Here is a 461373-nt window from a genome sequence, read left to right on the forward strand (position 1 = left end):
TCTGTGTAAAAGCAGGAGCTATTTTTTTATTTAAGCTTCAGAGCTTTCAGAACACCTTTTTCGGTGATTTTTACGTGTCCGTACAGGAACGGCCCGCCTATACTCGCTATGTTAATCAGTTCTTTATTCTCAAGGTATTCCAGCAGGTTCTTAAGTTCTGCTCTGTCAACCTCAAGTTCTTCAGCAAGCTCTTCGACTGGTATTTTTTTATCGGTATCTTTTTCACACAGCTCCCCAAGTTGTAAGAGTAGCTGTTTAGCCCTGCTATTAAAATCTCCACCAATTAACATATACATGCTTAATTCAATCGTTGGCTAAGAATCCCCAATTCAGCTAAAGAGAAGGTTACGTTAATGTTAAGCTATCATTAACATGACTTTGACGGAAATGATAAAGCGATGATTATAAGACTATTCTAATCGATTATTTGCTCAGTTAGGCGGAACTTAAGCCTTAATAAAAATAGGTGTTTTATGTTAGATGGGTTGACGCTGAGGAATAGAATTTTCCTATTCTCTTCTCTTTTGTTGCTGATGGCATTCCTGCTGATGTGGATATTCGTACGTCCGCAGTACAGGGAAGCTATCATTAATGAGCGTACCACCATTGTATCCCAGCTTCAGGAATACTCCTTAAAACGCTCCGATCAGATTATCCGAAACTGGCTGAATTCCACCAATTACACAGCTGAAGAAATAGCCAAAGCCCCGGAGCAAACCCAGAATATCGTTACCAAAACCATCAACCTGACGCCTGGCTTGATGAGAATCACCATTTCGGAGCAATCATCGACTGAGTCAGTTGACATGAGGCGTTCTTTTTATGATGAAGTTGATTTCAGTGGTATTAAATACAAATGGTATCCCTCTCGCCTGGATCCCATGATTAACGTTAGCTGGAGCCCCGACACCCTACAAAACACCCATTTCTTCATAGCCAAGCGGGTAATCCAAATCGGCGGTAATATCTTTCAGCTGGATATGTTTTTTGATGCATCGCAAATCACCCGGGAGCTTATTAACATTCCGTTGGGAGGAAATTATGTGGCTAACATCGTCAGCGGAACCGGTGATAACATTGTCCCCGAACAGCCATTTGAATTTCCTGCTTTCCTGGTTGGTGATGCCAGCTACTCCAGTCAATCTACCATAGAAATGAACGGGAGTAATTGGTTCGTTATGACTTCCCGGTTTCAAACCACTCCATTTTGGCATGTGATAGCGGTGGAAGACTCTTTTATCCTGCAGCCGGTGCATGATTTAATCAGGTTTTCGGTGATAACCGGTGGCGTTATTCTCTTCATCCTGTTTTGCTTTAGCTGGTATGTAAGTATTCACGTAAACAAACCGGTTGAACAGATTATAACAGACGTAGAATACCTGAGCGCCCTGAACTTTGAACATCAGATTAAGCCCGTTTCACTCCCTGAATTTGACCTCATGCAGGAAACGCTGGAAAACATCAGGCTTACCCTACAGCGCTATCAGAAAATAAATGTGGAAAGAATCATCCTGGAAGAATCCAAGAACAAGTACATGATGACCTATTCCGAGGATCTGATTGGTATTTTGGATGAGAACCAGCATTTCAGCTTCCTGAATAACAATTTCCAAAACTTCCTGAACAGCCTTCAGCTGGATCCAAAGGTTATTACCCCGGATGAAATTTTGGAGCACGCTGATATCCAAACCACCAAGCTTGAGCAGAATATCCATTACCCGGACCCTTATACCATTAAGATTAACCGGGCGGAATTGTCCCATTCTCTAAAAGAAGAGAAATCGTATTTCTATGATTTCCAGTATGTGACCATCGTTGATCAGGAGGATAATGAACAAGCTGCGATGATTATCCTGCACGACAAAACCGAAGACCGCCTGAATGATATCAAGCGAAATGACATGATTAACATCATTGTACATGAGCTTAAAAACCCGATTAGTGGGGTACTCGGGCTTTCGCAGATATTGCTGGAGAATGATAATATTGAGGATGAAGAACAGCAGGTTTTGGTAAACCAGATTCATTTATCGGGCGACCGAATGAACAAGCTGGTAAATCGCTTCCTTGAAATTCAACGACTGGAATCCGGTAAGAACTCTGCTGAATTTGAAAATGTAGATCTGGAGAAAGTAGTTGAGCATGTTCAGCAAATAACCAGCCCCCTCCTTAGCGAGAAAAACCTGAGAATAGATTCAAAGAAAACCGGCCGTGATTTTAAAGTGAAAGGAAACAGTGATCTATTATTTGATGCTGTGCAAAACCTGATCAGTAATGCCATCAAATACGGGGATGAAAACCGAACCATTGAGATTCAGCTTACTGAAACACCAGAGAACATCCGCTTTAGCGTAACCGATCATGGTTTTGGGATAAGTACCGAAGATCAAAAGAAAATTTTCGACAAGTTTTATCGCGTCCGGTCTAAAGCAACCGCCCGGGAAAAAGGGACGGGATTGGGCCTGGCTTATGTTCGCGAGATTATGCATCAGCACGATGGGGAAATTGAGCTGGAATCGAATGAAGCTATTGGCAGCCGTTTTACCCTGGTAATCCCAAAAACAAATGGACAGAGCCTCACCTGATATGAAATACCGCTATCTGCTCATATCGCTGATGTTGTTTTCTGTTGAACCGGGAGAAATCTATGCCCAACAAAACCCGCTCACCTTTCAATCACAGGATTTGCAGCTGATCGCCCAGCGCTATACGGGAAGCACGGTCAACTGGCCCCTTGTTATCGAAATGGCCTCGCACGATGTTGATAAAAATTCCTTTACGCTGGAACCGTCGGCCATCCTGCAGTTACAGAATTTTGCTGAGTTTTCTTCGAAAGTGAACGAACAACAAAAGCGGATCAGTGACCTCATTAATTCCGGGGCCACCGTATTTGCTGCTGAAGAATATGCAGCCGTTAAGGAAATTATCAGCAAATATTCTACCTCCATCAGTGAGGGTGAACTGGACCAGGCTATTGGCTATGCCGGGCAGCTGGAGCAAGCTGTCGACGAAATGGAAAGCACCCTGATGAATAACCGGATTGTGGACGTGCAGGCTCAGCTCAGTAAAAAGAAAGGGGAAGTAAATAAGAGAGTTGGGCTACTGGGCAGCTGGTCGGACTCATTTATTGGAGATTTATTCAAGCAATCGGACGGCATCAGAACGCTGATTGAAAGCTACGCCACCCTCTCCTTTACCGACGGCAGTGATATTCAGGTAAACCCCAATACCATCGCCGTAATCCGTAAATCCCGAATTGATAAGCTCAACAATGCAAGCGATACGGAAATTACCTTAGAAGACGGCGGTTTGTTAGCCAAACTTTCTGCCGCCGGAAAAGACCGAAGTACATATGTATTGAACGCCGGGCCTTCACGTACTGAACTGAAAACTCAAAATTTTTATGCCGAAACGGAAGGAGTTGAACGGGCCAAGCTATCCAATTACGACGGAGAAGCCATCATTAACTCCAACGATATCACCATCACCATCCAAAAAAATCAGGGTACCATTGTAGAGGAAGGAAAAGATCCGTTACAACCGGTGGAACTTCTTCCTGCTCCGGAACTGGACTGGTCATCGGCTGATACCCTTATCAATGAAGAGGAACTTCTTTTTGCTTTCCGGGAAATAGACGACGCTGCTAATTACCGGGTCCAATATAGTAACTCTCCGAACTTTGACGGCCAACTTACTGAAGTAACCACCACCGAAACAGCGGTAAATATTGAAAACCTGCCTATGGGTATGACCTACGTTCGGGTTCAGGCTACGGATCAGCTTGGGCTTAGAGGACCATTTTCCAAAACAGCGAGAATTATCCGAAACGTAGATAATCAGCCCCCTCCGGTGTTTGTGGATAACATTCGGGGCAACATGTTGTTAACCTCGGGCGATACCTACGCTGTTGAAGGCGTTACTGAACCTGATGCCGTTCTCACCATGAATGGAAAGAGAGTGTCGGTAGCTTCATCCGGTCGCTTTTCACATACCCTTTCGGATTTATCGGGAGAAACCGATATAAAAATCATATCCAGAGACCCGACCGGTAATGTATCCGAACTGGATGTAATTGTAGCCCGGCTTACCGAAGATCGGCTCTATAATTTCAACATTGGTAAAGCTTCTGCATTACAATCTAACCGAGTAAAAGCAGGCAGTACTATTATTTCCTCTAAAGCTTACAATGGGTTGAAGGTGATAATTTCAAACCAACAGCAGTCCCGAACTATTGCAACCGACGGTCAGGGCCGCTGGGGGACTAAAATCACGTTTATTCCCGGCGAACTAACCATTGCCTTTAAGGACGTGAGCACAGATCAAACCTATTTAACGAAGACATTTATTGTTGAGGCAGACCAATGAAGAAAATAGCCTTTTGTACATATCTTCTTCTGATGTTTTTTCTATCTCCGCTGGCTTTGCTGCAGGCGCAGGATATGTTTCTCTCTATATCGGGACGGAATACCGAGTTCAAAAGCGGGGACAACCGACATCAGTATGACATCTGGATAAAGCCGGATGCCGATGCTCCCAAAGCTATGCTTCAGCTTTTTGATGCCGGTATTGGCGGTACCATTGATCAGATTACCACCACAAACGCCAACACCACAACCACCTATCGCATCTATCCTTTTGATGAGCTCTATTCATTCAGTGATAACCAAATTACTGAGAAATCCGGTAATAGTTCAGACCTGGAAACTTTGTCGGTGATGAACGAAGAACGATTCAAAGGCCGCTGGATTAACCTATTTGTGCTCAACGAAGAAGTTGAAAATGGATTCATCGTTCGGGTTACAGCCGATGGCGGGAATGATGTAAATAATTTTGACCTGAGAGTCAGAAATACGGTTGGTGATCCGCTTGAAGGTCAACCCTGGAAGATTATCACCATAGACCTGGGGATTGGCATTTTTGATATGTCACCGGAACAGAGCGTACAAGTGAAGCCCTACAGTCCGGGCGTTGAGCTCCCAACTTTGGAAGCCGACGGTGAAGAAGACAGTAAGATTGAAATCACCGATGCAACCGGAACGTACTACCCACTTAGTCAGGAAAACACCCGCCTCCCTGAAAACAGCTTTGGTATTGAAAACGAATGGGCCGTAAGCATCAGCGGCTCCAGGCAGATACTGAACAACATCGCAATTTACGGTAAGGAACGGCCTATTTTATGGTTGTATGAAGGTCACTTCCATCCGACTGCAAAACCCGATTTCAATATTCAAACCACCACCGCCAATAACTGTACGGATAAAACTTTCAGGCTCGGCAGCACTATCCTTTCGCAAAGAGAGATGCAGAATGCGGAATGGACTATTAACGAAAAAACACTGGCTACCGGTTTTTCTCCAAACATACCGTTTACCGTTCGGGGCAAACAAACCATACATGTGAAAGTACCCAACCCGGTACCGAATGTGCTGCCAAAATTCTGGGTCACTTCAACAGACATAGATATTACCAGTCCGCCCATTGCCCGCTTGCAAAGTCCAAAGGAAATTGTAGCACCCGGAGAGGTTATCACCCTTTCGGCGGAAAACTCTTACGATCTCGGCAGGCAGGAATTGAGCTATACCTGGTTTGTAAACGGACGTCCGGCAGGTAATGGGCCAACCTTTGATTTCTCTTCAGAGGATGCCGGCACTCATATCATTTCGGTTCGGGTGAGTAATAGTGGAACTGTAGCGAGGTGTAACAACAGCCAGCGCCAGCTGCGTATCCGTGTAAATAGTCAGCCTTATGCTGAAATTCGTTACGACTCTACCTTCCAGACCGGCCAGTTACTTACCTTTTCTGCCATAAACATAAACGACAGTGACGGCGATTCCCTCAGCTATGAATGGGAAGGATTGGGAGTTACCGGCAGCGAGAATACAAAGCGCGAGGTGGCTATAAGCCATTTAGCCACCGGCACCTTTGATGTAACCTTAACGGTTGATGATAATACTAATACCGATAATTCCCGGTTTACTATCACCGGTTCGTACACGGTTACTCCTCCCCGCGCCAAGAACGTGCAGGCATCATCGGATTCTACTTTAAGTGATTCTACTCAATCCGGTCCTGCAACTGATAGCCTTTTGACAGATGAGATTCAGTTTGAACAACCGCTTCCCGATCCCAACGCGGTTATCGAAGCGCCGCGGGTTTCATCGGTTTCAAAAGTTGGATTTACGCTGAATGATTCTCTCACGACTTCCACCAACACCGCTTCCGATTCCGTTCTTATTGAGTGGGATTTTGGGGATGGAACAGTAGCTTCCGGTGTTCAGCCTTCTCATTTGTATGAGAAACCCGGCACCTATGCAGTCAATGTGACCATCAGGAAAGGAGATGAGGTAGAGAAAAAGCGCCATGTGATTGTGATAAACGAATATCCGGTTGCTGATTTTACCGTGCCTGACACGCTTGCCGGCGGACACGCCTTCCGGGTTGATGGCACCCAAAGCACAGACAAGGATGGTTTTATTACCGGCTACCAGTGGTATATAGATGGTGTGCCTGCTGCCACGGGCCCAAACCCAACGCTGACGATCAACGACCCCGGCGAACACACCATTTCCCTGAGAGTTCAGGATAATTCCGGTCACGAAAATGCCCAGGACCTTTCCAGCAAGGATGTATGGGTGAATCATGCTCCGGTACTTAAATGGAATATCACCCCGGATAAAATTGCGCCGGGTGATGAAGTAACGTTCGATGCCACCGAAACCTACGATCCGGATGGTGAGATTCGGGAGCTGAAATGGTCGTTCCCGGATGGAACTGAAATGAACGGCCCCATTGTAACCAAAAGCTTTGGAGAAAGCGGACCGCATTACTTTACTCTCACAGCTACCGACAATCAGGGTCTTGCTAATTCCACCATTTCTAAAGAAGGGACGGTCAACATAAACCATGAGCCTTATATCATTACAGAACGAGTAGTCCGGTCCAACTCCCTCGATATTAAACTGGATGCTTCCGAGACGTATGATGTAGATAACGACCAAGTGTTTTTTGAATGGACACTCCCGGATGGCTCCAAGCGAAATGAAGCCAGTTTCAGCTGGAGAGCTCCGGAATTTGGGGTACACATCGTGGGCTTATCCGTACATGACGGACTTGGATTATCCAACAGCCGTAACCAGGAAACCATCCGCATACTTATCAATCGCCCAGTTGAAGCAATCGTTGATTCCCTGATTGCCACCTGTAGCGGAAAAACAGTTTTATTCAACAGTTCAAGCAGTATCGATCCAGATGGAAACGACTTTGATGTAACCTGGTATTTTGGGAATGGAGAAACCTCCAAAGAAGCGAACCCCTCTTATGTTTATGATGCCCCCGGTGTTTATGAGGCCCGCCTGGAACTCACCGATGGCATCACCGAGGAAAAGACCGTTGCCAAGATACCGGTGATTGTAGAAGGTTCTCCGGTAGCCAAGATGAATGTTAGCGATACCACCATTTGTGTGAATACCGCGCTTAACCTCGATGGTTCAAACAGTGTGGACCCCTCAGGAGCTCTTCCCTCCCTGGTTTGGAGCCTTGGAGACGGAACTACTGAAAGCGGCCCAAAAGTACAGCATGTGTACACCGAACCCGGTATTTATCCACTTACCCTAACGGTTCAGGGATCCGGGTCAGCACAGTGTGGAAATACAAATCAGGTACGAGCAACCGTAAGGGTAATTCAAGGTCCGAATGCCGTTTTTAATTTACAAGAGTGGGCCAGTCCCGGTGATGTGATTACCCTGGATGGGAGTGCTTCTTCGGCAGAAGATGAAATAATCAATGCCGAATGGAGAATTGAATATGTACCGGATGGGTCAGTAGAAACCGTTCAGGGCCTGGTTGCCGATCACCCATTTACTGAACCGGGAGAATACCTGGTGACTTTATTTCTCCAAACTGATTCATCCAGTGGCTGTAATACCGTGACCCTGACGAAATCCATAAAAGTAAACGCTGCTCCGAATATCGTATGGAACCTTGCCGAAACGGTTCCTGCCGGTTCTGATTTAAGTCTGAATGCCTTACAATCAAATGATCCGGACGGTTTTATCAAAGAGTATAGTTGGTTCCTTGATGGGGAATTAATAAGCAAAAATGCCTCGGAGATCATTAAAACCGTTGAGCCCGGATTTCACACCGTCGCACTGGAGGTGAAGGATAACTCCCCTTCCAATAATAACCGGGTTCGTATGGAGAAACGCTTTTTCGCCAACAGTTCACCCCAGCCTGAGATAACCGCTCCCGGAAAAGTATATCTGAATCGCCAAGTCCGACTTTCGGGAGGACCTGATACCGACCGTGACGGCGATCGCCTGATTCAGCAGTGGAAGGTGAATAACCACCTCATCGATGATTCCACCTTCACCCCCACCCAACTTCGGGAATATCGCATAACCCTGATTCAAGATGATGGACGAGGAATATCTAACTCGGTAGACTCTGCCGTGGTTCATATCATTCCCATCGGCCATCCGGATATCGATCCCGATTATCCGGAGCAAATCAGTTTTGGGGGCAGCCTTTCCATCAGCGACCTGAAAATACCCCGGCAGGACGACTGGAGGTTTGTAGTGGACGGAGCGTATCAAAACAGCTGGTCGGCCGATACCCCGGGTCCGGACAGCCTGCACCTGATGTGGTTTTATGAGCAGCGGCCCACATCGTCTGTGAAATTCCCTATCGTGGTATCCGAGCCCCTGATGTTTACAAATGAAGCCGATACCGTACGGAATGCGGAATGGAATCCGGCTAATCCTTTTACCGTAATCAGAGCGCCGGAAGTAAACCGTGAGGTTTCACAGGTTAAGTTTACCTGGCTGCAGGATGGAGAAGAAATTGGAGTTGGCTATCGAATCAGCCTGCCGGTTCAAAAGGGAGAGAATCGCTTCAGGGTGAGAGTGAGAGACCTGCAGGTGAAACAATCATCGCCCGTTGAAACCGAAATGGTTATTATCACTGAATAGATCAGTATCTGCAAGTTAATATTGGATTTAAAATATTCTATACGGTTTTATTTTCACTAAAAAAGATGGTAACATTGAACGTTTTATAATTAATCATCAGGCTTCATTTGAAGATTGTTATTATTGGTGCCGGGGAGATTGGATACGACCTCGCCAGCGTACTTTCATCAGAAAAACACGACGTTACCGTACTTGACCGTGAGAAAGAGTGCCTCAACAAGGTATCAGATTCTCTCGATGTGCTCACCATAGAAGGAAATGCCACCTCCGTTAAAGATCTCGTAAAAACCGATGTAGCTGAAGCAGATATACTGATTTCAGTTACCAGCATCGATGAGGTGAATATGATTTCCGGTATGATCGGGAAACGGCTGGGGGCAAAAATGGTGATCGCCAGGATTCGCAGTGATGAGTTCTCTGACGACAACGCCCCCCTTACCCCCTCTGATCTTGGTATCGATGTAATGATTCACCCCGAGCTAAGTGCCGCCCAGGAAATCGCCCAGTTATTGAAGAGATCATCAGCCAGTGATGTAATTAACCTTGCGGAAGACCGCATGCAGCTGATTGGGATACGCCTGGAACCTGATTCACCTTTAATTGGCAAATCATTAAATGAATATTCCGCCCTCCACTCTGATGTTACTTTTCGCGTGGTAGCTATTGGCAGGCGTGGGCGTACTATTATTCCCAATGGTTCGGTAAAGCTTCAGAAATACGACCAGATGTTTGTTCTGGCTAAAACCGAAAACATCCCTTTCATCATTGAAACGACTGGTAAGAAAGAGATGGAATTGAATTCGGTTATGATTGCCGGCGGTTCTGCTATGGGAGCCATGATTGCCCGGATTCTCTGCGCCGATCCTTCCAAGAACTGGTCCATTAAACTGATTGAACCGGATTATGATACGGCTGAGGAACTCGCTATCGAGCTTAAGGAAGTGATGGTGTTAAACGGGAATCCTACCGACCCGGATTTACTGGCCACCGAGGGTATCAGCGACATGGATGCTTTCATAGCGGTGACTGATGACGAGGAATCCAATATCATCTCCTGCCTGATGGCCAAGCACCTGGAAGTGAAAAAGACAGTAGCCCTTGTTTCCAAACCCGATTTCATCCCGTTGGCTCAAACCATCGGGCTGGACGCCGTTATAAACAAGAAAGTAGCTGCTTCCAACGAAATTCACCGATATGTGCGCCGGGGACGCGTAATTTCAGTTACCGAACTGAGAGGCATTAAGGCAGAGGTTATTGAACTGCAAGCCAATGAAGGCTCTAAAATCACCAACAAACCCATCAAAAAATTGCGCCTTCCGGATGGATGCGTGATCGGTGGTGTTCTTTGCGATGGTTCGGTTGAAATTGCCACAGGTGCAACGGAAGTGAAGGCAAACGACCGGGTTATGATATTCTGCGTGCCTTCTGCCATCGATAAAGTAACCAAGCTTTTTCAATAATGGCTCTTTCACCGACTTCAAACCTGAACCGGGCAAAAATTGACTTCCTTGTTGTACTGGGAGTGTTGGGTGCATTTATCTTTTTTATGGGTTTCGCCCTGATGCTTCCTGCTTTTGTCGACTTTTACTATGGAGAAGATACCTGGCACTCCTTCCTGTTTTCAGCTGCTATCGCTTTTGTGGTGGGTGGTGCTCTTTGGTATTCCTTTCGCCCTCAGGAAGAGCTCAGAGTCCGCGAAGGCTTCCTGATCGTAAGTCTTACCTGGCTTTCACTTTCATTAGTCGGAGCCCTCCCTTTTGTGATCTCAGGAGTTCTCCCTTCTTTTACCGATGCCGTTTTCGAAACCATGAGCGGTTTGTCGACCACCGGCTCAACCATACTGGGCGGAACCACCAGCGACGGTTTCCGGAATCCGCAGATTGAAGACATCCCCAAAAGCTTTTTATTCTGGCGGTCACTCGCTCACTGGCTGGGGGGAATGGGTATTATCGTTTTATCATTGGCAATCCTTCCCTTATTAGGAATTGGAGGCATGCAGCTGTTTCAGGCAGAGTCACCTGGTCCTACCGCCGATAAGCTCACCCCGCGCGTACAAGAGACAGCTAAGCTTTTATGGGGCATTTACGTAGCCTTTACTGCTGCCGAGTTCATTTTGCTGTGGCTTCATCCTTCCATGGACTGGTTCGAAGCCATTAACCATGCTTTTGCGACTATGGCAACGGGTGGATTTTCAACTAAAAATGCCAGTATCGAGGCCTTTAACTCCGCTTATGTGGATTGGGTCATCATCATTTTCATGTACCTGGCGGGGATTAACTTTGCTATGCACTTCCGGCTTATTCAGGGCGACAAAGAGGCCTTTTTTGGCAACCGGGAGATACGCTTCTACACGCTCGTTATTTTCATCGGCATTGTAATCATTTCCGGTTCGCTGTGGGTAATTGATAACTATAACATTCTTGACGCTCTTCGGTACGGAGCCTTTCAGGTACTGGCCATTGTAACAACCACAGGCTTTGGAACCGACAATTATGAAGTCTGGAATTCCATCGGGGCCTTTTTCCTGTTCCTGCTCTTTTTTACCGGGGGTTGTGCCGGCTCAACCGGCGGCGGTATTAAAATGATTCGCTGGATGATTCTGATTCGTAATACCGGACGAGAGATCAAGCAAATCATTCACCCCAAAGCTATCCTTCCGGTAAGAATCGGCGATCAGGCCATTAACCGAAATATCCAGCAGACGGTGCTGAGCTTTTTCATTCTCTATGTGTTCATTTTTGCAGCCGGAGCTTTTGCTATCAGTCTGTTTGGCTACGATATCATGTCGTCTATTGGGGCAAGTATAGCTGCTATTGGTAATATCGGTCCGGGTTGGGGTGATTTTGGTCCTACCGATAACTTTGCCGGACTTCCTTATCTTGGCAAATGGATTTTGATTATGCTGATGATGGTTGGGCGGCTCGAGATTTTTACCGTGCTGATCATCTTCTCTCCTGCTTTCTGGAAACAGTGATTTCAGGTTATATCTCATCCCTTTAAAAATGTATCTACCCGTCGAGAAAGCCATCTCCTGAATTCTTCCGTAGTTGGCGGACTGTGACGGGTATCCGGCAGCAGCTCCGTTTCAACATTCGGAATGTGTTCTGTAGCCCTTTCAATCAATGGTTCTCCGGGAAAAGACAAATCATTGTCTGCAGCAATAGTGAGAACCGGCATAGTTAAGTTTTGCAGTTCTTCATCAGAAGCGACCGACGGAATTTTCTTTGGAGTGATGAAGTCATTTATGGAATCACCAAGAAAATGAGCCCAATCATCATCCCAGGTTGTTAAGAAATAATCTACCAGGTTTTTCAGATTCTCTTCGGACGGGTTGAATTTATATTTAATCATCGGAATCGTCAGGGTCATTAAGCCTTTAATCACCGGAGCCTGAAAAATGCCCGCCGGAACTAACAGGATCAACTTACCAACCCGTTCAGGAAAAGCTAAAGAAAATTCCCGGGCAATATACCCGCCTATGCTTACCCCGAATAAGTGAACCGTTTCCGGTTCAAAAGAGTCTATAACCCCGGCAAGCCATTGAGAATGACTATTGTCTTTAAATGAAAGCCGTTCAGGGATGCCTTTTACAGAAAACCCGGGAATATCCGGAAGAATGAGTTGGTAATGCTCGGCCAGGTACCTGATTTCAGAAAGCAAGTGAGCCGAACTGGTAAGCATAGCGTGCAGGCAAACCAACGGTGGCTTGTCAGGATTACCGGCCAATAAAACATGGCTTTCCCCGAATGCTGTAGGAACCATCTTAAAATTCACATTCAGATCAACCTTAGCTAAAAAAAGTTGAAACCATTCTTCCTGTCTGTTTCGTGCTTCCTGACTCTTGAATATATCTTTTCCCACTTAAGCAACACCATCCATTTTGCGGTTCTGATTGAAGCCCTTGCACTTGTAGGCAAGCCTGCGACAAAGCTCCATAGTAATACGATTCACCTGATTTCCAAAATAGAATCGGGTTTGGTTCTCTAAGCTATACTTAGTTTCCCTGCCTCATCTTAATCTGCTTGGCACACCTCATCCCATCCATGGCTGCAGAGACAATTCCCCCAGCATAGCCGGCTCCTTCGCCACAGGGATATAATCCGGCGATTTGTACATGCTCCAGGGTTTCTCTGTTTCTTGGGATTTTAACCGGACTTGAAGTACGGGATTCAGGAGCATGAACTACCGCATCATTCGTCAGGTAGCCACGCATGCTGCGGTCGAATTGGAGAAACCCCTCTTTCAGGTTTTTATGGATGAAGTCCGGCAAAACCGAACCCAGTTCAACCGAGGTAATGCCCGGTGCATAAGAGGTGTTGGGCAAGTCCTCAGAAACATCCCCTTTTATAAAGTCCCGCAGTCGCTGAGCCGGTGCCGTTTGGGTTTTCCCTCCTTCTGCCCAGGCTTTCTGTTCTATGGAGCGCTGAAATTCCATTGCTGCCAGCGGGCCGAACTTTTCAAACGGTTTAAAGTCTTCAGGCTTCAATTCTACCACAATGCCCGAGTTGGCCGTAGATCGGGCCCGGCGTGAAGAAGACCACCCGTTGGTCACAACTTCCCCCGGCGAGGTTGCACAGGGAGCTATAACGCCACCCGGACACATACAAAACGAATACACCCCGCGATCATCCACCTGTTTAACAATACTGTAGGCAGCAGGCGGAAGATAATCTCCCCGGGTTTCACAGTTGTATTGAATGGAATCTATCAGTGACTGCGGATGCTCTACACGTACCCCAATGGCCAACGGCTTAAGTTCAATTTCTATCCCCTTTCGGTGCAGAAGCTCAAAAATATCACGGGCAGAATGCCCTGTCGCCAGGATCACTCTTTTAGCCGTAAACCTGGTTCCGTCTTGTGCAATCACTCCTTTTATGGAAGAAGAATCAGTTATTAGATCTGTAACACGGGTATTGAAATGAATTTCTCCGCCGTGTTGTAAAATACACTCCCGCATGTTGGCTATAATATCCGGCAGTTTATTGGTTCCAATGTGAGGGTGAGCTTCCACCAGGATGTTCTTTACCGCTCCGAAACCAACCAGCAGCTCCAGCACTTTCCGGACATCACCCCGCTTTTTGGAGCGCGTGTATAGCTTACCATCCGAATAGGTTCCGGCTCCACCTTCCCCAAAGCAGTAGTTCGAATCCTCATTCACCTCATGCCTGACGTTAATTCCCTTCAGGTCCTGAATCCGGTTTTTTGCATTTTTTCCACGCTCAATGATGACCGGCTTCAGCCCATTTTCCAGCAGCTCAAGTGCAGCAAACAAGCCTGCCGGACCTGCTCCAATTATTATCACCTCCTCGGCATTACTCACATTGGGATAATCGGGAAGAGAGATTTCATCCGGTTCAAACTCCTCGTTGATATACATCCGTACTTTCAGGTTGTAGTAAGCCTGTCTGGATCGGGCATCGATGGAACGACGTAAAACCTGCACATGACGCAGATCTTCCGGGGCTAACCCCTCTTTATCAATAAGGTATTCTTCCAGTAAATGAGACTCTCCTGCCACATCGGGCAGCACTCGGATTTGTAATTCTTTCTGCATGCCTCAAAAATACGGAATTGCAGGGTTTTAACTAACCGAATCCGGAACTAAGCTCCCTCAATTATTCATAGTGAGTGCAACCAACTCAACAGAAATGGAGATCTCAGCATCCACAAAATTATTGTCGATAAGGCTCGTAATTCGTTTCCAGTAACTTCCCTGATAAGAGATATTATACTCAAACCGGTCGATAGTAAAGGAAGCCGTGTAACGAAAGTTTGACTCATCAGATGCTTTTGTGGCGGAAAATTCCACTGTCCGGGTTACATCTCTGATCGACAAATTGCCAGTTATCCTCACCCGATCGGCTTCCAGCTTTTGGGTTTGGGTGATTTCAAATCCGGCTGTTGGATATTTCTCCACATAAAAGAAGTCTTCACTTTCCAGATGCTCGGTTAAATATCGCCGCGGAACCGGATCACTTTTGGGGATGTCGGTTACCGTTATGGAGTGCATATCGGCTATGAAATAACCGCTGGTCAGCTGACCACCATCTAATTCCAGGTGGCCTTCACGCAACTTCAGGATTCCCTCGTGGCTGTCGGAACCTCGCATTTCGGTTCCTCTCCATTTTACTACCGATTGCTCGGTATCCACAATCAGGTTTATGCTTTCGGTTGAGTCTGTTCTTTGCTCTCCGTTACTTTGACCCGCTGCGAATACACAGGAAGCACCGGCAATCAGAATAAAAAAGATGGTATGGAAGATTGCCTTATTCATAGCCTCTCACATTTTTACCCAGAATGAAATCTCTTTCTCCAACCAGGATGCCGTTTTCTTTTTTCAGGGATACAACGCCTGAACTTCCTCCTCTGGGTGCAACCGGATTTTGCTGGTCATCATCCAACCGTGGATCATCTTCAAAAAAGTAGGCCCCCAACCAGTAGTATTTTCCATTCGGTTCCAGAACAATGGGATGAATGTGTGCCGGTTGTGTTGCGTATTTACCGGGCCGGAAGGTGTAGAAGGTATACCTGCCGTCAGCATCGGTTTTAACCCATCCGTGAATGTAACCGTAGCTGCGTTCCCAACCGGTTTCACCGCCTCGTTTGGGATATACTCCATCTGCGTTGGTTTGATGAACGAAGAGAATCACCCCCTCTGCCGGTGTCTTACCGTCGCTTTCATAAATAGTACCGGTGATTTTGATTTTGGGTTCATTGTCACCGAATTCAGGTAAGGTGTCAGTTGGGGAAAGTTGGCGGTCGCCAAAATCCAGCACGGCTTCACAACCCTGGCACGGACCTCCAACCAGTCGCGCATTTCTCAAGGCCGACTCCTGCGCAAAACTGCAGCCGGAAGCCATCATCAGTAGCAAAAGCGAGAGTTGTATTTTGATCATATTCATTAGTTTGGGATTAGTGTTTAAAGGAAAATGTTACACTTCACCCGCTAATGTAGGTATTCAGAAAGGCTTTACGACCTCCATTAACATGACCTGAGTAGTTTGCCGAACAAGATGAGTAGAACCGCTACAGCAGATTTCCCCTGAGCGCATCTGCATAATTACGGCTGAGCCGAACCTGATTCCCGTCATCCAATATCACATCATAATCCCCGTTCCCTCGCGACTGTAATTCCTCTATTCGATGAATGTTCACGATAGTGGATTTGTGAATTCGTTTAAATTGATCAGGCAAGTCTTCGATGATATTCTTCAGGCTGTCGAGTACCACGTGCTTTTGATTGTCGGTGAAAATATCGAGATAGGCACCATCCGAACTGATCCACTTGATGTCGTTTATATCCACCACCAGGTTACTTCGTCCATTCTTTATGGTTATGGTTTGGGGCTGAACTGTTTGTGATTGTTCTTCCCCGATTCGTCTTCGTTTTACAAAAATAGTCAACCCCGAAAGAGCCGTATAAACCGACAGTGCTATATACAATCGGGTGGATAATTTTTCAAAGAGGATATAGAGCAGGGTCATCGGGTTGTCGTGGATGAGAATGGAAACCCCGAATAGTATGACGGAAAAAATGAGCAGGTGTATAAATGTTACCATCATGATTTGAACACCCAGCACAGCGATATAGAAAAAGCCGGATATTCGTTCTCCTGCTTTGGCTATGCCATAATCCAGTGCTACAAAAAATGGGATAAATAGCGGCCAAAAGAGTTTGTAGGCTAATGACTCTCCTGCTCTGAAGGCACTGTCCTGAATCACCGAACTTATGTAATCCTGACCGAATTCCAGAAAAGCAATGAACAGCCAGAACGCACAAAAGCCAATAAAATACTTTTTATGATCCGCAGAAAATAACCCCGTTGAAGGGACTTTTATAGGTTGATAAAGCTGCTTAAAGTAACTCATAATAAGTGGTCGCAATTGCAGGATGAAAGCCTTTGGTCAGTGAACAGGCAACGCTTTTATCTAATAAAATATTGAGAGCTTGGCAAGAAGTTGGATACCCCGGGCTGTAAAAGATACCATTTTCAGGCACTTTCGTTAGGGAACTGAAGCCGGACAACCGTTCCCCCCGCATCTTCAGCGCCTTTAATGGTCAGCTTTCCGGAAAGTTGATCGGTAAGCATATCCATGAGGGTAAAACCAAGAGAATCATTTCTATTCTCAATAATATGATCAGGTATTCCAGAGCCATTATCCATAATCTGTAGATCAACCTGTCCTTTATGCTGCTCAATCTTAAGTGAAAGTTCGGCCGTTTCATACTCCTTAAAGCCATGCCGGACACTGTTACTTACCACTTCATTCAAAATCAAAGCACAGGGAATAGCATCATTCACGGTCAGGATGACGGGCTCAAGATCATAACTTACATGTACTTGTTCTGCCTCAAATGCCGTAAGCACAGAATCAACCAGTTGTTCCACTAACTCGTGGAATTGAAGATCCTCAAGTGACTCATTCTGATACATCGTTTCATGAATCCGGGCCATCGTATGGATACGCTGATAGCTGTCGGTCAGTTCTTTGGCCAATTCCTCATTCTGGGTGTACATCACTTTCAGTTCCATTAGCCCGGAAACCACAGCGAGGTTGTTCTTCACGCGGTGATGAACCTCTTCAAGCAACACTTCTTTTTGCTTAAGCGACTTCTCGATACTCCGTTTGTATAGCACCCTATCAGTGACATCATGCAGTACCGATTGTATAGCTGTTAAACCATGAAAGCGAGCTTGTGTTGAGTGAACTTCAAGATACCGAACCTCACCGTTCTTGCGCATAAAGCGAAGATCAGCGGGCGGTTCTGTTCCCCCCGCATTAAAATTTCTTAGCCTGCTTTTCACCTTTTCACGGTCGTCCGGATGAATAAACTCAAGCAGAAAATGCCCCACTATCTCACTTTCTTTATCGGTACCATAAAGTTTCAGTACGGCGTCATTGACAAAAATAATCTCTTCACCCTTAGTCAGAACCACTGCATTTGGATTATCTTTTACCAGTCCTTCCCAACGTTCTTCACTTTCTTTAATCTTATTCATTAACAGCATATTGGCTGTAATGTCTCTCACAAATCCTACTACAAGAGGTTCATCTTCCACGCCGTCAATAAGGGTCAGGCTCGATTCCAGAATCACATCATTTCCTGAACTATTTAAGTGACTGGTCTTAAACTTCACGTTTCCGGTTTCCATAGCCTCTTTAATAATCTCAAATATCTCCTCATCATTGAAATTACTTTCCAGTTCCCGAATAGTCATCTTTTGCAGCTCTTCCCTGGTATATCCCACCATTTGGCTGTATGCCGGATTGACGTCCAATATGTTTCCTTTGGCATCAGCAAGTATATATCCGTCATTTGTAGATTCCAGCAGCTTCGAATTAAACACACTTTGCTTAGTAAGCTCCCGCATAATGGCATTGTGCTCTGTTATATTCTTTACAATGCCTGCGATATAGATTCCATCATCCCGCTCAAGGGCCACCAGGGTTCCTTGCAATTCCAGGTTACTCCCCTGCCGTGATCTGTGAATTACTTCAATACTTTGCGATTGATTCTTTTTCAGAGAATCAATGAGTTGCTGCTGATCATCGGGGGTAAGATCGGGGTTGATATCGAAAATGGTCATTCCTAATACTTCTTTCCGGCTGTAGCCCGTCATCCTGCAATAAGCGTTGTTCACTTCTTTGATTCGTCCTTCAGAATCCACCAGCAAGTATCCATCCGATAATAGCTCTATAAACCGGGTATGCTCCTTAACCTGATTCTCAATAGTCCGAACATGGCGGTTTTGCTTGGTCAAATCCTGAATGTAGGCTACAATATCAACCCCATTCTTTTCAAACTCTCCCGGATAAAAACAAACCAATTGTACATCTATGGTTTCTTTATCGGCCCCAATCATTTTTGTAAACAGAGAAAAAGAATTAGTGGAATGAGTGATAAGCTCCAGCCATTGCTGATTTATTTTCTCTCGATCTTCTTCAACGAAATAATCAGATACAGACCGGCCGATAATTTTGTCTCTGCTCTCTCCCAATAATTCACTCAGCCGGATGGGAACATTCATCCAAAGGCAGTCACGATTAATGTACGCCTTCATAATCGGAAGAAACTGTTCAGCTGTTGTTATAACAGATTTCCCGGGGATGCTAACCGCTCTTTTTTTGCCACCGCTCTTTTTCATGCACGCACATAATTCGTCAATGTTGTGTACTGCTCATCCGATTCCTTCAATTAACAAATTTTTGATGTTTAAACCCATTATTAAATAGTTTAATAAGGGCGATCTGACTAAGATTATACAGCCGAAAGTTATTAGAGCAATCAGCAAAAGCCTGAAAGATTTGATTCCGTTTAAGCTAAGGCCTGCAATCGGCTAATCAGATGAATCGATATTAGGTTCTCTAAACTTTTTAGCAATAATAATGGAGATGATGACCCCGACCAGGAAACCTGCCCACTCATTTCCCATTACTCCACCAATAGCTATACAAACAAGTATCACACCGATCCCCGATTTACCGCATCTGGTTCTTTAGGCTATTCTTTTATCGGCTTGAAAGCAATTACTCCTGATATGCTCCTGATGAATAGGTTAGTTCATAACTGTGAGTGTATATCTCGAAAATGATACCGAATGGGTCCTCAACATAGACCATTTTATAGGGCTTGTCTCCGGGGTAGTACTCTCGAATGGGCATCCGTTGCTTGCCACCGAATTCAACAATTTTGTCTGTTAACGCTTCTATATCCGGATCCTGAACACAAAAATGAAAAAGCCCGGTATCGAATGGATTAAATTCGGGGGCTTCTTTCACTCCATGTGGGAAAGAAAATAATTCAATACCAATACCATCGGAGGTTGACATATGGGCAATTTCAAAGGTTTCCCAATCCTCTCCAAAAACATCAATACACATTTGGCCAATAGCCGTATCGGCCTCCTTAGTAATTTCTGAGGGAGGCATAATTACATAGAATCCCATTACCTCTTTATAGAATTCTACCGCTTTATTAATGTCAGGTACGGTAATGCCAATGTGTGAGAATGATCTGGGATATTTATTATTTTCCATAACAGGGTTTTAAGTGAATTTAAGAATCGCTGTCAACGTATAAACTGTACTTTTGCTGTATAAACAAGATAACTTTATTCTTCCCAAACTTCGGTGCGATCTCGAATATAATGCTCAATGTTATTTGGGGTATGGCTCAAAAGCCTGCCCAGCATTGGGTCCACCTTTTCAGCCTGTCCAAATCTTAACCCGACATGCAGAATGGTTTGCACGATAGACTGCATAAAACCCAGTTTTTTTGTGAACAGTAAGTGGAACATATATCCCGGTATAGAAGCCGGTTTATAGATTATGGATCGGTTCAAATATTGGCTCAGCAGATCAGCAACTTCGTAAAAGGTGTAAGATTCAGGGCCGGTTAAGGTATATATCATTCCGGCATGTTTATTCGGTGATGTTAATACCTTAGCAGCCACTTCACCTATATCCCGAACATCTACAAAGGCCACCCTGCCGTTTCCGGCCGGTACATAGAGCCGGTCGTCCTGCACAATATCTTCCCTGTAAGCAGACTCCAGGTTCTGGGCAAAAAATCCGGGGCGTAAAATTACCCAATCCTCCGGGCCGTTTTTAAGCTCTTGTTCCACAGCATGATGAGGCACCCACCGGTTATCTGCTGCCCCGGCTACCGATAAAAATACAATACGACGAACCCCGCTCTTTCGGGCACAACCTATAAAGCGGTTCAGGGTGTCTTTGGTGTTGGATATGGCCGGTGGACGCAGCAAAAAAACAGAAGTGCACCCGGCAACGGCTTTGGTAAAAGAATCGGGGTCCTGAAAATCCAGGTAAACCGATTCATAATCGGATGTTTTCTGATCCAACTCTTTAGGAGAGCGGACGGCAACCCGTATATCCGCCTCCGGATGAAAAGCCTGAAGCGCGGCCACAACTTCCCTCCCCACATTCCCTGTTGCCCCGGTAACTAACACGGTCTCTTTATTCATAAAAATACTATTTAATCTGGTTTCGCCGCTATACTCATGAACTCCTTACGGGAAGCTCCGCTTCTACATGCTGCTATCTTTTATCTTAACCACAACCTTCCCTTTATGCTTTCCCTCTCCAAAATACTGAATTAATTCCGGGATCTGATCAAAGGGGTACGGTCCGTCGATAACGGGTTTGAGTATCCCTTTTTCCGCAAGTCTTGACAGCTGATCCAAGCCCTTATTCGGTTTCAGGGCAAGAACACTAAGCTTTTTCCCGGTAAAGAGTGACAGAATCCATCCTACTAATACTATTCCAAATAACCGGGTCATCGAACCTCCAACGGTGACATACCTCCCCTTCTTTTTGAGACATCGGGCATAGGTAAACACCGACCGGTTTGTTTTTGCATCGAGGATAAGGTCATACCGTTCACCGGTTTCTGTAAAGTCTGTTGTCTTGTAATCGATCACATAATCATATCCCAGCGACTTCATCATTTCAAGCTTTTCTCCGCTATCCACCCCGGTCACCTCTGCTTGTAATGGCTTTAGCATTTGGATGGCCAGACTGCCAACTCCACCTCCGGCCCCGTTGATCAGTATCCTTTCACCAGATTTCATTTCCCTTTTATGGATAAGTCCCTGAAGAGCCAGAAGTCCGGCGTGTGGAAGGGCCGCGGCTTCATTATGTCTCAGGTTCCCGGGCTTTTTTGATACCATGTTCTCCGGTACACACACGTATTCGGCAAATCCGCCAAAGCCACATTCTGAGAGGTCGCAGTATATCTCATCGCCGATGCTGAAGGAATTCACTTCTTCCCCTGCCGCTTCGATGGTTCCGGAAATATCTACCCCGGGGATTCGGATTTTGGGAGTTCGCAATCCATATAACAGGCGAATGATAAACGGATTTCCTCTGACCAATCCCCAATCCCAGTCATTGATGGAAGCCGAGTGAATGCGAACCAGCACTTCCTCATCCTTCGGAACCGGTTTGGGAACTTCCCCAACCTCCAGCTTATGCGGCAATCCGTATTCCTTTAATAATATGGCTTTCATGGAAGTGGGTTATGGCGGGCTGGTGGTTATGCATCAGAGATTATGAGTTGGTAGAAGTAGCGAAATTAATTCTTTGCAAACAAGTTCTATCGCAGCCTGTACGCGTTCGATTTAAAACATCTTGTTAGCCAACCGTTAATATGGTTTTTTAGGTAATACTTGACTTGTATGCCAAATGGTAAGCATGTCTACCCGATTTGGTTTTAACTCGTACACCAGGCGATAATTACCATGGATTAGTTCCTTTATCTCAGGCCGGTTAAACTCCGGAATCATTCTTCCACTATCGGGCTGTGTCCTGAGTTGCTCACAATGCTCAAAAATACCTTCGGCCCATTGGACAGCCGTAGGGACATGATCTAAAGCAATATAGTCTGTACACTCTTCAACCCTTGTTAAAAATCGATCGGTAAAAATTACTTCCATTTAGAAAGGTGACTTTCGATCCTTTTTTTTGCTTCATCCATAGTATAGGTCTTGCCTTGTTCCACCTGTTGCTTGGCTTCAAGCAGATCTTCCAGCATTTCCATTTTTTTAGTGAACCGCTCATATTCTGACACATCCATTAAAACCGCAGCACTTTTCCCATGTTGAGTAAGTACGATAGGCTGTTTATCCTTTTTTAAGCGTTTCACAAAATCAGCAGATCTTTTCCGAAACTCAGAGAGAGGCTCAATATCATTGGTCAGGGAAATATTCATATCGGTACATTTAAAGTTTTTTAAAGTACTGATAATATACTGGAATGTATTTTGAGAACCAATAGAGGATTAGGTTGCTAACGGCCTGCGGTTTAACCGGCTTGGCCATTATAAGTTATTAAAGTGATGAAAAGCTGGAAATGCTGCAACTTTGAAAATCTGTATTATTGGCAATTATCGGCCAAGACCGTGTTGAAGCGCTGGTTATGCAACCCTGCAATTTATTTAAGGCGTTTTTCCCAATAATCCGGTTTTCGTTTCATATGCATGATGGCAAAAACCATGATCAATTTATCCCTGTAAACCTTGTACACAATTGCATAGGGAAAACGGTTAAGGAAAATACGTTTTGTCTGATGTAGATAGGGATGACCCGCTTTGGGGAATTTTATTAGTCTCTGAACAGCATCTTCAAACTCTTGAATAAAATCGTAGGAAAGTGTGTGATCAAATTGCTTGTAATAATCAACAATATCGTAGAACTCGGCCTCTGCAGCATCGTCAAGTTCAAAGGCCAATTTGCTCATCAATCAAGAAGTGCTTGTGCATTTTTCTTCACTTCGCTCCAGGGCTTTGCAGAACTCTCACCTTGCTCATATCGGTCAATACGTTTTTTAAGTTCTTTTGACCAAGCTTCCTCCGAGTCAAATTCTTTCTCTGGGTGAAGACTATCTATCAGCATATGTGCAAGTTCAGCACGTTCTTGATCAGAAAGTTCAAGTGCTTGTTTTTTGATTTTTTCGTTAATCATGAGTTCTCTCATAAAGTTTGAATACTTCTATAGTATGGTAATAAACTCAAAAAAAGGAAAATAATTTTGTCAGAGGTTTGAGGTTCCATAACATAATACTATCCAAACAATAACTTTATTTGCACACGGTGGATAATATCCGAAAAGTCGCCGGATAACATCCACTCAGGAATGTGCAGATTTCTTTTGAGAAAGGAAAATCAAATAGTTAGCGGTACGGATTAGTGTCAATGCTGATTTCTTATCATTTCGAATAAAAAACGCCTTTTTATAAACCCTGTAGTTTCAATTGTCAGGTGTATTACCAACAAACTCAATATCTGTATCAGTTTTATCAACAGTGAATAATAGATATGGAATCCAAGTAGCATCTCTGTTATTGGTATGAGTTAAAGAATCTAAATCAATAACTAAACGACTGCCACTGTAATAAACTTTAGGATCTTTTGGCTGATGCATTTGCCCTAACCTATCATAAAAAACACCAATTAATGTTTTATTCTCAAAGTCTATAACTGGCAGTTCGATATCAGTTCCATCATTATCATAAATTGATCCATCTCCAGTATTCGCTTTCCAGAACAACTCCCACCGGTATTGAGTGTTAAATATATAGCTCGTAGGATAAACATCATTGAAACGATAAAAAGAATCTAATCGCTCAATTTCTACAATCTCTTTTGAATCTGAATTGCTTACATCACAACCTGCGACAATAAATAGAGAAGCAAAAATAAATAATCCTTTTTTAATCATGAGAAGGTTTATAACGACCCGGTGTTTAAACAGCGAGCCGAGTTGTTCGAATAAGTACCGAACCCTAAACGAGTCCGCTTGAAACGCTTTTTATATACATATGTGTTTATTAATCAAGTTTCATTTCCCCATCTACCCAAGATACAATTTCCTCACCACTGAGAATATTCTTAACTAACTCTCTATTCTTTATTATTTCAACACCATAGTCGCCAACTTCAAAAGTGTCCTTGAAAATTATGATATGAGGTACCCCTGGAATCATTATGTTATTTAGGTGAGCCAAGGTATTCTCATTATGATATCTGCTACCTATTGATATTTCATCCCATTCATCATACTTAGAAATATACTTTAGCCCGGTATCTATATCCTCATCCATAGCCACCATGACTAATTTTGTATCATAATTTGTATGCTGGGAATCAAAATTTGCTCTGATCTTATCGATACTCTCAATTACATCTGGTCGATTACAGGGGCCGCAATCTGAAGCACCAAAATAAAAAACCGTCAATTGTTCTTGAGCAAATGCTGAAGTAGATAATAGTAAAAAGAACAGCGTTAGATAAGTTTTCATATCTCCTCACAATTTTTAAATGCACGTAATACTATCCAAACAAGAACTTTGTTAGTACGCGGTGGATAAAATCCCCGAATCCCTCTTCAAAACTCTCATTCGGTGTTTCCCGGATATTACCCGACCCGAAAGACGGATAAAGTCGCCGGATAACATCTTCTCAGGAATGTGCAGATTTCTTTTGAGAAAGGAAAATCAAATAGTTAGCGGTACGAATGGCTTGAATATGAGGAGTATTGAGTGTTGAGTAGTGAGAAGTGAGTTTACTCATCACTCATCACTAACCTCTCACATCTAACATCTTTTATCTTAAATCTATCAACCCTAAAACCGAATCCAGTCTTTATCTTCCAGCCATTGGATGAGCGCGGGCAGAAAGGTAATCGAGGTAAGCAAGGTCATGCCGATTCCCAGCACCGCCATCACTCCTATCGACTGCAGGCCCGGATGATTGGTGAAAAGCAGTCCGGCAAAACCCAGCATGGTGGTAATGGAGCCCATGGTTATGTGCTGCCCCGTACTGGAAAGTACCTGCCACATGCTGTTCTTTCCTTCTTCCCGGTAACGGTGCGCAAGGTGCACGCCGCTGTCTTCCCCGATTCCGAGAATAGCCGGAAGAACCACCAGGTTATAAAAGTTAAACTGCAGGCCGAATATCATCATGAGACCAAACAGCCAGAGCAGACCCACCAGTAACGGAAGCATGGCTATGATAGACCACCGGAACGACCGGAAGGAAAACAACATGAAGAAGTAAATGAAAATGAAGGTGGCCCCTACCATATACGGACTTTCAGTTCGCATCAGGTCGAGCATGGAGGCGGCTACAATAGAGGTACTGGCTGCATGAAATTCTTTACCGCTGTCCAGGGTCACCACCGATACGTCATTCTTAAAGGCGATGGATTTCTTTCCGTCTCCCAGCCCTACCGACGGATAGATGATAACGAAACGCCCCACCTCTCCGTCTTTGGTAATAAAACGGGACTTCAGGTAATTCGGGATGGAATCCAGCGAAACGGGCTCAGTGGTTTGGGCGGCCATCCGAAGTTTTTCCAGGTCCTCATCCTCCTGTTCAACCAAGAATGGGTCCTTAAAGAGCTCCCGAATTTCGGCAATTTTTTGAAGCTTCTGCTGCTCTTGTGCTTCATGGATTGGATAACGTTCCTGCAGGGTCTCCACGCTTTTTATGGTCGGTGAAGTAGTGTCGGAATCCATCCGTTCTTTCAGGATGCCTGCAATTTCTTCCACCTGCTCGTTGGTCTCGGCAATGATGTAAGCCGGATTGCGCTTGCTGTTGTCATCCACCTGACCGGCAAAGGAACGAAATTCTTCATATTCAGGGAAGGTGGGTTCCAGCTCACCAAAGTCGTACTGAAAGCGGAGATTGCCGCTGAAGCCGATCACAAAGGCCGAAGCAACCAGGCCCACCGTTACAATGGTTCGGGCGTATGGGTAGCGGTGTACGCCGGTGTATTCCTCCTTCTGCTCATCGGAGATCAGGATCCAGTTGAGGCGTTCATCAAATATAACCAGCAGTGCCGGAAGGATATATAACATAGCCATGAGTGACAGCAATATTCCGGTGCCGGATATAAAACCAAATTCGGAAAAGCCGCGGAAATCGGCGAACATCAGAATGTATAAAGCAGCAGCGGTAGTAAAAGCCGATACCAAGATGGCTTCCCCGGTCTTTTCATTGGTTTTCATGACGGCGTCATGGGCATTCATTCCCAGCGAACGAAGCTCTATATACCGGGCGTAATAGTGGATACCGTAATCGATGCCCAACCCGAAAAGGATCACGAAAAGAACGGAAGTCATGGTATTCAATATCCCTAAATAGAAGTAGGTGATACCGAATGTCCAGGTCAGGCTGATCAATAGCGGAACCCCGATAATAAGCACCGGAACCGGCATGCGTAAAATGTGTGACCACACTGAATAACTGCCATTGCCATTGGTTCCTTTTCGATAGTGAATGTATTTCTTGAAGAAGAAGTACAGCATCACCAGCAAAATCACACTGCTGATCCCGCTGGCAAAACTTCCCAGAACGTCGTTCATGATGGAGGTGAGTTCCTCAAGGTGTCGTTTCAGCCGGCCACCGAAACGAACTTCCATCTCCGGATGGTAAGCCTGAGGGTTCATGGAGGCAAGCAGGGAATCATATTCATCAAACATATCCTCCAGGTACTTGATGTCACTTTTGGAACCCGTTGGAAAGAACCGGACTACCATGATGGTACTGTCCTCATTTACCGGGTACTCTGAAGGAACCAGCATATTGTAGCTGTCTTCGAAGTTTTCGGCTCCTGCGGTTTCTTCCTCTTCTTCATCCCCGAGATCAAAATAGAACGGGTTAGCCTCTTCTTTGGCCTGCTGAATTTCATCTTCCAGGTATTGAGTTACTTCCTCCAGCTCGTTCTCGCTGGCGAGGTACAGGGCGTTGTTCTTTACAAACTCAGTTTCCCTACGGAATTCAGCCCGTTTAAAAAAGGTGTCTTCATAACGGGGATAATACAAATCGAGAGAGCGTTGAATCAGGGTATCGGCAAAGGCTTTGTTGGCTTCAAAGCTGGGAGAGTTAATCACCACCAGCATTTCGGTTTCTCCCCCTACCGACTCGCTCAGCTTTTCCAGGGCCAATACATTGGGATGATCTTCGGGGAGAAGATTGGCAATGTCGGTATCAACTTTAAGCTGAAGTGCATAATAGCCACTTAAAACGGCCAGTATAATACAAACGGAAACGACCCAATACGGATGGGAATAATTGAATTTCAAAAGTGGCTTTAGTAGCCTCAGAAGTTGTTTCATTTAAATAGGTTCCTGGAAAATTCTTTAATCAATGCCCTGTATCTGTTTGCTGCGGGTCTTATTTCGTTCTGCAGATTACTTAATTGGAAGGCGTCTAAACTTTGACTGCCTTCATTTCAAAATGCCTAACATAAAAATTATGCTCGCCAATCCTGAAGCGGTGGAAATTAACTGTTTTTCGCCTAATTTATTTCATTTGATCACGCAATTTTAAAAAACAAAACATCTTCCGTTAACATGCATATAATTGATTCAGACTAATCCTTGATTTGCCCCGTTTGTTCGGATAACTATGATTCAGAATTATTTACATTTCGCCAATGAAATCTTCCAAAGCCGTGTTAAGCCTTTAAAATTTACCCTAACATCAACTACTGAAAACGCTCTTTATTAATTATCTATCATCTGCACACAGCTTTTTCTGCCCAATTTTTCAATTATATTCATCGATGAAATCTTTTTTCTTTAGGTTCTTATTTATTCTATTTCTCCTACCGGCTTCCCTCTCTGCTCAAACGGTGTATTTCCCCGTTGGCAGTTTCGGAGATTCTGATGATGAGGACTTCGCTGCCAAGAATATTCAGTCAAAATATTTTAACGAGCTGTGGACTTATCACGTTCACCTCGACAATGATGTTCAGCTGATCTATACCTTTTCCATCAACGATTTCGGCTCGTTCAAAGGCAGAGTTACCGGCGTTAAGCTCTCGGTTACCTGGACGGACGGCAACACCTATGTGGTGAATAAGGAATATAATCCTGCAACCTTAGTGGTTGAGCCGGACAGTAATTACATCCGCCCTCATCCTGAACGTCCTTACTGGGGCAAAGGCAGTTTTGATGATAAACACCGTCTGTTTTTTCATAACACCAACGACGGGGTTCAATACGATCTGGATCTCACCTTCACCAACATCGCGAAAGGGAAAACCATGGGAGACGGCGTGTATAAAGTTGGTAATAACGAGCTCGGAATGGCTCTGCTCATTCCCCATGCTGATGTGAATGGCATGGTGGCTATTAACAGTGATACGCTGAATGTAACCGGGGTGGGCTATATGGATCACATTTATCAGAATAATCTCTCTTCGGAAATTATTGACCGCAGTTACCGAATTAAAACCGGGGATTCTGAGAATGGCATGTTTTTCCATTTCCTGACGCTCCGCAAAGCAGGCATCCAAACCCCGATTGGCTATGGTGTCGGCTACCGAAACGGACTCGAATATTTAATCACCCCTTCTTCAATTGAGCGGGTAGAGTCGGATCCTGAAACCTCTGAGTTGGACCGCTACGTTAAAATCAAACCTTACCAAACGGATCTACTGAATGTGAGGGTGAATAAGCACATGGACACTTATTCCCTGCTGAATGAACTGGGAGGCATAAAAAGGTTTGTAGCCAAAAAAGTGATTGGCGGGGAACTGATTGAGATGAATGGCACCGTAACCATTAATAAAGATCAACCCGGTTATTTTTATTACCTGGTAGCTAAGTAATAAATTTGAGGTCAATACAACTTAACCGTTTTGCCGGATGAGGCTCATTTCATTTAATTTTTTGAGCAGTATTCTATGAAACAATCTTTAATCGCTATCCTCTGTTTATTCTTATTTCATCAGGCTTTGTTTGCCCAGGGTTATATTGAAAAGTCACACCCCGAAATAACGGAGCTTACACAAGATGATTTCAAGATTCACAAAAAACAGGGTGCCTATTACAACGAACAATGGGCCTACCATGTGATTCTGGATAATGGGGCTCAAATCTATGTTACCTACGCCGTACATCATTTTGCAGGACTTAGGAATTCTTCAAGCAGCGGAAGACTTTCCCTGTTGAACTGGAAGGGTGAAAACTATAGTTCGCCCAGAGAATATGACCTGAATAATCTGATACTTCAGGAAAACCCCTATAAAATGAAGCTGCATCCTGAACGGGATATTTGGATTGAAGGCATACCCGGATTTAGCGAGCATCACTTTCATTTTAAGGGTAAATATGAAATACATATAAATTTTGATCAACCCTATCCCGGCTTTAAACCGGGCAATGGGATTTTTAAGTTAGGTGATGAGGATGAGCTTGGGATGTTTGTCCATATTCCCTTTTCCAGAGTTTCGGGCTATATCGCAGATGATCAGGATACCGTTAAAGTTTCCGGGATCGGATTTATGGACCACATCTATCAAACAAATTTAGCCACAAGGCTGTTTGAAAGCAGTTATAAGTTTAATGGAAGAACAGAGAATGGTTTTTCCGGCGGCTATTTTATGGTACCTAAGCATTCTTCCAATAAAGCCATCGGTTACACCTACTTCTATGATGGAAAAACATTGACTCTGAAAAACCCTGAAAAGGTCACCGTTAATAAACGAAAAGAAGTGTTAGTAACTAAGATTCCTGTCGATATTACTGTCAATTATGAGGACGGGTCCAGCGATACTTTTTATTTTAGTGAAGTAGAGGAAAAAGTAGCTATGTTAGATGAATTGAGTGCTTTTAAAAAGCTGATCATAAAGCCCTTTTTAGGTGGAGAAGTTCTGTTCTACCGGGGCCGGGCCCAAACAAACACCAAAGAAGAAGTGTATTTTAACCTTTCATTGGTTGATTGATCTCAGATAACATCTTCTCCGCTTCAGCCAGCATTTCCGGAGTGTCCACATCCTGCCAGTAAGCCTCTCCAATATCCAGAGTATGCATTTTACCGGCCTCAGCAAGGGCCTGGACTCCATCAGAAAGTGAGGCATCGCCGGAAGCTTCATATACTCGCTTAATTTCATCAAGCAAGCCTTTAGTGCATACAAATACGCCCGTATCGATGCAGTTGTACTCGCTGATAAGCTTTCCTATCGACTTGATTCGACCTTCCTTCACCATCACTTTGGTGGCATCATCCATATCAAAGATTTCATCCACTTTATAATCTACCAATAAGGTAGCGGTGCCTTCATCCGGTTGATGCGCGCCCGCCAGTTCCATCATTTGATCAGAAAGGATGTGATCGGCCATGGTTAGAATAAAATCCCCTTCGATAAAAGGCTCAGCAGCCAGTACCGAAATTCCGTTACTCAAATCATACCGCTTGTTATGGGCAAATTCGATGGGCACATCCCCGGTGTAGGAATCAAGGATATCTTTCTTAATCTCATCAAACCCAAAGCCCAGCACAATGACGACTTTACCGCATTCTGCTGTTTTCAGGCTTTCGATGGTGCGGTAGATAAGCGGAGTACCACCGACGGAAGTCAGTGGTTTGAGATCCGTATCTGTATCCGCACCGGCCAGGCGGGAACCAAATCCCGCCGCTAAAACAACACCTGTTTTTGTTGGTAATTCAGACATAAAACTTATTTGTAGGAGTCGTAATTCTCAGACAGGTGAGTTACCGGCTGCTCTCCACCCATAACGCGCAGGGTGTTTTTGAGCCTGAAATGCTGAATGAAAATATCGTGCTCCTGAACATGACCGTCTTCAACCTGGGGACTCTTGAAGTAGAAACTCAGCCATTCCTGAACACCGGCTTTGCCTTCACGCTTGGCAAGATCAAGGAACAGGGCAAGGTCGAGAACGATCGGTGCAGCGAGAATAGAATCACGGCACAAGAAATCCACTTTGATCTGCATGGGGTAGCTCATCCACCCAAAGATATCGATGTTGTCCCAGCCTTCTTTCTCATCACCACGTGGCGGGTAATAGTTAATGCGTACTTTGTGATACAGATCCGCATACAGGTCTTTGTAAGTCTCGGGCTGAAGGATGGTATCCAGTACACCTGACTTGGTGACTTCTTTTGATTTGAAGCTTTCCGGATCGTCCAGTACTTCACCGTCACGGTTTCCTAAAATATTGGTAGAGAACCAGCCCTGAATACCCAGCATCCGTGTTTTGAATCCAGGTGCTAAAATGGTTTTCATCAGGGTTTGGCCTGTTTTAAAGTCTTTTCCGGCAATAGGTACGCCTTTCTCTTCTGCCAGCTGTGTGAGGGCAGGATTATCGGCTGATAAGTTTGGAGCACCGTTTGCATACGGCACACCTTCCATGATAGCTGCGTAAGCATAAAGCTGAGACGGGGAAATAGCTTCATCGTTTTCTTCCAGGCCTTTTTCAAAGGCTTCGATCGACATATGACATTCGGAAGGTGACTGGTAAACCTCAGTAGAGCCACACCATACCATTACCGCACGTGTTGCCCCGGTTTCCTTCATTCGGTTGCGAATGTCCTCACGAAGCTGCTCGGCCAGGTCTTTTTTGGTTTTGAAATCTTTCACGTTTGGCCCGTCCAGCTTCTTCACATACTTCTGCTCAAAAGCAGCCGACATAGGCTCAATAGTCTTCAGGAATTCGGCAATGGGCTCAATATCCTGTGGCTTCAACACTTTGGCGTGAACGCAGGCATCATACACATTATCAGGCTTTACGTCCCAACCCCCGAATGTCAGGTCTTCCAGTTCGGCAAGTGGTAAAAAATCTTTGATGAGCGGGTTTCGGTTTTCAGACCGAGCTCCTAAACGGATGGTCTGCATCTGGGTAAGAGAACCGATAGGCTTGGATAATCCTTTTCGAATAGATTCAACACCTGCGATAAAGGTGGTGGCAACGGCTCCCATTCCCGGAGTTAAAACTAATAATTTCCCGTCTGCTGCTTTTGTGCTGTTATTTGACATTCGTAACTTTTTAGCTGAAAATTTTAATCCTTAAAGATAAAGAACTTGCTCAAGTTATGTTAGCACTTAATTAGTAATTCTATAAGAATTCGATAACCCCTTCTTAATCCTTCATTTCAATTGCTTGCGCTTCGCCCTATATTTGCTGACTCCATTTTTTATAAAACAAAAGCGACAATCCCTGATGATTATTAAAGATAATGAGTGAAAGTTCCTTTGCGCGCAGAGTTGCTTCGTCGGTGCTCTACAGTGGAGTTGGTTCGGTTACAGCACGCCTGCTCAATGCTGTTGCTCTTTTCTATACGCTTAAGGTAATTTCTGAAGAGCAGTTTGGGATTGCTGCCCTTGCCCTTGCTTTTTTCAGTACCACCAAAGCCCTTACCGAACTGGGACTGGGAACCGCCCTGGTGCAGGAGAAGAGAATCGGGCGCACGCAAGTCGATTCGTTGTTCTGGATCAGCTTTCTCCTCTCGGTTGTGGTGTATGGCCTCATCTACCTCGGGGCCCCTTTTGTGGCATCCTTTTATGACACCCCCGTGCTTTCTTCCATGATTCGGGTGTACATGCTGGGTATCATCGCATTCAGCTTTTATATGATTTCGAGCAAGCTGATGATGCGTGACCTGGAATTCAAAAAGCTCGCCATTAGCGATAACGTGGCATTGGCCTCCTCAGCAGGTCTCATGATTTACCTTGCCTACACAGGGTGGGGAGCCTGGGCCATCATTCTTGCTGAACTGGCCAATAAAGTGGGTCAAATGGTATTCTGTATGTTTTTCAAACCGTACTGGCCGCGCTTTCATTATGATCATGGAAAGGTGAAGCACCTTATCGAATTTGGAATGTTTACCACCGGCTCCAACTTCTTTCAGAAGTTTTATATGAATGCGGATTACCTGATTATCGGTAAGTTCTTTTCCATGGAGCTGGTCGGGATCTATTCATTTGCCTACCGCCTGGTGTTTGATACGGTGAAAGAACTTTCTAATGTGATTAACCGGGTTGCTTATCCTGCATTTGCCAAGCTCCAAAATCAAATTCCCCGACTGCGGAACTACTTCTTCACCATGTCGCGGGCCAGTATGCTTTTGGTCGGAACCGTGATGGTTATCATTGGAACCTATATCGACTGGTTCCTGCCGCTGGTGGGCTATGAAAAATGGATGGATGCCGTTCCCTATATGAGAATTTTTGTAGCCGTGGGGATCATTCAATGCCTGGTTACCCTGCTTCCAAAACTGATCAATGCCAAAGGCGAAGCACGGTTCATTTTCTATTTTACCAGTGCGAATGCCATACTGCTTCCGGCGGGATTCCTCATTGCCTCACAAATAAGCATGATGGCCGTTGCGCTCGTTTGGCTGACCGTTTATCCACTGGTTTCCCTGGTCATCATCTACTTTGGAGCTAAGCTTACCGAGACCAACGTATGGAGATTTGGGTTGAAGAGCATCTCAGCTTTCGCCACTCTAATCCCGCTGGCCGGCTTTGCTTATGCTGTCAGATACGGAATCACCACCTTTTACGGGGAAGCCACGATTGGAGCGGTTGCGTTGGCAGCTATATTTGTATTCAGCATTACCGCATCCGTCATCTGGTTCCGTGAGAAAGATGCCATTCAGGCCATCCGGAAGTAATTATACGGTAAACTCGTAATCCTTCAGGAAGTCGTACTTCTGACTTCGCTCTGCAACCTGATCGATCATCTCCTGTGGCCATTCAATCTTTGTACGGCTCTTGGAAGGGGAATCAAACACCTTGGCCGCTGCTGCTTTGATGTAATCCTCATACGGCTCAACCTCTAAAAATTCCACAAGCGTACGCAGTGTTTTCTCTGAATCTGAAATAAACTCTTCGTGGGTAAGCTCACACCATTCGTCTTCAGCTACTTCTGATTTGAGTTTGGCATTCGCTTCTACCCTCTTAAAGTAACTGTCTATCGCTTCCTGAAGCGATGGTTGTACCGACCATTTTCTCTTGTGAGTGGCGATATTGTCCAAAGGATGGCGTACGATATGAATCAGTTTTAACGGGAGCTGAACTTCTTTCCTGAGCTTCTCAATGATATCCGGCTTAGCCTGCAGATGGCGGGATGAACCTCCGCCTTTTTTATCCCCAATTACCTTCAGATTTCGGTAGCGCCCTTGCCACAGTCCTTCGATGGCATAATCGTACCCGGTCCATTCGCGCCCTTTGCCGGTAAACACTTTGTCTTTATGAAGAATCAGGCTGAAAATTTGCTCGCGACTGAATCCGGCTCTCAGGTATCGCAGCGCATCCAGTTCATGCGAAATAACCACATCGGGGTGAGCATCTAACAAAGAACCCACCAGAGTGTGCCCGCTTCGCGGATAGCCAATAAACATGCAGTAGCGCTCGATCTCATTGTAATCCCACTTGAAGTGTGAGTTCATGATTTTACTTTTCACGTAATCCCAGGGCATCCCAATATCTGCACGGAGATCTCTGCGTTCGAACCCAAGCGCATCTGACAAAGCGGTTATTTGTTCACCAACTTTTTTGAGTACCGCCATTTTCTTACCTAACTATCTGTTTTTTATTCAAATTTTGATTCGTCCGGATAGGCATATCCTTCCTCTCGGGCACCGGTAATGGTAGCCCAAATTGATCGGCTGAAATCTAAGCATTGATAGAACAAGTTTTTGGAAAAGGAAAGGGAATATTCACTTTTCTCATACCCCATTTCCTGCAGCCTGGAACCGGCTGTTTTTTCAACTAATGCAATCTGCCAGGGCTCCAAAGCCGTCTTCCAATCATCATTTCTGTTCTTCTGAATAGGCTTGAGGGTTCCTTTTTTCCATGATTTCTCGCCTTCAGCAAATCCTTTTTCTTCCCTGTTATAAAATTCCAGCATTTGCGGCTGGAAATCCACTCCCAGAAAATCGCAAATCCGGTTTAACATTCCTTCCGCATCTTCTATCAAATCCTGATAGCGAAGCATCATGTATTGGCCTTCCGGCAGATCGTTCTGCAACTGCTGATGCATCTCTACATACTCTCGCCAACGCCGGGTTGTCACATACACCGATGGCGAACCGAATGGAGCTTTAATTTCTGACCAGGCAGTGGCACGCGGATCCCTGAACATGGAAATAATTTTAGCATTCGGATAGGCCTTCAGAATTTCAGGGACCTGAAGAATATGCCGGGGCGTTTTCTCCCCCACTATACTTTTATCCCTTTCCTTACGGTACATGGTTAGCTGCAGGTTGAAAAGGTCGGCCGGGGATGTCAGTGTTAATTCCTTTGACCATTGAAGGGCTTCCTTTTTAAACAATCCAAGATCTCTTAGCCTTGTTTTTTGATCGTACCAAAAATCAAAAAGCCGATTTCTCAAAGCTTCCCTATCATCAGAACTCAGATATTCTTGTTCGAGATCAGCAGCGTGGTGAAAGAAATGGGTTTCCGGAGGAATTACAATATCCCGGTGCGAACTGAGCATACTTTGTAGCAGAGTTGACCCGGACCGGCTGGTGCCCACGATGAAAAATATCCGGTCCCGGGTTTGCTTAAGGTCACTTTGTGTGATCTGAATACTCAAGAGCTGATTTTGTAATTCATTGTTGAACTCAGTTTTCGTCTTCTACAAGATCTTTAATGGTATTCCAGATTCGCTCGCAATTCTTACCATCAGCCGAAAGCATGTGCTTGTCTAAATATTGCTGGGCTTTTTCTGCACAGCAATCCGGTTCTTCCAGGCCTTTTTGAATTTGATCCATCATGGCATCAAAGTTACGGGCCAGCATTCCCCCATTCTCTTCGGGATCATATTTCCAGATGAATTTTATGGAGTCCACTTTCTTCTTACGAATGCCGAACAGCGTCTTATTCAGCCACATAAACGACTCATCCTTACTCTTAACCGGATAGACATGAACCGTTGGCCGGTGAGTAGCATAAAACAGGTTCGCTATGCTGCTGAAATTTGTAACCAAAACGTCCGCAACCTGCAGGTCCAGAAAGTTATCGGGATGATGATCCTTAAACTTCAGCACGATGTTATCATATTTTGTTTCCAGGCTTTGCAGAAACTCGAGGTAATGATGTTCAAACCGGTATGAATCATGCAGACGCAAAATTACATTTACCTGCTTTTCGTTGAGGTCCGTCAGCAGCCGGTTGAATAGCTTATCCTCATCTCCCCAATGCGAAAAAACCTCTCCGTAATGCCAGGTTGGGGCAATTAAGACGGTTTTCCTGTTTACCACATCAAAAGGGTAATAAGGCTGCAATTCCTCTTTCAACACATCCTTCTGCAAATAATCGTGGCTGGCCGACCCGAGGTTAATACAATTCTCGGGGTGAAATCCACTTACTTCCGTTCGGTGTTTAAAATCGACTTTCCCAAAACTGGCCCATTTGATATCCGGGTTGGGCTCTTTCATGGTGCCCCAGGTTAACCGAATATTGCGGTGGAGCCACTTAAATTCCTCTTCATCATTGGGCCCCTTCCAGCCGTAGCCGTGCCACAGTATCAATGCTTTGGGACTGAGCTTTCTAAGCGGGATGTTATTATCCATAATGGTGATGTCCGGGTCGAAGCCCTTAATACCCCGAATGAGTGTCATCTTGTTGGAGTCGTACAGCTCAACATCGATATCCCAAAATTCAAAAATACCTTCCTGCTTAAACTTTTCAGCATCCTCCAGTAAGACTTTCACTTCCGAGTCGGTCTCCTCTGTGAGATACTTGGTAAAGCTCAGCAAGTCGGCACCAAAAGTGGTGGCATAGATCAATACTTTCATAAATTGATACTCAGCCGATTGTTTTAGAATTTTCAGTTACTGCCATATAGCCCAAACCTAACGCCCGCTTTAAATATCGTTACCAATCTGCTGCGGGTTATCCCGCTAACATTGTTGTAATTCGCAATATGATTATATCCTGTATCCAGTTCAAACCAAAACATGGAGCTGGGTTGATAGAGTACATGCAAACCAGCCCTTACCGTATTTTCTACCTGTCCGGTGAGAATAATATCGATCACACTGCCATCCGGGTTTTCCTTTTTATAATCCTGATTAATCACCTGTTCCCCTTTGGAATAATAGGTCAGGTAAGGAGCAACCATAAGTCCCCTCCGGTATCGATCCAGAAAAAATTCAGGATACACTTTAATCTTTATGTAGTCATTGGTCGGTGTTCCAATGCCCCTGTTCATGTACAAATACCGTCCTTCTGCGAGATCAGTGTTATAGGTTTGGTAGGCTACGGCTTCAAATTCAAGGTTTAAATCTGCACTAGTGTTTTTGAGAGCATAATTAAGGGAACTCAGGAAGGTAAAGGTGAATGGCTCGCCTTTATCTTCGGTGTGTTGGAAATCATCGATCAGTAACTGTCCGTTTAGGGTGAAATTACTGAACTGAGTCCATATCATTCCGCCGAACATTAGGTTATTCGTCTCATCCCAAGGAATATTATCTGATACAAATACATGCGTCAGCAATGGGTTGCTGTATTTTAATGAAAGTCCGGTATTATGGCCGGAGTACAGAATGGCTTCAAAAAAACTTATCCGGAATTTCGGTGAGGGATGAAAATTCAACCGGTGCATGGAAATAAACCGGTTATTCGCATCTTCATCGAAAGTCGTTCTTTCAACAAACACACTATCCCCGGATATATCATTTAACTCTCCAAGGATGCTTTGGAATGAGAAATACTTTCCCGACAAGCTGAAAGTCAGATTATCGAAAGAACGGGCATTAGTACTCATGATAGATGAGGCTTCCCCATATTTACCCCAATGATGATTATACCGGCCCAGCATTATTTTTACACCGGATTTTTGATACCCTATATAAGAATCTTCAGCCCTGATAAATAAGCGTTTTGCAGCATCAAACCCATCAGGATCCTGGTCGTAGTAGTAATCGTGTCGAAAGGAAAGCTGACCTGCAAAATCTCCTTTTTCCATGTATCCTGTAACGGTAGCAGCGGGATATATATAAAGATCCTGATTTAGCGGATCAACAGCATCAAGCCGTTCAGTATCACTGATCACCGGAGAAGCTGAGAACTCACCCCCTATTTCGTTGTCATCTGCCTCATTTAGCTCTACCCTTTCTTTTATCAGTTCCAGCCATGCTTTCTCATTCTCTGATAATCGATCTTCATTAATACGGCTTATGGATTGCTTCACCTGTCCGTATGAATAAGGAAGAACAGTAGGATCTAAATCCAGCATTTTGCCTCTGTGCTGCAAGCGCTGGATATATTCATAGGTATAGTCAGAAAGTGTCAACACCCTGCCATCCTGTGCATATACGCCTACAACAAGCAAAGAAATACATGTGGTGAGAAGAGCACCTTTTAATCTGTTGAGCATCAAGAAATTAGGTAATGAATCTTTTGAAGAGGCTAAGTTAAATCACTGAAGAGTTTTTATGAAATGTATTTTTGAACCCTTTTTTGAGGTACGGCAATGGGGTTATCAAAGCCGTGGTAATACCGATTAAGCCCGTGCAGCTCTTTTTCTTAAGCTCTCCAACAGGGGCTCAAAACCCTTCTGACTGATAATGCGCTGGAACTGACGATTGTAGGAAGAAGCGGTAGATACATCATCAATTTCCATATCTACAATTACCCAACGCCCGTCCTGATATTCCATTTCATAATTAACGGGAGTGCGCACATTTTCGAGCTGAGCGAGCGTCTCTACCCGAGCTTCATTACCTTCTACCTGAATATCACGATAAGTGACTTTGGCCCGATAGATATCCAGCTTATTCAAAGATTGGTCTCTTACGATAGTAGCAAAAAGGTCTACGAACTCGGTTCTCTTTTCTGTTGCAATGGTATCGTACGTTTCCTCCAGCGCTTCCTTTGCCATGGCTTCGAAATTGATCACCCCGTTTATGATCTCTTTCAATTGCTGACGCTGTTCGTCGGTATATTCCGTTCCTTCAGGCCCCACAAGTTCTTTTATTTGCTCGTCCCGTTCTTCCAGCAGCGTCCGTACATCCTCTGCTGTTTGTTGGGCTGTTGCTGTAGCCGTTAAGAAAATCACTAATAGAAAAGTTTTAATGGCCGTTTTTAACATATGCATTGTCTGAATCAGTTTGTTATTAACGTAGTTAACGGAATCCCTGCCGATTTATTCAGTTTTGCCAGCGATGAATTATACTCAAAAATGCGCTGCTTTAATTGAAGTTTGAGCTCCAGTTCTTTGCGCATGGCATCAATCAGGTCTTTCACTTCACCCATACCAAAATCGTAGTCCAGTTGTTCCTGCCTTAACCATCGCTTGGAGGTCACCAGCGCCTCATCGGTCTGTTCTACTTTTACATCAGCCAGAGAAGCCTGCCGGTAGTTGTTATTAACCTCAAGTAGAATACCATCCTTGGCTGCATCCTGAGCGTATGAAGCTTGTTTCAGTTTAATTTTGCTTCGTTCAATATTAGCCCTGATGGAAAAAAAATTCAGCTTTTGACGGATCGTGAATCCAAAACCACCGGTAAACAGGTTGGTGTTATTCTGAATAAATGGGTTCGACTGGCGAGGACGATTAGGTGTATTCGCAAAGTTGACATAACCAGCCAGATACAATCCGGGTAAATTCTGTTTTTTCAGGGAAGTGATGTACGTTTCGGTGGCTTCCTCTCCTACTTTGAGGGCTTTAAGTTCGGGCCGGTTATTGAATGCGGCTTGTTGATAAAAATCCACCGGTTCAATATTGGCTGCAACCGGATCCAGAAATCGGACCTGTGGTTCGAATACATCCCCAGCTTCATTGCGAAGCACATAGTTCCAGGTTTCTTTCACGAAGTTCATGTTCTCTTCCACTTCCGCCTTCTGTATTTCAAACTCCGATTTGTAGATCTCAAACTTGAATACTTCTGACTCATCCAGGCTGCTGTCTCCTTCCTCTCTCATTTCATTTATCTGTCGCTCAACCTGATTCACCTTATCCTGAGCTTCTTCCAGCAAACGCTCAATTTCCAAAGCAAGAACATAACTAAAGTATAAATCGAAAAGTCTTAGTTCGAGATCGGCTTTTTTTGCATCAAAACTGTACTGAGCAGCTTCGGCCCCCAGTCGGGCTGCTTCCACGGCCTTATTTATGGCTCCCCAGGTAAATACCGGCTGGACTGCTGAAAGCTGGAACTTGGTATATATGGCCCAGTCATTCCAGTTGTTACGGAGGTTGGGGTCTAAATAATATTCATCTTCCTGAAGATCCGCTCGGTCACTTTCCACTCCGGGAACAAGTCCGTGCTGAGTATCTAACCTCATGTTTGGAACGATGCGCTGAGCCTGTGCCTGCTTGATCTGGTTTTCAGCAATTTCCACATCCTGCCGCTGATATTTCATCTGCCCGGAGTTATCCAGGGCTTTATTCAGAAAAGTATTGAAATCGATTTGAAGAGTATCCTGAGCAACACTCACTGAGCTGAAGGCAAGCAGACAAGTAATAAGTGATAAAAGAATTCGTGCTGTCATATTAATTTATTGGTTTGAGGCGTAAACGCATGCACGATGATATTATTTAAAACCCATTATATAAAACAGAAATAGCCCCAAAAGGGGCTATTTATTGCGGAGAGCGAGGGATTCGAACCCCCGGAGACCGTGAGGCCTCAATGGTTTTCAAGACCACCGCATTCGACCACTCTGCCAGCTCTCCTAATTTTCACTCAGTGCTTGCGCACCAGATACAATCTCAGAAATTTCTGTGGTAATCGCACTTTGTCGGGCCTGATTGTACTCAAGTCGTAAATCTCGTTCGAGGTCCTTAGCATTTTCGGTTGCACTGTCCATTGCGGTCATTCGTGCACCCTGCTCAGAAGCATTCGACTCAAGTACGGCTCGCCATAGCTGCATGTTTAAATGCAAAGGCAACAATCGATCTAATATTGCCTGCGAATTCGGCTCGTAAAGGTAATCAATAGCTTGCTTAGATGCATTACCAGAATCACTTTTTGTGATATCCTCTGTATCTATAGGAAGTACCTTTTGAACTTTACGGTTCTGTGCAATTACAGACTTAAATTCATTATAGGCGATAAATACTTCGTCAAAATCACCATCAACAAATTGTGCCGTTGCAGCTTCCATTATTCTTGATGTGGCATCATACTTAATATCATCAAAAAAGCCGGGGAAGCTGTTAATTACGTTATACTTTCTTTTTTTGAAGTGAGCCGAAGCTTTCTTTCCAATGGTAACCAGTGATAATGTTTTGTTATCCAGGTGATTTTGGAAATCACTATGCAAACGGCTTTCTACTTCTTTAAAAAGGTTGTTGTTGAACCCACCGCATAATCCGCGATCAGATCCCACAACGATAAAAAGTACATTTTTCACCTCTTCGGGTTTACGCATTACCGGATTGGTGGCACTGCTGTTATCAGCAAGCCGGCCTGCAACTTCTTCAATCTTAGAAGCATAAGGCCGCGTTTGGGTCATGCGGTCCTGGGCTTTTCTAAGCTTGGCAGCAGCTACCATCTTCATAGCTTTGGTAATCTGCTGTGTGTTATTTACAGATGATATCCGGTTTCGTATGTCTCGAAGATTCGCCATCTATGCTAATTCTTTCTTTAGTTGGTTGCTGTAACCTGATCAATTACGGATTCCGCTACTTCGATAAGCTGGCTGCCAAAAGTGTCATCTAAAACACCGCTTTGCGCCAATTTGCTCATCTCATCTTCATACTTGATGCCAACAGTTTCAAGGTACTGGCTCTCAAACTCTTCAATTTGCTCTACAGCAAGCTTATCAAGCAGGCCTTCGTCATTAATTTTCAGAAGGGCGATTTGCTGTTCAACAGGCAGCGGTTGGTAAACATCCTGCTTAAGCAGCTCTACCGTACGCTCTCCTTTACGAAGCTGTGCCTGAGTGGAGGCATCCAGATCAGAACCGAATTTAGCAAAAGCTTCCAGCTCACGATACTGCGCAAGGTCAAGCTTCAGTGTACCAGAAAGTTTCTTCATGGATTTCACCTGGGCAGATCCACCTACACGAGATACCGAAGTACCTACGTCGATAGCGGGACGAATACCCTGGTTAAACAGATCTGTATCAAGGAAGATCTGGCCATCAGTAATAGAAATTACGTTGGTTGGGATATAAGCAGATACGTCACCGGCCTGGGTTTCAATAACCGGAAGTGCCGTCAGCGACCCACCGCCTTTTACTTTTGGCTTAAGTTCTTCAGGGATGTTGTTCATCTCTCCTGCTACTTTATCATCATTAATGATTTTAGCAGCTCGCTCCAGAAGTCGGCTGTGCAGGTAGAATACATCACCCGGATATGCTTCACGGCCCGGAGGACGTTTCAGCAACAGGGAAAGCTCACGGTAAGCTACCGCTTGCTTGGAAAGGTCATCATAGATTACAAGCGCATGTCGGCCGGTATCGCGGAAATACTCACCAATAGTAGCTCCGGCAAAAGGCGCAATGTAACGCATAGGTGCAGAAGCACTGGCAGGAGCCGATACGATTGTGGTATAGTCCATAGCTCCATTTTCTTCCAGAACCTTACGAATTCCGGCTACGGTTGAACCTTTTTGACCAACGGCCACATAGATACAGTGAACTGGTTTTTCAGTTCCCTGTGTAGCCTTCTGGTTAATAATGGTATCAACAGCTACAGAAGTTTTACCTGTTTGTCGGTCACCAATAATCAACTCACGCTGACCACGGCCGATTGGAATCAAAGAGTCAATGGATTTCAGACCTGTTTGAAGGGGCTCTTTTACCGGCTCACGGTAAATTACCCCCGGAGCTTTACGCTCAAGCGGAAGTCGAATAGTGTCTCCGCTTACCGCACCTTTTCCGTCAATGGGATTGCCCAGTGGATCAATCACACGCCCAAGCAGGCCTTCGCCTACGTTGATGGATGCGATATCATTGGTACGTTTTACGGTGTGCCCTTCCTGAACAGCACTTGATGAACCGAAGAGTACGATACCAACGTTATCTTCCTCCAGGTTAAGTACCATTCCGGTTACAGGTTCGCCTTTTTCATTTTTTGAATCCGGCAGTTCAACCAATTCACCGGCCTGCACTTTAGAAAGCCCATACACGCGAGCGATACCGTCACCCACTTCGAGTACGGTACCTACATCGTAGGTATCAGCTTCGTTGTCAAAGCCTGATAATTGTTTTCGTAATATGGCTGAAACTTCGTCTGGTCTGACTTGACTCATTGTAATCTAAGATTAATAAAACTGTTTTAATTTATTCCGTTGCTGTATTCAGGAATACATCTTCAAGCTGTTCCAATTTATGCTTGATGGTACCGTCAATAACTGTATCAGCTATTTTTATGGCCATACCGCCTTTCAGGTCTTCCTGCACTTTAACTGTGATATTCACCTTTTTGCCGGTTACATCTTCCAGTCTTTTTATGACCTGATCTTTTTGTTTGTCATCAATTTCATTGGCAACAAACACTTCTGCTTCAATGATACCTGCATATTCATTGTAGATATCAGTAAAAGCATGCGTTATTTCGCCAATTATGTTTTGACGATTTTTACGCGCAATCAGGGTGACAAACCTATACACCAGTTCACTAACTTTTCCTTCGAAAAGAGCTTCCAGTGCATTTGCTTTTTTATCTGGCTTGATAACCGGGCTCTTCAGAAATAACTGCAGATCACGGGATCCTTCAACGGTGTTCTTAATGAATTGAACATCCTCGAAGGTGCGTTCTACTGCATCCTGTTCTTTAGCGAGCCCTAAAAGTGCAGTGGCGTAACGGCGTGCCGCTTTAGATACCAGCATTTATAATTGGTTAATTTTTCGGAAGGTCGGACAGAAAACTATCCACCAGCTTGTTATTCTTTTCAGTATCAAGCTCTGAATCGATTATGATAGAAGCAGATTTCACGGCAAGTTTTGCCACCTCTTCTCTCAATTCAACCAAAGCTTGTTTCTTTTCTTGCTCAATAGAAGTTCTGGCTTGCTCAATCAATTGATCAGCCTCTTCTTTCGCTTTCTTGATGCGTTCGGAGCGGATTAATTCCGCCTCTTCAGCAGCTTCTTTACGAATCTGCTGTGCTTTTACTTCAGCTTCCCGAAGAGCTTTCTCGTTATCTTTAGAGATTTGCTCGGCTTTCGCCAGGGCTTTCTCTGCAGACTCCAAGGAGTCTTTAATTTTAGACTCTCGCTCTTCAAGCGCTTTCATAATAGGGGGTACTGCATATTTTGACATCAATAGGATGAAAACAACCATAGTGATGGCAATCCACCAGGCAAACCCGGTGTTGAATGAGAGTAACCCCCCTCCGCCTGCTAAAAGTAGCATAGAGTGTAACACGATATTAACCCAAGAAGATGATCAGTGCACAAATAACCGCACAGAAGAGAGCAACACCCTCAATAAATACTGCGGTTAAAAGCATAGCACCACGGATATCTCCGGAAGCTTCAGGCTGACGCGCAATACTTTCTGTGGCGGCTTTACCGATCATTCCGATACCAAGTCCGGCACCAATTGCTACGATTCCTGCTCCAATACCTGCTGCTAAAAGTCCCATATTTCTTTTGTTTTGTTTTAGTTGATTATGGTTTTTTTAAGTTCAATTTGCTTGTTCAGCAATATGCTCTGCGTGATACCCTTCCTCGTCATGCGCATGATCTTCGGCAGCCATTCCAATGAATACGGCTGAAAGAATGGTGAATACATACGCCTGCAACAAGGCCACAAAAGCCTTTAGAAAATACAATGCTGCAGTTAGAGGTACGGATAACAGACCTGCCATCCCATAGGCCCCACCGGGACCAAAGAGATCAGCAAAAATGAAGATCAACCCGAGGATCGCGATAATCATCATCTTTCCTGATAACATGTTGGCAAAAAGTCGAATAGCGAGAGCAAACGGCTTGGTAAAAAGACCCAGGATTTCAACCGGAGTCAAAATCAGGCGGGTCCAGCCGGGAACACCCGGAAACCAGAATACGTGCGCCCAGTGATCTTTGGTTCCGCTAAACTGAGTAATGAAAAAAGTAATAGTTGCCAGCGTTGCTGTAACGGTTAAATCGGCTGTAGCGGTAGCCGCCCATGGCAATAAACCAAAGAGGTTCATAAAAGCAATACCCATAAAAATGGAGAACAAGTACGGCACATACTTCTTGTACTTGTCATCGCGGATATTATCCTTGGCAATATTATCACGAACAAACTCAAAAAGGATTTCAAATATATTCTGGAAACTTCCTTTTGGTTCTGTTTCTCGCCCAACTCCTTTTTTATACTTACGAGCCATCGAAATGGTAATCCAAAGTACAAGGATCACACTAATCCAAAAGTACATAAGGTGAGAAGTGATGGAAAAATCGATTTTAATGTGACCGCCATCAGCTGGAATGATCGCACCGGCCTCTGACATTGCAAACTCACCAGATGCTTCAGCTTTTTTGGTAGAGCTGTAGAAACTTAGTTGAGTTTCACCGGAAGCATCTTCCCAATAGAAAATGCGGGGGAGATAAACTTTACCAAATGGGGTTTTGAAATAATCGTGATCAAGAACGGTACCCATTACATCGATTATCGGCTCATCTTCTCCTTCCGCCTGGTCAGCCGCAAAAGTGTTTGAGGTGCTTATACTTAAAAATAAAAGAGTTAAGAAAACTCGACGCAGGGTTTGAATCATTGTCTTTAACTGCCGCTCTTTTGAAGAATTTTGTTAATTAAAATCATTTCCGTTACAGATTGGCAAAGATAGGAAATTATGAAACTAACTGTAAAGTAGATTTCATCAATTTTTGTTACTCCAAGCAAAATTCCGAACAAAATGAGCACTAACAGAAAGCGAATGGCTGTAGAGAAGAAAAATATTTTTATGAAGGTAGAGGTTTTGGTCTCTCTGAAGGTATCAAAAACCCATGCACTGCTGATTACAAACACACAGCTGAGCATGGTTCCGGTTAACACCGCAATCCCCTCTTGTTCACCTACAGCAAAGAACCCGCCGGAGAGCACTATTAGAAGAGCCGAAACCAGTAATGTGCTTTTGACAACACTCCGGCCGTTATTTTTTATCATTATCCTGTTGATTTAGCTTTTTTGCTATTCGTGCTATCATCAACCCGAAATTACCCATTCCAACCAATACCCCGGTTAACGTGAGCCAGGGCGTGAGTTCAAAATATTGATCAAGGTAATACCCGCCTACAATAGGCAGTGCCATTGAAACAGCAATTTCTAACCCAAGGCCTACATATTCAGCGTATTTGTCGGGCAGCAGGTTGTGAAGCAATTATTTAGCGGGTCAGGATTTAACTTTGGTATCGCCGGCATAGTCGGCGTCGCTTTTTTCGGAGAGTGATTTTGCATCAGATCCCATACGGCAAGAGCCATTTATTTGTGCACCTTCTTCAACAATAAGGGTTTTGGTGTAGATGTTTCCATCAATAATGGCGCTCTCTCTCAGGGTAAGTTTGTTCGATACTTTTACTTCCCCTTCTACCCTTCCGGCAATGTCGGCATCAGAAGAAGTGATGTTTCCGATAATTTTACCGTTGCCCGTTACAATCAATTTTCCTTTTGAAACCGCTTCCCCATCAATGACTCCGGCTATGCGAATGTCGGTCTGAGAATTAAGATCACCCTTTAGTTTAGTTCCCTCACTCAAAATATTGACTGACGGTGAGTGGTTTGCATTCTCAGAAACGTTATTAGTACTTGTAGATTTTTTTGAATTTAGCATAACTCGATTTTATTTGATTAAATAGACTTCCGGATTTTGAGGTACTCCATTTTTCCATATTTCAAAATGGAGATGCGGCCCTGTGCTTAATACCCCGGCATTTCCAATTTCGCCAAGAATATCACCTTTTAAAACAAGGTCGCCTTCCTTCTTATTTAATTTAGAAAGGTGCTTATAGGTTGTAACCACACCTTCACTGTGTTGCACGGATATTACATATCCATTATTAATTGTCCAACTACTATTAAAAACGGAGCCGTCAGCAATATTTATGACAGGCTCGTTGTTTTTTGTGGCTATGTCTAAGCCATAATGTTCATCGTCAGGCATATACCCACGGGTTAAAGAGCCCTGTACCGGATACTTTGCCGGGAAATCAGGCGCTGTTTTAGATACATTGGAAAATAAGACTTCATTTTGGCTGAGCCGGTTAAATTGCGCGGATTCATCAAAGTTTATAAAATCAGAATTCTGAAAAGGGTCATTAGGATCAAACAAGTTATCAAAACGTTCGTCCATGGCCAGTGTAGTATCAATACTCAACCGGATTATGTTCTTCATTTCCCGGAGCTGCATATCCCGCTGGCGAAGGGAGTCTTCAAGAGCAATGGCCTTCTGTGTAACTTCCAAAATCTGTGCACGAATTTCAGCATCATCGGTACTGTAAAGCAACCCACCCAGCGGCGTCAACATAAAAACAAGCGCCACAAAAATAGCAAATACAGTGGATATCCCCAGAATCATACCAAACAAACCATTGGGATACACCATATAGGAATTATCCTCATCCGGCTTGGAGTCATCCAGCAAAATCACTGTGATTTTCTTCTGTCGCTGTTCAAATAATTTTTTAAGCAGATCAATCATCGCTTTCCAAGTTACTACAATACAATCTATTTATTGAACAGAAATTTCATCTAACATATGCGCTAATTTGCCCGCCAGCTTTTTACGGTTATATGACTCAACCACCTCATCCGAATGTTCCGGCCAGCTACCTTTTTGGTAACATTCTACAATCGCTGACAGCTGCCCGGCAATCTCTGTTATATCGTAGGGATCTGCAATAAATGCTTTTCCATATTTTTCCAGCATCGTTTTTGCACTTCCCTCGGGAACAAGACCCAAAACCGGTTTCCTTGTTGCAAAGTATTCACTCGTTTTTCCAAGGGAAATGATTTCAGGGTTCTTTTTCTGGCCAATATTCAGCCACAGTACATCCGCATTCATCAAATTTTTCACGGCTAAATCATGATCTACATACCCAAAATCCAACACTATCGAAGTTAAATCCAACTCATGAATCACCTTCCAGTGTTTGCTATTCAACCCGCCCTGAAACTGAAGCTCTATGCTATCTTTGAGCTCCGGATTATGTTTCAATAATCTATGTACCCCCTTTAAAAAAGAGTCCGGCGTGCTTTCGGGGTAAAAGGTACCGCTGTACAGAAACTTTAATTTTTGGGGTGAACCTGATGCCATCTCACCGGCCGACTCAAAATCTTCCGGATCATATCCATGCCCGATTACTTCCACTTCCTTTAGCACTCTTGAAGTGATGCTCCAGGCTATTTCCTCATTAATAGTAAGAAGGGCATTAGCTTTAGTGAGGGTGTCAATTTCCAGCTGCTCCATCTTCTTTTTGTGCCAGGCCGTTGGGTATTTAATAAGGTGACTTTCCACCCAATCATCCCTCAGATCCATAATAACAGGAATACCGGTCTTTTCCTTCAGCTGTTGAGCCAGCATTAAATTACTGTGGGGCGGACCGCTTGCAAAAACTGCATCAATATCCTTCTCTTTAACCAGTTCCAGGGCTTTTTCCAGGCCGGGTTCAATCCAGCTTTTCTTGTTATCGGGAATGAAGAAAAAGGTAGAAAACCAGCGTAAAATTTTAGCGATTGTCCCTGGCACTTTTACTTCCCGGCGACTTTGACCGGTTCGGTGAAATGGAGTATTGGCCTCTACTCTGTGCACTTCAAGGTTAAGGTCTTCAACTTCCTGCTGAAGGGATCCATCAAAGGTGTGATAGGCTCCCGATTCCGGACATAATATGATCGGGTTCCAGCCAAAATCTCTCAGGTATTTAGCAAACTTGAGGGGGCGCTGCACGCCACTCCCTCCCATCGGAGGAAAATAATAGACAATGAAGAGTACGTTTTTCATCCCGGGCAAGGCCGATCAGGATACCGAGTAGTTCGGCGCTTCCTTAGTGATTTGCACCGAATGCGGGTGACTTTCACGGTAAGAAGCTGCTGAAATCTGAACAAACTCAGCTTTCTTCATATCATCGATATTGGCAGCACCTGCATAGCCCATGGCAGCTCTTAGTCCGCCCGACATCTGGTGAACAACTTCACTTAGATATCCCTTAAATGGCACACGGCCTTCAATTCCTTCAGGAACCAGTTTATTGATATCGTCCTCCACATCCTGGAAGTAGCGATCTTTAGAGCCTTTGTTCATCGCACTGATGCTTCCCATTCCACGGTAAGATTTGTACTTACGGGATTCATAGATAATGGTCTCTCCCGGACTTTCATCCACACCGGCAAACATAGAGCCCATCATAACGGCATCGGCACCGCCGGCAATAGCTTTGGGGATGTCACCGGTTTGCTTGATGCCTCCGTCTGCAATCAGGCCAATACCATTCTCACGGGTAAATTCGGCCACTTCCATTACCGCACTTAACTGGGGAACTCCAACTCCGGTTACCACCCGGGTGGTACAAATTGAACCCGGCCCAACTCCTACTTTCACTACATCGGCACCGGCTTCCGCTAAGGCTTCTGCAGCTGCCTTGGTGGCAATGTTCCCGCCAATTACGTTCAGGTCAGGGTACGCGCTTTTGATTTTCTTGATGGTTTCGAGCACGCCTTTGGAATGTCCGTGTGCGGTATCAACTGTGATGGCGTCAACACTTGCAGCTACCAGAGCATCTACGCGGTCCATTGTATCGGCGGTAACGCCAACGGCTGCACCTACTCTCAATCTTCCCATTTCATCCTTACAGGCATTCGGGAAGTTCATTTTCTTTTCGATATCCTTGAAGGTGATCAGACCAACCAACTTATTATTGGCATCTACAATTGGGAGTTTCTCAACCTTATAATGCTGCAGAATCTGTTCGGCCTGTTTCAGGTTGGTTCCTTCTTTGGCGGTGATCAAATCTTCGTGTGTCATTATATCACCGAGCTTTTTATTCAGCTCCGATTCAAAACGAAGATCTCTGTTTGTCACAATCCCTACTAAAATTCCGGTCTCATCCACGATGGGAATTCCACCAATCTTCTGCTTTTTCATGAGTGCCCGGGCTTCACGAACCGTTGCGCCTTCTTTCAGCGTAACCGGATCAACAATCATCCCGCTCTCACTTCTTTTCACCAACCGAACATGCTCAGCCTGATCTTCAATACTCATGTTTTTGTGAAGCATTGCGATTCCCCCTTCCCGGGCCAGCGCAATAGCCAAGCGGTATTCAGAAACCGTATCCATTGCTGCACTGATGATAGGTACGTTCAGTTTTAGTGAAGGCGTTAGCTGAACGGTGGTATCTACATCGCGTGGCAAAACCTGTGAAAAATTTGGGACCAGAAGTACATCATCGTACGTAAGTCCCTGTCGCGTAATGCGTTCAAAGGGAGAGGAGTTATTCATTTTGTACATGAAAAAGAAAGTTTGGCTTGCAGTTTTTCAAAGATAAGGATATCTCTGTGGAAGTTCTGCATTCAATAACATTTTTTGTTTAAATACCGTAGGTACTCCAAAAATAGATTCCATGCCTGATTCAAAATCGTATTCCAAAAAAGAAATAAGTAAAATTCTTACCAAAGCTTCTGAAATTCAGGTTAGAAAAGACTTGTATGAAGATCAGGAAACACTGTCTGAAGAAGACCTCATTCACATCGCTGAAGAAGTTGGTATTAGCAGAGAAGCCTTACATGAAGCATTAGCAAAAATTGGTGAGCCAGACCTGGATGAACAAACCTATAATTTGATAAAGGGAACATCGCGCATTCAGCATGCTTCTTCTATTGCGGGTGAAATTGATGAAGAACAGTGGGAAGACCTGGTTCTTGAAATACGGAAGATAACCGGTGGTATTGGCAAGGTTAAGAAAACAGGAAATACCTTTGAATGGGAACAACGAAAAAGTGATTTCGGATATAAGCACTTCTCCTTCACCCCAAAAAATGGACAAACAAAAATTCAGATGGTCAGTTCATGGGGACCTTTTAAAGCGCTAAGCGGCTTCCTGAGTTTTTTCTTTGCCTTCATTATTACCCTGATCGTTGTAAAGGAAATAAGCGGTAAGCAACTGGCTTTGATGATTGCCCCTTTCTTTGGCTTGGGTGGATTTGCTTTGAGCCGCTTTTTCCTGAAAAGTTATTACCATAAACAGAAGAATCAGCTTTCCACTCTCGCTTCTGCTCTTTCCCGAAAAATCCAGTCTTTTAATACAAACTCTATAAACATCGAAAACGATGATGTTTACAGTTTCAGTAACGATGGCAGCTTGGATCAATCGATCAAAAAAGAATCAGAATCATGAATTCAAATAAAACTTATAGCAAAAAAGAAATCAGTAAAATTCTCAACCGGGCATCTGAAATACAGATCAAGCGAGAGATTCATAGAGACCGGGATGGCCTATCAAAGGAAGAGCTCTTAGAATTAGCGGATGAAGCAGGTATCGATGCTGATGTTATGCTTGAAGCAATATACACCATGGACGACCCAAACTTTAAGAACACCTTCAGTTGGTGGGCTGGTACGTCTAAAGTTCAAATAGTAAAGACTGTTGAAGGAGAGGTAAATGATGAAAATTGGGATGATCTCATAAAACAAATGCGGAAAGTTACCGGCGGGATTGGCGCCGATTCCAAAAGTGGAAAGTCCTACGAGTGGGAACAGCAAACCAAGGATATTGGGTATCGGCATATATCTTTAACTCCAAAGGAGGGAAAGACTTCGATTCAATATGTTTTAAACTGGCCGGGAATAAAGTTTATCACAAACTTCTTCGGTTTTCTCATCCCATTTATGATTACAGCAATTTCATTTGATGGCAGTGATACCTCTATGTTTATTGCTGCTTTGACATCAACAATTGCCGGAGTAACCGGAGTTTTCGGTGTTCGGATTTTCCAGAAACTTTATTTTGAAAAGCAAAAGAAACAGCTTTCAAATATTATTGATGCAATTTCCTCACGACTTCACATTTCTTCATTTGCCAAAACGTCCAGCTCTATTGAGATTGAAGATCAGGATCTCTATCAAACAGAAGAGCATCCGTCTTCCTCCCAGTCTAAAGAACGAAACGCTTAAAGTGGTTTTACTTCCAAAGCTTTGATTGCAGCACTCAGAGAACAAATTCCATCCTGAAAGCAGCTCACCCAGTAATGAATGGTTTCTCTGCGGCGCTTCACAAACGGATCGCAGGATGAAAACCGTCCTTTGAGTTCTTCAACCATGAACTTCACATCATCCTTGATTTCAATTTTGAGTTCATCAGGTAAATTTCCCCAGCCCATTAATTCAAAAGCCTGCTGCATTTCAGCATACTCATCTTGGCTCTCCCGCTCGATTCTCTTCAGAATTGGAACGGCAAATAAAGCAGTTGACTGATCTTGTTGCGGGGTGATTGAAAGTGCGTTGCTTGTCATAATCATTGGTTTTGTTTTTTGATTTACTCAATGATAATGACAGTGAGTGACATCATAGTGTCACTCCTAATGCAAAAAAGTTTTTACTCCGGATAAATACTCTTTTTAGCTGCCAGCAATGTATTTTTCATCAGCATGGCAACCGTCATCGGGCCAACACCACCGGGGACCGGAGTAATCCAGCTGGCTTTTTTCTTAACCGACTCAAAGTCCACATCACCAACCAGCTTGTATCCTTTTTCAGCGGTTTCATCAGCTATACGGTTAATTCCCACATCAATAATCACCGCCCCTTCCTTAATCATCTCAGCTTTAATCAGGTGAGGCTGGCCTGCTGCAGCAATCAGAATGTCAGCCGAAATTGTATGCTGAGTCAGATCTTTGGTGTACTTATGGCAAATGGTTGTAGTTGCTTTACCGGATGAATTTTCCCTGGACAGCATAATCGCCATAGGCGACCCCACAATGTTGCTGGCCCCAACTACAACAGCATGCTTGGCCTTTACGGGGATACTATAATGTTTGAAAAGCTCCATAATTCCCGCCGGGGTGCAACTGCGAAAACAAGGCTGGTCAACCGTAAGCCTTCCTACATTCATGGGATGAAAACCATCCACATCCTTACGATGGTCGATGCTTTCAATCACGTCATGAGAAGATAGATGTGCCGGTAATGGGAGCTGAACCAGGATGCCATCCACGGAGTCGTCTTCATTATACTGCTGAATGATCGATTTAAGCTCTTTAGCAGATATGGTATCCTGCAATATTTCGGTATGTGTTTCGATGCCCACCTCTTCACAGGCCCGGGTTTTGGCACCCGTATACACTTTAGAGGCCGGGTCATCACCTACTAAAATCACCTGCAGGAACGGCGCCCGATTTCCCTTCGCCGTCCAGTCTTCCACATCCTCCCGAACGCGGTTACGGACTAATTCTGCTACTTTCTTGCCATCAATAATTTCTGCACTCATACTATCGCTCTATGTTATACTTTTTCATTTTATTGTACATGTGGCTGCGTTGTATGCCAATCTGTTCTGCAGTCTGAGAAATGTTCCAATCGTTCTTTTCCAGCTGCTTTACTAAAAATATGCGTTCTGCTGTTTCCTTGAAATCCTGAAAATCTTCTGTTTCATCAGCCAGTTTACCCAAATCCCCTGCTTTTAAATCCCTTGTTTTGAGCACGTCATTGACGGTTTCTTTGGTGATTTCATCTCCTGATTCCAGAATTCCCAGTCGCTCTACCGCATTCTGAAGCTCCCGAACATTCCCGCTCCACTCTTTTTCCTTTAGCGCCTTCAGGGCACCATCTGAAAATGAAATAGATGAAAAGCTGATATCTTTTTCCTTCAGGTTATTCAGGCAGGCTTTGGCAATTAGCGGGATATCTTCCTTACGCTCTCTGAGTGGAGGAACTTTGATTGGAATCACGCTTATCCGGTGAAATAAATCTTCCCGAAAATTTCCTTCTTTGATCTCTTCTTCCAGATCTTTATTCGTAGCCGCAAGTATGCGGACATCCACCGAAACTGATTCATTACCACCCACGCGGGTCACTTTATTTTCCTGCAGAGCCCGTAACACTTTGGCCTGTGCCTCCAAACTCATATCCCCAATTTCATCCAAAAATAAGGTGCCACCGTCAGCCTGTTCAAACTTACCGATACGCTGATCAGAAGCGCCGGTAAATGCACCTTTTTCGTGACCAAACAATTCACTTTCCAACAAATCGGATGGAATGGCTGCGCAGTTTACTTCCACGAAAGGTCCGGTGCTTCTTGGGCTTTTTTCATGAATCCATTTTGCCACCAGCTCCTTTCCGGTTCCATTTTCGCCGGTTATTAAAACGCGGGATTGCGTAGGGGCAACTTTCTCGATCAGCGTTTTGATTTTCGAAATAGCTTTGCTCTCCCCGATGATCTCCTGAACCTTCGGCAGCTTTTTCTTGATCTGCTTGTACTCTTTGGCAAGATTTTGCTGTGAAAGCGCATTCCTGACCGAAATCAGCAGACGATTTAAATCCGGGGGTTTTTCCAGAAAATCATAGGCGCCCATTTTTGTGGCTTCAACGGCAATTTCTATGGTACCGTGACCGGAAATCATAATAACAGGAAACTCGTGTCCGGCTTCGCGAAGCTTTTTTAGGGTCTCAAGGCCATCCATTCCCTGCATTTTGATATCAAGGAACATAAGGTCTATGTCATTCTCTCCAACAAAATCCAGGGCCAGCTGTCCGCTTTCAGCAGTAGAAACCTCATAGTTCTCGTACTGCAGAATTTCTTCCAGCGTATTACGAATGGCTTTTTCGTCATCCGTAATTAAGATATGAGCTTTCTGTTCAGACATTCCCGGTATGGTTAACTATTGTTTAGAGGCCACGAAATCACTAAAACCCAAAGCCTACGCAAACTAAGATTACTACTTACACTTTAGTGCTTTCGAGTTTTTTATGGCAATACATCAATACTTGCCGTAAAGGTACATCAATATTTTTTCATGGACAGCATCGATTGGGCGTACTTTTTCCGAGATAAAATTATTTGTCGCAATACTCACGATGATCTTCTTCCCTGATTCTGCCTCAAAATAACCACTCAGTGTTCTAACCCCGGTCACAAAACCCGACTTCCCTTTGAAATTGTTGTACAATGGAGTTCCCTTCATCCGATGGGCCAATGTTCCATCAATACCGGCTACCGACATGCTGTTGAAATAGGCCGTAGATTCAGGGTGATCCTGCATCTTAACCAACAGATCCGATAATATCGCCGTCTTGTTGAAATTCCCTCCTGCCAAACCGGAGCCGTCGTTCATCTGAATGTGAGTGGTATCCAATCCCATTTCTGCTGCAAATTCCCTAACCTGCTGAATGCCGTGTTCAAACGATCCCGGTTGTTCTCCAGCCTTGGCAGAAAGCGTTTTGAGTATCATCTCGGTATAAAAATTATCGCTTTCTTTGTTCACCCACTTGATGAGCTCAGCCAGTGGCTTCGATTCGTGTTCAGCCAGGATGTTCGAAGTATCGTAATCGAAGGCTTTATCATAAACCACGATCGCACCGTCAAATCGAATTCCGTTGTCATTGAGGTATTCTTTAAATGAATCCAAAAAAAACATGGGGGGATTATCTATCGAAAGCGATTCATCTTCATAATAATCCTTAGGCAAAGTGCTACCCAGCACAATGCGATTGCCTCCCATCTCCCGGCGGTAGTATTCGTCGTATTCCGTGGCCGGGTGAGTGATCACCTGCCGGTTTTCAAACTGTACATAATCTGTGCTATCCGGAAACCAGGTAATGCGCGGTGTTTCCCCAATTTCACCTTCTGCAAACACTTCCAGGTCCACGGCATTGTTGTTGAAGGATAGCGGGCTGACCTGAACTCCGTAGTAGAATGAAAAATCGTACCAGTCCCATCCTTTGGGGTAATGCTGCCCGTCAAATAAGCTGACATCGGCCATCAGATTTCCATCAATCTCTTCAATTCCCTTTGCTTTCAGCTGATCGGCAAACTTTCGGAACACATGATAACGGTCATCATTATATAAATCGCCGCTTATTGAAGGGTCTCCACTTCCCTTTATGATGAGATTACCCTTCCATGTATTGCCCGACAATTCTCCATCTCCATAAACCGAAGTTCGGAAGCGGTAATCAGCACCAAAAAAATCGAGGAATGCGGCTGTAGTTAACAGCTTTTGGTTGGAAGCGGGAACAATCACTTTGTCGGGATGGAAGCTTTCCAGTATCCGGCCCTGATCGTCCCGTACCATTACCGACCAAAACGCTTCCTGATTAGGAGCCTGATCAATAATAGCCGAAAGATTCTGAGCACAAAGGGTTTCCGCAAAAAATGCGAGGAGCAATGGAAGTACAATGCGGAAAGAAAGCTTCATTTAGCTTACAAAGTATTTTTCTTCTTCACCCTGAAATGCATTCAGAATTTCATCAGTAGAGCTGCAATTAAGGATCGTTTCCCTGAATGATCCGCTGTTCATCAGCCTTGAAATCCGGCTTAACAGCTTAATATGCTGGCTGTTATTTGATTCCGGCCCAACAAGCAGAAAAACCAACCGAACCGGTTCATCATCGATAGAATCAAAGTCGAGCGGTTCTTCCAGGAGAGCAAAAGCAGCAAGGTTATCATCCACCGACGAAGTTTTTGCGTGCGGAATAGCGAGACCTTTCCCCACACCGGTACTCATTATTTTTTCGCGTTCAAACACAGCTTGTCTTATTTCTTCCAACTGTTCTTTGGACTCCACTTTTTCCTCTAAAGCATCTACAAGGGCATTTATAAGTTCTTTTTTGGAGCCAACAGCAAAGCTGGGGAGAACCGTGGTTTGATCTAACAGCGAAAATAAATTCATGTAATTTCCTGGCAAAAATAAAGATTCGATAGCGCTCGAATATAGGCAGTGAAGAGTGAATCAATCAAAGATTAATTGCATTGTTTTTAGCTAAGCCGAATAATAAGGGGTAAGCTGTAACCGATTTTTACAAAACAGGATCACTCTGACTTTTGTCATTTACTTTCAATTCAGCCCCTTTATCAGAGTAAGGGTGACTACGTCCATACCTCGCTCTATTCCCCCTATCAATAACCCGCCAAAATCCTTAAACTTGGCCATGAATTGGATCCGGAGTACACTCACAATTTTAAAGAAAGACCTGCAGATTGAACTGCGCACCCGATTTGCCTTCAACATGGTGCTGGCTTTTGTTGCGGCAGCCATGCTTTTAGTGTTATTCACCCTCCGCGCCGACCAGCTGGAGCCGGGGCCAAAATCCGGCCTGGTTTGGATTATCATTCTCTTTGCCGCTCTATCTGCCCTTAGCCGAAGTTTCATTTCTGAAACCGATAAAAAAACCTTTGACCTGCTCCGTATTTACGCCGAAGGAACCACCGTTTATACCGGGAAACTGCTATACAATTTTTTGTTCACGCTGCTTATAAATGTCGCCACTTTTGCCGGGTATATTTTTCTGATGGGCTTAGAGATTCAGTCCTGGCCGGCATTTCTTGTTATGCTTTTGGTGGGAACCGCGGGCTTATCAGGCGTGGCAACGATGACAGCGGCCGTTGTGTCTCAGGCCGACCGTAAAGGGGCAATTTTCTCTGTGTTGAGCATCCCCCTGTTTATGCCATTAGTGCTCTTACTGGCTGATATCAGTAAAACAGCCTTCATAAGTGGTGGAGACGGCTCTATGAACAACGTCACGGCTCTGATCGGCTTTGCCGGGGTAACCATCACCGCCGGAATTTTGCTTTTTGATTACATTTGGGAGGAATGACGACGGACGAACGACGAGGGACCAACGACGGATGACCGACGACCATTGACTAATGACCAATGACGATAGACTAATGACTAACGATTAACCTTTTAACTGTTATGGCTTTTAAGTTTGAGAAATTAGAGGTTTGGCAATTGGCTGTAGATTTAGCTGATGAGATATATCTGTTAATTGAAGTGTTGCCTGATACTGAAAAGTTTAATCTAACTTCACAAATTCAAAGAGCCGTTACATCTGTATCTTTAAATATTGCTGAAGGCTCGACTGGTCAAACTGATCCGGAGCAGGCTCGGTTTATTGGATATGCTCATAGATCGTTGATGGAGGTTGTAGCTTGTCTTATTCTAATGAAAAAGAGGACTTATATTTCTACAGAACTTTTCGAAAAACTTTACCAAGATTCGGAAAAGTTATCTGCTAAATTGTTAGCAATGAAAAAATATCTAAAGAAAGGACTTCAATCCAATGAACCAGGCAAGAGCTATGAAATTGAATAAGCGTTGGTCATCAGTCAGTGGTCATTCGTCGTTGGCCGTCCGTCGTTGGTCTACCGTCCTTCGTCGTCCATCACTCGTCATAAACAACAGGAATTCATGAACATCAAGTTTGGAAACAGAAGAATAATTGGACAGAGCCGGGCTAAGGAACAGGTTGAGCGTATGCTGGCTTCAGACCGGATTAGCCATGCTTACCTTCTCTCCGGCCCCTCAGGTGTGGGGAAAACCGCTTTTGCCCTGGCTTTTGCCGAAGCCATCAATGGCATCGATCACCTCAGTGAGTTAGGTGAGTATGAGGCTTCAAAAAAGTCATCCTGGTTTACCCATCCGGATATTCACGTCTTCATCCCTAAGCCCACTTCGGCTAAAACTGAAGAACTGCGCGACCGGCTGGAACTGCTTTCCAAAGATCCCTACGAGATTATCGATTTTTCCCAGCGCCCTTCTTTGGATGATGAATCCTCCAAAAACCTGCAGGCTTTCTATCCCATTGACTATTTCCGGGATGACATCCGCCCTATCGCCAAGCTCAAGCCCAACGAAGGGAATCGCGTGGTTATCATTCTCACCCACGTTGAGACCATGAGGAAAGAGACTGCCAATGCCTTCTTAAAGTTACTGGAAGAACCCTCTGACCGGCTGATGTTTATCCTCACCACCGAAAGCTACGAAAGCCTCCTTCCCACCATTACATCGCGCTGCCAGCATATTCCCCTGGGAGCACTTAAAGCCCAAGAGGTTGAGCAGGGTTTAATTGATGTGGATGGTTTGGAACCGGAAGCCGCAGCTTACCTTGCAAGAGTATCCAATGGCAACTATGCCATGACCCGTTTTTTTGATGTCTCCAAGCTGAAGGAGAACCGGGAATCGGTAGTAGAGTATCTCCGCATGGCATTCAGCCAGGATGCAAACGGCCTATCAACGCTGGTGCAAGATTGGCAAAGTTCTCAGAATATTGAAGGCTTAATCGCCATGACCAACCTGATTGAAATGTACATCCGGGATTTGATGGTGTATCGTGAAACCGGCGAAAAGAAATTCATCACTAACATTGATCAGCTGGAATCAATACAAAAATTTGTGAAAGCCCTGGATGATGCCCGGCTGGAAGAAATGATAACCCACCTCGATGAATTTCGACCCGCTCTTCGCCAAAATGTAAACCCTAAGCTTATATTTATTGTTTTGGCATTACGATTTTCAACCCTGATGCGCGGACTTGATCCCATCATCTCCGATGAAGAAAACTGGAAACACGTACCCGCATTTGTAGAATAGCTCATGAAAGAAATTACGTTTCATAAGATGCAGGGAGCCGGTAACGACTTTGTGGTTATCGACAACCGAAAGTATGGCTTTGCTTTGGATGAGATTATTGAGACTACTCCAAAACTATGTGACCGGAAGTTTGGGATTGGCGGGGATGGAATTTTAGTGCTCCAACCGGCTCAAAAGGCGGAGGTCGATTTCACCATGATTTACCGAAATGCAGACGGCAGTGATGCCGGCATGTGTGGAAACGGGGCGCGGTGCCTGGTTATGTTTGCCTTTAAAAACGGCTTTAACGCCTCACAAACCTTTAATGTACACGATAACGTGTATGAGGCAGAAGTTCATGCCGATAACAGCGTCAGCATCCATTTTCCGGTTCACGTACAACCTGAACGAAGAACGCTAAACGGCTATGATCTAATTAAAGCTGATGCTGCCACGGAACACCTGGTTACTTTTATCCCGCAAGAAAAACTTGAAGATGAAAAAGAGCTGGTTAGTGTTGGGAGTGAATTGCGCTATCATCCGGAGGTAAATCCACCCGGCAGTAATGTGAACTTTGTTTGTGCAGAAGACGGGGAGAACATCCGACTCCAAACTTATGAACGGGGCGTTGAAGACCTTACCCTTGCTTGCGGAACCGGGGCCTTAGCCTCTGCCATAGCCACTCATTTCCACAATCAGCAACAAGAAAAGCATGCCACATACACGGTGAAAGTTAAAGGCGGAACGCTAAAAGCCTCATTCGATTTTAATCCTGATACAACTACCTATCATCAATTAATTTTAACAGGACCTGCTCATTTTGTTTTTGAAGGCATCTATTCTTTATAAATATTCATTCATCTTAGCTGCAGGAGTTTTGCTCAGTGGCTGTTCGGCATCCATTTCCAACTCGGTAAGTAATCAGAACAATAACGAGCAATATGTAAGCCGTTATCTTGTCCCCAATCAGCTGCCGGCACCGCAATCCATCCAAAGTGTGCAATTGTACCGTAAGGGAAGCGACAACAATCCACCCATTATCGAACTTGGTTCAGCCCAAAAAATGGTCCTCGCCTTTGATGAGTTGTCCGACTTGTCCGGCCAGTTCAGAATCACATTCACCCATCACGATCAGGATTGGGATAACAGCAATATCCCGCAGGATTGGTACCTGGAGGGTATCAATGAAATTATTGTAGGCGGTGGAGAAAAGAATGAATTAAGCGATCCCGACTTTTTTCATTATGAAACCGAATTCCCCAACAACCGGCTGAAGTTTAAAATCAGCGGTAACTACATGCTTCATGTTTCGGATTTTAATTCCGGTGTGAAGCTCTTTTCCCTTCCCTTTTTTGTAACCGAAGATGCCGGTGAGATACGTTCATGGGTTGAAACCATCTATAATGCCGGACAGCGATATAATGCCATCGATCAGCCCTTCAGTGAGTTTGTGTATCCGGATTTCATTGAATTTCCACAGTTTGATTTAAGTTTCTATTTTGTTCAGAACCGATTTTGGGGTGATCAAAAACGATCCGAGAATTACGATTTTTCCGAACAGGATCGTTCACAGTTTCATCTATCAAGAGAAAGAGCTTTCCCGGCTAATTATGATTTCATTGGGTTGAACCTCAACTCCCTGTCGGTGGACGGCAGCCAGATTATTGATGTGCGATTTGGGCAGACTCCACCGTTGGTGATACTTCGGGAAGATATTCTCAACTTCACTTCCGATCCGGTCAGCCGTTGGACGTCCAACTTTGGTAACCCAAAAAGCTCAACTGAATCCCGCTATGCCAGCGTCAGGTTTCGTTTTGATGATGGCGGAAGATTCTCTGAAGATAAGGGCGTTTACCTGGTGGGAGATTTTAATCAGTGGCTGCTTTCAGAGAATAACAAACTACGCTACAATGAGGATTCCGGATATTGGGAAACCACTTCCCTGATAAAACAAGGAACCTACACCTATAAATATGCCACAAAAGATGGCGAACACGGCATTGATGATCTCATTTTGAGTGATACCATTACCCGCCGGAATCAGGAATATGCAAGTTTTGTGTATTTCCAGGATCCGGAATATCGCTACCAACGATTACTGCAGGTTCAAATATTCCGGAGCTCGGAGTAGCACACTCTTTAGAAGTCTATGCCGATGGAGAAGTAGTGGATGGGATCGTCTCCAAACCCTTCTCTGCCGTATGGCCATCCAACATCATACCTGAAAGGCAGACCAAAAACGATGGTTCTCAATCCAAACCCGGCCCCAATCAGAATATCACCGTCGTAGTATGGAGCTTCAAACTGTACGGGACCTTGTGGAGTCACTGCTTCATCACTGAATCTTTCCTCAGCAATTTTGAAGTCCAGCTTAGCATCATTGATCACACGTTCTCCGTTGTCCAGTAAGCCGTAGTCAATTCGCTCGCCCCATGCAGTACCAACATCAAGGAAAGCGGCTCCCGTGATGTTATAGAATGGAAGAATCGGGAGTGCGCCGGGAACAACAGCAGCAAAAAGAGGGAAACGGAACTCAGCATTAATTAATGAGAAATTGCTTCCATAAATACTGTTATAGGCATATCCACGAACCGGTAAAGCAGGAACGGTAAAGAAACTGTCCGTCAGCTTATCAAAGGAAAGTCCGTTATTACTGAACTGCTGGTTAATCCAGCCAAGCCGGCCACCCATAAAATAGGTTTGCTTGTCGGGGCCGATGGAAGTGGCGCCGGATGCCCGCAGAGCGATGGAATACTGCCCACTTCGTCCCAGGCCTATGTATTGTCTGAAATCAGCCAAAACAGATCCAAATTGTGGGGCATTCTCTCCCACACCAGGACTGCCCGAAATCCCTATAGAATACCTGCGCCCACCTCTCGGAGTTAAAAATCCTGGCAGGGTCCGATCGTTGGTAAATACAACTTCCGGGTATATAAACAGGCTTCGCTGATTGTCGGGTTGATTGGTATTCGTTGACAAACCTGCAAATCGATCACTGACCGAACTGTAATCCCGGGTTATGCCCATTGCGGAAAAGCCAAAATCAATTCGCTTAAACTTGTTAAATGGATACTGAGCGTTTACAGAGCCACCGAATGTCCGAAAACGGATAAGTTCCCCAAAAATAGTCTGATATCTTCGGGAAGTATGAAAGTATGAACCAAACCAATTAGTTCGGTTTTTCAGGTATCCGTATTGAATGGAATAATCACTGTTTCGCAAGTCTGTTACAAAATTGGTTCCCAATGCAATTTGATGGTCTCCCAGCAGATCACTGATGATAAATTGTGTTTGAGCAGCTGAGCCATAAGTGGAAGCTACAAAAGTGGGGTTATATGCAATATCCGTGGAAAACTTGAGGCGGTAATTCTTGGGCTGATAACGTCCGTCGTCTGTAATGTTATTCTCCGGAGTGAAACTTTTTACGTCCTCGAGTTCAAGAGTGGTATCCTCCATAACTTCCGTACTGAATACATAATTTCTGAAGTCGATTTCGTCAGACTCTTCCTCTTCAACCTGCTCCTGCTGTGCTTCTTCACCGGTACCTTCTTCCCCTTCAGTCTCGGTTTCACCGGCTTGCTCAACTTCTTCATCAGCAATAGCAACGCGTTCGCCTTCCAGGCTGAGTCCATCGGCAAATAATTGCTGAGCATACCGGATAGCCGGAACCCGGGTAAGTTTACTTTCTGAAGCCCTGCGTTGCGCCCAGTAATTTTTGGAGAGATCGCCTGCCTTTTCCCTGCTGAGTGGAGACCTCAGCAAGAAAATGTCGAGATATCCTTCATTGATAGAGTTAAAAGCCAATCGTGATCCGTCACCGCTTATCGAGATTTGAGAAGTACCGGTTTGCAGATTCGTTAACGGGGCCGATGTACGGGTATCCAGGTTGTATTCATAAACGTTCAGGATTCCGTTCTCATCAGAGATATAAACCAAGCGTCCGTCTCTGGTTGTTTGCGGGCCTTTTTCACTCCATGTTGGCGTATTGGTCAGCCTTGTGGCTGTAGTCCTGGAGTTCAGGTTTACCCGAAAGATGTCGGTTTGGTAGATGCTTTCATCACCTAACAAATCATAACTGAGCGTATAATTGTGGAGTGCTACTTTCTCACCCCGGTCTGACACAAAGTACAGGGTTTCTGAATCCGTACCCCAGGCCGGCTGCATGTCTGAGAAGAAGTCGCCGGTAACATTAATCAGTTTTCCGGTTTCGAGGTTGTACACAAAAATATCCTGGTAAGGGCCAATATTACCATCGAAAGCTAATTTCTTGCCATCCGGCGACCAGGCAATGGAAGCAATGGCGTCCAGGTTGGGAAACTTCAGCTTGTTAATTTTACCGGTGTTGTAGTTTATCAGGGCAATATCATCTCTTCCTTTCGATTTTGTTGATATCGCAATCTGATTTCCATCCGGCGACCAGGCAATATTTGGATTCAAAATGTTCAGTTCCTCAAACTCAGGATTATCTTCTCCCCTGATCAACGTCTTTAGTTTTCTTCCATCAATAGCACTGATGGCTACAACATCAAAATATCCTCTCCTATTAGTGATGAAAGCCACTTTATCGCCCTGCGGAGATATGGCAGGACTGGTATTATAGGAGCCGTACTGCCCTCGTTCAGTCAGCTGATTAGCGATCATATCGGCTCGTTCCCTTTCAGCAACTTCCGGATAGTATCTTTCCTGAAGGGCATCTTGCCAGGCCTTATCCAGTTCTTCAAAATTCAATCCCAGCGACTGCTGCAAACCTACCTCGACACTGCGGGTGGTTTTAATTCGCTGTAATATTTCAGCAATTTTTTGGCGGCCGTATTCTTCAACCACAAAGTTCCAGAATGACTGACCACCACGGTAGGCATAATACCCGCCCAGGTACTGAAGCGGAGGTAAATAGTTGTTGATTACCGCATCCCGAACATACATATCCGTATTCGTATCCCAGCCTAAGGCGGTGTACTCAGCAAGGCCTTCTTCAAACCAAAGCGGAAACTGAAGCTGAATATTATTTCGGATAATGGAATTGATGGTACCGCCGTAAAACATATCATTAAAAACGGCATGAACCAGTTCGTGATGCAGGGTTCGCCGGAAGTCAGCATAATCGTGGGTAAAAGGGACCGTCATACGGTTTTTCATTTTGTCGGTCACCCCGCCAATTCCCTCTGCGCTAGTAGGCAAATTCACTACATTGGTCTGGGAGAAATCGTTATGAGAATCATAAACGATGAGCGTTATACGATTGGATATCTCATGGTTAAAATCTTCGGACAGTTGCTTGTAGGCCGACTCGATACTTTTCGCCCCAAATTCAGCCAGCTCATAGTTCTTTTCTCCGTAGTAATACACATCGAAATGCTTGGACTGAATGTAGCGCCATTCAAAATCCTCGTACACCACCCTGTTTTTACCAAACGAATAATATTGAGCCAGAGCCGGTGTACCGGACATAAATACTATTGCAGCGAGTAATACAACTGAACTAATTTTAACTTTCATAATAGAGAGTATTAAAAGTTATTTGGCTAATCCGAAGTCGATTTGTCGTTTTTCCAAGTTGGTACTTTTAACATAAACCCGGATTTCATCGCCAAGCTGAAACTGTTTTCCGCTCTTGCGGCCTACCAGGGCATGGCGCTTTTCATTGAAAACGAAATAATCACTTTTCAGATCGCTCATTCTTATCATTCCTTCACAGTAAATGTCTTTTAGGTTCACAAAAATTCCCCGTTCCATCACACCGCTGATAATTCCATCAAATTTCTCACCGGTTTTACCGCTTAAAAACTCAACCTGCTTCAGTTTTATGGAGTCACGTTCAGCGTCAACGGCAACACGTTCGCGCTCACTGCAATGTTCTCCATCTTTTTTGAGCTGATCGTGGGTGTAAACCCTGGCTCCTGAATTGTAACCTTTTAGAAGCCGGTGCACAATAACATCAGGGTAACGGCGAATGGGACTGGTAAAGTGTGCATAGTGTCCAAAACCCAACCCAAAGTGACCGAGATTATTCGGTGAATATTCAGCCTTAGCCATTGCCCTGAGCATCAGTCCGTTAACGATATACTCCAGGCTTGTATTTTCCACTTTTTTGAGAAGGTCGTTGATCTTTTTAGGAGAGATTTTATCCCCGAGATCAAACTTGATTCCTATGGGTTTAACCTGCTCCGCTATGGAAGCCAGTTTCTCCTGATCCGGCTTGTCATGTACCCGGTAGAAAAATGGATACAAGTCTTTTGAGCGCTTCTTATCTGACTTTTTACGTAACTCCTCTACATGCATAGCCACGGTTTTATTAGCCATCAGCATGCATTCCTCAATCAGACGATGGGCAAAAATGCGTTCCTTCAAAATTACTTTGAGCGGCTTACCGTTATCATCTAAAACAAACTTGGGTTCGGGCGTGTCAAAATCGATGGCTCCTTCACGAAATCGTTTGTCCAGGAGTATGCGGGCTAACTCTTCCGCCAGCTTCACCTCTTTGGCATATTTGTGATTCTTACCCTCAATCACTTCTTGAGCCTGTTCGTAAGTAAATCGCTGTTTGGAATGAATCACGGTTTCCTCAACAGAGTAATCAACCAGCTTGCCATTCGGGGCAATTTCCATGAAGCAGCTATAAGTCAGCTTGTCCTCGTTAGGACGCAAACTGCACACACCATTACTCAGCACTTCCGGGAGCATAGGAATCACACGATCCACTAAATATACGCTTGTTCCCCGGCTGTGTGCTTCTTCATCCAGAACGGTTTTTGGGGTTAGGTAATGCGTTACATCAGCAATATGAACCCCCAGGTAATAGTTTCCATTATCCAGCTTTTTAATACTCAGCGCATCATCAAAATCCTTGGCATCTTCCGGGTCGATGGTAAACACATTCTCGTCTCTTAAATCCCGGCGTCTGTGGCATTCCTCTTCGGGAATCTCGGTTGGAATCTGGTTAGCATACTCCTCTACTTGTTTGGGAAATTCAGCAACCATGTCATTTTCAGCCAGTATGGATAATACATTGGCATCATTTGAACCTGATTTTCCTAAAACCGATTTGATACGGGCTTCCGGTAACGCTTTGGGGTGAACCCAATCGACCAGCTCAAAAATAACCTTGTCGCCATCCTCAGCTCCATTTACAAATTCCGGAAGTACAAAAAAGTTGGTATGAACCGATTTCTTATCCGACTCAATCACGAAATTCTCTTTACTGACTTTTGTAAGCGTGCCTACATAAAAGTCTTTTCCACGTTCCAGTATTTCCAGAATTTTACCCCGGGGTTGGCCGGAGCCCTTTTTCTGCCCGGTTATCTTAACCCGAACTTTATCATCGTTCAGAGCCGTTCCTACATCGCGGGATGAAATCATTATATCCTGGTCCAGCTCATCGGTAATTACATAACCGGTTCCGCGGACTGAGATATCAATCTTTCCCTCTACAACATGGGACGAACCTGAGGACTTCTTTACCTTCTTCCTGGTGTTTTTCCCAAGAAAAACATAATTGTCTTTTCGGCTGATGGTGTTTTGATTAGCCAGCCGGCCCAGTGTTTTGTCCAGCCGTTTTATCTCATTGTTACTTTCTAACCGAAGTACGCTAATAATTTGCTCTCTTGTTAGCTTACCGTCGGGGTTGTTCTTCAATAAATCAACAACCAGGTCTTCAAATTTACTTAGTCTGTCTTTCTTACTACTCATTCAAATATTCTTATGCGGGATCTGATCCCTCTATGTTTTCTGTTATTTCTTCTTGATTCTGTTCTTTTTCTTTAACGCCAAATAGCTTTCTGAAAGGCGAAAGCAACCGATTGAAAAATTCATCCCAGGTATTGAAACTTACTTTGGCTTCAAGGCCTACCCCATTTATTTCCTGAGATTGTTGTGATTGTTCGGTGCTGCTAATGGTTCCGAAGGTAAGATCCTGGCGGTGGAAAGCCGTTACTGCAAAGGTGCGGTTTATTCTAAAGGTAGCACCAAGATCTCCAATATTTGATTGTCTTCCTGTGATTTGTCCTTCCCGGCGGAGTATTATTTTGTCATTGTAAAGCCGTAGCGCAACTCCAAGGTCAACTTGGTTATATGTATTTAAGTTAAAATCTACATCTAAACTACTCAAATCACTGTTCAATAACGAATTTACCTGATTTGATAACAATGGGTTAATAACCTGGCTCGAAAGCAACGGATTCAGTACCGCCGCACTGCCTGATAAATTTTCTCCAAAAGGATTGGCTTGAGGGTCACCCGCTGAAGAAACCGGTATAAAATCTCCCATAAGCATAAAGTTGGTGGCCTGTATTAACTTCAGGCTTTCATCCCTGTTAATGGAGGCCAGCTGGGTGGATAGCGTTGAGCTTTGTTGCGACTCAAAGGTATTGGGCAAACGGAAAAAGAAATTGTTTTCAATACTGGTTAGGGTTCCACCGATATTCAGCACTAATTCTACAGGCACCCGTTGGGCGTTTTCAGGATCCCTGGAACCGGTGCTGCTCAGGGTGTTGATATCAGGCCGGGCACGATAAATGGCATTCAGGTTCAGGCTTGCATTTGCCGGATCTCCCTCCCATGTAATGGTACCGCCTGATTCCAGCTCAAACCGGCGGGTAAAGATATCGCCACTCACAAACTGGTAGTTCCCGCCTGTGATATCAAAACGGCCAAACATGGATACCTGTTCGTCTTCCAGCAAAATACGCAGGCGACCGGTACCATCGGCAGTTACGATATCGCCGGTAACCGGATCAAAAATCAGCCGCACCGTCATCGGGTTGGTTGCCACAAACTGCAGATCTAAAGTAAAACGCTCAGCAAAGGTAAGCTCATCCTCCGGTTGGCCCTGTTCGTCATTAATTCGATTTCGGGAATTAGTGGAATTAACCCCTGACCGTAGATCGTCCACATCAAAAGAATTCACGAAACGTATAAACCGGTTGTCTTCATTGAATTCCGTTTCCTCTAATAAAGGGATGGAAATCTGTGAAAAATCCGAAATAACAATGGGCTGTTCCGTCCGAAGCACCGGATTCATATTGGTACCGGAAATGGTGACCGTGCTGGAGCCATAGGCCTGTCCAAAAAACGCTACGGTTGGGTCGAAGGAGCTGTTCAGGAACTGAAACTCATCCATATCCAGGCTTATCCGAAGGCTGTCGGTTGGGCCAAAATTATTCAAATCATAAAAACCGCTCAGAATGGCACTACCACCCGAAGGATCAATAAAGTAAATATCATTAAAAGTGAAGCCTTCGTACCGGTTAAAGGTTAGGCTGCCCTGTGCATAGTAGTAGGTATCCAGAAATTGGGGGCGGATGTAAGCGGCGTCTTCTGTACCCACAATAAATTCTGATTCAAAATCATAGTTCTCCAGATTTCCCCAGATTTTACCCGTTCCGTTAGCCAGCCCCGCGGCTTCAGCAAACACCTTCGGACCTATGTACGGTAAAATCCACATGTCAATATTCTCAAACTCTATGTCAAACTGATAAAGCGAATCGACTGCCGGAAAATTACCTTCTTTTGGAGCCAGGACGTACCCGTCTATATTAAAGTTCTGCCCTTTACGATCGTTGTTGGCATAGTATTGGGGATACTTGGCCGAATCCGTACTTACGGAGATATTGGTATCAAAACGGTCTAAGGATTGATTGTATCTACTGGTGAGCAGGATATCACCGAAAAGTGTGTTGTCCAGGTTAAAGGCTTCAACATCAATTTCACCCTGTATGGTCGGCACGGTAGTCAGCGTTCGGGTGGTGAATTTCCCATTTACAATTCCCCCAAACCTGACTCTTCCTCCTATCAAATCTGAAAGACGGCCCAGGTTCACTTCTCCAATGTTATAGTTTACCGAATCTTCCGTTGAGCTGCTGAAGGTGCCGTTTACCTGAACAAACTGGGAGTCACTTTCAAAGACAAAATCTTTCAGCGTTAGTTTTTCATCCGATTGATAGCGAAGCATGGGAGTTCCGTCATTAGCCCATCTAAAGGTGCCGGTACCCAGCGTGAAATCATGGATGAATAATGAAATTGCCTCTTCGGAAATATCCCCTCCGGCATGGAACGAGAATGAAGCATCATCGGCTAACTCTCGAATATTACTTCTCAGCTCAACGGAATCCTGGTTGAAATTAGCCGCAAAATCAAAATCCCTGCCTACTACTGTGTTATAATCAATCTGAGCTGCATTGGCCTGAAACTGAAGACCGGAAAAGTCTTTCAGGTCCGCCTCCCTGCGGAAGCCCCCGGTGGTTTGTATCATTAAAGAGTCGGCTTCGAAGTCCCGGATTCTCGTCTTACTATCTACCAGGGTAGCATTAAAAAGCAGCCGCTGAGAATTCACATTCACCGTAGAATTAATGCGGGCAGAAGTTGAAATACGTGGGAAATCCGGGAAGTATGAGGTAATCAACCCAAGGTTTTTCAATCTCCCGGAGATAGTTAGGTTTTGGTTACGGCTGATTTGGGTGGAATCTTTAATGGTCGTCAAACTATCAAAAGCGATTTCTTCCCTCACCCGGTTGGTAAAATACCGGCTCCACTGCCCGCTTAGAACCAGCAAATCGGCCGGCACAAAATCCCCTTGCACGGTGGCATCAAAGGCGGTAGAGGTCAAACGCAGAATTCGCTGTTGGGCATCGGGCTCGTTGAAATCAACATATATTTGGTGGCGACCCAGTGTATCATCCCCGGCCACTGCACGGGTAATATCAAGGCTCACCTGCCCGTACAAGTCGTTCCACTCTTTGCCCATTAAGCTCAGATCGTATTCCATATCCGCATACACTTCCCGCATGCGATTGTCTTGCACAATTTCATTTAGAAATATATTACCGGCTTCACCTTTTAAAGAGTAGGACGGAATCGAAGTGGTTAGGTCAATAGTACCATTTGTGGTTAAAAGCGCCCCATTTACTTCCGCTCTGATATCCGGTTCAATCAAACCATCGTTCCAGTTTGCCAATATCACAACCTGGTTAAACCGGCGGTTGTCAAATGCCCCCTGTTGTGATCTGATTACCAGTCCGCCTTCGCTTTCTCTCAGGTTGAAAGAGGTGCTTTTAATCTCCCCATTCAGGGTTAAATCGGTAGATTGTATTCGGGGGTCAATCAAATTTCCTAAATCAAGGGAGTCGGAATTGAAGCTGAGATCAAAACCAATGCGGTTACCCCAGTTCCAAACCCCGTCAACCTGAAACTGCCCACGCTCCATATTCTGAGCCATGATATTCGTTGAGGTGGTGTCTGTAGTACCCGAAATTTCCCCTTCAAACCGGGTGGAGGTTAAGGCGTCGATCTGCGCAGTGGTGAGTGCCGAGCTTACAAGCTCAAGCTCTTTTTGTGCCAAAACAACTGCTTCCAGGCTTACGTTGTAAGACAGCTTATCAACACTTCTAAGATTTTTTACGGTACCATTTAAATCTGCAAAACTTTCTCCGATACTCAGTTCAACAGTGCTGAAATACAGGGAGTCGAGCGTACCTTCACCGGTCAGTTTACCTTTAATATCACTTTGAAGCTCAGGGACATCAGGGAAAAAACGGGTGATATAGGATGTTTCCAGCGCCAATCGATCCACAGTTAAACTAAGGGTAGCCTCTTTAAGCTGTTGTTGAACTCCTCCATCCAGCATATTCACCCCTTCAGCCTCACCGCTGAACCGACCGCTTGAATTACCGGACTTAATATTGAGAGCATTCAGTTCCAGGAACCGGGAGTCGTTATAAATTTGACCAAATAACTCAACGGTTGGGATATCAAATTCAGGCACATCAAACTGTATCCGGTTGATATCTACAAATCGCTGATCGTTGGTAAATTCAAAAAACATATCCATCTGAACATTCCGGATGTTCAGGCTATCGGAAGAGGTTACCCGGTTTGGATTTTCAAAGGCATTCCGCACCACAAAGTTACCATCCCGAACAATTACAGAAGGAATGATAATCTGAAAACCCGAGCCCGACTCATTTTCTGAACTTACCGATCCTGCTGTAAGGTTTGATTTCAGTTTAAAAGCCTCATCCAAAGAAAATTCAGATTCCGGATCCACAACTCCTTTCGGCGATTCTACCTGAAGTGCATTAATTACCACCCTGTTCCTGAGCAGAGACCAAACATCCAAACTGGCATTGATGGAGCTCGTCTCAAATACCGGCCGGAATTCCGAGGAATCCGGGTAAATTTTAACGTTATTCATTTGCATACGGAGCGGCAAGAGGCCTTCAAGCTGACCAATGCTCAGCACACCCTCAAAATTCTGACTGAACCGGTCCTGAAGTTCCACAGCCACCTGATCTTTTACCGGCTGAAGCTGCATCAACCCAAAAGCTGCCCCAAAAACGAGGGCAATTGTCAACACCAGCACCCCGATAAAGGTCCAGAAAATATTCCAGGATTTATGTAACCAGCGTATGTATGCCACTATGTAAAAATGTTTAGCGTGTGTTCCCAGGCCCGTTGCACAAAGGCAGTGTCGGATACTTTATAAACGTAGGGAGAACTTAATTCCTTCAGTAAGATGAGTTGTATTTGCTCGTCTTTCACTTTCTTATCGGTTTTCATGAGGTACACCAATTCTTCCGGGGAGGCCTTTACTTCATTCAAATTCAGCTTATACAACGGCTTGAACTGCATTAAATTGGATAAATCAATATTAGCACCTAAAGAATTGGAAGCGTGAACGGCGGCAATCATTCCGGCATAAACGGCCTCACCGTGGGAATACAACTTATAGTCACCTTGCTTTTCAATAACGTGAGCAAAAGTATGGCCGAAATTCAAAAAAGCCCGCTTCCCGGCTTCAAGTACATCTTCAGCTACAATTTCAACTTTAATCTTTGCACTTTGCTGAATCAAGGGCAACCAGGACTTCCCGTCAACAAAGGTATTCTCCTTTATCAACGTGTTTACCTGCTCAAGGATTTCAGGGCTGTGAATCATTCCGTATTTAAGCACTTCACTCAGTCCATTTACCCATTCTTTTTCCGGGAGGGTTTCGAGGTATTTAACATCTGCAAATACCGCCGCAGGCTGATAGAAACTACCAACCAGGTTTTTCCCGGTATGATGATTGATGCCGGTTTTCCCTCCAATCGAGCTATCCACCATAGCCAGCAAAGTGGTTGGAATGTGGATGAGCGGAAGTCCGCGTAACACCGTAGCTGCCACAAAGCCGGACAGATCACCGGTTACTCCGCCACCAATCGCGATCAGCGGTGTTCCTCTTTCGGCACCTTCACTTAAAACAAAATCGACGGCCTGCTTATAGATTTCGATGTTCTTCGCCTGCTCTCCCCGGGGGACTTCAAAAATGTGAAGCTCGTTAAAGTGAGATTTCAGTGCCTTCTCAAAATGAGTGCGGTGATGCTTCAGTACAAAAGCATCCACCATCAAAAAGGCTTTTGCGGAGCCGTAATGCTGTACAAACTCCTCCAGTTCTGCACTTAAATCGTAGCCAAAGTGCAATTCGTAAATATCTTCCGTGGAAGTTTGGACTGAAATAGAATCAGACATGCCGGGTAATTTTTTCGATGGCCGCTTCCGTCATTTCCTCAACAGATGAAAATAACGGTGTTTTAATTGCAACCTGAGCCTGTTTGTAGAATTTTTCTCGACCTGAATATAAGGCTTTCAGCTCTGTAAAGAGAGTATCCCTGGATTTAATTTTTCCGTCCTTATTAAACAAAATCGGGCGCTCATCGCTTTGCAGCACTCTGTCGGTTATTTGTTCCAAAGGCGTATCCACAAAAAGCAGCAACCCGTTCACCTTCAGGTGATCAACAATGCGCTGATTTTGCAGGGCTCCCCCGCCCAGCGACACCACTCCTCTGAAATTACGGGTCAGATCAAGCAGGTATTCCCACTCTTTTTCCCGGAAGTAGTGCTCTCCGTGCTCATCGAAGATGGCGCGGATGCTTTTGCCCTCCCTTTCAACAATAACCTCATCCAGGTCGCGGTATTCCCGCTCCAGCTTCCCGGCCAGGGCTTTGCCGAGTGTGCTTTTCCCGGATGCCATGAAGCCACACAGGTACATACTGTCTTTAAATTTTTGCAGTCGGTAAGAATTCATTTCGCAGGTTTTTTAGGAGTCACCATTTCCACCTCTTCCCGATCCACAACTACCGCACCGGGGGGCGAACCTTTGGGTTTGCGCACGTATTTCTTTTTGGTGATGATCACCGGAGCCAGCTTCGATCCTTTTGCCTTTGAATTATAGGCAGCGTATGAAGCAGCCTCCAGCAGCACCTTCTTTTCAGGCATGCCTTTGTCATTCCCCATTCTGATGACCAGGTGAGAGCCGGGAACACCGCGGGCGTGCATCCAAACATCCTCTTTGTGGGCTTTCTGAACCAATGTATCGTTGCTTTTGGCATTCTTCCCGATCCATACCGGATAGCCCTGCACCTCCAGTGTGTGAAAGGGCAGCTGTTCTTCGTCACCCGAATTATCCTGACTTCTGTACTCCTTCAGCTCTTCCTCGCGCTCTTTCTCCCAATCCTTAAACTCCCAGAGGTTGGTGATCTCCTCCGCTTCTTCCAACAAACGCTCTGCCTTTTCTTTTTCGTTTTGCATGATGGGGATGCGCTTCATGGCTTCCTCATACGATTTCTCCGCACCGGCCGACTTCTTGTAATACCGCTGGGCATTCCCGGCTATATCCAGATCAATTTCAAGTGGGATGGTTACCTTTTCGCCTTCATTATACAGGTCATCCACTTCGATCTCTTCTTTGTTGACATCCCCGAGATGAGCATTGGCCATCAAAATATGTCCCCATTGCTCGTATTTCTCAGCCCGTTCCAGCCCTTTATCGGCCTGCTCAAGGTTTTGGAGGCCTGATTTGGTCCGTTTAATTTTTCTTTTCAGGCTTTTAAGGAGGGATGACTTACGTTGACGGAGCCGCTGATCCCGGGAGTAATTTTTGTACCGATAGAGAATAAGATCGTTTACACTATCGAACTCTTTTTCCGTCTTAACTGGCAGTGTTTCTTCGGAAAGCAGGGTGGTATCTCCATTTTCCAGAAGACGCGGGAAGGGGTTGTTTTCCATTTCATCACAAACTTTACGAACGAACTCCTGAAGCTCCTCCTCCCCCGCTTCATCAAGGTCATAAATATCAGTCAGCTCCTGAATATTTTGCCGTGGGAACATCGCGTTTATAGCCACTATTTTATTCTTGGTGCTTTTTCGGCTGATGTCCTCCTCAATCTCATATACATTCAGTTTCTGAGGACTTGGAGGTTCCTCTTCGGTTTCATCGTACTCTTTAAATACCTCGATGATCTCCCCCTCTTTGGAAAGAAACACATTCGCGCGATTGCTGAACAGCCTGAAATGCAGCTTGTGCCCGTCTTCAAAATGAATAAACAGCCACCGGTCGGTTTCCGGAATGGTTACATCGGTGATTTCAACGCCATAAATCTTCTCAAAAAAATCGATGGTGTTGCTCTTTTTTGCTCCCCGAAAACTGTCTAAATAAAGAGCAATATTTCCCGGGGCTGAACTGAAGCATAATCGGTGTTTAGCGGCCTCTGTGTGTACAAAAAACTCCAAATAGTTTTTATATGGACTGACCGCCTGCTCGATTTTACCGGCAGTTAACTTGTTTTTAAGCTCTCGCTTTAGATATATTAGCTCGTAATAGTTCATTTAATTTGAGGGGAAAATACAGGTTTCATGCATTATCCAATATTTAATTCTATTGTTAATACCGTAGAAACACAATTGGGGAAAAGAGGGATTAAAGCCGAGAAATTCAGGACCTGGGAAGATAATAAGATTCATGCCACCGGATTAGAATTAATCATTAGTCTGGACAAAGTTTCAAACTTCATGAATTCGCTTTCCATTAATTTTGACTGGGACAGCTTTAGAGAAACAACTATGGCCAAAGAGCTGGAAGGTATGAATAGTCATCCGTTTCTCAAGATTGAAACCCTAACTAAATCAACCGTCACTCCTACCATCGATGTTGAAATGAGCTGGCTGTTTGATATTGACCGCTGTCAACCCGAAATACCGGGAGAAGCCGGTAATTACCGCATCGAGAAAGCCAGCCGATGGATGGAATCCATCAGTAAAAAAGTAAATGAACTGCTTGCTAAAGACGACATCATTACCCGCTGGCACATCGAAATTGACGGGGATGAGAACGGCCGCTACCTCTCCGCCATTAACCTTATCTCTTACTTCCAATACGAACTGACTTCCCCCAAAAGCCTGGAAGAAGTTCAGCATTTGGTCAGCCGAAAGCTGCAGGATTTACTCCTTAAAGCCAACCGGGTTATTTACCTCGCCGATGAAATTCTCGATGATTCGGTAGCCGCGTAATTGCAGCCCGCTCGAATTGGCATCGATGCAGAGCCTCGGTACCCGTAAAAAAGAGTCATCCTGAGGGTACTCCAGAAGGATCTTTGCTCTTACTGGTTGGTAAGCATTTCATAACAAAGGTTCATCCTACCTGCGAAAGACAGGCACTGTCGCTCTGAATGACAATCATGGTAATCCTGAAATCAAGCCAATCAAGATTCCTAAGTTTTTGAACCTTGATTTATGGGATTGAAAGATTGGCTTGATCAATCTAAGCGTAACATTTTGAAAAGAAATCTTTCCTTAAGATGTCCTAAAAAACATTTCACAACAAAGATCTATTACCTAGCCGGAAGTTCTTTTTTTTTTGTCATCGCGAGGAGCCTGGTTTTGCTATAGGATCAAATAGGTATTCGACGCGGCGATCTCCTTGTCGGGACTCTTTGCCGTTACCGGGAAATTGCTTCGTCGTTATGCATACGGTTCCTGCGTTTGGCTAAGCCGGCTCCTCGAATTACCTAACATCTACAGCAATGACCGACTGGTTTAAGAATCAGGCTTAGCTTACTCAGTCGTAGGTGTAAAACCCTTCGCCGGTTTTGTTGCCGAGTTTGCCGGCATCCACCATTTTCACCAGCAGAGGAGCCGGGCGGTATTTCGGATCTTTGAAGCCCTCGTAAAGCACGTTCAGGATATCGAGGCATACATCCAGACCGATAAAATCTGCCAGTCTTAGCGGACCCATCGGATGCGCCATTCCCAGCTTCATCACTTCGTCTACATGCTCGGCTGTGGCAACGCCCTCTCCCACACAGAAGATGGCCTCGTTAATCATGGGCATCAGCACGCGGTTGCTCACAAAACCGGGAGCATCATTAACCGGAACCGGCACTTTATTCAATTTCTCTGAAGCCTCTTTAACTATCTCATAGGTTTCATCATCGGTTTGGAGTCCGCGTACAATCTCAACCAGCTTCATCACCGGAACGGGATTAAAGAAGTGCATCCCGATAAACTTCTCCGGGCGCGATGTTAAAGCCGCCAGCTTGGTGATAGAAATAGAAGACGTATTTGATCCCAGAATAGCATGATCAGGAGCAGCTTTATCTACTTTTTCCCAAACTGTTTTCTTGATCTCAAAATTTTCGGGAACAGCCTCAACAACCAGGTCAACATCCTTCACTCCTTCTTCAACATCCAGAAAGATGCTGATTCCATCCATAGTTGCTGATTTCTTAGCCTCATCGATCTTTTCTTTCTTCACCATGCGATCCAGGTTCTTCTCGATGGTCGCCACGGCTTTATCCGCAAATTCCTGTTTGGTTTCGATGAGATTTACGGAAATGTCATTCATTGCAAATACATGCGCAATTCCATTTCCCATTGTTCCGCCGCCTATCACAGCTACTTTCTTTACGTCCATTTTGTCCGGTTATTTTCAGTTTTAATTTTCATCAGATTAGGGCTTTTGGAAGCGTTTTTCAAGGAACCAGAGTTCATTTTTTGCAAAAACTTCCCACCCTGAATTAGTTCGTTTAAGGATGTTACTCAATTTAGTAACCAACCGAAGAAAAGCTTAGAAGTTGAATCGAAGATTGGCTGTTATCCCGGGCTCGCCAAAAGTATTCACATAGCTGAAGCTGGCTTCCGGGGTGTTATCGACAAGATCTCTGGCATGGATGAAGGCACTGATTCCACTTACCAAGCGATTAGCCACCATCAGGGCAACCAGGGTTGGCAGCTGACTGCGGTTACGTTCTACCCGTTCCCTTGCATCCTGATACTGAAAGCGATGTTGAGTGCTTTCCCAGTTCCATTGGTATTCGGATGACTCAGGAAAAACCTGATCCCAGTTTCGGGTCCGGAGTTGGGCATCGTTATAGGCAGCAAGGTTATCATAATTTCCCACCGCAATGATAAAATCTCTCGACTTGCCCGATAAATCGGTGTTGGCCCGTGCTTCAGCAAAGGTGAAATAATCTTGTTCCAGGTAATTGGCTCGGGCATCTAAACCAAAATATGAGAGCACCAGCACCACTTCTCCCGCCAGATGATATTTACCCCGGTTCCAGTTATCGTTTTCGGCATAGTAATGTCCCCATCCCGGAACTACCAAAGACCGAAAGAATGCCCCTTTAGGCGATGGAAGATCATCTTTTTGCTGAACCTGCGCTTGAACTTCAACCGAAAATACTACCGAAAAAATCAGCAGGAACACCCAACACCCAACAACGAACGCTGAAGTATTTTTTTGCCTGAAATACTTACTAATACATGCTCTCATACTCTGGTTTTAAACGTTCGGTGTTCCTTGTTCGATGTTCTTTACTCAGCGTTCTTCTTCCGTTCTCTGCCCCAATGTCGGAAAATAGAAATGCTAAATCCAGCCATAAGAATAAAGGTGCCGGCCCAAACTACCGATATAAAGGGTTTCTCATCGGCTACAATTAGTACCCATTCCGGCTCATATTCTTCTTCGAGGCCGGTTATGGTTAACTCAATGTTGTTTTCCTGGGGATTGATTTCCGTGAATTGAAACTCCAGGTCAAAATCAGGAATTCGTGCCGGTGGAGAGTAAATGTAGCTTTGTCCATCCTGACTATAAACGGCAAATAATGGTTCAAGAGTTATAACCCTGCTGCTTGCCGGATGTATCAACTCGACTTGGGCCCGTACGCCAATGGAGGTATTTGGAGGTAATTCTGAAGTATCGGTTCGGGCGTAATCCACAAACCTGATTTTGAATTTACCCACATCAACGGTTTGCCCCGGGTTGAATTTAATTTTCTGCACTTCAGGAGAATCATCGGCGGTGGTATCCTGAGCGGCTACATTCTGCATCATGCTTCGGTTTTCAGCAGCACGGTCGTTTTGCTCCTGTACATACGAACTACCACCCACATATAGATAGATATCACTTAACAATCCTGTTCTCACATCGGGATCTACCGACCACTGTATGTTTTCGGCGGTGGAAGTGGTAAGCATCGGATAGACTTCCGGGTTCATATAAAAAGGCTTGCCGCCGTCAACCGGTTCAAACTTGATTCGGTAGGTTTGCTGACCGCGACGCACCGAATTATCCAGCTCATACCCTTCGTAAGTCAGCATATATCGGTTATCAACGAGCACGGGCTCATTCAGGTTCAGCAGCAACATTTCCTCTTTTTGAGTTACTTTGAAGCCCTGCTCGTCCGTTACCTCTCCCTGTTCAACTGCAGCATTGTAATTGGCTGTTTTTTGATCCACGAGATAGGAGTTGTACGCTGACGATGCCAAAATTCCCACCAACAATAATCCAAAGCCCACGTGAGTAAGAGATCCACCAACAAGTTTAGGATTTTGAAAAGCAAGGCGAACCATCACCCAGGCATTCCCTACCACAGCGAAATATCCGCAGAACAGGTACACCATGTAATAGATATTCCGTACATCTCCAAGAATGATGGAGAGAATGGTCACTGCACTGGTTACCAACAATGGATTAATTAAAGCTGAAGCCAGTGATTCTGCGTCATATTTCTTCCAAAACAGATACTGCCCCAACACGGTGAAAATCGCCATAACCATGGCAATGGGCATACTCCAGTCATTATAAAAACTGATTTCCGGTGGGGTTGGATTCTCAACAAACAGCTTTCCAATGATCGGGGAGCTGGTTCCAAGAATAATTACCAAACCAAGGATAAGTAATAGCATAGCCCCGGTAACCGTCATAAACTCCCGGCTGAGGAATTTAGATTCTTTTTCGGGGGAAGGAAGTTCTTTATATCTCCAGAAAAATAGCCCCAGTCCCAATAGTGTTACAACAAGCATAAATGCCAGGAGCTGATTATACAATCCAAGATCCACAAAGCTGTGTACGGATGAGCTTCCCAGAATTCCGGATCGGGTCAGGAAGGTTTCATAGACAACCGCCACGTAAGCCAGAATAGCAAAAAGAATGGATGACTTCTGAGCTATGGAACTTTTTCGCTGAATAATCATGGTGTGAATGCCCGCCGTCCCGATTAACCAGGGGACCAGGGATGCGTTCTCTACAGGATCCCAGGCCCAGTATCCACCAAAGGAAAGCGTGACGTATGCCCAATAGCCTCCGAGAAAAATGGCCGTCAGTAAAGCTACATTTGCGCTGAGGGTCCAGGGTAAAGCAGGGCCAATCCACTCATTATACTTTTGTTTCCACAGTGCGGCCATGGCAAAGCAGTACGGGATGGTCATCATTGAAAAACCCACAAATAAAATGGGCGGGTGAATCATCATCCAGGGGCTTTTGAGTAAATCATTTAATCCGCTTCCATCTTGTGGGATGAAATCGGGGTTGGCCTGAAGGAATGGCGCATTCGGCATTTCTTCAGCGATGGTTCGGAATGGAGATGCCCCCAGTTTCAACCCAAAGATATCCCAGCCTAACAACATAGACAGTAAGAATACCTGGGTGAGTGTAAGGAAGAATAACACCGGAGCTTTGTAAGGGGCTCGCGTCCATTTCATCAACCCAAAACCAAAGAAGGCGGAAATCAGAATCCAAAGCATAAAGCTGCCTTCCTGTCCGCCATAAAAAGCCGACCAGAGATAGCGTGGAGCTAAATCAAGGCTGGTGTAGTTGAACACATAATAGTACTGAAACTGATGCTGGAAGATCAGGTACACCAAAATACCGGAAGCAACGACGAGAAAAGCTGCTTTTACAGCAAACAGCCAGTTTCCGATGCGCAGAGTTCGGTTCTCATCCCGGTTCGCCGAAATGAAATAAAAGATCATAGCCGCCAGAGAAGTAACGAAAGAGGCGGAGATCAGGATTTTACCAACGGTTCCTAACATAGATTTGCGTTATCCCTGAGAAGCTTCGCTGAATTGACTTGGGTCGGCATCGTTGTATTTAGAAGGGCACTTCATCAGCATTTCGTTTGCGTAGAAAGTATCGCCTCTCATTTCACCGATGACCACCAGCTGGTCAGCCTGTTCAAAATTATTGGGCTTGGGCTTGGAGTACACCACTTTTTTAGAAACGCCGTCTTCGTCCTTCATGTAGAAAACAAATTTTTTGGTTTCCAGAGAAAATTCAGCTCCCTTTTCTTCATCCCATGTACCGGGGATGTGGGCACTGCTCATTTCAGATGCGCCTTCAAAGGTTGTGTAGGTACTAATGCTTTCACCAAAGTTGTACATCAACAGAGAGGTAAACCCAACAATGGCTACAATTCCTATAATTAGTTTTGGTTTCATGCGTCGTTTGATGATTGAATTTGTTCTTCCAGTTTGCTCACTTTTTTATCTACCCGGAATAGAAAAAACAGGAGTACCAGCCATATGATCAGGCTCACTCCCAACACTACATATATTAATTCGTTTGAAGACATAAGTTGAATAAATGCGCCGGCCTCTTCTGCCCCGGGTGCTCCGCTCCAGTTATCAGAGTAAGCTTGAGTCAGGGTGTCAACGGCAGCGAGTGAATCTTCTTGCATCAATTTTTGAATTTATTTTAGACTGTAAACTTATGAATTCTCGATCTCGAATTGAACCTTTTTATACCTGTGAACCACATCGTAGATCCAGTATCCAAGAGCTATAAATCCGATAAATGCCGGGTATAAAATATAGCGAAGTTCATCGGCTGTTATCTCACTGAAAGCAGGATTTCCATCTGCTCCCGGGTGCAGGCTTGTTAATTGTCGCGGAACCACATACAACAAAAAAGGAATGGTGGTAACTGCAAAAATATTGTAAACGGCGGCTAATTTTGCGCGTTTCTGTTCGTCATCAAAAGCCGACCGGAGCATGAAATAAGCCACATAAATCATCAATGCCAGTGCAGCCAGGTTCATCTTTGGTTCGGCGAACGTCCACCACGATCCCCAGGTAAAACGAGCCCAGAGCGAACCGGTCAACAATCCGCATACGCCAAAAGCCACACCCACCGTCGCCGCCGATGAGGCTTTCATATCAAACTCGATTTCCGGCTCATTTAAATATTTAATGCTGTACCAAAAACTGATCAAAAAGAGAACGAACATCGTCATCCACATGGGTACGTGAAAAAAGATGTTGCGTGCCGTCTGTTCGAGAATGGGGATATCAGGAATTTCTATCAAAAAACCGCCTGCGATAACGAGGGTCATCCAGCCGGCTACTACGTATTTCCAGGGTTTCAATAGTATGCGAATTTTATTAACTATGGCTACGTTGTCTGAGTAAAATATACGAATTTACCCATCATTTTTTGAGTATATAATCTGTAAAACCTGTTATGAGTAACAACCAAAAATCCATCACCCTCACTCCCTCCTGGAAAGCTTTTTTCTGGCAGTATTTTTTTGGGGTGATTCTGATCCCGGCCTTAGTGGGAATTTACCTGATCTGGAAAACCCGGAAAGCACAGAATGGAATTTCCTATACCATCACTGACCGGAAGATCACCGTGGTTGATGGTCATATATCCCAGAATATTGACCTGGCCGATATCCGCAAGGTAGTAGCCGGTGAGAAGCGCTTTGGGGTGGGCTCGGTTATCCTCAAAACCAGCGGCCGTGAAGTTGAGCTTATCGGACTTAAAAACCCGGAAGCCATCAGCCAATCTATAGAAAAAGCCGTTGAAGCCGAGCTTAAACGACTTGCAGCCGAGAAAGAAGCCAAACCCCGGGAACCGGAATACGAACCCGGCTCTATGGATCGCCTGGAATATCTCACCGGACTTTGGCAGCAGGGACTTATGACTGACGAAGATTTCAAAGCTGAAAAGGAAAAGCTGCAGTAGTTAGGCCTCCGTTTCCACTTTAGGTATTCTCCCTTTTCTTATCTAAAGAAAATTATACCTGCCCCTCAATTATGACAGTGTTTTACAAAATTAAGTCGTTTATTGGACGCCTAATCAAAACATTCAGGTTACTTTTATGCATACTACTTTACTGAAATCAGCTTTATTAGCAGTTTTTATAACTGCTTTCTTTTCTACAGCACCCCTTGCCCAAGAAGCCAACTTTGAAGCCGCTGAACGTTTCACCGGTGATAAAATGGAAAAACTTATCGGGAATACTTCGGTATGGCCCCGCTGGATTGAGGACACCAACAATTTCTGGTACACCTACGAAAACGATGAAGGCAAAAACTGGTATTTCGTGAATGCCGAGCGTCCTTCCCAGCGATTGCTTTTTGACCAGGAGGAAATGGCTTCACAGTTGGCTGAAACTTTTGAGCGTCCGTTTAATGCCAAAGACCTGGACCTGAAAGACTTTGAGTACAACACCGACAAAGAGCGCTTCACTTTTCATGTTGACAGTATTCAGTTCACCTATAATCTGAATGGAAATAATTTAATTAAAGGCGATTCCCTTGAAAAAGAAGAACGGGAACCGTGGGCTACCTACTCCCCCGACAGCACCTGGATTGCCTTTGCCAAAAACCACAATCTTTACCTGATTCGCTCGGATGATGAGGACAGCACCGAAATCCAGCTTACCGATGACGGTGAGCGCTGGTTCAGCTATCAGGCCGATGAAGGCGATACCACCAGCAACAAGCGCCTGCGAACCAATGCCAACTTTTTTGATGATGAAAGCAAACTATACATCACACGTACCGATGACCGTAAAGTAAATGAGCTTTGGGTGATAAACAGTCTGGGAAAACGACCTGAACTGGAAACCTATAAGTACTCCATGCCCGGCGAAGAAGAAATAGGCATTTCACAGGTCGAAGTATTTGATATAGCAAGCCGCGAGCGTGTGATCATGGATACGGATAAGTGGGAAGATCAGGAGTTGCGAGCCAACTACGGGGATCATCAGACCGGTGATTACAAATCCACCCCCTCCGACAAATTATATATCTACCGTGAGAACCGAACTTCTGATAAAGTGGACATCCTGATCGGCGATACCGAAACCGGGGAAACCGAAGTTCTGCTTAGTGAAACCAGCAAGCCTTATTTCAACTGGAGTTTCCAGGAATTGGCCATTATCAATGATGGTGAAGAATACATTTGGTGGAGCGAGCGAACCGGCTGGGGACAACTTTATCGGTACGACTCTGAAGGTAACCTGAAGAACCGGATTACATCCGGCAATTTTGTGGTGGGCGATATTGTGAAAATCGACACTGCGGCCAACACCATTTACTTTGAAGGGTATGGCCGTGATGGTGATCACCCCTACTACGAACACCTGTACAGTGTTCGTTTTGATGGTTCGAATTTCAAACACCTCACCCCTGAAAATGCTGATCACAGCATTTCTGAGTCCGATAAAGACAACTATTTCGTAGATAACTATTCCCGCGTGAACATGCCTACCAAAACGGTTCTTCGTGATCGTAACGGGAAAGTGATACTGACCCTTCAGGAAGTGGATATGAGTAAAGCTGAAGCCATTGGCTGGAAAGCTCCGGAAGAATTCAGGATTAAAGCAGCGGATGGAGCCACCGACCTCTACGGCGTGATGTGGAAACCCTTCGACTTCGACTCTACCCGGTCTTACCCCATTATCTCGTATGTATATCCCGGTCCACAGACCGAACCCTTCCCAACCAGCTTTTCGCTTCAAGGTTATACCGGCCGTAATCAGGCGCTGGCTCAGCTTGGCTTTGTGGTAGTGGCGTTTGGAAATCGTGGTGGCAGTCCGGTTCGCTCCCGCTATTATCACACCTACGGATATGGTGATTTAAGAGATTACCCGCTGGCTGATAATAAATACGGTATCGAACAACTGGCTTCGCGCCATTCTTTTATTGACCAAAGCCGTGTTGGAATTTACGGTCACTCCGGTGGTGGCTTTATGAGTACGGCTGCACTGCTTACCTATCCTGACTTTTATGACGTGGCAGTTTCTTCTGCCGGTAATCACGACAATAACGTGTATAACCACTGGTGGAGCGAAACTCATAACGGAGTGAAAGAAACCCGAAAAACTGTTAAAGAGATGAACGAAGACAGCGTGGAAGTGGAGAAAGAAGAAATCACTTTTGACGGCCCGATTGAATCGAATGCAGATTTGGCGGGTAACCTGAAAGGACACCTGTTGTTAGTTCATGGTAACATTGATAACAACGTTCATCCGGCGAATACCCTTCGCCTGGCTGATGCCCTCATCAAAGCCGGCAAGCGGTTTGATATGATGATACTGCCCGGCCGCCGTCATGGCTTCGGACCTTATCAACCGTACTTTGAGCGGCAGAAGTGGTATTACTTCTCTCAGCATCTTTTGGGTGATTACCGAAGTAATGTGGATATGAATCTGCCGGAAGATTGATTGAACATCCAACAAGGAATATCCAAGGCTGAACGTTGAATTTAACTTGGAGCGTCTGTAAGTCCTCCAGGCGTTGCCCGGTTCTTAGTTTTTCAAACACCGAACGCTCCAAGGATCTGCGAACGCATGGAGGTTCTCTGGGCTTTTTCTTAGGGCTGAACGTCATCGCGGAAATACTTTATCCGCGATCTGCCTGTTTAGGCCTGATGAGTGTATTAGGGAGATCTCTGGTCAGGCCAGAGATGACATATCTTTTAATAACTTCAATTTATTAATAGAAGCCGGTTTCCAGAGGAGGCCGGCTTTTTTTGTGCAATTCTTTTTTAAAAAATTCCCTGAACTATTATGAATTTTTTACAAAAATATCTCTTTAATTAAGCGTGCAAATATCCACGGTAATTTTATTCAATTTCTATGAAACGTCTCTTTTCCCTGTTTATACTTTTGATCATTGGAACCTCTTACGCCTTTGGCCAGGCCAACTTTGAAGCCGCTGAGCGATTCACCGGAGAGAAAATGGAAAAACTCATCGGTGATACCTTCGTTTGGCCCCGGTGGATTGAAGACACGGATACATTCTGGTATCCCTTTGAAAATGCGGAAGGCACAAACTGGTACTTCGTGGATGCTGCACGCGGTTCACAAAGAGAACTGTTTGACCGTGATGAGCTTGCAGCACAGCTTTCTGAAACGTTTAACCGGCCCTTCAATTCCAAGGATCTTGACCTGAATGATTTCGATTACGACACCGACAAAGAACGATTCACCTTTCATGTAGACAGCATCAATTTCACCTTTAACCTGAATGGAGACCGTTTGGTGAAGGGCGATTCTTTAAGTGAGGAAAAAGAAGAAGACTGGGCTACCTATTCTCCGGATAGTACCTGGATTGCTTTTGCTAAAAATCACGACCTGTATGTAATGCGAGCTGATGATGAAGATAGTACCGAGATTCAGCTTACCGATGATGGTGAGCTGTGGTTCAGCTATCAGGCTGATGACAGTGACACCACCTCAAACGAAAGGTTGCGTTCTCGAGCCAACTGGTTTGAAGACTCGGAGAAATTATGGGTGAAGCGTCAGGATAAGAGAAAAGTGGATGAGCTGTGGGTGATTAACTCGCTTGGTAAACGACCGGAGCTCGAGACCTATAAGTACCCGATGCCCGGTGAAGAGGATATATACGTGGATGAAATCAAGGTATTTGATCCTGCTGCAGAAACATCCGTAACCCTGGATACCGACAAATGGGAAGATCAGTCGCTGGGTGGTGTTTATTTTAATGATGGCGGAATTTGGGAAACCCAAAAGTCGGATTACCTCTACATTCTGCGCCGCGACCGAACCTGGAGCAAGATTGATGTGCTGAAAGCCAATACCACATCCGGTGATGTTGAAGTGCTGTGGTCGGAAGAGAGTAAGCCCTATTTCAATACGCGTTATGCGCAGTTGGGAATCATTAACGAAGGAGAAGAATTTATCTGGTGGAGTGAGCGAACCGGATGGGGACAGCTTTACCGTTATGATTCGGATGGAAACCTGAAAAATGCGGTTACCTCCGGATACTATACCGTAGGGGATATTGCTAAAATTGACACGTCTGCCAAAACCATTTACTTCACAGCCTATGGGCGAGAAGACGGACAAAACCCCTATTTCGAAAATTTATACTCCGTTCGTTTTGACGGCTCAAGACTCCGCCACCTGACACCGGAAGATGCCAATCATAATATCAATGCCTCTGAAGAAGGAAACTACTTCGTGGATAACTACTCACGGGTAGATATGCCTACCAAAACAGTTGTCAGAAATGGAAACGGCGAAGCTATTCTGGAGCTACAACAAGTGGATATGACAGCTGCCGAGGATATTGGCTGGAGCGCGCCGGAAGAGTTTACCGTAAAAGCTGCCGATGGTGCTACCGACTTATATGGTGTAATCTGGAAACCCTTCGACTTTGATCCTGAAAAGGACTACCCGATTATCAGTTATGTATATCCCGGACCACAGACCGAACCCTTCCCTACCAGTTTTTCCGTAACCGGTTCCACCGGGAGAAATCAATCGCTGGCGCAACTGGGATTTGTGGTTGTAGCTTTTGGTCAGCGCGGGGGAAGCCCGATTCGCTCTAAATATTACCACAACTTCGGGTATGGAGATATGCGTGATTATCCCCTGGCAGACAATAAGTACGGGATAGAGCAACTGGCTTCCCGCCATTCTTTTATTGATCAGGACAAAGTGGGAATATTCGGGCATTCCGGTGGTGGATTTATGAGTACCGCTGCCCTCCTCACCTATCCTGATTTTTATGATGTTGCCGTTTCCTCAGCAGGGAATCACGACAACAACATCTATAATATTTGGTGGAGTGAAGTTCATAACGGTGTAAAAGAGAAGCGCAAGACCGTGAAGGAAATGAACGAAGACAGTGTGGAAGTGGAGAAGGAAGAAATCACCTTCGACGCGCCCATTGAATCGAATGCCGAACTGGCCGGAAACCTTAAGGGGCACCTGCTTCTGGTTCATGGCGATATGGATAACAACGTTCACCCTGCAAATACCATCCGCCTGGCTGATGCCCTCATCAAAGCCGGTAAGCGTTTTGACATGATGATTTTACCCGGCCGCCGACATGGATTTGGCCCATACAATCCCTACTTCCAGCGCATGATGTGGCATTACTTTGCTGAGCACCTGTTAGGTGATTACCGCCCGGATGTGATCGACTTTAATCTTCCGGAAGACTGATTGAACATTGAACAGGGAACACCCAACATTGAACTCAGAAGTTTTAACTTTTGGTGTTCGATGTTCCTTGTTGGGTATTTAACCGCCAGGCTTTTTCGTTGGGGGTGATGGTGAAGCTCCATAAGATGCCGGCGAGTGCCATCACTCCTCCATATACCATTATGAGTGGTTTAACGGTCATGATTCCGCTTTCCAGGATCAGGGAGGCAATGACCACCGAAAAGGAATTCCCAATGGTAAAAAGCAGCCATTCCGTACTGAATATTCGTCCGCGAAAGGTATCCTGGGTCCTTTTTTGAAGAAGTACGGTGCTGGAAACCCAGTTGGCTCCGGAAGCCGCATGGGCAAAAAGCACGAATAGCAACATAAGCCCGATACTGTTTACCACCCCTACCACCAGGTACATCACACCGCAAAACGTGATGGCGAGCCCCATCAACAGCACCCAGTCTTTTTCTTCTCGAAAGATCCTGCGGCCTATAATGGGGCCAATTCCTGTTCCAAATCCCCGTGCTGCGTACAACAAACCCAAACCAATACTTCCCATCATCAACACTTCTTCACTGACAATGATCAAAAGATATACAAGGCCTCCCAGAAACACCGTGGATGTGCCTTTTGCCAGCGAGGGGCGAAGAATGTGGCGGTTTTTCACCAGGTAGCTGAGTCCTTCTTTAATGCCCTTAAACGGATTACGGGTTCGGTACATTTCTTCCTTCGAAAGCCTCTTCTGAGGGATGACAGCCCTGTACACAAACCACGCCGATATCACATAACTGAATCCATCCAGAATCAGTACATTGGTAGTACCCAGCCATTCGGTTGCAAAACCACCGATGGCCATTCCCGTGGTAAAAATAATACTCCAGCTGGCCGTTGAAATAATATTGGCGTTGGTGAGATTATCTTCAGATGTGACATTGGGGATGGAGGAAGTCTTAGCCGGTTCAAACACGGCGGAAAGCATCATCTGAATCGCGGTCAAAACATAAGCCAGCCAGAGTGTGGCTGCAGAATCCACAAATATAATCCCCACAACAGCCACTCCACGCAGTAAATCACACCAGATCATGAGCTTTCTGCGGTTGAAGCGATCCGCTAAATAGCCTGCAAATGGGGAGAACAAAGCCAGGCTCAACATCTTTACGACGATAATCAGCCCAAGCAGAAATTCGGAATCGGAATAACGGCCGATGATGGCATACAGGGCAAGCAGCCCAAACCAATCCCCAAAGTTTGACACCGACTGGGCGATCCATAGCCGACGAAAATCTTTGTTTTCTTTTATGAGGTTAAGATACGGGCGGAGGTTTTTGGTCATAAATATAGCTGTCAGCTTTCAGACTTCAGCTGTCAGCATGAATTTTGAACATTATGATAATTTAGTTTTGTGCTGATGACTTTCTTTCAACAACCTTGAAGGTTCTGTAGATAATACTTCAATGTTCAGTGTTGGGTGTTCCTTGTTGGGTGTTCAATTCATTCAACACCGGTGCTGCCAAACCCGCCTTCTCCGCGATCCGTTTCATCCAGCTCATCTACTTCCAGCAGCGGGAGCTGTGTAACCGGAGCAATCACCATCTGGGCAATGCGGTCTCCATGATTAACCACAAATTCCTCCTCTCCGTGGTTAATGGCTATCACTTTCACTTCTCCCCTGTAATCCGCATCGATGGTTCCCGGAGCGTTCAGCATGGTGATGCCATTTCGGATGGCTAAACCGCTTCGTGGCCTGATTTGAGCTTCGTAGCCTTCAGGCAGTGCCATCTGCAATCCGGTCGGGATTAAGGTCCGTTCTCCCGGTTTAATCACGATGGGTGTTTCCACGGCTGCGCGCACGTCCATTCCGGCCGCGGCCACCGATTCATAATTTGGAAGCGGCAAGTCTTTGGCGTGATCCAGTTTTTTAATTAATACCTGTTTCATAATTCTTCGCGTGTGTATTCAATCATTCGTACAATTACATTTCCCCATAATACCTTTACCCTTGCTTCAAGCGGAACCCTGAGATCATCATCCAGAAACCAGGCTCTGAAATCGCCTGAGAAGCCAAACGGACCTTCAATATTTTCCGTGGTTCCATTCATCAGGTAAGCCTGTATCGGGCCATCAAAGGGGGCATAATTTCGTTTTTCCTTTTTGAGGGAGTTATCAGCGTAAATGTATCCCTTTTTCTTGGTCACATACACCGGCAGGGTGTAGTCTTCCTCGCTCCCGGCAAACAGGCGTGAAAAATAAAAGATGAGGTGACCTGAGGTAGCGGGATCTTCAAGATCCAGAGTATCCCGTGAATCATCTTCTTCGATGTAGTACACCTTGCCGATATCCCGATCGAACCAGTATTGGATTTCATCATACTCCCCTTCATCGATATTATCTTTCCAGTACTTCACTTCTACCGGCAGGCCTTTTTCATTCACATAAAACAAACTGTGAAACCGGTCCAGCTCATCTCCTACAAAAGGAATGGATGGATTCGACTCAATTTCTGTAAGGATGTGATTCAGTTCCCGCCCTTCATAAGTGGTGTCGCTCAGCAGTTCAACATTCACCCAACCCAGTTTCAAAAACCCATACTTCACTTCATACCGGAAGGTTTCCTTCACCGAAAAAAGCTCATCCATTGTTGGGGGTGTTGAGCTGGTATCAGGTAAGGTGTGCTGTCCGAAAGCGGGAGCCGTCAACACAAATAGTAATATGGGGAGGATGATTCTGGTCATAAAGTCAGTTAGCCAAACGGCAGGATTCGGACAATTATTTCTCCTCCGGTTCCTCTTCGGCTATAAAAGCCTCAAACGATTCTTCGTCATACCCCACCAGCACCGATTCATCTTTCATAAGCACCGGCCGCTTGATCATCACCTGGTGTTCCAGCAGTTGCTCAAACAGTTCCTCTTCCGACAGATCCTTATCGGCCAGGCCTAAATCTCTCCACTTGCGGCCTCGTTTATTCACCAATACGTCCAGCCCCACCTTAAACTCCAGTTCCTTCAGCTCATCTCGCGTCAACGGGTCCTTTTTTACATCGATGAACTCATACTCAACGTCGTGTTCGTCCATCCATTTTTTGGTGTCTCTGATCTTGTTGCAGTTTTTTATTCCGGCAATATGAAGCATCGTAGTATTATATCGTAGTATTATGATGAATGTTTTGTATTTTCAGTGAGGGAAAGATACGGTTTGTTTCCTGAAATTCGAACGTAATGAACGCAGAGTTCGTGCCTTTTTATGCTGAAGTTTTTTACCTCCCCGTTTTTACTGATCTCGCTGCTCCTGCTGGTGAGCTGTACCCGTAATGATGCCCAACGCGACTTCGAAAAGGAAGCCTATGCCCAGCCCCGGAATTATACCGAAACCACCAACCAGGGTGCGGTACAGAACCTGGATGAGGACGACTGGCGGACTTCCCCGCTTTTCCAGGGACTTATTGAGATCGTACCTCCCTACCCCAACCCGGTTACCACCGATCAGGCCATCCAGTTTGAGGTGGAAGTGACGGGAGTACAATCCGTAAACGGTTTGGAAGTATTGGTGAGGCTGCAAGACAACACTTTCCGCACGCTCTACACTGATTTTGAAACGCTGCAACCCGGGCTCACTACTTTTCAGATCAACCCTATCGAATTCTCGGAGTTTGGAAATCCTGAAGGAGCCCGCGGGCTGAACCGGGTGTACATCTTTAGTGCCAATCAGCAGATGATATCCTACGGGGATATTATGGTGGAATAGGTTTAAGAACATCCAACACGGAACATCCAATGTTGAACTTAGAACGGTTTGTAGGAGGTTCGTGTGTCATAGCTTACTCTTACTTTATTCTTACAAATGTTGGATGTTTACCGACTTCTCATAAGATAGGCCCTGTTGCATACTATTATCTTATACCTTTATCAGAATCTGATGCTGAACATAATTTCTAAATCAACATTTCTATTGCTTCTCTTGTATTCGAATACTTTGTTCGCCCAACAAGAAGTGACAATTACAGCAGGTGATACAACAGTTGTCAATTCAAGACTTATCTCATTTAATGCTTTTGCAGAGGCTGTTGGAGTTGACATCTTGAGTGAAACTGAGTACTCAGGTACAACTCATTTAAGATTGTGGGGACCCCTTTCCCATAGTTTTGCAGCACGTTTTTTAGATGTAAGTATCGAATCAGATCAGATATCAGGTAAATGGTATGCCACATGGATCAATAATTCCAGGCAAAAAAGTAAAAAAGAACTCTATAAGAAGTGGAATTGTACTTCTGACATATGCACAGTTTCAAATGACTTTGGATCACGATCCGGATGCTTAATTAAAGAGGCAGACACTGAAGCAATCCGAAGTATTCGAAACCTTGTGTTTGAATCAGGTTTTATTGAATTACTGAATCAACCCTTAGATAGGCGTGTACAGTTAGACGGTAAAAGCTTGCATGTGGAAATACTTAATGAAGAAGGATATCGATTTGTAAGTTTTATGCATTATCATATTCAACATCATCCCCAAAAACAGTTGATCGATAAAGCCAGAACTGTTTTAGGTTTATGGCAATAAAACTCGGTGAAAGCGTTTCAGTTCAGACGCCCTGAATGATCGAAACAGGCTGGACCGGAAGCGAGCGAAACTTGTTTGCAAGGAATTAATTTCGCTACTTCAATGAAATTACAATCCCCGCGCCGTTTAAACGCTGGGCCGTTGTAGCAAATAAAAGATAATCATGAATTTCGAACAGATTAAAGAACGAACAAGACCATTAGTCAACAAAGTGTCTCCTGTATCGGAGGGGTCATTAGATCTGATGAGTGACTTGATTGTAGTTGAGGTTTATGAAAAAGGAGATATGTTTATTGATAGAGGGAAAAAAAATAACAAGGAATACTTTGTTTACGAAGGCGTTTGCCGGAGCTTTTTGCTAAGTCCGGAAGGTGAGGAAGTAACTATATCTTATTTTCTTGAAGGCGATGTACTCTCTCCGAATAAAACGAGAACAGCTAATCAAATGTCTCACCTTAACTTTCAAGCGCTCACAAAATTAACTGTTGCCAGCCTAAACGCTGACGAGTTTGAGCAGCTCATGATAAACCATATTGACATTCGCGAGTTTGGCAATACGGTTTTACAAAATGAACTCCTTGCAAAAGTTGAAAAAGAAATAGCACTGGCCTCTCTGAACGCTAAAGAAAGGCTCATTCTTTTTAGAGAAAAATATCACTCTCTGGAAAATCTAATCTCACATGTTGACATTGCCTCCTATCTGGGAATTACAAATATTTCCCTCAGCAGACTTCGTAAAGGGCTCATGAAGTAAAAGGTCATCCTTTAACAAATGTTAATGGATACGAAGTCAACATCATCAATCTTTGTAGTGAACTTAAAAACAAAGAAAGATGAAGAACTTTTCAATTACCACCACACAAGGATTTAATGTAAATAAGATTAATCCACTATGGTATCTCACAATTGGGGTAGCTACCATGGCCCTAACTCACATGACCTTTAGTATTGAAGTCATGGCTTGGGTTTCAAGTGTTCCATTTTTAATTTATCTAAGTCTCACACAAGGCTGGAAGTCAAGATTAACCTTTTTCCTTGCTTTGGTTTTGGCTTGGTCCTTTGTTGTAACGAAGATTATTAGCGATCCAATTCCACTGGCGCTGGTCTTCCTCTACTCTATTCCAATTAGTTTATTTCACCTGCCGGGATACTTGATCTGGAGCAAATTTAAAGATCAGAAATATGCGCTGTTTCTATTTCCTGTCATCATGGTCATTATGGAATGGATTCAATACACCTTTACACCTCTTGCCAGTTGGGGAGTAGCTGCATATACCATGCACGACAATGTATCGCTTATTCAAACAGTATCTTTGTTTGGGTTGGCTGGTCTAAGCTTTCTGATTTATTGGGTTAATGTCTCAATTGCCAATATTATCATTAAACGAAAAATCTCTATCCCAACTTTTCAGCTTCCTTTAATTATGCTGTGCCTTTTTATTGTATTTGGCTCCATCCGATACGATATGAGCAAAGCCAATGGCAGCGACACTATAACTGTTGCAGCAGTTGGAACAGACTCGGAGGCAAGTGGTTTACCATTGCCAACTAAGGTAAGAACTGAACAGACTAAAACTGCATTATTTAAACGAACCAAAACTGCAGCGGAAGGTGGTGCTAAAATAATATCGTGGAACGAAGCTGCTATATTTATAATGCCTGAAGATGAGAAGGAATGGATTAACTCCATCAGGGAATTAGCCGCTGAACTCAATATCACTTTGGTCGCTTCTTATGTGTCGCCTATTTCACAATCTCCCTTGAGGTATGAGAATAAGTACCAGTTTATCGATTCGTCAGGAAACATTACGCATACATACCTCAAGCATCAACCCGTACCGGGAGAACCCGCTGTGCAGGGAAAGTCGCCTTTAAAAGTTGCTGATATAAAAGGAACAAAAGTCGGAGCCGCAATTTGCTATGATTATGATTTTCCGTATCTGGCAAAAGGATATGGTGAATTAGGGGCAGATATGGTTATTCTTCCGTCAAGTGATTGGAGAGGCATTGACCCACTGCATACGGAAATGGCAGCCTTTAGAGCTGTTGAGCAAGGTCACTCGGTTCTTCGTTCAACGCGTTTTGGGCTCTCTGCAGCAATTACACCATACGGTGAAATGGTTTCACAAATGAGCAGTTTTGACAACAATGATAAAATCATGTATTCACAGCTACCTACCAAAGGTGTCACTACATTATACTCAGTTATTCAAGATAGCTTCGTCTACCTGTGTATTGGATTCTTATTGTCGTTCATGGCTATTGCGTCTCGATCAAAAAATAAATAAAAACCTACAACAATAGATGATTGATTTAAATAGAAGTATGTTACTATTACTTGCTACAACTAAACCTAAACTGCATTAAAACGCAGTTTAGCCAAATCCTTAAACACCCATCTTTAAGTAAGTATCGCCATATAACCACGGCATCAAGCGGGCGCAACTCGCCCTGACCTTGCTTGATTTTAAGATTTAAGGTCATCTACAATTTCAGGGATAGCATTGAGCCGCTTATCCCGAAGGCCGTTCGGCACCTCTTCTGCAAGACATATAAGACAATTTTTTGTTCTGAATTTAGTACATTAAACAGGATAATAATTAAAGATTTCACCCATGTCTCACATTAAACTTGACCAGGATATTAGGTCACTCTCCGATTTTCGAGCAAACGCTGCATCTTATATAGAGCGTGTCAAATCAAAACGCCGACCACTTATTCTTACACAGCATGGCAAAAGTTCTGCCGTATTAATTGATGTAGAAGATTATCAAAAAATGTTGGATAAGATTGAGTTATTGGAAGAATTATCTGCTGCCCGAAAGGAATTAGATAATGGAGAAGGAATTAGTCATGATGAATTTATAGGCAAACTGAGATCACAATATTCATCATGAAAATTATTTGGTCGCCAACGGCAAGATACAAAACCAAAGAAATTCTCGAGTACATTTCTGAAGATAATCCGGATGCTGCTTTAACTCTTATTGATTTGATCGAGGAGAAAGTTGAAAATTTAAATCAAAATCCAGAGTCAGGAAGAGTGTTTCCACCAACAAATAATGACAAAATTCAAGAACTAATTGTCCATGAGAATTATGGGGTTATCTATGAGATCAATCCCGACCTAATTGAAGTTTTAACAGTTCGTCATTTCCGCCAAGATTTTTCGAATTATAAATTGTAATTCCTTCGGTGCCTAACAAGGCGTTTTAAATTGAACGCGGACCTGCCTCAGCCGGCAGGCATTCGAGGTGCGATGGAAACTTGCTTGCCAGAGATTAATTTTGCTACTTCTTCGAGTCACTCCCATTTCTGTTTTACCTGATACAAACAACAGCCTGACAAGGATTACCAATGGATAATGCAAAAATAACAGGTAGTGCCCCCATATTGTTGGTTAAAGATGTTGAGAAATCAGCCAATTATTATCGTGATAAAGTTGGCTTCAGCTACGACCGGTTTTGGGGTGAACCTCCCGGATTTTGCATTCTTCATCGTAATGGATTCAACCTGATGCTCAGCCGGGTCGAAGATGAACGCCATATCGTTCCCCACTACAAAGTGGTTCACAACATGTGGAATGTTTACTTCTGGGTAGATGACGCCAAAAAGTTCTATGATGAGCTGGTGGCATCGGGTGCTGAAATTGACTACCACCTGGAGGAAAAAGACTATGGCTGCCTGGAGTTTGGGATTCAGGACCCGGATGGGTATGACATTGCTTTTGGACAGGAGCTTTGATGCAATTGCTTAATACATGCACCTGCTGGCTAATATAAGATTAGGCTAAAAAGTAAACTGATCTCTTCAAACAAATAAAACAACCTGCAGGTAAGGTGCGTACACGTTCGAAACGTGTATAGGAAATTCATGGCATTCTTCACTTCTAAAAGAGAACGAAACCTTTGGCTCTGCACATTCTGTGTAGTATCTGCAATATATGCCACACTTGGGCTCTCGTCGATACTGGCTGATATATTCTATAACGAACTCTTCGGTATTATACTCTTCCTCACATGTATGATACTCATCGGCGTCATATTACTTACACAGGGACTTCAACTAAAACCTCATGGGTTTGATATTGGTATAGCAATCGGAATTTTTGTTGTTTACTTATTCATGTTCTTCAGAATGGCTATTCCTGAACGCAGCCATCTTATTGAGTATAGCGTATTGGCTGTCTTTATCTATGAAGCACTATCAGAGCGCCGGCATAACGGTCGGGGCCTTAAATTCACTGCAACAGCGGCTATTGTTATGACCTCGCTGATTGGAATATTTGATGAAAGCATTCAGATATTTCTACCCAATCGTGTATTTGATCCTCAGGATATGCTCTTTAACATGCTTGCAGCAACGATGGCTGTACTATCCGTATCCGGGTTAAGATGGTTTATTCTGTGGAGAAATAGGAATCGACAGCAGCGATAAATCAAGTGTTGCAGCGTACAATTGGTGTCAATTCCTATAAAAAAGTAATCCGCCGCCGCGGGTTCCCACAATGAATTCAGCAATGCCGTCGCCGTTTAAATCAGTAAAATGAGGGGCTGTGAGCTGGGCTGTAGCTACCTCAAAGGGCATCGGCTTTTTTGTGAACTGAGGCAGCTCTGGTGTCCCGGTGTTTTCAAAAAACACAATACCTTCGATTTTACTCCCTGAAAATAAATCAAGATCCCCATCTCCATCTATGTCATAAAAAGCAGGGGCACTCCGGTGCTGAACTTCCACATTCGGGAAAGCGTCATTCTCCAAACTAAACTCCGGGCTGCCTTCCGATCCAATGTTACGAAAGAGCTGTAGTCCGCCGCCTGACTCCCCCACTATCAGGTCAAGATCTCCGTCGGCATCAATGTCGGCGAGAGTAGGCACGGCATTACTGCCTCTTTCCAGTTCGGTGATGGTTTGGGTTTCAAGCTTAAATCCAGTTTCGGTATTCGTAAACAAGGCAATGTTTCCCTTCCAGTTACCAAGCAGAAGGTCATCCAGTCCGTCGCCATTCAAATCAGCCAGCACAGGCGCGTAATGATAAGCGGTGGGTAGATCCAAGGTTCCGGTCAGGTGAAATTCCGGAGCTGAGGTTGTGCCCCGGTTTTCAAATCGGTAAATAACGGATGTGTTTTGGTTGGAAGGATCGATCTTATTGGCCAGCAATAAATCCATATCTCCATCGCCATCCAGATCACCGGTGGCCGGAATGCTCTCATCTCCTACATCGATCATATCAATAAACTGTGTGGTTTGGAGGCTGAAATCCCCTTTCTCTTGTTCAAAGAAATACAGGTTGTCACTAAGGGTAAGGTTGGCATTGTAGGCCCCGCCCAAAACGCCCAGAAACAGGTCCACATCGCCATCCCCTTCCCAGTCGGCTAAGGTTGGAGCATTATACCCGCTGGTTTGAACCGGATTGGAGGGCGGAAACGGCTTGGGCTCGCCCCTGAAATCCGGATTTTCACACGTGCCGGTATTCTCTATAAGCAGAATACTCGGCTCAAAAAAATCACCCCAGAATAAATCCTGATCACCGTCCGAATCAATATCCATAAAAGCCATGGTGTTAGCCCCGTGCATGGTACCGAACTGTTTTACGATCTCAATGTCTTCAAACCGCTTGGTTAGCAGTTTGAAGCGCGGAATTTGGTTTTCATCCCTGCCTACTGATTCGTATCGCGCCAATGTACCATCCAGACTTCCTATAAACAGATCCAGGCGACCGTCGCAATCTATGTCAGTAACATTGGGGATATTCTGGCGGTCAGAGAAGATAGGCTCACCGTTTACATCCTTCAGGGAATCAGCGGCCAGCACAAAATTTGGATTTTCAGCATCACCTTCATTGCGGTAATAGCGGATATAGCTGTAGGGCTGTTCGGCCAATAAATCAAAATCTCCATCCTGATCCATATCCACAAAGCGAAACCACTCCCCGATGTCCAGGTTCTGGAATTTATTGGATCTCCACTTTAACGGACTTTTAGCATTGTTACCAAGATGCTCAAAGTAGATCAGCTCATCCGTCTGCTCCTGCACAAAAAAGTCAGGATCGCCATCACCGTCTATATCAGCAAATTGAGGCCTTGGTGCATTAGAACCGCCAATAAAGGGATGGTCGATAGCTGTTTCGTCTTCTGCATATACCACAAAAGGGTTGATGTGTTGTCGGTATCCCTCTGATTCTGAGTTGCTTGTTCCGGTGTTTTGCAGCGACGTACAGCCGGTTATCAGAAACAAAACGACAAACGGTAACAGAACCAAAGAATAATCAGGCATTTCCAATCTGAGCTTTTGAAGTATATTCATCACCAAATGCGGGTTCCTATTCCGGTTGAATTCATGCCGGTTTCTATGACTTTTTCAATCGTCAGCGTTTCTGTATTGATGATAACCACCGTTCCGGTATGTCCATCTTCTTCAGAACTGCCCTCGGGCTTATACGTGCCATCCATATTGTTATTGGTCACATATAAGTACTTGTCATCCGATGAAAGCACGGCTCCGTGAGGCTGAGCCAAGCCGTTTCCTTCAATAACCTTTTCAATTTTCTTGTTTTCCATATCCACAACGGTGACGGTATGGGCGCCTTTATTTCCAAAATAGACCCGCTTGCCATCGGCAGAATACACCGGGTGCCAAGGCTGTGCATGCACGGAAATGGTATCCGTCAATTGGGGCTTCAGCGGGTTTGACAGGTCAAAGACCAGCAGTTTACCCGAAACCTGACCGGTTGCCACCATGGTTTGTCCGTCCGGTGAAATAGCAAAATTCACCAATACGTGGTTGTTTCCCTCCAGCATGGTGAGTTCGGTTTCCCCTGTATCGTTATTTCTTGCCAGAATTTGATTAGCAGATAAACTCGCTATATAAGTGAATTTACCATCCGGCGAAGTTGCAAGAGCGTGAGGTCTGGAGAAGAATAAATCCACTTCTTCCTCAACATTCATATTTGCCCGACCTATCAATCCAAAACTCTGAGGCGGGTTCACGGCACTCATCGACCGGCCTACAAAAAGGAGATCTTTGTTTGGGTGCATGGCCATCAGTCCCGGAACTTCCAGTTCGGCTTCATCCACCAACTCATTATCACGATTGAATTTCAATACTTTATTTTCGCCAATCAGCGTAACATACCAGTATGTGCCATCGGAATCGGCTATAGCATGATGCGGTTTGGCGTTTTTAGAAAAACCGAGTTTCTGCAGGTCGATGGTTTCTACCAGAGAATTTGTTGCCACATCAAGAACCGAAAGCGTTGCCTCCCCCTGGTTACAGACATAAATCCGCTGCCCTTCCGTGCTTTGTTGGGCGTGTAAAGCTGTTCCCAAAAAAGCTGAAATGGCAAATATACTTATCACTGATAGTAACTTGTACACTGACTGCATTCGAACTCTCATTAAGTTTTAGATTGGTTATAAAAGAAAAGGCAACTTCATGTTGATCTCAGATGAGAATACATAAAGTTGCCTGATCAAATTTATTGTCTTTTACTGGTTGATCGCCTGCTGGTTTGTTTCCAGAATAAACAATCCTTCACGTCCACTGGTCATAACTACTACACCACTCTTGAAGTACGGGTAGTTACTCCACGTTCCGGAGAAACCGGGGGCGTCTTTGGTGAACGGATGCGTATCAAAGTGACCTACTCTCTGTGGATTGGCAGGATCGGTAACATCAATAACCTGTAATCCACTTACATAGTTAGACTGGTACATCATATTGTCTTTGATATAAAGGTTGTGGTCAGAAGATGCGTTTTCAATTAAATACTCACGCACAAACTGTGGATCATCAAGGTCAGTTACATCCCAAACTATGGTTCGGGTTTGGTCTACTTTACCCATCAATTCATCCAACTCATCATTCTGGAAGAAATAGCGGTGATCTTCTGTCAACCAGCCCTGGTGTACATATCCGTAATCAGGATAAGAAGCAGTAGAAAGTGCAACCGGATTTTCTTTGTCGGTTACATCCGCAATGCTGATGGCGGTTTCGTTTGCACCGATGCAGATTTCGCTGCCTTTGTGTTCCTCATCCGGTCCGTCATAGATTACGCACTGAGCATCGTGAGAATACCCGGTTCCGCTTCGGCCTGTTGAAGGATCAGAAAAGCATCCTGCAAAAGTCGGGTTAGCCGGATCCTGAATATTCACCATATGCAGTCCGCCACCACAGGTTTGTCCACCGCCACTGCTTCCAACAATAAAGGCATAACCGGATTCTTCATTAATAACTACGTTGTGGGCACTGTGAATTTTGTCGTAGTGATTGGTTTCTTCAAGCTGTAATGGCTCTCCGGCAAATTCACGCAATTGGGTCATGTCAAGCACCTGCATTCCATGTTCTCCGGCACCGTCTGCCACTACATAAGCGTGGTTTTTATACACTTTGATATCTCTCCATACATTGGCACGAGAGCCTTCGGTCATAGGCAGGTTTCCAACATAAATAGGATTAGCCGGGTCACTTATATCTACAAAAGAAGTCCCTTCATTTCGGCCTACAATTGCATATTCTTTTTCGGTGAGCGGATCAGTCCAACCCCACATATCGTTGAGACGAACTCCTCGCTCACCGCCAATAGCACTTATTGGCATGAAGGAAATCAGATCAACATTGCTACATCCGAATTGATCGGCTTTACCGTCGCTGCAATCAATGCGTCCGTTAGTAATTGGTTTCAGGACGTTACCGCTTTTGCCAATTACGAGGTTTTGAGTGGTCCACATTCCTTCTGCGTTTCTTTCGAGGATGGCTGCAGATCCGGCTCCGTAATCAGCTCCCACCAATCCGGCTACCGCAACATTACCTTCCACATCCAGCGTACCTGAGAAATAATCTCCTTTTTCCTGATCAGCCATCGCCATCTTGGAGGCTCCACTCCACATGCCATTGTCGTCCATATCAAACTGATAGATGGTTCCTCTTCCATCATTGGCATTCGGAGCTCCTATCCATACCCCTGATTCCACAAATGTGATAGACCCGCCAAACAGATATCCGGCCTGACCGTCAAAGGCTACCAGGCGTCCGCTTTCATTCCACATTCCATCTTCGTTACGGTAAACAAATACGGTTCCGGATGCACCTGCATTTCTCGGAGCACCTACCAAAATTTGATCTCCGTGAATGGCAATGGCATTACCAAACTGACTTCTCTGTGTGGTTTGATCGCTTGTCAGAGTTGCGGTGTGATTCCAGCTTCCGGAGCCATCGTTATTAAATACGTGAACGGTTCCTCCATCTCGCTGTGGAGCACCAACTACTAAATTCATTCCATCTACTGCCAGACTTGAACCAAAGTTTGAACCAGCTGTATCGGGATTCATAACGCTGGCAACTTCCATCCACTGACCGTTGTTGGCTCGGCGATATACAAATACCGCTCCCTTGCCATTTCCGTGATCAGGAGCTCCAACATACGCATGATCTCCTTTGAGCACTACACTTGAACCCAGCGAACTTTCAACGGTGTCAGCCGGTAAAGTAAACTGCCCGATCTGTGTCCAGCTTCCTGAATTCGATTGTTCAAACACAAAAGCCGCTCCGTGGCCGTCATTCATATCCGGAGCGCCAATCAGTACATATTTTCCATCGGCTGAAACCGAGGAACCGAAACCGTCACCAATCATACCATTGTCGGCCATTAGCATGGTTTCTTGTGCCCACTCTTCGCCGGATTTCGCAAAAATATAAACCGCTCCGGGCTGGTGATTATTAGACGGTTCACCGATAAATACAAAACCATTTGAAATAGAAACTGCCTGGGCAAAGCCAAACATAGCTTCAGATTCCCCATCGGGAGTAGTCTGAGCCTGTGCCGTAAACAAGGCAGTGGTTAGAAATAGCAAAAATAAACTCGAAAGTCGTTTCATGGAATCTTTGATTTGTTAATACTCAGGTAAAAAACTTAGCAGGGTGAATATAGTACCTGCTTGTGAAAAATCCAGAAAATAGAGAAAGGGGAAACATTTTTTAAAGAATGCCTCCCCTTCCGATAACGTATGGTTTATTCTTCAGTGCTTTTGAGCAGCGCCCAGGCGGTGGCTCCGATAAGCGCTGCCGTTCCGCCTAAGATCAGCGCCAGGTTTACATCCCGCTGAATGCGCTCAGCCTTAGATAAATAGTCGGACCCAATTCCTTTCTTTGCAATAATACCTTCCAGTTCTTTCACTCTGTTCTGTAATTCTTTCTTCGTTTTATTCTTCAAGCTCATAACTTCGATTGTTTTGATTTGACTTATAAATCTTTTTTGAGTGCTATACTTAAAACATAGAACCCCGTGCTTTTGTTTCATCATATGTTTTTTTGACAAAGTGAACCCGAGTAATGTTAGTAACGGTTTATTTAGAAGATGGATATAGCCTTTTTAAATCTACACTCGTTCAACCTGAAACTTTCCTTAACAAATAAGCATTTCAATTCGCAGGCAGAGATGCTATATTCCCAACCCCAAATTTGAACCTCAAAAAAGACAAAATGAGCGTATTAGTTGGAAATGATACCCGCCTGATTGTACAGGGATTTACCGGAAGCGAGGGTAGCTTCCATGCCGGACAAATGATGGAATACGGTACCAACGTTGTTGGTGGTGTAACTCCCGGAAAAGGTGGACAGACCCATTTAGACCGACCTGTTTTTAATACTGTGGCTGAAGCCGTAGATGAAGTTGATGCCAACACTTCCGTTATCTTTGTGCCTCCTGCATTTGCAGGTGATGCCATCACGGAAGCTGCCTTTGCCGGCATCAAAGTAATTATTTGTATTACTGAAGGCATCCCGGTTAAAGATATGATCGTGGCCAAGCAAATTGTAAACAGTCATGGTGCCACTTTAATCGGCCCTAACTGTCCGGGTGTTATTACTCCGGGTGAAGCTAAAGTCGGCATTATGCCCGGCAGCATTTTTACTCCGGGTAAAGTTGGGTTGATTTCCCGCTCCGGTACGCTCACTTATGAAGCCGTAGATCAGCTGACCAAAGAAGGACTCGGCCAAAGTACCGCTATCGGAATTGGTGGTGACCCGGTTATCGGAACCACGCACCTTGATGCCGTTAAAATGCTGAATGACGATCCCGATACAGACTCCATTGTACTGATTGGTGAAATTGGCGGAACGGCTGAAGAAGAAGCTGCGGAGTGGATCAAAGATAATTGTGATAAGCCGGTTGTGGCATTTATTGCAGGTTCAACAGCGCCTCCTGGACGACGAATGGGGCATGCCGGTGCCATTATTTCCGGCGGTAAAGGAACCGCTCAGGAGAAAAAGAAAGCCCTGGCTGAAGCGGGTATCACCGTTGTTGAAAGCCCGGCTGAAATTGGCATCACGCTGAAGAAAATGCTGGAAACAGCGTAAACCATTTCTTTCCTTTAGAATCTAAGCCTCTTCCCTTTTTGGGATGAGGCTTTTTTTTGTGTCAGAAAATCTCTTTCGATTCATTGGGAATGGCAATACTTTATCCGAAAGAACACAAACCTGATCTGCAATTATGAAATTTCTCTCTTTAACCTCAGCCATCTCTATTTTCATCGCCCTTTTAACCTTACAAACAATGCAGGTAGAGAAACCTGAGATAATTACCAAAGATCAATGGGGGGGTGAAGCCCCCGTCGGCGAGAAAGAAACTCATGAAATTAAGTATGTCACCATTCACCATGGCGGGGTGGAATTTGGTGAGGACAAAGACCCAATGGAATACATGCGTAACCTGCAGAAATTCAGCCAGGATGATAAAAACTGGATGGATATCCCCTATCACTTCTGCATCGACCTGGATGGTAACATCTACGAAGCCCGCCCTTTGCAATACCCGGGTGATACAAATACAGAGTATGATCCAACCGGACATGCCCTAATTAATGTAATGGGCAATTATGAAGTGCAGAAAATCAAGCCCGAGCAGATTGAGGCCATTGCTCATTTAAGTGCCTGGTTAGCACAAGAATATGAAGTACCCACCGATTCCATCGCTACCCATAAAGATCATTCTGACCAAACGGTATGTCCCGGCGAAGATCTGTATAAGTATTTTGAAGACGGCACCATTATAAACCGTATCGAAAAGTTGTTGAAAGAATAAAGTACAGGTTTATATAATAGTTCCGTCCGGGATCACCGTGTTCTTTTTCACAATCACAATACCATCGCGTACGTAGTGGTATTTGTGGTCGCCATCTTCGAGGTGGTTTCCTCCTACAATGCGTACATCATTCCCGATACACACATTTTTATCGATGATACAATTGCTGATGTAGCACCTTCGCCCGATTCCCATGGCCGGCTTTTCGGGCCCGGCATTTTCAATCACATCCCGATCCTGGAAATAGTCGTTACCCATAATAATAGAATACTCCACCGTACTTCCTTTCCCGATGCGGGATCGAATTCCAACCACCGACCGAACAATGCGGCTGGCTTCTATGATACACCCTTCGGCCATCAACGCATGCTCGAGCGTTGTGCCCATCAATTTTGAGGCCGGAAGCAAACGGGCGCGGGTATAGATAAAGTTGTCATTGTCGTAGAGGTTAAAATCGGGCACGGTATCAGCGAGGGCTAAATTTGCCTCAAAGAAAGACTGAATGGTACCAATATCTGTCCAGTAACCTCCATATTCATAACTGACAACTTTCTTACCGCCTTCCACGCATTTTGGAATCAGCTCTTTACCGAAATCAGTAGCATCCGGGTTGTCATCAAACAGCTTCTTCAGCATTTCCCGATTGAAAATATAAATACCCATGGATGCCAGGTAATCCTTGTCTTGCTTTTTGTACGGCTCCGGTACTTCCGACTTCCACTTGTCAAGCTCATCAGTAGATGGTTTTTCTACAAAATCTTCGATCACCCCGTTCGCATTGGTCTTCATAATTCCGAAACCGGTTGCATCGCTGGCATTTACCGGGATGGTGGCTACGGTAAGGTCAGCATCTTTCTCTTTATGCCGCTGCAGCATCTTGCTATAATCCATCTGGTACAGTTGGTCACCCGAAAGAATCAAAACGTGATCATGCTCATGGTTTTCCATGTGGTGAACCGATTGGCGTACCGCATCTGCGGTTCCCTGGAACCAGTCGGTGCTATCCGGCGTTTGTTCGGCGGCCAGGATATCCACAAAACCACTGCTGAAAGCGTCAAAGTTATAGGTGTTTTTAATGTGGCGATTCAGCGATGCAGAATTGAATTGGGTCAGCACATAAATTCTGCGGATATCCGAATTCAGGCAGTTTGAAATGGGAATATCGACCAACCGGTATTTCCCGCCCACAGGTACAGCGGGTTTGGATCGGTGATCGGTTAACGGGAATAACCGGGTTCCCCGGCCTCCGCCTAAAATAACTGCTATAACTGATGACCTTTTCATATTGAACCTATTTAGAAATTAACGCTTTGTACATTTTTATGTATTCCTGGGCCGACCGCTTCCACGAAAAATCCAGCTTCATGATCCGGCTCAATACCTCCGAATGTTGGGAAGAATCGACATATAAGTTTACGGCTCTGTCAATGGCTTCTGAAGCCGCTTCCAGGCTAAACTCATCGAATGTGATGCCGTAGCCATCGTCCTCCGAAATATCCACAACCGTATCTTTCAATCCTCCAACCGCACGAACGATGGGAACCGTTCCATAACGCATAGCAAACATTTGATTTAACCCGCACGGTTCTACTCGCGAAGGCATCAAAATGAAATCGGAGCCGGCGTACATCTGATGTGCCAGTTTTTCGTTGTATTCGAGGGTGGCATCAAAGTAGCCAACGTGATCGCCTTCCATGCTTGCAAAAATCTGATGAAGCTGTGGATCGCCGGTTCCCAACAACACAAAATTCACTTCCACATCCGAATACATCACACGCTTGAATAAATCAGGAAGTAAATCGGCTCCTTTTTCACGAACCAGTCGGCCAATAAAAGAAATAGTGGGTAACTCCGGATTCAGCCCAAATTCCCGGCACAAGTATTTTTTATTCTCAGCCTTTCCTTTCTTCCTGTTTCGGTAGCCAAAATTGTATTCGATCAATTCATCGGTATTCGGGTCCCAAACTTCGGTGTCAATCCCATTCACAATTCCGGTCGATTTCTTCCGCTCCTGCTGAAACAACAATTCCAGTCCGTTGCTCTCTTCCGCCAGCTCACTCATGTAATTTTTGGAAACCGTGGTAATCTGCCAGGCACATTTTAAACCGGATGCCAGTGAGTTGAGCCTTCCATCCCAATCTAACAAGCCAAGATTATCAATATTGAAAGCGGGTAATAACTTAAAGTTATCCAGCTCGTGTTCGCCGTGATATTCGGCATTATGAACTGTGAACACAGTTGGGATATCCGACAGATCCCGGTAGCGGTTGCACTGCGAAAGCATAAATGGAACCAAGCCTGTATGATGATCATGGCAATGCACCACTTCCGGCTTTTCATCCCGCACTCTCATCCATTCCAGCGCAGCAATCTGAAAACTCACGAATCGCTCAAGCTCGTCCCAGTATCCATGCCCCGACCACGGATCAATATAAATACCCGGCCGGTCGAACCTTCCCGGAATATCAATCACGTAAAACGGGAAGCCGAGTTTATCGTTCGTCATTTTCTGTACGGAGAATTTCACCTGATCGGCCGCCATGGAAAAGGCCTCTTCAAAAACCGTTTCGTATTCCTGTGATCCAATCCATTGATTGTCGTACTTCGGAATCACCACTTCACAATGATGGCCAAGCTGGTTCAGATATTTGGGAAGGGAACCAACTACATCCGCGAGTCCGCCGGCTTTGGCAGCGGGATAACATTCTGCACTCAAATGAATTATGCGCATCTGATTTGAAACCTGAGTCCTTATTATTCGTTACCGTTTATTATTATGGGAAATAAGAAATCTTTGGGCATCTTCCAAAATATACAGGGGCTTTCTTTCAAGTTACCTTTGCTTTTCTTAAGCTCTCCCGTCACATCAATCAATTTGAAATTAAAATACGATTATGGCAGTAATTGAAGTTAACAACGTCTTTAAATCGTTTGGTAAAACCAAGGCGGTAAACGACGTTAGTTTTGAGGTACATAAAGGGCGCATTTTCGGGCTGCTGGGGCCAAACGGGGCCGGCAAAACCACAACCATCCGGATGATTAATTACATCCTCTCTCCCGACAGCGGCAGCGTAACCTTAAACGGGAACATCGCAAGCCCGGAAACCCAAAAGGTAATTGGATACATGCCGGAAGAACGCGGGCTTTACAAAAAAATGAAGGTGCTGGATCAGCTGATGTACCTTACCCAGCTTAAAGGCATGAACTCAACTGATGCCAGAAAAGCCATTGATTACTGGCTGGATCGATTTGAAGCTTCCGACTGGAAAAAGAAGGAGATCAATGAACTCTCCAAAGGGATGTCCCAGAAGATACAGTTCATCGCTACCATTGCTCACGATCCTGATATCTATATTTTTGATGAGCCGTTTAGCGGACTTGATCCTATCAACAGCGAAACACTGAAAGAGATTATCATTGAGCTTCGCGAGAAAGGAAAAACCATTTTATTCTCTACTCACCGCATGGAACAGGTCGAGCAAATGTGTGACGATATTTGCCTGTTCAACCAGGGTGAAGCCGTACTGACCGGTAACCTGCGGGAAATCAAATCATCCTTCGGAGAAAATACCATTAACCTGGAGTTTGAAGGCGACAGTTCGTTCCTGGATACGCTGGATAATGTCCGCATCAACAACCGATCCACCAACTTTGCGGAAATTCGGGTGCTGGACGGACAGAATATGCAGGACATCCTGAAGGTAGCTATGGAGCATGCTGAAATTCACAAATTCGAACGCATTGAGCCATCATTAACAGAAATTTTTATCTCCACCGTTGGGGAAGACAACATCAAAAAAGGGGAGTTGGTATAATTATGAGTCTGCACAAAATTTGGTTAGTACTGAAAAGGGAATATCTCACCCGCGTTAAAAGTAAATCATTCATCATAGCCACCGCCTTAACTCCGCTTGCACTGGTGGCGTTTATCGGGATTGTGGTATACATCAGTATTTCAGAATCGGAAGTAGAAAAAAGAATCGGGATACTGGATAACACCAATGTATTGGTAGAGCGACTGGTTGACATCAATGAGACCCGCTATTTTGATGTAAGTGATATCCACGAAGACAGCCTCCGCGCCGATGTACTCGACGGCGATCTGGATGGATTCATCATTCTGAATGATCAGGTGATCTCGGAATCTCAAAGTCCCACCCTTATTTATGGAGGCAGCGGCGGTTTAAGCTTTATATCCGCGGTTCGTTCAGATTTGAGGGAAGCCGTGCGGGAAGAGAAACTCTCTCGCGAGAATGTGTCGGATAACATCCGGGAAATTTTTGAGACCCGGACCGGACTGGAGGCCGTCAAGCTGACTGAAGAAGGGGAGTCCGAGGATAACACCCTGTTTGCCTCTGCTCTGGGCTTCATACTCGGGCTGATGATCTTTATGGGCATTTTCATTTACGGATCCCTGCTGATGCGCAGCGTGATTGAGGAAAAAACCAACCGCGTGCTGGAAGTAATCGCTTCGTCGGTGAAACCGATTGAGCTGATGTTCGGGAAGCTATTCGGCGTTCTCGCCATGGCCCTCACCCAGTTCAGTATCTGGATTGTATTCTATATCGGTCTTTCTATTGCCGCCGCTCCGGTTGCGGGTATGATTATGGAAGCACAGATGAGCAACATCCCGGACGAAGCTGCACAAGCAGCAGCCTCCTCTTTCGATCCCTCCTCCCTGGAGCAGATGGTGGTAGATCCTATGGTATTTGTAAACTTCCTGATCTTCTTTTTCCTCGGGTTTATGATTTACAGTGCCGTGTTTGCCGCTATCGGTGCTGCGGTAGAAACCGAGCAGGATTCCCAGCAGTTTATGCTGCCGGTCGGTCTTCCGATTTTCGTCGGTTACTTCCTGAACACCAAAGTAATGGAAGCGCCCGACTCCGGACTTTCCCTGTTTGTTTCCCTGTTTCCGCTCACCGCCCCCATTAACATGATTACCCGGATTGCCGCCTCCCAGGTTCCCTTTTGGCAAATCATCGTGTCTATTTTGTTGATGATTCTGACCTTCCTGGGTATCATGTGGCTGGCGGCTAAAATCTACCGCGTGGGTATTTTGATGTACGGCAAAAAGCCCTCCTTCAAAGAGCTCGGCAAGTGGATTAAGCAAAGTTAAACAGAGGGAACCCTATTACTTCATTTTAAAAGGGACGGGCTTGCTCGTCCCTTTTTTGATTTCAGCTTGTATGGTTGCAATTAATTTCGCTACTTCAAAAAAATCATAGTTTCCTCGCGGCTTAGAATCTTTTTCGATATGCACATACAAAGTTCAAAATAATATGCCTCAGAATGAAGATGTACATATTATGATTAAGACGATTGAACAGGCTTACCAGTTTGTCAAAAAAGTAAAGGTTTGCACCATCTTCTCAAGTGATAAAGTCGAGCATGCCTCCCTTTGGGAACATGTTGATCTTCCTGAAAAGCAACCCGGAGAAAAGGGATGGGGAAAGAAGATGACGGCAGTTTGGACTTGGAAAAATCAGCTTCCGGCTCAGTATCCAAACGAAATATTCTATGGAAAAATCAATGGTGGGTTTGCGGTATTGATGGATATGGACTATATGGCCAGCCATCACTTTCCCCGGGCCTATAAAGATATTCAAACGCAAGATGGTCTTGCGCAGCATATTTACAGCAAAGTAGTTACAGAGCCATGGGATACCACATCACTTCGTAAGGCGACAATGCAGGAAGTTGGCTGTACTAAGAGTCAGTTTGACACGGCCCTAAAGAACCTTCAGGTAACTATGAATATTGCAAGATTAAACGATCCCCAAATTGAGCGAGATACGTGGGTAGCATTCAAGGAATTGTACCTCAATATTTGGAAGCAATGTGTAAACGATGATATTTAACGAATTAGAGAAATACTAAATAAAAGAACTGTGAAGGTGTTAGCCGGGTGATAATTTCATTTCGTTTAAATCAACATTCAAATTTAGTATAACAACTGCTTTGACGGCGGACGCAATTGTGGCTTTGGTTAAATTTCAAGTTCCTGTGTACTCAGGATTCAAATACTTAGCCTTTTAAAAATTATAATCCCAAGCCGGTTACGCGCCGGGTCGTTATATAGCTTACCATTCTATTATTTAGTCTGAACCCTTCATCTTATCTTGAACTATCAATAATGGTAAATTGGAGGGGCTGTAAGGACACTTGAAAAGAAATGAAAGCATGCCATACAGTATGCGATTTATTGATATACCATCCTGAACTAATATGAGACCTTGACAAAAAAACAAACAAAACAAATTCTCAGAGTAGTATTAATTGCCGCGTCCATAGGCTCTTTGTATTTCGTACCATGGCCTTTGGTTAAAGCATGGATACTTCCACTACCAGATACAGTTCAGGAACAAGTAGATGAGGCCATTGGTCATGGGTTTGACGGAATGATTGTGTATGTAGACCAATCAGGGAAACCGCCGGAATATTACACGGGTGGTTGGAAAGATAGAGAAAACAAAATTCCAGCCGACCCGAAATCTTTGTTCAAAATTGCCAGTATTAGCAAGTTATATACAGCTGTAGCAGCTACTAAGTTGGTCAAAGAAAAGCGTTTGTCTTTTGATAAAACGCTTACCGATTACATTCCAGAACTTAATGGTAGAATTGAAAATGCAGAAAAAATCACCTTGAGGATGATGATTCAACATCGTTCTGGTATTCCAAATTTTACAGATAACCCCGCTTTTTGGGACAACGAACAAGAAAATAGCAAAGATGCCCTGGATTTTGCCCTCGACCTGCCTGCCAGTTTTAAACCGGGTAAGGGATATGAATATTCAAACACGAATTATTTGTTGCTTCGCAGGATTATGGATGATGTTTTAGGGTATAACCACCATGAGTATATCAAAGAGAAAATATTAAGACCACTGGAGCTGGGAAACACCTATTTTTCGATTACTGAAGTCGATTTAGATGATGTTATGAGTGGATATTATGTTGGTTATAACGAAGACTTTAAAGCCAATGAGTATGGAATGTTAGCTACAGCAGAAGATGTGGGTATATTCTTGAGAGCCTTAAACGATGGTTCGGTATTTGACGAGGGAGAACAGGAAATCTATCCTTACGAATACAACCATGGAGGATTGGTCGTTGGTTATCAAAGCCTTGCAGAATATCACAAGGATATTGACGCGGTAGTGGTTCAATTTATTAATACAACAGATTTTAATGGTTATGAATGGAACTTATCGGAAATCAGTATTAACCGTATCGTAAAAATCATAAGTAAGAAAAATTAGCCCCAACTTTGCTTGATTTGAAGATTTCAGCTACTTCAGCCCCCTATTAAATTCAACAATAGATCGGAAAACGCATTGCGCCGCTTATACCGAATGTCATTAGGTGTATAACGTCAGCCATTATAGATTTGTAAAGGTAGCTGAGTTGCTATCTGATCGAAGTCTTTGTCATTATGCAGTAGCTCCACTTCATGTTCTATGCACCAACTTCCTATGAGCACATCTACCGTTTTTCGAATGGTAATACCTTTCGATCGAAGAAAGCGAAAATTTGAAGCTGCTTTTATAGCCAATGACTTCCCTCCGAGATGAACGCAATCTAAAGAATCAAGAGCTTGTTTGGCTAATCTAAACTCTTTATCACTATCAAAACCTTGTAAAATTTCGGTGAGGATAATATCTCCTACAAGAACAAACTGCTCTGAAAGAATACGGTCAAGGCTGTCAGTATGTTTTGTTGATACTCCGTTGAAATAATCAATCCAAACGCTTGTATCTACTAAAATCATTTCTCGTCAGTCCTCATATCATCTAAATCACCTTTCCAGTTCAATTTTCCTCGTAAATCTTTGATACTTTCTTGCTTTTTACGCTGGACTAATAATTTTAAGCCTTCTTCCACAGCATCTTTTTTCGTTTTAAATCGACTGACCTTCAAGGCTTCATCCATTAAGTCGTCATCGATTACAATATTCGTTCTCATAATTGTATAAATTATTTTATGTGTATTGAATCGAAATTTATACACATTACTTATTTAATCCTAACTTATTGTATACCTAATAAGCGCATTAATTCGGACACGGACCTGCCTGGGCTGGCGGGGCGCGATAGAACTTGTTTGCAAGCAATTAATTTTGCTACTTCAACCAAATCATAATCCCCGCGCCTTTTAAACGCTGGGTCGTCGTTTAGCGGCTTAACATAAACTTCAGCTACAAGATTGGAGGTAATATGACACCATATATCGATGGATTTGTACTTCCCGTTCCCCGAGTTCACCTGAATGAATACAAGAATGTGGCGGAAAAAGTAGCTGAGATTTGGAAGGAATATGGAGCACTCGCTTATTTCGAGTATGTCGGTGAAGATTTGAAGTTGGAAGGCACACGTTCGTTTATAGAACTTGTGGATTTGAAGGAAGACGAAGTAATTGTATTTGGATGGGTTTTATTTCCTTCGAAAGAAACTCGTGATTCAGCAAACAAGAAAGTCCCCAACGACCCAAGGATGGCGGAATTAGTAGCTCCGCTGACCGATCCTGAACGATTGATTTTTGATGCTGAACGAATGGTGTATGGAGGTTTTCAGTCGTTGGTTCAATCGTCATAATAATTTCAGGCTTCGATCTGCTACTTCCTCTTATACCCCGGTGTTTGTATAAAATACTTTGGCTCAAACAAGGCTTTGTCCTCCTCTGCATCCTCTTCCTGGAAAATAGAGAAAGCTCCGTTGTCCAGGTTAAAGCCGAGCATACGTCCCGATTTGGCCTTAATCATTACCGTAGATGAATTCCTTTCAAAATCATACGCATCTATCTCAAAACGGTGTTTGTGAATATTGGAATTCAACAGATGCTTGATTAAATCGTCTTTCTCGTTGGTGTAGAGCGTGAAGTCTTTGTTCTTGGTGTATAGGTGAAAACAATGATAGTAATCGGATTCATATTCATCCAAAAGCAGGTCCGATAACTGATATCGGTGCTCTCCTTTCACAATGATGGATGAGTCCGTTACCGCCATATTTGATTTCAATTCAGCCCCTCCGTTTATCTTCATAATAAAGGAAATGATCATCACCGCCCCTATCACAATAATGAATAGGGTCTCAATGGCGTGAGTTTCCAGGAAATCATTCAGATTAAAAACGATGTAGGTGAATGCAATTAGAAAAATAAGGGCAAAAAAACCGGAAGCACATCCCAGAAATAACTGTCGATTGGTGTATTTAAATTCTGCAGCCGCCATACATACTTTTAATTTAGAGAAGGCGGAATCTAAGTGAAATAATCTGTTCTTAGAAATAAGGTTTCGGTTTAGCGGAAAATTTCTGATTTCGTCAGCTTATTTCGATAGTTCTTCAAAATCTGTATAATATTCCTTGTCAAGCACATAGAAGGTTTTCGGAAGTACTTTTTTGGCCGGTAGATACGAAGTTACATCCGGCTGTGCATTTCTTGAATATTTTTTTGATAGGTACGGTGCTATGGAACATTCTACACAAGCCTTAAAACCCCCTCCCGTTGCCGATGGACAGGCTCCTTTCTTTAATCACCTGTTTAAGTTTAAGTCGGATACGCATGGATTTCTACAGGAGCAAAGCAAGAATATGGGACCTTTGTTTACGGTAAAGCTTCTTTCCAGGGATATTTATGTATTGAATCACCCGGATGCTATTCAGCACGTTCTGGCCGGTAATGCCCATAACTACAGTCGGATGAAGCCCTATTCCATCATGGTTGAGTTACTGGGCCGTGGACTGATTACTACCGAGGGTGATGAATGGAAACGCAGAAGGCGTATTGCTCAACCTTCTTTCCACAAAAGAAAAATGGGAGAGCTCTTTGATGAGATGCAGCAGACGATCACCCAATTTATTGAACAGAGAGAATATACCGGGACCCAATCAACCGATCTTGACAGGGAAATGAGCCAGATTACTATTGAGGTACTGAGCAATACCATTCTGAAGAACGACATTGAGTTTGAAACCGAGCAATTGAAAACCAACTTTGCACTTGCATGGGATTACCTGTCCCAGAAACGTTTCCGGTGGACCAAGCTGCTAAATAAACTACCCAGTAAAACAAAATCGAAAGGGCAGCGTGCAATAGCTGATTTAAAGAAATCCATCCTTGAAATCATCGAAAAACGCAGGACTTCATCAGGAGAGTTTAATGACCTGATGGATATGTTGATGAACGCTACCGATGAAGAAACCGGAGATAATCTTTCAAACGAAGAGTTACTGGATGAGGTAATCACGCTATTCACTGCCGGGCATGATACTACAGCCGTGGCTCTTACCTGGAGCCTTTACTGCCTGGCTCATCACCCCAAAGTGGAAGAAAAAGTTCTCGCAGAAATTGACCGGAACTGGAAAGAAGACGGCTTTCTCTTTGAAGATCTGCGTCATTTCCCCTACCTGAACATGTTTATACGAGAAGTGATGCGTTTATTCCCTCCGGTCTGGACCTTCGGTCGACGTTCGCTGGAGGAGGATGAAATTATGGGTTTTAAGATACCGGCCGATGCCTCTGTTACCCTCCCCTCCATACTCGTGCACCGTAACCCTGAATTCTGGGAGAAGCCCGATGATTTCTATCCTGAGCATTTTACAGAAGAGCGGGTTGCCGGAAGGCATAAATACGCTTACTTCCCTTTTGGGGGCGGACAAAGGCTCTGTATAGGCCAGCATTTTGCACTAATGGAAATACAGCTCGTGCTCATGTTCCTATTGCGAAAATACACAGTAACCCTTGCATCCAACAAACCCGCTGAACTCAATCTGTTGATTTCAACTAAGCCCAAAAATCCGATATGGGCAGTATTCACACCAAGAAATATTTAGTATGAAGAACGCTGCACATACCACCCTTCCCTGGCCTGCATTCAGAGATGATGTTAAAGATTTTCTGGATTTGGCTAAAGACCGTAACTATGCCTATGGTTTTTCAGAAGCAGACATCACCCGCATTCATGCTCAACTTCAGCAGAGAAAAGTATCAGGAGAAGAACCACACTCCCTGAGTGCTTACCTGATTTGGTGTTTGGGCAAAGCGGTAAGTGCACACCCTCAGGTTCAGGCCGTTAAGCATAAAAACAAACTGGTGGTGTTTGAGGATGTAGATGTGGCCATGATGATCGAGAAGGAACTGCCCGATGGAAAAACCTTTCCTTTTCCCTACATCTTTAAAGCGGTTCAGACCAAGTCTTTTGAAGAAATAAATACCGAGCTTCGTGAGGCTAAAGCACTGAGTTTTGAGTCCATCCGTAAAAGGAAAAAATCAGTTATCCCCCGTTTTCTTCCCAAGTTCCTCAGGTTATTTATCCTTAAGAAATTGCTCAACAACCCGTTTCGGGCAAAAGAAGTAAAAGGAACCATCGCGTTGACAAGTCTTGGCAACGTTCTGAGTAAGCGCAAATTTTGGCCGGTCCCAACCGGTCCATACCCAATAATTGTAGCCACAGGTGGCGTCTACGATTCCAAAGGCGTGCATTCACCCGGAGTAAAGAAGATGTTATGTTTTTCCTTTTCTCTTGATCATGATATCCTGGATGGGGCTCCGGTAGCCCGTTTTGGGAATACCTTTATTGAACTTTTGGAAAGTGCCTCCGGAATAGGGGAAAAAGTGTAGGCATCATGGAAAAAGCAGAAATCAAATACGGCTTTTGGCCTTATGTAGTTTACCCCGGAACAATGATCATCAGTCTGGGGATGTTTTTTGTACTAATGGCTAATGGCTTTGAGTTGCTTGCCAGTACCTATATTCCACTTACCTTTGGGGCCTTATCCATCATCTTTTTTGAGCTATACACTCCCCATCAAAAAGAATGGATTTTTGACAAGCATGATGTCATTAACGACTCGCTGTTCATGCTCACCGTCCAAACTATCCTGCCTAAAATCCTCAGCTTCCTCGTTGCCATTTTCATATTGCGGATGCTGGACTATTATGAACTCCAAATTACCGGACTGTGGCCCCATCACTGGTCTATAGCATTACAGGTAATTTTAATGGTGCTTATTGCCGATTTCTTTCGTTATTGGCTGCATAAGTTTTCCCATGAGATTCCATTTCTCTGGAAGTTTCACGCCGTTCACCATTCACCCAAAAAACTATACTGGCTTAATGTGGGGCGATTCCATCCTGTTGAAAAAGCACTGCAGTTTCTGGGCGATGCCATGCCGTTCATTATTGTAGGAGTTTCGGAAGAGGTGCTGGCGCTTTACTTTGTTTTTTATGCGGTTAATGGCTTTTTCCAACATTGCAATATCGAACTGGAAATGGGGCCACTCAACTATGTAATCAGCGGTCCACAACTACATCGTTGGCATCATTCCCGAAATATTGAAGAATCCAACACCAACTACGGAAACAACATTATTATATGGGATATTCTTTTTGGCACCTACTTTTTCCCAAAACACCGGCTTGTAGATGAACTTGGCCTGCTCAACAAAGAGTATCCATTAGATTACCTGTCCCAATTAAAAACTCCCTTCTCCGGTGAAATAGACAAAAAAGCCCTCCCCCTCCAAGGTATTTCCGGAATGATTTTGAATACCCTTCTGAAATTAAAAATGAAGTGGATTGAGATTACCCTTTATAACCCTTTGAAAGAACTTGCCCGATCACCTGAGAAAGTTCAGAAAGAAACGTTGTCTTCCATTCTTTTGGAGAATAAAAATACCGTTTATGGGAAAGAGTATAACTTTGATAGAATCACCGGTTACGAAAGTTATCGAGAGAAAGTACCGGTTAGTGAGTATGAGGACATCCGGGGCTTAATCGAAAAGCAGGATCTTGAGAAAACAACTTCACTAACTGCAGAATCTCCCCTTTTTTATAACCAAACGAGTGGAACAACTGGTCAACCTAAATACCTGCCTGTTTTAAAGAGAACCCTGGCATCGTTAAAGAAGACTCAACAGATATTTTCCCTGGTTCAGTACACAGCTTGTCCGGAAGCGTTTTACGGGAAGATCATAGGTTTGGTGAGCCCGGCTGTAGAAGGTTATATGCCTTCCGGTAATCCTTTTGGAAGTGCCTCCGGTCATATTTATAACACCATGCCCTGGCTTGCCCGTAAGAAATACGTTATTCCTAAAGAGGTATTTCAGATTAAAGACTATGAGATAAAATATTACATAGTATGCCGGCTGATGATCGAGGAAAAAGATGTGACGTACCTGGGAAGTGCCAACCCTTCCAGTTTTCACAAACTTCTGGATGTTATAAATCAAAATTTTAGCCACATTTGTAGCGACATCGCTTCAGGAACGTGCAAATACCTCGGAGATTTAGATCCTCGAATTATCGCTGCGGTAAACAGGAGACTAAAACCGAATTCAAAAAGAGCTGAAGAACTGGCTCACTTATTTAGCTCCGGCGATCAAATAGCCTACGAAGAAATCTGGCCTTACCTGAAGCTATTGATTACCTGGACCGGGGGAAGTTGTGGAATTTCATTGAAGAGTGTTCTTCCAAAATTCCGAAATGATATCCGTGTTATTGATCTTGGATATTTATCCAGCGAACTAAGAGCAACGGTTACGATAAACCCGGATACGAATGAAGGCGTGCCTACCATCGGAGAAAACTTTTTTGAGTTTGTTCACAGAGATGATTGGGAGAATGACCGCCCTGACTTTAAAACGATAGGAAGTTTAGAACAAGGAGAGCAATACTATATTTTTGTAACCACTCCCACCGGTTTGTATAGGTACAATATGAACGATATCGTTGAAATATCAGGTAAGTTTGAGAATACTCCCACTTTTCGCTTTATACAAAAAGGGAAAGGAGTTACGAATATAACCGGGGAGAAATTATATGTAAGCCAGGTCATTAATGCCGTTAAAAAAGCAGAACAAGAACTCGACCTTGATTTTCGTTTTTACCAAATGTTGGCTGATGAGAAATCGTCTTTATATGAATTATATATTGAACCCGGCGAGAGAATAATTCCTTCTATCTCAGAACTCAGCCGGGTTATTGATACAGCCCTGCAAGAACAGAATATAGAATACAAAACAAAAAGGGAGAGCGATCGGCTGCAGGAGTTAAATCTACATATTCTTGCGCATGGCTGTTATGAATCCTACAAAGATTTTTATTTGAAGCAAGGACAAAGAGAGGGGCAATTTAAACCTCAAATTTTACAGTACAAGAGTAACTTTGATTTTAAAATTCAGGAGTTTATTGCTGAATGAACATAGACAAACTCATAATCAAACCACTTGAGATCCCTTTCAATTCAAGCTTTGAACATAGTTCGGCCAAACGTAAAAAAACGCAGGCTGTTTTAGTCGCTGCCAGGACTAAAAAGGGAAACACGGGGCTTGGGGAAGGTTGCCCCCGGGTATATGTAACAGGAGAAACAGTGTATACATGCATCGATTTCTTTAATAAACATGCTCCTGAAATTAAACGCCATATCCATTCTATATCTGACCTGAAAAATTGGGTTTCTCATAATAAAACACTCATCGATAAAAACCCTTCGGCGTGGTGTGCCATTGAACTTTCCATCCTTGATGCGTTATCAAAAGACCAGAAAACATCGGTAGAAGCCACGGTTGAAGTACCTGAATTACAACCTGCTTTTCAGTACAGTGCTGTGATTGGGATGAGCAATGAAGCGGTAGCAAGGAAAAGGATTAAAAAGTTTAATGCACTGGGCTTTAAAGATTTAAAAGTAAAGATATCCGGGAACCTGACTAAGGATAACTCCATACTACAAACTGTCAAAGAAATTATCCCAACGGCAACCATCCGATTAGATGCCAATAACCTGTGGAATGTGCCGGAGCAAGCAGTGAAGTATCTTAAGGGACTTTCTTTCACTCCTTCAGCTATAGAAGAGCCTCTTGAAGCAGAGGACTTTGAAGGTCACAGAAAGTTTATTGAACAATCCGGAATTCCCGTAATCCTGGATGAATCTATTTACCTGGAAGAGCATTTAGAATCCATTCTGAGTTTTTCAGAAAACTTCATCATTAATCTGAGGGTATCAAAAATGGGAGGTATTCTAAGATCTTTGAAAATGGCTGAAATGGCCGCTGGTGCCGATATCCCTTTAGTCATTGGCTCACAAGTTGGTGAGACCAGTATCTTAACCCGAGCCGCCCTAACCATTTCAAGTACATACTCTGACCGGGTCAGGGCTATGGAAGGAGCTTATGGGACTTTACTTTTAGACAGAGATGTAACGGACAAGTCCCTCATGTTTGGCAAAAATGGAGTAATAAATACCCTTGAGAGCCTTGACTATAAAAAGTATGGTTTCGGCCTTGCCTATAAAAAAGAGTTCACGAAGATATAATCGCGTACTGCGGCTGGATTAATTCCCCATTACTCTACTGATCTTAACCTGCACCCTCGGGTCCATCTCCTCTTTTCTTCGGTCTTTAAGCACGTCAACCGTTTTCTTGGCAGACAGATACTGCACGGCATCCAGTGCCTGGTAACGAATTCTGGGGTCTCGGTCCGCCATGAGCATTTCTATGGTTTGATTCCAGTATTCCTGGTTTTTCTCATAGGTTAGCAGAATATTGAGTGCCTGTTTTTTGATGGAATACGGATAATCTCCCAGTGCCATCCGGTCAGCAATGGATATGGATTCTCGAGTGGTATCTGTTTGAACGGCAACCTGCAGAACGTTAATGGCTTTATCAGCTTCACCGCTTCTCTCCAATCGCTCGGTTAAGGATATCAGGTCATCGGATTCGGCCAGTTTACCGTAAGTGTTCAACGCCGTGGCAAATACAGTGTCTATTTCAGCCCTGATAAGCGTGTTTCTGACAGCATACCTGACCTGTTCGTTGCCGGGATAATCAGTAAGTGCCCTTATGGCCGACAACTTTGTCGCCAAATTATCAGAATTCAATTGGTCCAGGAAGTTTTGCTCGGTCCCGGATGCGCCCTGTGTTATTTCCCCTAAGGTGGCCAGCATGGCTGCACGAACTTCCGGTTCTCCCTCAGCTTCCAGAACATCCTGCAGGGCCAGCTGTAGATCCGGGTTATCGGTATAATCCCTGAGCTGGCGGGCTGCTTCTATCTTTTCATCGGGATTTGAGCTTCGAAGCTGACGAATCAAAAACATAAAGGGCTTTTGCTCCTTCAGAGTCAGATCAAAATCGGTTCGGGGATTCAAAGTCACATATTCTACTCCCGAGATCAGCTCTACTGCAACAGAATCGGATGCGCCTGTAAAGGTGATTTCTGACCGTGTGGTATCCATAAAACCATATTGAACCAGTTCAAGTCCGGCAAGGGTACCCACCGGCTCCGATTCCGCCTGAAAGTATAAAGTGAGCGAGGGCTCTAATTCATCGTACCGATAGTCCACTTGATAGGTATATCCTTTCTGAGCTTCCTCATCTTTATTCATAAGCGGTTCAGGCAATGCTTTCCAGTAAGTACCGGTTTGGTCATACCAGAAGTCGGCGTATTCACTCCAACCGCTTACACCCTGCATTTGCTGAATCAGTTTCGGCAATGATTCTCTGATGGTTTGTTTGAGAAATTCATCCTGCATATTTCCAATTCCGTGTACCCATTCATTCCAGCCTTGAATCGACTGCAGGTCATCCGGGTTCAACAGGGGTACGCTTTCATCGCTTTCAGTAACCAGAGCTTTCAAAAACTCATAGCGTGAATCGGGTACATCGAGGTAGCGATGATAATTCCCCAGCCACTGTTCTGCGATCCCTCTCTTCAATTGGGTGGACAGGCTTCCAAGGTTCTGGTATAAATAAATGACACCGGCTCCGGACTGAATTTCTTCCCAGTGATTATCAGGCAGCACAACAATGTGAAGAGCCGAATACGGGAACTCGTAGGAGAACGTGTTCTCATATTTCTTCAGGCTTTCAACGGCGATAGATAACAATCCCGACCGAACTCCCTCAAGTAATGCATTTTCGGATGCATGTATAGAGACTTCTTTCACCCCTGAACGGGCACTTTCTGTTTGGAAACTTCCAACCGAAAAGGTAATTCCAGATATCGGAACCGCAGTTTCTGAACTCCATTCAACCCGCTTTTCTTCGGTAGAAACAACTTCATCCCCTGCTGTATTTCCGTTAAACACAACCTGAAGATCTGCCGGAATCGTGAAACTTGCATTGATCACCGACTCCACTTCGGGGTGATCCGGGATGGGAATCCAATGGTGACGGGAACGGGGATTTAAAGACGTCCACAGGTTACCATAAACATCGGTATTAATTCCATAAGGAGAAGAACTCTCCCAGGTTACCAAAAAAGAGGTGCGTTGGCCTACATTCAGGGTGTCCTGCAACTGAATGATCAGCGAATCTGAACTCACCCTAAAATCAAGTGGCTGACCGTTGCTCGAAACTTCCTTTACATCAACATTGGATGTGTTGAAAACCACTTGCTTCAGGTCAGGCTGCCTGGAACTGATACGGTAGGTGCCTGTTGCTTTGATCAGTGCCGATGCCGTTTCCACTGTTACTTCCAAATCGATGCTCTTCAGCAAAAAAGGCAATTCGGGGTAAGCCTTATAGTCCCAGTTTACCGACGACTGACCAAAAATTGTGGCTACAAAAAGAAATGTAAAAAGCGTTGTAAATAGTCCTTTTTTCATTAGTTGGTGTGTGCTTCAAATATTTTCATTACTTCAGGGAAGAGGGCTTTGTTGGTGGAGAATCCGTTTCCTGAAAATATGGTTTCATTGCCTTCAATATCACTAAAAACTCCTCCGGCCTCCTGCATCACCGGAAGTAACGCAGCGGCATCCCAAATATTAAGTTCAGGATCATACATCAGGTCAGCCCGGCCGGTAGCCACCATCATGTGGCCGTAAGCATCTCCCCATGTTCTGTGTAGTTTGGTTTTGGTCATGAGTTCCTCAAAAATTTCCTGCTGCCCCATTTCCTTAAACCTGAAAATCTCGGTTACCAACAAGGTCGCATCTTCCAGCTTATCGGTTTTACGAACCTTGCAGGGTTCTCCATTTAAGGTAGCACCCTCTCCAATAGCTGCGGCACAAAGTTCCTCTAAAGCCGGAGCGTAAATGATGCCCACCTGTGGTTCATCATCCACTAAAACCCCAATCAGTGTAGTGTAAAATGGAATGCCGTGAATAAAGGATTTTGTTCCATCTATCGGATCCAGCACCCACTTAATGTTACTATCTTCGTTGGTTTTGCCGTATTCTTCACCAATGATACCGTGGTCAGGAAATCGTTTGAGGATTTCCTCCCGCATTATCTGTTCGGTTTCACGATCAGCTATGGTAACGGGGGAGTCATCATCTTTGCTAATGACTTCCACATTCTTTTTAAAATATTTTAAGGTATGATGTCCGCCAATTTTAGCAATTTCAGTTGCTGCTTGTAATAAATCTTGTATCATTGAATCCGATAATTCTTCAAACTTTTAACTAATCGCCTGCTTACTGCCAAAATTATGAGTATGAGAAAGGTTCTTCAAACAATTTTGATTCCGGCTTTGTGCATGCTTCCCGCATTGTCGTTTGCACAAAACGGAAAAGTACGGCTCAGCAATGAGAGTAAGTTAAGCATTAATGGAAAATCAAATGTGAATGATTTCAGGTGTGAATCGGAGCACGAGCTGCAGCAGGATTCCCTGGATTTTGACTATCACTTTTCAGCAGACACCATCACTGTGGATGGGGTTTCCCTGTTTCTGGAAATCAGCGAGTTTGATTGTGGAAAAAAGGCTATCAACCGTGATTTTCGAAGTACTTTAAAGTACAAGGAACATCCCTTTATACAAATTACGCTGAATGAATTGATTCTGGAGAATGAAGAGAACCCGGTTCCTAAAGCAGCCAATGTCACTATTACCATTGCCGGGGTTGAACGAAACTACGAAGTGCCTCTTAATGCTTTCTCCAGCAGCGAAGAAGGGGTATTGGTTGGAGGAAATAAAACACTTTATATGACCGATTTCGGCCTCACTCCTCCCTCTCCTCTTTTTGGACTCGTTCAGGTAAGCGATGAACTGGATATTGTGTTTGATTTGATAGTTCGGTTTGAGCCCTGATACTTCCTGTTCATCAATTTCATGAAACGAAGTACAATCTTATTCTGCATGCTCTCACATCATTCTATTAACCAGCCATGAATGGCTTCCTTGCGTACGGGAATTCACCTTTTTTGAAGGCAATACATTCACCCGAACTCACCATCTCTTTACTATCAAAAGCAAGGGTTTAAACCGGCCTTTAGGAATCAGAAAACCTGAGGCCTATGCTAATACTCAGGAGAACAGGTACTTTAAGAACTCAATGTTCATAAACAAAAAAAGGGCGAGCCTTTCACAGCCCGCCCCTTTCCTATGAGGTCGGTATATCAGAAGCTTACTACAGCTTCTAACATGATTCCGCTAAATTCTGCACCGGCATAGTCGCCTGTGAAACCATCATAAGTTTGTGTTACATACTCCAGTTTGGTGAGTACGTTTTCTGTTAAGAACCAGCCACCACCAATGTTGATTCTTGAAATATCAATTTCGTCTCCGCTTGGCTCTTCACCGGATACTGTGTTGTATCGGCCGCCTACGTAGAAGTTTTCATCCATTCCGAATCTGTACAGAAGTTCTGCACCAATTTGTGTATATGAACGAGTGTCTTCGCCGTTGTCGATAGCACCGGAAGCATTTTCAAATACTCCGTAGAACTCAAGTCCCTGGAACTTCACGAATGGGTTGATCATGATGGAGGTCATCTCTCCGGCAATTGGTCCACCCGGTGCGCGTCCTGAAACTGCGAATGAAGGTGCAAATCGGCCTGCGCGGAAGTTGCCCGGCTCAATTACGTTGTAGTAACGGGTACCGGCACGGTCGCCTGAGTACAGGTAGATAGAGGCGTTCTGTGAAACTCGGAACAGAGAACCAGTAAGTCGAACTCGTAAGTCATCATTAACCTGGCTGTCGTATCCAACTTTGGTTAAGAAAGAAGGTTTGGTTTTAACGGCACCTTCAACAGTACTTTGGTTCAGTTTACCATTGGTTAAGCCTACCATTCCAAAAATGTCGCCGGTGTAGTAGTACACTTCAGCACCTACTTCTGTGGTGAATGAATCCATGATGTAGTTACCTACAAATGGGTTCAGGATAGCCGAACCGTTGTCGCTGCGTCGGAAGTGGTTGTCACCATAGTTGTTTTCCATGTGACCTACTTTAATTCGGATATTGTCACTCAGACTTGAAAGGAATCCTTCCTCGATAAAGTCGAAGCTGTCAATCTGAATATATCCGCCTTTCACCCATGCTTCAGCGTGGTGTTGGGATGACAGATAAGTACGAAGGTGCATTCTCATACCGGGAGCAAGAGCAACGTCCAGATCCAAGTTAGAGGTAGCAAGGTTGAAGTTATTCTCTAAGTCTGCGAGACTTCCCGCATCGTTATCATGGCTTATGCCTTGAAACTGAAGTGCGTTAGAGCCACCGATTCGTACATAAACACCGTCGAAGGATTTATCTGTTGTGAATGGTGCTTCAAATACATTCAGGCCTGCTTTTGTAGCCGGCACAAAGTATTGAATGTTGTTGCGTTCCTGAGCTGATAAGTTCGTTGCCGAAAAGAAGGCAAGAACAAAAGCTGTAAGTACGGTTGTGAAATATTTTACGTTAGATTTCATGACCTTAGGATTTAGTGTTGTTGGTTTGTTAGTTAGTTGTTGTTTATTGAAATTTATTATTGAGCGAATTTTGCATTGAATTCCACATCTACCTTTTCCCCGGCTTTAATAGTGCCGAACATGGCAGTGGGTGGATCAACATTAAATTCAGTCATATCAATATTCTGCTTCCCGTTAAACAGGATGCTGCCGTCTGCCTGGAGTTGATATTCAACTTCCATCTGTACGTTCTTGGTTACACCAGCTATAGTGAGTTCACCGTTAGCAATTAGTGAAGCGGGTCCTTTATTCTCGATTTCAGTTAATGAAAAAGTAATATTCGGATGCTTCTTCACTTTCAGTGCATCATCAATTCGTTTGTCCATTCCACCTTTTCCACTGTTAATCTCTTCAGCTACAACATCGAATTGCAGGCTTGAAATTGAGACCAGGGAATCGCCGGATACTTCTATGGTAGCCGAACCGGAGAACTCATCAGCAGGAGCTTCCCAGTCGTGTACATTTGAAGTTCCCCAAACGATGATTTCACTTTCGTCTGGTACTATTTGATAGGTTTGCGCGAAAAGTGCTGTACTTAACAGCAGTGTTAGTATGAATGAAAATGTAGTCTTTAACATATCGACCTCTTTAGGTTTAAATCTGAGTTCATTAATTAACTCACCACAAAGAAATCATATTTTCATGAAGGGAATGTGAAGAAAAAAGTAAATAATTCTTTTATCAAGTCATTTAGCTACAATAAGTTACAAGCTGCTTAAAACCAGCCATTGTGAAGATTATGTGAAGAACTTAGAGTTATTTTCTTACTCCACAGGAAGTCCTTCCATTTTCATAATCTTGAGGGCATTTGTAGTTGGGCAAGGTCCCTCTTTAATTTTATACTCAAAGCTCATTCTCCCATTCTCAATGGTTTCAGCAAAATGCCAGTTGCTCAGTTCCGGTATTTCTTTTTCCAGGGATGCTAATTCCAAGTCGTGGGTAGAAACCATCCCGACTCCATGCTTACCGGCAATTTCTTTAAGAAAAGCTGTACTCCCCTGAAATCGCTCTCTGTTGTTTGTACCCTTAAAAATTTCATCCACAAAATAGAACAGCGGAAGCTCTTCCTCATTCCCGAGCTTATCAAGCAGCGTTCGGAGTCGTCTCACCTCCGCATAGAAATGAGATAATCCCCCTTCCAGGGAATCCTTCACATTGATACTGGTGAATACACGAAACAGGTTAGTCTTAAGTGCAACTGCATTAACAGGGGCTCCGGCAAAAGCGAGGCATAAATTAATGCCAACCGTTCTGAGGAAAGTACTTTTACCGGCCATATTGGAACCGGTAATCAAAAACAGATCTTTCCCCTCTTCCACTTTAAAATTATTAGTCACTTTTTGATTGGCCGGAATTAGCGGATGCCCTAACTCTTTAGCCTCAAACAGTATCTCAGAATCGTTGGTCAGCTCGGGAAAGGTGTACGCCCGGTGTAAAGCCCCAAAGTTAGCCAAGGAGTTGAGCGCTTCCAGTTCATAAAAAGTATCCAGCCATTCTGTAAGACGAGGTTCAAACTCTTTTTTCAGTTTTTCCATCTTCATGGAATAGTACATATCCCAGGGAAGGATCAAATTTACCAGCGGCCACACCACCTGATTGGCCTGAAGAGAGGCAGCTCCCGTTAGCTTCTCTACTTTTCTCAGGTAAACCGAGGGCTTGGTTTCAGCGGATTGAAAAACTTTTAAAAGTTGAGCCAAACTCTGCTTATTTGAAACCTCGAACTCCTCCACATGCAACAACAATTCCCGGAAACGACCCAGCATTTTTTCCATTTGGTATGCAGCATCAAACAGTCCGGCTATCTTGTCGCTGCTCAATTTGTAGTAGCTCAGATACATTAACAAAGAAGCCAGTGGTGCAATCACCGGGAGCATACCGATCCATGCTAAAGTTGCCATCGTAAGCGTGGAAACAGATAATCCCGAAAGTATCAGCAACGGCAGCTTGTATCCGGTTCGCTCCGGCTGCCTGAGCCAGACAAGCATTTGTTTTTCCGTCCAGTCTTTCTCTGAAGTGTGACTTTGCGTATATCGGCCAATCACAGAAAGTTTATCCCTGAAGGCTTGCAGGGGTATGAGGTCCTGAACCAATTCTTGCCGCTGCATAATATCTTCTTCAACAGGAAACTCATTCATCAACCAGTTTAGTAATTTCTGTGAACCTCCCTCATATAAAGATGTATCAACCATATGATGCAGGGAGTAATTTCCCACTATATCCAAGTCGTTGGCAAAAGAATGATCTTTCAGATCCTTATCATATCTTCTTTTGGGGATTCCTTTCCAGTCCAGCTGCAACCGGGCAATATGCTGTTGCTTGACTTCTTTGAGATATCCCAACTTCTCTATGGCTTTATGCACTTTCTGATGTCGGTCGGCCAGATACAAAAACCCAATGATTCCCACTAAGATCCCGAAAACATATACATAGTCGTTTATGGCTCCGGATGTGAAGTAACCAAAAGCCAAAATTGCGAAGAATGTGACTCCCCTAACCCACGAGTAACGGTGACTGTATTCTTCCAACCGTTCTGTTTTTTGGGCAATATGCTCACAGAATCGCTGTAGTCTTTGTATTTGTTTTTTTCTGCTCATAATGAATTACATGGGTTTGACTGTTCTTCAGTCATCAAAGTGGAGTGAGGATAAAAAAAGAATCACCCAAAAACTTCCTTCACTTTCAGTACAGCTAAACAATTGGTAATATCCAACCGAATTAAATTTACGGATATGGATTATTTCGCACACGAAACGGCTGTTATTGATGATGGTGCTGTCATCGGAAAGGGAACCAAAATATGGCATTTCACCCATGTAATGCCTGATGCCGAGCTGGGAGAAAACTGCAACCTGGGCCAGAACGTCGTTGTTTCACCAAAAGTAAAACTTGGTCGCAACGTAAAGGTTCAGAACAATGTATCCATTTACACGGGTGTGATCTGCGAAGATGATGTCTTCCTGGGACCTTCCATGGTGTTCACCAATATCGTAAATCCCAGAAGTGCTGTCGTCCGGCGGGATGAGTATGTGGAAACGCAGGTGAGAAAAGGTGCTTCCATCGGGGCCAACGCTACTGTTATCTGTGGAAATGAACTGGGCAAGTATTGTTTGATTGGTGCCGGAGCCGTAATCACGAAGCCGGTTCCTCCCTATGCGTTAATGGTTGGAAATCCCGCCAAACAAATTGGATGGGTCAGCGAATTCGGGCACCGTCTGCACTTTGGGGATGACGGCAGAGCCACTTGTCCGGAATCGGGAGATCAGTATCGGCTGCTTGGCGGAGAAGTAACAAAAGGCGAAAATTAGCCTTTAACCAATTCAGCAACTGTCGCCCCCCATCCGCTCCGGTCACTGGCCAGACTGTATGATTCCACATGCGGGTTTCGATCCAACAAACTGTGCACGGTTCGTCTCAACACCCCTTTTCCCTTCCCATGGATAATTCGGATTGAATAAATCTCTTTTTCCCGGCAGGCCTCTATGTAATCCGGTATCAAATCCCCCAGTTCTTTCGGATTAAAGAGATGTAAATCAAGGACTCCGTTAATTGGTATTTCGATAGGGTCTGGTTCGTTCATTCGTTATTCGTTATTCGTTATTCGTTATTCGTTATTCGTTATTCGTTATTCGTTATTCGTTATTCGTTCTTGGTCACTGATAACTGTTCACTGGTCACTGGTCACTGGTCACTGGTCACTGGTCACTTAACATAGTCCACAACCTTTCTTTCTGTCACTACTTTCTTAATAAAATCCACTACTTTCTGATGGTCGGGGTGAACCGCGTAGGCTTTAAGGTCTTCTTCAGATGTACATTCCGTTGTCAAAACCACATCACAAATTGCCTGATCGTTTCCTTCCATTATATTGATGCCCACTTCCGCACTGATCAATTCCTCAATTTTATTGGGCAGATCTTCCAGCAGTTTCTTCATCACTTCTGCATTCTCATCTTTGGTTTTACCTTCAGCTACTTCTTTAAGCTTCCACATTACTACATGTTTGATCATATTTTAGGTGTTAGGTGTTAGGTGTTAGTCGTTAGTCGTTAGTCGTTAGTCGTTGGTCGTTGGTCGTTAGTCACTGGTCACTGGTCACTGGTCATGAATATCTATTTAAACCATCGTAATTCCCAAAGTACGGCCTTTCAAAATGCAATGTTCCTTGTTCAAGGTTCGAAGTTCTCCCGCTGTCAATTAATAGCAGGAACCCTTAACTTTGGGGTTCTGTTTAAATGGCACAGGCTCGTCCTGTTCTCCAAGATTTATAAATCAGAAATATTGAAAACATTGGATTTAGATAAAATCACTGCCGAAGAGATCGGCGAAGACCACATCAGCAACGGAGTTAACACTCCCCTGCGTGATGATGCTTTTGAAAAAACCGACGAAGAGAAAATTGAAATTATTCAAGAGCATTTCGCAGAAATAATGCATGCTTTGGGGCTCGACTTAACCGACGACAGCCTGAAAGGCACCCCATACCGTGTGGCAAAGATGTATGTTAAAGAAATTTTTGAGGGATTGAATCCCAAGAATAAGCCGGTAGCCCGTCAGTTTAATAACAATTACGACTATCAGGGTATGCTTGTGGAAAAAAACATTCAGGTGACTTCTTTTTGTGAACACCACTTTCTTCCCTTCATCGGGAAAGCCCATGTTGGATATATTTCTTCCGGCAAAAAAGTGATCGGACTTTCAAAAATCAACCGAATTGTAGATTACTACTCCCGCCGACCTCAGGTTCAGGAGCGACTCACCCTACAAATTGCCGATGAACTGCAGGAAGCGTTAGAAACAGACGATGTAGCTGTTTTTATAGACAGCAAGCACCTGTGCGTTTCAACCCGAGGCATTAAAGACCAGAGCAGCAGTACCATTACGGCTGAATATCGCGGCGCCTTCCAAAATGAAGACACCCAACAGAAATTCATCGATTACATTACAACCAACACCGAGATCCAATAATCGCTGTGGCTGAAAAAGGCACCCAACAACTTCACGTTTACAACACCCTCTCCCGAAAGAAAGAACCGTTTGAACCACTGAACCCGCCTCATGTGGGCATGTATGTTTGTGGTCCCACGGTGTATGGAGATGCTCACCTGGGTCATGCCAAAAGCTATGTCTCTTTCGATGTGGTGCTTCGCTATCTCCGTTATTTGGGATATAAAGTACGCTATGTTCAGAACATCACCGACGTAGGTCATTTAGTGGATGACGCTGAAGAAGGTGAAGACAAACTCAGCAAGCAGGCGCGTATTGAGAAAGTACAGCCCATGGAAATTGCCGAGAAGTACACTTATACCTACTTCCGGGATATGGATGCACTGAATGTACTCCGGCCAGATATTGCACCTCGCGCAACGGGACATATCCCAGAGCAGATTGCCATGGTGAAAAAGCTGATCGAAAACGGCCATGCTTATGAGGTAAACGGAAATGTCTATTTTGATGTATCCTCCGATGAGGAATACGGCAAGCTGAGTGGTCGTAAAACCGAAGATGCTGAATCAGGAACCCGTGTTGAAACGGCTTCCGATAAGAAGAGTCCGGAAGATTTTGCCCTTTGGAAGAAAGCGGAAGATAAGCACATCATGAAGTGGGATTCACCATGGGGAGTTGGCTATCCGGGCTGGCATATTGAATGTTCGGCTATGAGTACCAAGTATCTTGGAGAAAGTTTTGATATTCATGGCGGCGGACTCGAAAATCAGTTTCCGCACCATGAATGTGAAATTGCCCAAGCCGAATGTGCTCATGATAAAAACTTTGTGAAATACTGGCTGCATAATAACATGGTAACGCTGGAAGGCCAGAAGATGGGGAAATCGCTTGGAAATGCGATTAACCTGCATGAGTTTTTTACGGGTGATCATAAACTTCTGACCCGAGCCTGGCCACCGGAAGTCATTCGGTTCTTCCTGCTTCAAAGTCATTACCGAAGCACTACTGATTTTTCTGAAGAGGCTTTATCCGGAGCTGAATCCGGCTTGAAGAACCTTCACTCCATGATACAGACTATCGAACAAACAGAGCCCGGTGATGGAAAGGAATTTGATCTAAAGAGCTTTAAAGAAGCATTTGAGTCATCGATGAATGATGATTTCAACTCGGCTCAGGCTATCGCCATTTTGTTTGAGAAGCTGAAGGAAATCCGAAAGCGTATCAACGATGGAAACTCACCTTCTAACCTGGATGAGATAAAAGTATTTCTGCACAGCGTTGTGGAAGAAGTGCTCGGAATTTGGCCGAAGGAGGAAGCCGGCAGAGACGAACAATTAACCAGCGATTTAATTGAGATGTTAATTGAGATTCGTAAGGATGCCAGAGCCAATAAGAATTTTGAGCTTTCAGACAAAATCCGGGACGACCTGAACGAACTGGGTGTTCAGCTTATGGACGGCAAAGATGGTACTTCCTTCGAAATTGACAAATGAACTGGCTGAGCAACATATTCAGCCTGTTGATTGTCAGCTTAGTGAAATTTTATCAGGCAGCTATATCACCCTGGTTGGGAAAAAGTTGCCGATACTCCCCCACTTGTTCCCGTTACATGATTGAGGCGGTTGAAGAATGGGGACCTTTAAAAGGATTTTGGATGGGCATTAAACGAATCGGGCGATGCCATCCCTGGGGCGGTGATGGATATGATCCGGTTCCTAAAAAAACATCGAATACAGAACAAGAAACAACGAACAACGAACTTTAGATTATTCGGTCATTCAGAGTGAAAGTGAAGAATCTTCAAAACTCAGATTGACTAACCACCTATTATGGCAAACATCACATTCAAAGAACGAAAAACTGTAGAACAAGTTGAAGAAGGAACCGAGCTGGCTCCTAAATTCCAGGAAGACGGACTGATTCCTGTAGTAACCACCGATTACGAATCCGGTGAATTGCTGATGCACGGTTATATGAACGAGGAAGCCTTCAAGAAGACCATCGAACTGGGCGAAGCTGTGTATTACAGCCGAAGCCGTGAAACGCTATGGCATAAAGGCGCCACATCCGGGCTCACTCAAATCATCAAAGAAATGCGCATTGATGATGATCAGGATTGTGTATGGCTGCGGGTAGAAGTACAGGGTAATGGCGCAAGCTGCCACGTAGGATATCGCTCCTGCTTCTACCGGAGTGTACCCACCGGCGAAGAATTTTCGCAGAAAGATGGAGAGCTAAACTTTGAGGAAGACGAAAAAGTCTTTGATCCCAAAGAAGTATATGGTGATGCACCAAATCCCACCAAGCTCTGATTTTTGATTTAGTTAGATTTTAAAATAGCCCGGATTCTTAACTGAGTCCGGGCTTTTCTTTTTCTTAAAAGCACTTCAATAAAAAAACCCGAACTCCAAAAGGAGCCGGGTTCATAGTGTTAAATCAGGAGAGAAATTTAAGCCGGTTCAAACTCCATTCGCTCTGGTTCGAATGCTTCATCTAACGGGGTGTCTGCTAAATGATTAGTGTAATTACTGATGGCTTTAAGGGCAATAATCAGGTTTATTTCCAGGGCATTTTGTTTGGTATATCCTGCATCGAGGAATGCCTGAGCGTCTGCATCTGACAGGTGTCCGCGGTTTTGTACGGCTTTTCTTGTGTATGTAACAAGGGCATCAAATTTTTCATCCGGTAATGGTTCTCCATTTCGGACAGCTGTTACAATATCCTCATTCGTATTCAACTGGTTTTTGAGTATGGTTGAATGGATGGCTGAGCAGTAATGGCATTCGTTTTCAATGCTTACAGCTAATATAGCCAGCTGCTGTTCTTTAGGGGAGAAACTGGTGTTTCCTACAATTTCATCCAGCTTTAAATAGCCTTCCAGAACGGCCGGGGCTTCCGCAAATTCTCCCAGCAGATTGGGAACAAAACCGAATTTCTCTTTTGCTCCTTTTAGAAATGGTTGTGCTGATTCCGGTGCGTTCTCTTCGTTATAAATAGTAAAGTCCATAATCGTAATTCTTAATTAATAGTAATTCTTCTTTTCATTGTAATAGTACACGGGATTGATGGGTTAGCCGGAATAGATATTACCCGGTGGTACCTGAGAAAAGAACAATCACACTGATAGGAAATGCTTATATGGAAATCTAATACTCTGGGTGAGACTTTAGTTTGGCCGGAATTTACTGGTTTACTGAAATTGAATCCCGGTACTCTTCCAGGGATGACCGCTCCCATGCATCTGATTGGATATACTTCAGCAATACCCATAACTCCTCTACATCCATGAACCCGGGTTTACTCCCAATTATGGTATGATCGGGCTGTAGGAAAATAGTCGTCGGCGTAGCATTCAATTTCATCTTTTTGCTGAACGCTTTGGAAGTCATCCTTTGTCCGTTAAACGTGAGTTTTTCTTTTGATTCGATATCGATGCGAACGGGGTAAAAGTAAGTGCTCAGTAAAGATTGTATAGTTGAGTCGGTAAAAACCTCGCGGTGCATTCTCTTGCAGATCCCACACCAATCCGCTTCCATAAACAAGAAGAGGTCTTTCTCGTTTTCAGCGGTTAGTTGTCTTGCTTCTTCAAAATCATACCACTGCATAGCTGCAGTCGCATTTTGTTGCCCGTGAGCCGGACAGGCTCCAACTAATAGAAGCACCATCACCGTAAAAAACTTACATGAGTTATTCGCCGGTGCCATAGATAAATCCGTTTTGGTTTGGGCTGAAACTGAAGAAAACAGAAGCAGATAACACAAAAGATGTGGTTGGCTGGGTTCCGTTCAGCTGCTGATAAACCGGCAGCTCTCCATAAACACGCAGGTTAACCCAATCATGTACCTGATAGCCAACTCCGGTTTTAACGCTAAGCCATTCCCCTCCGGTATTTGGCAGGCGAAAATCGTTAAGCTGATCCCGGGTAGTACTGCGGAATTTAATCTGTCCATCATACGACCATCGGTCCCACATTGCACCTGATACACCGGCAATTGCTACGAATTCGTTGCCAAATGTATAGTTATCCGACTCATTGAATCGCTCCGCGGTTCCGGTGTATCTATAGCTCCCGTTCAGAAACACATTCATATTCAGGGTTCTTATGGCACGGGATACAAACATCCATCCTACCCCATCCCATGCTCCGGTTCCGGGCTGCATATCTGCATTTAAGGCTACATTATTCGCTTCCAGAGAAGTAGTACCAAAAGGAATTTTTGCACCGACTCCCAAACTAAACTGGTAGGGGTTCCATAAATCCTGATTTATGAGGTGATACTTCATCATCACCATTCCATCCCCTATTCCGCTCGTAGTTATGGTGCTGGAATTCCCCTGGGTTTGCAGTCCGGTAGTTCGGCTTTTTTCTATATAGGTAAAAGTGCCGGTAACACTCAGTCTGTCACTGATTCCATAACTCAACTCAAGCAATGCCGTGTTGGTAATTCTTTCCTGAGTTCGGTTATTCAACTCATTTGCACCGCTGTATAAGCTTGAAATATTATTGTACTCCCAGGTCAAGCCACCCATAAAGCCTCCACCGGGTACCGTTGCAAAATTCTGAGAGCTTATAAGCGGAGCTCCTGCACAACTGCAGGTTTGAGCTTGAAGAACGGGATTATACACCGACATCAACAAAATGACGAGGGATGCTAAACCGGAAAATTCAATTGCGGGAGACCCCGAACTCATAATTATTACAGCTTTAGAATTAATACACCAACTAACTGTGATGTACAGACGCAATGCAGCACTATCCTCTTACCAAAATGGAATTGCGTAAGATTTTTAAGATTGTATGCATCATAACTTTAGATTATACAATTTTAATGCACCAACAAAACCAGATATGCTCAGACAGCTATTCCCTATAATTTTTGTATTTGGAGTATTTTTCGGTGCTTGCAATCAGGTCAGTACGGATTCTGAATCCAACACTGAAACCCCGGATGATCCCGATTCGGAATGGCTCATCCCCTCCGATGAAATAGTTGATGGCGGCCCGGGAAAAGATGGAATCCCCTCCGTTGATGACCCTCAGTTTGCACCCGTAAGTGAGATCAATTACATACAAGACGATCGGTTAGTGATAGGATTAAAAGTGGGCAATGAAGTCAGAGCTTATCCTCACCAGATTTTAGACTGGCATGAAATTATTAATGATGAAATCGGAGACACCTACTTCTCCGTTATCTATTGTCCCCTTACGGGAACCGGGATCGTACTGGATCGGGTGATTGAAGATGAGGTTACAGAGTTTGGCGTTTCAGGGTTATTGTTCAGAAACAATCTAATTGCCTACGACCGCAAAACAGATACGCACTATTCTCAAATGCAGCTCCGGGGAGTAAAAGGTCCACTGAAAGGAGAAACTCTGGATTCTTCTTTTTCTACTGTCCAAACTACTTGGAAGACCTGGAAAGCCATGTATCCGGAATCAAAAGTAGTTACCAAAGAAACCGGATTTGGAAGATTCTATAACGGCTATGCCTATGGAGAAAGTTATTTAACCGATGAAGACTATATCCTCTTCCCTGTAAAGCATGAAAACGACCGACTGCCCGGAAAAACGGTGGTTCATGCCTTTCTGCCTGAAGATGTAACCGGCAACCCCGGTGATGAACTGGATGTGAGGGTTTTTGCGAAGAATGAAATGTCGGAAGAGATCAGTGTCTTAAATGAAGACTACGCCGGTAATCATATTGTGGCTGCCGGGAGTCAAACTCACGGATTTGTGGTCAGCTTCAGGAGAGAATTATCTGACGGAACCATCCCCGATTTTGAGTCTATACAAGATGAACTACCTGTTATTATGACTGACGCAGAAGGTAATAAATGGAATATTTTTGGTGAGGCGATAAGCGGCCCCAGAGAAGGCGAAACCTTAACCCCAACCAAGTCTTACGATGGATATTGGTTCGCCATAGCTGATATGTTTCCCAATGCATGTGTGTACCCAAGTACCGGTTGTAAGGGGTATGTGGATAGATGATGCCCACCAATCACCAAAGAATCCTATACGATACTTAATATCATTGCTTCAAAATCTCATCCCGTACCACTTTGCTATAGGTCTGCCCTATGGGTATTTCATGCTCATCCACGGTAATTGTATTTCCCTGAATGGTTTTGATTTTGCTTACCGCTACAATGAAAGAACGATGTACCCTCAAAAATGAAGGTTGAGGAAGCAGCTCTTCCAAATCTGAAATCTTTTCGTGAACCAAAAGCTCTTCCCCCTTCATACCTAAAGAAGAGTAATTCCCTTTGGCTTCCACATACAAAATATCATCCATGTTCACCTGATGGTATTCCTTATCACCCTTTACAAAAAAGCGCGCCGGCGACTTCCCCCCTTCTTCTTGCTGATGCTCTTTTACACCTGTATCTGAAGATGTTGAGGAAACCGCTTTATTAACCGCCTTCAGAAAACGCTCAAAACTGAACGGCTTAACCAGATAATCTTCCACCGCCAACTCAAAGCCCTCAAGAGCATGTTCTTTGTAGGCCGTGGTTACAATTACCTTTGGCGGATTCTGAAGAGTGCGAAGGAAGTCAAAGCCTTTGAGTTTGGGCATGTTCAAATCAAGGAACATCAAATCCGCTTTGTTCGAGTTCAGCCACTCCATTGCTTCCAGCGCGTCGTAGCACTGAGCCACTACCTCGAGGTGAGGGAGCCGCCCACAAAAGGTGCTTACCAGGTCGTGAGCCAGTGGTTCGTCATCTACAATTATACATTTGATCATGATTCATAAAGCTCAAGGATTACTGTAAATACGCCTTCTTCTTTCTCTATCTCCAGTTTGTGTTGGTCGGGATATAATAACTCCAGGCGTTTCTTCAGGTTTTCAAGTCCGATACCCTTCTCTGTTTCTTCGGTTTGTTCATCGAAATTGTTGCTGATCCTGAATACAATCTTTTTATCGTCTTCGAAAACAGAAGCATGTATAAACGCTCCCTCCCTCATGGTTTCCACTCCATGCTTGAACGCATTTTCAAGGGGCAATATCAACAGCAATGGCGCTATTGTTGCTTCCGTTTCCTCAGGTTTTTCGAATTTGATAACTACCTCTTTCTGATACCTGATTTTATGCAAATCGATATAGCGTTGCAGATACTCAATCTCTTCTTTCAGAGGCACTCTGTCTTTTTTCCCTTCATAGATGGTATAGCGCATCATATCCGACAGTTTCAGAATAACGTCCGGTGCCTTGTCAGATTGATGTACCACCAGCGAATAGAGATTGTTTAGCGTGTTGAAGAAAAAATGAGGGTTAACCTGACTTCTCAACAAGGCCAGTTCCGCTTTGGCTTTCTCGGCTTTCAGAGTTCGGAACCATTTCCATTGCTCATAAAACCAAAGCGTTAAAAGAACGGGAACCGGAAGTAAAAACAAGCTCAGTGCCCATACTTTATAAGTGCTTTCATACAATTCAAAGCTCCCCGTGAATAGCCTCGCGTATAAAAAGAATAGTGCCGACCCCCCGTATAAACCGACAATCAGCCATCGGTACTTTTGGAAAAATTCCGGTAGAATAAAATAGAATAGCATCAGCCAGAAAGAGATCATCAGCAAAATCATCAGTGGATTATCCTGAAGATTACTGGTGAAATATCCGATACTGAAAATCACAATGGCCAGAATGCCAAAACCTGCCCCGACCCTAATCAGCGATCCTCCCTTTGCCAGGTATTTATGGATCGCAAGGGAAATGAAGAAAGCATAAAACAAGAATCCAAGTGTATTCGATATCCACGCCCCGGAGGGTACCCTGATCAGGTCTATGTATTCCATAAACAAGATCATTGCATAAGTGATAGCCGGCCCTATGACAAATGCCTGATATTTCGTCCAATCTTTTTTCATGATTCAAAATAGGATAAATCCGGCATTCATTCTCTGCCTATGGGTGAACGATATCGGTTTTAACATGAATCCAACTGTTTGCCGCATCAACCGGATTTATGCCTGTTTACTCACGGTCCATATCAAGAATACTATTGTTCGTCCAATCCGGTAAACAAAGCAAATCTGCCTGCGTAGCTTCGCTCAAATTCAACAAAAATGAGTCGCTATGAACACCCTTCACATTCAAAGCATATCTAAAACTTATCCCAACGGAACCAAAGCGCTAAATGACGTATCCATGACCATAGAGAATGGGATGTTTGGTCTTCTTGGAGCCAATGGAGCAGGAAAGTCTTCCCTGATGCGAACCATTGCCACACTGCAATCTCCGTCTTCAGGGAGTATACATTTTAACGGCGATGACATCCATTCTAACCCGGATACAGTGCGAAAAGGACTTGGTTATCTCCCCCAGGAATTTGGCGTATATCCCAAGATATCGGCGGTAGAATTATTACATCATATTGGTGTGCTTAAGGGACTTCTAAAGAAAAAAGAACGTAGTGATCAAGTTGAACAACTTCTTCACCAAACCAATTTATGGGAGCACCGAAAAAAGCACGTCCATACCTATTCGGGAGGTATGCGTCAGCGTTTTGGTATTGCCCAAGCCCTGCTTGGAGATCCGAAAATCATTATTGTCGATGAACCTACGGCCGGGTTGGATCCCGAAGAACGGCATCGGTTTCTGAATCTTCTGAGTAAAATCGGTGAGAATATCATCGTCATTCTTTCCACTCATATAGTCGCCGATATATACAACCTCTGCTCCAATATGGCTATTCTGGATCGCGGCAGCATACTGATTCACGGCAATCCTGCTGATCTTGTAGAAAGTTTGGACGGACAAATATGGAGGAAGACGATTCCCTCCGGTGAACTCCCCCGCTATCGTGAAAACTATGACGTGATTTCCACGCGACTGGTAGCCGGTGAGACTCAGATTCACATAAAGGCAAAACACGTACCCGACATCGATTTTGAAGCAGTTTCTCCAAACCTGGAAGATTTCTATTTCTCTATCGTGCCAAAAACAGAACCGCAAACTATGGGCTTATCATGATCGCAGCATTATTCAGATTCGAACTTGTCTACCAGAAAAAGCTGTGGGCACTACCCGTAGCTATGATCCTGTTCTTCCTTAGTGGTTTGCAGATTGGCGGTCAAGCTTTTGCCCCCGACCTCGTTGACTTCAATGCACCGTACCAAATCAGCTATTATACCTCCGTTTTTACACTCGGAGCTGTTTTTGCCATCATGTTTTTTGTGATCAACGGAGTATTGCGGGACCGTGCCTACCAGATGCAAGAGATTATCTTCAGCACCGGTGTTCAAAAGCACCAATTTTTTATGAGCCGGTTTGCCGGGGTGTTTGTGTTCAGTATTCTGTCCGTAAGTCCACTTTTGCTTGGAATGATGACAGGCTCGCTCCTCTTTGATTTGGACCCCGATCGCCTGTCTCCATTTTCGGTTTCTCCCTATTTCTGGAATTGGCTGGTATTCGTGCTACCTAATGTTCTCATCTGTTCTGCCTTTATCTTTTCTGTGGGGCTTCTTTCTAAAAACCGGATGTCGATATACGCATCGGCCATCCTGGTATATGTACTTTATTTTGTTTGTTCCTTTTTCTTCGACTCCCCGATGCTGGCCGGTTCAACGCCCACCCACACCGATAGTATGACGCTGGCTGCATTGGGTGACCCATTTGGGATATCAGCTTTTATGGAGCAAAGTCAGTACCTCACTCCTCTTCAAAAAAATACAGTCTGGGTAACACTGAGTGGAAATTTCCTGCTCAACCGTTTACTCTGGATAGGCATCTCTTTCGCAATGTTAGGTCTTTCCTATCGGTTGTTTTCATTCCGGACATCCCAACAAGGAAAAAAGGATTCCACCTCCGGTAAAGTAGCACTTGAAAAAAATGATGCGAAAGACACCGTTTACCATCCGGTAAAACCATCATTAAACAGCAGCCGTCTTTTTTGGCATAGTTTCATTGCTCAGAGTAAAATAGGGATCAAACAGCTGTTCAAAAGCCTGCCCTTTCAGGCTATGCTCGCTTTCATCATATTTGTTATTGGAGCCGAGTTTTCTTCTAAGCTCATTGAGGGAGGCAGCTACTCCGAAAGTTTATTTCCGGTCACAGCCATTTTAGCCGGTTTAAATAATACCGCTTTATTCATCTTCGGTGTAATGCTGGTTATTTTCTATAGCGGCGAGTGGGGATGGAAAGAGCGAAGTGAGAATATGCATCTCATTCTGGATGCAACTCCCGCATCCAATGCCTCTTTCTTTTGGTCCAAGGTTTCGGTGCTGCTTTTCATCCCGTTTATATTTATCACCCTCGAAATTGTTATTGCCATCGTTTTCCAATTAGTGATGGATTATACCGTCATTGATACGGGCACCTACCTGTCACTATACTACTTCCAGGGAATTCCCCTCGCTTTCTACATTCTGTTCGGGCTGTTTGTGCAAGCACTCTCACCTGATAAGTATTTAGGGATGGCCATCACCGGACTTTTTGTTGCCATTTTCGCCACCCCTCTGTCCGGATCTCTTGGCATTGAACATCCGTTGTTGAAAGTAGGCGCCATGCCATCGGTTACCTTTTCGGATATGACCGGAGTCAGTAATAATGCCGGGACCTTTTACTTGTTTTCCACGCACTGGCTGATACTGGGACTACTTTTGTCTCTGATAGCACTTCACGTTTGGAGACGGGGTATCACCGAACGATTTCTTATTCATGCCAGACAGATATTCAGAAGTTGGCCTAAGCAACGATTAGCCATTGCCACAGTTCTTGGAATAGCTTTCTTGTGTACTTCGGGGATGATCTTGTACAAAACCAATATCGAAACAGTATACCTGTCATCGGGTGAAAGACTGGATCGATGGGCCGACTATGAGAAGAAGTACAAACATTACGATGAAGAAAAGTGGTTGTATCCCGTTGCTATAACCACAAATGTAGCGCTCTATCCGGAAAAAAGAAGCTACACGGTAGATGCTGTTTACACTTTAACGAACAAAAGTGATACCGTTGTTAACAGGGCTCTGATCATAGAAAAGAAGAGCATAACCGATATTCAGCTCGAAGGTGCAACCCTCATCAACCACGATGCCACACTTGGTATCTATGAATTTCTCTTCAACAAGCCGGTACTCCCCGGTGATAAGGTCGCCCTCACATTCACTGCAGAAAGCGAACAAGAAGGACTCCGTTCCGGAAAAGACCTGGTGGAAAACGGTAGTTATGTGCATCTGAGGGATTTTAGTCCTTATTTGGGCTATACGGATAACCTGGAAGTTTCCGACAAAACAGAACGTGAGAAACGCGGCCTCCCCCACCGCGAAAAAGAGCAGCCTTCCGATGCGGATTTTGATGTTATGGAATCCGGTTTTGGGCGGATTGATTTCGAAACCATTCTTTCTGTTCCTGCTGAGCAAACCGGAATTACTGTCGGAGAGCTTGAAGATAAATGGATAGAAAACGGGAGAAACTACTACCGATACAAAACTGAAACCCCGGTGGCTCCGGCCATCAGCTATCATGCTGCTGCTTATGAAATTGAACAGGAAGACTATAAGGGTATCCGGCTTGAGCATTACTTTCATCCCGGCCATGATTTCAACAATCGAACCATCATGAAGAGCATGAAGCAAACGCTGGACTATGCCGGAAAGGAGTTTGGAGCGTATCCCTTCGACTATCTCCGTATTGCTGAGATACCGTCCCATTGGAGATTCGGAGGCTATGCAGCAGCCGGAACAATCAGTATGGTTGAAGATAATCTGTACCTGGTGGATGAACGTAATCCTGAAGCTTTCAGTCTGGTTGCTAAACGCACCATTCACGAAGTAGCGCACCAGTGGTGGGGACATATGCTTAGCACTCAAAGCGTGAGCGGAGGTGCCATTTTTGTAGAAGGCTTTGCCAAGTACACCGAAGCCGCTGTAATGGAAAAATATTATGGCATGACCTCCCTCTATCAACTAAGTGAATCCGCCAATCATACCTATTTCAATGGTCGCTCTTACGCTTCTACACCGGAAGAACCCCTTTACCTGGAGCAAGGGGAACACTACATGCTATATGGCAAAAGTTACATAGTGATGTATGCCCTGAAGGAGCTGATTGGTGAAGAGAACGTCAATCAAGTACTGAAAACATTGGTAAACCGACACAAAAACGAAATCGATGCTACTGTTACTTCACCGGAGTTCTTAAATGAAATCTATAAATTCACACCGGAGGAATATCATAGCCTGATTGGTGACTGGTTTAAGAAAATCATCACCTATGATCTCTCCGTAGAAAATGCTGAATCGGATAAAATAAGTGATGACCGGTATGAGATACGTATTACCATAGACGCCGGAAAGCATGAATTATTGGAAGGAGTTGAATCTCCCGTTTCTATGAACGAACCTATTCCATTAGGAATATTTAGCGCTCATCCTTCTGAAGCTTCAGAGGGTCAGATATTATTCCTGGAATCCGAAAACATTGAAGACGGAAAGCAGCAAATAACTATTCAAACAGAAACGCTTCCCCGTTACGTATGTATTGATCCCTACGGAACCCGGCCGGATCTTGTACGGCAGGATAACTGTTTGGAGATGGATTGAACATCATCCTGTTCAAGTACAGGGAATGCTAACCATTGTCATCAAATCTGTTAACTTCGGATTCAGCACGATGGTGGGAGGATTCATAAACCGTGATTCCTCTTTTCACCCATCGGAAAAGCCCATATACCATCAGCGACCAGGCTACGAAGATGAGCTCAAGGTAAATCAGGTACACCGGCCACTCGGGTAAAATGCTGAAGAAGGTGGTTCCCGGGGGCTTGCCCATAACATACAGGTAGTTGCTGCCCAGCAGGAGATTGATTCCTCCAATCACTAAAGCCACAAAATTGAGTGCTACAACAGATCGCCCAACATCTCTTAACTTCAGATCCCAACCCCACTCAATAGCCGGATACAGTGCCACAAGCACTAACAAGAGATGCACCATCCAGTAACGAATGGCATCGTAATGAAACAGAGAGAATTGAACGGAGGGCGTCAGATTTGCCTGAGACACGCCTAATACCACCCAGAAGAATAACACAGACCAGGTATTCCTGTCGCTTTTCATATATACCCATACAAGTACAAAGGGAAGGAAATTGCACATATGCAGAGGGATGTCGTTGGTAACATCAAAGGTTCCGGTGTACATATTCAGGGGAATCTTCATAAGCTGAGAGAGGGACATCATCACAGCCATAACCAAAAGCACCTTTCGCTGCACTTCCCGGCTTCGGGTTCTCATAAAAGGGATAAACCAGATGCAAAATCCAAAAAACAACAGGAGCACTGTAAAATGCTCTGCCGAGTAGGACGAAAACAGGTAGGTTGTATCAAAAAAGGTATTCAAAAATCTATTTCTTTTGCTTTAACTGAACTCAGACGCATAACTGTATAAAAGCTGTTGTTAAACTCATCAATTTCAGTTTTAAAAACAAAGCAGCACTTGCCGGAAAATCTGGCATTGGCCGGGCTTGGATTACGAAGGTTCTGAATATTTAGTGTAGTTCTGCTTTACTTTATTAAAAAGCTGAATAAGCAGCAGTGAAGTAGCACAGAAATAACACCACTGATGCAGGAATCATCACCATTTTTTCTTTTTTACTTACTGATAAAAGATTCCCGAGAATGCTAAACATAAACATTAAAGCAAATCCTGCAACGATATATGCACTTACTCCCTCAGGAATAAGACTTATATAATTCAAACTTAGCAGTGAAAGTATTCCAATAAGTAGAATAATGGCAGAAACAGCAGATGCCTTTCGAAGTGAGTCCGGAAGGTCTTTGTTAAAACCACCCCATGCATACTCACCAAGGGGTTTTCCACTTGCCAATGCAATCTGAAAAATCATCAGTAAAAAGGTGCATATGCTGCCTGTAAGTATTGTTAATATCTTAAGATTGATGCGTTCTGAAAAGCGTACAGTTGCCACTTCTGTTGTATTCTGCAAATCTACCCCACAGCTAATGGAGTGAAGGTTTTTTATTGAATAAAACCGAAGTTTTCGGCCTTCTAATTTATACTCCAGATGTTCTCCTGTTTCCAATAAACCTATTACTTTTTCTATGGATTGCCCCGGCTGAATCAACCCGCATAATATTTCGATTTCTTTCTCCGCCTCTATCCAAAAAATGCTGCCGGCAATACCAGCTAATACTATAATTAAGGTAATAATATTCGTTTTCATAGCTTAGCGTATCTTCCTCCATGATTTAAAGAATGTACTCAGAATCATCCTATCGATTCCATATTTACCTGATCCAAGAACTAAGCTATACAAACAGGTACTAATGAAAAATAAGAGCGTACTTATATTTTGTGGCATCAAGAATGGGTTGGCCATTAAATTCTCTGCCACTACCCATAACAATGAAAGGCTAATTAGCCGGGTTGTAAATCCTGCCGATAGAAAAGCACCCTGCACCCAATATTCCATGCGTTCTAACCATGGTAGCAATTCCACAACTCTTGGACTTAAAGACCGGATTATTTCAATGGTTTCGGCATCCATCATTTGTATTTCTGATATTGGTAAACCAATTATTTGTCTGCCAACATCAAATAAGATAAAGTATCCAAATAGTACGCGAGGAATTAGCATCAACACATTTACCGATTTCGACTCGATGTGTACTTTCTGAAACAACACATTCATACGCATTTCCACTTTGGTAATTAGGTGAAGTACATGATCTTTAGTGAATGTAGCTCTTAGCTTTAACCAATATCGTTTTATTGATTCCATTTTCACCTTGATTAGCAGAAATGTTGGTTTGTTATGGTTGTTTTATTTGTTGTACTTCTTGGTTAAAAAAGTCCTGTAAGCGATGAGTGCCGTGGCGGGTGGCAATACTTTCGCGCGCCATAAGTGTGAGAAAGAATTCAAGCGGACCAAATTTTTGCCCGGGAAGAAAAATCTTAGCTGTATGTAGTATCAATAACCTGATCCAGCCCGGAAGGTGAACAATATTAGCCGGTTTATTCCACGCGCATAAAGCCATTTCTGCTATCTCATTTTGAGTAAGAATATCTGGTCCGCCTACCGATATCTCTTTTTCTTTCTGAGCAATAGCCCGTACACACACTTCCGAAAGGTCAGCCCCGTGGATAGGGTTTAGCTTTGACTCTCCGTTCCCGAACAACACAACCCTGCCTTTCTCAGCCATGTAGAGCACCTCCCGTAGATCCGAAAAAAATCCACTGGGTCGAATGACGGTATATTCTAATCCCGATGCTTTGAGGGCATCCACAAATCGTTCTTTAGCTTCGGTGATCTTAAGATGGCGTAGCTTGTCACCGTCTATAACAGATACGTATATAAATTTTCTAACCCCGGTTCGTTGTGCTTCCTTCAGCAGGTTTAAATTTGCCTGGTAATCGACATCCATATAGGTAAGCCCATCTTTTTGGCGGGTGATACCAACAGTTGATATCACTGTCTCAACATTCTTACAAACGCCACTCAGTGTTTCTGGCCGGGTTACTTCAGCCTGCACTATCTTGATATTTCGGTAATTCAGATCTTCTAACTTTTCCGGAGCTCGAACCAAAGCTATAGCTGGTATCTTCCAGCTATGCAGTTCTTCAAGTATATATTTTCCGAGATAGCCACTGGCTCCGGCAACTAAGATTTTTGTCATGGTGCATTCCTTTTTTGATTGCAAGGCCAAGATCAGCAGCCAGCATCTTATAATCGTGCGAAATGATATTTTCGGCGCTTTTTATGAAATCTCGGACTTTTTAGAAAAGAGAAAGGGCTGGTAGCAACAGAATGAGAAGACTAAACCACTCTGCACTGAAAGTTAAGGGTTTTCAAACCCCTGGCTGGAACCAATGAAGGAAGTAATTAAAATGAGAGTATAGGTAACTTCTTATTCTGAGGCCTAAGCTTCGACCTCTTTTCCCTAAAATCGGGACTCCTTCTCAAGGAGAGACTTTTTCCAGGCTTCTTTAAAAACCTATTCCTATGTAAGACTCTGATGTGTTATGTGCGTCTTTCTCCTTGTGAAGGAGAAAACAAATGAGGTCAGAAATGTAGATCCTGTTGCAGATTAAGACTCAGTGCAGGCTTAGAATCAAGTCTCCTACTGATGCTCCTTCAGCCATTTCCGAGGGGTAATACCAGTTTTCTTTTTGAAGTAATCATTGAAAGTGGATTTAGAATTAAACCCACTTTCAAAAGCTAAGCCCAGTAAGGTAAAATTCTGATTAGCGGGATCCAATGCCTTCTGCTTAAAACACTCCAGCCGGAAATTATTAACATAATCGTTGAAGCTTACCCCCACCTGATCATTCAGCATCCATGATAGTTTATTTGGGTGAAGTTCAGCTTCAGCAGCCAGGGTTCTCAAAGTCAATGCCGTATCAAGGTAGCGTTCGTCCTTATGCATTAAATGATCGAGTTTTTCTATAGCCATTTCGATCTCTTGAGGCTGCATCAATGCTCGGGCATCAACCTCATTATTTTTATGCGCACTTCCGTTACTCAGCTCCTGCCTTGATCGTTTACTGGGTAACCGGGATGGTTCAAATGTCTTTTTGACCAACTCTTTAAAACCATCTGTTTCCTGAATTTTGTCAAGAAAGGGGCGGCTCAGGAAGTTTGCAAACTGACCTCTTTTATCTACAACAGCACGTTGAAGAAGTTCCAGTGCTTTTTCTTGAGCCCCAAATTGCGTATATAAAAACACAGGCCAGGGCATAATTGAAATTCCTTCTTCCTCTACAACCTCATCAATTTCCTCAAGCTTGATGTCATGATCGGCAGGATGGTCGGTCAGTGTGTACAGCATCCTACTTGATTTCGGAGAAACTGCCAATGCCGTATTTTCTAAATAGGTCTCCAACTCCTCCTCTCGCTTTAATTTGATCAGGCAAAGTTGCTTCATGGCAATGGCATGCGTAAAATCAGGATTGATCCCCAGAGAGGATTCTATACTTGCAAGGGCCGATTCATAATCTTCCTGCAAATAATGAATGTTCGCTTTGGTAAAATGATGGTTGGGTGAAAGTGGATCCAGCTGAAGGATATGTTTTGTATGATCCATGGCTTCATCGAACCAGCCAATGGCCGTATATAATTCAGCCAACCCTTCCTCGGCTTCCGTATAAGAAGGATTTAAAGCCATTGACCTTTGATATAGCTTTTCTGCTTCCCGGTAATTCCAGTGCCCCCAAAATTCAAGTGTCGCTTTGCTGTAGTATCCCAGAAATGACTGATCGTCGATCTCAAATCCGCGACCAATATAATCCGCTGCCATGTCAAGCGATGAAATATTCGGGGTCCATGATCCAAACATTGCATGGCAATAACCCGCTCCAAAATAAGGCCACGCAAAATCCGGAGCCATCTCTATGCATTGCTGATAAAACTTCATCGCATTTTCGATCCCTTCACGGTCCCAACGCAAGTGATTATAGCGAGCCTTTAAGTAGAGATTATAGGCCTGGATATTTTGAGTGGGTACATCCACCAGGTGTTCCCCGATCTCCAGGTGACCAAAATTTTCCCTGATCTGTTCCGCGATGGTTAAGCTAATCTCATCCTGAAGCTCAAAGATATCCTCAATATCACGATCAAAGCGCCCCGACCATATTTGAAATCCATCTGTCGTTTGTATCAGCTGCGCTGATATCCGAACTTTTTTTCGTGACCGACGCACACTGCCCTCCAGCACCGTGGAAACCCCTAATTGATTGCCGATGTGCCTTACATCCATCTGCCTGCCTTTGAAGACAAATGAAGAGGTTCGGGCACTCACCTTTAAACCCTCAATTCGGCTTAAAGCATTAATGATATCCTCGGTAATACCGTCACTGAAATATTCATTTTCAGGATCTGCACTCAGGTTCAGAAATGGCAGAATAGCTATGGATTTATTATCGATCAAAAAAAGTAGGTGTTTTAGTACTACCCGTTATTCATATATATGGGAAGAAGATATAAAAACATGGGAATAAAGGAACAGAGATAAAAAGGTCAGACGATAGGTGTCAATAATATCCTTTACCGCAACTCAGACACGGGGAGCCGTCCTTGTATTATTTCTAATTGGATTAACCCCCCCCTTTTATAATCAGCATGTAATGGGAGCATAGCCTCAGCTGAGCATCCGTGAACAGAGCTCCAGTTAGGGGACAAAGCCGAATACTATAACCTATTGTATCAAATTACCAAAACCTATTGTATCAAATTACCAAGTACCTCCACTCTCATTTTAATCCCATCAATTATTCCAGTTGATATTGAAGTCCATTCGGCATTAGAAAAAAGAGCGTTAAGAAGATGACGAAATGAAGCGTGAAGAAACCCCGAGCATTCGGGGCGCAGGCACTTGATCTACAGGCAAACCCGGCCGGGGAGCATTGATTTCTTTTAGCGGAGTGTAGCCATCTTTAGCTCTTTTTTCGCAGTCGCCCCGATCAATCGGGGTTGGTTCTTTTGTCGGTACAAAAGAACAAGGAAAACAATGACAGGCAACCAAGTCCTTTCCTGCACGAGAAGCCGGAGCTTCCGGGACAGCAATGCGAAGATGGACCTTCGCAACAAGGTAAAAATAAAGCCACCGTTCTGATTTTTCTCCATAGCACCCTTAAAGTCCAAAATCTCACCAATACGTCCGCATTTTCATTTCAGGACGTTTGACCTGCTATTTCTTACGATCATTGATCTGTCGATTCGATAAAGTGGATTTTAAAGACTGAATCTTTCGACAAATATCAAATCATTCATTTAATCATTTAAAATTCAGAACAATGAAAAACCTACTTATTATTGTTTTTACACTGGCCTCATTTAGCGCTTTTGCTCAAACCAGCTCACCGGAGGATAAAGAAACTGAAGTCACCCATAAGTGGAGGGTAAGTATGCCTTATATCGTTCCAGATGAGATTATCTTTGGATATGGAAAGCGAACTAGTATTCAAATGGTAGAATTGCATGTAAAACGTAACCTTGATGACAAAAACATCATTGGAGTGAAGTTCGCTACTTGGCGATTATTTCAACCCATGGGAATCACCTGGTGGCAGGGTGTTGTGGATAAAATAGAATCTGGGACTGAATATTACGATGGATACCTAAGAGAAACAGGAATTGGCGTCTCATACCAACGCATGCTTTGGAAAGGGCTTTTTGCATCTGTTGAAGTGCTACCACAAATTCAAACCTATACCGATTTAGACGGTAAAAAAATCAAAAATGGATTTAAGCTTTATAACTCGGTTCATTTGGGTTATCACGCAGCATTTGGGAAGAAAAAACGATTTTTCATAGAACCTCAGGTTCATATCAACCAGTGGATGTTCGACAACAACTCGCCTGCTGGATTTAAGGAGTTCGATGACAAATATGGAAATTTCTTCTTTTTTGAGCCGAATATTTACTTAGGGTGGAAATTTTAAAGTTTAGCGGCCTCATAGCAGCGATGGGATATGCCCAAAAGAATAACTCCACTAAAAAAGACTAATAACCTGATACTATGTTTAAATCCAAACAAGGCAAGAAAGAAATACTTCAACTGTACGATGCAAAGCTGGATAGCCTAAAGATTGAATACGAATACTTAACGGTACAAACCAGTTTTGGAAAGACCAACATCATAGCTACTGGAGATCCTGCGAATCCGCCGATCATAATTGTTCATGGTTCGAATGGTTGTGCCCCTATTGCTCTGGAGACCTATGCTAATCTGCATAAGAAATTCAGGGTTTTTGCGGTGGATGTACTGGCTCAACCCAATAAAAGTGCCGAGACGCGCTTGAGTATGAAAGATGATTCCTATGGAAAATGGATGAATGAACTCATCGCTGACCTAAAGATTGAATCAGTAACTATGGCAGGATTCTCTTTTGGCGGATTGATCATTCTTAAAACGCTGGAATACGATGAGAGCAACATCAAAGAAGTGTATCTCTCATCACCGGCTTATATCGTAAATGGAAATCCATTGAAGGCCATTTTCAAAGTTTTCATCCCTATGAAAAGGTACATGAAAACTAAAAAAGTAAAGTATGTCGAGAAGTTTCTGTCCCACTTGTTCACCGATCGGGATGAGTTTGCTATCGAATTTCTTTCCAAAGTCTTTTTAGAATTTGAGATGGACTTTACCCCGGTTCCTGTCATAGATACTAAGGCAGCCAAAGAAATCACAACACCCATTACCCTTTTCGCAGCTGAAAACGACATCCTGTTTCCCGGAAAGAAAATGATAAAACGGGCAGCAAAGATATTTCCGTCGCTTAGAAAAAGCACGCTTCTTGAACATTCAAAACATGTTCAAAACAAAGAACAAAATGAAATGATTGAACAAGAGATTATGAGATAAGGAGCACTGGATACAACAAGAAGCACCCGAAAAGACTACTCAGGTTATTCTAAACTGGCTCGATAAAAAGAAAAATGAAAGCGATTAAATGTTTGAAATACGGAGGGTCTGAAAACCTGGTACTGGCAGATGTTGAAAAGCCAAACCCAAAAAACAATGAGGTGCTGATAGAAATAAAAGCTACCTCAGTCACAGCCAGCGACGTGCTCATACGAAGATTGGATGAGCCGCTCATTCCAAAATTTATACTTCAAACCATCTTCGGTTTTGGGAAACCACGCAACCCCATTTTGGGGATGGTATCATCGGGTGTTGTAGAAGCTAAGGGGAAAAATGTTTCGTCATTCAATGTTGGAGATGAAGTATTTGCTTATGGCTCTGTTTCACCAACAAAGCGGCATTTTGGTTCTTATGCCGAATATATATGCCTGCCCGAAGACTGGAGTATCGCCCTGAAACCGGCAAGCATCAGTCATAATGAGGCTGCCGCGACTCCCTATGGTGGCTTACTGGCTATACATCTGCTGAGCAAAACCTCCATTCAGAAAGGTGATGAAGTTTTAATCTACGGGGCTTCAGGCAGTATTGGGACCATGGCAGTGCAGTTAGCCAAAATTGCCGGCGCGAACGTAACCGCTGTTTGCAGCCGCAAAAACTTTGACCTGGTCAAATCGCTGGGTAGTGATCAGGTGATTGATTACACCCTGCAGGGCGCTGATAAACAGTTATCCACTTATAAATATGTATTAGATGCAGTCGGAAACTCAAAGTCTTCAATACTTAAAGAAAAAAGCAAAAAGGCGTTACATGTAAATGGTAAATACATATCCATTGATACCGGTGTCCCCAAAACCCCCAGAAGTGCTTTTCTACAATTGAAAAACTATCTCGCAGCAGGGAAGATCAAACCGGTCATTGATAGAGTCTTCCCATTAGAAAAAATGGCCGAGGCCCACGATTATGTTGAACTCGGGCATAAGCGAGGTGATGTTATTATCAGTGTCTCCCATTGACATTACTGAGAACAAAACAAAAACAATCATCATAATTCATTATGACTAAATCTCAAGAATCACTTAAAAAAGATGCCCGAATAACCGGTCTATTCTATCTATCACTTGTAATTTTCGGTGTATTAGGTTTTCTGGTATTTCATCCCAAAATATTTATTGCAGACGACCCCGCAGCAACCCTTCAAAATATTATCGGTAATGAATCGATTCTACGAATCCGACTGCTGCTGGAATTAGGGATAGTTCTGTCACAGGTTCTGACTGCGGTATGGTTTTACAAATTATTCAGAACCATTCGTGAGTGGGCTTCCTGGTCTGTAGCGATCTGGGGTACCGTTAATGCTGTGGTAATTTTGATAAGTGCAATTTCAATGGGATCAATGATCAATGTTGCAGCATCTTCTCTGTCGACCGAAGAGCAGATCCTGTTGATTTCAGTTTTACACAATATTATTAGTAATGCATGGGCTGCCGGAAGCCTCTTTTTTGGACTATGGCTCATTCCAATGGGATATATCGTTACCCATTCACGCCGAATGCCTATTTGGTTAGGATATATGTTAATTATTGGTGGTTTCGGTTATATACTGAGCACATTGCTCCATTACTCAGGAATACAGTCTGCATTCATTGAATACCTAACCATTCCCGCTACTATCGGCGAATTCTGGATGATCGGTTACCTACTCATTTTTGGAATCAGATCAGATGCCCCTGTATAATCAAAGTAAATGTAGTAGGTCATCATTTCTTAAACACAATAACCATTAACGAAATAGATCCTAATTCAATATGAAACTTCACTTAATAATCTTATTAACCTTCACGCTACTTATTGCCTGCAAGAGTTCAACGAAGCCCACCATTACCCAACAACCTACACTTGATGACTATCAAATTGGTGAAACATGGGTTTGGAAATATAAAGGAGTAACGACTGAGGGAGAAGTACGTTCAGATGGCACCGACAAACGAATGATCGTACAAATGAATGAAGGTTTAGGCATGACCATAAGCAATGACACCATTCCACTCACCGACATCGTTAAGGTGGATGAGAGCGAAACACCTAAGTACGACTGGCCATTGAAAGTTGGTAAAACATGGAAATATGAAAACAGCTGGACTAGTCAGGATGGTACTACCGGAACACAGAGTCAGCAAGCCGAAGTGTTATCCTATCAGGAAGAAACGGTAGAAGCCGGAACATTTATGGCTTATACCATCAAATACACCGGTAAAACTACAAATTCCAGAGGGTATAATGCGGATGAAGAAGAGATTTGGTTGTATGCTCCGTCAGTAAAAAACTTTATTAAACTGACTCAGTCTCAAGGGGATTTTTTGTATGTCGAGGAACTCATTGAATATTCTAAACCCAATTGATCAGGAAAGACAGATGTGCAGTTTATACCTGATAAAGACCACTTTTTCCGCATACGTGAGGTCATCCCCACTTATATCAAATTGCACCTTTATTTCTAAGCTTGGCTGCTTAGACTGACTTAAAACAGGATATAAATTAAAAAATCATCATCGCTAAGCTCATTATTACAAACCAGGATCTATGATGTAAACTCTTCACTGGAATACTCATATTTTTTCTAACTTTGCCCCTTTGATCATCAACCAAATACAAAGGGTCACTTCCCCCAACGCTGCCGATAAGCCAACGATCCATCCAAAAATGACCTTGTGTTCAGGATATAAAATAAATCCAAAGCTTTCGATCAGGTAGCCGAATGAGGCGCCGATCATGAGGATGCCCAAGACTTTTGGGAAGTGAAGTGATTTCATCAGCAAATAGCCCAGTAGGAAACAGTGAATTCCGAACGCTACTCCGGCCAGAATATATCCCAAATGATGGGCTTCCATAAAAAACATGGATAATTCACTTAGCTGAATCTGAGAAAATTGACTGGTAAGTCCATCACTTTCCAAAACGTTAAGAGCCGCTACATGATTAAGTAAATTTGCAGTTGCTACTCCCGGATGCGCTATCAACCTGAAACATGCCATGATCAATGCGAGGGGTTTATTCACCGACTTCAACAATAGGTATAGCAATACTGAAATCGCAATATCTGTAGAAAACGCGATCAGGTCTGTAACCAGTCCCCATCTAAACAATGCTGAATTAGCCAGGATATTATTCGCAGTGGCGATCGCATCGCCGGCAATAAATACGGATTCTCTTGCCACACCCTGAGCGAATCCCGCACAAAATATTACGATCAGATACAGCACTCCGGTAATTCTGCCTATTTTCTTTTCATTATACATGAGTAGTTCCTCCTTGAATTGCCAATATGATATTTCCCTGTTTATGACCTGATTCTGCATGGATATGAGCCTCCTTGATTTCTTCCATACTGTATGTTTTTTCAATGACCGCCTTGAGCTTTTTTGATTTGATCAGGTCTTTGATCTCATCCAATAGTTCCTGGGATTCTTTTGTGACTCCAGTATATACTTTATGACCTTTTCGGAACGTGTTCATCATCATGGCTCGCATCAACCCAAGATTAAATGCAGTTGATATAAAGTGACCTTCTGAGCTTAATAACGGCTTAACACTCCTATAGCTCAGATTGCCTACGGTATCAAAAACGATATCATGCTTTTGAGGATGGTCCGTGAGCCTCTCTTTTTTGTAATCAATAACCTGATCTGCACCGATCTCGCGCACTAATTTCACATTCCGGGTGCTGCAAACTCCGATTACGGTAGCACCTTTTCCTTTGGCTATCTGCACAGCATAACTACCCACACTCCCGGAGGCCCCATTTATTAATACCCGACCTCCCTTTTTCAGTCCCCCCTGTTTCAGAAAGAACAATGCGGTCATCGCCCCGATTGGAATAGCTGCCAGTGAATCATCTTCAATATCTCCGTCAGCCCTGGAGATCACACTATCCTCACTCAATACGATAAATTCTGAATGAGCGCCGGTCTTCAATCCGGTACTCCCAAAAACTTTATCGCCCGGCTTAAATCGTGTTACACTCCCTCCTGTTTCAATAACCTCCCCGTAAAATTCCTGCCCCAAAACCTTCCTTTTTGGGGTGAATAGTCCATTCATAAAACGAACCATCATAGGGTCAGCTTTTCTCAGGTGCCAATCAGCAGCCGTAACGGAACTGCTTATAACTTTTATTAATAATTCATTCCGGGAGGGTTCAGGAGTGCTGGTTTTTATCAACTTCAGAACATCCGGGCTACCGTAGGATTCATATATAATGGACTTCATAGTGTTCCTCTTATTTTAGGATTCGTAAGCAATGACCGTTTATTCAGAAATTGAAGAGATCTTCGTAAGATCATTGCCTGTGAGTAAGGTTAGGTTTTGCGTAATCTTCGATATATCCCAGTCCCACCATTTCAGCTTTAGCAACTCATCGATTTTTTCTTGGGGGAATCTGTATCTGATTAGTTTAGCCGGATTACCACCTACTATGCTGTAGGGTTCAACATCATTCACTACGGTAGTATTGGTAGCTATGATCGCTCCATCTCCAATTTTAATACCTGCAGTAATCGTAGCGTTATGACCAACCCAGACATCATTACCGATTACAGTATCACCTTTATATGGATATACTTTGTCCTCCATAGCATCTTCCCACCCATTACCGAAGATGGCAAACGGGTACGTTGATATGGCATCTGTCAGGTGATTGGCTCCATTCATAATGAATGAGACTCCCGAGGCGATCATGCAAAATTTACCGATCTTCAGTTTATCACCGGTGAAATCGAAATGATATTTCACGTTTCGCATGAAGTTCTGAACATCTTCCAGGTCATCGTAATAGGTATAATCGCCTACTTCGATACCAGGATGGTTTACAAGATTCTTTAGAAAACACAGCTTTTTGTGATGTGCTAAAGGAAATAAAGTGTCTTTATCAGGACCGTACATACCTGGAGAGTTAATTTCTGTTATCTACGGTGCTAAGATGGAGCTATAACTTCCATGAATCGTTCGGATATACGTATTCGGACTTTTTTTTGTACATCCGAACTTTAGGATAAGGTGTTAAATTCAGACACTATTACTTTAATTAGTGAATAAGGGAAGAATAGCCGGGCTAACAGGTTCCGAAATTCCTGTATCAGGTAGTTATTGCTGTTCTTTCAGCCAGCGTCGGGGAGTAAGGCCGGTGCTTTTTTTGAAATAATCGTTAAATGTGGTTTTTGAATTGAATCCACATTCGAATGCAATGCCCAGTAAAGTCAGGTTTTGGTTCTCTGGTAGCACAGCCATTTTTTTAAAATGTTCCAGCCGGTAAGAGTTGATGAAATGATGGAAGTTCGCTCTTTTATCCTGATTAATTAACCAGGATAGTTTGTTGGAACTCGTGTTAATATGATCCGCCAGATTGGTCAGCGAAAGTGTTGGATCAAGATATAACTCTTCTACCTCCATGCTTTTATCCAAGGCGCTTATCAGTTCCTTATGTTCTTCCTTATCGGTAATTAATGGTCTTGAATCAGATGAGTCTTCATATATCTCGCTTAGTAATGGGAATTTTTGGGGAAGGAACTCCTTAAGATTTTTGTACTCTTCCCGGGTCCTCAGTTTTGCTAAAAAAGGATCGTAGTTAAAGCAGATATATTTTCCATGCTTTTGATTCAGTCCCTCTTCCAACATTTCAAAAGCCTGATCATAATTCTCTGCCAGTGTAAGAAAATATAACCGCCAGGGATGGATGGTCTCATCAGCCAGAAACGGCTGCTCATAATCTGAAATGGGTTCATGGTGGTACAGGCGATAAAGAGTGGTATAGTAATCCATAAATGGTAACTCGCTAAACTCTTCCAATATCTCCTCAAGCTCCGCCCGGTTATCTGTCAAAATCAAGGCGGCTGCTTTCAACTGTACAGCAAATATCCATTTAGGGTCTTGCTTTAACACCTTATCCATTTGTTGAATGGCTTTTTCATATTCGCCAGAGAAGTATAAGATGTTCCCCTTCATAAAGGTATGATTGAGGGAAAGAGGATTGATCTCCAGAGCACGGTCAATATGGATCATGGCTTCATCAAATTGTCCCACCATGATATACATGCCTGCAATAGCCTCTATAGCTTCGGCATTATTGGGGCTCAGTTCCATGGAACGTTTGAAATGATCAATGGCACCGCTGTGGTCCCACTCAATCATCATGTCTATTGATGCCATTGCTAAATGATAATCTAAAGAGTCACTGTTCACTTCCACGGCTTTTTCAAGGTACTTATAGACTTCAGATCTGGCTTCTTCTCCCGAGCTCCAGAAAAGCATATAAGTATAGCAGAATACAATTCCATAGTAGGCCCTGAATAATTCCGGATCTAACTGAATGGCCTTTCGATAGTGTTCTATAGCTCGTAGTAATGCATCATTTGTCCATTTTAGTTGCTCATGCCGACCTTTCAGGTAATAGTCGTAGGCATCAAAATTATTGGAATCGGCAGAAACCAGCGACGGCTGTAATTCGATGTGACCAAAATTCTCTCTGATTTTATCTGCCACCAGTAAACTGATCTCATCCTGAAGCTTAAAGATATCCTCAAGCTGGCGATCGTATTTCATACTCCAAATCTGAAATCCGTCACTCGTACGGACCAGCCGAACCGATATCCTCACATCCATCCCTGATTTCCTGACACTTCCCTCCAGAATGGTAGCTACTCCAAGTTGATTCCCTATCGCCCTCACATCCAAGTGCTTGCCTTTAAACATAAAACTTGATGTTCGTGCGATAACCTTCAGTCCTTTTGTTTTTGACAAAGCCAGGATGATTTCCTCCGTAATCCCATCACTGAAATATTCATTATCCTTATCAGGACTTAAATTGATAAAGGGTAATATTGCAACGGATTTGTCCGTCATAAGGGCTTTAGACACACCATTAGAGATTACAAGCGAAATGATAATAGGTAATCAGGTATTAACTATCCAATGACAGAAATTGATTGAGTCAGGATTTAAGATGGAATGAAAATGAATAGGCATGAGTCCGAATCAATACATTCGGACGATGGACGCTCCAGCTTCCAATATGAAAATGGAGCTACATAATGAATACCAAACAATTCAATACTATGAATCTGTAATATTGCACCTGTCAAAAAGCCAAGCCATCGCATAAAACATTTCAAGCGGATGAGCCAAAACAAAAAAAGCCTGACCCGCTTTTCGCGAATCAGGCTTTGGTAAGCTCCCCGGGCTGGATTCGAACCAGCGACCAATTGATTAACAGTCAACTGCTCTGCCACTGAGCTACCGAGGAATATGTGTAGCTTTTTGACTTTATTTACTTCAATAAATAAAAAAGCCCCGTTGAAGGGGCGACAAATATAAAGACATTATCCGCCTACTTTCAACACTTTTCTTCACTTTTTATAGAAAACTTTCTGAAGCACCAATCCCGCCGCGGGAGCGGTATAAGTAGGAATATCTGATTTGGGATTTCTCAGTGCTTCCTCAAATTGATCCGGCGTCATTTTATTCTGTGCTACACGCACCATTGTTCCGATCAAACGTCTTACCATATTCCGCAAAAACCGGTTGGCCCTGATGTGATATTTGATCACCTCTCCCTCTTCCTCAAACTCCGAAAGCTGAATTTCACACAGAGTCGTCATGTTATCCTCATTAAATTTTGAGAACCCTGCAAAATCAAATTCACCCTTTAGCAAAGCCGCACATTCTTCGAGTTTGGTATAATCAATGGGTTGATTGAGCTGCCATGAATATCGCTCTTTAAGCGGCATCCATCTTTTTGTGATGGTGTATTCGTACTGCCGACCTGTGGCATCAAACCGGGCATGGAAGTCATCCGCTACTTCCTCAATACCCGTGATCTGAATTTCTTTCCCTATCAGCTTGTTTGTTTTATAGATCAGATCTTCAACATCAACGTCTTCAGACAGATCTAAATGTGCCGTTTGCCCGGTGGCATGGACGCCGGCATCGGTTCTGCCCTGTCCGATTATGTTCATATCGGTTTGCAGAATCGTAGAGAATGCATCCTCAATGGTTTGTTCAACAGTAGGAGCATTGGGTTGAATTTGCCACCCGGAAAAATCGGTGCCGTCGTACTCAATCGTAAGTAGGTATCTTTGCATGCTTGCAATATATGAATGAGTTTCAACATTCTTGAAATTAGAAATTACATATTCAGATTAGTCCCGAATTTTATCATCTTTGGTCAACAACAGAAGTCCGAAATCTTGAAGTTATATTATGCGCATTGAGTTAGATATTAAGCTTGGTTTCAAAAACGTGATGATTCGTCCTAAACGCTCTACCCTCAAATCCCGCGCGGACGTTTCGCTGGAACGAACCTTTAAATTTCTGCATGCCAAAAAAGGCTGGACGGGTATCCCGGTAATGGCCGCTAACATGGACACCACTGGTACTTTCGAAATGGCCACGGCACTGGCCGAGCATAAAATGTTCACCGCCATCCACAAGCACTACTCCATAGAGCAATGGAAAGCTTTTTTAGATGCAGCTGAGGAGTCCATCACAGAACATATAGCCGTGAGCACCGGAACCGGATCGGCGGATATGGAAAAACTCAATGAGCTGATGAACCAGTTTCCCCAACTTCGGTTTATCTGTATTGATGTGGCTAACGGTTATTCAGAGCACTTCGTGAAATTTGTGAAGAAAGTACGGGAAAAATATCCTGATAAAGTAATCATAGCCGGCAATGTGGTAACCGGAGAAATGGTGGAAGAACTGCTACTGGCCGGGGCTGATATTATAAAAGTGGGAATCGGGCCGGGTTCGGTTTGTACTACACGACTCAAAACCGGCGTCGGATTCCCCCAGCTTTCAGCGATCATTGAATGTGCCGATGCCGCCCATGGGTTAGGTGGACAAATTATTTCTGACGGTGGTTGTAAATCCCCCGGCGATGTAGCCAAAGCCTTTGGCGGCGGTGCCGATTTTGTGATGCTCGGTGGTATGTTTTCCGGTCACAAAGAAAGTGGCGGCGAATTGGTTGAGGAAGATGGGGAGAAATTTAAAACTTTCTACGGCATGAGCTCAGAAACCGCGATGGAAAAATACTCTGGCGGTGTGGCCGAATACCGCGCCTCCGAAGGTAAAACCGTAAAAGTGCCCTATCGCGGACCTGTAGAAGACACCGTTCAGGACATACTTGGCGGTGTGCGATCTACCTGCACCTATGTAGGAGCCAAAAAACTGAAAGAGCTAACCAAACGCACAACCTTCATCCGGGTTCAGGAACAGTTAAATGAGATGTTTTCGGAGTAAAGTCAAAACGTGTTAATGTGTTTACGTTTTACATCATAACGTAAACACATTAACACATGGCACTTTTAATCACTCTTTATTCAACAACCGAAATATAATCGCCAGCTGGCCGGTATGATATGCGTTGTGTTCCAGAACCAGCAGAGCTTCGCGGAGTAGTGTTTGTCCATCTCCGTGAGGGATTTCAGTCTGAAGGTCATTCTTTGGATTCAGGATGAAATTCATCATCTCATTGCGCTCATCAAAAAACTGCTTTTTCAACTCTTCCCACTCCTCTTCACTGGCCGGGGCCTGTTCCATGGGCCAGTAATCATCAGGCCAGGTCATTCTCTCGTAATGGCTGTTTCGGCTGAAGTCCAGAATATCATATTGAGCTACGCGCAGATGAAAAAACTGCTCGTAGAAAGAATACGGGAGTCCGGCCGGGCGCTTGCCTAAATCTTCAAAGTCAACTTCCTCCAGCAAATCCTCAATTTTTATAAAGGCCTGTCCGCCTTCCAGCTGATGAATTAAATGTTCCCGCGTTACCCGCTCCGAATGCTGTTCCATTAAGTACTTTGGCTTTTGTTTGGTTTGAATTCATCCCATAAATACATGTTATGTGAGAATCATTCAACCTAAGCATTAATTCCCCAACCACCATCTTACCATCGACAACCCTCTCTTCCAGTACAGAAGCGAGGGGGTTCAGCCCTTCGATGCCACATCAGCCAATCGCGATGCCGTGAACGACTCGCTTGTTTACCCGAATACACCTAACCCTCAACCACCATCTTACCATCGGCAATCATCTCTTCAGGTACAAAAGCGAAGGGGTTCAGCCCTTCGATACTATTTCAACCAACCGCGATGCCGTAAACGACTCGCTTGTTTACCGGAAACCATCACTCCCTAAATTACTAATTCTCCACATACAACCATCTCTTCCTGCGTACAAATCAAGGTGTTTACCTCATTACAAAACATATCCTTTCTTAAAGGCGAAAATACTTTGTAAGGAATTAGCTTGAAATCGCTCTAACAAGAGAGATTGAACAGATACCGCATCATGCCTAAAACTTATAACATGATCTGGGTACACATTGTATTCCGGACTAAAGAAAGCAAGCCATTCCTCTCCTGGGAGATAAGAAATGCCGTATGTGACTTTATCAAGAAAGAGGGAAACCGAAGGGGATTCTTCGTTGATACCGTAAATGGAGTCAGAGACCATTTGCATGTGTTACTCAGGATCAGAACTACACAAACCGTAGCGGATGCTGTCAACTGTATTAAAGGTGCCTCCTCTCGATGGCTAAATTTACAATACAACTGGAAATATGGTTTCGAATGGCAGGAAGGATACGGCGTCTTCTCTGTAAGTATTGATGATATAAACAAGATCAGAGCCTATATCTATAATCAGGAGAAACATCATAAATCCAAGACATGCATTCCTCAATTTGAAGAAACACGGTCCCGTACTCAGACAAGTGCGATGCCGTGAACGACTCGCTTGTTTACTGGAAACCATTTAATCCCCAACCAACATCTTACCACTGGCAACACTCTCTTCCAGTACGCAAGCGAAGGGGTTCAGCCCTTCAATGCTACATCAACCCATCACAATGCCGTAAACAACTCGCTTGCTTACCCGATTACGCCTAACCCTCAACCACCATCTTTCCATCAGCAACTATCCCTTCCAGTACACAAGTGAAGGGGTTCAGCCCTTCGATAGTTAATCACCCTAAAAAATTGCAGATTCATATCGCCGTCAGATTGTTTAATTTCCGTCATCCACATTAAACCTATTTTATTCCATGAACACTTTTTTAAAGCTGTTGATCTTCTTTTTCATCCTGATAATAGGATTCGCCGGGCTGGCTTTTTACTGGACGTTCTACAAACCCCTGCCTGATTATGAGGAAACCATTTCGCTGAGCGGACTTTCTGAAGAGGTCCAAGTCCATTGGGATGCTTACGGTGTTCCGCATATCTTCGCGAATAACGAAGATGATTTATACTATGCTTTGGGGTATGTTCACGCCCAGGATCGTCTGTGGCAAATGACGCTCACCCAGATTGCCGCCGAAGGTCGTTTTGCAGAATTTTTTGGAGAGGATGAGGAGCTGATTGAGCTGGACAAATATCAGCGGACGCTTGGGTTTTGGAAAATAGCACAGCAGCTGGTGGACACGCTCGGACAAGAAGAACGGGAGGTGCTTAATGCATATACCCATGGAGTGAATGCTTTTGTGGATAACAACACGAACCGACTGCCTGTGGAGTTTTCGCTGACCGGAATTCAGCCGCTGAGATGGACACCGGCTCGATCTCTGGCCGTCAGCCGGCTGATGGGATGGGAATTGAATATGGGGTGGTGGAGTGAAGTTACCTACGGATACCTCCGGGAAAAACTCCCCGCCAATCAGTTTGAACAACTTCAATTGCGTTTTCCTGATTCGGCTCCAACTTCCCTGGATGATGAAGAGTCGATGGGTTACTCCTCTGCCCTGATGCCCATGCTTCATCAGGAAATTAAGAAAAGGGAGCTCCTCGAAATGGAAGGCACCCATGTAGGAAGTAACGCCTGGGTAATTGACGGTTCCAAATCAGAGACCGGTTACCCGATGCTGGCAGGCGACCCTCATCTGGGGCTGGATATGCCGGGCAAGTGGTATGAAGTGCACCTGAACCTGAACGGCAAGAATGTATCCGGGGCAACGTTGGCCGGAGTACCGGCGGTTATCATCGGGCAGAATGATCAGATAGCTTGGTCATTTACCAGCATCATGAGTGATGACACCGACTTTTTCCTCGAGCAAACCGATCCGCTGGACCGTGGCCGATATGTTGCCGATTCCCTCAATGACACCACTGCTACGTATCGCTCATTTGATAAAATCAGAGAAATCATCAAAGTGAAAGATGGTGATGACCGGTCGTTTGAAATTAGATACACCAAGCACGGACCCGTTATTTCTGATATCTATCCTGTGCAGGAGCTCACCGAAGATAAGGTGATCTCCATGCAATGGACCGGCTACGAAATGAGCAACGAAATGCGGACGCTGTACCAAATCAACTGGGCTGAGGATTTCCAGGATTTTAAAGACGCCCTCCCTTCATTTGGAGTACCGGGATTGAATCTGATGTATGGAGATGTGGAAGGAAATATTGCCATGTACTCGGTAGCTAAACTCCCCATTCGTAGCGGAGATCCCATCACATTACGGGAAGGTTGGGATCCGGCTCAGGACTGGCAGGGATTCATTCCCCACGATCAAATGCCCCGACTTATCAACCCCGAGGACGGCTGGATTGCCAATGCCAACAACAAAATCACTACCGACAGTTACCCTTATTATATTGCAACTTTTTGGGAGCCGCCTTCAAGAATTGAGCGAATCGAGCAGGTGCTAACAGCTGATTCAACCTTGGGATACAACCAGTTTCAAAGCTTGCAAAATGATTCCTATTCGGCCTTTGCAGCAAAACTCACCCCCAAGATTCTGGAGATCATCAAAAACCAGGATGCCTATAACTTTGACCTCCCCGTCTCATACCTTGAGAATTGGAATTATAAGTACGATTTGAAATCCACAGCTGCCTCAATATTTGATGTGTTTTTCGTCAACTTCACGGAGAATACGCTGAAAGATGATTTTGGTGATGTGGTCTATTCCAATTTCATTCATCATGAGAATATCCCGGTTCGCACCATGTCATCACTCATCGATACCGAAAGTTCGTTCTTTGATGACCTGACCACCGAATCGGTTGAGACGAAAGAAGATATGGTTGTGAAGAGTATGCAGGATGCTATCCTGTTTTTGAGTGATTCTTTAGGAAGCGAACCCTTTGAATGGAGGTGGGAACAGCTGCATACATTGATGCTGGAACCGCCGCTTTTATCACGCGCAGCTGAAGACCCCGAATCTCCAAATGCTTTGAAACTTATTGTTGATAATGTACTCAGTAAAGGACCCTACAAAGTTCCGAGTCATGGAATGAGCGTAAACAACGGTCAATACAGGTGGAATAATGCTTTTGAGATGATTCTCGGCCCATCCATTCGCCGCATTTCTGACCTATCCGATATGAGCAGAAGTAAAAGCATCCTCCCTACCGGTCAGTCGGGCAATCCTTTATCCGACCATTACGGCGACCAAACCGACATGTGGCTGGATGGTCAGTACCGGTGGTTGTATCAGGACTCTACCCTTTTTGAAGAAGCTGATATCCGAACCATGCGGTTGGTGCCTGTGGAGTAAATCTGCGTAATTGTTTTATTCTAACATCTCTTATCAACGATGCCGTAAACGACTCGCTTGCTTACCTGAATACATCTCGACCTTGGACAACTTCTAACACAAAGCAACCAGCTCTTCCAGTACCCAAGCGAAGGGGTTTAGCCCTTCCATACTAAGCCAATCTACCGCGATGCCGTGAACAACTCGCTTGCTTACTTGAATCCATCTCATCCTTGGACAACTTCTAACACAAAGCAACCAGCTCTTCCAGTACCCAAGCGAAGGGGTTTAGCCCTTCGCGAAGCGTGATGTACCGCATATGTTTTCACCCTCGCTGCATTCACCAATTTTAACAAATCCATCCGCAACAAGAATTTATGAAGCAGCGTATTTCTGCACCGCGTATATTCCGTTCTTAACCTAATTTAATCCTGCTATGAAACCACGCATACTTTACCTTTTATCAGCCCTCCTCATTTCCTCCTTTATAACAGCATCTTGTGTTCAGAAACAAACCGAATTCTCTGTTGAGTACGAGAAATTCACTCTGGATAACGGCTTGGAAGTCATTTTTCATAAAGACCATTCAGACCCGGTTGTGGCCGTGGCTTTGACTTTCCACGTAGGTTCTGCCCGTGAAATTGAAGGACGTACCGGTTTTGCTCACCTCTTTGAACATTTGCTGTTTCTGGAATCTGAGAACTTAGGTAAAGGCGGATTGGATAAAATGAGCAGCCGCATCGGCGGTTCAGGTGCAAACGGTTCCACCAGCCGCGATCGTACCAATTATTTCCAGACGGTGCCAAAAGATGCCCTGGAGAAAATGATTTGGGCTGAAGCCGATAAGCTCGGCTACTTCATTAATACCGTGACTGAAGCTGTACTGGCGAAAGAGAAACAGGTGGTGAAAAATGAAAAGCGTCAGGGTGTGGACAATGCCCCTTATGGTCATGCTAACTATGTAGTGGGAAAGAATATGTATCCGGCCGAACATCCTTACAACTGGCAGGTCATCGGTTCGCTGGAAGATCTCCAAAATGCTACGCTTCAGGATGTGAAGGATTTCTATAACCGATGGTACGTTCCCAACAATGCGACTCTTGTGATCGCCGGAGATTTTGATTCAGAGCAAGCCAAAGCCTGGATCCACAGGTATTTTGATGAAATTCCACGGGGTGAAGACATTGAGCCTTTACCGGATATGCCGGCCGACCTGGATCAAACAAAGAAAAAATATTACGAAGACAATTTCGCCCGACTTCCGGAATTACGACTCGTTTGGCCCGGTGTGGATTTATATCATGAGGATGCCTATGCGTTGGATATCCTGACGGAACTGCTTGCTGATGGCAAAAAAGCTCCGCTGTATAAGGTATTGGTTGAGGAGCAGGAACTGACCTCTAACGTATATATGAATAGCGGAAACTCTGAGCTTGCCGGGGAAATTACCTTCATCACCCGTGCATATCCCAATACTGATTTGGATGATGTTGCAGGAGCGGTCAACGAAGCTTTTATGAGGTTTGAAGATGAGGGATTTATCCAGGCCGACCTGGACCGGATTAAAGCCGGCATAGAAACCGATTTTTATAACGGGCTTTCCAGCGTGTTAGGGAAAGCATTTCAGCTAGCCCAATACAATATCTTTGCGGGTGATCCCGGGTACATCAACAAGGATATTCAGAAAACCCTCGCGGTCACTAAAGAAGATGTGATGAGGGTTTATCAGGAATATATAAAAGGCCAATATTTTGTAGCCACCAGCTTTGTGCCTCAAGGAGGAGCTGACCTGGCTTTGGATGGTTCAGAACCGGCTGAAGTTGTGGAAGAAGAAATCGTGCAGAATGGGGAAGGCGAAAGCTTTAGCCTGCCCGAAGAAACTGCCTATGAGAAAACGCCATCCATTTTTGACCGATCTGTAGAACCACCCTATGGTGAAAGTCCGGATTTGAAAGTACCGGAAATCTGGGAAACGGAACTCGCCAATGGATTGGATGTATATGGGATCGAGAATTATGAGCTTCCTCTGGTTGAATTTGAGATTACGATCAAAGGTGGTTTGATGCTTGAAAATCCCGAAAAAACCGGCGTGGCCAATTTGCTTGCCGAACTACTGACAAAAGGCACGGCCAATAAAACGCCGGAAGAACTGGAACAGGCCATCGATGAGCTGGGTGCCAGCATCAATATCTTCTCAGGCCGTCAGTCTATCACCATCAGGGGGAATTCCCTGGCGCGTAACTATGATGAAACCATGGCTTTGGTAGAAGAAATGCTGCTGGAGCCCCGCTGGGATGAGCGTGAATTTGAACTGGCCAAGCAAAGTACAATGAGCCAGATTGCTCAGCAGAGTGCCAACCCGAACAGTATTGCAACAAATACCTTCAACAAGCTGCTTTACGGTGAAGACCACATTTTATCCTTCAACCCAATTGGAACCACTTCAAGTATCGAGGCTATTACACTGGATGACCTGAAAGCATATTATGAGAACTACATATCTCCTTCTGTGGCCGATATGCACGTAGTAGGAGCAATTGATCAGGGTGAAGTTGTTGCATCTCTTGACAACTTAAATGACCGCTGGGAAGCCAAAGAGGTAGAACTCCCGGAATTTGAAACCCCGGAGCCGCCTTCAGCATCCAACGTGTATTTTTATGATGTACCTGATGCCAAACAATCGGTACTGAGATTCGGTTACCTGGCTATGCCGGAAACCCATCCCGATTTCTATCCTGCTGAGGTGATGAACTACAAGCTGGGCGGTGGCGGATTTGCTTCACGCTTCACCCAGGAACTGCGGGAAGGAAAAGGCTATACCTATGGGATCGGGTCCGGCTTTTCCGGCTCAGACATCGCCGGACCTTTCGTGATTTCGAGCGGAGTCCGAACCAATGTCACTTATGAATCGGCCGCATTGGTCAAAGAAATCCTCGAAGATTATCCTGACACTTTCACCGAAGAAGACCTTAAAAACACCAAAAGCTTTTTACTGAAAAGTAATGCCCGCCGGTTTGAAACTTTAGGCGCAAAACTGAACCTGTTAGAAAATATCAGTGCCTATGGCTGGTCGCCTGATTACATCAAACAGCGGGAAGAAGTGGTGAAAAACATGACGCAAGAACGCATTCAAGAGCTGGCCCGAACTTATGCCAATCCCGATAAAATGATCTGGCTGGTGGTAGGAGATGCCAAAACACAAATGGATCGCCTGGAACAATTAGGCTTTGGAACCCCCATACTGGTAAACGAATACTTTAAAGAAGGAAATTAGGAATGAGTATTGAGGAATGAGTATTGAGATGTTAGGACGGAGTCAACAAACCCTCTCAATACTCAATTCTCTTAACTCACAACTATCCAACTCAATACCCAATATAACTCTGTCCTTCTTTCAGCTCGATGATGCCATCTTTGGTGGTGAATTTTACCGGTATGGAAATAAATCCTCCTCCTCTTTTGGCTTTCTTGACTGTAAAATGCAGATGCGGCCCGGTTGCATATCCGGTAGCACCGGAATACCCGATTAGCTGACCGGTTCGAACCTCCTGCCCTAATCGCACTTCCACGCCTTGGTGCCTCAGGTGTGAGTAATCGGCAAAGGTTCCGTCATCATGCAAAATGGTAATAAAATTGGCGAACGGCATCATATCTTCCGAGCCCCCACCGCGGTTATTCTTTTCCTCCATCATCACCACTTTCCCGCTTCGTGCGGCATAGATTTCCGTTCCGGTTGGCATGTTAAAATCGAGGGCATGCCGGGAATCTCCGTAATGAGAAAAGGTTCCACCAAATCCCTGATCCACTTTGTAGGATTCTCCGATTGGGAAAGGTAATCGATAGGCAAATGAATCGTTATGGCGGGCAAATATATTCCCCATGTAATACCGGTACCTTGTATTTAAATTCCAGCCCTCTTTTAAATCCTTATAAGTAAATCTTACCAAAAGCCGGTTACTGTTTGCGGGGAGAAAGTCAACGAGCGAAAGCTTTTTTTGGGGTTCCAGTTTGTCGATGTCCGCATCAAGCTCTATAGTTACGGGATATAAATTCGTATTTCTGGCGTGAAGCTCAATGTGCTCTTCCTTCTCAATACGAAAAACCTCAACCGATCCCTTGTCCTGAGATAACAATCCGGCAATCAGAAACAATATTACCCAAAATGACTTCATACTGATTTCTTATTCTTAGGTATTTTGCTGAACTTCGATGTCAACGAATTTATTCTCATGGATCTTTCTGTCATTCACTTACTGCTCATTTTAAGTGCTTCACTCGATGGGGAGTCTAACGAAAGCCGTATTTATTTAAAAATAAAAAACGGCGATCAACAAGCATTCCGAAAGTTTTTTGATGCCCATCACGATGAATTATACAGATATTTAACCTCCAAAGGCGTAGCAAAAGAAGCGACCGAAGACCTGATCCAGAAAGCCTTTGTTTATATTTGGGAAAACCGGGCTTCCATCGAAGAGCATAAGTCGCTCCGGGCCTATCTTTTCCGGATTGCCTACACGCGGATGCTCAACCTTTTTCGGGATAATGAAAAATTCGATCAGAACAAGGAAATCCGGGAGTTGGATTACCCTGATTCCAGCTCTCAACCCGATCAGGATATTCATCAAAGAGAATTAAACAAAACCATCGAAGAGGCAATATCAGCAATGCCTGAAAAGCGACAAAACGTTTTCCGGCTCTGTTTCATGCAGGAATTCACCTATAAAGAAGCCGCTGAGTTCCTGGATGTATCGGTCAAAACCGTGGAAAATCATATGGGACTTGCCCTGAAAGATCTCCGTTCATCCCTGTCAAAAGCAGCCGAAGATTACTTGTAAATCTTCTGTAAGACTCCTGTTATTCATAGATTTACGCTCTCAATAACTTGGTACTCCTTTTTTTATCATCAATTCAGCAGAAAATTATTTACTATATGATTGGGGGAACTTTGAATTTGATGTGTAATAGTAGTGAACACATAATTAACTGAACCATTATGAAATCACTATTCAAAAAAATACCTACTACTGTACTCCCACTCTTAATGGTAGCAGCCATGTTTTCTGCCTGTACCCTGGATGATATCTCCAAAGACATCGACAACCAGGAACTGACTGCAGAAGAAATTGAAGCAGCTACCCAGATTATGGGAGAGGCCTTATCTGATGATAATGACGGCGTTTTCTCCAGCCTGAACGATGCACTAACCACCGTTTCATCTTCAGGCTTTGGAAATGACAGCCAGATGAAGGGGCATGACGACGACAGAAACTCCGGTCGGGGTAACGAAAGCAATTACCAGTACGAATACGATCGGGAAACCGGTACGCATACCATCAGCTTTAACCGGGAAGTGAATAACCCGAATTTCAAGAAAAGCTTGTCGGCTGTATTAACTTATGTATTCACCGATGTTAACGGAGAGTATATTGCTGCACCCCGACAAAATCGTGAACGCATTGAGAATATCGATTTCACTTCCGACAAAAACGGTAGCACACAAAGTCGATTCCGAAATTCGGAATTCAGCCGTGCTGATACCTTCGCATTCACCGGCCTGAGCGATGCCAGCTCCATACTTACCATCGATGGGAAACACTACGGCAATGGTTCCATTGACGGTGTAACCCGGGACGGTGACACTTTCGAACGCTCTTTTGTTAACGAAATCAATTTCCTTGATATACAAGTGAATAAGGACACTGTTGCCGCATACGGTTCATTAACTCAAGGAGTGACCGGAACCCTCAATTATGTGCTGACTATCTTCCGTAGCAGCAATGGACAAGGTTCTTCCAAAACGGTTACCGGAACCATCGAAATGGATGGTGACGGAACTGCTCTCCTTCGCTTTGCTAACGTAAACCGTTTGTTTAAAGTGAATCTGCGCACCGGGTTTGTCAGCGACGACGAGGTTGATATTGAATCAGCCGTTGCAGCCGTTGACACGTTGAATCAAACCGTAACGCTCCGAAATGATTTATTGGTCATAGTTTCTGACCGTACCGAAATTGAAGGTGAAGACGGACTGGATTCACTCGAAGCCGTTGCAAGAGCTCTTGATGCCGGCGAAAGCGTTATTGCTGAAGTGGAAGGATACCGGAATCCTGATAACAGATCTGAATTCATTGCTGAAGAAATCGAATTCGAATTTGCTGAAGATGATGATGAAGACGACGATGACAACGACGATGATGATTAACCTTAACTGATACTTCAAACATTACCGTGCAGACCTTTGACCGGGTCTGCACGGATTCTTTTAGATTCAACAACCCATAATGGCAGACAATCAAAATATATCACCCGATGATCAGGACCTTCAACTGGCTCGAATTATTGGAGAGGCATTGCCTGATTTAGCGGTTTTGGAGAATACTTCAAACCCTTTGCTTTCCCAGTTGTTAGCCTACAAAAGTTCGGCGAGCCAACCGGCTGAACCGATAAGCTCTGAAGCCGTTTGGGATTCAATTCAATCCGAGATAAATGAATCCTCGGGTTCCGCCCGCATTTTACATTTCTCCCCGACAATCCGGAGATATGCTGTCGCAGCAGCTGTGGTGATGGTTGCCTTAGTAGGAAGCTTCTTCTATCAACAACTTACGGCACCAGCCCTGGTTGGGGAAAGTTTTGCTACAGCAGAAACCTTGACCTTACCGGATGGTTCTGCCGTCACCCTTCGCCCCTACTCTGCCTTATTCGCCGTTGATGTTTCTGATGAGTCAGCCGAATACAAACTGACGGGAGAAGCGTATTTTGAGGTATCCCACGATCCTTCCCGAACATTTTCGGTTCGTACCGACCAGTCTGAAGTGCGTGTATTGGGAACCCGGTTTATTCTTAGTGACTGGGGTAGCACTTCTACGGTATACCTGCAGGAAGGCCGAATTCAATACACAGCACTCAACAGCCGACAATCGGTACAACTGGAACCGGGACAATCTTCTTCCATCAGTGAAACCACGACCACTCCGCAAGTAACCACTACAGAAGAAACCCCCTTTACTGACTGGCTGAATAATGAACTCGTATTTCAAAACAAACCGGTTCAATCAGTATTTAATGAGCTAGAACAGCATTTCAATATCACCATTCAGGCGCAACCTGCCATTCTTCAGGAAAATCTGAGTGGCTCTATTCCTCTCGATGAACTTGATTCCGTACTCGGTGATCTTGAGCTGGTTCTGGGAGGCGCATTCTCAGAAACCGGGCAAAATTCATACGTTTTCAAACCTAATTCCTAATGGGAAAGCAATGGCTTGTTTTATTATTTGGCATGATCGTTTGTCTCGGCTTAACCCGGCAGGCATACGCTCAGTACGACTTTGATCAAGCGTCGGTTCTCGAAATCATTCAGGAAATTGAAGACAACGAAGCATACCGGTTTCTATACCGGGAATCGCAACTCACCGGCATCAGCTTAAGCTTTTCGGCTACCTCAGCCACTATTATTGATTCACTGCGAACCCATTTATATGACGTTAATATTGCCATAGAAGCTGACACTTCCAGAAAGCAGATTATTCTCTACCAGCAGACCACATCTTCTTCCCAAAAGTTATCCGTTACAGGTCAGGTTGTGGATGCCAGAACCGGCGAACGACTTCCCTATGCTACTATATTCTATGAAATAAACGGGCGAAAGCAAGGAGTGGCAGCCAATGCATCCGGGGTTTTCAACATTAAAGATGCCTACTCAGGAAGATCGGTTACTTTACACTGCTCCTTCCTTGGTTATGAAAACGGTCGCGTAAAGCTTAGCATGGATGAGCAAACTGCTTTCAGGGATCTCACCTTTCGCCTGCAACCGGTTGCTCTGCAATCAAATGATATCATCGTAACCGGATTTACCTATCCGGCCGGTTCCGACAGCATCTATCGTAATTTTGTAAATGCCGGGGTACTCAATCCTTTAGGTGAAAACAATACCACTAAAGCCCTACAGGCACTGCCGGCCGTAACCAATGGAACAGCTTTGAATAACGGAATTAACGTGCGGGGCAGCTCCGCCGATGCCACTCATATTCTGCTGGATGGTATTACCATTTATAATCAAAGTCACCTGTTTGGGCTTTTGGACAGCTTCAATCCCAATGCCTTGCAAACCTCTGGTTTTTTCTATGATGTGACCCCGGCCCAGTTTCAATCCTCTCCCGGCGGAACTATTAATATGCTTACAAAGACAGGCTCATTGAATGACTTTAGTGCTTCTGTCGGACTTAGTAACACGGCCTTCAATGCAACACTGCAGGGACCTTTTTCTTCAGGTAAAAGTAGCTGGCTGCTTTCCGGTCGTACTTCCTATATGAATTCCCTGAACTGGTTCCGCAATGATAACCTGATTGCCTACGGGCTAAATATCGATCGCCCCAACAACCTTTCCGGCGATGATGTAACCGACATTGACTCGCGACTGGTTTTTCCGGGCAGTTATGATGCTTCGTTCTTCGACTTGCATGGCAAGATGTATGTTGAATTCGAAAACGGGAGCCGGCTAATTGCCGGAGCCTATTATGGTGCCGATGATGTCTCTCAGGATGCAGAGCGGCTGGTGAGAAGGTTCAACCCAAATACTCCATCCCAGCGCTTTAGTTTGGAAGAAGTACAGACGCTAAATAAATGGGGTAATTTCAGTTCCAGCTTAGCCTATAAATCCCCGGTCTCTGAACGGATCTACAGCAGCTCTTTAGCGGCGGTTAGCATTTATAATTCTGAGTTCAGTAAAGATGATTTTGTATATAATCGGATTCAGGAAAACGGTGCCAACATACAGGTTTTCACTTATCCGCTTCAAAACCAAAGCGTGTTCAACGAGATAAAGCTGGATCAAACATTTGATTTGGTACTGCCAAATACTCAATGGACCGTAGGGGCTTCCTACCAGCATTTCATGGGGGAATATTTCGAAGAATCATTCGACCGGCCGGGATTTCTCACCACCTTTGAAGCGGGCTTAGCCGACCTTTACGCCCAGCTTGATTTTACCTCACTGGATGTAATAGATGTTCATTTCGGATCTCGACTGCACTACTATAACAATGGAAATTATCTTTACTACTCGCCCCGGATAAAGTTCAAGTTCTTAAATGAACGAGCCATATCCCTTGGTCTTGGATACAGCCGAAATTACCAGTTTACCCATCGGCTCTCGTTCTATAATATCAGCAGTCCCGATGTATGGATTATCAGTACGAAGGAACAGCCACCCACTACTTCCGATTATTTCACAGCCGGTATGTATTTCCGGTTTCTTGATAACACCCTTTTCCAGATGGAGGGATATCATAAGTCTCTGGTAAACGCTCGGCTATTTGACATTAATGCCCAAACCCTTACCAATAGTTTTAATGCGCCTCCCTGGTTTTACGGGAATGATGGAACTGCAAAAGGGTTAGAGTTTTTACTTAAAAACCGATTTCAGAAGCTAACGCTTACTCATTCATATGCTCTTTCTGAATCCACCTTCCGGAATCCGGATATATTTGATGGAGAGGAGTTTTATACCGAATGGGACCGCACACACAGCTTCCATTCTGCCGTTGAGTACAGGATTATCCCAAACTTAAAGACGTTCCTGAGCCTCACTCTTGCTTCCGGAACCCCAAATCGCCTTCACTTTCTGCAGATTGAAGAACAGGAGCGACTGGGAAATTATCGAAGAGTGGATGCAGGATTTGAGTATAAAGCAGAATTAGAGGGAGTGGTGATGGAAATCGGGGCGTCTGTATTTAACTTGTTTGATCATCAAAATGCCTGGTATCGAGAATTGGATCTGGTAATTGACACCTCCGTACCTCCTTCTCAACGCCGCCTCAGCTCTCAGGCCGTTAATGTGTATGATTTAGGAATTCAGCCCTCTTTTAATCTGATGGTTAGGTTTTAAAGGTGTTAGGTGTTAGGTTTTAGGTTTTAGTTAGACATTTAGAGCGATAGAGATCAACCTTTGCCCTGAAATGTTTACCAAGCATTGAATAGTAAAGATCCTTCTCACTTACCATCCCAACCCTATTTCAAACATCCATTCGCTCAATATGACGTCCCTAACTAACACCTAACACCTTGCGACTAAAACCTTCCCCCTAAACAACCGCATCCACCTCAATTTCCACCATCAAGTCCGGATGGATAAGCCGGGAAACCTCTACCAGTGTAGCTGCAGGTTTGACTTCCCCGAAAAACTCCTGATGGGCTCTCCCGAATTCCTCCCATTGGTCTATATCCGTAATAAAAGTCCTCGTCCGAACTACATCCTCCAGTGAAGCGCCAGCTTTTTTCAGTGCCCTCTCAATATTCAGGATACATTGTTTGGTCTGGAGATAAATGTCATCTTTTCCCACAACGTCCCCGTTTTCATCAATGCCTGTTGTGCCCGATACAAAAATCTGATTCCCGGTCTTCACCGCTCTACTGTATCCTACTTTATCTTCCCACTCCGCCCCGGAGGATATATTCGTTCGCATTTTATCCTTTTTCTGAGTTCTGAATAATCTATTTAAAGTTCATCATTTTATGAATATGGGAGCGAGTTTTAAGCCCAAATATAATATCGTTTTCCAGGACCTTCCTGATTTGGCCTAGGTTACAAGAATCGGGTGATCTTCTTCTTTGAATAACTGCTTGAGATAAGCTATCGCTTTTTCTTTGTCCTGATATTTAGTGTCAATAAGATAGGCTTTGGGATTCTCCAAAACTTTGCCGGTAGCACTGAATTGCCAATACCGATCTGTAAAACAAAGTTCCTCCATATCTTTATAGTAAATAACTTTTGAATTAATCACTCCATAGCGGGTCATCTTTTCGCTATCAAATACTATATGGTGACGAAAGCTATAAAACATAGTATATAGCATACCTATACAAAAAAGAATCATAATTGCTCCAAAAAGAAGCGCCTGATTTTTACCCATATATTCCCACAACTCTGTCATTCCATAGAAAAGATACCCGACAGCACCAATACAGATGACTCCTGCAATCAGCTGATAAATTTTCCACCCCTTCTTTACCTCAAGTACTACTTTTTCATTCTCCATTGTACCCTTAATTAATTGGTGTTTCTGTAAAATAAACCTCCTCAGGAAGATGTCAATACAGATAGGCTTTTTGCCAAGTTTATTAATTCTCGTTCGAACCGGAGAAAATGATAAGAAATACTTGTCGAGCCCTTCGCCAAACGACCCACCCCAACCCTCCCTATGGCGCTACGCTTATATGGAGGGGGCGCTTAATTAAAGAGTATACCCTTGGCCCATATTCCTTTTAATTCACCAACTATCCCCAACGAGTCCTCTTTCCCTGCGGCCCCAGCTAAGGATTGGAATGTAGTGCAGGCTCGCCGGAGGGAGAGAGACAGAGAGAGGGTCCTCTATGAAAGAGCCCATCATTTCACCTCACCACCTCCAAAATCTTCTTCAGCACCCGATCCATATCCACCAGCTCCTCATTTTTTATCCGAAGCACTTTTAATCCCAATCCATTAAGTACTACATCCCGTTGATAATCATACTCCTTTTGGAAATCATGGACTTTGCCGTCCAGTTCTACAACCAGGTTTAGTTCCGCACAATAGAAATCGGCGATATAGAAATACCGGCGGTTATTATGTTGCTCGAGCACAAAAGGTTTCTGTCGAAGAAATTTATATCCACCCAGTTGGCGGTTTCTTACATACTTCCACAATATATTCTCGAAAGGCGTTGCCTTCTTTCGCAGCTCTCTGGCTATTTCGGTTATGGTTTTTTGGGTGAGATTCATGATTGAATTAGAATCTTTTGCTCGAAAACCGCAAGTTTGTTGTCCAAACGTTATAGTCTCTCGCCAAACGACCCACCCCGGCCCTCCCTATTGCGCTGCGCTTATAGGGAGGGGGCGCTTAATTAAAGAGTATTCCCATAACCTATATCTTTCTCACCACACCAACTCTCACCAACGAGTCCTCTTTCCCTGCTGCCCCAGCTAAGGATTGGGATGTTGTACAGGCGCGACGGAGGGAGAGAGACAGAGAGAGGGTCCTGTATTAAAGGGCAACCAACTACCCCAAACAAAAAAAGGGCAGACAAACTGTCCGCCCTACGGTTAAAATACTCTAAAACAAGTGTGAGGTTCAGCACGTGTTATACTTCTCTTGTTTATCTTCTCACTCCGGGCTTAGATCATTAGGGAAATAGAGTTTAAATCTTGTGCCTTTGCCTACTTCACTTTCAACTTCTACCCTGCCGCCGTGCAATTTGACGAGCTTCTCGGTTACTTTTAATCCCAAACCGGTTCCCTTTTCGTTCTTCGTTCCGTACTCGCTGGGGTGATCGAGTGGTGAAAATAAATCCCGCTTAACTTCATCGGTCATCCCAACTCCCTCATCCTGTACAGTCAGCACCCAATCATCCCGGGACTTTTCTAACCGGACGGTAATCTCCCCCTTCTCATTGGAAAATTTTATCGCATTTGAAATCAAGTTTCTAATCATGGTCGTTATCATGCTTTCATCTGCTCTAATTTGGGAATGCTCTCCAAAATCAAACTTCAGCTTCAGCTCTTTATTTGAAAGACTTGCCTGGTAGAAATCGGATAAGTGCCGACCTACCCTTTTAATGTCTATAGAAGTAATATCTAAATTCAGATCCCCCGTTTGCAGCCTGGACCATTTCAACAAATCGTCCAGAGTAGTACTCATTCCTTTGGATGATGTATAAATAAGGTTCAGGAATTTTTTGAATTTTTCAGCTTCAAATGTTCCTTCCTCTAATGCTTTTACCGATAGATCAGAAAAACCAATAATGGTATTTAGTGGTGACTTCAGATCGTGGCCAATAATGGCGTTAATATCGTTTGTGGCCTTAAGCAGTTGTTCAAGCTTTTCATTCTTTTCCTTCAGCTGATCTTCCATTAGCTTGCGCATACTCAGATCCTGAAATACACCGTACAGCTTATAGGCCTCTCCTTTCTCATCCACTTGTGTTTTGCCAATGGCTCGCACCCATTTCCGGTTTCCTTTTGCAGTAACTAAGGTGAGCTCAAGGTCATATCCTTCACCGGTTTGTATAGCATAATTAACTGCCTCTGTGATGGCCGGACGGTCTTCTTCTGCGTAAAAATTTATAGCTTCCTCTACGCTCAGTTTCGTCCTTAAGGGCAGTTCATGAATACGATAAACTTCATCAGTAAAAAACAATTCCTGTGTCCTGATATCAAGTTCCCATCCCCCTACCGAAGCCAGCTTATTTGTGTCCTTCAGAAGCTTCTCAAGCTTCTTTCGGTCGGTAATTTCCCTGGAAGATGTTTGCAGATTTGCCACTTCCCCTTCCTCATTCAGTATAGGTTCCGTAGCCGTTTCAAACCAAATATACTCTCCATCTTTCCGCTTAATCCGGTAATGAACATGATGTACTTGTTCCCCCTTTAAAGCTCTTTCATGAGATTCTTTCTGAATTTTTTGTAAATCATCGGGATGGAATAATTCATATGGGGTAGTACCTAACAGCTCATCTTCTGTGTACCCCAAAATCTTTTTCACGGAAGGAGATACATATTCATAGGTACCATCCGGCTCGTGTAAGCAAACGAGATCAGCGGTGTTGTGAGAAATAAGCCGGAAACGGTCTCTGCTTTTCTTTAGCTCGTTTTGATAGGCCTGCTTTTCAAACTCTGAACTTAGCCATTGCCCCAGCAGCCTGACCATATCTTCATCAGCTTGTCCAAGCGGTTCCTTCCTTGGCTTAGAACTGGAAAAATTTATGGTTCCGATGGCTTCTTCATCTACAATTAGGGGTACTCCTATATAACTTTCAAGGCTGAACTTAGTATAGCAAGGATGCGCATTATGAGGAGAAGTTTTCATCTCATTAATACATACTACATCATCCGCCTTCAGGGTGATGCTGCAGTAGGTTTCCCTGAGATCAAATTGCATCCCAACTTCGAGATCGGCCGTTTCCGGATAATACTGGTGGATGGTATAGGTGCCACCTTCGACGCGGCTCACGATACCAATTTCAAACCCAAGTAAGTCGGTAGTGAGTTTGAGAGCATTCTTCATTTTGGCTTCAAAATCCTTTTCCTCATTGGCCACAATTGCTGCAACAAGACGTAACCTTTTAGTGAGCAGGGATATTTCCTCACTCCTTCTCTTTTCCCGGGTCAAATCTTTTATGGCGGCAAGGTAGCCAATCGTCTCTCCATCATCGTCTTTAACCACACTGCCAACAGATTCAGCCGGGAATATTTCTCCATTCTTTCGACGGTACAGGACTTCATATACCTCTGCTTTCACATCCGAATCCGGATTAAACCTCGCTTCTCCTGCATCGCTGAAATCCTGTTCTGAAGAATAAAGAAGAGATGTTTCTTTTCCCTTTACTTCACCACGCTTATACCCGAACAACTTCACGAAAGCCGAATTAACCGAAATAATTCTTCGATTAATATCTGTCACCACCATCGCATCAGGAATGGAATTGAAAGCAGAGAAAAAGTGATGCCTTCGAAGTCCGGTTTTATTATTTGATTCTTTTTCCAAAAATTTCTGCGGTTTAGTTCTCTTTAGTTTTTGGCTGCCCCTTCGGTAAAATATTTATAGATATAAATCAGAATACTGAGTGACCGGAAAAAGGTATTACCGATGATATTACGAATCCATTAAAAATAACTAAACATAATCTAAGATAAAGTAATTACTTATAACCAGTTTTTAATTATCTTATTTCAGCTTTAGGTCAATCTACAATTGATTTGTTCTAAGATTTCGAATGAACAATAAATAGTCTTATGACAAAAAAGAAAGGTTTTTTCAGGGTATTGCTGGTTGAAGACAACGAATCGCATGCTGAACTGATAGAAGAAAAAATAAGCACGCTCCAGGAAGACATTGTCGTTACCAAAACGGACAACAGAGACGATCTGATTGCTATTGTCAGGAATGATGAAACAGATTTAGTGTTATGTGATTATTATCTCCCCGGTTATTCCGGACTTGAAGTGTTAAGTGTGGTGCGGGAAATTAATCAGGAGCTGCCGTTCATTTTAATAACCGGATATCTGCCTGAGAAATTAGCTGTTGAAGCTATGAGGGATGGTGCTTCGGATTACATCATGAAGGATAATGCAGATCGGTTACTTCCGGCTATTGTAAGAGAGCTAAGAAATTATTCCCGACTTAAAGAAAGCCAAAGGGTCCTCGCAAAAAATCAGAAAACCATAGACAGAGCTTATCAGCTGGCTGCAATCGGGCACTGGGAATATGATGTAAAACAAGACAAGAGGTTCTGGTCAGATACGGTAAAATCGATCCACCGGGTGGACGACAGTTTTGATCCGAATGCTGAGACTACCTTCCCTTTTATAAGGGATGACCATGACAGAGACCTTTTGCTGAATGCATTAAATGAATCCATTGAAAACGGCACACCCTATGAAACCGAACTTGAAGTTCAAACTCCGGACGGGGAACATCGATGGGTACGAATCATGTGGGAAAGTGAAATGGAAAACGGCGAGTGTATTCGCATTTTGGGGAGCGTTCAGGACATTCATGGTGAGAAGTTAAGAAAAGAGAAACTGCAAGAAGCCCTCAAAGAAAAGAACACGCTTCTTAATGAAATTCACCACCGGGTAAAGAATAATCTCGCCGTAATTTCCGGAATGTTGCATTTGCAAGCCTTTGGAGAAAATGATGAGCGGCTTCAGAGTAAATTATTTGACAGTGTGAGTCGCATCAACTCAATGGCAGCTGTGCATGAGATCCTATACAAGTCTGAAACTTTTTCGAGATTAGACTTCAGTGAAAGTATTAACAAGCTTGTATCAAGCATTACCTCTGTATTTCAATCTGATACCGAACTCAATGTTCACCTGAATATTGACAAGAACCTGGAACTGAATATCAATCAGGCTATCCCGCTTTCTTTAACCATCAACGAAGTTATTACCAATACCATTAAGCACGCCTACGGGAAAGACGAATCTGGTGATTTGTATATTTCGCTCACTAATGAGGGTGACAAAATACAGCTGGTGATTGAAGATTATGGCAAAGGCATTCCTGATGGCTTTGAACCGGACGATAATACGCTTGGTTTCAATCTTATTGGAGCACTCACCGAACAATTGGAAGGTATCTTCTCTTACAAAGGAACCGGAAAAGGTACCAAATTTGAATTATGCTTTTCTAAATCTGAAAAGAAAGGCAGTAGCAACGCTCTTATTTAATTACAACACCCGTTGTAAAACCCCGGTCATCGCGAGGAGTATTATAAGTGAAGCAGGATTCCTCTTTCTTTCGACGAAGCGATCTCCTTGATTTATTTGGGATATCTATTTCAGCAAGCATGAGAAGAAGCCCTCTCACCCGTGGACTATTTCAACACATAAGTATCGTTTGGCAAAGCCTCTGGAAAAGCTATTGAAACTGCTTACACTGCTATCTATATATTTTCAAAAACCGTCTATATGATGAAAACAAAAAAGCCATCACACTCTTTCGAATATGATGGCTTTGAAGTATAAAGTGGAGGTGCGGGGAGTCGAACCCCGGTCCGGGAAGGTAGACCTGTTAGCATCTACATGTGTAGGTACTGATTGGTATTTCGGGTGAAGCCGAGCCCAGTACCTAAGCGACTTCAACCTATTCTGCTAAAGTTTCACGCAAACGCGGCAGAAGGCACGCTTACGATATCCTGTCTTGTATGACGTCCGGGCTGGCAATGACAGGCACTTAACCAGCGGGACGGCTTAGCAGTTTATGCTGCTAAACGGTATGAGTAATTATTGTCAATTACTTTTGATCCATAATGATTGTTATTACGAGAATCATTGGACACTCTCGACACGCAACCAACGGTGATACTCAACCCGTCGAATCCAGAACACCCCCAATACGTCAATGAACTGCTTATAAGATACGAAATCTATAGCTTCTTATTGTAGTGGAAACTCGTTAATCGTTATTGGTTATTCGTTATATTGAAAATACACGAATAACGATTAACCAATAACGAACTTATGAAATTTGGCAAGGTAGATAATCCCGGCGAAATCGACTTTTCCCTCCCACCGGATCACCCCGACACGCTTCGGGTATTAAATCAAAAAGGTGGCGGTGATTTTGATGCTTATGTGGGGTGTGCCAAATGGAATAAGAAAGACCTGAAAGGGTTTTATCCGCGGGGAACCAAAGATGAACTGGAGTACTATTCCCGGCAGTTTAATTCTATTGAGCTGAATGCCACGTTTTACGGGAATAAAGGGCCGGAACAGTCAGAAACATGGGCTGAAAAAACCCCGGACAACTTCAAATTCTTTCCCAAAGTGGTAAATACCATCAGTCACTTTAAACGATTAAAGAATATTGAGGCTCCACTGGAGGAATATCTCCATGGTATGCGGGGTTTTGGGGATCAGCTGGAAATGATTTTCCTGCAGCTTCGGGACGATTTCAAACCGAAAGATTTTGACCGTATTCAACGACTGGTGGAAATCTGGCCGGATGAAATTCCGCTTGCCATCGAATTGCGACACACGGATTGGTACAATGATGCTGCAGTAGCAAGTCAGGTGTACCAGCTCTTTGAAGAAAACGGGGTAGCCAATATCATCACAGACACCGCCGGGCGCCGGGACTTACTGCATATGCGCCTTACGTCCCCCGCAGCTTTTATCCGGTATGTAGGCGCCAATCACACCAGCGACTATGACCGTCTGGATGATTGGGTGGAACGTCTCAAATTCTGGAAAGAGCAAGGACTCGAAAAACTATACTTCTTTGTGCATCAGAACCTGGAGAAAGAATCGCCTATGCTGTCCAAGCATTTCATCAAAGCCATAAACAAAGAGCTGGGAACCAACCTGGATATCCCCGGCGAAGCCGAACAAGGTGATTTGGGGTTGTAGAAAAAACCCACCCCGTCATTGCGAATACTATGACTAAATCAAGTGTATTAGGCTGATTTTTTGTATTTCTTGATCATCTTTTGAATGTGCTTTGGATCATACTCTGCTTGATTATTCCACATGGCACAGTACAGACGAATCAGTTTATTGATGATGTTGTTGATGGCGACCAGTTCGTGTTTACCCTCGGCGAGTTTCTGCTCGTAGTAGTCGTGGTAGTGGGGGTTGTGGTTGGCGACACTGCGGGCTGCTTGGTGCATCAATCGCCGCATCTCGGAGTTTCCGTACCCGGTGGATCGGTTCGGGCTTTTGACGGAGCTTCCAGAGCTTCGGCTATGAGGAGCAAAGCCGAATCGGGAAGAGATTTTTCGGGCATTCAATTGGTCTTGCTCAGCAAACAAGCTTAGCCAAAACCGTCCCGTTACCGGACCGATTCCGGGAGCTGTCCTCATGGTTTGGTAGCGCTTGGACAGCGCTGGGTCCTGACGAATCAACTCGTTCATCGTCTGCTCGAGTTGGTCGATATGCTGGGTGAGAAGTTGAATCTGTTGGTTCCACATCTCGGTTAGCTGGCTCATATCCGCATCATGAAAATCGGCTTCGGTGAGCTTACTTTTGAGGGCTGCCCGCTGATCCACCATCTTGCGTCGTTCGGCCTGAAGCCGTTTTATTTGCCCGACAGCCGGTATTGGGGCCTCCGTCAGGTGCAGCCGGTCACTGAAGCGATCACCATATTCGGCCAGTTGGCTGGCATCCCATTGATCGGTCTTGCGGTGATGTTCGAAGCTAACTTTGTCAAGAGCGGTGGTTTTAACAACCGCATGGGACCAGCCTTCGGTAGTGGTCCACCGCAGCAGGTGCTCTCCGTAGCGGCCGGTGTGTTCACTCACCAGCATGGTTTGTGAAGGGTCAGCTTCCTGGTCTGTCAGCCACTCCCCGATGTGGGCAAAGCTTGCGGAAGTATTTTTTACTTCTTTGTGGAGCATCTATCCGGTTTTTCGGTCCAGCAAGCACAGGTCTAAGAGTAATTTTGAAATATCAATACCTACTATAAAGCGCCATTTAATTGTAATTTCCATAGCAATTCCTCTATTTTATGGTCGGTTGATAAGCTGCCGAGTAGTTACCGTCCCGCCTCTTTTAAAAAGGTGCACTTTCCATACTATATGGGCTTAGATAACTACCTGCCATGACAGGCTTTGATTCGCAAAATGGGTTTTACCCAGAGGAGACAAGAGATTGCCTGTCATGGTTCGGTAGCTTTTTATTTTGTTAGTAGCTAACCAACAAAATATTTCATCGGAAGTCTAAAAGAGGAGCCTGCACAGCCGAACGCCGGGCTGGGATGCATAACGACGCGGCAATCTCCCTGAACTGGCATCCCAAGTGGATTATGGAGATCGCGTCGTCGATATACGGAAAGCTCGTATCAACAACACCGGCTCCTCGCGATGACGGGTTTAAACACTCCTCCGGTACTAAAACAAACTCACGCGATGCCGTAAACGACTCGCTTACTTACCGGAATACACCTAACCATAACCACCCTTTTTCCACAGGCAACCAGCCCTTCCGGTACACAAGCGAAGGGGTTCAGCCCTTCACACCTAAACCAACCAAACGATTATCACCAACGTTAAGAACGACAATAGGAAATTAAAGAGAATTATGACCGGCCTTAGAAAAAAGAGCGTAAAGAAAGAGACGAAATGAAGCGTTAAAAAATAAATCACTCCGCTGAGGACCAAAGAAGCCACCTCCAAGAGAAATGGAGCTTTGATTTATTTTAGCGTAATGCAGTCACTTTTAGCTCTTTTTTCGCCCGCCTTGATCTTTTGGTTCGTTTTGGATCAAGCCAAAATGAACATGAAACCGGCGGGTTATTAAATAAGGGAAATAATAAATTGAACAACCCTTCACGCCTACACTAACGAAGCGATGCCGTAAACGACTCGCTTACATACCGGAATACATCCAACCACACCCACCCTCTTTCCACAGGCAACCACCCCTTCCGGTACACAAGCGAAGGGGTTCAGCCCTTCGCTACCCCTACCAACCAATCAAACAGCCCTTTATTGAAAAGAACCCGGAGTAATACTTTCTTAACATTTGGGAATGAATTAAGCGCTAACTTTCTTTGCAATAGTTCGTGTAAGTAGCTCAAAATTTCAGACGACTCAAACTTCATGTACCGCACACTCTTACTGGCATTATTATTTATCATCGGGGGATTCGCATCTGTTAAAGCACAGCAACCTGCTTCTTTAAATGGATACATCACTGATTCTGAAACCGGGGAAACGCTCATCAGTGCAAATATTGGCTTTCAGGAAATCAACAAAGGTACAGCCTCCAATACATTAGGGTATTATTCGCTGCCGAATATTCAGCCCGGCACCTATACCCTTTTTTGTAGTTACATAGGGTACAAACCATATCGACAACAAATTACACTTGAGCCCGGAGAGAACCTGAGACTGGATGTTGAGCTGGTTCCCGAAAGTGTGGAGCTGGATGAAATTGTGGTACGCTCCAGCCGCGAGGAAGAAGAACAGAAGAACATCGGAACCGTGCAGGTTGATGCCAAGCTGATCCAGGAGCTTCCGTCTGTTTTCGAAGCCGACGTTTTTCGCTCCATCCAGCTGCTGCCCGGCGTTAAAGCTGCCTCTGATTTTTCGAGCGGTTTATATATCCGTGGGGGAAGTCCTGATCAAACCCTGATCCTGTTAGACCGAACTACTGTATACAACCCCAGTCACTTTTTTGGCTTCTTCTCCACCTTCAATCCCGATGCCATAAAAGACGTGCGATTATACAAAGGCGGATACCCGGCTGAATATGGCGGTCGATTGGGTTCAGTCCTGACTATCTACAACAAAGACGGAAACCGGAATGAAATGGACGGTACTGCAACCGTTGGATTACTGGCTTCCCGGGCGTCGATTGAAGGGCCATACAGCAAAGGGTCCTGGATGTTTTCAGCTCGGCGTTCTACCCTTGAGCCCCTGCTGGCCGGACTTCGTCAAACTACGGATAACGTGCCCAGTCAATTTTACTTCTATGATTTTAACGGAAAAGTGAATTTTGATGCCACCAAAAACGATAAGCTGTCCCTCGCCTTTTATGCCGGGCAGGATCAGGTAACTTTCCCCTTCGCCGATGACGCGGAATTTGACCTGAATTATGGAAATCAGACATTGAGCGGAAACTGGACGCACATCTTTTCAGAAAAACTGTTCTCTAACTTTGTACTTACCGGCTCCCGGTACTTCAATTTCCCGGGGTTTGATTTTGCAGGAACCAAATTCACGCGTTCTAATAACATCTATGATTTTTCCCTGAAGGCCGACCTTGAATATTTGCCCGGTAACAATCACACCATCGAAACTGGGATCTGGTCCGGAATTTTCACCTTCAAACTGCAGGATACCTTTGATGGGCAGGACACCTTTGGGAGCCGTATCCAGAATCAATATGCATCATTTTATATACAGGATGAATGGCGACCCAATGACCAATGGATTTTCACCCCGGGGGTACGCATGAACTATTTTTCGGATGGAGATTATGTGCGTATTGAACCCCGTTTCTCCATGGAATACAGGCCGGGAAGCCGGGTACGCCTTCAGGCTGCCTATGGCCGGTACAATCAGTTCCTCACCCTGGTAACCAACGAAGCCTTTTCCGGCTTTGATGTGTGGCTGACTTCCGCCGAAGGTGTCTCCCCTGCTTACGGAGATCAGTTCGTACTCGGAGCTAAAACCATCCCTTTTGAAGACTACGGTCTTGATATCGAAGTCTATTACCGAACCATGGAAGACTTATTTGAGCTGGATCCCTTTCTTCCCGATGTAGCCGGACTTTTATATGAGGATTTATTCCGTGTGGGTGACGGAAGTGCCTACGGAGTTGAAGTGTTCTTTGAAAAGAGAGCCGGAGATTTCACCGGGTTTATCGGTTATACACTGGGCTACACCTGGAGACGATATCCGGGTTACAATTCTGAGATTACCGAACAGGGGCAAACCGCTCGTTTCTACCCCCCAAAATACGACCGCCGCCACGATATCAACCTGGTTGGGAATTATGAGTTCAATGAACGCTGGAAAGTCACCGCTTCTTTTAACTTTGCCACCGGCCAATCTTACACCAAGGTTTTAGGCAGATACGTCCAGCTCGATTTACCGTGGACTTTTGACGATCGTAACACCTTCACCGTTGGGCGGGTGAATGCCTCACGGCTTCCAAGCTATCACCGAATGGATGTATCGTTCTCACGAAAAGGTAAGTTCTTTGACCTGGGCGATTCAGAGCTACAGCTGCAACTCATCAACGTGTATTCCCGCCGTAACGTTTGGTTCTACAGCTTCGACTTTGATGAGAATCCGGTGGAGCGTAACCCTGTTTACCTGCTGCCCATTCTGCCCTCAATTTCTTACACCGTCAACTTTTAGTAACATGAAGAAACTAACGCTATTAATATTCTTTGCTTCGGCTCTTATCATTTCGTGCAATGTCTATCCGCAAGATGATTATGAGGAATTTTACGTGGTGGAATCATACCTGGTAGCCAATCGTCAACTACCCCAGGTTCGGCTTTCTACCACCGTCCCGGCTGATGAAGTATATGATTTTGAGGAAGCCGCTGTTAACAATGCTATTATAGAAGTTCGTCTGTTGACAAGCGGACCTGAGAGTGCCGTTGAGCAGTCTTTTACCTACTCCAATTCAGAACCCGGTATCTATCAATCCGACCAAAATCATGCGGTCATTCCTGAACGAACGTATCAGTTGCACATTTCTTTCCCCGGTTCCAACGATGTTATTACTGCTCAAACCATCATTCCGGGAAGCTTTGAGATTTTAGGTGGTGTTGCGGAGTCTGTGGTCTATCAATCCACCCAACAGCTTGAAATTACGCTGAGTGAAAGCTCATATCCCGGCCGGCAGAATATTTTTGTATTTAATGCCATCAGCTTCGAACCTGATGCCGAGGATCTCACACCCTTTTATTCGGACGTGTTTCAGGACAGTGATGACCCTGAAGAAGACATAACCCTGCTTTCCAATAACAGTTCTGGGATTATCAACGAGGGTAATTTTGAGGTCAACCCGGATGGCTCGGTTACGGTCAAGTATCCCTGGATCGGCATCGCTTTTTATGGGCTGAATGATATTGTCGCCAACACCTTAGACGATAACGTTTATGACTTTGTGCGATCTCAACAAGTACAGCTGGGCGGTTCCACTCTTTCTCCCGGTGAAATCCAAAACGTCATCTATCATGTAGATGGTGGTATTGGTGTGTTCGGCTCCCTTGCTTCAGATACGGTAACCACGAATGTGGAACGGAATCCCAATCTTTAGTTAGAATGAATATCTCAGTGAGACAACCCAGGTGTTTACCGAGGTTAAATTGCTTCTGAAGTTATTTAATATACTTAAGCCGGACTCATGGCTCAGCATGAAACCCAGAAACAGGCTTTGGTTGTAATCAAAAGCATCTGTTGTAATTGTACTTATCTGAGGAACAACAAAGATTAATTCCGGATTTTCAAAATCAGTAAGATCCGGCATTGTTGTTTCTTTAGTCTTTAACCTGCTATACCTCGCGTTCAGGTTTGCCCCTCCCCATACATTGAAATACTTGGTTACGGCATATGAAGTATAAATCGGTATTTGCGCTCCCGCTTCCTGGGTAAAATGATCCTTTCCGACTCCTCTGAAATTTTCAATATCGAAGCTTTCATAATCCGAAAACCCATAATATGGATTGATTCCTGTAAAAAAATTCAGATCATCACTGTCAAGCTTGATCATATACCCCACAGATATCGTCCCTCCCCAGAGCTTGTCATCAACCTCTACCGCAGGGTAATCGTCAAGATCTTCATCTGTAAGCGTAACTTGCCCGTTTGTAGTTTCCAAAAGCTCGGAACGAAATCTTTGTTGTTGGCTGGATGTTCCCTCGCTATACAAAGCCCGGATACTTGCAAACAAATAGTCATTATCCGTCACCCAGCTTACCGGCTTATTGATATACCCGGAATACCTGAATTGGAGCGGGTCAACGTTATCGACAAAAATCCGCTCAATTTCCCTCTCAAAAATAGCATCCCGAAACTCTGAATCTCTGTAGTCGTCTACATCGGTGATGGCGTTTTGTGCGGTAAACTCATCGGTCTCGCGGGTATAACTGTTTTTTTGAATGAAAATCTTATGTCTGCTATCTATGCCATTGTTATATGAATGGAGACTCAGACCAACAGTAATTCTTTCAGTTGTAGTTATATTAAAAGACCGTGTATCTGTTTCGTTGTTACTCTGAAAGCTAAACTGAAGGGTATCAGCTACAGTTAATGTTCTATCTTCAACCTGAACACGTTCAGAAATCACATCTGACTTCATGTTCACTTTTGAATACCCCAAAAAGCCCCCGATTGAAAAGTTCTTACCTCCCGGTGTTGTGATTATCTTCGAAAAGCTTAGATCAGCCTGACTTTCGGTTCGGTTATTTGTAAAATCTCTGGAATTATAAGAAGTTCGGGTATATTCAGAAACCCGATCTCCTTCCTCATTGCTACTTGTATCCAGAAACGAATCCTCTAAGTCACCTGTAGCATTAGTCTGGGTGAAATTTCCACCAAATGAAAAAAGCCACTTACTTTTAGTCAGAAAAGATAACCTGAAATTATCCGGCCGCTCAGATGGAGAAATGACCGTGCTCACAAATGCATTATCCAATTCACCAGCCCGGGCTGGATTGAAGAGTACTTTTTGTATATCATCATCAACCAGAAACAAGTAGTTCTCAGATATGCTTTGTTGATAAGGAGTGAAATCTCCTAATTGCTGATATGGCAAATGTTGCACTTCATTAACCGGTTGTGCCATTAATGGATTAAAGAAAGTCGCAACAAATAAAAAGGCAGCAATAAACTTATTCATACTTTGTTTTTTGATTATTGCTAAGTCTATGAAATATCTGTAACTAATTCCTAAGAAATTGGACGTATGAGATTATCCTCTTTATTGATTTTATTTCTGATGGTCACATTGGCCTTCCCAAAATCTGCACCGGCCCAAAGTTCCGGAGAGTTCGAAATTGCCCGTGCTAAATATCGCGGAGGCGGAGACTGGTATAATGATCCTTCTGCTTTGGAGAATCTTATTTCCTTTACCAAGAGTAATGTCCCAATCCAAATAGCAGATTCCTACACGGATATATCTCTCGGAAGCGCCGACCTCCATTCCTACCCTTTTGTTTTTCTCACCGGCCACGGAAACATTGCCCTAACTTCAACGGAAGCTCGAAACGTACGCGAATACCTGCAGAATGGCGGTTTTTTGTACATAGATGATGACTACGGACTGGATGAGTACATCCGCCCGGCCATGAAAGAGGTTTTTCCCGATGAAGAGTTTATCGAGATTCCCTTCAATCATCCCATCTACGATCAGATTTATACTTTTGAGAATGGGCTGCCCAAAATCCACGAGCATGATGGCAAACCTCCGCAGGGATTTGGGATTTTTTATGAAGGACGGCTGGTGGTGTTTTTCAGTTATGAGTCTAACCTCGGGGATGGCTGGGCAGATTCCGATGTACACAACACCCCACAATCACTTCGACAAAAAGCTTTGCAAATGGGCACAAATATTTTAGTATATGCCCTCACGTCTAACTAACATACTTCTATCATGAAAACGCTTGTTCCATATTTATTTTTTCGGGGAAACTGCGAAGAAGCCATGAACTACTACAAAGAGTGCCTGGATGGTGAGATCACCGCTTTGCAACGGTTTGGAGATACTGAAATGCCGGTGGATGACGATCACAAACAAAAAATCATGCACGGCGAACTTAAAGCGGATGGTATCCAGATGATGTTTTCGGACGGCGCACCTCATAAGGATATAACAGAAGGTGATAACGTGCAGCTGAACATAAATATAGATTCTGAAGAAGAGCAGGATAGGCTGTTTGAACTGCTTTCAGAAGGTGGCGAAGTGACCATGCCGTTGGAAACAACCTTTTGGGGCGCCCGCTACGGCATGCTCAAAGACAAATTCGGAATCCGCTGGATGCTAAATTGTGAGTTGGGTGAGTGAATAGTGAAAAGTGATAAAGTGATGTGGTGAGGAGGCTGATTCAGTTAATCGAGGTAAAGTCAAAAAATAATGGCCAACCCACCTTATCACTCCCCTTCAATTGAATAATTTCTTCAGAACTGTTTTTACCTGTTTCACATCTTCATCTCCTATTTCGAAGTAGAAAGTGGCGCGAATGGTTTTGGGGCCGAAAGGGATCATGACAATGCCTTCTTCCTGAAGTCTTTCAACGGCAGAAACAGCATCTTCTTCCAGTACATCAAAAATGAGGATGTTGGTTTGCAGGTTATCCATATCGATGGCCAGTTTGCTACACCCGGCAATAGTCTCAGCCACATCACGGGCTCTCCGATGATCATCTTTCAGAAGCGGCCAGTGGTTATCCACCCCGTATTCAGCGGCAGCTGCAAGCAGCCCTACCTGTCGCATTCCTCCACCCCACATTTTGCGGTAGCGCCGGGCTTTGGCAATGTTCATTTTTGAGGAAAGCAGCATAGACCCAACCGGAGCACCCAATCCTTTAGAAAAGCAAACTGAAATGGTATCGGCAATGGTTCCAAAATATTCCGGTTTAATATCGGTGGCCGTCATCGCATTCCAGATGCGGGCTCCGTCCAGGTGCACAGCCAGCTCATGTTCATCGGCAAACTCTTTAATCTCGCTCAGCTCCTCCTTCGAATAGCATACGCCGCCACCCTTATTCGTTGTATTTTCGATACATACAACTTTCGTTCGGGGCTCCCAATCAAAATTTCCGCGTACTTTATTTTCTAAAACCGCTCTGTCTAGCTTCCCTTGTTTACCCTGCAATGTGGTTACCTGAACTCCCGAAAGTGCCGGAGCTGCCGAGGTTTCATAATTGAAAATATGACCTTTTTCATCAATCAGTATTTCATCTCCGGGTTCGGTTAACACTTTAATGCCCAGTTGATTACTCATGGTTCCGCTTGGCACAAACAGTCCGGCTTCCATTCCAAAAAGAGCAGCTATTTTCTGCTGAAATTTATTCACTGTCGGGTCAGATTCGAACACATCATCCCCAACCTCAGCCTCCGTCATGGCCTTTAACATTTCGGGAGTCGGACGTGTTACTGTGTCGCTGCGTAAATCAATCATACTTTCATTTTGCTTTTTCAATTTCAAGGAATATAATCAATACCTGATGCGAACATAAGTAACGCTCACTCAGCTCATGAAAAAAAGTATAAAAGTTCAGCTCGGTCTTTCGGGTTACTCAGTACCGCCGGAGGTTATCTGTATTGAAGATTGAAGCCAAATACGATGTCATTATTGCCGGCGGTGGTTTATCCGGACTCAGCCTTGCCTGGTACCTGGCAAAAGGAAATTACAAAGGAGAAGTGCTGGTAACGGACTCAACCTTTGCTCCCACCAACGATAAAACCTGGTGCTTTTGGTCCAATAAAGAGCCGCCATTCCGGGATGTCATTTACAAAAAATGGAAGAAAACCTGGGTTTCGGTTTTAGACTACAGCACCTTTCGTTATCTCAACGAGTACAGTTATTACTGCATCCGAAGTGGGGATTTCAGGGAATACGTGCTCAGGGAACTGAAAAAGCACAAGAACTTTGATCTACTGGAAGACAATATCCTAGATTTTTCCTCCAATCAAAGTAAGGCGGTGATGCTTACCAAAGGTGGCGACAGTTACATTGCCAACTATATATTTCAGAGCATCATGAAACCCAAAGACCTTGACCGGTCGCAAATTAAATACCCGCTTATTCAGCATTTCTTGGGATGGGAAATCAAAACCTATGAGCCCGCCTTTGACCCGGAAACCTTCACCATAATGGATTTCGATAATGAGTTTGAGCCCGGCGTTGGTTTTATGTACGTACTACCCTACACACAGAGCAAGGCCCTGCTGGAGTTCACGGTTTTTTCGGAAGACGTGCTGAAAAAGAAAAAGTACAAGAAAAAGATTAAGCATTATCTCCTGCATGAGCTCGGTCTCGACAAAGATCATTATGAAATCAGGCGCAAAGAATATGGGGAAATTCCAATGGAAGACCGTCCTCATGTACCGTACTATGACAAAAACATTATCAATTTAGGGTCGGTGGGAGGTCAAACAAAACCCAGTACAGGCTACACCTTTACCCGAATTCAGGACTACACTCAAAAGCTGGCTCAAAATCTCATTCAGGGATTTGAACCCCTTCCTCCGCAACAGTCTAAGCTAAAGTATCGATATTACGACCTGTTGCTGCTCCATATTCTTTCCAACTCCACTAACGACAGCCTCAGGGTATTCAGGTCACTATTCAAGAAAAATAACTTTGATGATATTTTCCGTTTTCTCGGTGAAGACACCAACCTTCGTCAGGATTTAAAAATAATGTCTTCTGTGCCTTATATCCCCTTTTTTAAGGCTATTTGGAAGAATTTATGAAACGATAGCTCCCTCACATCCATTTTAATGAGTGAATTGAATTCAAAGAAAATTCAGATATTATTATGGAAAAAGAAAAGCTTCAAGATTATACAACCGACCTTTACGCATTATTAAAACACACGCAGAAAGCAGTTAAAACTCAGAAAAGCTCCAGTAAAGTAGATCACACCAAAGCCGTGGATTTACTACATGATATAGATGTGGCATTAACGGAACAACTAAATGAATTCGATGGAATGGAAGATTTGCTGAACGATGGCACAGCTTCAACCATCAAAGAGAAATTAGCAACCGTTTCAGGTTCACTGGCCGGGTTGATGGATACACAACGGGAAGATCCGGTATCCAAAATGCTGCGTGATGATTACACCGCACTCAGTATGATTGCCTCCGGCTACACGATGCTTCACACAGCTGCATTAGGAGCCGGCGAAGATCATTTAGCAGAGTTCACAAAATCCAGCCTGACAACAATAGCTGCTCTTATCACAGAAACAAGCCGTGTTATGCCCCATGTGGTTGCAAGTGAATTAGATGTTGAGCAGATAGCTGAAGCCGCCGAAACCAATACTCAGGAATGCTGGAACCCTGAAACCATGATGGCCGAAGCATAATTTAGAATGACTTTACTCATGCTACAGAGCCCGGTTGCCGCCGGGCTTTTTTATTCTGTAAACAGAAATTGTGAGAGCATCGTAAGTGCAGCCGTCTCGGCCCTGAGCCTGTTTTTCCCCAGCGAAATCATTTGAGCATGCTTCTTTTTTGCCAATTCAACTTCTCTGTCTGAGAAGCCCCCTTCTGGGCCCACAAGCAATAAATTCTTGTCGTAACTTAAGCTCTCAGCTTGGCGATTATCTGCTTCCACATGGGCCATCACTGGATGGTAGGTGAGATAGTGATCGAAAACATCGTCCAGGGAATTCAGGTAATGCACCTCTGGCAGCCATCTTCTTTTGCTTTGTTTGAAGGCGCTTAATACAATGGATTGCAGTCGTTCTTCATTTATTCTGGATCGCTCGGAATGATCTGCATTAAAGATGCATATTTCCCACGCTCCGAGCTCCACCGCCTTCTCTACCGCAAACTCCAGCCGGTCTCTTTTCTTTATGGCTCCAAAAACCAGTACTTTTTTGATCGTTGGCTCCGGTTCCGAATTGGTTTCCAGGATATTCGCCAATACTGATTTCTTGGAGATGGATGAGACCTGAGCTTTATACAAATTGCCCTTTCCATCAGAAGCATACAATTCATCACCTACGTTAAACCGCAGCACTTTGGAAGCGTGCGCAGCTTCCTGATCAACCAATTCCAATCGGTTAGCAGATATGTGTTCAGGGTGTGCGAAAAATACGTTGTCCATCATTCAGTTCACTAAACTTATTGTAAATCGGGAAACACCGGTTCATCGAGTAAGGAAGTTAATCGGCCCTGGAAGCCTTCTTGTAATATGCGCCGGGCTCAAATTCCGTATCCCCGGTTTCAAACATCAACTCGATATACGGAATGCAAAGTCCACACCCACAGCTGCAAAAATCTTCAGCCTGAAGTTCTTTTACGGATGTAATACCGTGCTCTTCAGCATGGTCTTTCACTTCTTTGAAGCTCCGGCTGTGGCATATACATCGGTTGACTAAATATCGGCTCATGGTTGCTTGAAATGCTTACCTAACTTGAGATCCTGTCCCTGGTAATTACTGTCAATTTCCTCGCCATATACAAAATCCGGTTTCTCGGCATTAGGCTCAAACTGCATGCTGAACATGGTCTGACCATCCTCAATCATAAACGGGACATCATGTGAGCGAACTTCAAGCACTGCCCTTGCTCCCTGGTCTTCCACCGATCCGCCAAAACCACTGTCAAAGAATCCTGCATAATGTGTTCGCAGCTCTCCCGAGCCAGTATCATAAGCCATCATCTCGCAAGCAAGGTGAGCCGGAACCCGAATTCGTTCTTTGGATGCAAAAATATAAAAGGCCTCCGGTTCAAGGATAAGCTGATCGTTCTGCTGGGCATAAATCGGCTCCCAAAATTCCTCCACTTCATAATGCCCGATATTCTCCAGGTCGATATAATTATTGTGCTTCTTCGCCTTATATCCGATTATATCGCCCTTCTTCCCCTTCAGGTCAACACTCATAAACAAGCCTTGCTTAACCTTGATCTTCTCCATGGAAACAGGCACTCTTTGTTCATCAAACAGCAGTGGATCTGCTGCATGCACCCGTAGTAAATCCTGATCGGGAAGTACTTCAAATCCATGCCGAACGCGCAACTGATTCAACCTTTGTCCGGTTTTCACTTTTATAGAGAATGATTTTGGGACCACCTCCAGGTACATTTTTCCACGATAGCCGGGGGTAACTTCTTCAAAACGATGCGAATAATCGGTGATGACCCGCGTGAATACATCCAGCCGGCCGGTGGAGCTTTTAGGATTTGCCTTGGCCGAAAGATTTTCGACCGTACCCAGCTTGACTTCACTCTCTTCTTTATTTCCGTTGAACAGTCCCTTTTGAATCGTGTTGTTTGATTCGGGCATGTTCAGTTCTTCCAATAAAGGAATGATGTACACGCAATTTTGCTCCAGCACCGCTCCGTCTGTAATCGGTACTTCATACATTTTCAGTTTTTCCACCTTCTCTTCCACCGAATCATTCTCGGGAAGAAAGCTGCAGCGAACTCGATACGCAATCTCACCAAGACGAAGATCGATGGAGTTGGGTTGAAACTGATTATCCTGAATGGGATAGTTTGGATCAGATGTTATAATCCCAAGTGCGTGAAGTAACTTGAGTTTTTGAACCGGTAAAATTCCTTTTGTACGAAGCTGAACTTCTTTCAGAGTCTCAGGCATATTCAAATAGCGTGCTTATTTTCGACTGAAGATAACGACCACGTTCCAATATTCAATATTGAATCACAAGTTTTCAGGCTAAACACACTCACTTGAGCCAATCACCATAAAGATCCGGACGGCGGTCTCTTAGAAAAAGCTTTTTTGCATGTGATCTTTGCACTTCGGCAAGATCCAATTCTGCGTACAAAACCTCTTCGGTTCCTTCCCCGGCCCTGGCTATTATCTCACCCGCGGGATTGCATACGAATGATTCCCCGGCAAAAGTAAGTTTTGGCTCTTCCCCCACGCGGTTGCACAAAGCCACGAAATATCCATTCTGGAAAGCAGCCGTTCTGACTTCGGCTTCATATAAACCTTCCGGCCATTCACCCACCGAACCCGCCTGGGGTATGAAAACCACATCAGCACCGGACAAAGCCAGCGCCCGCATATATTCAGGGTAATGCCTGTCGTAACAAATGGCGATGCCGATTTTACCGAATGGGGTTTCATAAACAGGAGCTCCGTTATCCCCCGGTGTATAATATTGCTGCTCATGAAAACAGGCATACTCTGTGATATGCACCATGCGTGTGGTTCCCAAAATGGAGCCGTCGGTACTAATAACTGGTGAGCTGTCGTAGAGAGCATCTCCATCTTTCTCATACAGATTTAAGATGATGACCGCGCCGAATTCTTTTGCTAGTTCTGAAAAGGCATCCGTGGTCTTCCCGGGGATGGATTCTGCAAATTCCGATGGTTTTTCAGGATTTTGAAATTGTGGATAGAAAGGCTCAAACGCCAGCTCTGCAAAGCAAATGACATTGGCACCGGCCTCGGCTGCTTTCCTGGCCGAATCCAGTCCCTTTTTTAGATTCGCTTCTTTGTTCTCAGAACAGGATTGCTGTATTAGTGCAATATTCATCATGCCTATTTTAATAGTGTCATTTTACGGGTGATAACTTCATCTCCCACCCGCAGGCGATAATAATAAATTCCACCGGCCAATCCATCCGCATTCCAAGAAATAATATAAGTGCCGGCTGGTTTTGGGCTATCCTCTAATCTATGGACTTTCTGTCCCATCACATTAAATACCGTGAGTGAAACCCCGGCACCTTCCTTTAGTGTATATTGAATGTGAGTTACCGGGTTGAAAGGATTCGGATAATTCTGATCTAAACTAAATTGGTCAACCTTGTCTTTCTTTTCAATACTTACGGAATTCGTGGTCTTCAATAAAATACCAAAGCGGGGTGATGATTCTTCAACAGCCTGCTGAATTACCGGAGATTTAAGTACACTTGTATAACTTTTCTTCCCGTCGGCCTTTACCTCAAAGGAATAAGATTGTTCCTCTTCCATTAGCACCGAAGCTCCGGTTTCATAATCAATCAGGGTGAAATCCCAATCCTCCGGTATGTTGTGAAAATTATGCCATCGTAAGGTATAGGTTCCGCTTATTCCGCCATCAAAAACTGCAAGTTCATACTTTTGATGTTCAGAGGGATTCATTGCCCTTGCGTCCTGCACCAGCAAATCGTACCGGTAGTCGTTGCGGGTTCTGATAAAACTTAGGTACGGGCTTCCATCAAAGGGAATCATTTTGCTCCCGTCAAACCCGTCCGGTTGGTCGGATGATTGCGGACTGAAAAACAACTTATTGGAAATATCTTTCTGTCCGTTTGGAGCCTCCAGGTGCAGCTCAATTTGCCTGAACGTAGTATTTCCTCGCTTCGAAAAATAAGAGGCATCTGCCGCATCGGAAGTTTTAGCTGAAGTCGGGATGGTAATCTGGGTTGTGGAACTGTCATTTCTTTCGGCAAAAAAGCCGGCCCAGCTGCTTACAACCGTTTCGGTTCCAAAGTTAACCGTGTTCAAGCCATTGGAATCATAAAAGTAGAGCGGACTTTTTAATCCACCATTAACACCCCCGCTGCCATTTCCCTCGATGTCATCAAGGTTTATGTTGCTCAAAAAAGGATTTCCGATAAGGGTGAATGAACTACTGACGCCCACAATTACATCCGAGTCAGGTTCGGTGCCGGAAGCGTCAAGCATAAGGGGAAGCTCCGTACTTCCATTCATTGTATTATCAAAAAAGTAGGCAATAAATCCCAGCCCATCTCCCCATGAGGCAAAAATATTCTCTGGAACAAGATACCCGTTCCCCGACGCGCCGTTGGAAGCAGGATTGATGTAAATATTAGGATCGGCGGCTTCATTCTCCCCGCCGGCAATTCCCTGAATAGCCGTGTCATCCATGATTTCTGTTACCGCCGCATCCTTCACCGGAAAAGACAATACTCTCCACCCGGCCTCGCCGGAAATTTCAACCCTGGAGGCAATGGGCTCAATGCTGATCTTAAAATTCCGGCTGCTTGTAAATGAATAGCTTGAGTCCTCGGACATAGTTATGGTTGTATCTTCATCCACATCAATAAAATCCAGCTTCCATAGACTCGAAATATTCTTGAAGTCCGCCCAGATGATCGTGAACTCACCGGAAAAACCGGCATCTTCCACTTCCAGATCATAGACCTGTACCGTATCGGGGTATAAATTCCGGGCATCCTGAACCAGGCGCTCGCTGCCATTGCCAAAGTCTTGCAGAAAAAACAAATAGGAATCAGTTGTTGAAATCGGAGCCAGCTTTGCACCATCGTATCCATCTTTTCCTTCGGATCCGTTGGCATGAAAGTAGAGCTTGTTGCTAACATCAGCGACTCCGTTGGACGCCACCAGTTTCAGTGAGATTTCCCGGTAGGTGATACTTTCACTTTGAGCAACCGCTGCCGGACTAAAAAATGCCCCAATCAAGAAGAAAAGCAGATTGATACTATGTATAAGATGACCGATCAACGGCAAAGAATTTGGTTTATATAAAAAAGGTGCCCGATGTTGAGCACCTGATGACTTGATTAAATGTAACCGGTTTTTATAAACCTGATTCCTCTTGCCTCTTTTTGCGATCGCGTAATTTTTTGAGGGCATAGCCTCCGCCTGCAGCAGCCAACAATCCAAGTCCTCCGTCAATTGGTGCCTGACTTGGGTTGGCAGGTAAACCAGGCTGAGCAACCACAATTATTGATAAGGCAAGTAAAAAAACTATTGCAATAAAGATATAAATGAGGGTTTTCATAATCTGAAATTTTGAATTTGAGACGATGAATGCTGAATCACATGAAGCAATCAACATCCGTAATTCATCATCAACAATTTATTTAATTAGAGTCATTTGATGGATCATCACCTGGTTTCCGGCCTGCAGGCGATAATGATATATCCCACTTGCCATGTCGGCGGCATTCCAACTTACCCGGTATGTACCCACCGGTTTTGTTTCATTAACAAGAGTAGCAACTTGCTGGCCCATTACATTATACACCGTTAAAGTAACAGTCGCTGACTTTGATACGCTATATTCAATTGTTGTATTTGGGTTGAACGGGTTCGGATAATTTTGTTTTAAAGCAAAAGTTTGAGGCTCATCCGCTTTTTCCGTACTTGTAGTTGTACTGGTTTTCAGCGTAATAGAGAATCGTGAGTTTACTTCTTCCGCAGAAGCTTCCATTGCTGCAAGATTCAGAACACTGACTGTCCGGACTTTCTGTACCGCTTCTACATTGAATTCGTAGGAGCTTCCCGGAATCATATTCATAGTATTTCCGGTTTCAAAGTCGGTTAGCGTAAATGACCAATCATCGGGAATGTTAGTCATCTCTGGCCAGCTTAGAGTATAAGTACCCCTAACGCCCTCATCACCCAATGCAAGCTCATATTTCTGTTCTGTTTCAGGATTAAGCGGGCGGGCATCCTGAACAAATAGTTCACTACCCTTACCAAAATCGTTTATGAATGAGATAAATGGCGATCCGTTCAAAGGGATAAGTTTTCCTCCATCAAAACCATCACGACCTTCTATAGACTGGTTAGAGAAATATAGTTTTAATGAACGATCGACCTGATTGTCCGGAGCTTCTAATAACAATTCTATTTCTCTGAATTCCTTTGTCTTTTCTTTAGAGAAGTAGGAAGCTGTAGCCACATCTGAAGTTTTACCCGCCCCCGGGAAAGTTAATTGAGTCGTAGAACCACTATTTCGCTGAATAAAAAACCCGGACCATGTACTGATCACCTCTCCATTTGAGGAGCCGAAGTTTTCTGTTATCCAGCTTCCGCTTTCATCAGTAGCTATTCCATCATCCCAAAAACTTGCAGGACTTACCAATCCATCATTGACCCCTTCGCCTGAATCATTTCCAGTGAGTTGATCAAGTTCAAAATTACTGGTAAAAGGGTTTCCAACTAATGTCCATGTATCAGAAATTGTTACATCCACATCTCCTGAAGGTTCAGTTCCGAATGCATCCAAGATGATTGGAAGTTCTGAACTTCCATTTGAGCTATTATCGTAGAAGAAGATAATGAATCCCAAACCATCGCCCCAAGGAGTTGTAACATTTGTTGGAGTAGTATATCCATTCTGGCCAGTGCCGTCGGATGCGGTATTGATAAATAAGTTTGGATCTGCCCCGGCATTATCGCCACCTGAAATACCCTGAACGGCCGTATTGTCAGATATATCAGCTACGGTTCCATCTTCAATTGGCAAGGAAAGTAGTCGCCACCCCGCATTGCCCGTTATTTCCACAGAAGGCTGAAAATAGGTACCATCAATTCGGGTTCCGGGAGAAAAGGAAGAAGCATCATCTGTATCGGCGGTTTCGTGATCTTCAAAATCTCCGGTCAAATCCGGGCTACGGGTTTCGGACTGATCAGTAGCTCCTGAATAGGTGTAATTGATTATTTCGATACCAGAATCATTCTTCAGGATAACATCATCGCCACCATTATTCAGACTAAGGCCACCGGCAGTTTGCGTAAGTGCTCCACCAAAGTCACCTGTTGGGGTGCCACCCCCAAATATCACAACAGCTTGAAGTGGTTTTAAAACGGTAGGGTTTGTAAAAGTGTGAGTAGTTCCGTTAGCGTCTTCTACAGTCCAGTCGCTAATATCTAACTCGGTAGTTCCAGTATTTACAAATTCTAAAAATTCATCTTCTCCTGTATCAGTTGTTCCATCACCATTTGCATCACCATCCGGATCAGCCAAAATTTCATTTATTACAATGTCCGGAGTTTCTAAAGTGGTTGCATCATCTTCAGGAACCGTACCATCTGTTTTGTAGTCTATATCCGAACCTGAATTTGTATAAGGATAAATCTTAAAGTAGTAGGTGGTCGTTTCATCCAAACCGGTGAAAGAAGCAGATTCTTCTCCAAAAGCTACATTAAGTGCTCCGGAACCATCAGAGATATCCAAATCGTCAGAAACTGATGATGCGTCACTCGGACTTGAAATCGCTCCAAAACTTACATTACTAACTTTTATCAGATAAGCATCCGGTAAGGGAGATCCTGTTGCATCTGTCCAGGATAGATCCGCAGAATTGATAGAACCTGAAACTGAAAAAGAAGTGGCATGATTTGCAGGCTCGGATTTTAAAGTATTTTCGACAACTGTAATATCATCAAATGAAAACCCATCCCCAGCACCGTTAGCATCCATTCCTATTCTCAATCGGAACTCTGATGTAGAAGAAACATCAATATTTAATTCATTCAAAGTTTCCGGTAAACTTCCCATACTATTTTGATCATATTCTTTAATCAAAGTATAAGTTGGACTACCTGAACTTGGATTATTCGAATAATAAATATTTAAGCTTTCACCAGAACTATTTGCCCCGTTACCACGCTTATCTAAATCAATACTAAGGTCAACACCATCGACGGATGAAACGTCGATTACAGGAGAGTACCAATACGCATAATCAATCCCATCACCGGCATCACCATTTCCATCAACATCATCTCCAATAAAGGCTTCTGAGTCAACTTCGAAACTATTTGTTGTACCATCAGTTTCCAAGGTAGCTCCAACATCAATTACCCAATCAACACCAGTAGTATCAAATGTAGTCCCTATTGAGGTTCCCGTTGCACCCTTCCCGTTTTGTCCTGTAAAGTCTTCAGAATAGAGTGTCTGCCCCAGCACCCCCGATGAAAAAATAAGGAGCAGTGAAAGTGTGAAAAGCAGTGTCGTAGTCTTTTTCATAGAAATGGCATAGTTCTGAATAGTTAATGCATCACCCCTCTAAAACAGTTTAAAGAGCAATTAAAATGACAATCGGCAAATACAATTTCTGTTAAGAAACTGTTGCTATTTCTTTACCCTTTTCTAAAAAAACACTATTCAGCGTTATTATCCCTCTCCCGAACAAATATTATAGAGTTCTAATAAAACTCTGCGTACTCCCTTTGTCCTTCCTTCCTTTCCAAAAATAGAAAAAGCCGGATTTTGGATATCCGGCTTCAGTCAAAATAGTAGGCAAACAAAAAAGCCCCCGCACATTTATTTGGTGCGGGGGCTTTATAAAATCTTACTTTTTCTTCTTGTGTCTGTTTTTTCTCAGACGCTTTTTACGCTTATGCTTGGCTATTTTGGCGCGCTTTCTTTTTTTACCGCTTGGCATAAATACTCACCTACATATTGTTTTATAAAAATTACTATTGTTCGAACAGTTCAGAAAATAAGAAGTTTTAACAGGTTTTCTAAATCAATTTTCAACCATGTGTGCTTCGTTGACTGCTTCTTTAAAATCTTTCGACATTTTCAGCATCGGGGCATATTGTTCCGGCACAATAACTTCTTCATTCGTTTTTGGATTTCGGGCTACTCTCTGAGCTCGCTTAACAACTTTAAAACTGCCAAATCCTCTCAGCTCAATATTCTCGCCTCTCTTCATAGCGTCAATAACAGTTTCCATAAAACCGTTTACAACCGCCTCTGTTTCTACTTTCGTTAACCCAACAGATGAAGAAATTACATCTACGATATCTGCTTTAGTCATAATCTAAAAGGTTATTTAATAATTTGTCTATGGTTTCTTAAAAAATACAATAATGAAAACAAAGCTTCTGAAAAATCGTTCACAAGTTTGAATAAAATACGCAGTTAACTTTTACTGACAGCAACATTTTCACCATCTGATGAAAGTAAACACGGCTTTTCCCTGTTCCGTTTACTTCATCAATCATCCTGTTTACAGAAGCGCCCGCTTCCCTTGCACAGCTTTCACAAATGTTAACCCTTTAATATTCCCAAATGTTTTTTACTTTCAGCCTGCCCTCTTAACATATTCTTAACCTATAAAATTTTATTCATGGAAGTATTTGAACAAGTTGTAAACTGGCTGAACAACCTGGTTTGGTCAACCCCGGAAAAATTTCCTCTCATGGTTGTGGTGCTGTTGGGATTTGGAATCTTCATCACCCTTCGCCTTGGCTTTGTGCAAATAAGACGCTTTGCCCATGGTATCAAATCTGTAATGGGAATTTATGATAACCCCGATGATACCGGCGACGTCAATCACTTCCAGGCGCTTACCACCGCTCTTTCAGCAACCGTAGGTATTGGTAATATTGCCGGTGTTGCTATTGCCATCCATTATGGTGGGCCCGGTGCTCTTTTTTGGATGTGGGTTACCGCTTTCTTTGGTATGGCCATTAAATACACGGAATGTACACTTGCTGTTAAATACCGAATTCAAAATGCCGATGGCTCCGTATCCGGTGGTCCTATGTATTATATAGAAAAAGGACTCGGCTCCAACTGGAAATGGCTGGCCGTCTTTTTCGCCGCTATGGCAGTAATTTGCTCCTTCCTTACCGGTAATGCCGTTCAGGCCAACACCGTTGCTGACACCATGTACAGCACCTTCCAGATCCCAAGCTGGGCTTCCGGTTTATTTACCGCAACTTTTGTAGGTATCGTGATTGTAGGTGGTATCAAGCGTATTGGGCAGGTTACCTCTCGATTGATGCCCATCATGGCTCTTATCTATGTATTAGGTGCACTTATCATTCTTGCCATTAATGCCGATGACGTGATTCCTGCCTTCGGAACCATCTTTACTTCTGCCTTTACTCCCGAAGCCGGACTGTTTGGTGTAGGTTCAGGGTTATTCCTTACCACTTTGGTTTGGGGAATAAAACGAGGGTTATTTTCCAATGAGGCGGGTCAGGGTTCGGCCCCGATTGCTCACGGTGCTGCTAAAACGGAAGAACCTGTTCGTGAAGGTGTGGTAGCACTGCTTGAACCGTTTATTGATACCATCGTAGTTTGTACTATGACCGGACTTGTAATCGTAAGTACCGGAGTTTGGGAAGAACGCCACGACATGGTTTATGAGCCCGGAAACAGTAATAATGCTGTTGAAATCACCGATGGAAGTAACACCCTGTTGATTGAAGATGGTGAGCCTGTTAACGGTACCGTTGAACGTAATGACTTTCCCACCGGCAAGTTTTTTATCGATGAAGATCAGACTACTGCCTTCTCAGGTACCCTTGTAATGGTTGACGGCGTTGGTGTTTTCACAAACGAAGCCGGTGAAGAAATAGATAATATCTATACCAGCATTATTGAAAACGGGGCCCCGCTAACTTCCCTTGGTTTTAAGAAAGGTCTTGCACCTATTTTCCCTTACGGAGATTATATCGTAACCATATGCGTGCTCCTTTTCGGAGTCTCTACAGCCATCAGCTGGAGTTACTATGGAGATAGATCCATACAGTATCTGGCTGGCGACAAATCCATCATTTACTACAAAGTCGTGTATCTGGGGATGCACTTCCTCGGGGCCATATTCCCGCTGGCTACGGTTTGGGCAATCGGTGATATTGCGCTTGGTTTGATGACCTTCCCGAACATCATCGCCCTGTTTGCCCTTTCAGGTTCTGTTGCGGTAGCCAGTAAGAAGTACTTCAACAAAATGGACGAGCTCGAAGCTAAAGGTGAAATTTAAACATGGAACAGGTTACTGAAATAGATCACCCGGTTGTAAAGCGGTATCTGAGTATCCTCCGGGATAAAAATACAGAGACCGCTCCCTTCCGGCGTGCTATGGGAACGATCGGTACCATCCTTGCAGCTGAGGCACTTACCGACCTTCCCCTTCAGGAATACGAAGTAGAAACCCCCATCCAAACTGCGACCGGCTATAAGCCGGCCGCCGAGGTTTTTGTGATTCCCATCCTCCGGGCCGGATTAAGTTTAGTGGATGGCATCATAAGTTTTATGCCCGATGCTAAAGTAGGGCACATTGGGGTGTACAGAGACGAGGAAACCCATCAGCCGGTTAACTATTACCATAATTTTCCCGGTGGATTAAAGGGAGCATATACACTCGTTGTCGACCCGATGCTTGCCACAGGTGGAAGTGGTTCCCATGCCATCAAATTCCTGAAAGAGAATGGAGCAGATAACATTCGGTTTGTTTCACTGATTTCAGCCCCGGAAGGCATCAAACGACTTCGGGAAGACCATCCGGATGTTCCTATTATTACGGCCGCTATCGATGAAAGGCTGAATGAGAATGCCTTTATTGTTCCCGGGCTTGGAGATGCCGGTGACCGCTACTTTGGCACCCTGTAGTTCTATACAATCATCAGCAGGCAGACAATAGCTACAGCTTAAACCGTTATCAGCACATGAAGATTACACACTTGTTCATACTGCCCGTTATGCTGATGCTATCCGGTTCAGGGTGTGGCGAACTTACCGAGTTTGAGAATAAGCAGGTTCAGGAAGCACTGAGCGATTCCTTATTCACTACCACTGAAAGCTGGGGAATTAATATGGAGATCATGGAAGACGGGAAGCTTAAGTTGAAGCTGTCAGGAACCTATGCCTCTTCCATCAAGAATGAGAATCAAAACATCACCAAAATTTCGGGCCCGGTTTACATCGAAATATTTGATGAGGAAGGGAAACCGGACACTTATGTTTACACCGACAGTGCCGTTCATCTTCCTGATAAATCCGCTTTTGAGATGTTTGGAAGCGTTCGTGTAAATGCCCCCGAAGGCAAAAAGCTTCGCTCTGAATATCTGAAATGGGAACGGCAGAAAGACCGGGTAAGTACTCCGGAATTCGTCATCTTCATTTCCCCGCCCGACAGTATCGCAGCCGAGGGATTCTTTGGCGATTCAGATCTGACCAACTATACCCTTAATGAAGGCGGCGGACGTGCAGTCATTGATTAGGTATATTCTAACGCATCGTAATTGTATATTCGGTTCATGAATAAATTTCTTTCCTCCTTTACCAAAGCCGGATCTGCTCTTGTTCTTACGCTGCTTCTTCTGCAGCCGTTGTCTGTATTTGGTCAAAGTGTTATTAACATCGAATCCTTCAGTCGGGCCGTTGGTGCCACTTTGGATGGCGAGCAAATTCAGAAATTATATAACGCCCGGCTCACCACCGGAAATATCGAGATGGTTTGCGATAGTGCATGGCGGTTCATAAACAGAAATGAAATCCGTGCTTTCGGAAACATCCAAATTGAAACACCGGATGAGACTATCTGGAGCGATACCCTTTACTACTACACGAATCGTGACCTGAGTTTACTACGCGGTCGGGTGATTATCATGCAAGACAGCACCACTCTTTTTGGGAAGAGGGTGGACTATAATTTTTTCACCAAGGTCGCCTATTTTGATAATGGAATTCGGCTGGAAGATCAGGATGGTACGCTGATTGCTGAACGTGGCACCTATTTCCAAAACCAAGACAGTGCTATTTTTAAAGGAAATGTTCAGTTATCAGACTCCGCTCAGTATGCGGAAGGGGATAGCTTATTCATCAATCGATCCACTCAATACCTGCAGCTGTACGATAATATTTTTGTAGCTGACAGTACTAACAACGGTACACTAACCGGAGATTATCTGGAAGCCGATTCTACCGGCAGGCGCTTTGTGGATGGCAATGGCTATATGCGAAAAATCAGTTCTGACACCACCGATACCACCCACATTTTTGGTGATCAGCTGTTACTGTTGGAACGGGATTCAACCAACCTGATTCGTGGATACGAGAACGTCAGAGTTTGGTCCCGAAAATTCTCATCCGTTTCTGACACTCTTTTGTATGATTCCTCAACGGAAGTTTTTGAGCTGATATCCAATCCCATTGCCTGGCATGATAATATTCAGCTTACCGGCCCCTATATCTCAGTCCAAATGGACAGCAATGAAGTACAACAGCTGAAATCATATCATAAAACCATCGCTGTTCAGGAAGACAGTGCCACCGGGCGCCTGCACCAAATAAAAGGGGACACATTGATTGCTGGCTTTACGGAAGGAAATATTTCACGTATTAAAATTTATCCAAACAGCCAGGTTTTATATCATACCAAGAATGAAGCTGACGAACCGGATGGCGCTGTAGAATATTCATCCCCGCAAACGGTGATGTACTTCAGCAACGGAGACCTGCAACGCGTAGTAGCCGGCAAGAATGATGGCTATTTCTTTGAAGAATTCTCCGGACTGTCTGACCGAAAGTTAGACGGCTTTGCCTGGAATCCGGAGCGCCGCCCAGAACGCCCCAAAATGGAGGCCGTCCCGCGTTTCCCACCCGTTCCCAAAGAACGCCCTTTTGAACTGCCCAATAGATACCTGGAATACATCAACAAGGGAAACTAAAAGTCAGAACATTGCTTTTACATTTCTGAATCGTGAAGGCATTTCCTGCCGCTCTGAATTACAATCATGGTAATCCTGAAATCAAGCTAATCAAGGTTGAGAAACTATTTTTGAACCTTGATTTATAGGATTTATAGGATTCTTGGATTTACTTGATTAAATCCAAGCTTCACATTTCGGAAAAGGCAGAATAAGTAAACAAGGAACACTTCAATATCGAATGTTCAGTGTTCCTTGCCTGCCTGCCGGCAAAGACAGGTTCAATGTTCTTCAGGCTTCCTGAAGCTCCAGATTCTGCTCAACCACTCGTTTTTGAACATCATGAGGAACCTGGGCATAGTGAGAGAACTCACGCGTATAGGTTGCACTTCCCTGGGTCATGGATTTCAGTCGGGTTGAATAGTGATCCAGCTCTTCCAGCGGCACATGGGCTTTTATCTTCTGAATCGAACCCTCTCCATCCATTCCCTGAATCTGCCCGCGCCGGGTGCTCAGGTCGCTCATCACGTCCCCCATAAAGTCGGAAGGAACGGTAACTTCAATTTCATAAACCGGCTCCATCAGCTGAGGATTTGCCTGCATAAAACCATCCCGGAATGCCATTCGGGCTGCCGTTTTGAAGGCCGCTTCGTTGGAATCTACCGAGTGCATCGATCCGTCAAAAACGGAAACCCGGATATCACGAGCTCGACAACCACTCATAGGACCGTTCTCCATTTTCTCCATCACTCCTTTGAGAATAGCCGGCATAAACCGGTTATCAATCACCCCACCCACAATGCAGTTCTGAAACACCAGCTTGCCGCCCCAATCCAGTTCGTGCTCCTGAACATCCCGAACCTTGAGGTCACTCGGTGGAGGCATTCCTTCTGTGTATGGCTCAATCAAAAGATGAACCTCCGCAAATTGCCCGGCTCCACCTGATTGTTTTTTGTGTTTGTATTGAGACTTCACTCCTTTGGTAATGGTTTCTCGATATGGAATTTTTGGAGTGATGAATTCCACATCCAGCTTAAACCGGTTCTTTAGCTGATCTTCAATCACGGCCAGATGTTCCTCACCCTGACCATGAATTATAACCTGCCGCAGTTCCTGACTGTGCTCAATAACCACCGAAGGATCTTCCCGGTGAATCTGATGGAGCGCATGTCCCAGCTTATCCTCCTCTCCCTCCTTCTTCAGCTTCACGGCTGTACGTATTGTTGTTGGAGGAAACTGGATACCTTGTAGTTTAACTTCATGCCCTTTTTCGTGGAGGGTGTCGTTGACTTCTCCATCCTTCAGCTTCACCACAGCTCCGATATCTCCGGTTTGAATTTCACTTATCTCGATACGCTTATGCCCTTCAGTCAGGAATAAGCTTCCAAGGCGTACTGAGGAATCATTGGAGCTGTTGATCAAATCCATTCCCGGCCTGATGGAACCGCCGTAAGTTTTGAAATAGATCAAATCTCCGACATGTGACTCGGAATGCGTCTTGAATAAAAACATCACGGGCTTGCCTTCCGGGTCCAGTTCAAAAACTTCTCCATCTTCAGTTTTTGGAGGATTTCCTTCCAGTGGATTAGGAGCCACATCATCGAGGAATCCCATTACCCGGCCGGTTCCCATATTCTTGGCCGCACAGTTTACAAACAGTGGAAAAATCTGACCGTTTACCAGTGAGATATGTAATCCCTTTTGCATTTGTTCTTCGTCCAGCTCCCCTTGCTCAAAATAGATGTCCATCAGGGTTTCGTCATTTTCGGCAATGGTTTCAACCAGTTCCTGATGCAGCTGCTGGGCACGGGCCTGTTGCGATTCAGGGATCGGCAGTTTATCCGGCTTGCCCCCTTTCTCGGGGAATTCGTACATCGTCATGCGAAGAACATCGATGATTGCGTGGAAATCAGGTCCTTCACTGAATGGATACTGCACCACGGTTACCTGGCGTCCAAAATGTTCTTTGGCTTCGTCAACAGTCTTCCAGAAATCAGACTGATCCGTATCCGGTTTATTGACAACAAACATGGAAGGCACGCTGTACTTTTGAACGTATTTCCAGAGTGAATCGGTAGCTGTTTCAACCCCCTGTTCCGAGTTTAGCACAAAAATAGCGGTATCTGCGATACGAACGGCTCCCGCCACCTCCCCGATATAATCCGATGTTCCAGGTGTGTCGATAAGATTAATTTTATGGCCCCGCCAGTCCAGGTTCATGAAAGACGAGAAAATTGATTTCTGCTTTTCCTTTTCCAGGCTGTGGTAATCAGAAACGGTATTCTTTTCTTCTATCGATCCTCGTCGGTTAATGGCTCCGGCTTCGAAAAGCATCGTTTCGGCTAACGTTGTTTTTCCGGAGCCTGAATGCCCCAACAGAACAACATTACGGATACGGGTAGGATTATAAACTTTCATGGTAACTCCTTTTTCTCATTTTTCAACTGCTACTAAATATCTAAAACACGAAATAATTAATTACTTTTAGTGCCTTGGTGCTTTAGTGGCAAAATTTCTGCTATGTTTATTGATAGCAGCTTAACTTGTCAAAAAGCGCGACCAGCTTTTGCGCCAAAAATTCAATGAACAGTACCCATTCTTTTTGAATAGAATGTGAAGATCAAAAATAAACGGAGTCACGAATAAATCAACATGAAAAAGATTTTATTAATACAGACCGGGGGAACCATTGCCATGAACGCTAAAGGAGCTGGTGTTGAGCTGGATCCGGAGCGGTGGTCGAAGGTGTTGTATGAAGAGATTCCGGAGTTAAACGAAATTGCTGAGATTGTCACTTTCCCCCTTTTCTTCGAGGATAGTTCGGATTTGAATGCCTGGCACTGGGTGAAACTGGCCGGTTGTATTGAAGAAAAATATGATGAGTTCGACGGGTTTGTGATTCTGCACGGAACCGATACTATGGCTTATTCTGCATCGGCTCTTAGCTTTGGGCTGAAGAACCTGGGCAAGCCCGTCATCTTTACCGGATCGCAGCTGCCCATGAGTACCATTCGCAGTGATGCCCGCCGGAACCTGGTAAACGCCATCGAATTGGCTACGATGGATTTTAAGGAAGTCGGCATCTGTTTCAACGATGCACTTTATCGTGGGAATCGAGCCACCAAACTCAGTATTGGCGATTTTGATGCTTTCGGCTCTCCCAACTTCTCCCCTCTTGCTGATATAGGAATTCAGATTGAATCCCTCGTTCAGGAGCAATTCGGAAACGGGAATTTTGAGAACGTAGCCAAATATTCCGATGAGGTTTTTGTGCTTACGGCTCACCCCAACCTGAATCCCAAGCTTTTGATGGATTTGAAGCTGGACAACGTGTGTGCAGTAATTCTTCGGGCATTCGGAAGCGGGAATTTCTGCGTGAAAGGTGAAAAGAGCCTGCTTCCTTTTCTGGATAAATGCAGGGATCAAGATGTGATTATAGCCATCGTCTCCCAAGCCGATTATGATTCGGTCGATCTCACCCAATACTCCGCAGGGCGAGCAGCTTTAGAACACGGTGCCATTAGTGGGAATGATCTTACCTTGGAAGCCGCTGTAACCAAACTCATGTTTTTATTAGCACATTACGATTCCAAAACCGATATTGAACAACGTTTCCAGCAATCGCTGGCCGGGGAACTGTAATAGGTTTTAGGTGTTAGTCTCAAGGTTTTAGGAAGGCTTCATCCAAAACCTAACACCTAAAACTTGCACCTAACACCTTCACCATGTTTTTTATTTTTGATGTAGAGACCGTTCCGGATTTTGATTTCATACGCCGGGTACTTAATGACCAGGATTCTGATCAGGAGCTGTTACTGGAAAAGGCGAGTGAGGAATTAGCCAGAAATAAATCAGGTTTCCTTCCTCCTATGTATCACCGAATGGTTTCTTGGGTTGGACTTTGGATTGAGAATACCGGCGGACCTAAACAAAAAGTGGCCTGGAGTGGCGAGGATGAAAAGGAAGGTCTCAAACAGATTTTTGATGCAATAGGTACCTATAAAGACTTTGGCCTAATTCACCATAACGGAAAAGGTTTTGATATTCCTGTGCTAACCTACCGTGCGATGAAGCACGGACTACAAATGCCGGTTCGTATGCACGATTATGATATTCGCTACCGCTACAGCCGGCACAATGTAGACCTGGTAGATGAATTCAGTAATTACGGAGCTAGTTCCTGGCCCAAACTCAAACATTTGGGTCAGCTTATTGGCATTCCCTTCAAACAAACCGGGGAGGGAAATGAAGTGCTGGCGATGTTCCAACGGGGTGAACTTGACCTGATTGAGCATTACTGCTACGAAGATGTAATGGCCACCTATATCGTGTGGCTGTACCACCAATACACAGCAGGACATATTCCCGAAGACCAGTTCAATAACCTGAAAGACCGGGCAATGAGTAAGTTGGAAGAGATTCAGTCCGGCCCGCCTACGTAGATTCGCTACGACGCAGAGCGTCATAGCGAGGTGGTTTTTCATCATGAGGATGAAGCTTATGCTGATTAAGAATCAGCTATTTTTACTTCACCACTCGTTCTGACGCTCTGCGTCGGAACGAACTTACCCCCGATATACATCAATATCTACATATCCCGTTGAATCACAATTATAATCCCCATAAGAAGAATACCTCCAATCCGATTCTCTCCGAACCAATCCTGCTTTGACCGGATTGTAGTGAATGTAATTCAACTTTTGCTCCATAACTTCATCTGAAAATATTTGTTTTGGGTGAAAACCCTCCGCCCAAAGTTGATATTCCCTGTCTGTTCTATTGTTAACTCTTGCTTCCTTTAATCTATTTAACCAATACTTATTTCCATCTTCAATCATAGAATCAATAATCTGACGTGCCGTAAATGATTTAAATCCTGCAATACACTTAGAAAGATTATTTCCTTTCGAAATGAAATGTATATGATTCGACATAATCACATAAGCGTAAAGCTTGATTCTCCTCTCTCTGCTCAGAAAATTTAACCCATCTAACAAAATATCCCGAAATCGTTTTTCACTTAATAAGTTGTACCCATTGACGATCGATGATGTAATGAAATACGGGTATCTCTCATCTAATATTTTATATCGGCTTCTACCCATTTTCAATCTTTTTTATTGGTAAGAGCGATTGGAAGTCAATTCCTTACAGAATAATTTTCCTTGCCTTATTAGCCACGACGCAGAGCGTCTTAGCCAGAGAGTAGTTTAAATTCGGTAGTAGCTCGTTGGGCACTTATTCGACATAGCTGGTTTTTTCCCTCGTTCTGACGCTCTGCGTCGGAACGAACCCTTCTTACCATATTATACCACCCGGTCCGGGTCGCTGTAATCAGGGGTATCTCCCCGATAGCCAAAAATAGTTTTAATCAGCTTCACCGACCACTTGCTTTGGTTCTTGATATACCACTGATCGGCAGCGCGACGTGCCCCCAATCCCCAGCTGGGGTATGGGTGAATGGTATCCGCAATGCCCCGCATAGATACCCCGTTTTTAATCGCCACGGCATATTCAGAGATAAATTCTCCGGCATGAGCTCCCACTGCTGTAGCTCCAAGGATTTTACCCGATAATTTCTTAGCGAAGACTTTAACCAGGCCGGTAGTCTCTCCTTCAGCCACCGCCCGATCGATTTTGGAATAAGGAAATCGATAAACCTCATATTTTTCGCCTTCCTCTTTTAGCTGCTTCTCCGTTTTGCCAACATGAGCCAATTCCGGATCTGTAAAGGTGACCCACGACACCATATCTTTTTCAATCTTCATGGGTACTACTTTTAGCAGAGCTTTTGTAGCTGCGATCTTGGCCATATGCTCGCTCATATGGGTGAACTGATATCGTCCCGTCACATCGCCGGCGGCATAAATATTAGATTGACTGCTTCGGCAGGATTCATCTACTACAATGTTCCCTTTATCTGTTTTTACTCCGGCTGCTTCCAAGTTCAGTGAAGAGGTATTGGCTCTTCGTCCCGTTGCCATTAAAAGAGCATCCCCTTCAATCACTTTCTCTTCGCCCTTAATTTCAACCTGTACTTTAATTCTATTTCCGTCCTGCATCACCTTTTTTACTGAAGCGTTCAATTGGTAATTCACGCCCTGTTTCTTCAACTCATCGTGTAGTATGTCAACCAACTCCGGATCGTCATTCGCTAAAATTCGGTCGGCCATATCAATAATGGTAACTTCTGATCCCAGGTTTACAAAAGCCTGAGACATTTCCGTACCAATAGGTCCGCCACCGATAATCAGTAACTCTTCAGGTAAATCTTCTATCTCAAAAAGGCTTTCATTTGTCAGGTAGTCCACCTCTTCGATTCCATCTATCGGTGGCACAAATGCTTTGGCTCCGGTAGCAATAATGAAATATTTGGATGATACTGCTCTTGTTCTGCCATCCTTATATTCAATTTCAATGGTATGATCATCTTTAAAAGAAGCCAGCCCGTGAACCACTTCAATGCCCATGTCTTCAAAAATCTCCGGCCGGTCCGCATCGTGATACACTTCTTTGCGGACGTGGTCCACGTGTTGCATCACCTTTTTGAAATCGATATTCGGCTCGGCATCAATCAGCCCGTACTTTCCGGCATCTTTAATTTGGCAAGCCACTTTTCCGGCTTTGAGCAGGGTTTTGGAAGGAATACAGCCCGTCCATGTGCAATCGCCACCTAACCGGTCGGCTTCAACCATCATGGTTTTTGCTCCAAAATTAGCCGCTATCCCCGAAGCTGTTAAGCCGGCAGCTCCCCCGCCAATTACAATCATATCAAAATCATATCCAGCCATAAATCAATGTCTCCTTTTTAGATAGAGATGACCTAACCATCTGTATGCTTACTTCATTTCATACAATATATCTTTACTCATCATATAAAATGCAAGCACTTCGGAGATCAATAATTTACAGCCGGATTGATTAACTGATTTTGTTATGCACGCACTGTAGGCATGGGTTTATCGGAGTTTTCGTCTTCTTCCTTGTTTTTTCTGAGTACTGCCTGAGCAGAGGCAAGGTGTGCCACAGGTACCCGGAATGGGGAACAGGACACATAATCCAAACCGGTGTTGTATGCAAAATGAACGCTGGATGGATCTCCACCGTGTTCACCGCAAATTCCCACTTTTAGTGTTGAGTTCACCATTCTGCCCAAACGCGTTCCGGCCTGAACAAACTGCCCCACTCCTTCTTCATCCAACACCTGGAAAGGGTCCTGCTTCAGAATGCCCCTTTCAATATAATCCGGTAAGAATTTTGCGGCATCATCACGGCTGAAACCATAGGTTAGCTGTGTCAGGTCATTGGTTCCAAAGGAGAAGAAATCTGCTTTTTCAGCTATTTGATCCGCCAAAATAGCCGCTCTTGGTATCTCGATCATGGTTCCTACTTTGTAATCCAGTTCTACACCGGCATCAGCCAGTATCTCTTGGGCAACTCTGTCAACAACCTCCCGCTGGTTCACAAATTCCTCTACGCTTCCTACCAGAGGAATCATTATTTCGGGGAACACTTCCTTGCCTTGTTCAACCAATTCTATAGCCGCTTCAATAATAGCGCGGGTCTGCATTTCGGTTATTTCAGGGTAGGTGATTCCCAACCGGCAACCACGGTGTCCTAACATGGGGTTGAACTCTTTCAACTGGTTTACTTTCTGCAGGAGCTTGTCTGGTGTCACTCCCAGCTCGCCGGCCACTTTTCCGATTTCCTCTTTTTCCTGTGGAAGAAATTCATGAAGTGGCGGATCGAGCAGCCGAATAGTAACAGGTAGTCCTTCCATAGCCTCAAAAATTTCAGCAAAATCCTGCTTCTGGAATGGAAGTAAGTTGCTTAAAGCTGCAACACGCTCTTCTTTAGACTCCGCTATAATCATTTTACGCATAAAATTGACGCGACCGGGCTTAAAGAACATATGTTCGGTGCGGGCAAGACCAATACCTTTTGCTCCGTAAGAGCGGGCAACCTGTGCATCCTCCGGAGTTTCAGCATTGGTTCGGACTTTCATCAGCTCAATATCAGTTACCCAATCCATAAAGGTTTGGTATTCCTCACTGAACTCAGGTTTAGACAACTCTTTTTTACCCAGTATCACTTTCCCGGTATTACCATTCAGTGAAATCCAATCGCCTTCTTTTACCGTTACCTCTCCATTGGTAAACGATCGTGTTTTGTAATTGATCACAATATCACTGCAACCGGCCACGCAAGGTTTACCCCATCCGCGGGCCACAACAGCGGCGTGACTGGTCATCCCTCCTCGGGATGTTAGAATACCTTCAGCAGAAGACATTCCACCCACATCTTCCGGGCTGGTTTCAATCCTGACCAGGATAACGGGCTCGTTGTCCTTACCTGCTTCTTCGGCTTTTTTAGAATCGAACACAACTTTCCCTACCGCTGCTCCTGGAGAAGCCGGTAACCCGCTTCCCAGTATGGTATTTTCTGCCTGCTCCCCATCTTTAAACTGAGGATGCAAAAGCTGTTCGATGTGTTCCGGGTCAACCAGGTCCCGAATAGCTTCATCTTTGGAAAGGATCTTTTCTTCAACTAAATCGACCGCAATTTTGACTGCAGCAGCTCCTGTTCGTTTTCCGTTTCTGGTTTGGAGAATAAACAGGTTGCCATCCTGAATAGTAAACTCAATGTCCTGCATATTTTTATAATGCGATTCAAGACTTCCGGTATAGCTAACCAGTTCCTTATAGATCTCAGGATTTCTTTCTTCTAACTCTGCAATAGGGTTTGGCGTACGGATCCCTGCTACAACATCTTCACCCTGGGCATTCAGCAGGAACTCACCATATAGCTTTGATTCGCCGGTAGCCGGGTTTCGGGTAAAGCAAACGCCCGTTCCGCTTTTCTCTCCCATATTTCCAAACACCATAGCCTGCACGTTTACCGCCGTGCCTATTAAACCATGAATATTACTGATTTGACGGTACTTTATAGCTCGTGCGCTATTCCACGAATTGAACACGGCATTTATGGCAAACCGGAGTTGCTCCATGGGATCATCCGGAAACATGTGCCCGGTTATTTTTCGATAAATCGCTTTATACCGATCCGTTAACTCCCGTAGGTGAGATGCGGTCAATTCAAGGTCTTCTTTAACGCCCACTTCTTTCTTCAGCTTCTCAATAGCTTCTTCAAAATGATCGTGGGTTACCCCCATCACCACATCCCCAAACATATCAATAAACCGGCGGTAACTGTCGTAAGCAAATCGCTCGTTGCCCGTTTTTCTGATAATCGCTTCTACAACTTCATCATTAATTCCAAGATTAAGAATAGTATCCATCATTCCCGGCATGGAAACGGCGGCACCCGATCGTACCGAAATCAACAAAGGGTCCTCTTCATTACCCAGCTTTAAGCCCATCTCGGTTTCAATATGTTTAACCCCTTCCCTAACCTGATCAATCAGGTTTTCGGGCCATTCCATTCGGTTGTCAATTGTTTTCTTACATGCCTCTGTAGAAATGGTAAATCCGGGAGGAACCGGAATTCCGATGGTGCTCATTTCAGCAAGATTTGCTCCTTTACCCCCCAACAGATGTTTCATTTCTCTATTTCCATCTGTGCTGAATTTACCGAAGCGATAAACAAATTTTTCAAAATTAGCCATAGCAATACCTCTCTGTACTTTGTGATTATAAACAAGGCCTTTTGCCCGGCTGATGTACCGACTTCATTCAACCCAGCCTCTAAGACCGAACAGTTGTAGTATTCAAAAGTAATGTGAAGGGTTTATGTATATGGCTCAGAAAAGCGATGAAGAGGCTCTTTCAGCCCGGAAGTTCGTTGGAATCTATTTCGGGAGCCACATCTTCGATCTTATTTTTAACTTTTTGATAGGTTGACCAGGCCCCATAGCCAATCATCATTACCACCACCCCATACACCCACCAGGGTACATTTTCGCCGGCAATGATTAAATACAGATAAGCGGATATGAAAAAGAACGTAGAACTCAGTGCCGGTAAAACAATCGACTTTTGCTGCCGGTAATTCTTTACTAACCAGCCGATACTCAGCGTAAAAAAAGGAATCGCTCCTACATAAATACTCCCAAAAATTATGGGGTTCACCCCGTAATCTTCCCCCAGAGTAAAAAACCATTCCTTTGCAATTTCAAAAAATTCAGCCATAGATCAGCAAGTTTTAAATTGTGTAATAGTTGCGAACGAATATAGACTAATTAGCCTTGTTTTGATGATATTAAGCATTAAATTCTTACCGTATAATACGAGATAATGCATTGAACAGATTTAGAAATTACATATCTGTTGCTTTTTTGCTGCTTGCAGTAGCAGGATTGCTTTCTTCTATGGCTCACTACCATAGTGATGGCTTGGAATGTCTGCATCATGCCAACGAACAGCATTATACCGAATCTGATCCCGTTTGCCCGGTTTGTACGATAAGTTCTTACACTTCGGATACAAATCCGGCACCTTTCATTCACATTTTGGAATATCAGGAAGTGCTGATTTCGGTAATGGATTTCCACTTTTCCGATGAACCATTCACTCCTCTTCTGGGTCGTTCCCCACCCGCATTGATTTAAGTAAGCCACTAAATCCGGCCGCATTTTGGCCCGTTATATTATTTACCAACTTATTTAAATCATTTTACCCATGAAAAAAGTATCCTTTTTATCAGCGGCTAAAGCTGTATTAACACTATTTATTTTCGCAGGAATTTTAACCGCATGCTCAAACTCTACCTCTTCAGATGACCATGAACACGGGGATGCTGAAGGGTTCCGTTTAAAAATGAATGGACAAACCATCGTAGAACAACTTCCGGAACAGGATCTTACCGGTGAATTTGAGTTAGAACCCGGTCAGGAGACTGACTTAATCACCATTTACTTCATAGATCATGATGGAGAAGAGTTCCAGCCTGAGGAAGATTCATATTCCCTTGGCCATGAGTTTGAAGAGTCTGGTATTGCAGAATTTGAACAACATGCTGAAGACGGAAAATGGAGTTTTCATCTTCATGCCGAAGCTGAAGGGATTACGGATCTGAGACTTATGCTCATGCATAATGGTCATGATGATCTCACCTCCCAAGGTATTCACGTTCATGTTGAAGCATCTGGACAGTGAAAATACGTAGCTTAATACTGTTACTCGCGGGAGCTTTCTTTTTAGGAAGTGCTCCCGTTGAGGACAGTTATTTATTGTCCGGACTCATCACAGATGCTGATACCGGCGAGCCCATATCCTTTGCCTACGTTCATATTGAAGAACTAAACCGAACAGCCGTAGCTAATGCTGACGGCAGATATGAAATTAAAAACGTACCCGCAGGGAACTTTACTCTCTCTATCCATAGGATAGGGTACCGAACGCAAACTCAGGAAATCAGCATTAAAGAAGCTGATGAAGTAGTTAACATCCAACTGCGGCCTACCGTCTTAGGCTCTCAATCCGTAGATGTGGTTGGAGAGCAGGAAGATCTTGAAGGATCAAATCTTGAACACGCCTCAAAAAAAGTTTTTGGATCCGACCTTCGCAGAAATCTCGGAAACACCCTTTCTGAGACTTTATCCAATTTAGCAGGTTTTGATGAACGTAAAATGGGTTCAGCTCCCGGTCGGCCGGTAATACGGGGACTTGGAGATGAACGCGTTTTGATACTACAAGATGGTATTCGGTCCGGTGATGTATCGGCCCAATCTTCCGACCATGCCGTGACTATCGATCCTATTTCAGCACAGGAAGTTGAAATTGCGCGGGGACCTCAGGCATTGGCTTATGGAGCAAATGCAATCGGGGGAGTAATTAATGTCGTGCGAAATCAAATTGAAACCACGGTTCCCTCAAAAACAACCGGCAGCGTAACGCTGAACGGAGAATCTGTAAGTACCGGAATTTCCGGGGCTATCGATGCTACTGTTCCGTATAAAGATTTTGCCCTCAGCTTAAATCTCAATGGCCGCACCGCCAGTGATGTTGGAACCCCATTGGGTCAAATTGAAAATACCTATTACCGTTCAACCAATGACGCCGTCGGGTTGAGCTGGGTGCAGGACTGGGGATATTTAGGAGGAGCATTCAGCACGTACCTCAACAATTACGGGATTCCGCCTGATCCCAACGGTCATCCCAATGGAGTGGATATTGAGATGGAGAAATTTCAGTATGATTTCAAATCGGAAATTCTCGTTCGTAATGATTTCATCCAGGTAATTGAAGGCGATTTTTCCATCAAAAATTATACCCATCGTGAAATCGAATCTAACGGATCACTGGGCACTCAGTTTGGCCTGGTTACGACCAATGCCGAAGTAAAAGCAACGCATAATTCGCTTGGTTTCCTTGATAAAGGCACGTTTGGAGTATGGGGTGAACTTGAAGACTATGCAGTGATAGGAGCAAGTACACCGGATGCCAACAGCTATAAAATCGGTGCTTATATCATTGAAGAGAAAGACATCAATAAATTACACCTTGAAGCCGGTCTTCGCTTCGATTGGGTACTGAATAAGCCCTTGGAAAATGATCCAAATTCAAGCATTGGTAATATCAGGGAACGATCTTTCCCGGCATTATCGAGTTCTTTCGCTGCTATTTATTCATTAGGAAAAGGTTTTTCTGCCGGTACAAGTTTGCTTCATTCATTCAGAGCACCTTCACTTGAAGAACTGTATTCTGAAGGGCCTCACCTTGCTTCCTATTCTTATGAAATTGGCAATCCTGATCTTGAACCGGAACGAGGCTTGGCTAAGGAATTATTTCTCAGGTACCAGTCAGACAAAGCCAGTGCTGAGGCTGCCTTATTCCACAATTCCTTCAATAACTATTTGTATGCCAGAGATACCGGCCAAAGAAATAACAGCCGGCCTGATTTAAACAATTATCAGTTTGTGGGAACCGAGGCTGTATTGTACGGGGCTGAGTTTTCAGGCGAATACCAGTTTCTCCTGAATTTTGTAATCGATGCATCCATCAGCTACACCCTTGGAGAGCGAAATGTTTCTGAACAGGAACAAGCCACATCAGGTTATAACGGTGACACCCGACCCCTTCCTCAAATTCCTCCTTTCAAAGTGAAATCATCTCTTAAGTATGCCAAAGGTGGATTTGAAATAGGAAGCAGAGTTAGGTTTTCAGCGGAGCAAACGCGTACCGGTGAATTCGAAACCCCAACCGACCGTTACCTGTTGGTAGATGCTTTCTCTCAATACCGGTTAGAAGGTGGAAAGCTTCTGCATACCTTTTCGGTGAATGTGAACAACCTGCTAAACACTGAATATTATGATCACCTTTCCCGTATCAAAGACCTGAGACCACAGCCCGGCATTAATGTAAGCCTGCTCTATCGCCTCTATTTCTAACAAGCCCTGAAAATAAAAGCCCTGGAAGGTTCAGTTCCAGGGCCTTAGCTTTAGGTTTCAGCTTTAAGGAGTAAAAATCGACTAACTGTTAGGGTATAAACATTAATCTCACCTTTAAGCTGATTACAAGAGTAACCGCAACGGGATTTGTTACACTTTTTTTTAAAAAAATTTTCTCCCCCTTCAAATCACTGCTTTTCAGTATTTTACGAGTGAATTTTTTCAGGCTGAATAAATTTATTTTAAGATTTTGATAAATCTCTGTGAGTCTATATTCTCCAGCGAATAATCATTCATAAAAATAGCCCGTGACTTACGTTAGCTTTTTGGAGACTCCCATCGGTTTTCTCCGCATCCTGTCGAATGGTGATGGTATCACTGAAATCAAATTCATGGATTTTGACGGGCCTGAAGATCCTGATGTTCACACCGAATCTGCCAAAACTCAACTCCGGGAATATTTTGAAGGTCTTCGGGCCTCTTTTCAGTTAGAGCTGCTTCCACAGGGGACCGGGTTTGAGCAAAAAGTCTGGAAACAGCTGCTGGAAATTCCACAGGGGTCAACCACTTCCTATGGGGCTATTGCAAAAAAAATTGGGGATGAAAAAGCATCCCAGGCAGTAGGTAAAGCAAACGGTAAAAACCCGATAGCCATTGTCATTCCCTGTCACCGTGTAGTAGGGGCTGATAATAAACTCACGGGTTATGCTGGCGGTGCAGAGCGAAAGGAGTGGCTCCTTAAGCATGAAGGTGCCCTTCTGCTATAACTATTTTTTACGGTGAAATATCCCGCTAACCATTACATTCCGTCCAATTCTTTCAATCATCCTTTCACACTATGAAATTTTTATCCTCACTTTTTTTATTGATTGCCACCTTTTCAGTGCCCGTACTGGCACAAATGCCGGATGCTCCCAACCGTTCGGAAGGAGAAGGTCCGTATGAACGATTGATCATCCGCGGGGTGAACCTGATTGACGGCACCGGCTCTCCCGCTACCGGTCCGGTAGATATCGTGGTTGAAGGAAACCGAATAGCATCTATCCAAACCGTCGGCTATCCCAATTTACCTATTAACGAAAACCGACGACCGGAAGCCGATGAGAATACAAAAGTAATTGACGCTGAAGGCATGTTTATGCTCCCCGGCTTTTTCGATATGCATGCACATACCGGAGGTGGAGCACAGGGAACAACTCCTGAGTATGTATATAAACTCTGGCTGGCTCACGGCATCACTTCCATCCGGGAACCGGGCTCTTTTAACGGAATGGACTGGACACTCCGCCATAAAGAGAGAAGTGAGAAAAATGAAATTACAGCCCCCCGAATTTCGGCCTGGATAGGGTTTGGCATGGGGCACGACGGTCCTATCACTACTGCGGCACAAGCCCGTAAATGGGTGCAAATGATTCACAAAGAAGGAGCCGATGGCATCAAGTTTTTTGGGGCTTCCCCAAAGGTATATGCTGCTGCAATTGACGAGGCAAATAAACTCGGACTGGGTACAATGACCCACCACGCGCAGACCCGGGTGGTTTACAATGACGCGCTAAAGTCGGCACAGCTGGGGCTTACCTCCATGACCCACTGGTATGGGCTGCCCGAATCCATGTTTGAAGACAGAATCATCCAGGATTACCCGCTCGACTACAACTACAACAACGAGCAGCATCGGTTCGAAGAAGCCGGAAATCTGTGGAAACAAGCCGCAGCTCCCGGTTCTGAGACCTGGGAATCGGTGATGGATGAAATGATAGAACTCGACTTCACCCTGAATCCAACTTTCACTATTTACGAAGCTAATCGTGACCTGAGTGCCCAGCGCCGGGCCGACTGGCATGAAAGATATACGCTTCCCTCTTTATGGAAGTTTTATGCCCCAAGCCGCATTTCCCATGGTTCATACTGGATTGAGTGGGGTACCGAACAGGAAATAGCCTGGAAAGAAAACTTTGATCTGTGGTTGCAGTTTGTGAACGAATACAAGAATAAAGGCGGTCGTGTTACTCTCGGCTCTGATGCAGGCTACATCTACAAATTGTATGGCTTCGGGTACATTCAGGAAATGGAGCTTTTCAGAGAAGCCGGTTTCCACCCGCTGGAAATCTTTCAATCTGCCTCCTTAAAGGCAGCGGAAGTGTTGGGTGTGGATGATGAGCTTGGAACCATTGAGGTTGGAAAACTCGCAGATATGGTAATTGTTGACGCCAATCCTATGAAAAATCTGAAAGTACTTTATGGCACCGGTGCTATTTATGTGAATGGTGAAAACCAGCCCGTTCGCAAGGGCGGCATTCGTTATACCATCAAAGACGGAATTGTTTTTGATGCCAAGGAGCTACTCAAAGACGTAGCTGAAATGGTTGAAGCTGCTAAAGCCGAAGAAGATTTCGAAATTACTCAACCCGGTTTAGACTGGTAAAGAAAACCACGGAGTTCACCGAGCAGCATTGAGCTTTTCTGTGCACTCCGTGGTTTAGCATTACATACCCGGCAGCAACATTACCGCATTTTGCACCATACGGCTGGGCCCAACCCAGAACATGCGGTACTGGGTGTTATCCAACAGGAACACCACTTTCCCGCTTCCCATGTTTTCTACCGCCGCAAAAGCTTTTCCGGCTGCTTTTTCTTTATTCTCTTCGGAGGCATAACCCGAAGCCAATACTTCATCCGCTTCTTTCACATAGTATCCTACCGTTTGGTATGAGGTTGAAGGCACAAGTCCATCATCACCAAATTTCAATGAGTAAAGCCGCTCCGGCATTCCAAAAGCCAGCGGGTTTGTATTATCAACCATCGCTTTGAAAGCAGATCCCGGAATGCGCTCAAGGCCAAATACATCCTCTCTGTTTGCATACTTGGTGTACGCTTTCGGGTCAACCTTAGTGGTATCTTCATTCTCTTCTTCAAAGAGTTCCACATCGGTAAAACCTGATTTATCTTTGGTCAGCCATGAGGCACTCCCTTCCGTACCTATCAGTACCCCTCCGCGACGTACCCAATCTTTCACAGCTTCCATTTCATTTTCGCCCCAAACGCTGCTCAATCCACCCCAGGCTCCAGGCATCAGAATTACATCGTATTCATCCAGATCGCTGCTTGAAAAACTTCCCGAGCGAATCCGGCTTATGCCCAACTCGGTCCACTGATCAAATAAAAACCAAAGCTGACCTGCAGTGTAGGAACTGAAGGGAGAATCTACCATCAAAGCTACGTTGGGTTTCTCTACGGGCTGGCTGTCGCCGGATGCCAAATCCATTCCTTTACTCATCCGTCCGGTGTTAAATCCTTTCACCACAACATTGGCTTCTTCTGCAATTTTCTGCATGTCGGAGGCCATGCGGTCTCTTTTCTCATAATTTCTTCCCACCAACACAATAAGCGAGCCTTCTGAATAAGACTTATTCCCATCATTAAAACTGCGGCGTGCGCTGCGGACGTTATAGTCCATATCCCACAGCTTGGCGAGTGCTTTGGGTGCATGCCGTTGTTCCCAGTCAATCACATAGGCATACTGCGCACCGGAATTCTCCAGTCCGGATTCATACTCTAACTCTTCGGTAACCATTTCCGTGGAGGCCCCGACACCCCGTGTTGTCCACGCAGCGTCCAGGTTATAGGCAAGTGGCACCGACCATGTAGCCATGTCGTACATAACCGAATCTTCAATTTCCATCTGCTTTCTGAACAGGGTGTTGATGAATAAATGCTTAGGTTGATCGGTCTTGATAACGAAATCGCCGGCGGTAAATCTTCTGTTGGAGGAACTTCCATCCCAATAGCTGTATGAATCCCGTTGCGTGAAGTCCTCGGTAGCCTGCTCAACTTTCACCCCGTGCTTCAGCATCAGGTTTACCACCTGGTAGGTGTAGTCGTTTTCGTTATTTGGCAGAATGTAGGCTTTTGTATTTCCTTTTTGAGCCGACTGTGAAACCGATTCCTGAAAATAACCCAACAATCCCTGTTTATTCTCAACAGCCGTCTTTACGATGGAAACTCCATTGGTGTAATGATCAAAAACCCGTTGCCGGAGAGTCAGCACATAGCCATCATCGGTTTCAACTGCACGTCCGCCCCGACTGTGGCCTCCCTGTTCAGCCAGCATCCCGATTCCTCCCATAATACTTGGGTAAGAGGAGCCATATCCCGGATAAAAGAAGTCAAAAGCTTCACGGGTCGCATAATTAACACTGGCCTCATCCAGTTCTTCTATTAAACCGCGGCCGAAAGTATCTGCCCATTTATCGTATTCAGACGGTAGCTCCAGGTTTCTGGGAGTGGTACCCGGCATGGCAAAATAGTTGTTATTAAATCCCTGCTCGTGAAAATCCATATGCACCTGGGGCATCCATTGCTGGTAAGCGGCAATTCTTCCCTTCGATTCAGGGTGAACCAGCCATACCCAATCACGGTTCAGGTCAAACCAATAGTGGTTTGTTCGACCTCCGGGCCAAATTTCATCATGCTCCAGATCATCTGCATTCGTATTAAGTACATTTGCCCGGGAAGATTTGTACCAGTACACATACCGGTCGCGCCCGTCCGGATTAATCATCGGGTCAATAATAACTACCGAATTTTGCAGCCAATTTTCCGTTCCCTGATCGGCTCCGGCCACCAGTCGGTATGCGGTTTGCATTGCTGCCTCACTGCTTGATGGCTCATTCCCGTGCACATTGTAGCTGAGCCACACAACCACCGGTTTATCATCAATTCCGGTGGATTCAGGGTTATTCGCCAGCTCAAGATTGGCCTGCCGGATTGACTCGATGTTGCCCTGATTTTCCTCCGAGCTGATGACAGCATAATACAATCCCCGCCCTTCATATGTAGTGCCGTACTTGTGGAATGTCAATCTGCCGGATTCTTCAGCCAGCTGTTTAAAGTAATCCATCACCCGGTGGTGAAAAGTATATTCCTCACCCAGTTCATATCCCAGGAATTCTGCAGGAGAGGTGATCTCTGAATCATAACTAAGGTTGGGGTGAAACTGGAACCGTTCGTAGGCAAATTCATCCTGGGCTAATGCCTGGTTTGACGCCAATAAAAAGAAGCCTGATACGAAGAGAAGTTTTAGCAGTGATTTCATAGTGTGGTTTTTTAGCGTTCAGCGGTCAGATAACTGATGGCTTTGTATTTAAAGTTGGCCTTATAATAAGAGTATTCCGTTAAGAATAAAGTCTTTTGCTTTTTGAGGATTTATCTCAATTTTGAGATATGAAAAAAGCGCTAAAAGTTTTTTTAATATTTGTTATATCTGTAGTAATTCTTGCAGGAGTCGCCGCCTTCATTGCCTCCACCTTTTTGACCACTCCCCTTAAGAAAGCCCTTACTGAAGAATTCAGTCGCCAAACCGATCAGGATTTCATCCTCGATTTTTCCGCCTTCGATATCAGCCTTTTGCGGCGTTCTATTACGGTTGATTCTATAGTAGTTCGCCCCGATAGTGCTTCTCCTCACATCAGAAAAATTTCAGCATCATCGGTATCCATCGCAGGAATTCATTGGTTTAGCCTAATTAATAAACCCTTTCCAAATTTTGAACGGATTATTATTCAGCAGCCTGATGTAGAACTCTATTCCCGCGACTTTTCTTCTTCAGCATTTGCCAACTCCGGGAATAACCCCACCGATGATATAACAAAAAAACTAGCCACTTTTGATTTGATAATTAATAAAGGGAAAGGCCGAATCATCAGGCCCAACAAGCAGGAAATTTTTCGGGTTGATGACATTTCCGTTGAAGCCAGAGACGTAAACATAAACGAGCTTCTGGATGGTTCTCAGCTTATTTTTATGGATAATTTGATCATCAACGGCTCGGGTTTGCGACTGTCGATGGAGAAGAAACTGTACGAAATAACAGCCGGTGATTTCAGCTTCAACAAAAAATCCCAGTATGCCTCACTGGCTGATTTCACCCTTACTCCACTCGCCCCAAAATACCGGTTCTCTGAAATCAAAAACCGGCAAATCGATCGAATTGACTTAAACATTCCCGGTATAGAATTCATCGGCTTTGATATGGCATCCCTGGCGAACCAACACTTCGAACTGGACTCGCTCCACATTTCAGGAGCGCGCATGGAAGTATTTCGGGATAAATACAAAGAACGTCCACCCGGCATTCACCCCAAACCCTTGCTCTATGAAATAGCCACCTCAACGGATTTCTCTTTCGGATTGAATAAAGCCGTTATTTCAAATGCCAATATCACCTATGAAGAGCATAAACCTCCGGCTCAAAAAACCGGAAGCATTACGTTTAATAACATCAACGCTTCGATACAGGATTTCAGAACAGAAAGCCACCCAAAATTTAGGGAGGACTCCCTCAAGCTGGATGTAGAGACATTGTTCATGAACACCTCAAGAATGACCTTAGACGTTCGATATGCCACCTTTGACAGAAACAACACCCACACGGTAACCGTCAACCTGGATAGCTTTGACCCAAAGGAAGCAGGCGATATGCTGCAAAACGTAGGCTTTGTAAAAATTGAAGACGGACTGATTGAAAGCCTTAACGCCAACTATTCACTTAACTCTAAGTCAGCTTTCGGAGATGTGAGATTACTTTATCGGGATTTGAAAGTGTCCTTCCTCAATAAAGACAACCCTGAAAAAACCGGATTGAAACAGCAGTTTGGAGATTTCATCGCCAATACATTTGTGCTGAAATCAGATAACCTTGGGGAAAATGCCCGGACTGGTGAAATCAGTTTTGAACGGGATATTGAAAAGTCGATTTTCGCTTATTGGTGGAAGTCTTTGTTAGATGGAATTAAAGAAGTGATCAAATAAACCCATGAAAACCAACCTCACCCCTCCTGTCTTTGAAGATGTAAAGGAAGCTCGGCAACGAATTTCCGAACATATACACCGAACCCCTGTTTTAAACAGCAAGCAGGTGAACCAGAAAACGGGCGGTCAAATTTTTTTTAAATGTGAAAACTTTCAGAAAGTCGGTGCTTTCAAGTTCCGGGGCGCAAGCAATGCAATTTTTTCTTTAAGTGATGATGAAGCTGCTAAGGGAGTGGCTACGCATTCTTCCGGAAACCATGCACAGGCATTGGCTTTAGCTGCCAAGCTTCGGGGAATTCCTGCATACGTAGTTATGCCTGAAAATGCTCCAAAAGTGAAAGTGAAAGCTGTTAAAAACTATGGAGCCGAAGTTACTTTCTGCGAATCCACCCTGGAGGCCCGCGAATCCACCCTTGAGAAAGTTGTAGCTCAAACCGGGGCCACGTTCATTCATCCCTATGATGATGCAAGAATTGTAGCCGGACAAGGTACGGCTGCCCTGGAATTGCTGGAAGATCATCCCGACCTGGATATGATTATAGCTCCTGTGGGCGGCGGTGGATTATTGAGCGGAACCGCATTAGCCGCTAAATCCATTAAGCCTGATATACAAGTTATTGGAGCCGAACCTGCAAATGCTGACGATGCCTTTCGCTCATTCCAAAAAGGCGAGCTTATTCCCGTTAAAAACCCGGACACGATCGCCGATGGGCTTCGAACTTCATTAGGAGAACTACCCTTTTCACTAATCCGAAAGTATGTGGATGACATTGTAACCGTCCCTGAAGAATCTATTATTGAAGCAATGCGCTATGTGTGGGAGCGCATGAACATGATCATCGAAGCCTCCTGTGCGGTGCCTGTAGCGGCCGTTTTTGATGGAAAGGTAGATGTGAAAGGGAAGAAAGTGGCCATTATCATTACCGGTGGAAATGTAGATTTGGATAACCTGCCGTGGTGATCACTTTCTCAATCGGTCAGACAACATAGTTCGTTTAAGAAATAAGTCTATCATTTTCTTTTTTACGATGTGAAACAATTCCCTGCGTAAATTCGTCCTTAGGTAAACAATCTATTGCCATGGGAAAAAAAGAAGACAACAAAACACGCTCTTTCACTAACGATCTGGACCGCAATTTTGATGATGATCACGACCCGGATTTTGATTTAGACGAATACATTCGCCGGCAAAGTCAGCCCACCGCACAAATGCCGCTACAGGAAGAAGCAAAAGATCCTGATCGCTACCTTTTCAAAAATGGTGTCCTCATATTCATCGTATTTGCTGCGGCTTTTTTATGGTTTAATAGCTGGAGTGATGCAGAATCCTGGAGTTCCATTTTTGGTGGTAATGATCAGGCCGCTGAGGTAACAGCCGGAGTTCCGGGTCTCGATCAACCTGAAATTTCCATACCGGAGCCTCCTCAGGTTCCATCGGCACCCGGGGTTGAAGCTCCACCCGCCCCTCCTGCTTCTTCACTGGATATGACTATTACAGAATATTTATCTGTACTGCAGGATCGCGGCTATCTTGGGGATGAAATCTCGGGGTTTTCGGCCCGACAACTTTATGACGCCAATGTCCCTGTTTCTTATCTCGATGAACTTCAGAATGCCGGTTTTCTGGAAAACCTCTCCTTCGTTTATATCACCAACTATTTCCAAAACCAGATTCCGCTAACCTATCTCGAAAGTCTGCATGATGCCGGTGTGTATGAAGAGCTTTCGTTTGTGGATGTGACCGCTTTTTACAACGATAACATACCCACTGAGTACCTGGTAACCTTAAATGAAGCCGGATATCTTGAAGACTTATCTTTTGTGTATGTAACCAATTTTTATAATGCCGGTGTAACCGTTGAATTCCTGGATCAGCTGAAAGAGCAGGGGCTTTATGAAGATCTCAATTTCCTGGATATCGTTGATCTTTATCAGCGGGAAAACAGCGACGGTTAAACCTATTGAGTAATCGACTATGAAAACAAAGTATAGAAACAGTGAAACAGATCCTGATTTTGATCTGGATGAATATATTCGCGAGAAAAGTCAGGAACCTGATAATGTTGCCTTTCAACCCTTGCCTCCGGAAGATGCTGATGGGACCATGTTTAAAAACGCCGTACTGATTTTCATGGTGTTTGCAGCATCATTCCTTTGGTACCACGATTGGAGTCCTGCCCAGGCCTGGTCTTCCGTTTTTGGGAGTGATCAGCAAAGTGTGAACGTCAATATTCCCGATATCAACATTAATATCCCTGATATTGACATTCCTGAGATGGCTCCTTTACCGGACTTTAATTTTGAAGGAGGTTTTGCTGATTATTTAGTTGCCATAAATGATGCCGGCTTGGATGACATCTATTCGAACTCAGGATATCAGGCCTTATACCAAACCGGGGTGCCTATCGAGTACCTGGAACAGCTAAACGAGGCCGCGTATCTGGAGAATGACTTCTCCTATTCTGCCGTCATTGGTCTCTATAACAGTGGTGTTCCCATGGATTACATTAATGGACTGAACGATCTAAACTTGCTGGATGAATTCTCCTATTCAGCAATTATTGGATTATATAATTCCGGAGTTTCTTTAGACTATATTTCCAGCTTGAATGAGGCAGGTTACCTGGACGACTTTTCATATTCCGCAATAATTGGTCTCTATAACGGAGGGGTTTCTATCGATTACCTAAATGCCCTAAGCGAAAGTAATTTTATTGATCAATTTTCATATTCAGCTGTTATAGGAATGTACAATGGTGGGGTAAGCATTGATTATCTGAATCAGCTTTCTGAGAATAATTACCTTGATCAATTCTCCTACTCAGCAATCATCGGGATGTACAATGCAGGCGTAACCGTAGATTACATAAACGGGTTAGCTGAAAGAGATTTGCTGGATGATTTGAACTACTCTGATATTATCAGGATGTACAATACGGACAGGTAAAGTTTTTTAAGCTACAAATTCTAAATGGGCAGTGAGCAGTGAGCAGTGAGCAGTGAGCAGTGAGCAGTGAGCAGTGAGCAGTGAGCAGTGAGCAAGATTTGAAATTTGCAGCTTGGAATTTGGAATTTGGAATTTGGAATTTGAAGCTTGGAGCTTGGAGCTTGGAGCTTGGAGCTTGAAATTTAAATAACCTTGGGTTGGTCTAAATCCCTGAACTGTAATTCGTACAAATGACTGTACAGCCCGTTTTGGCCTATCAATTCAACATGGGTTCCCTGTTCCACAATCTTACCTTCATCCAGCACCAGGATTCTGTCAGCATGCTGAACCGTGGATAAGCGGTGAGCAATCACAAACGTGGTTCGGTTGGTCATGAGTCTCAATAAAGCCTCCTGAACCTGGGCCTCTGATTCGGAATCCAAAGAAGAAGTGGCTTCATCCAATAATAGAATAGCCGGATTCTTAAGAATAGCCCGTGCTATAGCCAGCCTTTGGCGCTGCCCGCCACTCAGTTTCACTCCTTTTTCACCAATTAATGAGTCGTAACCGTTTTCGGTTTGCATGATGAACTCATGGGCATTGGCATCCCTGGCAGCTTGAAGAACTTCTTCTTCGGTGGCATCCAGTTTTCCATAGGTGATGTTCTCCCGAATGGTGGTTCCAAACAAATGCACCTCTTGCGGTACTATAGAAATATGTTTGCGAAGGGATTTGAATTTCACATCCTGAATATTGGTGCCATCCACATAGATACTGCCTTTCTGAGGATCATAGAAACGGGGAATGAGATTGAGCAATGTTGTTTTACCCGCCCCGCTTGGTCCCACCAGGGCAATGGTTTTACCAGCTTCAACTTTAAATGAGATCCCTTTCAGCACCTCTTTCTCTCCCTCATAACTGAACCATAGGTCTTTCACTTGCACTTCCCCATTTACTCCTTCGATGTCATGAGCATCAGGGTTATTCTCTATTTCGGGGGTTTCTTCAAGCAGCTCAAAAATACGCTCTGATGCCCCTGCTGCTGTATTTACAGCCGTATATAGTCTGGAAGTTTGACTAATGGATCTTGAAATGTTCAGGGCATAGATAATGAAAGCAACTAAATCTCCGGCAGTGAGCCGATCAGCCAGAACTTCCTTTCCTCCATACCAGAAAATGATCACCAAAGTACTCATAAACATAATGCCGACACCCGACCAGAAAAGCTGAGTCAGTACCATCTTGCGCCTGGCCGTCTTAAATAATTTCTCAACTGCGGTTTGATATCGGCCTACCTCATAGTCTTCCCGTACAAAAGCTTTTACCAGCCGAACAGCCCCGAGGGCATCTTCGGCAACGGCTGTGGAATCGGCAAGTTCATCCTGAATGTCTTTGGAGAGATGGCGAATTTTCTGCCCGAAATAACGGGTTGCAAGTGTAACGAAAGGCACGGTCACAAAAATCACCATACTTAAACGCCAGTTCAGAACTACCATCAACGAAACCGAGCCAATCAAAGAAAAAGAAATGGTGAGTAATTGAGGCAGTGAATCCGTCAATGCCGTTCGGATGGAGCCTACATCATTTGTTAACCGCGAGGTGATTTCCCCCAGTCTGCGCTCCGCAAAAAACTTGAATCCCAGCCGATGCAGGTGTTCATACACTTTTTTTCGTAAATCGGTGACCACCCGCTCACCCACCCATTCCAGGTGATAATTCCCAAAAAATGAAAACGCAGCTTGCAGTATGAACAGCCCAAACAAACCGATAGCCAGCCAGTTCAGCAGTTCGTTATTGCCGGATTCAAATACCGCGTCCAGTAATTCACGAAGTCCTAACGGAACTGTGAGCCATACCGCTGATGCCAGTAAAGTAACAACCGTCGCCGCATAGAAACGAAGCCGGTACGGTTTGCTCAGCGCAAATATCTGCTTCAGCGTTTGCCAAAGCGATTTTATGGATTTATGATCGTTCTCGGATTTCTTAGTCATGGGCTTGGTTTGATGGAATCAACAATAAAGCACCTGTTTTTGGTTTCCGCAATAGTATCCAAATATCGTGCCGCAATATTAATCTCTGCCATTTAAATAAATGCAATTCATTTGAGATTTTTTGTCTTCAAATCACTATCTATACTAAAACTTAAATCTATTTTTCAGATTATGGATAGTGAAATTCTGACGTGGATTTTTTTAATCGGGGGCGTTCTTTTGATGTTTCTCGAAGCCGCCCTTCCCGGAGGCGTTGCTTTCCTGCTTGGCTTTAGTGGTTTAGGAGTTGGTATCCTTCGGTACTTTGGCTTTTTGCAGGATCCTTTTACCGCAGCTTTTGTGTGGCTGATGTCATCAACCATTCTGACTATCGCCATCCGGCCTTTTATCAACAAATATTTTAAAGGGGAAACTTCCTATAAATTCGCCGATGAAGATTACGAGGCCATGGATCAGATTGCTGAAGTCACAGAGCCTATCAACGATCTGGATAATGAAGGCCGTATTCGGTTTCAGGGGATATCCTGGCAGGCTCGTTCGCTGGAGGGTGATATTCCGACCGGCGTACAGGTGCGCATCAAGTACCGGGATAACACAACCTGGATTGTAGAGCCGGTAGATATCATCGACTCAAAGAAAAATCAACTTAAAGACTCAAACCAAAGCTAATATGTTGTGGACCACAATTTTAGTAATCATCGTTTTATCCTACTTCGTGCTCACCCGGCTGTTTCAGATTGTGGAGATGCGAGAGGAAGTTATTCAGGAACGGCTGGGTAAATACAAGAAGACACTTAAACCGGGTTTTCACTTTCTGATTCCTTTTGTTGACCGGCCGGCTTACAGCCAGGAAATGCGGGAACAGGTGCTGGATGTACCAAGCCAAACCTGTATCACCAAAGACAATATTGAAGTGGCCGTGGATGGACTGGTTTACCTCAAGGTTATGAATTCACACAAAGCCAGCTACGGTATCTCGGATTACCAGGCAGCGGCTGTGAACCTTGCCCAGACCACCATGCGGAGCGAAATCGGTAAAATGACCCTGGATGACACTTTCTCGGAACGGGAAAAAATGAATGAGAACATTGTTCGTGAAATTGATAAGGCTGCTGATCCCTGGGGCATTAAAGTAATGCGATACGAAATCAAGAATATCAGACCCTCCGGTGAGATTGTGGACACTATGGAGCGACAAATGGAGGCCGAACGAGCGAAACGCGCTGAGATTACAAACTCTGAAGGTCACCGGCAGGCGCGTATCTATGAATCGGAAGGTGAACAACAAAGCCAGGTACTGATTTCAGAGGCCCAAAGACAGCGACGTATAAATGAAGCCAAGGGTCGGGCTAAAGAAATTGAACTGGTTGCCAATGCAACGGCCAAAGGCCTTCGAAGAGTAGCAGAAGCCATTGATAAACCCGGTGGTGAGCTGGCCGTAAAAACTAAACTGGTAGAACAGTACATCAAGCAATTTGGGAATATCATCCAAAACTCCAATGTATCCGTTCTGCCTACCGAAACAGCAAATCTTAAAACCTTTTTTGAAGGGGTAAGTACCATTAGCGATCATACCAAAAATCCATCCACCAAAAGAACCAGAACATCTAATAAAGGAGAGCAATAATCATGGAAATCATGGAGACAATCAGTCAGGTTTTATTGGGTGCATTTTCGGTTTATGTGATGTACAAATTCATACGTTCGCTGCGGCTGGTACCTAACCAGTATGCATACATTGTTGAACGCTTGGGTAATTATCAGAAAACACTTGGGCCGGGATTTCACGCCCTTATCCCTTTTGTTGACAAAGTGGTTTATAAGCAGGACTTGCGAGAAGAAACCATTGAGGTAGAACCCCAGGAGTGCTTCACTAAAGACAACGTGAAGGTTGAAGTTGATGGAGTCATTTACCTGAGCGTTATGGATCCTGTAAATGCCAGTTATGGGGTAACTAACTACCGATATGCGGCCGTACAGCTGGCCCAAACTACTACACGATCGGTTCTGGGTAATATGGAACTGGATCAAACCTTTGAAGAACGGGCTGCCATGAGCCGTGAAGTGGTGAGTGTGCTCAGCGAAGTAGAACAGCTTTGGGGAATAAAGGTGCACCGGTATGAGATCAAGAACATTCTTACTCCCCGAACTGTCCAGAAAGCCATGGAGCGCCAGATGACAGCAGAACGGGATCGCCGGGCCATCATTGCAACTTCTGAGGGCGTGAAAGGCTCTAAAGTAAATGATGCCGAAGGTATGAGAGCCGAAATCATCAATATTTCAGAAGCGGAAATGCAGCGGCGCATCAACGAAGCTGAGGGACAGGCAGAAGAAATATTAGCGATTGCCGAAGCTACGGCTAAATCCATTGAGGAAATTGCCGGTGCCCTTGCTCAACCCAAAGGAACCGAAGCTATGCGGCTTCAGCTTTCAGAGCAATATCTGGATGTACTATCCGGACTGGGCCGGGATGAAAACAACGTGATTTTACCTAAAGATATCTCCAACTACGATGCCATAATGGAGGGATTATCGCTGGGTGAAATAACGGCTAACAAAAAAGAAAGCTGAGATATAAAACCGGTTAACCATTTCAGGGCAATTCATAAATCATGAATTGCCCTTTTTTATTATTTATATTATTTGCCGCTGACAAGACTAATATTTGAAACTATCAATTCACTACAAAAAATCAGGAAATGAACGCATTAGATTCGGCTGTACAAAACAAAATTAACGAATGGTTGGAAGGAAGTTATGACGAGGAAACCAAAGCAGCTATCCGCCAAAAACTGGATGACAAGCAATTTGATGAGCTGACCGATGCGTTCTACAAAGACCTGGAATTTGGCACCGGCGGACTTCGCGGAATTATGGGTATCGGTTCAAACCGGGTCAACAAATACACCTTTGGAATAGCCACTCAGGGGCTCAGCAATTTCCTGAAGAAAGAATACCCAGGCCGGGAACTAAAGGTAGCAATTGCTCACGACTGCCGGAATAATTCCGAGAAACTGGCTAAAGTAGTGGCTGATGTGTTTTCAGCTAATGGCATAAAAGTGTTCTTTTTTGATGCCCTCCGTCCTACCCCCGAACTTTCTTTCGCCATTCGAGAATTAGGATGCCAAAGCGGGGTAATGCTGACCGCTTCTCACAATCCCAAAGAGTATAACGGCTACAAAGCCTACGATGCCAATGGTGGTCAGTTTGTGTATCCGTACGACAAAATGGTGATGGAAGAAGTGCAAAAAATCAAAAACGTTAATGAGGTCAATTTTGACGGGAACGATGATCTGGTTGAAGTAATCGGCCGGGATATGGACGAAAAGTACCTGAAAGCACTGGCGGACCTATCGGTTTCAAAGGAGGCTATAAAACGACAAAAAGATCTGAAAATCGTTTTCTCTCCCATCCATGGTACCTCCCGAAAACTGGTTCCGGACGTGTTGAAAAGATATGGCTTCGAAAATGTTACTCTTGTAGAAGAGCAAATGACGGTTGACGGCAACTTCCCTACCGTTGTGTATCCGAATCCGGAGGAGAAAGAAGCCTTGAACATGGCATTGGAAAAGGCCAAAGAAATTGACGCCGACCTGGTGATGGCTACCGACCCTGATGCGGATCGGGTGGGCATTGCCGTAAAAAACATGAACGGAGATTTTGTACTCTTGAACGGCAATCAGACCGGTTCTCTCATCATCAATTACATGCTTACCGCTTGGGAAGAGGCCAGAAAAATCACCGGAAATGAGTATATCGTTAAAACCGTGGTTACCTCATACCTTATCGACCGAATAGCCAAATCCAAAGGAGTTGAATGTTTCAATACGCTCACCGGCTTCAAATATATTGGCGAGCTGATGACCCAGCTTGAGGGGAAAAAACAGTTTATAGCCGGTGGCGAAGAAAGCTACGGCTACCTGATTGGCGATCATGTAAGGGACAAAGATGCTGTGGTTTCCTGTGCCATTATTGCTGAGATGACCGCTTTCTATAAAGATCAGGGTACCAGCTTATACGAGGCTATGCTTGATATGTATGTTGAACACGGATTATTCCGGGAAAACCTGGTTTCCGTTACTAAGAAAGGAAAATCGGGCGCAGAAGAAATTCAGCAAATGATGATGAATTTCAGAGCAAATCCACCGAAAAAGTTAGGGGGTTCACAGGTGGTGACGGTTAAAGATTACCAAACAGCCAAAGAGAAAAACATGGCTACCGGTGAGATTAAGGACATTGACCTCCCCAAATCGAACGTCCTTCAGTTTATTACGGAAGACGGTGCTATCGTTTCGGCAAGGCCTTCGGGTACGGAGCCTAAAATTAAATTCTACTGCAGCGTAAATACCAACCTGATGAGTGCAGAAGATTACAATCAAGTAGCTTCCACTCTCGACAAAAAAATAGAGATGATGATTGAAGGACTGAAGAATTAGCTTCTTATCTCTACATCAAAATTCGTGAATTATTAAATCGTGCAGGATAGGTGTAAGCGGGCTTTACTTTCATGGTAAAACCTTATTAATTATTCAGTATGATTTACAATATTTGTGGAACACCACAGGTCTGATTTTGTTGTAATAGTACAGTTCAATCTAAATTAATGAGGTTATTATTATGAGTGTAGTGAAAAGAGATACCATTGAGAAACTTATCAATGAAACCAAAGACATCAACGTCACTATATTCTTACCAACTCATAAAACCGGCGAAGAAGGCAAGCAAGATTCCATACGACTTAAGAATCTCATCCAAAAAGCAAAAAGTGAACTCATAGAAAAGGGATGGCAAGAGAACAAAGCTGAAGAACTCTTTAAGAAAGTTCAGTCCAAAACCGAAGAGAATCAGTTTTGGTTGCATCAGGATAAGGGCTTGGCGTTATACATCAACGAAGATTATTTCGACTTTTTTAAGATCCCTGTGAGTCCTGAAGAAAATTATTATATCGCTGAAAACTTTTTAATTACTCCCCTTCTCGAGCTTCAAAATCATCACGGCATTTACCATGTGCTGATGCTGAGCCAGAATGAGACCAAAATGTTTAAGGTTGCCCCGGACGTAACTACCAAAGTTGAGTTTGAAAGTGTGCCCACCAGTATGGAAGAACACCTCAAGTACCACGTTCATGAACGTTCAATACAGCAGCATACCGGTACCTCGGGTAAGAACGCGATGTTCCACGGACAAGGCGGAGATGCCAATGAGGATGATAAGGAGCTGGAGCTCTTCATTAAGCATATTGAAAACAAGGTTACCAAGTACCTGAAAAAGGAAAACGGGCCGCTTATTCTCGCAGGGCCTGAAAAGATGGTTGCTTACTACAAAAAGGCCAACAAATATTCTAACGTTTTAGACGAATCCATCAGAGGTAATGTTGATAATAAAAGCGCGCAGGAAATAGCTGATGAATCCTGGGAGATTGCAAGAAATTATTTCCAACAAGATATCCAAAGTGATATAGAGCGTTTCAACGACCTGCAGGGCAGCGCGTTAATTTCCACGGAGATCGAGGAAATTGTGAAGAGTGCCTATTACGGTAAAGTGGATACTTTATTTGTGCCCATGGGTCATCGCCAGTTCGGTGTGTTCCATCCTGATGAAAACCGGGTGGATATGTCAGAATCACTGAATGGTGAAGCCGTAGATCTGATTAACTATGCGGCCATTTCGGCCATCCGTACCGGAAGTACGCTGTATGGATTGCCACAGGCTGAAGTTCCCAAGAATTCAGGATTAGCCGCTATTTATCGCTATAAAAGCTAATCTCACACCTTTTTCCCGGGCCGGAATGAATGACAAATTCTTCCGGCCTTTTTTATTTCCTGGTAAGTAGCACCGGAAATTCAACATCAAAACGGTTCCCACGGTCCCCTTCATCGGAAATTGAAAAACTTCCCCCCTTTTTCTTAAGTAATCGGTGAATAGCGCGAAGGTTCATAGACGTTACTTTTTGGTCGGACTCAATTTCGTTATTGAAAACCTGTCTGATTTGATTGTTCGTTAACTTTGATCCCGTATTTTTTATCGTGATTAACAAATGATTGGAACCGGAAGCACACCTGTATTCCTGCCTCACCATAATCATCTCTCCCGGAAGCGTGAACCGAATCACGTTTGAAATAAGATTACCTATAACCGGCAGCACATTCTTTTTGGGAAATGGCAGATCCTCGCATTGCGGGTGATTTGCGATCGTCAGGTCAATATCATGTATATCAGCCTGAGATTTATATAACTCACTTAGTTTGGCTTTCAGGCTAAGCAAAGTGAGTTCATTATCTTTTAATTTTCGCTCCCCATTCCTCTTTTTGTAAGACAGCCTTTTATTGGCAATGCCGAGTAAATTATCCCCTGCCTTTTCAATCAAATCAAGATAGCGGGTTATTTCACTTACCTTTTCATCGGTATCCTGATCTTTAATAAGCTGAACCAATCCAATTATGCCGCCAATAGGTCCGCGAATATCATGATTTAACCTGCGTTTGAAATTATAGCCCGCAATCAACCTGCTTTCTAATTTCATAATTCGTTTTCGGGCTTCAAGCCGTTCCACAATCTCATCGGAAATAATTCTGAGCTGTTCAGCTCTATCCGGGCTGATTTCTTTCTTATTTGGATCCAGCATGCACAGCGCCCCTATCTTGAATCCCTTATGGGTTATGAGAGGTATTCCAAAATAGTATTTCAGCCTGGGAGGATAGGCTACATAGTCCCGCTCCTGAAATCGTCGGTCCTCACTAAGGTCTTTTACTTCAAAAGTATGATCATTTAGAATGGTGTATTGGCAAATTCCTTCTTCTCTTGGCATTTGGTGCACATCCAGACCATAGGAAGAGATGGTCCACTGGGTGAAGGAATCGATGATGTTTACAAGACAGATCTCAGTTTGGGCAACTTTTGCAGCCAGCTTAGTTAAATCTTTAAGGGAATGACTTAACCCGGAGTAATCTAAATCAAATGCTGACAGTTCTACAATCCGCTCAAATTCCTTATCAGGAATAGGATTCATTACACTGGTTTCCATGCGCACGCCAATTTGTTCTATAGATTATTCGTGTTATCGAACAAATGCGTAAAAACTTAAACGTTTATTTCGGAATTTTGTGAAAGATTACCGCTCAGAGAAGTTCGAAATTCTTTCCTGCTTTTTGCAGTACTATCCCATCCATTTCCAGCTGAAGCAGGGAAACCAATAACCGGCTGGTATTCACTCCTATCGCATCACTTAAATCATCTACCTGAAAGGGTTTTTCTTCCAGCGCCTCGCAGATTTTAACGGCTGTTTCATCCAGCTCTCTATCGCGCCAGCTTACTTTTTTCTCTTCCTGAACTGATGACTCCGGGGAATGTTCTATGGGCAGCTCTTCCAGAATATCATCCACGGTTTGTACCAGTTTAGCCACGCCTCTCTTAATAAGGTAATTACATCCGGTTCCTGATGGATTGCCCAACGGGTGGGGCACTGCAAACACTTCCCGGTTTTGGTCGAGGCCAAGATCAGCTGTGATCATACTTCCTCCCTTCAGGCCCGATTCCACCACCAAAACTCCCAGGCTCATCCCACTTACAATTCGGTTCCGGACCGGGAAGTTACCGGCATCAGGATTAGTACCCGGTGGAAACTCGGTGATCACGGCCCCACCTGATTTCACAATTCGATTCGCTAAATCAGCATTCTTTTTGGGATACAGGTTGTCAATTCCCGAACCCAAAACAGCAACAGTCAGTGCTTTAAACTCTATGGCCGTTTGGTGTGCGATGGAATCAATTCCATAGGCCAGCCCACTGAAAATACAGAGTCCATGCTCCGCCAGCTCACCGGTTAACTTCTTTGCCATATTCCGGCCGTAGGCTGAGGTATTTCGGGTGCCTACCACAGCTACTCCCGGTTTAGACAGAGCTTCGGGGTTGCCCTTGATCCACAACAGAGCAGGAGGATCATAAATCTGTTTTAACAACGGAGGGTATTCAGGGTCAGCCAGCGTTATGATATTCGACCCGCTTTTTTCCGTTTCTTCTAAAAGATGATCTACTTTCTCCCAGTCGTCAAAGGAAAGGATGGAAAGAGCCGAAGCTTCTCCGATGCCTTCAACCGATCTGAGTTTGCGTTTGCCAAGGCTGAATATCTCCTCAGGATCATCTATGTTTTTAAGCAGTTTATAAATGCGCCGGCTTCCAAACCCCGGTATTACGCTCAGCGCTACCAGTACCCTATGTTTCTTCTTTTTCTTTCCCATGTTGAATGTATTCCCATAATTTCTCTCTCAGCTCATCTACCCCATGACCTGTAGCTGACGAAATAGGAATAACGGGAATTTCATCATCAAAGTGAAGCTCTTCTTCTAACTCAAACCCTTGTTTTAAATCCATCTTGGTGATGGCAAGAATGCGGGGCTTATCAAGCAGGTCTTTTCGGTAAGACCTCAGCTCACTCAGCAGCGCCTCGTATTCATACTTGATATCCGTCATAACGCTGACCATAAACAACAGCACATTATTACGTTCTATATGCCGGAGAAATTGAATTCCCAGCCCTTTCCCTTCATGGGCTTCTTCAATAATTCCGGGAATATCTGCCATTACAAAACTCCGAAAATCCTCAAACTTCACCACTCCAAGATTAGGCTCCAGCGTGGTAAAAGGATAATCCGCAATTTTAGGCTTTGCATGAGACAGTGCTGAAAGTAAGGTGCTCTTTCCTGCATTTGGGAAGCCCACCAGGCCAACATCTGCAATCAGTTTCAGTTCCAGTTCAACGGCACGTTCTTCACCGGGTTTACCTTCCTGTGCATGCTGTGGGGTTTGGTTGGTAGAGCTGCGGAAATGCCAGTTTCCCAGACCGCCTTTGCCACCTTTGGCAATCACCAGTTTTTCTTCATGGTCGGTGATTTCACCCAGTCTTTCTTTGGTGTCAGCATCAAATACAACCGTACCGAGCGGTACTTCCAGGAGCTCATCTTCGCCTGCAGCACCGGAGCTTTTACTCTTTGAACCGTTCTCCCCATTCCCGGCTTTCACATATTTTCGATAACGAAGGTCAAGAATGGTATTCAATTGTTCATTCCCAACCAGGATAACATCGCCACCCTTACCGCCATCTCCGCCGTCAGGTCCTCCTTTGGGGACATACTTTTCCCGTCTGAAGTGAGCAGAGCCATCTCCACCCCTTCCGGCCGTTACATAAATTTTAGCGTAGTCAGCAAAGCGCATATAAGAATTTAACCGTTATAGATTAGCAACTTCTCCCTTGTTGTGCTCGGCATTTTTACCAACTCCAGATGCCACATATTTTGGAAAAGTTTGATAATTAGATTTAAAGATTTTCAAAAACAAATTCACTCATCAGCTGATAGAGATGCTTTCTTGCATTTCCACCATAAATACTATGAGCTTTGTTGGGATAAATCATGGTTTCAAAGTCAACGTCAGCCTCTATCAACGCATCTATCATTTCAACAGAATTCTGGAAGTGAACGTTGTCATCCCCGGTACCATGAATCAGTAAATAATTGCCTGTAATCTGGTCCACTTTTGTCAGGGGCGCCCCTTCGTTATATCCTTCAGGATTCATTTGAGGAGTCTGCATGTATCGTTCGGTGTAGATAGTATCATAAAAACGCCAGCTGGTGACCGGTGCTACCGCAATGGCCGTAGTAAATATGTCAGAACCTTCAGCCAATGCTAACGATGACATATACCCGCCATAACTCCAGCCCCAAATTCCGATGCGGTTTTCGTCAACATACGGCCATTCTGCAATCTGTTTGGCGGCTGCTATCTGGTCGGCCGTTTCTAACTGGCCCAGTTTTTTATACACCTGCTTTTTGAATTGTCGGCCCCGGGCACCTGTTCCCCGGTTGTCTACAGAAACCACAACATATCCCTGGTTTGCAAGGTACTGATGCCACATGGGTCGCTGTCCGCTTCCAAAAGCTTTTGTTACTGTCTGGCTGCCGGGACCTCCATATACATACATAAGCACAGGGTATTTTTTGTTTGAATCGAAATCTACCGGTTTCAGTACATAAGCGTTCAGGCTGGTGCCATTAACGTCCAGTGTAATAAATTCCTTTTCTACATAGCTGTATTCTTCCAGGGTCTTGCTCAGGCCGGTATTGTCCTTGATAGTTCTCACACTTCGGCCATTACTTCGATGCAAACTTACCACAGGAGGCTTATTATAATCTGACCAGGTATCAATATAGTACTTGAAGTCCCGGCTCATATTAATATCATGCCAGCCATCTCCTTTCGTCAGCTTCTCTTTTTTCTTTCCATCAATCCTGATGCTGTACAAATGGCGTTCCAGTGGCGACTGCTCGGCACTCACGTAGTACAACTCATACATCCGTTCGTTATGTCCAATCAGTTCGGTTACGTCCCAGTTGCCGGATGTAATCTGCTCAAGCTGTCTGCCCTGCATGTTATACAGGTACACATGGTTATAACCGCTCTTATCGCTGGTGGTTATAAACTGCTCTCCGTTACTTAAAAAATAAAGGTCATCGTGTACATCCAGCCAGGTATCGCTTTGCTCTGTGAGGATTACTCTTGTTGAACCGGTTTCTGCATTGGCGATCAGTAAGTCCTGCTTATTCTGCAGTCGGTTCATACGGCGAATAGCCAATCGGCTGTTATCCCGGGTCCAGTTAATTCGCGGGATGTACTGATCAGTCTCCTCTCCTACATCCATCGTTACTGTTTCACCGGAATCAAGATGGTACACATGAATGGATACAATGGAATTTTGCTCTCCGGCCTTAGGGTATTTAAACTCTACTTCTTCCGGGTAGAGAGAGCCCCAGTTGGTCATAAAAAATTCTTTCACCCGCTCTTCATCAAAGCGATAAAAAGCGATCCGATCTCCTTCAGGCGACCAAAACCAGGCTTTAGCAAAACCAAACTCTTCTTCGTAAACCCAGTCGGCGGCACCGTTAATAATCTTGTTGAACTCACCATCGGAGGTGATTTGAATTTCCTCGCCGGTTGATAAATCAACCCAAACCAAATTGTTATTTCGCACAAAAGCGGCACGATCGGCTGAGGGTGAAAGTTCAGCATACTGTTGTTTCTCATCTGATGCTGTCAGTTTCGAAAAATCCCCTGACTCAAATTCATACACATAATAATTCTCGCGGGTACTTCGGCGCCAGATTTGTTCCACATCGGTTTTTATCAGCAGCTTCGATTCATCCGAAGAAAACTGATAACCCTGCACGCGAATGGTATCGCCACCGGCATCAGTAAACTCATTACCGTTAAACAATACCTCTTCAGAACCATCCACGATGTTATAGCGAATGATTTGATTGTTACGGGTAGCCGAATAGTATTCGCCGTCATTCATCCAGCGAACATTTTGCACGTTATTTGGAGAAAACGTACCGTCGAAAATATGTTCAAACTCGATAGCTTTTTTGTCCTGAGCAACGGTTGCTGTAGCAACAGAACAAAGCGCCAACAATATAATTGAGAGTCTAAGTGCCTTCATAAATGATAAATTTGGGTTAAAAAAGAAAAGAACGCCGGTTGAGCATTCTTTTCTGTTGTAAAGTTTAATAAGGGTTAGTTCTTATGGAGAACCAGCTTCAGTAGTTTGGTAAGCTTTGCTTTCATCTTGGTTCGTGGGAGAATGAAATCCAGAAATCCATGTTCCAGCAGGTATTCTGCCGTTTGGAAACCTTCCGGCAGATCTCGGCCGATAGTCTGCCTGATTACACGCGGCCCGGCAAATCCAATCAAAGCGCCGGGTTCAGCGATATTAAAATCACCCAGCATAGCATAACTGGCGGTTACCCCACCGGTAGTCGGGTCTGTCATATAAGAAATGTAAGGAATTCCGGCTTCTTCAAGCTGGGCCAGTTTGGCTGATGTTTTAGCCATCTGCATCAAGCTGAGTACACTTTCCATCATACGGGCACCGCCGGTTTGAGAGATAATCATCAGAGGGATTTTATTCTCACGAGCATGATCGATAGCAACCCCCAGTCGCTCGCCCACAACCGATCCCATACTTCCTCCGATAAAAGAGAAATCCATACAGGCCACAACCAGGTCGAGCTTATTCATTTTACCCACTCCAACTCGTGCGGCATCACTTAATCCGGTCTTTTCCTGATACTCTTCCAGCCGGTCTTTGTATTTCTTTCGGTCTTCAAACTCCAATGGGTCGGTAGGCTGAATTTCTTGCCCGATTTCCTTGAATTTTCCTTTATCAAAGATAATCTCAAAGTACTTCTCACTTCCAATTCTGAAGTGATAGCCACTCAGAGGATCTACCCAAAGATTATCCTCCAGCTCGCGCTTATGGATTGTTTCACCGGTTGTAGGAACTTTAATCCAAACCCCTTCCGGCATTTCCTTTTTGGTGTTGGTCTGAATGTTTTCGTCTTTTCTTTTAAACCAGGACATAAACTGTGTTTTGTGAATTTTTCAGAGAGATAAAATAAAGATTCTGAGGGTTAATTCTGAATCTGTTTATACGGATGTATTATTAACCTGACTACTGCTCAAATAATTTGATTCCAGCTCTTCGGCAGTGGTTTTTTTGAAAAACTGTTTCCCCGATGAGCTATTGAAAAGAGCGATCAGAGCATTAGCCGAAATGTTTCTGGTTTCCAGCACTTCAAGTCCCTCAAGTTTGTCTTTATGTAAACGGTCAATTCCGGTTCCAATAATCTTTTCGCCCGGATTCAGCATCGGCTCAATTTCGGTAAGCTCCAGAATTTCTGAACCGGATACAGCTGAAAGCTCCCCGGCAACCTCAAACTTTTGATGATACAAGTGCTTACGCCGCGCATTAATCACAGCATGGACCGTTCCCTCACCGGCCGATTGAGCAAATCCAGCCAGTGTATTTCCGGCATAAACGTCAACATTCAAACCGAACAGCATTCCTTTGACCGCACTGGCGGCAATTCGGAGACCCGTGTAGGAACCGGGGCCAGTGCTCACCAAAACAGCATCCAGGTCAGCTATACTAAAGTCATGCTCCTTCATCAATTCACGGACGTAGAGAAACAACAGTTCGGAATGTGAACCTTTTCGCTCCGTCCTTTTCTCATGGATCTCCCCTCCATCATCCTGAAAGGAAACTGAGCAAATGTTTGTAGCTGTTTCGAAAGCGAGTATCATAAATGATTACTAAAAAGTCTTTATCTGACAGTTAAAACCTGTCTTTGTTTTTACATCCGGATTCTTACCCTGCCAATTTCAGCATGCAGGCTTTGCAGGAATGAACGGTATGAATACTATCTCAGCTCGTTAATCACCAACTGTCCTTTATTGAAAATCCCAACAGCTCTTCCCTTCAATTGCTTATGCAGGTAGGGAGAGTTCTTTGATTTGGATCGAACGTTTTTCGGAGTGAAGGTCCATTCTTCATCGGTATTGAAGAAGGTGAGGTTGGCTTCTGCTCCTTCTTTAATCTCCGGAGATTCCAGATTCAAAATCTTGCGCGGATTATATACCAGTTTATCCATCAGCTGCTGCAAGTCCAGTTTTTTGGTTTGAAGCAACCGCTGATTCGTTATCGACCAGGCCGTTTCCAGCCCGATAATTCCATTGGGGGCGTAAATGAATTCTACTTCTTTCTCCTCGATGGCATGCGGTGCATGATCGGTACAAATGGCATCGATAGTTCCATCCACCAAGCCTTCTACCATAGCATCCACATCTTCCTGAGTTCGAAGCGGTGGGTGCATTTTAAAGTTGGTATCAAAATGTTGCTTCTCAATTTCTTCATCGGTCAGGTCAAAGTGATGCGCACAGACTTCCGTAGTTACGTTAATTCCCTTCTTCTTAGCCTGACGCACCAGATCCACCGCCCCTTTGGTACTGATGTGCGCAACATGAATATGTCCACCTGTGTATTCCGCCAGCATGATATCGCGGGCAATCATCACTTCTTCAGCAATTCCTGGCGTTCCATCCAAGCCAAGCCGGGTTGCTACCTTGCCTTCGTTCATATGTCCGGGACGGGAAAGGGCCAGATCTTCTTCATGATTGATTATGGGCAGGCCCAGCATCGACGAGTATTCCAAAGCCACGCGCATTACCTGTGAATCGTAAACCGGATCACCATCATCGCTAAAAGCAACCGCACCGCCTTCTTTCAGATCGGCCATTTCAGCAATGGATTTCCCTTTTCGCTCTTTGGTTACGCACGCAATCGGGTGAACATCAACCGGAAGCTTCTCCGCTTTTTTGATGATATACTCAACCACGTCACGGGTATGTGTTGCCGGTTTGGTGTTAGGCATACAAGCCACAGCCGTAAAACCTCCAAACGCAGCGGCATCGCATCCGGTTTTAATGGTTTCTTTGTGTTCAAAGCCCGGCTCGCGCAAATGCACATGCATGTCCATCCAGCCCGGAGAAACAAAGGCTCCTTCAAAATCGTGAGATTCTTCCCCTTTCCCGGCTTTGAGTCCACTACCAATTTCTTTAATTACTCCTTCCTCAATACGGATATCTACGGTGTCTTTACCTTTCTGGGAGTTGCTAACGGGCTTCAGGTTTCTGAGGAGCATGAATTTGTTTTTGAGCTTTCAAGTTCGACCGCAAATATACCGTGATTCGGTGCTAAAGCACAAAGGGACTTTGGCCTGATTTATTTATTTCAAAACATCCATCAATGTACAAGCACGGATTGAAATCCGTTGCTTGAATAAAGGATAACAGCCTTATCAATTTAGAAATTTTTGTAAGGAATCAGCCTGAAATAGCTCTTACTAAAGAATTGATCAAAAGTAGTACTATGCCAAAAACATTGAATCAGGTTTGGGTACACGCCGTTTGGAGTACAAAAGACCGACTACCACTACTAAAGAGATATTTCAGAGGAGAACTGAACATTTACATTAAAGAAAACTCCTTGGAATGGGGTATTCAGGTTGATGTCGTGAATGGTATGCAAGACCATCTGCATGTTCTATTCAAACTTCCAACGACCGTTTCAGTAGCTGATGCCATTAAACAAATGAAAGGTGCTTCATCAAGGTGGGTAAATGAGAACTATTACCCAACCGGTAAATTTGAATGGCAACAAGGGTATGGTGTATTTTCAGTTGGGAGAAATGAGATTAACAGGGTTAGAAATTACATCTACAATCAGGAATACCATCACCAGAATCGCTCTTTTCAGGATGAAATAAAACAATTTGATATCAGAAGAATGTAGTCCTTTATTAAAGCGAAGGATTTCAATCCTCCTTACATTGATTTTATTTTAGATTTTTCAATTCATCACCCCTATGCCCGATAAACAAATTCCGTTTCTTTTTGATATCCCATCCGTTGCCGAGCTCACCGAGAAGATCAAGAACCTGCTGGAGCAGAATTTTGTGGATATTTTGGTGGAAGGCGAAACCAGCAACGTCAATCAAAGCCGGAACGGGCACTATTATTTCACCCTCAAAGATGCCGATGCTTCCCTTCCCTGTGTAATATGGAGAAGCACTGCTCAACGACTGGGCATTAATCTAACCGATGGTCAACAGATAGTAGTCGGTGGCGACATCCAGGTGTATGCTCCCCATGGCCGCTATCAGATGATTGTGAATCTGGTTCAGCAAGCCGGCATTGGAAAGCTTCAGCAGGCTTTTGAAAAGCTGAAGGCAAAGCTGAAAGAAGAAGGTTTGTTTGATGACACCCACAAAGTAGCACTTCCCAAATTTCCCGAACGCATCGGGGTGGTGACATCCGCGACCGGTGCCGCTTTTCAGGACATCCGTTCTACCCTGGAAAAAAGATGGCCGCTTGCTGAAGTGAAACTTTATCACGCCAGTGTGCAGGGCGTGAATGCTGCGCCGGAAATCGTGGATGGCATCAATTACTTCTCCAATCACAAGAATGTGGATATCCTGATTATAGGACGTGGCGGCGGTTCCCTGGAAGACCTTTGGCCGTTTAATGAAGAATCCGTTGCCCGTGCTGTCTATCATTGTGAAGTTCCGGTCATCAGTGCGGTGGGACACGAAGTTGATTTTTCCATCTCCGATTTTGTAGCCGATGCCCGGGCCGCTACACCAACACAAGCTGCTGTACTTGCCGTCCCCGACATTAACGAAATCCGGTTTATGGTAGAAGATTATGCCAAAAAACTGGAGGTAAATACTACCGGAGCCATTGAGTTATATAAAGATAAAGTGGCAAATATGGCGAAGTCGCACGCCTTGCTGGCTGTAAAGCAGAAGATGGAATCAGCACGCTCGCGTATTCTCACTCTGAATGAAAAGCTGGAACACCGAACGGAATCGTTGGTTCGGAACCGAAAAGAACATCTCACCAAATTATTTCACTCCCTGGATAAGCAAAACCCTAACGAACCCCTCGAAAAAGGTTTTGCACGTGTATGGCAGGACGGAAAATGGATCCGTGAATCGAAAGCTTTCAAAAAAGCTGCGGGCTTTGACTTAGAATGGAAAGACGCAAAAGTGACTCTTGAAGAATAAGAACCACATAACGGTTTTGGGAGCCGGTGTTTCCGGTCTGACAACCGCCATTGTGCTTGCCGAGCATGGCTTCAAGGTAAACATCATTACAAAAGAACTTCCCAAACAAACCACTTCGGCCGTAGCTGCCGCCATCTGGTTTCCTTATGAAGCCTACCCGACAAACAAAGTAAACAGTTGGAGCCGCAGGTCGCTTTTAAGATTCAAGCATCTTGCCCAGAATGAAGACTCCGGGGTCTCTTTCATCCCCTTCACAGCCTATCTCGACACCCGCCAAAAACCGTGGTGGCTGGATGCTTTACCTGGCGAGAATATCCTTGATGACGACGTTCAGCATCCGGTTCACCCCGGATACAAAGGATACACCCTTAATGTGCCTTTGATAGAAACTCCCATCTACCTGGAATACCTTTTGAATCGTTTTAAAGAATCAGGCGGGGAAATAATCAAGCAGGAAGTTACCTCTGTTGAAGAACTTGAAGCATACTTCCCGGTGGTGAATTGCACCGGACTGGACGCAAAGCATTTGTTTAATGACGAGCAACTGTACCCCATTCAGGGACAGGTTGTGAGAGTAGCTCCAGATCAGAAGATTCAGGGAATGGCTACTGAATATGAGCTTGGCGATCAGGAAATGGCATACATTATTCCCCGGAGAGATGGGATCATCTTAGGTGGTTCTGCCAAAAAGCATCAAACTTCTACCAAAGCTGATCCCTCCCTTACAGAACGAATCCTTACATATTGCTCGGAATTTGAACCTGCTGTTTTGGAACTGCCGGTATTGGATGTGAAAGTTGGATTGCGGCCCGGAAGACCAGAAATCCGACTGGAAAAGGATCCGCAATTGCCGGTAATTCATAATTATGGACATGGCGGTGCCGGCTATACGGTATCTTGGGGATGTGCAGAAGAGGTATTGAAACTCCTCTGATCACTTCCCGGTTTCTTCATCAATTCTTTACCTGGATGCGCTACCCTTCAAAAGTTCGAATTTCAGGGCTTTGACATCTGGCTCCGGCATTTAATACCTTTTGAGAAGTTATACTGACTGTTGCTTAAGACAGATAAAGGAACTGTCGATAACCACAGGGTAAATTTCAGAAACAATAATCATTTAAAAATAAATTTTTCCAAGAGAATGGTCTCCAGAATAGGTTTTACGATTGCAGTGTTCGCTGCATTTTTTTTGAACGCTAATGCACAAGAGAACAGCAACTTTAATTTTTCAGGGAATGCCAGGTTTGCTTATGTCAGCTCCTCCGGTGAAGCACTGGAGCATTTTGAAGGCACCTCATTTTTAAGAGTTCGGGTTGGGGCATTTTACTCCATCAATGAAAACCATGGCTTCAAAGCCCGGTTGGCTACCACTCAGTCTTCTGAATTACCGGAAGTCAGCTTTACGATACAAGCCGATGGCGGTGGACTTGATCGCGGAAGTATCTCTTTCGATGAATTTTACTATCGTTTCAAGAGTGAGCAAACCGAGGTAAAAGCCGGACGTTTTCAGCATTACCCAAAAGTTCTTACTAACGCCGGAAGAAGTAATTTCCGCTTTATGAGCAACAACATAAACATTCACTGGGTGGATGGGATTTATGTGAAAAGGAACCTGAATGAAGACTGGTACGGAGAGATTTTAGGTGAATATCAGCCTCGCGACCATACCTCTTATTCTTATCGCGGAGCGCTTAATTTTGGAAATAATGAGCACAACCTGGCCTCCTATTTAGGACTGGAGAACCGAAACCGCGATGATAACAACTTCATACAAAAAGGATTTGGGCTATTTGTAGCGCCGAATGCTTATTTCAAATCCGGTGGTTACAGCACGTACCTGACTGTAATGAGTCGCTTGGTTTACGACCTCCCCAAGCCCGATGCCCTTAACGGAGGAAGTTTTAGAGTTGCGGCCGAAATTGGCCAAAACCTGAATACGACCTTTGAAGACGGAACCAGTGCTGTGCTTTCTTTGGGCATACATAATTTCGCAGGCAAGCACCAGTTTATGGTTGAGTTTGCCAAAACGGATTCTGACTGGCTTACTCCCAATGTATATGGACCTAATTCCGATGAAGTTGAATTCAGATATCGATACTTCATCACTGATGATTTAAATATCGACTTCCGGTACCGAATTCGTGAGTCCCGAAGTGATTTTGTGGATACGAACTACAACTTCTTTGCCCGGGCTACATACTCTTTCTAAAGAACATCAGGATATTACGCTTCCTGTTTAGGATAACAGCCGAGGACCTTTAACTCCTCGGCTTTTTTATTGAGTTCATCTAAACCGGCAGAAACTTCCGGATCGTCTATATTGGCAAGAATATCCAGGTAGAAAGAATACTTCCAGGGTTCATTCAGCCTGGGGCGCGATTCCAGCTTGGCCATGTTGATTTTATGCTTATGCAAAATATTCAGGCATTCTATCAAAGAGCCCTCATCGTTTGATGTCACCATCATCAGGGAGGTTTTAGCGGGTATTTGCACATCAACCTGAACCGGCTCTTTAGCGGCTACCACAAAGCGGGTATAGTTTTCTTTTTGATTGGCAATGTCGTGTTCAATCACATGTAGTCCGTATAAATCGGCCGCATGGGCTCCGGCAATAGCTGCCTGGGATAAGTCGCCGTCTTCCAGCACTTTTTTGGCCGACATGGCCGTATCCAAATACGACTCCACCTTACACCGCGGAAGCTTGGATAAAAACTGCGAGCACTGCGCAATAGCCTGGGGGTGCGACATGATCCGCCGGATTTTACCTAATTCTACTTGTTCTACGGCCATCAAGCAGTGAACTACCTTCAGAATTTCCTCTCCCACAATATGGAGTTTTTCATTTCCCAGAATGTCATAAGTGTCGTTGATGGAGCCGGCCGTGGTATTTTCTATGGGCAACAATGCATAATCCACCTTGTCGTCCAAAACAGCCTGTGCTGCCTGCTGAAAGGTGTCATAGCCAATGGCATCCACCGTTGAATAACGATCGCTAAAGTGACGAGTAGCAGCCTGATGACTGTAAGCCCCATCGGTTCCCTGGTAAGAAACCCGAATGACTTCTCCCTCCGATTTCTCATTCTGATGATCTACCAGTGAGTGTGTCTGAAAGCGTACCGAGTTGGTGATGATTTCCCGAAACAGGTGCTCAGCATAGTATCGATCAAGGCCGACTTCATGGGCCAAATCCCGAATCCGGTTTAATAGCTGCTCTTCCCTTTCAAGGTCCCGGATGCCCTGTTCATTTTTGAGCTTCATATCCGAGACCTCCTTTACTAATCCCTGTCGCTGAGCCAGCGCTTTAAGAATAGTCCGGTCTATATCATCCAGCTGCTTGCGGATGGAGTCTAATTCATCTGACATATCAATATTCCTATCTGTGAGTGACTATGGAAAGTAGTAAATGTGATGGGGATTTAAAGAAGGAATTTTGGGGTGATGAATGGGTTCTGCCGACTCTGATATTTTCACTTCAGATTATTCAACCTTGATTAGGAGGATTTTGGGATTGCCTTGATTCGATGATCCTTAACCCCGAATACAAACTGCCTTTTTTGCGGGAAGGAAGGAACAAGAATTGGCTATTTGGCAGAATACCCAAAATTAGCTATTGTGGAAAATCACCCGAATTAAAATTCATGATTATGACTAAGCTTTTCTTTATCCCACTCCTCACTGTATTATTTCTATTTCCTGCCCAGGTCCCGACCACCAATGTAGATGCTTTTTGGGATGAAATGAGCCGAACCGTAGCAGAGGGTGAATTTGATGAATATGCTGCCCTATATCATGAAGATGCTGTTTTGGTAAATGGCATTTCCGGTGAAAGTTACCCCATTTCAAGTGCCTTAGATGGCTGGAAGCAAGGCTTTTTGGATACCAAAGCCGGGAAAATGAAAGCCGGTGTAGAGTTTCGCTTCAGTAAAAGAATGCACAGCGAAACCACCGCTCATGACACCGGCATTTTTAACTACTATTCGCAAATGGAAGAACAGGAACCCCAGCTGATTTATGTTCACTTTCAGGGACTATTGGTAAAAAAGGACGGCGAATGGAAACTGGTGATGGAGCACCAGGAGTCGATGGCGACTGAGGAAGAGTGGGAGAAATTGAAGTAGTACCATTGGTCCGATTTATTAAAACTTTTCTTTCGATCCTCCGTAGTTTGCAGTCATGATCTATGCTATTACCGTGCTCGCCATCTCGTGGCTGATTGTCTATTTATCGGAGAAAAAGAACCTTTTAACTATTTGGTTTACGCCGCTGAGTCAAAGGACTAAAGAGTTCGTCAGCGGATTTCTCATTCTTGCGATTTTGAGTGCCATCACTCAATTACTCTTCGGATACTTAAGTGGTGTAAGCTGGCAACTCAATGATAGCATCACCCCTGAACTTATTATTAATTCCGCTTTTTATGATCTGAAATCTGTTTTATTTGAGGAACTCACGTTCAGAGGCATCATTCTCTACCTGCTTCTCAGATATACCGGAAAAAGACAAACTTCCCTGCTCCTAACAGCAGCCGCATTTGGGGTTTATCATTGGTTTACTTTTGGGGTAATGGGAAACATCATGGCAATGATTGTGGTTTTCATTACAACCGGGTACATGGGTTATGTTTTCGCCGTTTCCTATGAAAAAACAAACTCCATCATTCTTCCCATAGCTCTTCACCTTGGGTGGAATGTTATAAACAACACCATGTTTTCAAACGGCCCCAACGGAATTCAACTTTTAGAAGCTGTTCAGGGACAAATGCCTTTTGAACTTGGAGGTTATTCAGGTTTAATCAGTTTGAGCTGGTACCTGTTAATTCCTTCAGTCGTTCTGGTCATTCTTCACAAATTCTATACCCCTCAGACCAAAGACTTTAAACTGCTATAGTCTTGTAGGCTTAGGGACCCGGGAAAGCCTTTCTTCCTCAACTCTCTGCAGTAACTATACACTAATTCGCCTTTCAACCCCATATATTTGCATATCATTCTAAATTTAATAGATTTAGATATACGTTTAATCAAATGGATCTGTCATGAACATTTTTCGGTGTACTATTTTATCTCTGCTAATAATTGTAGCATTTAATTCCAGGGGGCTTGCTCAGGCCGAAGTCGATTCCGCATATATTGATTATGTAAATAGCTCTTGGGATGAAGTTCAGGCAACTGAATATGACGATTCCATTCAGACAAAGTATGCTTCCGAATTCTATGAATATTATCTGAGTCACGAAGAAACCGTGGCCGGAAAAAAAGCTTTACAGAGTGCCCTAATGATGTGGGGAAATACCGGAAATGTGGCTATGATGGATGAAGTCATTAGTAAGTTTAAACCTGACTCTGATGTATGGGCTTGGGTTCCTAACTCTCTCGGCCATGCATATGTAGGAGATTCGAGCAGAACCCATCAGGATGCTATGAAGAAACTTGAATCCTTAAAAGATTACGTCACTAATCCGGTTGGCAAATCTGCTATTCTTACATCGCTTGTCAGATTTTATAAACGAAATCCCGATACCCACCAAAAGGCACTTGAATATGCGCAGGATCTGGTTGAAATTAATGAAAGTAAGTGGTTCGTCGATCTTGGACTGGGCGCTATTTATGAATTGGAGTCATTGGGAGTTGGACAGGCTGCGCCGGAATTCACAGCTACAACTTATCACGGGGAAGAATTCAACCTCGCCGATCATAAAGGCAAATATATCATTCTCGACTTTTGGGCGACATGGTGTGGGCCCTGCATGCCTGAAATTCCGGTTATTAAGTCCTTGAGAGAAACATACCCGGAAGAAAATTTAACCATCGTAAGTATTGCACTGGAGGAAGATTCAGAGAAATACGACAAATTTCTTACTGAGAACGGGATGACCTGGACTCAAATCCTCCAGGAAAAAAAGAGGGAAGATGAAATTCCTACCCTATATAATGTTGGCGGCATTCCCCAAAAATACATAATTGGGCCTGAAGGAAATATTGTGGCCAAGCATCTTCGGGGAGAAAAATTAACAGCAAAAATGGACACCTTAATAAACCGGAAGTAAGATTAACACCTAATTTTATTCACCCTCATCCAGCCAGCCAAACCTGCGTTGAAGCGATTTGATGGTGATGGCATGCCGTTCGGTGCCCCGGGTGCCCAGCAAAAACCCGATGGGTTTGAGGTCTTCCACATTTTCACAGACGATTTTAAACAAACCGAGGTATGGGATGATGATCAGCATGCCCGGCACTCCCCAAATCATACTGGCCGCAATCAATGAAAAAATAATGACCAGCGGGTTTATCTGAACGTATGAACCGGTGATATTCGGGGTAAGGATATTGTTCTCTAAAAACTGAACGATCAAAAACTGGATGAGGATTGGGATGGCCAAGCCCGGCGTTCCGGTTCCTAAAGTAAATAGCAGCACTACCCCATAACCAAGCACAGTGCCTAAATATGGGATCAGGTTAAACAGGGCAGCAATTATTCCGAAGAGCAAGGCATATTCCAGTCCAATCAGGTAAAACCCAAGGAATTCAATCCCATCAGAATAAAACATACAATCACCAGTCCTTTCAAATATTTTGGCACAACTTCAGAAGCCTGATCAATGATATTCTGTGCTGCTTCCTCCTGGTTGTTGTAGATCAGCATAGAGATAAAGTCCCGGAATTTATCCCGGTAAAACAGCAGCAGAAAGGTATAAACGGGAATCAGCCCAAGGCTCAGAAGCGTATTTGTGGTGGCCGTAAAAAGCTGACTTATATACTGCCCGGTTTCGCCCAGCGACTCAATCAGAGAATCAATCCCCGAGATATAAATACCGGTATATGCTCCAATTGCATCAAATATACTTTGGATATTGATCTCGAACTGCTCTTTTAGTTTTGGGAAGTCTTCCGTGAAGTTTGTTGATAGCGTTCCGATTGCCGCCACGATACCCGTCACAATGGCTATAAAACCCAACACCACGATAAAGTTGGTTGCAATACGTGGGATTTTGTGTTTCTCAAGCCAATCGGCGTATGGGAAAAGCAGGTAGGCCAGCATAATACTCAGAAACAAAGGCACCAAAAGCGGACGGGCTAAAATCAATGCGGCTACCACCAGAAAGGCGAAAGCCAGTCGTATGGTGTTTAGAAGTAAAAGTGGGTATTCATTCATAGGTTTTGATTTTATACCAAAGGATACAACTCGAACAGCAATATATCATCACAAATATAAGCTTAAGTCTATATTATTTTTTCTAACAGGATGCGACTTTGTTTCCGCTTTTTTATTACACTCCTGTTCACTCTAACTAATTGTGCGCCTTATGAAAAGAATGATTACGCTTTGTTTGACCCTGCTGCTTTCTGTGAACGTGATGGCACAGCTTAGTACCGCCGACCGTGATTTTGCTGTCGAATACCTGAATGCAACTCACCAAAATATTGTGGATTTAGTGGAACCTCTACCTGATGAAGCCTGGAATTACACCCCTGAAGACGGTGGCTGGTCGGTAGCTAATTGCCTGGAGCATATCCTGACTACAGAATCCTCGTTTTTCCAAATGGCTCAGGGATATATGAGTCAGTCTGAAGCAGATCCCGATTTTGACAGTTCTGTTTCGGATGGAGTACTCATCGGGATGATGGCCAATCGCGGAACCCGGGTCCAAACAGCCGAGCAATTCGAACCATCGGGCAAGTGGGCCACCAAACAGGAAATGCTGGATGAACTGGAATCCTCCCGGGATCGACTCATCAACTATCTTTCCAATGCCAAGCAGAACCTCAGAGATCATAAAGCAAATACTCCATTTGGAGAAATCGATACCTACCAGGTATTTCTGCTTGTAGGAGCCCACAGCCAGCGGCATACTTTCCAGATGCAGGAAGTGCTGGGCGAAATTGAAGGAATGTAAGTGAACTTAAAAGCCTCTTATATCAAGTAAGAGGCTTTTCTTTTTACTTATCCGTCAACCACGCAACCCCGGGAAGTTCTTTTCCTTCCAGATATTCAAGGCTGGCTCCACCGCCGGTGGAAACATGTGAGACCTCATCACTGAGGCCTGCCTTTTTGATTGCAGCTGCAGAGTCACCACCGCCAATAATGGTGGTTGCTCCGAATTTAGTGGCTTCAGCCAGGGCTTCCGCAACCGAGAAGGTTCCGTCTGCGAAGTTCTCCATTTCGAACACCCCCATCGGTCCGTTCCATAGTACGGTTTTGGCAGCCTTAATCTGGTTTCCAAAAGCAATGGAGGATTGTGGGCCTATGTCGAGTCCCATCCAACCGTCTTCAATACCTTCTTCATCTACCACTTTGTGTTCTGCATCGTTATTAAATTCTTTGGCAACTACAGAATCCAGTGGCAGCATAAACCGGATGCCTTTTTCTTCGGCTTCCTCAAGCAGCTCTTTGGCTAAATCAACTTTATCATCTTCAACCAAAGAATTACCGATTGGCCAGCCTTTGGCTTTATAAAAAGTATAAGTCATACCCCCGCCAATAATGATGGAATCCACTTTTGAAATCAGGTTCTTAATCACTCCGATTTTATCGGACACTTTGGCTCCACCCAAAATGGCCACAAACGGACGATCCGGATCATTGATGCTTTCTTCCAGGTACTTAATCTCTTTCTCCAGTAAAAATCCTGACACAGCCGGCTGCAGATAGCGTGTTACACCTGCTACCGAAGCATGGGCACGGTGACTGCTTCCAAAAGCATCATTCACAAACACATCGGCATGGGAAGCCAGCGCTTTGCTAAACGACTCATCATTCTTGGTTTCCCCTTTATGAAAGCGGACATTTTCGAGCACAACCACTTCTCCATGCTTGGCATTGTATATCGCCTCCTCGGCTTTATCCCCAATACAATCTTCCCCGAAGTGAACTTTGGTGTTCAGTAAATCAGCTAAATGGTCAGCTGCCGGTTTCAGGGAGAATTCAGGTTCCGGCATTCCCGACGGTCGCCCAAGGTGGCTGGTCAAAATCAATAACCCTCCATTCTGAATTACGTGCTTTATAGATGGTAGTGCCTGTACAATTCGATTGTCGTCAGTAATTTTACCGTTTTCAATAGGCACGTTAAAATCTACGCGCATCAGCACTTTCTTCCCTTTTACATCAATATCGTTGAGTGTGAGTTTCGCCATGAGTTGAGTAAATAAATTGATTGGTAATTCGATGATGAAGGTACCAAGATCTCTCCACGAAATGAAGCGGTAATCACCGCCCTGATAATAAGTCTTCGACTTTTATCTGTCCCTCCCCGGAGGGACACAAATGCATGAGCAGCACAAAATGTGTGAGCAACTTCACACACCATTCCCCCAAAGAACATCCCTCTCCCCGAGAGGGAACATTTGAGCCCCGCTCAAATCAGGGCGAGGCAGGTACGACCCCACCCCGTAGCATAAAACCCCAAAGAACACTACTTTCCCAAAAAAGAGGGTACAAGTATGTCAAGAAACTCCGCTTTTAACTACTATAACAAAGACCTTAGACCCAACGCCCGTTCTTTACGGAAAAACATGACCAAAGCAGAGGTTTGCCTTTGGAAATACGGGCTCCGGAAAAAGCAGCGCATGGGATACACGTTCAACCGGCAACGACCTGTTTTGAATTACATCGCCGATTTCATTTGCAAAAAGCTGAAATTGATCATTGAAGTGGATGGTTCAAGCCATGACAGTCCGGAGGCTTTCGAATACGACCAACGAAGGCAGCGACATCTGGAAGAAGCCGGGTTCAGAGTGATCAGGTTTCGAAACAAAGATGTGCTTACCAATATGGATGCGGTGCTTATGGCGGTAGATAAAGTGATTTTGGAATTAGAGAACGGGGCAGAGTCCTGACCTCCGCCCTGATCATAGTCTGCGACTATGATCTGTCCCTCCTCGGAGGGACACAGGTGTTTGTGCAATGCAAAATGTTTAAACAAACCCTTACACCTTTCTCCCAAAGAACATCCCTCTCCCGGAGAGGGAACATTTGAGCCCCGCTCAAATCAGGGCGAGGCAGGTACGACCGGTTTCCAATCCTAATCCCGAAAGCGCTTTTATCCCTGCTTTTCAATCAAATAATGGATATTTTCTCAGGGCAAAAAATAATCCAAACCTTATTCACTGAATGCGAACGGTTTACTTAGATCACGCGGCCACTACTCCCTTAGATGATCGCGTGCTGGAAGCCATGCTTCCTTACCTGAAAGAAAATTACGGAAACGCCAATTCTCCCCATCACCTTGGGCAGAAATCGAAGGTGGTTGTGGAAGACGCCCGGGAGAAAGTAGCAGCTTTAATTGGAGCTGAACCTTCTGAGATTATCTTTACCAGTGGCGGTACCGAAAGCGATAATGCCGTTATTAAAGGTGTTTTAGCTATTTCAGGTGATAAAAAGGAAGTAATTACTTCAGAATTAGAACATCATGCCGTTCTGCACACGGTGGAGCTTGCCAAAATGCAGGGTGTTAAACCCGTTTTTGCCCCATCCAAGGATTGTGGTACCATCACCGCTGATGCCGTTAAAAAATCCATTACCGAAAACACGGCACTGGTTACGATCATGCACGTGAATAATGAAATCGGCACCATCAACCCGCTGAAAGAAATTGCCGAAGTGTGTAAAGAGCACGGAGTACCCCTTCATTCCGATACCGTTCAAAGTCTGGGTAAAATTCCGCTCAACGTAAAAGATCTGGGGATTGACTTCCTCAGTGGCAGCGCTCACAAAATTTATGGGCCGAAAGGAACCGGGATCATGTATGTGAAAAATGGTTCCAAGTGGATCCCATGGGTACATGGCGGATCTCAGGAACGCCGCCGTCGCGGAGGTACCCTGAACGTGCCCGGAATTGTTGGTTTTGCCAAAGCCCTTGAACTGGCTGTTGAAGAGATGGATGAACATCAAAAGCATTTCAAAAAACTACGTGCTCTTCTCCTCAAAGAGATGGACACCAATCTGGAATTCAACTACAATGTAAATGGCCCGCAAAACAACGGCGTGCCCCATATCGTAAACCTCTCCTTCAGTGACGAGCAGGGCAAATATATAGATGGCGAGATGCTGCTGCTGAACCTGGATATTGAGGGAATTTGTGTATCCAACGGCTCGGCCTGCACTTCCGGTGCCGTTGAGCCTTCACATGTGCTTAATGGTATCGGGATGGAAGACGGACTGGCTAAATCGAGCATTCGCGTAAGTTTCGGTAAGCAGAATACCGAAGAGGATGTGCGCTATTTTGTAGAAAAACTTGACACCGTTCTCAAACGAATGTTTACCGTAGCCTGATGAAGAAAAACGTCTGCGTGTATTGCGGTTCCAGAGAAAGCAACAACCCACGGTTTCCTGAGCTGGCCCAACAAGCGGGTCGCGAAATTGCCCGGCGAAACTGGGGTGTGGTTTATGGCGGTGGCAAAGTCGGGATGATGGGCAAGCTGGCCGATGCCGCTCTCGAAAGTGGCGGTGATGTTTTTGGGGTGATTCCAACCAAACTTAAGAAACTGGAAGTGGCCCACACCGAACTCACCGACCTCCACGAAACGCAGGACATGCATACCCGAAAAGCGCTCATGGAATCTCTTTCTGATGCTTTTCTTATCCTGCCCGGCGGATTCGGAACCCTTGACGAATTTTTTGAAATCCTTACCTGGCGGCAGTTGGGTATTCATGATAAACCCATTTATCTGCTTAATGCAGAGGGGTATTTCGATGGACTGGTTAAGTTTACCGAGAACTCCATTCAGTATGATTTTGTAAGAAAAAGCAGCCTCAAACTCTTCAAAGTTTGTAACGAGATTGACTCTTGTATTGAAATGCTGGAACGTTTTTTCGAGGAGGATTGATTCTTATCTCGTAATCAAGTTTCAATCCGACTATGCCCAAAATTTCCGAAAAGAATCCACTACCTCCCTGCCCTGCTACGCCGAACTGCATTCGGACTTCAGAAGTATATCAGACCGGTCTCGAAATGGTGTACGAAGCATTTATTAAAGTCTTCGACGAAGAATCGTACCGATGGGAAGTAATCGATCCCAAAAGGATTGAACTTCATGCCGTATATCGCATTCCCGTTTTTGGATTTAAGGATGATGTGGATGTAATTATGGAAGAAACCGATGGGACAACTACTGTTTTCATCCGAAGTGCAAGCCGGGTTGGAGCTTATGATCTCGGGGTGAATCAACGCCGTGTAAAACGCATTCTCAAAAAAGCTGAGCTTAAGATTAAGAGTTAATTCTTGGCTATATTCACCTTCATCAATTAAAGAAAATATTTTAGCACATGTACGAAGGATTATTACACGCACACTCAGGACTTCGATGGATTGTATTGGTACTCATTGTCTGGGCTTTGTTCAAAGCCGTTACCGGCTGGACAGGCAAAAAAGATTATCAAAAATCAGATAGGCTTGCCGCCCTTCTCGCCCTCATTTTTACGCACATCCAGCTATTGATAGGTCTGGTTCTTTATTTTATCAGCCCAAAAGTTTCGTTCCAATCCGGCGTGATGGAAAGCCAGGTTCTCAGGTTCTATACCGTAGAGCACATGTCCATGATGATCATCGCCATTGCATTAATTACCATTGGTTTCAGCACAGCTAAACGCATGTCTGATTCCGTAGCCAAGCACAAACGAATTGCCATTATGTATGGCATTGGCCTTTTGGTGATCATTGCCTCCATCCCCTGGCCTTTCCGCGGTTTAGGTGCCGGCTGGTTTTAAAAGAATATTGTTTTGAAAACCTACAATCCTCCTATAAGAGAGCGAGGCAAAGACGATCTTCTGAAGATCATTGACTCGCCAGACGAATGGGAAGATGATGTGCTCAGGATTGCTTCCGATGAACTGACAAAAAGAGGTATTAGTTTAAGAACGCAAGAAAGAAGAGCAAAAAGCCATAGCAAGGCTAAGAAGCAAATTAAAGAAATCAAGAAGAATGCTTCTTACTCATACTTTCAGATGACACTGCTGTTGGTTTTTGCTCCTTTCACTCTTCTTTGGTTCGTTCCAAGTGGCATGGGCATTATTGAACTTGAAAATGAAGGATTTCTCAGGAAACGAAACCAAAGATTCATCTTAATTAGTTTAAGCTACCTTCTTTGGTTTTTATTCATTTCCTATTTTCCATTCTGAATTATTTAGGATAGCGAATGCTTTCCACCATCTCTTGCACATCCTCCGGCGGTTCCGGAAATATCATACCAACTGCAAAGGAAACGGTCAAGTTCAGGAGCATACCCAGTGTACCTATACCCTCTGGTGAAATTCCAAACCACCAGTATTCCGGTGAATTAAACTCCGGGAAGGCAATCTTATAGAACACCACATAGGAAAGCGTGAACAGCAGTCCGGCTATCATTCCGGCAATGGCGCCCTGACGGTTCATTTTCTTATAAAAGATGCCCAGGATAATAGCCGGGAAGAAGGACGCTGCCGCCAGCCCAAAGGCTATAGCCACCACTTCAGCTACAAAACCCGGGGGATTAATCCCAAAATAACCGGCAACTACTACCGCTGCGGCTGCCGAAATACGAGCCCACATCAATTCAGCTTTGTCAGAAATATCAGTTTTAATCTGCTTCTTGATTAAGTCGTGAGAAACAGCCGTGGAAATCACCAACAGCAAACCGGCTGCGGTTGAAAGAGCCGCTGCCAGCCCACCAGCGGCTACCAAACCAGCAACCCAGGCCGGTAAATTGGCAATCTCCGGATTGGCGAGCACCATGATATCCCGATCCACATACAATTCATTATTGGTATCCGTCGGTTCGTTATTAACCATCACTTCCCCAAAAGGGCCACGGATAATTTCCCCATCCGCATTTCGCTGAATATCAGGTAGTCCAACCATAGCTTCGCCCGGAGCGTAGGTGATAATTCCGTCATCATTTTTATCTACCCAGGTGAGCAGTCCTGTTTGTTCCCAGGTATTAAACCATGCAGGCATTTCGGTGTATTCTTCTTCGTTTACCGTTTCCATCATGTTGTATTTAGCAAAAGCCGCAATAGCCGGGGCCGTTGTGTACAGGATCGCGATAAAAATCAGTGCATAGCCTACAGAAACACGGGCATCTTTCACTTTTGGAACGGTGAAGAAACGTACGATTACGTGGGGCAACCCGGCCGTACCGATCATTAGGGCCGCGGTAATAAAAAAGACATCCTGCATGCTTTTCGTACCGCTGGTGTAGGCAGCAAAACCGAGCTCGGTATGCAGTTGATCAAGTTTTTCAAGCAGGTACTGTCCGGATCCATCCGCTAAGGTAGAACCAAATCCAAACTGAGGGATTGGATTTCCGGTGAGCTGAAAAGAGATAAAGAATGCCGGAACCATAAAGGCGAAAATCAGCACACAGTACTGAGCTACCTGCGTATAGGTAATTCCCTTCATTCCACCCAAAACAGCATAGAAAAAGACGATCGCCATCCCAATCAGAACACCCAGATCGATGTTAACTTCCAGGAATTTGGAGAACACCAGTCCAACCCCGCGCATCTGTCCGGCTACATATGTGAATGAAACCACCAGTGCACAAATCACGGCAATAGTTCGGGCAAAGTTGGAGTAATACCGGTCGCCGATGAAATCAGGAATAGTAAACTTGCCGAACTTTCGGAGATAAGGTGCCAGCAGTAAGGCCAGCAGCACATAACCGCCGGTCCAGCCCATCAGGTACACCGAGCCGTCGTAGCCCATGAAAGAAATCAGGCCGGCCATGGATAAGAAGGAAGCTGCTGACATCCAGTCGGCTGCGGTAGCCATCCCGTTAGTAATGGGATTCACATGAGCGCCCGCTACATAAAAATCGCTGGTGGAGGCCGCTTTAGCCCAAATAGCTATGCCGATGTAAAGGGCAAAGGTTACTCCAACTAAAATATAAGTCCAGATTTGAACATCCATGATCAGTCCTCATTCACGTTAAATTCACGATCCAGTTTGTTCATCAAATACACGTACACAAAAATGAGGATCACAAAGGTATAAATGGCACCTTGCTGGGCAAACCAAAAGCCAAGCTTGAATCCGGCTATCTGAATTTCATTTAAAGCGGGAGCAAGTAAAATTCCCAAACCGTAGGAAACCACAAACCAGATACTAAGCAAAATGCCCAGGTATTTGAGGTTTCGTTTCCAATACCCTTTTAAGTCCCGTTCTTCCATCTGTATGACCTCCATAGTTTTATTCCGGCTTAGTATGCAGTATTTGACGGAATGAATCAAATTTTTGAATGTGATTGAATCCGGTTTTTAAGCGAACGGTGATTGTGAGGTGCTGTTTTGGAGCGAAACAGGAATCATTCTTTCTCGCATCTGATTATATTATTCCACATCAAAAAAGAGGATTATGCAGTACAACAGATTGGGAAATTCAGATCTTGAAGTAAGTGAAGTCAGTTTTGGTTGTATGTCTCTGGAAGTTGAGAACAACTCAGAATCAGCCTCTTCCCTTCTCCGTGAAGCCTATAACAAAGGGATCAATTTCTTTGACACCGCCGACCTCTACAATCATGGCCTAAATGAGGAAGTAGTTGGAAAAGCGCTGAAGCCTTTCAGGGATGAAGTTATTATTTCTACCAAGGTCGGTAATGTGTGGGATGAAGATGGTTCGGGATGGGAATGGAATCCTACCAAAGAATATATTTTGACGGGCGTGAATGAGAGTTTACGCAGGCTCCAGACCGAATACATCGACCTCTATATGCTGCATGGCGGAACCGTTGACGATCCGATTGACGAAATTATTGAAGCATTTGACCGACTTAAAGATCAGGGGAAGATTCGTGCTTATGGAATCTCGTCCATCCGCCCAAATACCATTCGGGAATACGCAGAACGCTCAGATATGGACTGCGTGATGATGCAGTACAGCCTGCTTGATCGTCGCCCGGAAGAAGAAAGCCTGGATCTGCTTGCAGAAAATGACATCAGTGTGATTACCCGTGGAACGTTGGGTAAAGGCATGCTTATAGATAAGCCGGCTCGTGATTACCTGGGGCATTCAACAGAAGAAGTTGAAGAATTACAACGGGCAGCCAATAACACCGGAAACCCGATTTCAGTGGCTGTTCAATTTGTATTGGATCATACTGCGGTAGCTTCAGCCGTTCTTGGCATCCGCACTAAGCATCAGTTAGAGGAGATTACGGATGCGATGAACTCCCCTGTTTCTGCTGAGGAATTGGATAACCTCAGAAGCATTTTATCCCCCAAAAAGTACGATCAACACCGTTAACCCAAACTTTCGGTTAGCTTTTTGTTGCCTTTATTTTAATTTCTCATCGTGATGACGGATATTATACGACCACCTATTCACGATTATGAAGGCAATAGTAACCACCATATTGATTTTCCTGTTTAGCTCCGGTTTGGTTTTCGGGCAGCATCAGTCCGAGAAAAATTATATCTACTGGAGCGATGACTACGAATTGGTTTGGACTGATTTCGAGGAGATTCCCAAGCGATACAGTGAACACGCCGCCTTTTCTGTTGTTGGGTATGAAAGTTCGTTCAACATGAACGCGCAGCAGTATGAGGCCGAAATAAAAACCTACTTCAGTAAAAATGAATCCTGGTCCAAAAGCTGGATTGCCTCCCTTCTGCTCCACGAACAGGGTCATTTTGACCTAGCGGAAGTGAACGCACGGAGATTCCGAAAGCGGGTTAAAGATGCCATGGAAGCCGGGACCATCTCTGTAAGTGTATTCGAGGAGATGAGTGATGAGGCCATGGCCGATCTTGAAGAAGCACAAAAAGAGTATGATGAAGCCACCAATTACTCCATGGATTACCGCTCCCAGCTACAATGGTCAGAAAAAATAGCCGAACAGCTCAAAGAACTGGAGGCTTTTGCTAATACACGGATTGTTATTTCGCGGACAGGTAATTGAAAGCTTAGCCTGATACCTTTTAACAACCATCGGAAATTTGAGCTGCTTATCTTTACCTTGCATCAAATTCGCACTTAATACAATACATGGCTATTCATTACATCACTGAGAATAATGATCTACAAAAGCTCACTTCGGACCTTCACCAAACCAAAGAATTTGCTGTAGATTTAGAGTTTGATCGCAATCGTTATCGCTATGGGTTCAATATGTGCCTCATGCAGATTTATGGCGGAGACGACTGTTACCTGGTAGATCCACTCAGTGACGATCTCGATATAAAGACCATCTTCCCGGTCATCGAGAACCCGGAGGTACAGAAAGTGGTTTTTGCATTCGGAGAGGATCTTCGCCTGCTGCATTCCATGGGATGCTTTCCTAAAAACCTCTACGATCTGGATGCCGCCACCAGTCTGTTGAATTACGAACCGGCTTCCCTGACCAATCTCATCAAAGAGGTTTTGGATGTAAAGGTGAACAGCTCCTCACAGCAGAGCAACTGGTGGAAACGACCGCTTTCCGAAAATCAAAAACAGTATGCAGCAGATGATGTGATCTACCTGCTCGACTTTAAAGCCAAACTCAATCAACAAGCCGACAAACGGGGTATCCTCGACTGGATTAAGCAAGAGAACGACGTTTTTGATCACCTGGATTACAGCGATGAAGATCATAACAACCTGATTAAAGAAAAGGACAAGAATAACCTGTCTGTTTTTGAATGGTTCGTCTATTGCCAACTCATGGATTTCTTTGATGAGAAAGCCCGCGAACTGAACAAGCCTATGTATCAGCTTGCCAGTAAGAGAATAGTGAGTGAGCTTGCTCAGAATCCTGATAAAGTGCACAACTGGAAACAGACCAAGGGGGTTTACGGGCGGATTAAGAATGATAACTTTAAGTCTCAGCTTCAATCGGTGGTTGATTCTGCAATCCATGAGGCAAAAGAGCAGGACCTATCTACTTCCCGAAAGGCCAGTGATACCATGACTGGTGAGGAATACCGGGCCATGCGGAATGAACAGAACCGAATCAATGATCTGAGAAATAGACTTCTTTCCCCTATTCAGGATCGGTTAGTGACTGATTTTGGCAAGCATGCCAAATCCTTTATTCTCCCCAACCGGCTCACCAAAGAAATTATAGCCGGCGAAACGGAGCTGATGCCCGATTATAAAGTGAAGTTGCTGCGAAGGTATGCCGAAGAGCTGGACCTGGATTTGAGTGATTATGTCTGATCAACCTGGCAGCATGATATTCTTAGTTTGATTGAATCAGAACTAACACTGTATTTCAATGGAACACGGATCACACGGAAAAATTGATTTACACTGATCTTGATAATCGATGTTTTCCATCAGAAGCTACGTTTTCTACCGTCCACTCAATGCGTTGTTCAAATGGATGCTGACGCACCTCACAATCCTCAATGGTGCATAAATAGCATGAAAATTCCTGACAGAAATCGGTATGAATAAAAATATCTATTCTGTCTCCGAACTTATGGGTAATTAACTCTTCGATGTTATCCAGCTCGGCATGGGCTTCTTTAACTGTGAGGTACCATGGGAGGGTTAAATGAGCATCCACATGAAGAGTGGGGCCATATTTGGTGATCCTGAGGTTGTGGAGGTCAATCCATTTTGGATCTCTGTTTTGTTGTAAGTAAGCAATCAGTTCAGCCAGTAACTCTTCATCGGTTTCATCCATAATTCCCGCAACTGCTGCCCGTAAGATCCGGAAGCCCATATGTATGATCATCAGAGCAAAAACAATGGCCACGGCCCCATCCAGCCAAAGAATATTTGTAAAACGGATGAGAATTAGTCCTGCTATGATACCAAGGGTGGTATATGTGTCCGTTTGAAGATGACGGCCACTTGCCTGCAGGGCCAGCGAGTCGTTTTTCTTTCCGGTTTGATAAGCCCAGTATCCAAACCCAAAGTTGATTACCGCTGATATTCCAATCAGGATTATACCGAGGTCCAGGCTCTGCAGCGGCTCCGGATCGATAAAGCTTTGCACGGCTTCTACAATAATGTACAATCCGGCAAGGGTGATGAGCGTACCCTCAATTCCCGCTGAAATAAACTCTACTTTTCCGTGTCCGTAAGGGTGATTTTCATCCTTGGGCTTTGCGGAAAGATACAGGCTGTATAACCCGATAAAGCCACTCAGCACATTGACGATACTTTCGAGTCCATCGGTGAGTACAGCCACCGAGTTGGTGAGATACCAGGCGGTCATCTTTATGACAAAAAGAATGACAGCCACCGCAACGATGAACCATTGAACCCGAATATTTTCCCGAGCTTTCTGCATCAAGTTCTATTCACCGAACATTTCTTCGTAATCTTTAATAGACGCTTCGATTACTTTGTAGGCATGGTCGGCATCAAAAATCCCCTGCACATATACGTCGTTCTGGTTTTTTCCGGGGATCAGCTTGTAAGTGCCAAAGTAATGACGAAGTCGCTCTATCAACACCGGAGGTAAATCATTCACGCTGTTGATGTTGCTGTAATAGGTGTCGTTATCCAGCACGGAGATGATTTTATCATCCGCTTCATCGTGGTCCACCATATGCAGCCCTCCGATCACGCGGGCGCTTAAAATAACCTCGTTCCGGTCAATCGGTCGTTCACTCAACACGCAAATATCCAGCGGATCACCATCCCCTTTTACATCATCTTTCGACAATTCACCCACGTGATTACCGCAATAGGTACGGGGAATAAACCCGTATAACGATGGGGGAAGTGAGGAACTTCGTTGCGGACGATCTACCCGCATGTAGCCGGTTTTCTTGTCCACTTCGTATTTGATGGTATCAAAAGGAGTGAGTTCGATAAAGGCGTTAACGATCTTGGGTTGATCTTCGCCCACTTCCAGTCCGTGCCACGGATGCGGCCTCCACCGGAAAAAAGGATTGGGAAAATTCATAGCTCAATGGTGAGTGTTAGAACTTTGATGCCTCTCAAGGTAAAACTATATGGAACATCGAACAAGGAACATCGAAATTTGAAGGATGAACTTTTCCAGACCAGTGGCTTTAAAATAGGCTCAGATCGTTTTAAAATGGCGCAAGCGTCCGCTTGTGCCTTATTTAATTCTGCTTATTTGGCCTTTTCCAGCTTGTCCAAGCAGACGCTTGAACTATTTATGGTTGAACAGTTTTTGACTATCAGCAAAATCTTACAATCCTGAAATCTGTGGCCAATAAAAAACCCCGACTGGCGGTTCAGCCAATCAGGGTTTATCCTGTTCTCCATGAAAGTCGTTATTCGTTAAATGGTGATTTCGTTAATCGAATTAACGATTAACGAATCAACCAATAACGAATTAGCTACAGCCGGTGGTAGATCCACAGGTGATGCACTTCATGCAGGTTCCGTTACGAACCATGGTCATACTGCCGCATTCGGGGCAGGCTTCACCGGTGTATCCCATTTGTTTGGCTTTATCGTATTCGCTCTCGTAGCTGTCAGACTGTACCGCTTTTTGCTGAACCTGAGCACTTTCGCTGTTATCAACAGCGGCCGGTTCGGGCTCAGCTACGGTCTTTTTTGCGACAGCATCCGATGATGATGATGCATTGGGGGCTTTCGCCTCGGTCTGTGTATTGTCCGCTTTGGCTTCAGCCTGGGCATCAGCGGTCGGACGTAAATTTCGGGTTTCGATCTGCTCGGCCGGCACGTGCGCCAGGTCTTCTCTGCCGAGGTAGGTAACCGCCAGCTCACGGAAGATGTAATCAATTACAGATGTACTCATCTTCACGTGTGGGTTTCCATTTACCATGCCGCTTGGCTCGAACTTGGTGAACACAAAAGCATCCACAAATTCTTCCAGAGGTACGCCGTGCTGCAATCCAAGTGAAATAGAGATAGCAAAACAGTTCAGCAGGCTTCGGAAAGCGGCGCCTTCGCGGTGCATATCAATAAAGATTTCACCAAGCTGGCCATTTTCGTATTCCCCGGTTCGGAGATATACGCTCTGTCCGCCAATCTTCACTTTCTGCGTGTATCCTTCGCGACGGAAAGGAAGTCGCTGACGACGGGCCACATATTTGTGGATGATGCGCTCGGCCACTTCAAGCACTTTATCCTGTGCCATGGTGGTTTCAGCATCGGCCGGTGCTTCTTCTTCTTCGTCAATTTCCTCCAGCACATCCGCCATAGAATTCAGTGGCTGACTTAATTTAGAACCGTCACGATACAGCGCATTCGCTTTCAGCATCATCTCCCACGAATCCATGTAAGCGTCCTTCATATCTTCGATGGTCGCCTCATTTGGCAGGTTGATGGTTTTTGAAATAGCGCCGGAAAGGAACGGCTGAGCAGCAGCCATCATACGAATATGTCCTTTGGCAGAAATAAAGCGTGTTCCGATTCGTCCGCAACGATTGGCGCAATCGAATACCGCATAATCTTCTTCTTTCAGATGTGGGGCACCTTCAACCGTCATGGTTCCGCACACATAATCGTTGGCTTCCTGGATTTCCTCTCTGCTGAATCCAAGGTAGCGCAGCATGTCGAAGTTCATGTCATTGAGCTGCTCTTCGGTAATGCCCAGTACATCCTTGCAGAAGTCTTCGCCCAGCGTCCACTGGTTGAAGGCAAACTTGATGTCAAAACTTCCAGGCAATGCTTCGTTGATCGCATCAATTTGCGTGTCGGTGAAGCCTTTCTCACCCAGTGTTTCCGGGTTGATGTGTGGGCAACCTTCCACCGAACCGGCTCCTTTCGCGTAGTTGATAATCTCTTCCGATTCCTTAACAGAATAACCGAGATTCTTCAGTGCTTTAGGTACCGCCTGGTTGATAATCTTGAAGTAACCGCCACCGGCCAATTTCTTGAATTTCACCAGGGCAAAGTCCGGCTCAATACCGGTGGTATCACAATCCATCACCAAACCAATGGTTCCGGTTGGTGCCAGCACCGTCACCTGTGCATTTCGGTAGCCGTGTTTTTCACCCATTTTCAGCGCTTTGTCCGAAGCTTTCTTCGCGGCTTTCACCAGGTAATCCGGGCAGATCGAAGCATCGATGCCCATCGGTTTCACCGTAAGGCCCTCGTACTCTTCCGGGTCAGCATTGTAAGCAGCACGGCGATGATTACGGATCACCTTCAGCATATGCTCTTTGTTGCGCTCATAGCCTTCAAAGGTGCCGAGCTCTTTGGCCATTTCGGCTGAAGTGGCGTAGGAAGTCATGTGCATGGTTGCGGTAACAGCTCCGGCAACTGCGGCTCCTTCTTCACTGTCGTACGGAAGTCCCTGTACCATCAGCGCAGCACCAATATTGGCATAACCCAACCCAAGCGTGCGGAATACATAAGATAACTCTGCAATCTCTTTGGATGGGAACTGAGCCATCAGTACCGAAATCTCCAGAACAACCGTCCAGATTCGGGAGGCATATTCCAGCGACTCAATATCAAATTCTTTGTACTCATCCCCTTTGAAGTATTTCATCAGGTTCAGAGAAGCCAGGTTACAAGCGGTGTTGTCCAGGAACATGTATTCCGAACAAGGGTTACTTGCGTTGATCGGACCATCTTCGGGACAGGTATGCCATTCGTTGATGGTATCGTGGTATTGGGTTCCGGGATCAGCACACGACCAGGCTGCGTAGGCGATGTCATCCCAAAGTTCACGGGCCTTCATCGTCTTCATGGGCTTCGGTTCTCTACCCTCTTCAGCTGCATCATCTTTTTCCACACGGCCGTACAGGTGCCAATCTTTGTCTTCCTTCACCGCTTTCATGAACGAGTTTGGCACACGAACGGAGTTGTTGGAATTCTGACCACTTACGGTTGAATATGCTTCGGAATTCCAATCGGTGTCGTAGGTGTCAAATTCAAGATCGGTGAATCCCTGTGCCGCCAGCTGTATCACGCGCTCTATATAATTAAGAGGAACTTGATTTCTCTTGGCTTTACGGATTTCCGCGGCAAGTTCTTTGTTTTTCAGCGGGTCGCGACTCATCGCTCCGTTAAATGTACGTCCTTCAATCTCCACCGGCGTGTGGCAGAGTTTAATAATATTCTTAAGGTGCTTCTGAACCGTTTTTGATCCGGCTACCAAAGCGGCCACTTTCTGCTCTTCTCGAACTTTCCAGTTGATATACTCTTCGATGTCCGGGTGGTCCAGATCAAGCGTCACCATCTTGGCTGCACGTCGGGTGGTACCGCCAGACTTAATAGCACCGGCAGCCCGGTCTCCGATTTTGAGGAAACTCATCAGACCGGAACTTCTTCCCCCGCCACTCAGCGGTTCGTTGGCTCCTCGAATTTTAGAGAAGTTACTTCCAGTTCCGGATCCATATTTAAACAGACGCGCTTCACGTGTCCACAGATCCATGATGCCGCCTTCATTCACCAGGTCGTCATCTACACTCTGGATAAAGCAGGCATGGGGCTGCGGGTGGGTGTAAGCATCTTCGGATTTTTTGAGCTCTCCGGTTTTGCCGTCCACATAATAATGACCTTGTGCAGGACCATTAATTCCATATGCCCAATGCAGCCCGGTGTTGAACCACTGCGGACTGTTTGGTGCGGCCATTTGGTTGGCCAGCATGTAGGCTAATTCATTATAAAAAACTTTCGCATCTTCCTCGCTGTCAAAATAGTCGTGTTTCCAACCCCAATAAGTCCAACATCCCGCCAAACGATGAAAGACCTGCTTACTATCAATTTCATGTGTATAACGTTCTTCTTCGGGCAGATCTTTGAGTGCCTTTTCATCAGCTTCAGATCGCTGTAACCATTTGGGCACTCCCTTCTCTTTGATCTTTTTCAGTTTCGCAGGAACTCCAGCCTTGCGGAAATATTTTTGAGCGATAACATCGGTGGAAACCTGAGACCAGCTTTCAGGAACCACAACGCCTTCCATATGGAATACCTGGGAGCCGTCCGGGTTTTTAATTTCTGAGGTGCGTGTTGCAAATTCGATGTCGTCAAATGGAGTCTTCCAGTCCGACTTAGTATAGAAGCGAGTAAATTTCATTGGCGTACTTCGTTAGTGTATTAATATTATGTTGAAACCTTCGTAGATGAGAGACAATTAAACAAATCCCGATACCTTATCTCCTAAAGAAGTACGAATTAATATAGACGAGCAGAGGTGATTGGGCAAGAAAAAAATCAAATACTTTTCCACAAATTAGGGGACTTATCCACATCTGTGAATTCACTAATTCTAAACATGCAAAATCAACTTATAAAAATGAATTTATTATTATACATTTTATTGTATAAATGATTTACTGACTTTGAGGCGTTGCTGAAATTACTTTTAAAATCAGTTTAAAGACGAATATTTTACGGCAAGTAATAGGGTGATTGGAGAAAGTTATCCACATCCTGCTTTTATGGCAAGATCATTAATTCTATTTTTTTATAATTATTATTCGATATATATCAAATAATATTTTGAATAAAAGTGTATAGATTTGTTAAGTGGAAAGACGTCTAATATTACTTACATATTTACCTTTAATGGAAAGTAATATTTGTAAAAACCATGGCGGGCAAATGCTTGAGGGGCATTACCAATTAGAATTGTGAAACAAAGCCGGACGCTGACAAAAACGAATCAACGCCCGGTTTCTTTCAGCTAAATAATTCTTATAAATTCAGAAAATCAGAATAAGAATTTGATTCCTCCTTTGAAGTGAAATCCCGGAGTGTTGAAACCGTACACTTCCGTATAGTCTGCATTCAACAAGTTGTTCAGTGAAGCAAAAACGGTGAGTTGTTTATCCAATAGCTGGTATTGAATATTTGCATTAACCAGTACGTAACTTTCCAGCTCTACTTCTTCAGTGGAAAAGGTATTGGTGTTGAAGTAAAGATCATTTCGCTCACCCACATATTGTCCGCTGAGATTTACACTAAAATCGGAAGTGAGTTGCTGATTCAGGTTCACCCCAAAATTATGATTAGGGCGGCGAATCAGGTTATCCGTTTCTTTCCCGTTTTGAGTGATTGCCCCATCCAGGTAATTATAGAAAACCTCGACCTTCGTTTGGTCCTGCTTATATCCCACAGACAATTCAATACCGGAATCATTCTGCTCGTTCACATTTATGTATCCCTGGTTGCCGCTGTACGAAATCAAATCTTCAATGGTTCTTCGGAAATAGATAGCGGAAGCGGATAATCTTCCATCCAATAATTGCAACTCAACGCCAGTATCTACCGTCAAGCTTTGCTGGGGCTTTAATTCGGTGTTTGCCCCAAACGGACCGAATAATTCATTAAGGGTTGGGGCTTTAAATCCGGAACTTACCGACGCAAGTAACTTAATTTCTTCCGTGATGTTATAAACCGGAGCTACATTAAACGTCCAGTTACTTCCATATTCAGAATGATTGTTCAGCCTGAGCCCAAGCTCACCGTTCAACCCAAATCCTGATCGCAGGAATGCGGTTACATAAGGACTCAAAATCTGAGACCCCTCATCAATTCCTTCCAGCTGAAAATTTAAACTCTGAACATTAAATCCGGCAAGCAGTCTCACTTTTTCAAACTTGTTGTAGATACCGTACAGGTCAGAATTAAATAACGAGGCTTCAGGATTGAATACTCCAAAGCCATCGGTAAATTTTCTTTCAGTTTGAGTGAATGTAGCCGCTTCTTTAATCTCAAAATTATCCGTCTTATAACTGATTCGGGCTCCGGTATTCAGCAGGTCCGATTCATAGCGGTTATCGGCATCCGAAAAAGCACCTGCATCATAATCTCCATCATATTGGGAGTAGTTCAAAAATGGAGTAATGGTCAGGCCCTCTACAGGCTTAACCGAAACCTGGGTGTTGATAGCGTTTCTCTCATACCCATCTTTTGTAAAATCAGCGCCATCCCGGGGTTCTGCTTCTGAAATGCCGTCTGTTTGGGTGCGGGTCAGGTTCACCGTATAGTCAATGATATCCGAACTTCCGCTTGCGCCGAGTTCCCAATCGTAGGTATTAAAAGAACCGTAGGCTGCTTTTCCGTTTACGTTGAAAGTCCCGGTCTCGCTTTTCTTTGTAATGATATTGATCACTCCGGCTATGGCGTCCGAACCGTAGAGTGTACTCATACTTCCCTTCACGATTTCGATGCGTTCCACATTTTCCAAAGGTAAAAGACGCAGATCAAATGCCCCTCCTTCTCCGGATGGATCGGTAACCGGAAAACCGTCAATAAGAATAAGGGTAAATTGTGTAGATGCTCCCCGAAGGTACACCGACTTGTCTTTGCCCGGGCTTGATGCCGCCCCGTTTATAGTGATTCCATTCTGCTGATTCAATAACTCAGAAATGGATAAGCCGGTATGTCGTTCGATTTCTTCCCGTTCAATGACCGTCACAGGTTTTGTTGTTTCCCGCTCGGTAGTGGGGGTTTTGGATGCTGTTACTACTACTTCTCCTAAATCGAGGGTATCAGCAACTTGTGCGTAGGTGTTATTGGAAACCGCCAGTAGAAAAATGATGGTCAGCGTAATTAAATGCTTCATGTATCTTGTATTTATGATTTTGAATTACTTTGGGCGGGTAAAAAACTTCCTTCTGAATGATATACAGTAATCCCTGGAACCGGGAATCAGTGTGGGAAAAACAGAATAAAATTCAGAGCTAAAAGCATGATTGTTCAGCTGCACATCCTTTTACCCGAAAGAGGTGCATCGGTTAAACGATGGCAGGTCTCCTGGCTTCTCCGATTGCAGCGCCTTCCCGTTTCGATTAAGAAACAGTGGCAAAGGTGAGGCTGCACTTCATCCGCCATGGGGCGGATTCGGATTACAGTTGCGGGAACAGCTCTCGTTTCTCACGAGATTCCCTTTTAACTCTGGGTGATGAAACACATACACCCGAGACCATCATTAATTCGCTGCTAAACTAAATACATTTTCATTTAAATCAAACGTAGAATTCTCTAAGTCTCTCAGATGCAATATGATATCACACTGATACATACCTTGTAAAAAGCTGACAATTCTATATATGACATTGACTTAGTCACTGTTTCTCTTCATAATCCCCGTACAGAATATTTGGCTTTAATTACATTCAGAAAAGAAGGACACCATGAAAAAAACGAATAAAATAATGCTCTTCTCCGGAGGCATTATGCTCGGTTTTTTATTCGCATTCACTCTCATGCAACCCCAAAATACTCCCATCACCTCAGCAATGATTCAGGATGCAGCTTCGGTCATCGGCCTTGAGTTTACTCAGACTGAACGGGATTCCATGATTGAATCGCTGGACGATACCCGTGATGACCTTCAAACCATTCGTGACTTTAAGCTAAATAATTCAGTCCCCCCGTCCCTTCAATTCAACCCTATCCCCGTGGGTAAGACTTTTGATTTTCAGCAGAAATCACAAACCTGGGATTTACCAGAAAATGTAGAACTTCCCGAAAACCGAAATAACCTGGCTTTTTATACCATCGGAGAGTTGGCTGCATTGATCAAAGACCGAAAAATTTCATCCGTAGAGCTGACCGAATTTTTCCTGGACCGCATTGAGCAGCATGATGAAAAACTGGAGGCAATTGTCACCGTAACCAGGGAAAGAGCACTTCAACAAGCACAGCAAATGGATGTGGAACTGGAACAGGGAATTTATCGCGGACCTCTGCACGGCATCCCTTATGGAGCCAAAGATTTGCTGGCCGTTGAGGGTTACAAGACCACCTGGGGAGCTATGCCTTTCAAAGATCAGGTGATTGATGAAACAGTCACCGTTATAAAAAAATTAGATGGAGCCGGAGCTGTGCTGATTGCTAAAACTACTTTAGGGGCGCTTGCCTACGGCGATTTATGGTTTGGCGGACGGACCAACAATCCATGGGATCTGGAGCAGGGATCCAGCGGTTCATCTGCCGGTTCAGCATCGGGTACTGCAGCCGGACTTTTCCCATTTGCAATCGGAACCGAAACGCTGGGATCTATTGTGTCACCTTCAACCCGAAATGGTACTACCGGCCTGCGACCAACTTATGGGCGTGTAAGCCGAACGGGAGCTATGGCTTTGAGCTGGAGCATGGATAAAATCGGCCCTATAACCCGAAGCGTAGAAGATGCGGCCCTGGTTTTCAATGCTATTTATGGCCCCGATGGAAGCGATCAGACAATCATCGACCTTCCCTTCAATTATGACGCCGAATTAGATATTAAAACGCTGAAAATCGGCTACCTGAAATCTGCTTTTGAACGTGATTATTGGAATAAGGAACGGGACAGCCTTGTATTGGAAACTTTCAGAAATCTTGGGATTGAACTCATTCCCGTTGAACTGCCTGATTTTGAAATCGGTGCACTCCGCATTATTCTTACCGCTGAAGGTGCTGCCGCTTTCGATCAGCTCACTTTGACCGATCAGGACGATCTCATGAAGTGGCAGGAACCCAATGCCTGGCCCAATACTTTTCGCGCTGCTCATTTTATCCCCGCTACGGAATATATTAATGCTAACCGTGCGCGCTATCAACTGATTCAGAAAATGGATTCCGTGATGCAGCAGGTTGATGTGTATATTTCTCCGGCTTTTGGAGGGGGGAATTTGCTCACTACCAATCTTACCGGACATCCAAGTGTGGTTTTACCCAATGGATTTACCGATGACATGCATCCAACCAGCATCACTTTTGTGGGAGATTTATTTGATGAAGCCACTGTACTGTCGGTTGCTAAAGCTTATCAGGATGTTACCGAACATCACACCAAACACCCTCCGCTTTTTAGTAATTAACCAGAAACAATTCTAAAAGCCGGTACTTAGCTGAATGGCGAATACATTGTCCTGTAACTCGGTTCCTCCGTTTGTAGAATACAGATAGGAAGCTTTCAGAATTACATTGCGCTCGAGCTTCATTCCCACTGTAAACTCAATGCGGTCACGATCATAGGTCCATTTTTCGTAGTTATAGGTAGATTGATTGTTTTTCAGATCTCCTGAAATCAATCGCTCTGCCCTTATCCCAGCGTAAGCTCCGGGGAGGAATGGGAAATCCATTACCAGTTCTGAACTCAGGTGTTGTACCTGAACTTCATCCTCCCACACTAAGGAAACCGAGGTGCCCACAGAATCAAGATACGGTGCTTCCCATTTGCTCCAGTTGTAGGATGCCAAAAAGGTAAAGTAGTGATAGGACAGCTCCATATCTGCACCAAACAGCGTCTGTTTATATCCCGCAAGCTCGTCATCAGTCAGTGAGACATTAATATCATCCCGTTTCATGTAGGAACCATGGCTTAATGAAAGCCCCAGGCTTCCCCAAACCACGGGCTGTAAAACTATCCTCCCTGTAAATGCCGGGCTCGCATGTTCCCCATACTCAAAATGACTTGAAGCGGCTGCTAATGTAGCAGCCAGGTTGTACTTAAGCCAACCTGAATCTCCTAAACGATTTCCTATCATTATTCCCTGGGTGTACATGCGCTGGTACACCATTGTAAGCCCCGTTATGTCTTCCCCGTAATCTACCTGTGAGTATAGCGTGCCACGGATTTTACTGATCGGAAGCCCGGATGCATGAGAAAGCGGAAGATGAACAAAGGGGTTATCGGAGGAAAGTACGCGGTTGGAATAGGCTCCGTATGGAGTCACGAAACGACCCGCCGTCACCATAAAGTCAGACCCCGAGATGGGCAGGTAATTAATATTCATGACCGAAAAGAATGGGGAGCTGAGTTGCTTCCCCTCATAATAATCGGCCTGTAAGGCAGCCGAAACAAACCATTTTTCCGAAATTCCCCCACTAATAAATAGTCGCAGATATGGAGTGTACACGGACCAGTTCTCATTGGGCGTTTGATTTACATACGGAGATGAATCACTTCCACCTTTTCGAATCTCGAAATCTGCCAGTCCACCAATTTGAACCTGCCCCACTGCTGGAACTGCAAAAAAACTGAGCACTGAAACAATGATAAAAGCACAACGTGTTTTGGTATTCATGGCTTGCCTCCCTAATTCTTCGCGATTGACATCATATCCTCGGTTTGCCAGTCTATCTCATAGATTTGAACCGGCTTTTCTATACCCTTCACCTTAATGGTTTCAAGTTCATTAACAGGCACCTTACGTTCCAGATTCAGAAAAACAGATTCTGAAATTAAAATCTGATGCTTCTTGGCTGCCGAACATAACCGGGCTCCCAAATTAACCGTGCTGCCCAATACCGTAAAGTCCATTCTGTTTTCGCTGCCCATGGCCCCCATAACCACTTCACCGCTGTTGAGCCCAATCCCCACCGCCAGATCTTCTTGCTCTTTCTGCAGCAGGGACTTCAGCCTTTGTTGAATTTGAACCGCAGCATTCACAGCCTGTTGCTCCTTATCCTCTCCCTGAAATACCGCTACCAGTTCATCTCCCACAAACTTATCAACGTCGCCACCAAACTTATGCACCAAATCGGCCTGATAGCTCAGTAAATTATTCAGCATGTCAATGACCTGCTCCGGAGTATGATTTTCGCCCCAGGCGGTAAATCCACGAATATCGGAGAAGAGAACCGTAACATCCCTTCGCTCACCACCGGGTTCTATGCGTGAAATATTCTTCTTGATGGCATCAAGGGTGGCCTCGGAAACGAATTTGAGCATCAACAAGCGCTCTCTCAGTCCTTCCACCAGTTCATTAAAGGCCCTTGTCAGTTCCCCGATTTCATCCCGGCTTGTGATCGGTACTTCCTCACTGAAGTCCTCTTTTTCTACACGCTGTACGCCGTCTAACAATAGGTAAATGGGTTTGGTGATTCGGCCTGTTATCCAAATACTGATGACGATAGCACCGGCAACAGCAAATATCCCGATTCCAAATATCAGTAATTGCAGGTTTTGCAGTGGAATGAGTTCCTGCGTCAACGATTTAGCTACGGCGTAGTACCCGTCAATCCCTTTGATGCTGCCGGTGGTTTCAAACATCGGTGCGATATAAATGAGCCAATTTTCTGAGCCTAACGCTACTTCGGTTGAGGTTGCCTGTCCGTTCTTCAGCACCTCAAAAGTTGCGGCGTGTATATTCCTGGAAAGCGTGTTTTTATTGGATGGAGATATTTCTTCGAACGAACCGGCCAACAGCTGATTATCTACATAATACAATACTTCGAGGCCTATGTCTTTGGAAAGCTGCTCAGTTTCCTGCTGCCGGATAGGGAATCCGTACGAAAGCGTACCCTCCAGCTGATTCCCGGACCAAATCGGAATGGTAATTACATTGAAATACCGGTTTCCTTCTTTCCAGATATAGCTTTGCGAAGGCATTTCTCCCTGCAGGGCTGTACTGATTCCTGCCCTGTCTGCAATGGAATACCTCGGAAGCGGTGTGGATGACATTTGCCCCAGGGGTTTGCCTTCCGAGTCGCATATAATTAATAACCCGGCCGAATCCGGATTCATATAGAACTCGCTGGGAACAAGCGAATCCGGGATGATGGGATCGAAATCGAGCAGGAACAGCAGGTCTTCCCGGAGAACGTAATTTACAGTGGCAGTATCACCGGTAGAAATGGCCGCTTTCAGGCTTGGAATATCTGCAAGTAAGATGGCTGTTTGCCGTAACTGGCGAAACCGGACATCCTGAATACGCTCAAATATTCGCCCGGCCTCACTGAAATTGGCATCAATATCCTGACGAATACGGGACTCTAAAATCTGGCTGGAGCTGAACAGTAAAATCAAAACGGTAGTAAGCACCAGGCCAACAAAACCGGTCAGCAGCTTCCACCTCAAACTGAAAAATTGACTTCTGTTCATAGCTTAATTACTAAGCGTTAAGGTTCCCACAGTCGCAGCTTCACCGGAAACAATCTCAACCGGAATAACCCGCTCCTGAAATCCCAGTGCATAAACCTTTAACTGATAATTCCCTGCCTCTACATCTTCAATGGTGAAAGAATCACCGCTTTTAACTTTGGTCCATGTTACCACACGCGGGGGCATCACGTAAATAGTGGCCCGCATATTAGAGTGGATATCACAAAAAACATCTACAGCGCCAGGTGTATCAAACGTTACGTCAAGGTATTCGCCTTTGGGCCTGCGCCCTACATCAAACCTGTTCTTTGGAGAGAGGCTGAATACATTATGATATACCGGATCAGAATTCCGGATTCTTACGGTACCGTTTAGCCGAACGGGTAACACCGAAGGCTGGAATGATAGCCCTTTTTGGTCAAGTATAACCGGCCCACTTTGCTCACTACCTGAATTAGCTTCTGTACTTTCCAGCCAAATGAGAACAGAATCTGTGGATGAGCTTGAAGCGCCTGACGATCGGGAAGGACGGCCATATCTTCCGCCAACTCTAACCGGATTTTCCTTAGCCGCCAGCAGCACAACACCCTCAACGGTACCCAAGTCCGTGCTTTGGCGGGCCATTGTTAAGTCAGGCTGAAGAATCAGAAAGAAGACAACAGCAACAAATAATGGTCCAAAAGTACCCTTCATCGCTTGCATTGTTTAATTAGAATTGAAGTTATTGAATCGATACAACCTGTTTAACCCGATTAATCTACTAAAAATAACCTACTGTTGTAACTGAGGAGTCTGCAATTGTGAATTAATACAATCAAAGCAGTCTGCGACGAATTCACATCCTTACAGTTGTTTATGGGCTTTTTCTTTATTGAAATTTTACGATGGTCATTTAAAAAATTATTTATTATCTATTTACTTATTAAATAAATGGGTTTAAGAAAGGGATAGCAATGACGAAGAAAGAGGTTATCATACGGCCTAAAAAATGGTTACTCCTCTCACTGTACACATTAGGACCGTTATCTATGTTCATTTGTGGGTATGTACTAATACAACTTTTTGTGGTCGGGACCAATGAACCCTTCGCTTTCAAAGTCATCCTCTCTGCCGTTTGTACACTGGCAATAGTTGTAATTGCTATTCAGCTGCCTACCTATCACCGTTTCAATATTGTATTTAACCGGGATGGGATTTTCCAGAATGGCATTATCTCAAAAAAACTTACCTACGATGACATTGAAAAAGTAGTAGTGAGAAGTGCAGGTGTGGAAATTTATGGAGACAACTACTTCAATAACATTACCATTGGTGATCTGTACATCAATTATGAGGAAGCTGCCGAGTTTTTGGCTAACATGGTGAAAGACAGGAAAGATGTTTACATCACCGGGAACCGGACCTATGTACAGGAATTTGCTGGCTGAGACAGGGACATAAAAAAATCGCCCGGAACACTTTTCTATAATCTTTCGGGTTGAAATCTTAAAGAAACAAGGCCGCGGACTTTAATTTCGACCTTTCCATCAATTATACCGTAGTACTTTTGATGACTTTGTTCAACAGTTAATTAGCATAAAACACGGACGACTGTCAACAGAAAAATCACTTATTTTCCCACAACTTTCCCACATAGTTATCCACATTTTTGCACCCAAAACACTTCTGAAAATTCCTAAACCAAACGTAATTAACAGAATAGGGGAATTCACATTTTTAAGGGAATGTGATTGTCAATAAACAGGTCTGTTCGGGGATAGCCTGCCGGACAGTATTGTAGTAAATCAGATAATATCGAGAGAACTGCTTGAACCTTTTTCCATGTCTTTCCTGAATTCAATGCGATAGGTAACCCCGCCTTTTCCATCCATTGTCCATTCGGCCTCAATTTGGCTAAGCAACGATTTAATTAACGTCATTCCCAGTGAGTTAAAGGTTGATAAATCTTCCTCAGTTGAGAACCCGACTCCATCATCTTTGATAGTACTGTAGATAACCCCGTCTCTCTCTTCCAGTTTTACGGTAACCTTACCCTGACTTTTTCCCTTAAAAGCATGCTCCAGTGAGTTTGAGATAATTTCATTCAAAGCAAGGGCAAATGGTATGGCTTGATTGATATTTAGTTCTACATCTTCGATTTCGGTACTGACACTAATCTTGGCGTTTCCAATTTTAATACTGCTTCTGATTTGATCAATTAAATCATCTATGTACTCATGAATAAAGATTCTACTCAGGCTTTCTGACTGATAGAGCTTTTCATGGATCATAGCCATCGTTTGGATGCGCATCTGGCTTTCCTGGATCAGACGGCTAAAGGTTGGGTCAGAGTATTCATGCACCTGCAGCTCCAGCAAACCGGAGATAACGGCAAGATTATTCTTTACCCGGTGATGAATTTCCTGCAGCAGCACTTCTTTCTCGTGAATACTTGCCCGCAGTTCCCCCTCTCTTTTCTTTAAGTCACTTATGTCCTGCCCGGTTCCAATTATAAATGTTTCTCCCCCACGTTCGAACAGAACCGCATTTACATTTCGGGATAATTCATTACCATCTTTAGAAACAGGACTGGTTTCCATGCTTACTTTCCCTTGTTCAAAAAGCTCCTTTAAACTACTACCTAATTGTTGTTCATCATGTGCAGAAAAGTAGTTCAGAATTTTTTGATTTAATATCTCCTCCACCGAGTAGCCAATATCCTGTGCAAGGTTTTTATTTGCCCTCACCAGGTTCAGTTTTTCATCTAACATAAAAAATGTACCCGGCAAGCCATCTATAATTGCATCTGCAAACCTTTTCTCTTCAATCAACTCTCTTTCCATTTCTTTCTGCTTGCTGATATTTAAGCCAACAAGTAAAAATGCTTCCTTTCCATCCATCTCAATGATATTCCCTCGCCAAAAATAAGGGCTAACCATTCCTCTCTTATGTTGCACATTCACTTCCTGCCCGGCCGTATTGTGTGCCAGAATTTCCTTCATGGCCCCTATAAATTGTTTATGATCTTCTTTAGGGACAAAGTCGAATGCAGACATATTCTTGAGTTCATCAGCGGAGTAGCCAGTTAGTTTTTCTCCGGTTTTATTCCAGAGTAGAAGATTCATTTTCCTATCAACTACCGTAAGAATACTTGGCAGGCTATCCAGAATCTGCTGGGTGAAGTTTCTTTGCTGAATCAGTGTTTCTTTCATGGAAATACGTTTGAGAAAGTTCCCAATAATTTCCACCGTGGTTCTCAGCGTCAAAAGCTCATAGTGTTCCCAACTCCGTACCTCACCCAGAGAATCAAACCCTATGAAGCCAAACCAATCATCCCCCTGAAAAACCGGCAATAGTAGTACAGATGAAATTTTCTGGGCTTGCATCAACTCCTTTTCCGGAGAGGGTAATTCTTCTGTAGGTCTATTAACAATCAGGTTCGATTTAAGCCTTTGATAGAAGAAAGGAAACTCTTTGTAGGGTATATTCTGAAGTTCCGGATTATCAATTTCAGGGATCACACCTTCTGCACAAGCTTCAAATTTTTGACTTACAAGAAGTCTCCCTTCCGGCGTAGTTTCATTGGTAAAAAAGTAAACTCTGTCGGAGCCGGTTGTACGTTGCAAAATCTTGAGAACTTCATCAAATACGCTGATCTCTGAAGCATCAACCAACAGATTAGAACACAATGAAAGTGCGTTTTGAAAGCTAAGCCTGTTTCTTAATTCGTTCTCAATTTCCCGCTGAGCTTCTAACTCCGATATTTTCCTGTCTGTTATTTCAAATGAGGTCCCTAATATTGATGATGGCTCTCCTGATTCGTTATACAGTAGTTTAATTTCATCCCGAAGCCAAACTATTCGCCCATCTTTTCTTTTGAACCGATATTCATTAATTGCCGCTCCGCCATGTTCAAGAATATTATGAAAGCTGTCAGATACCCTCTTCCTGTCTTCAGGATGAATACGATTAGCCCATGCGCTTGGGGTTGTTAAAAAATAATCTCTGGTAAAGCCTAATATCTTCTCAACATTTTTACTCACAAATGTTGTGGGATATGCGAAGGAAGGCTTACACTTAAAAACAACAATACTCCCATCTTCAAAAAGCTGCTCAACTTCTGAACTGGTTAGTGTTTTACGATTGTCCTTCATCACTCCTTTTTTATTTTCCCTGAAACCTGCACAAAAATACAAAATTTGACTACTTGAAACTCTGGGGCTGAATATTCTAACACTTCTACTACATTTTAGGCACGTATTCGTATTATCGGATTGAACTATAAAATTATAAACCATATATGGCAGACCCTTACCAAATTCCCTCTAACACCCGCATTGGCCATGTGCACCTGAAAGTATCTGATTTGCAACAGTCTCTGGATTTCTATTGCGGACTGTTAGGATTCGAACTGATAACAACCTATGGAGATCAGGCTGCCTTTATTTCTGCCGGCGGCTATCATCACCACATCGGGTTAAATACATGGCAGAGCAAAGGAGCCCCACCTGCACCAAGAAAAAGTACCGGGCTGTTTCATACGGCCATCCTTTATCCCACCCGAAAAGATCTTGCTGAAATTTTACAGCGGCTTATCGATGCTGATTACCAGCTTTCAGGAGCTTCGGATCATGGAGTTTCAGAAGCATTGTATTTAGATGACCCAGACCAGAATGGTGTAGAACTGTATTGGGACCGACCTGAAAATGAATGGCCCAGAAATGAGGATGGCTCCCTGAATATGTTCACAAAAGTACTTGATCTTCAGGATTTATTAAATGAGCTCGAGTAGAATCAAAAGTTTTTACTGAATCGTAATACTGACGCCCTTATCTTGTAAAAAATTCAAACCAAACTATTTATTAATGAATAAGCTTTTAACTCTTATTTCCATTTTTGCTTTAGGATTCACATCAACAGCGAATGAAGCTTTGCGCTGGGGACAAATCGGCCACCGCACTACCGGCCATGTTGCCGAGCAGTATCTCACCGACAAAGCCGCAGCTGAAGTAGAACGTGTTCTTGGTAATGAGTCCCTTGCAGAAGTAAGCACCTGGATGGATGAAGTCCGCTCGGACGATGCTTACGATTTCATGGCCCCATGGCATTATGTAACCATTCCTGAAGGCGAAACCTATGAAACGGTAGAGAAAGCCGAAGGCGGCGATATCATCTGGGCGTTGGAAAAGGTGGTTAAAGAGCTGAAAGAAGGTAATCTCACCCAAAAACAAGAAGAGGAAAACCTGAAGATATTGGTACATCTTGTGGGTGATTTACACCAGCCGCTGCATGTGGGTAATGGAACCGATCGCGGTGGAAATGATGTAAAATTGCAATGGTTCTGGAGTAACTCTAACCTGCACCGGGTGTGGGACAGTGAAATGATAGATGACAAACAACTCAGCTATACTGAGCTCTCCGATTTCGTGAACCATCCTACCGAAGAGCAAATCAACGAATGGCAGAGTACTTCTATTAGAGACTGGGCATATGAGTCTCAGGATTTACTGCCCCAAGTCTATGATTTCCCGGAAGACAAGGAGCTAAGCTACGAATATTCGTACAAAAATTGGAACACCGTCGAGCAACGCTTAGTAAAAGCAGGTGTTCGAATGGCGGGTTTGATTAACGAAATTTATGAGTGATTGGGTGGAAAAGTGATGAAGTGATAAAGTGATGTGGTGAGCGACTTATATATTTAAGTCACTTAAACTTTGATAGCTTATGGTTATAACGAAAGATCCGGCTTTAGGATTATATTGCCATAAGCGCCCCACTTATCACTTCATCACCTCATCACTCCCCATTCATCACAAAGTGTAAAATCCGAAATGAAGTTTGGTATTGGTCAATATTCAGGGGATCTTTGAGGTACAAATTAAAGGTAACATCGGTATTTATTTATTAGTACAGTATTTATTTCCCTTCTATAGTTTGTATAACTAACACAAAATCTTCACAGCCGATCTTGAAATGAAGTATGCTCATATTGAAGCATATAGTACACTGTGCCTGTGAAACAACACTTATTATATATTATGGAATACGGTAAAATTAAATGGTTTGACGGCCAAAAAGGATTTGGTTTCATTAAACCTGAAAATGGTGAAAAAGATGTCTTTGTTCACCGAAACAACGTCGAGAACCTCGGATTTAACGAGGATATTAACGACGGTGAAGAAGTTGAATTTGCTGTTGAAGAAACAGACAAAGGACTTAGCGCAGTAGATGTATATCTGCTCGAATGATATCCTGATTCAATGAATCTGAATCCCGCATTTAGTTTTAAGTGCGGGATTTTTTATTACCTGCTATTCTTTTCTTGCAACATCTACCCCATCCCGCTACTCTTGTCACTATACTCACCAATGGGGGAAACAAATGATTTTTTTTAAAAAACGACGACATTATAAATACACTTTGGTAGAATCCTATTCCAGAGTTATTGACATCCGCCCGGATGAAAAACTGGGAAATAACTTTCTATATCTCGATACCAACGGACAGCTTTTTATATCAGAAGGATACTCCTGGGATGGCCCAAGCGGACCAACCATCGATACCAAAAATTTCATGCAGGGTTCTTTGGTGCATGATGCTTTATACCAGCTGATCAGGGAACAGTATCTGGACTTTACTTACAGGAAATATGCTGACGAGCTTCTGAAAGAAATGTGTATGGATGACAGCATGTGCTCCATCCGGGCATTTTTTGTGTATTGGGGAGTGAGGTTATTCGGTGCTTCCGCAGCCAAACCGGATACTCTTAAAGCTCCATAAAATAACCTAAAAAAGAGCGCCATTACGAGAAGATCAGGCTTCTTTTATGGGATGAATAATTAATCTAACGAAGCGATCTCCAAATTCAGAATACTAAGTGATTCATGGAGATCGCCGTGTCGAAAACCAACATAGTTTGGCTCAAACTATAATTCTCCTCGCGATGACGATAGGTTTATAACCGGATCAATATCTTGCAGGCATTCCTTCTTCGGGAATGGAATTTTCTATGAATACACGGATGTCTTCATTGGAAGTGGCAAGATCTTCAGCCCGCAAATACATCATATGCCCGCTGCGGTAGCCTTTAAAAGAAAGACGATCTTTGAGTCTTCCGCTTGGATCCATATTCCACATGGTATATTTCGCATCAAAGTAGTTGGTGCCCCCATCGTAATACCCGGATTGTATTAACACATGCAGGAATGGGTTTTCAGCCATCGCTGATCTCAGGTCTTCACCGGTATTATCACCGCTTCGGTCCCATGGATGAACCGGGCCGAATGTCCAGTATTGCAAATCGGTCTCGTATCCAAGCTCATCTCTCAGGTAATGATTGATGGCCGGTGTAAACGCGTGATTCCAGGCCGTCAGCGCCGGGTCATAATCATAGCGTTCTCCCGCATTTTGGCGATCAACACCGCGGTAGCGTGAATCGAGTCGACCAACGGTTAACCCTTGTTCTCTAAGCAACTCTTTCCAGAAGAAGGAGGTTGAAACGCGAAGGTTTCGATCCAAAATAGACTCAACAGAAAGTCCTGAATATTCGGATACCTGTTCAGCGATACGTTGTTTTTCTGAATCCTCTAAAAACCCGCCTTTAGCAAGCGCCGGGATAAATTCATTAATTGCAAATGCCTCCACTTCAGGGAGAATTTCATCCAGATCTTTGCTCTGCAATTCACTTCCCAGGGCATCATGATACCACGCTGTTGCGGCATAATATGGCAAAGCTGTGGCATCTTCTACCGGACCGTCCCGATCTACGCCAAGTCCTGTTGGTGAAACTAAAATCACTCCATTCAGATACATCCAGTAAGATGACTGAAGCTCTTCAGCCAAACCGGAAACCCGGGTAGTACCGTAACTTTCACCAATCAGGTATTTGGGTGAAGGCCAGCGATTCTGACGGTTCACAAATGTATTGATCCAGTCGGCCAGGTACTCAACGTCGGCATTCACTCCAAAAAATTCAGAACGGTCGGTCTCTGAGTCAATAATCCGAGAAAAAGCAACATTTACAGGATTCACAAAAACGATATCGGCAACATCCAGAATCGAATGCGGATTATCTTCTACCCCATAAGGCTGAATGGGAAATCCTTCGTCATCAATTTTAAGTTTCTGTGGGCCCGTGTATCCGATATGCATCCAAACTGAAGCTGAACCCGGCCCCCCGTTAAAAGAAAAAACCAGCGGACGACGCTCTTTATTCTTTACGTCCGAACGTTCGTAGTACGTGTAGAAAAGACTGGCTATCGGTTTGCCCTCCTCATTCCAAACCGGCTGATTTCCAACCGTGGTAGTGTAAGGCACCTTTTTCCCTTTAATGGTAACCTGATGCTCGGAGGTTTTAGACCAATCTACTTTAGAAGTCCGCGTGGCTGGTATTGCCCCGGGCTCCCCACTGATTGACTGGCTAAGGCCGACTTGAGGCACAAGAATTATTGATAAGCTGCAAAGAAACAAAAATACTTTAAATCCTGATTTCATAGCGAAGAAAAATTAAGGTTGAAGAATAATGAGAAGTAGTTACCAATTCTGAAGCTGAATTTCCTGTCAAATTAGGTAAATATTATTCTTTGGGATCTACTTTAAGCTCATTTTCCAGCCTGATTTTGTAGCTTTTGTACAAGGTATCTCTTTGCACACCCACCCTTATTCTGGAACCTTGGTTTTTTTGAAGGATGTTTAAAATATCATTGAGATTCAGCCGGGCAGCAGGTTCTCCGTTAATAAACTTGATAACATCTCCTTTTTGTATTCCCTGCTTTTCAGCGGGTGACCCTTCTCTGACTTCCGATACAACATATAACGGGATATTTGGCACCGGTGTATTCACTTCAATACCGCTTATGTTGTAATAAAAATTATCGCCCAAATCCCTATTTGCTCTTAACAAGATATATTCATCTCGGTAGTGAAATATTACTTTGAAACGACGAAGCACCTCACCTCCCAAACTACCGTTACGGTCACCTAAACCAAGTGCTCGGCGCACAGCAAAACTATCAGGATAAGCAATAACAGGTTCCTCAAAAATGAATTCATCACCTAACTTCATTTTTTGAATTCGACCGAGATACCCGTTCACATTACCACTTAGCCCTACCCCAATCAGCGTGCTTATATTCGATTTGGGGACTACAATTTCCTCATGAGTAATCTTATACAGAGAAAAAGCATTACTTGAACCGGAATCTATTAACAGTCGAAGTGGAGTGTAAGAAATTCCCGGCCTCTGCTTAAAGGCAACATCTATGTAAGGCTTTCTGTCTTCTATATAAATAGGAAGCTTGTGCCATTTCCGATGTTCAGGGAGTTCCTGAAACTTTTCCTCAAATTTTTCAGGGTCATATAAAATAAGTTCCTTACTCAAATAATTTATTTCTACCGCAAATTCCGAGAACAAGTCATATCCTATTAAACCATGAACAAAGGTTCCCATAAAGGATGCAAGCTGAAAAATATCCTCTTTCATAAACAATACTTCAACATTCTCACCTGTCACCCTTCCAATATCAAGGCGATTCTTTTCTGCATAAAAAGCTTCCACAGGTTCTCCCTCTCCCAGACCGGAAAGGGTAACGGTTCTTGAACTTCTCAGGTAGATTTCTTCTCCCTTAGGTAAAGCTGTAATAAGAATATTACCAACACCTGTGTCCACTATCAGTTTTAAAGGAACTGAGCCATTTATACTGGCTTCAATAATGATGAGATTATTCACCAGTTCGAATGGAATAACAACCGGTCGGTCTGCACGGCCATTGATGGTAAAAGCAGCTTTCCTTGGCTCAAAAGAGGTAGAATCTTGTGCAAAAACCTGTTTCGTCTCCGCCAACTGAATAAATAAAACCACCCATATTGAGGCCACTATTACCCGATATCTACCACCTTTAAATAATGCCAACAATTGATTCACTCTTTCCTCAATTAGGTTCCTTCCAACACCAAGATATGCTTCAAGGCTATGTTAACGATGCTCTTCTACTTGTTTTATAAAGAAGAGATTCAGTTTTTAGTATCTGATTCTAATTATAAACAAACAATACATTTTTTCCTGATAGACATATCCGCCAAATAAACAGGGCATTATTTGGTATTAATTGTAATAAAGAAGATATTAGTGCTGATGCAAATGTATGGTAAGAATCAGTATTAGTAATTTAGTTTAGTATTTGTTTCCCCTCTATAGTTTGTACAACTAACAATAAATTATGCAGCCGCACTTTTATTCATTTCAATTCTTGAACTAATTAAAGTCTGCTGCACTCATTACAACACAACACATTATGGAATACGGTAAAATTAAATGGTTTGATGCTCAAAAAGGTTTTGGTTTCATCGAACCTGAAAATGGTGGAAAAGATATTTTTGTACACCGCAACAACATTCAAAACCTTGGATTTGAAGAGGGGCTTGCTGACGGTGAAGAAGTAGAATTTGAAGTCGAAGAAACTCCTAAAGGCCTTAGCGCTGTTGAAGTTTCAAGAGTCGGATAATTCTATCCTTTGATACTTTAGATAAACCCCTCACTTACCCAAGTGAGGGGTTTTTTTATACCTGTTATTTTCTACAATTTATGCATTATGCCTGATACATCTTTTGATCTCATCCTTATTGGAGCTACCGGGTTTACCGGAAGGCGAGCAGCCCGTTACCTTAAAAAACATGCCCCTGAAGATTTCAACTGGGGAATAGCCGCCCGAAATCCGGATAAAGTTTCTGCACTTGCTAAAAAACTGGACCTCCCTGAAAACCAATGCTTTATTGTTAACAACTTAGACAAAGAGCGGGTCGAAGAAGTCGTCCAAAAAACAAAGATCGTCATAACTACGGCCGGTCCGTTTTCTCTGTATGGGGAAAACGTAATTGCAGCCTGCGCCAAATTCGGTACTCACTACCTGGATATCACGGGTGAAGTCGGCTTCATAAAACAGATGGCTGATACATATGGAGAAATGGCCAGGGAATCGGGAGCCCTTCTGATTCCTTTTTCCGGATTTGATTCCGTACCGGCCGATATTGCCGCTTTTCTGCTTCAAAATGAGTTTGACCAACCGGAAAAGCTGAGCATCAACAGTTATTACTCAATCAGTGGGGGATTTAACGGCGGCACTATCGCTACCATGCTGAATAAGTTTGAGACCGGTGAATATAAAAAGATGAATACCCCCACCCTGTTGCTTAGCCAAAACACTGAACAGAACATTCACAAACCCGAAGATGCACAGTTTTTTGGTTTCAACTCAGCAATCAGCCGATGGTCTGCACCGTTCATTATGGGGGCCATCAATTCCAAAGTAGTGTATAAAACAGCAGAGCTGATGAAAGAGCAAGGTGCTCCATATGCGGAGAGCATTTCCTATAGCGAACATTCATCCCTGGGGCAATGGTTTAATCCTGTTCCTTTTTTTGTGGTATCAATTATTGTGCTTTCTATTACCCTCTTAGGGCCTTTTGAGTTGTTCAGAAATCTGCTTCGAAAAATAATGCCGGCACCGGGCGAAGGTCCTTCTGAAGAACAAATCGAGAATGGCTACTTTAAATTGCTGGCTGTTGCAGAAGACCAAGATGGACAAAAAGCTTCACTGAATATGAGTTACCCCGGCGACCCCGGTAATAAATCGACGGTGTTCTTTTTATGTGAATCGGCTTTATGTTTGGCCAAAAACACCGATAAGCTAAAGACAAAATCAGGATTTAAAACTCCCGTTTCAGCATTGGGTGAATTACTGGTTCAGCGACTTTCCACACGCGGGTTGAAGATAATATCCGGCAATAAGTGATTTTGATCCAATTATACGTATTTTGGTGAATGGCAATGATTAACAAACCAATGGCTTTGTGAGTGTAGAAAAAGTTACGTTCAACAATAAAATAGACAAAGAATTCAGCCGTACGGTAAAAAAGCGGGTGGATCAATACTTTAAAGAGAACAACTTATCTCAACATGCGAATGCGTCTATGGTGATCAAAACCGTTGCGCTGCTTTCTCTTTATTTTGGAGCATATGCCCTCCTCATTTCAGGACAATTCTCGCTTGGGTTTATGTGGGTTATGTGTATTGCCATGGGCGTGGGCATGGCCGGTATTGGATTTTCCGTAGCTCATGATGCCCTTCACGGAGCTTATTCATCCAACAGAACCATCAATTATCTACTGGGACTTACTTTTGACCTGATGGGCGCCAACGGGTACATCTGGAAGATCACCCACAATATCATTCACCATACCTATACTAACATTCACGGACACGATGAAGATCTTGAAGTAGCCGCCTTCATTCGGCTTTCCCCGCATTCTGAGCATAAGCCTGTTCATCGGCTTCAGCATATTCTGGCTTTTTTCGCCTACAGTTTTGCCACATTTTTCTGGGTTTTTGTAAAAGATTACTGGTATTTCTTTAAAAGTCCGCTGGGCCCTTACGAAAACAAACAGCACCCGATTTCTGAATGGGTCACCTTGATAGTAACAAAAATTTTGTACTACGGCTATACCATAGCTTTACCATTGCTGTTATTGGATATTACTTGGTACCACTGGTTAATCGGGTTTATGAGTCTGCACCTCACCGCCGGATTTATCTTGGGTGTCATTTTCCAGCTTGCGCATGTGGTGGAAGAAACCATGCACCCCGAGCCCAATGAAGACAACGTAATTGAAAACCACTGGGCTATCCATGAAATGATTACTACCAATAACTTTGCCCGTGAGAACAAACCACTATCCTGGTTTATAGGAGGATTGAATTTCCAGATTGAGCACCATCTTTTCCCAAAGGTATGCAGCATCCACTACCCTCAGATTAGTTATATCGTAGAGGATACAGCCAAAGAATTCGGCATTCCTTACAATCACCATCCTACTTTTCGCCAGGCTGTGGCTTCTCATTACCGTACGTTGAAAAAATTCGGAGACCCCGGTTTTGAATGGCAGCCAACCACAGCCGTTTAAGTTCTAATATTAAAAAGACTTTCATTTGCATACATTCTGACTGAATAATACGTCGGGTTAGTAATGCAACAAAGACACAAGCTTTATTACAGCATAGCCTGTATTTGGAGTCTGATATTATTGAGTAGTACACCATCCATCAGCCAGCCCCTGGCTGTAAAAGGGGTGATTGATTTATCCGACATTGATTTCCAGCAACAGAAGGTTGTTGAATTAGATGGTGAGTGGTTTTTTTACTGGCGTGATCTTATCCCTCCTGATCAGATTAACACAGACTCTGCCGCACCTCTTGTAGATTTTCCCCATTTATGGAATGAGGACCCTGAGCTTTCCTCTTACGGATATGCAACCTATGCGGTCCGGATCATTAAACCGAATGATCACCCTTCGCTGGCCATCAGCATACCTGATCTTTACACCGCTTATACTTTATATATCAATGGCGAGGAGATTTCCCAAAACGGACAGGTAGCAACTAACCGGGAAGCCTACACTCCTTTTTGGCTGCCCCGTACCGTATCCATAGACCATCTTCAGTCAGACACACTTCAGGTAGTTCTGCATGTGTCCAACTTCAGGCACAGCAAAGGTGGAATTCGATTACCCATTAAACTGGGAATGGAAGAATTTCTTGAGCGCGAACGCACTATTGAAATAGGCTATACCCTTCTTTTAACCGGTTGCCTTTTTATGATCGGCCTGTTCTTTATGGGTCTTTATCTATTCGGCCGCCACGAACTGCCCATGTTCTATTTCGCCTTTGTCTGTTTCTTATTCAGTTACCGAATTTTTGGAACCGGGCTTTATCCCTTGCATTACCTCTTCCCTGACCTCCCATGGATACTTACTATAAAGGCAGAGTACTTTTCATTGTATTTTACAGCGGCCTTGTTTTGCATTTTTGTCCATAAATTATACCCTCAGGAAGCTTCGAGGACGTTTATCTATGTTTTTACGGGAATTTTCGGGGCCTTCTCTTTTGTGACTATTTTCTTCCCTCCATTTTATTTCACCGCCATACTTAACCTGTTTTTTGCATCTATTCCGGTAGCACTGGCTTACATTACCTGGGTTTACATTAAAGCAGCATTTAAGAAAAGAGAGGGGGCCTGGTTTGCCCTTGCCAGTGTAGTCATAGTGTTTACTGTTTTCATGCACAACCTATTGGAGTATCTGACCATCCTTCAAGAAAGCCTGTTGCTGAATTTTGTCGGATTTTTCTCCTTCTTCTTTTTGCAATCTCTGATTCTTTCCTACCGGTTCACAAATTCCCTAAGCCGTGCGAGGATAAAAGCCGAAGAAGCTGCCAGAGCAAAAAGTCAGTTTCTATCTACGATGAGTCATGAAATCAGAACGCCGCTTAATGCCGTAATCGGCCTTTCTGACTTGCTCCTTGAATCAAAATCGGAACAGGAAAAGCAAGAATTTGCCCAAAACATCAAACAAAGTGGGGAAAACCTGCTCGAAATCATTAATAACATTCTGGATTACTCTAAGCTTGAATCTGCCGGCATAAAATCTGATTTCCAACCCGTTAACCTCCGCAAGGCTACCGGTGAAATTCTGAACATGCTCTCGCCACTTTCTTCCGGAAAGAATCTTCCGGTTTCTCTGGAAATTAGTGAAGACCTCCCCGCCTGGGTTTTAACGGATCAAACGCAGCTCAAACAAATCCTGATTAACCTGATCGGAAATGCTATTAAGTTCACTTCCGAAGGCAAGATTTCGATTCTTATTCGCCCCATGGAATCTTCGCAAAAACATGGCAATCTGTTGTTCAAAATATCAGATACAGGTACCGGCATCTCTAAAAAGGATGCCCATCGGCTTTTCAGAAGCTTTACGCAGGTAGATTCCAGCCGTACCAGGAAGCACGGAGGAACCGGATTGGGACTGGTAATCAGTAAAAAATTGGTAGAAGCATTGGGCGGCGATATCTGGTTTGAGAGTGAAGCCGGTAAAGGAACCACCTTTTACTTTACCATCGAAGCTAAAGAAACCAAGCCACCGAAGCATGATCAGCAAGAAGACGTAATCAAATCAGCCGATCAAAATAAAGAGACCGATTTAACTGAGCTCAGAATATTAGTGGTTGAAGATAATTTGATGAATCAAAAAGTTGTTACCAGCATCCTGAATAAAAGTGATCTACACCCAGACATTGCAACCAACGGTAAAGAGGCGTTAGAACTGCTCAACACCAAAAGCTATGACCTGGTATTCATGGACATGGAAATGCCCGTAATGGATGGTATTGAAGCTACTTTGCAAATAAGAGAAACCCTGCCTCAAAGGAATCAACCGATTATTATAGCCATGACGGCAAATGCGTTCTTCGAAGATCGTGAACGATGCCTCAAAGCCGGTATGAACGACTTTATATCTAAACCCATATCTAAGAATATGGTAGATGCATCGCTGAGAAAATGGTTTTCATGATTTTACAGAGCTTTACGCTGATGTATCATTTTTTTTCAAATAGAGATCAAAAGGTTGCTTAAAATTGAACGTAATTTAAATGTAACCCTTAAAGATTAGCATGGATCAAATTCCAGCTTTACCCGTATTCTTTGCCATAATTTTCGGTTTTCTGATTTCTGCGTGCACCCCACAGCCTCAGGTCACGGAACGCAATGTTTCCCGCATCATAGAAACGTTGAGCTCTGACCAAATGAAAGGCCGGCATGCCTTTGGGAATGGCATCGAAAAAGCCGCCGATTTCATATCTACCGAATATCAAGATATTGGCCTCTCTACCCTTCCCGGTAATAATAATTTCCGGCAGGAATTTTCAATTTATTCACTGAAACCCAGTCAGGCTTCGGTTTCAATAAATAACCGGGAGTTGGGAGATCAGCATTACTTCGGCCTTACCAATGCAGAAACCGTTAACTGGACGGCCGACAATTCCACGATCCATTATATTTCAGCAAAGGACGACTACCGGGATAAATTCAGTGAATACTCTTCTGATGATGAATCGTCTGTAATTATCGTTGATGAGGAACACGAAAAGTTATTTCATAAATACCGCACCTATTTCAGCCGGTCGAACCGGACGTTTGAGCTTGGTTCAAAACCTAACGACATCTTTGTGTTCTTTGACGGACGGGTTAACAATTATGATATAACCCTGCAGAATACCGTTAAAAGTCAGCAGCTTGCGAATGTTATCGGGAAAATTGAAGGGAAGCGTAAAAATGAAATTGTTCTTTTCTCCGCTCATTATGATCATATTGGTGTGGTTTCACCAGTGGATGAAGACTCCATTGCCAACGGCGCTAACGACAATGCCTCCGGTGTTTCAGCCGTCATAGAACTGGCTCGTTATTTTCAAAAAATGCCTACGCCGGAAAGAACCCTTTATTTTGTAGCTTTTACCGGCGAAGAAGTGGGTGGATACGGTTCTAAGTATTTTTCCCGGCAGATGAATCCCGATGAAATTGTTGCCATGTTTAACATAGAAATGATTGGTAAACCGGACGTTGACGGGGCAAATTCGGCCTGGATTACCGGTTTCGAAAAATCCACTTTTGGCGAAATTCTGCAAAACAGCGTTTCCGATTCTAACTTTGTATTCTACCCCGATCCTTATCCCAATCAAAACCTGTTTTACCGTTCTGATAATGCCACCCTTGCAAGATTGGGAGTACCCGCTCACACCATCAGCACAACACCTATCGACGTGGATCAGGATTATCACAGGGTATCGGATGAATTTAGCACGTTGGATATTCCCCATGTTACTAATACCATCCGGGCAATTGCCAAAGCGGCACGCGTGATTATCTCAGCAGAGAAAACCCCAACCCGCATTTCCAACGGTGACGAGAATCTAACGTCTAATGACTGATTAGTTTATCCCGTACCATTGTTGTGTGATACTGTGGATGGACCCTTTTCCCGTCAACAGATCTGCACATGCTATGCCAATTACTTTGCGCCCGGGAAAGTATTTCTGGAGAAGACTTATGGCCAGATCATCCCGTTTTTTATCCAGTAGTGGAAGTAATACAGCCCCATTGGCAATATAGAAATTGGCGTAACTGCCCGGAACATACTCTGAACCATTTTTGGTAGTACCCACCGTTCTGTTTTGAGGAAGAGGCAGCGTTTCAATATTCAGTTTCTTTCCCCCTTTCAACTCAACTTGATTGAGAATTTCCAGATTCTCCTGAAGCGCATCATAATTTACGTCTTCCTTATCCTCACAAACCATAGTAACAACGGTATCTTTATTCAGCCATCGGGTGATGTTGTCTATTTTTCCGCCGGTATCAGCCCCGGCCAACCCCCTTTTCAACCAAATAATTTGGTCTGCCCCAAGATAAATTCGTAAACATTCTTCAATCTCTTCTTTGGATAGATCCGGGTTCCGATTCCCATCCAACAGCACAGCTTCTGTAGTAAGCAGCGCACCTTCGCCATTAACATCGATAGAGCCACCCTCTAAAATCATGCCGGGTTCAATACGGTTCACCCCAAATTTTTGTGCAATAAAAGCCGGAACTGCATTGTCATCTTCCCAATGCGGGGACTTTTCTCCCCATGCATTATAATCCCAGTCGGTGATCACAAAATTACCGGATTCATGCTGCACAAAAACCGGTCCGCAGTCCCTGGCCCATACATCATTTATCTTTTGCTGATGAATGATTACCCGATCCAGATCCACGGCTTTGCCCGATAGTTTTTGCATCACCCGGTTGCGGATTTCCAGGTTTTCCACAAACAAATGAATCGGTTCAAAAAAATGGAGTTCCTCGATGATTCTGCAATACACTTCCTCCACACGTTCCAGTCGTTCCCCGGGCCAGGTGTTTTGGTTTGAAGGCCAGTGTAGCTGTGTAGCTGAATGCCGGGACCATTCCGCGGGCATCACAAGTTTTGAATGATCCACTAATCGATTCTTTGTTTAAAGGTGAAGAGATAAACTATGGAAAGTACCGGCCAATTAGAATGCATAAAAAAAAGGAAGGCAAACTGCCTTCCTTTCATTCTGAGCCCCGAAAACCCCAAGTTTGTAAAGCCGATGATATCGCTCCTTACTATCATATTCGAAATACTGATTACAATTGGCTCATTTTGATGTGTTATTTTTCAAATGCGCTGATTTTTCTCCATTCTTCGGCCAACAGCCCCTTTTAGTATAACAGCAGCATTGTTCTGAAATTGAATTCAAACATTACATTGATTATATACCGTTTACCCCTGCAACCGACATAAATTATTAGCATCAGTCAGATCGGATGAAAAAAGAACAAGTAACCCAGCTTTTAGTTCGGCTTAAATCGGGAGAAAATGAAGTTTATGAAAAGCTTTATCCTCTTATATATGATGAACTGAGGGGGCTCGCCTATCGGCATATGAAGCATCAGCGGGCCGATCACACCTTATCAAAAACGGAATTGGTTCATGAGGCTTATTTGAAAATGATTGATCAAACTACGATCAACTTTTCGGATAAAAGCCATTTTTTGGCAATCGCTTCCAAATGCATGCGCCAAATTTTGATTGATCATGCCCGTAAAAAACACGCCCAAAAAAGAGGCGGGAAGAATAAGGACCTGACGTACATCGATGAAATCTTCAGTAGGCAAAAGAAGAAAGCCAAAGAACTTATTGATATTGATGATGCACTTAATGAGCTCGAAAAGCTTAACGAGCGATTAGCCAAAGTGGTGGAAATGAGGTTCTTCGGGGAAATGACCATTGAGGATACCGCTGAGGCACTCAACATCTCTAAAAGCACCGTTAAAAGAGACTGGATGAAAGCAAGGGGGTGGCTCTATAAAGAGTTAAAGGGAAAATTCGATGTTTAGAAATGAGCGTTTTGGAACCAGCTTTTCGTAAGTCACTGTAAATAAGAACTTTTGTTAAGCCTGCAATAAAGCAGCTACTTTTATGGACAAGTATAACTGGCAAACAGTTGAGAACATCATCGATGAAGTTTTAGAGCTGCCCATCGAAAAGAGAAAAGAATATATAAGAGAAAGATGCAGAGGTAACGAAAGTCTTAAAAAGGAAGTAACTCTTTTACTGTCTTCTATCACTGAATCGGAAGGCTGGTTGGAACATCCTGAAGAGTACAAATCCGAACTTTTCAAAGAACTTACCAGCGATATTTCTGACCTATCGGTTGGCCGCTCGTTAGAAGGAACCAGAATTGGTGCTTATACAATCATTGAGGAGATCGGTTTCGGGGGAATGGGACACGTGTATCGTGCTGAAAGAGATGAGGACGATATTTCGCATCAGGTTGCCATTAAAATATTAAACAGGAGGCGGACTGAAGCTTCAGTCATCGAGCGGTTCAGAAGAGAACAACAAGTACTTGCCAAACTGAATCATCCCCATATTGCTCAATTCTTTGATGGCGGAGTAACCGCTGATGGGTCTCCATACATCATCATGGAGTTCGTGGATGGCATACCCATAGATGAGTATTGTATTCAAAACAACTGCACATTTTCACAACAAATTGATCTCTTTAAGGATGTTTTGAAAGGTGTACGTTATGCCCATGAAAATCTGGTTATCCATCGTGACCTGAAGCCCGAAAATATCCTGGTTACTACCGATGGTGACGTTAAAATTCTGGACTTTGGTATTTCCAAAATGTTAGGTGATGACGTTGACGACACCCTCACAAAAGAAGGACCACGGTTATTGACACCCAAGTATGCGGCTCCTGAACAGATCCTTCAGTCGAATATAACCACAGCTACCGACACCTATGCTCTTGGTATTCTGCTCTATTACCTGCTTACCCATACATTTCCATTTAACCTGGATAACCTGACCCGGTACGAAGCAGAGCAGGCTATTTTGAAGAATAACCCCGCCAAACCAAGCGATGCTGCCGGTAAAACCTTCTTAAAGAAGCAGCTCACCGGAGATCTTGATGCCATCATTCTGAAAGCCATCCGAAAAGAATCAGACTATCGATACCGGACGGTGAATCATTTTCTGGAAGACCTTGAGAACTACGAGGCTAATCTACCCGTCTCTGCCCACAGAAATACAAAAACCTACCGGGTAAAAAAGTTTTTAAAACGAAATAAAAAGAATGTCGGTATTGGATCTGCTTTTTTGATGGTTATTGTAACAATGGTTGGGGTTTTTACCTGGCAATTATCTGAAGAGCGGAACCAGGCAACACTTGAGGCAGAAAAGGCAGAGAGCGTTAAGGATTTGCTTATTGATATTTTTGAGGCTAATGATCCTATCTCTAACAGCGATGATAACACCCCATCTCTGTCGGTTTTGCTTGAAGCGGGTACCAATAAAATTCTCGCTCAGAATATTGATCCTTCTGTAAAAACAGAGCTCTTGCTTACACTTGCAACGATATATCAAAATATCACCCAATTTGATAAAGCACTGGAGCTCACAAACAAAAGCCTTGAAATAAGTAACAAGCACTTTGGTTCACAATCGATACAGACAGCCCAAGGTTATATAAAGCTGGGCGGTATTCAATTAGACCTTGGAAAATATCAAATGGGTAAAACGGAGTTAAATAAAGCAAAGAACATACTCAATAATCGGCTCCAGGCTTCAGATAAGATTTATGCAAAACTCTATAGTCACCTTGGCGCTGCTGAAGAAAATTTGGGAAACTATGAGACTTCACAAAATTACTTCAAAGAGGCATTGTCAGTAACACAGCGTCAATCAAAGATAGATTCGGCCATGCTGGTTAATGAACTGCGAAGTGTTGCCAGAGGCTATCATAGAGGCGATCAGCATGAAAAAGGGGATTCCCTGATGCTTAAGGCTCTTGATGTCAGCGAAGCATTTCATGGAGAATCTGATATTGTGACTGCCAGCGTTTTGGGTGATTTGGGGTTGTACCTGATGACCCGGGCCGAATATAAACAGGCCCGGAATTATTTTGAGCGGTCACTGGAGATTAAAGAACAAGTGTATGGTGAAAAGGGGCATCCAAAATATACAGCCACACTTACCAATTTAGCGGTTCTTGAAAAAACACTGAGTAATTTTGAAACTGCTGATTCCCTGTTTGTAAAAACCATGAGGATTGATGAAAAAATATTTGGGCCGGATCATCCTTATGTAGCGATGTCCAAAAGCCATTTAGGTGGTATTAACCACAGCCTCGGAAACTATAATCAAGCACGCAAGTATTATACGGAAGCAATTGAGGTTTATACCGATAGTTATGGGCCTGAACATCCCTATATGGGAGGTGTTTACAAAGGATATGCCCGGGCGGCGTCAGCTTTAGGAGAGTACAACGTTGCAGATGATTATTTTGATCGATCCCTCCGGATCTATAAAAATGACAACACGGCCGATTCTGCTTTATATGCCAAACTATATGAAGCGATGGGTATCCATTATAAGAGATCCGGCAGGCATCGGGAAGCCCTGGAGTATTTTCAGCAATGTGCTGACCTTTTCTACCCTCTTTATTATGATGAGTATAAAATCAGATCTGTTAAATGCCATATTAATATGGCAGATTCGCATCTATCCTTAAGCCATCATGAAAAAGCGAAAGCCACTTTAAATCATATTCACTCCCGAATTGACAGTCTTGAAGTGCTATCCAATCATGAAGGTATTCAGAAACTATTAACACAAACAGAAAACCAACTCTGATCAAAAACAGCCGGATTCCTGATTTAACCATTTACTCTTAGTACCAGGTTTTTCTCTGATTCAGCTCATCACCAAAAAAAATCTCTGATAATTCATTTTCTTTACTTTAAATAATCATCTATTTTCAATTCTTATTAATCATTTTTAGGAGAATAAATATTGAAGCATAACTTAGAAAAGCGCTTCCACAGAATATCGTAAATGTTTTCGTTTATCTTTTTTTTATGGTAATTGGTTAACATTAAAAGCACTTCTCCTTACCTTTGAGCCTTATAAAATTGAACCACAAAAAGTGATATGAGTGTAGATACAACAACCCAGCCAAACTCCGTAAAAAGCCTTGATTACCTTGGATTGGGTGACAACGAAAATGTGTTTTGGAACCTCTCACCTACCGAACTTTATGAACAGGCTATTCTCCGAAAAGAAGCTGTTCTCACCAAAGACTATGCCCTTAGGGTTTTAACCGGTGAGTTCACCGGGCGCTCTCCAATGGATAAATTCATTGTAGATCAACCATCTATCCACGATGACATTGACTGGGGCGATGTAAACCAGCCAATTTCAGAAGATGTTTTTGATAACCTGTACGAAAAAGCCGTTAACTACCTGCAAGACAAAGACCTTTTTGTGAAAGACCTGTTTTGCGGTGCTGATGAAAAGAACAGACTGAACGTACGCGTTGTAAGTGAAGCCGCTTATCACGGGCTTTTTGCACATAACATGTTTATCCGCCCTACTGCTGAAGAACTGGAGAATCATGAGCCTGAATTTACGGTATTGGCTGCTCCACACCTTAAAGCCAATCCCGACAAAGATGGTACACGTACCAGCACATTTATACTGTGCAACTTTGACAAGAAAATTATCCTTATTGGTGGTACGCTTTATTCCGGAGAGGTGAAGAAAGGTATTTTCTCTGTAATGAATTACCTGCTTCCCAAAAAAGGCGTAATGGCTATGCACTGCTCAGCCAACCATGATGAAAATGGCAAAACAGCTGTATTCTTCGGCCTTTCAGGAACCGGGAAAACAACGCTCTCTGCTGATCCCGACAAGACGCTGATCGGTGATGACGAGCATGGTTGGAGCGATGAAGGCACCTTCAACTTTGAAGGCGGTTGCTATGCCAAAACCATCAATCTTTCCAAAGAAAATGAACCGCTGATTCATGCAACCACCAAGATGCCGGGAACCATCCTGGAGAATGTGGTGCTGGATGAAAATCGCGAACCTGACTTTGATGATGTTAGCCTTACTCAAAACACCCGTTGTTCTTACCCGCTTCATTATATTCCAAACGCAAGCGAAACTGGCAAAGGCGGTCATCCGGAGAATATCATCTTTTTAACTTGTGATGCTTTCGGTGTACTCCCTCCTATCTCCAAACTGACACCGGATCAGGCTATGTACCACTTTATCAGTGGATATACTGCTAAAGTAGCCGGTACTGAGCGTGGAGTTACAGAGCCTCAGGCCACATTCTCAGCATGTTTCGGAGCTCCTTTTATGCCCTTACACCCTACTGTGTATGCCGAGTTGCTTGCCGAAAAAATCCGTAAGCACGACGCAAACGTATGGCTGGTCAACACCGGCTGGACCGGCGGAGAATACGGAGAAGGCCACCGAATGAAACTTCCTCACACACGAAAAATGCTGAGCGAAGCCATTGCAGGAAACCTCGAAAAGGTAGATTATGAAACCGATCCGGTTTTCGGATTCCAGATACCTACTTCAGTTGACGGAGTGCCTTCAGAAGTGCTGATCCCTCGAAATACCTGGAAAGACAAAGAAGGCTACGACCAGAAAGCTAAAACGCTGGCTGAAATGTTCATCCACAACTTTGAGCAGTTTAAAGACCAAGCCAGTGATGAATTGCTTGCCGCTGCTCCAAAGGCTGAATAGTATTCGGCATATAGATACTTAAGCAAAAGCCTGTATCCATAAGGATGCAGGCTTTTTTATTTTCCTCACTGAAACGACCGATAAGTTGCCAATTCCGATTCTGAATTTCGGAGTGAACGTTATTTTTGTATAATCGGGAATGAAATTTTTCATCTCCCTTTTACTTGCTGCACTATGGCTCGTCGGTTGTGATTCAAATCAGGCACAGACCAACACTCTTGAACTCGTTATACCCAAGTCTTATACCATTCATAAAAGCCCGGAGTCACTTACCATAGATGGCGTGGCTGATGAAGCAAGCTGGGAACTCGCTCAATGGACCGACCCTTTTATTGATATTGAAGGCGATACTAATCGCAGTCCATATTTTGATACGCAGGTTAAAATGCTGTGGGATGAGGAGTACCTCTATTTCTTTGCTGAGATGGAGGAGGAGCATGTTTGGGGAGATATAACCGATCGGGATGCGGTTATTTTTTACAACAATGATTTTGAAATATTTATCAAGCCCAACCAGTTCCAGCCTTACTATGCCGAGTTTGAAGTAAATGCTCTGGGCACACTTTGGGATTTATTCCTGGCTCGTCCCTATCGCAGAAACGGCCCTGTGTTAGATCACTGGGACCTAAATGGAACAGAAATTGGGATTGATGTCGACGGCACATTAAATGACCCTTCCGATATAGATGAAAGCTGGAGTGTTGAAATGGCTATCCCCATTAAGCCTGTTACTGCCATCGATCGTGGAGCTCAGTTCGGAGCCGGAAGCATGTGGAGAATCAACTTTTCGAGGGTACAGTGGCAGCATCAAATCGTTAATGGAAGTTATGAAAAGAAGACCGATGACGATGGAAACCGGCTTCCTGAAAATAACTGGGTCTGGACTCAACAATCGGCTGTTGATATGCATCGGCCGGAACACTGGGGCTACCTATATTTTGCGGAAAGCCCGGATGAAGAGATCCAAAAAGATAAGTTAGTGAATGAATACCAGCTGCTATTCCAATTGTACAGAAATCAACTGGATTGGAAAAATACGAACGGGACATTTACCGACGATATAAAAGATTTAGGCGGACCTGATTTTTCAGTAAATGAACAGCCTGTTTCAGCCTCCGTTCATTTAACCAAACTGGGATTTGAGCTCTCGGTTATTAATTCAGAGAACACTTCACTGACCATCAATCAAGACGGATATATTGTAAAATCACCATGAAAAAACTGCTTCTCTTTTTAATAGCCAACACCTTTCTGCTTCTTAGCTGTAGTGAAAAGCCCCCTGAGACTTCCTTTATGATTGCCGCCTGGACCGGAGGTGATATCGCAGAAACCGAAGAAGAGTGGCATACACAACTTGATCATTTTTCGTCAAACGGGCTCACCGATCTTTTTCTTTCTGCCAGCCCCGAAGAGACCGGGCTGGTGGTAAATCTCGCCGATAACTATAACATAAACATTCATGCCTGGGTATGGACGCTAAACCGCCCCGGAGACACCACGGCTGCTCAACACCCTGAATGGTACGCTGTAAACAGAAACGGCGACAACTCATACGATTACAGAGCTTATGTGGATTACTACCAGTGGCTCTCACCCTTCTCTGAAGGTGCAAGAGATTATATCAAATCCAATATGGCCAAATACGCTAAAATTCCCGGGCTTACTTCCGTTCATCTCGACTATGTAAGATATGTAGATGTTATTCTCGGGGCAGATCTTCAGCCTAAATACGATCTGGTTCAGGACCGGCAGTTTCCAGAATATGATTATGGATATCACCCCAATGCACGCCGGGAATTTGAAGAGCTCTTTGGTGTAGATCCAATGCAAATGGAGCATCCCGAGTTGAGTATGGAATGGCTGCAGTTTAGACTGAACGCCGTAACCAGCCTGGTGAATGAGATTGCCGAAATTGTACATAATGAAGACAAGATGCTTACAGCTGCTGTATTTCCATTTCCGGAAATGAGCCGGCAGATGGTTCGGCAAGACTGGGCCAGCTGGGATCTTGATTTCGCCCTCCCCATGCTGTACCAAAACTTTTATCGCCAAAACCTGGAGTGGATTCAGTTTTCAACCGAACAGGGTGTTCGTGAAGCCCACGACCGTTTTGACATCGTGGCCGGACTTTACATTCCGGCACTGAATCCTGAGGAATTGCAAACAGCTGTTCAAAAAGCCAAGGCAGGCGGGGCTATAGGAATTTCCGTGTTTGATATCAATGCCTTGAGTGAAGAGCACTGGAAAGTACTAAGTAGTATCAGCAGTCGGAATTAATCCTCTGCCAGTGCATTCAGTTTCTCAAGGTTATCCTGAACCCGGAGTGCTTCAATCGCTTCATCGATGCCGCCTTTCATGATGTTATCTAAATCATAAAGCGTAAGATTGATGCGGTGATCCGTAAACCGACCCTGAGGGAAATTATAGGTACGGATTTTAGCGGAACGGTCGCCCGTAGAAACCTGACTTTTTCGCTCAGCAGCTCTCTCCTTCTGCTTTTCCTCCAGCTCAATATCATACATCTTAGCCCGAAGCATGGTCATGGCTTTTTCTTTGTTTTGATGCTGAGAACGCTCTTCCTGACATTCCACTACAATGCCGGACGGTTCGTGGGTCAAACGTATAGCAGAATCTGTTTTATTTACGTGCTGCCCACCGGCTCCACTCGCCCGAAATGTATCCACACGGATATCGGCTGGATTGATATGGATATCCACTTCTTCAACTTCCGGAAGTACAGCTACCGTTGCAGCCGAGGTATGAACCCTTCCCTGGCTTTCGGTTTCAGGTACCCGTTGTACACGATGAACCCCGCTTTCGTACTTCATCTTACCAAACACTTCTTCTCCTTCCAGCTGAAATACAATTTCCTTGTATCCGCCTTTCTCGGAATGAGCGATACTCATGATACTCATCTTCCAGCCCTGTTTGTCGGCATAACGACGATACATTTCAAACAAATCTCCGGCAAAAATAGCGGCTTCATCACCGCCGGTTCCCGCTCTCACTTCAATAATGGCATTCTTGGAATCTTCAGGGTCTTTAGGAATCAGCTTCATTTTGATTTCCTCTTCCAGCTCTGCTAACTCCTTCTTGATCTCAGCATTTTCTTCGCGAGCCATCTCCGTAATCTCGGCATCCTCATTCATCTCAATGAGTTCTTTGTTGCCTTCCTGCCGGTTTTTAAGGTCTTTCCAGGTATCGTAATCCTGAACCAGTTCTTCCAGATCGCTGCGTTCTTTGGTGAGCTCAGTATATTTATCAGGATCATCGAACACGGCCGGGTCACTCATTGCCGCATTCACTTCTTCGAACCTTGATTTAATTTGCTTTAGCTTTTCTTCTATATCCATTGTAGAGCTGATATTATTTCAGCCCTGAAATTAAGGATTAAGAATCAGTATTAATACCGGTTTTATGAAAAGCTTTACTTCTATAAATAGATTCACTCCCCAATCATCCTTACCTTAAAAGAAAAACCCTGCTATGCCCCGTACTTCTATACCCGCCAATCTTAAGCTTGGATTTTTAGGTGCCGGTCAGCTGGCCCGGATGAGTTCTCTTGAAGCCTTTCGGTTTGGTATTCAGGTTGCCGTTTTTTCGGACCGGACTGAGAATGAGCCTGTTCAGTTTATGACTCCTTATTCCACCTCCGGTTCGTTTGACTCTGTTGATGACATGGTGAAATTTGCCAAAGAATGTGATGTCATCACTCTGGAAAATGAATTTATCAGTTCAGATATCCTGAAAAAAGTACAGGAGAAAAGCGGCACTCCGATCTATCCCTCTCCGGAAAGCTTTGCCTTGATTGAAAACAAGCTGATTGAAAAGCAAACCTTCGAAGCTGCGGGAATTCCGGTAACTCCATATAAGCTGGTCAGAAATGAATCGGACCTGGAACAGTTTGGGGAAGATCATGGCTGGCCGTATATGCTGAAGTCTTCCAAAGGGGGATATGACGGATATGGAAATGAAACCGTGAACAATATGGAAGAGGCTCAAGAAGCATTCTCAAACCTGGGCGGCGACAAAGGACAAGACATTTTAGCCGAAGCCTTTGTGGATTTCACAAAAGAACTGGCCGTTCAGGTAGCCCGAAACGAAACCGGTACGGTTGTTTATCCCTGCTGCGAAACAGTTCAGAAAGATCATATCTGTGTGGCCGTTTTATCACCGGCCCCTGTAGAGAATATTGTTCGGGAAATGGCCCAGGAACTGGCCGTGAAAGCCACTGAAGCTATTGACGGCAAGGGGATTTTCGCCTACGAGTTTTTCCTGACAAAAGAAGGCTCTCTGATCCTGAATGAATCCGCACCCCGGCCTCACAATTCCGGTCATTACACCATTGAAGGAACCGTGGCCTCCCAATTCGAAAATCATGTTCGGGCGGTTCTCGGACTTCCCCTCGGTTCAAGCCGATTGAATAAACCGGCCGTTGCCATGATCAACTTGCTGGGCACACATAAACGTCCGGCCGAAACCGATCATATTAAAGAAGCCTTAGCGGAAGAAAACGGGCACCTTCACGTATATGGAAAGGTAGATAGCAAAGTTGGCCGGAAGATGGCACATTATACTTTGCTTGGGGATGATTTAGAGGAGACTCATCAACGGGCCATCGAGCTTACAAAAAGTATTGAAATATGAAACTATTTCTCGCTCTGCTTTTTTCTGGAATGATCGCGTTCTCCTGTAAGGAAGCCCAACCTCACTTTTTGGAAATAAATGGCGATAAAATAATTTCAAACCATGCCCTCAAGTTTGAGTTAACAAAACCCAATGGGTTTCGAATTGCTGAACCCGTCACCCACTACCCTACCTTTAACGAACATCCATTCAAAGTCTCTTTAGGTGGATTCATTGCTGATTCAGAAGCCGTGTTTGTACATGCCGAAGAAGTATTAGATAAGTCGGGTACGTTAGACTATTCTTCCCTTCCCAGAGACACTCTTTCTAATATCGAATTTGGAATACGCTCTATGTGTGCTGAGTTGACAGAAGATGAGATTCAGGAAGAGCATGATATTTTATACCTACAGAAACACGGTTTTACATTACAACCGGGAGTATTTTTGATTCAGTTTTTAAAAAATACAGATGATATGAACATGGAATATATTCTTAGTTATGCAACGACCGTTTCATCATGTTCAGTTGAAGCAGACACTGATTTTAAAGAAAGCGTACGGAAAAGAGTTCAGACTATAGTAGAACTTAAGAAACTGAACTGAGCGTAATTTTACCTTGTCATGCTGAACTTGTTTCAGCATCTTTATTGAAACCCGAAATCGAATAAACAAGCAATGAGTAATCCAATCGTCGGAGTAGTAATGGGCAGCGACAGCGACTGGCCCACCATGAAAGAAGCCACTGAAATCCTGGATCACTTTGGCGTGCCTTACGAAAAGCGCGTGGTTTCTGCTCACCGTACACCCGATATAATGGCTGATTATGGCAAAGAGGCCCGGAGTCGGGGAATTAAAGTCATTATAGCAGGTGCAGGTGGTGCCGCTCACCTTCCCGGAATGCTTGCCAGCCATACTACACTACCTGTAATTGGTGTTCCCGTTAAGACGACCGCGCTCGGCGGTGTGGATAGTCTCTACTCCATCGTTCAAATGCCAAACGGCATTCCGGTAGCTACGGTAGCCATTGGGAAAGCGAAAAATGCCGGACTCCTTGCCGCCCGCATGTTGGGAATGAATGACAAGGCTCTGGGCCAAAAGCTGGAAGCTTATCACAAGGAAATGGCCGAAGAGTCGATGAAGAAGACGGATAATTTAAAGTAGATATATTTATTTACAAGGATATTTATCCTGATCCTGGTCCTTAAAAAGCAGCCTGTCACTATATCTAATTACCATTCTTCTAAGGATGAACATTAACGAGCATACTTTATAATTAACTTTTAATCGATCAAGAAATGAAGTTCATCATATTCCTTCTGGTAGCCATTTCAGCCTTGCCTGCCAAGGCTCAATCTCTTCTCATTATGAATGTTCATGAAAGAGATACAACTTCATTAAATGGTTCTTGGAAGTATATCATAGATCCTTACGAAAATGGTTTCTATAACTACCGATATGAGCCTTTTGACAAGCAGGAAAACCCTTCATGGGCCGGGTATTTCATGGATGCTAAACCCACTAATAAATCGGACCTCCTTGAGTACGATTGGGATAACTCTCCTGAAATCAAAGTTCCGGGAGATTGGAATCATCAGGAGGAAAAGTTCGAATACTATGAAGGTTCTGTTTGGTACCGGAAGACCTTCAGCTATTCAAAAGAAGCAGCAGAGAACCGTGTTTTTATTCATTTCGGAGCTGTTAATTATGAAGCACATGTGTATCTGAATGGAGAAAAATTGGGTGTACATAAAGGGGGGTTCACCCCATTTCAGTTTGAAGTCACTAACCTTCTGGAAGAAGAAAACTCCCTTGTGCTAATGGTAAACAACAACCGACATGCAGTAGATGTGCCCACACTTAATACTGACTGGTGGAATTACGGAGGCATTACCCGCGATGTTCTTCTTTTTGAAGAGAAGCCCACGTTTATAGCAGATTATATGATCCAGCTCAATCCACGAAATCCTAAAGAAATTACTGGATTCATACAACTGAATGGAAATAACCTTCGATCCAAACTTACCCTGAATATACCTGAGTTAGATATCAACAAACGCTTTTCAATAAATGAAAAAGGCCGGGTAGATTTCTCCATTATAGACTCAGATATCAGCTATTGGTCTCCAGATAATCCGAAGTTATACACAGTTAAACTATCTTATAGAGATGAAATCTTGAGTGATCAAATTGGTTTCAGAACTATAAAAACTGATGGAGGGAGTATTTTACTGAACGGTAATAAGATCTATCTGAAAGGGATCTCTATCCATGAAGAAAACCCTTATCGCATTGGGCGTGCATATTCAAAGCAAGATGCTGAGTTGTTACTTGGGTGGGCAAAAGAGCTGGGCTGCAATTATGTACGGCTGGCACATTACCCTCACAATGAACATATGATTGAAATGGCTAACGAAATGGGACTTTTGGTATGGGAGGAAGTGCCGGTGTATTGGACCATTCAATGGGACAATGAGGAAACCTATCAAAATGCAGAGGCCCAGCTCACTGCTATGATTAATCGGGACAAGAATAGTGCAGCAACTATCATTTGGTCGCTAGCAAACGAAACACCACCAAGTGATGCCCGAAATGAGTTTTTGCGTAAACTCTCTGAAACTGCCCGCTCTATTGATCAAACCCGTTTATTAAGCGCAGCTATGGAAATACATAGCAAAGCCGGCCAGCCCAATATAAAAATGGTCGAAGATAAGCTCACTGACTATGTAGACTTGGTAAGCTTTAATCAGTATATCGGTTGGTATGATGGACTTCCCTCCAAGACTCAGGAAATCAGTTTTAAGATTCCTTACGACAAACCGGTCATTATTTCTGAATTCGGAGCCGGAGCCAAGAAAGGGTTTCATGGCGATTCCCTAACAAGATGGACTGAAGAATACCAAGCCGATACCTATGAAAAGAATCTGGAAATGATTAAGGAAATCCCAAACATTGCGGGTATATCACCCTGGATATTGGTTGATTTTCGATCTCCCCGGCGTCATTTAGCCAAAATTCAAGACGGCTGGAACCGCAAAGGATTGCTTTCCAATGCGGGAGAAAAGAAACAGGCGTGGTATGTGCTTCAGAATTTTTATGAGAATAACTGGTAGCAATTTAATTTCTGTATAAAATTATTCCGCCGTAATCCTTTGTGAAAGGCCTAAAATAACGTACTTTTAGAATGGATTTACGTTGATACTTAGACTTTTGAATTCATTCAGATTTTAGCTCTGATTTCTCCTATATCCGATAATTTTTAACCACATTTTGATACTATGAATATTTATATAGGAAACCTTAGTTATGATGTTTCCAGCGACCAACTCAAAGAAGTTTTCGAAGCATATGGTGAAGTAAGTTCAGCCAAAGTTATTACCGACAGAGGTTCAGGCCGTTCAAAAGGTTTTGGATTTGTTGAGATGGATAATAAAGCTGAAGCTGAAGCCGCTATCGAACAACTTGACGGTGCCGAAATTGACGGTCGCCCTGTAAAGGTGAATGAAGCCAAACCCCGCAACTAATACTTCGGGTTATGAAATTTTCAGCCCCCGCTCATGTATATGAGCGGGGGTTTTTTTATTAATTTTTTTCTCCGGATCCAATTTTAGAAGTAACTTTTTTGATCCGGATCAGTACATAACTAAGTCATTTAAATTCAACTAACTCAGGGAGCTATTACCATGATTATGACCACCACCAATCACCTGGACAGAAAAGAAGTACAAAAATATCTGGGTATTGTTACCGGGGAAGCCATTTTGGGAGCCAATATCTTTAAGGACTTCTTTGCCGGGATCAGAGACATCGTTGGCGGACGTTCCGGTGCTTACGAAAAAGAACTGCAGCAAGCACGTAAACTGGCCTTTGAAGAAATGGAATTGAAAGCCAACAGCGTTGGTGCAAACGCAATTATCGGCATTGATATTGACTATGAAACCATCGGAGCCAATGGAAGCATGCTCATGGTTTCCGTAAGCGGAACAGCCGTTTCTGCTGAATAGATTCGTACCCCAAAATTTAAACCTGTAGAGACGCAAGATTTTGCGTCTCTACGGTAATTAAATTTTGTGAGTTTTAACCAAACATGTCCTTCATTTTGGAGAAGAAATTCTTCTCGCTGCCATCCAGGTTAGATGGGTCAAAATTATCTTCGTCTTTAAATGACTTGACGGCTTCTTTTTGCTTGTCCGTCAATTCTTCAGGGATGTACACATTTAGGCGTACATACTGATCGCCGTCGCCTGAATTATTCAACCCTTTAATCCCACGCCCGCGCATACGCAGCATTTTTCCGGGCTGTGTTCCGGGATCGATTTTAAGCTTAGCTTTACCCTTCAGTGTAGGAACCTGTACTTCGGTTCCCAAAATTGCATCAGGCACGCTCAGGGTTAAGTTGTAATAGATATTGTTCCCATCGCGGTCAAAATGCTCGTGCTCTTTCTCTTCTATAAGCACAATTAACGCCCCGGCTGAGCCACCACGACGACCGGCATTACCTTGTCCGCGCAGCGTGATGTAATTTCCATTGGAAACACCGGAAGGGATATTCACCTTAATGGTTTCTTCCCCCTTCACACGGCCTTCACCACTACATTTCTTACATTTGCTCTTGATGATGCGACCTTCACCTGCACAATTCGGACATGCTTGAACGTTCACCATTTGTCCAAGCATGGTTCGTGTTACCTGCCGTACTTCACCCATTCCATTACAGGTTCCGCATGTTTCAAAGTCGGAATTAGTTTCTGCACCGGTACCGTTACACTCATCACATTTGATCTGCTTTTTGATTTTGAGCTTCTTCTCGGCTCCAAAAGCAATTTCTTCGAGTGTAAGCGGCATGCGTATCTTCATGTCAGAACCGGGTTGTCCGGGTTCTTTCCTGCTTCGGGAGCGACCTCTGCGGCCTCCACCCCCGAAAGCCTCTTCTCCAAAAAATCCGCTACCAAAGATATCCCCAAAACGGCTGAAAATATCTTCGAAGCCCATATTGTCAAAGTCCACTCCGGCTCCGCCGCCAAAGCCACCATTTCCATTCACTCCCTGGTGACCAAACTGATCATACCTGGCTCTTTTATCAGAGTCTTTGAGTACTTCGTACGCCTCAGACGCCTCTTTGAATTTCTTCTCAGCTTCTTTATCTCCCTTGTTACGGTCGGGGTGGTACTTCATGGCCATTTTTCGATAGGCCTTTTTTATCTCCGACTCCGATGCACCTTTATCAACTCCTAATATTTCGTAATAATCTCTTTTAGTAGACATGTTTTATTCGCTCACTATAACTTTAGCATGACGGATTGTACGATTACCAATCTTGTAGCCACTGTCCAGTACCTGAAGAACTACATCACTTCCGGTTTCTTCATTCGGGGCGGGTTGTTTCATCATGGCATCGTGTAGGTTCACGTCAAAGGGCACACCTGTCTCGTTGATGCGTTCAACGCCGTGCTTTTCCAGCACCTTCTCAAATTTGTCGGCAACCATTTTCACCCCTTCCAGAAAGCTGTCTTCTATTTCTGATTCTTCGGCTGCCTTAAGGGTTCGCAACAGGTCGTCACTGATGGGCATGAAGTCTTCGAGGGCGCCGGCTTTTGCTTCTTCAAAAAGCTGAACCCGTTCGCGCTGTACACGCTTGCGAACGTTTTCTAACTCAGCCGCTTTACGAAGCAGACCATCTTTAGTGTTCGCCAGTTCCTGCTCCAGCTCTTCAATTCTCGCATCTTTATCTTTCTTGGCTGATTCTTGTTCTTCATTGCCAGCCTCAGAAGCCGTTTCATTATCTTGAACTTCTTCAGCGACCTCTTCCTGAGTCGAGATATCTTCTTCTGAAATCTTTTCTTTGCTCATCTACTTGTAGTCAGTATTAATACTTTGAATTTTCTTTGTTTGTAATGATCAGAGCAAATAGTATGCCATCAATCTATCTCTCCCCATGAAATGACAAAGTTACTTCATTATGACATCCCTTTTAGTAAATGGCATAAAAAAGCCCCCGCTCATATGCATGAGCGGGGGCTTGAAAGTTCTGTTGTACAGATGTTTAGTTCAGGAACTCGTCAAATGTCAATGAGACATAATAGATGGCCCCCAAACTTGGTCCGCCGTAGTTCAGGATATGTCGGTTGTTGGTGATGTTGCTTCCTCCAACTTTAACAATCGAGTTAAGGTTATTCAGCTTATACGATACCTGGGCATCGATTGTGGATACTGCAGGAACGGTTCCATCTGCAAAAGAAGAAACCCATCTGAACTCATCCTGCCATCTCCAGGTCACGTTGAAACCCAGACTTTCGGTCAGACTTCTGTTGCTTAAACCAACATTAACTTTATGCTCCGGAGTGTTATAGTCGAAGATAAAGCCTTCATTCTGATCGGTAATCAGTTTATTCCAGTTGTAGTTTGCACTTACCTTAAAGTTGCTTGGCAGGCTATAGTCGAACCCGACTACAGCACCTTGCGATTCTACTTCGTTGTCAACATTGGTATACACCTGGAAGGTGTTAAGTGCTGAACCGGACAATAGCAGTGGCGCGGTTTGTGCTGTCAGTGGTAGAATTTCACTATCCTGTATAACTCCATCACTGTTCTGATCCTGGTTGATCTGACGTACGCGGAACTGAGCAATAAAGTCGTTATAGATATTGTAGTAATAAGCCATGTCGAAGAATAATTTATCTCCTAACAGACCTTTATATCCAATCTCAAACGTCTGGATTTGCTCTGGCTTAACGGGCTCAAAGTTATTGTAAGGTACCAGTTCTCCCGCTGCAGCAGGATTTCCTGCTAATACTTGCGTGGTGAAGTCCTGAACACTTTCCAAAGTGAAAGCACTCTGAGTAATGTTATACTTATCCGCAAGGAAAGGCAGACCACCTAACAATCGGGCCGTAAGTACATTCAAGTCGATGTATTGCCCCTGTGTAGTCGGGTTACGGAAACCGGTTTGGTATGAAGCCCGCAGGTTTTGATTATCAAAGGTGTTAATCACCGTTGAAATACGTGGGTTAAACTGCCCATCGAAGTTCTCATTCTTATCATAACGCAGAGAACCGATCAGTTTAATGCGATCCTCCATAAAGGATTTAGAACCCTGAACAAACCCACCAAACTCGTTAATTTCTACGCCGCCGTCATCATCAAAGATGGTTCCATTAGAGCGCAGTTGATACTGTCTGAAGCTCACTCCGGCCTGAAGATCCATGAAATCAATTTCATTCTTGAAGTTATACTGACCTTCAGTATGCAGGAAGCGGGACTGATCATCGAAAAGAGCACCATTAGGCACTACGTTTTGAAGGGCCGTATTTTTGGCATTTTCAAAAGCATCAGAACCGGGTGCAAAACGGTTGGCATCGGCTGCTGCCCGGGCTGCTGCATGGAACTGACTCACTACTCCCGTGTTACTCAGGATGGCATTAACCGTTGCTTGATTGTATGAAGGGTCGCCTCCCTGAGCCTGAGCTGCCGCTTGAATAAGCCCGCCGGTAAATGTACCGCCATAGGTTCCATACCACTGTGAGGTATTCAGGTACTGATCATTAATAGAAAATCCAACGAAATCAGCGATGTAAGAATCTCCTGAATTTTCAAAAGTACCGTAAGCTTTCACCATGAAGTTATCTCCTTCGACCTGAATCTTGTGCTGGGAGATGTTGAAGTTCTTCAGGCTGTAACGCTGAGCACCACTGTAAACCGAAGTTCCGTAACCGTAATTAAAGGTATAGCTGGCTTCAACAGCATCATTTAAGCGGTAGTGTAAAGAAGTTCCGAGCTTCAGGTTTTCAGCTCCACTGTCAACCAGGTATTCTTCCCGATATCCTGTTCTGGCAACCGGCTGGGCAGGCAATGCCGCTAAATATTGTTCAACTTCGCTTTCCGGCACGCCAGTTTGGGCCGAAACGTTTTGAGCGATTTGTGTTCGGGTAGGTCCGGGCAGGCCCAACAATGCAATATTGAAGGTACCATCGTCTCCATAGGTATGAACTCCGTCATAGGCCGGGTTATTCGCAAAACCGTTATTCAGGGATGAATTTTTGTCGGAATAATTAATACCTCTCCAGTCTTCGGCCTTCGAGTAAGAGAAATTCACTTTAAAAGCGAATTTGTTATTAAATGATTTAGCATAACGGATCGCTGTTTCAAAAAGCGGCTGTGCATCATCCGGCTCACCTAATGTTGGACGGCTGTCAACATGATTCACACCCGATTTAACCATAACGCTTAAGCCGGGATAGTTAAAAGGATCCTTGCTGTTCACCAGCAGAATACCGTTAAAAGCATTTGGTCCGTACAGTGCGGAAGAAGCACCCGGGATAAATTCCATGCTTTCTACATCTAATTGAGAAGGACCGTTCAAATTCCCGATGGGGAAGTTTAGCGCCGGTGCCTGGGTGTCCATTCCATCGGTTAACTGAACCATTCGTGTGTTACCGGTAGAGTTGAATCCCCTCGCATTCACAATCTGAAAGTTGATACTACTGGTTGTCATATCAACACCTTTAAGCGTGCTAAGCGCTTTATAATAATCATCCGAAGCGGCTGTTCTGATCTGAATAGCATCCTGACGCTCGATGGTAACCGGTGCTTCTAAGATACTTTCCTCAACCCTGGAAGCCGAAACAACAAGGTCGCCCCCCGAAATGGTTTGTTCTTGCAGAACAATCTCAAGGTCGTCAACTACGGCTTCGGTTATTTCTACTCGCTGAGATGTAAATCCAACAATAGATACAATAAGCGTTATTGGAGGGTCTTGCTGCACAGTTAAGCTAAACGTGCCGTCAGGGTTTGTAGAAGTCCCGATTACTTTACCGTCAACCCGGATGTTAACCCCGGCTAATGGCTCACCATCCACATCAGTGACTATTCCTGATATTACTGTTTCATCTTCTATGTTCGATGCGTACGTAATTGTGCTACACACGCAAAAGGTAAGTATCATACACAAGGTAAATACTCGCTGAATCATGTTGCTCATTGTATTGATCCTTTTGATTATGGTTAGAGAGGCCAACTTTTTATACCGTCTGTAAAATAAGCCCATATATATGGAAACTCGTATTTCGGCCGAACTTTTATATAACACCAAATAAAAGTCTGTTTTTGGGATAAATGCAAGCGCTTTCACTACTTTTTATTTATGCATGAATGCTTTGCTTCTTGTATCCTTAGCAGAACTTTGACAACCCTCTTTAAGCACTTTCATCATGAATGTTTCAGTAAAAACTGCTTTTAATTTTTTTCCGGTATTCTTTTTTGCGCTGCTGTTATCCAATTGCGACACAAAGGTTAAAAAGACTGCCAGCGAATCAGCGGAGCCGATTTCCTATCTTGCACTTGGCGATTCATATACAATAGGCACGGGAATTGAGCAGGAAAACAACTACCCTAACCAGTTGGCTGATTCTCTTGCAACCCTCGGCTTTCAAATGGATACCACCCTGATTATTGCCACCAACGGCTGGACAACCGCTGATCTTAAAAATGGAATTGCTGAGCATAACCCTTCGTCTGATTTCGACCTGGTTTCCCTTTTGATCGGTGTCAACAACCAGTATCAGTGGCTTGATATAGAGTTGTATAAGGCAGAATTCCGTGAATTACTGGAACAGGCAATCGGATTTGCGGGTGGAGACAGCCGGAAAGTTTTCGTCATATCCATCCCCAATTATGGGGTTACGCCATTTGCTCAGTCTAAAGAGCCGGAAACCATCCGCAGAAAAATCAGTGAGTATAACTCCATTGCTGAAGATATCAGTGGCGAATATGGCATTACTTTTATTAATATTACGCCTATCTCAGAGATGGCTGAAGAAGATCTTTCACTCCTGGCCCCCGATGAACTCCATCCATCCACAAAAATGTACAGCATGTGGGTTGAGGAGATGTTGCCAACTGTAACTCACATTCTGGAACCATGAAAGCCGAATTTAACCTGACACACCTTTCTGCCTCCAAAGATCCGTTAACGGACAGAATTACATTCACCGAAACCATCGAATTCCGCCTTTGGATGTTTGTTGCTGTCTGCTGTTTTACCAGTATATACGTTGTTGATATGCTGGATTTTGAATTAGCTGGATGGCAGCAGATGCTCCTTGCAGCAGGCATGGTAATTGGCTATGGATTCGCATTTATGGGAGTGTTGTTCAGACGGAGTGCAGGAAAAGCTGAAGTATCAGAACAGAAAATTGAACTATATCCAACAAAGAAAAAAGAAGCTTTCCCTGATTCTCCTATTGAAATAACTAAAAATTCGGATATCAAAATTTATGTAGTTCAAAAACTCAACTGGTTTACCCCCAAAATCATTTTACAATTCTCTGTATCCAATAAAGATCAGACCCATGAATTCAGCATAAAATTAGGGAACAAAAAAACCAAAGAGCAATATTTGGAGTTGTTAGAGGGTTGGTACAGAGGCGGATATTCTTTAGAGGAATACGACATTTCCGGAAGCCGGATTTTTAAATTAGATAGAGGAAAATCATATGCAGACATTCAAAAAATCAAAGCCGAATATGGTATCGGCTGGTAGAAAGCTTACTAAAATCACCCTTGTCGTTTCGATGATGTTTTTGGGTTTTAGTGAAAAGACTTCGGCCCAGAATCAAACCAATGAGCGCACGATCACTATTAATATGAGTGCCTCAGAACTGCTGCCGGCAGACCTTATTATTTTCAACGTGAACATAAATGCCGAAGCTGAAACTCCACAAGAAGCTTATAGCCTGCACAAAGAACGGGAATCTTTGCTGGCAAAATTGTTGAAACAGAATAACATCAACGAAGAGAATATTGACTATCAGCCTATCCGCATGAGCCGGGTGAGTTCAAACTATCGCAATAATGGCAACTCCAAAGTAACCCGAACCAACCAATCCGTCAGCCTGACCTTCAACGATTTTGGGATCTATGAAGAGATTCAGGTAGCACTCATCGAAAATGGCTTTGATTCTTTTAACGGGCAGTTTTCTTCTACGAAGATCTCTGAAGGAAAAGAGCAGGCATTGGTTAGTGCCATAGAGTCAGCTAAGCAAAAGGCTCAGCTGATTGCCAAGACTTCCGGGTTTTCTCTGGGGCCAGTTCAAACCATCAATTATTCGGACCATCAAATCGGGTTTCCGGCAAAATCGAATGTAATGTCTATGGAGGCCATGAGAAGCGATGCCTCAATGATGGATTTCAGCCAAACGGTTTCCGTAACCGCCAACATTAATGTCTCCTTTTCTATCGATTGAGTTCGTTATTGGTTTTTCGTTAATCGTTAATCGCCGGTCATTGGTCGTCAGTCGTCGGTCGTCGGTCCTCAGTCGTCGGTCCTCAGTCGTCAGTCCTCAGCCGAATTCACGGTTCAACGATATTAACTGCTTCAAAATACTCAGCTGTTTTTTCCAAACCTTCTTCTCCGTTCAGGGCCACGTACCAATATTGTTCAATCACACCTGTATCGCTTTGCATGAGCAGCTGCATGGTTCCCTGAGATTTATGCTCAGCAATCACCCAGTTCCCGATGATGTTGTAATTCATTCGGTCATTCACCCCAAAAGTCTGATTTCGGTTAAACTCGAATGTTTTTCCCGGCATCACTTTGGTTTCAGGATATCCTTCCAGCTGCGTGAATGAAACTCCCGCATCGTCTTCTCCCCTTCGGATAAAGGCTTCCAGGGCAATAGGACGTTCCCCCTCAGGCAGTGTTTGCAAAGCCTGGAGGGCAATCACAGCCGATGCTTTATGATGCCCGTGAGTAGTTTCATACGGCAGCATCAGGAACAGAAAATCATACGCTCCCTTTTCCATAATGGAAGCCAGCTTTTCCCGCGCCCAATCTGTATTCCACTTTTCCAATGGGATATTTACATCTTCGGTATATTCAAAATCCGGCTGATCGAGGAAGAAATAATTTCGAATTCCTACAATATCGCCACCGGCCATCAGCTCCTTCTTTCGGATTCCGGGCAGCCACTGTCGCCCCACTTCTTCTTTATCCAGCTCCTTGCCATAAATATAATTGCCGAGGGTTGAATAGGTATATCCGCCTTCTCCATTGGTCAGCAAAGCCAGATCGACCGCTCCATTCAGTAACCGGGTGGTTTTAAAAATGGTAGCCGAGAACAAGGCATCGTCATCGGGGTGAGCCGTTACCAGCAGTACTTTGGGCTCGTAGTTGAGTAGGGAATCCTGTGCCTTTGCATTGATGGATACAATCAGAATTGCAGCGAAAGCGATAAGTAGCTTTTTCATGAATAGGTTTTCTTTTTGATAAAATGGATACACTTAAAATAAAACAGGAGAATGAACTTCTCAGGTTTTACAGATAATCTTTCAAAACATCCCATACGGTTTCGGCGATTACTTCATGCCCCTTGGGAGTAGGGTGAATGCCATCTCCCTGAATCAGCTCTTCTTCCCCGCCCAGTTTATTCATGATTAGCGGGATCAATGGCAGATCGTTTTCTTCAGCCAGCTCAGGATAAAGCTCCTGAAATTGAGAAGTGTATTCCTGCCCCAAATTAGGCGGCACCTGCATCCCGGCCAGAATAATTTGTCCGTTCGGGTTCTTTGCCTGGTACTTGTCAATAATTTGCTGGAGGTTGTCTTTGGTTGAACTTAAATCAATTCCCCGAAGCCCGTCATTTCCTCCGAGTTCAAGCACCATGATGTCAATATCCCGGCGAAGAATCCAATCAATACGTCGCACTCCCCCGGCCGAAGTTTCGCCGCTCAGTCCCCCATTGATGACTTCATAATTCAGGCCCAGTGAATCAATTTTTTCCTGGATAATAGCCGGAAAGGCCTGTTCCTGCTGAACACCAAGTCCGGCTGTAATACTGTCTCCAAAGAACAGGATGGTTTGGCTCGATTGTGCCTGCAAAGCTGAGCCGGCAAGAAAAATAAGAGTTGTAATAAATAGCTTTTTCATCAAATTAAATCTTCAAAATTTAAAGGTAATTCCTGTCTGTATTCCTGTTCGAGTTCGTTCGGTTCCGGAGGTATAGGTGTCTTTTCGGAATTTAAGTCCGGCAGTAAAAATCCATTGCTCACTTAACGGATATTGAATGCGTGTACTTGCAAAAAAACTCGTAAATGTATTCTGGAAATCATCACTAAAAAACGTGTCTTCCGGGTTTTGACCTCCACCAACAGTTACGGATATAAAACTGTTCGGATCTGATAAATATTTTCTTACGCTTCCACTTACCGTTAATGACTGTTTACCTTCTAAAAATTGCAGAGAAGGACTTCCAATTAACAAAAAAGAGCCTACATACCAGTTGGCTTTCAAACTATAAATGTACACGTTGGTATTTTGAGCTCGAATATATTGCATCCCGGGTCCCAGAACCAATCCATTCCCCACATTTCGGTAAAGAGTTCCTGAAGCCCTGAAATCCGGGTAAATTTCAGCATTATCGGGTGATTTGCCGGCCATCAGGTAAGCGTACATGTCCTCCGAAAATTCCGGGTACGCCACAGCTGATAAAAATGTTCCATGTTGCTGAAACCGATAGGCATGGCGAAGCCGGCCAATCCAGGTTACCGACTTACCTTCAAAACCGTAAAAAGCCTGATTTCTCACCCAGTTTTCCAGATTGTTAACAAACACGTACTCACTCTGAACCGTGGCACTGTGTTTGAGTTCATTGCCTGACTGAGCCTGTACGTGATTTTGAATTCCCATAGAAATGAGACAAAGCAAAACGGCCGATATTAAACGCTGATTTTTCATATTACTCCCTGTATTCCGTACCAACCCAGTGCGGCAATGAATCCGTTTATCAGCGCCAACCAAATCCAGTGCAGCACGTTATTCGCTTTTTTACTGAGCATTCTTCCTTTGCTTTCTCCCCATTGTTTTTTTCCTCTCAGATAATCAATAAATCCGTGAATACGCCACCAGGTGTGAAGCTGTCGGTACCCGATATTCTCTACTAATCCGAATACATTTAACGTCAACAAATCTCGAATCCGGGGGTATTGGCTGTAGGTATATTCATCTATAATCAGTGCTGTGATAGAAAGGATCATCCCAAATAAAATAGCCGCTACAAAAAACAGCAACGCAAAGGTTTCGTTAAGCAGGCCCGTCAGCATCAACACTGCAATTACAATGTACCCAAACATTTCGATGAACGGGCCCATGAATTCAACCAGGTAGTAATAAGGCATCGCCAGCAGGCCGGATACGCCGTATTTACTATTGAAAATCATTTCCTTGTGCTTTTCCAGGGTTCCTGTTAAGCCCCGGTGCCACCGGTTTCGCTGTTTGGATAACTCATCCCAGTCGTCCGGCACATTCGTCCAGCAGACCGGCTCCGGCTGAAATTTGATTCGGTATGGGATGTCATTTTCAATGTGATACCGGTGCAATTTCACTGTCATTTCGAAGTCTTCCCCCAAGGAATGGGTATCGTAGCCACCCACTCTCAACACGGCTTCACGGTCAAAAACCCCGAATCCGCCGGAAATAAGCATCAGCCCTTGCAACCGCTCCCATCCTATGCGCCCGTACAGAAAAGCCCTTAAATATTCGACCACCTGTATTTTGGGAATGAACTTTCGTGGGATGCGTACTTCCTCAATCAAATTATTCTTGATGGTGCACCCGTTCAGAACCCGGATGATGCCACCCACTCCCACCGTTGTATCGTCTTGTATAAAAGCCTGTAGCATTTTTTTGAGCACGTCCCGTTCCAACCGGCTGTCGGCATCAATGGCACAAACCAGCTCTTTGTGGGCAACGTTAATACCTGCATTCATCGCATCAGCTTTTCTTCCGTTTTCTTTGTCAATCAGAATGAGATTGGTGAAGGTTTCGGAGGTGTAAATTCCGGTTACCGGCTCAGAATCCAGTACTTCGTTGATAATCATATCCGATTTTTCCATATCGAAGTGATCAATGATGACCTGAAGGGTATTGTCGTCACTGCCGTCATTCACCACCACAATCTCAAAGTCTTTAAACTCGAGCTGCAGCATAGAGTTCAGGTTTTCTATGATTTCCTCTTCTTCATTATATGCAGGTACAATGATGCTTACTGATTTATAGATATCAGAGCGGAACAACCCTTTAGCTTCAAAAGCCAGCTGACGCTTTTTAAACTTCCTCATATAGAAAAAGGAGATGATGACAAGCGTGAGATAAATGCCATTCACCAGAAAAAAATATCCCAGAATGCCTATGCTGAGCCATTCAAGAAGTTCTCCCCATGTAAATAATGATGACAACATTACGAAGTTTACTAAATGACTTTTATCGGTTCATAATTGGGATTAAAGGCTCGCCTGTACTCTGAGGGAATCTCGATTTCCTCTTCAAGCCGACTATAGTGGTACATCTGGAACGAGAGCTCTTTGAGCAGGTATTCTTCCCCACTTTGGGCAATTTTCTGCAACCCCTGAATAGCTTCTTCGGTTTTGAAGTACCCCAATGCTTTTATGCCAGCGATTTCAATTTCAGCTATTCCTGAGCCCAGTCCTTGTTTAATTGTTGAGACGGCTTTTACATACCCCAGCCTGCGAAGGGAATCTATAAGGGCGGCTACAAATTGCTTGCAGTCGTCAAGGTGTCGTTCATTCCATATTTCGTTGAGTAGTTTTTTAAAGAATCTTCCCGTTTCCGCATATCCGAATTTAGCTATACTTCTAATGATCAAGACCTTTACATCATCACCGGTTTTAGCGTCTTGCAATATTGTTTTTAAAAGCTCCAGCTTCTGTTCATGTTCCAGGTTCTCGTTATTCCAAAAATCCCATAACAATTCGATCAAAGTCCGCCGATTCTCATCCACCTTCAGGCACATAGCCTGTAATACTTCTTCATGGAGGTGATTCGCATCGGACGTTAATACTACCGAAGCGGCCGCATGAGCCAGGTAATGCGCTTCATCTTTTACCCACTCCATAAGTTTAGGATAACAGGATTCTTTAATTGAATCTACTTCCCTGAAATATAGCAGGGCTTTGATCAGCTGTTCTTCACGTGTAGCATCCAGCTGTTCATAATAATAATCCTGAATGGGTTGAATAGTTAGTAATTGCTTCAGTTGCCGGTCTTTTTCGCCCTTAAGCTGGTCCCTCAGGTGCTTTGCGGTTTTAACAAGAATGGGTATCTGGATCGAGGTATTTTCTATTTTGACTTTGATGTCTTCCAGCTTCCATTTCCCCGATAAATAAGCATAGATATAATCCGCGTACTTTTCCTGTAGTTTTTCTCTTTTTTTGATGCGGCTGGTATTGGCAAGGCGGATCGTGAGTGTATATCCGATAAACCCAACGCAAAGGAAGAACAGCAGGGTTACTGCAAAATACAGTATCCAGAATTCGGGATTTGAGAAGTAATCGTAGGGATTATCAAACAAAGAACCGGAGTGTTAAGTGAGTTTCTTTAACCTGAAAATTAATTCGGAAATCTGAAAGGGCTTTTGGATGAAGTCGTCCACATTCAAGGCTTCATATTGTTGAATGTGCTCATGATCTATTTTCTTTGACAGAATCATTACTTTGGTGTTTTCGAAACAATCGGATTGTCTTATTTCCTGGAGTAGTTTTTCTCCGCTTAGTCCTTCCGCTACAGGGTCTAACACAATTATGCCCGGATCAATTTCTTTGGCTTTCTCCAGCCCTTTCACAGCATTTTCCTCTCCACTGAAACGAATGCCCTCCTGCTGTTCCAGCTCCTTCTCAATCATTCCTAAAAGCAGGGAGTCGTTGTCTATAAACAGCACGTCCACCTTTGATGGGGATTTAGCGGGGGAAGACGAAACTTTCATGCCCTGTGATGATAAATTCAATTGATTAAACGTTTTATTCTATCCACATATAAACTATAACGAAGAAGATGTTTCCCGGGATTGGTTTCTTAACAGGTTCTAATATTCTATTTGAAGCTCAGAACAAATAAAAATCGGTTAGACTTTGGCTGGAAAAGCTGAGTTCGAATCACCTGAAATTAATTAGTAACGAATGGCATTAAATCCCGTAAGATTTCTCAAACTTTAAAGGAATGTTACCCTATCATTCTATTGTTAAGTTCGACATCACTCAAAATCAGGAAACGTGTCAAATATTCTCGAAGTACATCAGTTATACCGCAAGTTTGAAAGCGGCTCAAAAATATTAACCGTCGTTGACGACATTAACTTTTCTATTCAAGAGGGCATCTCTTGCGCCATTGTAGGCCCTTCCGGCTCAGGAAAAACCACCTTATTAGGATTGTGCGCCGGATTAGATCGGCCCACCTCGGGAAGTGTCTCCCTGAATGGAATTCCGTTAAATCCACTCAACGAAGACGAACGTGCACAGGTTCGAAACCGCCATGTGGGTTTTGTATTCCAGACTTTTCAGCTGGTACCCACGCTCACCGCGGTGGAAAATGTGATGGTTCCTCTGGAGTTACGCGGAGAAGCCACGCAGGAAGTGCGGGAACGTGCCATAGAATTACTTACCAGCGTTGGACTCGGTGACCGAACCCATCACTACCCTACCCAGCTTTCGGGGGGAGAGCAGCAGCGTGTGGCCATTGCCCGGGCATTCATCAATCAGCCTAAAATACTCTTTGCTGATGAGCCCACCGGTAACCTCGACACCGAAACCGGACAGTATATTGAAAAGCTGATCTTTGATCTGAACGAACAACAGGGCACTACCCTGGTTTTGGTAACCCACGACCTGGAACTTGCCAAAAAGTGTGACCGGATTATCAGATTAAGAAACGGCCGCATTCACGAAGACAGTTTTGCCGAACAACAACCTGAAGCCGTAGCCAAATAGTCCATGAATAATAAAAATTCTATGTGGTGGACATTTAAAATGGCCTGGCGGGATTCCCGCTCCAACCGGTCCAAGCTGTTCCTTTTTATGGCGGCAATCATTGTTGGAGTCGCAGCTCAGGTTGCCATTACTTCGTTCCGCGATAACCTGAACACCAGTATCGAGAACCAGGCCAAAGAACTCCTCGGAGCCGATCTTGAGGTAGAACGAAACGCCCCCTTTCAGCCGGAACTGCAACAAGTACTTGATTCATTGGGTGGTGAAGTTACTACCGGGCTGGGCTTCAACTCCATGGCTTTTTTCCCTAAAAATGGGACGACCCGGCTTTCTCAAATCACCGCTTTTGAAGGGGATTTTCCCTATTACGGCGACTTGGTTACCGAACCTGCATCTGCAGCCGATGTATATCAGCAAAATCAATCTGCTTTGGTTGATGAGCCCATCATGAGGCTGTTTGACATTGAGCCCGGAGACTCGGTAAAAATCGGGCAGGTAACCTATAAAATTGAAGGAGCCATTATTGATGTTCCGGGTCAACCGGTGGCGGCCTCTTTTTTCGGGCCACGTATTTTTATCCCTAAAAGTAATGTAGAAGAAACCGGACTTCTCCAGAGAGGCAGCCGGCTGGAATATATCTCCTATCACAAGTTCCCTGATGGAACCGACATGGAATATGTGGATGACCGGCTTGACCAGCTCCGCGATGAACAAAATCTGCGTTTTGGTTACGATACGGTGGACGAACGGGAGGAAGAAGTTGGGGAGGCCATCCTTTACCTTTCCAATTTCCTGAACCTTATCGGCTTTATTGCTTTATTGCTTGGGGGGATTGGAGTTGCCAGTTCCATTTTCGTGTACATCAGGCAAAAAATAAATACCGTAGCTGTACTTCGTTGCGTAGGGGTATCTTCCAATCAGGCAATGGCTATTTATCTAATTCAGGCTACGGCTATGGGACTGGTAGGCTCTGTTCTTGGGGCCATTCTTGGGTCCGTGGTTCAGTTGTACCTGCCGGTATTGGTGCAGGATTTTCTTCCGGTAGATATCGAACTCTACATTTCCTGGATTTCCATTTTAATAGGAGTTGGAACCGGGGTGATTATTTCCATTCTTTTTGCCCTTTTCCCGTTGCTCGCGGTCAAGAAAATATCGCCTTTATTCTCCTTGCGAACAGTGGATGTGAATTTATCCGGTCTCCTTCAAAAATCCACCAAAATTATTTTAGGGTTGATACTGGCCGTATTCATCACCACTTATGCCTGGCTGATGCTTGGTGAGCTTGTGCCCGCCCTGTTCTTTACGCTGGGACTGGCCATCTGCCTGCTATTACTAACTGGATTTGCCAAGCTCATTATGAAAGGCTCCCGCAAGTTTCTGCGAGCCGGTTTCAGTTATGAACTCCGGCAAGGGCTGGCTAATCTGTACCGGCCCAACAATCAAACTACAACGCTCCTGCTCACCTTTGGTTTGGGCGTTACCATGATCAGCTCTTTATATCTCACTCAGGATATGCTGCTTGATCAAATCGACTTTGGCGGGGATCAAGACCTGCCGAATCTTGCTTTGTATGATATTCAGTATGATCAGAATGAGGGAGTTAATGAAATTATTCAATCCAGCGGGCACGAAATTCTTCAGAACGTCCCTATCGTTACCATGCGTATTCAAGGGATAAACGGATACACAAATGCGGAATGGGATCAGGATACCACCCGGAATGCAAGTGGCTGGGCCTTGAATAGGGAATACAGATCAACCTACAGAGATTCTTTGTTGCCATCCGAAGAGTTAGTTAAAGGAGATTGGATAGGAAATGCTGCCGACATGAATGAGCCGTTTCCTATTTCCATCGAAGAAGACCAAAGGGACAATCTTGCCATCGACATTGGTGACACATTGACCTGGAACGTGCAGGGAATTCCCATCCAAACCTATGTAGCGAGTACACGAACGGTGAAATGGGATCAGCCTCAGCCGAATTTCTTCGTGGTGTTCCCAGCCGGCGTGCTGGAATCGGCCCCCCAGTTTTTTGCAACCACGGTTAACACCACAAGCCGGGAGGCTTCCCTCGAACTGCAACAGGAACTTGTACAAAGTTATCCAAACGTTTCAGCAATAGATATTGGACAGGTTATTGAAACTGTTCGAAACTTCATCGATAAAGTAACTTTTGTGATCCAGTTTATCGGGCTCTTTAGCATCATTACCGGACTAATTGTATTGGCCGGCTCGGCTGCTACCAGTCGTTTTCAGCGGATACGGGAAGCTGTTTTGCTCCGAACCTTAGGGGCTGCTAAAAAACAAGTCATCAAGATACAGGTTATTGAATATGTTTTACTGGGTGTGATGGCCTCCATCACCGGGCTTATTCTCTCGCTGGGAGCAAGTACCTTAATCGGCTACTTCTTATTTGATATTGAATTTGTACCGAACTTCTTCATTATCGGAGTTGAAATTCTGATTCTCACCGCACTGGTACTTCTCATCGGGCTATTTAATACCCGGGGCGTTCACAATAAACCACCGCTTGAGGTTTTGAGGGCAGAAGCAGCCTAAGGTTGAGATCTTAACTTCTTAAAATAAGGAACATCGTCCGGCAATCTCCTTTTAAGTGATAGAATGACAATAAAAACATCTATCATGAGATCCTTACGTTTTAAATCATTAGCAGTAATCCTTCTTCTCCTAATTCCTTTTGCCTCCTGTAAAAACTGGAGCAAGACGGCTAAGGGAACAACCATTGGAGCAAGTGCAGGTGCATTAGCCGGGGCCATTATCGGGAAAGCAGCCGGTAACACAACAACCGGAGCTATCGTTGGTGCCGCTGTTGGAGGAGCAACTGGAGCAGCTATCGGGAACTACATGGATAAGCAAGCTGAAGAGTTGGAGGAAGAACTTCAAAATGCAGAAGTGGAACGTATTGGAGAAGGCATTAAAATAACCTTCGACTCCGGCATCCTCTTTGATACTGAGTCTTATGTTATAAAAGACCCTTCCAAAAGAGATCTCGAAGATTTAGCCCGAGTCCTGAAAAAGTATGAAGACACCAATATCATGTTTGGTGGGCATACTGATAGCAGAGGCTCTGAAAGCTACAATCAGGACCTGTCTGAACAACGGGCTCGTTCTGTAGCCGAGTTCATGGCCTTTATTGAAGTTGATCCCGAGAGAATGACGATTGTTGGATATGGTGAGAACCAACCGGTAGCCACCAATGATACACCGGAAGGTCGCCAGCAAAACCGGCGTGTTGAAATAGCCATCTGGGCCAATGAAGATTTAAAGGAGGCTGCCGAGAATGGAAAAATAGGTAGCTGATATCACTTTACTTATTCGTTTTATTTTTCGTCCTGCTGTTTTATGATAGCAGGACTTTTTTATTTCTTTTGTTAAAAACTATCACGATTCTACCACCGTCCTTTAAAATTTTGGTACACCAATGAAAAAAATAAAAAAAAGACTTCTTCTACCCTCTTTTTTAAGACATAATCAAAGTTCCAAAAAGCCTGGTCAGGCTCCAGGGACACTTCTTTTTACGGGTGAGAAACGCCTGGATAACGTCTTGATGCACCTTTATGACTACGATGTAGAGCATCTCTCAGAGCACGATATCTCTGAAATTGATGACAGCAAGCCCTATCTCGACTCTCCCTCAAAAACCTGGATTAATGTTTGCGGCCTTCATGATATTGAGAAACTCAAGGAAATCTGGGACTATTTTAATCTACATCCTCTCATTCAGGAAGATATTCTGCATACCCAGCAGCGGCCGAAAATTGAGGAATATTCAGAGCATATGTTTTTTGTGTTGCGGATGATGAGCATACTGGATGAAACCGGCGAACTGAAAGTGGAGCAGGTAAGCATTGTGTTATCACAAAACTCTGTGCTTTCTTTTCAGGAAGACGATTACCCTATTTACGAACCGGTATTACATCGCCTGAGAAATGCGGCACCCCGCCTTCGTAAACAAGGCCCTGACTACCTCGCCTATGCCCTTATCGATACCATCGTGGATCATTACATGAAGGTGATGGAGAAAATCGGCAATGAAATTGAAGAGCTTGAAGATGAAATCCTGCAAAAATCTGACGAATCAATTCCTGAGAAAATTCACGCCCTGCGTCGTAAACTGATTTTCTTCCGAAGATCTGTATGGCCGCTTCGTGATAGCCTGAACTCTCTGCTCAGGGAAGAATCGCATTTAGTGCACGAAGAAAACAAGATCTTCTTTCGGGATGTGTATGATCACCTTGTCCAAATTATAGACGGAATAGAAAACTACCGCGATATGGCCATGGGTATGCTTGATATGTATATGTCTCAGGTCAGTAACAAAATGAATGAGGTGATGAAGGTCCTGACTATCATCGCCACTATCTTCATTCCACTTACATTTATAGCCGGCATTTATGGAATGAATTTTGAGTATATGCCCGAGCTTGGATGGAAGTGGGCTTATCCGGCGGTTTGGGGGCTTATGATTGTAGCTACAATGGGAATGGTGGTCTATTTCAGGAAAAAAGACTGGCTGTAGCAACATAAAAAAAGGTCTCAATCACGAGACCTTTTTCTAACTAACTACGGAGGTATTATTGGGGATTCAATAATTCATTTTCAAAACAGAAATTTTATCCCGGCTAATATCTTCAATGTGTTTATTTCATGATCAACTACTTCTGATCGGGGCACATTATCTGAGTAATCAAAATAGTTGTACAGTGTTGAACGGTCGCTCCAAAACGAATATTGCCCCATCACATCCAGCACGATATTCTCAGCAACCCTCGCAGAGAATCCACCTGAAATTATATTCCGATCAGCTTCATAAATATTACTTTTGCCCGGCAGGTATCCATAGCCGGCCTTCAGGGTTACATCATCATTTACATCAAAGCCTATCCCGCCTTTCAGGTTAATCACTCTTTGGTAGGAAGAACCCATAAAGCTTTCCAGGCTTTCTTCTTCATCCCTGAGTTCAACTTCCTGGTCAAAATCCAGATCATTCCCGGAAACCAGATCCAGCTCTAAATTGGAATAGTTTATCATTTCACCGGAAACGGAAAAGTTGAACTTACCAATATTGTTCAAAGCAATCCCTGCCTTAAGTTCTCCGGGTCTGCTAATCCGGTACTCATAATCCTGACCGCTGGCAAAATCTGCTTCGAATGGAGTTGAGTTATCATCCAGCTCGGTACGGATGGAGGAATAATAGCTTTCTCTGACCACCAACGTGGATGGAAGTAAATAACTGATACCAATATTCAGTTTAGGGTTCACCTTGTAAATAAGTCCCGAACGGAGTGAGAAACCCAAGATTTCGGCATCAATTTCATCGTGCGTTAATATGCTGTGAATGTCCGTTCCCTCATCCGACACATCAGATGGGATGAAGTTGAAGTTGTAATCATTACGGTCATCAAGCTCCAGGAAGTCTCGACTGTAGGTATAATTTCCGGCAGTTAGACCGGCTGAAATCCCTACAAATAGATTTTTTTGAAATTCGGTTCCAAAGAAGAACGAGTACTCTCCGATGTTGGTAGTATGTGTAATTTCAGCATCCTGAGTAATACCCGGGTATTCCTGAAATCCAATTCTGAATATGGATTCGAGGTAAGTTGAATCAACATCTCCCCAGTCTATGGCGTAGGTGTCAAAAGCAATGTCATAATAGTCGCTGGAAGGTTCTCTGAAAACATCCGTAATCGTACTTTCCGAATTACGTCCTCCCACCCTATACACTTCTCGTTCATTACTTATTTGATTGTACCCGCCTCCCAGAACAAAGCTGCCCTGTTCCGTGGGCATTTTATATACAAAGCCAAGATTTCCCAGTTTTGTACTTTGGTCTTCGGCTTTTATGGTATTTCCCAAGTAGCTGTTTTCGTAATCTGAACGGTTGTTAAACAGGCTGAAGCTTACATATCCGTTTTCAATAAAGGCTATACTTGCCGGGTTATCTGCGAAGCTTCCATACCCGTTGGGGGAAGCAACCGAGGGGAATAAACCGGTTCCGGCATCACCATTAAAATCCCACGAACTGAACTGCAGCGCCAGGTTTGAGTAAGATACTTGCGTGTTGCCATCCTGCGCATATAATTTCGATGAAATAAACAGCGAGGGTACCAAGAGAAAAAATAGAATCCTCTTCATAGATGATCATTAATAATTTAAAGTTGGTTATTTCGGTAGCTTAGTTTCCGCCGCGGCTTCTCTTTTTGGAGCTGCTTGATGAACCTCTGCTTCGCGTACCGGAGGAACGACTGGAAGATGAACTTCGTGTTACCTTTGTGCCGGAACTTTTTCGGGGCGTACTTCTTGAATAATTGCCTTTGGAGCTGCTTGTATTTATGCGACTGCGCGAATTGAAGTCAAACGAAGATGAAGATGACTTAAAGATAGACCGGTTCAATATATCCCCAAAACTGCTGAATGCTGACCTGGAAGAAGAGGATCGGTTCAACCCATTTGTTCTGACTTTACGTGCCGGGATGGTATAAGACCGGCCATTAAAATCAGAAATGTCAATGGTTCTGACTGAAGTACTGCTTAATGATGCACTATCGTTTCCTCGGGATCTTGACCGGGTTCCGCTGCTGCCACTTCCCTTACTTCCACGATCACGGCCAACCGAAGATCCGCTCCCTCTGCTCTTGCCATTATTTTTGGAGCCTGAACGGCTTTTGCCAACAGAAGAGCCTCTGGTTCGGGTACCGCTACTTCGTCCAACAGATGAACCTCTTTTGGTTGATGAGCCTGTACCTCTGACCCTTACTCCATTATTAGTGCCTCGTGTCCGTGTAAGTCCGGAATTTCTTGTTCGGGTTACGCCGTTACCTGATCGAGTTCTGTAGTCACTTCCATTGGCAAAACCGCTGCCCCTTGGGCCTTTGTAATAAAGATCTGCGCTTCTGCGATATTTATTTGATCGGTGATAATTGTTATAAACCCGTACGTAGGAGTAGTAAGGATGACCCCAGTAGCCATCATAATATGGACCGTAATATCCCCAGTGACCAAAATAGCCGGCATAAAACCGTGGGTGATGAAAACCGTCAAAACTTATCCAGATTGAAGATCCGTACCGTGGATAGTAGTAGTCATAGAATCCATAGCCGTAACCATATCCATACCTGTTATAGCTGAACCAGGAACTATATGGGTGATGAAACGACCCATCATAGAAACCATCGTTATAACCGGCACTGTATCCTTTCCAGTACATTTTATCTGCGAAGTGTGATTTGTACCACTGCTCCGTTTCGTAGTCTATGTAGTAAATACCATCTTCTTCCAGCGCCAGTTGTTCGTCAAGGTATTCCTCATCCCCGTTATTGTAGTAAGAAGTCCCGCTATCATCAGCATCCGCTGAAGCCCCTTTTTCGAACCCACTCCAGGAATAGTAATCCGAATATCGGTCGTTCTCTAAAGGATACTGGTCGAAGGTCTGGAATTGAGTATAGCAGCCTGTGAATAAGAACGGCAAAAGAAGTAGAAAAAACCGGTTTGTTGCTTTCGAATATTTCATGATGGCACCTTTTCAAGACTACATTTTAAATTACACGAAAAAGATGAAACTTTTATAGCCCAAATTTTATCACATGATAATGCTAACTATCATATCTCACCCCGTAACGATTTAGCTATCACCTCTGCTTTCGAATTAACATGAAGCTTTTTGTAAATGTTTCGGATATGGGCCCGGACAGTATCAATGGAAATATCGAAGCGGTCTGCGATCATTTTATAGCTGAGTCCATCAACCAAACCGTTTACAATATCCTGCTCACGGTTGGTAAGCATACTGTCTTCGTTTTTCTTCGGAGCTTCTTCGTTGAAATGAGAAATCACTTTCCGGGCAATTTGTGGCGACATCGGAGCACCGCCCTTCAACAGGTTTTCTATAGACTCTTTTATTTCAGGGAGTGAAGTGTGCTTTAGCAAATACCCTGAGGCCCCGGCCTTCAGCGAATCAAAGATTTTGTGTGAATCGTGATAAACCGTAAGCATGATGATTTCAATCTCAGGGTACTTCGATTTAATAACCTCCATGCCTTTAATCCCCGACATTCCGGGCAACTGAATGTCCATCAGTATCACTTCAGGCTTCTGATGTTCTTCGAGATAATCCAGCATCTCTTCAACGGAATCGACCGCAACCGGACACTCCATGTCTTTCTGCATATCAAGATACCGCTGTATTAAATCCCTGATCTTCTTGTTGTCTTCTACAATTCCAATGACAGCCATGACTAAACCTGCTCCTTAGTTAGTATTTAATTTTCCCTCAACTTTAATCGAGTACCCATCCTCCGTATTGATAGTAATATCTGCGCCAATTCTTTTTGCTCGCATATCCATGTTACGTAATCCATGCCCGGTTTTCTTCGTGCCTTTACCGGAAGTACCATTATCGGCGATCAAAAATTCAAAATAGCCATTCTGGTTTTCCATTTTAATATCCACCCGATCTCCATTGGAATACTTGGCGATGTTGTTAACGGCTTCCTTAAAAATCAAATACACATTCTCTTTCACTGACACCGGAAGCTTGTTCTCCATATTCAGGTTATCAAAATCATAGTTCACCTGCATGTTTTTTGATTCCAGCGTATGAAGGATATAATCCTGCATGCGATCCGTCAAATCTCCGAGAGTGTCATTCCGTGCATCAATCGACCATACGATATCATCCAGGCTCGATACAATTTTCCGGCATTGCTTCCCAATCTGCTCCAACGATTTTTTGAATTCGGTATCTGCATCTCCGGCCTGAAGAAAGTCTGACTGGAGAGCTATCTCGGTTAAACTGGCACCTACATCGTCGTGTAAATCACTGGCAATACGAACTCTCATCCGCTCAATGTCTATCATTTTACGGGCCCGATAATAATTGTAGAAAAGCGATATGATACCGACCACCACAGCCAGCATCAATATCCAGAACCACCATTGCATCCAAAACGGGGCTGTGATTGTAAACTTAACTTTCTCAATATCCGGGCTCCAGGCTCCATTTATATTCCGGGCATGCACCTGAAAAGTGTACTCCCCCGGTGGCAAGGAAGGGTATTTCACAGACCGGGCTGAAGTTTGCTGCCAGCCATTATCAATTCCGTTTAACTTATATTCATAGAGAATCTGATTCGGCGCGGTAAAGTTGAGCCCCGCATACTGAAACTCGATGTTATTCTCTTCATGAGAAAGCAAGAAGCGTTCATCCGGCCGGTATTCCCTACCGGATACATTCACCCCAACAATATGGACTTTAGGAGGAACCTGATTTCCTTTATAGGCTTTTGGGTTGAACCGACTAAGTCCTTCTACCGTACCGAACCAAAGGTATCCCTGCTCATCCTCATAGACGGCACCCAGGTTCAATTCATTCGCAATAAGCCCCTGTTCCTTATTCAATACCTTGAAAGCTTGCCGCTGTTCTTCAGGATCTCCGTTAAAGTATTCAGCAGCATCAAACCTGACCACTCCTTCCGTAGTACCGATCCAGTACAACCCATTTTCATTTTGGTGAATGAAATAGCAAACACGGTCCGGCAATCCGTCGTCCTGGGTGATACTCTGAAATTTGAGGCCGTCAAACCAGGCAATGCCGCCAAAGGTAGACGCCCAAATTCTACCTTTGTCATCTTTCAAAAGATTCATGACTGCATTATTCGGAAGGCCTTCCTGGATGGCAAAACTTTGAAATTCGCCCTCTTTAAACCGGGTAATTCCCCCATAAGTAGCAATCCAGACCGAGCCATCATCCCCTTCAATAGAAATCAAAACGCGATTACTTGCCAGTCCATCATCTGAAGTAATTTGGAAAAACTCTCCGTTTCGGTAGTGGATGATGCCATCATCGTAGGTGCTGATCCAGTACGTCCCGTCCGAAGCCTCCATCACATTCCGAACTCTTGGATATGGAAACTCACGGTCGCTGAATACCTTCAACCGGCCATCTTTTATATAAGCCAACCCTTCCCCCATTCCAATCCACATTCGTTCTTCGGAATCGGTAAAAAGAGTGTACACCTGATTATCCGGCAGCCTGCTATTTACATTATGATCATTGAACGTCCCGTTTTCAAGAGAAGTGATGCCGCCGCCATAGGTTGCGATCCAAAACCTGTCAGCTCCGTCTTTAGCGAATGAAGTTACCAACTTGCTCGACAACCCATGTTCCACATCATAATTGGCAAAATAATTACCCAAAAATAGATTGACTCCCCCACCGTATGATCCCAACCAGATGTTTCCTTCCAGGTCCAGCATCGATGAAAACATCATTTCTGTTGATAAGCCAGACTCAACCGTATAGTTTTGAAAGGCATTTCCATCGTAAAAGCTCGCTCCTTCTTCGGTGCCCACCCAGATACCTCCATCTTCGGTAATTGAAAGTGTTTGTACAAGGTCGTTTACAAGTCCGTCTTCTTCATTCAGTTGGATGAACTGATCTCCTTCATATTTAATGAGTCCTCCCCTGCTGCCTACCCAAACTATGTTATTCTCATCAACTTTCAGGTCACGAATTCGCTGATTGGGTAAACCATCATCCTCTGTTATATTTACGAAGTTGCCATCCCGCAATATGGTGATACCCTCTCTTGTCGCGAACCAAATTTCACCGTTATCACGCTCCGCTATAGCCCGGATGCGATTATCCACCATCCCGTTAGAAGTAGAGTATTGCGTCAATAGCTGGCCTTCGGAATACTGCCACACCCCGTTACCATCTGTTCCAAACCAAAAATCTCCCAACCGGTCTTCATACATACTTATCACCGTCATATTCCGGAGGGATGAAAGTGCGGGAACCGAGTGAATACTATCGGCATGCCAGTAATTTACACCCGCTTCTGAACCAATCCAGATTTTACCTTCACTGTCTTTAAATAAAGAGCGGATCCGGCTGCTGTTGAGCCCATGTTCTTCAAAATAATTCTGAAACCGGATGCCGTCAAAACGATTCAGTCCGTAGCCTGTAGCCAGCCACACATACCCCTCATCATCCTGGGCAAGATCATAAACAACCGATTCACTTAATCCTTCTTCAATCGAAAAAGTCCTGAATGGGTAGCGCTGGGCTTCCAGTAGTTCCGTAAAGCCTACTATAACTAAAACTATGAGTAATAATCTTTTCATCGCAGTAAATGTAACGCAAACGATCGGAGATTAGTAGGCAGAAATGGTCGGATATAAAAAAGTCCCGCACAAAAAAATCTGTGCGGGACTTATATCTCACGAATAAAACTACCCGAATATTATCCGAGATAGGCTCTTAATGCAGCGCTTCGGTTATGGTGTCGTAATTTACGAAGTGCTTTTTCTTTAATCTGACGTACACGCTCACGGGTAAGGTCGAAGCGTTCTCCGATCTCCTCCAGTGTAAGGGAGTGCTCACGTCCAATTCCAAAATACAGTCGAATTACTTCCGCTTCACGGGTTGTCAGTTTTGAAAGTGCTCGTTCAATTTCCACTTTCAGAGATTCGCCCATCAGATCGAAATCAGGGTTTGGAATCTCTTCATTTTCAAGAACGTCTAACAGACGGTTATCTTCACCCTGAGCAAACGGCGCATCCATAGATAGATGTCGGCCCGAAATTTTCAATGTGTCAGCAACTTCGCCAACCGTCATTTCGAGGCTTTCCGCAAGCTCATGAGCGGAGGGAACGCGTTCATATTCCTGCTCCAGTTTAGAAAGCTCTTTACCAATTTTATTAAGGGCACCCACACGGTTTAGCGGCAAACGAACGATACGGGACTGCTCGGCTAAAGCCTGCAGAATAGACTGACGAATCCACCATACAGCATAAGAAATGAATTTAAAACCACGGGTTTCGTCAAATCGCTTGGCTGCTTTAATCAAACCAAGGTTTCCTTCGTTGATCAAATCACCGAGAGAAAGGCCCTGATTCTGATATTGTTTTGCTACTGAAACTACGAATCGAAGGTTTGCTTTGGTAAGGTCTTCGAGTGCTCTCTGACTCCCTTTCTGAATTTCTTTGGCCAGCCGGACTTCATCATCCGGGGTAATTAGTTTCTCTTTTCCAATTTCGTGCAGATACCGATCTAATGACTCTGACTCGCGGGTAGAGATTCCAGAACTTTTTGCCACTGTAAATACCGTTTAATGAATGTTTGCGTACGCTAATGCGCAGATGATATGTGTTATAAGCTTTGTGTAAACACGCGTGAAAAGCTTAAATATTGCGTCTGCGACTTCATGAATTCTACAATTGAACAATATACGAAATTCTCGCTGAATATTAAATGGATGCAGCAGTATTATCATCCTCTAATTAAATCAGACAAATGATTTCCCGGGAAAATCATGCTCAGCACTAAAGAACTAAACTACATTGCAGGCAATAATGAAGAAGGTATCTTCTCCAGATTATTTGCCTTTGCTCTTCCTATTTACTTTTCGTTTTTACCTTCGCGCAACTTTTTCCACGCATAAGCACCACCGGCGGCAGCCAGTAAACCGAGACCGCCATCGATTGGTGCCTGACTGGGAGCTCCGGGAAGACCGGGTTGGGCCAGAAGGAGAGTTGTGCTAATTATAATGATGACTATAGCGAGAATAAGAATAAGTAATGTTTTCATGGCGATAGTTTTTTGTGCACTCAGCTATCAGAGTTCAGCTTTCGGTTTGTTTCGATATCGTACAAACTGAAAGCTGAGAACTGAGGCTATAGGCTACTTTATTAAAGTTAATTTTTTAGTGATAACGGAATTTCCCGCCCGTAGCTGATAGATATACATCCCGGAGGCAAGATTACGAGCATTAAAGGATACCTGGTGATACCCCGCCCCCATTCTACCATCAATAAGGGCAGCCACTTCTCTCCCGAGAATATCGAACACTTTCAGGCTTACAACACTGCTCACAGGTAACTGATACCTGATCACAGTAGAGGGGTTAAAGGGGTTCGGGTAGTTTTGATCCAACCCAAAGGTCTTGGGGAGGTTATCATCCTGTTCGTTGGATACTATTTCTCCGTAGCTCAGAGTGAGGATGAAACGGGGAACCTCTCCTTTCTTAGCTTTCATCACTGATGGTACAGATAATACCCTATGTTCAGGCTCCAGAGATATATTTTCTGAAGCTGAAGTTTTGGCTTGTTTGTTGATGTAGAAGTGGTAGGTACCGTGTCCTTCCAGGGGTATGGTCTCACCTGTATTTTCATCCGTGATGAAAACCTTCAGTCCCTCCGGCAATGCGGTACTAATCCAGCTGAGATCAAATTCACCAAAAAGAGTTGAACCCTTAAAGCTAAGCGGTATTTCCAGTATTCCATCAAAATCGGATGGTACCGCATTGATGTCCAGCGCGGAACCACTTCCTAACTGGGTAAATAAAGAGAGATACTCTCCATTCAGTGATTGGAGTTTCCACGCGTCCAACCGATCTTTGGTAATTTGTGCCTGCTCACTAAACATCACAATAGTTGAATTTCGCATTGCTCCGTTTTTAATTGTGAACTGCAATTCTGATACGGTTGGTTTCTTTCTTAAAATTCCTCCTGAAGCTCGAATATTATCAGAAAATGTAATGGCGGGACCAGTTGAATTTGCTTTCACCCAAAATCCCTGCCATGGAGCAATTTCTCCAACGCCAAAAGTCCCTGTTGTACCATTCCAACTGAGGTAATCACCAGCGCCGCCATTTGCGGAGTCACTCCATACATAAAAGGAAGCATCCAGATTAGTTTGTGCCCATCCGGAAGGAGCATCCCAATCGATTGTAGCACCGTAAGGATTTCCCATCAGGTTCCAGCCATCATTCTCCTCCTCACCGGTATCAGTGAAAGAAAGTGCCGGACTTATATTTCCGCTTTGTTGAGTGCTGTCGGTCCAAATCATTTTCGGGAAGCCATCTCCGGCACCATCGAAATCGTCATCATCAAAAATATATATCAAAAAACCTGTCCCGGCAGCCGGTTCCTCACTCGAATTGGTTAGAGCAGTAAATGATTTTGAAGATTCATCCCAGGTGTACACATTAGGAGTTCCTCCTGAATAATCAGCCCCTGTAAATCCCTGGGTCCAGAGTGTGTCCAGTAGTTCGCCATAACTTACCCCCGAAGCAGGAACCGTCATCATCCGCCAGCCTTCATCTCCGGCAATAAAAGTTCCGTATGGATGAGCATCACTTTCCCAGGTGGCACTTCCGTTTAAAGATGCTACATGCTGATTGGCAGATTCATCAAGGGCAAGAGTACCCTCTCCTTCATCAAAAGGTAAATACGCGAGCAGCCCTTCTTCATCTCCACTGAGCTTTTGAAACATATTTTGCTGAATCTCATTTTGTGAGAGGGCAACATTCCAGATACGGACTTCGTCCATTTTACCATCCAGATTTTGGTTATGGTCCCCTATCCGAATAGAGTTGGTGTTGTTGGTAATTGTACCGGTATTATTCCCTTGTTGCTGGCTTGTAACATCTTTCCCATCTATATAGATCTTTACGTCAGTACCGTCATAAGTGGTGGACAGATGGAACCACTTACTGGTTGGTGGAATTGTCAGGGATACCCCCGACCTGGCTCCTGAAGCTGTAAATACAGAACTCAGAAATGCATTTGAAGAACTGAAATACTCCAGATACCAGCCAGTGCTACCCACATTTTTACTAAAGAATCCCTGCCTTGCTGTTGAGTTTAAATAAACCCATGCTTCTAAGGTGATTTCATCAAGATCGTCAAAATCATCCGAATGGGGGACTTCAACATAATCGGTTGAGGCACCACCAAAACTAATGGATCGTCCGGTAACGCTCGGTGTGGCTCCTCCGGGTTTAACAGAGGGGAGAATATCTCTTAAGAACGGAAAGGAAAAGTCTTCATCAATCAGCCATATATCGGTAAAATCAAATCCTGAAAAAGAAGCCTCCTGCTTCATCTCTGTACCGGAAAGATCTGTTCCTATTCCGTTGTCATCACTTCCCGAATCAGTATCCCAAAAACCGGATGTTATGGTACCGGAGTTACTTCCGCTAAATCCACCGGTATTCGTAGTTCCCGTTACGGTACCGGCAGCGTAACTATTGGTAATCGTACTTTGATTTGCGCCTGTTAACCCTCCGGTTCTGTCTGCGCCGTTTACATTACCTGTGGCATAGCTATTGGCAATCGGACTGGAATTCTGCCCAACTAAACCACCCACGTCATCTGTATCTCCGGTTACATCCCCCAAAGCATAATTAACAGCAGATGAGTCCCCCACATGGGTTCCTACTAAACCGCCTATATTTGAAGGCCCTGAGACAGTAGCATTCGCATAATTGTAGAAAAAAGCACCTGAATCTTCATTTAAGCCTATCAACCCGCCTGCTGTGGCAGTTTCACACGAAACCTCTCCTGTTACAAAACTGTGCATAACAGAACCTCCATTTCGGCCTACCAGACCACCAACCTGGCTGTTACCATCAACCGTACCTTTAAAAGAACTATTCAAAACAGAACCCAGGCTCTGCCCGGCCAAACCGCCAACTGAAGATCCACCGAATGGGGATCCGGAGCCGTAAACCTCTCCTGTTACTATGCTGTTCGATACAGCCCCCCCGTTATTATATCCAACCAGACCGCCAGTCCTGGTATTTCCCGTTATATTAACATCTTTAAGATGCAGCCCGGTTAACACTCCGGAAGCCCCCACGTTGCCAAACAGACCAATTTCTTCTTCGTCAGGCCGGTTTATATATATTCCTGTGATGCTGTAGTTTTGCCCGTCAAATGAACCAGTAAATTCATTTGCTGCATTGCCGATAGGGCTGAACCCAGTAGTATCTTCTTCCCATGATATACCTGAAGCGTCGATATTGGTGTTCTGCAGGTAGTATTTGTCCCATTGTGCGGAACTCTGAGTAACCCAGTATAAATTATCGAGGCTGGAAATCAGGTAAGGGTCTTCACTTGTTCCGCTCCCTGAAGGTTCGGTTGCTGTTTGAGCAAACAAGGCCGATGAGCTTACCATAAAGAGTGGAATCAAAAAGAGTATTTGAGCTTTCATAAAATTAACCCGGATTTGTAGAACTTGCGGTTTAACACCTGTTTCCAGATTAGTCGAATATATCTTTGAATACGTCTTAGAAATCTTTAAAATCGTTTAAATCGTTATTTAAAAAAGTCTCAGGAGTATCTTGCATTCACTTTTGCTCTCCTTGCTTTTACTTACCCAGCCTTCCACTGATTCCATTAGAACCGGAGCTGCTGAATACCTGGTTCGACATTACGATATTGAAGACGGCCTTCCTGTGAACTCAGTGAACGGTATGGTGCAGGATGATGACGGGTATCTTTACTTTTCCACTTACGATGGCCTGGTCCGTTACGATGGGTACGAATTCAAAGTGTACAATTCCGGGAATACAGAAGGGCTTGCGATAAACCGGATAGCCGGGATACTTAAATCTCAAGATAATTCCATCTGGCTGTTTAACGAAGACCAGTCGATAACTTTAAAATCGGGGAACTCTTTCAGAACTTTTCTTTCTCCGGAAATTCCCGGTAAAGCGCATCGTATCATTGAAGGAACGGATGGACAAATCTGGGTATCGGGAATGGAAGGAGTGGCTTTTTTCAATAAAAAAAAGTCCGTTTTTAAAAAAATTGAAGCTTCCCTTCTTCAATCTAATTCGGAGTTGATTGGCGCAGGCATAAACGGCGGCATCTTTGTTTTAAACGATTCCGGACTGGTTTTCTTCAAAAATAATACCCCGTCATTACTGCTTAATGTCGTTGACTATCCCATACTTGATTTAGACATCAGACAAATAAAACAATTTGAAGAAAGCATTGTCTGGTTGGTGGGGGTGGGAACCATTCTCAGATACAATACGGAAACTAAGGAAGTAGCCCTGATTAGTGTACCTGAAGGTGGTACTGAGATTGCATTTTGGGATATTGCTCTACAAGCGAATGGCGACTACATTCTTTCTGCAACTAACGGATTATATACCCTGAACCCGCTAACTCTTATAATCCAAAAAATGCCTGTTTCCATAAATTCCGGAATTGTTCGCTCAAATCTTATATATACTGGTGGGGCCGGAGAGGAAGTTTTAATCGGTGATGATGAAGTAATTATTGGAGGGAAAACCATCCTCCGGGCACCCTCTCTGAAATTCGGTTTTAACGACCGTGAAGGCTCGCTCTGGATAGGTTCTGAAACAAACGGACTTTACCAGATTAGAAAAAGCAGCTTTATCAATCTCAACTCCTCAGAGATTCCCGGGCTCAATAATATATACTCGATCATCCAGGACAGAAGCGGCTCTTACTGGGCTTGTGGAATAAGCGGCGGGATTGTGAGAATTTCTAAATCCGGGGTTACTAACTGGAATAGCTCTAACAGTACGCTCAGAAGTAATTTATGCAAATTCCTATATGAAGATGATGATGGTAATGTTTATGCCGGACTTAGTGATCATCTGATTTGGAAATTTACAAATGGAAACTGGCTTGAGCCGGAAGATTTTGGTGGATTACCTTCTGATAAATTAGTGGATCCTGAAGCCATGCATCGTTTGGGCAGAAATCTTCTAATCGGAAATTACCAATCGATGCTAATAAGTGGCAATGGCAGCCTCCGTTATTTCGATGATTCTCAGCCACAGGAGCTGGCAAGAATTCAGGTGTTCGCAGAAAACAGCAAGAATATCATTTTTGTAGGTACCGCCGGGACCGGCCTGAGCCGTATTGAAGGCAACTCATTTATCAACTATTCTACAAAAGACGGAGTGCTTAACAGCAACATAATCAGGGATATTTTTCTTCAATCGGATGATACACTTTGGATTGCCACAGAAAATCTTGGTTTGAACAGGCTTGTACTTAATGAAAAGGGAACTGTTCTCTCTTCAGCAAGCATCACCACCTCAGAAGGACTTACCCACAATTCTCTTCATCGCATTATCGAAGATCCATTTGGAAATTTTTGGATCAGTTCGAACGGAGGAATTATGCGCATCCCAAAAAAGGCGTTGAATGATTTTGCGGACGGCTCCCTTACAAAACTTCCCGTTCTGAGTTTTGACGAGCGAGACGGGATGATCAACCGGGAAGCAAATGGCGGGGTACAGTCCGCGGGAATTCTTACTTCGGATAATAAACTGTGGTTCCCTAACCAGCGTGGCATCACCATCATAGATCCGGCCGATTTTACTGTCGAACAAAACCTGGATACTCCCACTCCGGTTCTTGAATCCGTTGAACTGGAAAACGGGGAATTATTCGTTGCCGGGCAACCTGAAATTGCTATCCCTTCCGGGGAAAGAAACCTAAGAATAAATTTCGCAGCCCCTAATTTTACTTACCAGGAACGGGTTCAGTTCAGTTATAAACTGCAAGGCGTAAACAATAGCTGGCAATCGGCAGATCAGTCTAAACAGGCCGTTTTTACGGGAATCCCTCCCGGTGCACACACCTTTACCGTCAGGGCCGATTTCATTGGGGGGGAACCGGTGGAAACATCCGCTTTAATCATGATTCCTCATTTCTTTTATGAAACCGGATGGTTTGCCCTCCTTATTGTTTTCTCAGGAATAGGTTTGGTTATCGGTTTTTTTAGAATCAGGGTGAGGAGCCTCAAAGAGCGGGAGGCTAAACTTCAGGTTCGGGTTGATGAACAAACCGAGGCGCTTAAACTCGCTGCGGAACAAAAGAACCGATTTTTTACAGGTATCACCCATGAACTCAAAACCCCGCTATCTCTTATTGTCGGGCCACTTGATGATATTCTGAACCTTAAGGAATCAATTGATCATGAAAAACTGGGACACCGGTTATCCCTGATGCAACGAAACGGACTCAGGCTGCAAAACCTGGTGGAACAAATTCTGAATGTTTCGAAACTGAATGCAGATGCCATTAAACTGAATATGCAGCCGGTTGACGTTGTTATGTTCACCCAACAAATATTGGGGCAGTTCCAATCAAAAATGGATCAGGAGGAAATCATACTGAATATCAAAGCGGCCCCACTCTCAGAAAATATCTATATAGATAAAGAAGCCTGGGAGAGAATCGTTATTAACCTGATGAGCAATGCGATTAAATTCTCTCCAAAAGGAGCAACCATTTCTCTGAGTGTTGAAGAAAACGAGGAGAAAGTAACATTCGGAATTAGCGATGAGGGTCCCGGCATCCGTTCCGAAGAGCAGGGCAGAATTTTTGATTATCTGTACCAGGTTGAAGGAGCTCACGCCGCCGAAGGAACCGGAATCGGATTATATTTAGTAAAAGGGCTGGTGGAACATATGGGTGGAAGCATAGAGTTTAATTCTGAAGCATTAAAAGGGGCTGAATTTGTTATTACTCTTCCAAAAGGATACATGCATATAGATAGCATGCACAATATATCTCATGATTCTACACCGGAGAATGTTATAATAGCTCCTCGCAAAAATACTGAGTCCCCTTCTTTCAGTGTACAGGTAGCTTCTGATTCTGAAGAGCATATTATGATTGTGGAAGACAACTTCGATTTCAGATCATACCTGCAGTCGGTATTATCAGAATTGTATAGGGTATCTGTCGCTGAAAATGGTAAAGATGCCCTGGATATTCTTAAAGAAAAAACTCCTGATCTTGTGATCTCTGATGTGATGATGCCGGAAATGACCGGGCTTGAGTTTGTGAGAGTGTTACGCTCAGAAGATCGGTTCAAACACCTTCCGGTCATTTTCTTATCAGCAAAAGACCAGGATTTAGATATTAAAACCGGGTTATCAACAGGTGCCGACGTATATCTCACCAAACCTGTACAAACAAATATGTTACTCACTCAAATTTCTGCCATACTAAGAAGGGAGAAAATTCTTAAAACTGGTTTTGTTACTGATGCAGAAATTGAAGAACCGAATTTTATCAAGCAGGTTCGTGAAATTGTATTTCGTCAATTGGGTAACCCGTCCTTTAATGTAAACCAGCTTGCAGATGCATTATACATCAGCCGCGCAAAACTGTATATGGATTGGAAAGAAGTATCTGATGTCACCGTCAATGACTTTATCAAAAAAATGCGGTTTGATGAAGCCAAAATCCTTTTACAGGAAAAGAACTTTAATATACAGGAAACCGCAAGAGCCGTTGGCTTCTCTGACCCAAACTATTTTTCCACGAGTTTCAAAAAAGAATTTGGGTTTCCTCCTTCCGAATTAACTAAATAGCCCTTTGTGAACTACTTCGTACCGCTTTCTCTTAATCGGTGTGAAATATATGTGAATTCTTCTGCTCCAATGTTCAGAAATCACGATACTTTAAGAATTATCTTTCAGAAAAGACTTACCCGGGAAATTACTTACTACCCCAAAAAACTCAGCCACGCTACAGGCTATATTTGAAAAGGATTCTCCGGTTCCAAGATTTTCAGCCTCAGCTCTGCCCTTTGGGAATACAAGTAAAGGCACAAATTCCCTGGAGTGATCGGTGCTGTCCGAACATGGATCGTTTCCGTGATCTCCGGTAATAATCAGTAAATCATTTTCCCTGATTTTAGAGACGATTGCCGGAATGGCCCGGTCGAATTCCTCTAAACTTCCGGCATATCCTTCAGGATCTAACCGGTGCCCGTATAGCTGGTCGGTATCAATCAGGTTTACAAATACGAAACAGTTATCAAGCTGAGCCGACATTAGGCTCAACAGCTGGGAAATACCTTCTGCATTGCTTTTGGTGGGGCGATATTGGGTGAATCCTTTTCCGGCAAACAGGTCGGCCACTTTACCAATGGAATATGTTTTTACTCCGGAATCATTCAATTTTTGTACCAGGTTATTTTCCGGAGGAACCGACGAGTAATCGTGACGTTTATCAGAGATACGCTCAAAATTCCCGGGCTTACCGGTAAACGGACGTGCAATTACCCGCCCCACTTCATGCTCCCCGATGCAAACTTTATTGCGCGTAAACTCACACCACTCATACAGTTTCTTTACCGGAACAACATCATCATGACAAGCCACCTGGAATACACTGTCGGCCGAGGTATATACAATGGGATATCCGGTCTCGAGGTGTTCTTCTCCATAATCCCGAATTACATCAGTGCCTGAATAGGGTTGATTACACAGGGCTTTTTCCACCCCTATTCCATCGCAAAAATCCTTGATTACTTTTTCAGGAAAACCATTCGGATAAGTAGGAAAAGGTTTTTCGAGTTGAATACCCGCTATTTCCCAGTGCCCGGTGGTAGAATCTTTGCCTGCTGAAACTTCACGAAGTTTGCCATAGGCGGCCAACGGTTGTTCATTTTCCGGAACCGAAGCCAGAGGAATGATATTTCCAATCCCCATTTTTTGGAGGTTTGGGAGCTTAACTCCGGTCTGCTCACTTACATGGCCCAGCGTATTCATGTCGGCATCGCCATATTGATCAGCATCTTCCTGCGCACCGACTCCCAATCCATCTACAACAATGATGTAGGCATTTCCCATTATGCTTCCACCAGTTCAGCTTCCTTATCGTTCATTACTTTAGCTAAGGCTTTCTTCGCTTTCTCCATCACCTGGTACGCATTCACCGATTGATCGGTAAGCTTTGTATAGCCGACCTTAAACTGTGGACGCATCGTTCCACCGATGGATAGATTGAGTCCTGCTTCCAGCTTCGACTTCATTTTCTCCATCCAGAACGACACAGCTTCTTCGTCATCACTTTGAATCAGAACCGCATATACGTAATCAGAGTTGTAGCCTACAAAACCCGGGATTCCATATTTAGAGGGGTTCAGGTTTGTGACAAAATCGGTCTGGATTTTTTGGAGGTCTTCCAGCCTGAATTTTGTCCGAAGTGCCGAAACATCATCCGGGGCAACCAAGCCCAGCCAGGTGTTTTCCGGTGTTCCTTTTTTCAGCTTTGCCAATTCGTTGTTGAGGGCAATTTCCCAAAGCTCGGGAGTAAAAGCACCGAAACTTTGAGTAAGGATTTCCTGCACCATTCCGGATTTCTTCACCGAAGATTGCACACTCAAAGCGGCTATCCGAACCATATTCGACAACTTGTGCTTGGTGGACTCTTTAAAGGTCAGCGGATCGTTATCATAGCAAATCACCACCCCCTGCCGCCGGTCGTGGATCATCACCGGGATAGCAAAAGTTGCGCCTTCCGTTCTTTTTTCCGCAGAGGTTATACGCCGTGGATTGTTGTTGAAATGCATCGTGAAAATAGGTTCTCCCTTTTCAAGCGATTCATAGGCCACGCTTTTTTCTTCCAGCTGAAGACCTAATTTCGGAGGATTTTTTGAGTTTTGAGTGCGTAAAATCACATTCCAGGATTCCATGCCGGGAGCCAGAAGTACTGCCCCGCCATTTGGCAGGTTTTTTTGCATTTCTTCCATCATCGTGGCAAAAATCTCGACCTTATGTCCCCGGTAATCCAGTTTATTCAGCGACTCTTCATAATCTTCCCACTCCTGCTGTTGCTCGTGTAAATCAACCACTTCCAGGTAAGTATCCAGTACATTAACCAGGGCATTATTATAAGCCATGATGCGATCCTGTATAGCTTCCTGATCTATCTCCTGCTCACTTTCAAGAACTGTGAGTGCTACCGTTTCCCCTTTGTTTATAAAGGGTACTATCAGGATGTTTTTGGCCTGTACAAAATCAAAATAGTGGATGAGTTTTGCCTTCTCGATGTCTTCCCCCACCATCAACTGAATGATTTCATCGGTATCTTTAAATTCATTCAGGAAATGATTTTCAAATGCTACACGATCCTGGAACATCACATTGGGAAGACCGGTGCTATTCGTTTCCCACACAAATTGTTGGCGGGCGCGGTTTACCCAGCATAAGTAAGAGAGTTGAACTTTCGAAGAAGTTCGCAATAAATGCACCAAATCCTGAAGGATCTGCTTGTATTCCCGTAAGGCTTTTTCTTGTCGGTCTAAAGACATTCTCGGTAATTTATAAGTGTGTTAAGCTATTGGAGTGTATGAAATTTAAGGGAATTTAATTAGCCAGCTCTTTAGCCATTTCCTCAGCTTCTTCTACCATGCGTTCAAACGATGCCAGACCTTTGTTCCAAAAGTCAGGCTGTGTGATATCAAGTCCCATTTTGGCTACTAAATCATGCGGCCACTCAGACCCACCGGCACTCAGAAGCTCCATATATCTTTCCGGGAATCCTTCCGGACGTTGCGTGTACTCTTCATATAAAGCCAGCACCAGAAGTTCACCGAATGCATAGGCATACACATAACCGGGAGTATGAAGAAAATGCGGAATGTAACTCCACCAAATGCCGTATTCATCCGTTAATGTCACCGAATCTCCATACAATGCTTTTTGCTGCTCCATCCAAAGTTCAGAGAACCGTTCTTTGGTGAGTTCTCCTTCTTCCCGCCGTGCTGTATGCATGGCATGTTCAAATCGGTTCATCGAAATTTGACGGAAAACGGTAGCGATGGTATCGTCAATTTTACCAATCAATAATGCCAGTTTTTCCTTAGGATCATCCAGCTCTTTCATCAGCTTTTGAAATACCAGCATTTCACCAAATACAGAAGCTGTTTCTGCCGTGGTCAGCGGCGTTGATGATTGCAAAACTCCTTGCTGGCGAGACAAGTACTGATGCACTCCATGCCCCAGTTCATGAGCCAGTGTTTGTACGTCTCGGATTTTCCCGTCAAAATTCATGAATACATAAGGGTGAGCCGAGGGAACCGTACCTGCAGAATAAGCCCCTCCTCTTTTACCAGGCTTAATGGCGGCATCAATCCAGTTCTTCTCAAAAAACTTATGGGTGATTTCCCCCATCTCCGGATGAAAATTAGTGTAGGAATCCAGCACCATTTCCTTGGCAGAATTCCAGTCGATCGTAGCCTCATTCTCCATGATGGGTGCGTAGCGATCATAATCCTTCATTTCGTCCAGCCCAAGCAAATCGCGCTTTAGCTTATAGTATCGCTGAACCAGCTCGTATTTTGAGGTCACCGATTCAACCAGGGCATCCACCGTTTCCTCATCGGTTTGGTTAGACAGGTTTCGTGAATCAATCCAGCTGTCGTACTTGCGAAGTTTATCGTTTGTAGATTTGTCTGCAAGAATGGTGTTGAATACAAACGTAAGCTGTCGGCTCAGATCGTTGAATTTATCCGTGAGGGATTTATGGGCCCGGATTCGTAAATCACGGTCGCTTTCATGAAGTTTACTCAGCACTTCCTGTTCGCTCATTTCCTCGCCATCCAGTTCAAATTTTGCGGCCCCCAGTGTTTCATCAAAAAAGCGAACCCAGGCGCTGCGGCCGGTCACTGATTTGGCCGACATAATCTTTTCCTGACCTTCTTCCAGCACGTGTTCTTTGTACCTTCGGGAACTTTCCAGGTAGTGTTTGTACTTGCTCAGCTCTTCACTTTCAATCATTTCTTGAGCTTCCTCATCCGGTACCTGCAGCCATTCCACATCCAGAAAAACCAGTTTTTGACTTACTTCTGATGACAGTTCATTCGACTCTGCCACCAACTTTCCGTAGGCGGTATTGGTAGTATCCGTTGACCATTGGAAATAAGCAAAGGAGCCAATTTTACCGGACTGGTCTAAAATTTCTTCATACTCATCCAGCATTTCTTTGAATTCACCCGGTGAAAGTTCAGCAACCCGGCCCCGGTAATTTTCACCAAAAGCCTCCGCCTGTTCCACAACCTGCTTTTTATCTTTAGCCAGTTGTGGGTCTTCGTTGGATGAATAAAGGTCGGTGAGATCCCAGTTTATACTTTCAGCCCCTGTTTCTTTCTTCTTTGATGAATTCTCGCTCATTTCCTGATTTTTTGAGTCTGTCGCTTTGTGTTTTTGAGAACCTGAATATAGGGGTTGCTGAAAGCGAATTAAAGACATCTTTCCAACTAAAAGTTAGTATAGAAAAACAGCAAACAGTTGCCCGCAAGAAAATGAAATGTGAGGCGTAATTATCATCACCTCTATCTTTATAATTATTCCTTTTTACTCTTTGCGTATTTGTAACTTACACCCTTCAGAAAATGTCGTTTTTTAAGAATGTAATCCTTAATTTTCGGGTTACTAAATATATGCCGATGCTTCAAAATCTGAATCATTGGAGCCGAATTTTCATTACCTATTTAAATCGCTGCCAAAAACCCTGTAGAGGTTAACAACCATTGAAATCACTTGAAGCCGTATTTGGCCCTAACTCTGCACTCGTAGAAGAATTATACGATCAATATAAAAATGAGCCGCAATCGGTTCCTGCCCACTGGAAACGTTATTTTGACGAGCTTGAAGGCAAACCGGTAGATGCTACCGAGCCTGAAGAACTTCAGCCATCTGAAAGTACAACCACGGTTCAAGCCAATGGCGCAGATACCGCTGAAGCCAAAGAAGCCCCGGCTAAAGAGCAGAAAAAGCCACAGAAAGATGTGGCGGCGCCAAAAAATGCCACGCTCGAGAAAATTAAAGGCGTGGCTACCAAGATTGTTGAGAATATGGATGAGAGCCTGGAAGTGCCCACGGCTACCTCACTTCGCGTGCTTCCGGTTAAAATGATGGTTGAAGACCGCACTATTATCAACCGTCATCTGCTCAAACGAAATGAACCCAAGGCTTCCTTTACCCATTTTATCGCCTGGGCTATTATCAGGGCGCTGAAAGAATTTCCAAACCTGAACAGTTCTTACCTGTTCAAAGACGGTAATCACTACCGGGTGGTTCCTGATTCTGTGAACCTGGGGGTAGCTGTTGACCTTGAAAGTAAAGACGGTTCCCGCAACTTGGTGGTACCGAACATCAAGGGCGTTGATAAAATGAATTTCAAAGAGTTCCTGCACGCCTATGCGGAACTTATCAACAAAGCGCGGAACGGGAAGCTTCAGATTGAAGATTTTCAGAATACCACCATTAGCATTACCAATCCGGGGACTATAGGAACGGTTTCTTCCGTGCCCCGACTGATGAAAACCCAGGGTGCCATTATCGCAACCGGTGCTATTGACTACCCTGCCGAGTACCGCGCAATGTCTAAAGACGTACTCAATCAGCTGGGTGTCAGCAAGGTGATGACGGTGACTTCCACCTACGATCACCGCGTTATTCAGGGGGCCGAATCCGGCATGTTCCTGAAGAAAATGGATGACCTGCTCAGCGGTCAGGAAGATTTCTATGAGCAGATTTTTGCTGATCTGGATATCCCTTATGAGCCTCTCCCATACGGGCAGGATACCTATTCCGGTCCATTTGGCGGCGGCTCACCTACACTGGAACACGACAGCCGTGTAGTTGGTGTTTGGAGACTGATTAATATGTACCGCATGCGCGGGCACGTACTTGCCGATCTTGATCCCCTTGAAAAAGAACCCGGTAAAAACCCGGAACTGGATCTGGAATACTACGGATTGTCGTTGTGGGATCTGGACCGCGAGTTTTATTGTGGCGGACTCGGTGGTAAAGAGCGAGCTACGCTGCGTGAAATCATCAGCCTGCTCCGTGATACGTATTGCGGAAATATCGGTGTTGAATATATGCACCTGCTGGATCTTGAAGAGCGTAAGTGGCTCCGTGAATCCATGGAATCTACCGGAAACAATGCCCAGCTTGAGAAAAATGACAAGCGGGAAATCCTGCACAAGCTCAATCAGGCAATGGCCTTTGAAGAGTTCTTGCATAAGAAGTACATCGGGCACAAACGCTTTTCTTTGGAAGGTGCCGACACATTGATTCCAATGATTCACTTTATGCTGGAACGAGCCGGTGAACACGGAATTGAGAAGATGTTTATGGGCATGGCTCACCGGGGCAGATTGAATATGCTGGTGAACATCATGAACAAACCGTATCACCGCGTATTTGCGGAGTTTGAAGGAAACATAGATCCTGATTCTATTCAGGGCTCCGGTGATGTTAAATATCACCTGGGTGCCAGAGGAGTTCATAAGTCGGCCAATGGAGCGGAAATTGATCTTCAGCTCATGCCAAACCCTTCTCACCTTGAAGCGGTAAATCCCGTTGTGGAAGGCGCCGTGCGTGCCATGCAGGATCATCACGAGAAAGAAGATGCCGAGAAGCGCGTAGTTCCCGTATTGATGCATGGCGATGCCGCTTTTGCCGGACAAGGTGTTGTTGCCGAAACCCTGAATATGTCGCAGCTGGAAGGATATAAAACCGGCGGTACGATGCATATCATCATCAACAACCAAATCGGTTTTACCACTCTTCCTAAAGATGGCCGTTCTACGGAATACGCTTCCGACCTGGCCAAAATGATTCTTGCCCCCATCTTCCACGTTAATGGAGATACCCCGGAAGCAGCCGTTCATGCCATGAAAATGGCGCTCGATTACCGCCAGAAGTTTGGTAAGGATGTTATTATCGACCTTATCGGTTACCGTAAGCATGGGCACAATGAAGGCGACGAACCTGCTTTCACACAACCGGGCATGTACAAAGAAATTAATGACCATGCGCCGGTGCGTGACCTTTACACCGAGCACCTGGTGAAAAACGGCGAGCTCACTAAAGAAGAAACCCAACAGATTTTTGATGAATTTGACCAGCTGCTGCAGGAAGCTTTTGAGGACGCCAAAAAAGCACCAAACCTCGAAATTACTGAAAACCTGATTGACCGTACGGAAACGCCTCAGGACAAATGGATGGCTTATCCGGATACAACCTACCCGGCCGAAGACCTCAAAGAAATTGCTGTTAAGCTGAACACTGTCCCAAAAGACTTTGACGCCAACCCCAAACTGTTAAAGCAGCTGGCAAAAAGAGCGGAAATTGTCGATAAAAATGAAAAGAAAATCGATTGGGGATTTGCTGAACTCTTGTGCTTTGGTTCACTCCTTAAAACCGGTACTACCATCCGCCTAACCGGGCAGGATGTAGAGCGGGGAACCTTTTCACACCGGCATGCTGTGTTACACGGAACTGAAACCAATCAGAAGTTCACCCCCCTGAATAATCTTTCTGATGACCAGGCCAAATTTCATGTTCATAACAGTTTATTGAGTGAATTTGCAGCGCTTGGCTTTGAATTCGGTTACAGTGCGGAAAAACTGGATGCGTTGGTGATCTGGGAAGCACAGTTTGGTGATTTTGCCAACGGCGCCCAGGTGATTATTGATCAATTTGTTTCTTCAAGTGAAGCGAAGTGGGGACAGAAAACTGCCCTGGTTATGAACCTCCCGCACGGTTATGAAGGTCAGGGGCCCGAGCATTCCTCGGCCCGACTTGAACGATTCCTTCAGCTTTGTGCAGAAGATAACATGCAGGTTATGAACCTGACCACTCCGGCTCAGTATTACCATATGCTGCGTCGTCAGGCACTTCAGGAGAATAAGCGTCCGGCTATTTTAATGACGCCGAAAAGCCTGTTGCGTCATCCAATGGCTACTTCCAGCAGAGATGAACTGGCTGATGGTAAATTCCAGCCGTTTATTGTGGATAAAGACTTCACAGATCCTAAAGATTTGAAGCGCCTGGTTATCTGTTCCGGTAAGGTTTATTACGATCTTCTCAAGTACAGAAAAGAGAATGAGGTCGAAAATGTGGCTATTGCCCGGCTGGAGCAGTTCTACCCATTTGCTGACGATGAGATCCAGGAGCAGCTTAAAGACTTCACCAATGTGAAAGACATTGTGTGGTGTCAGGAAGAACCCAAGAATATGGGAGCCTGGAATTTTGTTGCTCCGCGATTTATGGAGCTCCTGCAAGACGGACAGAAACTCAGCTACGCCGGCCGACAGGCATCTGCTTCACCCGCAGCTGGACAGAAGAAGATTCACGAAGCCGAGCAGAACAAGCTGATCGAAGATGCCATGAAAGTTTAGGCGCATTCTTCAGAATTATTTGAAAGCCTTGCCCATTAATTTGTGCAGGGCTTTTATTATAATCTAAATCTCCTTACTCCAATATTCACAAATCGGCTATTCGACCGCTCGGTTTATCGCTATTCTTTTCGTTAGACGAATTGTATGCTCATCATTCGGCTCTGCCCGATCAGGAAAGACTTGCGAAATAAAGTGAGAGCCGGGTGATGAAATGGATACAGGTCAGGCACCTTTCCGAGCCTATCCATCACCCTGTTTCTCTTCTCTCCGGCTTTATAGTCTTTGCCCCACAAAACGGAATGATCGATTATGAAGTATCGGTTTATCGCTATTCTTTTCGATAGACGAAAGACCGAATAACTGATTGGCGATTAACAATTTCACCTTTAAAAAATCACTCCCTTACCTTCTAAAAATTAAGCGCCTATCCATAAAATTAATTTGTAACATTTGGGTTGTTTGAGTATCTATTGTATATAAATATTTAATGTTGAGAGATACGATGAAAAAGCCTTATACATTTTTTCTACTTGCTTGTCTGATACTTACTACTCTTGGCTGTGAAATCATAGGTGGAAAAGACGACGGAGGTGATGATGGAATTTCCATAGATTTGCCTCCGCCTCCTTACCAAGAATTTCCTCGTTGGAGCCCCGATGGAAATACTATTATATATTACCAGTCTGGCCTGCAACTCTACGATCCATCAAACGACCGCTCCATTCATAATCCTGATTCTGCCGGAATATGGGCTATGGATTTCAACGGGGAAAATCAACGCAAAATTCTTAATGCTGGCTATGCCGATTGGAGTCCGGACGGAGACTGGATAGTATATGTAGCCGGTGCCCAAATTTTTAAAGTTAGGTTCAATGGGACCTCAATAGATACCTCTACTGTAGAACAACTTACCTTTGAAGGCCGCAACTTCTTTCCCGACTGGAGCCCCGATGGAGAATGGATTGCTTATGATTCAAATTATGAAAGTCCTACCGGATTAAGTTTTCTATGGAAAATGAAAAATGATGGGCCTGAAAAACAAAAAATTGTATTTACACCCGATCAGGGTGAGGCAAGGATGCCGTCCTGGTCCTCAAATAGTAAAAAAATAGTTCATATACAGTATTTAGTTGGCGTTCATTCTTCAGAAATTTTTTCAGTGAATTCTGATGGAAGCAATCCAATTCAACTTATAGAAAATAAAGCAACAGATTATTACCCAAAATATTCTCCAGATGGAGAGACCATTGCATTTGCCACTAATGTTCAAATTTGGAGCATGAGTGAGGATGGAAAAGGTATGACGCAATTAACCTTTGATGAACGTGGAACCATGCCCGATTGGTCTCCTGATGGAGAACAAATTATTTATTCGGGGCCAAAAGGGGCTATTTGGGTTATGGATAAAGACGGCAGTAACCAAATACCATTAACCTTCCGACCAGAGGGTAAAATCGACTAAACCAATCATAGATAAGTAACGAACTTGTACTAAAAAAACCGCTGGTGTACAGCAATACACCAGCGGCTAACTTGCAAAATATGGAAGCTTAGTTTGTACTGTTAATACCTATAGACAGTACCTTTCCATTTTGCGGGTGAATTGTAGCAAGAAACAACAACTAATACAATTAACCTTAAGAGGTAACACCATGTACCAATTCCTAACTAAAAATGTCAACATATGCATCCGATTCGTATTTCTTCTTACGATAATTTCTGGAATTCATTTTTCGCTCTCAGCACAACAAAAAGAAGTAGAACAAGAGTTTATTGTTCAGTTTAAATCTGAGACAGTAAAACTACCAGCGGGACTGGAATCTGTTTCTTTGATGCAAAACTTATCTTTTTTACCCTCAAAGCTTCAGTCCAAGCTAAGAAAACATGGAGCAGAATCCCTTTCAAGAGCTTTTCCAAAATTTTTACTGTCGGATACATTAAAAATATCCAGAACAGGCGAACTGGTAAGGCTGCCAGATTTGTCTGATATATACAATAAAGCTCTCTTCCGGTGTTAACACAAAAACAGCCTTTGATTCTTTGCAAAAACTGCCTGACATAGTTTTTATTGAGCCTAATGGAATGGCCATTACTCAAGTTGTAAATCCGAATGACCCGAGGTTTGATAATCCGTCCAGTTCCGGTTCAGGAGGGCAGCAGTGGAACCTGTTAAACACCGGCCAGAATTTTGGGACTAATGATGCAGATATAGATGCACCTGAAGCCTGGGACATTACAAAAGGAAGCAGCAGCACTAAAATTGGCATTATTGATAATGGGGTTCGTTCAACCCATGAAGATTTAGCCGGAAAAGTAACAGGAGATGCCGCTTTTGCTGATCATGGAACCCATGTTGCGGGCATTGCAGCTGCAAGCACAAATAATAACAAAGGTATTGCTGGTGTCGACTGGAATGCTCAAATTATTAACAAGTTATATGGTGATGATCCTACAACATACAATGCTGTATTAAGTGCAGTTAATAGTGGAGCTGATATTCTCAATAGTAGTTTTATACTTTGTTCGAATTGCCTTAATCCAACTCCGACACCGCGTTATTCTACCTTGGTAAGAAGAGCCTACGCATCGGCTTATAAAATGAATGTTGTGTCTGCTGCAGCGGTGGGCAATTACAATACATCAACCGTATATTATCCAGCTGGATTTGGGCAGGGCATAACTGCAGTTGGGGCCACAAACAGAAATGATACCCGGTGGAATTGGAATCCCGCTCAAGGCTCCAACACGGGCAATCACATTGATGTTGTTGCACCTGGCGAAGATATAACTAGTTCAACTGCGGGGACAATTACAAGCTATGCTTCATTTACAGGAACTTCGATGGCTACCCCACATATTTCAGGAATTGCAGGGCTTTTATTAGCGAAGAATTCATCTCTCTACAACGATGACATCGAACACCTTATTCAACTAAGTGCTGAGGACAGAGGGCCAACTGGATTTGACTCAGAATATGGCCACGGCCGGGTGAACGCCCACCGAGCCTTACTGCGACTGCAAAGTCCATATGTACTCAATCATCATACGGCTACCGGAGGCTATGTGGCCAACGTAACCCAGGAAACCAAAGTGTTTTACGATACTCCCGGCTTAGCAACAGGAACGTATATCGTAAAACGCAATGAAGTCCGAAAAACCGTCAGTTTTCCTTATTTAAGTGAAGCGCATGTATGGGGACGCGGCGTTGCAACCAACGGCTATTCCATTGCCAATCCGAATTTTGCAATGGGTTGGAACGAACCCGTCTCTGTTTCCAATAACAGTGCTACCTTAAAAACCTATGTCTATGAAGTATTTACTACGTCCGGACAACGAATTGGATGGTTCCCAACTTCCCCATCAAATGCTCAATTCGCTTACACGGTGCATGGTATCCCCGGCACCCCACCACTATCGGTATCTATCAGTGGGCCAAACTCGGTAGAAATTCCGGGCACCTATACTTATACTGCCACCGGCAGTGGAGGGAATCCTCCTTACCAATCTTATATCTGGTACAAACGCCCACTGGGTGGCTCATGGAGCAGCTTGGGAACCGGGCAGAATAAAAATATATCATTTAGCTCTGGAGAACCATCTCTGGTAGAACTTAAAGTGACCATAGAAGATAATAGCCTTGACTATGCCGATGGATTTAAAACGGTATCTACCTACACAACATGCCAAGACCCTCAAGGGCCTGGTGGAATCTGTCAAAACAAGGTAATTACTACCTATCTGCCCGAACAGTTTGAAATCGAACAAAACTATCCAAATCCTTTCAACCCTTCTACCCAAATAAAATATGCCCTGCCGGAAGCAGCGGAGGTAACACTTAAGGTGTATAACATTATGGGACAGGAAGTAACAACTTTGGTTAATACGCCCATGAGTGCCGGGTTTCATCAAGTTAATTTTGATGCCGGCAACCTATCTAGTGGAGTCTATATTGCTCGGATGGTTGCGGTAGGCCAAAGTGGAGTCACCTTCACCAAAGAACTAAAAATGCAGTTAATCAAATAATCTCAGTTTGGTGAATTCAATCTAGGCCCTGCCCATTAATTTGTGCAGGGCTTTTTCATTGCCTTACTCCTTCCGATGGTTTGTAAGTAGTCCTCATTTTTATTAAGGTCAGTATAGACCATTTATCGGGGCAATATCCACAAAACACATCTTATGAGATCGATCGTATCATTTCTATTCATTCTGAGTCTGTCTTTATTTCTCAGTATTCCCACCTTTGCACAGGATTTCTCGTTCACAAAAACCAAAGCCAAGATCGGTGTTGCAGCAACATACACGGCGGAAGTAAAAGAGCAGAGAATTCTTCATTCCATAAGACAGGGAGAAACCTTAGAGCTTGAGTTTGATGGTCAACAATACTTTCAAACCATTAAAAAGAGAAAGAAGCTTAATTTTGGATATACAGGTATATCCGGATATCCACTGAATGGGAAGAACAGCTACAGCCATCTAATGATTAAAGATGACAAGCTCTCCGGGATACTGCATTTTGAAGGTACGCCTTACCGGTTACATCATGAGAGCGGAGCTTATCAGTTTTTTGAGATCAGTGAAGAAGTACATGCATGCGGAGTTGATCAGATGGCTTCCGCCTCTGCTTCTATGGGAAAAACCACCTCCCCCGGAGGCAATTACGCCAACCCGGTTTATGACCTCGATCAATTCTCTGACACCACTACTGTTGATGTACTGATTCTTTATACCTCATCAGCAAAAGCCTGGGCATCCGGACCTAACAACAGTGTCACAAACGATATAGATGAAATATTTGCACTGAATGAGAATTTTAAAGAAGACATTATCGAAAACTCGGCTCTGCCCCTTAAAATCCGCTATTTGGGATATGTAGAGATTGATGATCCGACGGCTTCAAGCACTTCAGATGTGTTGTCGAACATGGCTGATAACACGTACGCCGGAAGCACACACACCTCCGACACTGTTGATATTCACAGCCTGAGAGACCAGTTTGGAGCCGACTTAGTCGCTCTTGTCGACTCAATTCAAGATACCGGCGGGCTGGGCTATGTTCCTGATGACATTGGTGGTTCTCCCGTTTACAGTCATTCCGTAAATCGTGTTCAACAATTATCTTTTGGCTATACGTTGATGCATGAGATTGGTCATAATTTTGGAAATGGCCATGGCCGAACCCAAAGTTCGTCTGCAGCAGATAAATCTGGAGCTATGTTCCAGTTTTCAACCGGACACTATTTTGAAGCCTCTGACGGAAATAATTACAATACCGTTATGCACTATGGGGATTCTAACTCCTCTGAAATTCCTTACTTTTCCAATCCAAGGGTTACGTATATAGACAGTGCTTCAGGAACCTATAATGGAGCCGGTGCACCTGCAGATAATGCCCTTTCAATGACATTAACCAAAAACTGGATTGCCGACTACCGGGAAACCGTTATTGACCCTCCTTCGCTAACTCTAACCACCACTTCTATTGCTGATACCGTTTTCCCTTCCGGAGTATCAAAACGAGATATTATCATTGAGAATACCGGCAACTCCGACTTAGAGATTAAATTGGATGGAGAAATGGCCTACTCATCCAGCCTGAAAATGAGAAAGACAGAAAATATTAAGCAACCATTGGATATTTTTTATGGCTTTGAAGAGTCAGAAGGTTTTGATGCCGGCTCTTATTCGGCAGTTAATGATTGGGTGACTTATGACGATACAGAAACGTTTGAAATAACCACCTCACAAGCAGCATCTGGTTCACAGTCACTTAAAATACCTTCAGGTTCAAGCTCTCTGTATATATCCTCACCCTATTTCGCTAATACATCTCGCTATAGCACCTATAACATTTCAATGAAAATCTATTCTGCAGGAAGCTATCCCCGGGCTTTTTTAAGCTATTACTCACCCAATGAATACCGGGCGGCAGGCGTTTTTCTTGAACAAAATGACGGATATGTCGGCTTCTATGGCAATTATAGCGGCAGCCGTTATTACCGTTATTTTTTTAGCGATGTACAACTTACTAATAACTGGGCAGATGTTGGTATTGAAATTACTACCGAGAACAATGGTACGGTAAATTACAGTTATGAAAGTATCGAAAGGACTACCACCAATGTAGGCTATAATATTCCTGCCAGGCTTGAGATATCTTTACCAAGTACCTCCTCTTATGACATATATGTGGATGATATTCACATCACAGCTGAAGATTTATATGGACCGGCCCTAACCATCAGTGATGACCGCATGACCATTCGCCCCGGAGAAAAAGACACGATGACCGTCACCTTTTATGGCAATGAAAATGACGAAGGGAATTATGAAGGCACCATTTACCTGGAAACCAATGATCCCAATAATGATTCTTTGACCATTCCCATAGACCTTCGCATCGATCCCAATAATCTATATTCAAATGGCCAGTTTGCCATTGAGCTGACCGGTGAGGAAGGCTATCGCATGCTTTCTGCTCCCACTGCCATCAACCTGAAGGATTTTCTTGAGCCGCTGCATACACAGGGAGCCACCAACGCAGATGTAACCAACGGCGGCCCTAATGTATGGACGTGGGATGAAACCTTTGCAGGCTCCACGAACGAAGGCTGGACTCCCGTTGCGGATTTGGATACCACCATTCAGACCGGCGATGCCTTCCTGGTATATGTTTTTGATGAATCGGTATATGGTGATTCTACCAGCAGAGGTTTCCCAAAACTGCTCTCGATTGAGGGCGCATCCAGCTTAAGCACAACTACTTTAGGAACCGGTAGCATCAACCAAAATGCAGATGGATATACTCTTATAGGAAACCCGTTTCCCTCTACGGTAGATTGGGATGACATTCTGGCCAACACTGGAAGTAACAAGCTAAACAACCCGGTTTATGCTTATGACGTAAATTCTGGCAGTTGGAAAAGCTACAGCAGTGGAGTCGGCGATTTAACCAACGGCTTAATCAAACCCTTTCAGGCATTTTTTGTGCAATCATCATCTACCGTTTCCAATGATGCAACTCTTGCTTTCGATTCTGATGATATAACAACCGGCGGTGACTTCTACGGAAAATCAGAAAATCTCTCTTACGCCCGCTTTGAGGTTACCAGCAACCAAACCGGTCTTACCAACAGCGCATACCTATTATTTGATGACGGGGCGCTCTCCGGTAAAGACCCTCTGGACGCTGTTAAAATGAGTCCGCTTGCCGAAAATTATCTGTTGCTCTCTACCATGGGTGAAAACGATCTTAACTTCGACATCAATGCTCTCCCTCAATTTGAACAGGAACTCAGCATTCCGTTAAAAATTCAGTCTAACACTTCCGGAACTGTACAATTCTCTCTTACAGATACTGAAGGCTTATCAGGTGTAGATTTCATTCTAAGAAAGGGAGACTGGGAACAACACATTGAGCCCGGAAAACAAATAGAGCTGGATATCAGCGCAGAAAACAGCCCCCAAAAGAATGTATTCACTTTGCAAAACACGGGTAATAAAGATAACCGTTATGAATTGATTCTGAGCAAACAACAACTCGTTTCCATTGAAAATCCTGATGTCCCAACTAAATTCGAATTACTTCAAAATTATCCAAATCCGTTTAATCCATCCACCTCCATTCAGTTTGGACTACCTTCAGCCCGGGTAGTAACTGTATCCGTGTATAATATTCTTGGGCAGCAGGTTGCACTGTTGGTTAATGAACCGATGGAAGCCGGCTTTCATACCGTGAAATTTGAAGCTGATCAGCTCTCCAGTGGCGTCTATCTGTTCCGCCTGGAGGCCGGAGAATTTGTGCAAACCCGAAAAATGCTCTTAATGAAATAAGCTCAACTGCTATGGCCAAAATCAAGTCTATTGAAGCATACATAGAAAAGCATGAACGCTGGGAAAAAAGTCTCAGGCACCTTCACAAATTAATATCGGAGACCGAACTGGATATGTCCATCAAATGGGGGCAGCCCGTGTATTCCCTGAAGGGAAAAAACGTTGTAGGAATCGGGGCTTTTAAGGAGCACTTCGGACTTTGGTTTTTCCATGGAGCTTTGCTGGACGACCCTGAGAGACATCTTCACAATGCCCAGGAAGGAAAAACGAAGGCTATGCGACAGCTCAGGTACCATGCTTTTGAAGAAATGGACGACAAAATTATTACTGAGTTTCTGCATCAGGCCATCGAGAATCAGAAAGCCGGTAAAGAAGTTAAAATCGATACCAAGAGAAAACCCAAGATTCCTCCCCTGCTGGCAACGGCTTTTTCAAAAGATGAAGGTTTAAAAGCACAATTCGGGAAGCTGACTCCGGGCAGGCAGCGGGAATATGCCCAATACATTTCCGAAGCCAAACAAGAAGCTACCAAACAACGCCGGCTGGATAAAATCATCCCGATGATTAAACAGGGAATCGGGTTAAGTGATAAGTATCAGAAGTAAAAAAAGTACCGCTCAGAGTTCATATTCAAACTCATAGAAATGCTTACCGTCGGCAATGTTGATCGCCATCTTGCCCGACAACCCCTTCAGATCATCCGTACCGGAATTAGGAACTACTTCTAAGATCAGTTCTTGCTCTCCCTTATTCATGATTCCGTAGTGTTGTAGCACAAAACTTCCCTTCTTCCCGGATAAGGTACCGGTTACCTGCTCCATTGCTACATACCCGGCTGATCCTTTTACGGGCGTCATCGCACTCAACATTTCTCCTTTACTGGTGGCATTCAAATCCCCATAAAAAGTTTTGTCAATCGACATTCGGTTTAAGGAAATACCTTTCGCTCCTTCGGCATAAGCCTCGATTGGATTCAGCTTTACTTCAAACTCACCGGATATTTTCATGAATCTTTGTTTTGGAATTTAGCGGCTAACACAGCCCCCAGGTAAGCCATCGGGAGATAAGCACCCCCAATATCCACAATATTAAACCAAAGGGGTGACGGCAACATAGCCACATTGGCAATTCCTCCTATCAAAAAGAAAGCACCTACACCCAGCGCCCATTTCTTTTGGGATGATGTTGCGATGAGCGCCGTTAATAACGCCCCAACCAAAGTGCCAAGAGCATGAGCCAGAAACGGCATTAAAAAGTTGATGGGTTTGAACAGATGCATAGACTGCTGCAATCCTTCCATGGTAGTCAGGTCGGCTCCTTCCGGTGGTGGAATGATGAAACCACTGATCATAATAATTCCCATGTTTACAAATCCCCCGACTACAAGTCCGGTAATTAGAGCAAGTATATTTCTGACTATTGGTTTCATATTGGTTTCTTTAATTAGCTGGAAGACAGAGGATTATACTGAAACCGGAAAGCAATAAAAAACCCCGCACAACTAAATGTGCAGGGTTTCTTAAGTTTCTTGTTATGACGCTCAGCGTCGTAACATTCACTCCAACGCAGAGCGTTGGAGTGAGGAAGTTAGGTTAGGAAATGATTTACATCATTCCGCCCATGCCTCCCATTCCTGGCATTCCGCCGCCCATGCCACCTGGCATGCCGCCTCCGCCGTTGTCATCGTCGTCGCCTTTAGAAGGTTTCTCAGAGATCACAGCTTCTGTGGTCAGCATCAATCCGGATACAGAAGCGGCATTTTGCAGCGCTGTTCTGGTTACTTTGGTAGGATCGATTACACCTGACTTAATGAGGTCTTCGTACACTTCGGTACGAGCGTTGTATCCATAAGCTCCTTTGCCATCCAGTACTTTCTGTACTACGATAGCGCCTTCAACACCGGCATTGTTTGCAATGGTGCGAAGCGGAGATTCAATAGCTCTTCGGATGATTTGGATACCAACGTTTTCATCATCATTTGCGCCTTTGAGCTTGTCAAGTGCGGATGCAGAGCGGAGCAGTGCAACACCACCGCCGGGTACAATACCTTCTTCAACCGCAGCACGGGTTGCATGTAAAGCATCTTCTACACGGGCTTTCTTCTCTTTCATTTCAACTTCAGAAGCAGCACCGATATAAAGAACAGCAACACCGCCGGCTAATTTAGCCAAACGCTCTTGCAGCTTCTCACGGTCGTAGTCAGAAGTAGTGTTCTCAATCTGAGTCTTAATCTGATTTACTCGCGCCTGAATGTCGGTGTCCTTACCATTACCATCAACAATAGTAGTGTTGTCTTTGTCGATAGTGATGCGGGAAGCTTTACCGAGGTAGTCAAGCGTGGCGTTTTCAAGCTTGTATCCGCGTTCTTCAGAAATCACGGTACCGCCGGTCAGAATGGCGATATCTTCAAGCATTTGCTTACGACGGTCGCCGAATCCAGGAGCCTTAACGGCTGCAATCTTCAGAGAACCACGCAGCTTGTTAACTACCAATGTAGCCAATGCTTCGCCTTCAATATCTTCAGCAATAATCAGAAGCGGGTTACCACCCTGAACTACTTTCTCAAGAATTGGAAGCAGGTCTTTCATCGCAGAAATCTTCTTGTCGAAGATAAGGATGTACGGATCTTCCATCTCGGTAACCATCTTCTCAGAATCGGTTACGAAGTAAGGAGAAAGGTATCCGCGGTCAAACTGCATACCTTCTACCGTCTCGAGGTAGGTTTCAGTTCCTTTGGCTTCTTCAACAGTGATTACACCGTCTTTGCCAACTTTTTCCATTGCATCAGCAATCAGGTTACCGATAGTTTCATCGTTGTTTGCTGAAATGGTACCGATCTGAGCGATCTCTTTGCGATCGTCAATGTCGCGGCTCATTGATTTCAATTCATCAATGATAGCATTTACAGCTTTCTCGATTCCGGACTTTAGATCCATTGGGTTTGCACCCGCCGTTACATTTTTCAGGCCTTCGCTTAGGATAGCCTGAGCCAAAACAGTAGCTGTAGTTGTTCCGTCACCTGCATTATCGCTGGTTTTGGAAGCAACTTCTTTTACCATCTGAGCGCCCATGTTTTGAATCTTGTCGGACAGCTCAATTTCTTTAGCAACAGTAACACCATCTTTGGTTACGGTTGGAGCTCCGAATGATTTCTCAATAACAACATTGCGTCCACGAGGGCCAAGCGTAACTTTAACGGCATTGGCAAGCTTGTCAACGCCTTTCTTTAGTGCGTCGCGAGCTTCTATATCGTAGTGAACTAACTTAGCAGACATAATTATCTATAATTTTAAGTTTATGATTTAATTTTTTTCAAAAGGTGGGTTACGAAACAATTCCCATAATGTCAGATTCGCGCATAATCAGGTACTCTTCTCCTTCAAGAGTTACTTCTGTACCTGCGTACTTCCCGTAGAGAACTTTGTCTCCTTCCTTAACGCTCATTTCAATTTTATTGCCGTTTTCCACTTTACCGGCACCTACCGCTATCACAGTACCTTGTTGCGGTTTTTCTTTAGCCGTATCTGGAATGATAATCCCGGAGCTGGTTTTCTCTTCGGCAGGTTCTGCCTGTACCAACACGCGGTCGCCTAAAGGTTGAATCTTAGCCATTTTTATGACTCCTGTTAGTTTTAGTTTATGGTTTAAATTTTTTGAGGGCTGAGCCCATTCGTTGTTTCGCTACGGGATATGCAAGTTCCGTACCAAATCGATTAAAAAATCGAATAGCGGACGTAATTGATCACTAACAGCACTTTTAAGGAAGGAAGGGTTCCCGGGTTAAGATAAGTTGTCAGACTGCTCGAGATGCTCTGCCAACTTTGCATAGGTTTCGGGAGACCAATGGTCGGCCCTGTCATCAAAATTGAAACCATCGGGTTGGTAATCGCCCAGCACCGGTTTTAAAGAATTGCTCAGTTTTTTTCGGCGCTGGTTAAAAGCTGTCCGAACCACTTCTTTTATTTTTTCATCCGAAACCGAAAGCGGCTCCTTATCAAAAGTAAGTTTGATGACGGAACTGGTAACTTTGGGAGGCGGAGAAAAAGAATGTGCCGGTACATCAAACAATAACTCGGGCGTACAAAAAAGCTGGGTTTGCACACTCAGTATTCCATACTGTTTGGAGGAAGGGTCGGCCACCAGTCGTTCAGCCACCTCTTTTTGCATCATCAGCGTGGCCTCGGTAAAGAGCCGGCGGTGTTCCAACAGGTCAAATAAGATGGGAGACGTGATATAATAAGGCAGGTTACCAACCACAATATTCTTCTTATCCGGGTCTATCACTTCCTTCCAGTTCACTTTCAATATGTCATTTTGGTGAACCCTCAGGTCATCAAACTTCTCCTTCAATACTTCTACCGCCCGCTGATCGATCTCAATCGCATGCACGTCATCACATCCGGAGAGTAGCCATTTGGTTAAAGCTCCGGTACCGGGACCAATTTCAATAATCCGGTCACCTTTGCCTGCAGTTATGGCATCTATGATTTTGAAGATGATGGTGTTGTCAGTTAAAAAATGCTGACCCAGACTTTTCTTGGTTCTAAAAGACATTCAGTGGATTGACGATTGACGATTGACGATTGACGATTGACAGAAGGTTGGGTTTACTACGCCTAAAGTCAAAATTAAAATCTGTAGGAGTTTCTGATTCCTTTTCACTGCTCACTGACCGTTAGTCACTCGTCGCTGGTCGCTCGTCGTTCATAACATCGGATCACAGTAAAATGCAAAAAGATTTGTAAATTAACTGTCGCTTGGTATACTTCTAACTAAGTAAATTCTCATACAATCATCTTAATGAGCTTTCTTGAAAAAATCGGATTAGGCCAAAAGAAAAAAGAGCTTACCCCTCTTATTGGCGAGAAAAAGAAAAAAGAGCAGGAAAAGTACTCGCTGAAACGTAATCCATACATACGGATAGCGATTTTGCTGTTTTTTATTGCCATCACTGCTTTTTCTTTGCCGCAGAACCCCGTTAATTCTGGCTTAAATTATACCCCCGGCCAGCCATGGAGAAATCCAGATTTAACCGCCCCTTTTACCTTCGCACTTAATAAAACGGCTGAAGAACTGGAGCAGGAACGGCAGGAAATCCGCAATAAAACAGCACCTATCTTCCGGATTGATACCAGTGTCCCCATTACCATTCAGGCCCGAATTGATTCTATTTACCGGGATATTCAGCCCGTACTTGAAGCCTATGCTGACTGGCAAATTGCGGAGAAGAATGATATGCCTTCGGCTTATGATGACAGCGTGCGCTTTGCCCGGGAACTGAGCATCACCGACGTTGAGCTTACCGAACCCTCCTGGCAGGTGCTGTTTAACAGTTATGAACAGGTGCAAAGCCAAAATCTGCCTTCCAATCAGTTTGTGGGGGTATCGGTAAAGCAGCAGCTCGAGCAATTGATAGACCAGCTGATGAACCAGGGGATTATTAATAGGAATAAGGGCAACCTGGACACCGACAAAATCACTGTACGAAATACTCTTGAAAGCACCGAACAATCTATAGACCTGGCGAGAGTCAGAGACCTCCGGGAAGCCAACGAGTTTATGCAATTTCAGCTAAACCGTACCTTTGATGAGCAGCGAATGCGGCTTGCCATGGAGCTCTATAACAAAGTGATTATCCCAAATTATAAGTATAGTGAAGAAGACACCCAGGCCCGGCTGGAAGAAGCTCTCGCTACTATTTCTGAAACAAAGGGAGCCATTGCGCAAGGGCAGGTGATTATCCGTCGTGGTGACCTGGTAACTCCCGAACGAGCGAATATACTTAGAAGCCTTGCCGAAGCCCGTTCAGAAAATGCCACGAATATTGAAAAATGGGTGCGCTTTGCCGGACAGCTGGTCATCATTGTCGCCATCACCTTTGTTTTCTTTATGTATATCTATTTATACCGAAGAAACATCACTTCCGACAATGCCCTCTTTTTGCTGGTTTTTCTTACTATGGGTCTTGTTTCATTTGGCGCCGGCCTGGTCAACTATCTTGATATAGCCGACCCTTACATCATCCCCATTGCAATTGCACCTATTATATTGACCATCATTTTTGATTCCCGCGTGGGATTGGTCTCCTCCATCACCCTCGCCAGCTTATTGGGATTGGTAAACGGGAACAGCTTTGAGTTTGTGGTAGCTACTTTTGCTGCCTGTAGCCTGGGTGTATTTTCTGTTCGAGATATCAAAGATCGTTCTCAGTTTTTCTTCACCACCCCCGGCATTGTATTCATAACCTATATATTGGTGGTTGGCTCTTTTAATATTGCCACCCTAAGTGGCTGGGAGATGTTTGCTTCCGACCTGATGTACATTGCCATAAGCTCGGTATTCATTTTATTCACCTACCCGATCATCCTGCTCTTTGAAAAGCTTTTTGGCGTTACTACCGACTTCACCCTAATTGAGCTTGGGGATACCAACCAGCCGGTTCTTAAAGAGTTGATGAACAAAGCCCCCGGCACTTTCCATCACAGCCTGCAGGTTGCCAACCTTTCTGAAGCAGCCGCATCGGCCATTGGGGCAAACTCGCTCTTATGCCGTGTTGGAGCACTTTATCATGATATCGGTAAAATGGTGAAACCCGAATATTTCGTCGAAAACCAGACCAAGGGAGCAAACGAACACGACAAACTGAAACCCCAGATGAGTGCGATGGTCATAAAGGCGCACGTTAGTGAAGGGGTGAAAATGGCCGAGGAAGAAGATCTCCCGGAAATCATTATCGACTTTATCAAAACCCACCACGGTACTTCTATCATCCGGTATTTCTTCGAGAAAGCGAAAGAAGACGATGATATGAAGAGCATGCTTCAGGAAGACCAGTTTCGCTACGAAGGGCCTCTTCCCTCTACAAAAGAGACCGGTATTCTATTACTCGCTGATGGCATTGAAGCTGCTTCCAGGGCAATGAAGAACCCGACATACAGTAAGCTTGAAAACCTGGTAAACCGGATGGTAGATGACCGTGTATCAGAAGGTCAGCTTAGTCATTGCCCATTGACTTTCCGACACCTCCAGGTAATCAAAGAAACCTTCCTGAATATTTTGGTTGGCGTGTATCACAGTCGCGTGGAATATCCGGAGGATAAGGAGCGGGATAAAGAAGAGAAGGCCAAAGAAAAGGCAGCCGAAGCTGAAAGAGCCGGATCAGAAAACGGGTCAGAACAGGCAGAAGAACAAGAAGAAACCAGCGAATAAACGTGGCCTTCAAGCAGGAACTGGATTTATATCTGCAGTTTGTGAAGCTTGAAAAAGGCCTGACCGAAAACTCCGTAGTCTCCTACAAAAACGACCTTGAGCGATATTTTCGATATCTCACTTCTGAGAAAAAAATCAATGACCTTGCCGGCGTAACCCTTTCTCATATTGAAGACTTTCTCAATTTTTTGGTGGATGAAGAATTACTTTCAGCCAGCTCCCTGGCCCGGAATATTTCCAGCATTCGCGGGTTTCATGAATTTGCTGTGGTAGAAGGCATCACGAAAGCCAATCCGGCTGAACTGGTGGAGTTACCTAAAAAAGCATCCAAGCTACCTGAAGTATTAGACCGGGATGAAATTGACGCCATCCTCGAAACCCCAGATTTGACCACCCCGGCCGGCATTCGCGACAAAGCCATCCTTGAAACTTTATACGGAACAGGTATGAGGGTGAGCGAGCTAACCGGACTCGAACAAGATCGCCTGATCTTCGAAATTGGGTTTATTCGTGTGATTGGAAAAGGAAACAAGGAGCGGCTTGTTCCGGTGGGAGAAATTGCCCAGGATGCCATATCGCACTACACCGAGCATGTGCGCCCACAGTTCTTTAACCCGGAGAAGGCTCACAAAGCCAAGAATAAAGTATTTCTGAGTATGCGGGGAAGCGCCCTTTCGAGGATGAGTATCTGGAATATCGTTCAGAAAGCAGCGGAAAAAGCTGAAATCAAGAAAAACGTGTATCCACATATTTTTCGCCATTCATTCGCCACTCACCTGCTGGAAGGCGGTGCCGATTTAAGAGCCGTGCAGGAAATGCTGGGACACTCCTCCATCCTGACTACTGAAATCTATACCCACATAGACCGATCATTTCTACACCAGGTTCATAAGGAATTTCACCCGCGGGCGTGATGGTTGTTACTTGTTAACAGAAAGAGAAACTAAGCACAACAGCCTTTTTTTGATTTAGGTAATAAATTCCGGTCTGATTATATTTTTATTAGTTCTGATTACCTGACTCACCCTTAATTAATCAAGTGAGTTATTCATGGTGCATTCAAGAAGCTTTATAGTATTTCTTTGCGGTCTGTTCTTCTTTACAAGCTGCAAAAAAGATCCGGCAGGTCCCGGTACTGTAAAAGAATTTGGGCTGGAATCTCCTTTCTACACTTTCCCGGCTTCTCACAGTTTCTATTACGGCACCCTTCTATGGCCTGAAGATGGAACGGCTTTCTGGTACGGTGGTCATGGCCTGTATGGAATTTCCGTTCCGGATGGTAATGCAACAAATACAGATAATCAGCCCGGTTATTACGCTGCTTATGAACCTGATTCTGAAACAATTTATTACCTCCCTACAGAATGCCTGTCGGGTTGCACTGCTCCTGTTTTCAAGGTCAATATTGACGGAGGGACCCCGGAAAGAATTCCCGATCTTGAAATACAGGTTTCAGGAGGTAGCCCGATTATTCCTGTATCATCAAATCAGCTTTTATTTGTGAAATTAGATCCACAATCTTCCGTTCTTTCTACCTACCTGTATGATCAAGCCTCAGGAGATAGTACCCGGCTTGCTGAAGGCATCCCAGAAACATTATCCCCCAACCGCTCAGAAGTGTTGGTTTACCAGCCGGATGAAACGGTGCATACCGAAGAAGAGGATATCTACCAGCTTGCTTTTGTCTCTTTGGATGGAACAATTAATGATACCTGGCAACTTTACAGCAACTCTTCTGCCCACCTGCCGCTCTATCCTCCCCTTTGGGATTTAAACGGAATCCGGATCCTCTACATAAAACGGGATTTTGACAATAACGCCCGGGTTTCGCTTTGGCTTAACCACTATCCCGACTCCCAGGAAGAAAAGCTTTGGGAAACTTCAGGCGGACCCGAAAAAACCATTGAAGGGCCTTTTCGCTGGTCGGATGACAACACCCGGCTTGCCTTTTGGGAACGTACGTGTCTCAAAGCGACCCTTTATAGCTGCGATGGCGGTTATCAGTGGACGCTCTGGGTGTATGATACTATGAAGGGGGAAGCGACAAAACAGGTTGTAGACAATTCCGATGAGACAAATATTGCCCGAGATCAGAGGTTCTCTTCGGATGGATCTCAGCTGCTTCTTCTCTATGATCGATCGTTGTACCTTAAAGATGTAAATTAAAGTTCCTCCTTTTGGCAGTAACGACATACTCGTTCCGAACGCCTCGTTCGGAACGCCTGCCGGAAGCTCCTGCTTCCAAATATCGAAGGGCCAAACTCCTTTACTTGTAAACTGGAAAGATTACGTGTCAGTATTACCTGTGAGATACATAGACAGGTATTTCGATTGACAAACAAGTCGTTAACGATAAAGAGCACTTATTTCAATCGGTAACGACTGACCTGTTGATCAAACTCAGATCCTGAAATACGATATCCCAATCTCTTTAATAAATTTACATTCTTTTCGTTCCGCATTAAGCCTTAGTTCTGTTATTTTAAAACGGAAATTCTAAAACAAGACCTGATACATGACTTACAACGTACGTTTGCTCCTTCTTCTGCTCACTGTTGTTTTCACCTCTCATTCGTTATCGGCCCAGGTTCTCAATTCCAAGACCTACGAGAACGGCCTTGTGGTTACCGCTGATAAATACGCCTCAGAAATAGGAAAAGAGATTTTAATGAAAGGCGGAAATGCAGTTGATGCTGCTGTGGCCGTTCAGTTTGCACTGGCGGTTACTTTACCGAGGGCCGGGAATATCGGAGGCGGCGGGTTTATGGTTGTTCACCTGGCAAATGGCGAAACAGCAGCTCTGGATTTTCGGGAAAAAGCGCCCCAAAAAGCTGCGCGAGACATGTATATCCGGAATGGGCAATTTAAATCAGATTTAAGCTGGGAAGGAATTTTAGCCGTGGGCGTTCCCGGTACCGTTGATGGAATGATCAAAGCCCTGGAACGATATGGACGCATGCCACTGGATGTGGTCATTCAACCAGCCATTAAGCTGGCTCGGGAAGGATACTCGCTTTCTTATTCGCAAGCTGAGGATCTCAATAATCACAAGGATACCTTTCTGAAATACCAGGCATCAAGCAACTATTTCACCACTGGTGATACAACTTTCTTTAAAGAAGGCGATGTATTTGTACAGACAGACTTAGCAGAAACTCTGGAACGCGTTTCCCGGTTTGGCCGTGAAGGGTTCTATTCGGGACCGGTTGCCGATGCCATCGTAAATGAAATGGAGCGATATCGCGGACTAATCACCTATCGTGACCTGCGGAATTATGAAAGTAAATGGCGTGAGCCGATTGTAGCCGAATACCTTGGGTATAAACTGCATATTATGCCTCCTCCCAGCAGCGGTAGCGTGGCGATAGCCCAAATTCTGGAAATGATTGATGATTATCCGCTGGCCGAAATGGGCCATAATTCCGCCGATTATGTGCATGTACTGGCCGAAGCGATGCGCCGGGCTTTTGCGGACCGCTCGTATTACCTCGGCGACCCGGATTTCGTTGATATACCAATAGAAGAAATGACCGGTGAAAGTTATAACGACCGTCGTGTGAACAGTTTCTCAATGGATTCTGCGACCGCTTCAAGTACCCTATCCCACGGACAAATTCAGGGATACTCAGAATCCATGGAAACCACTCACTTTTCCATAATTGATAAAGATGGGAATGCGGTTGCCGTAACTACCACACTTAATGGTTCATTCGGAAGTCATGTTTCGGTAACCAACGCCGGTTTTTTACTTAACAACGAAATGGATGACTTCTCCGCTCAGCCCGGAGAACCGAATGCCTACGGACTTATAGGAGCTGAAGCCAATGCTATTGAACCCGGCAAGAGAATGCTCAGCAGCATGACTCCCACCATTGTAACCAAAGATGGCAAAGTGGATATGGTACTCGGAGCCGCCGGAGGCCCGAGAATTATTACAGCCACCCTGCAGAGTTTTTTAAACCGTGCTATATTTGGAATGAGGGCTCAGCAGGCAACATCAGCAGCTCGCTTCCATCACCAATGGCTGCCGGATGTGTTGATGCCCGGACAGTTTGGGTTGAGTCCCGATACAAAAAGACTGTTGGAAGCCAAAGGGCACAAGATATTTGAAATACCCAATGTAGGCCGAACCCATAACATTTTTGTGGACCAAAACGGCAACCTCAGCGCCGGCGTTGATCCCCGCGGAGACGGCTGGGCTTCCGGTTACTGATTTTTTATGATGGAACGCTGATAAAACAGATTGGGCAGAATTTCACGGATTTAAGTTAAATGCCTGAAATTTATTAGATATTGGTGGTTTTTATATATTCAGAAGTATTAATCACGGAATGCCTTTATGCTTCATGAAGAATTAACTGAAAAAATCATTGAGTCTTTCTACCTGGTTTACAACAAGCTGGGTTATGGGTTTTTAGAAAGTGTATATGAGAATGCTCTGTTGATTGAGTTAAAAAGACAAGGGTTGAATGTAGTAAATCAAGTGCCTATTGAAGTACAATATAGGAATCAAAAAGTTGGTACTTTCTTTGCAGATGTTTTAGTAGAAGAGAAGGTTATTTTAGAACTGAAATCATCCAGAAAACTATTGCAAGAACATGAATTTCAGTTAATCAATTACCTGAGAGCGACTAATATTGAAGTCGGACTTCTTTTTAATTTTGGAAAGAAACCCGAGTTCAAACGAAAAATATTTTCAAACAAATCTTAAGTACATTTTTAACCGCGAAGATCAGCTCAATCGAGTTCATCCGTGTTCCATTTAAAAAGCCAAGATAAGTAATGCAACAAAACTACCAATCAATTACCTGGCAAGACGATCACTTAGTAATTTTGGACCAAACTCAGCTGCCGCTGCGTGAAATATATTCTGATGTGAATACCATCGGGCAGGTTTGGGATGCCATCAAAAAGCTGAAAGTGCGCGGAGCACCGGCTATCGGAATTGCCGGAGCTTATGGATTATATCTTGGCGTCAGAGATTTGGAATCGAAGAACTTTACCAGCTTCAATGTAGAACTGAATCGCTGGATTGAATACCTGAAGTCGTCCCGCCCAACAGCGGTTAACCTGAGCTGGGCCCTGGAGCGGATCAATCAAACCGTGTATGCCAATAAAGACAAAGACCTTGAAGAGATTAAGGAAATCATCCTCAAGACGGCCAAGACCATTCACGATGAGGATAAACGTGTTTGTAAAAAGATTGGGGAGAACGGGGCTGAATTGGTTGAAAAAGGCTGGAATATCCTCACCCATTGCAACACAGGAGGATTAGCAACTGGAGCCTATGGAACGGCATTGTCGGTAATTTTGCACGCCGATGACGACGATAAAGACATCCATGTTTGGGTGGACGAAACGCGTCCGCTCTTACAGGGGGCACGGCTTACCGCCTGGGAACTTAAACAGGCAGAGATCCCCTTCCATATGATTACAGATTCCATGGCCGGCTCATTAATGAAACAAGGCAAAGTGGATATGGTGGTTGTAGGGGCCGACCGGGTGACAGCCAACGGAGATACCGCAAACAAAATCGGGACGTACTCCCTTGCTGTGTTAGCCAAAGAAAATGAAATCCCTTTTTATGTAGCCCTTCCCCTTTCAACCTTTGACCTTGAAACCGACACCGGTGATGAAATAGAAATCGAAGAACGGGAACCCGAAGAAGTAACACATTTGGCTAAAACCCCCATCACCCCGAAGAAAACAGATGCCTATAACCCGGCTTTTGATGTAACCCCTAACAAGTACATCACCGGATTTATCACGGAGAAGGGAATAGTAGAACCGGACTTTAAGAAGAACATCAAAAAACTGTTTGAAAAGTAAGTAAGAGGTTAGTCTAAAAGATCGGTCTTAAGTAGTTTCTTTTGTCTCAGAATTAGTGTTTGCTGCCGATTCCACTTCCGGTGGAATGTCAAGATCATCATCCCTGTGAATGTTAATGGTGATGCCCACCGAGCTTCCTATCAATACGCCAATACCTATTGGCAGAGCTAACCCAACCTCCATCAGGAAGCTGGCTCCGTAGCCAATCAATCCACCGATGGCTACCGCAGTAATCCACGTTAAAAAACTTTTCATTTATCTTGTCCTTCCAAAACCTAAAACTGTCATTGCCGGGCTCTTTTTTGACCCTGAATGACTCTCTAAAGTATGTCTTCCAGAACCTCTGCCTGAATTTGATTGTGAGAGCCACTCCATATCACTTCCCCATCTTTGATCACAAATAACTGGGGAGATTCATGCCTGATTTCCAATTTCTCTGCAATGTGCATAGATGTAGGTCGGCTACTTATTACATCCACCATATGGAAATCGGCCTTTAGTTGATCTTCAGCAGAAATGGACTCTACGTTTTTCAGGGCAAAATAGCTGGTGGCACATCGCGAACTGTGCTTATAAATCACCTGGGGCTTTTCATTGGAGGTATGCATAACGTTCGCCACGTCTTCCTCAGAAGTCAACTCTTTCCAGTGAAACTTATTCTGCGGCTGGCTTTCCGTTCCAAATAAATTGCCAATTGAATCTAAAATGCCCATTTGTCCTTTTTCTAATTCCCCGAAATATACAAGTATTTAAGCTTTGAAATAACCGGGTGCGTAGCGCTTAATCATCAATTTGATAAACAGCGAATCATTTTTGCATGGTTTTCATTTAGTTAAGTAGTTTACGATAACAGATTTAACCTAATTAAATTAAGGAGATCATGAATACACAAATTAAAGCACACTGGCTGGGGCATTCGGCCTTTAAGCTGGAGAGCCAAAGTGGAAAGATTATTTATATCGATCCGTTTCTGAAAGATAACCCCTCCACCCCGGATGAACTTAAAGAAGTAAAAGAAGCCGATTATATTTTACTGACCCACGGGCATGAAGATCACGTGGGCGATACTGTGGAAATTGCCAAGAATACCGGAGCCAAAGTTGTGGGCATTCTGGAACTGATGGGAATCTTACAGGAAGAAGGGTTACCGGAAGAACAAGCCATTGGTTTTAATAAAGGCGGAACCGTTCATTTTGAAGACTTTTCCGCAACGCTGGTCTCTGCCAACCACAGCTCTTCCTATAAAGGAAAGTATGCCGGCGATCCGGGCGGACTCGTGCTTTCATTCGAAGATGACATTTGTATTTACCACATGGGTGATACCAACATTTTCGCTGACCTTGAGCTGTATGGAGAGCTTTACAGACCGCATGTGGTACTGGCACCCATTGGGGATCATTTCACTATGGGACCTGAAGAAGCCGCTTATGCTGTAGAACTGATCGGGGCTAAGATGGCCGTGCCTATGCACTACAATACATGGCCTCCCATTGAAGCAGACCCGGAGGAATTCAAAGAAATACTGGAAGACATCACAGACACGGAAGTTGTTGTGCCGGAAAAAGGCACTAATTTCCTGGGGTGATATTCTGAATTTCCCCTCCCTGAGCCACAAATCTGAAAGATGGTTTGTGGCTTTTTTTATGTTTTTTCTGGAACTGCTTCGGGTTACTACTACCACAGAAATTATTCACTCAATAACTCAACAAATTAGTACCTTATGCCTAAAGCTGGAATTCTTTCATAAGATCAAACGAACACATCACTATGAAATACACAACCGTTCACCTTGGGGATAACAAAATTGAGCTCTTTAACACACTGCTTGGCAAAGAAACGGTAAAGGTAAACGGTGAGGTGGTCTCATCCACCTATTCTATGCTGGGGGCAGAGCATACGTTCACGGTCAGGGAAGATGGCAGAGATGTAGAATGCACCATCCAGTTTGGGTTTGGTATGAATGGAGTGGTATTTGATCTTTATAAAGAAGGTACGCCGATCATCGAATCTGAACAGAAAGGATGCATGGGCATGTTTATCGTATTCATTATTGTATTCAGCATAATCTTTGTTTTATCTCAGATTTGAGTATTGAATACAGACATCCACTAAATATTAAAGTCATTACCTGGCCTGATGAAATTTCTTTCCGCTATCACCCTATTTCTCCTCTCGGTTTGTTTGAATGTAAATGCCCAAGTGGCCGTGACAGCAGTTCCTTTTCTTGAGATCAGGCCCGATGCCCAAACCAACATGAATGCCGGAGCATTGGTAGCTCTCCCTTCCGATTATAATGCGGCCTTTTATTACAACCCTGCTCAGCTCGGAAACTTTGGTGCCTCAAAAAATTTCTCTTATCAATTTCACCCAAACGGCAATAACTGGTTGCCTGACCTCAATGATAACCCCAGACTTTACAACTCTTCTCTGGCTGCAGGATATAAGTTTAATGATGTTCCTCTTAGTATTGGTGTTGGAGTAATGAATACCCGGTTTGATTATGGTGAAATCCAATATTCTGATCCGAATAACCCAATGCCTGACAGTACCTACAATCCTGTTGAAAATTATCAGCTTTACTCGATTGGACTCAGATATGATTTCGGGATCTGGGTGAGTATTGGCTATTCATTCAAAAAGATTGACTCTGATCTGGGATTATATCAGGCAAAAGTTGATGCCAACGATTTCGGTATTCAGATCGGTTACCCTTTTTCTATCAATAGTTTCAAAGCAGAAGCATCGATTGGGTATGCCTTGCAAAATGATGGAGACTTCATCCAGTATGATGCCTCTGGAAGACCTGACCCCTTGCCACGAAAATCCATTTTTGGTTACGGACTTTCACTCGCTTATGAGGATATAATAGCCGGCAATAGTATGGAGTTGGTAAAAATTGACTGGGCTGTTGATGCCAAAGATCTCCGAATTGATGTACATGGAAATTCGGTCAGCTATAACAAAAAACCGGGCATCATTCCCATGCTGGACAATGTATTCCTTTCCAAGAGTGATGACGATATAGAAATAAGTCAGGGTTTCAGACTACATATTCTTGAAGGTTTTACAGCCGGACTTGGGCGATACTATGGACCCGGTTACAGGAAAGCAGTGAATACATCCGGTGTTTCTTTGAGTGCCAAACCGATTCTTAAACTATTATTCAGCAAAAACGAGCACCCCGTAATCAGGTCCGTAGCAAATCATTTGGATTTCAGTTATAGCTGGTCAACTTACAGTGTCAACGAAACCGATCATCCACTTACCGGCTCGTCTTTCCATCAGTTTTCCATATCCGTATATGGGTTTTAACCTCTTAACAAAGCTCCGTTTCACTACGTAATCCTGAAAACCGGCCTCATTGAATAAGCTACAACCTCGCGGGTACAAATTATACAAGCCGTACAGCCCGAAGAATAGTACTCGGATTGGTCAGATTGTATAGAACAAGCCAATAGAAACTTCAGCCTTCCCGAAACAAAGATTTCATCCGGGCGTAAGCCAACACCGTTGCAAATAATCAAAACGGTTTTAATACACTCAGATGAAAACATTACGCTACTCCCTCCCGCTATTGGTCATGATTACAGCTTTGGTATTCACCAGTGCTTGTAACAATGGAAACGAAGAAAATCAAAATGGTGAAGACGAAGATCTGATTATTCCGGTGGAAGTCAGTAACGTGAGCCGGGGAGATATCTCTGCTTACTATGCCAACACCGCCACCCTTGAAGCCGAACAGGAAGCAACAGTGGTAGCTAAAGTTCGCGGTATTGTTCGGGAAATTTATGTTGAGGAAGGCGATGAGGTTAAAGCCGGACAGGTGATCGCGAAAATTGAAGACGATCAGTACCGTATTGAAGCAGCCCGGGCCAAAGCAACCTTAGACCGACTGAAAAACGACTTTGACCGTAACAAGGAACTTTATGAAAAGAACCTGATTGCTGCCGAAGCCTACCAAAATGCTCAATATGAGTATGAGTCTCAAAAAGCAGCCTATGAACTTGCTCAGCTGAATCTTGAGCATACATCTATTAAATCTCCGATTGGCGGAGTGATTTCTGAGCGCTATGTGAAAGTTGGAAATATGATCGGTACCGACCAACAGGTGTATCGGGTTACCGATTTTAGTCCGTTGCAGGCGATATTGCACATCCCGGAGCATGAGATGGCAAAAATCAGAAATGACCAGCGTGCAGAACTCAGAGTGGATGCATTACCCAATCAAACCTTTGCCGGCCATGTAGAACGCATCAGCCCGGTAGTGGACTCCCAAACCGGTACCTTTAAAGTGACTGTGTATGTGGATGAAACCAAAGGCATGCTTCGCCCCGGTATGTTCGGGCGTGTGAAAATTGTGTACGACACCCGCGAAAACACCCGTATGATTCCTAAATCAGCCGTTATGTCGGAAGATCTCGCCCAAAGTGTATATGTGATCAAAGATTCGCTGGCTTTCAAAAAAGCTATTAAAACCGGTTACACCAACGGGGTGAATGTAGAAGTGATCGAAGGACTGGAAGACGGCGAAATGGTGGTCACCATTGGGCAAGGAAGTCTTCAGGACAGCACCAAAGTAAACGTTATCTCCAACCTGTAAACAGGCTCTCCTATGAAAATCATTGACCTTTCTATACGCCGGAAAGTTACCATTGCCATGTTTACAGTCGGGATTCTGCTGTTCGGTATGGTTTCCCTCTCCCGGCTTAATGTAAACCTGCTCCCTGAACTCAGCTATCCAACCCTCACTATCCGAACCGAATTTGAAGGTGCAGCTCCTGTTGAAGTTGAAAACCTGATTACCAAGCCCGTTGAAGAAGCAGTTGGAGTTGTGAAAGGCGTACAACAAGTGCGTTCCATTTCCCGTGCGGGTCAGTCTGATGTAGTACTGGAATTTGCCTGGGGAACCGATATGAACATCGCGAACCTGGACGTTATGGCCAAACTGGATGCCGTTCAGCTTCCTTTAGATGCCGATAAACCGGTTACCTTACGCTTTGATCCCACCCTCGACCCCATAATGCGGTATGCCCTCTATTACAACGAAGGCGGGACTGATAATCCTTCCGGGGATGATGTAAATGTGGATTACGCAGGCTATCAGGACCTGGAAAGCCCGGACGCAATTTCCCGATTGAAAGGCCTGCGTGTATTAGCGGATGAACAGCTCAAAAAGAATTTAGAATCCGCCCTGGGGGTTGCTTCGGTAAAAATCAGTGGTGGACTTGAAGAAGAGATACAGGTAAACATTGATCAGCAGCGACTCGCTTATTTGAACATCCCTATTGAAAGTGTAACACAGATTTTAAGTGCCGAAAACGTGAATCTTTCCGGGGGTCGGCTTGAGGAAGGAACTCAGCAGTATCTGGTGCGGACGCTGAATGAATTTAAGTCAGTAGAACAAATTCGAAATGTGGTTGTTGCCCGAAATCAGGACAATACCATTTACCTGAAAGATGTAGCCGATGTAACCCAGGCATATAAAGAACGTGAGGCCATCACCCGCCTGAATGGTGCTGAAGCGGTGGAAATTGCCATATACAAAGAAGGGGATGCCAATACTGTAGCCGTGGCTGAGGCCGTCAACGCCCGAATGGGGAGTATCCGTGATGCCCTTCCTTCCAACATGAAATTGGAGAAAGTGTATGATCAGTCTGTATTTATAGCCTCTGCAGTTAATGAAGTGAAGAATGCCGGAATCATTGGTGGTATCCTGGCAGTACTTGTGCTGTATTTATTCCTCCGGAATTTCTGGACCACCGTCATTATTTCTGTTTCCATTCCGGTTTCCATTATTGCCACATTCAACCTGATGTACGGCAACGATATATCACTAAACATCATGTCTTTGGGCGGAATTGCTCTTGGTATCGGGATGCTGGTGGATAACTCCATCGTGGTGCTGGAAAACATTGCCCGGCACCGGGAAATGGGGAAAGGAATTGTGGAATCGGCCCGTGAAGGTGCCGGAGAAGTTGGAATGGCCGTAATCGCCTCCACCCTCACCACCATCGCTGTATTCTTTCCGCTGGTATTTGTTCAGGGAATTGCGGGACAGCTCTTCCGTGATCAGGCACTGACGGTGACCTTCTCCTTATTGGCTTCGCTGATTGTAGCTATCACACTGATTCCGATGCTTTCTTCAATTGGAGGAAAGAAAACCGAAACTCAGCCACTGAATTTAAAAGAGCCTAAAACCAAGGCCGGGCGTGGACTACGATCCGTACGTATGTTTTTGTTTTACACCATCCCTACTGCTTTAACAAAAGGAATTAAATTCATTTTCCGCTGGATTAGCAAAATTACAAAAGCTCTGTTTTCACCTTTTGTATGGGTGTTTGATCAATCCTATCAGGCAACGGAAAAAGTGTATGCCGGCTTACTACGCTGGTCTCTGAATCATAAATTTGTTGTGCTCTCGGTTGCTTTGTTGTCTTTTGTGGGGTCACTCGCATTGGTTCCCCAAATCGGCATTGAGCTCATACCTCAGCTATCGCAGGGTGAGTTTGCCGTGGAATTCAAGTTACCTCCCGGAACTCCAATTGAAGAAACCGATAAAGCCCTGCGCTCGGTTCAGAACAAATCCAGGAACCTGGATAATGTAAGAACCACCTTTGCTGTTGCTGGAACCGGAAACCAAATGGATGCCAATCCCGAACAAGGCGGCGAAAACTGGGGTGAGCTCAGCGTAACGCTTGCATCCGGTTCTTCCACTATGGATGAAGAAGCAGCGATGGATCAGATGCGATCTTCCCTTCAGCAAATTCCGGGCTTGCAGTACAAATTCTCCCGCCCCTCCCTGTTCTCTTTCAAAACACCCATTGAGATTGAAATTTCAGGTTTTGACCTGGACAAACTCAAACTAGCCGGTGATGCCGTGGCCCGTAAGCTTTCTTCAAACGACCGGTTTGCTGATGTAAAAAGCACCATGGAAACCGGAAGTCCTGAAATACAGATTTTATTTGATCGCGACCGGGCCGCTGCCCTTGGTTTACAGGTGCATGAAGTAGCTGACCGCATTGTAAGTAACGTTCGTGGAGATGTGGCTACCCGCTATTCCTGGAGAGATCGTAAAATTGATGTGCTGGTTCGAGCCCGTGAGGCCGATCGTGCATCCATCGATGAAATTCAGCGCCTGATTGTAAACCCGGACAGCGAACGTCCTATTCCTCTCAGCGCGATAGCTGAAGTGCAGATTGCCAACGGACCGGGTGAAATCCGCCGTGTGGCTCAGCAACGTGTAGCTATTGTTTCGGCTAACCTGAATTATGGTGATTTAGGCGAAGCAGCTGAAGAAGTAGAACAAGCTCTGGCTGAAACCACTTTGCCGGCCGGAATTCTTGCCCAAATTGGCGGACAGAATGAAGAAATGGCGGACTCCTTTCAGTCCCTCATTTTTGCTCTGTCACTCGCTATTTTCCTGGTGTACCTGGTGATGGCTTCTCAATTTGAGTCGCTGCTGCACCCATTCATCATCCTCTTTACCATTCCGCTGGCTTTGGTTGGAGCCATTCTTGGGCTGTACATCACCGGCACAACCATCAGTGTGGTTGTATTTATTGGATTGATTCTTTTGGCCGGCATCGTAGTTAATAACGCAATCGTGCTTATCGACCTGATTAACCAGATGCGCATGAAAGGCGTTGAGAAACTGGAGGCCATTAAAGAAGGTGGAAAATCCCGCCTACGCCCGATTTTGATGACCACCATGACTACTACTCTCGGCTTGCTCCCTCTCGCTATTGGTTTTGGCGATGGTGCCGAACTGCGTGCCCCGATGGGTATCACCGTAATCGGCGGACTGTTATTTTCAACCTTGCTCACCCTCGTAGTCATTCCTGTGATGTACGACATACTTGACCGCAAGAGCTATACTCCTCAACCCGAAACCGAAACGGCTTAATAAACTGCCATGCATATTACCGATTTATCCATACGTCGCCCGGTAACCACACTCATGGTTTTTGTGAGTCTGCTGGTTGTGGGTTTGATTGCCACCCGAATGGTTCCCCTTGAGTTTATGCCGAACATCACTTTTCCGGGAGCTTTTGTCCAGCTACCCTATCCAAATTCAACACCGGCTGAAGTAAACGAAAATGTAGCCCGACCCATTGAAGAAGTTCTTGCGACAATTAGTGGGGTAGAACGTATCAACTCAAATTCAGGAGAAGATAACGCCGGAGTTATAGTCATTTTTAAGCAGGGAAATGAAATTGATCTCAAAGCCATCGAGATTAAGGAAAAAATCGAAAGCATCCGAAATCAGCTGCCCGATGATTTTGAATACTATACCATCAATAAATTTCAGGACGGAGATGCTCCTACTCTTCAGCTGCGTATTTCCAGTAACCGGGATCTGTCAGACGCTTATGAGCTGTTGAACCGTAACCTGAAGCAGCGCATCGAGCGCATTCCCGGAGTTGGGCAGGTTACCCTGTATGGCGTAGAGAAAAAGGAAATACGCGTTGAACTTGATCCGGACCGGCTCACCCAGTACAACATTAACCTAAATAGGTTGAGCAGCACCCTAAGACAAGCGAATTTCTCGATTTCAGCGGGTAAAATCACTGATTCCGGACTGCGATACATGGTTCGTCCGGTTGGTAACCTGAATGGCGTTGAGGATATCGAAAATCTCATTGTGGCCGATAATAACATCCGCGTAAAGGATATTGCCACGGTTAAATATACATCCCCCGAACGAAATTATGCCCGTCACCTGGATCGCAAATACGCAATCGGATTAGATATCACCAAGGAATCTACCGCCAATACCGTACAGGTGGTTGATGAAGTTTTAGCTGAAATTGACAAGGTGAATGAGCTTCCTGAAATGCAGGGCATCGAGATTTATGAGATGTTTAACCAGGCGGATGGAATCCTGAGCTCGCTTCGGGAGCTTTTTAATTCCGGGATGATTGGTGCGCTACTCTCCGTATTCGTACTGTATATTTTCCTCCGGCAAATGAGCACCACCCTCATCGTTGCCACGGCTGTCCCCTTTTCACTCATTGTAACGCTTGGCTTTTTCTACTTCCTCGATATTTCTCTGAATATCCTTTCCATGATGGGACTGATGCTCGCTATTGGTATGCTGGTGGACAACGCCGTAGTAGTAACCGAGAACATACACCGGTATCAACGCAAAGGAAATGACGCTCGTAAATCAGCTATTTTTGGAGCCAAAGAAGTTTCGATTGCTGTTACTGCCGGTACGTTGACCTCCATCATCGTTTTCCTGCCAAACGTGGTGAACGAGAGCTTTATCTCTCAGCATATGTATTATATCGGCATGGCGATTATCATCGCATTGCTGGCTTCATTGGTTATTTCGCTGACGGTGATCCCCCTGCTCGCCTCCAAGATTCATCCGCCGGAAAAATCAAAGAAAAAAACGGTCATCGACAAGCTCTCCGTAAAATACTCCGCCTTGCTCGGATGGCTATTGGAGCGGCGTAAAATCTCGGTGCTTTTCATCGTTCTGCTGTTTTTGAGTGGCGGCGTGCCCATGGCTTTTATGAATGTGGATATGTTTCCCCGGGTTGAAGAACGGCAGTTAAGACTTCAATACAATCTGAATGCAAGTTATACCCTGGATCGAGTAAAAGAGTCGGTTGACCGGATCGAAGAATACCTTTACGAAAACCAGGATAAATTCGAAATAGAGTCTGTTTACACCTACTACCAGCCTGAATACGCCCAATCTACAATCAACCTTATTGACGAGGACGATGCCAAAAAAGCGGTGACGCAGATTAAGGAAGAGATCCAAAAAGACCTCCCTAAAATTGCACTCGGTCAACCTGCTTTTGAGTTTATCAGCCGAAACAGTGCCGAACAGGTTCGGGTTTTTGTTCAGGGCGAATCGATGGACGTACTTGAAGAATTGGCCGAACAGGTGGAATGGCGACTTGGTCAAATTGAAGGCTTTGCCGATGTTCGTTCCGAAGCGGAGGCCGGAAGTGATGAAATCCGCCTCACCGTAAATCATGACCGGGCACGGAATTTCGGGCTTACCTCATCGGCAGTTGCCAGTATGGTATCCGGAGCTATGCGTGGACAAACCATACAGCGTATTCGCGGTGAAGACAGTGAAATCGATGTGGTCCTTGCCTTTCAGGATGTGAACCGGCAAACCATCGATGACCTTAAAAACCTGCCGATTTCTATTAATGACGATCAATCAGTGAAGCTTGCCACCCTTGCCGACTTTGAAGAGCGACCCGGCGCCGGACGCATTTTCCGTGAAAACCGTCGCACTTCCCTGGGGATTTCCATCAACCTCGATGATATTACTTCGGATGAAGCCCGCGGTAAAATATCGCAGGTGATGGATCAGATTATATATCCCGCCGGGTACGGGTGGAGCTATGGACGGAGCTTTGGAAATGATATGGATGCGATGAATACCATGCTTTTTAATATTTCCATAGCTTTTTTCCTGATTTACCTGATCATGGCCTCCCTGTTTGAATCCCTTATTTATCCAACAAGCGTACTCTCCTGTATTTTTTACGGCATGATTGGAATCTTTTGGTTCTTCTTTATCACCGGAACCACTTTTGACCTGATGGCTTTCATCGGAATTCTGATTCTGATGGGTATAGTGGTGAATAACGGGATTGTACTGATTGATCATATTAACCATCTGCGCAGTGAGGGTTTATCGCGAAGGGAAGCGGTTATACAAGGCGGCCGAGACCGCATGCGCCCCATCCTGATGACTGCAGCTACAACTGTGCTTGGTTTGGTTCCCCTTTGTTTCGGAACCACACAGATTGGCGGCAACGGCCCTCCCTACTTCCCAATGGCACGTGCCATTGTAGGCGGACTTACCTTTTCTACAGTAGTAACCCTCTTGGTACTGCCCTCCATTTATGTGATCCTGGATGACATCAAGATCTGGAGCAACCGAATATTGTATGCGGCTAAGTAATCATCGACACATAAATCCTTTTTTTCATTTATGTTTGGGGTGATTCGGAACTTCACCTTCATCCATGACTGATAACATCACCAAGCATAGCGAAACCTTTACCATCCGGGCCAGTGAAGTTGGCTCCGGGGGACAAATTACCCTTCCGGCCCTTTGCTCTCTCTTTCAGGAAGTAGCCGGGAATCACGCCCACAAACTCAATTTTGATATCACTCAGCTTCAGGAGAAAGACCTCACCTGGGTGCTCCACCGAATGGATATCAAGATTGAGCGGTATCCAAACTGGCGGGAAAAAATCATTATCGAAACCTGGCCGGCCGCCGGCGATGCTTTACGAGCCTATCGGGATTACCGCATTTTGGATGAAGAAGGCGCCCAAATCGGGGCTTGCCTCAGCTATTGGATGATGATCAATTTAAAGACCCGCAAGCCCACCCGCATGCCACAAGACGTTCTGGACCTTCGGTTATCAGAATTGGAACATGTGATGCCGGTAAAATCCGATCGCTTGAGTTCCTTTGAGGATGCGGATGTAACTAAAAAGTTTGTAGTCCGAAATTCAGACCTGGATATGAACGAGCACGTAAACAATGCCCGCTTCGTGGAGTGGCTGATGGAGACTTACGATGATGACAAAGCCTACCTGATCAAAAACATGGATATCATGTTCATGCGGGAAAGCCACTCTGGTGATATGATCACTTCCGAACGAAAAAACGAAGAGCATCAAAACTACCGCCATCAGCTTACAAACCAGGATGGGGATGTACTGGCCTTGGCTGCCTGCAGCTGATTAAGCTCCTTACCTATACTATTAATAACCCTTCCAGAGTTACGGAAATTAGTCTAACTCAAGCAAGTGGGCTTAACTCTGGAAGGGTTATGGGGTGTTGGGGTGTATGGGGAATAAAAGCTTCTTTTTTTCTTGCCCGAATCTACCTTTCGATGCCTAAACTAACCCTTCCAAAGTTACTGCAACCGGTCTGACTCAAACAAATTTGGCTTAACCCTGGAAGGGTTGAATAGTTGCTTATCTGCTACTATTTATCCCATTCAGGGGCAAAGTCGGGATCGATTAAGCGGGTATCTTTCTGGATATCATCGATGGCGTAGAAGTCGTCATCTTCCAGCACAAAATCAAATACATCGATGTTCTCTTTCAGGTGTTCTTCCGAAGAGGCCTTGGGGATGGCAACCACCTGCTCTTGTTCTATCAACCAGCGCAGGGCAATTTGTGCCGGTGATTTCCCGTATTTTTCACCAAGCTTTTGAAGCAATGGATTTTCCATCACTTTTGCCTGTGCAAGCGGGGAATATGCGGTAAACAGGATATCCTGCTCGGCGGTATAGTCCAGTAAATCAAACTGGCTCAGGAAGGGATGGTATTCAACCTGATTGCAAAAGATGGGGGCACCAAGCTCTTCATTCACTTCCTTCAATAACTTTAGCGGAAAGTTGGCAACGCCAATGTTCAGTGCTTTACCCTGGTCGCGCAACGACAGAAAAGCCTCCATCGTTTTTTCGATATTTACTTCCGGGTTGGGCCAGTGTACCAGCAAAAGATCCACATAAGGAGTGTCTAATTCCCGAAGTGAGTTTTCTGCAATCTTTAAAACGTCGTCTTTCTCAAGATGGGTGTGCCAAACTTTGGTGGTAAGAAATATCTCTTCCCGATCAACATGTGATCTCTTGATGGCCTCCCCGACTTCTCTTTCGTTTTTATAGCTTTGGGCAGTGTCGATGTGGCGATAGCCAAGATTCAGTGCCAGCTTTATTGTGTTTTCGCCTTCTCTGCCAATTAATCGGTGTGTTCCTAACCCTACTTCGGGCACTTCCACCCCTTGAATTGTTTTAAACTGCATGATAGGTAAAGAGTACTTGTCCTTTTTTGATTTATGATTACTTATTTGGAATAACTGTTATCACACGAAATCTGTTCACTATTTTACTAATGTCATTTTTCGGGTCATAACACTCTTTCCAACTTCCAGCTGATAGATGTACATCCCACTGGGTTTGTCCGTAGCATCCCATTCAAACTGATGCTCTCCGGCCGACATGGTTCCTTCTGCAATCACGGCAACCGGCTGGCCTACAATATTAAAAATAGAGAGACGAACTTCTTCTGATTCCGGCAGATAAAATGAAATAATAGTGGCCGGGTTAAATGGGTTGGGGAAATTTTGGTGAAGCTCTACTTCCCGGGGCAAAGTATCGTCTTCCTCATCGCCTTCTGCAATTTGTCCGGGAGGTTGTATGTGAATCACAAAGCGGTCTTTTTCCGCATAATCTGATAACGAAGCTTCCCGGTTCTGACTGGCTTCCTCAGCTAACGCGGTGTGATCGAAAGTCATGCTGAAATCTTCTCTCAGAACATACTCTTTCTGTGCTGCTTTATCTTCCAGTTTAATTTCCCAATCGGCAGGAATAGCCTCCCACTCACTTATAGAAAGAGTCAACTTACCGGATCCGGAAGTACTAAACTGCAACGGCAATGAGAGTGCCTGTTCTATTTTCGAGGAAAGTGTAATCTCACTGAAATACTCCTCCCCGCCGGAAAATGCCATATCCAGGAATGAATGACCGCCCAGGAACAACTCCGGATACGAGTTGAGATCCATGACACTTTCCATGGTGCCGTTATCTACAAAATGAACAGTAACCGTTTCGCTCTGAGCCTGCGAATTAAGCATAAGGGATATCGTCGTTATTTCTCCATCCGTCAGTTCCTCTGTATCTGCAGCAGCTGCCGGCTGGCTGATTTCCTGCAGATCGAAATTTATTTCTATTTCAGGTTGGGTATTTTCCAGTATGATCCAAAAGGGAGCCTGAGCCGGAATTTGATCCTCTTCCTGCAGAGGCACAAAGTCTAAATCTCCGGTAGCATTTTGCTTCACTCCGTAGATAAGTGGTTTTATGGAAACTTCGGGATATTTCTCTTCAGCCAGTTCAAGAATTCGTTGTACACTGACGGGACTATCCACATTATTGTAAACCAGGTTCAAACCTTCCGTTCCGTTTAAGGCTTCATTTTGGTCATAATCAGTCGCTGAAACACTTAATGAGAGTGTGCTGCTATTCTGTTTCTTTTGTGAATTCTCCTTTTTCCACTCGGCTAATTTCTGTGCTTCTTCTCCCTCGAAATGCCCAATAAGAATTTCAAAATCAGACATGGAAGCTGACTCTGAGGTTACCTCCACAAATTGTTGTTCACTCTCATTCCAGCCTTTTAATCGTGCTTCCGGGAATACATCTTTAATTCCATCCGGCTGGGTAATTACTTTTAATCCCGGTTGAGCCAGTTGCTGTACGGAAGCCTGAAGCCCCAGCAGATTACCATCATTTACTTGTTGGTTGGCATTATTAATAACGTTACCGGAAACCAACTCATCCCGCCCTGAATTGCTTTCAGATAGCCTTTTCAGTTCTGAGTACTTGAACTCATGAATTTTCTCTCCGCTGAAATCTTTCAACACCAATTGTCCGCCTCTTCTATTCAACAAAGGCTTATCAAGATTGGTGTAAATAGTAGTCTCTGATGAATCTACTTCAGGCGCTGAAGCTTTATACTTAATACGAATGGTTTGCTGTGGAAATAGAACAGCATCTTCAGCAAATGTGTATTTCTGGTCTTTAGAGGAAAGGCTCCAGCCATTTAACGAGACCACGCCATCTTCCATATTCCGGAGTTCCACAAAGTCGGCCCCTTCAGGAGCGTTTATAACCTGAGATATTAACACCTCCGGCTTTTCATTGTCCAGAATGATTTTGCTGTGCGTGAGGAAATCTCCGTAATTTCCTTTCGTTAAATTCTGCAGGGTAAAAATACCGGTTTCTCTTCCTTCATAGTCACTGTCATCTGTAATCGGAACCCTTACTTCATATACGCCATCCCCAATCAACCCGGTAAAATTGAGGGTTGTGGTTTTAAAGTCGGTGTAATCATTAGGAGATGTGATACTTCGAAGGGTGTCAAACTTAACATCAACGGAAAGGCGAGAGCCATCATGTTCATAAATAGCAACATTCAAAATAGCTACCGAATCTGATTCCTGAACAGTAGAAACACTTTGATCAAAAAGAACGACCGGCGGGGCGAGCAAATTAAAGGAGGTTCCAAAAATTGGGAAAGGCTTGCTTTCACTTCCGCGCCAATGGCTTTCATTACCCACATATTGGAGTAACAAATTCCGGGTTCCGCTGGCTCCGTTTCTGATGTAATACTGATAGTTGGAGGCATCACCCAGTGTCAGGTAGGTGTGATCGCTTTCTCGCAAACTTTCCGGGATATCTGATCCCAGTGTTTCTTCCTCTGAGGTATTCCATACCACCCCTTTCCCCCAGCCTATAGCAAAAATAAACCGATATACTTCTTCTTTCTGATAGGCAAAAAGACGGAAGGTTCCGCCTTCAAAACTGATCTCACCTTCTATATCCAGACGGTCATCTTTAAAGTCGTTTAGGTGAATATTTGTACCGGCCTGAATCGGGCTCTTGAATGTTACCTTAAGCTCATTCCCGGATAAAGTTCGAGCTTCCTGATCCCACTTCCCATTTGAGAAATACAGCTCCGTACCTTCCTCAATATCGATAAGCGGCATAAAATCGATGGAATGAGTATCCGCATTGGCAGATACAATAACTACATCGCCCGGAAGCAATACAGACTGGGCTGTTGCCTTGAAACCCAAGGCGGCAACCAGCAAGAAGAGGGCGATATGTAGTGCTTTTAAATGTTTACCGGATAGTAACTTTTGAGCCATAGGCACACGTGTTACTCGTTAGTTTTGTTCCTTCAATTAACAGATTTTCAGGCATAAAGGCATATAAAATTTCCTGTTTTCTAAAATTCTAATCATCCAGATTAGGAGCCCCTAACCGCCCTTCTGAGGATGCCACTGCCACTGACACCGCAGCATCTCCCGTGATATTGACTGTGGTTCGGCACATATCCAGAATACGATCTACCCCAAGGATGAGCGCTATTCCCGCCGTGGGTACCTGAATGGCTTCCAACACAATGACCAGCATCACAATACCGGCTCCGGGAACACCGGCTGCACCGATGGAAGCTGCCGTTGCCGTTAACACAATCATCAATTGCTGAGCAATGGTTAAATCCATCCCTAATGCCTGGGCAATAAATACGGCCGCTACTGCCTGGTATAAACTCGTTCCATCCATATTCACGGTCGCTCCGATGGGAAGCACAAAACTGGCTACTTCATCTTCAACCCCGAGGTTTTTTTCCACACGCTCCATGGTAACCGGAAGCGTAGCTGAACTGGAGCTGGTACTGAAACCAAGCAGCATAGCAGGCTGTATGGCCCTGAAAAAGGTCGAAAGCTTCATGTCGCTCATCACTTTGAACAGGCTGGCATAAACTATAAAAACGTGAAGAATAAGGGCTATGATTACCGTCAGGCAATACCATCCCAAAGCGTATAATAATTCCATCGCCTGGGAGAGGTCATCCCCGGCAAGATCTATGATCAGGGAGGCCATCAACGCAAAAACCCCATAGGGAGCGGTAAGCATAATGAGCTCCACAATCCGAATAATAACATCATTAAATGCATCGAACACATCCACCAGCGTTTGCGCTTTTTTACCTCCAATCTGGATAATCCCAATTCCGAGAAGAATAGCTACAAATACCACCTGCAGCATACTTGAGTTATTGGATGCAGCAGCAAAGAAATTTTCGGGTACGATATCTACAATAAAGTCAAGCGGACCGCGATTCTGCACCAGTTCTGCCGTAGCGCTTCGATCGTCAACTGACTCGCTGTAGCTTTCCTGCAGGGTGGCTGTTGTTTCGGCCGGGAGGGTTTTTCCGGGTTGAATCACATTCACCGCTACCAAACCAATGGTAATGGCAAAAACGGTTGTTACGGCATAAATCGACACCGTTTTAAAACCCATTCTCGACAGTTTGGTGGTATCATTTAAACTGGTAACCCCTACCACCAACGAAACCAGCACCAGTGGCATCGCGATCAGCTTCAGCATGGCTATGAAAATGGTACCAAAGGGTTTGATGTAGTCAGAAGTAAATTCATTTAACCCGGTGACACTGGCCAGAAGCCCCCAAAGGAGACCTAAAATCAATCCAATTATAATTTGCCAGTGTAATTTTTTATACCATTTCATACGCCAATGATTAAGATTAATATCAAACTGATTACTGAAGCCAGGCCTGCAGAAATCCAATTCACGAAATTGTTGCTAACATACATATTCTCCAAACCAATTGATGAAAGTCCGGAAAGGCTGTATGCCACATTCTGAAAGCGGGCGCCAATGTAAGAATCGATGAGGGAACCAAAAAATCCGGTGATCGCAATTATCAGAATGGTTGAAAGCATGGCATCGATAGCAAAAAACCAGAACACTGCCGCTATAAAAGCTGCACCGGTAAGTGCAGCAACGGTTCCATAAAAGCTAATGCCGCCGTCGGTTCCGGGCTGAACTTTTTCTCCGGTAGTAATAAGCCGGGTTTTACCCTTTAGCCGGTTTTCTCCAATTTCTGTAGCCCAGGTATCGGAAGCAGCGGTTGCAATGGAGGTTACGGCGCCAATCAGAAAAGCATCTACATCGGTCAAAAACCAAATTAAAATCCAGAGGACAAACCAAAACCCGTTCGACCAAACCTGTTTACCATTACGCCGGAATTTCTTTTCCAGGAAACCTTCGCGGGATATTAAATCTTTTGAAAGCACCGATCCCGAGATAAAGAAGGCCAGCACTACGGCGGCGCCGGCAAGTCCGCCCAAACCATAAGCGAATCCCCCAAATATGGTTGCTGAAGAAGCACCGTCAATCGTTAACCAGTTCAGAATGAAAGCAGTGATGGATAACAAAGCGGCAAGAAAAAGCCCAAAAAGAATCTGGTTGTGTTGTTGAGAGTCACCAAACAAGATGAATACAAAAACCAGTGCTAACGAAAAGAAGATATTTACCCAGCGATCGAGCACGTTTTTATTTAGCTGGATGCTGCTTCAGGTTCTTCATCCCGGTCGTGCTTCATAATAGCAAATATAACCAGGATATAGCCGGCCATAATCACAATCGGAGAGATAAAAAGAGAAATAAAGCCGTCCACTTCATTTTCAAGGTACATGGCCGTAAAACCCGCTACAATCAGGAAAATCGCTATCCCGATGAGTTTGTAGTTATATGCGGAAAAAAACATCGGTTGATGATCCGCCTGTTTACGTCCTCGTTTTGCCATGTTCTTTTAGTTAACTTAGTTGAAATTTAAGATCGAAATGGTTGGCTAAGTTATTTAATTATCTGCTAAACCCAAAAGTGCAAATACGGTATGACGCGAATTGTTCTGGCTTCTCAGAGCCCCCGAAGAAAGAAATTATTACAACAGATAGGTCTGGCTTTTGAGATTTCCCCCAGTGATGTAGAAGAAATAAGCTCGCACACGGAGCCCGGGCCAATGGTGGAAGACCTTGCCGCTTTAAAAGCCACCGATGTTGCCTCCAAATTCAGCGATAGCTTCATCATCGGTTCTGATACCATCGTGGTGCATAATGGAGAAGTGTTGGGTAAGCCGGCAGATGCTGACGAGGCTTTTTCCTTTTTGAGCCGATTAAGTGGAACCCATCATTTTGTTTATACGGGAGTCGCATTTGTTAAAACTGATAAAAATGGCACGATTCAAGCCAAACATACCTTTTATGAACAAACAAAAGTTACCTTCAGCACGTTAGGTGAACAGGAAATTAAAGCGTATATAAAAAGCGGTAACCCCATGGATAAAGCCGGTTCATATGGAATTCAGGATGACTTGGGCGCCTTGTTTGTAGAAAAAATTGATGGGGACTACTATAATGTAGTCGGGTTTCCGCTGAACCGTTTTTACAGGGAGATAAAATCTTTCTTCCCGGAATTTGATATCATGAGTTCATGAACACTTTTTTAAAAACCGTTTTCTCTTTATTGATTATCGGGTTGCTGAGTTTCACAGCCACAGCTCAAAACAACAGCGACTTCCAGCTTGCCACCCGGCTTATGCAGCAGCAGCAACATGCCGATGCCCTGCCCCTGTTACAGGAACTGCACGATGACAATCCCGGCACTTACGTTTATGCCGACCGGTTAATCGACTGCCTGATCCAGTTAAAGCAGTATGATCAGGGACTCGAAATTGCCCGTAAATACCAGGACCAGCCCGAAGTTGAAAGTCAGGTAGAGATCCGAATCGGGGAAATCTATCATTTTAAGGAAGAGACAGAAAAAGCATTAGATATCTGGTATGCCAACCTGGAATCTCACCCCCGTCAGCTACAACTTTATATAACCACCGCCCGAACGATGGTAAGCCGGCGTGAATATGTTGAGGCCGTTGAAGTGTATAAAAAGGCGCGGAATGTATTTCAAAACGACCGTTTATTTTTCGGGGATATAGCAAATGCTTATATGAGAGCCGGCGAATACGAGCTGGCAATTGAAGAATGGCTGAATTTACTGGAATCGTCCCCAAACCAAATATCATACATACAGCGCAGTTTGCTTCGGTACAACGACCCTATTCTGTACGACATCACCATTATTGAACTTGACGAGCGGTTGGGTAAGCTCTCCATTTCATCCCCCAACTATCAAACGTTTTACCAGCTGCAGATTTGGCTGCTTCAGGAAAACAAATTATACCGCCGGGCGCTTGCCACAGCTAAAGAATATGAGAGCCGATCTCAATCCTACAACTACTCGCTGTTTAACCTGGGCAGGCAGCTGACCGAGAATAATGAATTTGAACTGGCTAAAGAAGCCTTCACCTATTACACCGACAATGCCTACGGTGAGATTAAGTGGCGGGGTCTGGAAGAACTGGCGGACACCTATTCAAAATGGGCCAAGTATATCGATGATTACAATCTTGACTTCACCAACAAACGAGACAGCCTCTATAAACTGGCTACCGTTATGCTGGATTCTATCGAGACTGAGACCAACAATTATAGCGGTATGGGGAATGTGCAGCTTAAAAGAGCCGAGTTAGCTCTCGACCATGTTTTTAATCTGGACAAAGCCCGAACAGCCCTCCGAAAGCTAAAAAACCTCCCGGCTATGCGGGACTCACCCGAGATTCCGTACCTGGAAGGACGAATTCATCTTGCTCAGAAAAAGTTTACCGAAGCGCGCATCAGTTTTACACGGGCTAATAAGCAAGCCGAAATTGGAGAACTCGCCGAAAAAACCCGTTACTTTCTCGCCCTCACCGATTTCTACGCCGGTGATTATGAATTTGCAGGCATTCAGCTGAAATCGCTGGGCAGGCAGAACACCTCTTATTACGCCAACGACGCCCTCGAACTTCGGTTATGGCTGCAACAGGGAACGGCCGTAGATACTTCAGGCAAGTTACTCTCCCGGTTTGCCGATGCTGTTTTCATGGAAAATAACGGTGCGTCTGCAAAAAGCTCTGAAGCATTTTTGGGAATGATAAACGATGAGAGTTTTACTGCTCTAAAAGATGATGCTTTACTCTTCTTCGTTGAATCTCCTCATATTCAAAAAGCCAAAAAGTATAATGAACTGAGCGTATTTTTGGTATCAAATCCTGCCACCCCCATCAAAGAGAAATTACTTTGGGAACAGGCAAAACTGGCTGAACAAACCAACATTCAATCAGTACGAAGTGCGTGTGAATCTACCGGGGATTGCTTTTGGAACCTTGATTCAACAACTTCAACAGCAGAAATTTCTCCAAAAGATATTTACGAGAGGCTCATACTGGAATATCCGCAGGGATTTTACGCTCCATATGCCCGAGAACGACTGACAGAATTAACCAATCAAAACTCCTGATATGATCAAGAGACTGCTTACGATATTATTATTTGCGCTAAGCCCGGTACTGATGGTTTCGGCTCAGCAGCATGTGCTGATTTCGATGGATGCTTCGCAAACCAACCATCTCAAAGCCTACGGAGTCATTTTTAATCACATCACCGATGGATATACCGCCCAGTGGCTGTTGAATTATCGCGGAGGAAGCTTCCTGGCAAAGGTTGAAAATGACATTGTTCGAAAAAGCAGGCTGCGTAATGTTTCTCTTGAAACCATCAGCGCATCTGAAGCCCGGCAGATTGTAGCGGATGTAGAAAGCAACAGCAGCAATACGGCCGTTGTGAACCTCGAGAAGGCACCAAAAATTGCCGTTTATACTCCCGACCAGGCTTTGCCCTGGGACGATGCCGTGACGCTTGCCCTCACCTACGCAGAAGTGGAATACGAGAAAGTGTGGGATGTGGAAGTGCTGGAAGGTAAGCTGGATGAATACGACTGGCTTCACCTTCACCATGAAGACTTTACCGGACAGTATGGTAAATTTTGGGCCAGCTACCGTAATATGCCGTGGTACATTGCACAAGTTAAGCAAATGGAGGCGATGGCCAGTGAACTCGGTTACTCCTCAGTCAGCGAACAGAAGAAAGAAGTGGCTCGCACCATCAAACGCTATGTAGGCAATGGCGGGTTTCTGTTTTCGATGTGCTCCGGAACCGATACGTTCGATATTGCCCTGGCTGCCGAAGGCGTGGATATAGCCCCGGAACAGTTTGACGGCGACCCTGCCGATCCCAATGCACAGGAAAAGCTGGATTTCAACAAAACACTCGCTTTTGAGGATTTTGAAATTGTGTTGAACCCCAGTGAATACGAGCATGCCAACATTGACGTTCCGGTAAGCATCAACCGGGTTGACCAATCACTTGACTTTTTTACCCTGTTTGAATTTTCAGCTAAATGGGACCCGGTTCCTACTATGCTAACTCAAAATCACGTGAGCAGCGTGCGTGGCTTTTACGGACAAACTACCGCCTTTCAAAAAGACAAGGTGAAATCATCGGCGGTGATATTGGGCGAATCTCCCGGCCGAGAGCAGGTTAAATATATCCATGGAAATTACGGTCGCGGCACCTTCACCTTTTACGCCGGGCATGATCCTGAGGACTACACACACCGTGTAAACGATCCCCCCACCGATTTGGCCTTACATCCCAACAGTCCCGGCTACCGGCTGATACTGAACAACATCCTCTTCCCCGCCGCCAAAAAGAAGAAGAAAAAAACTTAGAAATTGGAAATTATGGATTTTGAATTGGGTAATTTCAGATCCATAATTTTTAATTTAAAATTTCAAGTATGAAGCCAAGCCGGAAGTTTGAAGATCTTGTAGAGTTGGTAGCTATTCTCCGGAAGGAATGTCCCTGGGATCGTAAGCAAACCCATGAATCCATCAAAGACAACCTGATCGAAGAGGCTTATGAGGCCATTGAAGCGCTTGACAATCAGGATTTCGATGAGTTCAAAAAGGAGCTCGGCGACCTGCTGCTCCACGTTGTATTTCATTCCCGGATGGCTACCGAAACCGAGACCTTTGACATAGGAGATGTGATTTACACGCTGATGGAAAAGCTTATCCGCCGGCACCCTCATGTTTTTGGTGATACGAAAGTAGATGGCGAAGAACAGGTTTCTGAAAACTGGGAAAACATCAAACTTAAAGAAGGAAAGAAATCTACATTGGATGGCCTGCCTGCTCACCTTCCCGCATTAATTCGCGCGCAACGCATGCAAGAGAAAGCAGCGAATGTGGGCTTCGATTGGCCGGAATGGAAACTTGCCTGGGAAAAACTGGATGAGGAACTGCAGGAATTCCGGCAAGCTTTAGAGACAAATAATCCCGATGAACTCGCCGATGAGTTTGGTGATGTGTTGTTTTCCCTGGTTAACGTGAGCCGGTATTTTGACCTCAATGCAGAGGATAGTCTCCGAAAAACCAATGCCAAGTTTGAGCAACGTTTTCGCTACATCGAGAAAAAGCTAAAGGAGCAGGAAAAAGCCCTCAAAGATGCCACATTGGAAGAGATGGATGTGTTTTGGAATGAGGCCAAGAATCAGTCTTAATCAACCGAAGCATATTTTTTTCCGCCAAACTTTTCTAAAAAATAGCTCTTCTTCTTTTTAATCAGGTAAGCGCCTATGGCAACCGTAATTCCTGTGGCTGTTCCTACCAATATCCAGAATCCATCCCAGCCTTGAAAACTGAAGAACCGGGTAAAAGTTTCTGACCAGAACGCAGCATATAAGCCCACTACCGACCAGTTCATAAATTCATAGTGATACTCCAGCCAGGTGTCCTTTGGTTTCTTGAGGTAAGCGGGAACAAATCCGGCTATCACACTAACCAAGCTGATCAAAGCAAACACATGGAACGGCCCGAAAAAACCGAAGAGTTTGTAAATCATCAGGGCGGTTACATTCAGCCCTATCATTGAGCCAAAATAGACGTAGCCTAACTTTTTATGGAATGATCCCCCTTTCTTTATAAAAATGATAAGCGCACCCAAAATCATAGAAAGAATAGCAAAGCTGAAGTGAGCAAGTCCGATAGAGTCAAATTGATAAGATTCCATAGCTATATCTGAATTGGTTCGATAAAAAAGTACGCTGTAGTATCTTTGATGTTACACTTGGCTCAATTTCAGAAAACCTGCGCGTCTTCACACTTTCTTCAAGATCATTTGTTTTATTGAAATAGTTTTAAACAATTTGACTTAAAATTGTGCGGTCGTTTTACTATATTCGATGCTCTTCTCAAACGAGAATCGGATTTTATTACCAACCACAAACGCTTGTATATTTAAAAATGTTAGCAGCGTGAAGTTGGCTCTTACCGAGCAGATTATTCTTTTAACATAAATTGGAGTACTAAATGTCAGAAGGCATTCACACAGGCTTTGACGAGCAACAATATCCTTATATCAATAAAGGACTTGAAGGCATTGTAGCTTTTTCTACATCTAAAAGTTTTATTGACGGACAAAAAGGCGAACTTATTTATTCCGGGTATCTTATCGACACCCTGGCTGAAAATGCAACCTTTGAAGAAGTTTGCTTTTTACTTTGGAACGATCGCCTTCCAAACGCGGAAGAACTGGAAAGTTTAAAGAAGCTTTTGATTGAGCATCGTTCACTTCCTCAGCCGGTACTCGACTATATTAAAACTACCGATAAGAGCGCTGAGCCTATGGCCGTTCTGAGAACAGCCGTCTCCATGCTTGCAGACTTTGATGATACGCATGGCAAGTTTGATGACACTTTATTCGAAGGTCAGGCCATCGACATCACGGCAAAGATTCCTACTATCATTGCAGCCTTTGACCGTGCCCGTAAAGACAAAGACATTGTAGCGCCACTTGATGAAGGCAGCACTGCGTTCAACTTTCTATATATGCTGAATGGCGAGAAGCCCGGCGAGCAAGCTGAAAAGACCATGGATCTTTGCCTGATCCTGCATGCCGAGCACGGAATGAATGCCTCAACTTTCACATGCCGTACTATTTGTGCAACACAGGCTGATATGTATTCAGCCGTAACCGGAGCTATCGGTGCACTGAAAGGACCTCTTCATGGCGGAGCCAACACGGCTGTTATGAATACCCTGCTTGAGCTGGACAAAGATCCGGACACTGCAGATGCCGTTGAATTCACCAAAAAGAAACTGGCTAATAAAGAGAAGATTTCAGGTTTTGGTCACCGTGTGTATAAAACTTTTGATCCACGTGCCCGACTGCTGCAAACCATGTCCAAAGATCTTTCTGAAGAAACGGGACATCAGCAATTGTATGAGTGGTCGATGGATATGCTGAACACTATGAAGAGTGAAAAAGATATCGATCCTAACGTAGATTTCTTTTCAGCTACGGTTTACTATTCTATCGGAATTGAGCCTGATCTGTACACCTGTATTTTCACGATGAGTCGTGTTTCAGGCTGGACCGGGCATTTCATGGAACAAGCAGCTAATAACCGCCTGATTCGCCCGCGAGCTCTTTATGTTGGTGAGAAAGGGCTGGAATGGACTCCGGTTGAAGAACGGTAAAGAATTGCGAATCTAGTAATGGTTTTTTTTAAGCTCGGTTAAGTAATTGACCGAGCTTTTTTTGTACCCTTTTTCTGAGTAAAGTTTTAAAAAATTTTTGATTGACATATAACCGTAATTCGATTATTCTCTTGTCTTTGATTAATGATCATATCATACAAGGCGTTTAAATGGATCCTCTAAAAACTCTGAATAAAATAGTATTCACATTAGAACAGAGGGGTTGGATTAAAAAAACCCCCGCTTTTATTTACAATTATGAAAATGAATACCCCGACTTTAAAATACTCGAAGAAAATGCAGATATTATTCAGAGAGAGTGCCGGGAACTCTTGAATATCAAAGACAATATCCCAGATTTGGATGGACTGGCAGGTGCTAAAACCAAAGGGGGGGTACAGGCGATCAAGTGGAAATCATTTATGTTCAAGTCGGGGGACTTCATTGAAGAAAACTGTAGTCTCTGCCCTGAAACCGCCGACCTTCTTCGAGGAATACCTCGAATAAAACAAGCCTTTTTTTCTATTCTAGACCCAGAACAATACATTAAACCTCATTTTGGGTATTATAAAGGTTTTTTACGATACCATTTAGGTGTAATCATCCCAGGAAATAACGCAGACAATAATTGCAGGATCCGGATCAATGACCAGTGTGAGGTTTTTAACTGTGAAGATAAATCTAAGATTGAACATGGTGAATCCTATTTCTGGAAGAACGGGGAAGGTATAATGTTTAATGATGTATATTTGCACGATGCAACAAATCAAACGAAAGAGATTCGCGTAGTTTTGTTCATCGATGTGTTACGAAAATTTCATTGGTCTATTGATTGGATTAACAAATTGATATTATTTGTAGGTTATAAAACAAAATCCGTCAAACAAATCGCCAAAAATGCAAAGGTAAAAACCACATAATCCTACTTTGAGTATGATGAGTTTTTAAACTGGCTCCGAAGCTTAGCGTCGGAGCCTTTTTTATTGGTCCCAGCCGAGGGTTTAAAACCCTGCACTTTTAGTGCAGCACTTTAGTATTCCGAAAAAATCTAAAAGGTGTTATTATGGGTTTATGGAAAGGGGAATGCGAAGAGGAAGTCATACGGTAAGTAGGTTGACGTGTCATATTGTGTGGGTGACTAAATATAGATACCATGTACTGAAAGGCGATGTGCAAAAGCGCTGTCGGGAGCTGCTGATCCAGGTATGTGAAGGAGAGGAGGTACAGATTTTGAAAGGGGTAGTGAGTAAAGACCACATTCATATCCACATTGAATATCCACCCCGAATAGCATTGAGTCAGTTTGTAAAGCGGATGAAGGGGCGAAGTTCGCATATACTTCAAAAAGAGTTTCCCCATCTTCAGGATAGATATTGGGGGAGGCATTTTTGGGCGACAGGATATGGAGTTTGGAGTACGGGCAATATCACTGATGAGATGGTCCAACAATACTTAGAGCATCATAGAAACAAAGATGATGAAGATAATTCAGATTTCATCTTGGAATGAGAACCGGGACTTTCAGTCCCACATAAAACCTCTGCACTTTTAGTGCAGAGTGGTTTAGTTCCAGATTCCGTCACACCTATTCCTTTCTTCAGGTGTAATTGGTCATTTCGTGAAGTTAAATGTATTAGCTAATCTATTATTCAAAAATTCTTTTCATCTCATCTTAACATTTCAATATTAACATAAAGCTAATAGTTGAGATCTGTTTACTATTTAAACCTAAGCGTCATGGCTCGTCCTAAAACAAAGAAAGAATTAAAGGAACTGAGTAAGCAGAATTTTGCCAAACTTAATCAGTTGATTGACTCATATTCTGCAGAGGAACAAAATGCCGAATTTCCGGAAGGGACAATGAACAGGAACATTAGAGATGTACTCGCTCATCTTCACCATTGGCATTTAATGATGTTGGATTGGTATGAAGTGGGGATGAAGGGAGAAAAACCGGAGATGCCCGCTAAGGGACACACATGGAAAACAACTCCTGAGCTAAATAAAGAAATTTGGACAAAATACAGGAATGTCGAACTCAATAAAATTCGGGAAGATTTGAGTCTATCCTTCCTAAAACTTCAAAAAATCATTACCCAACATTCGAATGAAGAACTTTTTGAGAAAAAAAGATTTAAGTGGACCGGATCTACATCACTTGGAGCTTACCTGATTTCTGCTACTTCAAGCCATTACGACTGGGCTCTTAAACTCATTAAAAAAGCAAAGAAATAACATCAACGTAGCTTATCTATCAGGATCAGCACCTGTTATTTTGCTCAGCATAACATAAACTCTATCGCCAAAAAGATATATCAGAGCCGATGGCCAAAGCCGACTCAACGAGCCGGTTTACTTGACTACCAAGTTCACAATCTTCCCGGGCACAAAGATCTCTTTCACCAGATTTCCATCAGCAAGATATTTGGCTACGTTTTCTTCTTCCTTCGCTAAGCCCAGCACGTACTCTTTGTCTTTGGCTTTATCGGCATCCACTTCAATATCGGCGCGGACTTTCCCATTCACCTGAACCGGATAGGTGATAGAATCAGCCTTCAGGTATTCTTCGTTGAACTGAGGCCAGCCTTCGTAAGCCAGTGTGTCTTCATGACCCAGCATTCTCCACAATTCTTCTGTGATATGCGGAGCAAATGGATTCAAAATCTGAATAAATTCTTCAGCTACCGATAAAGGAATTTCATCCCATCCATTGGCTTCGTTCACAAAAATCATCAGTGCGGAAATGGCGGTATTGAAACGGAGTCCCTCAATATCTTCGCTTACTTTCTTGATGGCTTCATGGAGAGGCTTCAGGTGTTTTTTCTCGGCCTCCACATCCTTCACCTTAGCAGATATCTCTCCGGAATCTTCATCTACGAGCAAGCGCCAAACCCGATTCAGAAACCGGTTCACACCTTCCACACCCTTGGTGCTCCAGGGCTTTACTTGCTCCAGCGGTCCCATGAACATCTCGTATAATCGCAGCGAGTCGGCTCCGTATTGAGCTATGATGTTATCAGGGTTGATGACATTACCGCGACTTTTGGACATTTTGTGAGCCCGGGCTTCCACTTTCGTATCGGTGCCTTTGAGCACAAAGCCCTCACCCTTCTTCTCTACTTTGTCTTCAGCAATCTTATTGCCATCGGGACCGGTGAATTCCATTTCACCCAGTATCATCCCCTGGTTCACCAGCTTATTAAATGGTTCTTTGGTTGAAACCACGCCCATATCGTACAGTACTTTGTGCCAGAAACGTGCATACAGCAGGTGCAGAACCGCATGTTCGGCTCCCCCTACATACAGATCTACAGGCATCCAATATTTTTCATAATCCGGATCTACAGGACCTCCATCAAATTCTGGACTGATGTACCGCAGATAGTACCAACAGGAACCGGCCCATTGCGGCATGGTATTGGTTTCACGGATGGCCGTTTTCCCGGTCTCCGGATCGGTGGTTTCCACCCAATTTTTTGCATTCGCCAGTGGCGGTTCGCCATCACCGGTGGGTTGATATTTATCCACTTCCGGAAGCTCTACCGGTAATTCAGATTCCGGCAGCGGTTTTGGTTCCCCATCCACATGGATAATCGGGAACGGTTCACCCCAGTAACGCTGACGGGAGAACAGCCAGTCGCGCAGTTTGTAATTCACCGATTTGGTGCCGGCACCTTTCTCTTCCAGCCAGGTAATGATTTTATTTTTGGCTTCTTTGATTTTCAACCCATTCAGGAAGTCACTGTTTATGGCAACTCCTTCTCCGGTGTAGGCTTTTCCTTCAAATCCTTCTTCCGGCTGAACCGTGCGAACGATTTCCAGATCAAATTTCTCAGCAAATTCCCAGTCTCTTTCATCCTGACCGGGTACGGCCATAATGGCTCCGGTTCCGTAACTATCCAGCACGTAATCGGCAATCCAGATTGGGATTTGCTTACCGTTGGCCGGGTTGATGGCATAAGCCCCGGTAAAAGCGCCCGTTTTCTCTTTGTTCAGTTCCTGTCGCTCCAGGTCCGATTTCTTGGCCGCTTCTTCCTGATAATCAGCAATCGCCTGCTTTTGATCTTCGGTCGTGATTTTATCCACCAGGTGATGCTCGGGAGCCATCACCATATAAGTAGCACCAAAAATGGTATCCGGTCGTGTTGTAAAAACCTTCAGCTTTTCATCATGGCCTGAAATCTCAAAATCAATTTCTGCCCCAACCGATTTCCCGATCCAGTTGCGCTGCATTTCCTTCAGCGACTCCGGCCAGTCCAGATCTTCCAAATCCTGGAGCAATCGCTCGGCATATTCTGTAATCTTCAACACCCACTGGCGCATCGGCTTTCGGATAACGGGATAGCCACCAACTTCACTCTTGCCGTCAATGACTTCTTCATTCGCCAGTACGGTTCCCAGTTCAGGGCACCAGTTTACAGCAACCTCATCTTCGTACGCCAAGCCTTTTTCATACAGCTTCAAAAAGATCCATTGGGTCCACTTATAATAATCCGGGTCGGTGGTATTCACTTCGCGATCCCAGTCGTAACTGAAACCAATAGCCTGCAGCTGTTCCCTGAATTTATTTACGTTCTTTTCTGTGGTGATTCGCGGATGTGTTCCCGTTTTCACCGCATATTGCTCGGCTGGTAATCCAAATGCATCCCAGCCAATTGGGTGAAGCACGTTGAAGCCTTTCATCCGTTTGTAACGGGCAATGATATCCGTAGCCGTATATCCTTCCGGGTGACCTACATGAAGCCCCGCCCCACTTGGATACGGAAACATATCCAGCACATAATACTTTGGTTTGGATTTATCGGTGGGCGTTTCAAAGGTTTTGTTTTCGAGCCAGTGTTGTTGCCATTTGGACTCGATGTCGGCCGGATTGTAAGAGTGCATTTATGCTTTTTTGGATTTCAAAATTCTCAGAGCATTAAAGATAAGACAATCCTGTTTAACCTTTGAAATGGATTTTGGGGTTAATTGGGGAGGTAAGAGAACTTTGAATTATTCAGTTATTCTTTTTGACCAAAAGAATTTCAATCAAGGCATCCTGAAATCCTTTAAATCAAGGTTCTAAAAATGATGTGATGATTGCTTGGGATGTTTGAACCATGATTAGCAGGATTATCTGATTACCATGATTCTTTGGAGCGGTTGAGAAATACTATGAGATCCTTTTCTTTTTCCTTCTAATCAAGGGCATCCTGAAATCCAATAAATCAAGATTCAACCCTTCTTCGAAAAGTATTTCACCCCTTCCAGCCCCTCGAAATCAGAATCTAAAGTCCAGAGCTCAGCCTCATATTTTTGGGAAATTGCATAAATCATGGAGTCTGCCATAGGCAATTTTAACTCCGCATTTATTTGTGCAGCCGTAAGTGCAATTTCCTGATCCACCGATACCTCCTTACCATTAGCCATGAGCGCTATCCCATCCAGCGCCTTTGATTTTCCCAGCTCCCTATTTAACACTTTATAGACTTCATAAAAACAAATGGAAGGCACCAATAACTCTTCATCATTTTCAATAATGGGCTCAAATGTATCTGCATATTTACCATCCGTGAAATATTCCAGCCATCCCGATGAGTCTAAAACATTCAAAACCGATCCTCCTCCCGCTCAATGGAAGTATCAATACCCTTGGCAAAACCTCGCAATGATTTTGCTTCAGGAACGGGAACAACCTCGATTTTTCCATCTATAGGAATCATCCGTACACGTTGACCTGCTTTCAGGTTCAGAGATTTCCTAACCTTAGCAGGAATAACCACCTGAAATTTTGGAGATATTTTTACTGTTTCCATAATGTTTTACTATTTATTGATCGATGGAATATATGTAAAATATGCCTTTTAATCTCTTTATCTATCACCAAAAGAAATAAATCTTAAGCCTTATTCAGAAGAAAATGGGACATTCATAAAAATCCATCTCAATCCTTAACAAATTCCCCATAGCAGTTCTGCCGGTTTTTTCTTTTCATAGCTTTCATATTCTTAACAAAGCGGGAATTTATGCGAACATCATTGCTGGCCTTTTTTACTTCACTTTTTCTGTGTTCTATTCAATATGAAATTCAGGCTCAGACTACCTTTTCTTCCATTGAAGATGCCATTATTGTTTACCAGGAAGATTCCGGGGCATTATCCAGGAAATATTCTGTAGAAAACTCCGAACAATATTTCACCCGTTTTGATGACTTTTATACCCTGTGGCTGAGCTACCTGGATGAAATTAACTTCCGTGAACTGGCTCATCCTGATAAAGTGGACTTCCTCCTTTTCAAGAATGATCTGGAACGCTCCTTATACTTCCTGCAAGCTGATCGCCAGCGGTTTAACGAGGTTTCGGAACGTATTCCGGCCAAAAATGGAATGATGGATTTTATTACCGAGAGAAGGTCAGGTACTTCCTTGGATGGAAAAGAGGTAGCCACCCGGTTTAACAATTGGCATTCAGAAACAGCTACTTTGCTGAATGAACTGGAGCAAACCCTCAAGCTTTCCAAACAACAGGCCGGGTTAGTAGCCGGTATAATTGAAGAACGAAGAGAGGCGATTACCGAAGCCTATGAGTTTTACTATGGCTACGACCCGGATTTCACCTGGTGGGTGGAGAAACCCTATGCAGCTCTTACGGCCTCTCTTGAAGAATATGAAAAAGCCCTTGCTCAACACTACAATCAAAAACCAGAAGATGATGACGGTTCAGGAATCATCGGTAACCCCATTGGTGAAGATGAAATTATCCGCCGGCTGGGCTTCGAGATGATTTCATACACGCCTCAGGAACTCATAGATATTGCCAACGAACAGTATGCGTGGACTTATAATGAAATGCTGAAAGCCTCCCGGGAGCTGGGCTACGGCGATGACTGGAAGGCAGCCCTGGAGTATGTAAAGACAACACACGTCCCCGCCGGAGAACAACCTCCGTTGGTTAAGGATTTAGCAGACGAAGCCGTCACCTTCCTGGAAGAAAGAGACCTGCTCACCATTCCACCCCTGGCCAAGGAAACCTGGCGCATGGTAATGTTGAGCCCGGAATGGCAAAAAATTGCCCCCTTCTTTTTGGGTGGAGAAGTGGTAAGAATAGCCTATCCCACTAATACGATGACTCACGAAGAAAAAATGATGAGCATGCGGGGGAATAATCCTCACTTTTCCAAGGCGGTAGTCCATCATGAACTCATTCCCGGCCATCATTTACAGCAATTTATGAACCGGCGATATGAAACCCACCGCCGGATGTTCAGAACGCCTTTCTGGACGGAGGGATGGGCACTGTATTGGGAGTTCGTGCTTTGGGAAAAAGATTTCCCTGACAATCCGGAAGACAAAATCGGGATGTTGTACTGGAGAATGCACCGTGCCGCCCGTATTGTGTTTTCACTGAATTACCATCTTGGAAACTGGTCGCCACAGGAATGTATTGATTATCTGGTGGATAAAGTCGGCCATGAATATGCCAATGCCGAAGCAGAAGTACGCCGCTCGTTTGAAGGTAACTATGGTCCGTTATATCAAATTGCCTACATGGTTGGAGCCATGCAGTTTTATTCACTGCGACAGGAACTGGTCGAGTCCGGGCAAATGACCGAAAAGGAATTTCACGACACCATCCTCCAAAACAACAGCATTCCCGTTGCCATGGTGAAAGCCTTGCTCACCAATCAGGAATTGGACAAAGATTTTAAATCAACCTGGAAGTTTGGGGATTACATAGAGGGGATGAAGTAGATAATCCGGGTCATCCTAAAATCCCATAAATCAAGGTTCAAACTTGGAACCATGATTTGTGGGATTGGTGGATTTTACCTGATTAATGAGTTATGATAAGCAAGACCGATATTTTTACCCTTCTAATTAGAAGGCAAAGGAAGTAACTGAATTTTCTGTTTTTAGTTTATTCCAAATTTACTATTCTACAGAAAAGTTAAAAGTTTTACTTCGTCAAGAATGAACAGTTGTTATCAGGTTCATAAGTTTTTCTTAGCCTTCACTTTTATAGTTTTCTTTTACTCAAAAAGTTTAACTGCACAACAAGCAGATTCGGTTTCTTCCTGGGTTAAAGTAATTGCCAACCTCGAACAATATTATATCGTGGTTGATAAGAAATTTGAAAACCCTCACTTAATAAAAAGAGGTGACAGTGTCCGCATAAATCCTGGGAAAAGTCATATAACCGTTGTCTGGAGAACGATCAATGACCACTCATTCACTATTAATGCCAAACCGGGAGAAACTGTCGGGAGGCAGATCGTCCACACTTTCCCTCCCTACCCAAAAACTTCTTATAAAGCAATAATAGGAGAACCTAATCTTACAATTATTACCGATCCTAACTCTTCTATTTATTTTGATGGTGAATATGTAGGAGAGCATATTGCCAAAGTTGTAGCTTTAACAGGTAAACATAAATTAGTTATTAAACATCCTGAATTTGGAAGTTTAACAAAAAGAATTGACACAAAAATCTATGAGCAAACTCATATAGAAAGATATAATAAAAGCCCTTCCGACCTCTCATTTGCTACACAATTATTACCCGGAGCCGCATATGTTTCAAAAAAACAGAATTATAGAGCTGGAGTAACCTATGGATTATTGGCAGGCCTCTCTATCCAGCTCTTTAGGCAGCAGAAGGCTTATACAAATAAGAAAAATGAATTTAGTAACTGGAAACAACTTTATAACAGATCTCAAACAACTGAAGAACTTATTGAATACAGAGAGAAAGCAGAAAAAGCCCAAAGGAATTTGGATAAAATTAGTGAAAAATTTAATGCATACCTCTTAGGTCTGGGAGCTGTGTATATAATATCTACACTTGATGGGATTAGGAAACCAAGACAAGGCTATAAGCATAACTCAAATAATTTCTATGCCAATGCATCAGTATCTGCAGTTTCAATTATGGATGGAATTGTTCCCCAACTAACTTTAAAGTTTTCATTGAAATGAGACGCCCCTTGATTATCATACTGACTTTTTTTGCTGTGTGCATGAGCCTTTCATTTGGATGCAAAAGAGCTCCGACTTTATCTCTTGATAATGAATTAGATCCACAAGCCCCCTCCTTCAAACCAATAAAACCTTACAGTTTAGAGTCAAGGCTCGTGCCTTATAACTGGGTTCAAAAATCGGTATTCTTGGAATGGCGACTCAGAAACGGTGAAGGTCAATTTGTGGATGGGTACGTAATTAGCAAATCTGAAATTGATAGTACAAATCATGAAATAATAGCACTTAAAAGCAAAAGAGAATATAATTCATTCAATTATCAAGATTATTTTAAGTTTGAGTTCCATGACAAATCAGTATACAATGGGGTTTATGCACATTACAAAATCCAATCATTTTATGTGCAAGATGATGACACCGCGTATTCTGATCCAGTATTTACTTCTTTTGAAGCAATGGGTTTTCAAATAGATTTAATTATAGAGCCCTTCAAGCAAGAACCTTATATGACTTTCAATTGGAGTAAACAGTCGTTAACTGCTAACGACAAAATTGAATTCTACTACAAAGAGTTTGAGCATTCCGAGCCCGTATTAATTGGTGAAGATTCAATTTTTAACGAAAGTAAGTCTTTCGTCCTTAACTTAAACCTGAATCCAGACTCAAAGTATTTTTACAGAATAGTAAGAGGCGATATCGAAGGGTATTTAAATGAAATTTATCCTTTAAAATATTTACGTGATCTATATTTCTTAGATGGATCTGAGTTTTCTGAAAACGATATCGAACTTCAGATAGGTTTTCGTAATGACACATCTTATGTAAAACCTGTTATTGAATCTTATCAAGTAAGAATTTCTGAAACTCCGATCCATCACTCTGATTATGCTACTGATCCAGACACAACTTTTTTTAAAGCATATTCAGGTGGTTTTTCCCCTCCTTCCGAAGAAGTTTTAATTACGGGACTGAATGAATCAAAACTTTACTTAACAGAGCTTTTCGGGGTTCGTGGAGCGTACCATACTCATAAAACCTGGGGAACCCTTTACTTTGACTCTACTTCAACAGGAACCTGGAGACTAAATACAGACCCATGGTAAAATATCTTTTTATATTCCTCTTATTCCCTTCAACTACCTTATTAGCTCAAGAACAATCCGGTTTTATAAAATTCGAATTCAATACCGATTCAGCCTACGTAATACCCGGAAATGATCTTTTAGATGCTGTTAAGATTGCCTCAGGAGACACTTTAAAATTTAGGTCTGGTATTCATCTGATATCTTTACAAACCCACTTTGATAAAAGCGAAACCTCTTATATACAGGTGTTAACTGACTCTACAGTGACCTATTCTCATAGATTTAATGACAGAAATTTTGGGACTGCAATCCTTACTAATAATGTAGCTGCGCGGCATTATTATGATGCTAACGTTATTGTTCTTACTGACGAGGATTCGGACATCTATTACAATGGTAAATATCAGGGAACCGGTTTCGCAAAGTTTAACACCAATCAAGAAATTGGAGACCTTGAAATTGAAAATCCGGATTTTGGGAATACGAAAAGACGATTAAACATACCTGAACCAAGACTGACGTTTATTGCCGACAAATTAAGGCCAGACAAATCGCAATCCAGAATCTACTCTGTATTTCCGGGTCTAAGTCAATTTTACAAAAAACAGCATTTCAAAGCCCTTCTGTTTGGGGCTTCCACTGCAGCCTTATTTACTTATGCCGGTCTGAAATCCTCCGATTACCAAAGAGAACTGGATCTTTTCCATGAATATCAGGAAAAGTATAACAATGCCAATTCTGAACAGGAAGCTTTGCGTTTAGGTGATTTAGCTGAACGCCAGAAATCTGAAGTTCAGCGAATAGACAACCAGCGCCGGGGGTTATTACTGGCAGGAATTCTAATCTATGGATATAACATCTACGATGCTTTTACAAGCAAGCCTGCTGGCGGTTACAGGAAGAAGCAAAAAGATTTACAGTTTTACCTATCCCAGAAAGAGATTACAGGAAGTGTAGGAACCGTTGGAACATTAAGATATAATTTCTAATCATGAAGAAGTATATACTCTTTATTCTGTTCTTTATTTTTGGATTACTGCTTTCAAACTGTAGTACAGGGCCTGATTTTGAGCGAGAAAACTCCAGAGACCCCGCTGCAGGGAACTTTCAACCCAACATGCATTCTCTACAAGTTGAGTTAAATAATGATAAAACTGTTACTCTGAACTGGAAAGATGGGTCCGGTTTTGAAGACGGGATAATTATTGCAAAAAGTCTTGGAGAGAATGGCTTATTTACAATTTTAGACACTCTTTCTGCAAATAGTGTCAGTTATACGGACAACTCAAAATTGCTAGACCTAAATACAACTTACTTTATAGGAGGATTTAAAAATGGCACTACTCCAATCGATTCTTCCCGATTTCTTTCAAGAAGGTTAGATTTTGGTGAAATGCAGGAGATAAATTACACCTCGATAGGAAATGAAATTACTCTAAACTGGAGCTCTTCTTTGACTTATGCAGATAAATTTGTGATAACAGGAAGTGAAGATGGCACTTTATCAACTATCATTGATACCGTAGACGGAAATAAATCAGATTTAACTTTTCTGGTTGATTATGAATCCTATTCAATGGACCTCAAAGTATCTGCATTATTGCTTAACCATGAAGATGAGCTGGTTATAATTGATCAAAAGACAAAGGCACGCGCAGCCTTTAACCTTCCAACCTTTTCTGGATTAACTTTAGTGAATGAAGCAATCATCAATCTGTCAATTACTGACCATTCCAGCTTTGATGATGAATTTATTGTTTATGAAAGAACAAGATCAGCTTGGCATCAGCCCTATTCTGAATTCATTCCCATAGATACGGTAGCTTCAAGTGGAAATATCTTTATAACTAAGAATGAGAATAACGATCGAGAGTATGCAATTGCAGCAATTTATCAGAATAAAAAATCGGGATTGTCTGAGCCAATAGAATTAGACTTTATATCAGCACCTCCCTATATCGGAGAGAATGTTTTTACCTCGGTATCACCCACCTCTGTGAAATTAACCTGGATAGATGGCAATTCCGAAGCTGGACGGCCCTCTACATATCAATTTGAACTCTATCTTTACAATTCTGAGACCGATGAATTACTTCGACAAATCAATATCCCACCAAGTGAGACGGAGTATACCATTGACAATCTTAATCCCTCGATTAAGTATGAGTTTGTTCTCAAGACTTATAACTCCCGGACTCCAGATCCAATATCTTTTTCAGTCGAAACTTCCTTAGAAGAGGTTGACGCTTTTTTTATGGCTCGAAATGATGGTATTGATGATGCTAAAATATTGGCGAATCAGGAATTAATTGTTTACAGCCCCAATCAATACGGGGCATCCGGTTTAAAAGTATTTGACCTTAATACAAATTCCTATCAAACCATTTATGATACTGGTGAAGACCAAAGTGAATATGAAGGTAAATTCATTGAAGATTTTTCTATTACTGAAAACTTAGAACTTATTGCAACTAATAGGACTGTTACAAATGAATATACTGGAGAAAAAAATTCTTTCATTTATGTGATGGACAAAAGTTCTGGAACACCAGTTTACTTTAAAAAACAACTATCTCGCAATAGTAACGAAGACATTTATCTTGCTGGATTTATTTCTGAGACTGAATTAATCTATATTTATAATGATTCATACTCAGAAGGCAAACTTAAAGTGCATAAATGGAACTTCTACACAAATGAAACTGAAAAGATATTTGAGAGGCACCGATTAGAATATTCTTCTTCATACATAGATAATGATAAAATCTTGATCGGAGCTGCATATGCTGGTATAGGTTTGTTGGTATTGAGTAAGGATGGGGCTGTTATTCATGATATTCCAGAACCTTATTTTGGTGAAACGGTATTACAAATTGACCCATCAAGTGTGCCAAATAGTTATAACTTGAATATAAGTGAGACACTTTATAGATATAATATTTCAACGAATACAACTGAAAGATTTGAAGATCTAAATTACATAGATTCTTTCATGGAAGTTTCACAGCACAATTTAATTTTAAGCAACCGAGGGTATTATTTAAATTTTACAGACCTCAACACTGGTTCACGAATCTATAGCCTTTATGACCCCGAAAGGAATTTTTCATTTCAAAATGGGGCATTCCTTCCAAATAGAAATCAGGTTCTTCTTCAATTTGGAGAAAGAATTAAAATCTTTGATGTTAAAGTTGATTGGGTAACAACTAATTAGAATTGTTGCTGAGAAACCTACTTGCATGTATTAGGATCAGCCCTTTAAACTAGGCTTTTCACTACATCCACCCCATCCGGTTTCCACCAAAGGTTGGGGCGTTGGGCCTTTGCCAACTTCTCCGTCTCTATCCCGGCTATTTCTTTTCCAAAAGTATAAACCGACTGCACCTTCTTTCCGAATTGAGTTTTTAACTCTCTGACTTTCTCCTCTCCTCCTTCTACCCAGTTTACCGTAAAGTCGGTGTCCGGCAGCTCCTCTGATTCCTGGATCAGGAAGTCCTCCAGCCAAAGCTGACTTCTTTGCACGGCTGCGTTATAGGCATATTGATACTGTAAATCCGGAGCGGGTCTTTGATGTTGAGGGTTCAATTCCCAAAATTCTCTAATAGCTTTTTTAAGTTCTTCTTTGACCTTCTTCAGTCCAAAATTGGCAACCACTACAGCTACCGACCGACAGCCTTTCCCGCCGTATCTCAGCATTGCTTCAATCAACTCTTTTTTTGTCTCTTCATTCCAGTCCTCCAGGTAAGCGATGGAGAATTTGGCCGTCCGGATGATATACTCTGCATTCTCTTTTGCTACCTTCAGCTCCAGGATCTTTTCTTTTACTTCAGAAACGGATTCTTCAGATCCGGCAAATACAACGTTATCGGCTCTCAAGTCTTTAGAATCATTCAAATCGGTGGAAAACCGAATTTGCTGATCCAGACCTGCTTTTTTCACTTCTTTTAAAAATGATGAAAGCAGATAAGGGTCTTTTCGGGAGAGTTTACCGTGATAATCTGCGCCGGATAAGAGGGCTCCCAATGCAGTTTGAAAGCCTACCAACGGCAAATTACCGGCATGCAGGCACAGTACTTTTGTTCCCTGTGCGTTTTGGGCATTGTTTAGGCCGGAGCGTTTTACCCATTCCTCAATTTCATTGTTACCTATATTCTCTCTTAAAACCGAGAGCTGAAAATCGATGTCTTTTTGACTGAAGTGTCCTTCATCCACCGTTTTCCGAATTGCTTCCTGCAAAGATTTATTTTCAGGATCCAGCCATTCCTCTGTCACTTTTCTGATGCGATCGATATGTTTATCAAACCATCTCAATCCTGATCGATTAAGAAATTACATCCGCGCAGGTTGTCCGGGTTCCATCGCCCCAATACCTGGAATTTTCCATCAGCCCGCTGGAGGCCTTTATCGCCGGTTAAAATAAAGGAACAGGAATACAGGTTGGCCAGGTCAATCACTCCGATTAATCCCTCCTCCCCATACTCTGCTTCTTCCATGGGATTCTTCGGGTTTCGGATACTCACATTCATCCACGGAACACACTCAAACCACTCTTCTTCCTGGCTGTAAGCCTGACTTAACAACTCAGCCATCCCATATTCGGAGTGAACCTGCGACTTGGGTAAGCCAAAGCCTTTCGCCAATTGATCATGCAATTCAGTCTTTGTAATCTCCCGCCGGTGCGTCTTCATTCCGCCCGTTTCCAGAATTACAGCATCTTCCGGCAACCGGATCTTCCCCTTATCCAAAATATCCAGCAGCCCAAAAGCGGCTCCGAACAGCATCAGTTTCTTTCCGGAATTTTGAACCTTTTTTAACTCGGCTTTATTTATCGGCTGGCCAAGATCCATAAATCTGCTCAAGCCTGATTCTTCCCGCTCCATAAGTGCGTTCAGCATCCAGATCAATGAAGAGTCAGGGTTCTCGATATAGCCCGGCGTGTACGCCCAAATCACGTAATCGTCCAGTTCATAGAAATGCTTCATCCCCCTGATAATCGACTGGTGGTATAACTCCGGGTCGGGAACAACATGCCTGCTTCGACTCATTCCTGACGTGCCACTGCTTTGAAATTCTAAATTTTGGATTTTGAATTTTGAATTTTCAGGAGCAGTGAGCACTTCGGTGTCTTTGAAGGCCTGAATAGGTAACAGGGGAATTTCGCTAAGCGAAGTTGCTTCACCGATTTCTAAAGCCTTGCAAAAGCGTTGGTAAACCGGGTTATTGTTTCGCTGAAACTCGAAGACCTGAACGGCCTTTTTTTCTAAAGATGTTCCAGCATCAAAAATTTCTTCCGGGGTAATCATTATTCGGAACTTGGGATTTTGTACAAGTTACCTGAGCTTAGAATGAATATCATTCCATCCACCACCTGCATATCTGTGGCTTTCAAATCAGTAGATAGATTTATGTTTCTTGTCTGCCTTGACCGGTTTTCAAACTCAACCCGATCTGAAAAAGCTCTCCAGATTCCACCTTCGGTGGCAAACAGGGCTTGAACTCCATTGGCAGTAAAGAACCCTTCATAATTGCCATTCAAGGATAACCGATGAATCGTTTCTGATTCTTTGTCGAGAATCAAAATTTCCCGGGAGGTCACGTTCATTTCATCTACAGATTTCACTTCTGACGGGATTCGGAATTCGTCGAGTAAGTTGGAATCCAGGTCAAAACGGCGAATGTAGTTTTCTGCTTCATCCACAAAAAAGACTTCCCCCAGTCCGTTTACGGCTACCTGAGTGGGGTTATACGGGCGGTTAGTTCCAAATGCATCACTGGCAGAGATACTGCTCAGATACTGTCCGCGACGGTCAAAAACCTGTACACGACGATTGTTGAAGTCTGTGACAAAAATTTTTAATCCGTTGGTGGCATCCACATCCACCGGCTTGCTGAACTGGTAATTTCCCCCCCCTTTCCCCCCGATGGTGTCCACTAACTTTCCGGAATGATCCAGTTTCAGCACCCTGTCTTTACCCTGTTCAACTACATATACCGAGTTCTGGGTGACGTATAATCCCGTCGCATTGTCTAATCCCGAATGCAGAGTTTGAAGAGATTGGCCGCTTGTATTGGGAATGATTAGAATAGAGAACAGAAAGGAGCAGCAAACCCGAATGATTACCGGAAGTAAACCAACTTCATCATTCAATGTTCGGTGTTCAATATTCAATGTTCTAATGCTTAAGGCCTTTCGCCCCAATATCGCTCCGGTAATAGGCTTTGTCAAAAGCTATTTTTTCTACTTCGGCGTAGGTGTTATCAATAGCCGTTTGCAGATCTTTTCCGGAGCCGACAACATTAAGCACCCGTCCGCCATTGGTAAGAATTTGATTCCCTTCTTTTTTGGTGCCTGCGTGAAATAGAATGGCATCCTTAACATCATCCAGGCCGGTAATCACCTTTCCTTTTTCATATGATTCCGGATACCCGCCTGATGCTAATACCACGCAGCATTTCACTTCATCGTCAAAGTCAATATTCACAGTATCCAGTTTGGATTCGGTGCAAGCCACTATGACTTCCAGCATATCGGCTGTTAGCCGGGGGAGTATTACCTGGCATTCCGGATCTCCGAAACGGCAGTTGTACTCAACCACTTTGGGGCCTTCTTTGGTAATCATCAACCCGCAGTACAGAATTCCGGCATATGGATTTCCTTCTTCTTTCATCCCCGAAATGGTCGGTTCAATAATCTCTCGTTCTACGCGGTCCAGAATTCCAGTTGATACCACGGGAGCAGGAGAATACGCACCCATTCCGCCGGTATTCAGCCCGGTATCGCCCTCTCCGATTCGTTTATGATCCTGGGCGTTACCAATTACCTTGTACGATTCCCCGTCAGATATGGCAAAGACCGAAGCTTCTTCCCCAATCATAAACTCTTCAATTACTAAACGGCTGGCTGCATCTTTGAGAGAATCACTGGTCTTCAGCTCTTCCAGAACTTCCATAGCCTCGGCTTCAGTTTCAGGGATGAAAACCCCTTTCCCGCCGGCCAAACCATCAGCTTTTAATACCACCGGATATTTACCCTGTTCTTTGATGTAGTCAGCGGCTTCATCAAAGTTGTTCTGATCAAAAACTTTATACGTGGCTGTTGGGATGTTGTGCCGCTGCATGAATTCCTTGGCAAATTCCTTACTCCCTTCCAGCATAGCTGCCTGCAATTTCGGACCAAAAACCGGGTGATTCTTTGTTTCCAGGAAATTGGCAATACCATCCACCAGCGGCTGCTCAGGGCCTACAACGGTGAGGTTGATATCATTGTCCTGAATAAAATCCCAAACCTGATCAAAGTCACTAATGGAAAGGTTTACGTTCTCTCCCACTTCCGCAGTTCCGGGATTCCCGGGAGCAATGAACAGCTTATTCAGTGAAGAGGATTGAGCGATGGCCCAAGCCAGTGCATGTTCACGTCCACCGCTTCCCAGTAACAGAACGTTGTATTTCATGGCTCAGGAAAGTTCTTCGGCAATGGTGATAATTTCAGAAAAGCTTTCGGCATCGAGGCTAGCACCTCCTATCAGTCCGCCATCCACATCGGGCTGACTTAACAGCTCTTTGGCATTGGCCGGCTTCATGCTGCCACCATACAGAATATTGATTCGGTCGGCGGTGTCTTCGCTATACAATCCACCAATTACTTTTCGGATATGCTCGTGCATTTCCTGTGCCTGCTCCGGCGAGGCCGTTTCCCCTGTTCCAATAGCCCAGATTGGCTCGTATGCAATCACTACATCCAGTATATCTTCTTTTGAAATATCAAAAAGAGCGGCTGTCACCTGGTTTTTAACCAAATCGTAATGTTCACCTGATTTTCTCTGATCCAGGCTTTCTCCAACACAAATGATTGGAGCCAATTTATGCTCCAGCGCTTTATGGGATCGTTTGTTCACCGTTGTATCCGTTTCCCCAAAATACTGACGGCGTTCAGAGTGACCTATAATCACGTAATTGCATCCGCTTTCCGCGATCATGCTTCCACTCACTTCACCGGTGTAGGCTCCGTTTTCTTCAAAGTGAAGATTCTGCGCTCCTACCTGAATGTCGGTGTCATGAAGGTAATTGACGGCCATCCCGATGGATACAAAAGGCGGACAAACCAGTACATCTACATTTTCGTCAACTTCGGCTTTCTTTTCTTTGAGTCCTTCCAGCAGTTCGGCTGCGTCATAAGGACCGCAATTCATTTTCCAGTTACCGGCTATCAAAAATCTTCGCATGGTGTGAGTGTTTGTTTAGCTTGGTGAGTTACTGTTATCAAATGCTTTGTTCAATCCCTGAATTACTTCCTCAAATTCGCCGCGTTCGTACTTGCGGATCAGGACTCCGTTTTCGTCAATCAGGAACCGGGTGGGCACCTGGACTACATTGAATTTCTGTATGATATTCTGAACATCGAATGAACCGATTTCGGCTACCGACCATACCTTGCGTCGGTCTTCAAAAAATCCTTCTACGGTGAGCCGGCTTTCATCCAGCGGGATGGTGAAGATCTTCAGCCCATAGTTTTTATAAATTTCATGAATGATCACGGTACGATCGTAGTCGTTCTGATACTCAGGGTTGGCCAGAGGAGATATTTCCAAAATGTACACATCCCCATTCAGAGAGGAATTACTTACCGTATCACCGGCCAGCGTTACAAATGAAAAGTCGGGAGCCTGAACGCCCGGAGCCAGGTAATTCAGGTCGTAACGAATTCGGCGGGCCCACTTTTTAGAACCGGAGCCGGTGTACTGTTCTTCATAGCTGTTGAGCAGTGTTTTGGCTTCCTTCACGCGGGAACTGTCAAAATACATCATAATTTTATCCCGCTTAATGGCTTCCTTAACCGATTCATCACCCGAAATCTGCACCAGCGAATCCAGGTAATTGGAAGCGGCATCAAATCCTTTGGTCTGTGCGATGTACGGCTTGGCGAGATTCAATGCAACCGATACCGTGTAGTCATTTGGAAGTGCGGCATCAATCCTTTCTAACATCGTGTTCTGGTCAAAACTGCTTAAGATCTGAACCGATTTTTCAGCTGCCAAATAAGCCGCAAATGTATTCTCATGCTTTTCAAACACTTCCCAGTACAGGTCCGACCATTTTTTTACCTCATCAATAATTTGAGAGTCAGGGATAGCTCCGCTTCTGGCAAAAGCACCTATTCGCTGAAACCCACGATTTACACGGGCTAACGTTTCCATGGCTTCATGCTCGCGGGAGCTAACCTCAATCGTTTCGTTCAGGCCCGGAAGCTCTCCGGTAACCGTCAGCGTATCACCGGCAGCCAGAATTACCCCTAAATTACCAAGATTGGTCTCATTCCTGCTGATGATCATGTTGTAATAACTTTTCTCAGGGAAAGTAACGTTACCCATAAAAGTGCCTGCTTCATTCGTAAGCTCATGGAACAGGGTATCAGTCTTTGCATTGGCAGAATCGCGGAATACAATAGTAACTCCGATACCGGAAAAGTCATTACTGTCGTCAACGGAATCAGCTACCGTAAAGGTGCCTTTTACAACGGTTTTCAGCTCTTGGGGCTCGTTAGAACAAGCGGCCGTTAACCAAACTAAAGCAACGATAGAATAAAGTGCGAAATGTCTCATGTTCAACCTAAATGACTGTATTTTCAGTCGTCTAATTTTTTTGAAATTAAATCTTTAACCAACTTTGGATTAGCTTTCCCTCTGGACGCTTTCATTGCCTGTCCTACAAAGAAACCAATCAACTGTTTTTTACCATCCTTATAACGTGCAACCTCATCGGGATTGTTGTCTATTATTTCGTCCACAATGGGTTCGAGGAAACCGGAATCGGAAACCTGAATCAGGTTCATTTCTTTAGCCAACGCTTCCGGCTCTTTATCTTCATCCAACATAGCATTAAAAATCTGCTGCATAGCTGAAGAATTAATCTTGTCGTCTTCTTTCAGCTTCACCAGGTCCGAAACCCGTTTTGCTGAAATGGAAAACTCGCGAATGTCGATGCTTTGCTCATTCAGTACCCGAAGTACTTCACTCAATACAATATTGGAAGCTGCTTTTGGATTTCCGAGATGCTCCACCACTTCCTCGTAATAATCGGCAAGGTACCGGCTGTCGGTAATGGTTACTGCATCATCTTCGCTCATCCCGAAGTCTTCCATAAATCGCTTGCGGCGTACATCAGCAAGCTCGGGCAATTCTTCACGGATCTCATCCAGCATTTCATCGGTAACGATAATCGGAGGAAGATCCGGCTCAGGGAAATAGCGGTAATCGTGAGCCTCTTCCTTAGAGCGCATTGGGCGGGTCTGCATTTTTGCGGTATCCCACAAGCGGGTTTGCTGCACAACCTCGCCCCCATCTTCAATCAGTTCAATCTGACGATAAATTTCATACTCTATAGCCCGCTCCACATTCCGGAACGAGTTCATGTTCTTAAGCTCGGTTCGGGTTCCGAATTTCTCCCGGCCGCGTGGACGAACAGACACGTTCGCATCACAGCGCAAACTTCCCTCTTCCATATTACCATCACAGATTTCCAGGTACTGCACAATCTGCTTAATCTTGGAAAGGTAAGCGTAGGCCTCCTGCGGAGTTCGGAGATCCGGTTCCGATACAATTTCAATAAGCGGCGTTCCGGCCCGGTTTAAATCGACCAGTGTGTTGTAGGGATCCTGATCGTGAATCGACTTTCCGGCGTCTTCCTCCATGTGAATACGGGTGAGCCCGATTCGCTTGTCATATTCTTCCAGGCTGATATCCACAAAGCCGTCAAAACAAATGGGCGTATCGTATTGGGAAATCTGGTAGCCTTTGGGAAGATCGGGATAGAAATAATTCTTTCGGGCAAAAATAGATTTTTCAGCCACATCACACTTGGTGGCCAGCCCCATTTTAATGATATAACGAACCAGGTTTTCATTCACCACCGGCAGCGTTCCCGGGTGCCCCAGGCAAAGCGGGGTAACCTGAGTGTTAGGAGCTCCGCCATATTCGGTAGTAACCGGGGCAAAAGCCTTACTTTGCGTTAACAATTGGGCGTGAACTTCGAGGCCAATCACCGCCTCGTACTTCTCGTGGGCAATAGTGCTCATTAAAATTTTGTGTATCAGGATTTTTCAGAGCCTGAAAGATATTAAAGTTGAGGGTTAGTTTTGAATGTTTCTTACAGAAATGAAGGAAGCTTTGGACCCGGGCTTTAAAGATGAATAATTGCTACCTATCTATTACATTAAATAAAGACATTCCTACTACTTATGAAGAAGTGCCTACTCATACTTTCTTTGGCGTTATTTGGAAGCACGCTTTCCTTCGGGCAGACTACAATTAAAGAAGCTTATTTCCATGAGCTGAAAGGTCTGGAAGATTCGAGTGGAGTAACACATTTGTTTTACAGATTAAGAGTCGATGAAGTGAATAGGTTTGAATGTAATGACAAGGTTGAAACCTATTATATGACAACTAATAATGTTTATCACTATTCACCCGATACAAGTGACACCACTAAATTTTTAAGCTATATGGGTGAATCTTGTACGGGCAACGAAACAAGATATATCCTGGACTACCAGTTTTATAGCAATAACCCTGACAAATGGATTTCCAATATTTCCTATGGATATGTATTTGGAATAAATGACCACTTAGGAAATATCTTGAGTTTCAATTATCCTATAGTAATTAAAGAAATAGGAGGCTCCGAAAAGGATCAACTAATACCAGACGAGTTTCTACTTTCCCCAAATGGTGATTCTCTCTATGTCAGAACCGGTTCTCACACAAATATTCCTTTCTCTGGAAATGGTGAAGAGTGGCCTGTTTTTGAAAATTATGATGAAGCGATACATTATGCTGACTCTGTAGCCATTGAATGGAATATAATTGATATCCATCCAACAGTTGATTCTCTTTATTTTGGTAAAGGAGGTAGTGGACATCTTTACAGAAGTACTAATTATACCGGAAATTTCAAACTGGCTGATTCTTCAGGATCGCATACAAAATTAGCGTTTGATGCCGACTCTTCAACCATCTATTCATTAGTTACGGTCAGGCAGAATTCAGAATATAAACGAAAACTTTTGATCTCTGAAAACCTTGGAGTTGCAGATTCCTGGAGCCAATTATCAATTCCAGAAACAGAAACAAGATTTGAGTTTATTACTACTGATCGTGAAGTTCCAAATCAGGTTCTATTGGCAGATTCAAATATTGTTTACTTGTCAGATAATGCCTGGGAAAGCTTTAATGTGGTTTATAATTCTGAGGATGCAATCACCGGCCTCTACAAAAAACCAAATTCAAATCTGCTGTATGTTTTAACCCGAAAAGAACTTTTGGAAGTTAATATCCAAACCAAATCGGTTACTTCCCTGAAACAAATTCCCGTTAGTAACGAGGTCAATCAAAATGGTATCCCCAAACAAGTAATCCTAAGCCAAAACTACCCCAACCCCTTCAACCCGATTACAGTAATCAGTTATCAGTTGACAGCGAACAGTTTGGTGCAGCTTGAGGTGTTTGATGTAACCGGGCGAAAAGTGGCTGTTTTAGTAAATGGAGAACGGAAAGCAGCAGGAAGCCATCAGGTTACGTTTGAGGCTGGGAATCTTGCTTCAGGAGTTTATTTCTATCGTCTGGAAACAGCCGGACAAACACTCACCCAAAAAATGCTGTTGGTGAAATGATATTCTGAATTCACCGGTTAATCCATTATTCCATAATTAAATACTTTTGCTATGAAATCTGCTCTTCTTTCCATTTTCGCATTTCTTTTGTCTGTATCAGTTTTTGCCCAGGATTATGCCATCCAGCAGCTGGAAAACTCACCCCGACATCACGAATGGGTGACGATCGAATCCAATGACCGGACATTGCACAACTTTGTGGTTTATCCGGAAACATCAGAGCCCGCTCCGGTAGTAATTGTCATCCATGAAAACCGCGGACTAAACGACTGGGCGCGAAGTTTTACTGATCAGCTGGCCGGTGAAGGTTTTATAGCTATTGCACCTGATTTAATTTCAAATACCGTTGAAGGCATCGAGAAAACAAGCGACTTTGAAACTTCGGATGCTGCCCGTCAGGCCATCTACAGCCTTGAACCTGATTTTGTAACTGCCGACCTGATGAACGTACTCGAATACGCCAAAACTATCAAAGCAGGAAATGGATCTTTTGCCGTAGCCGGCTTTTGCTGGGGCGGTTCACAGTCCTTCCGCTTTGCCACCAATGCCGGAGAGGCCATCGATGCGGCTTTTGTCTTCTATGGAACCGGTCCCGATACCGAGCAAGCCTACAGCAACATAGAGGTTCCCGTATATGGGTTCTATGGCGGCGATGACCAGCGCGTGAATTCTACCATAGAACGGTCAGAATCTGCCATGGAGAAGTTTGGCAAAACCTATAAGTATGAAATTTACGAGGGCGCCGGGCATGCTTTTATGCGGCGCGGAGATGACCCTGAAGCAACTTCTGACGATCCGAATGTAATAGCACGAAATAAATCTTGGGATCGGCTGGTTACTCTGTTGAGTGATCTTTAAAAGATTAAAAACCGGCAATACAACGTTCAGGTATTTACGTATTCATTATTGATATAAAAGTTGTACTTTTTTGAGAAGCTAAGTTCAATCAATCAATTTCCGTTTTGAAAAACCTTGTATATATCGTCCTGATGGGCCTGTTGGCAGCAAGCTGTGCTTCTTCAGACAAGAAAAGTGCACCAAATAACCAGGCTGCATCTGACGTTCAACCTACAGCTGCCCTACAGGATTCATTGGTAACACAGGCTTTCAGCGCAGCAGCTGATACTGTCGGGCTTACCAAAGTTACCGGTCAGCTGAACTACACCGGCAATGAGCCTTTTACCCGGCCGGCCTTATTCGTTTCCGGTTCTGAAGCTTATGTACTCATCGGTGATCAGACGTTCATGTCCGAGACATTTAATGAACTGAATGGAAAACGGGTAACGATTTACGGTAAAATGAAAAAATCCAAAAATGCAGCTGAACTGGAAGTGCATTATTACAAATTGAGCGAACAATAAGATTTAAGACTATGAAGAAATTTTTACTTCTCACGACCACATTACTGCTATTCACCTCAATGTCTTTCGGGCAAGAAAAACGAGTACCGGAAGTACCAACCGCTCCTCAGCTTCAACCGAAAAGCTTCCCGGTCCATGTCAGTGATAAACTGAACAACAGTGAACTGGTGCAACGTTTACGGGCAGAATCCTCAACCCGGCCGAATCGCAACAAATCCATGCTTATAGTTGATGAAGAGGGTGATGAGCGGTCTTTCTTCGTTTATAATTTTACAAATGAGTCATTTACAGCGCGTGACTTTCGACTCATCAAAAAAGGCAATTTGACTCAAATCTGGTTTGAAATCTCTGAAATTGAGAATGGACACCTGAATGAATCGGTAGCCGATAGCATGTTTAAGTATCTTGAGGAAGAGTCCAATTCGTTTTCTTTTAATCCCAACAAGGGAATTATTGAATTGAGTAACGAATACCTCGGAGATCCACCAAATTATGATGGTGATAACCTCGTGGATTTCCTTATCACTGATATAAAAGACGGCTGGACAGAATCAGGTGGCGGAGGTTACACCGCTGGATTCTTTTATGGGGTAGATCAAAATACAGACCCCGGTCCCGGAGGAAGTTATCGCTCCAACGAACGGGATGTACTGTATATCGATTCATACCCCGGGATTTATAGTAACGGAGAAGCAGACGCAACCCGGCCTTTGGGAACCTTATCGCATGAATATCAGCACTTGATCCACTACAGGTACAATTCTATTCAATCAGAACTGACTTTCATTAATGAGGCACAATCCAATTTTGCCTCTCTATTGAGCGGGTATTTTCCACATTCAAGCTACGGCAGCTATCTGGCTGAAACCAATGTGCCCTTGTTCCAGTGGAACTCCGGTGGAAACACTTTGCCTGATTACGGACGTGCTGCATCGTTCGCAAGCTATATGTGGGACCAGCTTGGATTTGAGAATTCGGGAGCACTTACTAAAAACCCAGCAAGTGGCCGTACCGGCATTGTTAGCACATTCAATAACCTTGAGGCTCCCTTTACCTTCGAAGAATTTTTAGTGAATTGGGGGGTCGCTAACCTTATTAACCAAGAGCAGGTAGATGACAGGTTTGGATACGGACATCCATTTCTTACTAATCTTCGTGTTCCTGTCAGTTATGAAGACCCTGATATTTCTTCAAAAACATATGAAGTAGAGAGTGGGGCGATTGAATATATCGGTTTTCAACAAGCTCAGGATTTCGAGATTTCAGTGACAGCGGGAAATACAGAGGTTGGTGAAATTCGAGTAATAACAAAATCCGGCACTAATACTGAAGTACATGTGCTTAATAGTGGAGAGACTTTCACAACACCAGCCGGAGAAGTTTTTGACAACACATACATTATGCTTGTCAATACCGACACGGAGTACCAAACCAGTGACCCTGTAACCTTTACCGTTAACTCTTCCGGTGAACAAACCTATAATCTCACTACGTCCAGCACATATACTGAAGCCTCAACCTACTATTGGGCACTGCCTTATTATAATTCTTCAAATGTTGGCCGGCTTGGGTTTAGCAATGAATTTACCATCGGTTTTGATGCCCTTGTACATTCACTGGAGCTGTATGTAGTTGGCGGGCAGAATACCGACGGCGAACCCATTGAAGTTAAAGGGCAAGGCACACTTCGTATCGCTGCTTATTCTGATAATAACGGAGCACCCGGCCAAGCCTTAGCTGCCGATTCCATAGATTTTTCTCAAATTGGAACCGGGTGGCAGACTTTTAATGTCACCGACTGGGATCTGGTTTTGGAGCAGGGAGATGTAATCCATATTGTATATGAGTTAATTGTCCCTACAGTAGATAGTGACGTCAATTCTATCCCTCTCCGGCTTGATGACGGCAGGGGTGTACAAAACGTAACAAATATTATCACGCAAAAAGGTCCGCTACAGTTTAACCGAATTTTTGAGTATGAAGAAGACACAAATGGAGATGGTCAACCTGACCAGACTGTGGGCCAGCATGGCGTTTGGAATAATTTAGTGCTTGCAGAAGCTATCGTTACGAATACTGAAACTGAAAATTCGCAGCCCGATAAATTTAGGTTAAGTCAAAATTACCCCAATCCTTTTAACCCAACCACCAACATCAACTTTAGTCTGCCCAAAACTACGGATGTGCAACTGACTGTTTACAGTATGCTGGGACGAAAGGTGGCAACCTTGGTCAATTCAACGCTACCGGCCGGAGATCATTCCATAAGCTGGGATGCTCAGGACTTGGCCTCCGGATTGTATATTTATACCATCCAGGCCGGTGACTTCTCCCAAACCAAGAAAATGGTCTTCATGAAATAAGGATTTCTCTTTCAGAAATGCGAAAGCCCCGATAGAAGTGTCGGGGCTTTTTTATTGAATTTCTGTTATGAATTGAATTTGAATTCTCTTTATCTTTGAAATCTGTTACTCACAAAAATGCCCGAGTGGCGGAATTGGTAGACGCGTGCGCTTCAGGTGCGTATGCCCTTACGGGCGTGGAGGTTCAAGTCCTCTCTCGGGTACTAAGCCCCGCAAGACGTTGTTCTTGTGGGGCTTTTTTTGTGCCCCGGTAAAATCCAACCTACAAATTCGAATGCGCCCCTTTGCCTTTTACCTCAAATGAAAAGGAAAATTTAAAACCGTTATCTGACTCTATTTCGTAGTTGGCAGTAAGCTGATCTATTAATGTCTTGATGAGGGTAACCCCAAGCGTATTTGATTCATCAAAAATATCTTTATCAAATCCCTTTCCGTCATCCTCATATACTACTTCGATCTGGTCTCCATTCTCTTTCAGGCTGATGAAGATTCTGCCATTATTCCGGCCATTGAAAGCGTGTTTGAATGAATTCGTTATCAACTCGTTCACCAGCAACCCTAATGGGATGGCCTGATTTATATTCAGGCGACGGGAATCAAACTGATGCTCTATAACTATATTTTTATCTGCACTGTCAAACATATCTCTAATCCGATCAATCAGTTTGACGGCATATTCTCCAAAGGTGATATCTGTGAAGCTATCGGTATTGTACAACAATTCATGCACGCCGGAAATGGAGTAAATCCGGTTTTGTGTTTCTTTTAAAATAAGCTTCAGCTTTTCATCAGATAAACCCTCCTTCTGTAGTTCAATGAGACCCGCAATAATGGCGAGGTTATTTTTTACCCGGTGGTGGACCTCCGAAAGCAACACTTCTTTTTCATGAACAGAGTTCTCAAGCTGTTCTTTATATTCTGCTTCTGTTGTTATGTCCTCAGCAATTATCAGCATTTGTTTGCTCTCACTGCTATTACCTACAATATGGCTGGCGCTCACTCTCATATGAATGGGAGACCCATCTTTACGATACCGTACAATCTCTTTATTCTTGATTTCCCCATTTTTGAAATTGATTGACATCAACCGGTGGAAATCCTCCTTCAATTCTTCCCCCACGTGTGGTAAAAATGTACCAATTGCCTCTTTCTGGCTCCAACCCAGCATATCCTCGGCTGCCTTATTCCAAAAGTCTCTGACTATTCCATCCGTATCTATGGTATAAATTGCCATCGGTGAAGATTCTATGAGCGCCCGAATTTTGTCGTTTGCCTGCCGGGATGATTTCCGGGCTATAAAGGCCGTTTGCATAAAATAAAAGATAACTGATATAAGCCAGCTTAAAGCAAGGCCAAGCCCAAGGTTCAGATATGCCCCCAACGACCTGTTTTCAGCATCGAATAAAGCATTAGGATACACATGAACATTCCAGGAACCGGAATTTGTGTTACTAAGCTCGATAGGATTTTCAACTACAAAATCAGAATATCCCTTTGCTTTGGTGTCATCTCCATATTGGTAAAAGAGCGTTCCTTTATCGTCTATAACCTTCACATGGTACTGATCTACCCCTTGCATAGCCAGATCAAATTGTGAAGTAAAGTTCATGCCGGCAGTAATGGTGCCATGAAATTCTCCACCGTAATAGATGGGGGCGTCTAACAAAAAAGCCTGAGGCCCCTGCACTAAACCAAGCCAATGCGTAAAGTTTACGGTAGAATCATTTTTGGTTTGAAGCCAGTCAATTCTTCGGTAGTCAAGCTTGGAGATATCAAGCCCAATTGCTTCTTCATTTCCTTGTTCTGGTTCAACCTGTTGAATAACCATGGAGCTGTCAATCCACTCAATAAACAGGAAAGATGGGTCTTGTGAGACGATACGTCCCGCATCTTGTTTCCAATATTCGAAATAGCCCCCGCTGGTAATTTCTAATCGGTTTTTAAGATTAAGGAGTGTATTGATATTCTCCTGAACGGCTTTTTTAAACTGAAGTGTTACAAGTTGTGCCGTTTCCTTAACCTTACTTTTTTGACTTTGGTGGATGATTTTTTGATTCCCAAACCAAAGCAAAACAACTAAAATGCTCAGCACTGTACCTATAAGTAAAGAGCTTACTAACCTATATTTTTCTATTAAATTTTTCAAAGTTACAAACCTGGATCATTGCGTCTGCCCAACAAACATTATTCATTGCCTTTGTATCGATATAAATATACCAATACTCTTACTATCAGCATATTAAGAAAAGATTCAAACAGAAGGCGGGTTTATTTAACCAACAGCAGTTTACCGGTCTTGCTTTTTCCATCCACAATCAGCCTGTAAATAAACAACCCGCTTGATACGTCATCCGCTTGAAATGGCTGATTATAACGGCCAGAAGGCTGCCGGGTATTAACCAGGGTTTGTACGTGTTTTCCCAGCGCATCAAAAACGTCTAACCGAACATCCGCTGATTGGGCAAGTGCATACGGAATCGTTGTGGTAGCATTAAATGGATTGGGATAATTCTGATCCAAAACAAAAACTTCATCCTCAGGCAAAGCCTCTCCGCCCAATGAAATCATCACAGGATTCTGTCCCTCGCTACCATTATGGGCAATTTCAAGAACTCCTGCTACTTCACCTTCTACGCCAGGTTCAAAGCGAACAGTTATATTGGTGGATTCTCCGGGGTCAAGAGTAAATATTTGATTACTGTTACTGAAAGTGAATGAGTTACTGCCGGAAACCCCCACTCGTCCTACCAGAGGGTCTGCAGCATTAACCCCATTTGATATAGAAAACGTTCTCTCAACGTTCGAGCCTACATTGGTAACACCAAAATCTATACTGTTATCCAAAACTTGATTTACCGTAATCTCAGACTCAGTCCCCAATAAATTCTGGCAATTCTCGGCTAACGGCCACCCCATGTCCCCAAAAATACTGCACATTACAGGTCCTGGTGTATGTATGGCAAAAGCTCTGTCAATTTGAGGTCGCATCAACGCATTTTCGGTGTTGGTGAAGGTTGCCAAATCGAGGTGTGAGTAACTGGAGCCTCCATTCCATTCAGAAGGAGCATATAAAGGGGCTGCTTGTCCATCATAGGTACCGATAGTATTTATACCCGCAAAAAATATCCCACCGGTTTTGCTTGTGACCGCATCATATAGCTTTCCGGATGGACTTCGATAAACTTGCTGGTCTATAATTTGAGCACCATCTGAATCAATAACAAAACGATCATAGACAATAGGAATCGGAGGTGCTCCATACCCCCATTGTGCGGTTTGTCCGGTTGGAACCTGCATCGAACCTGTGAACCCAATTCCGTGCCCGATCTCGTGCAGCACAACTGTCACAAAATCAATTAATCCATCAGGAGTTTGTGCATCGGTCCCGAAATACCAGTTATCCCAACCTGCGTTCATGTTCACAATCACATCATGGTCAACCTCCGAATTCGTACCTTGAGACTGAGCCACAAAATCTATCCCCGATATTGCACTTCCTTGTGCTATTGAATACCAGGTAGCTTCTGCATCACCTTCGAGTTGAACAATTTGAGAAGGCCCTGCACTGCCAAGTGTAAATTCTCCTAACTGAGTCCAGTTGGCCTGTATCCTGATGGGAATATCTGAGTCCAGATAAGTTTCCCAGATTTCAACTGCATAGTCAAATGCTTCTACAGCTTCATCGGGCCAGGATGGGCGTGCAATATAGTCAACCTGAATACTGGCGCCTTTCTTTCCTGACTTTTTCCGGCTGTTAAATTGCTGATGAGATAATTGATAATGTACATCTTCGCCGGTCGAGGTAAGGGTGCAAATTCTCTTAAAGTCCTCATTATCGAGTATTACTTTATTGTACTGTGCCGGGTCACGATCATTTTGAGCGAAAGTGTAGGAAAACGTGAGCAAAGCAATACTCAGAGTCAAAAAAAAGGTCTTTATAAAATACATAAATCTTGATGTTAGCTTACTCTGAGTATAACAGATTTTTTTGAAAAGCACTTAATTTATTCGCCTCTTCCCGGTTGATTTTTCTGAAGGTTAGCTGTACACCAGACCATAACTGACCTGCCCTCCACAAATCCGCATCAGCTATTTTTGCTATCCGTGGGTATCCGCCCACCGCTTGCCCGTCTTTCATAATAATGATAGGCCGGCCATTCTCAGGCAGTTGTATCGTCCCGGGAATAACCGGACCCGATACCATCTGGTGATCGGTGGGTTTAATAGAATCCCCTTTCAGCCGGATGCCCATTCGGTTACTATCCGGGCTAACATCAAATTCGGTATTCAGAAATTGCTCTTTTTGGTGTTGAGATAACCAGCTCCACTCCGGCCCTTCCAAAATTCGCAATTCCACTTTTGAAGAGTAATACGGGAACCGGTCTTCAGGAACCCTTTCCGGTATAGAACTTCCCTCACTTTCAGTCCACGAAAGCACATCTCCTTCACGTAACGCACGTCCTTCAAAACCTCCGAATTTTCCCGTTAAATAGGTTGAACAGGAACCCAGTACTTCCTTGATATCCAATTGGCCGCGAATGGCAAGATAGCTTCTGCAGCCTGTTTGGCAGTAATCGAAAGAGATGACATCACCGGACTTAATTTCCAATGAGGTATTCAGGGAAATATCCTCACCGTTTATTTTGGGGTGCATATCAGCGCCGGTCATGGCGATAACTGCGTCTGAGTTAAAGCGATATCTTCCCCCATTCAGGGTCATTTCCAATACCGGCAAGTCGCTCGCATTTCCCACCAATTGGTTTGCTAATCTGTAGGCGTAGTCATCCATCGCACCGGAAACCGGCACTCCATACTGCCGATATCCGAATCGGCCACCATCCTGAATGGTGGTCAATAATCCTCCATCTAATACTTCCAGACTCCCCATCAAGTCTCCCTATCTTTGAGTTTGAAAAATTCTTTTTCGGTGATACGCTCAAAAACTACCTGATTTCCTGCCCTTACCTCCGTGGGTGGGTCTTTTCTTGCATCAAAAAAAGAAAGAGGCGTTCGCCCAATAATTTGCCATCCACCCGGACTTTCCAGTGAATAAACCCCCGTCTGCTTTCCACCAATGCCAACCGCACCGGTCGGAATTCGACTTCGAGGCTCCTGTTTTCGGGGACAGGCAATCTCTTCATTCAACCCTGACAAGTATAAAAAACCGGGAAGAAATCCCATCATGGCAACGGTATAGGCTCCGGCTAAATGAATTTGAATAATCCTGGCTTTTTCCATTCCGGTGTAATTTTCAACCTCCTCCCAATCAAGGCCTAATTCATAACAGACGGGTATCACATGTTTTTGGGGTGAATGGTTTTCTGCTGAAATGTGCCGGAAGGCATTTGAAAGGATATCGATTTCGCTGCCAAGATCATTTAGCACCCTGTCATAAATAATAGCGATGCTTTCATAGGCCGGTATGATATCGACAACGCCGGGAATAGATGATTCACCGATTATTCTGCATGACTCATGAATAAGCTGTAGAGAAACATCATCCTGTTTCGGCTTTATGAGAAGAGCTTGTTCCCCAAGAGCCGAAACTGACCAGCTGCAGTTATTAAGCTGAAGTAATTTCGACTTCATGTTTCTCCAAAAAATCGTGAATTTCTTTAGCCAATTCCGCTGCTCCTTCGGTATCGCTGTGCAGGCAAACGGTTTCCGCAGTGATGGGCAAATCAAGTCCGCCCTGTGTATGCACTACTCCATCCAAAAAAGATGCCATTTGTTTTAAAACGGACTTTTTTTTGTGAAGAACGGCTCCTTCCAAAGAACGAGAGCGCAAGCTCAGGTCATCTTCGTATTGGCGGTCAGCAAAAACCTCACTTCGGACTTCCAGTCCTACGTCTTTAGCAACTTCTGCTAATTTCGATTCAGCCGGGGCATAAATCATCATATCTTTTTGAATCTGAACAATAGCTTTGGCTATGCCCAGGGCAACATCCTCATCTTTGGCGGCGTGATTATATAAAGCACCGTGCGGTTTCACATGATGAAGCTTGCCTCCCAGCGATTCCGTCATCCCCTTTAAGGCCGATACCTGGTACAAAATACAGGCTTCAAGTTCCTCGGCCGAAAGATTCATGATGCGCCGGCCAAAGCCCTGCAAATCCGGATATGAAGGGTGAGCTCCTATTGCCACCTCATGTTCGAGTGCTAATTCAATGGTTTTGGAAATGGTGACAGGATCTCCGGAATGAAAACCACAAGCGATATTACAGCTCGAAATGTACGGCATGATCTTAGAATCACGACGCTCATCGTACATGCCGTAGAATTCACCCAAATCACAATTCAAGTCAATTTTTTTAATCATGGCTAAAAGAAATTAAAGACTGAATTCAAACTTCTGAACCCGACCAGGATAGTGACCAAAATCACAACTACTCCAAGTATATTTTGTCGGGTTGAATTGGAGTTCGTACCAAGCAGCAACGGCTTGTTCATGATGTACAATAAGAAAACAGCAATCACCGGCAATGTGATTCCATTGGCAATCTGGGCAAATTCAATGAGCTTTACCGGGTTAATGCTGAAAGCGGAGAATATCATCCCTGTGAACAGCACCAGCATCCAAACCACTCTGAACTTGAGGTCTTTGAGATCATCCTTCCAGCCAAACATTCCCTTAGCTGCATAGGCAGCTGCAAGAGGAGCGGTAACGGCAGAGGTTATACCCGCTGCAAACAGCCCGATCCCCATAAACGACTTCGCCCAACTACCCAGCAGCGGTTCTAACTGTCCGGCCATATCGGCTGCGCTGTTTATTTCGGCGAGAGATCCATCAGCGGCGGCAGCACTGGTTATGACGATACACATGGAAATCAATCCGCCTAAAACAATCCCGACTGCATTTTCGACCCTCATCTCCGACAGCTGAGCATAGCTCGAATACCGTTCCTGAACCGTTGATGCATGCAAAAAGAGGTTGTATGGAACCACTGTAGTCCCTATTAATGCTATCACCGTTAGAAGCTCATCGGGAGAAGCGGTTGGAATGAAAAGTCCTTTAATGATGGCGGTAACATCCGGCTGAATAACTATTGCCGTAGTCACAAAAACGATACTCATGATTCCCACCAGGGCGGTCATCACATTTACAATCCGCTTAAAATTTCCGGAGTACAATAACAGGAAAGCAACGGCTCCAATAACCAGTGAGCTAAGCCGGATTACAGACCCATCCACCGTTACATCAAGTCCGGCAAAAAGCTCCTCCCAGCCCAATTCCGCTCCGGAAATATTTCCCCCTTCATACGCTATATTGCCAATCACAATGGCACTGAAAACCAGGATTATGGCCGATATTCTGATCACCGGATTTCCCAGCTGCTCCCGAATGGCTTCTCCAAATCCTTTGCGGGTAATGATACCCAAACGTCCGGTCATCTCCTGCAGAACAATAGTAGCTATCACAGAGAAAAGCAGTGCCCATAACAGTACATATCCCGACCTGACGCCTGCCAAAGTACAAACGGTGACCGTTCCCGGGCCAATAAATGCGGCAGCAACCAGTGTGCTGGGACCAAAGTACTTTCTAAGCGGGTTGTTCATGTTTTGTATATAGTATCTAAGTAAGAAAATCCCAAACGGATTTACGCTTCTAAACAATAGGAAATTTGAATTATTTTGATAAAACTATAAACATTCGATCAATAATTTGTGTTAAGTCTGTAATTAGTAAATCAAAATTTTCTCATAACTATGGATGGCAAATACAAAGCTAATATCCGCCCCGGAATGCAGGTAGGTATTGTGCTTAAGAAAGACCAACGCAGTGGTAAAATCACAAATGGTGAAGTCCAGAATATCTTAACGAATTCGGCAACACACCCTCATGGCATAAAAGTCAGATTAACGGATGGCCAGGTTGGGCGCGTGAAAAAGCTCCTGTAAATGTTATGAACATAGAGGATTTTTCGGAGCACACATTCGATTTTGGGGAAGATTACGAAGGTAGGGTAATCGCCACGCTGGTGGCATCTCCAAATCATGATGCCTCCCGCCCGTCTGTTTTATACATTCATGGATTGAGCGACTATTTTTTCCAGGTTCATGTGGCAGAAGCTTTTCATGAACAAGGGTACAATTTTTACGACCTCGACTTGAGAAAACACGGGCGCTCCTTGCTTCCTCACCAAACCCCGAATTACTGCCGGTCAGTAAAAGAATATTTCCCGGAAATTGATCGCGCTCTGGAATTCATCCAATCTGAAAATGATGGAGATATCATTCTTCTGGGTCATTCAACGGGGGCTCTTACCGGAAGCCTCTACCTGAATAAAGGAGAAAATCGAGATTATATAGATAAGCTGATTATGAACTCTCCTTTCCTGCAGTTCAATCTCAATCCCTGGAAACGGGCTATTTTGTTACCTGCCGCACGGGTGATTTCAACATTCAAACCCTATGCCTCCCTGAAAAAACCGTTTTCACATTTATATGGAGCCAGTATTTCCAGCGAGAAGCATGGGGAATGGGATTATAATACCGACTGGAAACCATTACTGGGGTTTCCGGCCTACCTGAAGTGGGTAGCAGCCATGCATGAAGCTCAAAAAAAGCTGCACCAGAGATCCGACATCGAAATTCCCATTCTGATTCTTCACTCGGATAAGTCGAGCCGCAATCAAAACTGGAATGAAAACATCCTGAAGACGGATATGGTGCTGAACGTGGAGCACATGAAAACCTATGGCAAGAAATTAGGCCCGAATGTTGCCCTTGCTGAAATCCCCGGAGCAATGCATGATGTTTTCCTTTCCAGGAAAAAAGTGCGGAAGCTGGCTTTTAGAAAAATGTTTGATTGGCTCAGTAATATTGAAAGCGAGTAACACCCTTTCCGCTTGCAAATCTCCAAAAAATCCTTTTATTACAGCAACAGCCAATTGTAATTAAGGGAGGTACGCATTATGCAGGTAAAAGAGATTCTAAACCAAAAAGGAAGAGACATTTTTTCCGTAACGCCGGATTCAACCGTGTATGACGCCATCGCAAAAATGGCGGAATATAATGTCGGAGCATTACTGGTGATGGAAAATTCTAACCTGAAAGGGATTATTTCAGAGCGCGATTACAGGAACAGGGTGATTCTCGAGGGGCGAACTTCCAAGACGACTGAAGTGCAGGAAATCATGACCAAGGATGTTATTCGCGTTCAACCTACTGACACTGTAAACCTGTGCATGCAGCTGATGACGGAGAAGAAAATACGCCACCTGCCCGTTGTTGATGACGAACAAGTAGTCGGGGTGATTTCAATCGGTGATGTTGTCAAAACCGTGATTGCCCATCAGAAATCAGAAATCGATTCCCTTCGGAATTACATAGGTGGCGGTTATCCCACTTAGCCAATAAACTGATCACTTCTCTGCTTATACCCCTCATTTTTAAACACCGATTTGTATGGCATCTAACAATCATGTTGAATGATCGGTAGTTATGTGTAGTTTCACTGTCAACCTTCAATTAATTCTTAACTATGCTTCGTACCGTTCTTACTTCCATTCTTTTAGGACTGTTTATTTTCTCTACAGCCTTTGCTCAGCTAAACAGCACTCCAGACCGAATAGAAACCGATGAAGGGGAGCTGGTTATTCACCCCATTTTGCACGGAACTGTGATATTTGAGTGGAATGGACAAACGGTGTATATGGATCCCTGGGGCCAAGCCGGTTTATATGAAAACAAGCCTGCTCCTGATGTCATCCTTATCACTCACCCGCACGGCGATCACCTGAGCCCCGAAACTCTGGCAAGCCTCGATACTGAGAATACTACTTTCTATGTTCCACAAGCTGTGGCCGATCAAATGCCGGAGGAATACCTGGATCAAACAACGGTAATTGCCAATGGCGAAACTATGGAGTATGAAGGCATCACCATTCGAGCGGTTCCCATGTATAATCTTCCCGAAGAAGGTGCACGCCATGCTAAAGGCTGGGGAAACGGCTATGTGCTCACTATGGGTGGGAAAGATGTGTACGTATCCGGTGATACAGAAGGAATTCCGGAAATGCGAAACCTGGAGGGCATTGACATCGCTTTTGTGTGCATGAACCTGCCGTACACCATGGATATTAACCAGGCCTCCGATGCCGTTTTGGATTTTGAACCGGCAATTGTGTATCCCTATCACCACCGGGGACAGGATATTCAGGAATTCAAAAAGCTGGTGGATGCAGGTAACAAGGATATCGAAGTACGTCTGAAGAACTGGTATCCAAGGTAGGGTTTAACATCTGTTGAGCGGAACTCCTACCTTCCCTCAAAAAGAATTATGCAGTGTACCCTCTGCTCATCTGAAACCAAACCATTTTATCATTACGAGAATGAAGACCGGCAGTATCACCGATGCACCAACTGCAGGGCGGTTCTCATGGATACCGATGATTACCCAACTCCTGAAGAAGAGATATTCAGGTATGAAAGTCATGATAATGACGTAGAAGATCCCCGGTATCAGGAGTTTGTGTCACCGCTGGTGGAAAAGATTATGGAGAGGTTCCCCCCCGATTCACTTGGCTTGGATTTTGGTTCCGGAACCGGGCCCGTTATCACCAAAATGCTTACCGATCAGGGATATTCCATCAACACGTTCGACCCTTTCTTTGATAACAACCCGGACGTTCTGGAGTTGGACTACGACTATATCGTCAGTTGCGAGGTAATGGAGCATTTTCATCATCCTCATAAGGAATTCACAAAACTGAGAAGCATGTTAAACCCGGGCGGTGCTCTCTTTCTGAAAACCGATATCTATACCGATGACATCGACTTCCACAGCTGGTATTACAAAAGTGATGAAACCCACGTCATCTTTTACCACCCGGATACACTCAACTGGATGAAATCTGAATTTGGATTCAGCCGGTTAGACCTTGATGGAAGGCATATTACCTTCCTGATTTAGGACTTTTCCCCACACTTTTTCCCATAGTAGAAAATCACCCTTTTTTTATGCAAATTAGTTCCAATCCTATGGGGCTTTTGGGTTTATAGAAAAAGGGGTACCAAAGCTTCTCTAACTACTAATGAAATGCTATGAAAAAGTTATTACTTGTATTGGGGGCTCTGTTTCTAATTGTGATCGTCGGAGTGGCTGGTTTATTGATTTATGTCTCTACTGCTCTCCCGAGTGTTGGTCCGGCACCGGATATTCAAATTGAACAGACTGCAGAACGAATTGAACGAGGACGTCATCTTGCCAATAACGTAATGGTTTGCACCCATTGCCACTCTCCACAAGAAAAAACCAAGTTTTCTCATCCGCTTGATCGAAACATGTTTGCTGCCGGTGGAACCCGTTTTGGTCCTGAGGAAGGTTTTCCGGGAAATTATTATGCACCAAACCTGACCCCTGCCTACCTCGGCAACTGGACCGATGGGGAAATTTACCGGGCAGTGACTGAAGGTGTCAGCAAAGACGGAAGAGCGTTATTTCCGATTATGCCTTATCCGAATTATGCCCAAATGAGTAAGGAAGATGTGTATTCAGTTATAGCATACTTGCGAACGTTGGAGCCGATTGAAAATGAAGTGCCTGCTTCGGAATCATTTTTCCCTATGAATTTCATCATCAATACTATACCTGCTGAGACTGAACTTTCGGATGAAGAGCCGGTCACAACCGATCCCGTAAGCTGGGGTAAATACCTGGTAACTGCTGCAAGCTGTATGGATTGCCACACTCCAATGGAGCAAGGAGCTCCTATTCCGGGCATGACCCTTGCCGGGGGCATGGAATTTCCAATGGAAGACGGCAGTATTGTCAGGACGGCGAACATTACTCCGGATATTGAAACAGGTATAGGAACATGGACCGAGGAGCAGTTTGTAAATCGCTTTAAGGAGTATGCCGATTCTACCTTTGAGTATCATGAAGTTGCAAACGGGGAATTTAACACAGCCATGCCATGGACGATGTACGCTCAAATGTCGGAAGAGGAGCTTAAAGCCATTTATGCTTACCTGGGCACAGCAGAACCGGTTCAACATTTAGTAACAGTGTTTACACCTGTCGGAGACTAACCATCAGACCGTTTACCAAGAGGTTCAGGCTTGTCCTGAACCCTTTTAATTTCCAAGCAGATTAAAACTGCCTACGTAGTAATTCGGATCAACAGTAAGAGTGTATGACTCATCGGATTCCAGGGCTACAGTCTTCCAGCCGGTGCCGGGCTGCAGTCTCAGCTTTTCTCCGTTCAATATTACATCTACAGGAAGGTTAAATCCATCTATTGCATTTCCCCATCTGTACAGCAGCGTGTTATTTCTGAATGCATACTCAAGTGTTGGAATGCGAATATCCCGTAAGTACTGATCAAAAACCGGATCTAAATCCCTGCCTAATTTATCACTGATGTAGTTTTCTATTTGGGTGGTTGTTACGGTTTGATGAAAGAATTCCCGGTTCAACCCCCGTAAGGTTTCCCGCCACAGAGAATCATTGTCTGCCACTTGTCGCAACGTATGCAGCAGATTACCGCCTTTGTTATACATATCACTCGACCCTTCATGATGCACCCCGTAAACCCCAATTAATGGACTGTTATTTTGAATTCCGAGCCTGAGTCCTTGCACATATTCATTGGCCGCCTGTTCGCCATAATGATAATCCAGATACAGGCTTTCGGAATAATTGGTGAATCCTTCGTGTATCCACATGTCAGCTACATCGGCATAGGTAATGTTATTGGCAAACCACTCATGGCCGGTTTCGTGGATAATGATGAAGTCGAATTTCAGTCCCCAACCCGAACCACTTAAATCCCTGCCCAAATATCCGTTCTGATATTTATTTCCATAGGTAACTGAACTCTGATGTTCCATCCCCAGGTAGGGTACTTCCACCAGCTTAAATCCATCCTCATAAAACGGGTACGGGCCGAACCAATATTCAAAGGCATCCATCATAGGCTTAACCTGCCTGAACTGTTCTTTTGCTTTCTCCAGGTTTTCCCGGAGTACATAATAATCCAGATCAAGTATGCCCTTCTCCCCTTCGTACTCTTCCCCGAAATGCACATAGTCGCCAATATTAATATTCACCCCATAGCTGTTGATGGGATTAGACACAAACCAATGCCAGGTTTTTGTGCCGTTTTGATGTTCATCAACCCCTCGCAATCTTCCGTTTGAAACATCCATCAGAGAATCAGGGGCATTTACACTGATCAGCAAGCTGTCCACTTCATCATAGGGATGATCTTTATTTGGCCACCAGATACTGGCTCCGATACCCTGATTGGAAGTGGCCACGAATGGCCGGCCATTACTGTCTTGGGTCCAGGTAAAACCTCCATCCCACGGTGGACGAACAGCAACTTTAGGTTTTCCTGAAAAGTGAACAACCAGTTCATTAACATCCCCGGTCTTTTGCTTTTTTGTAAGCGTTATAAAAAAGGCATTTCCATCCCGGCGGTAGTCCAGCGCTTCTCCATTCTGCGTTACCTTGGTGATATTCATCGGCGACTGAAGGTCAATCTGCATGGTTTGATAAGGCTTCAGCACTTTATACTGAACCACGTTCGATCCTGAGATTGAACTGTCCGGGATGTTCACCTCAACGTTTAAGTGATAATAAGTCAAGTCCCACCATTCCCTTTCTTTTGTAATAGAACCCCTGAGGCTATCCTGATGGGTGAACTCAGTTTGCGGGGCAAAAATCTGGGCATTCATATCCGAAAATCCGGACGCAATAGTCAGTGAAAAAACAAGTGCTAAAATTCTGAACGTTTTCAAATTCATATCCTTTATGATATCGAATGGAGTATTTTGTACGCTATCCAACATTTAATATTTTTTAGTTGCTGTGCTTAGGTCAATGATTTAATGAAATTAGCCTAACAAACAGCGTTTGCAATAGCGTCTCAGCCTTTTATCTTATGGTGGTTCATCCACAGGATTTTTAATCCATAATAAATCAAAACACCTGTTAAAATGAAGTTAACTGCCGCACAACTTCATGGTGTTCTCGCCTAATGCTTCAGGTTGAGTTTCATTTAAATCTAACTACGTAATGGTAACTAATTTAAATTTTCAGAGCTAATCATGAAAAACCTAAGCTTACTTGCTACAACTTTTCTATTGTTCTTCTCAACATTCACTTTCGCTCAGGAAGATGAATCTTCGTTGTCGGTAGGCGGGGCTGTACGATATAATGTACTGCTAACCGACTATGAAGACGGCACCATCAACAACGAAGATGCACAGTTTACCTGGGATACCTGGCGACTGAACGTTAATGCCGAAAAGAACGGAATAAAACTCAATTTTGAGTACCGCTTCTATCCAACCTTTAACACGCACTTTGTGAAACAAGGATGGTTAGGCTACGATTTCAATGAAAAGAACAATCTTCAAATTGGTGTTACCCAGGTACCTTTTGGGAATTTGCAGTACAACTCCCATAACTGGTGGTTTCAGGGGCCTTATTATGTAGGCCTTGAGGATGATCACGATATGGGTTTCAAATACACGCATACCGCAGAGAACTGGGATTTAATGGCTGCTTACTTTTTCCAGCCTGAACCTGCAGGTCCGGCCGGCGGTAGTGGATCGTTTGGTTTTGGTGGATCCGGGCGTTATTCCTATGACATTGTACCTGCCGGAAATCAAACCAATTATGAACGTAACCAGTTAAACCTGCGCGTTACCCGAACCATTGATATCGAACAAGGAAGCATTGAGTTCGGTGCCAGTGGTGAAGTTGGGCAAATCTGGAATCAGCCGTTGGATGAAACATCATCCCGATATGCACTCGCGGCCCATACAGATATCGACTATGGCAACTGGAATTTCAAAGGGCAATTTATCAATTATGGAATGGATGCCCAGAATAACAGCGGACAGAGTGTTGATATCGTAAATATGGGGGCATACGGAACTCCATATTCGGTGGCTACAGACATGAATATCTACTCTGCCGGCTTAAGCTACAGCTATGATGTTGACTGGGGCCCCATCACAAACCTGAATTTCTATAACGACTACTCCTACTTTCAGAAAAACATAGACGGTTTTTACGATGCTCATCAACATGTGGTTGGCTTCCTGCTATCTGCCGGAAATGTATATACCTATTTTGACATTGCCAGAGGCAGCAATCAGCCCTGGATAACCGACAATTTCGGAACCGGACTCGGACAAGGGGTAAATGACGCCCGCTGGAACACCCGGTTCAACATAAACATTGGGTACTACTTCTAAGCTATAACGAACATACATCCTGCTTGATGCGGGATGTCCTGAAAACGGAACCAAATTCCTTTTTGAGGAGATCCCGGACATCATATAACTCAATAATTATTGAACGAAGGACATATGGCCGCTATAACTGTAAAAAATCTCTTTAAAATTTTCGGGAAGAACCCTGAAAAAGCCTTCCCTCTAATAGAAGAAGGTAAATCCAAAGACGAAATCCTGAATGAAACAGGAAATACCATCGGTATTAATAATGCCAGCTTTGAGGTAAAAGAGAAAGAGATGTTTGTGATCATGGGGCTTTCCGGAAGTGGAAAGTCTACCGTGCTGCGCTGCCTTAACCGGCTGATAGAACCCACCAAAGGTCAGGTACTGATTGGCGATGAAGACATTACCGAAGTGGATAAAGACAGGTTGCTGGAAATGCGCCGCAAAAAAATGTCGATGGTGTTTCAGAACTTTGGCTTGTTTCCCCATCGCACCGTTTCTGAAAATGTACAATACGGGTTGGAAATAAGTGGCATGGATAAAGATCAGCGGAAGAAGAAAGCGTATGAAGCCATCGAAAAAGTTGGGCTGAAGGGATATGAAGAACAAAAGCCGGACGAACTCAGCGGTGGCATGCAGCAACGGGTTGGGTTGGCACGGGCATTAGCTAACGACCCTGAAATCCTGCTGATGGATGAAGCATTCAGCGCCCTCGACCCCCTTATCCGCGCCGATATGCAGGACGAGCTGCTCGAACTTCAGGCGGAAGTCCACAAAACAGTTGTTTTTATTACGCATGACTTGGACGAGGCTCTTAAAATCGGAGATCGGATTGCCATCATGAAAGATGGATACGTGGTGCAAGTAGGCACACCGGAAGAAATTCTTACCAATCCCGCTGATGATTACGTGAAAGCCTTCGTCCAGAATGTGGATCGCACCAAGATCATCACGGCGCAGGCCATCATGCGGAAAGCACCTACTGTTCAGGTGCCCAAAGACGGTCCCTCGGTAGCCATTCGAAATATGGAGAAAGTGGGGGTTTCAACCACTTATGTGGTTGATGAAAACCGATACCTCAAAGGAATCGTCAAGATTGATGACGCGATTAGGCTGAAGGAAGACGGAGTGAAGGATCTCGGGGAAATCATCATTTCTGACATCGAAGTCTGTGGTCCGGAAACTCCCATCAACCAACTACTGCCCAAAGCCATCGAAGCCAAGTACCCGATTGCGGTGATTGAAGACGACAGCAGCCTGCTTGGCATTGTTGATCGTGCTACCATTATGGCAGAGCTCAACGAAAATGGCTTAGACACCCAAAAGAAAGAAACCAAGAATAACGAAGAAACTACTACATCCTGATTATGTTTGATCTACCTGTTGGAGATGCATTTGAATTTGCAATCAACTGGCTGACCGATAACCTGAGCGGTTTCTTTGACCTTGTCACCCTGGTGGTCGATTCTTTTCTGGTCGGGATAGAAAACCTGCTTTTATTTCCCCACCCCATTATAATGATTGTGCTGTTCAGTGCCCTTGCCTGGTATGTATCAGGAAAAGGAGTCGGGATTTTCACCGTACTCGGTCTGCTCGTTATTGAGGGAATGGATATGTGGGACGGAACCATGGAGACGCTGGCTTTGATCATCACCGCGGTGGTTATCGCTTTGTTGATTGGTATTCCACTCGGAATCTGGGCTTCCAAAAGTAAGACTGTGGAAAAGGTTGTTCGTCCGATTTTGGATTTTATGCAGACCATGCCTGCCTTTGTGTACCTGATTCCGGCTGTTTTATTCTTTGGATTGGGACAGGTGCCGGGAGTGATTGCTACACTCATTTTTGCTATGCCACCTGCTGTACGACTTACGAATTTGGGAATCCGGCAGGTGCCGGAAGAAATCAGGGAAGCTGCCCTGGCTTTTGGCTCCGATTCCAAACAAATGCTTTTGAAAGTGGAACTGCCCGTTGCCCTTCCCACTATCCTTGCGGGAGTAAACCAAACCATCATGCTGGCTTTATCGATGGTGGTAATCGCCGCCTTGATTGGCGCCGGTGGATTGGGACAACCCGTAGTGACCGGATTACAGCAATTGGATATTGGACTCGGTTTTGAAGGCGGTCTGGCTATTGTAATACTGGCTGTGTTTTTGGACAGAGTCACCCAATCGTTAGGAGCTTCTACAGGATAAAAACTTAAGATATAAACAGAACCATAACATCAAACCAAAAGAACCATGAGAACGAATAACAGAATATGGAACATGCTATCAAAGCTGGGGATATTCGTCCTGGCTTTTGGACTGATTACCGCGTGTAGTCAAAAATCTGATAACGAAACAAAGAAAGCCGACCTGGTATATGTAAACTGGGCGGAAGGGATTGCTTACACAAATCTTGCTAAAGTAGTACTGGAAGACAAGATGGGCTATGAGGTTGAAATTACATCAGCCGGTGTAGGTCCTGCTTACACCGCCGTAGCCAATGGCGATTCCGATGCTTTTATGGAAACCTGGCTGCCCACCCTGCACGCAGATTATGTTGAGCAATACCAGGAAGACATCATTGATCTGGGAACCGTTTATGAGGGAACCCAAAGCGGCCTGGTTGTACCAACTTATGTTGAGATCGATAAAATCTCTGAACTGAATGCTGTCAGTGATAAATTTGACGGTGAGATTACCGGAATTGACGCCGGTGCCGGAATCATGAAAACCACCAATGAGGTAATTGAAGACTACAACCTTGATTATGAGCTGGTACAATCAAGCGGACCGGCAATGACCTCAGCTCTAAAGAAAGCTTATGAGAATCAGGAACCAATTGTAGTAACCGGCTGGAAACCCCATTGGATGTTTGGAAGCTTCGACCTCAAGTTTCTTGAGCAAGACGAAGACATGATGAAATGGAAAACCGGAAGTATCCATATCATGGGGCGTAAAGACCTTCGGGAAGACAAACCGGAACTGGCCACTTTTCTTTCCAACATGCACCTAACTGATGCAGAACTGGCTGACCTAATGGTTCAAATCAATGAATCAGATATGTCAGAGGAAGAAGTGGCAAAAGAATGGCTGGCTAATAATGAAGATGTAGTCGCAGACTGGATTCCTGAAGACGAAATGCAGGCAGGAATGTAGTTGAACTAACTACTTCAAATTAATTTCAGGGAAGCGCGTTAGCTCGTGTTTCCCCTTTCTTATTTAGCCGATTACTTTTCTGACCGACCCCGCTACCGTATCTATTATAGCAAGCTTCAATTTATCCAGTTTTGCCTGGGCTAACCCTTTTTGTTTTAAAGCTTCCATCTCGGCCAGGTCTTTCTTTGCTTCTAAGAGAAACTCAAAGTCTTCCTGACTCAGTTCTCCATCTTTAAGCATCTTCGACCATTTGATTAAATCTTCTTTGGTCTGAAGGGCAAAATCGCCGGCATCTTTCAGTAAATCATCTTTTAAATTTTCACCAAAATCGGAGACCACTTCGGTGAGATCAGCCTTTAACGTTTCCAGAAATGCATCGAAGTCAAACATGGCTACTCCACCTCATCCGGTTTTATTTTTCCGCTTTCCAGACCGATGATGGTATCAAAGGCATCAGCTATTACTTTGCTGTACTCTCCAATGAAAGCCGGGGATAAAGTCTCTTGTTCTTTCCAGCGCACTAAAAAGCCTCCCATCAGGTTGCGCTCGGCATCAACCATAATCTCCCATTGTCGGGTACTTATCTCATTCTTTGGGCGACCTTTTGCATACTCATAAGCGGTAAGCAAGTCTTGTTTTAACTGAACGGCTGCCTCCTCGTGGACCGAATACGGTTCGTTCGCTTTATCGATTAACGACATCGATTTCACTTTAATCTGAACAGCCTGTTGGTAAGCCGTCTCATTGAATTGAGAAATCGAAGGTGCACAAGCGGTGAGTAGAACCCCAAAGACTATGAGAGTAGCAATCTTTTGTGCCCGACCGATATGATTAGTGAATGTTTGAAGCATGTCACTAATCTGTAAAATTCAGCGAGGAATTCCCAGTTTTTTTAAACCCTGATAAAAATATTATTCCCCGATCAGCTTCAGAATTTCTTCCACAGCCTCATCCACCGACATTGAATCTGTGTCGATAGTCAAAGCAGGGTCATCGGATACCTCATAATCTGCATCATAGCCTGTTAGGCCGGAGATTTCGCCTTCCTGAGCCTTTTTGTACAAGCCTTTCGGATCTCGTTCCTGGGCTGTCTTCGGGTCGCAGGTAATGTGAACTTCCTTGAAGTCTCCTTTCGGGAATAATTGCTTAGCTGCTTCCCTGTCTTTGGAATACGGAGATACGAATGTGCAAATCACAATATTGCCATGCTCATAGAATAAACGGGCAACTTCACCAACGCGGCGAATATTCTCGGTTCGGTCGGCAGCACTAAATCCAAGGTCACCATTTAAACCATGGCGAACCTGGTCTCCATCCAGGAGTACCGTTTGCTTGCCATTTTCCCAGAGCTTCCTTTCCAGCTCTTTGGCAATGGTACTCTTGCCGGCTCCCGAAATTCCTGTAAACCAAAGTAAACTCGCCTTATGGCCGTTTCTCTGTTCCCGTTCTTCCCGGGGAATATTCCACGGTTCCCAAACTACATTCGGAGACTTCTGTCGGGTTTGTTTGCTTTTAATACCCGCTTCAGATGTGTCCTTAGATGACTTCGATTCAGTAGAACCCGCACGGATCATCCCCGCTCCAATGGTCACATTGGTCGCAGGATCAATAATGATAAAGCTTCCGGTCTTCTGGTTCACCTGGTAAGGATCGTAGAAAATAGGCTGACTGGTTTTCAGTTTTACCCGTCCAATTTCATTCAATCCCAATTTGGTGGCATCTTCGCGGGTCAGAGAATCTACGTTCATTCGGTACAGCAGATCTTCCATAAAAACCTGAACCGTTCGGGTGGTGTGTTGCAGAACATATTGCTTATTCAGCTCCATATCCTTCTCATTCATCCAGCAAATATAAGCCTCAAACTCATTGCTGACGGCCGGCACGTTATTCTTACGAACAATCATGTCGCCACGGCTGGTATCAATCTCGTCTTCAATAGTCAGGGTTATTGAATCGCCCGGGTAGGCAATCTCCAGATCTTCGTCCCGGGTCACAATTCTCTTTACTTTGGATGAAAGGCCGGACGGCAATACCGTAATTTCATCACCCGGACGAACATGGCCTGAAGCAACTCTTCCGGAAAAGCCCCTGAAGTTTTGATTCGGACGAATTACGTACTGCACCGGAAAGCGGAAATCTACAATATTGTCAGAAGCATCTACTTTTACGGTTTCAAGATGGTGCAAAAGTGTAGAACCATTATACCAATCTGTATTCTCGCTTTTATCAACAACGTTGTCGCCCTTAAGAGCTGAGATCGGGATATAAGTAATATCACTGACGTTCAGTTTCTTTGCAAAGCTTCTGAACTCACTTACGATTTCATTGAACACTTTCTCATCATAGCCAACCAAGTCCATTTTATTAATAGCCACCACCAAGTGAGGGATTCTCAGGAGTGATGAGATAAACGCATGCCGGCGGGATTGAGTCAATAATCCTTTGGAAGCATCAACCAGGATAATTGCCAAATCAGCTGTTGAAGCACCGGTTACCATATTCCGGGTGTACTGGGTATGCCCCGGTGTATCCGCGATAATGAACTTTCTTTTCGGGGTCGCAAAATAGCGGTAGGCAACATCGATGGTGATTTTTTGCTCTCGCTCAGCTTTCAACCCATCAGTGAGCAGGGCAAGGTTTACATCTTCTTCCCCACTGCTTTTACTGGACTTTTCGATGGCTTCCATCTGGTCTTCAAAAATGGATTTGGAATCATAAAAAAGCCGGCCAATCAGCGTGCTTTTTCCATCATCCACACTTCCGGCTGTTGTAAACCGGAGCAGATCCATATCCAGGTATTTATTGTCAGTGTTCGGGTTGTTCGATTTTCCGTTGCTTTCGCTCATTTGAGAAATAAAATTCGTTGTTCAGTATTCTTAGTGGATCGTGATTGGATGGCTTAGAAGTATCCCTGGCGTTTTCGGTCTTCCATAGCGGTTTCGCTGCGCTTGTCATCGTGGCGATTTCCGCGTTCCGTTTGTCGGGCCGAAGCCACTTCCTGTATAATCTCTTCCATATTGGATGCATCCGATAATACCGCACCGGTACACGTAGCATCCCCGATAGTTCTGAAGCGTACGGTCTTCGTTTCCAGCTCTTCTTCTTCCATTCGGTTTACAAAATCTGTGTCGGCAAGCCATACTCCACGACGATTAAAAACTTCTCGCTCGTGGGCAAAGTAGAGCTCCGGAATGTCAATCTCTTCCTGGGCAATGTACTGCCACACATCCATTTCCGTCCAGTTACTCAACGGGAAGACTCTGAAGTTTTCCCCCTGATTTTTCCGTCCGTTGAACAGATTCCAAAGTTCAGGACGTTGATTCTTCGGATCCCATTGCCCGAATACATCCCGGTGGGAAAAGAAACGCTCTTTTGCACGAGCTTTTTCTTCATCACGACGTCCACCACCTAAAGCGGCATCCACCTGATATTCTTTCAGGGTATCCAGGAGTGTAGTTGTTTGAAGGGCATTTCGACTGGCATCGGGCCCTGTTTCTTCTTCAACCCGTCCTTCATCAATAGATTTTTGCACGCTACCAACGATCAGTTCCACATCATACTTCTCAACAAGCTTGTCTCTGAACTCAATGGTTTCGGGGAAGTTGTGGCCCGTATCAATATGCATTAACGGAAAAGGCACCTTGCCGGGATGAAAAGCCTTCAGGGCCAGATGAAACATAACGATAGAATCCTTTCCACCTGAGAAAAGTAAGACAGGCCGCTCAAACTGAGCCGCCACTTCCCTCATAACATAAATTCCTTCGTCTTCCAGTTCTTTAAGATGTGAATGTGATCTTTTTTCACTCATTTTTCTAAAAAAGTATTATGTAAATTTTTCTGATGGTCAGGCTTCCTTATAAACTCTCGACATCAACATGTTCGTTTAATCCCAACAGAAAATAAGGATTTTTAAGGGATTCTTTGTTGTACACCAATGGCGAGTACTTTTCGCCGTTTTTGGATGAATACCGGTAAATGGCATCAGCTGCCGCCGTGTCCCATTCCATGGTTGGTCCCAGGCGCGGATATAAATCCGCTTTCCCCTCAGCAACCAGGCAAAATTTGATTGAACTTCCGGAAGGAACTTCTTCTGTAACCTCTATTCCAATCCCGGAAAGCTTTTTAGCAGTTTGGTCATCTCCGTGAGAGCGACTCACCACAATTCTTGCTTCTCCCGGTTTTTCAAACGAATCGCTTTCCAGCTTTTCAGCTTCTTTGTCTGCCTCTTTTTTAAATGCTCCTATACTTTGTTCCGCATAGTACATAACATCTTTGGCCGGCACATAAACAACGCCAAGAATGGGCTTCCCATCTTCAAGCAAGGCGATGTTAACGGTAAACTCGCCGTTCTTTTTGATAAACTCTTTCGTGCCGTCCAGTGGATCTACCAGCCAAAACCGGTTCCACTCTTTTCTTTCCCGGAAATCAGGAATACCGGATTCTTCTGATATTATTGGGGTTCCGGGATCAATCTCTTTAAGGGCATCCACAATTATATGATGCGCTGCCAGATCGGCTTTGGTAAGTGGTGAGTCATCGTCTTTTGTGATGATTTCAACATCCGTCTGATAAAACTCTAATATTTTTTTCCCTGCCTCTTCTGCCGTCTTAATGACTTGGTTAAGCATCAACTCTGATTATCTTTTTAAAAGCTCCAAATGTAAGGTATTAAAGATACGGCTATTGTGGCTACGATCAAATTTAAAGGGAGGCCTATTCTGGCAAAATCGGTGAATTTATATCCGCCCGGACCGTACACCATCAGGTTGGTCTGATACCCAATGGGCGTGGAAAAACTGGAGGAGGCAGCTATAATCATAACCATCGCAAAAGGCATAAAATCTACCCCCATCGACTGTGCGAGTGATAAAGCGATCGGAAATATAAGCACGGCTGCCGCATTGTTGGTAATCATTTCCGTGAGTAGCCAGGTGGCGAGATAAGTCAGTAAAAGTGCAAGTGTAGGATCATTTTCAGCGAAGGATAGAAGATTGGTTGCCAATTGTTCTGCTACACCGGTGTATTGCAGAGCGCTTCCGAGACCTAATGCTGAAGCTATCGCAATCAACACACGCCAATCCACACTTTCGAGCGCTGTTGTGTACCTGAAGCACTTTGTAACGAGTAAAAGTCCACCAGCAAAAATAGCCGCCTGAAGCATGCTGAGAATCCCTGTGGCAGCCAGCACAACCATTCCCATCAGCGAAAGAGCAGCCACCCAGGCTTTCTCATAGGTTACCGGAGAAGAATCTTCAATGGAACTTACCAGGTAAAAGTCGTTGGCATTTCTATATTTTTGCACAAAATTCGGATGCGCCTCCAGCAATAACACATCACCGCTCTTGAGTGTGATATCCCCGATTTTTTCGTTGATGCGCTCCCCACTGCGAGACACCGCCAAAACAACGGCATCGTATCGGTCTCTGAAGTTTCCATCCCTTATGGTTCTCCCCATCAATGGATTTGATCTTGAAACCACCGCCTCAATCATCTTGCGCTCATTTCTGGGAGCATTCAATTTAAAAACCTGGTTGGTAGCAGGTTCTAATCCTGTAATCTGTTGCAGATCGATAATCGAATCTACGATACCTGTAAAAATTAACCGGTCTTCTCCTCTCAGCTTTTCATAGGGTCCCGGAGCGGGAATTGCCCGTCCATTTCGTTGGATTTCAATCAGGAATAAACCCGGAAGGTTTCTTAAACCGGCATCTTCAATGGTTTTTCCGGACAATGCCGTACTGTCTTTCACAATCATCTCAATGGTGTATTCCCGCGGATCCTGAAAGGTGTCCATACTGGAACCCCTTTCCGGCAGCAGTTTATCTCCAAAAATAACAAGGTAAATAAATCCAGCTATTGCGCAGGGAATTCCAATAAGCGCCGGTTCCAGAATCCCTATTGCACGGGTAGAAGCCTCTTCAATCATCAACCCATTGAGAATCAGGTTGGTACTTGTTCCTATAAGCGTGCAGGTGCCGCCCAGTATAGCGGCGTAACTTAGCGGGATTAAAATTTTGGATACCGGGATTTGTGAAATTCGGCTCCAGCGTTCCAAAGCGGGTATAAATGAGGCAACAATAGGTGTGTTATTCAGGAAGGCACTCATCACCATAACCGGACTCATAATCCGTAATTGTGCCGTCTTAACTGTACGGGCGTTGCCCATCACTTTTTGCACTATGAAATGAATGGCCCCCGTTTCTTTAAGCCCTGCCGCAACAATATAAAGTGCCCCTACAGTAAGCATCCCTTCATTAGAAAACCCGGAAAGTGCCTGCTCAGCGGGGATAATACCTGAAATAAAGAGAACAGCAAGCCCCCCAAATAAAACGATATCAACTGATACTGTTGTGCTGACTAATAGGATTAAACAAATCAGAATTACACACAATACCGCAATTCCTTCAATTGTCATATATAAATACTCACTAACTAATTAAAAGCTCTTTCTGCGAGTATAATAATAGTCAATGCGCTGGTAAGTGTGGCAACAGATTTTTGCAAAATTTCTCCTGCACTCTGCTTTTCTGATTCGGGCTCGGGCAACTCATAAATCACGTTGATGCGTGCACCATCCTCAACTTTGGGATTTTGTTTGAACCATCCTTTGCGTCGAACCTGGTATATAGCGCCATTGGCTTGTGTGAGCTGAACGTATTTATAACTGTCTTGCTGCATACCCCCGGCTTGGTCTAAGTAGTAGGTTAAGCGTTCATCTGGTTTGAATTTAATGAACCCGTCAAGAGCAACATTTCCGGTAACCAAAACGGTATTCGGGATTTGGGGGACCCAAATAGAATCACCAGACTTTACAAAAATTTCCTGGGTTCTATCTCCCTGGAGTAATTCCCGAAGGTTAATTATTACTTCCCGATCACCCCTGAATAACCTCGCCCCTGCGGCATAAGCCTCCCTGGTTAGGCCTCCGGCTCTCTCTATTACTGTTGAAAGCCTCTCATTTTCTGAAAGAATGGTATAGGTGCCGGCAAATTCAACTTCTCCTTCAATAGATATAAACCGCTGTTCATTAAAGCGTGGGTTTCGTCGGATGTACACCTGGTCCCTGTGTTGAAGATCAAATGTTTTGGCGTTATCAAGAATAGGCCAGAAATGTTCCACAGAATAAAAATCATCTTTCTTTTCTGAATCTGAAGTCAACTCATGTGTGAGTTTACTGGTGAGCATATTCTTACTCGTCGTTTTCTCCGTTCGGGTGATTTCTGCATCCCCAATGTAAGCAGCTTCGGTAAATCCGCCGGCCTTCAAAATCAAATCTTCCAGGCTCATGTTCTCGCTGTATTTGTAGCGGCCGGGTTTACTCACCTCTCCGGTTATATTCACATATCTCTGATCAATGAGCTCAACGGTATTTCTAAAAACCTGAAGCTGATCTCTTTTTTGTAGCGTTATATTTTGGCTTGAGCCTTCATTTTCAATTATTGCCTGAAGATCAACACTAAACACCGTGGTGGTCGAGTCATCATTGGTTCGCGTAAGTATGGCTCTTCCTAAAAAGGCATCGTCTCGCAAACTGTCGGCGGCTAAGATCAGGTCTCTGATTGTCCTTATTTTTTCAGAAAGCTCATAAATTCCGGGTTGGTTCACTAACCCTGCAATCTGCACATAGTCATCAGATACTTCTGATATCTTGAACATCCGAACTTTATCCTGATCAAAGAGCTTAACTTCTCTTTCTCCGGATAAGACCTCCTTTAGCGGATAATCAATTATTTGCCGGGCAAAGCTTGGATCCTCTCTTTGCTCAATAGGTATCACTCTGCTAATCTGGAAACGATCTCCATACGCCTCAGACTTCACCCCGCCCGCAAACTCGATAAGCTGACTTAACCCCTCATCAGGTTTCATTTCATAAATCGCTGGCCTTCGAATTTGCCCCTGAACCGAAACGGTACTTTCTCGAGGAGGGATAAAAATTCTATCATTATTCAGTAAGGGTATATTCTGATTATCCGTACCATTTAATAAAAGCTCATACAGGTCAATAGATGCTACTTGCTTACCTTCCCTGATAATCCGAACATCTCGCAATGAACCGGATATTTTAGGCCCGCCAACTCCATACAGCACATTAAAAATGGTAGAATTATGGGTGAATGAATAGCCTCCGGGATTCTTCACTTCGCCCAGCACAAATAACTGAATTGGTCTTAACCGGGTTACGGTCAGATCAATAAAAATGGTTGGAGGATCTTTAAGCAAGCCGGAGTAGCTTTTTCCAAGCCTCACTTTTAAGGACTCTCTTAAGTTTGAAAGTCTTTGTCCCGCAACCGTTACCATACCAATGTTTGGGATCAAGATTCTGCCTTCCACATCTACCTGTAGCTCGTATTGGAATTCCGTGGCTCCCCAAACAGTAAGCCTTAACTGGTCTTCCGGGCCCACAACGTAGCCATCCCCAACAGGACCTACCGTTCTCGGTTTAAAAGGATCAGGAGTGTCTGAAAAAATATTATAACCGAAATATTCTAAACCCGAAGTATCTTTAGATGTGGTAGTATTAGGGACGCTATCCTGATCAGTGCTTGCACTTAAAATTATATCATCTGAGCTCGTTAAATTTCCACTGAGATCTTCTAACCCGGTGCCGCTGGTATCACCCCTGTTATTTAGTCTAAGGTCAATCAGCCACTCCTGGATTTGCTCTTCTGAAACTCCCCTTGCGCGGGCAACTCTGGCTATTTGATCCGGATCGTTAGGATTAATTCCGGCCTGCCTGGCCAGCTCCTGCGCCTGTGATAACGTTAAGTTTCTTCGTGACAACTCCTGCTGTACTGAACTTTGTGCATTCGCAGAAACAGCTGAAAAAAATAAACCAACCCATAACAAAATTATAACTCGCATACCCATAACATATAGTTTAGTCTAACCTAAGTTCTCTCGTATTGTATTTACCCCTTGTTTTTCTTCTTTCAAAATAGAAAATAACCGCCAACTAGCAACGGCATATTCTCAAAAATTACGATTTATTAATATGCAATCGTTTCAAAACTGAAGTCTTACCTGCAAACCCAAGGAGTTTCTCACACTTCCCTCCACCTTACCGAGCCCACTGCCAATCACCTGCGTATCTTCAAAAATGGTGATGCCATACTTAAACCAAAGATCCATAAATTCAGTTACTTCATATTTTACAGTCACGTACGCACGCTGACCGCGATCATATAGAACCGTATTTGAAAGCACATACAACAAATCACTTTCAAATTGATATACTCTTGTTGAAAAACTTTCCGTATCGAATACAGAGACCCGGGCATCAATCCTTAGCCCATCAGTCGGCTGTAAGCGAACATCCTGATACATCAAAAAACCTTTTTCCCAGGAATCCCCCGCCTCTTTATTGCGCGCGAATTCTACCCGAGAGCGCAAGCGAACTGCCGTACTAACCTGATATTCAAAATTAGCTCGAATACTCGCTCTCTTTTCCTTGCCCAAGTGCAATTCTTTTGCTCCCCGCTCATTGGTAATTTCAAATTCTTCATCCTGAAGTTCATTTCTAAGCAGTACATATACATTTAGTTTCGGGGTGAATTTCACATCAACCAAACCCAGCATATCGAAGCCGCCGGTAGCCTGAGAAGTGGCGAAACGTGGAGCTGCAAACCGGTATTGGTCCACATACCCGCTCAATGATATTTTTTGTGTAAGCTGATGACGAATTCCAACATAGAACCCTTCTTCATTCTGAGGTGCAGAGGACAGTTCTCCAAATCCGCTCGACAGGAATGACTGAAAATCCCGCTGATAGTTGCGGTAAGAAAGTGCAAGTTCTGTGTTCTCGGCAATCGGAGCCTCCAAACCTGCAACCGCCCCTAAGCCCCCATTCTGGCTGCGTGCTATCTCTCCAAAAACAAAAGCACTCCCTGCAAGCCCCCTATAATCGACCCCTACAACCGAATTCTCAGAACCTTCAAAGTCATATAAATTACTCAGGGAAGTACCTTTTGCTATGTAGCTGGTGAATTCATTGTAGTAACCACTTACACCGAGTAGTCCAATGGGTGTATCCAGTCGGGCACGGCCCCCAACTACCATTTGATCGATATTATTTTTCCGTTCCAGTTCACTTTCTGTTCTGTGGAAGCCGGCCGAGCTTGGGAATCTTGTGGTGTCTCCGTTTATGACAGAAGCTGTCCGGGGCCGATTGGAATAAAAGGTGGTCAGTTCCAACGTCTCACCATAAGTGGCGGCAACTCCCCTGAAAAAATCCGTCTCCTGAGCAGAAGAATAGGCTTTTACCCCGCGTTCATTTTTACTGATGGTTCCTATCACCTCACGACCCTTCCCAAAAGCGCCACCGGTCCAAAGTACTAAACCCTGACCAAAGCTCAGGCTGTAATCCCCGACTACAAAATCTTTCAGTTTTCCGTTATCGGTTAAGGCAATATGGCCTGAGTTGTAGTCAAATCCGGTTATTCCCTGCAGGGTTTCACCGGGGTCTTTTTCCTGGGTCAGATTTATTGAGAGATGATTGCTGGTGATCCGAAATCTCTGATAATACTTGGCAGGACTCCCAAGATATCCACCGGCAGAGTCCGGTTCCCTGAAGCCTTCCCGGGTTTGCAGGTTTTGTTGATAGCGGGAAAAGACTTCGACTTTCCGGTTTGCCATCCAGTATTCGGGCCTTAGATACAAATCCCGAAACTGGGATTCTGCCCCTCCAATAGTCACATATGGAGCCATTCGCTGATAAGTTGCTTCGCCAACCCCCCGAACCTCCAGAAGTTCACGTTTCTCCTCAAAGGGCTTTGCCTTTCGGAAGTCGATGATGGCCCTGGCAATTTTGAGGTTAATGCCGGGTACCTGAAGCAGGTCATCCAATCCCCCGCTGTTTATATTGACCGGATTGGCTGAAAGGTCTTCCAAAAACTGCGTCAGCTGTTCACCTGCCTCCCCGGCTTCTTCCGTATCTAATTCTTCAAAAGCTTTCTCGAGTTGTTCCTCAACTCCGGTGGCTGTAGTATCTTCCTGGGCAGATATATATGCAGGGCAAATCAGCATCACCCCAAATAAAGACAGATACGCTATGACTATCCAACCCTTGCCCATCAAAAATAGATCATAAAATCGAGGCCCGGACTAAAGCCCAGCACTTCGTGTTTTTGAACCGCGAAATTTATATCCCATTGGTCTCTGCCGTATCCGAACCCGAGCGAATACGTCAATGGTCCGGTTGTAATGCCCACTCTTCCTTTCAGGTTTTCGATGACTTTTACCTCCACGCCTCCCCGGTATGCCACCGGAAAGCTGACGTCCTTTACCACATCGAAAGCAAATAAGGCTAATTCATTCAGAGCATATGAAAAACCGATAGCCGTTTCACGAGGCAAATCTTCCCTGATACCTTTATAGGAAGCACGATTTATGTTTATTGTTTTGGCGCCAATCCAGAGATTATTGGTAATCTCAGCGGCTACACCGATATCCACCCCAATGGCTCCACCTGAACCATAATCCCCGCCGAATGAAATATGATTATAGTTACCGGCCAACCCGAAGTGCAGCATCTGCCACTCGTTTTTATACCCAATCCTTAGTCTCGTTTCATTGAAAATATTATCTCCATACCGGTGAAAACCCACAGAGGTAACCCCCAATTTTGTTGGCACGCGCGCCAATGCCGACATATCGGTGAGTTCGGAGAAACCATAATTTCGCAGCCCATAAAATCCAATGGCAATATCTTCGTTAGCGGAGAGGGCAGGATTTGAGAACAGGGACCAGTCGTAACCGGGAAGTGCCGTAGTGGCTTGTCCCATTCCTAACCCACGGGCCCCCATCGAAAGCTGGGCGAAGGCAGGCATGGAAATCAACCCCAGAATAATTCCCAAAGAAAATTTATTTAGAACGTGTCGTATTCGTATCATTAGAACCCCAAATGTCGACAAATAAATATGATCTCTCTCAGTAACTCTATCTTTAAAATAATAAAGCCCCTTATTTTTTGTGGGATATTTTTTCTGATCTCTCCTTTTACCTCAAAGGGGCAGGAATTTGATTGTACAGTTACCGTAAATATTGATCAGCTTGAAGGGTCATCATTCAATTATTTGGAGAACCTGAAACCCACTCTTGAAAATTACATTAACGAGTACCAATGGACGGAGCAGGACTTTGCCGAGGAAGAACGTATTGACTGCCAGATCCAGGTAGCCATCAACAGTGGAACCTCCGATTACACCTTTTCTGCAGAAGTGGTATTCCAGGTTCAGCGCCCTATCTACAATACCACGGCCAAAACAACTACGGTTCTGCTCAGTGATAATGCCTGGCAGTTTTCCTACCCGGAAGGAAAGAGCCTCATTCATGATGAGCTCCAGTTTGATGCACTCACCGGTTTCATCGATTTCTATTGCTATACCATGCTTGGGTATGATTTTGACACTTTTTCCGAACACGGAGGCGATCCCTACTTTGGGAAAGCACAGAATATTTTAAACCTTGCAGAAAGCACGTCTGCCATTGGGTGGACGCGCAGCACTAACAACCGGCGAAACAGAAATACCATGATCACTGATCTGGTTTCATCGAACTACCGGCCATTGCGAACGGCCTACTATCGGTACCACCGCCTTGGGCTCGACCAGTTTGTAACCGATCCGGAAATCGCCCGTGAGGAGATTTTAAGTGCCCTGAAAACCATTCAGGAGACCAAACGAAGATCAACCAGCAACTTCCTTTTTGATATCTTCTTTGATGCCAAAGCCCGGGAAATTGCCGCTGTATTTGATGAAGCCGAAACCGATGTGCGGTTGGAAGCTTATGATGTTTTACAGGATACGGATAAGGGACATTTATCTGAATACGAAAGCTTGCAGAACTAAAATATTTATCTGCTGGTTTTGTATATTAGCCGCCCAAAAAAGCGGTTCCATAACTGAATTTATTAAGACGAAAAATTATAGCGAATGAAATTTTACGTATGTATTAAAATGGTGCCTGATGTTAACGCACCTCTTCAAATAAAAGACGGACAATTAATTCAGGATGCTGACCGGATGATTCTCAATGCCTACGATGCTTCCGCAGTTGAAGAAGCCCTCGTGCTAAAAGAGAAACACGGCGGTGAAGTTGAAGTTGTATGCATCGGTTCGGCCAAAGCTTCGGAGACCATTCGTAAGGCGCTGGCCATGGGTGCAGACAAAGCCACCCACATTCAAACATCCGGTGATGAGCAGTACGATTCCGGATCTTACGCCCGCATTCTTGCTAAATTTTTCGAGGATAAAGAATACGATGTACTTTCTCTGGGTAAGCAATCTCAGGATACCGACTCCGGCTTAACCGGTAGTATGGTAGCTGAACTTCTGGAGCTTCCTTATGCTACAAACGCGGTTGGACTTGAAGCCCAAGAAGGCAAACTCATCGTAAAACGACAGGGCGATTCCGGGCAGGAGATGATTGAACTGCCTACTCCATGCGCTGTTACCTGCTCTAATGATATGAATGAGCCGCGCATCCCCAACCTGAAAGGAATTATGGCATCCAAGCGTAAGCCGGTTGAACAAATCGAGCTTTCTGCTTTAGGATTAAGTGAAGACCAACTGACACCCAACACTTCTGTAAAAGGGTATGAAGAAAAACCCGGACGCGAGCCCGGCAAGAAATTTGAGGGTGAACCGGATGAGATTGCCCGCGAAGTAGCACAGCTTCTGGATACCGAAGCAAACGTACTTTAAAACATCTCAGCTTAAGCCAAAACTGAATTCAAGCAAAAGAAATTAACCAAACTCATGAGCACAATTCTCACACACATTGCCATCTCAGACGGTAAAATCAAGCGTTCTTCCCTGGAAGTTTTATCTCATTGCAAAAAATTAGCCGAGTCCGGTGGCCACTCTGTAGAAGCTGTAATAATCGATGAAAAAGCTTCTTCCTTTGTTGACGGAGTAAAAAAATACGGGGCTTCTAAAATCTATACCGTTGAAGATCCCATTTTCAAAAATCACATGAACACCCCATTACTGAAGGCTTTGGCTAAAGTGATGGAAACTGCCAATCCATATGTATTTGCATTCGCATCCACAGAAGGTACCAAAGATATTTTAGGTGCTTTGGCTGCCAACCAGGATGCAGCAGTACTTCCGGATGTTTCTTCTTTTGAACTCGGTGATGGCGGCATTACCGCCAAGCGCCCGGTAATGGCTGCGAAAATCATTGCCAATACCGAGGCAAAAGGTGATAAGATTTTAGTTTCCGTTCGCTCAGGCTCATATGATTTAGTTGAAAATGAAACCAATGCCGAAGTTGTAAATATTGACTTCAGCATGGATGACAATGACCTTAAAGCTACGCTTAAAGAAATTATTTCTGCTTCCGGCGACACAATCGACCTGAACGAAGCTGAAGCCATTGTTGCAGCAGGACGTGGTGTAAAAGACGAAGAAGGACAAAACCTGATCTCGGAGCTGGCTTCTGTACTGAACGCGGGTATCGGCGCATCCCGTGCCCTAACCGAGGCCGGAGTTTACGACCCGAGTTTACAGATTGGTCAAACCGGGAAGGTGGTTTCTCCTCAACTGTATATCGCCGTGGGTATTTCAGGAGCCATTCAACATGTGGCCGGCATGGCAAATTCCAAAGTAATTGTAGCCATTAATAAAGACCCTGACGCACCCATCTTTGAAGTAGCTGACTACGGGATTGTCGGAGACTTGTATAAAGTACTCCCTCCCTTCATCGAAGAAATCAAAAAAATCAAAAATTAGTAGAGAGCTATGAGTTTTGAGTGATGAGTTTAACTCTTTCATTCAAAACTCGAGACTCCTAACTCAAAACTAATCCATATGGACGAAAAGTTTGATTGTATTGTAATTGGTGGTGGAGTAGCCGGACTGGCTGCAGCCATGACCCTCGCCCGAAACAACATGAAATTCCTGCTAATTGAGCGAGGTGAGTTTGCCGGCTCCAAGAATGTTTCCGGTGGCGTGTTGTGGGGAAGCGACCTTGCCAAGCTGGTTCCCAACTACTGGGAAGAAGAAGACGGAGGCTGGGAGCGTTTTATCAATCATCGCCGGCTTACTTTTATGGATGAGCAATCTACTTTCTCCTTAGACTTTAAGTCGTCTCATTTTAATGAGCCCCCCTATTCCGGTGTTGTTGTGCTTCGGTCAAAGTTTGACAACTGGCTCTCCGGTAAAGTTCAGGAGGCCATCGATGCTTCCGACTATGCCATGGACTCCTTCATTGCTACCAATATTAAGGTGGATGAAGTACTCATGGAGAATGACAAAGCGGTAGGCATCAAAACCGGTGAGGACGAATTTCATGCCGATTCGGTAATTATCGCTGAAGGAGTAAATAACTTACTGACCCGCCAGGTTGGGCTCCAGGATAAGTATGTGCCTGCAGACCACATGCTTACCGGAATAAAGGAAATCATTCGCTTTGATCAGGAAGTGCTGGAACAAAAATTTCAGCTGAACGGACTCAGCGGAATGAGTAACGAATTTGTAGGCTGGGCTACCGATGGTGTAGAAGGCGGTGGATTTCTTTACACCAACCGCGATACGATTTCGCTGGGTTTGGTACTGGGAATCAAAGACATGCGTGAGAAACAGAAAAGTCCGCATGATATTCTGAATCACTTCAAAACCCATCCTACCATCGCTGACATTATAAAGGATGGCGAGATTGTTGAGTACTCGGCTCACGTGGTTTCCTCCGGTGATAAGCGAGCCATGCCTAAAGAATTATATAAAGACGGCATCTTGCTGGCCGGTGAATCTGCCAACTTGCTGATGAATGCCGGTAAAGCTATTCAGGGAATGGACTATGCGATGCGTTCCGGTATTCTCGCAGCTGAAACCATTGTAAAAGCCAAAGAAAAAGGAGATTTCACATCCGCCACGCTGAAAGAATATCGCAAGGTGATGGATGAAAGTTATGTAATGAAAGACATCAACGGTTTCCAGGATGCAGTGCATCTTCTCCACACCGAAACCATGCAACAAAAGGTCCCGAATTTAGTTTGTGACTTTGGACGTCAGTTCTTCACCATTAAAAATGAGCCGACTCCAAAATCGAAAGACATGCTGAAAGGGGCGATCAAACGTCATTCATCTATCTGGGAATTGGCAAAACTCGGATTCAAAGCAGGAAAATCATTATAAGCGAAAGGTGAAAAGGCAGAAGGAAAAAGTATTTATATCATATTTGACAGCATAGCAAATACTTCGTTTGCCAGCTTTTCCACCTTCTTTGTGTTATTGTTATTTAGATAATTGAGATTAATAGAGATTTCAAGTTGTGTATCAAGTTCAACTAAA

At 44.2% G+C, this 461373-nt stretch carries 380 protein-coding genes, 3 tRNA genes, 1 other RNA gene, 1 pseudogene and 1 riboswitch (1 of these 386 running past the window's edge); of the genes and pseudogenes, 186 read left to right on the forward strand and 199 right to left on the reverse strand.

The genetic code is table 11. The annotated features are described in order from the left end of the window. Positions 1-26: 26 nt before the first annotated feature. Positions 27-296 (reverse strand): hypothetical protein, encoded by a 270-nt coding sequence (locus tag NM125_RS00955; protein ID WP_255131944.1) that lies wholly within the window; start codon positions 294-296, stop codon positions 27-29. A gap of 177 nt (positions 297-473) precedes the next feature. On the opposite strand from NM125_RS00955, the gene NM125_RS00960 reads away from it, so the two are divergent. The 5 genes from NM125_RS00960 (at position 474) to NM125_RS00980 (ending at position 11940) form a co-directional block, all read left to right on the forward strand. After that, positions 474-2585, forward strand: coding sequence for a sensor histidine kinase (locus tag NM125_RS00960; RefSeq protein ID WP_255131946.1), 2112 nt, complete (start codon positions 474-476; stop codon positions 2583-2585). Position 2586: 1 nt separating this feature from the next. Continuing rightward, positions 2587-4365, forward strand: a complete 1779-nt coding sequence (locus tag NM125_RS00965; RefSeq protein ID WP_255131948.1) for a hypothetical protein — start codon at positions 2587-2589, stop codon at positions 4363-4365. Then, on the forward strand, positions 4362-8966 hold the full coding sequence (locus NM125_RS00970) for a PKD domain-containing protein (protein WP_255131949.1): 4605 nt from the start codon (positions 4362-4364) through the stop codon (positions 8964-8966). The genes NM125_RS00965 and NM125_RS00970 overlap by 4 nt, the downstream gene beginning before the upstream one ends. A gap of 107 nt (positions 8967-9073) precedes the next feature. Next, positions 9074-10426 (forward strand): Trk system potassium transporter TrkA, encoded by a 1353-nt coding sequence (gene trkA / locus NM125_RS00975; protein WP_255131951.1) that lies wholly within the window; start codon positions 9074-9076, stop codon positions 10424-10426. Beyond that, a complete protein-coding gene (locus tag NM125_RS00980; protein ID WP_255131953.1) occupies positions 10426-11940 on the forward strand; it encodes a TrkH family potassium uptake protein in 1515 nt (504 codons plus the stop codon). The genes trkA and NM125_RS00980 overlap by 1 nt, the downstream gene beginning before the upstream one ends. 14 nt (positions 11941-11954) lie before the next feature. On the opposite strand, the gene NM125_RS00985 is transcribed toward NM125_RS00980, so the two are convergent. The 16 genes from NM125_RS00985 to NM125_RS01055 form a co-directional block, all read right to left on the reverse strand. Then, positions 11955-12827, reverse strand: a complete 873-nt coding sequence (locus tag NM125_RS00985; protein WP_255131959.1) for an alpha/beta fold hydrolase — start codon at positions 12825-12827, stop codon at positions 11955-11957. A gap of 133 nt (positions 12828-12960) precedes the next feature. After that, positions 12961-14520: an NAD(P)/FAD-dependent oxidoreductase gene (locus NM125_RS00990; protein WP_255131960.1), complete on the reverse strand. Its 1560-nt coding sequence runs from the start codon at positions 14518-14520 to the stop codon at positions 12961-12963. Between the two features lie 57 nt (positions 14521-14577). Then, entirely contained in the window at positions 14578-15240 is a 663-nt protein-coding gene (locus tag NM125_RS00995; protein WP_255131962.1) for a YceI family protein, read from the reverse strand. Then, a complete protein-coding gene (locus NM125_RS01000; RefSeq protein WP_255131964.1) occupies positions 15233-15862 on the reverse strand; it encodes a hypothetical protein in 630 nt (209 codons plus the stop codon). The genes NM125_RS00995 and NM125_RS01000 overlap by 8 nt, the downstream gene beginning before the upstream one ends. Before the next feature lie 130 nt (positions 15863-15992). Beyond that, entirely contained in the window at positions 15993-16835 is an 843-nt protein-coding gene (locus NM125_RS01005) for a LytR/AlgR family response regulator transcription factor (protein WP_255131966.1), read from the reverse strand. A gap of 122 nt (positions 16836-16957) precedes the next feature. Next, positions 16958-19030: a PAS domain S-box protein gene (locus NM125_RS01010; RefSeq protein WP_255131969.1), complete on the reverse strand. Its 2073-nt coding sequence runs from the start codon at positions 19028-19030 to the stop codon at positions 16958-16960. A 466-nt stretch (positions 19031-19496) separates the two neighbouring features. Then, positions 19497-20006: a lactoylglutathione lyase family protein gene (locus tag NM125_RS01015; protein ID WP_255131971.1), complete on the reverse strand. Its 510-nt coding sequence runs from the start codon at positions 20004-20006 to the stop codon at positions 19497-19499. Positions 20007-20080: 74 nt separating this feature from the next. Further along, the gene (locus NM125_RS01020; protein WP_255131972.1) at positions 20081-20953 is read right to left on the reverse strand and encodes an NmrA family NAD(P)-binding protein; all 873 of its coding nucleotides are present in this window, start codon (positions 20951-20953) and stop codon (positions 20081-20083) included. A 63-nt stretch (positions 20954-21016) separates the two neighbouring features. After that, positions 21017-21997 carry an NAD(P)-dependent alcohol dehydrogenase gene (locus NM125_RS01025; protein WP_255131975.1) on the reverse strand — a complete coding sequence of 327 codons (981 nt, stop codon included), beginning with the start codon at positions 21995-21997 and terminating at the stop codon, positions 21017-21019. A gap of 135 nt (positions 21998-22132) precedes the next feature. After that, the gene (locus NM125_RS16025; protein ID WP_432419278.1) at positions 22133-22423 is read right to left on the reverse strand and encodes a type II toxin-antitoxin system RelE/ParE family toxin; all 291 of its coding nucleotides are present in this window, start codon (positions 22421-22423) and stop codon (positions 22133-22135) included. Beyond that, entirely contained in the window at positions 22414-22698 is a 285-nt protein-coding gene (locus NM125_RS01030; protein ID WP_255131977.1) for a type II toxin-antitoxin system Phd/YefM family antitoxin, read from the reverse strand. Before NM125_RS01030 ends, NM125_RS16025 begins: the two co-directional genes overlap by 10 nt. Before the next feature lie 221 nt (positions 22699-22919). Then, a complete protein-coding gene (locus tag NM125_RS01035; RefSeq protein WP_255131979.1) occupies positions 22920-23216 on the reverse strand; it encodes a type II toxin-antitoxin system RelE/ParE family toxin in 297 nt (98 codons plus the stop codon). An 8-nt stretch (positions 23217-23224) separates the two neighbouring features. Next, positions 23225-23449, reverse strand: a complete 225-nt coding sequence (locus NM125_RS01040; RefSeq protein ID WP_255131980.1) for an addiction module protein — start codon at positions 23447-23449, stop codon at positions 23225-23227. Between the two features lie 285 nt (positions 23450-23734). Further along, positions 23735-24205, reverse strand: a complete 471-nt coding sequence (locus tag NM125_RS01045) for a hypothetical protein (protein WP_255131982.1) — start codon at positions 24203-24205, stop codon at positions 23735-23737. Positions 24206-24314: 109 nt separating this feature from the next. Next, entirely contained in the window at positions 24315-24785 is a 471-nt protein-coding gene (locus NM125_RS01050) for a thioredoxin domain-containing protein (protein WP_255131984.1), read from the reverse strand. A gap of 324 nt (positions 24786-25109) precedes the next feature. Further along, entirely contained in the window at positions 25110-27605 is a 2496-nt protein-coding gene (locus tag NM125_RS01055; RefSeq protein ID WP_255131986.1) for an efflux RND transporter permease subunit, read from the reverse strand. A 449-nt stretch (positions 27606-28054) separates the two neighbouring features. Between NM125_RS01055 and NM125_RS01060 the strand changes: the two genes are divergently transcribed. Both NM125_RS01060 and NM125_RS01065 read left to right on the forward strand, forming a co-directional pair. Then, positions 28055-29104 (forward strand): hypothetical protein, encoded by a 1050-nt coding sequence (locus NM125_RS01060; protein ID WP_255131988.1) that lies wholly within the window; start codon positions 28055-28057, stop codon positions 29102-29104. Between the two features lie 75 nt (positions 29105-29179). Further along, positions 29180-30220: a hypothetical protein gene (locus NM125_RS01065; protein ID WP_255131990.1), complete on the forward strand. Its 1041-nt coding sequence runs from the start codon at positions 29180-29182 to the stop codon at positions 30218-30220. Here NM125_RS01065 and NM125_RS01070 read toward each other — a convergent pair. Further along, positions 30198-30950, reverse strand: coding sequence for a phosphocholine cytidylyltransferase family protein (locus tag NM125_RS01070; protein WP_255131992.1), 753 nt, complete (start codon positions 30948-30950; stop codon positions 30198-30200). The two genes, NM125_RS01065 and NM125_RS01070, sit on opposite strands and share 23 nt — an antisense overlap. A gap of 5 nt (positions 30951-30955) precedes the next feature. Then, the gene (locus tag NM125_RS01075; protein ID WP_255131995.1) at positions 30956-32272 is read right to left on the reverse strand and encodes an inositol-3-phosphate synthase; all 1317 of its coding nucleotides are present in this window, start codon (positions 32270-32272) and stop codon (positions 30956-30958) included. Positions 32273-32472: 200 nt separating this feature from the next. On the opposite strand from NM125_RS01075, the gene NM125_RS01080 reads away from it, so the two are divergent. Further along, positions 32473-33909, forward strand: coding sequence for a lipopolysaccharide biosynthesis protein (locus NM125_RS01080; RefSeq protein WP_255131998.1), 1437 nt, complete (start codon positions 32473-32475; stop codon positions 33907-33909). Here NM125_RS01080 and NM125_RS01085 read toward each other — a convergent pair whose 3' ends face one another. From NM125_RS01085 to guaB, 19 genes are all read right to left on the reverse strand, one after another. Beyond that, entirely contained in the window at positions 33910-34806 is an 897-nt protein-coding gene (locus tag NM125_RS01085) for a sulfotransferase family protein (protein ID WP_255132000.1), read from the reverse strand. Positions 34807-34829: 23 nt separating this feature from the next. Next, on the reverse strand, positions 34830-35834 hold the full coding sequence (locus NM125_RS01090; protein ID WP_255132001.1) for a sulfotransferase family protein: 1005 nt from the start codon (positions 35832-35834) through the stop codon (positions 34830-34832). 28 nt (positions 35835-35862) lie between these two features. Then, positions 35863-37038: a CDP-glycerol glycerophosphotransferase family protein gene (locus NM125_RS01095; RefSeq protein WP_255132003.1), complete on the reverse strand. Its 1176-nt coding sequence runs from the start codon at positions 37036-37038 to the stop codon at positions 35863-35865. A 32-nt stretch (positions 37039-37070) separates the two neighbouring features. Beyond that, a complete protein-coding gene (locus NM125_RS01100; protein ID WP_255132005.1) occupies positions 37071-38621 on the reverse strand; it encodes a capsule assembly Wzi family protein in 1551 nt (516 codons plus the stop codon). Between the two features lie 126 nt (positions 38622-38747). Further along, entirely contained in the window at positions 38748-39341 is a 594-nt protein-coding gene (locus tag NM125_RS01105; protein ID WP_255132006.1) for an MlaC/ttg2D family ABC transporter substrate-binding protein, read from the reverse strand. An 8-nt stretch (positions 39342-39349) separates the two neighbouring features. Next, positions 39350-40735: a TolC family protein gene (locus NM125_RS01110; RefSeq protein ID WP_255132008.1), complete on the reverse strand. Its 1386-nt coding sequence runs from the start codon at positions 40733-40735 to the stop codon at positions 39350-39352. 97 nt (positions 40736-40832) lie between these two features. Continuing rightward, a tRNA-Ser gene (locus NM125_RS01115) sits at positions 40833-40919 on the reverse strand. Continuing rightward, positions 40919-41815, reverse strand: coding sequence for an ATP synthase F1 subunit gamma (gene atpG / locus NM125_RS01120; protein WP_255132010.1), 897 nt, complete (start codon positions 41813-41815; stop codon positions 40919-40921). The genes NM125_RS01115 and atpG overlap by 1 nt, the downstream gene beginning before the upstream one ends. 17 nt (positions 41816-41832) lie before the next feature. Then, a complete protein-coding gene (atpA, locus tag NM125_RS01125; protein WP_255132012.1) occupies positions 41833-43443 on the reverse strand; it encodes a F0F1 ATP synthase subunit alpha in 1611 nt (536 codons plus the stop codon). A 31-nt stretch (positions 43444-43474) separates the two neighbouring features. Beyond that, a complete protein-coding gene (gene atpH, locus NM125_RS01130) occupies positions 43475-44023 on the reverse strand; it encodes an ATP synthase F1 subunit delta (protein WP_255132013.1) in 549 nt (182 codons plus the stop codon). Between the two features lie 10 nt (positions 44024-44033). After that, positions 44034-44546 carry a F0F1 ATP synthase subunit B gene (gene atpF, locus NM125_RS01135; protein WP_255132015.1) on the reverse strand — a complete coding sequence of 171 codons (513 nt, stop codon included), beginning with the start codon at positions 44544-44546 and terminating at the stop codon, positions 44034-44036. A 16-nt stretch (positions 44547-44562) separates the two neighbouring features. Then, positions 44563-44778, reverse strand: coding sequence for an ATP synthase F0 subunit C (gene atpE / locus NM125_RS01140; protein WP_255132016.1), 216 nt, complete (start codon positions 44776-44778; stop codon positions 44563-44565). A gap of 42 nt (positions 44779-44820) precedes the next feature. Further along, complete coding sequence (gene atpB / locus NM125_RS01145; RefSeq protein WP_255132018.1) at positions 44821-45894, reverse strand: F0F1 ATP synthase subunit A; 1074 nt, start codon at positions 45892-45894, stop codon at positions 44821-44823. A 5-nt stretch (positions 45895-45899) separates the two neighbouring features. After that, on the reverse strand, positions 45900-46286 hold the full coding sequence (locus NM125_RS01150) for a hypothetical protein (protein ID WP_255132020.1): 387 nt from the start codon (positions 46284-46286) through the stop codon (positions 45900-45902). Further along, the gene (locus tag NM125_RS01155) at positions 46273-46500 is read right to left on the reverse strand and encodes an AtpZ/AtpI family protein (protein ID WP_255132021.1); all 228 of its coding nucleotides are present in this window, start codon (positions 46498-46500) and stop codon (positions 46273-46275) included. The genes NM125_RS01150 and NM125_RS01155 overlap by 14 nt, the downstream gene beginning before the upstream one ends. Positions 46501-46512: 12 nt before the next feature. Continuing rightward, complete coding sequence (locus NM125_RS01160; protein ID WP_255132023.1) at positions 46513-46950, reverse strand: bactofilin family protein; 438 nt, start codon at positions 46948-46950, stop codon at positions 46513-46515. A gap of 9 nt (positions 46951-46959) precedes the next feature. After that, positions 46960-47817, reverse strand: a complete 858-nt coding sequence (locus tag NM125_RS01165; RefSeq protein WP_255132025.1) for a M23 family metallopeptidase — start codon at positions 47815-47817, stop codon at positions 46960-46962. A gap of 30 nt (positions 47818-47847) precedes the next feature. Beyond that, positions 47848-49116 carry a glycosyltransferase gene (locus tag NM125_RS01170; RefSeq protein ID WP_255132027.1) on the reverse strand — a complete coding sequence of 423 codons (1269 nt, stop codon included), beginning with the start codon at positions 49114-49116 and terminating at the stop codon, positions 47848-47850. A gap of 15 nt (positions 49117-49131) precedes the next feature. Further along, positions 49132-50619, reverse strand: a complete 1488-nt coding sequence (guaB, locus tag NM125_RS01175; protein ID WP_255132028.1) for an IMP dehydrogenase — start codon at positions 50617-50619, stop codon at positions 49132-49134. Between the two features lie 112 nt (positions 50620-50731). Here guaB and NM125_RS01180 point away from each other — a divergent pair, with 112 nt between their 5' ends. Both NM125_RS01180 and NM125_RS01185 read left to right on the forward strand, forming a co-directional pair. After that, on the forward strand, positions 50732-51505 hold the full coding sequence (locus tag NM125_RS01180; RefSeq protein ID WP_255132030.1) for a hypothetical protein: 774 nt from the start codon (positions 50732-50734) through the stop codon (positions 51503-51505). Next, positions 51502-52281: a hypothetical protein gene (locus NM125_RS01185; RefSeq protein WP_255132032.1), complete on the forward strand. Its 780-nt coding sequence runs from the start codon at positions 51502-51504 to the stop codon at positions 52279-52281. The genes NM125_RS01180 and NM125_RS01185 overlap by 4 nt, the downstream gene beginning before the upstream one ends. Here the strand turns inward: NM125_RS01185 and NM125_RS01190 are convergent. The 5 genes from NM125_RS01190 to NM125_RS01210 all read right to left on the reverse strand — a co-directional run bounded on the left by NM125_RS01190 (position 52278) and on the right by NM125_RS01210 (position 56993). Beyond that, positions 52278-52619: a hypothetical protein gene (locus NM125_RS01190; protein WP_255132034.1), complete on the reverse strand. Its 342-nt coding sequence runs from the start codon at positions 52617-52619 to the stop codon at positions 52278-52280. The two genes, NM125_RS01185 and NM125_RS01190, sit on opposite strands and share 4 nt — an antisense overlap. 83 nt (positions 52620-52702) lie before the next feature. Beyond that, complete coding sequence (gene folD / locus NM125_RS01195; RefSeq protein ID WP_255132035.1) at positions 52703-53593, reverse strand: bifunctional methylenetetrahydrofolate dehydrogenase/methenyltetrahydrofolate cyclohydrolase FolD; 891 nt, start codon at positions 53591-53593, stop codon at positions 52703-52705. Position 53594: 1 nt separating this feature from the next. Beyond that, entirely contained in the window at positions 53595-54968 is a 1374-nt protein-coding gene (locus tag NM125_RS01200; RefSeq protein WP_255132037.1) for a sigma-54-dependent transcriptional regulator, read from the reverse strand. Positions 54969-55082: 114 nt separating this feature from the next. After that, the gene (gene dacB, locus NM125_RS01205) at positions 55083-56519 is read right to left on the reverse strand and encodes a D-alanyl-D-alanine carboxypeptidase/D-alanyl-D-alanine endopeptidase (protein WP_255132039.1); all 1437 of its coding nucleotides are present in this window, start codon (positions 56517-56519) and stop codon (positions 55083-55085) included. Next, positions 56520-56993 carry a PTS sugar transporter subunit IIA gene (locus tag NM125_RS01210; protein WP_255132041.1) on the reverse strand — a complete coding sequence of 158 codons (474 nt, stop codon included), beginning with the start codon at positions 56991-56993 and terminating at the stop codon, positions 56520-56522. A gap of 259 nt (positions 56994-57252) precedes the next feature. Between NM125_RS01210 and NM125_RS01215 the strand changes: the two genes are divergently transcribed. The 5 genes from NM125_RS01215 (at position 57253) to NM125_RS01235 (ending at position 61806) form a co-directional block, all read left to right on the forward strand. Beyond that, a complete protein-coding gene (locus NM125_RS01215) occupies positions 57253-57918 on the forward strand; it encodes a heme exporter protein CcmB (protein WP_255132043.1) in 666 nt (221 codons plus the stop codon). A gap of 101 nt (positions 57919-58019) precedes the next feature. Then, entirely contained in the window at positions 58020-58418 is a 399-nt protein-coding gene (locus tag NM125_RS01220; protein WP_255132045.1) for a four helix bundle protein, read from the forward strand. Between the two features lie 96 nt (positions 58419-58514). Beyond that, entirely contained in the window at positions 58515-59696 is a 1182-nt protein-coding gene (locus tag NM125_RS01225; protein WP_255132047.1) for a DNA polymerase III subunit, read from the forward strand. Between the two features lie 3 nt (positions 59697-59699). Continuing rightward, complete coding sequence (gene dapF / locus NM125_RS01230; RefSeq protein ID WP_255132049.1) at positions 59700-60524, forward strand: diaminopimelate epimerase; 825 nt, start codon at positions 59700-59702, stop codon at positions 60522-60524. Further along, a complete protein-coding gene (locus NM125_RS01235) occupies positions 60502-61806 on the forward strand; it encodes a type IX secretion system plug protein (RefSeq protein ID WP_255132051.1) in 1305 nt (434 codons plus the stop codon). The genes dapF and NM125_RS01235 overlap by 23 nt, the downstream gene beginning before the upstream one ends. A gap of 8 nt (positions 61807-61814) precedes the next feature. On the opposite strand, the gene NM125_RS01240 is transcribed toward NM125_RS01235, so the two are convergent. From NM125_RS01240 to NM125_RS01265, 6 genes are read right to left on the reverse strand one after another with little or no spacing between them, the layout of a single operon-like run. Then, positions 61815-65171: a peptidase MA family metallohydrolase gene (locus tag NM125_RS01240; RefSeq protein WP_255132053.1), complete on the reverse strand. Its 3357-nt coding sequence runs from the start codon at positions 65169-65171 to the stop codon at positions 61815-61817. 18 nt (positions 65172-65189) lie between these two features. Beyond that, positions 65190-67361: a ribonuclease R gene (gene rnr, locus NM125_RS01245; protein ID WP_255132055.1), complete on the reverse strand. Its 2172-nt coding sequence runs from the start codon at positions 67359-67361 to the stop codon at positions 65190-65192. Between the two features lie 10 nt (positions 67362-67371). Next, positions 67372-72084, reverse strand: coding sequence for a translocation/assembly module TamB domain-containing protein (locus NM125_RS01250; protein ID WP_255132057.1), 4713 nt, complete (start codon positions 72082-72084; stop codon positions 67372-67374). Further along, a complete protein-coding gene (aroB, locus tag NM125_RS01255) occupies positions 72084-73175 on the reverse strand; it encodes a 3-dehydroquinate synthase (protein ID WP_255132059.1) in 1092 nt (363 codons plus the stop codon). Before aroB ends, NM125_RS01250 begins: the two co-directional genes overlap by 1 nt. Then, on the reverse strand, positions 73168-73731 hold the full coding sequence (locus NM125_RS01260; protein WP_255132060.1) for a shikimate kinase: 564 nt from the start codon (positions 73729-73731) through the stop codon (positions 73168-73170). The genes aroB and NM125_RS01260 overlap by 8 nt, the downstream gene beginning before the upstream one ends. After that, positions 73728-75311 (reverse strand): NFACT RNA binding domain-containing protein, encoded by a 1584-nt coding sequence (locus NM125_RS01265; RefSeq protein ID WP_255132062.1) that lies wholly within the window; start codon positions 75309-75311, stop codon positions 73728-73730. The genes NM125_RS01260 and NM125_RS01265 overlap by 4 nt, the downstream gene beginning before the upstream one ends. Positions 75312-75338: 27 nt before the next feature. Here NM125_RS01265 and NM125_RS01270 point away from each other — a divergent pair, with 27 nt between their 5' ends. Next, positions 75339-75992 carry a hypothetical protein gene (locus NM125_RS01270; RefSeq protein ID WP_255132064.1) on the forward strand — a complete coding sequence of 218 codons (654 nt, stop codon included), beginning with the start codon at positions 75339-75341 and terminating at the stop codon, positions 75990-75992. Between the two features lie 547 nt (positions 75993-76539). On the opposite strand, the gene NM125_RS01275 is transcribed toward NM125_RS01270, so the two are convergent. From NM125_RS01275 to ccsA (NM125_RS01300), 6 genes are all read right to left on the reverse strand, one after another. After that, a complete protein-coding gene (locus NM125_RS01275; RefSeq protein ID WP_255132066.1) occupies positions 76540-77394 on the reverse strand; it encodes a 3-hydroxyacyl-CoA dehydrogenase family protein in 855 nt (284 codons plus the stop codon). A gap of 153 nt (positions 77395-77547) precedes the next feature. Further along, on the reverse strand, positions 77548-78255 hold the full coding sequence (locus NM125_RS01280) for a hypothetical protein (protein ID WP_255132068.1): 708 nt from the start codon (positions 78253-78255) through the stop codon (positions 77548-77550). A 41-nt stretch (positions 78256-78296) separates the two neighbouring features. Continuing rightward, complete coding sequence (ccsA, locus tag NM125_RS01285) at positions 78297-80795, reverse strand: cytochrome c biogenesis protein CcsA (protein WP_255132070.1); 2499 nt, start codon at positions 80793-80795, stop codon at positions 78297-78299. A gap of 9 nt (positions 80796-80804) precedes the next feature. Continuing rightward, positions 80805-81200, reverse strand: coding sequence for a cytochrome c maturation protein CcmE domain-containing protein (locus tag NM125_RS01290; protein ID WP_255132072.1), 396 nt, complete (start codon positions 81198-81200; stop codon positions 80805-80807). Continuing rightward, complete coding sequence (locus tag NM125_RS01295) at positions 81197-81439, reverse strand: CcmD family protein (RefSeq protein WP_255132074.1); 243 nt, start codon at positions 81437-81439, stop codon at positions 81197-81199. Before NM125_RS01295 ends, NM125_RS01290 begins: the two co-directional genes overlap by 4 nt. Before the next feature lie 30 nt (positions 81440-81469). Beyond that, positions 81470-82126: a cytochrome c biogenesis protein gene (gene ccsA, locus NM125_RS01300; protein ID WP_255132076.1), complete on the reverse strand. Its 657-nt coding sequence runs from the start codon at positions 82124-82126 to the stop codon at positions 81470-81472. A gap of 95 nt (positions 82127-82221) precedes the next feature. Between ccsA (NM125_RS01300) and NM125_RS01305 the strand changes: the two genes are divergently transcribed. The 3 genes from NM125_RS01305 (at position 82222) to NM125_RS01315 (ending at position 87967) form a co-directional block, all read left to right on the forward strand. Beyond that, positions 82222-82728: a PH domain-containing protein gene (locus tag NM125_RS01305; RefSeq protein ID WP_255132078.1), complete on the forward strand. Its 507-nt coding sequence runs from the start codon at positions 82222-82224 to the stop codon at positions 82726-82728. Positions 82729-82864: 136 nt separating this feature from the next. Beyond that, positions 82865-85216 carry a S9 family peptidase gene (locus tag NM125_RS01310; RefSeq protein WP_255132080.1) on the forward strand — a complete coding sequence of 784 codons (2352 nt, stop codon included), beginning with the start codon at positions 82865-82867 and terminating at the stop codon, positions 85214-85216. A gap of 414 nt (positions 85217-85630) precedes the next feature. Beyond that, complete coding sequence (locus NM125_RS01315; protein ID WP_255132082.1) at positions 85631-87967, forward strand: S9 family peptidase; 2337 nt, start codon at positions 85631-85633, stop codon at positions 87965-87967. A gap of 43 nt (positions 87968-88010) precedes the next feature. Here the strand turns inward: NM125_RS01315 and NM125_RS01320 are convergent, their stop codons facing one another. From NM125_RS01320 to NM125_RS01335, 4 genes are all read right to left on the reverse strand, one after another. Next, the gene (locus NM125_RS01320) at positions 88011-89288 is read right to left on the reverse strand and encodes an MFS transporter (protein ID WP_255132084.1); all 1278 of its coding nucleotides are present in this window, start codon (positions 89286-89288) and stop codon (positions 88011-88013) included. Between the two features lie 158 nt (positions 89289-89446). Then, a complete protein-coding gene (dut, locus tag NM125_RS01325; protein WP_255132086.1) occupies positions 89447-89893 on the reverse strand; it encodes a dUTP diphosphatase in 447 nt (148 codons plus the stop codon). Beyond that, positions 89890-90687 carry a DUF3108 domain-containing protein gene (locus NM125_RS01330; protein WP_255132088.1) on the reverse strand — a complete coding sequence of 266 codons (798 nt, stop codon included), beginning with the start codon at positions 90685-90687 and terminating at the stop codon, positions 89890-89892. Before NM125_RS01330 ends, dut begins: the two co-directional genes overlap by 4 nt. A gap of 34 nt (positions 90688-90721) precedes the next feature. Further along, the gene (locus NM125_RS01335; RefSeq protein WP_255132095.1) at positions 90722-91084 is read right to left on the reverse strand and encodes an arsenate reductase family protein; all 363 of its coding nucleotides are present in this window, start codon (positions 91082-91084) and stop codon (positions 90722-90724) included. A 111-nt stretch (positions 91085-91195) separates the two neighbouring features. Between NM125_RS01335 and NM125_RS01340 the strand changes: the two genes are divergently transcribed. The 8 genes from NM125_RS01340 to NM125_RS01375 all read left to right on the forward strand — a co-directional run bounded on the left by NM125_RS01340 (position 91196) and on the right by NM125_RS01375 (position 96949). Continuing rightward, positions 91196-91696 (forward strand): hypothetical protein, encoded by a 501-nt coding sequence (locus NM125_RS01340; protein WP_255132096.1) that lies wholly within the window; start codon positions 91196-91198, stop codon positions 91694-91696. A gap of 171 nt (positions 91697-91867) precedes the next feature. After that, positions 91868-92512 (forward strand): hypothetical protein, encoded by a 645-nt coding sequence (locus tag NM125_RS01345; protein ID WP_255132098.1) that lies wholly within the window; start codon positions 91868-91870, stop codon positions 92510-92512. Positions 92513-92675: 163 nt separating this feature from the next. Next, on the forward strand, positions 92676-93266 hold the full coding sequence (locus NM125_RS01350; protein ID WP_255132100.1) for a Crp/Fnr family transcriptional regulator: 591 nt from the start codon (positions 92676-92678) through the stop codon (positions 93264-93266). Between the two features lie 79 nt (positions 93267-93345). Beyond that, positions 93346-94800 (forward strand): nitrilase-related carbon-nitrogen hydrolase, encoded by a 1455-nt coding sequence (locus NM125_RS01355; RefSeq protein WP_255132102.1) that lies wholly within the window; start codon positions 93346-93348, stop codon positions 94798-94800. A gap of 327 nt (positions 94801-95127) precedes the next feature. Then, a complete protein-coding gene (locus NM125_RS01360; protein ID WP_255132104.1) occupies positions 95128-95409 on the forward strand; it encodes a type II toxin-antitoxin system Phd/YefM family antitoxin in 282 nt (93 codons plus the stop codon). Then, a complete protein-coding gene (locus tag NM125_RS01365) occupies positions 95406-95699 on the forward strand; it encodes a type II toxin-antitoxin system RelE/ParE family toxin (RefSeq protein WP_255132105.1) in 294 nt (97 codons plus the stop codon). The genes NM125_RS01360 and NM125_RS01365 overlap by 4 nt, the downstream gene beginning before the upstream one ends. Before the next feature lie 170 nt (positions 95700-95869). Continuing rightward, a complete protein-coding gene (locus NM125_RS01370) occupies positions 95870-96256 on the forward strand; it encodes a VOC family protein (RefSeq protein ID WP_255132107.1) in 387 nt (128 codons plus the stop codon). 129 nt (positions 96257-96385) lie between these two features. Further along, positions 96386-96949 (forward strand): VanZ family protein, encoded by a 564-nt coding sequence (locus tag NM125_RS01375; RefSeq protein WP_255132109.1) that lies wholly within the window; start codon positions 96386-96388, stop codon positions 96947-96949. Between the two features lie 27 nt (positions 96950-96976). On the opposite strand, the gene NM125_RS01380 is transcribed toward NM125_RS01375, so the two are convergent. The 4 genes from NM125_RS01380 to NM125_RS01395 all read right to left on the reverse strand — a co-directional run bounded on the left by NM125_RS01380 (position 96977) and on the right by NM125_RS01395 (position 102725). Next, entirely contained in the window at positions 96977-98815 is a 1839-nt protein-coding gene (locus tag NM125_RS01380) for an FG-GAP repeat domain-containing protein (protein ID WP_255132110.1), read from the reverse strand. Further along, positions 98815-99894 carry a YncE family protein gene (locus NM125_RS01385; protein ID WP_255132112.1) on the reverse strand — a complete coding sequence of 360 codons (1080 nt, stop codon included), beginning with the start codon at positions 99892-99894 and terminating at the stop codon, positions 98815-98817. The genes NM125_RS01380 and NM125_RS01385 overlap by 1 nt, the downstream gene beginning before the upstream one ends. Positions 99895-99996: 102 nt before the next feature. Continuing rightward, positions 99997-102384: a choice-of-anchor B family protein gene (locus NM125_RS01390; protein ID WP_255132114.1), complete on the reverse strand. Its 2388-nt coding sequence runs from the start codon at positions 102382-102384 to the stop codon at positions 99997-99999. 134 nt (positions 102385-102518) lie between these two features. After that, on the reverse strand, positions 102519-102725 hold the full coding sequence (locus NM125_RS01395; RefSeq protein WP_255132116.1) for a hypothetical protein: 207 nt from the start codon (positions 102723-102725) through the stop codon (positions 102519-102521). A gap of 263 nt (positions 102726-102988) precedes the next feature. On the opposite strand from NM125_RS01395, the gene sucD reads away from it, so the two are divergent. Together sucD and NM125_RS01405 are read left to right on the forward strand one after the other, a co-directional pair. Further along, complete coding sequence (gene sucD / locus NM125_RS01400) at positions 102989-103864, forward strand: succinate--CoA ligase subunit alpha (RefSeq protein WP_255132118.1); 876 nt, start codon at positions 102989-102991, stop codon at positions 103862-103864. 196 nt (positions 103865-104060) lie between these two features. Further along, on the forward strand, positions 104061-104588 hold the full coding sequence (locus NM125_RS01405; RefSeq protein ID WP_255132119.1) for a peptidoglycan recognition protein family protein: 528 nt from the start codon (positions 104061-104063) through the stop codon (positions 104586-104588). 9 nt (positions 104589-104597) lie between these two features. Here NM125_RS01405 and NM125_RS01410 read toward each other — a convergent pair whose 3' ends face one another. Together NM125_RS01410 and NM125_RS01415 are read right to left on the reverse strand one after the other, a co-directional pair. Beyond that, positions 104598-105872 carry a glucose-1-phosphate adenylyltransferase gene (locus tag NM125_RS01410; RefSeq protein ID WP_255132121.1) on the reverse strand — a complete coding sequence of 425 codons (1275 nt, stop codon included), beginning with the start codon at positions 105870-105872 and terminating at the stop codon, positions 104598-104600. A 7-nt stretch (positions 105873-105879) separates the two neighbouring features. Then, positions 105880-107319 (reverse strand): glycogen synthase, encoded by a 1440-nt coding sequence (locus tag NM125_RS01415; protein ID WP_255132123.1) that lies wholly within the window; start codon positions 107317-107319, stop codon positions 105880-105882. Between the two features lie 163 nt (positions 107320-107482). Here NM125_RS01415 and NM125_RS01420 point away from each other — a divergent pair, with 163 nt between their 5' ends. The 4 genes from NM125_RS01420 (at position 107483) to NM125_RS01435 (ending at position 111847) form a co-directional block, all read left to right on the forward strand. Continuing rightward, positions 107483-108403, forward strand: coding sequence for an ABC transporter ATP-binding protein (locus tag NM125_RS01420; RefSeq protein WP_255132125.1), 921 nt, complete (start codon positions 107483-107485; stop codon positions 108401-108403). 2 nt (positions 108404-108405) lie between these two features. Continuing rightward, positions 108406-109704: an ABC transporter permease gene (locus NM125_RS01425; RefSeq protein WP_255132127.1), complete on the forward strand. Its 1299-nt coding sequence runs from the start codon at positions 108406-108408 to the stop codon at positions 109702-109704. 190 nt (positions 109705-109894) lie between these two features. Then, complete coding sequence (locus tag NM125_RS01430) at positions 109895-110446, forward strand: AlkZ-related protein (RefSeq protein ID WP_255132129.1); 552 nt, start codon at positions 109895-109897, stop codon at positions 110444-110446. Positions 110447-110821: 375 nt separating this feature from the next. Continuing rightward, positions 110822-111847 (forward strand): serine hydrolase domain-containing protein, encoded by a 1026-nt coding sequence (locus NM125_RS01435; protein WP_255132130.1) that lies wholly within the window; start codon positions 110822-110824, stop codon positions 111845-111847. Between the two features lie 113 nt (positions 111848-111960). Here NM125_RS01435 and vapC read toward each other — a convergent pair whose 3' ends face one another. Together vapC and NM125_RS01445 are read right to left on the reverse strand one after the other, a co-directional pair. After that, positions 111961-112356 carry a type II toxin-antitoxin system VapC family toxin gene (gene vapC / locus NM125_RS01440; protein ID WP_255132132.1) on the reverse strand — a complete coding sequence of 132 codons (396 nt, stop codon included), beginning with the start codon at positions 112354-112356 and terminating at the stop codon, positions 111961-111963. Continuing rightward, the gene (locus NM125_RS01445; protein WP_255132134.1) at positions 112353-112550 is read right to left on the reverse strand and encodes a type II toxin-antitoxin system VapB family antitoxin; all 198 of its coding nucleotides are present in this window, start codon (positions 112548-112550) and stop codon (positions 112353-112355) included. Before NM125_RS01445 ends, vapC begins: the two co-directional genes overlap by 4 nt. A 251-nt stretch (positions 112551-112801) precedes the next feature. Here NM125_RS01445 and NM125_RS01450 point away from each other — a divergent pair, with 251 nt between their 5' ends. Beyond that, a complete protein-coding gene (locus tag NM125_RS01450; RefSeq protein ID WP_255132136.1) occupies positions 112802-113179 on the forward strand; it encodes a DUF1428 domain-containing protein in 378 nt (125 codons plus the stop codon). Positions 113180-113199: 20 nt separating this feature from the next. Here NM125_RS01450 and NM125_RS01455 read toward each other — a convergent pair whose 3' ends face one another. Next, positions 113200-113814 (reverse strand): hypothetical protein, encoded by a 615-nt coding sequence (locus NM125_RS01455; RefSeq protein WP_255132137.1) that lies wholly within the window; start codon positions 113812-113814, stop codon positions 113200-113202. A 238-nt stretch (positions 113815-114052) separates the two neighbouring features. On the opposite strand from NM125_RS01455, the gene NM125_RS01460 reads away from it, so the two are divergent. The 4 genes from NM125_RS01460 to NM125_RS01475 are packed head-to-tail and all read left to right on the forward strand — an operon-like array spanning position 114053 to position 119895. Next, positions 114053-115417 (forward strand): cytochrome P450, encoded by a 1365-nt coding sequence (locus tag NM125_RS01460; RefSeq protein WP_255132139.1) that lies wholly within the window; start codon positions 114053-114055, stop codon positions 115415-115417. 1 nt (position 115418) lies between these two features. After that, on the forward strand, positions 115419-116204 hold the full coding sequence (locus NM125_RS01465) for a 2-oxo acid dehydrogenase subunit E2 (RefSeq protein ID WP_255132141.1): 786 nt from the start codon (positions 115419-115421) through the stop codon (positions 116202-116204). Positions 116205-116209: 5 nt separating this feature from the next. Beyond that, the gene (locus NM125_RS01470) at positions 116210-118783 is read left to right on the forward strand and encodes a GH3 family acyl-acid amido synthetase (RefSeq protein ID WP_255132143.1); all 2574 of its coding nucleotides are present in this window, start codon (positions 116210-116212) and stop codon (positions 118781-118783) included. Continuing rightward, positions 118780-119895, forward strand: coding sequence for an enolase C-terminal domain-like protein (locus NM125_RS01475; protein ID WP_255132145.1), 1116 nt, complete (start codon positions 118780-118782; stop codon positions 119893-119895). The genes NM125_RS01470 and NM125_RS01475 overlap by 4 nt, the downstream gene beginning before the upstream one ends. Positions 119896-119913: 18 nt before the next feature. Here NM125_RS01475 and NM125_RS01480 read toward each other — a convergent pair whose 3' ends face one another. Both NM125_RS01480 and hisN read right to left on the reverse strand, forming a co-directional pair. Continuing rightward, a complete protein-coding gene (locus NM125_RS01480) occupies positions 119914-122184 on the reverse strand; it encodes a gluzincin family metallopeptidase (protein WP_255132147.1) in 2271 nt (756 codons plus the stop codon). Continuing rightward, on the reverse strand, positions 122184-122954 hold the full coding sequence (hisN, locus tag NM125_RS01485; protein ID WP_255132149.1) for a histidinol-phosphatase: 771 nt from the start codon (positions 122952-122954) through the stop codon (positions 122184-122186). Before hisN ends, NM125_RS01480 begins: the two co-directional genes overlap by 1 nt. Positions 122955-123014: 60 nt before the next feature. On the opposite strand from hisN, the gene NM125_RS01490 reads away from it, so the two are divergent. Next, complete coding sequence (locus NM125_RS01490; RefSeq protein ID WP_255132150.1) at positions 123015-123608, forward strand: YceI family protein; 594 nt, start codon at positions 123015-123017, stop codon at positions 123606-123608. A gap of 308 nt (positions 123609-123916) precedes the next feature. Here the strand turns inward: NM125_RS01490 and NM125_RS01495 are convergent, their stop codons facing one another. The 3 genes from NM125_RS01495 to NM125_RS01505 all read right to left on the reverse strand — a co-directional run bounded on the left by NM125_RS01495 (position 123917) and on the right by NM125_RS01505 (position 127839). Then, complete coding sequence (locus tag NM125_RS01495; protein WP_255132152.1) at positions 123917-125206, reverse strand: hypothetical protein; 1290 nt, start codon at positions 125204-125206, stop codon at positions 123917-123919. A 56-nt stretch (positions 125207-125262) separates the two neighbouring features. Continuing rightward, a complete protein-coding gene (locus NM125_RS01500; protein WP_255132154.1) occupies positions 125263-125823 on the reverse strand; it encodes a YceI family protein in 561 nt (186 codons plus the stop codon). Positions 125824-126009: 186 nt separating this feature from the next. Further along, positions 126010-127839: a MutS family DNA mismatch repair protein gene (locus NM125_RS01505; protein ID WP_255132156.1), complete on the reverse strand. Its 1830-nt coding sequence runs from the start codon at positions 127837-127839 to the stop codon at positions 126010-126012. 135 nt (positions 127840-127974) lie between these two features. Here NM125_RS01505 and NM125_RS01510 point away from each other — a divergent pair, with 135 nt between their 5' ends. Beyond that, entirely contained in the window at positions 127975-128550 is a 576-nt protein-coding gene (locus NM125_RS01510) for an acyltransferase (protein WP_255132158.1), read from the forward strand. Here the strand turns inward: NM125_RS01510 and NM125_RS01515 are convergent. Both NM125_RS01515 and NM125_RS01520 read right to left on the reverse strand, forming a co-directional pair. Continuing rightward, complete coding sequence (locus NM125_RS01515; protein WP_255132160.1) at positions 128547-128822, reverse strand: Smr/MutS family protein; 276 nt, start codon at positions 128820-128822, stop codon at positions 128547-128549. The two genes, NM125_RS01510 and NM125_RS01515, sit on opposite strands and share 4 nt — an antisense overlap. Before the next feature lie 122 nt (positions 128823-128944). After that, the gene (locus tag NM125_RS01520) at positions 128945-129253 is read right to left on the reverse strand and encodes a Dabb family protein (RefSeq protein WP_255132161.1); all 309 of its coding nucleotides are present in this window, start codon (positions 129251-129253) and stop codon (positions 128945-128947) included. 270 nt (positions 129254-129523) lie between these two features. Here NM125_RS01520 and folE point away from each other — a divergent pair, with 270 nt between their 5' ends. From folE to hisI, 4 genes are all read left to right on the forward strand, one after another. After that, a complete protein-coding gene (gene folE / locus NM125_RS01525) occupies positions 129524-130210 on the forward strand; it encodes a GTP cyclohydrolase I FolE (RefSeq protein ID WP_349294156.1) in 687 nt (228 codons plus the stop codon). A gap of 5 nt (positions 130211-130215) precedes the next feature. Beyond that, the gene (cysS, locus tag NM125_RS01530; protein ID WP_255132165.1) at positions 130216-131682 is read left to right on the forward strand and encodes a cysteine--tRNA ligase; all 1467 of its coding nucleotides are present in this window, start codon (positions 130216-130218) and stop codon (positions 131680-131682) included. Beyond that, entirely contained in the window at positions 131679-131954 is a 276-nt protein-coding gene (gene yidD / locus NM125_RS01535) for a membrane protein insertion efficiency factor YidD (protein ID WP_255132166.1), read from the forward strand. Before cysS ends, yidD begins: the two co-directional genes overlap by 4 nt. A 64-nt stretch (positions 131955-132018) precedes the next feature. After that, positions 132019-132501: a phosphoribosyl-AMP cyclohydrolase gene (hisI, locus tag NM125_RS01540; RefSeq protein ID WP_255132168.1), complete on the forward strand. Its 483-nt coding sequence runs from the start codon at positions 132019-132021 to the stop codon at positions 132499-132501. Between the two features lie 137 nt (positions 132502-132638). On the opposite strand, the gene NM125_RS01545 is transcribed toward hisI, so the two are convergent. The 3 genes from NM125_RS01545 to NM125_RS01555 form a co-directional block, all read right to left on the reverse strand. Beyond that, positions 132639-133196, reverse strand: a complete 558-nt coding sequence (locus tag NM125_RS01545; RefSeq protein WP_255132170.1) for a carboxymuconolactone decarboxylase family protein — start codon at positions 133194-133196, stop codon at positions 132639-132641. A gap of 175 nt (positions 133197-133371) precedes the next feature. Beyond that, entirely contained in the window at positions 133372-133893 is a 522-nt protein-coding gene (locus NM125_RS01550) for a thioredoxin family protein (protein ID WP_255132172.1), read from the reverse strand. After that, positions 133877-134881 carry a porin family protein gene (locus NM125_RS01555; protein WP_255132173.1) on the reverse strand — a complete coding sequence of 335 codons (1005 nt, stop codon included), beginning with the start codon at positions 134879-134881 and terminating at the stop codon, positions 133877-133879. The genes NM125_RS01550 and NM125_RS01555 overlap by 17 nt, the downstream gene beginning before the upstream one ends. A 157-nt stretch (positions 134882-135038) precedes the next feature. Between NM125_RS01555 and NM125_RS01560 the strand changes: the two genes are divergently transcribed. After that, positions 135039-136181 (forward strand): DUF3179 domain-containing protein, encoded by a 1143-nt coding sequence (locus tag NM125_RS01560; protein WP_255132175.1) that lies wholly within the window; start codon positions 135039-135041, stop codon positions 136179-136181. Positions 136182-136221: 40 nt separating this feature from the next. Here the strand turns inward: NM125_RS01560 and NM125_RS01565 are convergent, their stop codons facing one another. Both NM125_RS01565 and NM125_RS01570 read right to left on the reverse strand, forming a co-directional pair. After that, on the reverse strand, positions 136222-136935 hold the full coding sequence (locus tag NM125_RS01565) for a LytR/AlgR family response regulator transcription factor (protein WP_255132176.1): 714 nt from the start codon (positions 136933-136935) through the stop codon (positions 136222-136224). Then, positions 136932-138056 carry a sensor histidine kinase gene (locus NM125_RS01570; RefSeq protein WP_255132178.1) on the reverse strand — a complete coding sequence of 375 codons (1125 nt, stop codon included), beginning with the start codon at positions 138054-138056 and terminating at the stop codon, positions 136932-136934. Before NM125_RS01570 ends, NM125_RS01565 begins: the two co-directional genes overlap by 4 nt. A 208-nt stretch (positions 138057-138264) precedes the next feature. On the opposite strand from NM125_RS01570, the gene NM125_RS01575 reads away from it, so the two are divergent. Next, positions 138265-139161 (forward strand): ABC transporter ATP-binding protein, encoded by an 897-nt coding sequence (locus NM125_RS01575; protein ID WP_255132180.1) that lies wholly within the window; start codon positions 138265-138267, stop codon positions 139159-139161. After that, the gene (locus tag NM125_RS01580) at positions 139158-142733 is read left to right on the forward strand and encodes a M1 family aminopeptidase (RefSeq protein WP_255132182.1); all 3576 of its coding nucleotides are present in this window, start codon (positions 139158-139160) and stop codon (positions 142731-142733) included. Before NM125_RS01575 ends, NM125_RS01580 begins: the two co-directional genes overlap by 4 nt. Before the next feature lie 28 nt (positions 142734-142761). Here the strand turns inward: NM125_RS01580 and NM125_RS01585 are convergent, their stop codons facing one another. From NM125_RS01585 to NM125_RS01605, 5 genes are all read right to left on the reverse strand, one after another. Next, on the reverse strand, positions 142762-143529 hold the full coding sequence (locus NM125_RS01585; protein WP_255132183.1) for a YwaF family protein: 768 nt from the start codon (positions 143527-143529) through the stop codon (positions 142762-142764). A gap of 172 nt (positions 143530-143701) precedes the next feature. Continuing rightward, positions 143702-144370 (reverse strand): hypothetical protein, encoded by a 669-nt coding sequence (locus NM125_RS01590; protein ID WP_255132185.1) that lies wholly within the window; start codon positions 144368-144370, stop codon positions 143702-143704. A 3-nt stretch (positions 144371-144373) separates the two neighbouring features. Next, positions 144374-144928: a hypothetical protein gene (locus NM125_RS01595; RefSeq protein WP_255132187.1), complete on the reverse strand. Its 555-nt coding sequence runs from the start codon at positions 144926-144928 to the stop codon at positions 144374-144376. Between the two features lie 31 nt (positions 144929-144959). Next, positions 144960-145823 (reverse strand): SDR family oxidoreductase, encoded by an 864-nt coding sequence (locus NM125_RS01600; RefSeq protein WP_255132188.1) that lies wholly within the window; start codon positions 145821-145823, stop codon positions 144960-144962. A gap of 444 nt (positions 145824-146267) precedes the next feature. Then, positions 146268-148073: a helix-turn-helix domain-containing protein gene (locus NM125_RS01605; RefSeq protein ID WP_255132190.1), complete on the reverse strand. Its 1806-nt coding sequence runs from the start codon at positions 148071-148073 to the stop codon at positions 146268-146270. A gap of 865 nt (positions 148074-148938) precedes the next feature. Between NM125_RS01605 and NM125_RS01610 the strand changes: the two genes are divergently transcribed. The 5 genes from NM125_RS01610 to NM125_RS01630 all read left to right on the forward strand — a co-directional run bounded on the left by NM125_RS01610 (position 148939) and on the right by NM125_RS01630 (position 152908). Then, positions 148939-149586, forward strand: coding sequence for a hypothetical protein (locus tag NM125_RS01610; protein ID WP_255132192.1), 648 nt, complete (start codon positions 148939-148941; stop codon positions 149584-149586). A gap of 77 nt (positions 149587-149663) precedes the next feature. Beyond that, positions 149664-150509 (forward strand): alpha/beta fold hydrolase, encoded by an 846-nt coding sequence (locus NM125_RS01615; RefSeq protein WP_255132194.1) that lies wholly within the window; start codon positions 149664-149666, stop codon positions 150507-150509. Positions 150510-150583: 74 nt separating this feature from the next. Continuing rightward, entirely contained in the window at positions 150584-151522 is a 939-nt protein-coding gene (locus NM125_RS01620; protein ID WP_255132196.1) for an NAD(P)-dependent alcohol dehydrogenase, read from the forward strand. 41 nt (positions 151523-151563) lie between these two features. After that, entirely contained in the window at positions 151564-152244 is a 681-nt protein-coding gene (locus tag NM125_RS01625; protein WP_255132197.1) for a DUF4386 domain-containing protein, read from the forward strand. 70 nt (positions 152245-152314) lie between these two features. Beyond that, positions 152315-152908, forward strand: a complete 594-nt coding sequence (locus NM125_RS01630) for a hypothetical protein (RefSeq protein ID WP_255132200.1) — start codon at positions 152315-152317, stop codon at positions 152906-152908. Positions 152909-153115: 207 nt separating this feature from the next. On the opposite strand, the gene NM125_RS01635 is transcribed toward NM125_RS01630, so the two are convergent. From NM125_RS01635 to truA, 6 genes are all read right to left on the reverse strand, one after another. Further along, entirely contained in the window at positions 153116-153805 is a 690-nt protein-coding gene (locus tag NM125_RS01635; protein ID WP_255132202.1) for a DUF4386 domain-containing protein, read from the reverse strand. Next, positions 153798-154772 carry an NAD(P)-dependent alcohol dehydrogenase gene (locus NM125_RS01640; RefSeq protein WP_255132204.1) on the reverse strand — a complete coding sequence of 325 codons (975 nt, stop codon included), beginning with the start codon at positions 154770-154772 and terminating at the stop codon, positions 153798-153800. The genes NM125_RS01635 and NM125_RS01640 overlap by 8 nt, the downstream gene beginning before the upstream one ends. A 39-nt stretch (positions 154773-154811) precedes the next feature. Further along, positions 154812-155444, reverse strand: coding sequence for a CatB-related O-acetyltransferase (locus tag NM125_RS01645; protein ID WP_255132206.1), 633 nt, complete (start codon positions 155442-155444; stop codon positions 154812-154814). A gap of 201 nt (positions 155445-155645) precedes the next feature. Further along, complete coding sequence (locus NM125_RS01650) at positions 155646-157400, reverse strand: helix-turn-helix domain-containing protein (RefSeq protein ID WP_255132208.1); 1755 nt, start codon at positions 157398-157400, stop codon at positions 155646-155648. Positions 157401-157728: 328 nt separating this feature from the next. Beyond that, positions 157729-157800: transfer RNA gene (locus NM125_RS01655), tRNA-Asn, on the reverse strand. Between the two features lie 103 nt (positions 157801-157903). Next, the gene (truA, locus tag NM125_RS01660) at positions 157904-158638 is read right to left on the reverse strand and encodes a tRNA pseudouridine(38-40) synthase TruA (protein ID WP_255132209.1); all 735 of its coding nucleotides are present in this window, start codon (positions 158636-158638) and stop codon (positions 157904-157906) included. Positions 158639-158756: 118 nt separating this feature from the next. Between truA and NM125_RS01665 the strand changes: the two genes are divergently transcribed. Next, positions 158757-159797, forward strand: a complete 1041-nt coding sequence (locus NM125_RS01665; RefSeq protein ID WP_255132211.1) for a GMP reductase — start codon at positions 158757-158759, stop codon at positions 159795-159797. 69 nt (positions 159798-159866) lie between these two features. Here NM125_RS01665 and NM125_RS01670 read toward each other — a convergent pair whose 3' ends face one another. Then, positions 159867-160346, reverse strand: coding sequence for a DinB family protein (locus tag NM125_RS01670; RefSeq protein ID WP_255132213.1), 480 nt, complete (start codon positions 160344-160346; stop codon positions 159867-159869). Between the two features lie 499 nt (positions 160347-160845). Between NM125_RS01670 and tnpA (NM125_RS01675) the strand changes: the two genes are divergently transcribed. The 3 genes from tnpA (NM125_RS01675) to NM125_RS01685 all read left to right on the forward strand — a co-directional run bounded on the left by tnpA (NM125_RS01675) (position 160846) and on the right by NM125_RS01685 (position 167306). Then, complete coding sequence (gene tnpA / locus NM125_RS01675) at positions 160846-161283, forward strand: IS200/IS605 family transposase (RefSeq protein ID WP_255132214.1); 438 nt, start codon at positions 160846-160848, stop codon at positions 161281-161283. 316 nt (positions 161284-161599) lie between these two features. After that, positions 161600-164053: a penicillin acylase family protein gene (locus NM125_RS01680; protein ID WP_255132216.1), complete on the forward strand. Its 2454-nt coding sequence runs from the start codon at positions 161600-161602 to the stop codon at positions 164051-164053. A 415-nt stretch (positions 164054-164468) separates the two neighbouring features. Then, the gene (locus NM125_RS01685; protein WP_255132217.1) at positions 164469-167306 is read left to right on the forward strand and encodes a M16 family metallopeptidase; all 2838 of its coding nucleotides are present in this window, start codon (positions 164469-164471) and stop codon (positions 167304-167306) included. Positions 167307-167397: 91 nt separating this feature from the next. On the opposite strand, the gene NM125_RS01690 is transcribed toward NM125_RS01685, so the two are convergent. Further along, positions 167398-168204: a M23 family metallopeptidase gene (locus NM125_RS01690; RefSeq protein ID WP_255132219.1), complete on the reverse strand. Its 807-nt coding sequence runs from the start codon at positions 168202-168204 to the stop codon at positions 167398-167400. Between the two features lie 57 nt (positions 168205-168261). Here NM125_RS01690 and NM125_RS01695 point away from each other — a divergent pair, with 57 nt between their 5' ends. The 4 genes from NM125_RS01695 (at position 168262) to NM125_RS01710 (ending at position 173912) form a co-directional block, all read left to right on the forward strand. Then, positions 168262-168867 carry an RNA polymerase sigma factor gene (locus NM125_RS01695; RefSeq protein WP_255132221.1) on the forward strand — a complete coding sequence of 202 codons (606 nt, stop codon included), beginning with the start codon at positions 168262-168264 and terminating at the stop codon, positions 168865-168867. A gap of 158 nt (positions 168868-169025) precedes the next feature. Next, positions 169026-170231 (forward strand): hypothetical protein, encoded by a 1206-nt coding sequence (locus tag NM125_RS01700; protein ID WP_255132223.1) that lies wholly within the window; start codon positions 169026-169028, stop codon positions 170229-170231. A gap of 79 nt (positions 170232-170310) precedes the next feature. Continuing rightward, positions 170311-171273 carry a FecR family protein gene (locus NM125_RS01705; protein WP_255132224.1) on the forward strand — a complete coding sequence of 321 codons (963 nt, stop codon included), beginning with the start codon at positions 170311-170313 and terminating at the stop codon, positions 171271-171273. Then, positions 171273-173912: a TonB-dependent receptor gene (locus NM125_RS01710; protein WP_255132226.1), complete on the forward strand. Its 2640-nt coding sequence runs from the start codon at positions 171273-171275 to the stop codon at positions 173910-173912. The genes NM125_RS01705 and NM125_RS01710 overlap by 1 nt, the downstream gene beginning before the upstream one ends. A gap of 196 nt (positions 173913-174108) precedes the next feature. On the opposite strand, the gene NM125_RS01715 is transcribed toward NM125_RS01710, so the two are convergent. From NM125_RS01715 to NM125_RS01730, 4 genes are all read right to left on the reverse strand, one after another. Continuing rightward, positions 174109-174489, reverse strand: a complete 381-nt coding sequence (locus NM125_RS01715; protein ID WP_255132228.1) for a RidA family protein — start codon at positions 174487-174489, stop codon at positions 174109-174111. A gap of 114 nt (positions 174490-174603) precedes the next feature. After that, positions 174604-175062, reverse strand: a complete 459-nt coding sequence (locus NM125_RS01720; RefSeq protein ID WP_255132230.1) for a hypothetical protein — start codon at positions 175060-175062, stop codon at positions 174604-174606. 352 nt (positions 175063-175414) lie between these two features. Beyond that, a complete protein-coding gene (locus NM125_RS01725; protein WP_255132232.1) occupies positions 175415-175783 on the reverse strand; it encodes an endonuclease domain-containing protein in 369 nt (122 codons plus the stop codon). Between the two features lie 382 nt (positions 175784-176165). After that, positions 176166-178541 (reverse strand): PAS domain S-box protein, encoded by a 2376-nt coding sequence (locus tag NM125_RS01730; RefSeq protein WP_255132234.1) that lies wholly within the window; start codon positions 178539-178541, stop codon positions 176166-176168. Between the two features lie 248 nt (positions 178542-178789). Between NM125_RS01730 and NM125_RS01735 the strand changes: the two genes are divergently transcribed. Further along, on the forward strand, positions 178790-180229 hold the full coding sequence (locus NM125_RS01735; protein ID WP_255132236.1) for a sensor histidine kinase: 1440 nt from the start codon (positions 178790-178792) through the stop codon (positions 180227-180229). Positions 180230-180525: 296 nt separating this feature from the next. Here NM125_RS01735 and ssrA read toward each other — a convergent pair. Beyond that, positions 180526-180893, reverse strand: a transfer-messenger RNA (tmRNA) gene (gene ssrA, locus NM125_RS01740). Between the two features lie 128 nt (positions 180894-181021). Between ssrA and NM125_RS01745 the strand changes: the two genes are divergently transcribed. After that, positions 181022-181909: a DUF72 domain-containing protein gene (locus tag NM125_RS01745; protein WP_255132238.1), complete on the forward strand. Its 888-nt coding sequence runs from the start codon at positions 181022-181024 to the stop codon at positions 181907-181909. Positions 181910-181956: 47 nt separating this feature from the next. On the opposite strand, the gene NM125_RS01750 is transcribed toward NM125_RS01745, so the two are convergent. Continuing rightward, positions 181957-182895, reverse strand: coding sequence for a transposase (locus NM125_RS01750; protein WP_255132240.1), 939 nt, complete (start codon positions 182893-182895; stop codon positions 181957-181959). Between the two features lie 1203 nt (positions 182896-184098). On the opposite strand from NM125_RS01750, the gene NM125_RS01755 reads away from it, so the two are divergent. Beyond that, entirely contained in the window at positions 184099-186366 is a 2268-nt protein-coding gene (locus tag NM125_RS01755; protein WP_255132241.1) for a TonB-dependent receptor, read from the forward strand. 4 nt (positions 186367-186370) lie between these two features. Continuing rightward, positions 186371-187279 carry a DUF4249 family protein gene (locus NM125_RS01760; RefSeq protein ID WP_255132243.1) on the forward strand — a complete coding sequence of 303 codons (909 nt, stop codon included), beginning with the start codon at positions 186371-186373 and terminating at the stop codon, positions 187277-187279. Here NM125_RS01760 and NM125_RS01765 read toward each other — a convergent pair whose 3' ends face one another. Continuing rightward, complete coding sequence (locus NM125_RS01765) at positions 187280-188860, reverse strand: hypothetical protein (protein ID WP_255132245.1); 1581 nt, start codon at positions 188858-188860, stop codon at positions 187280-187282. It lies immediately after the preceding gene. 66 nt (positions 188861-188926) lie between these two features. Here NM125_RS01765 and NM125_RS01770 point away from each other — a divergent pair, with 66 nt between their 5' ends. Both NM125_RS01770 and NM125_RS01775 read left to right on the forward strand, forming a co-directional pair. Continuing rightward, positions 188927-189601, forward strand: coding sequence for a DUF4159 domain-containing protein (locus NM125_RS01770; protein ID WP_255132247.1), 675 nt, complete (start codon positions 188927-188929; stop codon positions 189599-189601). Between the two features lie 12 nt (positions 189602-189613). Further along, complete coding sequence (locus NM125_RS01775; RefSeq protein ID WP_255132248.1) at positions 189614-190024, forward strand: VOC family protein; 411 nt, start codon at positions 189614-189616, stop codon at positions 190022-190024. A 96-nt stretch (positions 190025-190120) separates the two neighbouring features. Here NM125_RS01775 and NM125_RS01780 read toward each other — a convergent pair whose 3' ends face one another. Continuing rightward, positions 190121-191140, reverse strand: coding sequence for a threonine aldolase family protein (locus NM125_RS01780; protein ID WP_255132250.1), 1020 nt, complete (start codon positions 191138-191140; stop codon positions 190121-190123). Positions 191141-191283: 143 nt separating this feature from the next. On the opposite strand from NM125_RS01780, the gene NM125_RS01785 reads away from it, so the two are divergent. Next, positions 191284-192438, forward strand: coding sequence for a lycopene cyclase family protein (locus NM125_RS01785; protein ID WP_255132252.1), 1155 nt, complete (start codon positions 191284-191286; stop codon positions 192436-192438). A gap of 65 nt (positions 192439-192503) precedes the next feature. Next, positions 192504-193055, forward strand: a complete 552-nt coding sequence (locus NM125_RS01790) for a hypothetical protein (protein WP_255132254.1) — start codon at positions 192504-192506, stop codon at positions 193053-193055. Positions 193056-193105: 50 nt separating this feature from the next. Here the strand turns inward: NM125_RS01790 and NM125_RS01795 are convergent, their stop codons facing one another. The 8 genes from NM125_RS01795 to NM125_RS01835 form a co-directional block, all read right to left on the reverse strand. Further along, positions 193106-193804 (reverse strand): RsmE family RNA methyltransferase, encoded by a 699-nt coding sequence (locus NM125_RS01795; protein ID WP_255132255.1) that lies wholly within the window; start codon positions 193802-193804, stop codon positions 193106-193108. 55 nt (positions 193805-193859) lie between these two features. After that, the gene (locus NM125_RS01800) at positions 193860-194087 is read right to left on the reverse strand and encodes a hypothetical protein (protein ID WP_255132257.1); all 228 of its coding nucleotides are present in this window, start codon (positions 194085-194087) and stop codon (positions 193860-193862) included. Continuing rightward, positions 194084-195298 carry a 2'-deoxycytidine 5'-triphosphate deaminase gene (locus tag NM125_RS01805; protein WP_255132259.1) on the reverse strand — a complete coding sequence of 405 codons (1215 nt, stop codon included), beginning with the start codon at positions 195296-195298 and terminating at the stop codon, positions 194084-194086. The genes NM125_RS01800 and NM125_RS01805 overlap by 4 nt, the downstream gene beginning before the upstream one ends. An 88-nt stretch (positions 195299-195386) precedes the next feature. Next, entirely contained in the window at positions 195387-196208 is an 822-nt protein-coding gene (locus tag NM125_RS01810; protein ID WP_255132260.1) for a nitrilase-related carbon-nitrogen hydrolase, read from the reverse strand. 2 nt (positions 196209-196210) lie between these two features. After that, the gene (locus NM125_RS01815) at positions 196211-198100 is read right to left on the reverse strand and encodes a T9SS type A sorting domain-containing protein (protein WP_255132262.1); all 1890 of its coding nucleotides are present in this window, start codon (positions 198098-198100) and stop codon (positions 196211-196213) included. A 118-nt stretch (positions 198101-198218) separates the two neighbouring features. Next, entirely contained in the window at positions 198219-198422 is a 204-nt protein-coding gene (locus tag NM125_RS01820; RefSeq protein ID WP_255132264.1) for a PID-CTERM protein-sorting domain-containing protein, read from the reverse strand. A gap of 78 nt (positions 198423-198500) precedes the next feature. Then, positions 198501-201401, reverse strand: a complete 2901-nt coding sequence (locus tag NM125_RS01825) for a lamin tail domain-containing protein (protein WP_255132266.1) — start codon at positions 201399-201401, stop codon at positions 198501-198503. Between the two features lie 502 nt (positions 201402-201903). Then, positions 201904-202197, reverse strand: a complete 294-nt coding sequence (locus NM125_RS01835) for an HU family DNA-binding protein (protein ID WP_255132268.1) — start codon at positions 202195-202197, stop codon at positions 201904-201906. 312 nt (positions 202198-202509) lie between these two features. On the opposite strand from NM125_RS01835, the gene NM125_RS01840 reads away from it, so the two are divergent. From NM125_RS01840 to NM125_RS01855, 4 genes are read left to right on the forward strand one after another with little or no spacing between them, the layout of a single operon-like run. After that, a complete protein-coding gene (locus NM125_RS01840; protein ID WP_255132269.1) occupies positions 202510-204153 on the forward strand; it encodes an alanine/glycine:cation symporter family protein in 1644 nt (547 codons plus the stop codon). Positions 204154-204155: 2 nt separating this feature from the next. After that, the gene (gene upp, locus NM125_RS01845; protein WP_255132271.1) at positions 204156-204782 is read left to right on the forward strand and encodes a uracil phosphoribosyltransferase; all 627 of its coding nucleotides are present in this window, start codon (positions 204156-204158) and stop codon (positions 204780-204782) included. 56 nt (positions 204783-204838) lie between these two features. Then, positions 204839-205393: an LPS export ABC transporter periplasmic protein LptC gene (lptC, locus tag NM125_RS01850; RefSeq protein WP_255132273.1), complete on the forward strand. Its 555-nt coding sequence runs from the start codon at positions 204839-204841 to the stop codon at positions 205391-205393. Between the two features lie 36 nt (positions 205394-205429). Further along, positions 205430-206842: an OstA-like protein gene (locus NM125_RS01855; protein ID WP_255132274.1), complete on the forward strand. Its 1413-nt coding sequence runs from the start codon at positions 205430-205432 to the stop codon at positions 206840-206842. Between the two features lie 270 nt (positions 206843-207112). On the opposite strand, the gene NM125_RS01860 is transcribed toward NM125_RS01855, so the two are convergent. Further along, the gene (locus tag NM125_RS01860) at positions 207113-209239 is read right to left on the reverse strand and encodes an elongation factor G (RefSeq protein WP_255132282.1); all 2127 of its coding nucleotides are present in this window, start codon (positions 209237-209239) and stop codon (positions 207113-207115) included. A 234-nt stretch (positions 209240-209473) separates the two neighbouring features. Here NM125_RS01860 and NM125_RS01865 point away from each other — a divergent pair, with 234 nt between their 5' ends. Then, positions 209474-210463 carry an asparaginase gene (locus tag NM125_RS01865; protein ID WP_255132284.1) on the forward strand — a complete coding sequence of 330 codons (990 nt, stop codon included), beginning with the start codon at positions 209474-209476 and terminating at the stop codon, positions 210461-210463. 83 nt (positions 210464-210546) lie between these two features. After that, positions 210547-211263, forward strand: a complete 717-nt coding sequence (locus NM125_RS01870; RefSeq protein WP_255132285.1) for a ribonuclease H-like domain-containing protein — start codon at positions 210547-210549, stop codon at positions 211261-211263. A gap of 123 nt (positions 211264-211386) precedes the next feature. On the opposite strand, the gene NM125_RS01875 is transcribed toward NM125_RS01870, so the two are convergent. From NM125_RS01875 to NM125_RS01890, 4 genes are all read right to left on the reverse strand, one after another. Beyond that, positions 211387-211926 (reverse strand): REP-associated tyrosine transposase, encoded by a 540-nt coding sequence (locus NM125_RS01875; RefSeq protein WP_255132287.1) that lies wholly within the window; start codon positions 211924-211926, stop codon positions 211387-211389. 201 nt (positions 211927-212127) lie between these two features. Then, entirely contained in the window at positions 212128-213612 is a 1485-nt protein-coding gene (locus NM125_RS01880) for a dihydrolipoyl dehydrogenase family protein (RefSeq protein ID WP_255132289.1), read from the reverse strand. Positions 213613-213755: 143 nt separating this feature from the next. Further along, positions 213756-216446, reverse strand: coding sequence for a pyruvate, phosphate dikinase (ppdK, locus tag NM125_RS01885; RefSeq protein WP_255132291.1), 2691 nt, complete (start codon positions 216444-216446; stop codon positions 213756-213758). A gap of 160 nt (positions 216447-216606) precedes the next feature. Further along, positions 216607-216969, reverse strand: a complete 363-nt coding sequence (locus tag NM125_RS01890; protein WP_255132293.1) for an ABC transporter permease family protein — start codon at positions 216967-216969, stop codon at positions 216607-216609. Positions 216970-217079: 110 nt separating this feature from the next. On the opposite strand from NM125_RS01890, the gene NM125_RS01895 reads away from it, so the two are divergent. From NM125_RS01895 to NM125_RS01915, 5 genes are all read left to right on the forward strand, one after another. After that, complete coding sequence (locus tag NM125_RS01895) at positions 217080-217388, forward strand: hypothetical protein (RefSeq protein WP_255132295.1); 309 nt, start codon at positions 217080-217082, stop codon at positions 217386-217388. A gap of 70 nt (positions 217389-217458) precedes the next feature. Then, complete coding sequence (locus tag NM125_RS01900) at positions 217459-217935, forward strand: hypothetical protein (protein WP_255132297.1); 477 nt, start codon at positions 217459-217461, stop codon at positions 217933-217935. Next, positions 217932-220169 carry a TonB-dependent receptor gene (locus NM125_RS01905; RefSeq protein ID WP_255132299.1) on the forward strand — a complete coding sequence of 746 codons (2238 nt, stop codon included), beginning with the start codon at positions 217932-217934 and terminating at the stop codon, positions 220167-220169. Before NM125_RS01900 ends, NM125_RS01905 begins: the two co-directional genes overlap by 4 nt. Positions 220170-220477: 308 nt before the next feature. Then, positions 220478-220936: a methylated-DNA--[protein]-cysteine S-methyltransferase gene (locus NM125_RS01910; protein WP_255132301.1), complete on the forward strand. Its 459-nt coding sequence runs from the start codon at positions 220478-220480 to the stop codon at positions 220934-220936. A 71-nt stretch (positions 220937-221007) separates the two neighbouring features. Further along, complete coding sequence (locus NM125_RS01915; protein WP_255132303.1) at positions 221008-222594, forward strand: amidohydrolase family protein; 1587 nt, start codon at positions 221008-221010, stop codon at positions 222592-222594. A 60-nt stretch (positions 222595-222654) separates the two neighbouring features. Here NM125_RS01915 and NM125_RS01920 read toward each other — a convergent pair whose 3' ends face one another. Further along, a complete protein-coding gene (locus NM125_RS01920; protein ID WP_255132305.1) occupies positions 222655-225264 on the reverse strand; it encodes a M14 family metallopeptidase in 2610 nt (869 codons plus the stop codon). A 128-nt stretch (positions 225265-225392) separates the two neighbouring features. Here NM125_RS01920 and NM125_RS01925 point away from each other — a divergent pair, with 128 nt between their 5' ends. The 4 genes from NM125_RS01925 to NM125_RS01940 all read left to right on the forward strand — a co-directional run bounded on the left by NM125_RS01925 (position 225393) and on the right by NM125_RS01940 (position 229926). Next, a complete protein-coding gene (locus tag NM125_RS01925; RefSeq protein WP_255132307.1) occupies positions 225393-226979 on the forward strand; it encodes an AsmA family protein in 1587 nt (528 codons plus the stop codon). A gap of 4 nt (positions 226980-226983) precedes the next feature. Further along, positions 226984-227940: a pyridoxal-phosphate dependent enzyme gene (locus NM125_RS01930; protein WP_255132309.1), complete on the forward strand. Its 957-nt coding sequence runs from the start codon at positions 226984-226986 to the stop codon at positions 227938-227940. A gap of 119 nt (positions 227941-228059) precedes the next feature. Then, entirely contained in the window at positions 228060-228935 is an 876-nt protein-coding gene (locus NM125_RS01935) for a hypothetical protein (protein WP_255132310.1), read from the forward strand. Positions 228936-228954: 19 nt separating this feature from the next. Beyond that, positions 228955-229926 (forward strand): hypothetical protein, encoded by a 972-nt coding sequence (locus NM125_RS01940; RefSeq protein ID WP_255132312.1) that lies wholly within the window; start codon positions 228955-228957, stop codon positions 229924-229926. A 182-nt stretch (positions 229927-230108) separates the two neighbouring features. Here NM125_RS01940 and NM125_RS01945 read toward each other — a convergent pair whose 3' ends face one another. Beyond that, positions 230109-231896: an ABC transporter ATP-binding protein gene (locus tag NM125_RS01945; protein WP_255132314.1), complete on the reverse strand. Its 1788-nt coding sequence runs from the start codon at positions 231894-231896 to the stop codon at positions 230109-230111. Between the two features lie 171 nt (positions 231897-232067). On the opposite strand from NM125_RS01945, the gene NM125_RS01950 reads away from it, so the two are divergent. From NM125_RS01950 to NM125_RS01970, 5 genes are all read left to right on the forward strand, one after another. Beyond that, positions 232068-232565: an NfeD family protein gene (locus NM125_RS01950; RefSeq protein ID WP_255132316.1), complete on the forward strand. Its 498-nt coding sequence runs from the start codon at positions 232068-232070 to the stop codon at positions 232563-232565. Position 232566: 1 nt separating this feature from the next. Further along, positions 232567-233523 (forward strand): SPFH domain-containing protein, encoded by a 957-nt coding sequence (locus tag NM125_RS01955; protein ID WP_255132318.1) that lies wholly within the window; start codon positions 232567-232569, stop codon positions 233521-233523. Positions 233524-233525: 2 nt separating this feature from the next. After that, positions 233526-234467, forward strand: coding sequence for an SPFH domain-containing protein (locus tag NM125_RS01960; RefSeq protein ID WP_432419279.1), 942 nt, complete (start codon positions 233526-233528; stop codon positions 234465-234467). Positions 234468-234595: 128 nt separating this feature from the next. Continuing rightward, a complete protein-coding gene (locus NM125_RS01965) occupies positions 234596-236332 on the forward strand; it encodes a phospho-sugar mutase (RefSeq protein ID WP_255132321.1) in 1737 nt (578 codons plus the stop codon). Positions 236333-236513: 181 nt separating this feature from the next. After that, positions 236514-237659 carry a baeRF7 domain-containing protein gene (locus NM125_RS01970; protein ID WP_255132323.1) on the forward strand — a complete coding sequence of 382 codons (1146 nt, stop codon included), beginning with the start codon at positions 236514-236516 and terminating at the stop codon, positions 237657-237659. Between the two features lie 52 nt (positions 237660-237711). Here the strand turns inward: NM125_RS01970 and NM125_RS01975 are convergent, their stop codons facing one another. The 7 genes from NM125_RS01975 to NM125_RS02005 form a co-directional block, all read right to left on the reverse strand. Beyond that, positions 237712-238920, reverse strand: a complete 1209-nt coding sequence (locus NM125_RS01975) for a GAF domain-containing sensor histidine kinase (protein ID WP_255132325.1) — start codon at positions 238918-238920, stop codon at positions 237712-237714. 94 nt (positions 238921-239014) lie between these two features. Continuing rightward, positions 239015-240133 carry a DNA-processing protein DprA gene (dprA, locus tag NM125_RS01980; protein WP_255132327.1) on the reverse strand — a complete coding sequence of 373 codons (1119 nt, stop codon included), beginning with the start codon at positions 240131-240133 and terminating at the stop codon, positions 239015-239017. After that, positions 240108-241106, reverse strand: coding sequence for a GTPase ObgE (gene obgE / locus NM125_RS01985; RefSeq protein WP_255132328.1), 999 nt, complete (start codon positions 241104-241106; stop codon positions 240108-240110). Before obgE ends, dprA begins: the two co-directional genes overlap by 26 nt. A 103-nt stretch (positions 241107-241209) precedes the next feature. Further along, complete coding sequence (locus tag NM125_RS01990) at positions 241210-243387, reverse strand: S9 family peptidase (RefSeq protein WP_255132330.1); 2178 nt, start codon at positions 243385-243387, stop codon at positions 241210-241212. A gap of 74 nt (positions 243388-243461) precedes the next feature. Then, positions 243462-244307 carry an acetyl-CoA carboxylase, carboxyltransferase subunit beta gene (gene accD / locus NM125_RS01995; protein ID WP_255132332.1) on the reverse strand — a complete coding sequence of 282 codons (846 nt, stop codon included), beginning with the start codon at positions 244305-244307 and terminating at the stop codon, positions 243462-243464. A 66-nt stretch (positions 244308-244373) separates the two neighbouring features. Then, positions 244374-245030, reverse strand: coding sequence for a tRNA (adenosine(37)-N6)-threonylcarbamoyltransferase complex dimerization subunit type 1 TsaB (tsaB, locus tag NM125_RS02000; protein WP_255132334.1), 657 nt, complete (start codon positions 245028-245030; stop codon positions 244374-244376). A gap of 116 nt (positions 245031-245146) precedes the next feature. Next, positions 245147-246427, reverse strand: coding sequence for a dihydroorotase (locus NM125_RS02005; RefSeq protein WP_255132336.1), 1281 nt, complete (start codon positions 246425-246427; stop codon positions 245147-245149). 227 nt (positions 246428-246654) lie between these two features. Here NM125_RS02005 and tnpA (NM125_RS02010) point away from each other — a divergent pair, with 227 nt between their 5' ends. From tnpA (NM125_RS02010) to NM125_RS02025, 4 genes are all read left to right on the forward strand, one after another. Continuing rightward, a complete protein-coding gene (gene tnpA / locus NM125_RS02010; RefSeq protein WP_255132337.1) occupies positions 246655-247077 on the forward strand; it encodes an IS200/IS605 family transposase in 423 nt (140 codons plus the stop codon). A gap of 73 nt (positions 247078-247150) precedes the next feature. Then, entirely contained in the window at positions 247151-248350 is a 1200-nt protein-coding gene (gene xseA, locus NM125_RS02015; protein WP_255132339.1) for an exodeoxyribonuclease VII large subunit, read from the forward strand. Next, positions 248340-249284 carry an FAD-dependent oxidoreductase gene (locus tag NM125_RS02020; protein WP_255132341.1) on the forward strand — a complete coding sequence of 315 codons (945 nt, stop codon included), beginning with the start codon at positions 248340-248342 and terminating at the stop codon, positions 249282-249284. The genes xseA and NM125_RS02020 overlap by 11 nt, the downstream gene beginning before the upstream one ends. Positions 249285-249491: 207 nt before the next feature. Next, on the forward strand, positions 249492-250559 hold the full coding sequence (locus tag NM125_RS02025; RefSeq protein ID WP_255132343.1) for a hypothetical protein: 1068 nt from the start codon (positions 249492-249494) through the stop codon (positions 250557-250559). A 14-nt stretch (positions 250560-250573) separates the two neighbouring features. Here the strand turns inward: NM125_RS02025 and pheA are convergent, their stop codons facing one another. After that, a complete protein-coding gene (gene pheA / locus NM125_RS02030; protein WP_255132344.1) occupies positions 250574-251713 on the reverse strand; it encodes a prephenate dehydratase in 1140 nt (379 codons plus the stop codon). Positions 251714-251994: 281 nt separating this feature from the next. Here pheA and NM125_RS02035 point away from each other — a divergent pair, with 281 nt between their 5' ends. From NM125_RS02035 to NM125_RS02045, 3 genes are all read left to right on the forward strand, one after another. Beyond that, positions 251995-252468: a nuclear transport factor 2 family protein gene (locus tag NM125_RS02035; RefSeq protein ID WP_255132347.1), complete on the forward strand. Its 474-nt coding sequence runs from the start codon at positions 251995-251997 to the stop codon at positions 252466-252468. Positions 252469-252523: 55 nt separating this feature from the next. After that, entirely contained in the window at positions 252524-253234 is a 711-nt protein-coding gene (locus NM125_RS02040; RefSeq protein WP_255132349.1) for a CPBP family intramembrane glutamic endopeptidase, read from the forward strand. A 145-nt stretch (positions 253235-253379) separates the two neighbouring features. Next, entirely contained in the window at positions 253380-254390 is a 1011-nt protein-coding gene (locus NM125_RS02045; protein WP_255132350.1) for a TlpA family protein disulfide reductase, read from the forward strand. A 15-nt stretch (positions 254391-254405) separates the two neighbouring features. Here the strand turns inward: NM125_RS02045 and NM125_RS16030 are convergent. Then, a pseudogene (locus NM125_RS16030) lies at positions 254406-255496 on the reverse strand (AI-2E family transporter). A gap of 151 nt (positions 255497-255647) precedes the next feature. Here NM125_RS16030 and NM125_RS02060 point away from each other — a divergent pair. After that, positions 255648-256238 carry a DinB family protein gene (locus NM125_RS02060; protein ID WP_255132356.1) on the forward strand — a complete coding sequence of 197 codons (591 nt, stop codon included), beginning with the start codon at positions 255648-255650 and terminating at the stop codon, positions 256236-256238. 43 nt (positions 256239-256281) lie between these two features. Here the strand turns inward: NM125_RS02060 and NM125_RS02065 are convergent, their stop codons facing one another. After that, a complete protein-coding gene (locus NM125_RS02065; protein ID WP_255132358.1) occupies positions 256282-257475 on the reverse strand; it encodes a phosphoglycerate kinase in 1194 nt (397 codons plus the stop codon). Between the two features lie 306 nt (positions 257476-257781). Between NM125_RS02065 and NM125_RS02070 the strand changes: the two genes are divergently transcribed. The 6 genes from NM125_RS02070 (at position 257782) to NM125_RS02095 (ending at position 261457) form a co-directional block, all read left to right on the forward strand. Further along, positions 257782-258177 (forward strand): endonuclease domain-containing protein, encoded by a 396-nt coding sequence (locus tag NM125_RS02070; protein WP_255132360.1) that lies wholly within the window; start codon positions 257782-257784, stop codon positions 258175-258177. A 274-nt stretch (positions 258178-258451) separates the two neighbouring features. Then, positions 258452-259612 (forward strand): cysteine desulfurase family protein, encoded by a 1161-nt coding sequence (locus NM125_RS02075; protein WP_255132362.1) that lies wholly within the window; start codon positions 258452-258454, stop codon positions 259610-259612. Then, positions 259612-260166, forward strand: coding sequence for an LOG family protein (locus tag NM125_RS02080; RefSeq protein WP_255132364.1), 555 nt, complete (start codon positions 259612-259614; stop codon positions 260164-260166). The genes NM125_RS02075 and NM125_RS02080 overlap by 1 nt, the downstream gene beginning before the upstream one ends. A 32-nt stretch (positions 260167-260198) precedes the next feature. After that, on the forward strand, positions 260199-260558 hold the full coding sequence (locus NM125_RS02085) for a DUF1499 domain-containing protein (protein ID WP_255132366.1): 360 nt from the start codon (positions 260199-260201) through the stop codon (positions 260556-260558). 47 nt (positions 260559-260605) lie between these two features. After that, complete coding sequence (locus NM125_RS02090; protein WP_255132367.1) at positions 260606-261046, forward strand: cytochrome B; 441 nt, start codon at positions 260606-260608, stop codon at positions 261044-261046. A 12-nt stretch (positions 261047-261058) separates the two neighbouring features. Then, on the forward strand, positions 261059-261457 hold the full coding sequence (locus tag NM125_RS02095; RefSeq protein ID WP_255132369.1) for a hypothetical protein: 399 nt from the start codon (positions 261059-261061) through the stop codon (positions 261455-261457). A 1-nt stretch (position 261458) separates the two neighbouring features. Here NM125_RS02095 and NM125_RS02100 read toward each other — a convergent pair whose 3' ends face one another. Together NM125_RS02100 and NM125_RS02105 are read right to left on the reverse strand one after the other, a co-directional pair. Next, complete coding sequence (locus NM125_RS02100) at positions 261459-263225, reverse strand: sodium:solute symporter family protein (protein ID WP_255132370.1); 1767 nt, start codon at positions 263223-263225, stop codon at positions 261459-261461. Between the two features lie 2 nt (positions 263226-263227). Then, positions 263228-263485 (reverse strand): DUF4212 domain-containing protein, encoded by a 258-nt coding sequence (locus NM125_RS02105; protein WP_349294175.1) that lies wholly within the window; start codon positions 263483-263485, stop codon positions 263228-263230. A gap of 184 nt (positions 263486-263669) precedes the next feature. On the opposite strand from NM125_RS02105, the gene NM125_RS02110 reads away from it, so the two are divergent. The 3 genes from NM125_RS02110 to NM125_RS02120 all read left to right on the forward strand — a co-directional run bounded on the left by NM125_RS02110 (position 263670) and on the right by NM125_RS02120 (position 266450). Continuing rightward, complete coding sequence (locus NM125_RS02110) at positions 263670-264557, forward strand: aldo/keto reductase (protein WP_255132374.1); 888 nt, start codon at positions 263670-263672, stop codon at positions 264555-264557. Positions 264558-264642: 85 nt separating this feature from the next. Beyond that, positions 264643-265212 carry a DUF922 domain-containing protein gene (locus tag NM125_RS02115; RefSeq protein ID WP_255132376.1) on the forward strand — a complete coding sequence of 190 codons (570 nt, stop codon included), beginning with the start codon at positions 264643-264645 and terminating at the stop codon, positions 265210-265212. Positions 265213-265298: 86 nt separating this feature from the next. Next, on the forward strand, positions 265299-266450 hold the full coding sequence (locus NM125_RS02120; RefSeq protein ID WP_255132378.1) for a ribonuclease D: 1152 nt from the start codon (positions 265299-265301) through the stop codon (positions 266448-266450). Positions 266451-266538: 88 nt separating this feature from the next. Here the strand turns inward: NM125_RS02120 and NM125_RS02125 are convergent, their stop codons facing one another. The 4 genes from NM125_RS02125 to NM125_RS02140 form a co-directional block, all read right to left on the reverse strand. Then, positions 266539-267534, reverse strand: a complete 996-nt coding sequence (locus NM125_RS02125) for a cation diffusion facilitator family transporter (RefSeq protein WP_255132379.1) — start codon at positions 267532-267534, stop codon at positions 266539-266541. 6 nt (positions 267535-267540) lie between these two features. Beyond that, complete coding sequence (locus NM125_RS02130; RefSeq protein ID WP_255132381.1) at positions 267541-268155, reverse strand: inorganic pyrophosphatase; 615 nt, start codon at positions 268153-268155, stop codon at positions 267541-267543. Positions 268156-268554: 399 nt separating this feature from the next. Then, positions 268555-272217 (reverse strand): vitamin B12-dependent ribonucleotide reductase, encoded by a 3663-nt coding sequence (locus tag NM125_RS02135; RefSeq protein WP_255132383.1) that lies wholly within the window; start codon positions 272215-272217, stop codon positions 268555-268557. Between the two features lie 636 nt (positions 272218-272853). After that, on the reverse strand, positions 272854-274710 hold the full coding sequence (locus NM125_RS02140) for a TonB-dependent receptor plug domain-containing protein (protein ID WP_255132385.1): 1857 nt from the start codon (positions 274708-274710) through the stop codon (positions 272854-272856). Positions 274711-274874: 164 nt separating this feature from the next. Continuing rightward, a riboswitch (cobalamin riboswitch) is annotated at positions 274875-275090 on the reverse strand. 191 nt (positions 275091-275281) lie between these two features. Here NM125_RS02140 and NM125_RS02145 point away from each other — a divergent pair. Continuing rightward, a complete protein-coding gene (locus NM125_RS02145; RefSeq protein ID WP_255132387.1) occupies positions 275282-276952 on the forward strand; it encodes an amidase in 1671 nt (556 codons plus the stop codon). Positions 276953-276964: 12 nt separating this feature from the next. Here NM125_RS02145 and NM125_RS02150 read toward each other — a convergent pair whose 3' ends face one another. From NM125_RS02150 to NM125_RS02160, 3 genes are read right to left on the reverse strand one after another with little or no spacing between them, the layout of a single operon-like run. Beyond that, positions 276965-278161: a hypothetical protein gene (locus NM125_RS02150; RefSeq protein ID WP_255132389.1), complete on the reverse strand. Its 1197-nt coding sequence runs from the start codon at positions 278159-278161 to the stop codon at positions 276965-276967. A gap of 11 nt (positions 278162-278172) precedes the next feature. Then, positions 278173-279960: an adenylate/guanylate cyclase domain-containing protein gene (locus tag NM125_RS02155; RefSeq protein ID WP_255132391.1), complete on the reverse strand. Its 1788-nt coding sequence runs from the start codon at positions 279958-279960 to the stop codon at positions 278173-278175. A 3-nt stretch (positions 279961-279963) separates the two neighbouring features. Continuing rightward, a complete protein-coding gene (locus tag NM125_RS02160) occupies positions 279964-280653 on the reverse strand; it encodes a hypothetical protein (protein WP_255132393.1) in 690 nt (229 codons plus the stop codon). A gap of 260 nt (positions 280654-280913) precedes the next feature. Here NM125_RS02160 and NM125_RS02165 point away from each other — a divergent pair, with 260 nt between their 5' ends. Beyond that, on the forward strand, positions 280914-281387 hold the full coding sequence (locus NM125_RS02165; protein ID WP_255132394.1) for a hypothetical protein: 474 nt from the start codon (positions 280914-280916) through the stop codon (positions 281385-281387). Positions 281388-281744: 357 nt separating this feature from the next. On the opposite strand, the gene NM125_RS02170 is transcribed toward NM125_RS02165, so the two are convergent. Continuing rightward, positions 281745-284093, reverse strand: coding sequence for a PAS domain S-box protein (locus NM125_RS02170; RefSeq protein WP_255132396.1), 2349 nt, complete (start codon positions 284091-284093; stop codon positions 281745-281747). 146 nt (positions 284094-284239) lie between these two features. On the opposite strand from NM125_RS02170, the gene NM125_RS02175 reads away from it, so the two are divergent. The 4 genes from NM125_RS02175 (at position 284240) to NM125_RS02190 (ending at position 286719) form a co-directional block, all read left to right on the forward strand. Further along, the gene (locus tag NM125_RS02175) at positions 284240-284731 is read left to right on the forward strand and encodes a VOC family protein (RefSeq protein ID WP_255132398.1); all 492 of its coding nucleotides are present in this window, start codon (positions 284240-284242) and stop codon (positions 284729-284731) included. Positions 284732-284804: 73 nt separating this feature from the next. Next, positions 284805-285584 carry a S1/P1 nuclease gene (locus NM125_RS02180; RefSeq protein ID WP_255132400.1) on the forward strand — a complete coding sequence of 260 codons (780 nt, stop codon included), beginning with the start codon at positions 284805-284807 and terminating at the stop codon, positions 285582-285584. 393 nt (positions 285585-285977) lie between these two features. Next, positions 285978-286187, forward strand: coding sequence for a cold-shock protein (locus NM125_RS02185; RefSeq protein ID WP_255132402.1), 210 nt, complete (start codon positions 285978-285980; stop codon positions 286185-286187). Positions 286188-286320: 133 nt separating this feature from the next. Further along, positions 286321-286719: a hypothetical protein gene (locus tag NM125_RS02190; RefSeq protein WP_255132404.1), complete on the forward strand. Its 399-nt coding sequence runs from the start codon at positions 286321-286323 to the stop codon at positions 286717-286719. A 186-nt stretch (positions 286720-286905) separates the two neighbouring features. Here NM125_RS02190 and NM125_RS02195 read toward each other — a convergent pair whose 3' ends face one another. Together NM125_RS02195 and NM125_RS02200 are read right to left on the reverse strand one after the other, a co-directional pair. Continuing rightward, the gene (locus NM125_RS02195; protein ID WP_284700142.1) at positions 286906-288432 is read right to left on the reverse strand and encodes a S10 family peptidase; all 1527 of its coding nucleotides are present in this window, start codon (positions 288430-288432) and stop codon (positions 286906-286908) included. 82 nt (positions 288433-288514) lie between these two features. Then, the gene (locus NM125_RS02200; RefSeq protein ID WP_255132408.1) at positions 288515-289849 is read right to left on the reverse strand and encodes an aspartyl protease family protein; all 1335 of its coding nucleotides are present in this window, start codon (positions 289847-289849) and stop codon (positions 288515-288517) included. A 382-nt stretch (positions 289850-290231) separates the two neighbouring features. Here NM125_RS02200 and NM125_RS02205 point away from each other — a divergent pair, with 382 nt between their 5' ends. The 5 genes from NM125_RS02205 to NM125_RS02225 all read left to right on the forward strand — a co-directional run bounded on the left by NM125_RS02205 (position 290232) and on the right by NM125_RS02225 (position 296749). Continuing rightward, on the forward strand, positions 290232-290441 hold the full coding sequence (locus NM125_RS02205) for a cold-shock protein (protein ID WP_255132410.1): 210 nt from the start codon (positions 290232-290234) through the stop codon (positions 290439-290441). Between the two features lie 87 nt (positions 290442-290528). Further along, on the forward strand, positions 290529-291728 hold the full coding sequence (locus NM125_RS02210) for a saccharopine dehydrogenase family protein (RefSeq protein ID WP_255132412.1): 1200 nt from the start codon (positions 290529-290531) through the stop codon (positions 291726-291728). 58 nt (positions 291729-291786) lie between these two features. Then, complete coding sequence (locus NM125_RS02215) at positions 291787-292896, forward strand: fatty acid desaturase family protein (protein ID WP_255132414.1); 1110 nt, start codon at positions 291787-291789, stop codon at positions 292894-292896. A gap of 120 nt (positions 292897-293016) precedes the next feature. After that, positions 293017-295335, forward strand: coding sequence for an ATP-binding protein (locus NM125_RS02220; RefSeq protein WP_255132416.1), 2319 nt, complete (start codon positions 293017-293019; stop codon positions 295333-295335). Positions 295336-295435: 100 nt separating this feature from the next. Continuing rightward, positions 295436-296749 (forward strand): M20/M25/M40 family metallo-hydrolase, encoded by a 1314-nt coding sequence (locus NM125_RS02225; protein ID WP_255132417.1) that lies wholly within the window; start codon positions 295436-295438, stop codon positions 296747-296749. Here NM125_RS02225 and NM125_RS02230 read toward each other — a convergent pair whose 3' ends face one another. Beyond that, positions 296750-297796: an agmatine deiminase family protein gene (locus NM125_RS02230; RefSeq protein ID WP_255132419.1), complete on the reverse strand. Its 1047-nt coding sequence runs from the start codon at positions 297794-297796 to the stop codon at positions 296750-296752. A 349-nt stretch (positions 297797-298145) separates the two neighbouring features. On the opposite strand from NM125_RS02230, the gene NM125_RS02235 reads away from it, so the two are divergent. The 5 genes from NM125_RS02235 to NM125_RS02255 all read left to right on the forward strand — a co-directional run bounded on the left by NM125_RS02235 (position 298146) and on the right by NM125_RS02255 (position 305706). Then, positions 298146-298718 (forward strand): sigma-70 family RNA polymerase sigma factor, encoded by a 573-nt coding sequence (locus tag NM125_RS02235; RefSeq protein WP_255132420.1) that lies wholly within the window; start codon positions 298146-298148, stop codon positions 298716-298718. Between the two features lie 82 nt (positions 298719-298800). Then, positions 298801-301524 carry a serine/threonine-protein kinase gene (locus NM125_RS02240; RefSeq protein ID WP_255132422.1) on the forward strand — a complete coding sequence of 908 codons (2724 nt, stop codon included), beginning with the start codon at positions 298801-298803 and terminating at the stop codon, positions 301522-301524. A gap of 297 nt (positions 301525-301821) precedes the next feature. Further along, positions 301822-303429, forward strand: a complete 1608-nt coding sequence (locus tag NM125_RS02245) for a phosphoenolpyruvate carboxykinase (protein WP_255132424.1) — start codon at positions 301822-301824, stop codon at positions 303427-303429. Between the two features lie 139 nt (positions 303430-303568). Continuing rightward, complete coding sequence (locus tag NM125_RS02250) at positions 303569-304645, forward strand: carbohydrate-binding family 9-like protein (protein ID WP_255132426.1); 1077 nt, start codon at positions 303569-303571, stop codon at positions 304643-304645. After that, positions 304642-305706: a family 10 glycosylhydrolase gene (locus NM125_RS02255; protein WP_255132427.1), complete on the forward strand. Its 1065-nt coding sequence runs from the start codon at positions 304642-304644 to the stop codon at positions 305704-305706. The genes NM125_RS02250 and NM125_RS02255 overlap by 4 nt, the downstream gene beginning before the upstream one ends. Here the strand turns inward: NM125_RS02255 and prfA are convergent. Then, positions 305703-306776 carry a peptide chain release factor 1 gene (gene prfA, locus NM125_RS02260; protein ID WP_349294176.1) on the reverse strand — a complete coding sequence of 358 codons (1074 nt, stop codon included), beginning with the start codon at positions 306774-306776 and terminating at the stop codon, positions 305703-305705. The genes NM125_RS02255 and prfA overlap by 4 nt on opposite strands. A gap of 139 nt (positions 306777-306915) precedes the next feature. Here prfA and NM125_RS02265 point away from each other — a divergent pair, with 139 nt between their 5' ends. The 6 genes from NM125_RS02265 (at position 306916) to NM125_RS02290 (ending at position 312058) form a co-directional block, all read left to right on the forward strand. Further along, entirely contained in the window at positions 306916-308076 is a 1161-nt protein-coding gene (locus tag NM125_RS02265) for a 5-(carboxyamino)imidazole ribonucleotide synthase (protein WP_255132448.1), read from the forward strand. Then, positions 308073-308660, forward strand: a complete 588-nt coding sequence (locus NM125_RS02270; RefSeq protein WP_255132450.1) for a hypothetical protein — start codon at positions 308073-308075, stop codon at positions 308658-308660. Before NM125_RS02265 ends, NM125_RS02270 begins: the two co-directional genes overlap by 4 nt. Before the next feature lie 72 nt (positions 308661-308732). After that, positions 308733-309218: a 5-(carboxyamino)imidazole ribonucleotide mutase gene (gene purE / locus NM125_RS02275; RefSeq protein ID WP_255132452.1), complete on the forward strand. Its 486-nt coding sequence runs from the start codon at positions 308733-308735 to the stop codon at positions 309216-309218. A 134-nt stretch (positions 309219-309352) separates the two neighbouring features. Continuing rightward, the gene (locus NM125_RS02280) at positions 309353-311167 is read left to right on the forward strand and encodes a glycoside hydrolase family 2 protein (protein WP_255132455.1); all 1815 of its coding nucleotides are present in this window, start codon (positions 309353-309355) and stop codon (positions 311165-311167) included. Positions 311168-311332: 165 nt separating this feature from the next. Then, complete coding sequence (gene rbp / locus NM125_RS02285) at positions 311333-311578, forward strand: RNA-binding regulator (RefSeq protein ID WP_255132456.1); 246 nt, start codon at positions 311333-311335, stop codon at positions 311576-311578. Between the two features lie 159 nt (positions 311579-311737). Further along, positions 311738-312058: a heavy metal-binding domain-containing protein gene (locus NM125_RS02290; protein WP_255132458.1), complete on the forward strand. Its 321-nt coding sequence runs from the start codon at positions 311738-311740 to the stop codon at positions 312056-312058. 73 nt (positions 312059-312131) lie between these two features. On the opposite strand, the gene dnaJ is transcribed toward NM125_RS02290, so the two are convergent. From dnaJ to NM125_RS02305, 3 genes are all read right to left on the reverse strand, one after another. Next, positions 312132-313319, reverse strand: coding sequence for a molecular chaperone DnaJ (dnaJ, locus tag NM125_RS02295; protein WP_255132460.1), 1188 nt, complete (start codon positions 313317-313319; stop codon positions 312132-312134). 3 nt (positions 313320-313322) lie between these two features. After that, positions 313323-313904: a nucleotide exchange factor GrpE gene (locus NM125_RS02300; RefSeq protein ID WP_255132462.1), complete on the reverse strand. Its 582-nt coding sequence runs from the start codon at positions 313902-313904 to the stop codon at positions 313323-313325. A gap of 193 nt (positions 313905-314097) precedes the next feature. Next, positions 314098-317031, reverse strand: coding sequence for a TonB-dependent receptor (locus NM125_RS02305; RefSeq protein WP_255132464.1), 2934 nt, complete (start codon positions 317029-317031; stop codon positions 314098-314100). 229 nt (positions 317032-317260) lie between these two features. On the opposite strand from NM125_RS02305, the gene NM125_RS02310 reads away from it, so the two are divergent. The 3 genes from NM125_RS02310 to NM125_RS02320 are packed head-to-tail and all read left to right on the forward strand — an operon-like array spanning position 317261 to position 319294. Further along, positions 317261-317974, forward strand: a complete 714-nt coding sequence (locus NM125_RS02310; RefSeq protein ID WP_255132466.1) for an SGNH/GDSL hydrolase family protein — start codon at positions 317261-317263, stop codon at positions 317972-317974. Continuing rightward, positions 317971-318591 carry a hypothetical protein gene (locus NM125_RS02315; protein ID WP_255132468.1) on the forward strand — a complete coding sequence of 207 codons (621 nt, stop codon included), beginning with the start codon at positions 317971-317973 and terminating at the stop codon, positions 318589-318591. Before NM125_RS02310 ends, NM125_RS02315 begins: the two co-directional genes overlap by 4 nt. Further along, on the forward strand, positions 318545-319294 hold the full coding sequence (locus tag NM125_RS02320; RefSeq protein WP_255132470.1) for an SIMPL domain-containing protein: 750 nt from the start codon (positions 318545-318547) through the stop codon (positions 319292-319294). Before NM125_RS02315 ends, NM125_RS02320 begins: the two co-directional genes overlap by 47 nt. A gap of 106 nt (positions 319295-319400) precedes the next feature. Here the strand turns inward: NM125_RS02320 and NM125_RS02325 are convergent, their stop codons facing one another. The 6 genes from NM125_RS02325 to NM125_RS02350 all read right to left on the reverse strand — a co-directional run bounded on the left by NM125_RS02325 (position 319401) and on the right by NM125_RS02350 (position 324826). Continuing rightward, positions 319401-320297, reverse strand: coding sequence for a PIG-L family deacetylase (locus tag NM125_RS02325; RefSeq protein ID WP_255132472.1), 897 nt, complete (start codon positions 320295-320297; stop codon positions 319401-319403). A 67-nt stretch (positions 320298-320364) separates the two neighbouring features. Next, positions 320365-320976 carry an arylesterase gene (locus NM125_RS02330; RefSeq protein WP_255132474.1) on the reverse strand — a complete coding sequence of 204 codons (612 nt, stop codon included), beginning with the start codon at positions 320974-320976 and terminating at the stop codon, positions 320365-320367. A 12-nt stretch (positions 320977-320988) separates the two neighbouring features. Further along, a complete protein-coding gene (locus NM125_RS02335) occupies positions 320989-321783 on the reverse strand; it encodes a YaiO family outer membrane beta-barrel protein (RefSeq protein ID WP_255132476.1) in 795 nt (264 codons plus the stop codon). After that, a complete protein-coding gene (locus NM125_RS02340; RefSeq protein ID WP_255132478.1) occupies positions 321780-323285 on the reverse strand; it encodes a glycosyltransferase family 2 protein in 1506 nt (501 codons plus the stop codon). The genes NM125_RS02335 and NM125_RS02340 overlap by 4 nt, the downstream gene beginning before the upstream one ends. A gap of 11 nt (positions 323286-323296) precedes the next feature. Continuing rightward, positions 323297-324415 carry a HEAT repeat domain-containing protein gene (locus NM125_RS02345; protein ID WP_255132480.1) on the reverse strand — a complete coding sequence of 373 codons (1119 nt, stop codon included), beginning with the start codon at positions 324413-324415 and terminating at the stop codon, positions 323297-323299. Between the two features lie 12 nt (positions 324416-324427). Continuing rightward, positions 324428-324826 (reverse strand): response regulator, encoded by a 399-nt coding sequence (locus NM125_RS02350; protein WP_255132482.1) that lies wholly within the window; start codon positions 324824-324826, stop codon positions 324428-324430. Between the two features lie 286 nt (positions 324827-325112). Between NM125_RS02350 and NM125_RS02355 the strand changes: the two genes are divergently transcribed. From NM125_RS02355 to corA, 4 genes are all read left to right on the forward strand, one after another. Then, positions 325113-325826, forward strand: coding sequence for an ABC transporter ATP-binding protein (locus NM125_RS02355; RefSeq protein WP_255132484.1), 714 nt, complete (start codon positions 325113-325115; stop codon positions 325824-325826). A gap of 3 nt (positions 325827-325829) precedes the next feature. Beyond that, positions 325830-328382 (forward strand): ABC transporter permease, encoded by a 2553-nt coding sequence (locus tag NM125_RS02360; protein WP_255132486.1) that lies wholly within the window; start codon positions 325830-325832, stop codon positions 328380-328382. Positions 328383-328466: 84 nt separating this feature from the next. After that, positions 328467-329144: a YiaD family glycine zipper/OmpA-like lipoprotein gene (locus NM125_RS02365; RefSeq protein ID WP_255132488.1), complete on the forward strand. Its 678-nt coding sequence runs from the start codon at positions 328467-328469 to the stop codon at positions 329142-329144. Between the two features lie 121 nt (positions 329145-329265). Beyond that, on the forward strand, positions 329266-330363 hold the full coding sequence (gene corA / locus NM125_RS02370; protein WP_255132490.1) for a magnesium/cobalt transporter CorA: 1098 nt from the start codon (positions 329266-329268) through the stop codon (positions 330361-330363). 80 nt (positions 330364-330443) lie between these two features. Here corA and NM125_RS02375 read toward each other — a convergent pair whose 3' ends face one another. The 7 genes from NM125_RS02375 to NM125_RS02405 all read right to left on the reverse strand — a co-directional run bounded on the left by NM125_RS02375 (position 330444) and on the right by NM125_RS02405 (position 341841). Next, positions 330444-331979, reverse strand: coding sequence for a hypothetical protein (locus NM125_RS02375; protein ID WP_255132491.1), 1536 nt, complete (start codon positions 331977-331979; stop codon positions 330444-330446). 40 nt (positions 331980-332019) lie between these two features. Continuing rightward, positions 332020-333354 (reverse strand): hypothetical protein, encoded by a 1335-nt coding sequence (locus NM125_RS02380; RefSeq protein WP_255132493.1) that lies wholly within the window; start codon positions 333352-333354, stop codon positions 332020-332022. An 89-nt stretch (positions 333355-333443) separates the two neighbouring features. Further along, positions 333444-334076, reverse strand: a complete 633-nt coding sequence (locus tag NM125_RS02385; RefSeq protein WP_255132494.1) for a response regulator transcription factor — start codon at positions 334074-334076, stop codon at positions 333444-333446. Positions 334077-334091: 15 nt separating this feature from the next. Beyond that, positions 334092-336968, reverse strand: coding sequence for a sensor histidine kinase (locus NM125_RS02390; protein ID WP_255132496.1), 2877 nt, complete (start codon positions 336966-336968; stop codon positions 334092-334094). Positions 336969-337087: 119 nt separating this feature from the next. Then, positions 337088-337942 (reverse strand): sigma-70 family RNA polymerase sigma factor, encoded by an 855-nt coding sequence (locus tag NM125_RS02395; RefSeq protein ID WP_255132498.1) that lies wholly within the window; start codon positions 337940-337942, stop codon positions 337088-337090. A gap of 302 nt (positions 337943-338244) precedes the next feature. Continuing rightward, positions 338245-338433 carry a PID-CTERM protein-sorting domain-containing protein gene (locus NM125_RS02400; protein WP_255132499.1) on the reverse strand — a complete coding sequence of 63 codons (189 nt, stop codon included), beginning with the start codon at positions 338431-338433 and terminating at the stop codon, positions 338245-338247. Between the two features lie 93 nt (positions 338434-338526). Next, positions 338527-341841: a LamG-like jellyroll fold domain-containing protein gene (locus NM125_RS02405; RefSeq protein ID WP_255132501.1), complete on the reverse strand. Its 3315-nt coding sequence runs from the start codon at positions 341839-341841 to the stop codon at positions 338527-338529. Positions 341842-341971: 130 nt separating this feature from the next. Here NM125_RS02405 and NM125_RS02410 point away from each other — a divergent pair, with 130 nt between their 5' ends. Then, positions 341972-346000 (forward strand): response regulator, encoded by a 4029-nt coding sequence (locus tag NM125_RS02410; protein ID WP_255132502.1) that lies wholly within the window; start codon positions 341972-341974, stop codon positions 345998-346000. Positions 346001-346090: 90 nt separating this feature from the next. On the opposite strand, the gene NM125_RS02415 is transcribed toward NM125_RS02410, so the two are convergent. Genes NM125_RS02415 through NM125_RS02425 form a run of 3 tightly spaced genes read right to left on the reverse strand, consistent with a single transcriptional unit; the run spans position 346091 to position 350590 of the window. Then, positions 346091-347269, reverse strand: a complete 1179-nt coding sequence (locus tag NM125_RS02415) for a phosphopentomutase (protein ID WP_432419283.1) — start codon at positions 347267-347269, stop codon at positions 346091-346093. Continuing rightward, a complete protein-coding gene (locus tag NM125_RS02420; protein WP_255132506.1) occupies positions 347266-348729 on the reverse strand; it encodes a GAF domain-containing protein in 1464 nt (487 codons plus the stop codon). Before NM125_RS02420 ends, NM125_RS02415 begins: the two co-directional genes overlap by 4 nt. Before the next feature lie 55 nt (positions 348730-348784). Continuing rightward, positions 348785-350590: a M3 family oligoendopeptidase gene (locus tag NM125_RS02425; protein ID WP_255132507.1), complete on the reverse strand. Its 1806-nt coding sequence runs from the start codon at positions 350588-350590 to the stop codon at positions 348785-348787. 359 nt (positions 350591-350949) lie between these two features. Here NM125_RS02425 and NM125_RS02430 point away from each other — a divergent pair, with 359 nt between their 5' ends. From NM125_RS02430 to NM125_RS02455, 6 genes are all read left to right on the forward strand, one after another. After that, positions 350950-354612: a multifunctional oxoglutarate decarboxylase/oxoglutarate dehydrogenase thiamine pyrophosphate-binding subunit/dihydrolipoyllysine-residue succinyltransferase subunit gene (locus NM125_RS02430; protein ID WP_255132509.1), complete on the forward strand. Its 3663-nt coding sequence runs from the start codon at positions 350950-350952 to the stop codon at positions 354610-354612. A 206-nt stretch (positions 354613-354818) separates the two neighbouring features. Continuing rightward, positions 354819-354956 carry a hypothetical protein gene (locus NM125_RS02435; protein ID WP_255132510.1) on the forward strand — a complete coding sequence of 46 codons (138 nt, stop codon included), beginning with the start codon at positions 354819-354821 and terminating at the stop codon, positions 354954-354956. A gap of 158 nt (positions 354957-355114) precedes the next feature. Beyond that, positions 355115-356074, forward strand: coding sequence for a DUF5050 domain-containing protein (locus tag NM125_RS02440; protein ID WP_255132512.1), 960 nt, complete (start codon positions 355115-355117; stop codon positions 356072-356074). Between the two features lie 620 nt (positions 356075-356694). Further along, a complete protein-coding gene (locus NM125_RS02445) occupies positions 356695-358635 on the forward strand; it encodes a S8 family serine peptidase (protein ID WP_255132514.1) in 1941 nt (646 codons plus the stop codon). A gap of 153 nt (positions 358636-358788) precedes the next feature. Further along, positions 358789-362442 (forward strand): T9SS type A sorting domain-containing protein, encoded by a 3654-nt coding sequence (locus NM125_RS02450; RefSeq protein WP_255132515.1) that lies wholly within the window; start codon positions 358789-358791, stop codon positions 362440-362442. Positions 362443-362453: 11 nt separating this feature from the next. Then, positions 362454-363047, forward strand: coding sequence for a YdeI/OmpD-associated family protein (locus tag NM125_RS02455; protein ID WP_255132517.1), 594 nt, complete (start codon positions 362454-362456; stop codon positions 363045-363047). Positions 363048-363059: 12 nt separating this feature from the next. Here the strand turns inward: NM125_RS02455 and NM125_RS02460 are convergent, their stop codons facing one another. The 5 genes from NM125_RS02460 to rsmA all read right to left on the reverse strand — a co-directional run bounded on the left by NM125_RS02460 (position 363060) and on the right by rsmA (position 366996). After that, entirely contained in the window at positions 363060-363449 is a 390-nt protein-coding gene (locus NM125_RS02460; protein ID WP_255132518.1) for a DUF3224 domain-containing protein, read from the reverse strand. Further along, on the reverse strand, positions 363446-363871 hold the full coding sequence (locus NM125_RS02465; protein ID WP_255132520.1) for a hypothetical protein: 426 nt from the start codon (positions 363869-363871) through the stop codon (positions 363446-363448). Before NM125_RS02465 ends, NM125_RS02460 begins: the two co-directional genes overlap by 4 nt. A 175-nt stretch (positions 363872-364046) precedes the next feature. Continuing rightward, entirely contained in the window at positions 364047-365717 is a 1671-nt protein-coding gene (groL, locus tag NM125_RS02470; RefSeq protein WP_255132522.1) for a chaperonin GroEL, read from the reverse strand. A gap of 49 nt (positions 365718-365766) precedes the next feature. Next, positions 365767-366054: a co-chaperone GroES gene (gene groES / locus NM125_RS02475; RefSeq protein WP_255132524.1), complete on the reverse strand. Its 288-nt coding sequence runs from the start codon at positions 366052-366054 to the stop codon at positions 365767-365769. 168 nt (positions 366055-366222) lie between these two features. After that, entirely contained in the window at positions 366223-366996 is a 774-nt protein-coding gene (gene rsmA / locus NM125_RS02480; protein ID WP_255132526.1) for a 16S rRNA (adenine(1518)-N(6)/adenine(1519)-N(6))-dimethyltransferase RsmA, read from the reverse strand. Between the two features lie 246 nt (positions 366997-367242). On the opposite strand from rsmA, the gene NM125_RS02485 reads away from it, so the two are divergent. The 6 genes from NM125_RS02485 to mtnA all read left to right on the forward strand — a co-directional run bounded on the left by NM125_RS02485 (position 367243) and on the right by mtnA (position 375480). Then, positions 367243-369651, forward strand: coding sequence for an HD family phosphohydrolase (locus NM125_RS02485; protein WP_255132527.1), 2409 nt, complete (start codon positions 367243-367245; stop codon positions 369649-369651). 2 nt (positions 369652-369653) lie between these two features. After that, positions 369654-370565, forward strand: coding sequence for a site-specific tyrosine recombinase XerD (gene xerD, locus NM125_RS02490; RefSeq protein ID WP_255132529.1), 912 nt, complete (start codon positions 369654-369656; stop codon positions 370563-370565). A 136-nt stretch (positions 370566-370701) separates the two neighbouring features. Then, positions 370702-371817 carry a TolB-like translocation protein gene (locus NM125_RS02495; protein ID WP_255132530.1) on the forward strand — a complete coding sequence of 372 codons (1116 nt, stop codon included), beginning with the start codon at positions 370702-370704 and terminating at the stop codon, positions 371815-371817. A 349-nt stretch (positions 371818-372166) separates the two neighbouring features. Further along, complete coding sequence (gene ggt, locus NM125_RS02500) at positions 372167-373864, forward strand: gamma-glutamyltransferase (protein WP_255132532.1); 1698 nt, start codon at positions 372167-372169, stop codon at positions 373862-373864. A gap of 126 nt (positions 373865-373990) precedes the next feature. Next, positions 373991-374362 (forward strand): GxxExxY protein, encoded by a 372-nt coding sequence (locus tag NM125_RS02505; protein ID WP_255132534.1) that lies wholly within the window; start codon positions 373991-373993, stop codon positions 374360-374362. Positions 374363-374433: 71 nt separating this feature from the next. Next, the gene (mtnA, locus tag NM125_RS02510; protein ID WP_255132536.1) at positions 374434-375480 is read left to right on the forward strand and encodes an S-methyl-5-thioribose-1-phosphate isomerase; all 1047 of its coding nucleotides are present in this window, start codon (positions 374434-374436) and stop codon (positions 375478-375480) included. Positions 375481-375507: 27 nt separating this feature from the next. On the opposite strand, the gene NM125_RS02515 is transcribed toward mtnA, so the two are convergent. Further along, on the reverse strand, positions 375508-375735 hold the full coding sequence (locus NM125_RS02515; protein WP_255132538.1) for a hypothetical protein: 228 nt from the start codon (positions 375733-375735) through the stop codon (positions 375508-375510). Between the two features lie 65 nt (positions 375736-375800). Beyond that, the gene (ytxJ, locus tag NM125_RS02520) at positions 375801-376193 is read right to left on the reverse strand and encodes a bacillithiol system redox-active protein YtxJ (RefSeq protein WP_255132540.1); all 393 of its coding nucleotides are present in this window, start codon (positions 376191-376193) and stop codon (positions 375801-375803) included. A 167-nt stretch (positions 376194-376360) separates the two neighbouring features. Here ytxJ and NM125_RS02525 point away from each other — a divergent pair, with 167 nt between their 5' ends. From NM125_RS02525 to NM125_RS02555, 7 genes are all read left to right on the forward strand, one after another. Continuing rightward, a complete protein-coding gene (locus NM125_RS02525) occupies positions 376361-377065 on the forward strand; it encodes a metal-dependent hydrolase (protein ID WP_255132542.1) in 705 nt (234 codons plus the stop codon). 182 nt (positions 377066-377247) lie between these two features. Next, positions 377248-377568, forward strand: coding sequence for a hypothetical protein (locus tag NM125_RS02530; RefSeq protein ID WP_255132544.1), 321 nt, complete (start codon positions 377248-377250; stop codon positions 377566-377568). Between the two features lie 48 nt (positions 377569-377616). Next, positions 377617-378792 (forward strand): PorV/PorQ family protein, encoded by a 1176-nt coding sequence (locus tag NM125_RS02535; RefSeq protein WP_255132546.1) that lies wholly within the window; start codon positions 377617-377619, stop codon positions 378790-378792. A gap of 232 nt (positions 378793-379024) precedes the next feature. Further along, positions 379025-380080 carry an efflux RND transporter periplasmic adaptor subunit gene (locus NM125_RS02540; protein ID WP_255132548.1) on the forward strand — a complete coding sequence of 352 codons (1056 nt, stop codon included), beginning with the start codon at positions 379025-379027 and terminating at the stop codon, positions 380078-380080. A 12-nt stretch (positions 380081-380092) separates the two neighbouring features. Next, positions 380093-383383, forward strand: a complete 3291-nt coding sequence (locus tag NM125_RS02545; RefSeq protein WP_255132549.1) for an efflux RND transporter permease subunit — start codon at positions 380093-380095, stop codon at positions 383381-383383. Positions 383384-383392: 9 nt separating this feature from the next. Continuing rightward, the gene (locus NM125_RS02550; protein ID WP_255132551.1) at positions 383393-386416 is read left to right on the forward strand and encodes an efflux RND transporter permease subunit; all 3024 of its coding nucleotides are present in this window, start codon (positions 383393-383395) and stop codon (positions 386414-386416) included. Between the two features lie 64 nt (positions 386417-386480). Next, a complete protein-coding gene (locus NM125_RS02555) occupies positions 386481-387209 on the forward strand; it encodes an acyl-[acyl-carrier-protein] thioesterase (protein ID WP_255132552.1) in 729 nt (242 codons plus the stop codon). A 247-nt stretch (positions 387210-387456) separates the two neighbouring features. On the opposite strand, the gene NM125_RS02560 is transcribed toward NM125_RS02555, so the two are convergent. The 5 genes from NM125_RS02560 to NM125_RS02580 all read right to left on the reverse strand — a co-directional run bounded on the left by NM125_RS02560 (position 387457) and on the right by NM125_RS02580 (position 393650). Continuing rightward, positions 387457-388278 (reverse strand): aldo/keto reductase, encoded by an 822-nt coding sequence (locus NM125_RS02560; RefSeq protein WP_255132554.1) that lies wholly within the window; start codon positions 388276-388278, stop codon positions 387457-387459. A gap of 78 nt (positions 388279-388356) precedes the next feature. Further along, positions 388357-391179, reverse strand: coding sequence for a lamin tail domain-containing protein (locus NM125_RS02565; protein WP_255132556.1), 2823 nt, complete (start codon positions 391177-391179; stop codon positions 388357-388359). An 88-nt stretch (positions 391180-391267) separates the two neighbouring features. After that, positions 391268-392569, reverse strand: a complete 1302-nt coding sequence (locus NM125_RS02570; RefSeq protein ID WP_255132558.1) for a dicarboxylate/amino acid:cation symporter — start codon at positions 392567-392569, stop codon at positions 391268-391270. After that, a complete protein-coding gene (locus NM125_RS02575; RefSeq protein WP_255132560.1) occupies positions 392566-393393 on the reverse strand; it encodes a DUF92 domain-containing protein in 828 nt (275 codons plus the stop codon). Before NM125_RS02575 ends, NM125_RS02570 begins: the two co-directional genes overlap by 4 nt. 8 nt (positions 393394-393401) lie before the next feature. Next, complete coding sequence (locus tag NM125_RS02580; RefSeq protein WP_255132562.1) at positions 393402-393650, reverse strand: DUF3098 domain-containing protein; 249 nt, start codon at positions 393648-393650, stop codon at positions 393402-393404. 90 nt (positions 393651-393740) lie between these two features. Here NM125_RS02580 and NM125_RS02585 point away from each other — a divergent pair, with 90 nt between their 5' ends. The 4 genes from NM125_RS02585 (at position 393741) to mazG (ending at position 398344) form a co-directional block, all read left to right on the forward strand. Further along, on the forward strand, positions 393741-394340 hold the full coding sequence (locus NM125_RS02585) for a Maf family protein (protein WP_255132564.1): 600 nt from the start codon (positions 393741-393743) through the stop codon (positions 394338-394340). Then, positions 394337-396241, forward strand: a complete 1905-nt coding sequence (locus NM125_RS02590; RefSeq protein WP_255132566.1) for a tetratricopeptide repeat protein — start codon at positions 394337-394339, stop codon at positions 396239-396241. Before NM125_RS02585 ends, NM125_RS02590 begins: the two co-directional genes overlap by 4 nt. A 1-nt stretch (position 396242) precedes the next feature. After that, complete coding sequence (locus NM125_RS02595; protein ID WP_255132568.1) at positions 396243-397511, forward strand: asparagine synthetase B; 1269 nt, start codon at positions 396243-396245, stop codon at positions 397509-397511. A gap of 68 nt (positions 397512-397579) precedes the next feature. Then, positions 397580-398344: a nucleoside triphosphate pyrophosphohydrolase gene (mazG, locus tag NM125_RS02600; protein WP_255132569.1), complete on the forward strand. Its 765-nt coding sequence runs from the start codon at positions 397580-397582 to the stop codon at positions 398342-398344. On the opposite strand, the gene NM125_RS02605 is transcribed toward mazG, so the two are convergent. Further along, positions 398341-398853 carry a DUF2306 domain-containing protein gene (locus NM125_RS02605; protein ID WP_255132571.1) on the reverse strand — a complete coding sequence of 171 codons (513 nt, stop codon included), beginning with the start codon at positions 398851-398853 and terminating at the stop codon, positions 398341-398343. The two genes, mazG and NM125_RS02605, sit on opposite strands and share 4 nt — an antisense overlap. A 299-nt stretch (positions 398854-399152) precedes the next feature. Between NM125_RS02605 and NM125_RS02610 the strand changes: the two genes are divergently transcribed. The 4 genes from NM125_RS02610 to NM125_RS02625 all read left to right on the forward strand — a co-directional run bounded on the left by NM125_RS02610 (position 399153) and on the right by NM125_RS02625 (position 402557). After that, a complete protein-coding gene (locus NM125_RS02610) occupies positions 399153-400322 on the forward strand; it encodes a citrate/2-methylcitrate synthase (protein WP_255132573.1) in 1170 nt (389 codons plus the stop codon). A gap of 170 nt (positions 400323-400492) precedes the next feature. Next, positions 400493-401242 carry an aspartyl/asparaginyl beta-hydroxylase domain-containing protein gene (locus NM125_RS02615; RefSeq protein WP_255132575.1) on the forward strand — a complete coding sequence of 250 codons (750 nt, stop codon included), beginning with the start codon at positions 400493-400495 and terminating at the stop codon, positions 401240-401242. A gap of 163 nt (positions 401243-401405) precedes the next feature. Beyond that, complete coding sequence (gene tnpA, locus NM125_RS02620; protein ID WP_432419280.1) at positions 401406-401831, forward strand: IS200/IS605 family transposase; 426 nt, start codon at positions 401406-401408, stop codon at positions 401829-401831. A gap of 228 nt (positions 401832-402059) precedes the next feature. Next, on the forward strand, positions 402060-402557 hold the full coding sequence (locus NM125_RS02625) for a ClbS/DfsB family four-helix bundle protein (protein ID WP_255132579.1): 498 nt from the start codon (positions 402060-402062) through the stop codon (positions 402555-402557). A 117-nt stretch (positions 402558-402674) separates the two neighbouring features. On the opposite strand, the gene leuS is transcribed toward NM125_RS02625, so the two are convergent. From leuS to NM125_RS02640, 3 genes are all read right to left on the reverse strand, one after another. Next, positions 402675-405206: a leucine--tRNA ligase gene (leuS, locus tag NM125_RS02630; protein WP_255132581.1), complete on the reverse strand. Its 2532-nt coding sequence runs from the start codon at positions 405204-405206 to the stop codon at positions 402675-402677. 330 nt (positions 405207-405536) lie between these two features. Beyond that, on the reverse strand, positions 405537-405914 hold the full coding sequence (locus NM125_RS02635; RefSeq protein ID WP_255132583.1) for a type II toxin-antitoxin system VapC family toxin: 378 nt from the start codon (positions 405912-405914) through the stop codon (positions 405537-405539). Beyond that, on the reverse strand, positions 405911-406117 hold the full coding sequence (locus NM125_RS02640; protein ID WP_255132584.1) for an AbrB/MazE/SpoVT family DNA-binding domain-containing protein: 207 nt from the start codon (positions 406115-406117) through the stop codon (positions 405911-405913). The genes NM125_RS02635 and NM125_RS02640 overlap by 4 nt, the downstream gene beginning before the upstream one ends. A 210-nt stretch (positions 406118-406327) precedes the next feature. Between NM125_RS02640 and NM125_RS02645 the strand changes: the two genes are divergently transcribed. The 5 genes from NM125_RS02645 to NM125_RS02665 all read left to right on the forward strand — a co-directional run bounded on the left by NM125_RS02645 (position 406328) and on the right by NM125_RS02665 (position 413575). After that, positions 406328-408052, forward strand: coding sequence for a DUF885 family protein (locus tag NM125_RS02645; RefSeq protein WP_255132586.1), 1725 nt, complete (start codon positions 406328-406330; stop codon positions 408050-408052). Between the two features lie 363 nt (positions 408053-408415). Beyond that, a complete protein-coding gene (locus tag NM125_RS02650) occupies positions 408416-409276 on the forward strand; it encodes a PEGA domain-containing protein (protein ID WP_255132587.1) in 861 nt (286 codons plus the stop codon). Between the two features lie 41 nt (positions 409277-409317). Then, positions 409318-410379, forward strand: a complete 1062-nt coding sequence (locus tag NM125_RS02655; RefSeq protein WP_255132589.1) for a hypothetical protein — start codon at positions 409318-409320, stop codon at positions 410377-410379. Beyond that, complete coding sequence (locus NM125_RS02660; RefSeq protein WP_255132591.1) at positions 410373-411350, forward strand: DUF5683 domain-containing protein; 978 nt, start codon at positions 410373-410375, stop codon at positions 411348-411350. The genes NM125_RS02655 and NM125_RS02660 overlap by 7 nt, the downstream gene beginning before the upstream one ends. A 2-nt stretch (positions 411351-411352) precedes the next feature. Further along, a complete protein-coding gene (locus tag NM125_RS02665; RefSeq protein WP_255132593.1) occupies positions 411353-413575 on the forward strand; it encodes a fibronectin type III domain-containing protein in 2223 nt (740 codons plus the stop codon). A gap of 44 nt (positions 413576-413619) precedes the next feature. Here NM125_RS02665 and NM125_RS02670 read toward each other — a convergent pair whose 3' ends face one another. The 7 genes from NM125_RS02670 to gatB are packed head-to-tail and all read right to left on the reverse strand — an operon-like array spanning position 413620 to position 421432. Beyond that, a complete protein-coding gene (locus NM125_RS02670) occupies positions 413620-414672 on the reverse strand; it encodes an acyl-CoA reductase (RefSeq protein WP_255132595.1) in 1053 nt (350 codons plus the stop codon). Beyond that, complete coding sequence (locus tag NM125_RS02675; RefSeq protein WP_255132597.1) at positions 414669-415664, reverse strand: LuxE/PaaK family acyltransferase; 996 nt, start codon at positions 415662-415664, stop codon at positions 414669-414671. Before NM125_RS02675 ends, NM125_RS02670 begins: the two co-directional genes overlap by 4 nt. Next, a complete protein-coding gene (locus NM125_RS02680; RefSeq protein ID WP_255132599.1) occupies positions 415664-416530 on the reverse strand; it encodes a hypothetical protein in 867 nt (288 codons plus the stop codon). Before NM125_RS02680 ends, NM125_RS02675 begins: the two co-directional genes overlap by 1 nt. Positions 416531-416534: 4 nt before the next feature. Next, positions 416535-417812 carry a phosphoribosylamine--glycine ligase gene (gene purD, locus NM125_RS02685; protein WP_255132601.1) on the reverse strand — a complete coding sequence of 426 codons (1278 nt, stop codon included), beginning with the start codon at positions 417810-417812 and terminating at the stop codon, positions 416535-416537. A 3-nt stretch (positions 417813-417815) separates the two neighbouring features. Continuing rightward, entirely contained in the window at positions 417816-418583 is a 768-nt protein-coding gene (tpiA, locus tag NM125_RS02690) for a triose-phosphate isomerase (protein WP_255132603.1), read from the reverse strand. A 15-nt stretch (positions 418584-418598) separates the two neighbouring features. Beyond that, complete coding sequence (locus tag NM125_RS02695; protein ID WP_255132605.1) at positions 418599-419960, reverse strand: peroxiredoxin family protein; 1362 nt, start codon at positions 419958-419960, stop codon at positions 418599-418601. A 23-nt stretch (positions 419961-419983) separates the two neighbouring features. Next, positions 419984-421432 (reverse strand): Asp-tRNA(Asn)/Glu-tRNA(Gln) amidotransferase subunit GatB, encoded by a 1449-nt coding sequence (gatB, locus tag NM125_RS02700; RefSeq protein WP_255132607.1) that lies wholly within the window; start codon positions 421430-421432, stop codon positions 419984-419986. 162 nt (positions 421433-421594) lie between these two features. On the opposite strand from gatB, the gene NM125_RS02705 reads away from it, so the two are divergent. The 5 genes from NM125_RS02705 (at position 421595) to NM125_RS02725 (ending at position 426952) form a co-directional block, all read left to right on the forward strand. After that, positions 421595-423025, forward strand: coding sequence for a T9SS type A sorting domain-containing protein (locus NM125_RS02705; RefSeq protein WP_255132609.1), 1431 nt, complete (start codon positions 421595-421597; stop codon positions 423023-423025). A gap of 51 nt (positions 423026-423076) precedes the next feature. Continuing rightward, positions 423077-423883 carry a dienelactone hydrolase family protein gene (locus NM125_RS02710; RefSeq protein ID WP_255132611.1) on the forward strand — a complete coding sequence of 269 codons (807 nt, stop codon included), beginning with the start codon at positions 423077-423079 and terminating at the stop codon, positions 423881-423883. A gap of 104 nt (positions 423884-423987) precedes the next feature. Then, a complete protein-coding gene (locus NM125_RS02715; RefSeq protein WP_255132612.1) occupies positions 423988-424386 on the forward strand; it encodes a hypothetical protein in 399 nt (132 codons plus the stop codon). A gap of 11 nt (positions 424387-424397) precedes the next feature. Further along, positions 424398-426749: a T9SS type A sorting domain-containing protein gene (locus NM125_RS02720; RefSeq protein WP_255132614.1), complete on the forward strand. Its 2352-nt coding sequence runs from the start codon at positions 424398-424400 to the stop codon at positions 426747-426749. Between the two features lie 119 nt (positions 426750-426868). After that, positions 426869-426952 (forward strand) — tRNA-Leu (locus tag NM125_RS02725). A 59-nt stretch (positions 426953-427011) separates the two neighbouring features. On the opposite strand, the gene NM125_RS02730 is transcribed toward NM125_RS02725, so the two are convergent. From NM125_RS02730 to NM125_RS02755, 6 genes are all read right to left on the reverse strand, one after another. Beyond that, positions 427012-428895, reverse strand: a complete 1884-nt coding sequence (locus NM125_RS02730) for a histidine kinase dimerization/phosphoacceptor domain -containing protein (protein WP_255132616.1) — start codon at positions 428893-428895, stop codon at positions 427012-427014. Positions 428896-429017: 122 nt separating this feature from the next. Then, positions 429018-430697 carry a choice-of-anchor D domain-containing protein gene (locus NM125_RS02735; RefSeq protein WP_255132618.1) on the reverse strand — a complete coding sequence of 560 codons (1680 nt, stop codon included), beginning with the start codon at positions 430695-430697 and terminating at the stop codon, positions 429018-429020. A gap of 16 nt (positions 430698-430713) precedes the next feature. Next, positions 430714-431637 (reverse strand): 5-oxoprolinase subunit C family protein, encoded by a 924-nt coding sequence (locus NM125_RS02740; protein ID WP_255132619.1) that lies wholly within the window; start codon positions 431635-431637, stop codon positions 430714-430716. Next, positions 431637-432338 carry a 5-oxoprolinase subunit PxpB gene (gene pxpB / locus NM125_RS02745; RefSeq protein WP_255132621.1) on the reverse strand — a complete coding sequence of 234 codons (702 nt, stop codon included), beginning with the start codon at positions 432336-432338 and terminating at the stop codon, positions 431637-431639. The genes NM125_RS02740 and pxpB overlap by 1 nt, the downstream gene beginning before the upstream one ends. Beyond that, on the reverse strand, positions 432313-433068 hold the full coding sequence (locus tag NM125_RS02750) for a LamB/YcsF family protein (RefSeq protein ID WP_255132623.1): 756 nt from the start codon (positions 433066-433068) through the stop codon (positions 432313-432315). Before NM125_RS02750 ends, pxpB begins: the two co-directional genes overlap by 26 nt. A 2-nt stretch (positions 433069-433070) precedes the next feature. Beyond that, positions 433071-434306 carry an Nramp family divalent metal transporter gene (locus NM125_RS02755; protein ID WP_255132625.1) on the reverse strand — a complete coding sequence of 412 codons (1236 nt, stop codon included), beginning with the start codon at positions 434304-434306 and terminating at the stop codon, positions 433071-433073. Positions 434307-434456: 150 nt separating this feature from the next. Here NM125_RS02755 and NM125_RS02760 point away from each other — a divergent pair, with 150 nt between their 5' ends. From NM125_RS02760 to NM125_RS02785, 6 genes are all read left to right on the forward strand, one after another. Continuing rightward, positions 434457-434648, forward strand: a complete 192-nt coding sequence (locus NM125_RS02760; protein WP_255132627.1) for a YwbE family protein — start codon at positions 434457-434459, stop codon at positions 434646-434648. Positions 434649-434653: 5 nt separating this feature from the next. Continuing rightward, positions 434654-435586 (forward strand): alpha/beta hydrolase, encoded by a 933-nt coding sequence (locus NM125_RS02765; RefSeq protein ID WP_255132629.1) that lies wholly within the window; start codon positions 434654-434656, stop codon positions 435584-435586. Positions 435587-435664: 78 nt separating this feature from the next. Then, positions 435665-436102, forward strand: coding sequence for a CBS domain-containing protein (locus tag NM125_RS02770; RefSeq protein ID WP_255132631.1), 438 nt, complete (start codon positions 435665-435667; stop codon positions 436100-436102). A gap of 131 nt (positions 436103-436233) precedes the next feature. Continuing rightward, positions 436234-436983: an MBL fold metallo-hydrolase gene (locus NM125_RS02775; RefSeq protein ID WP_255132632.1), complete on the forward strand. Its 750-nt coding sequence runs from the start codon at positions 436234-436236 to the stop codon at positions 436981-436983. 48 nt (positions 436984-437031) lie between these two features. Next, a complete protein-coding gene (locus NM125_RS02780) occupies positions 437032-437664 on the forward strand; it encodes a class I SAM-dependent methyltransferase (RefSeq protein ID WP_255132634.1) in 633 nt (210 codons plus the stop codon). A 131-nt stretch (positions 437665-437795) separates the two neighbouring features. Then, positions 437796-438782 (forward strand): c-type cytochrome, encoded by a 987-nt coding sequence (locus tag NM125_RS02785; RefSeq protein WP_255132636.1) that lies wholly within the window; start codon positions 437796-437798, stop codon positions 438780-438782. 45 nt (positions 438783-438827) lie between these two features. On the opposite strand, the gene NM125_RS02790 is transcribed toward NM125_RS02785, so the two are convergent. Then, positions 438828-440501 (reverse strand): M1 family metallopeptidase, encoded by a 1674-nt coding sequence (locus NM125_RS02790; protein ID WP_255132638.1) that lies wholly within the window; start codon positions 440499-440501, stop codon positions 438828-438830. 303 nt (positions 440502-440804) lie between these two features. Between NM125_RS02790 and NM125_RS02795 the strand changes: the two genes are divergently transcribed. The 4 genes from NM125_RS02795 (at position 440805) to NM125_RS02810 (ending at position 445084) form a co-directional block, all read left to right on the forward strand. Continuing rightward, the gene (locus NM125_RS02795; protein ID WP_255132640.1) at positions 440805-441962 is read left to right on the forward strand and encodes a hypothetical protein; all 1158 of its coding nucleotides are present in this window, start codon (positions 440805-440807) and stop codon (positions 441960-441962) included. Between the two features lie 114 nt (positions 441963-442076). Further along, the gene (locus tag NM125_RS02800) at positions 442077-443309 is read left to right on the forward strand and encodes a quaternary amine ABC transporter ATP-binding protein (RefSeq protein ID WP_255132642.1); all 1233 of its coding nucleotides are present in this window, start codon (positions 442077-442079) and stop codon (positions 443307-443309) included. A 2-nt stretch (positions 443310-443311) separates the two neighbouring features. Then, positions 443312-444136 (forward strand): ABC transporter permease, encoded by an 825-nt coding sequence (locus NM125_RS02805; RefSeq protein ID WP_255132644.1) that lies wholly within the window; start codon positions 443312-443314, stop codon positions 444134-444136. A 72-nt stretch (positions 444137-444208) separates the two neighbouring features. Next, entirely contained in the window at positions 444209-445084 is an 876-nt protein-coding gene (locus tag NM125_RS02810) for a glycine betaine ABC transporter substrate-binding protein (RefSeq protein WP_255132646.1), read from the forward strand. 63 nt (positions 445085-445147) lie between these two features. Here NM125_RS02810 and NM125_RS02815 read toward each other — a convergent pair whose 3' ends face one another. The 9 genes from NM125_RS02815 to NM125_RS02855 all read right to left on the reverse strand — a co-directional run bounded on the left by NM125_RS02815 (position 445148) and on the right by NM125_RS02855 (position 456972). Then, positions 445148-445474, reverse strand: coding sequence for a phosphoenolpyruvate carboxylase family protein (locus tag NM125_RS02815; RefSeq protein WP_255132648.1), 327 nt, complete (start codon positions 445472-445474; stop codon positions 445148-445150). Positions 445475-445476: 2 nt separating this feature from the next. Then, positions 445477-445935, reverse strand: a complete 459-nt coding sequence (locus NM125_RS02820; protein WP_255132650.1) for a hypothetical protein — start codon at positions 445933-445935, stop codon at positions 445477-445479. Positions 445936-445995: 60 nt separating this feature from the next. Beyond that, positions 445996-447930: a sulfate adenylyltransferase subunit CysN gene (gene cysN / locus NM125_RS02825; protein WP_255132652.1), complete on the reverse strand. Its 1935-nt coding sequence runs from the start codon at positions 447928-447930 to the stop codon at positions 445996-445998. Positions 447931-447983: 53 nt separating this feature from the next. Then, positions 447984-448892 carry a sulfate adenylyltransferase subunit CysD gene (cysD, locus tag NM125_RS02830; RefSeq protein WP_255132654.1) on the reverse strand — a complete coding sequence of 303 codons (909 nt, stop codon included), beginning with the start codon at positions 448890-448892 and terminating at the stop codon, positions 447984-447986. Positions 448893-448938: 46 nt separating this feature from the next. Continuing rightward, positions 448939-449712: a 3'(2'),5'-bisphosphate nucleotidase CysQ gene (gene cysQ / locus NM125_RS02835; protein WP_255132655.1), complete on the reverse strand. Its 774-nt coding sequence runs from the start codon at positions 449710-449712 to the stop codon at positions 448939-448941. Between the two features lie 17 nt (positions 449713-449729). Further along, the gene (locus NM125_RS02840) at positions 449730-451499 is read right to left on the reverse strand and encodes an SLC13 family permease (RefSeq protein ID WP_255132657.1); all 1770 of its coding nucleotides are present in this window, start codon (positions 451497-451499) and stop codon (positions 449730-449732) included. A 17-nt stretch (positions 451500-451516) separates the two neighbouring features. Next, a complete protein-coding gene (locus tag NM125_RS02845; protein ID WP_255132659.1) occupies positions 451517-453865 on the reverse strand; it encodes an SLBB domain-containing protein in 2349 nt (782 codons plus the stop codon). A 222-nt stretch (positions 453866-454087) separates the two neighbouring features. Continuing rightward, positions 454088-456154, reverse strand: coding sequence for a ComEA family DNA-binding protein (locus NM125_RS02850; RefSeq protein WP_255132661.1), 2067 nt, complete (start codon positions 456152-456154; stop codon positions 454088-454090). After that, positions 456154-456972 carry a hypothetical protein gene (locus NM125_RS02855; RefSeq protein ID WP_255132663.1) on the reverse strand — a complete coding sequence of 273 codons (819 nt, stop codon included), beginning with the start codon at positions 456970-456972 and terminating at the stop codon, positions 456154-456156. The genes NM125_RS02850 and NM125_RS02855 overlap by 1 nt, the downstream gene beginning before the upstream one ends. A gap of 27 nt (positions 456973-456999) precedes the next feature. Here NM125_RS02855 and porD point away from each other — a divergent pair, with 27 nt between their 5' ends. The 4 genes from porD (at position 457000) to NM125_RS02875 (ending at position 461217) form a co-directional block, all read left to right on the forward strand. Continuing rightward, positions 457000-457929 (forward strand): type IX secretion system protein PorD, encoded by a 930-nt coding sequence (gene porD / locus NM125_RS02860; RefSeq protein WP_432419281.1) that lies wholly within the window; start codon positions 457000-457002, stop codon positions 457927-457929. Between the two features lie 84 nt (positions 457930-458013). Beyond that, positions 458014-458784: an electron transfer flavoprotein subunit beta/FixA family protein gene (locus NM125_RS02865; protein ID WP_255132665.1), complete on the forward strand. Its 771-nt coding sequence runs from the start codon at positions 458014-458016 to the stop codon at positions 458782-458784. Between the two features lie 54 nt (positions 458785-458838). Further along, positions 458839-459813 carry an electron transfer flavoprotein subunit alpha/FixB family protein gene (locus NM125_RS02870; protein ID WP_255132667.1) on the forward strand — a complete coding sequence of 325 codons (975 nt, stop codon included), beginning with the start codon at positions 458839-458841 and terminating at the stop codon, positions 459811-459813. 78 nt (positions 459814-459891) lie between these two features. Next, positions 459892-461217: an FAD-dependent oxidoreductase gene (locus tag NM125_RS02875; protein ID WP_255132669.1), complete on the forward strand. Its 1326-nt coding sequence runs from the start codon at positions 459892-459894 to the stop codon at positions 461215-461217. 32 nt (positions 461218-461249) lie between these two features. Here NM125_RS02875 and NM125_RS02880 read toward each other — a convergent pair whose 3' ends face one another. Beyond that, positions 461250-461373 carry the end of a four helix bundle protein gene (locus NM125_RS02880; protein ID WP_255132671.1) on the reverse strand. Its footprint extends 221 nt past the window's final position, so only the last 124 of its 345 coding nucleotides appear in the window; the start codon falls outside the window, past its right edge; it ends in the stop codon at positions 461250-461252.

The organism is Gracilimonas sediminicola (assembly GCF_024320785.1).
In the GTDB taxonomy this organism is placed as follows: domain Bacteria; phylum Bacteroidota; class Rhodothermia; order Balneolales; family Balneolaceae; genus Gracilimonas; species Gracilimonas sediminicola.

Coding starts and splice junctions, on each gene's coding strand:
- NM125_RS02185 (WP_255132402.1), top strand. CDS start 285,978: ATGGAATACGGTAAAATTAAATGGTTTGACGGCCAAAAAGGATTTGGT.
- NM125_RS01920 (WP_255132305.1), bottom strand. CDS start 225,264: ATGAAATCACTGCTAAAACTTCTCTTCGTATCAGGCTTCTTTTTATTG.
- NM125_RS02045 (WP_255132350.1), top strand. CDS start 253,380: ATGAACATTTTTCGGTGTACTATTTTATCTCTGCTAATAATTGTAGCA.
- truA (WP_255132209.1), bottom strand. CDS start 158,638: ATGCAAAGATACCTACTTACGATTGAGTACGACGGCACCGATTTTTCC.
- NM125_RS01505 (WP_255132156.1), bottom strand. CDS start 127,839: ATGAGCAGAAAAAAACAAATACAAAGACTACAGCGATTCTGTGAGCAT.
- NM125_RS01455 (WP_255132137.1), bottom strand. CDS start 113,814: ATGGCGGCTGCAGAATTTAAATACACCAATCGACAGTTATTTCTGGGA.
- rbp (WP_255132456.1), top strand. CDS start 311,333: ATGAATATTTATATAGGAAACCTTAGTTATGATGTTTCCAGCGACCAA.
- NM125_RS02320 (WP_255132470.1), top strand. CDS start 318,545: ATGCAGACATTCAAAAAATCAAAGCCGAATATGGTATCGGCTGGTAGA.
- NM125_RS00955 (WP_255131944.1), bottom strand. CDS start 296: ATGTATATGTTAATTGGTGGAGATTTTAATAGCAGGGCTAAACAGCTA.
- tnpA (WP_255132337.1), top strand. CDS start 246,655: ATGCCAAAAACATTGAATCAGGTTTGGGTACACGCCGTTTGGAGTACA.
- NM125_RS02550 (WP_255132551.1), top strand. CDS start 383,393: ATGCATATTACCGATTTATCCATACGTCGCCCGGTAACCACACTCATG.
- NM125_RS16025 (WP_432419278.1), bottom strand. CDS start 22,423: ATGGAAGTAATTTTTACCGATCGATTTTTAACAAGGGTTGAAGAGTGT.
- NM125_RS01970 (WP_255132323.1), top strand. CDS start 236,514: ATGAGTGTAGTGAAAAGAGATACCATTGAGAAACTTATCAATGAAACC.
- NM125_RS01615 (WP_255132194.1), top strand. CDS start 149,664: ATGTTTAAATCCAAACAAGGCAAGAAAGAAATACTTCAACTGTACGAT.
- NM125_RS02765 (WP_255132629.1), top strand. CDS start 434,654: ATGAACATAGAGGATTTTTCGGAGCACACATTCGATTTTGGGGAAGAT.
- NM125_RS02105 (WP_349294175.1), bottom strand. CDS start 263,485: ATGGAAGAACGGGACTTAAAAGGGTATTGGAAACGAAACCTCAAATAC.
- NM125_RS02675 (WP_255132597.1), bottom strand. CDS start 415,664: ATGATTACCCCGGAAGAAATTTTTGATGCTGGAACATCTTTAGAAAAA.
- NM125_RS02585 (WP_255132564.1), top strand. CDS start 393,741: ATGACGCGAATTGTTCTGGCTTCTCAGAGCCCCCGAAGAAAGAAATTA.
- NM125_RS02250 (WP_255132426.1), top strand. CDS start 303,569: ATGAAATTTTTCATCTCCCTTTTACTTGCTGCACTATGGCTCGTCGGT.
- NM125_RS01840 (WP_255132269.1), top strand. CDS start 202,510: ATGGAAGTATTTGAACAAGTTGTAAACTGGCTGAACAACCTGGTTTGG.
- dacB (WP_255132039.1), bottom strand. CDS start 56,519: ATGAAGCTTTCTTTCCGCATTGTACTTCCATTGCTCCTCGCATTTTTT.
- NM125_RS01265 (WP_255132062.1), bottom strand. CDS start 75,311: ATGAACTATTACGAGCTAATATATCTAAAGCGAGAGCTTAAAAACAAG.
- pxpB (WP_255132621.1), bottom strand. CDS start 432,338: ATGAAGTCGAAATTACTTCAGCTTAATAACTGCAGCTGGTCAGTTTCG.
- NM125_RS01700 (WP_255132223.1), top strand. CDS start 169,026: ATGAAATCACTATTCAAAAAAATACCTACTACTGTACTCCCACTCTTA.
- NM125_RS02280 (WP_255132455.1), top strand. CDS start 309,353: ATGAAGTTCATCATATTCCTTCTGGTAGCCATTTCAGCCTTGCCTGCC.
- groL (WP_255132522.1), bottom strand. CDS start 365,717: ATGTCTGCTAAGTTAGTTCACTACGATATAGAAGCTCGCGACGCACTA.
- NM125_RS01060 (WP_255131988.1), top strand. CDS start 28,055: ATGAAATCTTTTTTCTTTAGGTTCTTATTTATTCTATTTCTCCTACCG.
- tpiA (WP_255132603.1), bottom strand. CDS start 418,583: ATGCGAAGATTTTTGATAGCCGGTAACTGGAAAATGAATTGCGGTCCT.
- NM125_RS02795 (WP_255132640.1), top strand. CDS start 440,805: ATGAAAAACCTAAGCTTACTTGCTACAACTTTTCTATTGTTCTTCTCA.
- NM125_RS02535 (WP_255132546.1), top strand. CDS start 377,617: ATGAAATTTCTTTCCGCTATCACCCTATTTCTCCTCTCGGTTTGTTTG.
- atpH (WP_255132013.1), bottom strand. CDS start 44,023: ATGCTGGTATCTAAAGCGGCACGCCGTTACGCCACTGCACTTTTAGGG.
- NM125_RS00995 (WP_255131962.1), bottom strand. CDS start 15,240: ATGAATAAGGCAATCTTCCATACCATCTTTTTTATTCTGATTGCCGGT.
- NM125_RS02145 (WP_255132387.1), top strand. CDS start 275,282: ATGAAAAAAACGAATAAAATAATGCTCTTCTCCGGAGGCATTATGCTC.
- NM125_RS01625 (WP_255132197.1), top strand. CDS start 151,564: ATGACTAAATCTCAAGAATCACTTAAAAAAGATGCCCGAATAACCGGT.
- NM125_RS01650 (WP_255132208.1), bottom strand. CDS start 157,400: ATGACGGACAAATCCGTTGCAATATTACCCTTTATCAATTTAAGTCCT.
- NM125_RS02155 (WP_255132391.1), bottom strand. CDS start 279,960: ATGAACAGAAGTCAATTTTTCAGTTTGAGGTGGAAGCTGCTGACCGGT.
- NM125_RS02495 (WP_255132530.1), top strand. CDS start 370,702: ATGGTGCATTCAAGAAGCTTTATAGTATTTCTTTGCGGTCTGTTCTTC.
- atpG (WP_255132010.1), bottom strand. CDS start 41,815: ATGGCGAATCTTCGAGACATACGAAACCGGATATCATCTGTAAATAAC.
- NM125_RS01860 (WP_255132282.1), bottom strand. CDS start 209,239: ATGAAAGTTTATAATCCTACCCGTATCCGTAATGTTGTTCTGTTGGGG.
- NM125_RS02005 (WP_255132336.1), bottom strand. CDS start 246,427: ATGCTCCTCAGAAACCTGAAGCCCGTTAGCAACTCCCAGAAAGGTAAA.
- NM125_RS02460 (WP_255132518.1), bottom strand. CDS start 363,449: ATGAAAATATCCGGTGAGTTTGAAGTAAAGCTGAATCCAATCGAGGCT.
- NM125_RS01900 (WP_255132297.1), top strand. CDS start 217,459: ATGAAAAAAGTATCCTTTTTATCAGCGGCTAAAGCTGTATTAACACTA.
- NM125_RS01755 (WP_255132241.1), top strand. CDS start 184,099: ATGTACCGCACACTCTTACTGGCATTATTATTTATCATCGGGGGATTC.
- NM125_RS00960 (WP_255131946.1), top strand. CDS start 474: ATGTTAGATGGGTTGACGCTGAGGAATAGAATTTTCCTATTCTCTTCT.
- NM125_RS02425 (WP_255132507.1), bottom strand. CDS start 350,590: ATGAGCGAGAATTCATCAAAGAAGAAAGAAACAGGGGCTGAAAGTATA.
- NM125_RS01880 (WP_255132289.1), bottom strand. CDS start 213,612: ATGGCTGGATATGATTTTGATATGATTGTAATTGGCGGGGGAGCTGCC.
- dprA (WP_255132327.1), bottom strand. CDS start 240,133: ATGGGAAAGAAAAAGAAGAAACATAGGGTACTGGTAGCGCTGAGCGTA.
- NM125_RS01680 (WP_255132216.1), top strand. CDS start 161,600: ATGAACACTTTTTTAAAGCTGTTGATCTTCTTTTTCATCCTGATAATA.
- NM125_RS01630 (WP_255132200.1), top strand. CDS start 152,315: ATGAAACTTCACTTAATAATCTTATTAACCTTCACGCTACTTATTGCC.
- NM125_RS01260 (WP_255132060.1), bottom strand. CDS start 73,731: ATGAATTCTTACCGACTGCAAAAATTTAAAGACAGTATGTACCTGTGT.
- NM125_RS02190 (WP_255132404.1), top strand. CDS start 286,321: ATGATTTTTTTTAAAAAACGACGACATTATAAATACACTTTGGTAGAA.
- NM125_RS01560 (WP_255132175.1), top strand. CDS start 135,039: ATGCTCAGACAGCTATTCCCTATAATTTTTGTATTTGGAGTATTTTTC.
- NM125_RS02855 (WP_255132663.1), bottom strand. CDS start 456,972: ATGATACGAATACGACACGTTCTAAATAAATTTTCTTTGGGAATTATT.
- NM125_RS02570 (WP_255132558.1), bottom strand. CDS start 392,569: ATGAAATGGTATAAAAAATTACACTGGCAAATTATAATTGGATTGATT.
- NM125_RS02850 (WP_255132661.1), bottom strand. CDS start 456,154: ATGGGCAAGGGTTGGATAGTCATAGCGTATCTGTCTTTATTTGGGGTG.
- NM125_RS01420 (WP_255132125.1), top strand. CDS start 107,483: ATGGCAGTAATTGAAGTTAACAACGTCTTTAAATCGTTTGGTAAAACC.
- NM125_RS01220 (WP_255132045.1), top strand. CDS start 58,020: ATGGCTTTTAAGTTTGAGAAATTAGAGGTTTGGCAATTGGCTGTAGAT.
- NM125_RS02380 (WP_255132493.1), bottom strand. CDS start 333,354: ATGAAATATTCGAAAGCAACAAACCGGTTTTTTCTACTTCTTTTGCCG.
- NM125_RS02800 (WP_255132642.1), top strand. CDS start 442,077: ATGGCCGCTATAACTGTAAAAAATCTCTTTAAAATTTTCGGGAAGAAC.
- ggt (WP_255132532.1), top strand. CDS start 372,167: ATGACTTACAACGTACGTTTGCTCCTTCTTCTGCTCACTGTTGTTTTC.
- NM125_RS01800 (WP_255132257.1), bottom strand. CDS start 194,087: ATGAGCCGATATTTAGTCAACCGATGTATATGCCACAGCCGGAGCTTC.
- NM125_RS02875 (WP_255132669.1), top strand. CDS start 459,892: ATGGACGAAAAGTTTGATTGTATTGTAATTGGTGGTGGAGTAGCCGGA.
- NM125_RS02135 (WP_255132383.1), bottom strand. CDS start 272,217: ATGAAATTTACTCGCTTCTATACTAAGTCGGACTGGAAGACTCCATTT.
- NM125_RS01705 (WP_255132224.1), top strand. CDS start 170,311: ATGGCAGACAATCAAAATATATCACCCGATGATCAGGACCTTCAACTG.
- NM125_RS01080 (WP_255131998.1), top strand. CDS start 32,473: ATGAGTGAAAGTTCCTTTGCGCGCAGAGTTGCTTCGTCGGTGCTCTAC.
- NM125_RS02240 (WP_255132422.1), top strand. CDS start 298,801: ATGGACAAGTATAACTGGCAAACAGTTGAGAACATCATCGATGAAGTT.
- NM125_RS01765 (WP_255132245.1), bottom strand. CDS start 188,860: ATGAATAAGTTTATTGCTGCCTTTTTATTTGTTGCGACTTTCTTTAAT.
- NM125_RS01020 (WP_255131972.1), bottom strand. CDS start 20,953: ATGAATAAAGAGACCGTGTTAGTTACCGGGGCAACAGGGAATGTGGGG.
- NM125_RS02840 (WP_255132657.1), bottom strand. CDS start 451,499: ATGACAATTGAAGGAATTGCGGTATTGTGTGTAATTCTGATTTGTTTA.
- NM125_RS01490 (WP_255132150.1), top strand. CDS start 123,015: ATGAGAAAGGTTCTTCAAACAATTTTGATTCCGGCTTTGTGCATGCTT.
- NM125_RS01425 (WP_255132127.1), top strand. CDS start 108,406: ATGAGTCTGCACAAAATTTGGTTAGTACTGAAAAGGGAATATCTCACC.
- NM125_RS02420 (WP_255132506.1), bottom strand. CDS start 348,729: ATGTCTTTAGACCGACAAGAAAAAGCCTTACGGGAATACAAGCAGATC.
- cysD (WP_255132654.1), bottom strand. CDS start 448,892: ATGAGTGAAAAAAGATCACATTCACATCTTAAAGAACTGGAAGACGAA.
- NM125_RS01430 (WP_255132129.1), top strand. CDS start 109,895: ATGATTAAGACGATTGAACAGGCTTACCAGTTTGTCAAAAAAGTAAAG.
- NM125_RS01465 (WP_255132141.1), top strand. CDS start 115,419: ATGAAGAACGCTGCACATACCACCCTTCCCTGGCCTGCATTCAGAGAT.
- NM125_RS01780 (WP_255132250.1), bottom strand. CDS start 191,140: ATGATTGATTTACGCAGCGACACAGTAACACGTCCGACTCCCGAAATG.
- NM125_RS01665 (WP_255132211.1), top strand. CDS start 158,757: ATGCGCATTGAGTTAGATATTAAGCTTGGTTTCAAAAACGTGATGATT.
- NM125_RS01095 (WP_255132003.1), bottom strand. CDS start 37,038: ATGAAAGTATTGATCTATGCCACCACTTTTGGTGCCGACTTGCTGAGC.
- NM125_RS02505 (WP_255132534.1), top strand. CDS start 373,991: ATGCTTCATGAAGAATTAACTGAAAAAATCATTGAGTCTTTCTACCTG.
- NM125_RS01990 (WP_255132330.1), bottom strand. CDS start 243,387: ATGAAGGCACTTAGACTCTCAATTATATTGTTGGCGCTTTGTTCTGTT.
- NM125_RS01960 (WP_432419279.1), top strand. CDS start 233,526: ATGGAAATCATGGAGACAATCAGTCAGGTTTTATTGGGTGCATTTTCG.
- NM125_RS02085 (WP_255132366.1), top strand. CDS start 260,199: ATGCCCAAAATTTCCGAAAAGAATCCACTACCTCCCTGCCCTGCTACG.
- NM125_RS02325 (WP_255132472.1), bottom strand. CDS start 320,297: ATGAAAAAGCTACTTATCGCTTTCGCTGCAATTCTGATTGTATCCATC.
- guaB (WP_255132028.1), bottom strand. CDS start 50,619: ATGTACAAAATGAATAACTCCTCTCCCTTTGAACGCATTACGCGACAG.
- vapC (WP_255132132.1), bottom strand. CDS start 112,356: ATGATTTTAGTAGATACAAGCGTTTGGATTGATTATTTCAACGGAGTA.
- rnr (WP_255132055.1), bottom strand. CDS start 67,361: ATGAGTAGTAAGAAAGACAGACTAAGTAAATTTGAAGACCTGGTTGTT.
- NM125_RS01345 (WP_255132098.1), top strand. CDS start 91,868: ATGCTGAACATAATTTCTAAATCAACATTTCTATTGCTTCTCTTGTAT.
- NM125_RS02120 (WP_255132378.1), top strand. CDS start 265,299: ATGGCTATTCATTACATCACTGAGAATAATGATCTACAAAAGCTCACT.
- NM125_RS01500 (WP_255132154.1), bottom strand. CDS start 125,823: ATGTTAAAGACTACATTTTCATTCATACTAACACTGCTGTTAAGTACA.
- NM125_RS01315 (WP_255132082.1), top strand. CDS start 85,631: ATGAAACGTCTCTTTTCCCTGTTTATACTTTTGATCATTGGAACCTCT.
- mazG (WP_255132569.1), top strand. CDS start 397,580: ATGAAGCCAAGCCGGAAGTTTGAAGATCTTGTAGAGTTGGTAGCTATT.
- NM125_RS01595 (WP_255132187.1), bottom strand. CDS start 144,928: ATGGAATCAATAAAACGATATTGGTTAAAGCTAAGAGCTACATTCACT.
- groES (WP_255132524.1), bottom strand. CDS start 366,054: ATGGCTAAGATTCAACCTTTAGGCGACCGCGTGTTGGTACAGGCAGAA.
- NM125_RS02695 (WP_255132605.1), bottom strand. CDS start 419,960: ATGAGACATTTCGCACTTTATTCTATCGTTGCTTTAGTTTGGTTAACG.
- cysN (WP_255132652.1), bottom strand. CDS start 447,930: ATGAGCGAAAGCAACGGAAAATCGAACAACCCGAACACTGACAATAAA.
- NM125_RS01940 (WP_255132312.1), top strand. CDS start 228,955: ATGAAAACAAAGTATAGAAACAGTGAAACAGATCCTGATTTTGATCTG.
- NM125_RS01835 (WP_255132268.1), bottom strand. CDS start 202,197: ATGACTAAAGCAGATATCGTAGATGTAATTTCTTCATCTGTTGGGTTA.
- NM125_RS01405 (WP_255132119.1), top strand. CDS start 104,061: ATGCAGGTAGAGAAACCTGAGATAATTACCAAAGATCAATGGGGGGGT.
- NM125_RS01165 (WP_255132025.1), bottom strand. CDS start 47,817: ATGATTGATCTGCTTAAAAAATTATTTGAACAGCGACAGAAGAAAATC.
- NM125_RS01480 (WP_255132147.1), bottom strand. CDS start 122,184: ATGAAAAAAGGACTATTTACAACGCTTTTTACATTTCTTTTTGTAGCC.
- NM125_RS01290 (WP_255132072.1), bottom strand. CDS start 81,200: ATGAAACCAAAACTAATTATAGGAATTGTAGCCATTGTTGGGTTTACC.
- NM125_RS01825 (WP_255132266.1), bottom strand. CDS start 201,401: ATGAAAAAGACTACGACACTGCTTTTCACACTTTCACTGCTCCTTATT.
- NM125_RS01890 (WP_255132293.1), bottom strand. CDS start 216,969: ATGGCTGAATTTTTTGAAATTGCAAAGGAATGGTTTTTTACTCTGGGG.
- NM125_RS01690 (WP_255132219.1), bottom strand. CDS start 168,204: ATGAAGTCATTTTGGGTAATATTGTTTCTGATTGCCGGATTGTTATCT.
- NM125_RS01335 (WP_255132095.1), bottom strand. CDS start 91,084: ATGCTTCATATTGCCGGAATAAAAAACTGCAACAAGATCAGAGACACC.
- NM125_RS02735 (WP_255132618.1), bottom strand. CDS start 430,697: ATGTATTTTATAAAGACCTTTTTTTTGACTCTGAGTATTGCTTTGCTC.
- NM125_RS02640 (WP_255132584.1), bottom strand. CDS start 406,117: ATGGAAACAGTAAAAATATCTCCAAAATTTCAGGTGGTTATTCCTGCT.
- purD (WP_255132601.1), bottom strand. CDS start 417,812: ATGAAATACAACGTTCTGTTACTGGGAAGCGGTGGACGTGAACATGCA.
- NM125_RS01065 (WP_255131990.1), top strand. CDS start 29,180: ATGAAACAATCTTTAATCGCTATCCTCTGTTTATTCTTATTTCATCAG.
- NM125_RS01340 (WP_255132096.1), top strand. CDS start 91,196: ATGCTGAAGTTTTTTACCTCCCCGTTTTTACTGATCTCGCTGCTCCTG.
- NM125_RS02870 (WP_255132667.1), top strand. CDS start 458,839: ATGAGCACAATTCTCACACACATTGCCATCTCAGACGGTAAAATCAAG.
- NM125_RS02525 (WP_255132542.1), top strand. CDS start 376,361: ATGAATACACAAATTAAAGCACACTGGCTGGGGCATTCGGCCTTTAAG.
- NM125_RS01790 (WP_255132254.1), top strand. CDS start 192,504: ATGGAAAAAGAAAAGCTTCAAGATTATACAACCGACCTTTACGCATTA.
- NM125_RS02660 (WP_255132591.1), top strand. CDS start 410,373: ATGGTAAAATATCTTTTTATATTCCTCTTATTCCCTTCAACTACCTTA.
- NM125_RS02205 (WP_255132410.1), top strand. CDS start 290,232: ATGGAATACGGTAAAATTAAATGGTTTGATGCTCAAAAAGGTTTTGGT.
- dut (WP_255132086.1), bottom strand. CDS start 89,893: ATGAAACAGGTATTAATTAAAAAACTGGATCACGCCAAAGACTTGCCG.
- NM125_RS02545 (WP_255132549.1), top strand. CDS start 380,093: ATGAAAATCATTGACCTTTCTATACGCCGGAAAGTTACCATTGCCATG.
- NM125_RS01305 (WP_255132078.1), top strand. CDS start 82,222: ATGAGTAACAACCAAAAATCCATCACCCTCACTCCCTCCTGGAAAGCT.
- NM125_RS02390 (WP_255132496.1), bottom strand. CDS start 336,968: ATGAAAAGATTATTACTCATAGTTTTAGTTATAGTAGGCTTTACGGAA.
- NM125_RS01360 (WP_255132104.1), top strand. CDS start 95,128: ATGTCTCACATTAAACTTGACCAGGATATTAGGTCACTCTCCGATTTT.
- NM125_RS02465 (WP_255132520.1), bottom strand. CDS start 363,871: ATGAAACCAATAGTCAGAAATATACTTGCTCTAATTACCGGACTTGTA.
- NM125_RS01545 (WP_255132170.1), bottom strand. CDS start 133,196: ATGGACTTTACTATTTATAACGAAGAGAACGCACCGGAATCAGCACAA.
- lptC (WP_255132273.1), top strand. CDS start 204,839: ATGAAGATTACACACTTGTTCATACTGCCCGTTATGCTGATGCTATCC.
- NM125_RS02350 (WP_255132482.1), bottom strand. CDS start 324,826: ATGAAAGTTTCGTCTTCCCCCGCTAAATCCCCATCAAAGGTGGACGTG.
- NM125_RS01270 (WP_255132064.1), top strand. CDS start 75,339: ATGCATTATCCAATATTTAATTCTATTGTTAATACCGTAGAAACACAA.
- NM125_RS02070 (WP_255132360.1), top strand. CDS start 257,782: ATGTCAAGAAACTCCGCTTTTAACTACTATAACAAAGACCTTAGACCC.
- NM125_RS02780 (WP_255132634.1), top strand. CDS start 437,032: ATGCAGTGTACCCTCTGCTCATCTGAAACCAAACCATTTTATCATTAC.
- NM125_RS01770 (WP_255132247.1), top strand. CDS start 188,927: ATGAGATTATCCTCTTTATTGATTTTATTTCTGATGGTCACATTGGCC.
- NM125_RS01450 (WP_255132136.1), top strand. CDS start 112,802: ATGACACCATATATCGATGGATTTGTACTTCCCGTTCCCCGAGTTCAC.
- NM125_RS01750 (WP_255132240.1), bottom strand. CDS start 182,895: ATGCTCCACAAAGAAGTAAAAAATACTTCCGCAAGCTTTGCCCACATC.
- NM125_RS02130 (WP_255132381.1), bottom strand. CDS start 268,155: ATGAATTTTCCCAATCCTTTTTTCCGGTGGAGGCCGCATCCGTGGCAC.
- NM125_RS01640 (WP_255132204.1), bottom strand. CDS start 154,772: ATGAAGTCCATTATATATGAATCCTACGGTAGCCCGGATGTTCTGAAG.
- NM125_RS02075 (WP_255132362.1), top strand. CDS start 258,452: ATGCGAACGGTTTACTTAGATCACGCGGCCACTACTCCCTTAGATGAT.
- dapF (WP_255132049.1), top strand. CDS start 59,700: ATGAAAGAAATTACGTTTCATAAGATGCAGGGAGCCGGTAACGACTTT.
- NM125_RS00990 (WP_255131960.1), bottom strand. CDS start 14,520: ATGCAGAAAGAATTACAAATCCGAGTGCTGCCCGATGTGGCAGGAGAG.
- NM125_RS02225 (WP_255132417.1), top strand. CDS start 295,436: ATGGATCAAATTCCAGCTTTACCCGTATTCTTTGCCATAATTTTCGGT.
- yidD (WP_255132166.1), top strand. CDS start 131,679: ATGAACTGGCTGAGCAACATATTCAGCCTGTTGATTGTCAGCTTAGTG.
- NM125_RS02315 (WP_255132468.1), top strand. CDS start 317,971: ATGAAAGCCGAATTTAACCTGACACACCTTTCTGCCTCCAAAGATCCG.
- upp (WP_255132271.1), top strand. CDS start 204,156: ATGGAACAGGTTACTGAAATAGATCACCCGGTTGTAAAGCGGTATCTG.
- NM125_RS02750 (WP_255132623.1), bottom strand. CDS start 433,068: ATGATTAAAAAAATTGACTTGAATTGTGATTTGGGTGAATTCTACGGC.
- NM125_RS02440 (WP_255132512.1), top strand. CDS start 355,115: ATGAAAAAGCCTTATACATTTTTTCTACTTGCTTGTCTGATACTTACT.
- NM125_RS02455 (WP_255132517.1), top strand. CDS start 362,454: ATGGCCAAAATCAAGTCTATTGAAGCATACATAGAAAAGCATGAACGC.
- NM125_RS02555 (WP_255132552.1), top strand. CDS start 386,481: ATGACTGATAACATCACCAAGCATAGCGAAACCTTTACCATCCGGGCC.
- NM125_RS02060 (WP_255132356.1), top strand. CDS start 255,648: ATGAAAAGAATGATTACGCTTTGTTTGACCCTGCTGCTTTCTGTGAAC.
- NM125_RS01805 (WP_255132259.1), bottom strand. CDS start 195,298: ATGCCTGAGACTCTGAAAGAAGTTCAGCTTCGTACAAAAGGAATTTTA.
- NM125_RS02090 (WP_255132367.1), top strand. CDS start 260,606: ATGTACGAAGGATTATTACACGCACACTCAGGACTTCGATGGATTGTA.
- NM125_RS01445 (WP_255132134.1), bottom strand. CDS start 112,550: ATGAGAACGAATATTGTAATCGATGACGACTTAATGGATGAAGCCTTG.
- NM125_RS02645 (WP_255132586.1), top strand. CDS start 406,328: ATGCGAACATCATTGCTGGCCTTTTTTACTTCACTTTTTCTGTGTTCT.
- NM125_RS01915 (WP_255132303.1), top strand. CDS start 221,008: ATGAAATTTTTATCCTCACTTTTTTTATTGATTGCCACCTTTTCAGTG.
- NM125_RS01160 (WP_255132023.1), bottom strand. CDS start 46,950: ATGCTAAATTCAAAAAAATCTACAAGTACTAATAACGTTTCTGAGAAT.
- NM125_RS02530 (WP_255132544.1), top strand. CDS start 377,248: ATGAAATACACAACCGTTCACCTTGGGGATAACAAAATTGAGCTCTTT.
- NM125_RS02760 (WP_255132627.1), top strand. CDS start 434,457: ATGGATGGCAAATACAAAGCTAATATCCGCCCCGGAATGCAGGTAGGT.
- NM125_RS02080 (WP_255132364.1), top strand. CDS start 259,612: ATGAAGAAAAACGTCTGCGTGTATTGCGGTTCCAGAGAAAGCAACAAC.
- ppdK (WP_255132291.1), bottom strand. CDS start 216,446: ATGGCTAATTTTGAAAAATTTGTTTATCGCTTCGGTAAATTCAGCACA.
- NM125_RS02785 (WP_255132636.1), top strand. CDS start 437,796: ATGAAAAAGTTATTACTTGTATTGGGGGCTCTGTTTCTAATTGTGATC.
- NM125_RS01570 (WP_255132178.1), bottom strand. CDS start 138,056: ATGAAAAAAGATTGGACGAAATATCAGGCATTTGTCATAGGGCCGGCT.
- NM125_RS01280 (WP_255132068.1), bottom strand. CDS start 78,255: ATGAGAGCATGTATTAGTAAGTATTTCAGGCAAAAAAATACTTCAGCG.
- NM125_RS01865 (WP_255132284.1), top strand. CDS start 209,474: ATGAAAAAGATTTTATTAATACAGACCGGGGGAACCATTGCCATGAAC.
- NM125_RS01575 (WP_255132180.1), top strand. CDS start 138,265: ATGAACACCCTTCACATTCAAAGCATATCTAAAACTTATCCCAACGGA.
- NM125_RS01925 (WP_255132307.1), top strand. CDS start 225,393: ATGAAAAAAGCGCTAAAAGTTTTTTTAATATTTGTTATATCTGTAGTA.
- leuS (WP_255132581.1), bottom strand. CDS start 405,206: ATGCACTCTTACAATCCGGCCGACATCGAGTCCAAATGGCAACAACAC.
- NM125_RS01010 (WP_255131969.1), bottom strand. CDS start 19,030: ATGAAGGCGTACATTAATCGTGACTGCCTTTGGATGAATGTTCCCATC.
- atpA (WP_255132012.1), bottom strand. CDS start 43,443: ATGAGTCAAGTCAGACCAGACGAAGTTTCAGCCATATTACGAAAACAA.
- tnpA (WP_255132214.1), top strand. CDS start 160,846: ATGCCTAAAACTTATAACATGATCTGGGTACACATTGTATTCCGGACT.
- NM125_RS01005 (WP_255131966.1), bottom strand. CDS start 16,835: ATGAGTTACTTTAAGCAGCTTTATCAACCTATAAAAGTCCCTTCAACG.
- corA (WP_255132490.1), top strand. CDS start 329,266: ATGAAAAAAATAAAAAAAAGACTTCTTCTACCCTCTTTTTTAAGACAT.
- NM125_RS02770 (WP_255132631.1), top strand. CDS start 435,665: ATGCAGGTAAAAGAGATTCTAAACCAAAAAGGAAGAGACATTTTTTCC.
- NM125_RS02065 (WP_255132358.1), bottom strand. CDS start 257,475: ATGGCGAAACTCACACTCAACGATATTGATGTAAAAGGGAAGAAAGTG.
- NM125_RS02255 (WP_255132427.1), top strand. CDS start 304,642: ATGAAAAAACTGCTTCTCTTTTTAATAGCCAACACCTTTCTGCTTCTT.
- NM125_RS02180 (WP_255132400.1), top strand. CDS start 284,805: ATGAATAAGCTTTTAACTCTTATTTCCATTTTTGCTTTAGGATTCACA.
- NM125_RS02335 (WP_255132476.1), bottom strand. CDS start 321,783: ATGAAAAATCAGCGTTTAATATCGGCCGTTTTGCTTTGTCTCATTTCT.
- NM125_RS02580 (WP_255132562.1), bottom strand. CDS start 393,650: ATGGCAAAACGAGGACGTAAACAGGCGGATCATCAACCGATGTTTTTT.
- NM125_RS02605 (WP_255132571.1), bottom strand. CDS start 398,853: ATGGAATCTTATCAATTTGACTCTATCGGACTTGCTCACTTCAGCTTT.
- NM125_RS01380 (WP_255132110.1), bottom strand. CDS start 98,815: ATGAATATACTTCAAAAGCTCAGATTGGAAATGCCTGATTATTCTTTG.
- NM125_RS02385 (WP_255132494.1), bottom strand. CDS start 334,076: ATGGCTGTCATTGGAATTGTAGAAGACAACAAGAAGATCAGGGATTTA.
- purE (WP_255132452.1), top strand. CDS start 308,733: ATGAGTAATCCAATCGTCGGAGTAGTAATGGGCAGCGACAGCGACTGG.
- NM125_RS01395 (WP_255132116.1), bottom strand. CDS start 102,725: ATGAGCTTGAAGAATAAAACGAAGAAAGAATTACAGAACAGAGTGAAA.
- NM125_RS01510 (WP_255132158.1), top strand. CDS start 127,975: ATGGATTATTTCGCACACGAAACGGCTGTTATTGATGATGGTGCTGTC.
- NM125_RS00980 (WP_255131953.1), top strand. CDS start 10,426: ATGGCTCTTTCACCGACTTCAAACCTGAACCGGGCAAAAATTGACTTC.
- NM125_RS02160 (WP_255132393.1), bottom strand. CDS start 280,653: ATGAAGGGTACTTTTGGACCATTATTTGTTGCTGTTGTCTTCTTTCTG.
- NM125_RS02450 (WP_255132515.1), top strand. CDS start 358,789: ATGAGATCGATCGTATCATTTCTATTCATTCTGAGTCTGTCTTTATTT.
- NM125_RS01225 (WP_255132047.1), top strand. CDS start 58,515: ATGAACATCAAGTTTGGAAACAGAAGAATAATTGGACAGAGCCGGGCT.
- tnpA (WP_432419280.1), top strand. CDS start 401,406: ATGCGAAGAGGAAGTCATACGGTAAGTAGGTTGACGTGTCATATTGTG.
- folD (WP_255132035.1), bottom strand. CDS start 53,593: ATGAGTGCAGAAATTATTGATGGCAAGAAAGTAGCAGAATTAGTCCGT.
- NM125_RS01385 (WP_255132112.1), bottom strand. CDS start 99,894: ATGCAGTCAGTGTACAAGTTACTATCAGTGATAAGTATATTTGCCATT.
- NM125_RS02360 (WP_255132486.1), top strand. CDS start 325,830: ATGAATAATAAAAATTCTATGTGGTGGACATTTAAAATGGCCTGGCGG.
- NM125_RS02300 (WP_255132462.1), bottom strand. CDS start 313,904: ATGAGCAAAGAAAAGATTTCAGAAGAAGATATCTCGACTCAGGAAGAG.
- NM125_RS02590 (WP_255132566.1), top strand. CDS start 394,337: ATGAACACTTTTTTAAAAACCGTTTTCTCTTTATTGATTATCGGGTTG.
- tsaB (WP_255132334.1), bottom strand. CDS start 245,030: ATGATACTCGCTTTCGAAACAGCTACAAACATTTGCTCAGTTTCCTTT.
- NM125_RS02375 (WP_255132491.1), bottom strand. CDS start 331,979: ATGAAGAGGATTCTATTTTTTCTCTTGGTACCCTCGCTGTTTATTTCA.
- ytxJ (WP_255132540.1), bottom strand. CDS start 376,193: ATGGGCATTTTAGATTCAATTGGCAATTTATTTGGAACGGAAAGCCAG.
- NM125_RS02515 (WP_255132538.1), bottom strand. CDS start 375,735: ATGAAAAGTTTTTTAACGTGGATTACTGCGGTAGCCATCGGTGGATTG.
- NM125_RS02560 (WP_255132554.1), bottom strand. CDS start 388,278: ATGCAGTTTAAAACAATTCAAGGGGTGGAAGTGCCCGAAGTAGGGTTA.
- hisI (WP_255132168.1), top strand. CDS start 132,019: ATGGCAAACATCACATTCAAAGAACGAAAAACTGTAGAACAAGTTGAA.
- NM125_RS01745 (WP_255132238.1), top strand. CDS start 181,022: ATGAAATTTGGCAAGGTAGATAATCCCGGCGAAATCGACTTTTCCCTC.
- NM125_RS01170 (WP_255132027.1), bottom strand. CDS start 49,116: ATGAAAAACGTACTCTTCATTGTCTATTATTTTCCTCCGATGGGAGGG.
- NM125_RS01055 (WP_255131986.1), bottom strand. CDS start 27,605: ATGAAACAACTTCTGAGGCTACTAAAGCCACTTTTGAAATTCAATTAT.
- NM125_RS01810 (WP_255132260.1), bottom strand. CDS start 196,208: ATGATGAATATTGCACTAATACAGCAATCCTGTTCTGAGAACAAAGAA.
- NM125_RS02210 (WP_255132412.1), top strand. CDS start 290,529: ATGCCTGATACATCTTTTGATCTCATCCTTATTGGAGCTACCGGGTTT.
- NM125_RS02405 (WP_255132501.1), bottom strand. CDS start 341,841: ATGAAAGCTCAAATACTCTTTTTGATTCCACTCTTTATGGTAAGCTCA.
- NM125_RS02140 (WP_255132385.1), bottom strand. CDS start 274,710: ATGAAGCATTTAATTACGCTGACCATCATTTTTCTACTGGCGGTTTCC.
- NM125_RS01000 (WP_255131964.1), bottom strand. CDS start 15,862: ATGATCAAAATACAACTCTCGCTTTTGCTACTGATGATGGCTTCCGGC.
- NM125_RS01355 (WP_255132102.1), top strand. CDS start 93,346: ATGAAGAACTTTTCAATTACCACCACACAAGGATTTAATGTAAATAAG.
- NM125_RS02310 (WP_255132466.1), top strand. CDS start 317,261: ATGAATGTTTCAGTAAAAACTGCTTTTAATTTTTTTCCGGTATTCTTT.
- NM125_RS01820 (WP_255132264.1), bottom strand. CDS start 198,422: ATGAAAACCCTCATTTATATCTTTATTGCAATAGTTTTTTTACTTGCC.
- NM125_RS02615 (WP_255132575.1), top strand. CDS start 400,493: ATGGATCCTCTAAAAACTCTGAATAAAATAGTATTCACATTAGAACAG.
- NM125_RS02610 (WP_255132573.1), top strand. CDS start 399,153: ATGTCAGAAGGCATTCACACAGGCTTTGACGAGCAACAATATCCTTAT.
- NM125_RS02540 (WP_255132548.1), top strand. CDS start 379,025: ATGAAAACATTACGCTACTCCCTCCCGCTATTGGTCATGATTACAGCT.
- NM125_RS02740 (WP_255132619.1), bottom strand. CDS start 431,637: ATGGGGAGTCTGGAAGTATTAGATGGAGGATTATTGACCACCATTCAG.
- NM125_RS01045 (WP_255131982.1), bottom strand. CDS start 24,205: ATGATTAAAAAAGGATTATTTATTTTTGCTTCTCTATTTATTGTCGCA.
- NM125_RS01190 (WP_255132034.1), bottom strand. CDS start 52,619: ATGACAAGCAACGCACTTTCAATCACCCCGCAACAAGATCAGTCAACT.
- NM125_RS02330 (WP_255132474.1), bottom strand. CDS start 320,976: ATGAAAAAGCTATTTATTACAACTCTTATTTTTCTTGCCGGCTCAGCT.
- NM125_RS01580 (WP_255132182.1), top strand. CDS start 139,158: ATGATCGCAGCATTATTCAGATTCGAACTTGTCTACCAGAAAAAGCTG.
- porD (WP_432419281.1), top strand. CDS start 457,000: ATGATCTCTCTCAGTAACTCTATCTTTAAAATAATAAAGCCCCTTATT.
- NM125_RS01215 (WP_255132043.1), top strand. CDS start 57,253: ATGAATTGGATCCGGAGTACACTCACAATTTTAAAGAAAGACCTGCAG.
- NM125_RS02100 (WP_255132370.1), bottom strand. CDS start 263,225: ATGGATGTTCAAATCTGGACTTATATTTTAGTTGGAGTAACCTTTGCC.
- NM125_RS02400 (WP_255132499.1), bottom strand. CDS start 338,433: ATGAAAACATTACTTATTCTTATTCTCGCTATAGTCATCATTATAATT.
- NM125_RS01685 (WP_255132217.1), top strand. CDS start 164,469: ATGAAACCACGCATACTTTACCTTTTATCAGCCCTCCTCATTTCCTCC.
- NM125_RS02710 (WP_255132611.1), top strand. CDS start 423,077: ATGAAATCTGCTCTTCTTTCCATTTTCGCATTTCTTTTGTCTGTATCA.
- NM125_RS02115 (WP_255132376.1), top strand. CDS start 264,643: ATGAAGGCAATAGTAACCACCATATTGATTTTCCTGTTTAGCTCCGGT.
- NM125_RS01410 (WP_255132121.1), bottom strand. CDS start 105,872: ATGAAAAGGTCATCAGTTATAGCAGTTATTTTAGGCGGAGGCCGGGGA.
- NM125_RS02245 (WP_255132424.1), top strand. CDS start 301,822: ATGAGTGTAGATACAACAACCCAGCCAAACTCCGTAAAAAGCCTTGAT.
- gatB (WP_255132607.1), bottom strand. CDS start 421,432: ATGAGCACTATTGCCCACGAGAAGTACGAGGCGGTGATTGGCCTCGAA.
- NM125_RS00965 (WP_255131948.1), top strand. CDS start 2,587: ATGAAATACCGCTATCTGCTCATATCGCTGATGTTGTTTTCTGTTGAA.
- NM125_RS01965 (WP_255132321.1), top strand. CDS start 234,596: ATGAACGCATTAGATTCGGCTGTACAAAACAAAATTAACGAATGGTTG.
- NM125_RS01475 (WP_255132145.1), top strand. CDS start 118,780: ATGAACATAGACAAACTCATAATCAAACCACTTGAGATCCCTTTCAAT.
- NM125_RS02755 (WP_255132625.1), bottom strand. CDS start 434,306: ATGAACAACCCGCTTAGAAAGTACTTTGGTCCCAGCACACTGGTTGCT.
- NM125_RS01330 (WP_255132088.1), bottom strand. CDS start 90,687: ATGACCAGAATCATCCTCCCCATATTACTATTTGTGTTGACGGCTCCC.
- NM125_RS02625 (WP_255132579.1), top strand. CDS start 402,060: ATGGCTCGTCCTAAAACAAAGAAAGAATTAAAGGAACTGAGTAAGCAG.
- NM125_RS02435 (WP_255132510.1), top strand. CDS start 354,819: ATGAAATGGATACAGGTCAGGCACCTTTCCGAGCCTATCCATCACCCT.
- NM125_RS01875 (WP_255132287.1), bottom strand. CDS start 211,926: ATGGGTAGAAGCCGATATAAAATATTAGATGAGAGATACCCGTATTTC.
- NM125_RS01370 (WP_255132107.1), top strand. CDS start 95,870: ATGGATAATGCAAAAATAACAGGTAGTGCCCCCATATTGTTGGTTAAA.
- NM125_RS01610 (WP_255132192.1), top strand. CDS start 148,939: ATGAAAAACCTACTTATTATTGTTTTTACACTGGCCTCATTTAGCGCT.
- NM125_RS02110 (WP_255132374.1), top strand. CDS start 263,670: ATGCAGTACAACAGATTGGGAAATTCAGATCTTGAAGTAAGTGAAGTC.
- NM125_RS01275 (WP_255132066.1), bottom strand. CDS start 77,394: ATGGACGTAAAGAAAGTAGCTGTGATAGGCGGCGGAACAATGGGAAAT.
- atpE (WP_255132016.1), bottom strand. CDS start 44,778: ATGGGACTTTTAGCAGCAGGTATTGGAGCAGGAATCGTAGCAATTGGT.
- NM125_RS02810 (WP_255132646.1), top strand. CDS start 444,209: ATGCTATCAAAGCTGGGGATATTCGTCCTGGCTTTTGGACTGATTACC.
- NM125_RS01945 (WP_255132314.1), bottom strand. CDS start 231,896: ATGACTAAGAAATCCGAGAACGATCATAAATCCATAAAATCGCTTTGG.
- NM125_RS02720 (WP_255132614.1), top strand. CDS start 424,398: ATGAAGAAATTTTTACTTCTCACGACCACATTACTGCTATTCACCTCA.
- obgE (WP_255132328.1), bottom strand. CDS start 241,106: ATGCGCTTTGCTGACTACGCTAAAATTTATGTAACGGCCGGAAGGGGT.
- NM125_RS01600 (WP_255132188.1), bottom strand. CDS start 145,823: ATGACAAAAATCTTAGTTGCCGGAGCCAGTGGCTATCTCGGAAAATAT.
- NM125_RS01955 (WP_255132318.1), top strand. CDS start 232,567: ATGTTGTGGACCACAATTTTAGTAATCATCGTTTTATCCTACTTCGTG.
- NM125_RS02025 (WP_255132343.1), top strand. CDS start 249,492: ATGGTCTCCAGAATAGGTTTTACGATTGCAGTGTTCGCTGCATTTTTT.
- NM125_RS01795 (WP_255132255.1), bottom strand. CDS start 193,804: ATGATGGACAACGTATTTTTCGCACACCCTGAACACATATCTGCTAAC.
- NM125_RS01040 (WP_255131980.1), bottom strand. CDS start 23,449: ATGATTAACGAAAAAATCAAAAAACAAGCACTTGAACTTTCTGATCAA.
- NM125_RS02775 (WP_255132632.1), top strand. CDS start 436,234: ATGCTTCGTACCGTTCTTACTTCCATTCTTTTAGGACTGTTTATTTTC.
- NM125_RS01935 (WP_255132310.1), top strand. CDS start 228,060: ATGGGAAAAAAAGAAGACAACAAAACACGCTCTTTCACTAACGATCTG.
- NM125_RS02235 (WP_255132420.1), top strand. CDS start 298,146: ATGAAAAAAGAACAAGTAACCCAGCTTTTAGTTCGGCTTAAATCGGGA.
- mtnA (WP_255132536.1), top strand. CDS start 374,434: ATGCAACAAAACTACCAATCAATTACCTGGCAAGACGATCACTTAGTA.
- atpB (WP_255132018.1), bottom strand. CDS start 45,894: ATGATTCAAACCCTGCGTCGAGTTTTCTTAACTCTTTTATTTTTAAGT.
- NM125_RS01870 (WP_255132285.1), top strand. CDS start 210,547: ATGTTTTTTATTTTTGATGTAGAGACCGTTCCGGATTTTGATTTCATA.
- NM125_RS01025 (WP_255131975.1), bottom strand. CDS start 21,997: ATGAAAGCCATATTATTAAAGGAATACGGATTGCCGCATAAGCTGGAG.
- NM125_RS01720 (WP_255132230.1), bottom strand. CDS start 175,062: ATGGAGAATGAAAAAGTAGTACTTGAGGTAAAGAAGGGGTGGAAAATT.
- aroB (WP_255132059.1), bottom strand. CDS start 73,175: ATGTCTGATTCTATTTCAGTCCAAACTTCCACGGAAGATATTTACGAA.
- NM125_RS01975 (WP_255132325.1), bottom strand. CDS start 238,920: ATGGAAACCAGTGTAATGAATCCTATTCCTGATAAGGAATTTGAGCGG.
- NM125_RS01550 (WP_255132172.1), bottom strand. CDS start 133,893: ATGGCACCGGCGAATAACTCATGTAAGTTTTTTACGGTGATGGTGCTT.
- NM125_RS01240 (WP_255132053.1), bottom strand. CDS start 65,171: ATGAAAGTTAAAATTAGTTCAGTTGTATTACTCGCTGCAATAGTATTT.
- NM125_RS01520 (WP_255132161.1), bottom strand. CDS start 129,253: ATGATCAAACATGTAGTAATGTGGAAGCTTAAAGAAGTAGCTGAAGGT.
- NM125_RS02340 (WP_255132478.1), bottom strand. CDS start 323,285: ATGTTGTCATCATTATTTACATGGGGAGAACTTCTTGAATGGCTCAGC.
- NM125_RS01695 (WP_255132221.1), top strand. CDS start 168,262: ATGGATCTTTCTGTCATTCACTTACTGCTCATTTTAAGTGCTTCACTC.
- NM125_RS02125 (WP_255132379.1), bottom strand. CDS start 267,534: ATGCAGAAAGCTCGGGAAAATATTCGGGTTCAATGGTTCATCGTTGCG.
- atpF (WP_255132015.1), bottom strand. CDS start 44,546: ATGCTACTTTTAGCAGGCGGAGGGGGGTTACTCTCATTCAACACCGGG.
- NM125_RS02290 (WP_255132458.1), top strand. CDS start 311,738: ATGATTATGACCACCACCAATCACCTGGACAGAAAAGAAGTACAAAAA.
- NM125_RS02815 (WP_255132648.1), bottom strand. CDS start 445,474: ATGTTTGACTTCGATGCATTTCTGGAAACGTTAAAGGCTGATCTCACC.
- NM125_RS01105 (WP_255132006.1), bottom strand. CDS start 39,341: ATGCATATGTTAAAAACGGCCATTAAAACTTTTCTATTAGTGATTTTC.
- NM125_RS01150 (WP_255132020.1), bottom strand. CDS start 46,286: ATGATAAAAAATAACGGCCGGAGTGTTGTCAAAAGCACATTACTGGTT.
- NM125_RS02165 (WP_255132394.1), top strand. CDS start 280,914: ATGACGAAGAAAGAGGTTATCATACGGCCTAAAAAATGGTTACTCCTC.
- NM125_RS01565 (WP_255132176.1), bottom strand. CDS start 136,935: ATGATCAAATGTATAATTGTAGATGACGAACCACTGGCTCACGACCTG.
- NM125_RS01180 (WP_255132030.1), top strand. CDS start 50,732: ATGCCTGATTCAAAATCGTATTCCAAAAAAGAAATAAGTAAAATTCTT.
- NM125_RS01015 (WP_255131971.1), bottom strand. CDS start 20,006: ATGGAAAATAATAAATATCCCAGATCATTCTCACACATTGGCATTACC.
- NM125_RS01930 (WP_255132309.1), top strand. CDS start 226,984: ATGAAAACCAACCTCACCCCTCCTGTCTTTGAAGATGTAAAGGAAGCT.
- NM125_RS02150 (WP_255132389.1), bottom strand. CDS start 278,161: ATGAATACCAAAACACGTTGTGCTTTTATCATTGTTTCAGTGCTCAGT.
- NM125_RS02445 (WP_255132514.1), top strand. CDS start 356,695: ATGGCCATTACTCAAGTTGTAAATCCGAATGACCCGAGGTTTGATAAT.
- NM125_RS01775 (WP_255132248.1), top strand. CDS start 189,614: ATGAAAACGCTTGTTCCATATTTATTTTTTCGGGGAAACTGCGAAGAA.
- NM125_RS01085 (WP_255132000.1), bottom strand. CDS start 34,806: ATGGCGGTACTCAAAAAAGTTGGTGAACAAATAACCGCTTTGTCAGAT.
- NM125_RS02305 (WP_255132464.1), bottom strand. CDS start 317,031: ATGAGCAACATGATTCAGCGAGTATTTACCTTGTGTATGATACTTACC.
- NM125_RS02175 (WP_255132398.1), top strand. CDS start 284,240: ATGGCAGACCCTTACCAAATTCCCTCTAACACCCGCATTGGCCATGTG.
- NM125_RS02270 (WP_255132450.1), top strand. CDS start 308,073: ATGAAACTATTTCTCGCTCTGCTTTTTTCTGGAATGATCGCGTTCTCC.
- NM125_RS01070 (WP_255131992.1), bottom strand. CDS start 30,950: ATGTCTGAATTACCAACAAAAACAGGTGTTGTTTTAGCGGCGGGATTT.
- xseA (WP_255132339.1), top strand. CDS start 247,151: ATGCCCGATAAACAAATTCCGTTTCTTTTTGATATCCCATCCGTTGCC.
- NM125_RS01295 (WP_255132074.1), bottom strand. CDS start 81,439: ATGCAAGAAGATTCACTCGCTGCCGTTGACACCCTGACTCAAGCTTAC.
- NM125_RS01515 (WP_255132160.1), bottom strand. CDS start 128,822: ATGAACGAACCAGACCCTATCGAAATACCAATTAACGGAGTCCTTGAT.
- NM125_RS02665 (WP_255132593.1), top strand. CDS start 411,353: ATGAAGAAGTATATACTCTTTATTCTGTTCTTTATTTTTGGATTACTG.
- NM125_RS01415 (WP_255132123.1), bottom strand. CDS start 107,319: ATGCGCATAATTCATTTGAGTGCAGAATGTTATCCCGCTGCCAAAGCC.
- hisN (WP_255132149.1), bottom strand. CDS start 122,954: ATGATACAAGATTTATTACAAGCAGCAACTGAAATTGCTAAAATTGGC.
- NM125_RS01710 (WP_255132226.1), top strand. CDS start 171,273: ATGGGAAAGCAATGGCTTGTTTTATTATTTGGCATGATCGTTTGTCTC.
- pheA (WP_255132344.1), bottom strand. CDS start 251,713: ATGTCAGATGAATTAGACTCCATCCGCAAGCAGCTGGATGATATAGAC.
- NM125_RS01715 (WP_255132228.1), bottom strand. CDS start 174,489: ATGCGAACGAATATATCCTCCGGGGCGGAGTGGGAAGATAAAGTAGGA.
- NM125_RS02705 (WP_255132609.1), top strand. CDS start 421,595: ATGAAGAAGTGCCTACTCATACTTTCTTTGGCGTTATTTGGAAGCACG.
- NM125_RS01635 (WP_255132202.1), bottom strand. CDS start 153,805: ATGTATAATGAAAAGAAAATAGGCAGAATTACCGGAGTGCTGTATCTG.
- NM125_RS02265 (WP_255132448.1), top strand. CDS start 306,916: ATGCCCCGTACTTCTATACCCGCCAATCTTAAGCTTGGATTTTTAGGT.
- NM125_RS02655 (WP_255132589.1), top strand. CDS start 409,318: ATGAGCCTTTCATTTGGATGCAAAAGAGCTCCGACTTTATCTCTTGAT.
- NM125_RS01620 (WP_255132196.1), top strand. CDS start 150,584: ATGAAAGCGATTAAATGTTTGAAATACGGAGGGTCTGAAAACCTGGTA.
- NM125_RS01110 (WP_255132008.1), bottom strand. CDS start 40,735: ATGACAGCACGAATTCTTTTATCACTTATTACTTGTCTGCTTGCCTTC.
- NM125_RS02805 (WP_255132644.1), top strand. CDS start 443,312: ATGTTTGATCTACCTGTTGGAGATGCATTTGAATTTGCAATCAACTGG.
- NM125_RS01735 (WP_255132236.1), top strand. CDS start 178,790: ATGACAAAAAAGAAAGGTTTTTTCAGGGTATTGCTGGTTGAAGACAAC.
- NM125_RS01365 (WP_255132105.1), top strand. CDS start 95,406: ATGAAAATTATTTGGTCGCCAACGGCAAGATACAAAACCAAAGAAATT.
- NM125_RS01590 (WP_255132185.1), bottom strand. CDS start 144,370: ATGAAAACGAATATTATTACCTTAATTATAGTATTAGCTGGTATTGCC.
- NM125_RS01185 (WP_255132032.1), top strand. CDS start 51,502: ATGAATTCAAATAAAACTTATAGCAAAAAAGAAATCAGTAAAATTCTC.
- NM125_RS01100 (WP_255132005.1), bottom strand. CDS start 38,621: ATGCTCAACAGATTAAAAGGTGCTCTTCTCACCACATGTATTTCTTTG.
- sucD (WP_255132118.1), top strand. CDS start 102,989: ATGAGCGTATTAGTTGGAAATGATACCCGCCTGATTGTACAGGGATTT.
- NM125_RS02485 (WP_255132527.1), top strand. CDS start 367,243: ATGAGCTTTCTTGAAAAAATCGGATTAGGCCAAAAGAAAAAAGAGCTT.
- NM125_RS01030 (WP_255131977.1), bottom strand. CDS start 22,698: ATGAATATTTCCCTGACCAATGATATTGAGCCTCTCTCTGAGTTTCGG.
- NM125_RS02595 (WP_255132568.1), top strand. CDS start 396,243: ATGATCAAGAGACTGCTTACGATATTATTATTTGCGCTAAGCCCGGTA.
- NM125_RS01470 (WP_255132143.1), top strand. CDS start 116,210: ATGGAAAAAGCAGAAATCAAATACGGCTTTTGGCCTTATGTAGTTTAC.
- NM125_RS01725 (WP_255132232.1), bottom strand. CDS start 175,783: ATGAATCTCACCCAAAAAACCATAACCGAAATAGCCAGAGAGCTGCGA.
- NM125_RS01320 (WP_255132084.1), bottom strand. CDS start 89,288: ATGACCAAAAACCTCCGCCCGTATCTTAACCTCATAAAAGAAAACAAA.
- NM125_RS01495 (WP_255132152.1), bottom strand. CDS start 125,206: ATGAAATCTAACGTAAAATATTTCACAACCGTACTTACAGCTTTTGTT.
- NM125_RS02365 (WP_255132488.1), top strand. CDS start 328,467: ATGAGATCCTTACGTTTTAAATCATTAGCAGTAATCCTTCTTCTCCTA.
- NM125_RS02195 (WP_284700142.1), bottom strand. CDS start 288,432: ATGAAATCAGGATTTAAAGTATTTTTGTTTCTTTGCAGCTTATCAATA.
- accD (WP_255132332.1), bottom strand. CDS start 244,307: ATGTCCTGGTTTAAAAGAAAAGACGAAAACATTCAGACCAACACCAAA.
- NM125_RS01950 (WP_255132316.1), top strand. CDS start 232,068: ATGGATAGTGAAATTCTGACGTGGATTTTTTTAATCGGGGGCGTTCTT.
- NM125_RS01310 (WP_255132080.1), top strand. CDS start 82,865: ATGCATACTACTTTACTGAAATCAGCTTTATTAGCAGTTTTTATAACT.
- NM125_RS01460 (WP_255132139.1), top strand. CDS start 114,053: ATGGAACATTCTACACAAGCCTTAAAACCCCCTCCCGTTGCCGATGGA.
- NM125_RS02820 (WP_255132650.1), bottom strand. CDS start 445,935: ATGCTTCAAACATTCACTAATCATATCGGTCGGGCACAAAAGATTGCT.
- NM125_RS01350 (WP_255132100.1), top strand. CDS start 92,676: ATGAATTTCGAACAGATTAAAGAACGAACAAGACCATTAGTCAACAAA.
- NM125_RS01670 (WP_255132213.1), bottom strand. CDS start 160,346: ATGGAACAGCATTCGGAGCGGGTAACGCGGGAACATTTAATTCATCAG.
- NM125_RS01200 (WP_255132037.1), bottom strand. CDS start 54,968: ATGTCTGAACAGAAAGCTCATATCTTAATTACGGATGACGAAAAAGCC.
- rsmA (WP_255132526.1), bottom strand. CDS start 366,996: ATGTCTTTTAGAACCAAGAAAAGTCTGGGTCAGCATTTTTTAACTGAC.
- NM125_RS02040 (WP_255132349.1), top strand. CDS start 252,524: ATGATCTATGCTATTACCGTGCTCGCCATCTCGTGGCTGATTGTCTAT.
- NM125_RS01645 (WP_255132206.1), bottom strand. CDS start 155,444: ATGTACGGTCCTGATAAAGACACTTTATTTCCTTTAGCACATCACAAA.
- NM125_RS02865 (WP_255132665.1), top strand. CDS start 458,014: ATGAAATTTTACGTATGTATTAAAATGGTGCCTGATGTTAACGCACCT.
- NM125_RS01050 (WP_255131984.1), bottom strand. CDS start 24,785: ATGAAAACTTATCTAACGCTGTTCTTTTTACTATTATCTACTTCAGCA.
- NM125_RS01555 (WP_255132173.1), bottom strand. CDS start 134,881: ATGAGTTCGGGGTCTCCCGCAATTGAATTTTCCGGTTTAGCATCCCTC.
- NM125_RS02035 (WP_255132347.1), top strand. CDS start 251,995: ATGACTAAGCTTTTCTTTATCCCACTCCTCACTGTATTATTTCTATTT.
- ccsA (WP_255132070.1), bottom strand. CDS start 80,795: ATGTTAGGAACCGTTGGTAAAATCCTGATCTCCGCCTCTTTCGTTACT.
- NM125_RS01075 (WP_255131995.1), bottom strand. CDS start 32,272: ATGTCAAATAACAGCACAAAAGCAGCAGACGGGAAATTATTAGTTTTA.
- dnaJ (WP_255132460.1), bottom strand. CDS start 313,319: ATGTCTACTAAAAGAGATTATTACGAAATATTAGGAGTTGATAAAGGT.
- NM125_RS02565 (WP_255132556.1), bottom strand. CDS start 391,179: ATGGCTCAAAAGTTACTATCCGGTAAACATTTAAAAGCACTACATATC.
- NM125_RS01375 (WP_255132109.1), top strand. CDS start 96,386: ATGGCATTCTTCACTTCTAAAAGAGAACGAAACCTTTGGCTCTGCACA.
- NM125_RS01760 (WP_255132243.1), top strand. CDS start 186,371: ATGAAGAAACTAACGCTATTAATATTCTTTGCTTCGGCTCTTATCATT.
- NM125_RS02170 (WP_255132396.1), bottom strand. CDS start 284,093: ATGAAGGACAATCGTAAAACACTAACCAGTTCAGAAGTTGAGCAGCTT.
- NM125_RS01855 (WP_255132274.1), top strand. CDS start 205,430: ATGAATAAATTTCTTTCCTCCTTTACCAAAGCCGGATCTGCTCTTGTT.
- NM125_RS02790 (WP_255132638.1), bottom strand. CDS start 440,501: ATGAATTTGAAAACGTTCAGAATTTTAGCACTTGTTTTTTCACTGACT.
- NM125_RS01390 (WP_255132114.1), bottom strand. CDS start 102,384: ATGAAACGACTTTCGAGTTTATTTTTGCTATTTCTAACCACTGCCTTG.
- cysQ (WP_255132655.1), bottom strand. CDS start 449,712: ATGCTTAACCAAGTCATTAAGACGGCAGAAGAGGCAGGGAAAAAAATA.
- NM125_RS01210 (WP_255132041.1), bottom strand. CDS start 56,993: ATGAATTTATTTTCGCTGTTAGATCAAACCACGGTTCTCCCCAGCTTT.
- NM125_RS00970 (WP_255131949.1), top strand. CDS start 4,362: ATGAAGAAAATAGCCTTTTGTACATATCTTCTTCTGATGTTTTTTCTA.